Annotated in this window: 389 protein-coding genes, 1 tRNA gene and 1 riboswitch (1 of these 391 running past the window's edge); of the genes, 198 read left to right on the top strand and 192 right to left on the bottom strand. The window is 64.4% G+C overall.

What is annotated here, in order from left to right; all coding sequences use genetic code 11:
- Positions 1–177 precede the first annotated feature (177 nt).
- From XM53_RS05920 to XM53_RS05890, 7 genes are all read left to right on the top strand, one after another.
- Positions 178–1,344 carry a succinate--CoA ligase subunit beta gene (locus XM53_RS05920; RefSeq protein ID WP_057791222.1) on the top strand — a complete coding sequence of 389 codons (1,167 nt, stop codon included), beginning with the start codon at positions 178–180 and terminating at the stop codon, positions 1,342–1,344.
- Positions 1,344–2,216 (top strand): succinate--CoA ligase subunit alpha, encoded by an 873-nt coding sequence (gene sucD, locus XM53_RS05915; protein ID WP_057791220.1) that lies wholly within the window; start codon positions 1,344–1,346, stop codon positions 2,214–2,216. The genes XM53_RS05920 and sucD overlap by 1 nt, the downstream gene beginning before the upstream one ends.
- A 357-nt stretch (positions 2,217–2,573) precedes the next feature.
- Positions 2,574–3,842 (top strand): flavin-containing monooxygenase, encoded by a 1,269-nt coding sequence (locus XM53_RS05910; protein ID WP_057791218.1) that lies wholly within the window; start codon positions 2,574–2,576, stop codon positions 3,840–3,842.
- A 13-nt stretch (positions 3,843–3,855) separates the two neighbouring features.
- Positions 3,856–5,010 (top strand): aromatic ring-hydroxylating oxygenase subunit alpha, encoded by a 1,155-nt coding sequence (locus tag XM53_RS05905; RefSeq protein ID WP_057791216.1) that lies wholly within the window; start codon positions 3,856–3,858, stop codon positions 5,008–5,010.
- 79 nt (positions 5,011–5,089) lie between these two features.
- On the top strand, positions 5,090–5,509 hold the full coding sequence (locus tag XM53_RS05900; RefSeq protein ID WP_057791214.1) for a RidA family protein: 420 nt from the start codon (positions 5,090–5,092) through the stop codon (positions 5,507–5,509).
- Positions 5,506–6,180, top strand: coding sequence for a DUF1028 domain-containing protein (locus tag XM53_RS05895; RefSeq protein ID WP_057791212.1), 675 nt, complete (start codon positions 5,506–5,508; stop codon positions 6,178–6,180). Before XM53_RS05900 ends, XM53_RS05895 begins: the two co-directional genes overlap by 4 nt.
- Before the next feature lie 59 nt (positions 6,181–6,239).
- On the top strand, positions 6,240–7,154 hold the full coding sequence (locus XM53_RS05890; protein ID WP_057791211.1) for a LysR substrate-binding domain-containing protein: 915 nt from the start codon (positions 6,240–6,242) through the stop codon (positions 7,152–7,154).
- Positions 7,155–7,291: 137 nt separating this feature from the next.
- Here XM53_RS05890 and ureG read toward each other — a convergent pair whose 3' ends face one another.
- From ureG to XM53_RS22965, 10 genes are all read right to left on the bottom strand, one after another.
- Positions 7,292–7,903: an urease accessory protein UreG gene (gene ureG / locus XM53_RS05885; protein ID WP_057791209.1), complete on the bottom strand. Its 612-nt coding sequence runs from the start codon at positions 7,901–7,903 to the stop codon at positions 7,292–7,294.
- Positions 7,900–8,538 (bottom strand): urease accessory protein UreF, encoded by a 639-nt coding sequence (locus XM53_RS05880; protein ID WP_057791207.1) that lies wholly within the window; start codon positions 8,536–8,538, stop codon positions 7,900–7,902. The genes ureG and XM53_RS05880 overlap by 4 nt, the downstream gene beginning before the upstream one ends.
- Positions 8,528–9,004, bottom strand: a complete 477-nt coding sequence (locus XM53_RS05875; RefSeq protein WP_082630766.1) for an urease accessory protein UreE — start codon at positions 9,002–9,004, stop codon at positions 8,528–8,530. Before XM53_RS05875 ends, XM53_RS05880 begins: the two co-directional genes overlap by 11 nt.
- Before the next feature lie 5 nt (positions 9,005–9,009).
- Positions 9,010–10,770, bottom strand: coding sequence for an urease subunit alpha (gene ureC / locus XM53_RS05870; RefSeq protein ID WP_057791205.1), 1,761 nt, complete (start codon positions 10,768–10,770; stop codon positions 9,010–9,012).
- Positions 10,771–10,774: 4 nt separating this feature from the next.
- On the bottom strand, positions 10,775–11,089 hold the full coding sequence (locus XM53_RS05865; RefSeq protein WP_057791203.1) for a hypothetical protein: 315 nt from the start codon (positions 11,087–11,089) through the stop codon (positions 10,775–10,777).
- Positions 11,089–11,394: an urease subunit beta gene (locus tag XM53_RS05860; protein WP_057791200.1), complete on the bottom strand. Its 306-nt coding sequence runs from the start codon at positions 11,392–11,394 to the stop codon at positions 11,089–11,091. Before XM53_RS05860 ends, XM53_RS05865 begins: the two co-directional genes overlap by 1 nt.
- A 4-nt stretch (positions 11,395–11,398) precedes the next feature.
- Entirely contained in the window at positions 11,399–11,974 is a 576-nt protein-coding gene (locus XM53_RS05855; RefSeq protein ID WP_057791198.1) for a HupE/UreJ family protein, read from the bottom strand.
- A 20-nt stretch (positions 11,975–11,994) separates the two neighbouring features.
- Positions 11,995–12,297 (bottom strand): urease subunit gamma, encoded by a 303-nt coding sequence (locus XM53_RS05850; RefSeq protein WP_057791196.1) that lies wholly within the window; start codon positions 12,295–12,297, stop codon positions 11,995–11,997.
- 6 nt (positions 12,298–12,303) lie between these two features.
- Positions 12,304–13,137, bottom strand: coding sequence for an urease accessory protein UreD (locus XM53_RS05845; RefSeq protein ID WP_057791194.1), 834 nt, complete (start codon positions 13,135–13,137; stop codon positions 12,304–12,306).
- 122 nt (positions 13,138–13,259) lie between these two features.
- Positions 13,260–13,952 carry a hypothetical protein gene (locus XM53_RS22965; RefSeq protein WP_236544427.1) on the bottom strand — a complete coding sequence of 231 codons (693 nt, stop codon included), beginning with the start codon at positions 13,950–13,952 and terminating at the stop codon, positions 13,260–13,262.
- A gap of 90 nt (positions 13,953–14,042) precedes the next feature.
- Between XM53_RS22965 and urtA the strand changes: the two genes are divergently transcribed.
- The 17 genes from urtA (at position 14,043) to XM53_RS05755 (ending at position 35,387) form a co-directional block, all read left to right on the top strand.
- Positions 14,043–15,317 carry an urea ABC transporter substrate-binding protein gene (gene urtA, locus XM53_RS05835; RefSeq protein WP_057791190.1) on the top strand — a complete coding sequence of 425 codons (1,275 nt, stop codon included), beginning with the start codon at positions 14,043–14,045 and terminating at the stop codon, positions 15,315–15,317.
- Between the two features lie 71 nt (positions 15,318–15,388).
- A complete protein-coding gene (urtB, locus tag XM53_RS05830; protein WP_057791188.1) occupies positions 15,389–17,344 on the top strand; it encodes an urea ABC transporter permease subunit UrtB in 1,956 nt (651 codons plus the stop codon).
- 1 nt (position 17,345) lies between these two features.
- Entirely contained in the window at positions 17,346–18,608 is a 1,263-nt protein-coding gene (gene urtC / locus XM53_RS05825) for an urea ABC transporter permease subunit UrtC (protein ID WP_057791187.1), read from the top strand.
- A complete protein-coding gene (urtD, locus tag XM53_RS05820; protein ID WP_057791185.1) occupies positions 18,605–19,345 on the top strand; it encodes an urea ABC transporter ATP-binding protein UrtD in 741 nt (246 codons plus the stop codon). The genes urtC and urtD overlap by 4 nt, the downstream gene beginning before the upstream one ends.
- Before the next feature lies 1 nt (position 19,346).
- A complete protein-coding gene (urtE, locus tag XM53_RS05815) occupies positions 19,347–20,042 on the top strand; it encodes an urea ABC transporter ATP-binding subunit UrtE (RefSeq protein ID WP_144435473.1) in 696 nt (231 codons plus the stop codon).
- Positions 20,043–20,082: 40 nt separating this feature from the next.
- On the top strand, positions 20,083–20,766 hold the full coding sequence (locus XM53_RS05810) for a DUF1989 domain-containing protein (RefSeq protein WP_057791180.1): 684 nt from the start codon (positions 20,083–20,085) through the stop codon (positions 20,764–20,766).
- 185 nt (positions 20,767–20,951) lie between these two features.
- Positions 20,952–22,085 carry a polyamine ABC transporter substrate-binding protein gene (locus XM53_RS05805; protein WP_057791178.1) on the top strand — a complete coding sequence of 378 codons (1,134 nt, stop codon included), beginning with the start codon at positions 20,952–20,954 and terminating at the stop codon, positions 22,083–22,085.
- 109 nt (positions 22,086–22,194) lie between these two features.
- Complete coding sequence (locus tag XM53_RS05800) at positions 22,195–23,046, top strand: ABC transporter permease (RefSeq protein ID WP_057791176.1); 852 nt, start codon at positions 22,195–22,197, stop codon at positions 23,044–23,046.
- A complete protein-coding gene (locus XM53_RS05795; protein ID WP_057791174.1) occupies positions 23,043–23,840 on the top strand; it encodes an ABC transporter permease in 798 nt (265 codons plus the stop codon). Before XM53_RS05800 ends, XM53_RS05795 begins: the two co-directional genes overlap by 4 nt.
- 1 nt (position 23,841) lies before the next feature.
- The gene (locus tag XM53_RS05790) at positions 23,842–24,927 is read left to right on the top strand and encodes an ABC transporter ATP-binding protein (protein WP_057791172.1); all 1,086 of its coding nucleotides are present in this window, start codon (positions 23,842–23,844) and stop codon (positions 24,925–24,927) included.
- Positions 24,928–24,930: 3 nt separating this feature from the next.
- Positions 24,931–25,821: a polysaccharide deacetylase family protein gene (locus tag XM53_RS05785; RefSeq protein ID WP_057791170.1), complete on the top strand. Its 891-nt coding sequence runs from the start codon at positions 24,931–24,933 to the stop codon at positions 25,819–25,821.
- 10 nt (positions 25,822–25,831) lie between these two features.
- The gene (locus XM53_RS05780; protein WP_082630764.1) at positions 25,832–26,278 is read left to right on the top strand and encodes a nucleoside deaminase; all 447 of its coding nucleotides are present in this window, start codon (positions 25,832–25,834) and stop codon (positions 26,276–26,278) included.
- A 358-nt stretch (positions 26,279–26,636) separates the two neighbouring features.
- A complete protein-coding gene (locus XM53_RS05775; protein ID WP_057791168.1) occupies positions 26,637–28,886 on the top strand; it encodes an acyl-CoA dehydrogenase in 2,250 nt (749 codons plus the stop codon).
- Positions 28,883–30,181, top strand: coding sequence for an acetyl-CoA C-acetyltransferase (locus XM53_RS05770; protein ID WP_057791166.1), 1,299 nt, complete (start codon positions 28,883–28,885; stop codon positions 30,179–30,181). The genes XM53_RS05775 and XM53_RS05770 overlap by 4 nt, the downstream gene beginning before the upstream one ends.
- Positions 30,178–32,253 (top strand): 3-hydroxyacyl-CoA dehydrogenase NAD-binding domain-containing protein, encoded by a 2,076-nt coding sequence (locus XM53_RS05765; protein ID WP_057791164.1) that lies wholly within the window; start codon positions 30,178–30,180, stop codon positions 32,251–32,253. The genes XM53_RS05770 and XM53_RS05765 overlap by 4 nt, the downstream gene beginning before the upstream one ends.
- A complete protein-coding gene (locus XM53_RS05760) occupies positions 32,207–34,078 on the top strand; it encodes an acetyl-CoA hydrolase/transferase C-terminal domain-containing protein (protein WP_144435461.1) in 1,872 nt (623 codons plus the stop codon). Before XM53_RS05765 ends, XM53_RS05760 begins: the two co-directional genes overlap by 47 nt.
- A gap of 70 nt (positions 34,079–34,148) precedes the next feature.
- Entirely contained in the window at positions 34,149–35,387 is a 1,239-nt protein-coding gene (locus XM53_RS05755) for an FAD-binding domain-containing protein (protein ID WP_082630762.1), read from the top strand.
- A gap of 4 nt (positions 35,388–35,391) precedes the next feature.
- On the opposite strand, the gene XM53_RS05750 is transcribed toward XM53_RS05755, so the two are convergent.
- The 5 genes from XM53_RS05750 to dctP all read right to left on the bottom strand — a co-directional run bounded on the left by XM53_RS05750 (position 35,392) and on the right by dctP (position 41,102).
- On the bottom strand, positions 35,392–36,909 hold the full coding sequence (locus XM53_RS05750) for a malonate--CoA ligase (protein WP_057791162.1): 1,518 nt from the start codon (positions 36,907–36,909) through the stop codon (positions 35,392–35,394).
- A complete protein-coding gene (locus tag XM53_RS05745) occupies positions 36,906–38,168 on the bottom strand; it encodes a malonyl-CoA decarboxylase (RefSeq protein ID WP_057791159.1) in 1,263 nt (420 codons plus the stop codon). The genes XM53_RS05750 and XM53_RS05745 overlap by 4 nt, the downstream gene beginning before the upstream one ends.
- Complete coding sequence (locus XM53_RS05740) at positions 38,165–39,481, bottom strand: TRAP transporter large permease (RefSeq protein WP_057791157.1); 1,317 nt, start codon at positions 39,479–39,481, stop codon at positions 38,165–38,167. Before XM53_RS05740 ends, XM53_RS05745 begins: the two co-directional genes overlap by 4 nt.
- Positions 39,481–40,032, bottom strand: coding sequence for a TRAP transporter small permease subunit (locus tag XM53_RS05735; RefSeq protein ID WP_057791155.1), 552 nt, complete (start codon positions 40,030–40,032; stop codon positions 39,481–39,483). Before XM53_RS05735 ends, XM53_RS05740 begins: the two co-directional genes overlap by 1 nt.
- An 83-nt stretch (positions 40,033–40,115) precedes the next feature.
- Entirely contained in the window at positions 40,116–41,102 is a 987-nt protein-coding gene (gene dctP / locus XM53_RS05730; protein WP_057791153.1) for a TRAP transporter substrate-binding protein DctP, read from the bottom strand.
- A gap of 133 nt (positions 41,103–41,235) precedes the next feature.
- On the opposite strand from dctP, the gene XM53_RS05725 reads away from it, so the two are divergent.
- From XM53_RS05725 to XM53_RS05710, 4 genes are all read left to right on the top strand, one after another.
- A complete protein-coding gene (locus XM53_RS05725) occupies positions 41,236–41,892 on the top strand; it encodes a GntR family transcriptional regulator (protein ID WP_057791151.1) in 657 nt (218 codons plus the stop codon).
- Between the two features lie 278 nt (positions 41,893–42,170).
- Entirely contained in the window at positions 42,171–43,130 is a 960-nt protein-coding gene (locus XM53_RS05720; protein ID WP_057791149.1) for a TAXI family TRAP transporter solute-binding subunit, read from the top strand.
- A gap of 73 nt (positions 43,131–43,203) precedes the next feature.
- Entirely contained in the window at positions 43,204–45,840 is a 2,637-nt protein-coding gene (locus XM53_RS05715; RefSeq protein WP_057791147.1) for a TRAP transporter permease, read from the top strand.
- Between the two features lie 11 nt (positions 45,841–45,851).
- Positions 45,852–46,271 (top strand): universal stress protein, encoded by a 420-nt coding sequence (locus tag XM53_RS05710; RefSeq protein ID WP_057791145.1) that lies wholly within the window; start codon positions 45,852–45,854, stop codon positions 46,269–46,271.
- Here XM53_RS05710 and rnc read toward each other — a convergent pair.
- From rnc to folK, 11 genes are all read right to left on the bottom strand, one after another.
- Complete coding sequence (gene rnc, locus XM53_RS05705; RefSeq protein ID WP_057791143.1) at positions 46,268–46,957, bottom strand: ribonuclease III; 690 nt, start codon at positions 46,955–46,957, stop codon at positions 46,268–46,270. The genes XM53_RS05710 and rnc overlap by 4 nt on opposite strands.
- Before the next feature lie 7 nt (positions 46,958–46,964).
- Positions 46,965–47,804, bottom strand: coding sequence for a signal peptidase I (gene lepB, locus XM53_RS05700; protein ID WP_057791141.1), 840 nt, complete (start codon positions 47,802–47,804; stop codon positions 46,965–46,967).
- 116 nt (positions 47,805–47,920) lie between these two features.
- Positions 47,921–48,322 carry a holo-ACP synthase gene (acpS, locus tag XM53_RS05695; RefSeq protein ID WP_057791139.1) on the bottom strand — a complete coding sequence of 134 codons (402 nt, stop codon included), beginning with the start codon at positions 48,320–48,322 and terminating at the stop codon, positions 47,921–47,923.
- 11 nt (positions 48,323–48,333) lie between these two features.
- Complete coding sequence (locus tag XM53_RS05690) at positions 48,334–49,761, bottom strand: alpha/beta fold hydrolase (protein ID WP_057791137.1); 1,428 nt, start codon at positions 49,759–49,761, stop codon at positions 48,334–48,336.
- Positions 49,758–50,204: a hypothetical protein gene (locus tag XM53_RS05685; RefSeq protein WP_057791135.1), complete on the bottom strand. Its 447-nt coding sequence runs from the start codon at positions 50,202–50,204 to the stop codon at positions 49,758–49,760. The genes XM53_RS05690 and XM53_RS05685 overlap by 4 nt, the downstream gene beginning before the upstream one ends.
- Before the next feature lie 70 nt (positions 50,205–50,274).
- Positions 50,275–50,718, bottom strand: a complete 444-nt coding sequence (locus XM53_RS05680) for an ABZJ_00895 family protein (RefSeq protein WP_057791133.1) — start codon at positions 50,716–50,718, stop codon at positions 50,275–50,277.
- Complete coding sequence (locus XM53_RS05675; protein WP_057791131.1) at positions 50,715–51,485, bottom strand: pyridoxine 5'-phosphate synthase; 771 nt, start codon at positions 51,483–51,485, stop codon at positions 50,715–50,717. The genes XM53_RS05680 and XM53_RS05675 overlap by 4 nt, the downstream gene beginning before the upstream one ends.
- Before the next feature lie 38 nt (positions 51,486–51,523).
- A complete protein-coding gene (locus XM53_RS05670) occupies positions 51,524–52,237 on the bottom strand; it encodes a DUF2062 domain-containing protein (protein WP_057791130.1) in 714 nt (237 codons plus the stop codon).
- A 19-nt stretch (positions 52,238–52,256) separates the two neighbouring features.
- The gene (locus XM53_RS05665; RefSeq protein WP_057791128.1) at positions 52,257–54,401 is read right to left on the bottom strand and encodes a RelA/SpoT family protein; all 2,145 of its coding nucleotides are present in this window, start codon (positions 54,399–54,401) and stop codon (positions 52,257–52,259) included.
- Positions 54,402–54,439: 38 nt separating this feature from the next.
- Complete coding sequence (rpoZ, locus tag XM53_RS05660) at positions 54,440–54,793, bottom strand: DNA-directed RNA polymerase subunit omega (protein WP_057791126.1); 354 nt, start codon at positions 54,791–54,793, stop codon at positions 54,440–54,442.
- 75 nt (positions 54,794–54,868) lie between these two features.
- Complete coding sequence (gene folK / locus XM53_RS05655; protein ID WP_057791124.1) at positions 54,869–55,435, bottom strand: 2-amino-4-hydroxy-6-hydroxymethyldihydropteridine diphosphokinase; 567 nt, start codon at positions 55,433–55,435, stop codon at positions 54,869–54,871.
- A 159-nt stretch (positions 55,436–55,594) separates the two neighbouring features.
- Between folK and XM53_RS05650 the strand changes: the two genes are divergently transcribed.
- From XM53_RS05650 to XM53_RS05605, 10 genes are all read left to right on the top strand, one after another.
- Positions 55,595–56,158, top strand: a complete 564-nt coding sequence (locus XM53_RS05650) for a LabA-like NYN domain-containing protein (protein ID WP_057791122.1) — start codon at positions 55,595–55,597, stop codon at positions 56,156–56,158.
- A 139-nt stretch (positions 56,159–56,297) separates the two neighbouring features.
- Complete coding sequence (gene ispH, locus XM53_RS05645) at positions 56,298–57,248, top strand: 4-hydroxy-3-methylbut-2-enyl diphosphate reductase (RefSeq protein ID WP_057791120.1); 951 nt, start codon at positions 56,298–56,300, stop codon at positions 57,246–57,248.
- A 206-nt stretch (positions 57,249–57,454) separates the two neighbouring features.
- Positions 57,455–58,114 (top strand): lysophospholipid acyltransferase family protein, encoded by a 660-nt coding sequence (locus XM53_RS05640; protein ID WP_057791119.1) that lies wholly within the window; start codon positions 57,455–57,457, stop codon positions 58,112–58,114.
- Positions 58,111–59,061 (top strand): phosphatidate cytidylyltransferase, encoded by a 951-nt coding sequence (locus tag XM53_RS05635; RefSeq protein ID WP_057791116.1) that lies wholly within the window; start codon positions 58,111–58,113, stop codon positions 59,059–59,061. The genes XM53_RS05640 and XM53_RS05635 overlap by 4 nt, the downstream gene beginning before the upstream one ends.
- Positions 59,058–59,426, top strand: a complete 369-nt coding sequence (locus XM53_RS05630) for a hypothetical protein (protein ID WP_201455390.1) — start codon at positions 59,058–59,060, stop codon at positions 59,424–59,426. Before XM53_RS05635 ends, XM53_RS05630 begins: the two co-directional genes overlap by 4 nt.
- Positions 59,423–60,079: a CDP-alcohol phosphatidyltransferase family protein gene (locus XM53_RS05625; protein WP_057791115.1), complete on the top strand. Its 657-nt coding sequence runs from the start codon at positions 59,423–59,425 to the stop codon at positions 60,077–60,079. Before XM53_RS05630 ends, XM53_RS05625 begins: the two co-directional genes overlap by 4 nt.
- 61 nt (positions 60,080–60,140) lie before the next feature.
- Complete coding sequence (locus XM53_RS05620) at positions 60,141–60,593, top strand: DUF3429 domain-containing protein (protein ID WP_057791113.1); 453 nt, start codon at positions 60,141–60,143, stop codon at positions 60,591–60,593.
- Entirely contained in the window at positions 60,590–61,195 is a 606-nt protein-coding gene (locus tag XM53_RS05615; protein WP_057791111.1) for a class I SAM-dependent DNA methyltransferase, read from the top strand. Before XM53_RS05620 ends, XM53_RS05615 begins: the two co-directional genes overlap by 4 nt.
- Positions 61,188–61,655 carry a ribonuclease HI gene (rnhA, locus tag XM53_RS05610; protein ID WP_057791109.1) on the top strand — a complete coding sequence of 156 codons (468 nt, stop codon included), beginning with the start codon at positions 61,188–61,190 and terminating at the stop codon, positions 61,653–61,655. Before XM53_RS05615 ends, rnhA begins: the two co-directional genes overlap by 8 nt.
- Positions 61,652–62,275, top strand: a complete 624-nt coding sequence (locus XM53_RS05605; RefSeq protein WP_057791107.1) for a trimeric intracellular cation channel family protein — start codon at positions 61,652–61,654, stop codon at positions 62,273–62,275. Before rnhA ends, XM53_RS05605 begins: the two co-directional genes overlap by 4 nt.
- A 1-nt stretch (position 62,276) precedes the next feature.
- Here the strand turns inward: XM53_RS05605 and XM53_RS05600 are convergent, their stop codons facing one another.
- The 5 genes from XM53_RS05600 to def (XM53_RS05580) all read right to left on the bottom strand — a co-directional run bounded on the left by XM53_RS05600 (position 62,277) and on the right by def (XM53_RS05580) (position 64,993).
- On the bottom strand, positions 62,277–62,516 hold the full coding sequence (locus tag XM53_RS05600) for a GlsB/YeaQ/YmgE family stress response membrane protein (RefSeq protein ID WP_057791105.1): 240 nt from the start codon (positions 62,514–62,516) through the stop codon (positions 62,277–62,279).
- Positions 62,517–62,528: 12 nt separating this feature from the next.
- On the bottom strand, positions 62,529–62,771 hold the full coding sequence (locus tag XM53_RS05595; RefSeq protein ID WP_057791103.1) for a hypothetical protein: 243 nt from the start codon (positions 62,769–62,771) through the stop codon (positions 62,529–62,531).
- A 272-nt stretch (positions 62,772–63,043) separates the two neighbouring features.
- Positions 63,044–63,949, bottom strand: a complete 906-nt coding sequence (gene fmt / locus XM53_RS05590; RefSeq protein WP_057791101.1) for a methionyl-tRNA formyltransferase — start codon at positions 63,947–63,949, stop codon at positions 63,044–63,046.
- A 20-nt stretch (positions 63,950–63,969) separates the two neighbouring features.
- Positions 63,970–64,464, bottom strand: a complete 495-nt coding sequence (def, locus tag XM53_RS05585; protein ID WP_057791099.1) for a peptide deformylase — start codon at positions 64,462–64,464, stop codon at positions 63,970–63,972.
- A 4-nt stretch (positions 64,465–64,468) separates the two neighbouring features.
- Positions 64,469–64,993: a peptide deformylase gene (gene def, locus XM53_RS05580; RefSeq protein ID WP_057791097.1), complete on the bottom strand. Its 525-nt coding sequence runs from the start codon at positions 64,991–64,993 to the stop codon at positions 64,469–64,471.
- 138 nt (positions 64,994–65,131) lie between these two features.
- Here def (XM53_RS05580) and XM53_RS05575 point away from each other — a divergent pair, with 138 nt between their 5' ends.
- Complete coding sequence (locus XM53_RS05575; protein ID WP_057791095.1) at positions 65,132–66,301, top strand: MalY/PatB family protein; 1,170 nt, start codon at positions 65,132–65,134, stop codon at positions 66,299–66,301.
- A 52-nt stretch (positions 66,302–66,353) separates the two neighbouring features.
- On the opposite strand, the gene XM53_RS05570 is transcribed toward XM53_RS05575, so the two are convergent.
- Positions 66,354–66,704 carry a hypothetical protein gene (locus tag XM53_RS05570; RefSeq protein WP_057791093.1) on the bottom strand — a complete coding sequence of 117 codons (351 nt, stop codon included), beginning with the start codon at positions 66,702–66,704 and terminating at the stop codon, positions 66,354–66,356.
- Positions 66,705–66,805: 101 nt separating this feature from the next.
- The gene (locus XM53_RS05565; protein WP_057791091.1) at positions 66,806–67,336 is read right to left on the bottom strand and encodes a DUF6882 domain-containing protein; all 531 of its coding nucleotides are present in this window, start codon (positions 67,334–67,336) and stop codon (positions 66,806–66,808) included.
- Between the two features lie 505 nt (positions 67,337–67,841).
- Between XM53_RS05565 and XM53_RS05560 the strand changes: the two genes are divergently transcribed.
- A complete protein-coding gene (locus tag XM53_RS05560) occupies positions 67,842–68,816 on the top strand; it encodes a glutathione S-transferase family protein (protein ID WP_057791088.1) in 975 nt (324 codons plus the stop codon).
- 9 nt (positions 68,817–68,825) lie between these two features.
- Here the strand turns inward: XM53_RS05560 and XM53_RS05555 are convergent, their stop codons facing one another.
- Positions 68,826–70,415 carry a methyl-accepting chemotaxis protein gene (locus XM53_RS05555; protein WP_057791087.1) on the bottom strand — a complete coding sequence of 530 codons (1,590 nt, stop codon included), beginning with the start codon at positions 70,413–70,415 and terminating at the stop codon, positions 68,826–68,828.
- Between the two features lies 1 nt (position 70,416).
- Positions 70,417–70,731, bottom strand: coding sequence for a hypothetical protein (locus XM53_RS05550; RefSeq protein WP_057791085.1), 315 nt, complete (start codon positions 70,729–70,731; stop codon positions 70,417–70,419).
- Between the two features lie 231 nt (positions 70,732–70,962).
- On the opposite strand from XM53_RS05550, the gene rpmB reads away from it, so the two are divergent.
- The 5 genes from rpmB to XM53_RS05525 all read left to right on the top strand — a co-directional run bounded on the left by rpmB (position 70,963) and on the right by XM53_RS05525 (position 73,597).
- The gene (gene rpmB, locus XM53_RS05545; RefSeq protein ID WP_057791083.1) at positions 70,963–71,253 is read left to right on the top strand and encodes a 50S ribosomal protein L28; all 291 of its coding nucleotides are present in this window, start codon (positions 70,963–70,965) and stop codon (positions 71,251–71,253) included.
- A 406-nt stretch (positions 71,254–71,659) separates the two neighbouring features.
- Positions 71,660–71,866, top strand: a complete 207-nt coding sequence (locus tag XM53_RS05540) for a cold-shock protein (protein ID WP_057791081.1) — start codon at positions 71,660–71,662, stop codon at positions 71,864–71,866.
- The gene (locus XM53_RS05535) at positions 71,863–72,099 is read left to right on the top strand and encodes a hypothetical protein (protein WP_057791079.1); all 237 of its coding nucleotides are present in this window, start codon (positions 71,863–71,865) and stop codon (positions 72,097–72,099) included. The genes XM53_RS05540 and XM53_RS05535 overlap by 4 nt, the downstream gene beginning before the upstream one ends.
- Positions 72,100–72,236: 137 nt before the next feature.
- The gene (locus XM53_RS05530) at positions 72,237–72,572 is read left to right on the top strand and encodes a hypothetical protein (RefSeq protein WP_144435460.1); all 336 of its coding nucleotides are present in this window, start codon (positions 72,237–72,239) and stop codon (positions 72,570–72,572) included.
- A 371-nt stretch (positions 72,573–72,943) separates the two neighbouring features.
- Positions 72,944–73,597, top strand: a complete 654-nt coding sequence (locus XM53_RS05525; protein ID WP_057791076.1) for a hypothetical protein — start codon at positions 72,944–72,946, stop codon at positions 73,595–73,597.
- 26 nt (positions 73,598–73,623) lie between these two features.
- Here XM53_RS05525 and rpe read toward each other — a convergent pair whose 3' ends face one another.
- Positions 73,624–74,304: a ribulose-phosphate 3-epimerase gene (gene rpe / locus XM53_RS05520; RefSeq protein WP_057791074.1), complete on the bottom strand. Its 681-nt coding sequence runs from the start codon at positions 74,302–74,304 to the stop codon at positions 73,624–73,626.
- 135 nt (positions 74,305–74,439) lie between these two features.
- Between rpe and XM53_RS05515 the strand changes: the two genes are divergently transcribed.
- The 5 genes from XM53_RS05515 to cueR all read left to right on the top strand — a co-directional run bounded on the left by XM53_RS05515 (position 74,440) and on the right by cueR (position 80,593).
- Positions 74,440–76,077: a long-chain fatty acid--CoA ligase gene (locus XM53_RS05515; RefSeq protein WP_057791072.1), complete on the top strand. Its 1,638-nt coding sequence runs from the start codon at positions 74,440–74,442 to the stop codon at positions 76,075–76,077.
- Positions 76,074–77,093, top strand: coding sequence for a phosphotransferase family protein (locus XM53_RS05510; RefSeq protein ID WP_057791069.1), 1,020 nt, complete (start codon positions 76,074–76,076; stop codon positions 77,091–77,093). Before XM53_RS05515 ends, XM53_RS05510 begins: the two co-directional genes overlap by 4 nt.
- Complete coding sequence (locus XM53_RS05505; RefSeq protein WP_057791067.1) at positions 77,090–77,503, top strand: PaaI family thioesterase; 414 nt, start codon at positions 77,090–77,092, stop codon at positions 77,501–77,503. Before XM53_RS05510 ends, XM53_RS05505 begins: the two co-directional genes overlap by 4 nt.
- A gap of 259 nt (positions 77,504–77,762) precedes the next feature.
- Positions 77,763–80,210, top strand: a complete 2,448-nt coding sequence (locus XM53_RS05500) for a heavy metal translocating P-type ATPase (RefSeq protein WP_057791065.1) — start codon at positions 77,763–77,765, stop codon at positions 80,208–80,210.
- Positions 80,207–80,593: a Cu(I)-responsive transcriptional regulator gene (gene cueR / locus XM53_RS05495; protein WP_057791063.1), complete on the top strand. Its 387-nt coding sequence runs from the start codon at positions 80,207–80,209 to the stop codon at positions 80,591–80,593. The genes XM53_RS05500 and cueR overlap by 4 nt, the downstream gene beginning before the upstream one ends.
- Positions 80,594–80,649: 56 nt before the next feature.
- Here the strand turns inward: cueR and XM53_RS05490 are convergent, their stop codons facing one another.
- The 16 genes from XM53_RS05490 to XM53_RS05415 all read right to left on the bottom strand — a co-directional run bounded on the left by XM53_RS05490 (position 80,650) and on the right by XM53_RS05415 (position 97,031).
- The gene (locus tag XM53_RS05490; protein ID WP_057791061.1) at positions 80,650–81,966 is read right to left on the bottom strand and encodes an NAD(P)/FAD-dependent oxidoreductase; all 1,317 of its coding nucleotides are present in this window, start codon (positions 81,964–81,966) and stop codon (positions 80,650–80,652) included.
- Between the two features lie 11 nt (positions 81,967–81,977).
- Entirely contained in the window at positions 81,978–82,709 is a 732-nt protein-coding gene (locus XM53_RS05485) for an SDR family NAD(P)-dependent oxidoreductase (RefSeq protein ID WP_057791059.1), read from the bottom strand.
- Positions 82,706–83,437, bottom strand: coding sequence for an SDR family NAD(P)-dependent oxidoreductase (locus tag XM53_RS05480; RefSeq protein WP_057791057.1), 732 nt, complete (start codon positions 83,435–83,437; stop codon positions 82,706–82,708). Before XM53_RS05480 ends, XM53_RS05485 begins: the two co-directional genes overlap by 4 nt.
- Positions 83,437–84,621 (bottom strand): cytochrome P450, encoded by a 1,185-nt coding sequence (locus XM53_RS05475; RefSeq protein WP_057791056.1) that lies wholly within the window; start codon positions 84,619–84,621, stop codon positions 83,437–83,439. Before XM53_RS05475 ends, XM53_RS05480 begins: the two co-directional genes overlap by 1 nt.
- A gap of 31 nt (positions 84,622–84,652) precedes the next feature.
- Positions 84,653–86,206: a trimethylamine methyltransferase family protein gene (locus XM53_RS05470; protein ID WP_144435459.1), complete on the bottom strand. Its 1,554-nt coding sequence runs from the start codon at positions 86,204–86,206 to the stop codon at positions 84,653–84,655.
- The gene (locus XM53_RS05465) at positions 86,203–86,967 is read right to left on the bottom strand and encodes an NAD(P)-binding domain-containing protein (protein WP_057791054.1); all 765 of its coding nucleotides are present in this window, start codon (positions 86,965–86,967) and stop codon (positions 86,203–86,205) included. The genes XM53_RS05470 and XM53_RS05465 overlap by 4 nt, the downstream gene beginning before the upstream one ends.
- Positions 86,964–88,457, bottom strand: a complete 1,494-nt coding sequence (locus XM53_RS05460) for an aldehyde dehydrogenase (protein WP_057791052.1) — start codon at positions 88,455–88,457, stop codon at positions 86,964–86,966. The genes XM53_RS05465 and XM53_RS05460 overlap by 4 nt, the downstream gene beginning before the upstream one ends.
- Positions 88,454–89,362: a 4-hydroxy-tetrahydrodipicolinate synthase gene (dapA, locus tag XM53_RS05455; protein ID WP_057791050.1), complete on the bottom strand. Its 909-nt coding sequence runs from the start codon at positions 89,360–89,362 to the stop codon at positions 88,454–88,456. Before dapA ends, XM53_RS05460 begins: the two co-directional genes overlap by 4 nt.
- Complete coding sequence (locus XM53_RS05450) at positions 89,352–90,056, bottom strand: GntR family transcriptional regulator (protein WP_082630760.1); 705 nt, start codon at positions 90,054–90,056, stop codon at positions 89,352–89,354. The genes dapA and XM53_RS05450 overlap by 11 nt, the downstream gene beginning before the upstream one ends.
- Before the next feature lie 242 nt (positions 90,057–90,298).
- Positions 90,299–90,898, bottom strand: coding sequence for a hypothetical protein (locus XM53_RS05445; protein ID WP_057791047.1), 600 nt, complete (start codon positions 90,896–90,898; stop codon positions 90,299–90,301).
- Positions 90,895–91,746, bottom strand: coding sequence for a carbon-nitrogen hydrolase family protein (locus tag XM53_RS05440; RefSeq protein ID WP_057791045.1), 852 nt, complete (start codon positions 91,744–91,746; stop codon positions 90,895–90,897). Before XM53_RS05440 ends, XM53_RS05445 begins: the two co-directional genes overlap by 4 nt.
- Positions 91,747–91,768: 22 nt before the next feature.
- Complete coding sequence (locus XM53_RS05435; protein ID WP_057791043.1) at positions 91,769–92,182, bottom strand: hypothetical protein; 414 nt, start codon at positions 92,180–92,182, stop codon at positions 91,769–91,771.
- Positions 92,183–92,255: 73 nt separating this feature from the next.
- Positions 92,256–93,620, bottom strand: a complete 1,365-nt coding sequence (locus tag XM53_RS05430; protein WP_057791041.1) for an FMN-binding glutamate synthase family protein — start codon at positions 93,618–93,620, stop codon at positions 92,256–92,258.
- Positions 93,621–93,688: 68 nt separating this feature from the next.
- Positions 93,689–94,558, bottom strand: a complete 870-nt coding sequence (locus tag XM53_RS05425; RefSeq protein WP_057791039.1) for a GltB/FmdC/FwdC-like GXGXG domain-containing protein — start codon at positions 94,556–94,558, stop codon at positions 93,689–93,691.
- Positions 94,546–95,481: a class II glutamine amidotransferase domain-containing protein gene (locus tag XM53_RS05420; RefSeq protein ID WP_057791037.1), complete on the bottom strand. Its 936-nt coding sequence runs from the start codon at positions 95,479–95,481 to the stop codon at positions 94,546–94,548. Before XM53_RS05420 ends, XM53_RS05425 begins: the two co-directional genes overlap by 13 nt.
- An 80-nt stretch (positions 95,482–95,561) precedes the next feature.
- On the bottom strand, positions 95,562–97,031 hold the full coding sequence (locus XM53_RS05415; RefSeq protein ID WP_057791035.1) for a glutamine synthetase family protein: 1,470 nt from the start codon (positions 97,029–97,031) through the stop codon (positions 95,562–95,564).
- 226 nt (positions 97,032–97,257) lie between these two features.
- On the opposite strand from XM53_RS05415, the gene XM53_RS05410 reads away from it, so the two are divergent.
- A complete protein-coding gene (locus tag XM53_RS05410; RefSeq protein ID WP_236544425.1) occupies positions 97,258–97,941 on the top strand; it encodes a FadR/GntR family transcriptional regulator in 684 nt (227 codons plus the stop codon).
- Between the two features lie 115 nt (positions 97,942–98,056).
- Here XM53_RS05410 and XM53_RS05405 read toward each other — a convergent pair whose 3' ends face one another.
- Both XM53_RS05405 and hemC read right to left on the bottom strand, forming a co-directional pair.
- Positions 98,057–98,608: a hypothetical protein gene (locus tag XM53_RS05405; RefSeq protein ID WP_057791031.1), complete on the bottom strand. Its 552-nt coding sequence runs from the start codon at positions 98,606–98,608 to the stop codon at positions 98,057–98,059.
- Between the two features lie 184 nt (positions 98,609–98,792).
- Complete coding sequence (gene hemC, locus XM53_RS05400; protein ID WP_057791029.1) at positions 98,793–99,740, bottom strand: hydroxymethylbilane synthase; 948 nt, start codon at positions 99,738–99,740, stop codon at positions 98,793–98,795.
- A 93-nt stretch (positions 99,741–99,833) separates the two neighbouring features.
- On the opposite strand from hemC, the gene hemE reads away from it, so the two are divergent.
- Positions 99,834–100,868: a uroporphyrinogen decarboxylase gene (gene hemE, locus XM53_RS05395; RefSeq protein ID WP_057791027.1), complete on the top strand. Its 1,035-nt coding sequence runs from the start codon at positions 99,834–99,836 to the stop codon at positions 100,866–100,868.
- A 75-nt stretch (positions 100,869–100,943) separates the two neighbouring features.
- Here the strand turns inward: hemE and XM53_RS05390 are convergent, their stop codons facing one another.
- Positions 100,944–102,158 carry a glycerophosphodiester phosphodiesterase family protein gene (locus XM53_RS05390; protein ID WP_057791025.1) on the bottom strand — a complete coding sequence of 405 codons (1,215 nt, stop codon included), beginning with the start codon at positions 102,156–102,158 and terminating at the stop codon, positions 100,944–100,946.
- A 185-nt stretch (positions 102,159–102,343) separates the two neighbouring features.
- Here XM53_RS05390 and dddP point away from each other — a divergent pair, with 185 nt between their 5' ends.
- Entirely contained in the window at positions 102,344–103,687 is a 1,344-nt protein-coding gene (gene dddP, locus XM53_RS05385) for a dimethylsulfonioproprionate lyase DddP (RefSeq protein WP_057791023.1), read from the top strand.
- Positions 103,688–103,693: 6 nt separating this feature from the next.
- Here the strand turns inward: dddP and XM53_RS05380 are convergent, their stop codons facing one another.
- Together XM53_RS05380 and XM53_RS05375 are read right to left on the bottom strand one after the other, a co-directional pair.
- Complete coding sequence (locus XM53_RS05380) at positions 103,694–104,770, bottom strand: FlgO family outer membrane protein (RefSeq protein ID WP_057791021.1); 1,077 nt, start codon at positions 104,768–104,770, stop codon at positions 103,694–103,696.
- 2 nt (positions 104,771–104,772) lie between these two features.
- Positions 104,773–105,336: a hypothetical protein gene (locus XM53_RS05375; protein WP_057791019.1), complete on the bottom strand. Its 564-nt coding sequence runs from the start codon at positions 105,334–105,336 to the stop codon at positions 104,773–104,775.
- Between the two features lie 195 nt (positions 105,337–105,531).
- Here XM53_RS05375 and XM53_RS05370 point away from each other — a divergent pair, with 195 nt between their 5' ends.
- Positions 105,532–106,776, top strand: a complete 1,245-nt coding sequence (locus XM53_RS05370) for a bifunctional alpha/beta hydrolase/OsmC family protein (RefSeq protein ID WP_057791017.1) — start codon at positions 105,532–105,534, stop codon at positions 106,774–106,776.
- On the opposite strand, the gene XM53_RS05365 is transcribed toward XM53_RS05370, so the two are convergent.
- Positions 106,758–107,135 carry a response regulator gene (locus tag XM53_RS05365; RefSeq protein WP_236544424.1) on the bottom strand — a complete coding sequence of 126 codons (378 nt, stop codon included), beginning with the start codon at positions 107,133–107,135 and terminating at the stop codon, positions 106,758–106,760. The two genes, XM53_RS05370 and XM53_RS05365, sit on opposite strands and share 19 nt — an antisense overlap.
- Positions 107,136–107,411: 276 nt before the next feature.
- On the opposite strand from XM53_RS05365, the gene XM53_RS05360 reads away from it, so the two are divergent.
- The gene (locus XM53_RS05360) at positions 107,412–108,578 is read left to right on the top strand and encodes a lytic murein transglycosylase (protein WP_408006050.1); all 1,167 of its coding nucleotides are present in this window, start codon (positions 107,412–107,414) and stop codon (positions 108,576–108,578) included.
- Complete coding sequence (locus tag XM53_RS05355) at positions 108,575–109,690, top strand: THUMP domain-containing class I SAM-dependent RNA methyltransferase (RefSeq protein ID WP_057791013.1); 1,116 nt, start codon at positions 108,575–108,577, stop codon at positions 109,688–109,690. The genes XM53_RS05360 and XM53_RS05355 overlap by 4 nt, the downstream gene beginning before the upstream one ends.
- Positions 109,691–110,010: 320 nt before the next feature.
- Here XM53_RS05355 and smc read toward each other — a convergent pair whose 3' ends face one another.
- Entirely contained in the window at positions 110,011–113,466 is a 3,456-nt protein-coding gene (smc, locus tag XM53_RS05350; RefSeq protein ID WP_057791012.1) for a chromosome segregation protein SMC, read from the bottom strand.
- A 273-nt stretch (positions 113,467–113,739) separates the two neighbouring features.
- On the opposite strand from smc, the gene XM53_RS05345 reads away from it, so the two are divergent.
- The gene (locus XM53_RS05345) at positions 113,740–114,243 is read left to right on the top strand and encodes a hypothetical protein (protein WP_057791010.1); all 504 of its coding nucleotides are present in this window, start codon (positions 113,740–113,742) and stop codon (positions 114,241–114,243) included.
- Between the two features lie 9 nt (positions 114,244–114,252).
- Complete coding sequence (locus XM53_RS05340) at positions 114,253–114,726, top strand: GNAT family N-acetyltransferase (RefSeq protein WP_057791008.1); 474 nt, start codon at positions 114,253–114,255, stop codon at positions 114,724–114,726.
- Here XM53_RS05340 and XM53_RS05335 read toward each other — a convergent pair.
- Positions 114,714–115,094 (bottom strand): hypothetical protein, encoded by a 381-nt coding sequence (locus XM53_RS05335; RefSeq protein WP_057791006.1) that lies wholly within the window; start codon positions 115,092–115,094, stop codon positions 114,714–114,716. The two genes, XM53_RS05340 and XM53_RS05335, sit on opposite strands and share 13 nt — an antisense overlap.
- 185 nt (positions 115,095–115,279) lie before the next feature.
- On the opposite strand from XM53_RS05335, the gene XM53_RS05330 reads away from it, so the two are divergent.
- The 8 genes from XM53_RS05330 (at position 115,280) to preA (ending at position 122,778) form a co-directional block, all read left to right on the top strand.
- Positions 115,280–115,918 (top strand): PRC-barrel domain-containing protein, encoded by a 639-nt coding sequence (locus tag XM53_RS05330; protein ID WP_236544423.1) that lies wholly within the window; start codon positions 115,280–115,282, stop codon positions 115,916–115,918.
- Positions 115,919–116,202: 284 nt separating this feature from the next.
- On the top strand, positions 116,203–117,603 hold the full coding sequence (locus tag XM53_RS05325) for a selenium-binding protein SBP56-related protein (RefSeq protein ID WP_057791004.1): 1,401 nt from the start codon (positions 116,203–116,205) through the stop codon (positions 117,601–117,603).
- 59 nt (positions 117,604–117,662) lie between these two features.
- The gene (locus XM53_RS05320; RefSeq protein ID WP_057791002.1) at positions 117,663–118,319 is read left to right on the top strand and encodes a hypothetical protein; all 657 of its coding nucleotides are present in this window, start codon (positions 117,663–117,665) and stop codon (positions 118,317–118,319) included.
- A 63-nt stretch (positions 118,320–118,382) separates the two neighbouring features.
- On the top strand, positions 118,383–118,733 hold the full coding sequence (locus XM53_RS05315) for a Lin0512 family protein (RefSeq protein ID WP_057791000.1): 351 nt from the start codon (positions 118,383–118,385) through the stop codon (positions 118,731–118,733).
- A complete protein-coding gene (locus XM53_RS05310; RefSeq protein WP_057790998.1) occupies positions 118,730–119,092 on the top strand; it encodes a Lin0512 family protein in 363 nt (120 codons plus the stop codon). Before XM53_RS05315 ends, XM53_RS05310 begins: the two co-directional genes overlap by 4 nt.
- Before the next feature lie 74 nt (positions 119,093–119,166).
- Positions 119,167–119,934 carry an FCD domain-containing protein gene (locus XM53_RS05305; RefSeq protein WP_057790997.1) on the top strand — a complete coding sequence of 256 codons (768 nt, stop codon included), beginning with the start codon at positions 119,167–119,169 and terminating at the stop codon, positions 119,932–119,934.
- 205 nt (positions 119,935–120,139) lie between these two features.
- Positions 120,140–121,462, top strand: a complete 1,323-nt coding sequence (locus XM53_RS05300; protein WP_057790995.1) for an NAD(P)-dependent oxidoreductase — start codon at positions 120,140–120,142, stop codon at positions 121,460–121,462.
- Positions 121,463–121,473: 11 nt separating this feature from the next.
- A complete protein-coding gene (gene preA / locus XM53_RS05295) occupies positions 121,474–122,778 on the top strand; it encodes an NAD-dependent dihydropyrimidine dehydrogenase subunit PreA (RefSeq protein WP_057790993.1) in 1,305 nt (434 codons plus the stop codon).
- A 75-nt stretch (positions 122,779–122,853) separates the two neighbouring features.
- Here the strand turns inward: preA and XM53_RS05290 are convergent, their stop codons facing one another.
- From XM53_RS05290 to XM53_RS05280, 3 genes are all read right to left on the bottom strand, one after another.
- Positions 122,854–123,084 carry a hypothetical protein gene (locus XM53_RS05290; RefSeq protein ID WP_057790991.1) on the bottom strand — a complete coding sequence of 77 codons (231 nt, stop codon included), beginning with the start codon at positions 123,082–123,084 and terminating at the stop codon, positions 122,854–122,856.
- A 97-nt stretch (positions 123,085–123,181) separates the two neighbouring features.
- Positions 123,182–123,649, bottom strand: a complete 468-nt coding sequence (locus tag XM53_RS05285) for a hypothetical protein (RefSeq protein WP_144435458.1) — start codon at positions 123,647–123,649, stop codon at positions 123,182–123,184.
- Positions 123,650–123,779: 130 nt separating this feature from the next.
- Positions 123,780–124,406, bottom strand: coding sequence for a TetR family transcriptional regulator C-terminal domain-containing protein (locus XM53_RS05280; protein ID WP_236544422.1), 627 nt, complete (start codon positions 124,404–124,406; stop codon positions 123,780–123,782).
- Positions 124,407–124,598: 192 nt separating this feature from the next.
- On the opposite strand from XM53_RS05280, the gene XM53_RS05275 reads away from it, so the two are divergent.
- From XM53_RS05275 to XM53_RS05240, 8 genes are all read left to right on the top strand, one after another.
- Positions 124,599–125,849: a Zn-dependent hydrolase gene (locus XM53_RS05275; RefSeq protein ID WP_057790987.1), complete on the top strand. Its 1,251-nt coding sequence runs from the start codon at positions 124,599–124,601 to the stop codon at positions 125,847–125,849.
- Between the two features lie 144 nt (positions 125,850–125,993).
- The gene (locus XM53_RS05270) at positions 125,994–126,305 is read left to right on the top strand and encodes a GIY-YIG nuclease family protein (protein WP_236544421.1); all 312 of its coding nucleotides are present in this window, start codon (positions 125,994–125,996) and stop codon (positions 126,303–126,305) included.
- 46 nt (positions 126,306–126,351) lie between these two features.
- Entirely contained in the window at positions 126,352–127,815 is a 1,464-nt protein-coding gene (hydA, locus tag XM53_RS05265) for a dihydropyrimidinase (RefSeq protein ID WP_057790984.1), read from the top strand.
- Between the two features lie 526 nt (positions 127,816–128,341).
- Positions 128,342–128,668: a hypothetical protein gene (locus XM53_RS05260; protein ID WP_057790982.1), complete on the top strand. Its 327-nt coding sequence runs from the start codon at positions 128,342–128,344 to the stop codon at positions 128,666–128,668.
- A gap of 142 nt (positions 128,669–128,810) precedes the next feature.
- Entirely contained in the window at positions 128,811–129,617 is an 807-nt protein-coding gene (locus XM53_RS05255; protein WP_057790980.1) for an ABC transporter ATP-binding protein, read from the top strand.
- A gap of 357 nt (positions 129,618–129,974) precedes the next feature.
- Positions 129,975–130,850 (top strand): ABC transporter permease, encoded by an 876-nt coding sequence (locus XM53_RS05250; protein WP_201455389.1) that lies wholly within the window; start codon positions 129,975–129,977, stop codon positions 130,848–130,850.
- Entirely contained in the window at positions 130,847–131,692 is an 846-nt protein-coding gene (locus XM53_RS05245) for an ABC transporter permease (protein WP_057790976.1), read from the top strand. Before XM53_RS05250 ends, XM53_RS05245 begins: the two co-directional genes overlap by 4 nt.
- Positions 131,693–131,722: 30 nt before the next feature.
- Entirely contained in the window at positions 131,723–132,715 is a 993-nt protein-coding gene (locus XM53_RS05240) for an ABC transporter substrate-binding protein (protein WP_057790974.1), read from the top strand.
- 155 nt (positions 132,716–132,870) lie between these two features.
- Here XM53_RS05240 and XM53_RS05235 read toward each other — a convergent pair whose 3' ends face one another.
- On the bottom strand, positions 132,871–134,217 hold the full coding sequence (locus XM53_RS05235) for a TrkH family potassium uptake protein (RefSeq protein ID WP_236544420.1): 1,347 nt from the start codon (positions 134,215–134,217) through the stop codon (positions 132,871–132,873).
- Between the two features lies 1 nt (position 134,218).
- The gene (locus XM53_RS05230) at positions 134,219–134,875 is read right to left on the bottom strand and encodes a potassium channel family protein (RefSeq protein WP_057790972.1); all 657 of its coding nucleotides are present in this window, start codon (positions 134,873–134,875) and stop codon (positions 134,219–134,221) included.
- A 268-nt stretch (positions 134,876–135,143) separates the two neighbouring features.
- Here XM53_RS05230 and XM53_RS05225 point away from each other — a divergent pair, with 268 nt between their 5' ends.
- Positions 135,144–136,634, top strand: coding sequence for a D-alanyl-D-alanine carboxypeptidase family protein (locus XM53_RS05225; protein ID WP_057790970.1), 1,491 nt, complete (start codon positions 135,144–135,146; stop codon positions 136,632–136,634).
- 140 nt (positions 136,635–136,774) lie between these two features.
- On the opposite strand, the gene ccoS is transcribed toward XM53_RS05225, so the two are convergent.
- The 5 genes from ccoS to XM53_RS05200 form a co-directional block, all read right to left on the bottom strand.
- Positions 136,775–136,933 (bottom strand): cbb3-type cytochrome oxidase assembly protein CcoS, encoded by a 159-nt coding sequence (ccoS, locus tag XM53_RS05220; protein ID WP_057790968.1) that lies wholly within the window; start codon positions 136,931–136,933, stop codon positions 136,775–136,777.
- Positions 136,930–139,125, bottom strand: a complete 2,196-nt coding sequence (locus tag XM53_RS05215; protein WP_057790966.1) for a heavy metal translocating P-type ATPase — start codon at positions 139,123–139,125, stop codon at positions 136,930–136,932. The genes ccoS and XM53_RS05215 overlap by 4 nt, the downstream gene beginning before the upstream one ends.
- Complete coding sequence (locus XM53_RS05210) at positions 139,122–139,589, bottom strand: FixH family protein (RefSeq protein ID WP_057790964.1); 468 nt, start codon at positions 139,587–139,589, stop codon at positions 139,122–139,124. The genes XM53_RS05215 and XM53_RS05210 overlap by 4 nt, the downstream gene beginning before the upstream one ends.
- Positions 139,586–141,154, bottom strand: coding sequence for an RdxA/RdxB/FixG family protein (locus XM53_RS05205; protein ID WP_057790963.1), 1,569 nt, complete (start codon positions 141,152–141,154; stop codon positions 139,586–139,588). Before XM53_RS05205 ends, XM53_RS05210 begins: the two co-directional genes overlap by 4 nt.
- Positions 141,155–141,232: 78 nt before the next feature.
- Positions 141,233–142,126, bottom strand: coding sequence for a LysR family transcriptional regulator (locus XM53_RS05200; protein WP_057790961.1), 894 nt, complete (start codon positions 142,124–142,126; stop codon positions 141,233–141,235).
- A gap of 97 nt (positions 142,127–142,223) precedes the next feature.
- Between XM53_RS05200 and XM53_RS23395 the strand changes: the two genes are divergently transcribed.
- Together XM53_RS23395 and XM53_RS05195 are read left to right on the top strand one after the other, a co-directional pair.
- Complete coding sequence (locus XM53_RS23395) at positions 142,224–142,379, top strand: hypothetical protein (protein WP_160321365.1); 156 nt, start codon at positions 142,224–142,226, stop codon at positions 142,377–142,379.
- A 215-nt stretch (positions 142,380–142,594) separates the two neighbouring features.
- The gene (locus tag XM53_RS05195; RefSeq protein WP_057790959.1) at positions 142,595–143,413 is read left to right on the top strand and encodes an alpha/beta fold hydrolase; all 819 of its coding nucleotides are present in this window, start codon (positions 142,595–142,597) and stop codon (positions 143,411–143,413) included.
- A 117-nt stretch (positions 143,414–143,530) separates the two neighbouring features.
- Here the strand turns inward: XM53_RS05195 and ccoP are convergent, their stop codons facing one another.
- From ccoP to ccoN, 4 genes are read right to left on the bottom strand one after another with little or no spacing between them, the layout of a single operon-like run.
- The gene (gene ccoP / locus XM53_RS05190; RefSeq protein WP_057790957.1) at positions 143,531–144,397 is read right to left on the bottom strand and encodes a cytochrome-c oxidase, cbb3-type subunit III; all 867 of its coding nucleotides are present in this window, start codon (positions 144,395–144,397) and stop codon (positions 143,531–143,533) included.
- Positions 144,390–144,596, bottom strand: a complete 207-nt coding sequence (locus XM53_RS05185) for a CcoQ/FixQ family Cbb3-type cytochrome c oxidase assembly chaperone (protein ID WP_057790955.1) — start codon at positions 144,594–144,596, stop codon at positions 144,390–144,392. The genes ccoP and XM53_RS05185 overlap by 8 nt, the downstream gene beginning before the upstream one ends.
- Positions 144,597–144,608: 12 nt before the next feature.
- Positions 144,609–145,379, bottom strand: a complete 771-nt coding sequence (ccoO, locus tag XM53_RS05180) for a cytochrome-c oxidase, cbb3-type subunit II (RefSeq protein WP_057791284.1) — start codon at positions 145,377–145,379, stop codon at positions 144,609–144,611.
- A gap of 44 nt (positions 145,380–145,423) precedes the next feature.
- Positions 145,424–147,028: a cytochrome-c oxidase, cbb3-type subunit I gene (gene ccoN, locus XM53_RS05175; RefSeq protein ID WP_057790953.1), complete on the bottom strand. Its 1,605-nt coding sequence runs from the start codon at positions 147,026–147,028 to the stop codon at positions 145,424–145,426.
- Positions 147,029–147,231: 203 nt separating this feature from the next.
- On the opposite strand from ccoN, the gene XM53_RS05170 reads away from it, so the two are divergent.
- Entirely contained in the window at positions 147,232–148,074 is an 843-nt protein-coding gene (locus XM53_RS05170; protein ID WP_057790950.1) for a universal stress protein, read from the top strand.
- A gap of 52 nt (positions 148,075–148,126) precedes the next feature.
- Here XM53_RS05170 and XM53_RS05165 read toward each other — a convergent pair whose 3' ends face one another.
- Positions 148,127–148,708, bottom strand: coding sequence for a hemerythrin domain-containing protein (locus XM53_RS05165; RefSeq protein WP_057790948.1), 582 nt, complete (start codon positions 148,706–148,708; stop codon positions 148,127–148,129).
- Between the two features lie 229 nt (positions 148,709–148,937).
- The gene (fnrL, locus tag XM53_RS05160; RefSeq protein WP_057790946.1) at positions 148,938–149,684 is read right to left on the bottom strand and encodes a transcriptional regulator FnrL; all 747 of its coding nucleotides are present in this window, start codon (positions 149,682–149,684) and stop codon (positions 148,938–148,940) included.
- A 67-nt stretch (positions 149,685–149,751) separates the two neighbouring features.
- Here fnrL and hemN point away from each other — a divergent pair, with 67 nt between their 5' ends.
- A complete protein-coding gene (gene hemN, locus XM53_RS05155) occupies positions 149,752–151,107 on the top strand; it encodes an oxygen-independent coproporphyrinogen III oxidase (protein WP_057790944.1) in 1,356 nt (451 codons plus the stop codon).
- A 6-nt stretch (positions 151,108–151,113) separates the two neighbouring features.
- Here the strand turns inward: hemN and XM53_RS05150 are convergent, their stop codons facing one another.
- From XM53_RS05150 to greA, 6 genes are all read right to left on the bottom strand, one after another.
- Positions 151,114–151,530 (bottom strand): GNAT family N-acetyltransferase, encoded by a 417-nt coding sequence (locus tag XM53_RS05150; RefSeq protein ID WP_057790942.1) that lies wholly within the window; start codon positions 151,528–151,530, stop codon positions 151,114–151,116.
- Entirely contained in the window at positions 151,520–152,182 is a 663-nt protein-coding gene (tsaB, locus tag XM53_RS05145; RefSeq protein WP_082630753.1) for a tRNA (adenosine(37)-N6)-threonylcarbamoyltransferase complex dimerization subunit type 1 TsaB, read from the bottom strand. Before tsaB ends, XM53_RS05150 begins: the two co-directional genes overlap by 11 nt.
- Before the next feature lie 7 nt (positions 152,183–152,189).
- Positions 152,190–152,750, bottom strand: coding sequence for a NifU family protein (locus tag XM53_RS05140; protein ID WP_057790939.1), 561 nt, complete (start codon positions 152,748–152,750; stop codon positions 152,190–152,192).
- 94 nt (positions 152,751–152,844) lie between these two features.
- Positions 152,845–153,300: a universal stress protein gene (locus XM53_RS05135; RefSeq protein WP_057790937.1), complete on the bottom strand. Its 456-nt coding sequence runs from the start codon at positions 153,298–153,300 to the stop codon at positions 152,845–152,847.
- Positions 153,301–153,374: 74 nt separating this feature from the next.
- A complete protein-coding gene (locus XM53_RS05130) occupies positions 153,375–154,391 on the bottom strand; it encodes a hypothetical protein (RefSeq protein ID WP_057790935.1) in 1,017 nt (338 codons plus the stop codon).
- A 38-nt stretch (positions 154,392–154,429) separates the two neighbouring features.
- Complete coding sequence (gene greA, locus XM53_RS05125) at positions 154,430–154,900, bottom strand: transcription elongation factor GreA (RefSeq protein WP_057790933.1); 471 nt, start codon at positions 154,898–154,900, stop codon at positions 154,430–154,432.
- A gap of 283 nt (positions 154,901–155,183) precedes the next feature.
- Between greA and XM53_RS05120 the strand changes: the two genes are divergently transcribed.
- The 3 genes from XM53_RS05120 to XM53_RS05110 all read left to right on the top strand — a co-directional run bounded on the left by XM53_RS05120 (position 155,184) and on the right by XM53_RS05110 (position 159,486).
- A complete protein-coding gene (locus XM53_RS05120) occupies positions 155,184–156,830 on the top strand; it encodes an electron transfer flavoprotein-ubiquinone oxidoreductase (RefSeq protein ID WP_057790931.1) in 1,647 nt (548 codons plus the stop codon).
- A 120-nt stretch (positions 156,831–156,950) separates the two neighbouring features.
- Complete coding sequence (locus tag XM53_RS05115) at positions 156,951–158,663, top strand: tetratricopeptide repeat protein (RefSeq protein WP_328586659.1); 1,713 nt, start codon at positions 156,951–156,953, stop codon at positions 158,661–158,663.
- Positions 158,650–159,486: a 4-(cytidine 5'-diphospho)-2-C-methyl-D-erythritol kinase gene (locus tag XM53_RS05110; protein WP_057790929.1), complete on the top strand. Its 837-nt coding sequence runs from the start codon at positions 158,650–158,652 to the stop codon at positions 159,484–159,486. Before XM53_RS05115 ends, XM53_RS05110 begins: the two co-directional genes overlap by 14 nt.
- Positions 159,487–159,493: 7 nt before the next feature.
- Here XM53_RS05110 and XM53_RS05105 read toward each other — a convergent pair whose 3' ends face one another.
- The gene (locus XM53_RS05105) at positions 159,494–160,495 is read right to left on the bottom strand and encodes a polyprenyl synthetase family protein (RefSeq protein WP_057790927.1); all 1,002 of its coding nucleotides are present in this window, start codon (positions 160,493–160,495) and stop codon (positions 159,494–159,496) included.
- 57 nt (positions 160,496–160,552) lie between these two features.
- Here XM53_RS05105 and XM53_RS05100 point away from each other — a divergent pair, with 57 nt between their 5' ends.
- From XM53_RS05100 to XM53_RS22390, 3 genes are all read left to right on the top strand, one after another.
- On the top strand, positions 160,553–160,774 hold the full coding sequence (locus XM53_RS05100; RefSeq protein ID WP_057790925.1) for a putative signal transducing protein: 222 nt from the start codon (positions 160,553–160,555) through the stop codon (positions 160,772–160,774).
- On the top strand, positions 160,771–161,526 hold the full coding sequence (locus tag XM53_RS05095) for a tRNA1(Val) (adenine(37)-N6)-methyltransferase (RefSeq protein ID WP_057790923.1): 756 nt from the start codon (positions 160,771–160,773) through the stop codon (positions 161,524–161,526). Before XM53_RS05100 ends, XM53_RS05095 begins: the two co-directional genes overlap by 4 nt.
- Positions 161,527–161,637: 111 nt before the next feature.
- Positions 161,638–161,802: a YdcH family protein gene (locus tag XM53_RS22390; RefSeq protein WP_082630751.1), complete on the top strand. Its 165-nt coding sequence runs from the start codon at positions 161,638–161,640 to the stop codon at positions 161,800–161,802.
- A gap of 50 nt (positions 161,803–161,852) precedes the next feature.
- On the opposite strand, the gene XM53_RS05090 is transcribed toward XM53_RS22390, so the two are convergent.
- The 5 genes from XM53_RS05090 to XM53_RS05070 all read right to left on the bottom strand — a co-directional run bounded on the left by XM53_RS05090 (position 161,853) and on the right by XM53_RS05070 (position 166,966).
- Positions 161,853–162,791 carry a transcriptional regulator GcvA gene (locus XM53_RS05090; protein WP_057790921.1) on the bottom strand — a complete coding sequence of 313 codons (939 nt, stop codon included), beginning with the start codon at positions 162,789–162,791 and terminating at the stop codon, positions 161,853–161,855.
- A 299-nt stretch (positions 162,792–163,090) separates the two neighbouring features.
- Complete coding sequence (gene phbB, locus XM53_RS05085) at positions 163,091–163,813, bottom strand: acetoacetyl-CoA reductase (protein WP_057790920.1); 723 nt, start codon at positions 163,811–163,813, stop codon at positions 163,091–163,093.
- Between the two features lie 108 nt (positions 163,814–163,921).
- The gene (locus XM53_RS05080) at positions 163,922–164,749 is read right to left on the bottom strand and encodes a patatin-like phospholipase family protein (protein WP_057790918.1); all 828 of its coding nucleotides are present in this window, start codon (positions 164,747–164,749) and stop codon (positions 163,922–163,924) included.
- Positions 164,750–164,820: 71 nt separating this feature from the next.
- Complete coding sequence (locus XM53_RS05075) at positions 164,821–165,996, bottom strand: acetyl-CoA C-acetyltransferase (protein WP_057791280.1); 1,176 nt, start codon at positions 165,994–165,996, stop codon at positions 164,821–164,823.
- 130 nt (positions 165,997–166,126) lie between these two features.
- The gene (locus tag XM53_RS05070) at positions 166,127–166,966 is read right to left on the bottom strand and encodes an EAL domain-containing protein (protein ID WP_057790916.1); all 840 of its coding nucleotides are present in this window, start codon (positions 166,964–166,966) and stop codon (positions 166,127–166,129) included.
- Between the two features lie 113 nt (positions 166,967–167,079).
- On the opposite strand from XM53_RS05070, the gene XM53_RS05065 reads away from it, so the two are divergent.
- From XM53_RS05065 to XM53_RS05045, 5 genes are all read left to right on the top strand, one after another.
- Positions 167,080–167,658, top strand: a complete 579-nt coding sequence (locus XM53_RS05065; RefSeq protein WP_057790914.1) for a DNA-3-methyladenine glycosylase I — start codon at positions 167,080–167,082, stop codon at positions 167,656–167,658.
- A gap of 76 nt (positions 167,659–167,734) precedes the next feature.
- The gene (ilvD, locus tag XM53_RS05060; protein WP_057790913.1) at positions 167,735–169,492 is read left to right on the top strand and encodes a dihydroxy-acid dehydratase; all 1,758 of its coding nucleotides are present in this window, start codon (positions 167,735–167,737) and stop codon (positions 169,490–169,492) included.
- 8 nt (positions 169,493–169,500) lie between these two features.
- A complete protein-coding gene (locus XM53_RS05055) occupies positions 169,501–170,073 on the top strand; it encodes a hypothetical protein (RefSeq protein ID WP_082630749.1) in 573 nt (190 codons plus the stop codon).
- A 99-nt stretch (positions 170,074–170,172) separates the two neighbouring features.
- Positions 170,173–170,943: a DUF6478 family protein gene (locus XM53_RS05050; protein WP_057790910.1), complete on the top strand. Its 771-nt coding sequence runs from the start codon at positions 170,173–170,175 to the stop codon at positions 170,941–170,943.
- A gap of 11 nt (positions 170,944–170,954) precedes the next feature.
- Positions 170,955–171,326, top strand: coding sequence for a hypothetical protein (locus XM53_RS05045; RefSeq protein ID WP_057790909.1), 372 nt, complete (start codon positions 170,955–170,957; stop codon positions 171,324–171,326).
- Between the two features lie 417 nt (positions 171,327–171,743).
- Here the strand turns inward: XM53_RS05045 and XM53_RS05040 are convergent, their stop codons facing one another.
- From XM53_RS05040 to mutL, 3 genes are all read right to left on the bottom strand, one after another.
- Complete coding sequence (locus tag XM53_RS05040; RefSeq protein ID WP_057790907.1) at positions 171,744–172,595, bottom strand: hypothetical protein; 852 nt, start codon at positions 172,593–172,595, stop codon at positions 171,744–171,746.
- A gap of 442 nt (positions 172,596–173,037) precedes the next feature.
- Positions 173,038–174,273, bottom strand: coding sequence for a DNA recombination protein RmuC (locus tag XM53_RS05035; RefSeq protein ID WP_057790904.1), 1,236 nt, complete (start codon positions 174,271–174,273; stop codon positions 173,038–173,040).
- Entirely contained in the window at positions 174,270–176,132 is a 1,863-nt protein-coding gene (mutL, locus tag XM53_RS05030; protein WP_057790903.1) for a DNA mismatch repair endonuclease MutL, read from the bottom strand. The genes XM53_RS05035 and mutL overlap by 4 nt, the downstream gene beginning before the upstream one ends.
- Positions 176,133–176,316: 184 nt before the next feature.
- On the opposite strand from mutL, the gene XM53_RS05025 reads away from it, so the two are divergent.
- Positions 176,317–176,694 carry a rhodanese-like domain-containing protein gene (locus XM53_RS05025; RefSeq protein ID WP_057790901.1) on the top strand — a complete coding sequence of 126 codons (378 nt, stop codon included), beginning with the start codon at positions 176,317–176,319 and terminating at the stop codon, positions 176,692–176,694.
- A 99-nt stretch (positions 176,695–176,793) separates the two neighbouring features.
- Positions 176,794–177,474 carry a hypothetical protein gene (locus XM53_RS05020; protein ID WP_057790899.1) on the top strand — a complete coding sequence of 227 codons (681 nt, stop codon included), beginning with the start codon at positions 176,794–176,796 and terminating at the stop codon, positions 177,472–177,474.
- A gap of 10 nt (positions 177,475–177,484) precedes the next feature.
- Here XM53_RS05020 and XM53_RS05015 read toward each other — a convergent pair whose 3' ends face one another.
- On the bottom strand, positions 177,485–178,519 hold the full coding sequence (locus tag XM53_RS05015) for a succinylglutamate desuccinylase/aspartoacylase family protein (protein WP_057790897.1): 1,035 nt from the start codon (positions 178,517–178,519) through the stop codon (positions 177,485–177,487).
- Positions 178,520–178,658: 139 nt separating this feature from the next.
- Between XM53_RS05015 and XM53_RS05010 the strand changes: the two genes are divergently transcribed.
- A complete protein-coding gene (locus XM53_RS05010) occupies positions 178,659–179,465 on the top strand; it encodes a GNAT family N-acetyltransferase (RefSeq protein WP_057790895.1) in 807 nt (268 codons plus the stop codon).
- Between the two features lie 150 nt (positions 179,466–179,615).
- Here the strand turns inward: XM53_RS05010 and XM53_RS05005 are convergent, their stop codons facing one another.
- Entirely contained in the window at positions 179,616–180,269 is a 654-nt protein-coding gene (locus XM53_RS05005; RefSeq protein ID WP_057790893.1) for a peroxiredoxin, read from the bottom strand.
- A 151-nt stretch (positions 180,270–180,420) separates the two neighbouring features.
- Here XM53_RS05005 and XM53_RS05000 point away from each other — a divergent pair, with 151 nt between their 5' ends.
- From XM53_RS05000 to XM53_RS04985, 4 genes are read left to right on the top strand one after another with little or no spacing between them, the layout of a single operon-like run.
- Entirely contained in the window at positions 180,421–181,863 is a 1,443-nt protein-coding gene (locus XM53_RS05000; protein WP_057790891.1) for an aldehyde dehydrogenase family protein, read from the top strand.
- Positions 181,864–181,868: 5 nt separating this feature from the next.
- Positions 181,869–182,648, top strand: coding sequence for a glycosyltransferase family 25 protein (locus tag XM53_RS04995; protein WP_057790889.1), 780 nt, complete (start codon positions 181,869–181,871; stop codon positions 182,646–182,648).
- Positions 182,648–183,508: an alpha-1,2-fucosyltransferase gene (locus XM53_RS04990; protein ID WP_057790887.1), complete on the top strand. Its 861-nt coding sequence runs from the start codon at positions 182,648–182,650 to the stop codon at positions 183,506–183,508. The genes XM53_RS04995 and XM53_RS04990 overlap by 1 nt, the downstream gene beginning before the upstream one ends.
- Before the next feature lie 54 nt (positions 183,509–183,562).
- Positions 183,563–184,609: a phosphotransferase gene (locus XM53_RS04985; RefSeq protein ID WP_057790885.1), complete on the top strand. Its 1,047-nt coding sequence runs from the start codon at positions 183,563–183,565 to the stop codon at positions 184,607–184,609.
- A 58-nt stretch (positions 184,610–184,667) separates the two neighbouring features.
- Here XM53_RS04985 and XM53_RS04980 read toward each other — a convergent pair whose 3' ends face one another.
- The 14 genes from XM53_RS04980 to XM53_RS04915 all read right to left on the bottom strand — a co-directional run bounded on the left by XM53_RS04980 (position 184,668) and on the right by XM53_RS04915 (position 197,944).
- Positions 184,668–185,312, bottom strand: coding sequence for a pseudouridine synthase (locus XM53_RS04980; protein ID WP_057791276.1), 645 nt, complete (start codon positions 185,310–185,312; stop codon positions 184,668–184,670).
- Positions 185,313–185,371: 59 nt separating this feature from the next.
- The gene (locus tag XM53_RS04975) at positions 185,372–187,822 is read right to left on the bottom strand and encodes a GcvT family protein (protein WP_057790883.1); all 2,451 of its coding nucleotides are present in this window, start codon (positions 187,820–187,822) and stop codon (positions 185,372–185,374) included.
- Positions 187,815–188,489 carry a hypothetical protein gene (locus tag XM53_RS04970; protein WP_057790880.1) on the bottom strand — a complete coding sequence of 225 codons (675 nt, stop codon included), beginning with the start codon at positions 188,487–188,489 and terminating at the stop codon, positions 187,815–187,817. Before XM53_RS04970 ends, XM53_RS04975 begins: the two co-directional genes overlap by 8 nt.
- Positions 188,486–189,385 (bottom strand): homocysteine S-methyltransferase family protein, encoded by a 900-nt coding sequence (locus XM53_RS04965; RefSeq protein ID WP_057790878.1) that lies wholly within the window; start codon positions 189,383–189,385, stop codon positions 188,486–188,488. Before XM53_RS04965 ends, XM53_RS04970 begins: the two co-directional genes overlap by 4 nt.
- Positions 189,386–189,407: 22 nt before the next feature.
- Positions 189,408–190,478: an alcohol dehydrogenase family protein gene (locus tag XM53_RS04960; RefSeq protein ID WP_082630747.1), complete on the bottom strand. Its 1,071-nt coding sequence runs from the start codon at positions 190,476–190,478 to the stop codon at positions 189,408–189,410.
- Positions 190,475–191,101 (bottom strand): LysE family translocator, encoded by a 627-nt coding sequence (locus XM53_RS04955; protein ID WP_057790876.1) that lies wholly within the window; start codon positions 191,099–191,101, stop codon positions 190,475–190,477. The genes XM53_RS04960 and XM53_RS04955 overlap by 4 nt, the downstream gene beginning before the upstream one ends.
- Positions 191,098–191,655: a hypothetical protein gene (locus tag XM53_RS04950; RefSeq protein WP_057790875.1), complete on the bottom strand. Its 558-nt coding sequence runs from the start codon at positions 191,653–191,655 to the stop codon at positions 191,098–191,100. The genes XM53_RS04955 and XM53_RS04950 overlap by 4 nt, the downstream gene beginning before the upstream one ends.
- Positions 191,656–191,659: 4 nt before the next feature.
- Positions 191,660–194,104, bottom strand: coding sequence for a GcvT family protein (locus tag XM53_RS04945; RefSeq protein ID WP_057791272.1), 2,445 nt, complete (start codon positions 194,102–194,104; stop codon positions 191,660–191,662).
- 39 nt (positions 194,105–194,143) lie between these two features.
- Positions 194,144–194,512, bottom strand: coding sequence for a GFA family protein (locus tag XM53_RS04940; RefSeq protein ID WP_057790873.1), 369 nt, complete (start codon positions 194,510–194,512; stop codon positions 194,144–194,146).
- Complete coding sequence (locus tag XM53_RS04935) at positions 194,505–194,906, bottom strand: GFA family protein (protein ID WP_057790871.1); 402 nt, start codon at positions 194,904–194,906, stop codon at positions 194,505–194,507. Before XM53_RS04935 ends, XM53_RS04940 begins: the two co-directional genes overlap by 8 nt.
- A gap of 1 nt (position 194,907) precedes the next feature.
- Complete coding sequence (locus XM53_RS04930) at positions 194,908–195,528, bottom strand: LysE family translocator (protein ID WP_057790869.1); 621 nt, start codon at positions 195,526–195,528, stop codon at positions 194,908–194,910.
- A gap of 10 nt (positions 195,529–195,538) precedes the next feature.
- Positions 195,539–196,087, bottom strand: a complete 549-nt coding sequence (locus tag XM53_RS04925) for a helix-turn-helix domain-containing protein (RefSeq protein WP_057791270.1) — start codon at positions 196,085–196,087, stop codon at positions 195,539–195,541.
- Positions 196,088–196,247: 160 nt separating this feature from the next.
- The gene (locus XM53_RS04920; RefSeq protein ID WP_057790868.1) at positions 196,248–196,703 is read right to left on the bottom strand and encodes a GAF domain-containing protein; all 456 of its coding nucleotides are present in this window, start codon (positions 196,701–196,703) and stop codon (positions 196,248–196,250) included.
- Positions 196,704–196,771: 68 nt separating this feature from the next.
- A complete protein-coding gene (locus XM53_RS04915) occupies positions 196,772–197,944 on the bottom strand; it encodes an acetyl-CoA C-acyltransferase (protein ID WP_057790865.1) in 1,173 nt (390 codons plus the stop codon).
- 119 nt (positions 197,945–198,063) lie between these two features.
- On the opposite strand from XM53_RS04915, the gene XM53_RS04910 reads away from it, so the two are divergent.
- The 3 genes from XM53_RS04910 to XM53_RS04900 all read left to right on the top strand — a co-directional run bounded on the left by XM53_RS04910 (position 198,064) and on the right by XM53_RS04900 (position 200,660).
- A complete protein-coding gene (locus XM53_RS04910; RefSeq protein ID WP_057790864.1) occupies positions 198,064–198,402 on the top strand; it encodes an STAS domain-containing protein in 339 nt (112 codons plus the stop codon).
- A gap of 9 nt (positions 198,403–198,411) precedes the next feature.
- Entirely contained in the window at positions 198,412–198,879 is a 468-nt protein-coding gene (locus XM53_RS04905; RefSeq protein ID WP_144435456.1) for an ATP-binding protein, read from the top strand.
- 203 nt (positions 198,880–199,082) lie between these two features.
- The gene (locus XM53_RS04900; RefSeq protein WP_057790860.1) at positions 199,083–200,660 is read left to right on the top strand and encodes a gamma-glutamyltransferase family protein; all 1,578 of its coding nucleotides are present in this window, start codon (positions 199,083–199,085) and stop codon (positions 200,658–200,660) included.
- Positions 200,661–200,699: 39 nt separating this feature from the next.
- On the opposite strand, the gene hspQ is transcribed toward XM53_RS04900, so the two are convergent.
- Positions 200,700–201,026: a heat shock protein HspQ gene (hspQ, locus tag XM53_RS04895; RefSeq protein ID WP_057790858.1), complete on the bottom strand. Its 327-nt coding sequence runs from the start codon at positions 201,024–201,026 to the stop codon at positions 200,700–200,702.
- 201 nt (positions 201,027–201,227) lie between these two features.
- Here hspQ and XM53_RS04890 point away from each other — a divergent pair, with 201 nt between their 5' ends.
- Positions 201,228–201,821, top strand: coding sequence for a transglycosylase SLT domain-containing protein (locus XM53_RS04890; RefSeq protein ID WP_057790856.1), 594 nt, complete (start codon positions 201,228–201,230; stop codon positions 201,819–201,821).
- 18 nt (positions 201,822–201,839) lie between these two features.
- On the opposite strand, the gene XM53_RS04885 is transcribed toward XM53_RS04890, so the two are convergent.
- From XM53_RS04885 to XM53_RS04865, 5 genes are all read right to left on the bottom strand, one after another.
- Complete coding sequence (locus XM53_RS04885) at positions 201,840–202,436, bottom strand: LolA family protein (protein WP_057790854.1); 597 nt, start codon at positions 202,434–202,436, stop codon at positions 201,840–201,842.
- 114 nt (positions 202,437–202,550) lie between these two features.
- Positions 202,551–203,129: an exopolysaccharide biosynthesis protein gene (locus tag XM53_RS04880; protein ID WP_057790852.1), complete on the bottom strand. Its 579-nt coding sequence runs from the start codon at positions 203,127–203,129 to the stop codon at positions 202,551–202,553.
- Between the two features lie 82 nt (positions 203,130–203,211).
- Positions 203,212–206,187 (bottom strand): DNA translocase FtsK, encoded by a 2,976-nt coding sequence (locus XM53_RS04875; protein WP_057790850.1) that lies wholly within the window; start codon positions 206,185–206,187, stop codon positions 203,212–203,214.
- A gap of 15 nt (positions 206,188–206,202) precedes the next feature.
- Positions 206,203–207,381, bottom strand: coding sequence for an aminotransferase class I/II-fold pyridoxal phosphate-dependent enzyme (locus XM53_RS04870; RefSeq protein WP_057790848.1), 1,179 nt, complete (start codon positions 207,379–207,381; stop codon positions 206,203–206,205).
- A gap of 211 nt (positions 207,382–207,592) precedes the next feature.
- A complete protein-coding gene (locus XM53_RS04865; RefSeq protein WP_057790846.1) occupies positions 207,593–208,921 on the bottom strand; it encodes an amidase in 1,329 nt (442 codons plus the stop codon).
- A gap of 87 nt (positions 208,922–209,008) precedes the next feature.
- On the opposite strand from XM53_RS04865, the gene XM53_RS04860 reads away from it, so the two are divergent.
- On the top strand, positions 209,009–210,259 hold the full coding sequence (locus tag XM53_RS04860) for an FAD-dependent monooxygenase (protein ID WP_201455392.1): 1,251 nt from the start codon (positions 209,009–209,011) through the stop codon (positions 210,257–210,259).
- Positions 210,260–210,936: 677 nt separating this feature from the next.
- On the opposite strand, the gene rsmD is transcribed toward XM53_RS04860, so the two are convergent.
- On the bottom strand, positions 210,937–211,491 hold the full coding sequence (gene rsmD, locus XM53_RS04850; protein ID WP_057790842.1) for a 16S rRNA (guanine(966)-N(2))-methyltransferase RsmD: 555 nt from the start codon (positions 211,489–211,491) through the stop codon (positions 210,937–210,939).
- On the bottom strand, positions 211,488–212,693 hold the full coding sequence (locus tag XM53_RS04845) for an NAD(P)/FAD-dependent oxidoreductase (RefSeq protein ID WP_057790840.1): 1,206 nt from the start codon (positions 212,691–212,693) through the stop codon (positions 211,488–211,490). Before XM53_RS04845 ends, rsmD begins: the two co-directional genes overlap by 4 nt.
- 90 nt (positions 212,694–212,783) lie before the next feature.
- Here XM53_RS04845 and XM53_RS04840 point away from each other — a divergent pair, with 90 nt between their 5' ends.
- Together XM53_RS04840 and XM53_RS04835 are read left to right on the top strand one after the other, a co-directional pair.
- Positions 212,784–213,272, top strand: coding sequence for a peroxiredoxin (locus XM53_RS04840; protein ID WP_057790838.1), 489 nt, complete (start codon positions 212,784–212,786; stop codon positions 213,270–213,272).
- Between the two features lie 650 nt (positions 213,273–213,922).
- The gene (locus tag XM53_RS04835; RefSeq protein WP_057790836.1) at positions 213,923–214,918 is read left to right on the top strand and encodes a class I SAM-dependent methyltransferase; all 996 of its coding nucleotides are present in this window, start codon (positions 213,923–213,925) and stop codon (positions 214,916–214,918) included.
- Between the two features lie 409 nt (positions 214,919–215,327).
- Here XM53_RS04835 and XM53_RS04830 read toward each other — a convergent pair whose 3' ends face one another.
- From XM53_RS04830 to XM53_RS04805, 6 genes are all read right to left on the bottom strand, one after another.
- A complete protein-coding gene (locus XM53_RS04830; protein WP_057790834.1) occupies positions 215,328–215,627 on the bottom strand; it encodes a 4a-hydroxytetrahydrobiopterin dehydratase in 300 nt (99 codons plus the stop codon).
- Positions 215,624–216,811 carry a GNAT family N-acetyltransferase gene (locus tag XM53_RS04825; protein WP_057790832.1) on the bottom strand — a complete coding sequence of 396 codons (1,188 nt, stop codon included), beginning with the start codon at positions 216,809–216,811 and terminating at the stop codon, positions 215,624–215,626. Before XM53_RS04825 ends, XM53_RS04830 begins: the two co-directional genes overlap by 4 nt.
- A 60-nt stretch (positions 216,812–216,871) precedes the next feature.
- Complete coding sequence (locus tag XM53_RS04820; protein ID WP_057790831.1) at positions 216,872–217,639, bottom strand: glycerophosphodiester phosphodiesterase family protein; 768 nt, start codon at positions 217,637–217,639, stop codon at positions 216,872–216,874.
- The gene (locus XM53_RS04815; RefSeq protein ID WP_057791267.1) at positions 217,636–218,097 is read right to left on the bottom strand and encodes a RidA family protein; all 462 of its coding nucleotides are present in this window, start codon (positions 218,095–218,097) and stop codon (positions 217,636–217,638) included. Before XM53_RS04815 ends, XM53_RS04820 begins: the two co-directional genes overlap by 4 nt.
- A gap of 216 nt (positions 218,098–218,313) precedes the next feature.
- Positions 218,314–219,621: an HlyD family type I secretion periplasmic adaptor subunit gene (locus tag XM53_RS04810; RefSeq protein WP_057790829.1), complete on the bottom strand. Its 1,308-nt coding sequence runs from the start codon at positions 219,619–219,621 to the stop codon at positions 218,314–218,316.
- Entirely contained in the window at positions 219,618–221,357 is a 1,740-nt protein-coding gene (locus XM53_RS04805) for a type I secretion system permease/ATPase (RefSeq protein WP_057790827.1), read from the bottom strand. The genes XM53_RS04810 and XM53_RS04805 overlap by 4 nt, the downstream gene beginning before the upstream one ends.
- A gap of 167 nt (positions 221,358–221,524) precedes the next feature.
- Here XM53_RS04805 and XM53_RS04800 point away from each other — a divergent pair, with 167 nt between their 5' ends.
- Genes XM53_RS04800 through XM53_RS04790 form a run of 3 tightly spaced genes read left to right on the top strand, consistent with a single transcriptional unit; the run spans position 221,525 to position 223,613 of the window.
- The gene (locus XM53_RS04800) at positions 221,525–222,322 is read left to right on the top strand and encodes an MlaA family lipoprotein (RefSeq protein ID WP_201455387.1); all 798 of its coding nucleotides are present in this window, start codon (positions 221,525–221,527) and stop codon (positions 222,320–222,322) included.
- Positions 222,315–222,911 (top strand): MlaC/ttg2D family ABC transporter substrate-binding protein, encoded by a 597-nt coding sequence (locus tag XM53_RS04795; RefSeq protein WP_057790825.1) that lies wholly within the window; start codon positions 222,315–222,317, stop codon positions 222,909–222,911. The genes XM53_RS04800 and XM53_RS04795 overlap by 8 nt, the downstream gene beginning before the upstream one ends.
- 48 nt (positions 222,912–222,959) lie before the next feature.
- The gene (locus XM53_RS04790; protein ID WP_057790823.1) at positions 222,960–223,613 is read left to right on the top strand and encodes an isochorismatase family protein; all 654 of its coding nucleotides are present in this window, start codon (positions 222,960–222,962) and stop codon (positions 223,611–223,613) included.
- Between the two features lie 8 nt (positions 223,614–223,621).
- Here the strand turns inward: XM53_RS04790 and XM53_RS04785 are convergent, their stop codons facing one another.
- Entirely contained in the window at positions 223,622–225,817 is a 2,196-nt protein-coding gene (locus XM53_RS04785; RefSeq protein WP_057790821.1) for a transglycosylase domain-containing protein, read from the bottom strand.
- A 334-nt stretch (positions 225,818–226,151) separates the two neighbouring features.
- On the opposite strand from XM53_RS04785, the gene XM53_RS04780 reads away from it, so the two are divergent.
- From XM53_RS04780 to XM53_RS04760, 5 genes are all read left to right on the top strand, one after another.
- Positions 226,152–226,490, top strand: coding sequence for a P-II family nitrogen regulator (locus XM53_RS04780; protein ID WP_057790819.1), 339 nt, complete (start codon positions 226,152–226,154; stop codon positions 226,488–226,490).
- A gap of 29 nt (positions 226,491–226,519) precedes the next feature.
- Entirely contained in the window at positions 226,520–227,863 is a 1,344-nt protein-coding gene (locus XM53_RS04775; RefSeq protein ID WP_057790817.1) for an ammonium transporter, read from the top strand.
- A gap of 127 nt (positions 227,864–227,990) precedes the next feature.
- Positions 227,991–228,887 carry a CPBP family intramembrane glutamic endopeptidase gene (locus XM53_RS04770; RefSeq protein WP_057790815.1) on the top strand — a complete coding sequence of 299 codons (897 nt, stop codon included), beginning with the start codon at positions 227,991–227,993 and terminating at the stop codon, positions 228,885–228,887.
- Positions 228,888–228,948: 61 nt separating this feature from the next.
- Entirely contained in the window at positions 228,949–229,911 is a 963-nt protein-coding gene (gene accD, locus XM53_RS04765; protein ID WP_057790813.1) for an acetyl-CoA carboxylase, carboxyltransferase subunit beta, read from the top strand.
- A complete protein-coding gene (locus tag XM53_RS04760; protein ID WP_057790811.1) occupies positions 229,908–231,182 on the top strand; it encodes a bifunctional folylpolyglutamate synthase/dihydrofolate synthase in 1,275 nt (424 codons plus the stop codon). Before accD ends, XM53_RS04760 begins: the two co-directional genes overlap by 4 nt.
- Positions 231,183–231,252: 70 nt before the next feature.
- Here the strand turns inward: XM53_RS04760 and XM53_RS04755 are convergent, their stop codons facing one another.
- Both XM53_RS04755 and XM53_RS04750 read right to left on the bottom strand, forming a co-directional pair.
- Positions 231,253–232,119: an SDR family oxidoreductase gene (locus tag XM53_RS04755; RefSeq protein ID WP_057790809.1), complete on the bottom strand. Its 867-nt coding sequence runs from the start codon at positions 232,117–232,119 to the stop codon at positions 231,253–231,255.
- A gap of 17 nt (positions 232,120–232,136) precedes the next feature.
- A complete protein-coding gene (locus XM53_RS04750; protein ID WP_057790807.1) occupies positions 232,137–232,574 on the bottom strand; it encodes a VOC family protein in 438 nt (145 codons plus the stop codon).
- A gap of 94 nt (positions 232,575–232,668) precedes the next feature.
- On the opposite strand from XM53_RS04750, the gene XM53_RS04745 reads away from it, so the two are divergent.
- The 3 genes from XM53_RS04745 (at position 232,669) to XM53_RS04735 (ending at position 236,377) form a co-directional block, all read left to right on the top strand.
- Positions 232,669–234,153 (top strand): AMP nucleosidase, encoded by a 1,485-nt coding sequence (locus XM53_RS04745; RefSeq protein WP_057790805.1) that lies wholly within the window; start codon positions 232,669–232,671, stop codon positions 234,151–234,153.
- A 203-nt stretch (positions 234,154–234,356) separates the two neighbouring features.
- A complete protein-coding gene (locus XM53_RS04740) occupies positions 234,357–234,791 on the top strand; it encodes a universal stress protein (RefSeq protein WP_057790803.1) in 435 nt (144 codons plus the stop codon).
- A 41-nt stretch (positions 234,792–234,832) separates the two neighbouring features.
- Positions 234,833–236,377: an alanine/glycine:cation symporter family protein gene (locus XM53_RS04735; RefSeq protein ID WP_057790801.1), complete on the top strand. Its 1,545-nt coding sequence runs from the start codon at positions 234,833–234,835 to the stop codon at positions 236,375–236,377.
- Positions 236,378–236,924: 547 nt separating this feature from the next.
- On the opposite strand, the gene XM53_RS04730 is transcribed toward XM53_RS04735, so the two are convergent.
- Both XM53_RS04730 and XM53_RS04725 read right to left on the bottom strand, forming a co-directional pair.
- Positions 236,925–238,004, bottom strand: coding sequence for an ATP-binding protein (locus tag XM53_RS04730; RefSeq protein WP_082630745.1), 1,080 nt, complete (start codon positions 238,002–238,004; stop codon positions 236,925–236,927).
- A gap of 113 nt (positions 238,005–238,117) precedes the next feature.
- Positions 238,118–238,831: a Crp/Fnr family transcriptional regulator gene (locus tag XM53_RS04725; protein WP_057790796.1), complete on the bottom strand. Its 714-nt coding sequence runs from the start codon at positions 238,829–238,831 to the stop codon at positions 238,118–238,120.
- Positions 238,832–238,929: 98 nt separating this feature from the next.
- Between XM53_RS04725 and XM53_RS04720 the strand changes: the two genes are divergently transcribed.
- The 6 genes from XM53_RS04720 to XM53_RS04695 all read left to right on the top strand — a co-directional run bounded on the left by XM53_RS04720 (position 238,930) and on the right by XM53_RS04695 (position 244,457).
- On the top strand, positions 238,930–239,775 hold the full coding sequence (locus tag XM53_RS04720; RefSeq protein WP_057790794.1) for an arsenate reductase/protein-tyrosine-phosphatase family protein: 846 nt from the start codon (positions 238,930–238,932) through the stop codon (positions 239,773–239,775).
- Entirely contained in the window at positions 239,772–240,770 is a 999-nt protein-coding gene (locus XM53_RS04715) for an ArsJ-associated glyceraldehyde-3-phosphate dehydrogenase (RefSeq protein WP_057790792.1), read from the top strand. Before XM53_RS04720 ends, XM53_RS04715 begins: the two co-directional genes overlap by 4 nt.
- Positions 240,767–242,047 (top strand): organoarsenical effux MFS transporter ArsJ, encoded by a 1,281-nt coding sequence (gene arsJ, locus XM53_RS04710; protein WP_057790790.1) that lies wholly within the window; start codon positions 240,767–240,769, stop codon positions 242,045–242,047. The genes XM53_RS04715 and arsJ overlap by 4 nt, the downstream gene beginning before the upstream one ends.
- 342 nt (positions 242,048–242,389) lie before the next feature.
- Positions 242,390–242,677 carry an HU family DNA-binding protein gene (locus tag XM53_RS04705; RefSeq protein ID WP_057790788.1) on the top strand — a complete coding sequence of 96 codons (288 nt, stop codon included), beginning with the start codon at positions 242,390–242,392 and terminating at the stop codon, positions 242,675–242,677.
- A 73-nt stretch (positions 242,678–242,750) separates the two neighbouring features.
- Positions 242,751–243,623, top strand: a complete 873-nt coding sequence (locus XM53_RS04700) for a DMT family transporter (RefSeq protein WP_057790786.1) — start codon at positions 242,751–242,753, stop codon at positions 243,621–243,623.
- Positions 243,624–243,635: 12 nt separating this feature from the next.
- Complete coding sequence (locus XM53_RS04695; RefSeq protein WP_236544419.1) at positions 243,636–244,457, top strand: methyltransferase domain-containing protein; 822 nt, start codon at positions 243,636–243,638, stop codon at positions 244,455–244,457.
- 8 nt (positions 244,458–244,465) lie between these two features.
- Here the strand turns inward: XM53_RS04695 and aroC are convergent, their stop codons facing one another.
- The gene (aroC, locus tag XM53_RS04690; protein ID WP_057790784.1) at positions 244,466–245,569 is read right to left on the bottom strand and encodes a chorismate synthase; all 1,104 of its coding nucleotides are present in this window, start codon (positions 245,567–245,569) and stop codon (positions 244,466–244,468) included.
- Positions 245,570–245,834: 265 nt separating this feature from the next.
- Between aroC and XM53_RS04685 the strand changes: the two genes are divergently transcribed.
- The 4 genes from XM53_RS04685 (at position 245,835) to XM53_RS04670 (ending at position 251,929) form a co-directional block, all read left to right on the top strand.
- Complete coding sequence (locus XM53_RS04685; protein ID WP_057791261.1) at positions 245,835–247,478, top strand: ABC transporter substrate-binding protein; 1,644 nt, start codon at positions 245,835–245,837, stop codon at positions 247,476–247,478.
- 553 nt (positions 247,479–248,031) lie between these two features.
- Positions 248,032–249,381, top strand: a complete 1,350-nt coding sequence (locus XM53_RS04680) for an aminotransferase class III-fold pyridoxal phosphate-dependent enzyme (protein WP_057790783.1) — start codon at positions 248,032–248,034, stop codon at positions 249,379–249,381.
- Positions 249,382–249,537: 156 nt separating this feature from the next.
- Positions 249,538–250,914 (top strand): cytochrome ubiquinol oxidase subunit I, encoded by a 1,377-nt coding sequence (locus XM53_RS04675; protein WP_057790781.1) that lies wholly within the window; start codon positions 249,538–249,540, stop codon positions 250,912–250,914.
- Positions 250,915–250,918: 4 nt separating this feature from the next.
- Positions 250,919–251,929: a cytochrome d ubiquinol oxidase subunit II gene (locus XM53_RS04670; RefSeq protein ID WP_057790779.1), complete on the top strand. Its 1,011-nt coding sequence runs from the start codon at positions 250,919–250,921 to the stop codon at positions 251,927–251,929.
- A gap of 18 nt (positions 251,930–251,947) precedes the next feature.
- Here XM53_RS04670 and XM53_RS04665 read toward each other — a convergent pair whose 3' ends face one another.
- Positions 251,948–252,235, bottom strand: coding sequence for a sll1863 family stress response protein (locus XM53_RS04665; RefSeq protein ID WP_057790777.1), 288 nt, complete (start codon positions 252,233–252,235; stop codon positions 251,948–251,950).
- Between the two features lie 67 nt (positions 252,236–252,302).
- Positions 252,303–255,881, bottom strand: coding sequence for a hydantoinase B/oxoprolinase family protein (locus tag XM53_RS04660; protein ID WP_057790775.1), 3,579 nt, complete (start codon positions 255,879–255,881; stop codon positions 252,303–252,305).
- A 123-nt stretch (positions 255,882–256,004) separates the two neighbouring features.
- On the opposite strand from XM53_RS04660, the gene XM53_RS04655 reads away from it, so the two are divergent.
- Complete coding sequence (locus XM53_RS04655; protein WP_057790773.1) at positions 256,005–256,421, top strand: TIGR01244 family sulfur transferase; 417 nt, start codon at positions 256,005–256,007, stop codon at positions 256,419–256,421.
- Positions 256,418–257,140: a 2-dehydro-3-deoxygalactonokinase gene (locus tag XM53_RS04650; protein WP_057790771.1), complete on the top strand. Its 723-nt coding sequence runs from the start codon at positions 256,418–256,420 to the stop codon at positions 257,138–257,140. Before XM53_RS04655 ends, XM53_RS04650 begins: the two co-directional genes overlap by 4 nt.
- Here XM53_RS04650 and XM53_RS04645 read toward each other — a convergent pair.
- The 4 genes from XM53_RS04645 to XM53_RS04630 are packed head-to-tail and all read right to left on the bottom strand — an operon-like array spanning position 257,137 to position 261,037.
- Entirely contained in the window at positions 257,137–258,066 is a 930-nt protein-coding gene (locus tag XM53_RS04645; protein ID WP_408006048.1) for a metal ABC transporter permease, read from the bottom strand. The two genes, XM53_RS04650 and XM53_RS04645, sit on opposite strands and share 4 nt — an antisense overlap.
- A complete protein-coding gene (locus XM53_RS04640; RefSeq protein WP_057790768.1) occupies positions 258,066–259,265 on the bottom strand; it encodes a metal ABC transporter permease in 1,200 nt (399 codons plus the stop codon). Before XM53_RS04640 ends, XM53_RS04645 begins: the two co-directional genes overlap by 1 nt.
- 7 nt (positions 259,266–259,272) lie before the next feature.
- Positions 259,273–260,061, bottom strand: a complete 789-nt coding sequence (locus XM53_RS04635; protein ID WP_144435455.1) for a metal ABC transporter ATP-binding protein — start codon at positions 260,059–260,061, stop codon at positions 259,273–259,275.
- Between the two features lie 10 nt (positions 260,062–260,071).
- The gene (locus XM53_RS04630; RefSeq protein ID WP_057790764.1) at positions 260,072–261,037 is read right to left on the bottom strand and encodes a metal ABC transporter solute-binding protein, Zn/Mn family; all 966 of its coding nucleotides are present in this window, start codon (positions 261,035–261,037) and stop codon (positions 260,072–260,074) included.
- Between the two features lie 248 nt (positions 261,038–261,285).
- On the opposite strand from XM53_RS04630, the gene XM53_RS04625 reads away from it, so the two are divergent.
- The 4 genes from XM53_RS04625 to XM53_RS24040 all read left to right on the top strand — a co-directional run bounded on the left by XM53_RS04625 (position 261,286) and on the right by XM53_RS24040 (position 268,235).
- Entirely contained in the window at positions 261,286–263,664 is a 2,379-nt protein-coding gene (locus tag XM53_RS04625) for a M10 family metallopeptidase C-terminal domain-containing protein (RefSeq protein ID WP_057790762.1), read from the top strand.
- A gap of 137 nt (positions 263,665–263,801) precedes the next feature.
- Positions 263,802–266,498: a calcium-binding protein gene (locus XM53_RS04620; RefSeq protein WP_144435454.1), complete on the top strand. Its 2,697-nt coding sequence runs from the start codon at positions 263,802–263,804 to the stop codon at positions 266,496–266,498.
- 68 nt (positions 266,499–266,566) lie between these two features.
- Positions 266,567–267,433, top strand: a complete 867-nt coding sequence (locus tag XM53_RS04615) for a sulfotransferase (RefSeq protein ID WP_057790758.1) — start codon at positions 266,567–266,569, stop codon at positions 267,431–267,433.
- 211 nt (positions 267,434–267,644) lie between these two features.
- Positions 267,645–268,235 (top strand): sulfotransferase family 2 domain-containing protein, encoded by a 591-nt coding sequence (locus tag XM53_RS24040; RefSeq protein WP_082630743.1) that lies wholly within the window; start codon positions 267,645–267,647, stop codon positions 268,233–268,235.
- A 93-nt stretch (positions 268,236–268,328) separates the two neighbouring features.
- Here XM53_RS24040 and XM53_RS22960 read toward each other — a convergent pair whose 3' ends face one another.
- The 4 genes from XM53_RS22960 to XM53_RS04600 form a co-directional block, all read right to left on the bottom strand.
- Positions 268,329–269,660, bottom strand: coding sequence for a hypothetical protein (locus tag XM53_RS22960; protein ID WP_144435453.1), 1,332 nt, complete (start codon positions 269,658–269,660; stop codon positions 268,329–268,331).
- Entirely contained in the window at positions 269,657–270,400 is a 744-nt protein-coding gene (locus tag XM53_RS04610; RefSeq protein ID WP_057790757.1) for a sulfotransferase family 2 domain-containing protein, read from the bottom strand. Before XM53_RS04610 ends, XM53_RS22960 begins: the two co-directional genes overlap by 4 nt.
- Positions 270,401–270,461: 61 nt before the next feature.
- Complete coding sequence (locus XM53_RS04605; protein WP_057790755.1) at positions 270,462–273,683, bottom strand: glycosyltransferase; 3,222 nt, start codon at positions 273,681–273,683, stop codon at positions 270,462–270,464.
- Positions 273,684–273,764: 81 nt separating this feature from the next.
- Positions 273,765–274,607, bottom strand: coding sequence for an ABC transporter permease (locus XM53_RS04600; protein WP_082630741.1), 843 nt, complete (start codon positions 274,605–274,607; stop codon positions 273,765–273,767).
- A 196-nt stretch (positions 274,608–274,803) separates the two neighbouring features.
- Here XM53_RS04600 and XM53_RS04595 point away from each other — a divergent pair, with 196 nt between their 5' ends.
- The gene (locus XM53_RS04595; protein WP_057790753.1) at positions 274,804–275,919 is read left to right on the top strand and encodes a hypothetical protein; all 1,116 of its coding nucleotides are present in this window, start codon (positions 274,804–274,806) and stop codon (positions 275,917–275,919) included.
- A gap of 11 nt (positions 275,920–275,930) precedes the next feature.
- Positions 275,931–276,599 (top strand): ABC transporter ATP-binding protein, encoded by a 669-nt coding sequence (locus XM53_RS04590; RefSeq protein WP_057790751.1) that lies wholly within the window; start codon positions 275,931–275,933, stop codon positions 276,597–276,599.
- A gap of 32 nt (positions 276,600–276,631) precedes the next feature.
- Here XM53_RS04590 and XM53_RS04585 read toward each other — a convergent pair whose 3' ends face one another.
- Positions 276,632–277,777 carry a glycosyltransferase family 4 protein gene (locus tag XM53_RS04585; protein ID WP_236544418.1) on the bottom strand — a complete coding sequence of 382 codons (1,146 nt, stop codon included), beginning with the start codon at positions 277,775–277,777 and terminating at the stop codon, positions 276,632–276,634.
- The gene (locus XM53_RS04580; protein ID WP_057790748.1) at positions 277,764–278,684 is read right to left on the bottom strand and encodes a glycosyltransferase; all 921 of its coding nucleotides are present in this window, start codon (positions 278,682–278,684) and stop codon (positions 277,764–277,766) included. Before XM53_RS04580 ends, XM53_RS04585 begins: the two co-directional genes overlap by 14 nt.
- Before the next feature lie 92 nt (positions 278,685–278,776).
- On the opposite strand from XM53_RS04580, the gene XM53_RS04575 reads away from it, so the two are divergent.
- From XM53_RS04575 to XM53_RS04555, 5 genes are all read left to right on the top strand, one after another.
- On the top strand, positions 278,777–280,084 hold the full coding sequence (locus XM53_RS04575) for a glycosyltransferase (protein ID WP_057790746.1): 1,308 nt from the start codon (positions 278,777–278,779) through the stop codon (positions 280,082–280,084).
- On the top strand, positions 280,081–281,316 hold the full coding sequence (locus tag XM53_RS04570) for a glycosyltransferase (RefSeq protein ID WP_057790744.1): 1,236 nt from the start codon (positions 280,081–280,083) through the stop codon (positions 281,314–281,316). Before XM53_RS04575 ends, XM53_RS04570 begins: the two co-directional genes overlap by 4 nt.
- 142 nt (positions 281,317–281,458) lie before the next feature.
- Positions 281,459–282,874 (top strand): mannose-1-phosphate guanylyltransferase/mannose-6-phosphate isomerase, encoded by a 1,416-nt coding sequence (locus tag XM53_RS04565; RefSeq protein WP_057791258.1) that lies wholly within the window; start codon positions 281,459–281,461, stop codon positions 282,872–282,874.
- Positions 282,871–284,790 (top strand): glycosyltransferase 61 family protein, encoded by a 1,920-nt coding sequence (locus XM53_RS04560; protein ID WP_082630735.1) that lies wholly within the window; start codon positions 282,871–282,873, stop codon positions 284,788–284,790. Before XM53_RS04565 ends, XM53_RS04560 begins: the two co-directional genes overlap by 4 nt.
- Positions 284,787–285,941: a UDP-galactopyranose mutase gene (locus XM53_RS04555; protein ID WP_201455385.1), complete on the top strand. Its 1,155-nt coding sequence runs from the start codon at positions 284,787–284,789 to the stop codon at positions 285,939–285,941. The genes XM53_RS04560 and XM53_RS04555 overlap by 4 nt, the downstream gene beginning before the upstream one ends.
- A 3-nt stretch (positions 285,942–285,944) precedes the next feature.
- On the opposite strand, the gene XM53_RS04550 is transcribed toward XM53_RS04555, so the two are convergent.
- Positions 285,945–288,596, bottom strand: a complete 2,652-nt coding sequence (locus tag XM53_RS04550) for a calcium-binding protein (RefSeq protein WP_057790741.1) — start codon at positions 288,594–288,596, stop codon at positions 285,945–285,947.
- A 272-nt stretch (positions 288,597–288,868) separates the two neighbouring features.
- On the opposite strand from XM53_RS04550, the gene XM53_RS04545 reads away from it, so the two are divergent.
- The 8 genes from XM53_RS04545 (at position 288,869) to rfbA (ending at position 295,140) form a co-directional block, all read left to right on the top strand.
- Entirely contained in the window at positions 288,869–289,852 is a 984-nt protein-coding gene (locus XM53_RS04545) for a DUF2793 domain-containing protein (protein WP_057790739.1), read from the top strand.
- Between the two features lie 3 nt (positions 289,853–289,855).
- The gene (locus XM53_RS23390) at positions 289,856–290,032 is read left to right on the top strand and encodes a hypothetical protein (RefSeq protein WP_160321360.1); all 177 of its coding nucleotides are present in this window, start codon (positions 289,856–289,858) and stop codon (positions 290,030–290,032) included.
- Between the two features lie 77 nt (positions 290,033–290,109).
- Positions 290,110–290,676 (top strand): dTDP-4-dehydrorhamnose 3,5-epimerase, encoded by a 567-nt coding sequence (gene rfbC, locus XM53_RS04540; RefSeq protein ID WP_057790737.1) that lies wholly within the window; start codon positions 290,110–290,112, stop codon positions 290,674–290,676.
- Positions 290,673–291,716 carry a dTDP-glucose 4,6-dehydratase gene (gene rfbB, locus XM53_RS04535; protein WP_057790735.1) on the top strand — a complete coding sequence of 348 codons (1,044 nt, stop codon included), beginning with the start codon at positions 290,673–290,675 and terminating at the stop codon, positions 291,714–291,716. The genes rfbC and rfbB overlap by 4 nt, the downstream gene beginning before the upstream one ends.
- A gap of 153 nt (positions 291,717–291,869) precedes the next feature.
- Positions 291,870–292,535, top strand: coding sequence for a sulfotransferase family 2 domain-containing protein (locus XM53_RS04530; RefSeq protein ID WP_057790733.1), 666 nt, complete (start codon positions 291,870–291,872; stop codon positions 292,533–292,535).
- Positions 292,532–293,383 carry a dTDP-4-dehydrorhamnose reductase gene (gene rfbD, locus XM53_RS04525; protein WP_057790731.1) on the top strand — a complete coding sequence of 284 codons (852 nt, stop codon included), beginning with the start codon at positions 292,532–292,534 and terminating at the stop codon, positions 293,381–293,383. The genes XM53_RS04530 and rfbD overlap by 4 nt, the downstream gene beginning before the upstream one ends.
- A 1-nt stretch (position 293,384) precedes the next feature.
- Positions 293,385–294,263 (top strand): class I SAM-dependent methyltransferase, encoded by an 879-nt coding sequence (locus XM53_RS04520; RefSeq protein WP_057790729.1) that lies wholly within the window; start codon positions 293,385–293,387, stop codon positions 294,261–294,263.
- 10 nt (positions 294,264–294,273) lie between these two features.
- Positions 294,274–295,140 (top strand): glucose-1-phosphate thymidylyltransferase RfbA, encoded by an 867-nt coding sequence (gene rfbA / locus XM53_RS04515; RefSeq protein ID WP_057790727.1) that lies wholly within the window; start codon positions 294,274–294,276, stop codon positions 295,138–295,140.
- Positions 295,141–295,555: 415 nt separating this feature from the next.
- Here the strand turns inward: rfbA and XM53_RS04510 are convergent, their stop codons facing one another.
- The 3 genes from XM53_RS04510 to XM53_RS04500 all read right to left on the bottom strand — a co-directional run bounded on the left by XM53_RS04510 (position 295,556) and on the right by XM53_RS04500 (position 298,048).
- Positions 295,556–296,668, bottom strand: a complete 1,113-nt coding sequence (locus tag XM53_RS04510; protein ID WP_057790726.1) for a site-specific DNA-methyltransferase — start codon at positions 296,666–296,668, stop codon at positions 295,556–295,558.
- Positions 296,669–296,761: 93 nt separating this feature from the next.
- A complete protein-coding gene (locus XM53_RS04505; RefSeq protein ID WP_057790724.1) occupies positions 296,762–297,406 on the bottom strand; it encodes a ribonuclease HII in 645 nt (214 codons plus the stop codon).
- Positions 297,407–297,514: 108 nt separating this feature from the next.
- On the bottom strand, positions 297,515–298,048 hold the full coding sequence (locus tag XM53_RS04500; protein ID WP_057790722.1) for a hypothetical protein: 534 nt from the start codon (positions 298,046–298,048) through the stop codon (positions 297,515–297,517).
- Positions 298,049–298,260: 212 nt separating this feature from the next.
- Here XM53_RS04500 and XM53_RS04495 point away from each other — a divergent pair, with 212 nt between their 5' ends.
- From XM53_RS04495 to XM53_RS04485, 3 genes are all read left to right on the top strand, one after another.
- On the top strand, positions 298,261–298,503 hold the full coding sequence (locus XM53_RS04495) for a hypothetical protein (protein ID WP_057790719.1): 243 nt from the start codon (positions 298,261–298,263) through the stop codon (positions 298,501–298,503).
- 19 nt (positions 298,504–298,522) lie between these two features.
- Positions 298,523–299,227 carry a winged helix-turn-helix domain-containing protein gene (locus tag XM53_RS04490; protein ID WP_201455384.1) on the top strand — a complete coding sequence of 235 codons (705 nt, stop codon included), beginning with the start codon at positions 298,523–298,525 and terminating at the stop codon, positions 299,225–299,227.
- Between the two features lie 128 nt (positions 299,228–299,355).
- Positions 299,356–300,966, top strand: coding sequence for a BCCT family transporter (locus XM53_RS04485; protein WP_057790716.1), 1,611 nt, complete (start codon positions 299,356–299,358; stop codon positions 300,964–300,966).
- 17 nt (positions 300,967–300,983) lie between these two features.
- Here the strand turns inward: XM53_RS04485 and XM53_RS04480 are convergent.
- Positions 300,984–301,060, bottom strand: a tRNA-Arg gene (locus tag XM53_RS04480).
- Positions 301,061–301,250: 190 nt separating this feature from the next.
- Here XM53_RS04480 and XM53_RS04475 point away from each other — a divergent pair.
- From XM53_RS04475 to rpsO, 7 genes are all read left to right on the top strand, one after another.
- Positions 301,251–302,078, top strand: coding sequence for a hypothetical protein (locus XM53_RS04475; protein ID WP_057790714.1), 828 nt, complete (start codon positions 301,251–301,253; stop codon positions 302,076–302,078).
- 42 nt (positions 302,079–302,120) lie between these two features.
- Positions 302,121–302,984 (top strand): YadA-like family protein, encoded by an 864-nt coding sequence (locus XM53_RS04470; RefSeq protein WP_328586660.1) that lies wholly within the window; start codon positions 302,121–302,123, stop codon positions 302,982–302,984.
- Complete coding sequence (locus tag XM53_RS04465) at positions 302,972–303,514, top strand: hypothetical protein (RefSeq protein ID WP_057790710.1); 543 nt, start codon at positions 302,972–302,974, stop codon at positions 303,512–303,514. Before XM53_RS04470 ends, XM53_RS04465 begins: the two co-directional genes overlap by 13 nt.
- 69 nt (positions 303,515–303,583) lie before the next feature.
- Entirely contained in the window at positions 303,584–304,612 is a 1,029-nt protein-coding gene (locus tag XM53_RS04460) for a LacI family DNA-binding transcriptional regulator (RefSeq protein WP_057790707.1), read from the top strand.
- A 92-nt stretch (positions 304,613–304,704) separates the two neighbouring features.
- Positions 304,705–305,658, top strand: coding sequence for an NAD(P)-dependent oxidoreductase (locus XM53_RS04455; protein WP_057790706.1), 954 nt, complete (start codon positions 304,705–304,707; stop codon positions 305,656–305,658).
- Positions 305,659–305,824: 166 nt separating this feature from the next.
- Entirely contained in the window at positions 305,825–306,823 is a 999-nt protein-coding gene (locus tag XM53_RS04450; RefSeq protein ID WP_057790704.1) for a calcium-binding protein, read from the top strand.
- A 150-nt stretch (positions 306,824–306,973) separates the two neighbouring features.
- Positions 306,974–307,243 carry a 30S ribosomal protein S15 gene (rpsO, locus tag XM53_RS04445; protein ID WP_057790702.1) on the top strand — a complete coding sequence of 90 codons (270 nt, stop codon included), beginning with the start codon at positions 306,974–306,976 and terminating at the stop codon, positions 307,241–307,243.
- A gap of 141 nt (positions 307,244–307,384) precedes the next feature.
- Here rpsO and XM53_RS04440 read toward each other — a convergent pair whose 3' ends face one another.
- From XM53_RS04440 to XM53_RS04410, 7 genes are all read right to left on the bottom strand, one after another.
- On the bottom strand, positions 307,385–307,945 hold the full coding sequence (locus XM53_RS04440) for a F0F1 ATP synthase subunit B (RefSeq protein ID WP_057790700.1): 561 nt from the start codon (positions 307,943–307,945) through the stop codon (positions 307,385–307,387).
- Positions 307,946–307,950: 5 nt separating this feature from the next.
- Entirely contained in the window at positions 307,951–308,502 is a 552-nt protein-coding gene (locus XM53_RS04435) for a F0F1 ATP synthase subunit B' (protein ID WP_057790698.1), read from the bottom strand.
- 208 nt (positions 308,503–308,710) lie between these two features.
- The gene (locus XM53_RS04430) at positions 308,711–308,947 is read right to left on the bottom strand and encodes a F0F1 ATP synthase subunit C (protein ID WP_057790696.1); all 237 of its coding nucleotides are present in this window, start codon (positions 308,945–308,947) and stop codon (positions 308,711–308,713) included.
- 91 nt (positions 308,948–309,038) lie between these two features.
- Positions 309,039–309,818: a F0F1 ATP synthase subunit A gene (locus XM53_RS04425; RefSeq protein ID WP_057790694.1), complete on the bottom strand. Its 780-nt coding sequence runs from the start codon at positions 309,816–309,818 to the stop codon at positions 309,039–309,041.
- A complete protein-coding gene (locus XM53_RS04420; RefSeq protein WP_057790693.1) occupies positions 309,808–310,170 on the bottom strand; it encodes an AtpZ/AtpI family protein in 363 nt (120 codons plus the stop codon). The genes XM53_RS04425 and XM53_RS04420 overlap by 11 nt, the downstream gene beginning before the upstream one ends.
- A 234-nt stretch (positions 310,171–310,404) precedes the next feature.
- Positions 310,405–310,941, bottom strand: a complete 537-nt coding sequence (locus XM53_RS04415; RefSeq protein WP_057790691.1) for a prolyl-tRNA synthetase associated domain-containing protein — start codon at positions 310,939–310,941, stop codon at positions 310,405–310,407.
- Positions 310,942–310,972: 31 nt separating this feature from the next.
- Entirely contained in the window at positions 310,973–312,280 is a 1,308-nt protein-coding gene (locus XM53_RS04410; RefSeq protein ID WP_057790689.1) for an AsmA family protein, read from the bottom strand.
- A 355-nt stretch (positions 312,281–312,635) separates the two neighbouring features.
- On the opposite strand from XM53_RS04410, the gene ffh reads away from it, so the two are divergent.
- From ffh to XM53_RS04350, 13 genes are all read left to right on the top strand, one after another.
- Positions 312,636–314,138 carry a signal recognition particle protein gene (gene ffh / locus XM53_RS04405; protein WP_057790687.1) on the top strand — a complete coding sequence of 501 codons (1,503 nt, stop codon included), beginning with the start codon at positions 312,636–312,638 and terminating at the stop codon, positions 314,136–314,138.
- Positions 314,139–314,237: 99 nt separating this feature from the next.
- A complete protein-coding gene (locus XM53_RS04400; protein WP_057790685.1) occupies positions 314,238–314,807 on the top strand; it encodes a GNAT family N-acetyltransferase in 570 nt (189 codons plus the stop codon).
- Positions 314,804–315,346, top strand: a complete 543-nt coding sequence (locus XM53_RS04395; RefSeq protein ID WP_057790683.1) for a GNAT family N-acetyltransferase — start codon at positions 314,804–314,806, stop codon at positions 315,344–315,346. Before XM53_RS04400 ends, XM53_RS04395 begins: the two co-directional genes overlap by 4 nt.
- A 1-nt stretch (position 315,347) precedes the next feature.
- Positions 315,348–315,953 carry a GNAT family N-acetyltransferase gene (locus XM53_RS04390; RefSeq protein WP_057790681.1) on the top strand — a complete coding sequence of 202 codons (606 nt, stop codon included), beginning with the start codon at positions 315,348–315,350 and terminating at the stop codon, positions 315,951–315,953.
- Complete coding sequence (locus XM53_RS04385; protein ID WP_057790679.1) at positions 315,946–316,245, top strand: chorismate mutase; 300 nt, start codon at positions 315,946–315,948, stop codon at positions 316,243–316,245. The genes XM53_RS04390 and XM53_RS04385 overlap by 8 nt, the downstream gene beginning before the upstream one ends.
- A 107-nt stretch (positions 316,246–316,352) precedes the next feature.
- On the top strand, positions 316,353–316,769 hold the full coding sequence (gene rpsP / locus XM53_RS04380) for a 30S ribosomal protein S16 (protein ID WP_057790677.1): 417 nt from the start codon (positions 316,353–316,355) through the stop codon (positions 316,767–316,769).
- A 90-nt stretch (positions 316,770–316,859) separates the two neighbouring features.
- Positions 316,860–317,009 carry a hypothetical protein gene (locus XM53_RS23540; RefSeq protein WP_201455383.1) on the top strand — a complete coding sequence of 50 codons (150 nt, stop codon included), beginning with the start codon at positions 316,860–316,862 and terminating at the stop codon, positions 317,007–317,009.
- The gene (rimM, locus tag XM53_RS04375) at positions 317,006–317,512 is read left to right on the top strand and encodes a ribosome maturation factor RimM (protein ID WP_057790675.1); all 507 of its coding nucleotides are present in this window, start codon (positions 317,006–317,008) and stop codon (positions 317,510–317,512) included. Before XM53_RS23540 ends, rimM begins: the two co-directional genes overlap by 4 nt.
- A 2-nt stretch (positions 317,513–317,514) precedes the next feature.
- Complete coding sequence (locus tag XM53_RS04370) at positions 317,515–318,330, top strand: hypothetical protein (RefSeq protein WP_057790673.1); 816 nt, start codon at positions 317,515–317,517, stop codon at positions 318,328–318,330.
- Positions 318,331–318,361: 31 nt separating this feature from the next.
- Positions 318,362–319,159: a tRNA (guanosine(37)-N1)-methyltransferase TrmD gene (trmD, locus tag XM53_RS04365; protein WP_057790671.1), complete on the top strand. Its 798-nt coding sequence runs from the start codon at positions 318,362–318,364 to the stop codon at positions 319,157–319,159.
- 354 nt (positions 319,160–319,513) lie between these two features.
- Positions 319,514–319,897 carry a 50S ribosomal protein L19 gene (rplS, locus tag XM53_RS04360; protein WP_057790669.1) on the top strand — a complete coding sequence of 128 codons (384 nt, stop codon included), beginning with the start codon at positions 319,514–319,516 and terminating at the stop codon, positions 319,895–319,897.
- Between the two features lie 12 nt (positions 319,898–319,909).
- The gene (rpmE, locus tag XM53_RS04355; protein ID WP_057790667.1) at positions 319,910–320,131 is read left to right on the top strand and encodes a 50S ribosomal protein L31; all 222 of its coding nucleotides are present in this window, start codon (positions 319,910–319,912) and stop codon (positions 320,129–320,131) included.
- Positions 320,132–320,330: 199 nt separating this feature from the next.
- On the top strand, positions 320,331–321,140 hold the full coding sequence (locus XM53_RS04350; RefSeq protein WP_057790665.1) for a division plane positioning ATPase MipZ: 810 nt from the start codon (positions 320,331–320,333) through the stop codon (positions 321,138–321,140).
- A gap of 6 nt (positions 321,141–321,146) precedes the next feature.
- Here XM53_RS04350 and XM53_RS04345 read toward each other — a convergent pair whose 3' ends face one another.
- The 3 genes from XM53_RS04345 to XM53_RS04335 all read right to left on the bottom strand — a co-directional run bounded on the left by XM53_RS04345 (position 321,147) and on the right by XM53_RS04335 (position 325,145).
- Positions 321,147–321,809 (bottom strand): 5-formyltetrahydrofolate cyclo-ligase, encoded by a 663-nt coding sequence (locus tag XM53_RS04345; RefSeq protein ID WP_057790662.1) that lies wholly within the window; start codon positions 321,807–321,809, stop codon positions 321,147–321,149.
- The gene (locus XM53_RS23680) at positions 321,806–322,663 is read right to left on the bottom strand and encodes a DMT family transporter (RefSeq protein WP_057790660.1); all 858 of its coding nucleotides are present in this window, start codon (positions 322,661–322,663) and stop codon (positions 321,806–321,808) included. The genes XM53_RS04345 and XM53_RS23680 overlap by 4 nt, the downstream gene beginning before the upstream one ends.
- A gap of 301 nt (positions 322,664–322,964) precedes the next feature.
- A complete protein-coding gene (locus tag XM53_RS04335; RefSeq protein WP_057790658.1) occupies positions 322,965–325,145 on the bottom strand; it encodes a response regulator in 2,181 nt (726 codons plus the stop codon).
- A 156-nt stretch (positions 325,146–325,301) separates the two neighbouring features.
- On the opposite strand from XM53_RS04335, the gene XM53_RS04330 reads away from it, so the two are divergent.
- From XM53_RS04330 to pbpC, 3 genes are read left to right on the top strand one after another with little or no spacing between them, the layout of a single operon-like run.
- Entirely contained in the window at positions 325,302–330,743 is a 5,442-nt protein-coding gene (locus tag XM53_RS04330; protein WP_082630731.1) for an alpha-2-macroglobulin family protein, read from the top strand.
- Entirely contained in the window at positions 330,740–331,318 is a 579-nt protein-coding gene (locus XM53_RS04325) for a putative glycolipid-binding domain-containing protein (RefSeq protein ID WP_057790656.1), read from the top strand. Before XM53_RS04330 ends, XM53_RS04325 begins: the two co-directional genes overlap by 4 nt.
- Positions 331,305–333,353, top strand: a complete 2,049-nt coding sequence (gene pbpC, locus XM53_RS04320; RefSeq protein WP_057790654.1) for a penicillin-binding protein 1C — start codon at positions 331,305–331,307, stop codon at positions 333,351–333,353. The genes XM53_RS04325 and pbpC overlap by 14 nt, the downstream gene beginning before the upstream one ends.
- A 125-nt stretch (positions 333,354–333,478) precedes the next feature.
- Here pbpC and XM53_RS04315 read toward each other — a convergent pair whose 3' ends face one another.
- The 6 genes from XM53_RS04315 to XM53_RS04290 form a co-directional block, all read right to left on the bottom strand.
- Positions 333,479–334,654 carry an acetyl-CoA C-acyltransferase family protein gene (locus XM53_RS04315; RefSeq protein WP_057790652.1) on the bottom strand — a complete coding sequence of 392 codons (1,176 nt, stop codon included), beginning with the start codon at positions 334,652–334,654 and terminating at the stop codon, positions 333,479–333,481.
- 69 nt (positions 334,655–334,723) lie between these two features.
- Entirely contained in the window at positions 334,724–335,422 is a 699-nt protein-coding gene (locus XM53_RS04310) for a metallophosphoesterase family protein (RefSeq protein ID WP_057790650.1), read from the bottom strand.
- Positions 335,423–335,463: 41 nt separating this feature from the next.
- The gene (locus XM53_RS04305) at positions 335,464–336,075 is read right to left on the bottom strand and encodes a dimethylsulfonioproprionate lyase family protein (protein WP_057790648.1); all 612 of its coding nucleotides are present in this window, start codon (positions 336,073–336,075) and stop codon (positions 335,464–335,466) included.
- A gap of 285 nt (positions 336,076–336,360) precedes the next feature.
- Positions 336,361–337,953 carry a phosphoglycerate dehydrogenase gene (serA, locus tag XM53_RS04300; protein ID WP_057790647.1) on the bottom strand — a complete coding sequence of 531 codons (1,593 nt, stop codon included), beginning with the start codon at positions 337,951–337,953 and terminating at the stop codon, positions 336,361–336,363.
- A 98-nt stretch (positions 337,954–338,051) separates the two neighbouring features.
- Positions 338,052–338,534, bottom strand: a complete 483-nt coding sequence (locus XM53_RS04295; protein WP_057790645.1) for a hypothetical protein — start codon at positions 338,532–338,534, stop codon at positions 338,052–338,054.
- Positions 338,534–339,712 carry a phosphoserine transaminase gene (locus XM53_RS04290; protein WP_057790643.1) on the bottom strand — a complete coding sequence of 393 codons (1,179 nt, stop codon included), beginning with the start codon at positions 339,710–339,712 and terminating at the stop codon, positions 338,534–338,536. The genes XM53_RS04295 and XM53_RS04290 overlap by 1 nt, the downstream gene beginning before the upstream one ends.
- 527 nt (positions 339,713–340,239) lie before the next feature.
- On the opposite strand from XM53_RS04290, the gene serB reads away from it, so the two are divergent.
- From serB to XM53_RS04255, 7 genes are all read left to right on the top strand, one after another.
- Entirely contained in the window at positions 340,240–341,112 is an 873-nt protein-coding gene (gene serB, locus XM53_RS04285) for a phosphoserine phosphatase SerB (protein ID WP_057790641.1), read from the top strand.
- A 72-nt stretch (positions 341,113–341,184) separates the two neighbouring features.
- Positions 341,185–341,508: an ArsR/SmtB family transcription factor gene (locus XM53_RS04280; RefSeq protein ID WP_057790640.1), complete on the top strand. Its 324-nt coding sequence runs from the start codon at positions 341,185–341,187 to the stop codon at positions 341,506–341,508.
- Positions 341,509–341,511: 3 nt separating this feature from the next.
- Complete coding sequence (locus XM53_RS04275) at positions 341,512–341,955, top strand: SRPBCC family protein (RefSeq protein ID WP_057790638.1); 444 nt, start codon at positions 341,512–341,514, stop codon at positions 341,953–341,955.
- A gap of 21 nt (positions 341,956–341,976) precedes the next feature.
- Positions 341,977–342,291: a YciI family protein gene (locus tag XM53_RS04270; protein ID WP_057790636.1), complete on the top strand. Its 315-nt coding sequence runs from the start codon at positions 341,977–341,979 to the stop codon at positions 342,289–342,291.
- A 234-nt stretch (positions 342,292–342,525) separates the two neighbouring features.
- Positions 342,526–342,637, top strand: a riboswitch (TPP riboswitch).
- Between the two features lie 32 nt (positions 342,638–342,669).
- Positions 342,670–343,662: a thiamine ABC transporter substrate binding subunit gene (gene thiB / locus XM53_RS04265; RefSeq protein ID WP_057790633.1), complete on the top strand. Its 993-nt coding sequence runs from the start codon at positions 342,670–342,672 to the stop codon at positions 343,660–343,662.
- On the top strand, positions 343,638–345,194 hold the full coding sequence (locus XM53_RS04260; RefSeq protein WP_057790632.1) for a thiamine/thiamine pyrophosphate ABC transporter permease ThiP: 1,557 nt from the start codon (positions 343,638–343,640) through the stop codon (positions 345,192–345,194). Before thiB ends, XM53_RS04260 begins: the two co-directional genes overlap by 25 nt.
- A complete protein-coding gene (locus tag XM53_RS04255; RefSeq protein WP_057790629.1) occupies positions 345,181–345,876 on the top strand; it encodes a thiamine ABC transporter ATP-binding protein in 696 nt (231 codons plus the stop codon). Before XM53_RS04260 ends, XM53_RS04255 begins: the two co-directional genes overlap by 14 nt.
- A 206-nt stretch (positions 345,877–346,082) precedes the next feature.
- Here the strand turns inward: XM53_RS04255 and XM53_RS04250 are convergent, their stop codons facing one another.
- Both XM53_RS04250 and XM53_RS04245 read right to left on the bottom strand, forming a co-directional pair.
- Entirely contained in the window at positions 346,083–346,316 is a 234-nt protein-coding gene (locus XM53_RS04250; protein ID WP_057790626.1) for an EF-hand domain-containing protein, read from the bottom strand.
- 272 nt (positions 346,317–346,588) lie between these two features.
- Entirely contained in the window at positions 346,589–347,587 is a 999-nt protein-coding gene (locus tag XM53_RS04245; protein ID WP_201455382.1) for an asparaginase, read from the bottom strand.
- Between the two features lie 204 nt (positions 347,588–347,791).
- Between XM53_RS04245 and XM53_RS04240 the strand changes: the two genes are divergently transcribed.
- Complete coding sequence (locus tag XM53_RS04240; protein ID WP_408006047.1) at positions 347,792–348,319, top strand: invasion associated locus B family protein; 528 nt, start codon at positions 347,792–347,794, stop codon at positions 348,317–348,319.
- A gap of 13 nt (positions 348,320–348,332) precedes the next feature.
- Here XM53_RS04240 and XM53_RS04235 read toward each other — a convergent pair whose 3' ends face one another.
- The gene (locus XM53_RS04235) at positions 348,333–349,289 is read right to left on the bottom strand and encodes an L-threonylcarbamoyladenylate synthase (protein ID WP_057790624.1); all 957 of its coding nucleotides are present in this window, start codon (positions 349,287–349,289) and stop codon (positions 348,333–348,335) included.
- 133 nt (positions 349,290–349,422) lie between these two features.
- Here XM53_RS04235 and XM53_RS04230 point away from each other — a divergent pair, with 133 nt between their 5' ends.
- The 4 genes from XM53_RS04230 (at position 349,423) to XM53_RS04215 (ending at position 352,863) form a co-directional block, all read left to right on the top strand.
- Positions 349,423–351,138 carry an acyl-CoA dehydrogenase gene (locus tag XM53_RS04230; protein WP_057790622.1) on the top strand — a complete coding sequence of 572 codons (1,716 nt, stop codon included), beginning with the start codon at positions 349,423–349,425 and terminating at the stop codon, positions 351,136–351,138.
- A complete protein-coding gene (locus tag XM53_RS04225) occupies positions 351,138–352,178 on the top strand; it encodes an MBL fold metallo-hydrolase (RefSeq protein ID WP_057790620.1) in 1,041 nt (346 codons plus the stop codon). The genes XM53_RS04230 and XM53_RS04225 overlap by 1 nt, the downstream gene beginning before the upstream one ends.
- Before the next feature lie 7 nt (positions 352,179–352,185).
- Entirely contained in the window at positions 352,186–352,641 is a 456-nt protein-coding gene (locus XM53_RS04220) for a hypothetical protein (RefSeq protein ID WP_057790618.1), read from the top strand.
- An 84-nt stretch (positions 352,642–352,725) separates the two neighbouring features.
- Positions 352,726–352,863, top strand: coding sequence for an aa3-type cytochrome c oxidase subunit IV (locus XM53_RS04215; RefSeq protein WP_057790616.1), 138 nt, complete (start codon positions 352,726–352,728; stop codon positions 352,861–352,863).
- A gap of 98 nt (positions 352,864–352,961) precedes the next feature.
- Here the strand turns inward: XM53_RS04215 and XM53_RS04210 are convergent, their stop codons facing one another.
- Positions 352,962–353,285 (bottom strand): AzlD domain-containing protein, encoded by a 324-nt coding sequence (locus tag XM53_RS04210; protein ID WP_201455381.1) that lies wholly within the window; start codon positions 353,283–353,285, stop codon positions 352,962–352,964.
- Positions 353,285–353,998, bottom strand: a complete 714-nt coding sequence (locus XM53_RS04205) for an AzlC family ABC transporter permease (RefSeq protein ID WP_057790612.1) — start codon at positions 353,996–353,998, stop codon at positions 353,285–353,287. The genes XM53_RS04210 and XM53_RS04205 overlap by 1 nt, the downstream gene beginning before the upstream one ends.
- 31 nt (positions 353,999–354,029) lie before the next feature.
- Here XM53_RS04205 and XM53_RS04200 point away from each other — a divergent pair, with 31 nt between their 5' ends.
- Genes XM53_RS04200 through XM53_RS04180 form a run of 5 tightly spaced genes read left to right on the top strand, consistent with a single transcriptional unit; the run spans position 354,030 to position 358,720 of the window.
- Positions 354,030–354,944 carry a formate dehydrogenase accessory sulfurtransferase FdhD gene (locus XM53_RS04200; RefSeq protein ID WP_057790610.1) on the top strand — a complete coding sequence of 305 codons (915 nt, stop codon included), beginning with the start codon at positions 354,030–354,032 and terminating at the stop codon, positions 354,942–354,944.
- Positions 354,941–355,486, top strand: coding sequence for a hypothetical protein (locus XM53_RS04195; protein WP_057790608.1), 546 nt, complete (start codon positions 354,941–354,943; stop codon positions 355,484–355,486). The genes XM53_RS04200 and XM53_RS04195 overlap by 4 nt, the downstream gene beginning before the upstream one ends.
- A complete protein-coding gene (gene mobA / locus XM53_RS04190) occupies positions 355,483–356,127 on the top strand; it encodes a molybdenum cofactor guanylyltransferase MobA (RefSeq protein ID WP_057790606.1) in 645 nt (214 codons plus the stop codon). Before XM53_RS04195 ends, mobA begins: the two co-directional genes overlap by 4 nt.
- Complete coding sequence (gene mobB, locus XM53_RS04185) at positions 356,124–356,615, top strand: molybdopterin-guanine dinucleotide biosynthesis protein B (RefSeq protein ID WP_057790604.1); 492 nt, start codon at positions 356,124–356,126, stop codon at positions 356,613–356,615. Before mobA ends, mobB begins: the two co-directional genes overlap by 4 nt.
- Positions 356,612–358,720, top strand: coding sequence for a molybdenum cofactor synthesis domain-containing protein (locus XM53_RS04180; RefSeq protein ID WP_057790602.1), 2,109 nt, complete (start codon positions 356,612–356,614; stop codon positions 358,718–358,720). The genes mobB and XM53_RS04180 overlap by 4 nt, the downstream gene beginning before the upstream one ends.
- Positions 358,721–358,871: 151 nt before the next feature.
- On the opposite strand, the gene XM53_RS04175 is transcribed toward XM53_RS04180, so the two are convergent.
- From XM53_RS04175 to XM53_RS04080, 19 genes are all read right to left on the bottom strand, one after another.
- Entirely contained in the window at positions 358,872–360,656 is a 1,785-nt protein-coding gene (locus tag XM53_RS04175) for an ABC transporter ATP-binding protein (RefSeq protein ID WP_057790600.1), read from the bottom strand.
- A 562-nt stretch (positions 360,657–361,218) separates the two neighbouring features.
- Positions 361,219–361,800, bottom strand: coding sequence for an amino acid synthesis family protein (locus XM53_RS04165; protein ID WP_057790596.1), 582 nt, complete (start codon positions 361,798–361,800; stop codon positions 361,219–361,221).
- A complete protein-coding gene (locus XM53_RS04160; protein ID WP_057790594.1) occupies positions 361,793–362,635 on the bottom strand; it encodes a UPF0280 family protein in 843 nt (280 codons plus the stop codon). Before XM53_RS04160 ends, XM53_RS04165 begins: the two co-directional genes overlap by 8 nt.
- Positions 362,635–364,074 carry a hypothetical protein gene (locus XM53_RS04155; RefSeq protein ID WP_057790592.1) on the bottom strand — a complete coding sequence of 480 codons (1,440 nt, stop codon included), beginning with the start codon at positions 364,072–364,074 and terminating at the stop codon, positions 362,635–362,637. The genes XM53_RS04160 and XM53_RS04155 overlap by 1 nt, the downstream gene beginning before the upstream one ends.
- On the bottom strand, positions 364,067–366,757 hold the full coding sequence (locus tag XM53_RS04150) for a molybdopterin-dependent oxidoreductase (RefSeq protein ID WP_201455380.1): 2,691 nt from the start codon (positions 366,755–366,757) through the stop codon (positions 364,067–364,069). The genes XM53_RS04155 and XM53_RS04150 overlap by 8 nt, the downstream gene beginning before the upstream one ends.
- Positions 366,754–367,605 carry an FAD binding domain-containing protein gene (locus XM53_RS04145; RefSeq protein WP_057790589.1) on the bottom strand — a complete coding sequence of 284 codons (852 nt, stop codon included), beginning with the start codon at positions 367,603–367,605 and terminating at the stop codon, positions 366,754–366,756. The genes XM53_RS04150 and XM53_RS04145 overlap by 4 nt, the downstream gene beginning before the upstream one ends.
- A gap of 57 nt (positions 367,606–367,662) precedes the next feature.
- Positions 367,663–368,358, bottom strand: coding sequence for an ABC transporter ATP-binding protein (locus XM53_RS04140; RefSeq protein ID WP_057790587.1), 696 nt, complete (start codon positions 368,356–368,358; stop codon positions 367,663–367,665).
- Entirely contained in the window at positions 368,358–369,065 is a 708-nt protein-coding gene (locus XM53_RS04135; protein ID WP_201455379.1) for an ABC transporter ATP-binding protein, read from the bottom strand. Before XM53_RS04135 ends, XM53_RS04140 begins: the two co-directional genes overlap by 1 nt.
- Positions 369,062–370,006 (bottom strand): branched-chain amino acid ABC transporter permease, encoded by a 945-nt coding sequence (locus tag XM53_RS04130; RefSeq protein WP_057790582.1) that lies wholly within the window; start codon positions 370,004–370,006, stop codon positions 369,062–369,064. Before XM53_RS04130 ends, XM53_RS04135 begins: the two co-directional genes overlap by 4 nt.
- Positions 370,003–370,929, bottom strand: coding sequence for a branched-chain amino acid ABC transporter permease (locus XM53_RS04125; protein WP_057790580.1), 927 nt, complete (start codon positions 370,927–370,929; stop codon positions 370,003–370,005). Before XM53_RS04125 ends, XM53_RS04130 begins: the two co-directional genes overlap by 4 nt.
- Before the next feature lie 35 nt (positions 370,930–370,964).
- Complete coding sequence (locus XM53_RS04120) at positions 370,965–372,251, bottom strand: ABC transporter substrate-binding protein (RefSeq protein WP_057790578.1); 1,287 nt, start codon at positions 372,249–372,251, stop codon at positions 370,965–370,967.
- Between the two features lie 87 nt (positions 372,252–372,338).
- On the bottom strand, positions 372,339–373,715 hold the full coding sequence (locus tag XM53_RS04115; RefSeq protein ID WP_057790576.1) for a hypothetical protein: 1,377 nt from the start codon (positions 373,713–373,715) through the stop codon (positions 372,339–372,341).
- Positions 373,716–373,830: 115 nt separating this feature from the next.
- Positions 373,831–374,763 carry a dimethylarginine dimethylaminohydrolase family protein gene (locus XM53_RS04110; protein WP_057790574.1) on the bottom strand — a complete coding sequence of 311 codons (933 nt, stop codon included), beginning with the start codon at positions 374,761–374,763 and terminating at the stop codon, positions 373,831–373,833.
- A gap of 120 nt (positions 374,764–374,883) precedes the next feature.
- Positions 374,884–375,162, bottom strand: coding sequence for a YrhK family protein (locus XM53_RS04105; protein ID WP_057790572.1), 279 nt, complete (start codon positions 375,160–375,162; stop codon positions 374,884–374,886).
- 73 nt (positions 375,163–375,235) lie between these two features.
- Positions 375,236–375,652, bottom strand: a complete 417-nt coding sequence (locus XM53_RS04100) for a BLUF domain-containing protein (RefSeq protein ID WP_057790569.1) — start codon at positions 375,650–375,652, stop codon at positions 375,236–375,238.
- A gap of 55 nt (positions 375,653–375,707) precedes the next feature.
- A complete protein-coding gene (locus XM53_RS04095) occupies positions 375,708–376,220 on the bottom strand; it encodes a hypothetical protein (protein ID WP_236544416.1) in 513 nt (170 codons plus the stop codon).
- Positions 376,154–377,224, bottom strand: a complete 1,071-nt coding sequence (gene pheS, locus XM53_RS04090; protein WP_057790564.1) for a phenylalanine--tRNA ligase subunit alpha — start codon at positions 377,222–377,224, stop codon at positions 376,154–376,156. The genes XM53_RS04095 and pheS overlap by 67 nt, the downstream gene beginning before the upstream one ends.
- A gap of 82 nt (positions 377,225–377,306) precedes the next feature.
- On the bottom strand, positions 377,307–378,257 hold the full coding sequence (locus tag XM53_RS04085) for a hypothetical protein (RefSeq protein WP_057790562.1): 951 nt from the start codon (positions 378,255–378,257) through the stop codon (positions 377,307–377,309).
- Positions 378,251–379,150 carry a fatty acid desaturase family protein gene (locus XM53_RS04080; RefSeq protein ID WP_057790560.1) on the bottom strand — a complete coding sequence of 300 codons (900 nt, stop codon included), beginning with the start codon at positions 379,148–379,150 and terminating at the stop codon, positions 378,251–378,253. The genes XM53_RS04085 and XM53_RS04080 overlap by 7 nt, the downstream gene beginning before the upstream one ends.
- Before the next feature lie 136 nt (positions 379,151–379,286).
- On the opposite strand from XM53_RS04080, the gene XM53_RS04075 reads away from it, so the two are divergent.
- Positions 379,287–379,967 (top strand): hypothetical protein, encoded by a 681-nt coding sequence (locus XM53_RS04075; RefSeq protein ID WP_057790558.1) that lies wholly within the window; start codon positions 379,287–379,289, stop codon positions 379,965–379,967.
- A 331-nt stretch (positions 379,968–380,298) separates the two neighbouring features.
- Here the strand turns inward: XM53_RS04075 and rplT are convergent, their stop codons facing one another.
- The gene (rplT, locus tag XM53_RS04070) at positions 380,299–380,664 is read right to left on the bottom strand and encodes a 50S ribosomal protein L20 (RefSeq protein WP_057790556.1); all 366 of its coding nucleotides are present in this window, start codon (positions 380,662–380,664) and stop codon (positions 380,299–380,301) included.
- A gap of 13 nt (positions 380,665–380,677) precedes the next feature.
- On the bottom strand, positions 380,678–380,878 hold the full coding sequence (gene rpmI / locus XM53_RS04065) for a 50S ribosomal protein L35 (protein WP_057790554.1): 201 nt from the start codon (positions 380,876–380,878) through the stop codon (positions 380,678–380,680).
- A 213-nt stretch (positions 380,879–381,091) separates the two neighbouring features.
- Here rpmI and XM53_RS04060 point away from each other — a divergent pair, with 213 nt between their 5' ends.
- The 4 genes from XM53_RS04060 (at position 381,092) to XM53_RS04040 (ending at position 386,858) form a co-directional block, all read left to right on the top strand.
- Positions 381,092–381,982: a cation diffusion facilitator family transporter gene (locus tag XM53_RS04060; protein ID WP_057790552.1), complete on the top strand. Its 891-nt coding sequence runs from the start codon at positions 381,092–381,094 to the stop codon at positions 381,980–381,982.
- Between the two features lie 45 nt (positions 381,983–382,027).
- Positions 382,028–383,020, top strand: a complete 993-nt coding sequence (locus XM53_RS04055; protein WP_236544415.1) for a helix-turn-helix domain-containing protein — start codon at positions 382,028–382,030, stop codon at positions 383,018–383,020.
- A gap of 133 nt (positions 383,021–383,153) precedes the next feature.
- Positions 383,154–384,674, top strand: coding sequence for an aldehyde dehydrogenase (adh, locus tag XM53_RS04050; RefSeq protein ID WP_057790550.1), 1,521 nt, complete (start codon positions 383,154–383,156; stop codon positions 384,672–384,674).
- A gap of 186 nt (positions 384,675–384,860) precedes the next feature.
- Positions 384,861–386,858, top strand: coding sequence for a M23 family metallopeptidase (locus XM53_RS04040; protein ID WP_144435449.1), 1,998 nt, complete (start codon positions 384,861–384,863; stop codon positions 386,856–386,858).
- A gap of 44 nt (positions 386,859–386,902) precedes the next feature.
- Here the strand turns inward: XM53_RS04040 and XM53_RS04035 are convergent, their stop codons facing one another.
- Complete coding sequence (locus XM53_RS04035; RefSeq protein WP_057790544.1) at positions 386,903–387,127, bottom strand: hypothetical protein; 225 nt, start codon at positions 387,125–387,127, stop codon at positions 386,903–386,905.
- Between the two features lie 46 nt (positions 387,128–387,173).
- Complete coding sequence (gene pyk, locus XM53_RS04030; RefSeq protein ID WP_057790542.1) at positions 387,174–388,619, bottom strand: pyruvate kinase; 1,446 nt, start codon at positions 388,617–388,619, stop codon at positions 387,174–387,176.
- A 116-nt stretch (positions 388,620–388,735) separates the two neighbouring features.
- Between pyk and XM53_RS04025 the strand changes: the two genes are divergently transcribed.
- The 4 genes from XM53_RS04025 to XM53_RS04010 are packed head-to-tail and all read left to right on the top strand — an operon-like array spanning position 388,736 to position 391,406.
- Positions 388,736–389,506, top strand: a complete 771-nt coding sequence (locus tag XM53_RS04025) for an N-formylglutamate amidohydrolase (RefSeq protein WP_057790540.1) — start codon at positions 388,736–388,738, stop codon at positions 389,504–389,506.
- 45 nt (positions 389,507–389,551) lie between these two features.
- Positions 389,552–389,893, top strand: coding sequence for a 5-carboxymethyl-2-hydroxymuconate Delta-isomerase (locus XM53_RS04020; RefSeq protein ID WP_057790538.1), 342 nt, complete (start codon positions 389,552–389,554; stop codon positions 389,891–389,893).
- 21 nt (positions 389,894–389,914) lie between these two features.
- The gene (locus XM53_RS04015) at positions 389,915–390,229 is read left to right on the top strand and encodes a DUF1244 domain-containing protein (RefSeq protein WP_057790537.1); all 315 of its coding nucleotides are present in this window, start codon (positions 389,915–389,917) and stop codon (positions 390,227–390,229) included.
- A 4-nt stretch (positions 390,230–390,233) separates the two neighbouring features.
- A complete protein-coding gene (locus XM53_RS04010; RefSeq protein WP_057790535.1) occupies positions 390,234–391,406 on the top strand; it encodes an aminotransferase class V-fold PLP-dependent enzyme in 1,173 nt (390 codons plus the stop codon).
- 116 nt (positions 391,407–391,522) lie between these two features.
- On the opposite strand, the gene XM53_RS04005 is transcribed toward XM53_RS04010, so the two are convergent.
- From XM53_RS04005 to XM53_RS03990, 4 genes are all read right to left on the bottom strand, one after another.
- Entirely contained in the window at positions 391,523–392,386 is an 864-nt protein-coding gene (locus XM53_RS04005) for a D-amino-acid transaminase (protein WP_057790533.1), read from the bottom strand.
- On the bottom strand, positions 392,383–393,348 hold the full coding sequence (gene dgcA, locus XM53_RS04000; protein WP_057790531.1) for an N-acetyl-D-Glu racemase DgcA: 966 nt from the start codon (positions 393,346–393,348) through the stop codon (positions 392,383–392,385). The genes XM53_RS04005 and dgcA overlap by 4 nt, the downstream gene beginning before the upstream one ends.
- A gap of 81 nt (positions 393,349–393,429) precedes the next feature.
- Positions 393,430–394,431 carry an N-acetyltransferase DgcN gene (gene dgcN, locus XM53_RS03995; RefSeq protein ID WP_057790529.1) on the bottom strand — a complete coding sequence of 334 codons (1,002 nt, stop codon included), beginning with the start codon at positions 394,429–394,431 and terminating at the stop codon, positions 393,430–393,432.
- A gap of 104 nt (positions 394,432–394,535) precedes the next feature.
- Positions 394,536–395,574 carry the 3' portion of an MFS transporter gene (locus tag XM53_RS03990; protein WP_057790527.1) on the bottom strand. 248 nt of this gene lie beyond the right edge of the window, so the window shows 1,039 of its 1,287 coding nt (coding positions 249–1,287); its start codon lies beyond the right edge, outside the window; the stop codon is at positions 394,536–394,538.

Raw genomic sequence — 395,574 nt, 5'->3', positions numbered from 1 at the left:
CGCCCTACGGTCAACCCCAACGAGGGAGCCTCGCCACGCGGATCGGGATTGATACATTTGTATCTCCCCAAGGGGGCTGGCGCCATGCGCAAACACCTCGCATAATCGTCTCATTGACATGGCTTCTGTTCTTGGTATACCAAACACCAAGAAGCCATCGCAGAGGGGAGGCCGCGCATGTTGCTTGCAGAATACCAATCCAAGGAATTGCTGGCCCAGTACGGCGTCTCGGTGCCGCCCGGCAAGATGGCCCGGACTGCGGACGAGGCCGAGGCCGCCTGCGCCAATATCCCGGCGCGCAAGTTCGTCGTGAAGGCGCAGATCACGTCCGGTGCCCGCGGTCTGGCGGGCGGCATCAAGTTCGCTGCCACCGCCTCTGCCGTCAAGGACGAGGCGGCAAAGCTGCTGGGCAAGCAACTGGTCACCAACCAGACCGGAGCCATCGGCGAAACGGTCCACGCCGTCTATGTCGAGGCCGATGTCAAGCATGACGCCCAGTATTACGTTGCCTTCGCGCTGGATCCCGACACCGGCGCGCCGCTTCTGGTGGCGTCCCCGGATGGCGGCGTAGAGTTCGAACAGAAGGCGCAGATGAATGCCAGCGAAGTCGCCAAACACAGCCTGACCGGCAGCATTGATGCGGATCGCGCCGGTCTGACCGAGTTCCTCTCCGGCATCGGAATGGAGGACGAAAAGGCGGTCGAACAACTGCTATCGGCCAGCGAAGCGTTCATCGAGAACGACATGGCCCTGTTGGAGATCAACCCCTTCGTGCGCACGCCCGACGGCACATGGATGGCCATAGACGCCAAGGTCGCGCTGGATGCCAGCGCCGCCTTCCGGCATCCGGAATGGGACTCAATGGTCTCTGGCGAGGGCCTGCCCGCGGTGGAGACCACCGCCCAGAAGAGCAACATCAATTTCGTCAAGCTGACCGGCAACCTCGGGGTGGTGGTCAATGGCGCGGGGCTGGGGCTGGCCACCAACGACATGATCATGGACGCGGGCGGCAAGCCTGCCAACTTCATGGACATCCGCACGACAGCCACCAGTATGGACATCGCCCGCGGCGTCGAACTTTTGCTTCAGGAACCCTCGGTCACGGCCATCCTGCTGAACGTGCATGGGGGCGGCATGACCGTCTGCGACACCGTCGCAGAAGGCGTCAACTTCGCCTATTCGCGCAACAAGGGCAGCAAGCCCGTGATCGCACGGCTGGCGGGACAGAACGCGGAATGGGGCCAGCGCATACTGGTCGACCGCAAGGTCCCGGTCGAGATTTGCAGCACCATGTCCGAAGCCGTGAACCGCGCGGTCGAAATCGCATCCATGGGGGCACGCTGATGGCCATTCTCGTCGACGAAAACACGCGCCTTCTTGTGCAGGGCATGACGGGCCGCGCCGGGACCTTTTATACCGACCAGGCGATGCGCTATGGCACGAATTGCGTGGCCGGCGTGCGCCCGGGGCGTGGCGGCACGTCTCACCTGGGGTTGCCGGTGTTTCACAACTGCGCCGAGGCCGTGAAAGAGACCAAGGCCAATGCCAGCCTAGTCACCGTGCCCGCGCCCAAGGCCGCCGACGCCATGATCGAAGCGATTGAAGCCGAAATCGAGGTGGTCGTTTGCATCACCGAACGCGTACCGCAGCACGACATGCGCCGCGTGAAGGATGCACTGAAAAGCTCGAACACTGTCCTGATCGGTCCCAACAGCCAAGGCATTCTGACACCGGGCCAGTGCAAGATCGGCGTGATGCCGACCGTCGACGCCAAGCCCGGTCACATCGGTATCGCCTCGCGCTCGGCCTCGCTGACCTCCGAGGTGCTGGCCAGTTGCAGCGCCGCCAACCTGGGTCAGTCGACGACGGTTGGTGTGGGTGGCGACGTGTTGCACGGGATCGGGTTTGTCGGCTGCCTGGAACGGTTTCGGGACGACGACGATACCAAGGCCGTTGTCCTGATCGGTGAAATGGGTGGCCGCGAGGAAGAGCTAGCCGCCGAGTACCTTGCCTCGGTCGACTATGGCAAGCCGGTGGTGGGCCTTGTCGTGGGTCGCCACGCCCCCGTCGGCCGCCGGATGGGCCATGCCGGGACGCTTTCGGTGTTCGGCAACCTGTCGGCGGACGAGAAGACGTCGCTTTTGCGCGACGCGGGCGTCGTCATCGCCAAGGACGCAAGCGACGTGGTGCGCAGTGTAAACTCCTGCCTGTCATAGCCCCTGCGCGTCTCAGCGCAGCATCGAAAGACCGGCGGCACCATGCGAGACATGGTCATGACGGTCGAAGGCTGCGGGCTTTTGAAGCTCGGAAACCCAAACCCGTTGCGACCGATTTCAGCGCCGCGCAAGCCGGTGCTGAGTGCACCGGCTTGCAGCCTTAGGATTTGCCTAAGCAGACCTAAGGGACGTTTTTCTTTTCCCCTGGCGCGTAACGTGGCACTTCAATTCCAAGCCGGGACGCTTTTGGGTCTGGTGCTGAAAGGTCAGCGGGCTCGCGCCGTGGGCCAGACTGCATTCCATGAAGATTCCGATGAACGGCGTTTCGGAAAACGGCATTATGACGGGAGACGAGAGATGACCGAACACACCGACACATTGGTCGTCGGCGCAGGCCAGGCCGGCATCGCCATGAGCGAGCATCTCCGTCGACACGGCATCCCCCATATCGTTTTGGAAAAGAACCGCATCGCTGAGGCGTGGCGCACGCGGCGGTGGGACTCGCTGGTGGCGAACGGCCCGGCCTGGCACGACCGGTTCCCCAACTTGGAATTCACGGCCTCGCACCCCGAAGCCTTTCCGCCCAAGGAAGAGGTGGCCGAGTACATGACCGCCTATGCGCAGATGATCGAAGCGCCGATCCGCACCGGCGTCGCGGTGGAGCGACTGGAGCGCAACGACGGCGGCCCCGGATTCACCGTGACCACCTCGGACGGCGTGATCGAGGCTGGCTCGGTCGTGGCCGCCACCGGCGCGTTTCAGCACCCGGTTATCCCCGAGATCGTCCCGGGCAGCGCGGGCCTGACCCAATTGCATTCGGCCGATTACCGCAACCCCGAGGCCCTGCCCGAGGGAGCGGTGCTTGTGGTGGGCGCGGGCTCTTCCGGGGGGCAGATCGCCGACGAATTGCAACGCGCGGGCCGCAAGGTTTTCCTGTGCGTCGGGCCGCATGACCGTCCGCCGCGCATGTACCGGGGCCGGGACTATTGCTGGTGGCTGGGCGTGCTGGGCCTGTGGGATGTGCCGGCCAAGGCGCCGGGCACCGAGCATGTCACGATTTCGGTCAGCGGCGCCGAAGGCGGCAAAACGGTGGACTTCCGCAAGCTGGCCCGCGAGGGCATGACGCTTCTGGGCCGCGCCAACGACTACAAAGACGGCAAGCTGATCATCGGAGACGACCTGCAGGCCAACATGAAGGCGGGCGACGATTACTACATTGACTTGCTGGATCAGTGCGACGCCTATGCCGCGCGCCACGGCCTCGACCTTCCCGAGGAGCCGCAAGCTCGAGAGTTCCTGCCCGACCCCGACTGCCTGACCAACCCGGTCCGCACGCTGGACCTTGCAGCCGAAGGCATCGGCACGATCATCTGGGCCACCGGCTATCGCCAGGATTTCTCTTGGATGAAGGTCGACACGTTCGACGCCAAGGGCGCGCCAATTCACAATCGCGGCGTGTCGCAAGAGCCGGGCATCTATTTCCTTGGCCTGCCGTGGCAATCGCGGCGCGGCTCGACCTTTATCTGGGGGGTGTGGCACGATGCGGCGCATGTGGCCGACCAGATCGCTATTCAGCGCAATTACCGCGACTATCGCCCGATGCCCAGTGCCGCCGCAGCCGAGTGACCGGAGCCACAGCATGACCCTCGCCAAGCCCATCGCCAACCCGATCGACGCCCTGCGCGCCAATGTCTCGGCGCCGTTCGAACAGGCCCGCGCCATGCCGCCCGAGGTCTACAAGACCGATGCGTTCCTGCAGGCCGAGATCGAGCATATCTTCCGCAAGGAATGGTTCTGCGTCGGGCGGGCCGACGCCCTGACCAAGCCGGGCGACTACGTCACCTGCGAGCTGGCCGAGCAGCCAGTCATCGTCCTGCGCGACCGCGAGGGCGACCTGAAGGCCTTTTCGAATGTCTGCCGCCACCGCATGTCGACGCTCCTGCATGGCCGCGGGCACACCAAATCCATCGTCTGCCCCTACCACGCCTGGACCTACAATCTCGACGGCTCGCTGCGCGGCGCGCCCGCCATGTCCGGCAATTCCGGCTTCTGCAAATCCGATTACGCCCTGCCCGAAATCCGCTGCGAGGAATGGCTGGGCTGGGTCTTCATCACCCTGAACCCGGAGGCCGAACCCGTCGCATCGCGCCTGTCGGAACTGGAACGCATGATCGCCGGCTACGACATGACCAACTACACCGAGACCTTTTTCGAGGAACACGTCTGGGACACGAACTGGAAGGTGCTGGCCGAGAACTTCATGGAAAGCTATCACCTGCCGGTCTGCCACGCGGGCACCATCGGGGGCCTGTCGAAGCTGGAAGAGATGGTCTGCCCTCCGGGTCACGACGCCTTCAACTATCACACGATCCTCAAGGACGACTCCCTGCGCATCGCCATGGCGCACCCGAGCAACACGCGCCTGGCGAGCGAGGAGCGCCGCATGACCTATCTGATCGCGGTCTATCCCAGCCTGATGATCACCCTGACCCCGGGTTATTTCTGGTATCTCAGCCTGCATCCCCAAGGCCCGTCGCAGGTGCGCATCCGCTTTGGGGGCGGCATGTCGAACGATTACGCCGGCGACGCCGAGGCGGAACAGAACCTGGCCGATCTCAAGGCCCTGCTGGACGACGTCAATATCGAGGATCGCGGCTGTACCGAGAAGGTCTATCGCGGGCTTTGCGCCGACGGGGCCGAGCCGGGGCACCTGTCGCATCTCGAACGACCCAATTTCGATTTTGCGCAATACCTTATGAGCCGGATCGACCCAAGCTTCGAGCCGAAACTCTAGCGCCTCAGCCAGGCAAGCGCCTGACAACCCCGCGCGTTTCGGCTAAGGCCGATCTATCATTCGTAACGGAGCAGCCCGCATGGCCCACACCCGCATCCGCCCCTTCAACACGTCCGATACCTATCCCGAACAGAACCTCGACAACGACCTATGCCAGGCCGTGGTGACCGAGGGCTCGGGCAAGATCGTCTGGCTGCGCGGCCAATGCCCGCAGAACCTGGATGATGCCAAGAATATCGACAGCCACGACCCCGTGGAACAGACCCACAAGGTGATGCAGAACATCCGCCAGCTGATCGAGGAGGCGGGAGGCGACATGAGCCATCTGGTTAAAGTCGTCGTCTACATCACCGATGTCCGCCACCGCGAGGCGGTCTACCGGACGATGGGCGAATACATCAAGGGCGTGCACCCGGTGTCGACCGGCTTGGTGGTGCAGGCGCTGGCGCGGCCCGAATGGCTGGTCGAGATCGACGGCACGGCGGTCATCCCGGCATGACATTTTCCCTCGTTGCCCGCTGCGCCGACACCGGCATGTTCGGTATCGCCATCTCGTCCTCGTCGCCCGCCGTCGCGGCGCGCTGCTCCTATGCGCGCGCCGGTGTCGGCGCCGTCGCGTCGCAAAACGTGACCGACCCGACGCTTGGACCCCTGACGCTCGACCTGATGGGAAGCGGGTTGTCCGCGCCCGACGCCATCGCAGAGGTGCAAAAGCGCGGCGCCTTCATCGAGTACCGGCAGGTCCTGGCCGTCGATGCCGAGGGCCGCACCGCGATCCATTCCGGCCCCAACTCTCTGGGCATCTGGACCCAGGCCGAAGGGCCCGACGTGGCCTCGGGCGGCAATCTTCTGGCCAACGAAGGCGTCCCCGCGGCAATCGTGGCGGGTTTTACAGAGGCCGAAGGCCATATCGGCGACCGCCTGCTGGCGGCCATGCGAGCGGGTCTTGCGGCAGGGGGCGAGGCCGGACCGGTGCACTCGGCAGGCTTGAAAATCGTCGACCGCGTCGCGTGGCCCGTGGCCGATCTGCGCTGCGACTGGACAGAGGACTGCCCCATCGAGACCGTCGCCGACGCGTGGAAGGTCTACAAGCCGCAGATCGACGCCTACGTGCAACGCGCCGTCGATCCGCGCGAGGCGCCGTCCTACGGCGTGCCCGGCGACGACTGAGGCACTGGACGACGACCCGCGAAAACGCCACCATGGCCGGACCCAGCAAGAGCCCGCCCATGCCCCTCAGGTTCACCCTGCGCCAGTTGGAATATTTCATTGCCGCCGGCGAAAGCGGCAGCATCGCCGCGGCCAGTCAAAAGCTCAATGTCTCGTCGCCTTCGATCTCGGCCGCGATCTCGCAGCTGGAGGCGGAACTCGGCGTCGCGCTGTTCGTCCGGCAACACGCGCACGGGCTGCGCCTGACCGAAGCAGGCCGGGCACTTTCTTTGCAGGCGCAATCGGTCTTGAGCGAGGCGACGGAACTGGTCCGCCTCGCCGGTGCGGTCTCGGGCACCGTTCAGGGGCCGCTGCGTGTCGGTTGCCTCGTGACCTTCGCCCAGATCGTCCTGCCCAGTCTGCGCCGCAGTTTTGAGGCGCGTTTTCCCGAGGTACGGATGAGCCAAGTCGAACTTACACAAAGCGACATTTTCGCGGGCTTGCGCCGGGGCGAGATCGACCTTGCGCTGAGCTATGACATGACCCTGCCCGCCGACATGGAATTCCATCCCATACGTGAACTCGCGCCCTTCGTGCTTCTGTCCCCCGACCATCCGCTCGCCGGGCGCGACAGCCTGACCGTGCGGGACCTCGCGCCGCACCCGATGGTCCTGCTGGACCTGCCGATGAGCGCGGATTACTTTCTGTCCTTCTTCACGCGCGCGGACCTGCGCCCGACGATCAGCGAACGCACCCGCGACATGGCGGTGATGCGCAGCCTCGTGGCCAACGGCTTTGGCTATTCCATCGCCAATTTCCGCCCGCGCAGCACCAGCGCGCCCGATGGCAAACCGCTCAGCTTCGTGCCACTTGCGGGTGATGTCGCTCCGATGGCGATGGGTATGCTGAGCCTGCCCGGCGCTTTGAACAGCCGGACCAACTCTGCATTCTTGGAACATGCGCGCCACGAGTTGCATGACGAGGCGTTGAGATGACCGATAAGTCGCCGCGGTTCCGCCGCCTGATCGGATCCGAGATCGTCAGCCATCCGGGCAATCTCGCGCCGAGGGACGTCATGTTTGATCACTGGCGCGTCTTCGTAAATTCAAGTGCGTCGCCCGTGGGGCCGCTGTCACAGCCCCGCCAAGCTCTTGATCTCGGCCACCACCTCGTCGACCCCGTCGCCTTTCCTGAGTGACGTGAAAAGAAAAGGTCGCTCCTGCCGCACCCGCGTGGCGTCGTCACGCATCACGTCAAGCGACGCACCGACATGCGGCGCGAGGTCCGTCTTGTTGATCACAAGGATATCCGACCGGGTGATCGCCGGCCCGCCTTTGCGCGGGATTTCCTCGCCCGCGGCGGTGTCGATCACATAGATCGTCAGGTCGGCCAGTTCGGGGCTGAACGTGGCAGACAGATTGTCGCCACCGGATTCGATCAGCACCAGTTCCACATCCGGGTGCCGCTCTCGCATCTCGGCCACGGCGGCCAGGTTGATGGACGCATCCTCGCGGATCGCGGTGTGCGGGCAGCCGCCCGTCTCGACCCCGATGATCCGGTCCGAAGGCAGGATCTGCATCCGCATCAGCGCCTCGGCATCCTCCTGCGTGTAGATGTCGTTGGTGATCACCCCGATAGAATACTCGTCTTTCAGGCGCTCCGACAGGCGGGCGGTCAGGGTCGTTTTTCCTGCGCCGACCGGGCCGCCGATACCGATGCGCAAGGGGCCGTTCATCCGTGTCATGACTGAAAAAGCCTTGGTTCGAGGGTTTCGTGCCGCATCGACGCGATGTCGGACAGAAACGCGTTGCTGAAAATGTCGTCACGGGTCGCGCCACGCGTCTCGGCCTCGAGGCTCATGATATCGTCCTGAAGGGCCGCCAAAACCTGCTGCCCTTCGGTTTGTCCCAATGGCATCAGGCGCAGCGCGGCGGAGACGAGGTTCGACGCGAACGCCTGCACGTAAAGCAGCACAGCCGCGTCAGGTTCCAGCGCCCTGATCCGCACCGCCCGCCCCACCGCCACGGGCAGCACCAGCTTGGGCAGATCCAGCTCCCAGACGGCGTTTGTCGTTCGCACAAACGCCGCGCCCTGCCGCACCGTCTCTGCCAGCCGCTCTGACGATGGCGCAAAGGCGCGAGCCTCTGCATCGAGATCATGTACGTCACCCGCCCCCGCCGCCAGTCTCAACCAGATCGCATCGGACCGGCCTGAGCCTTCGCGCAGACAGGTGCGAAGCCAGGCTTCCAGCCCCGCCGCGTCGGCAATCCGCCCCTCCGCAATCGCCTGCTCCACACCGTGCGACCATGCGAAGGCGCCGATGGGATAAGAAGGCGACAGCCACTGCGTCAGGGTCAGCAACCGTGCGTCAGTGGGCATGATGCGCCGAGGCCCCGTGTTCGTGACTGTGCGTACGACCGTGCCCATATGCGCCACCTTCTGGCCGGAACGCCTCGGTCACCTTGATCGTGGTCGCCCCCAGATGCGCCAGCATATGCGCGATCACCGGATCGTCCCGGATCAGCAGGCGCTCCGCCTCGATCTGGCAGGGCGTGTGCCGGTTGCCAATATGCCAGGCCAGTCGGGCGAGATCAGGACCGGTCACCGCCAACAGCGCCTCGGGCGCCGCAACAATACGAACCAGCAGCCCCTCCATCGTTTCCAGCGCGTCGCCGTCGTTCAACGATACCGTCTGCTCGAAATCCGCAATGATCGACCAGCCCTCCTCGACGGTCAGCTTGCGGCGGCGAAAAAAGCGGTCTTCGTAGGTCAGCGGGCAGCGTGCGGCCACGCCGCGCCACGTTCCGGCAGGTTTGATTTTCTGGGCTACGGGAAGTTTTGTCATGGCTCTCAATACAGAAAATAGCGCTGCGCCATTGGCAGTTCGCTGGCCGGCTCACAGGTCAGCAGCTCGCCATTGGCACGCACTTCATAGGTTTCGGGGTTCACGTCGATCTCGGGGCAGGCATCGTTCAGCTTGAGGTCCGCCTTGCCGATGCCACGGGTGTTCTGCACCGGCAGGGTCTGCTTGGCGATCCCGAGCGTGTCGCCGATGCCGTCGTCATGCGCCGCCGCCGACACGAAGGTGACCGAAGACGCCTCGACGGCACGGCCATAAGCGCCGAACATGGGTCGCGAGTAAACCGGCTGCGGCGTCGGGATCGAGGCATTGGGGTCGCCCATCTGCGCACAGGCGATCGACCCGCCGATCAGCACCATCTCGGGCTTCACTCCGAAAAAAGCCGGTTTCCAAAGCACGAGATCGGCGCGCTTGCCTTCCTCGATGGACCCGATGTGATCGGAAATGCCATGCGCGATGGCCGGGTTGATCGTGTACTTGGCGACATAGCGGCGGGCCCGAAGGTTGTCGTTGTCGCCGGTCTCGTCTTCCAGCCTTCCACGCTGTTTCTTCATCTTGTCGGCGGTCTGCCACGTGCGGATGATCACCTCTCCCACCCGGCCCATCGCCTGGCTATCCGAGGCGATGATGCTGAACGCCCCCATGTCGTGCAGGATGTCCTCGGCGGCGATGGTTTCGCGGCGGATCCGGCTTTCGGCAAAGGCGATGTCCTCGGGGATCGATTTGTCGAGGTGATGGCACACCATCAGCATGTCCAGGTGTTCTTCCAGCGTGTTGACCGTGAACGGCCGCGTCGGGTTGGTCGAAGACGGCAGCACGTTGGACTGCCCGCAGATCTTGATGATATCCGGCGCATGACCCCCTCCCGCACCCTCGGTATGGAAGGCATGGATCGTTCGGCCCTTCATCGCCGCGACCGTGTTCTCGACGAACCCGCTTTCATTCAGTGTGTCGGTGTGGATCATCACCTGCACGTCCATCGCATCGGCTACCGACAGGCAACAGTCGATGGCCGCCGGGGTCGTGCCCCAGTCCTCGTGCAGCTTCAGCGCGCAGGCCCCGGCCATGACCTGTTCCTCCAGCGCGGCGGGCAGCGAGGCGTTGCCCTTGCCGGCAAAGGCAAGGTTCATCGGGAACGCATCGGCGGACTGCAACATCCGCCCTAGGTGCCAGGGTCCCGGCGTGCAGGTGGTGGCCAGCGTGCCGTGCGCGGGCCCGGTCCCGCCGCCCAGCATCGTCGTCAGGCCCGAATGCAGCGCGTCTTCGATCTGTTGCGGACAGATGAAATGGATGTGGCTGTCAAAGCCGCCGGCGGTCAGGATGCGCCCCTCGCCCGCGATGATCTCGGTTCCCGGGCCGATCACGATATCCACGCCGGGCTGGGTGTCGGGGTTGCCCGCCTTGCCGATCTTGTGGATCGCACCGTCCTTGAGGCCCACATCCGCCTTGTAGATGCCGGTATAATCCAGGATCAGCGCGTTGGTGATGACCGTATCCACCGCCCCCTCGGCCCGCGTCACCTGGCTTTGTCCCATCCCGTCGCGGATCACCTTGCCGCCGCCGAATTTGACCTCTTCACCGTAAAGCGCCGCGTTCCCGCCGGTCCCGCCCGTCGCGGCGGCCCCGGCGTTCAGTGCGGTCAGGTCGCGCTCCACCTCAATGATCAGTTCGGTATCGGCCAGGCGAACCTTATCACCCGTTGTGGGGCCGAACATGGCGGCGTATTCGGAACGAGAAATCGTGGCGGGCATCGGCTTACCTCTTCTTGTATCCACGCTGGGCCAGGCGGCGGGCGTTGGCGCGGGTCTTTTGCCGGACCGGTTTCATGGCCGCGGCGACGACCTGATCCGCCCGGCGGCCACGCATCGTGGCAGCCCCTGCGTTGGTCGCGGCCCGCGTCAGGGCAAAGACCTTTTCGCTGACCATGCGGCTGTTTTCGGACGGGGTGACCGACCAGACACCGGCGAGGCCCCACACGCGCATGGCGATGACCGCCTGCGCCTCGGCCACTATCATCGCGGCCTGAAACGCATTCGACCACAGGTCAATCGGGGTGAATGTACGCGCCATCACAACTCGCCCATGATCTGCTGGTTGAAACCAAAGACGCGCCGGCCCCCGCCGATCGGGACCAGTTGGACCTCGCGGCGCTGACCGGGCTCGAACCGCACGGCTGTGCCGGCGGCGATGTCCAGCCGATGACCGCGTGCGGCGTCGCGGTCAAAGTTCAGCGCGGGGTTCGTCTCGGCGAAGTGATAATGGCTGCCCACCTGAATGGGTCGATCGCCGGTGTTTGCGACCTCCAGCGTGATCGCCTGGCGGTCGGAATTGAGTTCCAGCGTGCCCTCGGCGGGAAAGATTTCTCCGGGGATCATGGTCTTATCCCGCCATGACCAGCGCAGAGCCGCCGATCGCGACAGCGGCTCCGGCTCCGCGCGCCACCAGCGCGCCGCCGAACCGGCCCAGCGCCCAGCCCGCGGCGGCCCCCAGCGCATGAAGCGCCGCCGTTGCGGTGACAAATCCGGCAAGATAGCTGAGCGCCGCCGCACCGCCTATTTCGGCCCCGTGAGCATGGCCGTGGAATAGTCCCATCGCAGCCGTGATCGCAACTGCTGCGGACAGCGGCAACCGAACCGCCGTGGCGACCAGCACACCCAACACAAGGACAGAAACCAGAATCATCGGCTCGACCATCGGCAGCGGCAGACCGCCCAGCGATACCACAAACCCCAGCGCCATCGCGCCCACAAAGCCCAATGGCAAGGCCACGAACGCCCGCCCGCCAAGACTTGCGGCCCACAGGCCCACCGCCACCATTGCCAGGATATGGTCCGCCCCGAAGACCGGATGCGACAACCCCGCGGCAAAGGAGCCGTGCGCGCCCGGATCAAGATGGGCAAAGGCAGGCCCGGCGGCCACCAATGCGGGAAAGAGTGTCAAAACAAGGCGTCGCATGGGTCAGGTCTCCTGTCGGGTCAGCGAATGGGGTTGTGTACGGTGACAAGCTTGGTGCCGTCGGGAAAGGTGGCCTCGACCTGCACTTCGTGGATCATTTCGGGGACACCCTCCATGCAGTCGCCCCGGGTGATGACCCCGGCTCCGGCCTCCATCATGTCGGCGACCGAGCGTCCGTCGCGGGCGCCCTCGACCACGGCGTCGGTGATCAGCGCGATTGCCTCGGGGTAGTTCAGCTTGACCCCCCGGGCCAGCCGCTTGCGGGCGACCTCGGCGGCCATGGCCACCATCAGCTTGTCTTTCTCTCTGGGCGTCAGTTGCATCTTGGGTCAAAGCCTCCAGGATCTTGGCAGGGCCGCATTCGACAGGGTTTCAAGCACCGGACACAGCGTTCGGCGCAGCTCGAAGCCGTCGCGCGCCAGCACCCGCATCACCAGTACATCCGGCCACATGAGGCTTGCGCCCCCGGTCGCCGGCAGCAGCGCCCGCACCTTGGGCAAAAGGCTTTTCGCCCGGCGTCCCACATAGAGCGCGCTTGCCATCGCGGTCATCCCCGCCGCCACGGCCACCTGTGCCAGCCGCACGGGAATGTCGCCAGTCAGCGCCACCCGATCCGCGTAAATTGGACGATTGCCACGGCGCACGATGACCCGGTCAAAGAAATCGGCGTGCGCGACCGTCTCGCCCATGGCAAGGCGACCAAACACGACCGGCTCGGCCATGATGAACTCTGCCGTATCGTGAATCTCGACCTCCAGCCGCCTGTCCAGCGCGGCGCCGTCGAACACCAATAGCTCCTGCGGCAGCCAGCACAGCGTCGCCCCCGCCCCGACATGCAGCCGCGACCGCACCCTCGCCGCGCCCGAATTGCTGCGATATGCCCGCTCGGCCGCCTGAGTCGTGACGACAAGACGGCTGTCTTTCCCCGCCGTCGCCTCTATGTCGAACCGATCGCCCCCGGTCAGACCGCCCGAGGTGTTCACCACGACCGCCTCGACCGCATTGGTCCGGCGCGTGAACAGCGCCCGGGCGCAGCCCGCACTGTGCAGCCCCTCCAGAACACTTTGCCCGTCGCGCAGCTTGGACGAAACGCGCAAATGCCCCGTAGCCCTTGGCAGGGCCGTGGCGTCGGAATGAGCCGTGATGTCCGGGGCAAGAAGCATGGCAGCCTTCTTTGGTCGCAACGTGCAAAGCCAGCATCAAGCGGTGCACCTATTCCACCTTCCGCAGCGACGGCACACGGCGCCCCAGCCGCGACGATTAACAAAGTTGCAGGCCTTGGAGGTTATGCCTGGTTTTTGGGCGCAACCGGTACAACCGGAACACAGCCGGCCAAAAAGGGAGCATCCGGTCGATTACAGGAGTTGTTCGCCCGAATTTTCGGCGCGATGATCAAGACATGTGCGGTTTTAGAACTTTTTTCGTACTTTGCTGCCTCTGGATCGGCACCGCGCCGTCCGCCTTGCCCTTGTCCGAAGTTTTTGCCGCCTGCACAGGCCGTTTTTCCGCAGAACTGGAACATGCCTGGCTGGTCCAAGATCCCAAGGCTGACCTTCTGGAAACCAGTCGGGCACGCTTCGAGCAGATGCTCGCGGCCGTAGCCTCGGCCAATCAGCGCAGCCAATTGTTGGCGCATCGCATCAGCGCCAAGCGCGTCCACGCGCAAATTCTCAGCGCCGCCCACTTCTCCCGCGATCCGGACCAGGCACGCTGGGCACGGCGACGAGCCGATGCGGAAATCGGCTTCTGCCGGAGTTTTCTTCTGGAAAGCTGATGGCAACTCAACACCGCGCCGTCGAAAAAACAGGCGGTCGCACCAAAAACCGCTGAATAAATAGACCGCTGCGGCAGTAAAGGCGTCCCTGACCGCCGGAATCGTCGCCGCAGCGCAGAATCTTGTGGAACCAATATGTCCGACGGGCGGCTTCCGCCCGCTCGAACGTGCGATGGTGCCTGTCTTGCAATCCAGAAGCACCACCGCACTCCGCAATCGATTTGCGTGGGGGACATATGGGACATCCGATTTCGGCTCACAAGAACCCTGCGCGTTACGCAAAGGGAATTTGACATGATCAAGAAACTTCTGAGCACAGCAGCGGTCCTGACGGCCCTGTCGGCTCCGGCCTTCGCACAGGACTGCCCGATCAAGGTGGGCGTGCTGCACTCGCTGTCGGGCACGATGGCGATCTCGGAGACGACTCTAAAGGACACGATGGAAATGCTGATCGAACAGCAGAACGAGAAAGGCGGCGTTCTGGGCTGCGAGCTGGAAGCCGTGGTCGTCGACCCGGCCTCCGACTGGCCGCTTTTCGCCGAGAAGGCGCGCGAGTTGCTGACCGTGCACGAAGTCGACGTGATCTTCGGCAACTGGACATCGGTCAGCCGCAAATCCGTGCTGCCGGTGATCGAGGAACTGAACGGCCTTCTGTTCTATCCGGTTCAATACGAGGGCGAGGAAAGCTCCAAGAACGTGTTCTACACCGGCGCGGCGCCGAACCAGCAGGCGATCCCGGCCACGGATTACTTCCTTGAGGAACTCGGCGTCGAAAGCTTCGCGCTCTTGGGCACCGACTATGTCTATCCCCGCACCACGAACAACATCCTTGAGTCCTACCTGAAATCCAAGGGCATCGCCGACGAGGACATCTTCGTCAACTACACGCCCTTCGGCCATTCCGACTGGTCCAAGATCGTGTCGGACGTGGTGGCGCTGGGTGCCGGCGGCAAACAGGTCGGCGTGATCTCCACGATCAACGGCGACGCCAACGTGGGCTTTTACAAGGAGCTCGCCGCACAGGGCGTCTCGGCCGATGACATCCCAGTTGTCGCCTTCTCGGTGGGCGAGGAAGAGCTGTCGGGCCTCGACACCTCGAACCTTGTCGGTCACCTGGCCGCGTGGAACTACTTCCAGTCGGCCGACACCGACGCCAATGCCGAGTGGATCGAGGCATGGAAGGCCCGAATGGGTGACGACCGCGTGACCAACGACCCGATGGAGGCGCATTATATCGGCTTCAACATGTGGGTGAACGCCGTTGAAGAAGCCGGCACAACCGAGGTCGACGCCGTGCGCGAGGCGATGTACGGGCAGGAATTTCCGAACCTGACCGGCGGCACCGCCGTCATGCTGCCCAACCACCACCTGGCCAAGCCGGTCCTCATTGGCGAGATCCAGGCCGACGGACAGTTCGACATCATCAGCCAGACCGAGGAAGTCCCGGGCGACGCCTGGACAGACTACCTGCCGGAATCGGCCGTGCTGAAGTCCGATTGGCAGGAGCTTCAGTGCGGTATGTACAACACCGAGACCGAGACCTGCGTGCAGATCAAGTCGAACTACTGATCTCCTGAGACCCGAAGGGCGGCCCCGCGCTGCCCTTCACCCCCTTCTGTTTCCCCTACGGAGGCCCGTGCATGGCACGCCTGTTGCTGATCCTCACGCTCCTGATTGCATCCCTGCCCGCCGCGGCACAGCAGGCCGATGCGCCGATCCAGCAGCTTTTGCAGGAGCACGCCGGGCAGTTGGCAAAGCCATCGCGCACCAAGGTCGCCCCCACCATCGACGCCATCGCCGGAAGCGGTCTGCCCGAGGCGCAAACCGTCCTGCGCAAATGGCAGGACAAGGAGCTGTGGCAAAACACCGAGACCGGCCTGTTCATCTGGGCCGAAGAGATCGACCGCGACACGATCCGCGGCTTCGATTTTGCCGGAGACACGGCGCTCGGCGAATTGCCCGACGACGCCTTTGAGCAGTCAAAGCCCAATTCCGGGGTGCGCAAAATGATCGGTGCTGCGCTGGTGAAATTCCAGCTGACCGCCGAAGACGTCGCCACCCGCCGCACTGCCATCGACAATATCGAGCGTGACGCCGAAGCCTCGCACCTCGCCCCCCTGCGCGAGGCGATCGAGACTGAGACAAGCCCGACACTGAAAGCCCGCGCCGAACGTCTCGAGCGTTTGCTGACCATCCGGTTCGGTGAAACCGAGGAAGAACGCATCGCCGCCATCGAGGGCTTTCAGGGCGATCTTGGCGTCGACCTGCGTGGCGCGCTGAACCCGCTGGTCACCACCCGTCTGGAAGCCGCGGAAGTCACCCCCGACGGCCCCGAAGTCGCTCGTGTCCTGAAGCCGGGGTCAGAAGCTCTGCCGCGCGAAGATGCCTATGACCTTCTGGTCTCGGAAGGCATCGCAAAGCCCCGCATCAGCCGCGCCGACAAGGCCGCGGCACTCGTGGCCAATATCGACGGAGAGGCCGTGGCGGGCATCCAGGTTGCCACGCTCGACACCGAAGACGCCCGCGACATGGCCTATGCCAAGCTTGCCGAGCAGGGGACTGTGGACCCTGTCGCCACCGAGCCCGAGATCGACGAGACGCTTGGCGAATACGCGTTCTACGAGGTCTTCACCGGCGCGCCGCCCGCTGTCGCGCTGGCCGCGATGGATGCACTCAACGGCATCGAGACCCGTGTCGCAGTCAACCAGGCCGCCGATCTTGCGCTCGACGCCATCTCGCTCGGGTCAATCTATTTCCTCGCCGCCATCGGCCTTGCCATCACCTTCGGCGTGATGGGCGTTATCAACATGGCCCATGGCGAGTTCATCATGATGGGCGCCTATACAGGCTTTGTCGTGCAGCAGATAATCCCCGACCAGACGCTGTCGGTGATCCTCGCCATCCCGCTGGCCTTTGCCGTGACTTTCGCGGCGGGCGTGGCGATGGAACGGCTGGTGATCCGCTGGCTTTATCACCGCCCGCTGGAAACCCTGCTGGCCACCTTCGGCATCTCGATCGCGCTGCAACAGATCGCCAAGAACATCTTCGGCACGCAGGCCCGTCCGCTGACCGCGCCCGGCTGGCTCGACGGGTCGCTGGTGTTCAACGACATCGTCTCGATCAGCTATATTCGCATCGCGATCTTCGTGCTGGCGCTCCTGTTCCTCGCCCTGTTCCTGTTGGTGATGAACCGCACACGGCTGGGGTTGGAGGTTCGGGCGGTCACGCAAAACCCGCGCATGGCGGCCTCGATGGGGATCAACCCCGACCGGATCAACATGCTGACCTTCGGCTTCGGCTCGGGCATCGCGGGCATCGCGGGCGTGGCCATCGGCCTTTACGCCAAGGTCACGTCCGAGATGGGTGCCGACTACATCGTGCAAAGCTTCATGACCGTGGTGGTGGGCGGCGTCGGCAACATCTGGGGCACGCTTCTAGGCGCCACGCTCGTCGGCTCGCTGCAGAAAGGCATCGAATGGCTGAACCCGTCGAACACGCTGGCGGCGCAGACCTACATGATCCTGTTCATCATCCTCTTCATCCAGTTCCGGCCGCGCGGCATCATCGCGCTCAAGGGCCGGGCGGCGGAGGCGTGATATGACCGACAGCACCCTCTCCGGCGCCAGCCCGCGCCAGCCTTTGGTCCTGCGCTTTCCGGCGATCCTGATCTTCATGGCCTGCCTTGCGCTCTTCACGGTCGGCGTCACCATCCTGTCCGAAGGCTTCGGCATCGGCTTGATTTCCACCAGCTTCGTCAAGACGCTGGGCAAGACACTTTGCCTCTGCCTCGTGGCGCTGGCGATGGACCTTGTCTGGGGCTATTGCGGAATCCTGTCGCTGGGGCATATGGCGTTTTTCGGGCTGGGTGGCTACGCCATCGGCATGTGGCTGATGTACGAGCGCACCCGCCTGATCGTGGTCGAAAGCATGTCCGCGCAAGCACTGCCGCCCACGCCCGAACAGATCTCGGACGGTATCGCCAGCCAGATTTTCGGTGTCGTCGGCGCGTCCGAGTTTCCGCCGATTTGGGCGGTCGCCCATTCGCTGCCCCTGCAACTGGCCGCCGTGGTACTGGTGCCTGGCCTCTTGGCGCTGGTCTTCGGTTGGTTCGCCTTCCGCAGCCGGGTGACGGGCGTGTACCTGTCGATCCTGACGCAGGCGATGACCCTCGCGCTTGCCCTCTACCTGTTTCAGAACGACAGCGGGTTACGCGGCAACAACGGCCTCTCGGGCCTGCAAAACCTTCCGGGCCTTGGCAATGTCCCGCAATCCGTCGTCTCGGTCTGGTTCCTCTGGGCCTCGGCGCTCGCGCTCGCCTTGGGGTTCTGGCTGGCCACCTGGGTCGTCTCGGGCAAGTTCGGCTCGGTCCTGCGCGGCATAAGGGATGACGAGGCGCGTGTGCGGTTCCTCGGCTACCCGGTCGAGTCCTATAAGCTCTTTGTCTTCACGCTATCGGCAGTGATCGCGGGCATCGCCGGCGCGCTCTATTACCCGCAGGCCGGCATCATCAACCCCGCCGAACTGGCGCCCATCGCCTCGATCTACCTCGCCGTCTGGGTCGCCATCGGCGGGCGCGGGCGGCTTTACGGGGCGGTCATCGGGGCTGCCTTCGTGTCGCTTCTGTCGACATGGTTCACCGGCGGACAGGCCCCCGACATCGTGCTGGGCAACTGGCGCATCCAGTGGGTTGACTGGTGGACGGTTCTGCTGGGCGTGTCCTTCGTTGCGGTCACGCTCTTTGCGCCCAAGGGCATCGGCGGACTGTTCGATCTGCTGGCGGATCGCCTGACGCCCAACCGCCACGGCGCGGACCTGGGTCCTGACCAGGGCGCGCTACGCGAGAAGGAGGCCAGCGAATGAGCCAGCTTCTGGAGGTATCCGGCGTCTCGGTCAGCTTCGACGGCTTCAAGGCATTGAACAACCTGTCCTTCTCGATCCGCAACAGGGAGTTGCGCGCCGTCATCGGCCCAAACGGCGCCGGCAAGACCACCTTCATGGACGTGGTGACCGGCAAGACCAAGCCCGACGAGGGCCGCGTGCTCTGGGGCGAACCGCCCATCTCCCTGCTGGGCAAATCCGAAAGCACCATCGCCATGGCGGGTGTCGGCCGCAAGTTTCAGCGGCCCACCGTATTCGAGGATCAGACGGTCGAGGCCAACCTGATGATGGCCCTGCGCAAACCCCGCTCGCCTTTCGCCGTGCTGTTCTTCAAGCCCAGCGCCGAAGACCGCGACCGCGTGGCCGAAATGGCCGAGACCATCGGTTTGGCGCAGGCGCTGACGCGCAAATCGGGCGAGCTGTCGCACGGGCAGAAACAATGGCTGGAAATCGGGATGTTGCTGGCGCAGGATCCACAGCTTTTGCTGGTGGACGAACCGGCGGCGGGCATGACCACAGCCGAGCGGGAAAAGACGACCGACCTTCTGCGCGAGGCCGCAAAAACGCGCGCCGTGGTAGTTGTCGAGCATGACATGGAATTCGTCCGCCGCCTCGGCTGCAAGGTCACTGTCCTGCACGAAGGCTCGGTGCTGGCCGAAGGCTCGATCGACCATGTCACCAAGAATGAAAACGTGATCGAGGTGTATCTTGGCCGATGACATCCTGAACGTCGAGGGCCTGACCCTGCATTACGGCGGCAGCCAGATCCTGAACGGCATCGACATGGGGGCGCGCCTGGGCGAGGTCACCTGCATCATGGGCACCAACGGCGTCGGCAAGACCTCCTTGCTGAAGGCCCTGTCCGGCACGCATCCCCGCTCCGGCGGCACGTACATGCTGGCGGGGGAAACCATCGGCAAGCTGGGCGCCTATGACATGGCACGGCGCGGCGTCGGATACGTGCCCCAAGGGCGCGACATCTTTCCGTTCCTGACGGTCGAGGAAAACTTGGAAACCGGTTTCGCCTGCCTGCCGCGCAGTGAACGCCACCTGCCCGACGACATTTTCGACCTTTTTCCCATCCTCAAGGAATTCATGCCACGGCGCGGCGGCGACCTGTCGGGCGGTCAGCAACAACAGCTTGCCATCGCCCGCGCGCTGATCACCAAACCCAAGGTCCTGCTGCTGGACGAGCCGACAGAGGGCATCCAGCCCAACGTGATCCAGCAGATCGGCGAAGCGATCCGCCTGCTGCGCTCCAAGGGCGATATCGCGATCATCCTGGTCGAGCAGTATTTCAGCTTTGCCTTCGACCTGGGCGATCGTTTCTATGTGATCGAACGCGGCGCGGTGAAACTGAACGGCGACAAGGACAGCCTGACCAGCGACCAACTGGCCGAAAGCACCGCGATTTGACCCGCTTGGCGGATGCGCGCCATTGGGCCTAGAATACGCCATGCAACACTATGATCCCGGCCAGCCCGACGGCACGAATGCCAGCCTGACCCTCGCCATTTCCCCCGATGGCACGCCAGAGCCGGGCCGCACCTACCCGGTCGAGGCCCGCTGCGGCATAGCGGTCCGCGTGGCGAAGGGCCAGACCCTCACCGTCATCAATCCCAGCGGCCATCAGGTTTGCGACTTCTGGGCCTTCGCGACTGAAAACATGCATGAGCATTTGTCCATGGCACACCTGCACACGACGCTCGGTACGATCTTTCCAAAGGTCGGCGACCCGCTGGTCAGCACCCTGCGCCGCACGCTTCTGACGATCACCGAAGACACCTCGCCCGGCGTGCACGACACGGTCATCGCCTCTTGCGATCACGCCCGCTATCGCCAACTTGGCTGCACCGCCTACCACGACAACTGTGCCGACAATCTGCGCATGGCGCTGATCGCCATTGGCCTTCGTGCGCCGATGATCCCCGCACCTTTCAATCTGTGGATGAACGTGCCCGTGGCCCCGGACGGCGTAACCCGCTTCGCCCCGCCCGTCGCCGCCCCCGGCGATCGCATGTCGTTCCGCGCCAACGTCGACGTCATCGTCGTCATGTCCGCCTGCCCGCAGGATCTGACCCCTGTCAATGGCGAGGGCGTCGCGCCCGGCCCGCTCGCGTTCGCGATTACCGCAGGTTGATCCTCTGAGGCGCGGATGGCACGAAAAGAAGCAGGTTTCAGGTCTGCGCGACCTGCCGACCGGACTGTGTAAAATTTCCGTTCATCATCGAAACTGGGTAACCTTTTTCGGTAACGGCACGCGTGCGATTCCTGCGTGTGGTTCCCATAAAAATACAGCTTGAAACCAGCGGGGAGACAACCGAGATGAGTTGCGATAAAAACAAGAAAAAACAATTCCTTAGACGTGATGTTCTGCGGCTTGGCGGGGGTGTCGCCCTCAGCGCGCCTTTCGTCAGCCGGGCCTGGGCGCAGACCACCGAAATCAACATGTTGGCTTGGTATGGACACGGCGAACCCGACATCGTCGGCGCCTTTGAAGAGGCCAACAACGTCAAGTTCGTGCCCAAATACTATGCAGGCGGTGACAATATGTTAGCACTCATCGCGCAATCGCCTCCGGGCACTTACGACCTTATCCTGTCGGACGCCGAGTTCGTGCAGCAGCTCAACGCGCTGGGATACATCGAAGAGTTGAATGCCGCCGACTATCCGTTCGACGACATGCTGCACCCGGACTTCGAGAAGTTCCCCGGCCACTGGGCCGACGACAAGCTTTTCTCGATGATGGTCCGCGGCGGGCACCTCGGCGTCAGCTACAACACCAATTCGGTCAGCGCCGAGGAGGCCGCCAGCTATGACGCCTTCTGGAAGCCCGAACTGGAAGGCAAGGTCGGCCATTTCGACTGGCACCTGCCCAGCCTTGGCATGATGAGTCTCAAGAACGGCAATGGCGCCGGCCTGTGGGATCTCGACGAGGACCAGTGGCAGGCAGTGCAGGAAACGACCATGTCGCTGCGCCAGCAGGTCGGCGGCTTTTTCGACTATGGCGGCACCTTCAACGGCCTGAAGAACGGCGAAATGCAGGCGATGGTCGGGATCGGCGACTGGATCACCGGCGTTCTGGAACGCGATGGCGCGCCCGTGGCGTCGGTCATCCCGAACGAGGGCGGGATCCAGTGGACCGAAAGCTATTCCATCGGCATCGGCAGCGAAAAGGCCGATATCTGCAAGCAATTCATCCAGTACATGCTGTCGCCGGAGGGCCAGGTGAAATCGGCGCAGATGGCCGCCTATCCCGGCTTCTGCATCACCAAGGCGGGCCGCGCGATGCTGCAAGAGGTCGATCCCAAGGAAGCCAAGCGCAGCCACCAGATGGAGGGTATGCCCAACGACCCGATCGCGCTGATCAACGAGGGGCGCATCCATTACCGCGACATTCCCCAGCAGCAATCGCTGGAGGACTGGAACGACTTCTGGTCGGAGTACAAGAACGCCTGAGCATCCTCCCGCGCCCCGGGCCTGACCCGGGGCATCGGACCCTTTGCGCATGAGGCCCCGGGTCAGGCCCGGGGCGGGGTGCGCTTCACTTGATCCGGTACCGCCAACGATGACTAAACGCCTCGATCTCTACGCCCTCACGTGGCGTCTGCCCATCATCCTGTGGCAGCTCGTCTTCTTTGTCGGGCCGGTCCTGTTCATGGTCGCGATCTCGTTCTTCGTTGTCCGCAACTACCGGATGCAACCGGCCTTCGACTTCGTGAACTGGGAAAAGATGCTGGGCCGCGGTTATGTCTGGGACAGCTACTGGTACACGCTTTTCATCGCGTCCCTCAGCGCCGCCATCGCCATGCTCATCGCCTTTCCCGCAGCCTATGCGTTGGCCTTTCGCGCCAGTGAAAACCTCCGCCGCTGGGCGATCTTTCTGCTGATCATTCCGTTTTTTACCTCTTACCTCGTGCGCACCTTTTCCTGGTACGTGATCCTGGCAGAGACGGGGGTTCTGAACGCGCTCCTGGGCTATGTCGGCCTTGGCCCTTACACCATGCTCAATACACATTTCGGCACGGTCGTGGGGTACCTTACCCTGACCCTGCCGTTGGCGGTGATCCTGCAAACCGTGACCATGGCCAATATCGACCGCACGCTGATCGAGGCCGCGCGCAACCTCGGGTGCAAGCCGCTAGCCACCATCTGGCGCGTGGTCATCCCGCTGTCGAAAACCGGGCTGATCATCGCAGCACTTTTCTGCTTTATCCTGTCGTTCGGGGATTTCATCGCGCCGTTCTACCTCGGCGGCAGCCAGGAACCGACCCTGCCGATCCTGATCCTCGACACCACCAAGTCGGGCCAACAATGGCCGCGCGCCGCCGTGGTGGCGATCATGATGATGCTCACGCTTTTCGCAATTGCCTTCACCGCCATCGCGCTGGCCTATCGCAAGCCGAAGGGGGCAAGATGACCGGAAATCGCGCCCTCAACATCGTCCTCGGGCTCTACGTCCTGCTGATCTTCATCTTCGTCTTCGCACCCATCGTGTTCAGCCTCGTCTTCTCGCTCAACTCCCAGCGGTTCCCGACGATCCCGCTGGGCGAGTTCTCGACCGAATGGTATGAAAAGATCCTCGCCGACCCGGATATCTGGCGCGCCGCGCTCAACTCCCTGATCGTCTCTGGATGCAGCGCGGTGCTGGGCACGATCCTGGGCTTCGCCACCGCCTATTCGGACTTCCGCTACAGCTTTCGCTTCAAGGGGCCGTATCTGGCGCTGATCCTGCTCCCGCCCACGATCCCGTTGATCATCATGGCGCTGGCCATGCTGGCGTGGCTGTCCCGGCTGGGCCTTTCGGGACAACTCTGGTCGATCATCATCGCCCATTCGGTGCTGACCGCCCCTTTCGCCATGGCCATCATCCGCCTTCGCCTGCAACAGATGGACCCGGATCTGGAGGCCGCGGCCTGGAACCTCGGCGGTAGCGAATGGCAGGCGATGCGCCACGTCATCCTGCCCTTCTGCGCGCCCGCCATCGTTTCGGCGCTCTGCCTCACCGCGGCCGTCTCCTTCGATGAATTCGCCGTGGCGTGGTTCGTCTCGGGCCTCAACAAGACGGTGCCGGTCGCCATCCTGGAAATCGTGCAGGGCAATATCGACCCCCAGGTCAACGCCATCGGCACGTTCGTCTTCCTTACCTCCATGACGCTGGTGATCCTCGCGCAGGTCTTCTTCATCAGCCGCCAGATAAGAAAAACATCCTGAAATGTCCGATCCACTCGTCACCTTCCGCAATGTCCAGAAACGCTTTGGCGATTTCGTGGCGGTGCGCGACATGACCCTCGATATCCAGCCCGGCGAGTTCCTCGCCATCATGGGCTCCTCGGGCTGCGGCAAGACGACGACCCTGCGCATGTTGGCGGGACTGGAACAGCCCACGAGGGGTGAGATCCGCATCGCCGGTCGCCTGATGAACGACGTCAAACCCCATGACCGCGACACGCCGCTGGTCTGGCAGTCGCTGGCGCTCTTCCCGTTCCTGACCGCGCGCGAAAACGTCGAATTCGGGCTGAAGATGCGCGGCGTCGACAAGGCAGAGCGCAAGCGCCGCGCGCTCGAATGGCTGGACCGGATGCATATCGGGGAATTCGCCGACCGCAGCGTCGACACTCTGTCTGGCGGTCAGAAACAGCGCGTCGCGCTGGCCCGCAGCCTGGTGATGGAGCCGCAGATGCTGCTGTTGGACGAGCCGCTGTCGGCGCTCGACGCCAACCTGGTGATCCGGATGCAGGGCGTTCTGACGCAGTTACAAAAGGAACTGGGCATCACCTTCGTCTACGTCACCCACTCTCAATCCGAGGCCTTCGCAATGGCCGACCGCGTGGTGATCATGAGCCAGGGCGACATCGCCCAGATAGGCACGCCCAAGGATATCTACCGCGCCCCCGCCAACCGTTTCGTGGCCGAGTTCGTGGGGCGCAACAACATCCTGACCGGCACGGTGAAGGAAGCCAGTTCCGAGACCACCCGCCTTGCCACGCCGGCGGGCACCTTCATGGTCGAGACGCCCGAAACCGAACCGCAGACAGGAACGAAACGCAGCTTCGTCGTCTCCGCCGACCTCGTGTCGCTATCGCTCGAAGAGCCCACCGCGGCCAACAGGGTGCACGCGAAAGTCATCTCGGAAGAGTTCATCGGCTCGGTCGTAACGCTTTTCCTCGAAAGTGGCGACGGGCAGGAATTCAAGGTACAGATGCAGGAACGCCAGTTGATGAATTACGATCTGCATGCCGGATCGCAGGTCTGGCTCAGCTGGGAGACGGAAAATGCCCACATGCTCGACGGTGACTGAACTATGATCCGCAATCCGATTCCCTGGCCCAACAAGGCGCGCTGCGCGGTGGCCATCACCTTCGACATGGACGCCGACAGCCTTATTCACATCGCGCGGCCCGAAGACAGCCATCGCCGGCTTTATCCGACCAGCATGGGCCGCTACGGCCCCAACGTCGCCGTGCCGCGCATTCTTGAAACCTATCGCCGATTCGGGCTGAAACAGTCCTTTTTCATCCCCGGATGGTGTATCGAGACCTACCCCGACACCGTCGAAGCTATCCTCAAGGACGGGCACGAGATTGGCCACCACGGCTGGATCCACGAAGACCCCATCGCCACCTACGGCAACCAGCGCGAACCGTTCGAACGGGCGCTGGATGCGCATCGCCGCATCTGCGGGAAGGTTCCGCGCGGCTATCGCGCCCCGGTCTACAACATCACCGACGAGGTCGTCGACCTGATGCTGGAACACGGGATGACCTATGACAGCTCGCTCATGGGCGACGACATCCCTCATTCTTTGCAAGCCCCCAAAGGCCGGCTTTACGAAATGCCCGTGCACTGGGGCACGGATGATTGGCCCCCCTTCGCGCATTACGACGAAATCGGATACCTCATGCCGGTCAAGTCTCCGTCCGAAGGGCTGGCCGCGTTCTGGGAAGAGTTCGAGTCGCAATACGAGGCCGGCGGCTTTTTCATGCTGATCCTGCACCCTTTCCTGACCGGGCGGCTGGCCCGCTGGCGGCAGGTCGAAAAATGGATCGAAGGCGTGCTCAAGACCCGCAAGGTCTGGTTCACCACACTAGGCGGCATCGCCGATCACATGACAGCCCTGGAAAACGCCGGCACATGGTCGCCATCCGTCGAACCTCTACCCTATTTCACCACGCCCCCCGCGCAACAAGGATAAGAGACAGGCCATGATGACCGACGACGACACGCGCCTGCTGCGCATCGCCTATGACGAGGCCAAGGCCGGGTTCGACGAGGGCGGGTGCCCCATCGGTTCGGTCCTCGCCCGCGGCGGCGCAGTCGTGGCCCAAGGCCGCAACCAGCGCGTCCAGCAAGGCGACCCCATCGCCCACGGCGAAATGGACGCTTTGCGCAAGGCGGGCCGCCAGTCCACCTATCGCGACACGGTGCTTTATACCTCGCTCAGCCCCTGCATGATGTGCTCTGGCACCATCGTTCAGTTCGGCATTCCGCGCGTCGTCATCGGCGACACGCAGAATTTCGGCGGGAACGAGGAGTTCCTGCGCAGACGCGGCGTCGAGGTGGTGATCGTCGACGACCCTGACTGCATCGCGCTGATGCAGCGCTTCATCGCCGAGCGCCCCGAACTGTGGGCAGAGGATATCGCGGAATAAACGCGCGCCGCGAGAAACCTTTCCGAGACCATAGAATTAACACCGGGCCAACGCCGCTGCCTGATCTGTGTGCGCAACCGCCGACGCGCCCCAAGCCACAGGGCAGTCGTCGTGGCACCCTCGTTGACCGACGACCGCGCAAGGGCATGGGACGCATCGCCCGAAGAAAGCGTTTCGCCTTTAACCTGAGCCAGCAGCTAAAGGCGAAAGGAGCGCGTTCCGAAACCCGCTCTTTCGTGATTACTCCCCAAATAATCCGATAGATGATACTTTGATACGACGCTGCCGCTCTTGCTGACAGATCAAGAACGGAACTTTTGCGCAAACCCACACGTTTTGTGGCGAAAGGAGTCCCCGCATGTCCAGCTTCCGCGCACGCGCGATCACCAAGCCCATATTCAAATGGGCAAAGGGTGTCCTTCCCGGCTTGTCCAAAACAGAAAGCGAAGCCTTGAACGCCGGCGAGGTCTGGTGGGAGGCCGAGCTATTCTCGGGCAACCCCGACTGGTCCAAGCTGCGTGCGGTCAAGACGCCGAGATTGTCGGACGAGGAACAGGCCTTCTTCGACGGTCCGGTTCAAGAGCTGTGCGAGATGATCGACGATTGGAAGATCAACCATGAGACAGGTGATCTTGCCCCCGAGGTCTGGCAGTTCCTGCGCGACAACAAGTTCTTCGGGATGATCATCCCCAAGGCGCATGGCGGACTTGAATTTTCGGCCTTCGCCCATTCCGAAATTGTCCGCTACATCTCGACCCGCTCTGTCGCCGCCGCCGTGACCGTGATGGTGCCCAACTCACTTGGTCCCGGCGAATTGCTGCATCAATTCGGCACCGACGAACAAAAAGACTACTGGCTGCCACGCCTCGCCGACGGGCGCGAGCTTCCTGCCTTCGGCCTGACCAGTGCCGAGGCCGGATCCGACGCCGGCGCGATGGTGGATGACGGTGTCGTCTGCAAGGGCCAATGGAAAGGCGAGGAAGTGCTGGGCATCAGGCTCAACTGGGCAAAGCGCTACATTACGCTGTCGCCGGTCTGCACCGTGCTGGGCTTGGCCTTCAAGCTGCGCGACCCCGATGGTCTCCTGGGCGACACCCCCGATATCGGGATCACCTGCGCACTGGTGCCGTCCGACCTTGAAGGGGTTGAAACCGGTCGCCGCCACATCCCGTCCTCCACGATGTTCATGAACGGCCCGACCACGGGCAAGGATGTGTTCATCCCGCTCGAAAACATCATCGGCGGGCAGGAGTATGCCGGTGAAGGCTGGATGATGCTGATGAGCGCGCTTGCCGCCGGGCGTGGCATCTCGCTGCCGTCCATGGGCTGCGCAGCCATCGCCCTGTCGGCCCATACGACTGGCGCCTACGCCCGCATCCGCGAACAGTTCAACCTGCCCATCGGCAAGTTCGGCGGCGTGCAGGCGCGACTTGGACGCCTTGCCGCCGACGCCTATTCGATGGACGCGGCCCGCCACCTGACCTGCGCCGGGCTGGACGAGGGGCGCGCGCTGTCGGTGATCTCGGCGATCATGAAGGCCCACGCGACCTTTCGAATGCGCGAGGCGCTGAATGATGCCATGGACGTGCATTCCGGCAAGGCGGTCATCGATGGGCCGTCGAATTACCTGCTGCCGTTATACCGCGCCGTGCCCATCGGCATCACGGTCGAGGGGGCCAACATCGTCACCCGCAGCCTCATCATCTTCGGACAGGGCTCGATCCGCGCGCATCCGCATATGCTCGACAACATGCTGGCGCTGGAAGAGGACGACCCCGACAAGGCGCTTGAGATGTTCGACAAGTCCCTTTGGGCCCATGTCGGCCACAGCACACGCACTCTGTTCCGCAGTTGGGGCCGGGCCCTGACTGGCGGCCGGTTCGCGCCGGCCCCGGCGGCGGGCGACGCCACGGATATCTACAAGCAACTTTCGCGCTGGTCCGCAGCCTATGCGCTGACCGCCGACATGCTCTTCCTGTCGCTGGGTGGCGAACTCAAGCGCAAGGAAATGATCTCGGGCCGCATGGGCGACATCCTGTCCGAGATGTACATTCTCTCCGCCGCCCTCAAGCGGTGGGAGGACGAAGGCCGCCAAAAGACCGACCTGCCGGTTCTGCGCTATGTCGCCGCCGACGCGTTCCACAACATCCAGACCGCCCTGGACGAGGTAATCGCCAACCTGCCGGCCCGCTGGGCGGCATGGCTGCTGCGCGTCTTCACTCTGCCGGGCATGGCCCAGCGCAAGCCCGGCGACAAGCTGACCGCACAATGCAGCGACCTTCTGTATGACCCGTCCGAAGCCCGTGACCGCATCGTCGGCCGCATCGCCGGCGGGTGCAATCGTGACGGTGTGCAGGTGCTGAACGAATGCTACGCCAAGGTCACCCAGATGGCGCCGGTCATGAAGCGGCTGCGCGACGCGAAAAAGACCCCACAGGAAGCGCTGGAGGCTGGTATTCTGAGCGATGCCGAGATTGCCGACATCGAGGAAATGTCGCGCCTGGTCGACGAGGTCGTCGCCGTGGAAGACTACGCGCCCGAGGATTTCGCCGCGCTCTTCCCCGCACCGCAGCAACAAGAGCGCACCCGGCAAGAGGCCGCGGAATGACAACAGCGAACAACAATCGCGTTTTTCTCGTGGATGGCGCACGCACACCTTTCCTGAAGGCACAGGCCGGCCCCGGCCCCTTCACGCCCGTGGATCTTGCGGTGCAATGCGGCAGGCCTCTGTTGGCACGCCAGCCGTTCGATCGCGCCGCGCTCGACCTTGTGATCCTTGGCTGCGTCAACGTTATCGCCGACGAGATGAACCCGGCGCGCGTCGCCGGGCTGCGTCTTGGCCTGCCCGAGGCGACCGTGGCCTTTACGGTTCAGATCAACTGCGGCTCGGGGATGCAAAGCATCGACACCGCCTATCGCTATATCCGCGACGGCAGCCACCAGATGATCCTTGCCGGCGGGGCCGAGGCCCTCAGCCACGCGCCCCTGACCCTGCGCCAGTCCGCCGTCGAATGGTTCGGTCGTATGAGCACCGCCAAGGGACCGCTGGAGCAGGCAAAGAACATGGCCGGTCTCAAGCCCGAGTTCTTCAAGCCGGTCATCGGCCTGGAACGCGGCCTGACCGACCCCATCACCACGCTCAGCATGGGCCAGACCGCCGAGGTGCTGGCGCATCATTTCGGCATCGACCGCGAAACCGCCGATGCCTATGCCATGCAAAGTCACCATCGCCTTGCCGCCGCCCACAAAGAAGGCCGGCTGGACGGCGAACTGATGCCAGCTTTCGCCAAGAACGGAACGGTCTACGACCATGACAACGGTGTCCGCCCCGATAGCGACATGGAAGGCCTGGCAAAACCAAAGCCGGTGTTCGAGCCACCCTACGGCAAGGTCACGGCGGGCAATTCCAGCCAGATCACCGACGGTGCCAGCTGGTGTATCCTCGCCTCTGAAAAGGCCGTCGACGCGCACGGCCTCGAACCGCTTGCCGAGATCACCGACAGCGAATGGGCTGGTCTGGACCCGTCGATCATGGGCCTCGGTCCGGTCATGTCTTCCACCCCTATCGTGAAACGCCACGGTTTCGGGGTCGAGGACATCGACCTGTGGGAATTGAACGAGGCGTTTGCCGCACAGGTCCTGTCCTGCCTCGCCGCCTGGAACGACGAGGAATTCTGCCGCGAGGTCCTCGGGCTGGACGGCGCCTTTGGCCGGATCGACCGCGATCAGTTGAATGTCGACGGCGGCGCCATATCGCTGGGCCACCCTGTCGGCACCAGCGGCAACCGCATCGTGCTGCACCTTGCCAACGCCATGAAGACGCGCGGTGCGAAACGCGGCATCGCAACCGAATGCATCGGCGGCGGCCTTGGCGGCGCCATGCTGCTGGAGGCCGTGCAATGACCGGACACGTTCTGAAATTTCTCGGCGAGACCAAGCTGGAACTGGGCCCGACCGGACAGGCTGAAGGAAACTGGCGCACGGCGCGGGATGACAACAACGTGCTCTGGCTCGTGCTCGACAAGACCGACAGCAGCGTCAACACGATCTCCGAAGAGGTGATCCGCGAACTGGACAATCACATCGCCGCCGCCGAGGCCGACAAACCCGCAGCGCTCGTGATCCGATCCGCCAAGACGGCCGGTTTCGCAGCTGGCGCCGATATCTCGGGCTTCGAGACGATGACAGACAAAGGCGCCGCTGACCTGCTGAAACAGGCGCATGGCGTGCTCGATCGGATCGAGGCGCTGCCCTGCCCCACAATCTGCGTCGTCCACGGCGCGGCCCTGGGAGCGGGTTTCGAACTTGCGCTCGCCTGCGACTACCGCATTGCCACACCCGGCGCATCCTTCGGCTTTCCCGAAGTTCAGCTTGGCCTGCATCCCGGCCTTGGCGGCACGTTCCGCCTGCCCGCCCTGATCGACCCGACCGACGCGATGACCATGATGCTGACCGGAAAGACCGCGCATACCAAGCGCGCCAAGTCGCAAGGTATTGCCGACGCCGTTGTCGAGGAACGCCATGTGGCCGCCGCCGTGACCGCCGCGCGGACTGGCAAGATCGAGCGGCAATCGCAGGGCCTAAAATTCCGCGCCTTTTCTTTCGACCAGGCCCGCAGCCTCGCCGCCCGCCAGATGCGCAGCAAGACGGAAGAAAAGGCCCCCAAAGAGCACTACCCGGCGCCCTACGCCCTGATCGACCTCTGGGAAAAGCACGGCGACGACCGCGAAGCGATGCAGCAGGCCGAAATCGACAGTTTCGCCCAGCTTCTGGAAACCAAAACCTCGAAGAACCTGCGCCGCGTCTTTTTCCTGCAGCAATCGCTGAAGGAGGCCGGTCGCGGCGAAGACGGCATCGCGCATGTCCACGTCATTGGCGCCGGCGCCATGGGGGCCGAGATCGCCGCCATCGCCGCCATCAAGGGCAAGACCGTGACTTTGGGCGACATTCAGACCGACCCGCTGGGCCAGGCCGTAAAGACAGCCGCAAAGATCTGCGAAGACAAGCACCTCAGTGGCATCGAGACCCGCGACGCCTTGGACCGCCTCATGCCAGACCCGCACGGCTATGGGCTTGCCCACGCCGATCTGGTGATCGAGGCGGCCAGCGAAGAACAGGAGATCAAGGAAAAGATATTCAAGGGGCTGAAAGGCGCTTTGAAAAAGGACGCGATCCTCGCCACCAACACGTCCAGCCTTTCGGTCGATGAACTCGCCGCCGCCGTGCCTGCCAAATCTCGCTTCGCCGGGCTTCATTACTTCAACCCGGTCTCGAAAATCGACCTCGTCGAGGTCGTCAAGGGAACCGCGACGAACGACAAGACCGCCAGCCGCCTTGCCGCGTTCTGCGGTGCGACCGGCAAGCTGCCCGCGTTGGTGACCGACTATCCCGGCTTTGTCGTGAACCGTGCGCTCGTGCCTTACATGCTAGAGGCGATGGTCCTGATGGACGAGGGCGTTTCCAAGGAGGTCATCGACACCGCCGCCATCCGGTTCGGCATGCCGATGGGGCCGGTCACGCTGGCCGACCAGGTGGGGCTGGATATCGGTCTGCACGTGGCCGAAAGCCTGGCCGACAGCCTCGACACCGCCATGCCGCCGATCAGCGACGACCTGCGCCAACGCGTCGACAAGGGCGAGTTGGGCAAGAAGACCGGCAAGGGCTTTTACGACTGGTCCGACGGCACGCCGCACCCGGATGCCGACATGGATAACGCAACGGACGACCTGACCGACAGGCTGATCCTGCCGATGCTGAACGCCTGCGTCGAGGTGCTGCGCAAAGGCGTGGCGAAAGATGCCGACCAACTGGACGCCGCGATGATCTTCGCGACCGGCTGGGCCCCGTTCCGGGGCGGTCCGATGCACTACGCCAAGGCCCGAGGCACCGCCGAGATAAAAAAACGACTGACGGACCTCGAGTCCGCCCATGGCCCGCGCTTCGCCCCTGATCCCGGCTGGTCCGACCTTGGCTGAAAGGCCTCAGGTCCATACCGACGCCGACGCGATGGCGCGGGCCACCTTCGACGCCACTGGAGGCGAGATACGCCTTGCCCTTCCGCTTGGTCTCGGCAAGCCGATCACATTCGTGAATGCCCTTGTGCGTGCCGCCGTAGATGACCCGTCCCTCAGCCTGAAAATCTTCACCGCGCTCAGCCTGCAGCGCCCCGAACCGTCCTCCGATATCGAGGCGCGCTTTCTAAACCCCGCGATGGACCGCTTTTTCGGAAGTGCGCCTTCGCTTGCTTACGTCGATCTCATCAAGGACAAGGGCCTGCCCGACAACATCGAGGTGTCCGAGTTCTTCTTTCAGGCGGGGTCATGGCTCGGCAACGAGTATGCCCAGCGCCAGTATATTTCGGCCAATTACACCCATGCCCGCGACGTGCTGATCGACCAGAACCCCAATGTCCTGGCCCAACTCATGCCGCGACAGGGCGACCGGCTCAGCATGTCCTGCAACACGGACATTTCCGCCGACCTCTTCGCCCGTCGCGCCGCAGGCGAGATGGATTTCGTCGCGGTGGCCGAGATCAACGACGCCCTGCCGTTCATGGACGGCCCCGCCGCGCTCGATGCCGGCAACTGCGCCATGGTGCTGGACCCGCCAGAGCAGGTCGATCTTTTCTCGGCCCTGCGCCGCCCGGTGTCTGACGCCCAACATGCCATCGCGCTGCACGTGTCGCGCCTCGTGCCAGACGGCGGCACCCTGCAGATCGGGATCGGTGCGATCGGCGACGCGGTCGCAAATGCGCTTATCGCCCGCGACCGCGCATCGCTGCACGCGCTTTGGCGCGACGCCCCGCTGCCGCTGCAAGGGCCGGAGGAAGGCCCGTTCCGCACGGGCCTTTACGCTGTGACGGAAATGCTGGTCGGCGGGCTGGTTGCCCTGTTCGAGGCCGATATCCTGCGGCGCGAGGTCGACGGCGCTGTCATCCACGCGGGCTTCTTCGTCGATGCCCGCGACATGTACGAACGCCTGCGCGCCCTGCCGCCGGAGCGCCGCGCCAAGATTCGGATGATGCCTGTCAGCTTCACCAACGCGCTTTACGGCGATGAAGAGGCCAAACGCGCCGCCCGGCATGGCGCCCGTTTCGTGAACGGCGCCATGCAGGTCAGCCTCTTGGGCGACGCCATGTCCGACGCGGCCAAACCCGGCCAGGTGGTCAGCGGCGTGGGCGGCCAGTTCAATTTCTTCGAGCAGGCCTTCGCACTTGACGGCGCCCATGCCGTGCTCACCCTGCCCGCCACGCGGCAAAGCGGTGGTGAGCTGACTTCGAACATCGTCTGGCAACTGCCGGTCACGACTGTCCCGCGCCACATGCGCGACATCGTCGTCACCGAATATGGCGCCGCATTCCTGCGCGGGTTGCCCGACGAAGAGGTGATCAAGCGCCTGATCTCGATCGCCGACAGCCGGTTTCAACCCCGCCTTCTGCAACAGGCGCAAAACGCCGGCAAGATCGACCCCGCCTGGACCGTCCCCAAGGCACATGCGCACAACACGCCCGAAACCATCGCACGCTGGCTTTCCCCTTACCGTGACGAGTTGCTGCCGGATTATCCGCTCGGCACCGATTTCACCGAAACCGAGAAACTGCTGGTCAAGGCGCTCTCGCACCTGCGCGACGCCGCCCACAGCAAGCCCGCTCTGTTGTCGCTGGTCTGGTCCGGCCTCACGGCCAGCCCGCATCCGCAGGAGGACCAGGCGATGGAGCGCATGGGGTATACCGCAACGCCGCGCTTTGCCGAACCGCTTCAGGCGCGCGCCCTGCGCGGGGCTCTGCGCCAGCTTGGCTAAGCCCAGAGTGCCTGTCGACATCCCGTCCAACCGGCTTACGTCTCTGCACGACCCGCAGCAGAGGCACAAGATGACCGACCCGATCCCGACGCCGGACTGGCCAACACCCACCCGGGACGCCGCAGAGGCGCATTTTGCCGAAGTTCTGCCGCGCCTTGGAACCGGCTATGCCCACGGGCGCAATTTCGATCTCGGGCCGGGTCGGCACGAACACGTCTCCCGGCTGTCGCCATATCTGCGCCGCCGTCTGTTGCTGGAAACCGACGTGATCGCAGAAGTCCTTCGCGAGCATGGCATGGAAACCGCGGAGCGGTTCATGCAGGAAATTCTCTGGCGCGTCTACTTCAAGGGGTGGCTGGAACGCCGCCCCTCGATCTGGGACGCCTACCGCGATGGCCTGCGCGCCGATCTTGAACGACTGGACGCCGACGACGACCTTCGTCACGCCGTCCATCGCGCCGAGACCGGCGAAACCGACCTCGACTGCATGAATGCGTGGGCGCGCGAGTTGACCGACACCGGCTATCTGCACAACCACGCGCGCATGTGGTTCGCCTCGATCTGGATCTTCACCCTGCGCCTGCCCTGGCGCCTGGGCGCCGATTTCTTCTATCGGCACCTGCTGGACGGCGACCCCGCCTCGAACACGCTCAGCTGGCGGTGGGTCGCGGGGCTGCACACGCGTGGCAAGTTCTACGCGGCCGAGGCCTGGAACATCGCAAAGTTCACGAACAACCGTTTTGCGCCCCACACCTCGGACCTCGCGGACGTCACCGAGGGTTTGGAAGCTGAAGAACCCAAGGGCCTGCCGGACGTGCAGCCGTTACGCCCCCCGTCTGCCCCCGATCCAGACGCGCCCGCCGTCCTGTTGATCACCGAAGAGGATTGCCGCCCCGAAGATTTCGCGCTGGAGAATTTCGACATCCGCGCCACAGCCACCCTTGCGGCCAGCGCCCTGCGCTCGCCGCGTCCCGTATCCGGCAAGGTCACGGAATTCGAAGCGGCCGCGCTGGCCGACACCGCCCATCGGATCACCGAAAGAGCGGACAATCTTCAGGCCGACGATCCCGCGCAACTGGCCCTCTGGGCCACCGGTCGCGGCGCCACACAGATCGTAACACCCTACGTGCCCCAAGGCCCCCTGCGCGAATGGTTGATCCGGGCCGCGCCGGAGCTGGACAACGCGGGGGTGACCCTTCGCGAATGGCGCCGCGACTGGGACACGCTTGTCTGGCCCCATGCCACCGCTGGCTATTTCAAGGTGAAGAAGAAGCTGCCCGACATCCTGCACGATGCCGGGCTGACCTGACCCTTCAAGCTGTGACGAACAAATCCTTGAACTCGTCCCGTAGCAGGTTCTTTTGAACCTTGCCCATCGAGTTGCGCGGCAACTCTTCCCTGACGATCAGCTTTCGGGGATGTTTGAACCGCGCCAGTGCCTTCGACGTCGCTTCGCCAATCGCATCCAGGTCCGGCTCGGCCCCTGCCTCGGGCACGATCACGCCCACCACCGTCTCACCGAAATCCGCATGGGGCACACCGATCACCGCGCTTTCCAGCACGCCGGGCTGTTCGTCCAGCACCAGCTCGATCTCCTTGGGATAGATATTGTACCCGCCCGAGATGATCAGGTCCTTGTTGCGCCCCACGATCTGGACATATCCGCGATCGTCGATGACACCCAGATCACCGGTGATGAAAAAGCCGTTCTCGCGCAACTCCGCCGCCGTCTTATCGGGCATCTGCCAATATCCCTGGAACACATTCGGGCCGCGCACCTCGATCTGGCCGACCTCGCCCTGCGCCACCTCTTCGCCCGTCTCCGGATCGGTGATCTTCAACTCCACCCCCGGCAGCGGGAACCCCACCGTGCCGGCGCGCCGGTCGCCGTCATAGGGGTTCGACGTGTTCATGTTCGTCTCTGTCATGCCATAGCGTTCAAGGATGCGATGCCCCGTGCGTTTCTCGAAGGTCGTGTGCGTTTCGGCCAGAAGCGGTGCACTGCCCGAAACGAACAACCGCATATGCGACACCAGATCCTTGTCGAAGCGCGGGTCGTCCAGAAGACGCGTGTAGAAGGTCGGCACACCCATCATGGCCGTCGCCTCGGGCAAGCGCTTGATCACCGTATCAAGGTCGAATTTCGGCAGAAAGATCATCGCCCCACCGGCAACCAGCGTGATGTTGGTGGCCACGAACAGACCGTGCGTGTGAAAGATCGGCAGCGCGTGCAGCAGAACATCGTCACTGCTGAACCGCCAGTGCTCCGCCAATGTCACGGCGTTGGACAGCAGGTTTCCCTGACTCAGCATCGCGCCTTTCGACCGCCCCGTCGTCCCCGACGTATAGAGCAGCGCAGCCAGATCATCTTCCGTGCGGTCCACGGTCTCGAACGTCTCGGACGCCTCCGCCGCCTTCTCTGACAGACTACCGGAGCCATCTTCTTCGAGCGTCTCCAGCATCGCCCCATGTTCGGACGCAATAGGATTCAGCGCCTCGCGCCTGTCGCTCTTGCAGATCACCATGGACGCGCCACTGTCTTCGATGAAATAGCTCAGTTCCTCCACCGTGTAGCCGGTGTTAAGTGGCAAGAACACCAGCCCTGCCTGCACGCAAGCGGCATAAACGGCCAGAGCATGATGCGACTTCTCGACCTGAGCAGCCACCCGTGCACCGGGTTCCAGTCCTGCCGCCGTGAACGCGTTGGCATATTGCGCCGCGAGCCGCAGAAACCGATCATGGGTCAGCGTCTCACCATTCGGCAGGTAAAGAAACGGCGTGTCCTTGCCCACGTGATCTCCGAACAGGGAATCGAAAAGGGGGTTGGTCATGCGTGTCCCTCCTCCGGCAGTGTCTTCGCGGCGCTGGCAGCCTGTGACTTTATTTCGCTCGACGTCGCGACCCTCTGCTCGGCCGCAAAGCGTTCGTGGTTCTGCGACACCTTGATCAGGTCGTAGAGGTAATTCACCATCACCCCTGCGGATTGCTTCAGCCCGTTGGTCGATACATCTGCGTCGGCGTGGACCTTGTGAACCTGCGCTCCGTTCCCAAGATGGAATCGCGCCACGGGATCCAGCGGCAAGCCGTCGCTCCGCTTGGCCTGGGTCAGGTAATAGGCCGCATATTCGCACAGCGCATCGGGCTGCTGCGCCTCGGGGTTGATATCGACGCTTTCCATCCAGCGGGTCAGGCCCGGAATCGGCGACAGGGTGACGAAATTCTTCAGCACGGGGTTTTCCAGGGCAAGATCTGCCGCCACCTGCTTGATCAGCGAATTGCCGAACGAGATCTGCGCCAACCCCGACTGGCAGTTCGAAATCGAATAGAACACAGCCGTATTGGCCCGTTCAACGTCAACCTGATCGCGCTCTTCGGCCAAGACCTCCTGGATCGATCCCGGAATGCCGTCGGTCAGCGCCACCTCGACGAAAATCAGCGGCTCGTCCGGCATGGCGGGATGGAAAAACGCGAAACAGCGCCGGTCGGCAGGCTCCAGCCGCCGGCGTAGGTCGTTCCAGCTGTCGATCGCGTGGACGGCCTCGTAGGCAATGATCTTTTCCAGGATATGCGCCGGACTTTCCCAGCTGATCGGGCGCAGCACCAGGAACCCGCGATTGAACCAGCTTGCGAACAGGTGGCGAAAATCCAGGTCCAGCGCCTGTAGCTCATCGTCGTCCCGGCCCAGTCGCAGCAGGTCCGTGCGCATCCCCACCAGCCGCTTGGTGGCACCCGGCACCTGGTTCATCCGCCGGATCAACTCTTGGCGCGGCGACTCGGACGCGTTCAGGAAGGCGCGGTAAGTGGCCTTTGACTGGCCACGCTCATACGCGTCCAGCGCGTCGCGTACTCGCTCGGGATTGATCACCATATCCCTCGCAAGGTGCCGAAAAAACTCCAGTTTCGCGGCATCATCCCAGCCTTCGTACCGCGTCAGGATCTGCCGTGCCACGGCCTGGCCCGAGACCTCGCCCGTGGCCCCGATCAGGTCGGCGGTCAGGTCCTCGATGGGCCTGTCGTCCCGCGGCAGGCCCCGCGCCGCGCCGTAGCGACGCTCGAACACCGTCGACAGAAGATCGGCAAGCAAGGTCATAGCTCGGCTCCCATCACCATATCGGGCAGCCAGGTGGCGATACCCGGAAACAGGCACAGCAAGACGATCGCGATCACCATGCAGGCCACGAAGGGCAGCGACCCCATAAGGATCGTCTTCAGCGAAATGTCCGGCGCGATGCCGTTGATCACGTAAAGGTTCAGGCCCACCGGCGGCGAGATCAGCCCGATTTCCATGTTGATCGTCAGCACCACGGCGAACCAGATCGGGTCGAAGCCCGCGGTCGTGATCATCGGCAACAGGATCGGTGCGGCCATCAGGATCACCGCGACCGGCGGCAGGAAGAAACCAGCGATCAGCAGGAAGACGTTGATCGCCCCCATCAGCACCCAGCGGTTCACGTCAAGCGTGCCGATCCACTCGGCAATCGACTGGGTGATGAACAGCGACGACAGCATGTAGGAGAACACGCCCGCGGCCGCGATGATGAACAGGATCATAACGCTTTCGCGGGTGCTGTCACGCAGCACGGTCCAGATCTGGCGCGGATCCCAAAGCCGGTAAATGATCATCGCGATCAACATGCACATCAGCGCGCCAACAGCGGCCGTTTCCGACGGCGTGGCGATGCCGCCATACATCGCATAGAGCACACCGAGGATGATCAGCAGGAAGGGCACGACCCTGGGCAGGATCTCCACCCGCTGCCGCCAAGTATAGCTGCCCGCCGACAGGACCTGCGCGTTTCCGGACTTCCACGTGGAATAAAGCGACCACGCCATGAACAGCCCCACCAGCAGCAGGCCCGGGAACACGCCTGCCAGGAACAGGCGGCCAATCGAGGTCTCGGTCGCGATACCGTAGACGATCATCGTGACCGACGGCGGAATGAGGATCCCCAGCGTCCCGCCCGCCGCGATGGACCCGGCGGCGACGCCATCGGGATAACCCCGCTTGCGCATCTCGGGGATGCCCATCTTGCCGATGGCCGCACAGGTGGCCGGACTGGACCCCGACATCGCGGCGAACAGCGCGCAGGCGCCCAGGTTCGACACGACGAGCCCCCCCGGCACGCGGGTCAGCCAGCGTTCCAGCGCCTCGTAAAGGTCGGCACCCGCGCGGGTCGAGGCGATGGACGCCCCCATGATGATGAACATCGGGATCGACAGCAGCGCGAAATTGTCCAGTTTGCCGAAAAAGATCTCCGGCATCAGCGACAACGAACTCATCCCGTCGAAGATGATCAGGAACCCGGCCGAGACGACCAGCAGGCCCGCCGCCACGGATATTCCCGAAAACAGGACAACAATTGTGATGATGGCGACCAGGCCACCCAGTGCAAGCGGATCCATCAGACGTCCTCCAGCCCGAAGGGCTTGTCGATGCCCGTCGACATCGCGAACAGGTCAGCCGCCAGTTGCAGCGCATAGAGGCCAAAGCCCAGCGGCAGCGCCAGATACGGCACCCACAGCTTGGGGTTCCAGGGCGTGTTCGACGTCTCACCCCAGTCCCACGCTTCGTGCCAGAAATGATACCCGTGCCACAGCATCGCGCCGACCACGGCCAGGGTCAGCGCCATGACGATCCCCGCTAGCACACGCCGCGCCTTGTTGGGCAACATTATGGGCAGCAGATCCACGTTCACGTGGCCGCGCACGAATTGCACGTAAGGCAAGCCAATCATGGTCGCACCGATCATCAGATACGTCACACCCTCCGTGTGCCAGATCGTCGACTGGTTCAGCACGAACCGGATAAAGATCATCTGACAGACGATCAGGACCGACGCGACGATCATCAGCGCGGCAACGATGCCGCAAATCTGGCTGATCCAGCCGATGATCCGCAGAACGGGATTACCACCGTGGCGGGCAGCCGCTGTGGCGTGGGCGGAACCGGACATCGCTCGGCCTCCGTTGAAAAAGTGGAATTGGTACGCGGCGTCGGGCCCGGCGGCGTGCCGGACCCGACGGTTGGTTCAGCGGATCACTCGACGGCCAGCGCCTTGTCCAGCAGGGCCTGCCCTTCGGGCGAGCCTTCGAGGAACGCCTTGTAGGCCGTCTCCTGCGCGATCTGGCGCCACGAGTCGAACTCTTCCTGGGTCATCTCGGCAATCTCGACGCCGTTCTCGGCAAAGACGTCGCGCGCATTGCCGTCTTGGCTCTTCGCCTCTTCCAGATAGAACGCTTCTGCCTTCTCGGCGGCCTCCATCAGCGCGGTCTGCTGCTCCTCGCTCAGGCTTTCGAACTTGGATTTGTTCATCAAAAGCGGCTGATACATGAACCACAGCGCATAGTCGCCCGCCGGGGTAAAGCACGCCACCTGCTCGTAAATGCGGTAGCTGACAAAGGACGAGGACGAGGTGTTCGCCGCGTCCAGAACGCCCGTCTGCATCGCGTTATAGATCTCGGCCGAGCTCATCGACGCGATCGAGGCACCGGCACCCGCCAGCATCTGCTCGAACGCCTTGCCCGCCGCACGGGTCTGCAGGCCTTCCACGTCCTCCGGCGCGGTGATGCACTTCTCTTTGCCCGCAAAGCCACCGGCCAGGTAGCCGTGGACCAGCACCATGATGTCGTCCTCGGCCATGATGGCCTCGATATCGCCCATGAAGTCGGACTCGTTCAGACGTGCGGCGTGGTCGTGGTTTTTCACCAGCCCCGGCATCAGGGTCAGGTTGTAGGCGTTGCGCAGGCCACCCGCATAGGACAGCGGAAAGACAATCATGTCGACCTGCCCACGGGCCAGCGGCTTGTATTGCTCGCGCGCCTTGAACAGCGATTGCGACGGGAAAATCTGGATATCCAGATCGACATCCGCCGCCGCGACCTCGTCTGCGACCATCTGGGCCACCTTGTGGCGCACGTCGCTCGTGGACCACTGGTGCGACAAGCGCAACTCTTCGGCACTCGCCGTCAGGCTGCCCGCGAAAAGCGCTGCTGCCGCGACTGCGGCTGTGAAATTCAGTTTCATATGTTCCTCCCAAAACGTCCTGATTCGTATACGGACTGCCCTGCAACCTAACGAGATTGTGTAAGCAGTCAAATTTTTTGTATACAAGAATGGATTTCTTGCGCTCTAGACGGCGGTGTGCTAGCGGATTGAAATGGAACGCAAGCGCGCAGATCTCATCGCGGACGCCATCGAAGAGTTGATTTTCGATGGCACGTTCGAGGATGGCGACCGCCTGGACGAGGTTCAGCTGGCCGAACGCTTTAGCGTGTCCAGAACCCCGATAAGAGAGGCACTTCAACGGCTTATCCTTTCCGGACTGGTCGAGCAGATACCCCGCCGCGGGGTCTTTGTGCGTCAGCCCGGCCCCGTCGAACTGATCGAGATGTTCGAGGTCATGGCGGAGCTCGAGGCGATCTGCGGGCGTCTTGCGGCGTCGCGCATTTCCGACAAGGCTCTGGCGGATCTACGCGCCATCAATGACCGCTGCCGCACGGCGACCGAAGCGCAGGATGCCGACGGCAACTACCACCAGAACGATATCTTTCACGCCACACTCTATGCCCAGACGGGCAACGCGTTTCTGGAACAGGAGTGTTTGCGCCTGCAACGCCGCCTGCGTCCCTTCCGCCGCCTGCAACTGCGCTGGCGGGGGCGAATGGCACAATCGGTGGCAGAACACGACGCAATACTGGCCGCGATCGAGAGCGGCGACGGCGCTCAGGCCGGCAACCTGCTGCGCCAGCACGTCACCGTGCAGGGAGAGAAGTTCCACCGCCTGATGTCCAGCCTCAAGCCCGCCGCTGAATAGCCGCGGGTCAGGGCCGGGTGCACCGGTTGGCCCATTGGCGCACCTGACGCTCGGTCCAACCCGGAAAGCATTGTCCAACCGTTTGGGAAAAAACGGTCCGACCTTGCAACGCGGTTGGCAGTTCGGCGCAGCTGTTTCAATAAAGCGCGGAACACATTCAGCTAACACATTGAATACATTAATTTGTCGCCCGACGGCCTTGCAAGCCAGGCCAGTTCTGGCTCTACTGGCCCCATCGACTCATCTCGGGATGATGTTCGCAACTAAGGGAGAACACCATGAAAAACTATCTTCTCGGCGCCTTTACCGCCGCGGGACTCGCCATTTCCGCCCCGGCCTCGGCGCAGGAATTCATTTCCATCGGTACCGGTGGCGTGACTGGCGTCTACTATCCCACCGGCGGCGCGATCTGTCGTCTCGTCAACAAGTCCCGCAAAGATCATGGCATCCGCTGCGCCGTGGAATCCACCGGCGGCTCGGTCTACAACATCAACACGATCAAGGCCGGCGAGCTGGAATTCGGCGTGGCGCAGTCCGATTGGCAGTACCACGCCTATAACGGCACCTCGACCTTCTCGGACAACCCGTTTCCCGAAATCCGCTCGGTCTTCTCGGTTCACCCCGAACCCTTCACGCTGATCGCCCGGTCCGATGCCGGCATCGAAAGCTTCGAGGACCTCAAGGGCAAGCGTTTCAACGTGGGCAACGCCGGCTCGGGCCTGCGCGCCACGACCGAGGTGCTGATGGAAGAATACGGCATGACCATGGACGACTTCGCACTGGCAACCGAGTACAAAGGCTCGGAAATGTCGCAACAACTCTGCGACGGCAACATCGACGCCATGGTCTACGTCGTGGGCCACCCGGCCGCCGCCATTCAGGAAGCGGCGACAACCTGTGACGTCACTCTGGTGAACGTCACCGGCGACGTGATCGATAAGCTGATCGACGAAAACCCGTACTACCGCACCGCCACCGTTCCGGGCGGCATGTATGCCGGCAACGACGAGGACATCACCACCTTCGGCGTGGGCGCGACCCTCGTGACCTCCGCGGATGTGTCGGAAGACACGGTTTACGTGCTGGCCAAGGCGGTGATGGAAAACATCGACGATTTCCGCCAACTGCACCCGGCATTTGCCAACCTCGAGCCTTCCGAGATGGTTCAGGATGCCCTGTCGGCCCCGCTGCACCCCGGTGCGGAAAAGGCCTACAAGGAACTCGATCTGATGGAATAAGCCTCCGAGCTTCGAAGGGCGCCCCGCGCGGGCGCCCTTCACCAGATCAACGACATGACTTGCTTGAGGGGGCATGACAGTGAGCGACCAGACAGAAAACACACGTTCCGCCGACGACATGTTGGCCGAGGCCGATACCGGCGCCCGCAACCCGTCCGCAGCCTGGCAGACAAAGCTGATCATCGGCACCTGTATCGCTTGGTCCCTCTTCCAGCTTTACATCGCCTCTCGCATTCCGGGTATGCTGGCCCAAGCCACGGGCATGTCGATCTTCGCCAATATCGTCGCACAGGCCCGCTTCGTGCACCTGGCCTTTGCCATCATGCTGGCGACGCTCGCCTTTCCACTGTTCAAGTCCTCGCCCCGCGACCGCATTCCGCTTTATGACTGGGCGCTTGTGATCCTGGGCGTATCGGCCTGTCTTTATCTCGTGGTCTTCCGCTTCGAAATCGCCGACCGCCCCGGTCTGTGGAACGCCACCGACGTCACCATGTCCGCCATCGGGATGATCGTGCTTCTGGTGTCGGTTTATCGCTCTCTCGGCCTGCCGCTCGTGATCATCGCGTGCTGTTTCATCCTGTTCGCCTTCTTCGGCGGCTATTCGGAATGGGCCCGCAACATCACCAACTACGGCGGCTCGTCGCTGTCCAAGGCGCTTGGTCACTACTGGATGCAGACCGAAGGGGTGTTCGGCGTGGCCCTCGGCGTCTCGACCACGATGATCTTCCTCTTCGTGCTGTTCGGCGCGCTGCTGGACCGCGCAGGCGGCGGCAACTGGTTCATCAAGGTGGCCATCGCTCTCCTGGGGGCGTTGCGCGGCGGGCCGGCCAAGGCCTCGGTCCTGTCGTCCATGATGACCGGGATGATCTCGGGCTCCTCCATCGCCAACACCGTCACCACCGGCACCTTCACCATCCCGCTGATGAAGCGCATCGGCTTTCCGGCGGAAAAGGCTGGCGCGGTCGAGGTCGCCTCGTCGACCAACGGCCAGCTGACGCCTCCGGTCATGGGGGCCGCGGCCTTCCTGATGGTCGAGTACGTCAACATCCCCTATATCGACGTGGTCAAGCACGCCTTCCTTCCGGCGGTCATCTCCTACATCGCGCTCCTTTACATCGTGCATCTCGAAAGCCTGAAGATGGGGCTTAAAGGCTTGGAAAAACCCGGCCGCCGCATCGGCGTGCTGATGATCCTGATCCTCTTCCTGTCGGGCTTCATCTTCCTGGCCCTCTGCACCTTCCTGATGATCGGCCTGCGCGGCATTCTAGAGCCGATCATGGGCAACTCGGTCTATGCCGCCGTGGCGCTCGTGGCCGTGCTCTATGTCGTGCTCGTGGCCATCGCCGCGCGTTATCCCGACCTCAAGATGGACAAGGACGAAGATGGCCCGCCCGAGGCGCCGCGTCTGACACCGACGCTCATCGGCGGGCTCTATTTCGCCATACCTATCTTCATCCTGGTGTGGAACCTGATGGTGCGCACAGACACGCTCGACCGCCTGTCGCCCGCGCTTTCGGCCTTCTGGGCCACGATCTTCATGATCATCATCGCGCTGACGCACCGCCCGCTCAAGGCGATGTTCCGCGGCGAGGGCTTTGCCGGCGAAACATGGCACGGCTGGCGCGATTTCATCGACGGCCTGATCCTGGGTGCGCGCAACATGATCGGCATCGGGGTCGCCACCGGCGCCGCCGGCATCATCGTCGGCACGATTTCCCTGACCGGCGCGCACCAGGTCATCGGCCAGGTGATCGAGGTCGTCTCGGGCGGCAACCTGATGATCCTGCTGTTCCTCGTGGCGGTCCTGTCGCTGATCCTTGGCATGGGCCTGCCCACCACCGCCAACTACATCGTGGTCTCTTCGCTGATGGCCCCCGTCATCGTGTCCGTGGGCGCACAGGCGGGCCTGATCGTGCCTCTGATCGCGGTACACATGTTCGTGTTCTACTTCGGCATCCTCGCCGACGACACGCCCCCCGTCGGCCTTGCCGCCTATGCCGCCGCCGCTATCTCCCGCGGCGATCCGATCAAGACGGGTATCCAGGGTTTCGGCTACGACATTCGCACGGCGCTTCTGCCGTTCCTCTTCATCTTCAACACCGATCTGCTCCTGATCGACGTGGGCTTTGGCAAGGCGATCATGGTGTTCTGCATTTCGCTCATAGCCATGCTGCTCTTTGCGGCGGCGACCCAAGGCTATTTCATCGCAAAGTCCCGAAAATGGGAAAGCGCGGCACTCTTGTTCATCGCCTTCATGCTCTTCCGTCCGGGCTTCTTCCTCGACCAGATTTCGGACCCCTACCAGACGGCCACGGGATCCGGGATCTATGCCCTCATGGACAGCGCCGAGACCGGCCAGGACATGCGCCTGACCATCGAAGGCCCGGATTTCGACACCGGCGAGAACAGGCCCACGACCATATCCGTCCCCGGCATCGAAGGCGACGGAACCGCGGCGCTGTCGGAACAGGGCCTCAGCATCCTCGAAGAGGATGATCAGCTGAAGCTCGAAGAACCCTTCCCCGGCACACCGCATTTCGAGGCCATCGGCATCGAGTACGACTTCTACGGCGACACCCCCGTGGTGGTCAGCAAGGTCGAGATCGAGAACGAACGCCTGCCCAAGGAACTGTTCTTCATCCCCGCCCTGATCCTGCTGGCGGGTATCGTGCTGATCCAGCGGCCCCGCGCCACCCAACCGGCCTTCTGAGGAGGAACACCATGTTCAACAAGCTTCTCCTGGCGGTCGACATCAACGCGATGGAAGGCGCCGAAAGATTGGTACAGGCGGCCAAGCTGATCGCATCCGGCGACAATGCCGAGATCCACGTCATCAATGTTGTGCCCGGAAGTGGCATGAACATGGTCGGCGCGGCCTTTGAGGGGGACTACAACCGCTCGGCCAAGGCCGGCGCCGAAAAAGCGCTGAAAGACTGGACGGATGACGCTTTCGACGGCAAGGCCGTCCTGCATGTCACCGAGGGCACGATCTATGACAGCGTCCTGCGCATGGCGGACAAGATCGGCGCAGACGTGATCGTCGTGGGCGCGCACCGTCCCGAGTTGCGGGATTACCTCGTCGGTCCAAACGCCGCGCGGATCACTCGCCACGCCAATCAGTCGGTGGTCGTCATCCGCTAGGGCTTGGCCGACGCCACCCTTGCCAGCAACGCCTTGGCGGCGGTTTGCTCCGCCTGCCGCTTGGCTCCGGCGGTGGCCTCTTCGGCCTCGCCGTTTTCCAGCCGGGCCTCGATGGTGAACTGCGGCGCATGGTCGGGCCCGCTGCGCGCCGTCTCCCGGTAGACCGGCGGAGCCAGGCCCTGCGCTTGCGCCCACTCCTGAAGTGCGGTCTTGGCATCCCGCGCATCGGCCTTGACGGACGTCACCCGGTCGCCCCACAGACGCAGGATCACCTCCTGCGCCGCGTCGAACCCGGCATCGCGGTAGACGGCGGCAATCACCGCCTCCATCGCGTCACCCAACAGCGCCTGCTTGCGCCGCCCGCCCGACATCATCTCGGACCGCCCCAGCTTCAGCACCGCGCCAAGGTCGATCTGCCGCGCCACCTCGGCACAGGTCTCCTTGCGCACCAACGCGTTGTAACGCGGCGCAAGCTGGCCTTCCGCAGCCCCTTTGTCATTTTCCAGCAGCGCCTCGGCAATCACCAGCCCCAGCACGCGATCCCCCAGGAACTCTAGCCGCTGGTTGTCATCCCGGTTGGCCGTGGTCATCGACCCGTGGGTCACGGCCCGTACCAACAGTTCTGGCCGCCCGAATTCATGACCCAGGCGGCTCTCGAACGCTTTGAGATCGCCCGAAAGCTTCATCGCTGGATCAGTCCAGCTTCTCGAAAAAACGGTCGCCGCGCCATGTCCAGAAGAACAGCATGGACCGGCCCGCCGAAGAAAAGATCACCCGGTCCGCCCGGCCGATCAGGTTCTCGAACGGAACATAGCCCACCCCGCCCGGTGCCGTCAGCGGCGCACGGCTGTCGGTGGAATTGTCCCGGTTGTCGCCCATGAAGAAATAATGCCCCTCCGGCACCTCGTAGACGCCGGTGCTGTCATAGCGCTGCGGTCCCACGTTCAGGATGCTGTGCGACACGCCGTTGGGCAGGGTCTCGATCTGGCGTTCCTTTTCGCAAATCCCGCCCACACCCACCGCGCCATTGGCACAGCGCGGCGTCTTGCCCAGCGGGCCCTGCGCTTCCAGCACTTCCTCAAAGTTTCCGGCATCTTCCAGCTCGACCGGCTCGCCGTTGATGTTCAGCACGCCCTCTTTCATCTGGATACGGTCACCCGGCAAACCCACGACCCGCTTGATGTAATCCGTGCCGTTGCTGGGGTGACGGAACACGATGATGTCGCCACGCTCGGGCTCGGATCCAAAGAGACGCGTGTTGTCGCCATCCAGAAACCCGCAGATGTTCTTGGCGTCGATATCCAGGCCGATCCGCTCGATCTTGATGTTCGGGCAGGACGCATAGGAATAGCCATAGGCGAACTTGTTTACGAACAGGAAATCCCCGATCAGCAGCGTGTCTTTCATCGACCCGGACGGGATCCAGAAGGGCTGGAACAGGATCGTGCGGAAAATACCGGCGATCAGCAGCGCCCAGAAGACTGTCTTGACGGTCTCCCATATCGTGCTCGATGTCTTGGATTCTTCGGCCATGCGCGCCTCCGCTTGCTCTTCTGCGCTACATGCGGGGCGGGGGCACGGGTGTCAAGCCACGCTCACGTGCGCAGCCGGCGTCGCACCCAGCCACAGCGTCGCATCGCAGTCGGCTTTCACGTCGCTTCCCGTGCCTCGATCACAACGAAAGCCTGCGCCCAAGGATGATCGTCGGTCAGCGTCACATGAATAATCGCCTCATATCCTTCGGGCGTCATGTCGGCCAGCCGTTCCGCCGCCCAGCCCGTGACCTGCATCACCGGCTGCCCGGTGTTCAGGTTGCTGACGGCCATATCCTTCCACGCGATCCCCATGCGAAGGCCTGTGCCCAGCGCCTTGGAACACGCCTCTTTCGCCGCCCACCGCTTGGCATAAGTGCCCGCCACATCGCGACGGCGTTCGGCCTTGGCCTGTTCCACATCGGTGAATACCCGGTTGCGAAACCGGTCGCCGAATCGCTCCAGCGTACCCGCGATCCGGTCTATGTTGGCCAAGTCCGTGCCGATGCCCAGGATCATGAATGCGCCCCTTATCCTGCGGAAAACAGCGGGAAACTTACACCCAAAGCCCAGGCAAGCGCCAGCCCAAGCCCGACGCCGGGCCCGGCTGCCCCAAACCGCGACGCCGCTATCCGCCCGATCCAGCCGAAGCTTAGGAAGAACAGTACGATCACCGGCGCGATCAGCAGCAGAAAGAACAACCCCTCAAAGTCCAACGCCACCGCAATTCCCAGCGATGCCAGAAACCCCAGCCGCGCAAACACGCGGTGCAGAATCCCCGCGCCCTGCACTGCCCAGGCATCGGCCAGCATGAACGGCACGGCCCCCAGTGCCAGCGCCAGGATGATCCCGTACCGCTCTGGCACCGGCCAGAAATTGGCGCCGTAGCGATCCAGCGCGAACCCGAAGACGCCCACGGTCCAGACCAGCACCAGCACCCCGCCCAAGATGCTGATCGGCCCCGGCCGCGCGCCCGTGGCCCAAAGCGCGCCAAGCTGCACCACGCCGTATATCAGCAGGTGCAGCGCCAGGTAATCCGCCACCAGCACTGGCAAGACCTGCGTGTCCACCGGGGCCGCCAGCATTGGGGCCGCAAGCATCGGCGCACTCACGATTTCAGCGAACCGCCGCCACGACAGCTCATCTGGCAATCCCCCGACCGCCGGGAACAACCGCGCGACCGGCGCAAACAGCATCGTGATCGCCGCCAGCAGGCCGATCAGCGCCCAGCCCGTCTGCGGCACCGGCACTATTGTATCGCGTCCATAATAGTCATTCAGCCAGTCCAGTGCCGCGGCCCGGCCCTCCCGCGAATGCAGGATCGCCACATGCTCCACCGCCGGTGCCACGATCGCCTCGCGGCGGACGCCGTCCGAGGCCGCGGCCACCGCGTCAGCGGCAAAGCCTTGCAAACGCGGCTCCCACGCGCCAGTGATCATCAGCATGTTATCCGGCGCCTGCGCCGTCACCGCGCCCGAAAACGTGGCCAACAGGACCAGCGGCCCGATGCCCTCGGTCTCCAGCGCCGCCCGGACCAGCACATCGGTCGCCATCGAATGCCCGACCAGCGCCACGTCTCCGGCATCGGCCCGCGCCGCCGCGATCACCTCCAGCGTCTGGTTCACCAACAACCGCGTGGTGCCGTCCACGGCCGTGACATCGCCCGACATCGGCGTCGGATGCCGCCCGTGGCCTTCGAAATCATAGGCATAGACTCGGTACCCCGCCTGCGCCAACAGCAGGCCATACCCCTGCATCATCTGCCGCGACCCTGCAAAGCCATGCGCCATGACCACCGCCGGCCCGTCCTCGGACCCGGCCCAGACGGTCACAGGCGTCGGCCCCACACTCATCTTTTCGAACGTGACCCCTGAACGCGCACTTTCCAGCGTCCAAAGCGCCCAACAGCCCAAAAGCAGCGCCGCCACGGCCAGCCACCGATGCCATCGCACCGTCACCGAAGGCTGGCCTCGATCGCACCGCTGGCCTGGTTCAGGGTAAAGCGAAGCGCGCGGCCCTCGGCCTCGACAGGCCCCATAACCCGCACCGCAAGCTCGAAGATCAGCCCGATTGAAGGATCATAGTCCGCCTCCAGCGAACCGAAATCGACGTCCGCGAACCCGCGCGTGCCCTCGACGCTCAGAATCCGGCACTGCCGTGCGCCCAGTTCGTCATAGGGCGGTGACAGGATCAGGATATGCAAAGGCGACGCGCCCGGCTCAATCCGGTCCAAGAGCGCGATCCGCACCTTCCCGTCCGAGAACGTTCGCGTGTAATCCTCCCAGGGTTCGATCAGCCCTTCGGCACCGCTGCGCCAGTCGCAAGGACCGACGTCTTGCGCGTGCCCCTTGCCGCCCAACGCGACAAGGCCAACCGCCAGTGCAGCCAATGTCTTCCTCATGGCTCCGGCCCCGCATACCGCGTAGGGTGGGTGAAAACCCACCGCCGCCCCCGCGCATCACTCGCGCCCATCACTTGCCTCCCCGTTCCTCGCGGGCCTTGTCGCGGCTCAGCGTGTTGCCCGCACCGATCCCGTAGAAGAACCGGTTGGCCAACAGGTAGCCGCCCGCATACATCAGCAGCAGCGTCACGAATTGCTGAGATCCCGGCGCGGCGATGGCCAGCTTGGCAAATTCCGGCGCCACCTGCGGCCCGGCATAGGACAGCGCCACGTTCAACACCGTCGCCACCCCCATCCCGATGAAGCCAAAGCGCCATGCCCGGCTCGACCCGGGCAGGTCGGCGTGACGGCGCACATGTTGCTGCCCTTCGATCAGCGCGGCGATCATCGCCGGCACCATGATCTGCGCCGCCGATCCCAGCATCTCATCCTTGGTGATTCCCAACAGCCGCACAACCTGTGCCACGCCGATTGCCACGGCCAAAAAAACGGCGCTGTAGCGCAGCCAGATCATCCCGCCGAGCGCAGCGTGTCGCCCCGCGCCTCCTCCATAAGCCGCCGCATTTCACCAATCGCCGGCCCGAGCCCGCGAAAGATCGACTCACCGATCAGGAAATGCCCGATGTTCAGTTCCTTGACCTCGGGAAACGCGGCGATGGGCTTGACGGTATCATAGGTCAGCCCGTGACCGGCATGGACTTCCAACCCCAGCGAATGGGCAAAGCCAGACATCTCGCGCAGCGCGGCCAGTTCCCTGTCGCGTTCCTCGAAGTTCCCCTCGGCATGGGCATCGCAATAGGCGCCGGTGTGCAGCTCGATCACCTCGGCGCCGATCCTGTGGGCGGCCTCGATCTGGCGCTTGTCGGCGGCGATGAAAATCGACACCCGGCAGCCCGCCTCGCGCAAGGGCGCTATGAAATGCGCCAACCGGTTTTCCTCGCGCGCCACTTCAAGCCCGCCTTCGGTGGTGCGTTCCTCGCGCTTCTCCGGAACCAGGCAAACCGCGTGCGGCTTGTGGCACAGGGCGATCTTCTGCATCTCTTCGGTCGCGGCCATCTCGAAATTCAGTGGCCCCTTCAACGCCGCCATCAGCCCGTCGATATCCGCGTCCGAGATATGCCGGCGGTCCTCGCGCAGGTGCGCGGTAATCCCGTCCGCCCCCGCCTCCTCAGCCAGTTTCGCGGCACGCACCGGGTCGGGATAGGCACCGCCGCGTGCATTCCGCACGGTCGCCACGTGGTCGATGTTCACGCCAAGGCGCAGTTTTCCGGTGTCGCTCATGACCCCTCCAGCTTTGATTGCACGACTCGTGTCAGACCCTAGTGCTTCTCGACCTCGGCGTCAGCCTTGTCCTTGCCTCCGGCCCGCGCCTCTTTCGCCGCGGCCTTCTCGGCGGCTTTCTCGGCGGCCTTTTCGCGGATCGCCGCCAGCTTGGCCTTGAGCATCCCGCGCCGGCGGTTCTGATAGGCCTGGATCAGCGGCAGGCTGACATAGTAACAGGTCAATCCCGCGATCGTGCCGGGGATCAGCCCCCCGATCATGTAAGGAAAGAAAACCTCGTCATAAAAAACCGTCAGCCGGCTCCAGTCCGCGCTCTGGTCGTTGAAAATCGCCCATAGGTTATCCTTCAGATCCCGCCCCGCATCCACGAACTTGCTGCCAAGCGAGCCGTGTGCCTCCAACTCGGGATTGTTGCGCAGACCCAGCAGGTAATACCCGGTCTGCAAGGACGACGCCCCGATGAAGACGAACGTCAGCGGATTGCCGAAAAACGTCGACAGCAAAGACGCCACGATGTTGCCGCGCAGAATCCACGCCAGGACGGCGGCCAGGATAAAGTGCAACCCGAAGAAAGGCGAAAAGCTGACGAACACCCCGGCGAAGATGCCCCGCGCGATCCGGTGCGGCGGGTCGGGCAGGCGCCTGACGCGATGCTTCACGTAATGAAAGGCCCGCGTCCACCCCGATCTTGGCCAAAGAAACCGTAACGTGGCCTTCCACCAAGGCAGTCTGTCACGGCGTTTGAAAACCACGGGGCGCGGCTCCTCTGGGTCAGCTCTGTTCTGTTCCGCTGCTGACGGCCAATCTGCCGGGGTCGCGGAACCGTTCCACCGTGGCCACGTCGCTTTCCGCATCCAGAACCGAAATGACGCCGTGCAGATGTTCCACGTCGCGCAATTCGATGTCTACCAGCAGCCGAAAGAAATCCGGTTTGCGATCCACGAATGTCAGGTCCGAGATATTGGCCTTCTGCTCTCCGATCAACGTGCAAATACGTCCCAGCACTCCGGCATCGTTGCCAATCGTCACATCCAGCGTCGCCTCGTAGACGGCGGCGTGCGTGCCGCCATGCCATTGCAGGTCCATCCAGCGTTCGGGTTGTTCCTCGTAGCGTTGCAGGTTCTCGCAGTCGATCGTGTGCACCACCACGCCCTTGCCGCGATAGGTGATCCCCACGATCCGCTCCCCCGGCAGCGGCTGGCAGCAGGGGGCACGGTCAAACCGCTGGTCCGGCTCAAGCCCGACAACGGCACGGTCCAGCCCCACCTCGTTGCCGGTGTCCGGCGCAAGGTCCGGGTAGACCGCGTTCAGAACCCGGCTGGTGGTCAGCTCGGCACTGCCCAGCCGCGCCAGCACCTCGTCGCGCCCTTTCAGACGCAAGGTCTTGGCCGCGCGTTCCAGTGCCTTGTCCGTGGGTTTCTTGCCCACATGCTCGAACGCCGCGCGGGCCAGTTCCCGGCCCAGCCGGATATAGCGGTCCCGGTCGACCTCGCGCAGCGCCCGGCGAATCGCCGCCCGCGCCTTGCCCGTGGTGGCGATGTCCAGCCAGGTCGCCTGCGGCGTCTGCCCGTCGGCGGTGATCACCTCGACCGACTGGCCGTTCTTGATCCGCGTCCACAGCGGCACGCGCATCCCGTCCACCTTGGCGCCGACACAGCCATTGCCGATTCGCGTGTGGATGGCATAAGCAAAATCGATCGGCGTCGCCCCGCGCGGCAGCTTCACCACGTCGCCCTTCGGCGTGAAACAGAACACCTGGTCGGCATACATCTCCAGCTTGACGGCCTCGAGGAACTCGTCGTGGTCCTCCTCGCTATCGAACTGCTCGGTCAGGCTGGAAATCCACTTGGCCGGGTCCACGGCAAACGGGTTCTCCGCCGGCACGCCGTCGCGGTACGACCAGTGCGCCGCAACACCTGTTTCGGCCACCTCGTGCATCTGGCGGGTGCGCAACTGCACTTCCACCAGCTTGCCGTCACGCCCCGACACCGTGGTGTGGATCGACCGGTACCCGTTCGACTTGGGCTGGCTGATGTAATCCTTGAACCGCCCCGGCACCGCGCGCCACCGCCGGTGGATCACGCCCAGCGTGCGGTAACAATCATCCTCGGACGCGGTGATGATGCGAAACCCGTAAATGTCACTCAGCCGGGAAAAGCCCATCTCCTTTTCCTGCATTTTGCGCCATATCGAATAGGGCTTCTTGGCCCGCCCCAGGATCTCGGCCTTGATCCCGGCCTCCTGCAACTCGGTGCGCATGTCGCCCGTGATCCGCTCGATCACGTCGCCGGCCTCGCGCTGCAAGGTGATGAACCGCCGCATGATCGACGCCCGCGCCTCGGGGTTGATCACACGAAACGCCAGATCCTCCAGCTCCTCGCGCATCCATTGCATCCCCATTCGGCCTGCCAGCGGCGCGAAGATATCCATCGTCTCGCGCGCTTTCTTCAGCTGCTTTTCGGGCCGCATCGCGCGGATCGTGCGCATGTTGTGCAGCCGGTCGGCCAGCTTGACCAGAATCACGCGCATGTCCTTCGACATCGCCATGAACAGCTTGCGGAAATTCTCGGCCTGCTGCGTCTCGGTGCTCGACAGTTGCAGGTTGGTCAGCTTGGTGACGCCATCCACAAGGTCGGCGACCTCGCCCCCGAACCTCTCTGCCACGGCGTTATAGGACGCCCGCGTATCCTCGATCGTGTCGTGCAACAGCGCGGTGATGATGGTCGCGTCATCCAGCCTTTGCTCGGTCAGGATGGCGGCCACCGCCACCGGATGGCTGAAATAGGGCTCGCCGGAATGCCGCGTCTGGCCCTCGTGCATCTCCTGACCAAAGGCATAGGCCGCCCGGATCAGAGATGCATCACTCTTGGGGTTGTAGGCGCGGACAAGATCGACAAGCGTATCTGCACCAATCATCCGGTCCGCTTTCCGTCATCCGCCGCCGGGGCCTTGGATCACCCTTGGCCCTGCGCCTCCATCAGCGCACGCAACAGCTTTTCTTCGGACATATCGTCGTCGGCCGGCTTCTCGGCTTCCTCGCCCATCAGCAGCGCCATGGAATCGTCTTCCGGCTCGTCGACCTCGATCTGGCTCTGGTTCGATTCGATCAGGCGTTCGCGCAGATCGTCCGCGCCTTGCGTCTCCTCGGCGATCTCGCGCAGCGCCACGACCGGGTTCTTGTCATTGTCGCGGTCCACGGTGATCGGCGAGCCCGAAGAAATTTCGCGCGCACGGTGTGCGGCCAGCATCACCAGGTCGAAGCGGTTCGGAACTTTGTCAACGCAGTCTTCAGTGGTTACGCGCGCCATGGGGCCTCCGGATAGGGCAAATCTCTCAAGAAGCCTTTCATTTAAAGCCTCCGACACGGGTTTACAAGCAGAGAATCAGTCCAGCGGCACCACCTCGGCAACTGCGTCCTTCGGCAGCGCGGACAGCATGGTGGCGACCGATTGCCCTGTCACCGGATGGACCCAGCCTGACGCAACGTCATTCAATGGCACAAGCACGAAGGCGCGCTCGTGCAATCGCGGATGCGGCAGGATCAGCCGATCCGGGGCATCCCGCATTTGTCGCTCCAGCGGCAGACCGTGCCAGGCGGCATATGTCGCCTCATCCGGCAGGATCAGGTCCCCTGCCGCCAGCAGATCAAGATCCAGCGTCCTTTGCCCCCAGCGCTGCACGCGCGTGCGACCAAAGCGGCCCTCAAGCTCGTGTAAAAGTTGCAATAAATCGGCTGGCTTGCCGTCAAAGGATAGCGCTGCCGCCGCATTGACGTAATCCGGACCGGCCCCCGCGGGAAAGCACGGGGTACGATACATCCGGCTGGCCGCGCAAACGCTCGCGCCCATGTCCGGAAACTGCGACAGCGCCGCCCGCAATGTCGCCTCCGGCGCCCCCGCGTCAGACGGCAGATTCCCGCCCAATGCGATCAGGTAGAGTTGCTCAGACATTCCCCGGCTTTATCCTTGTGCATGTGCAACCGTCTTGCGAAGGTCCGACTAAACTTTTAAGTACAGCGCTTAGCTCTGCCGGGTTCCCAATCCACTCACTCCGGTACACCGTCTAGTACATCGTCGCGGCAGGGCAATCACATTCGGAAGGACATTTTGATGTTTTACAAGGACGAACGGCTCGCGCTGTTCATTGATGGCTCGAACCTTTACGCTGCGGCCAAGGCGCTGGGCTTCGATATCGACTACAAGCTGCTAAGGACGGAATTCATGCGTCGCGGCAAGCTTCTTCGCGCGTTCTACTACACGGCACTTTTGGAAAACGATGACTATTCGCCGATCCGCCCGCTGGTCGACTGGCTCAATTACAACGGCTTCACCATGGTGACCAAGCCGGCAAAGGAATATACCGACAGTCAGGGTCGCCGTAAGGTGAAGGGCAATATGGATATCGAACTGACCGTGGACGCGATGGAACTCGCGCCCCGGATCGACCATATCGTCCTGTTTTCCGGCGACGGCGATTTCCGCCCGCTTGTGGAAAGCCTTCAGCGTCAGGGCGTGCGCGTCTCGGTCGTCTCGACCATTCGCAGCCAGCCGCCGATGATCTCGGACGACCTGCGTCGTCAGGCCGATAATTTCATCGAGCTTGAGGATCTCAAGGAAGTCATCGGTCGCCCCCCCCGCGAAGATGCGCAGGAGCGCCAGCAAGCATCGGCCTGACGCTTTGCAAGGCCCACACCGGCCCGGGGCGCGCATCACGCCGACGCCCCGCGCCGTCACGGCGTAGTGACCGATATCCCGCTCCCTCTGGACGCCGCACCTTACAGCCCTTAGGTCTGGGGGGCGAACAGGAGTGTCCATGACCAAGCCGCCCCTCACCCTCTACCTTGCCGCGCCGCGCGGTTTCTGCGCCGGTGTCGACCGCGCCATCAAGATCGTGGAGATGGCGCTCGGCAAATGGGGTGCCCCGGTCTATGTCCGGCACGAGATCGTCCATAACAAATACGTGGTCGACGACCTGCGCGCCAAGGGCGCCGTCTTTGTCGAGGAACTTGACGAATGCCCGGACGACCGCCCGGTCATCTTTTCCGCCCACGGCGTCCCCAAATCGGTCCCGGCCGAGGCCGCGTCGCGCGAGATGCTCTATGTCGACGCCACCTGTCCCCTGGTATCAAAGGTGCATATCGAGGCCGAGCGCCACGCTGCGAACGGCCTTCAGATCATCATGATCGGTCATGCCGGCCACCCCGAAACGGTTGGAACCATGGGCCAGCTTCCCCCGGGCGACGTGCTGCTGGTCGAAACCCCCGAGGATGTGGCAAAGGTTGAGGTCCGCGACCCTTCCCGCCTGGCGTTCGTCACGCAAACCACCCTGTCGGTCGACGACACAGCCGATATCGTCACCGCGCTGCAAACCCGGTTCCCCGACATTACCGGCCCCCACAAGGAAGACATCTGCTACGCCACCACCAACCGGCAGGAGGCCGTCAAGGCCATGGCCGAAAAGGCCGAGGCGATGCTGGTCGTGGGTGCGCCCAACTCCTCCAACTCCAAACGCCTGGTCGAGGTCGGCGCCCGCGCCGGCTGTTCCTATTCACAGCTTGTGCAACGCGCCGCCGACATTGACTGGCGGGCGCTCGACGGTATCACGACGATGGGCATCACCGCCGGCGCCTCGGCGCCCGAGGTGCTGATCAACGAGGTCATCGACGCCTTTCGAGCCCGCTATGACGTCACCGTCGAACAGGTGGAAACCGCGCAGGAAAATGTCGAATTCAAGGTGCCACGGGTCTTGCGCGAACCGGCCTGACGACAGGGCCCACGACGGTCTTTCCCGGCGCAAATACGTTGGCCCTTCGCGTCTCGCCAGCGCCACCTCAATCAAAATGCAGCAACGGCACCTCCCGCGCTGCCCGTCCCGGGCCTGACCCGGGACCACTCGCTTCCAGTCAGGTTTTCCTGCCTTTTAAATTTCCACGGTAACTATAGGCTTTCCCGAAAGACGGGACAGATCATTTGACACGCAGCTTCCTCGCCTGGCTGACGGGCAGCGCCATCACCACCTTCGGGCGCCTCATCACCGCCGTCCGCGCCATCTGGGACGGGGTCGAACCCGTTCCATCCCAGCGCGTCTATTTCGCCAATCACACCTCCAACGGCGATTTCATCCTGATCTGGACGGTCCTGCCCAGCGCCCTGCGCGCCCATACGCGCCCCGTAGCGGGGGCCGATTACTGGCTCAAATCGCCGCTGCGCACCTTCATCGGCCGCGACGTCTTCAATGCCGTGCTGATCAACCGCAACGCCGAGGAGCGCAGCCAGGACCCGATGGAACTCATCCTGCAAGGGCTCGACACCGGCGCCTCGCTCATCATCTTCCCCGAAGGCACGCGCAACACCACGGACAAGCCCCTGCTGCCTTTCAAAAGCGGGCTCTACAACATCTCGCAGGCCCGTCCGGAGGTCGATCTGGTGCCAGTCTGGATCGACAACCTCAACGACGTCATGCCCAAGGGCAAACTGGTGCCGATCCCGCTGCTTTGCACCGTCACTTTCGGTGCGTCGATTCGCGTCGCGCCCGGCGAGGACCGCAAGGATTTCCTCAAGCGCGCCGAAACCGCCCTTCTGGCGCTCGCTCCAGCCGATGAGGCACCGGCAGAGGAGGCCAGGGCATGAACGAAACACACGCCGATTTCCTCACCCTTCTGGCGGGAATCATAGGAATCCTCATCGTCGCCAGCGGCATCGGCTACGCGCTCAAGCAGCGTGTCGCACCGGACGGCACGAACGCTACGATCGAGAACCTCAATGCCCGCATCCTCGCATGGTGGGGTATGACGGCGTTTCTCGCCGTGGCCTTCCTCGCCGGGCGCGGCGGGGTGATCGCGCTGTTCGCCTTCACCTCCTTCGCCGCGCTGCGAGAGTTCGTCACGCTCACCACGCGCCGCGCGTCCGATCACTGGGCCATCGCCTGCGCCTTCTTCGTGATCCTGCCCCTGCAATACTGGCTCATCTGGTACGAATGGTACGGCATGTGGTCGCTCTTGATCCCGGTCTACGCCTTCCTGATCCTGCCGATCATCGCCGTCCTGCAAGGCGACAGCCGCAATTTCCTCGTCCGCATCAGCCAGATGCAATGGGCGCTGATGATCTGCGTCTTCTGCGCCAGCCACGTGCCCGCGCTCCTCTTCCTCGACATCCCCGGCTTCGAGGCGCGCAATGTCCTGCTCATCGCCTTCCTAATCGTCGTGGTCCAACTGTCGGACGTGCTGCAATACACCTGGGGCAAGCTCTTTGGCCGCCATCCGGTCGCCCCCTCGCTCTCGCCCTCCAAGACCTGGGAAGGGCTGATCGGCGGTGTCGCCTCGGCCACGCTCATTGGCACCGCGCTGTTCTGGATCACGCCGTTCACGCCGCTTCAGGCCGCCGGGATGTCATTGGTGATCACGCTCGCGGGGTTCTTCGGCGGGCTGGTCATGTCGGCGATCAAGCGCGACCGCGGCGTCAAGGACTGGGGCCACATGATCGCGGGCCATGGCGGCTTCATCGACCGGCTCGATTCGGTCGTGTTCTCCGCCCCGCTCTTTTTCCACCTGACGCGGTACTATTGGTCTTTGACGTGAGCCTCGAACGCTCGAACCTGACGCACATGGCAGGCGGTTTCGTCCTGATGGGCGGCTGGGCCGTCTGGGCCAACTCCGCCTATCCGATGCCCGCGCCTGTGAAAGCCGGCCTGATCCAGGGGGCGCTGTCCGCCTGCATAACCCTGCTCTTGAAAACCGTAATCGAGCGCCTGCTGCCGCACCTCTCCGGCATACCGGCCCTGATCCTGCCGCCGCTCGCCTGTGCCGTGCTGTCGATCACGCTCCTGTCGCTCGCGCATCTGGCCGCGGGCACACCCAAGGTCATCACGACGCTCGCCCTGCCCGTCACTGTCGCCACCAGTTACGCCGCGCTCTACAATTTCCGCCTGAGGCACGCCCAATGACCGACACCCGCCGCCCCCTGAACAGCCGTGACACCGGCTGGGCTCGCCGCACCGCCCGTTGGCTCAGCCGCACGTCGCTGACCCCCAACCGCATCAGCCAGGGGTCTGTGCTGTTCGCCGCCCTCGCCTGCCTTGCCTTCTGGGCCTCCGCCCATACCGGCACGACCGCAAAGAGCGTGCTCCTACTGCTTGCCGCGCTCTGCTGCCAGTTGCGCCTGCTGTGCAACCTATTCGACGGGATGGTCGCCGTCGAAGGCGGCAAATCCGAACCGGACGGCCCATTCTGGAACGAGGCGCCCGACCGCGCCGCCGACCTTCTGATCCTCACCGGCGCGGGGCTGGCCACCGGGCATCCGGCTCTTGGCCTGCTGGGTGGCGCTTTGGCCATCGCCACCGCCTATGTCCGCGAGCTTGGCCGCGCCGAAGGTCTGGGCTCGGACTTCTCGGGGCCATTCGCCAAGCCTCAGCGCATGGCCGCGCTGACTGGCGGCGCCGTTCTGGCCGCCATCGAAACCGCACTTTGGGGCACCGCCTGGGTGCTCCTCCTGGCGCTGATCGTCACCGTGCTCGGCACGGCCTGGACGGTCGTGTCGCGCTCGGCGCGCCTGATCCGTGCGCTGAATGACCGGCCGCGCGACACCTCCGGCACTTGATCCCGTCCGGGCGGGCTTCTAAACCGAACCGACCGCAACCGACCAAGGACCGCCCCGCGCCGTGACCGAGATCCCCCGCACGCCCCTCCTCCTCGCTCTTGCCGGCCTGCTGCCGTTCCTGTGGAGCGCGGCAACCGTGCTGTCGCCGGGCCTCGCGGATTGGGGACAGGGCATTCTGGGCGCCCGCTTCGTCGGGCCCTACGCGGGACTTTTCTACAGCACGGTCATCCTCAGCTTCATGTCCGGGGTTCTGTGGGGGTTCGCCACCAAGATGACCGGATCCTCGGCCAGCTTGGGCTACGTGTTGTCGGTCCTGCCCGCGCTCTGGGTGTTCTTCACCATGGGCGGCGGAGCCTACAATGCAGGGATCATGCTGCTGATCGGCTTCACCGGCATCCTTGGCCTCGACTGGTATTTCTGGCGCGCGGGTGCGGCACCGGGCTGGTGGATGCGCCTGCGCCTGATGATCACCGCCGTGGTGCTGCTCTGCCTTGTCATCGGCCTCACGCAATGAGCCGCGACGACGAGACCATCCGCGTCTACGGCGCCGAGGCCGCGCGCTACGCGGACGTGACCAAGGATGCCGCAAAGGACCCCGTCCTGCGGCTCTTTCTCAAGCATCTCGCCCCGGCAAGCCATGTGCTTGACCTTGGCTGCGGCCCGGGAATCGCCTCGGCCGCCATCGCAGCCGAAGGCCACACCGTCACGGCCACCGACGCCACGCCGGAAATGGTCGACATGGCCGATGCCAAACCGGGCGTGACCGCCCGGCTCGCCACGTTCGACGACGTGATCGAGGTGGCCGCCTATGACGCGATCTGGGCCAACTTCTCGCTTCTGCACGCCGCCCGCGCCGATCTGCCCCGGTATCTTTCCGCGCTGGCCACAGCATTGCGGCCCGGCGGGCTGTTTCATATCGGCATGAAGACCGGCACAGGCGCTCACCGCGACAAGATCGGCCGCCTCTACACCTATGTCACCGAAGACGAGCTTCGCGGCCTTCTGCGCGACGCGGGCCTGACCCCGATCGAGACCTGCACCGGCGCCGACACCGGCCTCGACGGCACAGTCGCGCCTTGGGTCACGGTCCTGGCAAGGAAACCCGCCGATGGCTGACCTCTTTGCCTATACCGATGGAGCCTGCTCCGGCAATCCCGGCCCCGGTGGCTGGGGCGCGCTGTTGCAGGCCAAGGACGGCGAGACCGTCGTCAAGGAACGCGAACTTTCGGGCGGAGAGGCCGAGACCACCAACAACCGCATGGAGTTGCTCGCCGCCATCACCGCGCTCGAGACGCTGTCCAAACCCACCCGCATCACCATCGTCACCGACAGCGCCTATGTGAAGAACGGCGTCACCGGCTGGATCCACGGGTGGAAGCGCAACGGCTGGAAAACATCGAACAAGAAGCCAGTGAAGAATGTCGATCTCTGGCAGCGCCTCGATGCCGCGGCCCAGCGCCACGATGTGACATGGGAATGGGTCAAAGGCCACGCCGGGCACCCGGAAAACGAACGCGCCGACGAACTGGCCCGCGCGGGCATGGCGCCCTTCAAGCCCGGCAAATCCAAGTCATGACGGCGCTCTTCCTGCTCGATCACGCCTCGGTGCTGATCTTCGCGCTGACCGGCGCACTGGTCGCCTCCCGCGCGCAGCTCGACGTGGTGGGCTTCGCCTTCATCGCCTGCCTGACGGCGGTTGGCGGCGGCACGGTTCGCGACGTGCTTTTGGATCGCAACCCGATATTCTGGATCGCCAACCCCAGCTTCATCGCCACCGCCTGTGCCGCAGCACTTCTGATCTTCTTCACCGCGCATCTCTTTGAGAGCCGGTATCGCCTGCTTCTGTGGCTCGACAGCCTTGCGCTGGCGGTGGCCGTCCCCGCGGGCGTCGGCACCGCGCTGGCGATGGCGCAGCCCTTGCCGATCGTGGTGATCATGGGGATGGTGACCGGCTGCCTTGGGGGTCTGATGCGCGACGTGGTGTGCAACGAGGTGCCGCTGGTGCTGAAACAGGGCGAGCTTTACGTCACCGCCGCCTTTGCCGGGTCGCTGGCCGCAGTGGCGGTATCGCTGATCACGCGGCAGGAACTGTTCATCCTGACCGCCTGCGCCGGAGTCACTTGGGCATTGCGCGCAGGCTCGCTGGCCTTTGGCTGGCGCCTGCCGGTCTACCGATCCCGTCCGCCACGGGCCTAGGCTATTTCCGCGCCTTGTACGCCTGGTAGCCCCAGATCAGCACCAGCGCCCCCAGCACCGCGCCGATGATGCCGCCCAGCAGGCCCAGAAACGCCAGGATGCCTTGCAGGATCAACCCGCCCAGCAGCGCGCCGGCCATGCCGATGCCGACGGTCACCAGCGGGTCGGCGTCGATCCGCATGATCCGCGTCGCCAGATACCCGGCCACGGCCCCGATGATGACAAGATAGATCAGCCCCATGTCGCTCCCCCGTCAGCGGCCCCGGCGCCAATGCGTCGGGATGATGATCAGCGCCCCGATGGACGAGATGATCGCATCCACACCCGGCGCGCCGAACCGGAATCCGAACATGATCCGCACGAAATAGAACAGGAAGGCCCCACCGACGCAGATGATGATGGATTGCAGGATGCCGTTGCGGGTAAAGCCGGATTTCTCGCTGATATAGCCGACGATCCCGGCGATCACGACGGTGCCGAACAGTTGCAGATACATGAGACCTCGTTGCTCTGGTTGGCGCGATGCTGGCCTGTTTCCGGACTGGACGCAAGCGCGGGTGCTGGCATTTCGAATTGCGCACGCGCACTGCGACCGGGGCGAGGGGCCAGCCCCTCGCGCTCCCCGAAGCGTTTTCGAAAGACTGGCGAAGCGACTTTCGGAAAATCGCGGTACGACATTCCGACGTTGTGGGCGTTCCGCCCCAATCCCGGAACACGTGATCGGGGCAGAACGCTTTAGGATATTTCTGGCCAGAGGAAAAAGGCTGGTCAGAGGCGGGTCCCCTTGGGCAGCGCCATGCCACGCAAGAAGTCCTCCGTCCCCTGAGGACCACGCCCGGCCTTTTGCAAACGCAAGACTTTCACCGCGCCGGTGCCGCAGGCAACCGTCAGCGCGCCGTCGAGCACCTCGCCGGGCGCGCCGCTGCCCACGCCGATCCGCGAGGCAAGGAACTTGATCCGCGTGCCCTCGTGGTCGATCCACGCGCCGGGAAAGGGCGACAGCCCGCGAATCTGGCGGTCGACCTCTTCGGCTGGGCGCGTCCAGTCGATCCGTGCCTCCGCCTTGTCGATCTTGTCGGCATAGGTGACGCCGTCCTCCGGCTGCGGTTCGGGCGTCAGCGTATCGAGCTCTGCCAGAGCCTCGGTAATCGCCTCCGCACCCAACCGCGACAGGCGATCATGCAGCGCCCCTGTGGTCTCCTCGGCACCAATCGGCGTCTCGCGGCGCAACAGCACGGCGCCGGTGTCCAGCCCTGCCTCCATCTGCATGATGCAAACGCCGGTTCTTTGATCCCCCGCCATGATAGCCCGGTGGATCGGCGCCGCCCCGCGCCAGCGCGGCAGCAAGCTGGCGTGGATATTCAGGCAGCCTTGTTTCGGCGCGTCCAGTATGGGCTGAGGCAGGATCAGCCCATAGGCGACCACCACTGCCACATCGGCGTTCAGCGCGGCGAAATCCGCCTGCTCATCCGCGCCTTTCAGGCTGACGGGATGGCGCACGGTCAGCCCCAAAGCCTCGGCCCGCGCCTGCACCGGGCTGGGTCGATCCTTCTTGCCGCGCCCTGCCGGGCGGGGCGGCTGGCAATAGACCGCCGCGATCTCGTGCCCGGCATCGACCAGCGCGTCCAGCACCGGCACCGAAAAATCGGGCGTTCCCATGAAGATCAGGCGCATGACACTCTCCTGCCGTTGGTTCAGCGTCGCTTGGCCGCACGGCGCAACAGCATGTCCCGTTTCACCTTGCTCAATCGGTCGAAATACATTCGCCCCCCAAGGTGATCGACCTGGTGCTGCACGCTCGTCGCCCAAAGTCCGACGAAATCACGCTCCTCCATTTCGCCGTCCGCGTTCAGAAACCGAACTGTCACCGCGCGCGGGCGGGTGATTGTCGCATGGACACCGGGCAGGTTTGGACTGGCCTCGTCGTGGTCGCGCATCTCGATGCTGGAATGCAGAATCTCGGGATTCGCCATGCGCACCGCCTGTCCGCGCGCGTCGCTGGCATCCACCACGGCCAGCCGGCGCATCACGCCGATCTGCACCGCCGCCAGTCCGACGCCCGGCATCGCGTCCATCGTCTCGATCATGTCATCCCAGATCGCGTGCTCGACCTCCGTCACCGCTTCGACATCGGCCGCGGGGCTGCGCAACCGCTTGTCCGGCCAGGGCACGAAGGGGCGCACCGCCACTGGGCTACCCCCGCGCCTTTTCACGCTTCAGCTTCTGCATCTTGCGGGTGATCAACTGGCGCTTCATCGGGCCCAGGTAATCGATGAACAGCTTTCCGTTCAGGTGGTCGATCTCATGCTGCACACAAGTGGCCCACAGTCCGTCGAACGTGTCCGACTGTTCGTTCCCGTCGCGGTCGATCCACCGCACATCCACCACCTTGGGCCGCGTCACCTCGGCAAACTGGTCGGGGATCGACAGGCAGCCCTCCTCGTAGACGTTCGTGTCGTCCGACGACGCCACCACCTCGGGGTTGAACATGACCAGCGGGCGCGGCGGCTCGCCCGCCTCGTCGTCCTTGGCGCAATCCAGCACGATCAGACGGTCCATGACCCCGATCTGCGGCGCGGCCAGGCCGATGCCCGGCGCGTCGTACATCGTCTCCAGCATGTCATCGGCCAGCGCGCGCAAATCGTCGCTCAGGTCGGACACCGGGTCACAGACCTTCTTCAGGCGCGGGTCGGGATGGATCAGGATAGGTCGCAGCATCGGATCAATCTATGCGTTCGTGGCATTCATTTGAAGCCGGGCATCCGGCCATCGCGCGAAATGCTTTAGGCGATTGCGCCCGTGCCTGCAACGCCCTAGCTTGCGCCCAGATCCAAGCCAGCAACACCGGAGAGCGCCTTGAATTTCGACGACCCGATCGACCGCCGCGGCAGCAATTGCAGCAAGTGGGACAAGATGGAACAATTCTATGGCGTGCCCGCCGATGACGGGCTGGCCATGTGGGTCGCCGACATGGATTTCCGCCCGCCGCAGGTCGTCTCCGACGCGCTTGCCGGGATGCTCGACCATGGCATCTTCGGCTATTACGGCGACGAGTCCAGCTATCGCAAGGCAATCACGTGGTGGATGAAAACCCGCCACGGCTGGCAGGTTGACCCATCCTGGATCTTCACCACCCACGGGCTGGTCAATGGCACCGGCATGTGCGTCGACGCTTTCACCAAACCGGGCGACGGCGTGGTCCTTTTTACCCCCGTCTACCATGCCTTCGCACGGGTGATCACATCGGCGGGACGGCGGGTGGTCGAATGCCGGCTGACGAACAATGACGGCCGCTACGAGATGGATTTCGCCGCCTATGACGCCCTTCTCGACGGGTCCGAGAAACTGCTGGTTCTGTGCTCCCCGCACAATCCGGGCGGCCGCGTCTGGAGCAGGCAGGAATTGGAAGGCGTGGCGGAGTTCGCCCGGCGGCACGACCTCATCCTCGTCTCCGACGAGATCCACCACGACCTCGTCTACCCCGGTCAAAGCCACACCGTCATGGCCCATATCGAAGGAATCGCCGACCGGCTGGTGATGATGACCGCCACCACCAAGACGTTCAACATCGCGGGCGCCCATGTGGGCAACGTGATCATTCCCGACGAGGGTCTTCGCGCTCGCTTTGCCGCGCGCATGGCAGGGCTGGGCCTGTCGCCCAATGCCTTCGGCCTCGTCATGGCCGAAGCGGCCTATTCCCCCGGCGGGGCGCAATGGGTGGACGCGCTGATGGCCTATCTCGACGAGAATCGCAAAGTCTTCGATGCGGGCATCAATACCATTCCGGGTATGAATTCCATGCCGCTCGAGGCGACGTATCTCTCGTGGGTCGACTTTTCCGGCACGGGCATGAGCGCCGAGGAATTCACCGACCGCGTTGAAAAGACTGCCCTGATCGCGGCCAATCACGGGCCGACCTTCGGCACCGGCGGCGAAAGCTTCCTGCGCTTCAACATCGCGACACCACGAGCCCGCGTGGAAGAGGCGGTTGCGCGCCTGCAAGACGCATTTTCCGACCTGCAATAGATCATTTTGCAAACGCCCCCGGCCGCCATCCAGGCCCGGGGCAAACGCCGCGTCAGCCTTCGGCGATCAGCGCGACGGGCGCATCGACGGGGCGTTCGAAATCCACCGGCTGCTCGCCCGAGGCTTCGTTGACAATCTTCAGCTCAAAACGGATCTCGCGACCATCCTCCTCGGAGGCCACGATAAGACACCGCTTAAGATGCCGCGCCCCGTCGTAAAGGTCCACCAACCCGCGCAGATGCGGCGCCGCCCCGGCAGGCAGGGCAAACCCATCGTTCCAGGCCCTTAGAACGGCGTGCGATTGCGTCCCGGCCTCGACCCTCAGACGGTTGCTCTTTTGCCAGCCGCGTTCCCGTGCCTCTTCGAGGCCCGCAAGGATCTCCGGGGAAAGAAAAGTCGTCATGGCCAGCACCCTTGCAGAGAATCGTCCTGACAAGATGTAAGGCTAAACCATGACAGTCACGTAAAAATTTCGCCGCATTGCCGCAATGCAAGTGCGGCACATCAAGACTCCAAAAGACCATTCAGCTGATCGCCCAGGTAATAGCAGACGGCCACCTGCCCACCGGCGCCATGCGGCCCCATGAAAACACCGTCGGCATCCGAGATGTAGGCGCAGATCGCCTGGAACTCCGCCAGCCGCGCCGCATCTACCGGACCGCCGCGGCTCAGCAAGTCCTCGATCTCCTGTCGTTCCCCGAATTGCTGCACCGCCCAAGCCGCCTGCTGCATCGGCAAGGGCACGTCGGGATGCCCCCAGGCCCACATCCAGCTGCCATCGTCGGAATAGGTGCCGATCACCTGCGCCTGCGCCGCGGTCTCCTGCCTGCCTTCGGACGTAAACACGATCCGGCCTTTCTTCAGGTTCAGGCGAAACGCGGTCGATCCGTCTTGCGGCGGCACAAAGCCTGTCCCGGCCATGCGGGTCCTCAGGAAAAAGCCCGCGTTGACCGCCAGCTGACGATAGGTTTCGGGCAATTGCGTCGCCCCGGCATCGGCCTGGCGTCCGGCAAATTCCAACAGGATCTCGTTCATGTCGTCGTTCCTTTCGGGATGGCGGGTGGGGCGGCGTTGCGCCGCGGCGCAACCAGCGTCCTCCGCCATCCTGTTTAACGCTTCACCATGCTCCAACACACAACGAAGTCCAAGCGCCGCCAGCCTGTCTCATATCCCAACTGCTACCCCGGCCGTCACTCTGACATTGTCCTGGTCATGCGCGCCACGACGATCCGACAGTACGGCGTCGATTTCCGGCGTGTCCGCACCCGTGCCCTCTGACACAGCCGCACTCACGCATGTCCAATCTCCACGACTTGCAATCATGCGCTGTCCATCGCTCATCCCTCCCTGGCGCAAGGGTCTCGCGGTGCGCCGCTTCACCTGTCGCAAAGGCACCTCTCCGGCTGGCGGCGCAATCGGGCACGGCAGAGCGCTCGGGCCCACGCGTTCGTGTGCACCCGCACAGAGCCTGCGCGGCAATCGGTCCTGCCCGAAACCTTCCCTGCCGCTATGTGTTGAGCCAGGAACAAAGGAGGCTCCGATGGGCGAACTGATAGACGGCGTCTGGCACACCGGCTGGTACGACACCAAGAAACACGGCGGCGCATTCAAGCGCGACACGTCGCAATTCCGCAACTGGATCACCGCCGACGGCAGCGCCGGACCCAGCGGCGAGGGCGGCTTCAAGGCCGAGCCGGGGCGCTACCACCTCTACGTCTCGCTTGCCTGTCCCTGGGCGCATCGGACACTGATCTTCCGCCGGTTGAAGGCGCTGACCGACCTGATCGACGTGTCCGTTGTGCACCCGCACATGCTGTCGGACGGCTGGACCTTCGACACGGACTTTCCCGGCGCGACGGGCGACAAGCTCTACGGCCTGCCGTTCGCACGTGACATCTACATCCGCTCCGATCCCAATACGACTGGCCACGTCACCGTGCCGATCCTGTGGGACATGCAGCGCGAGACGATCGTGTCCAATGAAAGCGCCGAGATCATTCGCATGTTCAACACCGCCTTCGACGACATCACCGGCAATACCGAAGACTACTATCCCGAGGATCTGCGCAGCGAAATCGATCCGATCAACGACCGCGTCTACGACACGGTGAACAACGGCGTCTACAAGGCCGGCTTCGCCACGACGCAAAAGGCCTATGACGATGCGGTTGTGCCGCTTTTCGACTCGCTCGACTGGCTGGAAGACATCCTGTCACGGCGGCGCTACCTTGCCGGCGACCGCGTGACCGAAGCCGACTGGCGGCTTTTCACCACGCTCATCCGGTTCGACAAGGTCTATCACGGGCACTTCAAGTGCAACCGCGCCCGGATCGTCGATTATCCCAACATGTGGGGCTACCTGCGGGAACTCTATCAATGGCCCGAAGTGGCGATGACGGTGAATTTCGACCACATCACCCAGCATTACCACTACAGCCATGACATGGTGAACCCGCACCGCATCATTCCCATCGGCCCCGATCTCGATCTCACCGCGCCGCACGGACGCGGTTGACAAAGCCGGTCAGGCGGCCTGCCACCCGGCGGCCTTCGGCGCGGGACCTTCTGATGCGCTCATGGTGGGTTCCGCATCTGCGGTGCCACCGCTCTGAAGACGGAAGCTCTTTACCATCTCGTGCAAGGTCTCCGCTTCCTTCTTGAGCGTGGTGGAGGCCGCCGACGACTCTTCCACCATCGCGGCATTCTGCTGTGTGACCTGGTCAAGCTGCGCGACACTGGTACTCAGTTCCGTGAGGCTCGCCGATTGCTCATGCGCACCGTTGGCGATCTCGCCGATCAGGTCCGCGATATTGCCGACGCGGGTGACGATTTCAGTCAGCGCATCCCCCGCGTTGTTCACCAATGAAACGCCATTTTCCACGTACGCGGTGCCCGCACCGATCAAGCCTTTGATCTCGCGCGCCGAGTCCGCACTGCGCTGCGCCAGCGCCCGCACTTCCGAGGCGACGACGGCGAAACCGCGGCCTGCATCGCCCGCACGCGCCGCCTCGACCCCGGCATTCAATGCCAGAAGATTGGTCTGGAAAGCGATATCGTCGATCACGCCAATGATCTGATTTATCTCGTCCGACGACGTCTTGATTTCGGACATCGCCCCGATGGCATCGCGCACGACGTTTCCGCTGGTCTCGGCCTGGGCGCGGGTCTGTCCGACCACCTCCCTGACGCGCGAGGTGCCCTCGGCTGTCGTTCGCACGCTCGACGTCATTTCTTCAAGCGCCGCGGCCGTCTCCTCCAGTGTGGCGGCCTGGCCTTCTGTACGTCGAGACAAGTCCAGCGACCCGGCACTCAGTTCCTCGGCGCGCAGATGAATCTCGGTCGCATTCGCGGCAACTGCGCCAATCAGTTTCCGCAAACTCCTGACCGTGGTGTTGAAGTCTTGCCGCAGACTTTCATACTCGGGCGGGAACGGATCTTCGATCGTCTCGCTCAGATCGCCAGCGGCAAGCGTGTTGAGCCGATCGCGCAGCACACCGACAAGATCCTGTGCCTCTCGGCCCGCCCGCTGGGCCGCCATTCGCGCGGTGTCCGCCTCTTCGGTCAGCCGTTGCGCCGCGCTGCGCTGTTCCACCATCGTCGCGCGCCGCCGGTTCGCATCCAGCATCGACAGGGACAGGATGCCGCCCTCGATAACGACGATCGTGCCGTGAACCGCGGTACGAATCACATTGCCGACAAGGTCGACAGACGGATAAACCATCGCCGGCAGGGCCAGCGTCAGGCCAAGGTGATGCACCGCCGTCAGGCCGCAGGCCAGGATCAGCACCCGGATGCTGCCCATCGTCGAAACCACCGCCAGCACGGCAAAGAACATCATGTGGCTGTCGATCTGCCACGGGTGTCCCGACAGCGCCGCCGTGAACAGGGCCGATTGTCCTACGAGGCCCGCCGCCAACGCGCCGCGCGCCAGCCGGCTGCGCTCCCGATGCGCCAGCAGGCCCGCTCCCGCGAAACCGAGCGAAAGAAGCAGGAGCGGCAGAACCGCGTTGCCCACCGTCCAAGCCGCCGCCGCCGGCAGCGGGACCATCAGCAGCAGCATGAATGCCGCGAACCTCACGCGATCTTCGCTGTCTTCCGTTCCGGCACCGATCATCTCAGCCCCCCTTGGATCCACAAAGTGACGCCAGCGCGGTGGCATCGAGAACCGCCCAGGCCCCGCCGGCGACCGCCTCCGCCGGTCTCTCCAGTACGGCAAGCCGCGCCATTGGCGCCGCCACCAACCCTATTTCCCTGCCCCCGGCCGCCGCGATGATGCGGCCCGGGTCGTCGGTCCATGGCGGAACCACGACCAGCGCCGGCCGCCCCGCCTGCGCCGGACCGGACATCATCAATGCCACCGGCAGCGTCGCCAGAAAAAGCACCGCAAGAAGCCCCACAAGGTACGAGTCGATGAAAAAAGACCGTCTCATATCGAGGGTTCTAGAGGCATAATCCCTAACAGCCGGTTTAGCGGGCCAAAATAATGGCGTATGCTTTCCCACGGCTTGACGCCCGCCTGTAAAAACCCCGTCCGAATCCCTTGACGCGCTGATCCGATGGCCGTAAAGACGCGCAACGGAATTCAGGGCGCTGCCTATGGCGGTGCCCCTTTGCATTGAGTGGGACCGCCCGTGCGGCCCGACAAAAACGAGGATGACCCCATGTCGCGCCGCTGCGAACTGACCGGAAAAGGCCCGATGGTTGGCAACAACTCCAGCCACGCCAATAACAAGACCAAGCGTCGCTACCTGCCCAATCTGAACGACGTGACCCTGCAATCCGAAACGCTGGGCCGCGGCATCAAGCTGCGCATCACCGCCGCTGCCCTGCGCAGCGTCGATCACCGCGGCGGGCTGGACCGTTTCCTAGCCAAGGCCAAGGATACCGAACTTTCCGACCGCGTGCTGAAGGTCAAGAAAGAGATCGCCAAGGCGCAGGCCGCCAACGCCTGATCGCCGCTCGGCATCGACACGACCAAGGCCCTGCCAAATGGCGGGGCTTTTTTGTTTGTCCTTTGCTTCGCGCCGCCAGTGAAGACCGCCGCCGGTCCCTTCCGGACCGTGGCGCGATCCCTGCACGCCTCAAGCAGAGCGGACATCAGCCTTTCACGCCAAAATGCAGACCAGCCGGGCTCAACATTGCTATCAAGTGTCGGAATACTGGCAGCGGCCCGGAAATAGAACGTCCGACTATGCTGATGCATCTTGTATTATGCCCGCCGAACGCCTACCTGTTACTAGCTTATGTTGTTCTCTCGAACCGCTGCTTCCGTTTACCCGGCTCTCAGTTGATCGATTCAGTCTGACTATGCCGGGCTGCCGCATTCTGTGGGCAGCACCCAAACAGGAGTACACGGATATGGCCAATGGCACCGTGAAATGGTTCAATTCAACCAAAGGTTTCGGATTCATTCAGCCGGAGAGCGGCGGCAAGGATGTGTTCGTTCACATCTCCGAGCTTGAGCGCGCTGGCATCAGCGGTCTGGACGATGGCCAGAAGGTCAAGTTCGAGACCGAGACCGGCCGCGACGGTCGGGAGTCCGCCAACGCGCTGGAACTCGCGTGAGCTTTTCCCTCGACGACGTCTTCAAAGAGGTCCCACCGCAGACCGGCAATGGCGGGCGGCACCTGACGCCCTCCAGCGTCTTCAAGGACGCCCCGGCCGCGCCTGCCACAAAGCTGGACAAGACCACAGCGGCGGCCAGAGAGATCCTGGACGCCGAGGCCAATGAGCGGGTGCAAAAGAGCGCCAAGCTCAAGCTGGCCCGAGAAGCACGCGACGCAGGGCTCTCCCGGTAAAGGATCGCCCGCGGTCGCGCGTCGCCTGATCGTGCCAGCACCGCTTCCGGCAGACGCACGTCATGGCCGGGCGCGGTGAATAAACCGCAGCCGGAGCAAATCTCCGGGTCTGACACGGGCCGGCTGCGGGTTTGGACATGAACGACTCGACCGGGCCGAAAAATGCGGCCCAAGGCACGTGTCGTGCAGGGATCGTTGTCAGGAAATTCGAAAGACCGCGTCGCACGATGCGCCGCGAAGACCAAGTACGGCAGCCCTGGTTCCCACGCGAACCCGGGCCGCTGCAACGCATTCAAATGAAAGTAGAAAAAATGGGCTATTCGACACCGAAGAAACAACTGGACCTCAAGGAATTCCTGAGCGAGCCAGCCAAGAAATTGCCATTCCGCAAGTTCGGCATGCGCAGTGCGCCGACCAAGCCCGCAACTGGGTCCCAAAGCCGCGCGGCGCAGACCGAATCCACCGAAAGCTAAGCCCGGCACGTCTGCCGACATGCAGCTGCGACTGGCGCATTTCCAGGGGCATCAAGGAGTTCTGACAGTGGCGTTTCGCAATCGTGCACCGACCCATGGCGCCCGGCGCGACGGACGTCGTCCGCTGTCGTTTCGCGCCTTGGCGTCAATGCGGGCCGTACCGGCAAACTCATGACGCGGAAAAAAGTCACCGTTGATTTCGAAAGAAAGAAACAAAGACCACTGAACGAACGGTTGGGCAGCAGCCTCAAACTCGGCCGAAACAGGCGCACTGTTTTCAATTTGAAATGGGTTTTGCTTGTCGTTCTGGCGCTGTGGACAACCTGGATACTGGCCCGAGCCGTTTTCGCCTGATGAAACGAACCGCAACCATGGATATCGACATGTCGAAAAGCAAAGCCAAGAAGAAACCCAGCGCCGCTGGCACGCAGATCAAGGCAGCAGACGCCGCGACGATCGTCGAGGACGCGTTCGGCAATTACCTGATCCGTGCAGGCCGGTTGAATGGCGACTTCATAGCGCGTGCCTTCCCCGCCACCGGCTCCAAGAGTCAGGGGCTGATCGCCGAAGCGTCCGGCACGTCCGAGGCCGACGCAATCGAGGCACTGAAAGAAAGCTTGCGGGCCCGCAGCGCCAATCGCACCGAAGCGCGCCGCTGGGACGAACGCTCCGACAGCGCGATCCCCAGCAAGGAAGAATTCATCGAGGCGCTTCGGCAAATGAAACTGACGGATTCGCAACTGGCCATGCTCAAGGCGCTTGCCGTTGCCGGTGACGACGGAATGACCCTGGCCGCATCGACCAGGGCATCCGGATACAAATCACAGGACACTGCCATGAAAGCTCTGAAAAGAGCCGGCTCGCTTGTCGGTGACTTTCTTGGCGTAGAACCCCGCTCCGGCGCGGCAACCGATCCGAAGGATGCGCGCGAGGTTCTGGGCTACCTCATTGAAGGCGAAAGCGAAACCGCGTCGGTCTGGGTCATGCACGACGAGCTACGCCACGCCGTCCGCTCAGTCATCTGAGAGCGCCTTGAAATGGCGGCCTCGCCTCAGCCGACCGCCGCTCGGATCGCCTGCATGTTCTGCCCATAGACCTCGGGCTTGTCCACCGAGCCGCCTTTGAACACCGCCGACCCGGCCACCAGCACATCCGCGCCCGCCTCCACCACCAGCGGTGCCGTCTCGGGCGTCACGCCGCCGTCGATCTGGATATGCACCTCGCGGTCGCCGATCATCTGGCGCAGGCGGCGCGTCTTCTCGACGCCCGACATGATGAACTTCTGCCCGCCAAAGCCGGGGTTCACCGTCATCAGCACCACCATGTCGACCATGTCCAGAACGTACTCGATGGCCTCCAGCGGCGTGCCGGGGTTCACGCAGACCCCTGCCTTGCAGCCCGCCGCGCGAATGGCCTGCAAGGTGCGGTGAATATGTGGGCCAGCCTCCACATGGGCGCTGATCATGTCCGCGCCCGCCTCGGCATAGGCGTCGATATACGCATCAACCGGGGAAATCATCAGGTGCACGTCCATGAAGGTCTTCACATGCGGACGAAACGCCTTCACTGCCGGGGGGCCGAAGGTCAGGTTCGGCACGAAATGCCCGTCCATCACGTCCACATGCACCCAGTCCGCGCCCTGATCCTCGATGGCCCGAATCTCGGCCCCAAAATTGGCGAAATCGGCAGACAGGATGGATGGCGCGATCTTGACGGAACGGTCGAACGTCATGGCAGGCACTCCTTCTGGTGTGCCCCGCTCTTGCGGCGTTTGGCGCGGCTCGTCAAGCCTTGCCCCACACGATTGAACCCCCGGCCCATTCGTGCCACCAATTGATCCCGCCATTCCGTTCAGGGGGACCACACCATGCTCGGCCAGATGCAGCACCGCCCGCTCAGGATCCTCGACATCCTGACCTACGCCGCCGAGGCCTTTCCCGAACAGGGGCTGGTCTCGGTCCGCGACGAGGGCGACATTAACCGCAGCACCTACCCCGAAACCCTGGCCCGTGTCGGCCAGCTGGCCCACGCCCTCGATGCGATGGGGCTGAAACCCGGTGACCGCATCGCCACGCTTGCGTGGAACGGCTACCGCCATTTCGAGCTCTACTACGCCATCGCCGGCATCGGCGGTGTCTGCCACACGATCAATCCTCGCCTGCCGCCTGACCAGATGCAGTACATCCTCGACCATGCGCAGGACAGCGCCATCTGCGTCGATATCAGCCTCGTACCCCTTCTGGAGAAGGTGACATTGCCCAAGGGCTGCCGCGTCATCGTCCTGACCGATGCCGACCATATGCCCGACGCCCCAGACGGTGCCCTCGCCTACGAGGACCTGCTGGCGGACCAGCCCCAGACCTACGACTGGCCCAGCTTCCCCGAGGATACCGCGGCCGGCCTCTGCTACACCTCGGGCACCACCGGCAACCCCAAGGGCGCGCTCTATTCGCACCGCTCCACCGTGCTGCACGCGCTTCTGGTCATCGCCGGGCACCCGCAAAGCCTGCGCCACGGCGCGCGCGTGCTGCCCGTCGTCCCGCTCTTTCACGTCAATGCGTGGGGGATGCCCTATACCGCGCCGCTGGCGGGTATGACCATGGTCATGCCGGGCCGCCACCTCGACGGGGCCAGCCTCTATGATCTGATGGATGCCGAACAAGTCTTCTCCGCCTGGGGCGTGCCCACCGTCTGGGCCGGCCTGCAACAGGAGATCGCAAAGCGCGGCACGCCCCCCGACGGCTTCAAGGACCTCGTCGTCGGGGGCTCCGCCGCCCCCCGCTCGATGATCGCCGCCTTCGAAGAGATGGGCGTCAACGTGAACCAGGCGTGGGGCATGACCGAGATGAGCCCCATCGGCACCCGCGGGATCCTGCCCAGCCGCCTTGCCGACGCGCCCTTCGACGAGCGCGTCGATGCCAAGGTCGGCGCCGGCCGCCGCCTCTTCGGCGTCGAGTTCAAACTCAAGGACGATGACGGCACCCTCGTGCCGCACGATGGCGAAACCCCGGGCGAGCTTTTCGTCCGCGGCAGCACCGTCATCTCCGGCTACTATCAGAACGACGACGCCACCTCTGCGGCCATTGACGAAGACGGCTGGTTCGGCACCGGCGACGTCGCCACCGTCGACGCCAACGGCCGCCTGATCGTGCGCGACCGCGCCAAGGACCTGGTGAAATCGGGCGGCGAATGGATCAGCTCCATCGACCTCGAAAACGCCGCCATCTCGCATCCGATGATCGACACCTGCGCCGTCATCGCCGTACCCCACCCCAAGTGGGACGAACGCCCTGTTCTGGTCGTGGTCCCCGCCGGTGAGGAAAAGCCCACTCTCGCGGACATCCACGCTCACTTGGAGCCGCATTTCGCCAAGTGGCAGATGCCCGACGACATCCTCTTCACCGATGCCCTGCCGCTGACGGCCACCGCCAAGGTCTCCAAGCTGACCCTGCGCGAGCAGCTCTCTGACTACGTTCACCCCGACCTGCGCGAGGACGGCGCGTGAGCCTATCGCTGGACACTGCGGCGCTCGAGGCGTGGGCCAGGACTCACCTGCCCGCGCTCGAAGGCCCGATCACCGCCACCAAGTTCTCCGGCGGGCAATCCAACCCCACCTACCGGCTCGATACTCCCTCGGGCCGCTTCGTCCTGCGCCGCAAACCCCCCGGCGTGCTGCTCAAATCCGCCCATGCCGTCGACCGCGAATACCGCGTGCAAAAGGCACTGGCGGACACCGACGTGCCGGTCCCAAAAATGCTCGCCCTTTGCGAGGACGACAGCGTGATCGGCTCGACCTTCTACGTCATGGACCATGTCGAAGGCCGCAATTTCGACCAGCCGTCCCTGCCCGAAGTTGACCCAGAAAACCGCGCCCCCCTCATCGACGCCATGAACCGAACCCTCGTGGCCATCCATTCCGTCGATCTCGACGCCACCGGCCTTACCGACTACGGCCCCCCCGGCCACTACTGCGAACGCCAGACCGAGCGTTGGACCCAGCAATATCGCGCCACCGCGACCGAGGACATCGCCGAGATGGACGCCCTCATCGACTGGCTCTTCGCCAACATGCCCCCCGATGACGGCCAGCGCACGCTGGTCCATGGCGACTACCGCCTCGACAACCTGCTCTTCGCGCCCGATGCCCCCCGCGTCGCCGCAGTGCTCGATTGGGAGCTGTCGACGACAGGCCACCCCTATGCCGATCTCGCGGCGGTCATCATGCAATGGTCCATGCCCGCCACCACCGAAGGGCGCGGGCTAGAGGGGATCGACCGCGCCGCCCACGGCCTCTGGTCCGACCAGCAGTTCATCGACACGTATTGTGACCGCCGCAGCATTCCGGGTATCGAGAACTTCCACTTCTACCTCGCCTTCACCTATTTCCGCATGGCCGCCATCCTGCAAGGCGTCAAGAAACGCGCTCTCGACGGCAACGCCTCCGACCCCGACCGCGCCCTGAAACTGGGCGCCTACGTTCCCTTCTTCGCCCACTCCGGGCTAAAGGCCGCCACCGAATGACCGACACCTTCGACCCCAACCTGCGCGAGGCGCCCTCACCACTCTCCGAAACTCTCGGCTTCGACATGACCGACTGGTCCGAAGGTTATGCCCGGGTCGAGGCTCCCATTGCGCCCCACCTGATGAACCGCCAGGGCCTGCCCCACGGCGGTGTCTATGCCGCGATCCTCGACACCGCGATGGGCTTCTGCGGCTGCTTCACCGGCGATCCGAAGATCAAGCAGAACGCCCTGACACTCAGCATGACGGTCAACTACCTCGCCCGCGCCACCGGCACCCACCTGGTGGCCGAGGCCCGCGTGACCGGCGGAGGCCGCTCCACCTTCTTTGCCAAAGGCGAGGTCCGCGACGACACCGGCACCCTCATCGCCGAGGCGACAGGCGTCTTCAAACTGCGCTCCCGGAAATAACCGCCAGCCCCGTAGCCTGGGGTTCCACCCCACCGCGCCCCGCGCACAGACGCTTCGCCAACGCGTAGGGTGGAATTCCACCCCACCGCGCCGCTCGCACAGACACTTCACCAACGCGTAGGGTGGGGTTTCACCCCACCGCGCCGCTCGCACACACGCTTCGCCACAGCGTAGGGTGGGTGAAAACCCACGCGGCGCCCGTGCATCCCCCCAAAACCCCCCTTGACCTTCCAGTCACTGGAACCCTTATATCTGCCGCATGACAACGCTGAACCTCGAACTTGACGGCATGTCCTGCGCCGGCTGCGCGGGCCGCGCCGAACGCGCTCTCGCCGCGCTGCCCGGCCTGGGTCGCGCATCTGTGAACTTCGCCACCGGCAGCGCGCGGATCGAGGTGAACGGCACGCCCCTGGACCGGATCACCGACACGCTTACCGCCGCCGGCTACCCCGCCCGCACCGCGCAAACGACCCTCTCGATCGACGGGATGCACTGTGCCTCCTGCACAGGCCGGGTCGAGGACAGCCTGACCGCCGTGCCCGGTATCCTGACCGCCGCCGTCAACCTCGCCACCCAGACGGCACAAGTCACCTACCTGGCGGGCACCACCACGCCCGCCGACCTCGCCCGCGTCGTCACTCAGGCCGGCTATCCAACACGCCCCGCCGAAGAGGATACCCCCGATCCCGCTGCTTCGCGCCGCGCCGCAGAGATTACCCATGCCCGCCAAATGACCCTGCTGGCAGGCGCGCTGACCCTACCCGTCTTCGTGACCGAAATGGGCGGCCACCTGATCCCCGCATTCCACCACTGGCTGCACGACCTGATCGGCCAGACAACGCTCTGGACCCTGCAATTCATCCTCACCACGCTGGTCCTCGCCTTTCCCGGTCGGCAGTTCTTCACCCTAGGGCTGCCCGCGCTCCTGCGCGGCGCGCCCGACATGAACAGCCTCGTCGCCCTCGGCACCCTGGCCGCCTGGGGGTACTCGACGGTGGCCCTCTTCGCTCCCGGCGTCCTGCCCCCCGGCACCGTGGCCGTCTATTTCGAGGCCGCCGCCGTCATCGTCACCCTCATTCTCCTGGGCCGCTGGATGGAGGCCCGCGCCCGCGGCCGGACCGGCGCCGCCATCCGCCGTCTCATCGGCCTGCAACCCGACACCGCCCGCGTGATCCGCAACGGTGCGGCACAGGACATCCCAGTCGCGCAGGTCGGCGTCGGCGACACGCTCCAACTGCGCCCCGGCGAACGCATCCCCGTCGACGGCACCGTCACCGACGGCACGTCCCATGTCGACGAGTCCATGATCTCGGGCGAGCCCCTGCCCGTCTCGAAAACCACGAACGACATCCTCATCGCCGGCACCATCAACGGCGACGGTGCCCTCACCATGACCGCCACCGGCGTCGGCCGCGATACGATGCTGGCCCGCATTGTCGCCATGGTGCAGGAGGCCCAGGGCGCCAAGCTGCCGATCCAGGCCCTGGCCGACAAGGTGGTGCGCGTCTTCGTGCCCGTGGTTATCGCGACCGCGATCCTCACCGTGCTCGCATGGCTCGCGGTCGGCCCCAGCCCCGCCCTCGGCCTCGCCCTCGTGGCGGGTGTCTCGGTGCTGATCATCGCCTGCCCCTGCGCCATGGGGCTGGCCACACCCACCTCGATCATGGTCGGCACAGGCCGCGCCGCCGAGCTTGGCGTGCTCTTCCGCAAGGGCGACGCGCTTCAGACCCTGGCAGAGGCAAAGGTCGTGGCCTTCGACAAGACCGGCACGCTCACCCTGGGCCGCCCCACCCTCACCACGCTGCACCTCGCCCCGGGCTTTGACCGCGCCGAAACCCTCGCAGCCATCGCCGCCGCCGAGGCGCAGTCCGAACACCCCATCGCCCGCAGCATCGAGACCGCGGCGCTTGACGAGGGCCTGACCCTGCCCCCGGTCAAGGCGTTCAAGGCGATCCCCGGTCACGGCCTCTCGGCAAGTGTCGGCGGTCAGGACCTTCTGGTCGGAACCGCTCGCCTGATGCACGACCACGCCATTGACACCGCCCCTTTCGCCGACACGCTGGCAGACCTGACAGCCAAGGGCGAAACTCCGATCTTCGCCGCAATGGACGGTCGGCTTTCCGCCCTCCTCTCGGTCTCCGACCCGATCAAGGACACCGCCCGCGACACCATCCGCGCCCTGCACGAAAGCGGCCTGCAAACCGCGCTCATCACCGGCGACACCGCCGCGACAGCCCAGGCCGTCGCCACCGCCCTCGGCATCGACCATGTCGAGGCCGAGGTCTTGCCGGGCGACAAGCGCGACACCATCGCCCGCCTGCAAGACACCCACGGCGCCACAGCCTTCGTCGGCGACGGGATCAACGACGCGCCCGCGCTGGCACAGGCCGATATCGGAATCGCCATGGGCACCGGCACCGACGTGGCCATTGAAAGCGCCGACGTGGTGCTTGTCTCCGGCAACCCCGCGAACGTGCTGACCGCGCTCCACGTTTCGCGCCGCACCCTGCGCAACATCCGCCAGAACCTGTTCTGGGCGTTTGCCTACAACGCCGCGCTCATTCCCGTCGCCGCCGGTGCGCTCTACCCGGTTACCGGCAAGCTGCTGTCGCCCATGCTCGCCGCCGGCGCCATGGCGCTCAGCTCCGTCTTCGTACTGACCAATGCCCTGCGCCTGCGCAGCCTGACCCCGGAGACCCCACAATGAACATCTCGCAGATCGCCGACAAGACCGGCCTGCCCCCCAAGACCATCCGCTACTACGAGGAGATCGGCCTGATCACCCCCGACCGTGGCGCCAATGGCTACCGCGTCTTCACCGACAGCCACCTGCACAAGCTGGCCTTCCTGGGCCGCGCCCGCACCCTGGGCTTTTCCATCGAGGATTGCCGCACGCTGCTGGCGCTCTACGAGGACGACACCCGCGCCAGCGCCGACGTCAAGGCCATCGCCCGGCAGCACTTGAAACAGATCAAGGAAAAAATCGCCCAACTGCAATCCATGGCCGACACGCTCGGTCACCTCATCAAGTGCTGCGCCGGTGACAATCGCCCCGATTGCCCGATCCTCAACGATCTCGCCCGCCACTGAGCGCCAGAATTTTCGTACGAAAATTCTCCCCCAAGATTATTCGTACGAATAATCTCTCACAGCTCCGCCCCCGCCTTCCATTCCCCCCACTTCATCGTGGCATTCGCGCCGATATAGGTAAACGGCAGCGGCGGCAGGCGCGACGGTGTCCCCTGCGCCATGACATGCGCCAAGATCTCGCTCTCGACGCCCGACGCCAACTCCGCCATCGCCATCCCGTGCAGCGTGCCCCGCGCTGTGCCCAAGCCGTTCTGGCAGCAGGCCGAGAACAGACCCTCCTCCAACTCGCCCAGCGCCGGCGCGCCGTTCCAGCTCAAACAAAGCCGCCCGCCCCAGCGGTACTCCATGTCGATACCCGCAAGCTGCGGAAACCGCGCTGCGAACGCCTTGTCATGCGACCGCCCCATCGCCGCCACGCGGCCTCGGGGAATCTTCAGCGAAGGGTCATAGGTCACTCGGTTGCGCATCACGATCCGCTTGCCCGCCGTCCCGCTGATCCTGCGCACCGTGCTGCCCATCGGGTCGGCGGGTGTCAGCCCCCAACGCTCCGCCCCGCCCAGCCGCGCGGCCTCGTCTTCGGTCAGTGGACGGGTCATCGACGCATACAGAAACAGGTGCAGCAACCGTCCCTTGAACTGCCCGAAACTCTCTGCATGTCCGTTGACGGCCAAAATCACCTTCGGCGCCGTCACCCGGCCCTTCGGAGTCACGGCCACCCAATCGCCCGCGCGCCGCAATTCGGTCACCGGGCTGTCCTCGCAGATCCGCACCCGGTTGCTGGCCAGCCCCTTCGCCACGCCCCGCACGAACAACGCCGGCTGGATCATCGCCGTCCCGGGCGTGTAAAGCCCGCTGCGGTAATAGTCCGATCCGGTCAGCTCCCGCATCGCACCGGCATCCAGCAATTCATGCGCCTCGCCCATCGCCTCCAGGTGCGCGGCATAATCGAGGTTGTGCCGATGCCCTTTCGCACTCGCCGCCGCGTTGGTCTTGCCCGACCGCACGAACGCCTCCCCGCCCAGCCCGAACGCCTCCGCCATCTCTCCGGCAAAGTCTATCGCGGCCCGGTTCATCCGCGTCTGCGCGATATCCTTCTCGAGCGCGCCGCCGTAGTCTTCCGACGACAGGTCATGCGGCAGGTCGATCATGAAGCCCGAGTTGCGCCCCGCCGGGCCCTCGCCGATCCGCCTGGCCTCCAGCAGCACGATCCGCGACTCCGGGTGCAACTGGCTCAGCCGCCGCACCGCCGCCAGACCGGCAAAGCCGCCGCCGATCACCAGCCAGTCCGCCGTCACCGCCTCGTCCAGCGGCTGCGTCGGTTCCGCCTCGGGCAGGATCGCGTTCCACCCGGTCACGCCAGGATCGCAAGGCATCCGGCGCACCTTCACGGCAGGCTCAACTGGGCCATCCGGCCCCCGTCAACGGTCCAGACCTGCCCGGTCACGAACCCCGCCTCCTCGCTCGCCAGCCAGCAGATCAGCCGCGCCACGTCCTCCGGCGTGCCTGTCCGCCGCACCGGGTGGATTCCGGCCAGCCCTGCGCGAAACGCCACCGGGTCCGTCATGCTCTCGATGAACGCTTCGTTCAGCGGCGTGTCGATCCACCCCGGCGCCACCGCGTTGCAGCGCACGCCATCCTTGCCGTGGTCCACCGCCACGGCCCGCGTCAGCCCGTGCAACCCCGCCTTCGACGCCGCATAAGCCGGGTGCCGCGGGTTTGATCCCAACCCCTCGACCGAGCCGAGATTGACGATCGCGCCACCACCCGCGCGCAGCATCCCCATCCCGTGACGGATCAGCAGAAACGGCACTGTCAGATTCATATGCAGCTGGATGTCCCAATCCGCCTTCGACGTTTCCTCGACCGTGCCCTCTCGCATCATCCCGGCATTGTTCACCAGGATATCGAGCGCGCCCGCCTTGTCCGAGACCTCCGCCATCACCCGCTCGGGCACGGACTCGTCGCTGAAATCCGCCGCGATGTCCTCGTGCGCTGACGCACCGCGCTGCGCACAGAAAACCCGCGCACCGCCCTCGGCAAGGACCGCCGCCGTGGCCCCGCCCATGCCGCTCGACCCGCCGGTTACCAGCGCGACCTTGCCTTCGAACCTGCTCATATCACGGCCTTTCCACCATTCACTTCGACCAGCGCCCCGCACATGTACCGCGCCGCGTCCGACGCCAGGAACAGCATCACGTCCACGATCTCTTCCGGGCTTGCGATATGCCCCACAGGCACGCTCGCGTTCAGGTCTTCGATCGCCTGCTCCGGGTCCAGCCCGCGTGCCGCAAAGCCCGTGCGCAGCATCGGTGTGTCCACCTCGTTGGGGCAGACCGCGTTCACCCGGATACCCTGATGCGCATGATCCCGGCCCAGGCATTGCGTCAGGCTGGCAATCGCCGCCTTGCTCGTCACGTAGACCGGATGGTTCGGCCCCGGCCGCAGCCCCCAGCAGGACGAGGTGTTCACGATCGCCCCGCCGCCCCGCGCGGCCAGGATCGGGATCGCCGCCCGACAAATCCGAAACGGCGCCTCCACGTTCACCCCCATGGTCAGGCGCCAGTCGTCATCGCGCGCCGTGGTGATATCGCCCCGCGTGATGACGCCGGCATTGTTGAACACCATGTCCAGGCCGCCCAACTCTGCCTCCGCCCGCCCCGGCAGCGCGTCGCAAAACGCCCCGTCGAGCAGGTCACCGTCCAGATGCGCCTCGGCCTCCACCGCGCCGCTCTGACGGTCGCTCACCGCCACAAGCGCGCCCTCGGCCCGCAGCGCCCGCACCAGCGCGGCGCCGATGCCGCCCGCGCCGCCTGTGACCAGCGCACACTGTCCCTCGAACCGCATCACGCCACCTCGTACTTCACTGGCAGGCTCAACGCCCCGGTATTTCCACTGTCCGGCAACCATTCCGGCGCGCCGTCATACGCCACCGTACGGAACGTCTGCCGCAACGCATCCAGCGCACAACCCGTATCCGTCCGTGCCACGAAATGCCCGATGCAGTGATGCGCCCCGCCGCCGAACCCGAAATGCCGCTTGCGCTTGACCGTGATGTCGAAAGACGGGTCTTCACAAATCTCCGGGTCCCGCGCCGAGGCATGGACCAGCAGGTTCAGCACCGTGCCTTTCGGAATCACCATTCCGTCCATCTCGACATCCTCGACCGCCTCGCGGGTGGACCACGTCGTTGTCGGCCGCGCCCGGATGAACTCTTCCACCGCGTTCGGGATCAGGCTCTCGTCCTTGCGCAGCATCTGCCACTGATCGGGATTCTCGATGAATAGCGAAAGCCCAAGTCCAAGAAGTGCCCGCGTCGTATCCACGCCACCGAAGATCGAAATCACGATGGTGTTCAGCAATTCCTCATGCGTGCAGTCCCCGTTGCGGTCGAACTCCGCCACCATGCGCGCAACGTAACTCTCGCTATCCTCACCGCGCCGCACCTTGACCACCAGTTGATCGGCCAATTGGAACAGAGTCTCGCAGGCCGCGTTGAACCGCTCTTGATACTTCGGCGCCTCGATCCCCATCGCCAGCCCCAGATCGGCGGCGTTATGCGCCACCAGCGGCCACGCCTCGCGCTCCATCCCTAGCAGCGTTGTGATCGCCTGCCCGGCGAAAGGCTCGCAAAATGCCGACTGGAACTCGCAGGCGCTCTTCTCGCGCAGGTCAGCACAAAGGTCCCGCGCAATCTCATCAAAGGTCGGGACCAGCGACAGCACATAGTCCTCGCTCAGCGCCGGCACCGCCAGCGCCCGCAATTTCTGATGCGAGTCGCCTTCGCGCCCGATCACCGAGTCCCGCCAGAAATCCGCGAACCGCCCCTCGATCCCGACCGTCTCGGGCCAGTTGTGGCTGCCCTGCCGAAACCGCCGGTCGCGCAGGATCTTGCCCACCTGCCGATATCGCAGCACCGCCAGGCCAAAGGGCGTCTCGGCGCACCAATGGGCCTCGCGCGCCGCGACAACTTCCGGCCCCCGCGTCGAAAACCCGGGGTCTTTCAGGTCCAGATACGGCAGATTGCCCATTTTCGTCACTCCTCCGCGCCGTCGCGCGTTCTCAATACTCCTGGTTCAACGCATCCGCCGCCGGGATCTCGCTTTCCCGTTTGGCAATATACGCCAGCAGAGCCTCGTTCACAGCTTCGTCCAGCTTCGGCTCTTCATACTCGTTCAGCATCTTGCGCGCATAGGCCTGCGCTCTGGCATTCGCCTCCTCCGCGCCCTCGGCCTGCCACTGCTCGATCGAGTTGTTGTCAAAGAGATCCGGCATGAAAAACGCCCGCTGAAAATTCGCCAGCGTATGGGGATGGCCAAGGTAATGCCCCCCGGGGCCGATATCGCCCACGGCCGCCACCGCCACATCGAAATCGTCCCAGCGGATGCCCTCGGCCATTCGGTAGGCCATCGCGCATTGCTCGGCGTCGATCACGAACTTCGCCATCGAACAATGCATCCCCGCCTCGTTCCAGCCCGCCGCGTGCCACATGTAATTGGTCCCGGCCATCTGTAATGCCATCAGGGTCGTCGCACTCTCGTACCCCGCCTGCGCGTCCAGCGTCTTGGCCCCGCCCAGGCTGGCCGAGGACCGCCACGGCACGCCATAGAACCGGGCCATCTGCCCGATCATCATGTTCATCAGGCTGATCTCGGGTGTTCCCGCCATCGGCGCTCCCGACTTCATGCTGACCGTCGACAGGTAATGCCCGTAAATCGCCGGACACCCCTTGCGCACCACCTGCGTATAGGCCAGCGCACTCAGCGCCTCGGCATTCAGCTGCGCCACCGCCGGCGCAACAGACGCCGGCGTATTGGCCCCGCCCAGAACGAACGGGCTGCACAGTACCGGCTGGTTGCGGCGGCAGAACGCCCGCATCGCCCCCAGCATGGTTTCGTCCCACACAAGCGGGCTGTTGCCGTTGCAGTTGCCCGTCACCACCGGGTGCGTCTCCATGAACTCGTCGCCAAAAAGGATCGCGCACATCTCCATCACATCCTCGGCGTTCTTCGGGCTTGTGGTCATGCCCATGAACGTCTTGTCAGAATGCTTCATCGACGAATAGGTGATCCGCAGATGCCGCTGGCTGATAGGATGGTCATAAGGTTCCACAATATGATGCGCGCTCGAATGCAGCGCCGGCGACATCTGCGCCAGCTTGTGGAAGTTCGCCAGGTCGTCCAGCGTCGGATTGCGCCGCACATCGTCCAGATCCCGCAGGAACGGCGCGCCGGTCATCGGCACGAAAATCGCATGATCCTTGCCGAAGGGCAGGTTATGCGCCGGGTTCCGCGCGTGATAGGTGAACGTCTCGGGGATCGTCTTGATCAGTTCCCGCACCAGCCCGCGATCCAGATGCACCCGGTCGCCGTCGCGCACCTCCGCGCCAACCCGCTTCCAGTCCGCAATCGCGATCTCGTCGCGGAACACCACGCCCACGTTTTCCAGGATATCCATGCTCGCCGCATCGATGCGCTCGACCTCCTCCGCACTCATCGGCTCAGTCAGCGGCAGCCCCCGCTTCAGGCTGGGCAACATCTTCACGTCCCGTACGGCCCGCAAGGCGGTCCGCGTCCCGCGCCCTCGACGCGCGGGTTTTTCTGCAATTGCCGTCACGCGTCGTCCTCCATGCTGTGTGATATTCCGTCCAGTATCGCTGGCAGCCCGTCAAAGGCCCCCTGCGCCGCCAGCCCCTCGACCATCTGCAGGTTCAGGGTGTTCGGCGTGGCCAGCGCCATCTTCTCGTCATGCAACTCGCCCGCGCGGTCTCGGCCGAGGCCGTTCAGCACCCCGGTCACCAGGTTGCTGACATAGATCTCCGCCGCCTCGGGTGACCCGGTCTTGCCCGCCAGCCATCCGGTGCCCTCTTCCAGAAGACCCAGCGCCGCGGCGACCATCGTCGAGGCCGCGAAATGGTGGTTCAGCGCCGTCTCGTCCTCTTGCGGCAGCACCGGGTTCTTTGCCCCGAAGAGCGCCTGCACGACACCCGGATCACCCGCCACCGGCAAGGGGCAGCCACCGTTCTCGATAAACCCATACGGGATCGTCACCGACACATCCCGCACCGGCGCACAGGCCGCCACGATCTCGGCCATCGGCACGCCCGCCATGACCGACACGACCTTCTGATCCGCCCGGAACGGCAGCCCCGCAACGACGTCCTTCCACACCGCCGGACGCAAGCACAGAAGAACGATCTCGCTCCGCTCCACGACCTCCGCATTCTCCGCCACCGCGATACCCAGACCGCTCTCGGCCAGCGCCGCCGACACCGCCTCGCCGCGCCGCGACACCGTCACGTCATGCCCGGCCCGGGCCAGCGCCCGCGCCATCGGTGCCGCGATATGTCCGGCTCCAAGAAACCCAACTCGGCTCATCCCACCAAGTCTCCGTCCTTCGGATCACTCAGATCGACCCAGATCGTCTTCACCTCGGTGAACTGGTCATGCGCGTGCACACCATTGTCACGCCCGCCAAAGCCCGACTGCTTATACCCGCCAAAGGGCGTCGAGATGTCTCCTTCACCATAGCAGTTCACCGTCACGGTCCCCGCCCGGATCTCCCGCGCCGCCCGGATCGCCCGCCGCACGTTCGAGGTAAAGACCGACGCCGCCAGCCCGTAGGCCGTGTCATTGGCCAGCTGGATCGCCTCCGCCTCGCTCGCCACCTCGATCACGCTCAGGATGGGACCGAAAATCTCTTCCTTCGCCCGCTTGTCGTCCTTTTTCACCTCATAGACCGTCGGCGCGATGAAATTCCCTTTGGGCTTGCCGCCCCCGGCCACCGCCTTGCCTTTCAGGTAGCCCGCCACCTTCTTGCAATGCGCGCCGTCCACCAGCGCGCCCAGATGGTTCGCCGGGTCCAGCGGATCGCCGGTCTTCCAGTCCCGCATCCGCGCCACGATCCGCTCCATCAGCGGCGCCTTGACGGCCTTGTGCACGATCACCCGGCTGGCCGCCGAACAGTTTTCGCCCATGTTCCAGAACGCCGCATTTACCAGGTGCTCGGCCACGTGATCCAGGTTCTCGGCATCTTCCAGCACCACCGCGGGGTTCTTGCCCCCGCACTCCAAAGTCACCTTTTTCATGTTGCTGTCCGCCGCATAGCGCAGGAACCGCTTGCCGATCTCGGTCGAACCGGTAAAGCTCACCATGTCCACGCCCAAATGCAGGCCCAAGGGCTCGCCGACAGACGGCCCATCCCCCGGCAATACCTGCAACACGCCGCGCGGCACGCCCGCCATATGCGCCACCTCCGCCAGCCGCAGCGCGGTCAGGCTGGTCTGCTCGGCGGGCTTCACGATCACCGAATTGCCCGCCGCCAGTGCCGGCCCGATCTTCCACGCCATCATCAGCAGCGGAAAGTTCCACGGCAGCACGCAGGCCACCACGCCCAAAGGCTCCCGCACGATCAGGCTCAGCGCATCGTCGCCCGACGGCCCGACCTGGTCATAGATCTTGTCGATCAACTCGGCGTGCCACTTGATCGTGTGAATGACCTCGGGAATATCCACCGTCTCGCAATCGCGGATGGGCTTGCCGCTATCGAGGCTCTCCAACACCGCGAATTCGTGCCGCCGCCGCGTGATCAGTTTGCACAGCCGGATCAACACGTCCTTCCGCGCGCTCGGATGCGCCTTCGCCCACTCCCCGCGCTCAAACGCTTCCCGCGCCTTCTCAACGGCAAAATCCACGTCCTTCGCATTTGCGGTGGATATCTTCGCCAGCACATCCCCCGTCGCCGGGTTCACCGTCTGCATCTCCGGCCCCGATCCCTTGCGGAACTTGCCATCGACGAAAGGCGCGCGCGGCAGGTCCAGCTCGGCGGCAATCGCGCCGTATTCGTCCCGTGTCAGAAGCTCGCTCATTTCTTGCCCCCTTCGATCGCGGCAATCGCGGTATTCATCGTGCGGATCACCTCTTCGAGGCTACGTTTGTCATCCTTGTTCAGCGGCAACAGAGGCTTCCTCGGCGGCCCCGCCGGAATGCCCCGCATCGTCACGCCATGCTTGATGCACTGGATGAACTTGCCGCCCTGCTCCAGCACCCGCATCAGCGGCATCATCGCCGACATGATCGCCCGGCCCTTGGTAAAGTCCCCCTCCACCACGCAGGCCCGGTACAGCGCCACATGCGCCTCGGGCGCAAAGTTCGACCCGGCACAGACCCAGCCCTTCGCGCCCCAGGCGAAGAACTCCAGCGCCTGGTCATCCATCCCGCACAGAAGGCCAAGATGCGGATAGTCCCGCGCGATCAGGTGCAGGCGGTTGATGTCGCCGCTGCTTTCCTTGATGCCGCAGAAATTGGGCGAGCGGCCCAGCCGGTCCAGGGTCTCCTCGTCCATATTCACGCCCATCCGGCCCGGGTAGTTGTACAGCATCACCGGCATATCCACGGCCCGGTCGATCGCCAAAGCGTGCAGCGCGATCTCGCGCCCCGTCGGCACCGAATAGGGCGGCGTCGCGACCAAAATCGCATCGGCGCCCACATCCCTGGCCATCTTCGCAAATTCGATACTGTCCTCGGTGCGCAGCGCGCCCGTGCCCACCACGAGCGGCACGCGCCCCTTGATCAGCTCGTGCGTTTTCCGGGCCAACCATTCGCGCTCCTCGAACGTCTGCGCGTAATACTCACCCGTGGTCCCGGCACTGATGATCCCGGCCACTCCGCCCGCGATCAACTGCTCCACCACGTCGCCCAGCGCGCCCTCGTCTACCGTGAAATCTTCACGATAGGGCGTCACGATGGGCGTCCAGATCCCCTCAAACTGCATCTTCACGGTCCTTCATCGGCAAAACGTCGATCGGCAGCGGATCGGGGCTCACGAACCGCTCCAGCCGATCCCGCGACAGGTTCCAGTGCGCGATGGTCAGGTCGACGATCACCCCCGGCTCCTGCCGCTCGATGGCCTCGATCATCGCGTCATGATGCGCGCAGGCCGTCACCACCCGCGCCGCCTCGTCCTCCGAGGCCGGGCGATAGAATGTCTGGCTCAGCCGCGTATGGTCGATCAGCATCCGCTTGAGGCTGGGCAGCAGGTAAGGGTTGTGCGCCATCTCCCCCATCGCCAGGTGAAACCGGTGGTTCTGCAACGCGGCCTCCGCCGCATCGCCCGCCTGCGTCGCCGCACGAAACCGCTCCTGGATGGCCTTCAAAGGCGCGACCTCGCCCGCCTTGCGGTTCTCGGCGGCCAGCCGCGCGACATTGGCATAGATCATCGGCGCGGTCTGAAAGAACGTCCGCAGCACTGGCAGATCCATCGACGCCACCTTGGCGCCGCGGTTCTGGGTCAGGTCCACATACCCCTCGCCGCCCAGCCGTTGCAGGATCTCCCGCATCGGCGTGCGCGACATGCCGTACCGGTCGCACAGCGTCGCCTCGTCCAGGTCGCTGCCGGGCGCAATCTCCTGCGTCAGGATCCGCATCCGCAGGTCTTCCAGGCACTGGGTTTTCTTGTCGGCGGTCAAAGCGACTCTCCTTGCTGAATACATAATGTATACATTTTGTATTGCCGAGTCGATTCAAATTTCCCGCCCCCGCCGGACCACGCTCAACCCCCGCTTTTTCTTGCCAAAAATACTCGCGCCGCAGGCGCCCGCCCGACGCGCGCACCCGGCCCTGCACAGCGCGTCACGCCGCCCTCACGCCCCGAGGACGCATGTCCGAGACAAACCTGCGCGCGTGAAACGCGCTCAATCTGGTTGAAAGATTACCGCCGTCCGCCCACCGGCGGATCGGCCCGGCTCGCCTCCCAGTCGGGCTCGAACCCCAGAACCTCAGTCGCCGGCGGCAGGGCCGGGTTGAACAACACGTTATGCGCCATCGTGGCCTGGTGCAGCAGGTTGTGCGGCGCCAGCCGCCAGACCTTGCAGTAAAGCTCGAATTCCTGCCCGTAAGCCGCGAAGCGCAGCGTCGCATGGCCCGCGTCGTGCAGCGCCTTGGCCCCCGGACTGCCCGGCGGGAAGGTCGCGGTCAGGATGTCGGAAAACTCCTTGGCCTTCTGGTAGTAGGTCGCCGACAGGAACTGCAGGGCGGTCTGCCGCCGCTGCGCCGGGTCGTTGGTCTTGGCCGCCATATGCTGCAACTCGGGCGTCACCGAATACCCTGGCGCCTTGTTCAAAAGCGTGATCACAACACCCATCGGCTGTTCATGCCCTTCCGGCGTGACCTCCGGCATGATCGCGTCATCCGGCCGCCCGTCATTGTTGCGCATCATCAACTGCCGCACGTGGCACTGCCATTTCAGGAACCCCAGCCGCAGCGGGTTGTCGGAATAGCTCTGGCCCAACTGAGCCGCCAAAGATGTCATGCCACGTTCCTCTCGGGGTCTGGCGTTTCCATGTCAAAATGCCGGTCGCTGGTCAGGCTCGGCACCCGACCGGCGGCCTTGTCCACGTCATCCAGGTCGATCTCCGACTGCATCACGCCGGGCTCCGTGCCGCCCTCGGCAAGCACCTCGCCCCAGGGCCCGACGATCAGCGAATGACCGAAGCATTCGCCCCCGCCCGGCACGGGACCAATCGCACAGGGGCTGACCACGAACCGCGTAGTCTCGATCGCCCGCGCCCGGTTCAGCACGTGCCAATGCGCCTCACCCGTCTTCTTGGTGAACGCCGCAGGGCAAATCAGCATCTCCGCCCCGGCCTGTGCCAGCCCACGCCACAGCATCGGAAACCGCAAGTCATAGCAAATCGTATGCCCTATCCGCCCGAACGGCGTGTCGTGAATGACGGCCCGGCTGCCCGGCGCCACCCGCTCGCTCTCGCGGTACACTTCCGTCTCGCTCAACTGGATGTCGAACATGTGGATCTTGTCATACCGTCCCGTGACCCTGCCTGTATCGTCCAGCATGATCCCACGGTTGATGATCCGCCCGTCCGGACCGTCAACGGCGATGGAGCCGAGATTCATCCACACCCCCGCCTCACGAGCGAACGCCTGCGCCTCGCGCAAAAACGGGTGATCGCCCTCCGGGGCCGAGGGCGCCGCCACGGCAGCACCCTCCGTTTTCAACCCGCCGCAATATTCGGGCAGGAAAAGAACCTGCGCCCCGTCCGCCACCGCTTTTTCGGCCAGGGGCCGCGCCTCTTCCCAGGCCGATGCGAAATCGGGCATGGGCCGTGTCTGCAGGCAGGCGATGTTGATCGGGCGCGTCATGTCTGGTCCTTTCAAAGTCCTCTCAGAACTTCATATAGGCCTTGCGCAGGTTCACCAAAGGGTGCCGGTCCGACATCTGGAACTTGATCAGCAATTCACGCGCGATCATGTCCCGGTCCTGCTGGTTGTCGGGCAGCTCGATCGTGTCAGGCACCCGCACCCACCCGTTGTTGTTGCGGTCGAACACCGCCGGCGCACCTTCCTCGTAACCCATGTGCACGTCTTCCAGCCAGTTAAGGTCGTCCCAGCCCATGGTCTCCATGTACTTTTCCAGGAACGGCGTGATCCGGTCATAGTCGGGCACAAGGTTCACGTCATAGCGATAGCCGATATGCTGCCCGATTTCCTTTTCCCGCTCCGAGCCAAGCCCGTCCTTGTCTTTCAGGAACTGGTCGACATCGGTGATCTCCGATCCGCGATACTGTGATCCAGCCATTGTATTTCCTCCGTTAGGTGGGGTGGAACCCCACCCTACGCATCCGCCGTAGGGTGGGTTTTAAACCCACCGTTCAAAAATGGTGATAATCCTCGACGCCAACCGTATGGCTGGTGCCCGCCAGCGGAACCCCCGCCATGGCAGAGGCCTCCATCGTCAGCGCGGCCAGGTCCTCGGGCTCCAACGAGTGCAGGTAGGTCTTGCCGCACGCCCGTGCGAACAACTGCGCCTCGATGGTCAGCGTGTGAAGGAAGTTGTACACGCGCTCCGCCGCCTCGTCCGGGTCCAGCCGCTCGCGCAGCTTGGGGTCCTGAGTCGCCACGCCCACCGGGCAGCGCCCCGTGTGACAGTGGTAGCAATAGCCCGGCTCGGCCCCGATTTCCTCGGGATAGTTGGCCTCGGGGATATCCTTGTTGCAGTTCAGCGCCATCATGGCCGAGTGGCCGATCGCGATGGCATCTGCACCGAGGGCAATGGCCTTGGCCACATCCGCACCGTTCCGGATCCCGCCCGCATAAACCAGGCTGATCTCGCCGCGCTTGCCCAGGCTGTCGATGGCTTTCCGCGCCTGACGGATCGCCGCCATCCCCGGCACACCGGTATCCTCGGTCGCAAGGTGCGGGCCCGCGCCCGTGCCACCTTCCATCCCGTCGATATAGATGCTGTCCGGATCGCATTTCACAGCCATCCGCACGTCGTCGAACACGCGGCTCGCCCCCAACTTCAGCTGGATCGGGATCTGCCAGTCGGTCGCCTCGCGAATCTCTTGGATCTTCAGCGCCAGGTCGTCCGGTCCCAGCCAGTCGGGGTGCCGCGCCGGCGAGCGCTGGTCGATCCCCGCGGGCAGCGACCGCATCTCGGCCACCTGGTCGGTCACTTTCTGACCCATCAGGTGCCCGCCCAGACCCACCTTGCAGCCCTGCCCGATGAAGAATTCACAGCCATCGGCCAGAACAAGGTGGTTGGGGTTGAAGCCATAGCGCGACTGGATGCACTGATAGAACCACTTGGAGCTATAGCGCCGCTCGTCGGGGATCATGCCCCCCTCGCCCGAGCAGGTGGCCGTGCCCGCCATCGTGGCCCCGCGTGCCAGCGCGGTTTTCGCCTCGTAGGACAGCGCGCCGAACGACATGCCGGTGATATAAACCGGAATGTCCAGTTCCAGCGGCACCTTGGCGCGCGGGCCGATCACGGTCTTGGTCTCGCATTTCTCGCGATAGCCTTCGATCACGAACCGCGTCAGCGTGCCGGGCAGGAAGGTCAGGTCATCCCAGTGCGGGATCTTCTTGAACAGCGAAAACCCCCGCATCCGGTAGCGGCCAAGCTCGGACTTGATGTGGATGTCATCCATCACACGCGGCGGGAAGATGAAGCTGTCACCGATGCGGTTCACATCGCGCGCCAGCTGTTTTTTCTGCGGCAGATCACCATCAGCCATGATTTTGTTCCTTTCGGTTCAACACCGTAGGTCGTGTCCACCCCGTAGGGTGGGTGACAACCCACGCGTTACAGGATGAGCTTCTTCTCGGACGGCTCGAGGTTGTCGTAGTTCCACAGCATCTTGCCGGCGACGACCTTGGTGAAGTGATCCACCCCCTTGTCGGGCATCAGGCCGTATTGCGTCAGCTTCCTTGTCAGCCACTTCTTGTCCAACTCGGTCAGCTCGGCCTCGACAGCATCCACGCCCAGGCTCTTGATTTCGCCGCCCACGTAAATCGTGCCGTCATACATCGAGTCGCCCAGGTTCTTGCCCGCATTGCCGCAGACCACCATCCGCCCCCGCTGCATCATGAACCCCGACAGCGCGCCGGTATCGCCACCCACGATGATCGTGCCGCCCTTCTGGTCGATCCCCGTGCGCGACCCCACCGAGCCGCGGCACACAAGGTCACCGCCCCGGATGGCCGCGCCGAAGGTCGAGCCGGCGTTCTTCTCGATCATGATCGTGCCGGACATCATGTTCTCGCCGCAGGACCAGCCCACGCGCCCGTTGATGCGCACGTTCGGCCCGTCGATCAGCCCGGTGGTGAAATACCCGGTCGAGCCTTCGATGATCAGGTTCAGCTTGCTCAGGATCCCCACGCCCACGCTGTGCATCCCGCGCGGGTTCTGCAGCACGATCGTGCCATAACCCTCGCGCATCAACTCGCGGATGTTCGAGTTCACTTCCGTCACGGTCTTGCCGTCACAGTCGATCTCGGTCCGCTTGTTGAAGTCCACGTCGGGCGCCCACGGATAGGTGAACCGCTCTTCGGCATCCGGGTCGAACTCCACGTAAAGGGACTTGCCCGTCAGCGCCTCGGTGCGCATGCCCAGCGCGGTCACCCGCTCTTCCTGGGTCATCTTCTTCAGGTCTGCGTCGCTCACGCTTGCCATACCCGGACCTCCTCATCGTAGGGATCTGTCGTGTCGATTTCCTGCGGCAGGATCGCGCGGATCGCCACCTCTTCGCTCGCCATCGCGATCAGGTCATCGGATTCGTAAAGAACCAGCGGTTTCGCCGCCATCGTGTCCTTTGCCATGCCCAGCTGGTCCTTGGTGGCCACCAGATAGGTGAACACCCCGTCGATCTCGTCGATCGACTTGCGCAGGCTTTCTTCCAGCGTGATACCATTGGCGAGGTTATGCGCGGTGTAAACCGCCAGCAGTTCGGAGTCGCAGTTCGACATGAACCGGTGGCCCTTGCGCTCCATCTCGCGGCGCATGATCCAGTAGTTCGTGATCTGGCCGTTATGCACCACGCTCACGTCGTTATAGGGAAACGCCCAGTAGGGGTGCGCCGACTTGATGTCGACATCCGATTCCGTGGCCATCCGCGTGTGCCCGATGGCATGCGTGCCCTTGAAATCGTTCAGCCCATAGGCTTTCGACACCACCGACGCATCGCCCAGGTCCTTGATCAGCTCCAGACCGTTGCCCATCGATAGGATCTCGATCCCGTCCTGTTCCTCGATATGCTCCGCCATTTCGCCCAGGTTGTCGGCGCCGCTGAACACATAGCGCAGGGCGTATTCCAGCGGCGCGTCCTTGGACTTGATCTTGGCGCCATGCTCTTCCATCACCTGTTCGACATAGGCGATGCGGTCCTCGATCACCTTGTGAACGCCGCGGCCCTTTTCCATGTCCTCGGCCTCGGCCACCTTCAGGCGCATGATGTAATCGCCCTCGGTCGGTTCACCGTATACCGCGTAGCCGGTGCTGTCCGGCCCCCGGTGCTTGAGCGCCAGCAGCATCGAGGTCATCTCCGACCCCACGTCGCTGCTCTTGCCCTTGTAAATTAGTCCAGCAATTCCACACATCTGGAAACGCCTCCTCTGGGTTGCGAATGTCTTAGAGCGGCGGCGGGCTCCTCAACCCGCCGCCGAACGCATGGGATGCCTCAGGGCAGGCATTCCATGTACGTATCCTTGTCCCAATCCGTCACGGTGGACATGAACCGGGCGTATTCGTCGTGCTTGTACTCGTCGTAAAGCCGGTACATCTCGCCGGGCATCCCGCGCTGCACCACCTCGTCCTTCTTCAGGAAATCCAGCGCCTCGCCCAGGCTCATCGGCAGCTTCTTGACGTCCTTGCCGTCCTTGATCGCCTCGTAGATGTTGCGCTCTTCGGGCTTGCCCGGGTCCAGCTTGTTGTCGATGCCGTCGTCCATCGCCGCCAGCAGGGTCGAGCCCATCAGGTACGGGTTCACCATGCTGTCGACCGAGCGGTACTCGAACCGCCCCGGCGCCGAGACGCGCAGGCCGGTGGTGCGGTTCTGGAAGCCCCAGTCGGCAAAGACCGGCGCCCAGAAGCCCGTGTCCCAAAGACGACGGTACGAGTTCACCGTCGAACAGCCCACAGCCGTCAGCGCCTGCAGGTGATGCACAACGCCGCCGATCGCCTCCAGGCCTTCCTTGCCGGGCATCTGCGGGTCGTCGTCATCGGGCATGAACGTGTTCTCGCCACCCTTGACGTACATGTAGTTGTCTTTCATCCCCGGCAGATCCTTGGGATCGTTGCCGCACTTGACGAACTCATCCTCGCCGCCGCGCCACAGGCTCATGTTGTGGTGACAACCGCTCGCCGACACACCCATGAACGGCTTGGTCATGAAGCAGGCGAAAATCCCGTTCTCGCGCGCGACCTGCGCACAGATCTGGCGATAGGTGGTCAGACGGTCGGCGTTGCGCAGCACGTCGTCGAACATCCAGTTCAGCTCCAGCTGCCCGGGCGCGTCCTCGTGGTCGCCCTGGATCATGTCCAGACCCATCATGCGGGCATACCGGATCACCTGCATCGACACCGGGCGCAGGCTTTCGAACTGGTCAATGTGATAGCAATAGGGCTTGGAATAGCCGTCGCGCGGCTTGCCGTTCTCGTCGAACTTCAGCCACATCATCTCGGGCTCGGTCCCGATCCGCAGGCTCCGGCCATGTTTCTTTTTGAACTCCTCATGCATCCGGCGCAGGTTGCCCCGGCAATCGCTGGTCAGGAACCCGCCCGGGTTTTCCTTTTCCTCGCGGTTGCGGAACAGCGTGCAGTAAAACCGGCCGATCGTGGGCGCCCAGGGCAGCTGCATGAAGGTTTCCGGTTCCGGGATACCCACCAGCTCGGCCGCTTCCGGACCATAGCCCAGGTATTCGCCCGCGCGGTTGGTGAACAGGTTCACCGTGGCGCCATACACCAGCTGAAAGCCCTTTTTCGCGACGGTTTCCCAGTGATCGGCAGGAATGCCCTTGCCCATGATCTTGCCGGTCACCGACACGAATTGCAGGTAAAGGTACTCGATGCCCTTCGCATCGATCATCTTGCGGACTTCTTTGATTTTCTCGTCGCGCCCGGGCGCCTCGACAAATTTCTCAAGATCCATTTCAGCCACGGTTTAGCTCCCTGATGTTGCGCCGCCTTTGTCGGATCGAGGATCGAATGACGGCTGGTATTTTAGGTGGCATGGGCAGGACTCACGCTGCCGCCCAGCCCCTTCACGATTCCGAGGCTCAACCAAAAAGTCAACCGATTTTGATCCAAACATGCGGATTTCGCTGGAATATGCTGCCATATGGTATATAATTGGTCCAAATAGTGGAGGAATCACAGTGGATGACGCACAAAGAATGGGCGCGGCGGACATCGCCGGCCTCATCCGGCGCGAAATATCCAAGGGCACGCTGCAACAGCACGACCGCCTGCCGCCCGAACGGGTGCTGTCCGAGACATACGGCGCCGCCCGCGGCACCGTGCGCAAAGCGCTCATGCAATTGGAATCCGAAGGTTTTGTCGAGATCCGCCCCGGCAGCGGCACCTACGTTCTGCACAAATCCGAAACGGCGGCGGCCAGCGCCATCGACAATTCGACACCTCTCGAACTCATGGATGCCCGATTCGCGCTCGAACCGCACACCTGCCGGCTCTCGGTCCTGCACGGCCGCCACGCCGACTTCGACAGGATGGAAGATCTCTGCCGCCAGATGGAGCATAGCGTCAACGATCCCGCAGCCTTTTCCGAGGCCGACACCGCCTTTCACCGCGCCATCGCCGACAGCACCCGCAACGGTCTTCTGGTCTGGATCCTCACCCAGATCGGCAGCGTCCGCAGCCAGGACGACTGGACCCGTATGCGCCGCCTGACGCTGGATGAGGCGACGATCAACACCTACAACACCCAACACCGGCAAATCCTCGACGCCCTGCGCGCCCGCGAACCCGAACGCGCCGCCAACATCATGAAGGAACATCTGGAAACCGCCCGCCTGTCCCTCACCCGCGCATCCGAGACATAAAGGTCGTCCCGGGCCCGACCCGGGACCTCCCGGCGCGAAAGGATCAATCCCAAGCCCCGTAGGGTGGGTGAAAACCCACCTTTGGTGGGTGAAAACCGACGCGCCGCAACGCCCGCTATTTCTTGTAAAGCCGCGCCATCTCTTCGCCGAAATACCGGTCGAATTCCTCCGGCGGCAACCACCCCACCGGCGCATCCTCCAGCTTTTGCCCCAGGAACAGCTTGACCGCCGCCACCGCGTGCCAACTCTGACTGCCCGCCGCGTGATAGGGCCGCATCGGCACGTAGGTGCCATCCGCCAAAACCAAGCTCGGCCGATCAATCCCGCTGTCCGTACCGTGGGCGCCCACCGTGCCGATCACCGCGGTTTCGACGTCACTCAACCGCCACTCCCATTCCTCGGCGCCCTTGCGGTCCGTCACCGTCAGATGCACCCGGTCCGCCGCCCGGTCGAAGACCAGAACCGACCGCATCTTGCTGCGCTTCCAGTAAACCGCCATTGCCGCGATCAGCAGCACCCCCGGCAGCAGCACCTCGGCAAACCCCTCCCAAGCCATGAACAGGCACGTGCCGGCAACGAACACGCCGGCCAGCGTCAGCCCCAGCTTCTTGTCCTTCTGGTCATCCACCAGGGTCAGGGTGGTGTCGGTCTTGTCCTCGATCCGCATCCATCGACGATGCCCCGCGCCCCGGATTCCGTCAATCCTGCACGTAGGGTGGGTGAAAACCCACGCGCCGCAACGCACGCCGCATTAACGACCGGGTCTGCCGACGCCCCCACCGCCGCGATACCACCAGGATACCGACGCGAAACCGACGTGCGAAATCAGCAAAACAAGGCCGTTAACCTTTTCATTCCCGCCAGTCGAAAAATCCCGGCCCCGCGCGCTCCAGCAATCCGCGCGCCAGCGCGTCACCCAGCTTCGCGCCATCCTCGACCGGCGCCTCGCCTTCGTCGCTGATGCTCTCGCTGCCATCGGGCCGCAGCACTTCGCCGCGCAGCCGGATCGTGTCGCCCTGCAACTCCGCCAGCCCGGCAATCGGCGTCTCGCAGGAGCCATCGAGGGTCGCCAGAAAGCTGCGCTCCGCCGCCAGCCGCTTGCCCGTCTCGACGTCATGGATCGCCGCCAGCATCTCGGCCGCGCGGCTGTCATCCGCCCGCCGCTCGATGCCGATGGCCCCCTGCGCCACGGCGGGCAGCATGTCCTCGGTATCCACCGCACCGACCGCCACCTCGGGCTGCCCAAGACGGTTCAGCCCGGCCATGGCGAGAAACGTGCATTCCGCCACGCCGTCATCGAGTTTCTTCAACCTTGTCTGGACGTTACCGCGAAATTCCACCACCTCCAGATGCGGGAACTTCACCAGAACCTGCGCCTTGCGCCGCAGGCTTGACGTGCCCACTTTTGCGCCCTCGGGCAGCCCGGCCAGCCCCTCGTAGCGGGGCGACACGAACGCATCGCGCACATCCTCGCGCGGCAAATAGGTGTCCAGCATCAGCCCCTCGGGCTGCAACACCGGCATGTCCTTCATCGAGTGCACGGCGATGTCGATCTCGCCCGACAGCATCGCCTCCTCGATCTCGCGGGTGAACAGCCCCTTGCCGCCGATCTCCTTCAGCGGCCGGTCGATGATCCGGTCGCCCGTGGTCTTGATAACGACGATCTGGAACGCCTCGTGCGGCAGGTCAAAGGCATCGGCCAGACGGTCGCGCGTCTCGTTCGCCTGCGCCAGCGCAAGCGGAGAGCCTCGTGTACCGATCTTCAGCGGCGCGGCGGGGGTGGGCATGGTCACTGTCATGCAGACGGTCTAGACGTGTAAATCTGGGCTGACAAGTTTTGGTTGACTTTCCAAGGCTCAAAGAGGACCAAACCACCAAAAGGGAGACCGGACATGGCGTCACAGAAAACCATCCTCAAGGCCCTCGCCGGCGAGACGCAGGCGACACCGCCGATCTGGATGATGCGCCAGGCCGGGCGCTATCTGCCCGAATACCGCGCCACGCGCGAACAGGCCGGGGATTTCCTGTCGCTGTGCTACAACCCCGACCTCGCCACCGAGGTCACGCTGCAACCCATCCGCCGCTACGGCTTTGATGCGGCGATCCTTTTCGCCGATATCCTCTTGGTCCCACAGGCCCTCGGTGCCGATCTGTGGTTCGTCACCGGCGAGGGGCCGCGCCTGTCGACCATCACCGAACAGGCCGATTTCGACAAGCTTGGCCCGGCAGACGAAGTGCACGAGACGCTCAACCCGATCTACCAGACCGTCCGCAACCTCTCCGGCGCCCTGCCCCCCGAGACCACGCTCATCGGCTTCGCCGGCGCCCCCTGGACCGTCGCCACCTACATGATCGCCGGCCGCGGCACGCCCGACCAGGGCCCCGCCCACGCGCTCAAATCCGACAACCGCCCCTTGTTCGAGGCGCTGATGGAGCGCATCACCGAGGCTACGATCCACTACCTGTCGGCCCAGATCGACGCCGGCGCCGAAGTCGTCAAGGTCTTCGACAGTTGGGCCGGCTCCCTCAGGGGCCAGGATTTCGAGGATTTCGCCGTGGCGCCAACCAAGCGCATCATCTCGGCGCTCAAGGAAAAGCACCCCGGCATCCCCGTCATCGCCTTCCCGCGCGAAGGCGGCGACGGCTATATCGGATTTCACGAAAAGACCGGCGCAGATTGTGTCGCCATCGACAATTCCGTCAGCCCCGAATGGGCCGCCGAACATATCCAGAAAGACGGCTGCGTGCAGGGCAACCTCGCCTCGTCCCACATGGTCACCGGCGGCGAAGCCCTGGTGCGCGAAACCAAGGCCGTGGTCGAGGCGTTCCGCGGCGGCCCGCATATCTTCAACCTCGGACATGGCATCACGCCCGACGCTGACCCCGACAACGTGCAACTGATGATCGACACGGTGCGCAGCGCCTGACCGCGCCTTTCATCGTTCCAAAAATACTCAAAATAATTCCGCCCGGCGCAAACGCACCGGGCGGATTTTTCAGGCTCAGTCCAGCCCCATGCAATTCGCGTAATAGGTCACCGTCGCGGGCCAGTCGCTGAACACACCCACCACGCCGACCTTGTCGTGCAGCGCGTGCAGCATGGTGAAATAATCCGCGTCGGTGTCGATCGTGTCCGCCACCGACTGGAAATACCAGCCACCACCGCCGGTCAGCGGGCCAGAGCGTTCCAGCGTCCAGGTGATGATGTTCAGCCCGGCCTCGCTGGCGGCAGTCGCATAGGGCGACGGCACGATCTCGTCACCTTCCAGCGTCACCAGCATCCACATCGGCGGCGCGATATAATTCACACCCTGGTCGGCCAAGTCCTGCATCGACGGCTCGAACGTCGCCGGGTCCATGTAATCGAACCCTTCGACATCGTACCGGTCGTCCAAGTACACCGCCTGCGCACCGAATTCCGGCTCGTTCTCGATCCAGTAGAGCACGTCATCCAGGTTGAAACTCTGCGGCCACACGTCCGAGGCTGGAACCCCCGCCGCCTTGTATTCGTCGATCAGCTTTTGCGCATAATCTTCCTGGCTGAACCCGTCATGCGGCATCTCCACTGCCGGGCTCTTCAGCTCGGGCGTGAACTTGGCACCCAGGTTACGGAAGAGCTCGATCGACTCGGCATGGGTCATCAACGTCCCGCCCTCGACCGCGTATAGGTCCGTGCGCCAATTGGCGGTGCCGTCCATGTACTCCTCGACCGTCGTTGCCGACGTGTTCGCCGCGTCCATCTTGCCGGTCAACGTGCGGAACTCGGCCAGCGTGATTTCCGAGGTCCGGCATTCCGCCGTGGCCTCCGTCTCGCCCTCGGCGGGGCTGAACGGTGTCACGCAGGTCCCGGCCAAGTCCGAGGCCAGGATATCGGTCGTCGTGTGCAAATCGTTCTGCGCGTGACGGCAGACCAGTTCGTGATCCTTGGTGAAGGTCACGTCGCATTCCAGGATGCCCGCGCCCATCCGCGCCGCCGCCTTGTTGGACTCCACCGTATGCTCCGGAAAGAGCAGCGGCGCCCCCCGGTGCCCGATAGAAAAATCCGACCGCGACGGTGTCTGCCCCATGCACCCGGCCAGCTTTTCCTTCAGCGGCCCCTCTTCAATCCGGTCGATCAGGTAGGCCGGGCGAGGCCCGTACCCGACTTCTTCTGCGGCCAGCGGTGCAGCCAGCCCGGCAATGGCAAGCGGCACCGCGACGAATGTGAAACGGATCATTCTCGATCTCCCATGTCGTGTTTTCATCGCCCGGGAATATCGCCGCTTTTCCAAAAGGACCGTGACGTTTTCGCAAAACCTTTGTGACGCGCGACCTCGCAGTTCCGACACTCCCCATGTCGCATTCCGTCGCGCAAGGCGGACTCCGCGCACCCAATCTGGCAAGAAGCCAGGAGCGCCCGACCATGAACACCCATTTCCGCGACACGCGCAAGATCGACCCCACCCGCGGGCCCGTTCTGGGCGACAACACCCCCAACGACGCCGACCGGATCGAGATCGGACCGACCCAGCTTGCCTTCCGCGAATGGGAGGCCGCGGGCCTGCAAATGCCCGACCTGCAAGCCATGCGCCGATATCGCTGGGAACGCCTGACCCGCTTCATCCAGGACCGCGACTATGCCGGGCTGCTGGTCTTCGATCCGCTCAACATCCGTTACGCCACCGATTCAACCAACATGCAGCTCTGGAACACCCACAACCCGTTCCGCGCGCTGCTGGTCTGCGCCGACGGCTACATGGTGATGTGGGATTACAAGAACTCGCCCTTCCTCAGCACCTTCAACCCGCTGGTGCGCGAACAACGCTCCGGCGCGGACCTCTTCTATTTCGACCGGGGCGACAAGGTGGACGTGGCCGCCGACACCTTCTCGAACGAGGTGCGCGTGCTTTTGGCCGAACACGCCCCCGGCAACACGCGCCTCGCGGTGGACAAGATCATGCTCCACGGCCTCCGCGCTTTGGAAGCGCAGGGTTTCGAGATCATGGAAGGCGAGGAACTGACCGAAAAATGCCGCGCCGTCAAAGGCCCCGACGAAATCCTCGCCATGCGCTGCGCCTCCCACGCCTGCGAGACCGCCGTGGCCGAAATGGAGCGGTTCGCCCGGCTGAACGTGCCTCTGGGCCAGACCAGCGAGGATGACATCTGGGCGGTCCTGCACGCCGAAAACATCCGCCGTGGCGGCGAATGGATCGAAACCCGCCTGCTTGCCTCCGGGCCCCGCACAAATCCGTGGTTCCAGGAATGCGGCCCTCGTATCACCCAGATGAACGAGATCATTTCGTTCGACACCGACCTTGTCGGCAGCTACGGCATCTGCGTCGACATCTCGCGCAGCTGGTGGATCGGCGACCGCAAACCGCGCGCCGACATGATCGATGCCATGCAGCACGCGCATGAACACATCATGACCAACATGGAAATGCTGCGCCCCGGTGTCACGATCCCCGAACTCAGCGCCGGCACCCATGTGCTCGACGACCGCTACCAGGCGCAGAAATACGGCTGCCTGATGCACGGCGTCGGCCTTTGCGATGAATGGCCCCTCGTCGCCTACCCCGACCAGGCCGTGCCCGGATCGTTCGATTACGCGCTGGAGCCGGGCATGACCCTCTGCGTCGAGGCGCTGGTGGGCGAGGTCGGCGGCGATTTCTCGATCAAGCTCGAGGACCAGGTGCTGATCACCGACACGGGGTACGAGAACCTCACGAAGTATCCCTTCGACGCCGCCCTGATGGGTCTTGCCTGATCGCGCTCAGCTGTCCGGCGGCATGTCGTAGAACCCGAGCGACTGCACTGTGTAGCTTTCCTTGTCATCGACATCGGGTGTCACCACGAGTTCCAGCGCCAAGGTGAACTTCGGGTCTTCAACATCCTTTTCACCCCGCATCTGAAAGTTGAGCTGCGCCGCCTTCCCGGGGGGCAGAACGGTCGCATATTTCGGATCGCTCGAATTGCAGTATTGCAGGTAACTTTCGCTGTAGCACGTCCTCAGGCCCGACCAATTGCCCGTGTATGTCAAGAATCCGCCACGCCCGTCCGCGACGGATATCGTTTTCGGCATATAGGCAAGCGCGATCGTTTTCTCCGTCGTATTCTTGAACCGCATTGCGAATGTCGTATCGCCCGATGATTTGGAATAGACGAGGGTCGATACCTCGGCGTCATAGACATCCGAGGCGTATCTCCGCGAGGGTTCCACAAGGCTTTGGCCCTGCGTCGCTCCGACCTGTCCGCCAGCCCCCTCAACCACCACAACCTGCGTGGTCGGCGCCGCTTCACCGCCGCCCGCCGCTTCGGAGAAACCGCAGGCCGCGCGGCTGCGCGTCGACATCATCTCCGCCACGCTGCCCACGCTGGGGAATTCCGACCGCGCGGTGGCAAACAGCCGGCCATCCTGCGTGCCGATCATCCGTGCCTGCACCTTCACCTGTTCGCCGAACTGGATCAGCGAACCCGTGACCAGCGCATCGACCCCCTCGATCTCGCCCAGTCGCTTGGCGGCATCCGGCGCGATCGTGCCGTCAAAGACCAGCTCCATCTCGCGGAAAATCGCGCTCAGCTGCGACCGCTCGATGATGTCGATCTTGCCTTCTCCGGCATTGAACAGGCTGTCCACGACGAACTCGCTGATATAATTCGACAGATCCGAACAGGTCCCATCGCTGTGAGTGAAGGTCGAGATCCCGATCGTGGCGGTGCCGTCGCTGCGCGTCCGATCCACGATCTGGCCCGCGATCTCGTCCAGGCTGTCATCCACCGACGAGGCCGCATTCGCGCCCCCGGCCAGCGCCACAAAAACGCAGGCCGCCACAAGATTTGTCCACCGCATCATCAGTCCCTTCTGCAATTCGCTTCGAAAATTTCCGTCACCGTCAAGTGTTCCCCGAACCCGCGCAGCGCCATGTCGACCGCACTCGCCGCGCCGGTCGGCCCCTTGCCAGAGCCTGCCAGTCGAATACGCTCGGGTCCGTTCGTGCCCTGCAGGGTCACAGCCCCGTTCAGCAGATGCCCTTCGAACCCGTGGCTGGTTTCCTCCTCCGGCACTGTCGTCGCTGTCGCGGTCACCCGGGTTACCTCAACCGCGCCGCACTCCAGACGCATCAGCTGCTCCGACACCCTTTGCGCAATCTCACGCTCCAGCGCCGTACCTTGCCCACGATCTGCCGAACTGACACTCTCGGACAATGCGGCGGTCGTCTCGCCCGCAGCGTCCGCCTCGTCGGCCCCGCGCTCGGCCCCATCGGACGATCCGCTTGCCGCCGACTGATTCACAACCACGTCCTCGGACGGCTTCGACGTCATGAACCGATCACCCAGCTCGAACAGCCCGACAACCCCTCCCACAAGGGCGGAGACCAGGATAACCGACTTGGCGATCAGGGAATTGCTGGACATGCCTGCATCTATCACTTTGCAAATATATCGCCACCATGGCACAGCCCGGCGGTGTCGGGCAACAACGCATGGTGGGTGGTCAGACTCAAGACTGCTCTGCGTACCATGCAGCCTCACATTCCCGAGACAAGCCTGAAACACACCTTACGCATCCGCCCGGAACCGCCATCTTGAAGGTAATCGAAAGGATCGCCCATGCCGACGGAACGCTTCACCTTCACGGGCCATGACGGGCATGACCTTGCCGCGCGGCTCGACCTGCCCGAGGGGCCGCATCTGGCCACCGCGCTCTTTGCGCATTGCTTCACCTGCTCCAAGGACATTCCCGCCGCGCGCCGCATCTCCGCCCGGCTGGCAGGCGCGGGCATCGCCGTGCTGCGCTTCGATTTCACCGGGCTGGGCCACTCCGAAGGCGAGTTCGAAAACACCTCCTTCACCTCGAATGTAGAGGATCTCGTGCGCGCCGCCGACGCGCTGGCCGCCCGCGACATGCCCCCCAGCCTGCTGGTCGGCCACTCCCTCGGCGGGGCGGCCGTGCTGGCCGCCGCCTCTCGCATCGACAGCGCCCGCGCCGTCGCCACCATTGCCGCGCCTTTCGATCCGGGCCACGTCACGCACAATTTCGACGGCGCGCTCGACCGGATCGCGACCGATGGCTCGGCCGAGGTCGAACTGGGCGGCCGCCCCATCCGCATCGGCCGGGAATTCGTCGAGGATGTCCGCGCCGAAAACCTCGCCCCGAAGATTTCCGGCCTGAAACGCGCGCTCCTCGTCCTGCACGCCCCGCGCGACGACACCGTCGGCATCGACAACGCCACCCAGATCTTCAAGGCCGCGAAACATCCCAAGAGCTTCGTCACCCTCGACAGCGCCGACCACCTGGTCACCAATCCCGGCGATGCCGAATACGCCGCCGGGGTGATCGCCGCCTGGGCGCAGCGCTATCTCGACCTCAAGCATCCCGCGCCGCCCCCCGGCGCACCCGAAGGTGTCGTGCGGGTCTGCGAAGTCGATCCCGAGGGATTCCTGCAGGATGTGCACGCCGGGCCGCATCACTATGTCCGCGCCGACGAGCCCGAGGCCTATGGCGGCACCGACCGCGGCATGAGCCCCTACGGCTTTCTCGCCTCCGGCCTGGGGGCCTGCACGTCGATGACCATCCGCATGTATGCCCGCCGCAAGGGCTGGCCGCTCGATCACGTCTCGGTCGACGTCACCCACGACAAGGTCCATGCCCAGGATGCCGATGGCAGCAGCCCGGCCAAGATCGACAGTTTCGTCCGCACGATCCGCCTCAGGGGCGATCTCGGCGACGATCAGCGCCAGCGTCTCCTGGAAATTGCCGACAAATGCCCGGTCCACCGGACGCTGGAACAGACCTCCAGGATCGAGACCCGGCTGGCCGCGCCCGACACCACGCCTCAGCCCGAGCGCGCGTAATGCTCCACCATCGCGGTCAAATCGTCGGGCGGCGTATCGGTGCTCACGAAGGCCCGCGCGTTCGCGCATAGCCCGAAAACCGAACCGTCCGAAAAGAAGGAGGTCTTCGACACGAACAGGATCGGCACACCGGGAAACCGCCGCTCCGCCTCATCGGCGATGGCAAAAGCGCTGCTGCGCGTCAATATCAGGTCCAGCACCATCAGGTCACACCGCGTTTCGCCCAGAGCTTCCAGTGCACCCTGCTGGTCGTGCTCCAGCCGCACGAACATGCCATGCCGCTCCAGGTGTCGTTGCCACACCCGGCCCAGTGCCGCATCGCTTTCCACGATCAGCACACGCAGAGGTCGATTCTTCACTCTTTGATCTTCTTCGGTCGTTCTGTTCGCGCTTAGTCTACAGTGATCTCTGCACGCCGAATTGTTAACAAATAGTTAACATGCGATTAACACTCCTGCGCGCCAGGCGTCTGCACGGCCGGCGCTCCGGGCGCCCCCTTCCCCAACGGCAGTTGACGAAACCCGGCGCCTTCCCGTCCGGTGATATTGAATAACGATGCCTCGAACTACAGGTTTTCCAGACTGGCCAAGGCCTGGCCGCTGCTGCACTCTGATACGAAAAAGGAACCTTGAATGATCCGCTGTCTTGCCCTCGCCCTGTCGCTCTGCACCGCCACGACCGCATTCGGTCAAAGCTGCGGCGGATCTTTCTCCGGCTTCGTCGATGCGCTTAAACAAGAGGCGATCGCCCGCGGCCACGCACCGGACCAGGTGAACAGCTTCTTCGCCTCGGTGCGCCAGGATCAAAGCGTGCTTCAGGCCGACCGCCGTCAGGGCGTCTTTCAGAAACCCTTCACCGAGTTCGCCCGCCGCCTGATCAGCTCGGGCCGCCTCAACACCGGCCTTGCCAAGTCACAGCAATACGATGCCGTGTTCGAACGCATCGAGGCCCAATACGGCGTGCCGCGCGGGGTGCTCCTGGCTTTCTGGGCGTTCGAGACCGATTACGGCGGCTTTCAGGGCGATTACAACACGCTCAACGCGCTCGTCACCCTGTCGCATGACTGCCGCCGGCCCGACCTGTTCCGCCCGCAGGTCTTTGCGGCCCTCGACCTCTACCAGATGGGCGATTTCGACCCCATGCGCACCACCGGCGCGTGGGCCGGCGAAATCGGCATGGTCCAGATGCTGCCGCAGGACATCATCGACAACGGCGTCGACGGCGATGGCGACGGCCACGTCGATCTGAAAACCTCCGCGCCCGACGCGCTGATGTCGGGCGGCAAGATGCTGCAACATCTGGGCTGGCGCGCGGACGAGCCCTGGCTGCAGGAGGTCGACGTGCCCGAAACCCTCGACTGGTCCAAAACGGGCCTGCGCACCACACTGCCTGCTTCCGAATGGGTCGCAATGGGCGTCACGCCCCGCCACGGCCAGATCCGGGGCGACCTGCCCGCCAACATCCTTCTGCCCGAAGGGCGCAAAGGCCCGGCCTTCCTCGCCTACCCGAATTTCAACGTCTATTTCGAATGGAACCAAAGCTACACCTACGTGCTGACCGCTGCCTATTTCGCCAACCGCCTTCAGGGCGCACCGGTCTTTGACGCAGGCAACCCCGATCCGGGCCTGTCGGACGCCCAGATGAAGCAGCTTCAAGAGAAACTGGCGGCCCGTGGCTATGACGTGGGCAAGATCGACGGCATCCTCGGCTCCGGCACCCGCGCCGCCGTGCAGGACGTGCAGCAGGAACTTGGGATGCCCGCCGACGCGTGGCCCACGCCCGCGCTTCTGAACGCCCTATGACGCCACGCCGCGCGTTCGAGATCTTTCTCACCGCCCCGCCCGGCCTCGAACTCGCGTTGAAGGACGAGGCGCAGGCGGCGGGGTTCGCCAAGCCCAAGGCAATGCCCGGCGGTGTCCGCTTTCGCGGTCATTGGCCGGACGTCTGGCGCGCCAACCTCGCGCTGCGCGGCGCAGGCCGCGTCCTGGCCCGCGTCGCCCGTTTCCAGGCGATGCATCTCGACCAGCTCGAAGCCCTGACGCGCGAAGTGGATTGGGCGGGCTTCTTGCGCCCCGACGTGCCGACCACGGTCGAGGCCACAACCCGTAAATCCAAAATCTACCACCAACGTGCCGCCGCGGAACGCGTCGCCCACGCCATCCACCACGTCACCGGCGCGCCGTTGGAAGGCGACGATCCCGTCCGCGTCCAGCTCAGGATTGAGGACAACCAATGCCTGCTCAGCCTAGATACCTCGGGCGCGCCGCTCCACCGCCGCGGCCAGAAACCTTTCGTCGGCAAGGCCCCCATGCGTGAAACCCTTGCCGCGCTCTTCCTGCGCCAGTGCGGCTATACCGGCACCGAGCCCGTGCTGGACCCGATGTGCGGCTCCGGCACTTTCCTGCTCGAGGCCGCCGAAATCGCCCTTGACCGTGCCCCGGGCCGCGACAGGCCCTTCGCATTCGAGCGCTTCGCCACTTTCGATGCAGGCGCATGGAAAGATCTGGCGGCGGACCAACCCGACACCAAAACCACCCTTCACTTCCACGGCAGCGATCGGGACGCCGGCGCGGTCACCGGCGCGCGCTCCAACGCCGACATCGCAGGCCTTGGCGACCTCATCACTATCTCGCACCACGCCTTCAGCGATCTGAAACGCCCCGACGGCCCGCCCGGCCTGATCATGGTGAACCCGCCCTACGGCACCCGCATCGGCGAGCGCAAACAGCTCTTCGGTCTCTACGGCGCGCTCGGCAAGACCGTCGCGGAACGCTTTTCCGGCTGGCGCGTCGGCCTGGTGACCACCGAGGCCAGCCTCGCCGCTGCGACCAAGCTGCCCTTTGCCGACCCCGGCCCACCCGTCGCCCATGGCGGCCTACGCATCACCCTCTGGCAGACCGGGCCGCTGCCCTGAGGCGTTAACCAAGATCGCGCGCTCCGCTTTACTTTCTGGTAAGAAAAGCGCATCATATTACACATATCTGAATGTCTTCCAGTCTATCACTGAAGACGTGACCCCGCGAAGCGGCTACTTCGCGGGGTCTTTCTTTGTCAGGACCTCAAAGCCCTATCCAAAGGCGGATGATCGCAACAGTCAGCGTTCCCGCCGCCAAAACGACCATCCATTTTCTGAATGTCTTTTCATCCAGTCTTACCACCTCCTCTCACTGCAAAGGATTGCAGTGAGACCAGAAATATCGGCTCAATGTTCGTAAAATCTTAACGACGGATGGCTCACGCCACCATCTGCTCCGCCTTCTTCAGGTCGACCGACACCAGCTGGCTCACGCCCTGCTCGCCCATCGTCACCCCGAACAGGCGGTCCATCCGGCTCATCGTCACCGCGTGGTGCGTGATGATCAGGAACCGCGTCTCGGTCCGGCGGCACATCTCGTCCAAGAGGTCACAGAATCGGCCCACGTTCGCGTCGTCCAGGGGCGCATCCACCTCGTCCAGCACGCAGATCGGCGCGGGATTGGCCAGGAACACTGCAAAGATCAGCGCCAGCGCGGTCAGCGTCTGTTCGCCCCCCGACAGCAGGCTCAGCGTCGCCAGCTTCTTGCCCGGCGGCTGGCACATGATCTCCAGCCCCGCCTCCAGCGGGTCGTCGCTCTCGACCATCACCAGGTTCGCCTCGCCGCCGCCGAAAAGGTGCTTGAACAGCATAGAGAAGTTCGAGTTCACCTGCTCGAACGCCGTCAGCAGCCGCTCGCGCCCTTCGCGATTGAGCGACGCGATGCCACCCCGCAGCGTGCGGATCGCGTCCTCCAAGTCCTGCTTTTCACCGACCAGCGTGTCGTGCTCTTCCTGCACTTCCCGCGCGTCTTCCTCGGCCCGCAGGTTCACCGCGCCCAGCGCATCGCGCTGGCGTTTCAGGCGGTTCACGTCGGCCTCGATCGCCTCCGACGCGGGCATCGTCTCGGGATCGGCCTGCAACGTCTCCAGCAGGTCCTCGGGCGAGCACTCAAGCTCCTCCTCGATCCGCGCCGCTGCCTGTGCCTGGGTTTCCCGCGCGGCATCCGCCCGCGCCTCGGACCGGGCCCGCGCCTCGCGCGCCTCACCGGCCAGACGCTCGGCGTCCCGCTCGTTCGCCACGGCCTCACGTGCCACCCCCTCGGCATTGGACAGCGTGTCGGCCGCCTCCGCGCGCCGCGCCTCGGCCTTGGTGATGTCCGCGTTCAACGCCTCGCGTTTTGCCGCCAGCTCGCCGGGCTTCGCCCCGGCCTCGGCCAGCTCCGCCTCGCTCGCCTCCTTGCGCTCGGACAGCTCCGCGCTGCGCGTCTTCGCCGTCTCCAGCCGGTGCCGCCAGCCGGACAACTCCTTGGTCACTTCCTGGCTGCGCTTCAGCCGAGCCTCGCCCTCGCGGCGCAACTCGTCATGGGCCGACCGTTTGGCCATCATCGTCATCCGCGCGGCCTCGACCGTCATCTTGACGTCTTCCACCTCGGCCCGCGCGGTTTCCAGATCGGCCAGATCGCCCATCGCCTTTTCCGCCTCGGCCAGCGTCTTGCGCGCGGCCAGCGCCTCTTCCTCGTGGCGTTTCACCGCCAGCCCCAGGCTTTCCAGCTTGGACCCCGCAAGGCTCCGCTCCGCCTCGGCCCGGCTCAGCGCCCGGTTCGCCTCTGCGACCTTGCTGTCCGCCGCCCGCCGCGCCTCGCGCGCCGCCTTGTCCGCCTCGGTCAACTCCACCAACCGCGCCTTCAGCGTCTCGTGCGCCCGCTGCGCGCCCTCGGCCCGCGCCGTGGCGTGCGACAGCTGCTGTTTCAGCTCTTCCAGACGGTTCAACTGTTCCAGCCGCAGCGCGGCGGCCGACGGCGCATCCTCGGCCCAGGCGCGGTACCCGTCCCAGCGCCAAAGGTCGCCCTCGACGCTGACCAGCCGCTGACCGGGCTTCAACAAGGCCTGCAAGCGCGGCCCGTCATCGGCATCCACCAGCCCGATTTGCGCCATACGCCGTGCCAGCACACCCGGCACGTTCACGTGAGATCCCAGCGCCGTCACCCCCTCGGGCAGGGTCTGGGCCTGCGGATAGCCATCCAACGCGACCCATCCCGACGGGCCCTCTGCGTCCACCTCGGGCGCGCGCAGGTCATCGGCCAGCGCCGCACCCAAGGCTTTTTCGTACCCTTTCGCCACCTGCACCGCATCGAGGATCTGCCCGCCCTCCGCCGTGTCGCGCTCCAAAAGCCGCGCCAGCGCCGACACTTCCGCCGACAGCGCACTCACCTCGCCCTCGGCCTCGGACCGTTCGGCCCGCGCATCCGCCTCGCGCCCCTGCGCATCAGCGCGCGCGTCGTCCGCCGCAGTTAATGCGGTTTCCGCCGCCTGCGCCGCCTCTGTCGCCTCCTTCTCGGCTGTCTCGGCGGCCTCGAATTCTTCGCTGGCCCGCGTCACCGTGTATTGCGCCGCCTCGACCGCGTCCTTGGCTCGCGCCGCCTCGGCGTCCGCCCGGTCGCGGGTCTTGCGGCTGTCCTCGACCAGTCGTTGCGCCGACTGGTGCCGGGCCGCCAGCCGTGCGACATCCTCGGTCAGCTCCGACAGTTCGGTTTCCCGCGCCTGCAACACCTGGCTGGCATCCGCCGCCTCGGCGCTCGCCGCCTCCAGCTTGTCGCCATGCCCCTCCGCCGCCTTGGACAGTTCCTGCGCTTCCCATTCCAGCCGTTCGATCGTCTCGCCCGCGTCACGGTTCAGGCTGTCCTCGCGCTCCATGTCCCGGGCCAACTGCTCGATCCGCGATTGCAGCGTCTCGATCCGGTCCTTGGCCGCGGCCTCCTGCTCGGCCAGCGTGTCGCGGCTCACTTGCAAGCGTTGCAGCACCGCCGCGGCAATCGCCTCTTCCTCACGCAGCGGGGGCAGCGCCTCGTCGGCCCTTGCCCGCAGCTTTGCCGCCTCGCGCGCCGCCGCCTCGGCCCGGGCCGCATCGCTCGTCCGCTCGGTCAGCTCCTTCTGCGCGTTGGCCCGCGCCAGATCCGCTTCCTTCCAGCGACGATAGAGCAGCAGCCCTTCGGCCTGCCGCAACTCCTCCCCGATCTGGCGGTAGCGCGCCGCCTGTTTCGCCTGCCGCGCCAGCTGCGCCAGCTGCGAGGCCAACTGCTCGATCACGTCATCGACCCGCGCAAGGTTGCTCTCGGCCCCCTTCAGCTTCAGCTCCGCCTCGTGCCGCCGTTGGTAGAGGCCGGAAATCCCGGCGGCTTCCTCAAGGATCCGCCGCCGCGCCGTGGGCTTGGCGTTGATCAGCTCCGAAATCTGCCCCTGCCGCACCAGCGCCGGCGAATGCGCCCCCGTCGAGGCGTCGGCAAACAGCATCTGCACGTCCCGCGCCCGCACGTCCTTGCCGTTCACCTTGTAGGCGCTGCCCACATCGCGCGTGATCCGCCGGATGATCTCAAGGTGGTCGGCATCGTTGAACCCCGCCGGCGCCAGCCGGTCGGAATTGTCCAGATGGATGCTCACCTCGGCGAAGTTGCGCGCGGGCCGCGTGGCCGCCCCGGCAAAGATCACGTCCTCCATGCCCGAGCCCCGCATCGAGGTCGGGCGGTTCTCTCCCATCACCCAGCGCAACGCCTCCAGCAGGTTCGACTTGCCACAACCATTCGGCCCCACCACCCCGGTCAGACCGTCCTGGATGAACAGGTCGGTGGGGTCGACGAAGCTCTTGAACCCGGTCAATCTCAGCTTGGTGAACTGCACGGCGCGTGTCCCTCTGGTCGGGCCGGTCTGTTTGTTGGATGTGATTCCGGCCTTGGGAAGACATGCAAGCGCACCATCTTGCCCTCTGTCAACGCCAAACCCCTGCATATGGCGTCACACCAGCACTTATCCACAAGATATTGCGGAGCTTGCGCAAGACTGAAACCTTTTCCGTCTGTTTCGCTCCGCCTGTTCTTGCGCGTTATTGCGGCGTTCGCCCCCGGAACATATGCTGCGACACAGTTCAATAGCGACGTTGTGGATAATCACGCCATGGCCAATCCCATTGCCCTTCTTGTTGCCGGTCTCGCCGGCGGAGCCGGCCTGGGCGCGTTGGTCACCGCCACGGTGATCGACCGTCCCGCCATGTCCAAACATGGCATGTCCGAGGGTATGGCGCACGACCATTCCGCCCATGACCACGGTCAGGAGCACGCCATGCATGACCACAAGAAGGTCGAGGCCAGCGACCCGGCTCCGACATTGGCCATAGAGGTTCATCCCGACGGTCCGCAAAGCCGCAACCTGCACATCGTCACCACCAACTTCACCTTCGACCCCGAAGGCGTGAACGGCGACCACCGTCCGGGCCACGGCCACGCCCATGTCTACATCAACGGCGTGAAACAGCCCCGCGCCTACAGCCCATGGGTGCAACTGGACGCCCTGCCAGTAGGCACGCACGAGATCCGCGTCACGCTCAACGCCAACGATCACGGCCACCTTGCCACGGACGGCACGCCGATCGAGGCCGTGACGACCGTGACCGTCGAATAGGTCCCCGCAATGCTCATCATCGAACAGGCCAACCCCAAGGCCCCCGGCCCCCGCGCCCTGCTGGAACAAAGCCACGCCATGATGCGCGCGCTTTTTCCGCCCGAAGACAACTATTTCCTCGACCTCGAGGAGCTGCGCGGGGCCGGCATCTGCTTTCTCGCCGCCCGGGACGGGGCAGAAACGCTGGGCACCGGGGCGCTTGCCTTCAAGCGCGGCTACGCCGAGATCAAGTCGATGTTCACCTCTCCCGCCGCCCGCGGCCGCGGCGTCGGTGCCGCGATCCTGCGCGCGCTCGAGGACGAGGCCCGGGGCGACGACGTGCCCATTCTGCGATTGGAGACCGCCGAGGCGCTCGACGCCGCGATCCGCCTTTATGAACGCCACGGCTTCACCCGGTGCGGCATCTTCGGCGACTACCGCCCGAACACCACCAGCGTCTACATGGAAAAGGTCCTGGTCCCGACCACGGCTCAGAACGGGTAACAGATCAGCTCGCCGCCCTCCGCGTCCAGCTCGAAGGCGTCGCATTCAAGATACGTCTCGGGTCGTCTTGGCGCCGGCGCGCCCGCCCCGCAATCCAGCGTGGCCCGCATCATCGCCTGATCCCCGCTCAGCCGGTCCACCCGGCATCCGCTGACCCGCTCGATGGCCAGAACCGCGGGCACGCCCACGCTCGACAGCCGCATCGCCGGTTGCGGGTTCAGCCGGATCGCTTCGGCCCGCCGCCCCGCCACGCGGATGTCGAAGACCGATGGACCCATCTTGATCCGCACCGGCGAAATCCCGGAAAACTCCGGGCTGGGCGTCCCGCACGCCCCGAGCACCAGCAATGACAAGAGCAGCCTGAACATGGACGCAGTTTGCCGGAAGCAAGGTTAAGAAATCATGAGCGTCAGGGCCTCGGGCGGACGCGCAAACGTATTCCCCCCGCTGAGAGTTTCATCTTCTAAGCTTCAATTTTTCAATACTTTTTCGGAACGACATGCCCCCGTCGCCGCGTTTTCTCTCCAGAACCGAAACGAACAGGAGAAACGCAATGCAACTCTTTGGAACTACGGCAATCGCATTGGCGCTTGCAGCTACCACCGCAGTCGCACAGAGCGACACGAACACCGAGATGGACACCGATACCGAGACCACCCAAGTCGAGTCCAACTCCGAAATGGACACGGCCGAAGACGCGGGCACGCACAGCAGCAGCGACGTTCAGGACGATCAATCGGCCATGACCGAGGACAACTCCGACATGGACACCGACCAATCCGCCATGAACGACAGCGACAGCAGCATGGCGTGGGACAAATCCAGCGCAGAGATGTCCCAGATGCAAGGCGAGCTGATCCGCAGCCGCGATATCACCGGCGGCGCCGTCTATACCACCAACGAAGCCAACGACGAAGGCGAAGCCTGGGAAATGGCTGAATACAGCGAAGTCGGCTCCGACTGGAACCAGATCGGCGAGATCGAAGACCTCGTCATGTCGCAAGACGGCAAGCTGACCGGCATCGTCGTCGAAGTCGGCGGTTTCCTCGACATCGGTGACAAACACGTTCTGCTGTCGGTGAAGGACGCCAAACTCGTCCCCGTCGATGACATGAGCTACACCTTCGTGACCAAGTTCAACGAAGAAGAAATCGAAGCCATGAACGGCGTTGACGAGGCGTTCTGGAACTAAGCGCAGACACGTATCGCTTTTGCCGCCGCCCCTTGTCGGGCGGCGGCTTGCGCTTGCGCATCCGCCCGACCAGAATGCACTTTCAAGCTCCGGCGTGCTGCCAAGCGCGCCGTTTTTCAAACCCGTGAACACGCCGTAGAATGGGATCGCCCGCGCTCCTTGACCGTGTGCCACATCTTCACCTTTGGAAATAAAAATTGGCCGATTGCCGATTCTATGAGACGGTTTTCTCGCAGGCTGCGCGAAAGCGGAACACCGTCCGCATCCAAGGGAGGATTTGCACCATGAACCTGAGACCCGACCCCACGTTCTATCCAACCCCGAAAATGGCGATGGCGGCCCCCGCCGAAAAGCTCGCCTTCACCCTCATGCTCAGTCCCGACGGCAGCCAGCCCGACGGCCTCGCCATCGTTGACGTCGACCCAAGTTCCAAGACCTATTCCCAGATCGTCCATCAGGTCATCATGCCCAACAAGGGCGACGAGTTTCACCATTTTGGCTGGAACGCCTGCTCCTCGTCCCTCTCACCGCTTGCCGGGCACGCGTTCCTCGAACGGCGCTACCTGATCATCCCGGGCATCCGCTCGTCCCGCATCTATGTGATCGACGTCAAGGAACCTCTCAAGGCCAAGATCCACAAGATCATCGAACCCGAAGAAGTGTTCGCCAAGACCGGCTATTCCCGCCCCCACACAATCCATTGCGGCCCCGAAGGCATCTATGTCTCGACCCTTGGCGGCGGCGGCAAGGACGGCACCGACGGCCCTCCGGGCATCTTCATCATGGATTGCGAAACGTTCGAGATCCTCGGCCGCTACGAGATGGACCGCGGTCGCCAGGACAAGCACTACGATTTCTGGTGGAACCTGCCTCGCGACTACATGGTAAGCTCCGAATGGGGCCTGCCCCCGCAATTCGAGAACGGCATCGTGGCCGAGGACCTGCTGTCGAACAAGTACGGTCATTCGATCCATTTCTGGAACCTGCGTCAGCGCAAGAACGTCCAGACCATCGACCTGGGCGAAAACCATCAGATGGCGCTTGAAATCCGCCCCGCGCACGACCCGGCGAAGGATTACGGCTTCTGCGGCGTGGTCGTGGACACCACGAACCTGCAAGGCTCGATCTTTGTCTGGTGGCAAACGGACGACGGCACCTTCGACGCCAAGAAGGTCATCACCATCGACCCGCGCCCGGAAAAGGCCGAGAACCTGCCGCCGCTCCTACAGGGGTTCGAGGCCGTGCCGCCGCTCGTCACGGATATCGACCTCTCGCTCGACGACCGGTTCCTCTACGTCGCCTGCTGGGGCCTGGGCGAGATGCATCAATACGATGTCTCCGACCCCTTCAACCCGACGCTGGCCGGCAAGGTCGAACTGGGCGGCATCGCCCGTGGTGCCAAGCATCCCAACGGCAAGGATTTCGTCTACGGCCCGCAAATGGTGGAAATCAGCCGCGACGGCAAACGTGTCTACTGGACCAACTCGCTCTATTCCACGTGGGACGATCAGTTCTACCCGGATGACGAGGGCGGACAGATGGTCATGGCCAATGTCGGCGAAAATGGCGGGCTGGAACTGGACAAGGATTTCTTCGTCGAATTTCCCGAAGGTTACCGCAGCCACCAGATCCGGCTCGAAGGCGGCGACTGCTCCACCGACAGCTTCTGCTACCCGTCGGTCTGATCCATGCGAAACGGCGTCCCGGGCTTGACCCGGGACCTCCCCGGGGCTGAAGAAACCCCATGACCGCTGACATCTCCACGACAGCGGCCCTGTGGTGGGCCGTCCTCGCATCCGGCCTCTACCACGGCATCAATCCCGGCATGGGCTGGCCCCTCGCCGTGTCCTCGGCCCTGATGGAGCGCCGCCAATCCAGCCTCTTCAAGGCGCTCGCCGCCTTGGCCTTGGGCCACCTTCTAGCGATGGCCGCGATCCTCCTGCCATTCTCCGCGCTCCTGTGGCTCGCCGAGTGGCAGACCGCCCTCCAGACCGGCGCAGCCCTCCTCGTCATAGCCCTGGGCATCTACCTGCTGATCAACCGCCGCCACCCGCGCTTTCTGGCACGCGTGCCGCCCTCGCGCCTCGCCCTCTGGTCCTTCCTCGTGGCCATGGCGCACGGTGCCGGCCTCATGCTGGTCCCGATCTATCTCGGCATCTGCGAAACCGCCGATGCCGGCCACACTGCCGCAGGCAGCCTCATGCGCGGCACGCTCTCCACCGCGCTGCTGGTGGCGCTCGCCCACACCGCCGCCATGATCCTCTCCGGCGGCGCACTCGCGCTTGGCACCTACCACTGGCTCGGCCTCAAATTCCTGCAACGCACGTGGTTCAATCTCGATATCCTCTGGGCGCTCAGCCTCATCTTCGTCGGCCTCCTCGCCCTCCTGCTGACCCACTGACGCCTTGCGTTTTCACTGTTCCGAAAATACTCAAATCCCGACACCAGCCACCGGAGCCCCTACATGCCCAAAACACGCCTTCTCACCGAATTCGGCATCGGCTCGTCCCTGCGCCACCGCGACTATACCGCCGCCGCCCGCCGCGCGCTTCAGGACGCACTCTGGCGCAACTCCATCAACCTTGCAGAGCTTTTCGGCCAACCCAAAGAGGCGATGATCATCGACGTCGAAATCGCCGCCCCCGACCCCGATGCGGTCGATACCACGGCGCTCGCGGATATCTTCCCCTATGGCCAGGTCACCGTCACCGCGCACAAGGGCGGCCTCGACGTGCCCCGTCCCGACGGCGGCACGCCCACGGTCATCGTCAACGCCGCCATCAATGTCAGCCTGAATCTGGAGCCCGCGAAATGACCGATCACCGCTTCATCATCGAAATGGGCATGGGCAACGACCAATACGGCATGGACTATCAAAAGGCCGCCGCCCGCGCGATCGAATCCGCCATCCGGCGCTCGGCCATCCCGATGTATTCGACGACTTCGCTCGACCCGTCGCAGATGCGCGTAGTGGTCACAATCGGCGTGCAGGAACCCGATAAGCTCGACACCGATGCGCTCGCCGCCTGCCTGCCCCGCGGAAACGCCACCGTCACCGCCACGTTCGGCGGGCACAACGTGGTGAACCCCGACACCGGCGACACAATCGTCATAGCCACGGCGGCGGTCGAGGCATTCCTGCCCGACCAATCGGGCAACTACATCTCCGGCTGACCACGAACGGCCCGGCGCTTGCCCAATGTCGCCTCTGGTCATATGATTTGACCAATTCAATCCCGAGGCGCACTATGCCGTTCCAGAAAGTTACCCCGGAAAAGCTCTCGCTCGCGGTCACGCGCCAGATCGAGAAACTGATCCTGCGTGGCATCCTGCGCCCCGGCGAACGCCTGCCATCGGAACGCGACCTTGCCGATCGCTTCGGCGTCTCGCGTCCGTCGCTGCGCGAGGCGGTGTCCGAACTTCAAGACAAAGGCCTGCTGACCACCCGCGCCGGCGCCGGCATCTTCGTGGCCGACGTTCTGGGCAGCGCCTTCTCTCCCGCCCTGATCGAGCTTTTCGCAAGCGATGACGAAGCCGTCTTCGATGTCATCGCCTTCCGCCGTGACATGGAAGGCCTCGCCGCCGAACGCGCTGCACGGCTGGGCTCGGACACCGACCTTCAGGTCATCGCCGCCACCTTCGACCGGATGGAAAGCGCGAAAGGCCGCGCCAACCCCGAACGCGAGGCGCGGCTCGATGCCGAGTTCCACATGGCCATCCTCGAGGCCAGCCATAACGTGGTCATGCTGCACATGATGCGCTCGATGTTCCAGATGATGCAGGAGGGCGTGTTCTACAACCGGCAGGTCATGTTCAAACAGTCCACCACGCGTTCCAGCCTGCTGGACCAGCACCGCGCGATCCGCGACGCCATCCTCGCCCGCGACCCCGCAGCGTCCCGCGCGGCAGTCGAGGCCCATCTTGATTTCGTCGAGCGGGCGCTGGCCGACCAGCGCCGCGCCGAGGCGCATGAACACATTGCCCGCCAGCGCCTCGAACACGAGAACTACCGCTGACTCCTTTCCGGACATCGTAGGGTGGGTGGTTCTGCGCACCGCGCAGGTTCACCCACCGCCACGCCAGCCGCCAAACACATCAGAGCCTGTCGCGTCTGCACGCGCGCCCCTTCCACCTGTTCACAAACTGCCTAAATTTTACCAATTGATAAAATTTTGATCTGTGCAATACTTTCCTCAAAGCGCACAGCCACTGGAGCCTTCCATGAGCCATTCCGCCCTGACCCCCGGCATCACCTCCGGCCGCTTGTCAGACGATGACCTCGCCCGCAATTTTTCCGACCTGCATCCGCCGCTCGACCCGCACGAGGCGCTCGTGGCCGCCGACCGCTGCTATTTCTGCCACGATGCGCCCTGCATCACGGCCTGCCCCACCGATATCGACATCCCGCTCTTCATCCGCCAGATCGGCACCGGCACGCCCGAGGCCGCCGCCAGGACGATCCTGAGCCAAAACATCCTTGGCGGCATGTGCGCGCGCGTCTGCCCGACAGAGACGCTCTGCGAACAGGCCTGCGTGCGCGAAGCCGCCGAAGGCAAGCCCGTCCTCATCGGGCAACTCCAACGCTACGCCACCGACACCCTTCAGGCCGCGGGCACGCATCCCTTCGCCCGCGCGCCGGAAACGGGCAAGTCGGTCGCCGTGGTGGGCGCGGGACCGGCCGGTCTGGCCTGCGCCCATCGTCTGGCGATGCATGGCCATGCCGTCACGCTCTATGACGCGCGGCCCAAGCCCGGCGGTCTCAACGAATACGGCATCGCCGCCTACAAGACGGTCGACGGCTTTGCCGAGCGCGAGGTCGACTGGCTCTTGCAGATCGGCGGCATCACCCTTGAGAACGGCAAGGTCCTTGGCCCGGACCTCAGCCTTGACACCCTGCGTGGCCAGTTCGACGCGGTTTTCCTCGGCATCGGCCTGGGCGGCGTCAACGCGCTGGGCCTCGACGGCGAGGACAAGACCGGCGTGCTCGACGCGGTCGATTTCATTTCCGACCTGCGCCAGGCCAGCGACCTGCGCGCGCTTGAGGTGGGCCGTGACGTGGTCGTGATCGGCGGCGGCATGACCGCCATCGACGCCGCCGTGCAGGCCAAACTGCTGGGCGCGCTCAACGTCACGCTGGTCTATCGCCGTGGCCGCGACCGCATGAACGCCAGCGTCTTCGAGCAGGACCTCGCCGCGTCCAAGGGCGTGCGTATCATCACGAACGCCACGCCCCGCGCCCTCCACGGCAACGGCACGGTCCGCGAGATCGAGTTCGAATACACCGACGACGCCCTCACCCCCACGGGCGAAACCGTCCGCATCCCCGCCGACCAGGTGTTCAAGGCCATCGGCCAGGCGCTTGCCGGCGATGCCCTGCCCGATCTGGACGGCCGCAAGATCGCCGTCACCGGCGCGGGCCGCACCACTGTTGCCGGCGTCTGGGCGGGGGGCGACTGCGCCGCGGGCGGCGACGACCTGACCGTCACGGCGGTGGCCGAGGGCCGCGACGCCGCCGAAGACATCCACGCGACCCTGAGCGCCTGAAGGAGCGAGTCATGGCAGACCTGACCACCAATTTCATCGGCATCACCTCGCCCAACCCGTTCTGGCTGGCCTCCGCCCCGCCCACGGACAAGGAGTATAACGTTCGCCGCGCGTTCGAGGCCGGCTGGGGCGGCGTGGTGTGGAAGACCCTGGGCGAGGAAGGCCCGCCCGTCGTCAACGTCAATGGCCCCCGCTACGGCGCCATCTGGGGCGCCGACCGCCGCCTGCTGGGCTTGAACAATATCGAGCTGATCACCGACCGGCCTTTGCAAACCAACCTCGACGAGATGACGCGAGTCAAGAAAGACTACCCCGACCGCGCCCTCATCGCGTCCCTGATGGTGCCCGTGAACGAGGACAGCTGGAAGTCCATCCTCGACCGCGTGCTGGAAACCGGATGCGACGGGGTGGAGCTCAATTTCGGCTGTCCTCACGGCATGTCCGAACGCGGCATGGGGTCCGCCGTGGGCCAGGTGCCGGAATACGTGGGCCAGGTCACGGAATGGTGCAAGAAACACTCAGACCTGCCCGTCATCGTGAAACTCACGCCCAACATCACCGACGTGCGCAAACCGGCGCAGGCAGCCAAGGATGGCGGCGCCGACGCGGTCTCGCTGATCAACACGATCAACTCTATCACCTCCGTCAACCTCGACAGCTTCGCGCCTGAGCCCACCATCGACGGCAAGGGCGCCCATGGCGGTTATTGCGGCCCGGCGGTGAAACCCATCGCTCTCAACATGGTGGCCGAAATCGCCCGCACACCGTCGCTCGCCGGTCTGCCAATCTCGGGTATCGGCGGCATCACCACCTGGCGCGACGCGGCGGAATTCATGTCGCTGGGGGCAGGCAATGTGCAGGTCTGCACGGCGGCCATGACCTACGGCTTCAAGATCGTGCAGGAAATGATCTCGGGCCTGTCGCAGTTCATGGACGAGAAGGGCTTCACCTCGACGGACGAACTTGTCGGCCGCGCCGTCCCGAACCTTTCGGACTGGCAGCACCTCAACCTCAACTACGTCACCAAGGCCCGGATCGACCAGGATCTCTGCATCAAGTGCGGCCGCTGCTATGCTGCCTGCGAGGACACGTCGCACCAGGCCATCTCGATGTCCCTGGACCGCACGTTCGAGGTGATTGACGCCGAATGCGTCGCCTGCAACCTTTGCGTCAATGTCTGCCCGGTCGAGAACTGCATCACGATGGAGGAACTGGCCGCCGGCACGACCGACCCGCGCACGGGAAAGACGGTGCAGGACGACTACGCCAACTGGACCACCCACCCCAACAACCCCGGCACCTGCGCCGCGGAATAACCCCCAGATTCTTCGTACGAAGAATCTTACCCCAAGAAAATTCGTACGAATTTTCTTGGCGTGCGCCACTGTGGATCAAAACACGATCCGAATGGGCCCCGCATGGCAGACAACGATCATCTGGTCCCCGGTTTCGATCAGGTGATACCCTCGCCTGCGCACTTCGCGCTCGAACGCGTCGCGGCCGACCTCGCGTTCCACCCAACGACGCGACCGGCGCACCACAGCGCCCTTTTGGGCCGACTGGCTCGAGAAGAGTTGCGCCACCCAGGGCGCGGCAGGGACGGGATGGATGATTTGCGTCATCCCTCGACACTGCCGCCACCGTGGTAAAAATCAGGTTAAGGAGCCAAAGACCGTCCGCTACGCCGCGCATCGTCAGCCAAGGTTTCCCGCGCGGTCCTCAAGATCCGTCTTCGACGGCGGGAATGTCTGACGGACCTGGCGCCTGGTCGCCGCTGACCTCGATCTTCAGAACCGCGATCATCTCGCGCAGGTCGGTGATGTCGCGCACCGCCCGCGACTGCTCCAGCCGTGTACTGGCCCGCAGCAGGTCCTGCTGCCGTCCGACCAGTTCGTACTGTGCCGCAACCAGTTGATCGCGCGGGGTTTCCTGGCTCTTGATCCGCGCGTCGAGCACGCTTTCGCCCGACGCCTTGGCCGGCAATCGTGAAACAGCGTCATGACCGATACGCAGCGTTGCATCCGGCCGCGGCTCGTCCCCGCCCGTGGCGTTGTCGGAATTGTTGCCGCTCGCACTGCTTTCCGCGGACCCCGAGGCGCTCTTGACGGCGAGTTTCTGAAGGTTCTGTCCGGCACCGGCCGGCACCGAGGGCAGAAAGGTCACAGGGGCTGGTCCTGTGATGTTCATGTGTCCACTCCAAACACGGGGGATCGCTTGATCCGGCACCCGCACCCAACACACACCATAGCACGGCGCGGGCGCACCCCGCGACCGTAATCTAGACAGCATTTTATATGTATCGTGTCCCTCGCGGGCGTCAGACTGCCAGCGTCCGGCGATAGAGCGCATCCAGAAAAACCGACGCCTCGCCATGCACGTCCCGCCCGTCCATGAGCGCCTGCAGCTGCGCGTCGAAATCCGCGTAATGCTGGGTCGTGGACCAGATCGAAAAGATCAGGTGCCGGCCATCCACGGGCTTCAGCCGCCCGGCCGCCGCCCAGGATTCGATCAGCGCCGCGGTCTCGTCCACCAGCGGCTTGAGGTCCGACACCAGCCCCGCCCCGATCATCGGCGCGCCTTGCAGTATCTCGTTGGCAAACAGCCGGCTTTCCCGCGGAAAGGCCCGGCTCATCTCCAGCTTGCGATGCACATAGCGCAGGATCTCTTCCAGCGGCTCGCCCCCGGGGTCGATTTCGCGCATCGGATCCAGCCACGTGTCCATCAGACCGTTGAGCAGCGTGACATGGATCTCTTCCTTGCCCGCGAAATAATACAGGATGTTCGGCTTCGACAGCCCCGACGCCTCGGCGATCTGGTCCAGCGTCGCGCCCCTGAACCCGTGCATCGAAAACACGTCCAGCGCCGCGTCCAGTATGCGCTTGCGGTTGCGCAGCTGTATCCGGCTCGGCTTGGCCCCGCCCTCGGGCGTCATCCCGTCTTCCATCGCGCCTCTCACATTTCCCTGCCCGAAGATTTAGCACCGCCCGGCCCGAATTGGCCAGCGGCGGGTGCAATGCTTGACATGCCCGCCCCGCTTCGCAATCGTGGTTTTACCATTTGGTAAAAAAGTGGCAACCGGGATGGCAGCCAGTATCGCGTCCACCCGTGCTATGATACGACAGACAGGGGGACAGCGATGACCGCACCGGGCCAAAACCTCAAGATCGACGGCGACAGGCTCTGGGACAGCCTGATGGAAATGGCCAAGATCGGCCCCGGCGTCGCGGGCGGCAACAACCGCCAGACCCTGACCGACGAGGATGCCGAGGGCCGCGCACTCTTTCAGTCGTGGTGCGAGGCGGCAGGGCTTTCCATGGGCCTCGACACGATGGGCAACATGTTCGCCCGGCGCGAGGGCACCGACCCCGACGCGCTCCCCGTTTACGTCGGCTCCCACCTCGACACGCAACCCACCGGGGGCAAGTATGACGGCGTTCTGGGCGTTCTGGGGGGCCTTGAAATCATACGCACCCTCAACGACCTCGGCATCAAGACGAAACACCCCATTGTGGTTACAAACTGGACCAACGAGGAAGGCACGCGCTACGCCCCCGCCATGCTCGCCTCGGGCGTCTTCGCCGGCGTGCACGACCAGCAATGGGCCTACGACCGCGTCGATGCCGACGGCAAGAAATTCGGCGACGAGCTCGACCGCATCGGCTGGAAAGGCGATGAACCCGTTGGTAACCGCAAGATGCACGCGTTCTTCGAGCTGCATATCGAACAGGGCCCGATACTGGAGGCCGAAGGCAAGGATATCGGCGTCGTCACCCACGGGCAGGGCCTGCGCTGGATCGAATGCACCGTGACCGGCAAGGAAAGCCACACCGGCTCCACCCCGATGCACATGCGCAAGAACGCCGGCCGCGGCCTCGCCCGGATCACAGAACTGGTCCACGAGATCGCCATGAAGAACCAGCCCAACGCCGTCGGCGCCATCGGCCAGGCCAACGTCTATCCCAACAGCCGCAACATCATCCCCGGCAAGGCGGTCTTCACCATCGACTTCCGGTCGCCCGATCTGGACAAACTCGAAGGGATGGTCGCCGAGCTTTTGGAAAAGGCCCCCGCCCTCTGCGAGGAGATCGAGGTCGGCTTTGCCTCCGAGATCGTCGGCCAATTCAACCCGCCCGCCTTTGACGAGACCTGCGTCAAGGCCGTCCGCGACGCCGCCGAACGTCTGGGCTATTCCCATATGGACATCGTCTCGGGCGCGGGCCACGACGCCTGCTGGATCAATGACGTCGCACCGACAGCGATGGTCATGTGCCCCTGCGTCGACGGGTTGTCGCACAACGAGGCCGAGGAGATCTCCAAGGACTGGGCCACGGCGGGCGCAGACGTGCTGATGCACGCGGTGGTCGAAACGGCGGAGATTGTGGAGTGACATCGCCCAATGCCCACCCCGTCCCGGGCTTGACCCGGGACCTCCCGGCCACGCCGCGCAACGCAGTCCCGGACTTGATCCGGGACCTCCCGGCCACCCGCGTCCCGCCGCAAACACCAAAGCCGCGTTCACACCAAATTAACCATGTTCCCACACCACCGGACCATGGCGTTCTACACCTACATCATGGCCTGCCGATCAAACACGGCGATCTACGTTGGAACCACAGGCAACCTGCGCGACCGCGCGGCCCAACACCGGCTGGGGGCCGGGTCTATGCAAACGTCGAAATACAACATCGCCAAGCTGGTCTACTTCGAGACCCACGAAACACTGGATGCCGCCATCGCCCGCGAAAGAAAGCTGAAACGCTGGCGGCGCGAGTGGAAAGACAAGCTGATCGAACACGCAAACCCAAGCTGGTCCGACTTGAGCATGGAGGCCTCGTTTCTCTGAGGTCCCGGATCAAGTCCGGGACTGCGTAGCACCAGGGAGACACCCAATGACCACCAAAGTCATCAAGAACGGCACCGTCTGCACCGCAGACCGCACGTGGAAGGCCGATGTCCTGATCGAGGACGAGAAGATCAAGCAGATCGGCGTGGACCTCAAGGGCGACGAGACCATCGACGCGGAAGGCGCCTATGTCATCCCCGGCGGCATCGACCCGCACACCCATCTGGAAATGCCCTTCATGGGCACCACCGCCGCCGAAACCTTCGAGACCGGCACCTGGGCCGCGGCCTGTGGCGGCACGACGATGCTGGTCGATTTCTGCCTGCCGGGTGCGGACGGCTCCATCAAGAACGCCATCGAGGAATGGCACCGCAAATCCGCCCCCCAAATCTGCTCCGATATCGGCTACCACATGGCCGTGACCGGCTGGAACGAGACCATCTTCAATGAGATGAAGGACGCCGTCGACATGGGCGTCAACTCCTTCAAGCATTTCATGGCCTACAAGGGCGCCTTGATGATCGAGGATGACGAGATGTTCGCCTCGTTCAAGCGCTGCCGCGAGCTGGGCGCGCTGCCCATGGTCCATGCCGAGAACGGCGATCTGGTGGCCGACATGCAGCAGGAAATGCTGTCAAAGGGCATCACCGGCCCCGAGGGCCACGCCTATTCCCGCCCGCCCGAGTTCGAGGGCGAAGCCGCCAACCGCGCCATCACCATCGCCGATGCCGCCGGCGTGCCGCTCTATATCGTGCACGTCTCCTGCGAGCAGGCGCACGAGGCCATCCGCCGCGCCCGCCAGAAGGGGATGCGCGTCTACGGCGAACCTCTGGCGCAGTTCCTCACGCTCGACGAAGGCGAGTATTTCAACACCGACTGGGACCACGCCGCCCGCCGCGTCATGTCGCCCCCCTTCCGCAACAAGGAACACCAGGACAGCCTCTGGGCGGGCCTTCAGGCGGGTTCCCTCCAGGTCGTCGCCACCGACCACGCCGCCTTCTCGACCGAGCAAAAGCGAATGGGCGTGGACGACTTCACCAAGATCCCCAACGGCTCCAACGGGCTGGAGGAACGGATGCCCGTGCTCTGGACGCGCGGCGTCGAGACGGGGCGCCTCACGCCCAACGAGTTCGTCGCCGTCACCTCCACCAACGTCGCCAAGATCCTCAACATCTACCCCAAGAAGGGTGCCATCGTCGAAGGGGCCGACGCCGATATCGTGGTCTGGGACCCCAAGATCACCAAGACGATCTCGGCCTCCAACCACCACTCGATCCTCGACTACAACGTGTTCGAGGGCTTCGAGGTCACGGCCAATTCCCGCTACACCATCTCGCGCGGCGAGGTCATCTGGGCCTGGGGCCAGAACTCCCAGCCGCAACCGGGCCGGGGCCGCTTCGTCCCTCGCCCCGCCTTCCCCTCGGCGCATGAGGCGCTGTCGAAATGGAAGGCCCTGACCGCGCCCAAGATGATCGAACGCGATCCGCTGAATATTCCGGCGGGGATTTGAGTGCTCAGCGGAACAACAGTATCGGCGCATGTCTCAGCGGTACTGCTGGGGTCGTGTTTGATTGTCACCGGCACTCAAGCGATCATTTCAGGACCTATTGGAATCATAGAAGGCTCTGCCAAATGGTTGGGAGGTATCCTAATCTTTGGCTTTGTCGCGTGTGCAAGCTTGCCTGCCGGATTGGCTCTGCGCTTCCTCATCGGCACGCTTCCTATGACCCCGCTCCATGGCGCGTTTCTAGGTGGCACATTGGCCAGCCTGGCTATCGCGTTTGTCCTGCATCCGGCGATGTACCCATCGGTGTCAATGTCCTCACACCCCTTGCACCTATCGGCTCTGCACCTTTTTGCGGGACTTTCTGCCGGATTGCTTTGGCACTTTATCGAGTTCCACTCCAAGGAGCGCAGAAGTGTCTGATTATGCTACCTTTGCCAAAATTCTTCCGCTCACGTTCCGGACCGATGCCGGTATAATGACAGAACTCACGCAAGTCATCCGTTCATCGTCTTTTCAAACACCCACCCCCATGCGCCTCACCCTCGCCCTTCTCCTGCTGGCCAGCCCCGCCACGGCCCAGCTGGCAGCACCGCTCGGCAACCCCGACGGCTGCGCCCGGATCCAGGGCGAGGATGCCACCCAAGAAAGCGAGGTCGCCATCGTCGCGGGCCACCTCAACCTGCACGGCGCGATCTGCCAGATCACCGCCGTGCAGACCGGCACGCTCATGGCCACCTGCCCCGGCGATGCCGACAGCCGCAAAAAGGTCCTCGGCATCGCCCGCAGCGCCGATGGCACCGGCGTCACCCTGACCCTGCCCGACGGCTCGGTCGAAGACCTGTCGCCCTGCGAATGAGTCACACCCACATGCGCCCGCGCCACTGCCCGCAATTTCATCATGTGCCTGCATCACAGGCAGATGACGCCGGGACCCGCCTTGACACCGCCTTGCGGCGTGGGATTGTTCCCTTCACCCGGCCCGGAGACACGACCCCCTGATGCAAGACGCCCAAGCCACATCGACACCCAGCCCCGTGATCGCCGCCCGCGACCTGTCCCTGACCTTCCAGACCAATGACGGGCCCGTGCATGCGCTCAAGGACGTGACGCTGGACGTCGAAAAGGGCGATTTCGTCTCTTTCATCGGCCCCTCGGGCTGTGGCAAGACGACCTTCCTGCGCTGCATGGCCGACCTGGAACACCCCACCGGCGGCAACATCTCGGTCAACGGCATGACCCCCGCCGAGGCCCGCCAACGCCGCGCCTATGGCTATGTCTTCCAGGCCGCGGGCCTCTACCCGTGGCGCACCATCGCCGGCAACATCCGCCTGCCGCTCGAAATCATGGGTTACTCCAAGTCCAATCAAAACGCCCGCATCGCCCGCGTGCTGGAGCTCGTGGACCTCGGCGGTTTCGAAAAGAAATTCCCTTGGCAGCTGTCCGGCGGGATGCAGCAACGCGCCTCCATCGCCCGGGCGCTGGCCTTCGATGCCGATATCCTGCTGATGGACGAACCCTTCGGCGCGCTCGACGAGATCGTCCGCGACCACCTCAACGAACAACTGCTGCAGCTCTGGGACCGCACGAACAAGACCATCTGCTTCGTCACCCACTCGATCCCCGAGGCGGTGTACCTCTCGACGAAAATCGTCGTCATGTCCCCCCGCCCGGGCCGCATCGCCGACGTGATCGAAAGCACCCTGCCGCGCGAGCGCCCCCTCGACATCCGCGACACGCCGGAATTCCTCGACATCGCCCACCGCGTCCGCGACGGGCTTCGCGCGGGGCACAGCTATGAGGACTGAGACCTCACTCCCTACCCCGGTCTTGATCCGGGAGCCTGCCCCGGACTTGATCCGGGGCCTCCTCCCCTTCGGAGGCCCAGAGGCCCCGCCTCGGAGGCCGGGGCGGGACAGTGCGCGGCCTGCCTGTCCCATACGGTCAACAGGTCTCGTCTCCGGGCCGCGACGTCAACCAGTCGCCCCCGCCCGCCGAAGCAGGCGAGGGACTTTCACCGTTCACGGCCATCGGCTCTCCAGCCTGTGCCGTGGGGCCAATTTCGCACTCAAACCTTTCATTGTTCTTAAAATACTCAAAAAACTCGGCTCAATTACGCGGTCGGTATTGAGTATTTTTGGAACAGTGAAAGCAGGGGGTGTGTAGTGCGCAACATCGTCCCCGTCCTCACCGTCGTCGCGACCCTCATCGCGCTCTGGTACGCCGGCGCGGTCGCGCTCAACGCCCCCTGGGCCTATGACAAGGCCGCGCGGGCCGAGGTCACGCTAAGCTTCCCCGACCTCGTCGCCGACACGTGGAGCCAGGAAAAGCCCAAACTGCCCGCCCCGCACCAGGTAGCGACCGAGATGTGGAACACCACCGGCGCGATGATCGCCAGCGGGCGGGCTTTCTCCAAGCGTTCGCTCATTTACCACAGCTGGATCACCTTCAGCTCCACCGCGCTCGGGTTCCTCCTCGGCACCGCCCTCGGCACGCTTCTGGCCATCGGCATCGTCTACAACCGCACCATGGACATGAGCGTCATGCCCTGGGTCATCGCGTCCCAGACCATCCCGATCCTCGCCATCGCGCCGATGATCATCGTGGTACTGAACGCAGTCGGCATCTCGGGGCTTCTCCCGAAAGCCATGATCTCAATGTATCTCAGCTTCTTCCCGGTCGTCGTCGGCATGGTGAAGGGGCTGCGCAGCCCCAGCGCCATGCAACTCGACCAGATGCGCACCTGGCACGCCAGCCGCTCGCAAACCTTCTGGAAGCTGCGTCTGCCATCGTCCATGCCCTACTTCTTCACCTCGCTGAAGATCGCCATGGCCGCCAGCCTTGTCGGCGCCATCGTCGGCGAGCTGCCCACCGGCGCCGTCGCAGGCCTTGGCGCGCGGCTTCTCGCCGGCAGCTATTACGGCCAGACCATCCAGATCTGGAGCGCGCTGATCATGGCCGCAACGCTGGCCGCCATACTCGTTGGCCTCATCGGCCTTATCCAACGCATCACGCTCAGGCGCATGGGGATGGCAAAATGAGCTGGCTGATCGCAGGGGCGCTCATCTGGGCCGCAGGCTGGTGGATCAACACGCGGCTGGCGCGCCACCCGCAGAACACCGCAGCACAGCTGGCCGCGCCCATCGTCTTCGGGGCCACGCTCATCGCCGTGTGGGAATGCCTCGTCTGGGGGCTGGAGATCAAGCTCGCCCTTCTGCCCGCCCCCAGCGTGATCGCCGCCACATTCGCGAACTCCCTCGGCATCCTCTGGGGCGACTTCCTCCAGACCGCCATCAAGGGCGCGCTCACCGGCTATATCCTCGGCTGTGGTGCCGCGTTCCTGACGGCCATCGCCGTCGACCGCTCCGATTTCCTGAAACGCGGCCTGCTTCCGGTGGGCAACTTCGCCGCCGCGCTTCCCATCATCGGCCTCGCCCCCATCCTCGTGATGTGGTTCGGCTTCGACTGGCAGTCCAAGGCCGCCGTGGTCGTCGTCATGGTCTTCTTCCCCATGCTGGTGAACACCGTGCAGGGCCTCTCCGAGGCCGATGCCATGCAGCGCGACCTGATGCGCACCTACGCCGCCGGCTACTGGACCACGCTTCTGAAACTCCGCCTGCCCGCCGCCATGCCCTTTATCTTCAACGGGCTCAAGATCGGCACCACGCTCGCGCTCATCGGCGCCATCGTGGCCGAATTCTTCGGCTCGCCGATCCAGGGCATGGGCTTTCGCATATCCACCTCCGTGGGCCGCCTCGCGATGGATCTGGTCTGGGCCGAGATCGTCGTCGCCGCCCTCGCCGGCTCGGGATTTTACGGCGCGGTCGCCCTCATCGAGCGCGCCGTCACCTTCTGGCACCCGTCCCAACGGGGCCGGACATAAACCAAAGCAAACCAGAACAGGGAGAAGACAATGAAACACCTCACCACAACACTCGGCCTCGCCGCCGCCACCCTCTGGGGGGGCGCGGGCTTGGCCGCCGACGACGTCACGCTGCAACTTAAATGGGTGACGCAGTCGCAATTCGCCGGCTACTACGTGGCACAAGACCAGGGCTTCTACGAAGAGGAAGACCTGAATGTCACAATCAAGCCCGGCGGGCCCGACATCGCCCCGGCACAGGTCATCGCCGGCGGCGGCGCGGACGTGATCATCGACTGGATGCCCTCGGCGCTCGCCAGCCGTGAAAAGGGCCTGCCCCTCGTCAACATCGCCCAGCCCTTCAAAAGCTCCGGCATGATGCTGACCTGCCGCAAGGACACCGGCATCGAAGGCCCCGAGGATTTCCGCGGCAAGACGCTGGGCGTCTGGTTCTTCGGAAACGAATACCCGTTCCTGTCGTGGATGAGCCAGCTTGGCATCCCGACCGAGGGCGGCGAGGACGGCGTGACCGTGCTGAAACAGGGCTTCAACGTCGATCCCCTGCTGCAAAACCAGGCCGCCTGCGTCTCGACCATGACCTATAACGAATACTGGCAGGTCATCGACGCGGGCCTCACCCCGGACGACCTCGTCGTGTTCAAATACGAGGACCAGGGCGTGGCGACGCTCGAAGACGGCATGTACGTGCTCGAAGAAAACCTCGAAGACCCCGCCTTCGTCGACAAGATGACCCGCTTCGTGCGCGCCTCGATGAAAGGCTGGAAATGGGCCGAGGAAAACCCCGACGAGGCCGCGATGATCGTGCTCGACAACGACGCCACCGGCGCCCAGACCGAAAAGCACCAGAAGCGGATGATGGGCGAAGTGGCCAAGCTGACCGCCGGCTCCAACGGCGCGCTCGACCCGGAAGATTTCCAGCGCACGGTCGACTCGCTTCTGTCGGGCGGCTCCGACCCGGTGATCACCGAAGACCCGGGCGACGCCGCCTGGACGCATCAGATCACCGACGAAGCCCTGAACTGAACTCTTTGATGGCCTGACATCGGAACGCCCTCGCAGAAACCTGCGGGGGCGTTTCTTGTTGCAAAACGCGCCGTCCCGGACCTAATCCGGGACCTCCTGCCCCAAGTCGCGCGTGGCACTGCGGCCTCGTAGGGTGGGTGAAAACCCACCACGCACTACCCCAGGAACACCTTGTCGCTCGGATACCGCACCCGTGGCCGGCTCTTCGCCGCCAGGAAGAACCCCAGTGTCAGCGGCCCCACCCGCCCCAGGAACATCACCGCGATGATCACCGCGCGCCCGGCCCAGTTCAGCTCCGCCGTCGCCCCGTGCGTTAGACCCACAGTGCCGAAGGCCGACGCCACCTCGAACGCAAGGTCCCGAAACGCGATGTCCTGCGTCGCCGTCAACGCGAACAGGCTCGCGAACATCAGCAAACCGCTGATCGTCGCCAGCGCCATTACCTTCAGCACCTGGTCCAGCGGCAGGCTCCGCCCGAACACATGCAACGCCGGCCGCCTTTTGAAAAACGCCACCGTCGCCAGCAGCATCACGATCAGCGATGTCACCTTGATCCCCCCGGCGGTCGAGGTCGACCCGCCCCCCACGATCATCAGCATGATCGTCAGCAGGGTCGTGGAATCCTCCATCGCCGCCGTATCGATCGTGTTGAACCCCGCCGTGCGCGGTGTGACGCCCTGGAACCAGCTGGCCCACAGCTTGTCGCCGGTGGTCTCCAACCCGGCCAGCGTGCCCGGATTGCGCCATTCCAGCACCGCGAACCCAACCACCCCGATGACGATCAGCCACAGCGTGCCGGCGATCATCAGCTTGGAATGCAGCGACAGCTTGCGCCACTTGCGATGCTGATAGATGTCCCCCACCACGATAAAGCCCAGCCCCCCAAGGATGAACATCGTGGTCACGGTGATATTCATCAAAGGGTTCCCGACCCACCCCGACAGGCTGTCGGGATAAAGCGCGAAACCCGCGTTGTTGAAGGCGGAAATGCTGTGGAATATCGCGTGCCACAACCCCATGCCCCAGCCCAGCTCGGGCACGAAGACAAAGGCCAGCAGCACCGCCCCCACCGCCTCGCAGCCCAGCGAGACGGTCACGATGATCCGTACCAGCCGGCCCAGGTTGCTGATCGTCGCCTGGTTCAGATCCTCGCGCAGCATCACCTTGTGCGGCATTCCGATGGGAATGCCGAAGGCCGACAGGATCACCACCGCAAACACCATCAGCCCCAGCCCGCCGAACTGCATCAGGCAGGCAATCACGATCTGCCCGAACAGGCTGAACTCCGCCCCGGTGTCGACCACCACCAGCCCTGTAACGGTCACGGCGGAGGTCGCGGTGAAAATCGCCTCGCCCACGCCCACCGCGTCGTAATGCGAAATCGGCAGCCACAACAGGAACGCACCGAACGCTACGGTCAGGAAATACAGCACCGCCAATACCGCCGGCGGCGACAGGCTCAGCCGGGTCGAGCCCAGCTTGATCGACGATCTGCGCGCCACGTCACAGGCTCGCCGAGAAGTCGCGCAAGTCGTTTCGCTGGCCCAGCATCAACAGCAGGTCGTCGGCCTTCAACGTGCATTCGTCGCCGTCCCGCCCGATAAACTTTGTTCCGCGCATCACACCCACGCAGCGCAGGTCGAAGTTTTCGCCATGGCCGATATCGGACAGTTTCGTGTCCTCCAGCTTTTCCGGGACCTTCAGGTTCACCACGAAAAACCCGTTGCCCAAGCCCACATAGTCGCGCACCAGCGGGTTGTGCATCACCTGTGCGATGCGCTGCCCGATCTCGACTTCGGGGTGAATCACCCGGTCCACGCCGATCCGCGACAGGACCCGGTGGTGCGTCCGGCTGGTCGCCTTGGCCCAGACCGCGCCCGCGCCCACCTGGCGCAAATTCACCGCCGCCAGGATGCTCGACTCCAGGTTGTCGCCCACGGCCACCAGCGCCATGTCGACCTCGCCCACCCCGGCCTCTTTCAGCGCCTCGTCGTCGCGCGCGTCCAGGATGATCGCCTCGCCCAGCTTGTCGGCATGGCGGCTGACCCGGGTCTCGTCGATATCCACCCCGATCACGTGGTTGCCGAACCGCTCCAGTTCGGTCGCCACGGTGCTGCCGAAATTGCCCAGGCCGATCACGGCGAAACTACGATATGACATGAGGTCCCCTTCCTCTTCGCACGCAAACGCGCAGGTCGGCACGGCGGTTCCGCGCGCAGGTTTCGGCGCGCCACAATCCCGCCACAATTGCCGGTTTAGCGGTTCGGGCGCACCTAACCACAACATGTGCCCAAATCTCTTGCAGAATGACGTCAAAATCTTTGAAAATAAACACTTTATTCAAATGACCCCCTGTGCTACCTTTTCCCCAATAATGAAAAGCCAGCCGAAAAATCGGCGGTGAACGAGGCAGAGAAAGAGCAGTTCCATGAGAACGCGAAGCAGGCAGCCCATCCGCTGGGGTCTGGTGGCGTTGGCCACTATCTGGATGATGGTTATCGTACCGCTCAGCGCGGTCGCGGCCCCCTACGCAGCTTTGGTGATGGACGCACGATCCGGCGAGGTGCTTCACGCGGACAACGCCGACACCCGTCTTCACCCGGCATCCCTGACCAAGATGATGACCCTCTACGTGGTCTTCGAGGCGGTCGAGAACGGCGAGATCACCCTCGACACGCCCGTGCGCATCTCCAAGCACGCGGCCTCCGAGCCGCCCTCCAAGCTCGGTCTGAGGTCGGGCTCGACGATCAAGCTGCGCTACCTCATCCGGGCCGCGGCGGTGAAATCGGCCAACGACGCCGCCACCGCCCTCGGCGAGGCGATCGAAGGCTCCGAGGCCGCCTTTGCCCGGCGCATGAACCGCACCGCCAAGGCGCTGGGCATGACCCGCACCACCTTCAAGAACGCCCACGGTCTGACCGAAGAGGGCCATCTTTCGACCGCCCGCGACATGACCCTGCTGGGACGGCACCTCTTTTACGACTACCCGGAATACTACAACCTCTTCTCCCGCGTGACCGCCGATGCGGGCATCAAGAAGGTCTATCACACCAACCGCCGCCTGCTGGCCGACTACCGCGGCGCCGACGGTATCAAGACCGGCTACACCCGTGCCGCCGGCTTCAACCTCACCGCCAGCGCCGAGCGGGGCGGCGAGCGCATCATCGCCACCGTCTTCGGCGGCCGCTCGACCGCGACACGTAACGCCAAGGTGGCCGAACTGCTGGACCTCGGCTTTCGCAGCGCCCCCAGCCGTGTCGCCGTGAACCGCCCCTCCAAGCCTGTCTACATGGGCAAGGTCGGCCCCGGCCCGGCCGATGACGGGCATTCCGTGCCCGGCGGGGTGGGCAAGACCGTGCGCCTGGCCTCGGCTGCCGCGGTCAAGAAATCTCTCCGTCCACAGCTCCGCCCCGGCGAGGCGATCGTGGCCCAGGCCGCGCCCACCGTCGGCAAGAAGGATATCGAAAAGGCGCTTCTGGCCGCCGCCGAAACCATCACCGAGGACGCCAGCCCGCCCGCACAAGGCAGCGCGACCGTCACGCCCTCGGCCAACCCTAAAGCACGACCCGAGGACCTCGTACTGGCCAGCGTCGATGCCGCCGCTGCGACCAATCCCAAGGCGCGCGAACCCGCCGCCGACCCGGTGCAAAAGGTCGTCACCCGCATCTCCACCTCCGGCGGCCGGCACTGGGGCATCAACGTGGGCCGCTATCCCAGCCAGTACAAGGCGCAGAAGGTCCTGCTGAAAACCGCCCTGAACGAAATGGAGACCCTCGACGGCTCCCTGCGCAAGGTGGTCAAACGCTCCACCGGGTTCGATGCCAATTTCATGGGGCTGACCCGCGAAACCGCCGACCTCGCCTGCCGCCGCCTTCAGGCCAAGCAGATCACCTGCTTCATGATCGACCCCGGCGCGTAACACCGCGCCCGGTCCCGGCAACGCCTGCGCCTCCTTCCGCGCAGGCGTTTGCCGTTCCGAGCCCTGCCCCCGGCTTTCACTGTTCTAAAAATACTCAAGATACCACGGACGCCACCGGCACGTCGTTCTACGGCGGTGCACTACCGCTTCGGCTTGTCGTCGTAGGTATCGCGCAAGATGCGCTGCGCGTTGCCCTCGGGGTCGTCATACTGGTTGCTGCGCACCGTCCAGACGAAAAACGCCAGCCCCAGCCCGCCCAGGATCAGCGAGATCGGGATAAGATAAGCCAGAATGGTCATGCCCGCCTCCCCGACAGCCTTAGCGCGTTCAGCGACACGGTAATCGAACTCGCCGACATCGCCAAGGCCGCGATCAGCGGCGTGGCCAGCCCGGCCACGGCCAGCGGCACGGCAATGATGTTGTAAAGCGTCGCCAACCGGAAATTCTCGGTGATCCGCCGCCGCGCCTTGCGCGCCACCACCAGCGCCTCGGCCAGTGGGCTCAGGTCCGTGCCCAAGAGCACCACGTCGCTCGCCACCCGCGCCGCATCCAGCGCCGAGGCGGGCGAGATCGACACATGCGCCGCCGCCAGCGCCGCCGTGTCGTTCAGCCCGTCGCCGACCATCAAGACATGCGCGCCCTGATCGGACAGCTCCGCCACGATCCGCGCCTTGTCCTCGGGCAGAACGCCCGCGTGCCACGCCGCGATCCCCAACCGCTCCGCCAGCGCCTTCACCGCCGGTTCGGTATCCCCCGACACCAGCCACACCGCCTTGTCCGCGCGCAACAGCGCCGTCACGGCCTCTTCCGCGCCGGGGCGCAACGCATCCTCGAAGGTCAGCGCCACAGGCGCCGCCTTCCCGATCTTCAGATAGGTTGCCGTCTCAGAACACGGCTCCGCCCCGACCCACGCCGCCCGGCCCAGACGCACCTCCAGGTCGCCCACGCGCCCCGACACGCCATAGCCCGGCACCTCGGCAATCCCTGTCACCTCCGCGGGCTTCGCCTCCGCCTCGCCCAGCGCGTTGGCAATCGCCCGCGCCAGCGGATGCGCCGAGCCCTGTGCCAGCGCCAGCGCCACGCCCCGCGCGGCATCGTCCAGCACATCCGCATTTGTCAGCACCGGCACCCCCGCCGTCAATGTCCCGGTCTTGTCGAACACCACCGTGTCGACCTCCGACAACCGCTCCAGCGCGGTCTCGTGCTTGATCAGCATCCCCTTGCGAAAGAGCCGCCCCGACGCCGCCGTGGTCACCGCCGGCACCGCCAACCCCAGCGCACAGGGACAGGTGATGATCAGCACCGCCGCCGCGATATTCAGCGCCGTGCGCATGTCGAAGGTGTAAAGAAACCAGCCCACGAAGGCCAAAGCCGACAGGATATGCACCCCCGGCGCATAAAGCTTCGCCGCCCGGTCCGCCAGCGATGTATACAGCGACCGCCCCGACTCCGCGATGGCCACCAGATCCGCCATCCGGTGCAGCGACGTCTCCGCCCCCACGGCGCTCGCGCGGATGCGCAGCGGCCCGGTCAGGTTCACCTCCCCCGCCGACACCGCCTGCCCCGGCCCGGCAAAAACCGGCACCGTCTCGCCCGTCAAAAGCGACCGATCCAATTCCGAAGTCCCGTCAATAATCTCGCCATCCACCGGCACGCGCGCCCCGGCCCGCACCAGCACCACGTCGCCCACCGCAAGTTCCGCGATGGGGCGTTCGACCTCGGTACCGTCCTCGATGCGCCAAGCGCGCGGCACTTCCAGCGCCGTCAACTCCTCGGCCGCCGACCGCGCCACCTCCCGTGTCCGGTGATCCAGGTAACGCCCAGCCAACAGGAAAAAGACCAGCGCAATCGCCGCGTCGAAATACGCATGATGGCCCGACAGGGCCGTCTCCCAAAGAGACGTCACCACCGCCAGCGCCACGGCCAGCGTGATCGGCACATCCATGTTCAGCCGCCCCTGCCGCAGCGCACTCCACGCGTTGCGATAGAACGGCACGCCGCAGAACGCGACAGCGGGCAGCGCGATGGCCGCCGAAATCCAGTGGAACATGTCCCGCGTCGCATCATCCGCGCCGGACCAGACCGACACCGACAGCAGCATCACGTTCATCATCGCGAACCCGGCCACCGCCAGCCGCATAAGCAAATCGCGTCCCGCCTTGTCCGTCGCCGTGGCATTGAGCGTGCCGGGATCCAGCTCATGCGCCTCGTATCCCAGCCCCTCGACCACACCGACCATCTCGGCGGGCGTCACGTCTGCGTCGGCATCGATACTTGCCCGCTTCAACGTCAGGTTCACCCGCGCCGACCGCACACCGGGATGCGCGGTCAGCCCGTCCTCGATCCTGGAAATACACGCGGCGCAATGGATCGTCGGCAGCGACAGCGCGATCTGCCCCGCCTCCGGCGCGACCTCCACGTCGTCCACACCGGGGGCCGCCGCACAGGCCGGGCAACCCATCGCCGCCTGATGCCGTATCGCCACGGTCACGCGCCGCCCTCCTTGATCAGAACCACACGCTGCTGAAACACCGTGCCGTCCTCGGCCCGCGCCTCCATCCGGATGTTCCAGTTGCCCGCGCCCAGCGGTACCGTGGCGAAATACGCCTCGCCGTCGAACCGGAACGCGGGGCTAACGTCATCCTGCACATGAGTCGCCCGCCCCACCGTCGCGTCCAGCGCCGCCACTTCCACCGGCTGGCCCTCTGCATCGGTGATCTTCAGCTCCAGCAGCCCCGCCTTGTGCGTCGCAGCCACCGTCCAGCCCAGCGCCTCCTGCGCGTCGCGCCGGTCATCGAAGCTCTGGCTGGCAACGTAAGAGTTCTTCGTCTCCAGCCCTGGAAAGGTCTTCACCGCCGAGAACGCCAGCACCAGGTTCACCGCGATGATGATCGAAAACGCCCCGGCAAAGCCTGCAAAGACATGCCATCCCTTGATCGTGAAATCAGACTTCATTCGCCCCTCCCGTTGAACACCGTGTCCTTGTGGGCCCGGTCCCCGTTCGAGATGTCCTCGACCCACAGACGTACATCCGTGGCGTCACTCCGTGCGGCCTCCGACCCCTGCGGCGCGATCAGGTAGACGCGCTGCAGATAGGTCTCGTTCGCCGGCACCTCTACCGTTTCATAGGGGGTACCTTCAAGCTGCACGCGGATCGACGGGTCCCCCTTGACCGAAATCCGCATCGGCCGCGCCTCGCCATGCTTGTTGCGCAGGCGCACCTCGTAGGTGTTGCGGATCGACCCATCCGACAGCGTGACGAATGTGGGGTTGCGCACCGGTGCCACCGTCAGGTCGATATCCGCCCGGATGAACAGCGCAAACAACAGCCCCGCCCCCACCAGCGACCACAACGAGGTATACATGATCGTTCTGGGTCGCAGGATATGCTTCATCACCGGCTTCGGTGGCTTGCCCTCGCGCTCGCGTTCCTCGTCGGTCAGCGCCATATAGTCGATCAGGCCGCGCGGCTTGCCGATCTTGGCCATGATGTCGTCGCAGGCGTCGATGCACAGGCCACAGGTGATGCATTCCATCTGCTGCCCGTCGCGGATGTCGATCCCCATCGGGCAGACATTCACGCAGGCCATGCAGTCGATGCAGTCCCCCGGCCCCTTCGCCGCCGCCGCGGCATCCGGCACCATGTCGCTCTCGTTGTTGGGCACCGGCGTCCGGGCATAGCTGGCGCCCGCGGTTTCCCCCGCCGCGTGCGACGCCGCCTCGGCCTTGACCGCATCCTCGGTCTGCCGCCGCCGCACGTTGCCCTTGCCGCGCGGCTCCCCCCGCCAATAGCGATAGCCGATGGTCAGCGTATCCTCGTCCATCATCGCGGCCTGGATGCGCGGCCACGGGCAGGCATAGATGCAGATCTGCTCGCGCGCGAACCCGCCGAAAAAGAACGTCGTGCCGGTCAGGATCGCAATGGTCGTATACGCAATCGGATGCGCGTTCAGCGTGAAGAGATCCACCAGAAGCGTCGGCGCATCGGTAAAATAGAATACCCACGCGCCCCCCGTGGCCACCGCGATCAACAGCCACAGCGCCCACTTTGTCAGCCGCAGGCGCAGCTTGCGCGCATCCAGCTTCTTCTGCCGGTGCAGCCGCAGCCTCGCATTGCGGTCCCCCTCGACCCAGCGTTCCACCAGGATGAACAGGTCCGTCCACACCGTCTGCGGGCAGGCATAGCCGCACCACACCCGGCCCAGCGCCGAGGTAAACAGGAACAGGCCCAGCCCCGCCATTACCAGCAATCCGGCCACGAAATAGAATTCATGCGGCCAGATCTCGATCCAGAAGAAAAAGAACCGCCGGTTCGCCATGTCCACCAGCACCGCCTGATCGGGCAGCGACGGCCCCCGGTCCCAGCGGATCCACGGCGTGACGTAATAGATCCCCAGCGTCACGATCATGATGATCCACTTGAACCGGCGGAACCAGCCGCTCACGCGTTTGGGAAAGACAGGCTCCCGCGCGGCATAAAGGCTCGGCGGGGTTTCGGGGGACTCAGATGTAGAGGACACGGATAGCTCTCGCTCCGGTAAAGGTCTGTTGCGCCAGCCCGTTCTGACACGGCTGGTTTTCCAAAACCTTGACTCAGATCAACCCTGTTCGTCGCGGGGCCCTTCCTTCTGCCGCCGCAGCCACGCCACGAAGGCGCGCGCCTTGGGCCGCAGCACACCAGGCCGCGTGACAATGTGATACCCCGTCTCGCCCGCGTCGCGAAACAGCAGCTTCAGCCGCCCCGCCTCCAGTTCCGCCGCGACCGAGGACATGGCCGTGCTCATGATCCCCTGCCCGGCCCGCGCGCCGTCCAGCATCAGGTTGCCGGGCACCTGCGTCACGCTCTTGGCGCGCCCTTCCGTCACACCGTGCTTGCGCAGCCAGTCGGTGGATTCCGACGTGCCCAGCTCCTCCAGCCACGGGTACTCCAACAGGTGTTCGGGCCGGGTGATCTCGCAGTCGCCCACCAGCGACGGCGCGGCGGTGATCACGATGTCAGAGGGCACCAGCATCTCCACCTCCAGCCCCGGCCAGTTGCCGTCGCCGAACCGGATCGCAAGGTCATAGCCCCCCGGCGTCAGCTCGTGCAGCTCCGCCGACGGGTTGATCATCAGGTCCACGCCCGGGTGCCGCGTCTGAAAATCCATCAGTCGCGGCATCAGCCACGTCGTCGCGAACAGCTGCGTCGTCGACACCTGCACCGCCCGGTCCGCATCGGCCCCGGTCAGCGCGTCAATACTGCGCGCGATCGTGTCGAACCCGGTCTTCAGCGCATCGGCCAGCTCGCGCCCCTCAGTGGTCAACTGCAAGCGCCGTCCGCTGCGATCCACCAACGGCACGCCCATCCGCGTCTCCAGAGCCTTGACCTGCTGGCTGATGGCAGCGTGGCTGACGTTCAGCGCCGCCCCCGCCGCCTGCGCCGAGCCGGTCTCGGACAGGGCCGCGAAGGCACGCAAGGCCGTCAGGGGCGGGAGGGTCAGCCAATCCGTCATGTAATCTGAACTTACATATCGGAATTTTTCCTGAGTCGCAATAACGCGCTATAGATGCCAGATTGAGGCTATCACATCAGCCCAAGAGGAACACGACATGCTTGGAATTCTTTCAGATAGCTTCCGCACCGCCACCCGCCTCAACGAAACCGATGCGCGCTCTGGCCGCGGCCACTGGGCGCCCAACACGCGCTTCGACAACCGCCGCGACGCCGAGCTCGAGGCGCACCGCATCGGCCGCCTGCCGCGCTAGGCGACGTAATGTTCGAGGCCCGCATCTTTCACCCCAGACCGGCCTCGCGCCCCCGGCCCTGTCCGTGGCCTTGGCGCACACGCCGCTGGCCCTTCCAAACTCCTGATGTCGGCCCGCGCACACGTTAGGTGCGCGGGGCGTCTCCCCCGACTGGCCCGTGGCCCCAGTCTCATGGCCGCGCCACGGGTCTTTTTTCTACCAACAGGATCCCCCTTATGACCTGGAACCTGGCTCACACCGCAGACACGCCCGCCGGCCCCGTCGCCTGGGGCAGCGCCGGGTCGGGTCCGCCGCTCGTGCTTGCCCATGGCTGGCCGTGGTCGTCGGTGTCGTGGCACCGGATCATCCCCACCCTGGCCGAAACCCATAGCGTCCACTGGTACGACATGCCCGGATATGGCCGCTCCGGGAAACGCGCCGATCAGCCCACCGGCCTCGACGTGCAGGGACAGGTCTTTGCCCACATGCTGACCCACTGGGGCCTCGACCGCCCCCGCGTCGTAGCGCATGATTTCGGCGGGGCGACCACACTGCGCGCGCACCTGCTGCACGGTGCCGAATTCGACCGGCTTGTGCTGATGAACGTGGTGGCGATGCGGCCCTGGGGGTCGGCGTTCTTCGACCACGTCGGCCGCCATATCGACGCTTTCACCGGCCTGCCCCCGCATATCCACGCAGCCATCGTGCGGGCCTATATCGACGGCGCGCTGGTTAATGACCTTGCCCCCGACGACACCGAGGCGCTCGTAGCCCCTTGGCTGGACGATGCGGGCCGCGCCAGTTTCTACCGTCAGTTCGCCCAGGCCGACGAACGCTTCACCGCCGAGATCGAGCCGAATTACGGCGAAGTCCGCTGCCCGGTCAAAATCATCTGGGGAGAGGTCGATCCATGGATTCCGCTCGACCGGGGCCGCGCCCTGCACGCGCTGATGCCTGGGGCGGTCTTTGAAACATTGCCCGGCGTGGGCCATCTGCCCCAGCTCGAAGCACCCAAGGCCGTGCTACTCGCGCTGGCGGACGCGCTCGACGTCTGACCATCTCAAATAAAAAACACCGGCCCTTCCGAGAATGCGCGAACAGAAGGAAGGGCCGGTGCCGTCCCGGGGGCATTGCAATAGTGCCTCCGGGAATCTCGATGTCGGGACGTCAGCTCATTCGCCGCCGCCCAGCTGGTGGACGTAAGCAGATACGGCGCGGATCTCCGCTTCGGTCAGGCGCTCTTGCCAGGGCGGCATTACGCCAAAGCGCGAATTCCACACCGTCTCGTAAAGCGCGTCGTAATCCCCGCCATAAAGCCAGATCGCGTCGGTCAGGTTCGGCGCACCCTGCTCCTCCATCCCCATGGCGTTCTCTCCGTGGCAGGCAGCGCAATTATAAGTGAACACTTCCTCGCCTGCCGCGGCGGCCTGCGCGTCCTGCGGTTCGCCCGACAGGGACATGACGTAGTTCACCACCTGCACCACCTCTTCCTCGGTCAGCAGTTCGTCGCGGCCAAAGGCCGGCATCTGCGAATAGCGCGCGTCGGGGTCCTCGTCGTTGCGGATCCCGTGGGTGACGGTGGTGTGGATCGCCTCCATCGTGCCGCCCCACAGCCAGGCGTCATCCGACAGCGTCGGATAGCCGGTGGCACCGCCGCCCTCGCGGCCGTGACACTGCACGCACCAGGTGTTGAACACCGCCTCGCCCGCCGACCGGGCATAGCCCGCCAGTTCGTCGTCGCCGGGAATAGACGCCAGTTCGACACCAGCCAGCCGCTCGTTGATCCCGGCATTGGCCGCCTCTGCCGCCTCAAGCTCGACTTGCACGTTGGCGCGGGTCGAAAACCCCAGGTAGCCTTGCGTCGCGCCCGAGATCATCGGCCAGGCCGGATAGGCGATCGTGTACCAGATGCCCCAGACGATCGTGGCGTAGAACACCCACAGCCACCAGCGCGGCAACGGATTGTTGTATTCCTCGATCCCGTCCCATTTGTGGCCGGTCGTCTCGACCTCGTGATTGTCTTGCGGTTTCTTAGCCATTGGTCTGGTCCTCCTCGGAGGCGCGGCGCGCGGATCTGGCCGGCGCGTCTTCGTTGCGGAAGGGAATGTCGGCGACATCCTGGTAGGCGCCTCGCGATCCGGGCCGCATGACCCAGATCACGACGCCGATGAAGAAGGCGAAGAGCGCCAGCAGCATCCAGCTGTCTGCGAACTCCCGCAGCAGGGAATAGGTGTCCATCGTCGTCCCTCCTTACCGGCTGGCCACGGGCGTGAAGGTCGAGAAATCGACCAGCGTGCCCAGCATCTGCAGATAGGCGATCAGGGCGTCGGCTTCGCTGATGCCCGGACGGCCGTCGAAATTTGCCACCTGCGCGCTTTCGCCGTACCGCTCGATCAACCCGTCATAGTCGCTGTCGGGATCGGCCTGCGCCTTGAAATCCGCGCGTGCGTTCTCGATATGCGCGTCCTCGTAGGGCACCCCGACCAGCTTGTGCGTCGCCAGAAGCTCATCCACGTACCGCCCGTCGATCAGCCGCTCTTCCAGATAGCCATACTTGGGCATCACCGATTCCGGCACCACCGATTGCGGGTCGCGCAGGTGGTCCACATGCCAGGCGTTCGAATACCGCCCACCGACGCGCGCCAGGTCCGGCCCGGTCCGCTTGGACCCCCACTGAAACGGGTGGTCGTACTGGCTCTCGGCCGCAAGGCTGTAATGCCCGTACCGCTCCACCTCGTCGCGCATCGGCCGGATCATCTGGCTGTGGCAGACATAGCATCCCTCGCGGATGTAGATGTCACGCCCGGTCAGCTCCAGCGGGGTGTAGGGGCGCATCCCCTCCACCTCTTCGATGGTGTTCTCCAGCCAGAACAGCGGTGCGATCTGCACGATGCCGCCGATGGTCACCACCAGGAAGGCAAAGATTGCCAGCAGGGTCACGTTGCGTTCCAGGATCTGGTGCCGGTCCAGGAAGGTCTTCTTCTTGGGCCGGTCCCCCACGCCCGAGGCCGAAGCCGGCATCGGGGGTTTCTGCATTTTATCGTCAGCCATTTTTCCGGCCCTCCTTATTCAGCGGGGACAGCGGAGTTGTCGGTCTGCACCGCCGGGCTCCGTCTGACTGTCATGTAAAGGTTGAAGCACATGATCAGGGCACCCGCGAGGAACATGACCCCACCCAGACCGCGCACCACGTACATCGGCAGCTTCGCACTCACCGTGTCGGCGAAAGAGTTCACCAGAAACCCGTTGGCATCCACTTCGCGCCACATCAGGCCTTCCATGATACCCGTCACCCACATCGACGCCGCGTAAAGAATGATCCCGATCGTCGCCAGCCAGAAATGCCAGCTCACCAGGCTCAGGCTGTACAGCCGCTCGCGGTTCCACAGCTTGGGCACCAGGAAGTAGAGGCACCCGAACGTGATCATCCCGTTCCAGCCCAGTGCGCCGGAATGCACGTGCCCGATGGTCCAGTCGGTGTAATGCGACAGGCTGTTCACCGCGCGGATCGACATCATCGGCCCTTCAAAGGTGGACATCCCGTAAAAGCCCAGGCTGATCACCATCATCCGGATCACCGGATCGGTCCGCAGCTTGTCCCACGCGCCCGACAGCGTCATCAGGCCGTTGATCATCCCGCCCCACGACGGCATCCAGAGGATGATCGAGAACACCATGCCCAGCGTCGAGGCCCAGTCGGGCAGCGCGGTGTAATGCAAATGGTGCGGCCCCGCCCAAATATAAAGAAAGATCAGCGCCCAGAAGTGGATGATCGACAGCTTGTAGCTGAACACCGGACGCCCGGCCTGTTTCGGCACGAAGTAGTACATCATCGCCAGAAAGCCTGCGGTCAGGAAGAACCCCACGGCGTTGTGCCCGTACCACCACTGCGTCATCGCATCCTGCACGCCCGAAAAGACCTGCACGGATTTCGACCCGAAGATGCTCACCGGAATGCTCAGGTTGTTCACCACGTGCAGCATCGCGACCGTGATGATGAACGACAGGTAGAACCAGTTCGCCACGTAGATATGCGGCTCCTTGCGCTTCACCAGCGTGCCGACGAAGACGGCCAGGTAGGACACCCAGACGATGGTCAGCCACCAGTCCACGTACCATTCCGGCTCCGCGTATTCCTTGGATTGCGTCGCGCCCAGCAGGTAGCCGGTGGCGGCCAGCACGATCACCAGTTGGAACCCCCAGAACACGAACCACGCCAGGTTCCCGCCCCACAGCCGCGCCGCGCAGGTGCGCTGCACCACGTAAAACGATGTCGCGATCAGCGCGTTACCGCCAAAGGCGAAGATCACCGCGCTGGTGTGCAGGGGCCGCAGCCGGCCAAAGTTCATGTAGCCTTGCGCCCATTCGAAGTTGAGGCTCGGAAAGGCCAGCTGGAACGCGATGAACGTACCCACCAGAAAGCCCACGACACCCCAAAGCGCCGTGGCGATGACCCCCGCGCGCACGACCCCGTCCATGTATTCCCCGGACAGATCGACCACGGGGCGGTCCTCGTCCGTGTTGCGCAGCACCCAGATGAACATGCCCGCCGCCACAAGGGCGATGGTCAGCGCATTCACAAGGTACGCGATATCCCGTGCCTGGTTGGCGGCGTAAAGCGCGAAGAACGCGATCAGCCCCAGCAGGATCAGTTTTACGTAGTTACCCATTTTGCGTCCCTTTGCCGTATCTCCGCGCAGGCCCTGCCAAGGCGCACGAAGTCATTTGACTGGGGCCGCTTATTTCCGATGCCGCCCGCCCCCGCTTTGATCTGCATCAAAGGATTGGCGGGAATGGGTTGACCGGCATCAAGGCAGCGTCTCGCCCCGGGTGCCAGACTGGGTCCAAAGTGGTTAACGAAATGCGAATCGACATGTCCTGGAAAACGATCTTCTGTGCCCTCTCAGACCTCTCCCGCGTTGAACCCACGCTGACCCATGCCGCCGGCCTCGCCCGGCTGCACGGCGCGCATCTCGACGTGCTCAGCCTCGGTGTCGCCCGCGATCCGGCAACGCATTACTTCTCCGGCGCAGGTGCGGTGATGCTGCAAAACACCTTCCAGTATTGTCACGAGGAAGCCGCCGAGATCGACACCGCCGTGCGGGCGTTTCTGGAAAAGCAGGACGGTTTCTTCTGGTCCTGCGACCAAGGGGTCGCGCAGATCGCCGATCTGGGGCACCACGTCGCCGACCGGGCCCGCTTTGCCGATCTGGCGGTGCTGCCCATGCCCTATGGCGAGGGCCTGGGACCCGAACTGGCCCCGTTGACCGAGGCGATTCTGTTCGACGGGCGCATCCCCGCGATGGTCCTGCCCGACGCGCCGGACATCACCCTCGACCCCAAGCGGGTCGTGGTCGCCTGGAACGACGGGCGCGAGGCGCTGCGCGCCGCCCGTGACGCCCTGCCGATGCTGCAACGGGCCGACCGCGTGCATGTGGTGGTGGTCGATCCGCCGGTGCACGGCCCGAACCGCTCCGACCCCGGCGGGCTGATCTCGCAATTCCTGGTGCGCCATGGCTGCACGGTCGAGGTAGACGTGCTCTCGAAAACCCTGCCTCGCGTGGCCGACGTCCTGTTGCGCCGCGCACAGGATGTCGACGCCGACGCGCTGGTCATGGGTGCCTACGGCCATTCCCGCGTGCGCGAAGCGGTCTTCGGCGGCGCCTCCCGCTACATGCTGGAACACGCGCCACTGCCTCTGTTCATGGCGCATTAAGAACGGCTGGGGGCGCGCACCGGACCAGGCACATGGGTTCGTGCGCGCGGCCTCAGATCGTCCCGAGGTAATACCCGATGGCCTCTTCCAGCTCGGTTTCCTCGTACCCGAAATGCGAGCGCACGACCTCTTCCAGCTTCCGGTAGGTGGCGGCGGCCTGGGCAAAGTTTTCCTCGCTGGGGTCTTCCGCCAACCTGTCTGCCGCGCGCCCAAGACGAACGATCAACTCGTGGACCACCTCGTGCTCTGACATCAGCTTCGCCACGACCTCCCGGAACATTCCCCCGCCCGCGGCCTCGATTCGCGGGAACATATCGGCGCTTTCGATGTCGTGATGGAACTTCAACACCTGGCACTCGCGCCCACACAGCGTTCCGAACACGCGGAAATTCTCGGCCATGTCCAGCGACAGCACGATCTGCCTCAGGTCGTCGGGCGGGCTGTCCCGCGCCTCGATCCGCGCCAGCACCGCGCCGATCTGCGCCATCTCCATCAGGTAGTGCCGGTGGATCGCCGCCAGCTGCCGGCCCTGCCGCCGGTGCCTGTCCGTGGCCTCCGGCACGCTCGGCGACCGTGGCCGCGAGGCTTCGTCAACGGTGAGGTCATCCAGCGAATAAGTCGAGAGGTCAGCCATGCCGCGTAACAAAGCCCCTCCCTGCCCGAAGTCAAGACCGTCGGGCGCATCGTAGCATCGTAGGGTGGGTGAAAACCCACGCGCCGCGCCTTAACGATACATTATCCCCGAACGCCCCGTTAAACCCGCCAATTCGGGAAAATCGCACCGTCGCGATACCACTTGAATACCGACGCAATACCGACGTCGAATTTCTCTTGAATTCAAAGGATTGACCCGATTCTCGGGCTCAGGCCAGCATCCCGCCGTCGCTGTCGTCCCCCGCCTCTTCCAGCAAGCGGTCGAAGTCCGGCACCGTCACGTGCCGCTTGCCTTCCAGGTGGATCACCTGGTCGCGCTTCAGCGCGCTGATCTGGCGGCTCACCGTCTCCAGGGTCAGGCCCAGGTAATCGGCCATCGCCTCGCGCGTCAGAGGCAGGTCGAACACCACCTGACCCGCCGCTTTCGACATGTTCAGCACCGCGTTGCGCCGCCCCAGGATGGCCAGGAAGGACGCGATCTTCTCCCGCGCCGTCTTGCGCCCCAAAAGCAGCATCCACTCCCGCGCCGCATCCAGCTCGTCCAGCGTCATCTCCAGCAGGCGCTGACCGATATGCGGCGTCTTTTCCATCATGTTTTCAAAAGGATGCTTACGGAAACAGCACATCACCACGTCGCTCACCGCGACCACGTTATAGGCCGCCTTCTCGCGCCCCGGACGGCCCACGAAATCGCTCGGCAACAACAGGCCCACCATCTGCGTGCGCCCGTCCTCCAGCGTCTGCGTCAGCATCGCGATCCCCGAGACGACCGAGCCCACGAAATCCATCCGGTCGCCTGCCCAGATCAGTGTCCGTCCCGCCTCGAAGCTGCGGTAATACTTGATCTGGTCCAGCTGCTCCAGCTCCTGCGCGTCACATCGCGCGCACACGGCCCGGTGTCGAATCGGACATTCCCCGCACTCACGAGGGGTCGGATCATGTGCGTCTTTGAGCATCGAGAATACTTTCGGTCGAGTTGATCTGCATCAAGGCTTCGCTCTTCCTTGTGACTATTCTAACGGCATGATTGACCGAGAACAACTCCGCAGACTGGGCCTGTTCGACGCGAATGTACCGCGTTACACAAGCTATCCCACGGCCCCGCATTTTTCCGAATCCGTCGGGCCGTCGACCATGCGGAACTGGATCTCCAATATCGCACCGGGCAGTGCAATCTCGCTTTACCTGCATGTGCCTTTCTGCCGCAGGTTGTGCTGGTTCTGCGCCTGCCGGACACAAGGCACCAAGTCGCTCTCGCCCGTCGCCGCCTATGTCGAGATGCTCAAGGCCGAACTGGCACTTCTCAAAAGCACGCTGCCCGACGGCGTCACCCTGTCGCGCCTGCACTGGGGCGGCGGCACGCCGACGCTGCTGTCGGCCGACCTGATCACCGACCTCGCCAACGCCGTGCGCGACGCCGTGCCGTTCGGCGACGACACCGAATTCTCGGTCGAGATCGACCCGAACGAGATCGACGCCCCCCGGATCGAGGCGCTCGCCGCCGCGGGCATGAACCGCGCCTCCGTGGGCGTGCAGGATTTCGACGACGTGATCCAGCAGGCCATCGGCCGTATCCAGACCTTCGACATCACCCGCGACACGATCGACGCTCTGCGCGCCGCCGGCGTGCGCAGCCTCAACGCCGACATCCTCTATGGCCTGCCGCACCAGACCAAGGCGCGCATGGTTGAAAGCGTGCAAAAGCTCCTGTCGCTCACCCCCGACCGCGTGGCGCTTTACGGCTATGCCCACGTGCCCTGGATGGCCAAGCGGCAGCAGCTTATCCCGTCCGACGCGCTGCCCACGCCCGAGGAACGGCTGGAGCTCTTCGAATCCGCCCGCCGCCTCTTCGTCTGGGACGGCTACAAAGAAATCGGCATAGACCATTTCGCCACGCCCGAGGACGGGCTCAGCATCGCGAAAAGACTGGGCCGCCTGCGCCGCAACTTTCAGGGCTATACCGACGATACGTCAGAGGTGCTCGTGGGTCTGGGGGCCTCGTCGATCTCGCGCTTCCCGCAAGGCTATGCCCAGAATGCCCCCGCCACCGGCGCCCATACCGGCGCCATCCGCGAGGGCCGCTTCTCGACCAGCCGGGGACATGTCTTCAAAGGGCAGGATCTTCTGCGCTCCCGTCTGATCGAGGCCGTCATGTGCGATTTTCGCATCGACGCGGGCGAGATCTGCGAAACCTTCAGCATGTCGCGCCTAGCCGTGCGCCAGATGCTGGAGCCGACGGCGCGCGCCTTCGAAGGACTGCTCGATCTCAGCAACGAAGGTCTGTTCATTCCTCCCGCGGCGCGCCCCCTAACCCGCATGATCGCCCGCAGTCTCGACACCTACGACCTCAGCCGCGCCGGCCACAGCCCTGCGATCTGAAACGCCTCAGGACAAGAGTTTTTCCAGCACCAGCGCATCGACCGGGCCACCCTCGGGCCGGGCGTAGTACCGCTTGCGCCGCGCCAACTCGGCGAAGCCTTCCGAAAGGTACAGCGCCAGCGCCGCCGCGTTATCCGCCGCGACCTCAAGGAACAACCGTTCAGCGCCGCGCGCCCGCGCCTCGGCCTCGAAAGCTCGCAGGCAGGCGCGACCGCGCCCTTCGCGGCGTACGTGCGGATCGGTCGCAAGGGTCAGAAGTTCGGCTTCGCCCGCCACCGCCTGGCCCATGGCAAAACCCTTGTCGTCACCGGTGACAAAGATATGCGGGCGCTCCAGAAGGTCGCGAAACTCTGCCGCGCTCCATCCACGACCCTGTCCCGCAAAGGCGCGGCCGTGCAGCGCGGCCAGCGTCTCAGGCGTCATCAAGGATGACCGGGGGCGCCTCGCGCGACGGCGCGGCATCCGCCGGTTTCAGATAGAGCGGCGCAGGCGCGGCGATCTCGCCGCTCATCCGCTTCGCGGCGATTCGGGCGATGGCGGATGCGGTGGCATGTTTCGGCGCGACCGCAGTGGCGCCGATCCGTTCGGCCACCGCCTCTGCCGCCGGGCCGACACAGACCAGCCCTGGCTCACCAAGCGCCGGGTCGATTGCATCCATCGTCAGAAGGGCCGGCGCGACAGGCCGCCTGGTTCCGAACCCCTGCACATATAACTGCCCCAGCGGCGCATCCCGCGTGGCCAGCACCGGACCGTCCTGCCCGAAGGCCACCGCCTCCAGGATGCTCACGCCCACCGCCGGGATATCAAGCGCCAGCGCAAGACCCCGCGCCGCCGAAACCGATATGCGAATGCCCGTGAAATTGCCCGGCCCCGTGCCCACGCCGATCGCGTCGAGGTTCGCCCATTCCGCACCGGCTGACGAAAGCACGTCTTCCAGCGCCGGGAAAAGCGCCTCCGCCTGTCCCTTGGCCATATCGGACGAATGTTGCGACAGAACCTCCTGCCGTGAAAGCAGCAGCACCTCCAGCCATGGGCCGGAGGTGTCAAAGGACAGGATCAGCGATGCGTCTGTCACGAGCGTCTCAGACGCCGACAGGGCGCACCTCGGTCACTTCAGGGATGTAGTGGCGCAGCAGGTTCTCGATGCCCATCTTCAGCGTGATGGTCGAAGACGGACAGCCCGCGCAGGCCCCTTGCATGTGCAGATACACGACGCCACGCTCGAAGCCGTGAAACGTGATGTCGCCGCCATCCTGCGCCACCGCCGGTCGCACCCGCGTATCCAGGAGCTGCTTGATCTGGTCGATCACTTCCGAGTTCTCACCTTCGCTGGCGGCGTGGCCCGATTCGGCGGCCTCGCCCGTCATCACCGGCTGACCCGACTGGAAATGCTCCATGATCGCGCCCAGGATCGCGGGCTTCACATGGTCCCATTCCACTGCGTCCTGTTTGGTGACGGTGACGAAATCGTTGCCCAGAAACACGCCTGTCACGCCGTCCACACCGAACACGCGCGCGGCAAGGGGCGACTTGTCAGCACCCTCCGCCGATGGAAAATCCGCCGTTCCCGTTTCCAGCACGGTCTGGCCCGGCAGGAACTTCAGCGTGGCTGGATTTGGGGTCGATTCTGTCTGGATGAACATTGCGCGCCCTTTCGAAACTGTTGGTCAAGATATGCGCAGGGGCGCTCGCCCTGTCAAGGTTTGGAACGATTCTAAATTCTGCTGCGGCGGCGGCTCAGGTTATCGCCTCCAGCCTTTCCTTGCTCAGATCGCCCGGCACGATGGTGATCGGGATGGGCAACCCGCCCGAGTTCTTGGACAATTGCGACACCAGCGGCCCCGGCCCCTTCTTGTCGGCGCTGGCGCCCAGCACCAGCACGCCGATCTCGGTGTCCTCATTGACCTGCGCCATGATCTCGGACACCGGCTCGCCTTCGCGGATCACCAGTTCCGGGTCGATGCCCTGCTTGTCGCGCATCCACTTGGCGAAGACCTCGAAATGCGCGTGGATCCGCTCGCGGGCCTCCTCGCGCATGATGTCGCCCACGCCGATCCAATGGTTGAACTCCTCGGGCGGAATCACCGCCAGGATCTCGACCCCGGCCTGCGTGTTCTTGGCGCGCATGGCGGCGAACCGCATGGCGTTCAGGCATTCGCGGCTGTCATCCAGCACCACCAGAAACTTGCGCATGGTTTTCCCTTCATCTTGCGGCACTCATATTGACGGGTTCCGGGGTGTCGGGCAACAGCCGAGTTCCGGCAATCTCAGTCGAACGTGCCCGCCACGCGCCCCACCAGCATGAAGGCCCGCGCCGTGCGCGTGTCCGACATCTCGGACATTTCGGCATCCGTTGCGGTTTCCGCGAACTGGCTTATGGTGCGGTCGAAAATCCGCAGGAAATGATGTGCCGCATCGCGAAAGATCGTGTCCTGCTTCATCCGCGCCGCCGTCAGCGCCAGCGACGACCGGTCCCGCACGCCGCCCAGCGCCGCCACGGCCCGGCCCCGTTCTCCGGCGGCAAAGCGGCGCCACACCTCGGGGCGGGCCATGTCGGGGCGCAGATCGTCCATGTATATGCCGTCCTGCGACAACAGTGTCAGCACGTCCTGGCTGGCCTGGATCAGCTGCGCGCTCTGCCGGACCTTCAGCGCCCGGCGCAGCGCGGCAAACCCTTCCTTGTCCTCGGCGGTTTCCGGGAAATTCAGCGCCCTGATGAAGTCCGCCGTGGCCAGCGGCGGGGCCATGTCCTCGGGCGGGGTGCCAAGGGGCAGCGCCACCTGGTCGGTCCCGGCCTCCGCCGGGGCCGCCACCGGCGCGGGACGCGGGGCAGTGGCCTGCCGCACGGTCGAAAAAGTCGCCAGTGCCGTCTCGGTCTTGCGCTGCGCCGCCGCGATCTCTTCCAGCTTTTTGGCAACCGACGGCTGCGCCACCTCGTGCGCGGCCTGGCTTTGCGCCACATAGGCCTGGCGGATCGCGTCGATGGCGGTTTGCAGACGCCGGCTTTCCTCGCGCATCACCTTGCTCGATCGTGCCGCCGTCGCCGCCACCCAGATCATCGCCACCGGCATGAAGATCGCCAGCAGGATCACCACGAACTGCAGCGCCCCGCCGGAGTTGGAGAACATGCCCATCGGCTCCAGCACCAGAAAGAACACAGCCGTCCCGCCAAGCCACAGGATCGTCAGAACCAATGCTACCACCTCGACGCCCGTGACCCTGTCCTTGCGGGGCCGGTCATAGACGCCCAGCGGGGTCTGTGGGGCTTGCGGTCGGTCGGTCATCGGTGAACCTGATTAGCGGTGAACCTGGCAAGGCCGGGTCAGATATATTCGACCTTCAGAACTTCGTAGGACTTGTCGCCACCGGGCGTGCGCACTTCTACGCTATCGCCCTCCTCCTTGCCAATCAACGCCCGCGCAATCGGCGATTTTACGTTCAACAGGCCCTTCTCGATATTGGCCTCGTATTCACCCACGATCTGGTACGACTTTTCGTCGTCCGTATCCTCGTCCACCAGCGTCACCGTCGCGCCGAACTTGATCGGACCCGAGAGTTTCTTGGGGTCGATCACCTCCGCCAGGCTGATCGCACCTTCCAGCTCCTTGATGCGGCCCTCGATGAAGGACTGCTTTTCCTTGGCCGAATGATACTCGGCATTCTCCGACAGGTCGCCATGCTCGCGCGCCTCCGAGATGGCCCGGATGATGGCGGGGCGCTCGACGGATTTCAGCTGTTTCAATTCCGCGTTCAACGCGTCGAAACCGTCCTGCGTCATCGGGATCTTTTCCATGACCTGTCCTTCTTTGCTGTCCCTAGTATCACCAAGGGGCCGCCCTTGCGCGACCCCGTTCCCTTCTCAACACGTGCGCGACAGATTGACCCGACCTTCCCCGCCAATGCAAGTGGGTCCTGACCGCCGCCCGCGCAATCGCGCCGAAACTTGCGCCTTTTTGACGCTTTTGACCGTCTGTTACGTCGTGTTCGAATTGACCTTGCGCAACCCCGCGCGATAACCAGTTGCGAAGTTTCTTACGCGGGCCGGCCACGCGCCGGACGACCAGGAGAGGACCAAGATGACCCAAGTCGAACGCGAAGCCATGGAATACGACGTCGTGATCGTCGGTGCGGGGCCCGCGGGCCTCAGCGCCGCGATCCGCCTGAAACAGCTCGACCCCGAGCGCGAGGTCGTCGTGCTGGAAAAAGGCTCCGAGGTGGGCGCGCACATCCTGTCGGGCGCGGTGCTCGATCCCTGCGGCCTCGATGCGCTGATCCCCGACTGGAAGGAAAAGGGCGCGCCGCTGAACGTGCCGGTGAAAGAAGACAACTTTTACATGCTTGGTGAGGCGGGCAAGGTCCGCATCCCCAACTTCCCCATGCCGCCGCTGATGAACAACCACGGCAACTATATCGTCAGCATGGGCAATGTCTGTCGCTGGATGGCCGAACAGGCCGAGGCGCTGGGCGTCGAGATCTTCCCGGGCATGGCCTGCTCGGAGATCGTCTATGGCGAAAACGGCGAGGTCAAAGGCGTCGTCGCGGGCGAATTCGGCAAGAATCCAGACGGCACCCCCGGCCCCGGCTACGAGCCCGGCATGGAACTGCACGGCAAATACGTGTTCCTGTCAGAGGGCGTGCGCGGCTCGCTCTCCAAGGAGGTCATCGCGAAATATGACCTCTCAAAAGGCAAGGAGCCGCAGAAATACGGCCTCGGGATGAAGGAAATCTGGGAAATCGACCCGGAAAAGCACCGCGAGGGCACCGTGACCCACACGATGGGCTGGCCCCTGGGCAAGAACGCGGGCGGCGGGTCGTTCATCTATCACCTCGACAACAATCAGGTCTATGTGGGCTTCGTGGTGCACCTGAACTACCGCAACCCGCACCTTTACCCCTACATGGAATTCCAGCGGTTCAAGCATCACCCGGTGGTGGCCGACCTGCTGAAAGGCGGCAAGCGCGTGGCCTATGGCGCCCGCGCCATTTCCGAGGGCGGGTACCAGTCCATGCCCAAGATGGTCGCCCCCGGCGTCGCCCTGCTGGGCTGCTCGGTCGGCATGGTCAACGTGCCGCGCATCAAGGGCAACCACAACGCCATGCTGTCGGGCAAGGCCGCGGCCGAGGCCGCGCACGAAGCCATCGAGGCCGGCCGCGCCAGCGACGAGCTGTCGAACTACGAGAGCGAAGTCCGCAATGGCGCCATCGGCGCCGACCTGAAAAAGGTCCGCAACGTCAAACCTTTGTGGTCCAAGTACGGTCTCACCGCGTCGCTCACGCTCGGCGGCCTCGACATGTGGACCAACACGCTGGGCTTTTCCTTTTTCGGCACGCTGGGCCACGGCAAGAACGACGCCGAGGCGACCGAACCGGCCAGCAAGCACGCCGAAATCGACTACCCGAAACCCGACGGCAAGCTCAGTTTCGACCGGCTGACCAATGTCAGCTTTTCGATGACCAACCACGAGGAAAGCCAGCCTGCCCACCTCAAGCTGAAGGACCCCAAGATCCCGGTCGAGGTGAACCTGCCCAAATACGCCGGCCCCTCCGCCCGCTACTGCCCGGCAGGGGTGTACGAGTTCGTGGAAAAGGACGGCGAGCAGCAGTTCGTCATCAACTTCCAGAACTGCGTCCACTGCAAGACCTGCGACATCAAGGACCCGGCCCAGAACATCAACTGGACCACGCCGCAGGGCGGCGACGGGCCGAACTATCCCAATATGTAAGCGGCAGGCGAAATCACGCGGATACCGAGGGCGGCAAATTGGCCGCCCTCATTGCGTTGGACCGCCGCTCATACTACCTTTGCGCAAATCATCGACCGCACAGGCAGGGAGCCCATACCCGTGAAAATCCTGACCGCAGGCGCCATCGCCGCGCTCTTGCAGGGCATTGCGTTGCCCGCACTGGCCGATATCAACGTCGGGGCCTATCTCGCGGCCCGTCAGGCCCGCTATCAGAACGACTTTGACGCGGCGGCCCAGTATTACAGCCAGGCGCTGATCCGCGACGCGGCGAACCCCGTGATCCTCGAAAGCACCGCGATCGCCTTCATGGCGCTGGGCGACATCGACCGCGCCGTTCCCGTGGCCCGCCAAATCGAGGAACAGGACCTGCAAAGCCAGGTCGCCTTCATGGCCCTCATCGCCGAGGACGTGGCCGCCGGCAACCACGACGCCGTGATCGAGCGGATCGAGGGCGGCCAGGGCGTGGGCCAACTGGCCGACGGGCTGATCATGGCCTGGACCGAACTGGCCCGCGGAGATGTCGACGCGGCCCTCGCGCTTTTCGACGAGGTCTCCGAGGAGCGCGGCCTGAAGAACTTCGCGCTCTATCACAAGGCGCTGGCCCTGGCCTCTGTCGGTGATTTCGAGGCGGCAGAGGCGATCTTCTCGGGCGGCGAAGACGACGCGCCGCTGCAACGCACCCGCCGCGGCACCCGCGCCTGGGCCGTGACGCTCAGCCAGCTGGAGCGGAACGACGAGGCCATCGCCCTGCTGGACGACGCCTTTGGCCCCAATGCCGACCCAGAGATCCTTGCCCTGCGCGCGGAACTGGAAAGCGGCCTGCCCGTGGCCTTTGACATGATCTCCGGCCCCAAGGACGGCGTGGCCGAGGTGTTCTTTTCCATCGGCCAGGCCCTCTTGGGCGACATGGGCGACGACTATACCCTGCTTTACGCCCGCGTGGCGCAATACCTGAACCCCGATCATGTTGATGCGATCCTGATGTCGGCGGAACTGCTGGAGTCGCTGGAACGCTACGAACTGGCCACGCAGACCTACAAGAGCGTCCCGCGCGATCACCCGTCGTTCACCGCCGCCGAGATGGGCCGCGCCGAGGCGCTGCGCCGGGCCGACAAGATGGACGCCGCCATCGAGGTGCTGGAACAGCTGCGCGATTCACACCCAGAGCTGCCGATGGTCCACGTTGCTGCCGCTGACCTCTATCGTCAGAGCGAGCAATACGACAAGGCGGTCACCGCCTATGACAATGCCATCGACCTTCTGGGCGAGGCGCAGCCTGGCCACTGGTTCGTCTACTATGCCCGCGCCATCAGCCATGAACGGCAAGATGAGTGGCCCGAGGCCGAGGCCGATTTCCGCAAGGCGCTGGAACTGAATCCCGAGCATCCGCAGGTGCTGAACTATCTCGGCTACTCGCTGGTCGAGAAACAACAGAAGCTGGACGAGGCGCTCGACATGATCGAACGCGCCGTCGAAGCCCAGCCGGATTCAGGCTATATCGTCGACAGCCTCGGCTGGGTGCTCTATCGGCTTGGCCGCTACGACGAATCCATCGGCCACATGGAACGCGCCGCCGAACTGATGCCGGTCGACCCGGTCGTGAACGATCACCTGGGCGATGTCTTGTGGGCCGTGGGCCGCGAGATCGAGGCGCAGTTCCAGTGGCGGCGCGCCCTGTCCTTCGTGGACAAGGAAAACCCTTCACCCGATGTCGATCCAGACCGCATACGCCGCAAGCTCGAGGTCGGCCTCGACGTGGTCTTGCAGGAAGAAGGCTCACCCCCGCTGGAGGTCGCGGATGACGGCGGCTGAGGGCTTCGCCCCGGCCAAGATCAACCTCACGCTGCACATCACGGGCCAGCGCGACGATGGTATGCACCTGCTCGATTCGCTGGTGATGTTCGCCGATGTGGGCGATCACCTGACCGTTGCGCTGTCAGACACGCCGCGCCTGTCCGTCACCGGCCCCATGGCCCGCGGCGTCCCCGAGGATGAAAGCAACCTCGTGCTGCGGGCCGCGCAGCTGATGGGCGTCAGCGCCGACATCACGCTGGACAAACAGCTTCCCCATGCCGCCGGAGTAGGCGGCGGTTCGTCAGACGCGGCCGCGACCCTGCGCGTGCTCTCTCGCCTGATCGATACGCCCATCCCCGACGATGTCACGCCGCTTGGCGCCGATGTCCCCATTTGCCTTGGGAACGGCGCGGCACGGATGCAGGGGATCGGCGAAAAGATCGTCGCGGCCCATGACCTGCCCTGCCTGCACGCCGTCCTGATCAATCCCGGCGTCCCGATGCGCACGTTCGATGTCTTCGCCGCGCTGGTGCAGAAGAACAACACCCCGATGCCCGGCGAAGTCCCGGCCAATCTCGGCGCAATCGAGTTCATCGACTGGCTGCGCGGGATGCGCAACGACCTTGAATATCCCGCCATCGCCATGGCACCGGCCATCTCGCAAGTGCTGGGCGCGCTCAGCGTCACGGCGGGCTGTCGCCTCGCCCGGATGACCGGCTCGGGCAGCAGTTGTTTCGGGCTCTACACAGGCGAGGAAACGGCCCGCGCCGCCGAAGGGCGCCTGAAAGAAGAGAACCCTGGCTGGTGGATCACCGCCACTCGTCTCAACGCGCATCCCTGACGGAACCCTAGCGGATCCGTGACACCACGTAATCCGACAGCGCCAGCAGCATGTCCCGCACCGGGTGCTCGGGCAATTGCGCCATCGCCGCGTTGGCCTTCGCCGTCCATTGCAGCGCGTCTTCCCGCGTCGCCTCCAGCGTGCCGTGCTTGTTCAGCAGCCGCAGCGCCTCGTCCAGGTCGCCGTCGCGCTGGTCGCCCTTCTCGATGGTCCGCGCCCAGAAGGCGCGCTCGCTCTCGTCGGCCAGCGCCACCGCCTTGATCACCGGCAGGGTCAGCTTGCGCTCGCGGAAATCGTCGCCCACATTCTTGCCGGTGGCCTTGGCGTCGCCCTGGTAATCCAGCAGGTCATCGACGATCTGGAACGCGATGCCCAGCGCATCGCCGTAATCGAAAAGCGCCTGCACTTGATCGTCCGAGACGCCCGCGATCACGCCACCCACCTCGGTCGCCGCCGAAAACAGCGCCGCAGTCTTGCCGCGCACAATCTGAAGATAGACCTCTTCGGTCGTCTTCAGGCTGCGCGAGGCGGTCAGTTGCAGCACCTCGCCCTCGGCAATCGTCGCCGCGGCATTCGACAGGATGTCCAACACCGTCAAGGACCCGGTTTCCACCATCAGCTGGAACGCCCGCGCGAACAGGTAATCCCCGGTCAACACGCTGGACTTGTTGTCGAACAGCAGGTTCGCCGTCGGCCGTCCGCGACGCTGCGCGCTTTCATCCACCACGTCGTCGTGCAACAGCGTCGCGGTATGGATGAACTCCACCGTCGCGGCCAGCTTGACGTCGTCGCGGCCAGCGTAGCCGCACAGGTCCGCCGCCGCCAACGTCAGCATGGGCCGCAAGCGCTTGCCGCCCGCCTCGACAAGATGCGCTGTGACTTCCGGGATGCGCGGCGCGTGGCGCGACGCCATCCGCTCGCGGATCAGGACATTCACCTCGTCCAGCTTGCCCTGCAAGTGCGAGGCCAGCGCTTCATGCGGTTTTGTTGCGGCGTGGTCCAGTCCCATCAAACTTCCCGTCACTCAGGCTCGACAATGCGCGTCCGGTGTCCTTAAGTCGTCCCCATGAAGCATCTTCTCAGCACCACCGACCCGACCGTGATGGCATTCGCCAAGGCTCTGCTTCAGGGCGAGGATATAGACTGCTTTGAATTGGACGTAAACATGAGCATCCTCGAAGGCGGCATCGGGATCTTCCCGCGCCGGCTGATGGTCAGCGAGGAAGATTACTTTCCCGCCCGCCAGACCCTTATGGACAACGGGATCGAGGTCGAGGCGATCTCGTGACGCCTGCGACCACCTGCGACGATTTTCTCGGCGGACGGCTCAAGATCCTGCAACCCCGGGACGGTTATCGCGCCGGCATCGACCCGGTGCTGCTGGCCGCCAGCATCCCCGCGAAACCGGGCGACACCGTGCTCGATCTCGGCTGTGGCGTCGGTGTCGCGGGGCTGTGCCTGGCCCGGCGCGTGCCCGGCGTCGAACTGGCCGGCCTTGAACGCCAGCCGGTCTATGCCGAGCTCGCCCGTCGGAACGGTGTCGCGAACGACCTGCCTTTCGAGGTGATCGAGGGCGATCTTGCCGACATGCCCGGCACCCTCAAAGAGCGCCAGTTCCACCACGTCCTCGCCAATCCGCCCTATTTCGACCGCGCCGCCAGCACCGCCGCCACCGATCCGGGCCGCGAAGGCGCCATGGGCGAGGACACACCTCTTGCAGACTGGGTCGCCGCCGCCGCCAAGCGCACCCGGCCCAAGGGCACCACCACCTTCATCCAGCGCGCCGAGCGCCTGCCAGAGCTTCTGTCCCACGCGGCGCGCCACCTCGGCAGCCTTCAGCTCATGCCGCTGATTCCCCGCCCCGGCAGGGCCGCGCGGCTGGTCCTGCTGCGCGGACGGCGGGGCGGACGGGCCGCTTTCCGGCTGCATGACGGCTGGTGCCTGCATTATGGGCAAACGCACGTTAACGATTCCGAAAACTACACTCCGGCAACGGCTTGCATCCTGCGCGACGGCGGGGAACTGCCTTTCCCGGACTGATTTAGGCAAGTTGTAGCTAAATCCCGCCGCCCGATTTTGCGCACGCAGCGTGACAGATTACATGATTTGTGCTGCACTATCCCGTGCACATCAGAAAGAGGAGACGCATTCATGGCTTTGAGTTCACACGTCGAGGAACTGAAGAAGAAACACCAAGCTCTCTCGGATCAGGTCGAAGCGGCACAGCGTGCCCCGGGCACACCCGACCTCGAAATCTCAAGCATGAAAAAGCAGAAACTCCGACTGAAGGAAGAAATCGAACGACTTTCCCATTAGCATGTCACGCAAAGACTGATCGGGATGCGCCATCGCGGCGCATCTCGTGATCACGCGGGCACCAGCGGCACCATCTGCATTTTCGCCGTCGTTTCGAACCCCTTGGCAGTTTCGGCCAGCATCCATTCTCGGAAAACCTTGATCTGGGGTTTGTCCTCGGCGCCCTTGCGACAGACAAAGCGAAACTGCGCCCCGGCGCTCACCGCCTTGCCATAGGGCGCGACCAGCCGGCCTTCCATCAGGTCCTTGATCACAAGGGCCCGACGCCCCAGCACGACGCCAACCCCCGCCAGCGCCGCGTCCACCGCGTGGTCGCCCTGCGAAAACCGCGGGCCGTGCGGCTCGACCGGGTCAACGCCCATCGCCCGGAACCAGGCCGCCCAGTCGGTCGCCGGATCCAGGAAATCGATCGATTGATCGACGATCAGCACCGCCTCGCGCAGGCTTTCTATCGTCGGATACCGTTCGGCCAGCGTGGGCGTCATCATCGGCGTCACCCATTCCTCGGCCAGCGGCAGCGAATACAGGCCTTCGTCCGCTCCATGGCCGAACCGGATCGCGACGTCGACCTCATCGCGGTCGAAATCCATCAGCCGCAAAGACGCGGTGAACCGCAGCTCGATCTCGGGATGCGCCTGCGCGAACTCGTAAAGGCGCGGCGCCAGCCACTTCGCGGTAAAGGCCGGCCCCGCCGTCACCGTCAGTGTGCTACTGTCCAGCGCCCGCCGTGTCGCCGTCCAAGCCGCCGACAGGGCCGAGAACCCGTCGCGGCACCCGGGCGCCAGCGTGGCCCCCGCCTCGGTCAGTTCCACCGCCCGGTTCAATCGCCGGAACAGCGCCGCGCCCAGATGCTCCTCCAGCGACTTGATCTGGAATGACAATGCGGCGGGCGTCACGTTCAGTTCCGCCGCGGCCTTCTGAAACGACATGTGCCGCGCCGCGGCCTCGAAGGCGCGCAAGGCCGTCAAAGGGGGAAGGCGATCACTCATCTCACTAAAGTATAACTTAACTGACACCCTGAAAAGTCTCGTTTGCGGTCACCTACACAAAGCCTCATATTCAAATCAATCAAGTTTCCCTGAAAGGATCGGCCATGATCGAGACCTCTTTCGACGCCCGCACCCGCGACGCCTATCGCGCCGCCCATTACGAACGAAGCCGCGCTTTCGGCGAACTTCTCGGCTGGCTGGGGCGCAAGTCACCTTCCAGATGATCGTTGCAGGTCTCTGGAAACAGAAAGGGCCGGTTCCCCTGACCGGCCCTTTCGCTTTTCGTGGGTTCGGCCTCCTCAGACGAAGAACTGCGCCCCGTTGGCCGAGATGGTCGAACCGTTGATGAACCCGGCATCGTCCGACGCCAGGAACGCCACGCAGCGGGCGATCTCCTCGGGCTCACCCAGCCGGCCCGCCGGGATCTGACCGATGATCGATTCGCGCACCTTCTCGGGCACCGCCATCACCATTTCCGTGGCGATATAGCCGGGGCAGACCGCGTTTGCGGTGATTCCGGCGCGTGCGCCTTCCTGCGCCAGCGACTTCACGATGCCAAGATCACCCGCCTTGGTCGCGGCATAGTTCACCTGCGCGAACTGCCCCTTCTGGCCGTTGATCGAGCTGATGACGATGATGCGCCCGAACTTGCGTTCGCGCATTCCCGGCCAGACCGGGTGAACTGTGTTGAACACGCCCGTCAGGTTGGTGTCGATCACGTCCTTCCACTGGTCCGGCGTCATCTTGTGGAACGGCGCGTCACGGGTGATGCCGGCATTGGCCACGACGACGTCGATCGGCCCCAATTCGGCCTCGACGGTCTCGATCCCAGCCTTCGAGGCGTCGTAATCGGCCACGTTCCATTTATAGGTCTTGATGCCGGTCTCGTCGGTGAATTTCGCCGCGGCTTCGTCGTTGCCCGCATAGGTGGCGGCCACTTCATAGCCCTCCTCCTTCAGTTTCTTCGAAATGGCCTCGCCAATACCGCGGCTACCGCCGGTCACAAGGGCAACTCTCGCCATGGGAACTCCTCCAGTCTTTGTGTTAGTGTTGGTTTGTTTGGTAACTTTGCTACTGATCCCGCGAGCAAAGCGCAACAATGTTACGCGATTCTTTTTGCCGCGCGGCGCTCATCTGCCATTCAGATAGGCCTCTGCATCGCGCTCGCCCAGCGCCCACGTCTCGCGCAGCTTTTGCGGGTCGGTAAAGTCTATCTTGTCGGCCGGCGTCTCGTCGGACGGCCAGACATATATCCTACCCGGCACATTCGGCAGGTTCTTGTATTGCCGCGTCAGCAGCACCAGCGTCTCGCCTTTGTCCGGGTCGGGCAGCGGCGCCTGGTCAGCCATGCCGCCATCGACCACGCGCCGGTCGCCCCAAAGCGGCGGTTCGAACACCGGCGGAATCACCGCCGCCGCATTCACCAGTTCCACCAGCCGCCCGTCCCGCGCCGCCTGGTTGGCATCGACCAGTTGCGAGGTCAGGCCCATCTTCTCGGCCCAGTCGAAATGCGGGCTGCCCACGACATGCAGTTCCGCCTCATAGGCCGCGGCCAGCGCCGTGCCAGTCATGGTCGGATTTCCGTTCGACGGCGGATGCGCGATCTGGATCTGAAAGGCCGGGCCGTTCGCGACGGCCTCGCAAGCCGCCTTGTCCAGCACCGTTTCCACAACGTCGCAATAGATCCGTTGATGCGGAGTGATCCCGTCCTCGTCGGCGGCGAACAGATCAAGGTTGTGGTCGCGCGTCTCGAACGCATCGCACATCACGTCCAGCAGCCGATGTTCCTGCCCCGCGATCCAGGCCGCCCCGGCCAAAGCGCCGCCACTCACCCCGGTCACCCGCTCGGGCGTGAACTTGCGCTCGGCCTCCAGCCGCGTCAGGAAACCGCCCTGCCAGAAACACCGCAACCCGCCGCCGGAAAACACGATCTGCGGAGGGTTGTCGGGCAACGTCATCTGGGCTGTCCTCGGGTTCGGATGGAAAAACAGGCCCCGCAGGGCCTGTCATGTCGTCTCGAATCAGCCGCTTACGGGCGTTCAATGCACATCGCCACACCCATGCCGCCACCGATGCACAGCGTGGCGAGGCCCTTTTTGGCATCGCGGCGCTTCATCTCGAACAGCAGAGTGTTCAGAACGCGGCAGCCCGACGCGCCGATCGGGTGGCCGATGGCAATTGCGCCGCCGTTCACGTTCACGATCGACGGGTCCCAGCCCATGTCCTTGTTCACGGCACAGGCCTGCGCTGCGAAAGCTTCGTTGGCTTCCACCAGGTCCAGGTCATCGACGCTCCAGCCCGCCTTTTCCAGCGCCTTACGGCTGGCATGGATCGGGCCCACGCCCATGATCGACGGGTCCAGCCCGGCTGTCGCGTAGGAGGCAATCCGCGCCAGCGGCTCGATCCCGCGCTTCTCGGCATTCTCGGCGCTCATCAGCAGCACGGCGGCCGCACCGTCGTTCAGACCCGAGGCGTTGGCCGCGGTGACCGAGCCGTCCTGCGTGAAGGCCGGGCGCAGCTTCTGCATCGCGTCCATCGTGGCGCCGTGGCGGATGTATTCGTCCTTGTCGACGACCGTCTCGCCCTTGCGGGTCTTGACGGTGAACGGGATCACCTCGTCGTCGAACTTGCCCGCCTTCTGCGCCGCCTCGGCCTTGTTCTGGCTGGCGACGGCGAACTCGTCCTGCTGCTCGCGGCTGATCTGCCACTTCTCGGCGACATTCTCGGCGGTCTGACCCATGTGATAGCCGTTGAAGGCGTCCCAAAGGCCGTCGCGGATCATCGTGTCGATGTATTTCATGTCGCCCATCTTGTGCCCTGCGCGCAGATGCGCGGCGTGGGGGCTCAGGGTCATGTTCTCCTGCCCGCCGGCGGCAACCACATCGGCATCGCCCAGCTGGATGTGCTGCGCGCCCAGCGCCACGGCCCGCAGGCCCGACCCGCACACCTGGTTGATGCCCCAGGCGGCGCTTTCGATCGGCAGGCCCGCGTTCACATGCGCCTGGCGGGCGGGGTTCTGGCCCTGCGCCGCGGTCAGCACCTGGCCAAGGATGGTTTCGGAAACTTCGGACTTGTCGATCCCCGCGCGCTCGACAATGGCTTCCAGGACGGCCGCGCCCAGGTCATGCGCCGGGGTGTTGGCAAACGCGCCGGAAAAAGAGCCGACAGCGGTCCGCGCTGCCGAGGCGATAACAACATTGGTCATAGTGTCCTCCACCAATTCTTGCTGGCCGAGGACCGAAGGGCGGCGCGTCATGCGCGGCCCCCGGATTCCCCGCATCATGCAGGGTGTACCTCAGACGCCGCAACGCGGCAACAGGTGCCGTTGTCACATCTCAGGCCATAGCCGCCACCCGGGCCGCTTCCAGCCAGGGCGGCTGAACGGTGGGCGCGCCAAAGTAGTAGCCCTGAAGGCAATGCACCCCAATATTCTGAAGGAACAGCGCATCATTGGGCCGCTCCACGCTTTCGGCCACCGTAACCATGTCGAACTGCTCGGCAATCGAGATCAGCGCCCGCGTCAGTACCTGGTTATCGGGGTTGTCCGCGATGCCCCGAATGAACTGCCCATCGATCTTGAGGATGTCGAAGTAGAAATCCCGCAGGTAGCGGAACGAAGTATACCCGGCCCCGAAATCATCCAGCGCGAAACTGATACCTTTCTTTTGCAGGTCCGCCATGAAATTGACCACCAATTCCGGCACCAGCATGGCCGAGCTTTCCGTGATCTCCAGGATCAGGCGCTCGCCCACCGTCGGGTCCTGCCCCAGCCCGCGTTTCAGCGTCCGCATCCAGCGCGGATAGCCGATGGACCGTGCCGACATGTTGATCGACAAGCGGATATCGGGATGCTCGCGCAAGGTGCGGATCCCCTTTTCCAGGGACAGGCAATCAATGATGCGTCCCGTCTCCATCGTCTCGATCACGTCGATGAACTCCCGCGCGGGAATGATCCGGCCCGTTTCATCCAGAACCCGCACCAGACCCTCGTAGAAGGCCGGGCGGTCCTGTCGCCCGGATGGCACAACAGCCTGATAGGCCAGCATCACGTGGCCGTGCCGCACCGCCTCCTCGACCATCTGGATCACCGACTGGTCCCGCGCCGACACCGCATAGGCCAGGGGGTTGTGATGCCCCACCGGTACGTTCGCCCACTTCAATCTCTTTTCACCCATGAATCTCTCCGTACTCCACCGCTGCCCAATAAGCGCCACGCAGTCTAAGGAATTGTTAAAAGGGGCATTTGAGTCATACTGTCCGCAACAGGCGAAACCGGGGGTCTTGCACCATGGAAAGATGCGGCTGGGTCGGCTCCGATCCGATCTACGAGGCCTATCACGACACCGAATGGGGCGTGCCCGAATGGGACAGCCGCGCGCTGTGGGAAAAGCTTATCCTCGACGGGTTCCAGGCCGGTCTCAGCTGGATCACCATCCTGAAGAAGCGCGACAGCTTTCGCGCGGCATTCCAAGGCTTTGACCCGTATATCATCGCCACCTGGGGCGAGGATGACGTGCAGCGCCTGCTGGGCGACCCCGGCATCATCCGCCACCGCGGCAAGATCGAGGCCACCATCGGCAATGCGCGCGCCTGGCAGGTGATCGAGGCCGAGCAGGGGTTTGACACCTACCTGTGGTCCTACATGGGGGACGCCCCCTTGCAGAACCACTGGACCAGCCTGGCCGAGGTGCCAACCGAAACCGAAATATCCCGCGCAATTTCGAAAGATTTGAAGAAACGCGGCTTCAAGTTCTGCGGCCCCACCATCGTTTACGCCTTCATGCAGGCCGTCGGCATGGTCAACGACCACGTCGTCACCTGCCACCGCCACGCGCCCGTCGCGAAGATGGCCACGCCACCGCGCTGAACTTTGCCAGTGCGAAAGCTTGCCCCCGTCGCGGCTCTGGCCTAGACCGGATCCGAAGATTTCAGGGGAGGCCCAGATGACCAAGTTCGACAAAAGCAAACTGCCCAGCCGCCACGTGACCGAAGGGCCCGCGCGCGCGCCGCACCGCTCGTACTATTACGCGATGGGCATGACCGAGGAAGAGATCCACCAACCTCTCGTCGGCGTCGCCACCTGCTGGAACGAGGCCGCGCCCTGCAACATCTCGCTCAACCGTCAGGCCCAGGCCGTCAAGGGTGGCGTGAAAGAGGCCAAGGGCTCCCCCCGCGAATTCACCACCATCACCGTCACCGACGGCATCGCCATGGGCCACGAGGGGATGCGCTCGTCGCTCGCCAGCCGCGAGGCCATCGCCGACACGGTCGAGCTGACCATGCGCGGCCATTGCTATGACGCCATCGTGGGCCTTGCGGGCTGTGACAAGTCGCTGCCCGGCATGATGATGGCCATGGTGCGACTTAATGTGCCGTCGGTCTTTATTTACGGCGGCTCGATCCTGCCGGGCAAAGCCCCCCAGATAGACGAGATCCCCGAGGAATTCCGCACGCGCGACCTGACCGTGCAGGACATGTTCGAGGCCGTTGGATGGAACCAGAACGGCACCATGTCCGACAAGGCGCTCGACGCGCTCGAACGCGTCGCCTGCCCCTCGGCGGGTGCCTGCGGCGGCCAGTTCACCGCCAATACCATGGCCTGCGTGTCCGAGGCGATTGGCCTTGCCCTGATGAACTCGTCGGGCATGCCCGCACCGTACGAATCGCGCGACCAGTATGCCGAGGCGTCGGGCCGCGCGGTTATGGACCTGCTGGAAAAGAACATCCGCGCCCGCGATGTCGTCACCCGCAAGTCGATGGAAAACGCCGCGCGCGTCGTCGCCTGCACCGGCGGCTCTACCAACGCAGGCCTGCACTTGCCCGCCATCGCCCACGAGGCCGGGATCGAATTCTACCTCGACGATGTCTGCGAAATCTTCCGCGATACCCCCTATTTCGTCGACCTGAAACCAGGCGGTCAGTACGTCGCCAAGGACCTTTACGACGCCGGCGGCATCCCCGTGGTGATGAAGGAACTGCGCAAGGCGGGCCTGATCCACGAGGACTGCATGACCGCCACGGGCCGCGCCATCGGCGAAGAACTCGACCGGATCGAACGCGAGGCCGACGGCAAGGTGATCTATTCCATCGACGCGCCCCTTACCAAGACCGGCGGCGTTGTCGGTCTCAAGGGCAACATCGCACCGCAGGGCGCCATCGTAAAGGTCGCGGGCATCGCGCCCGAGCACCAGGTCTTCACCGGCCCCGCCCGCGTGTTCGAATGCGAGGAAGACGCCTTCGCCGCCGTCCAGAACCGCGAATACGAAGAAGGCGAAGTCATCGTCATCCGCAACGAAGGCCCCGCCGGCGGCCCCGGCATGCGCGAGATGCTGGCCACCACCGCCGCGCTTTCGGGCCAGGGCATGGGCAAGAAGGTCGCGCTCATCACCGATGGCCGCTTCTCGGGGGCCACACGCGGCTTCTGCGTGGGTCACGTGGGCCCCGAAGCGGCCCATGGCGGCCCCATCGCCATGCTCAAGACAGGTGACATGATCACCATCAATGCCATCGAGGGCGAGCTGTCTGTGGACCTGAGCGACGAGGAACTGGATGCACGCAAGAAAGATTGGCCCGGCCCGCGTGAGACGATCTACGCCTCCGGGGCGCTTTGGAAATACGCCCAGCTTGTAGGCGAAACCTACAAAGGCGCCGTCACACATCCCGGCGCCGAAGCCGAGCGTCACGTCTACGCAGACCTCTGACTCGACTCGTGCGATATCTGCACCTGATCTGGCTGGCGGCCCTCGGGCCGCTGGCGGGCTGCGACGGGACCACGCTTGGAACGTCTGGCAAACCAAACGTCGTGCAGGCTCTTTCGCTCTACGATGGCTCGGTCGTGGTGCGCGGCCCCCGTGGCTATTGCATCGACGCGGACAACATCCGCCGTCAACCGTCCAATCGCCTCGTCTTTCTCGGCAGCTGTGAATCGCTCAGCGGCGAACCGGGCGTTACCGTACCGCTTGCCTTCATCGTGGTGAACGTGGCCATCCGCGAGCCGGGCCGCACCCCGCCCTCTGCCGCCACGATCGCCGCCAGCGCCGCCCCGAAAAAGCCGCTGGCCATAGTCGACGGCGACGGACTCGCGCTGGTGCATCTTGATGCCGGTGGCGAACTGGCTCTGCCCGGAGGCGACCCGCGCTACTGGCGCGGTGGCATGGTCATCAACGACCACCTCGTCAGTCTCGCGGTCTATGCGCCCGCCGGCAGCAGCCTGGCCGGCGCATCAGGCCGACGCTTCATCACTGACCTCGCCCGCAGCCTGCGGAGGGCCAGTGCGAAGTAACCCAAGACAATCAATGGATTGTTTCCAAAGTCGGGTTAATGCTATGAAAAGGTCTCAGTGGCAGGCTGTGGCAGGACCAACCGGAAACGATCCACGCATATGGGGCTGAAACGTTCAGGACTGGATTGGCTCGCCCATCGGCGCGACTTGCGGCGGTGGCGGCAAACCGTGCGCGCCGCCACGTCGATGACGCTGGAACAGCTCCGCGCCGAACGCTCCGAAGCGCGGAAATTGCGTTATCATCTCAACGAATTGATAAGTCACGCGGACAACCGCCTCGCATTGCCCATCATCGGCTCCCACGCCTTTCCCAAGCCGCATGGCACCGACTGGTCTTGGCGTCCCGCGATCTGGCGCGAACCTTTGGCAGTGCCGGGCCGATCTTCGGTCCTCAGCAAGACGCAACTGGGGCATGAGCTGACACTGTTTCATGACTGTCAACATTCCGAGCTCACCCTGCGCCAGCTGCGCAACACGCGCGAAGCCGACCTTGCGCCCTTTGGTTTGCGCATGGATGTGTTCAGCTTCGACGGCTCTTTTCTGTCGCTGGTCTTGGACCTGCCCGAGGCCGCCGTACAGGGCCTGAAGCAGCGTCACCTCATTCGCATGGACACCATTGTAGAGATGGAGAAACCGCTGGAAATCTTCGCCCGCCTGAACATCAAGCACGGGCCCAACACCGAACAGATCGTGCGCGAACTGCCGCTGCACGAAGAAGAGATCATGGTCGAATTCGATCTGGCCTACTCGAAACTAAACGAAAAGCGTATCGAACGAGCCTGGATCGACCTTATTTTCGAGAACCCGCAGATGAGCCAGGTCATCCTGCGCGACCTGACCTTCAGCCGCCGGCCACGCGCGGAGTTCTAGGAGGACACCGGATGCAAGAACTGACATTGACCAAGACGCGCCTCTTCGAAGGCGTCTGGGAAGGGGTCATCACCGGCGCCGGCGACCGCCGCCCGGACGTGTCGGTCACGCATTTGCAAGAGACCATTGCCGGGGTCGAAGTGGTCGAGAAACCCGAAGAGCAGGCCTGGGTCCTGCGGGTGCCCATCCCGGCCGACCGCATCGCCGACGGGGTCCAGACCTTCCTGATTTCCGACACCGAAACCGGCGCGGCGCTCGGCAGCTTCTCCATCGTCTCGGGCGATGCGCTGGCCTACGATATCCGGGCCGAGGTCACGCTGCTGCGCGAAGAACTCGACATGCTCAAACGCGCCTTCCGCCGGCATTGCCTGGAAACGATGTAGGGGCGCTTCGCGGGATATTGCTGTCATCAGGGTTACAAGCCCCGCGGCGGCCTGCGGCGTTATTTCCGTGCGGCAAAAGATCAGCGATATCGCAAAGGGCTCACACTTGATGTTCGCAGGGATACCCACCGATCGCCGCTGACGGCACTGGGCTGTCGCTCACCCCAAGATGCATGAAGGCCTTCTTTGCGAGCGGAGCGGACCGTGGGGCGTCTCAGCCAAGCTTCTGCTCGTGGTCCAGACCAGCATATTTGTCTCGATGCATCGAAACGAACACGACGACCGACGTCACCACAGCCAGTTGCAAAGGACGCGTCTCTGCGACCGCTGCACGCTTGCGCCCGCAGAAGGCGTAGCTTTCGGTAGGGCTCTTTCGGAATAGGCAGGTTCAGTGGTGTCCTATCCTCGCCAGCGAGGCTAGCTGGTGGGCTCAAGCGCAAGATCCATGTCTACCTTGGTATCGATGTATACCCCATAAAGAGGGTGCTCGAATGCATGCATGATGAACATGCTGTCATTCCATGGCGCCGGGATGTAGCGCTTCCATGACAGGCCGTTGATCTGGGCGATCTTCTTGGTCGACTTCGACTTGTTGAAGTCTTTTATTGCCAGCAACTCTCCGACGTACTCGCAATGCAGTTCGTTATCTGGGCCAATGATATCGTCGAAATAGCAGTAGACGCGCGGTAGCATCTTCGTGCTTTCGGCATCAAAGATTTTGAACGCCGCCATGGTCGATGAATAAAAATCCAAGTCAAACGATATGAACCCAACAGGCGCCAGATCCTCCCGCTGACCGAACGGCTCGACCGTGTCAGCAACGTCCCCTATCACCAATTGGGCGGTTGTCAGTCTCGCCTCCAGCTTCGGGACGTCCATCTTGAATTGTTCCATCTTCCACGCATAGGGCAGATCGCGGTAGTCAAGCGGCTTGGGCAACCCTTCCCCGATATCAAACCCATAAACGTCTACGCGCACACCGACATCTTTTCCTATTTCAAGCGCCATCGCTTCAAGTGCCAAAAGCCCATTGCCGCCCGCACAGCCAAACTCGATCACGCTGATCGCATCGATATCAAGCGCCTTGGCCTGCATGGCCGCGCGGTGCACGCCATAGGCGAAGTGGGGCCGAGGGTAGGCATCGAAGTTTATTTTTTCTTCGACTGGCGCATTGCCATCGCGTATCAGCCGACGCTGCTTGAACCGCGGCGGGTCAAGCGCAAGCGCGAGGTTTGCGCGCATAGATCTAAGGGAATTTTTGAAAATCATCGTCTAAAGATTCCTTGAAACACTTGATTGGCGACGGAATTGTCGTCTCACCATCGATGTTGGTCAAACGAAGATAGTAAATGTCTAACTTGGTAAGTACATGATCTTGGTCTTGCAAGATTTTTTGCGGCAATCTGGTCTGGGACGCGCACGGTCGCAAGCTCTGTGCGTGCACGGAGTTTTTTTGTTTGAACATTCTACCCGGTATTTTCCCCGGGTCCTGTATGTAAAGACCAAAAGTCATGAAGCCGTCATTAGTTTCATCCGCCCGCGATGCATACGTTACATAGGATTTGTGTCGGCAGTCCGGTTCCGAGGTAACGACGTATCTTCACTCAAATCATCGCAAATTATGGCCTATCGCTCACAGCTGCCGAATGTGCAGGGTGCGGCATCCAGTCAATTGAACGCATAAGCCGACCTTCGCTACTGCGCAGCCAGTTCACCCATCCTTGCCCAACTTCACCACATTCACCGGATCCTCCGGCGCCAGTTCCTCGAAATCGAAATTGTCCAGCTTCGCCGCGCGCTTGCCCGCACGCTCGGCCGCCGTGGAAATCCCTTCCACATCCCGCCGCGCCTGGTCGAAATGCGTCTCCAGCTTGCCCGCGCGTTCCAGCACCAGTTCCACGTCGCGGTGCAACTGCCCCAGCATTTTTCGAATGGCCCCCGCCTGTTCGCGCATCCGCGCGTCCTTCAGGATTGCGCGCATCGTGTTCAGCGTCGCCATGCAGGTGGTGGGCGACACGATCCAGACCTTCTGGGCGAACCCCTCGCGCACCAGTTCCGGGAAATTGGCGTGCAACTCGGCATAGACCGCCTCGGACGGCAGGAACATCAGCGCGCCATCCGCGGTCTCGCCATCCAGAATGTACTTTTCGGAAATATCCCGGATGTGCTTCTTTACCGAGGTCCGCAGGAACTTCGCCGCCTCGTTCACCTCGTGATCGCTCTTGGCGTTGCGCAGCGCCTCGTAGGCTTCCAGCGGGAACTTGCTGTCTATCGCAATCGGCCCCGGCGGGTTCGGCAGATGGATCAGGCAATCCGCCCGCCGCCCGTTCGACAGCGTCGCCTGCAGAGAATAGCTGTCCGACGGCATCGCCTTGGTGACGATATCGGTCAACTGGATCTCGCCGAACGCCCCGCGCGTCTGCTTGTTCGACAGGATATCCTGCAGCGACAGCACGTCGCCCGACAGCTTCGTGATATTGTCCTGCGCCTTGTCGATGGCCGACAGGCGCTCCTGCAAGGCGGTCAGGCTGGTCGCGGTCTGCTTGGACGAGCCGTGCAGCGTCTCGCGCATCCGCTCCTGCATCTCGGTCAGCGCCCTCTGGCTGCGCATCGCGTTGTCCGCCAGCCGGTCCTGCATCTGCTGCTGCACCCCCGCCAGCCGCTGTTCCACCATCTGCGCCAGCTGAGTCTGCCCGCTGGTGGCCGTATCACTGACCATCTGGATCGAACTGCGCAGGCCCTCCTGCCCGTTGGCCAGGCTCTGCACGTTTTGCCCCAGATGCCCCAATTGCTGTGCCAGCGGCTCCGTCGCCCGCGCCGTCCGCGCCGCCGCTCGCAGCGCGAGGATGACCAGCAGCAGGATCAACAGCACCACGGCCCCCGCCGCCAGTGCCGCCATCACCAGAGGATCGTCCAACTGATAGACTGTCTCGCCAATCGTAATCATGTTCGCCCGAACAGCCGCTCGATATCGCTCAGTTTCAGCTCCACGTAAGTGGGCCGTCCGTGGTTGCACTGCCCCGAATGCGGCGTCGCCTCCATCTCGCGCAACAGCGCGTTCATCTCTTCCCCGCTCATCCGTCGCCCCGACCGGATCGAGCTATGACACGCGACGCGGCTCAGGATCGCCTCGATCTTCGCCTGAACGTTCAGGCTCTCACCCATATCGGCCAACTCGTCCAGCACGTCGCGCAGCATCTTGCCCGCGTCGCACGGCCCCAGGATCGCCGGCGTCTCGCGCACCGCGATGCTGCCCGGCCCGAACGCCTCGATCACCAGCCCCAACCGCGCCAGCTCCTCGGCCATGTCCAGCAGAATACCCGCCTCGCCACTGCTCAATTCCACGATCTCGGGGATCAACAGCGCCTGGCTGGCAACACCAGTCTCGGCCATCTGCCGCTTCAGTTTCTCATAGACCAGCCGCTCATGCGCTGCGTGCTGATCGACGATCACCATGCCGGTCTCGGTCTGCGCCACGATGTAATTCTCGTGCACCTGCGCCCGCGCCGCCCCCAGCGGCAGCGATTGCGGCGTGACCGCCTCGTCGGACCTCTCCTCAACCTCCGGCTCAACCCGGCCGGAATATGCGCTCTGCATCTCGGCAAAGCCCGCCTCCGGCGCCTGCATCTGGTAACTCGTCGCCCGCGCCGCCGCCCCGGGCCGGTCCATCTGGTACACCCGTGCGCCGCCCGCCTGCGGCACCGGCTCGGGCCGCATCGCGCCCAGCGTCGCGCCCGCCACGGTGGTCGACGCTCGGTGCCCTGCCTCCGCCAGCGCATGGCGCAGCCCCGACACCAGCAGCCCCCGCGCCACGCCCGGATCGCGGAACCGCACCTCGGATTTCGCCGGATGCACGTTCACATCCACCAGTTTCGGGTCGCATTCCAGGAACAGCGCCGCCGCCGGATGCCGGTCCCGACTGAGGAAGTCATGATACGCCGCCCGCAGCGCGCCATAGAGCATCTTGTCCCGCACCGGCCGCCCGTTGACGAACAGGTACTGCGCCACGCTCGACCCCCGCGAATAGGTCGGCAGCGCAGCATAGCCCGTCATCGCGATCCCCTCGCGCTCGGCCTCGATCCGCAGCGCGTTCTCGGCGAACTCCCGTCCCAGCACCTGGCTCAATCGCCCATGCAGCGCATCGAACAGGTCGCCCGTCTCGGCATCGGCGCGAAAGACAGTGCGCGGCTCGCGCCCCTCGCTAACGTCGCGCAGGGTAAAGCTGACAAACGGCTCGGCCATCGCCAGCCGCTTGATCACATCGCACACTGCCTGCGCCTCGGCCCGGTCGGTGCGCATGAATTTTAACCGCGCGGGCGTGGCATAGAAAAGATCCCGCAGCTCCACCACCGTGCCCCGGTTCAGCGCAGCGGGCTTCACCGCACCGATCCTGCCCCCCGCCACCGTGATCTCGACGCCATCAAAACCCTGCGCCCGACTGGTGATCGTCAGCCGCCCCACCGACCCCAGGCTGGGCAGCGCCTCGCCCCGAAACCCGAAAGAATGGATGTTCAAAAGGTCCGACCCATCAATCTTCGACGTCGCGTGCCGGCTCAGCGCCAGCGGCAGCTCGTCCCCGGTCATCCCGCAGCCATCGTCGCGCACCCGGATCAGCGTCTTGCCGCCATCGGCGATATCCACCTCGATCCGCCCCGCACCGGCATCCAGCGCATTCTCCACCAGCTCCTTCACCGCAGAGGCCGGACGCTCAACCACTTCTCCGGCGGCGATCCGGTTGATGGCCGTCTCGTCCAACTGCCGAATGACAGGCCGATCCTGGCTTATATTGGGGCTGATTTCGTTCATACCGCAATACCTAGCATGACCACGTCCGATTCTGCTAGGCGTGTCTGCCACGATAGGTGCCGCCGACCGTGCTTTTCTCACGATCCGGCGTGTCCCGCCGCGCACGATATCGGACCGCTCTGGAAACCCATGTCGCAACGCCATAGTTTCTCCCCCGAATGCCAAGCGCAGGAAAGGCCATCCCATGAAAACCGAAACCATCGGCACTGCCAACTTCGAGACCTGGACCACCGAAGAAGTGGCCGACGCTTTCGCCGCGAACAAGATCGTCCTGATCGACGTCCGCACCATCCCCGAATACGCCTTCCAGCATATCGAGGGCGCGCTGCTCTTGCCCATGCCGTTCTTCGACGCGCATAAACTGCCCGGCCAGTCCGACAAGCGCATCGTTTTACATTGCGGCTCCGGCGTCCGGTCCGAAAAGATGGCCCGTGCCTGCATCGAGGCCGGCATTGACCGCATCGCCCATATGGAGGGCGGCTTCGGTGCCTGGAAAGAGGCCGGCAAACCCTATATCGGCACCTCCATGAGCACAGGCGGGCCTGAGCGCGTCAACGCCTGATCCGCGCGGGTCTCCGCCACGCGAAAAGGCTTTGCGCTTGATGCGCCTCCGCGCCTCGCATATCTCCGCGCCAAATCTTTCGCGAGAGGCACGCGCCCCATGACCCTTTCCACGATCCGGACAATCGACAAAATTCTGCTCGGCGTCATCGTCGCCGTGCTGGTCCTCACGGTTGGCATCTATTTCTACAGCACCGACTTCTTCTCGCTGACCTATGCGCGCGAAGACGGCTATGTCGAGTACGGCACCGCGATCTTCCTCTTCGTGGCCAGCCTCGTCCTCATGATGAACGCACGGTCGCTAAAGGCACGCGGCGCCAGTCTCGCCCTCGCCTGCACCCTCTTCTACGCCCTCCTGTTCTTCTTCGCCGCGGGCGAGGAAATTTCCTGGGGCCAGCGCATCTTCGGGTGGGAAACCGGCGAGACGTTCCAGGAGATCAACAAGCAGCAGGAAACCAACCTGCACAACCTGATCGTGCCCACGCCCTGGGGCGATTTCCACCTGGCCAAGACGCTCTTCGGCCCGATCCTGACGCTGATCCTGCTGATCTACCTCGCCGTCCTGCCCCTGCTCTACCCGCGCGTCGGCTGGATCAAACGCACGCTCGACCGCATCGCGGCCCCGGTCCCCGGCACCCGTCACGCGGTCCTGGCCGTCGCCGCCAGCCTCGTGATCGCCGCCATCGACGTCTCGCGCAAATGGGAGGTCTACGAGCTGGTGTTCAGCCTGCTGGCCACCTCGATCTTCCTGCTGCCGCAGAACCGCGAGCACACGACCTGAGTCCACCAACTCAGATGATCTCGTCCTCGTCGTAAAGCGGGGCGGCGTCCATGTACGCCGCCGCGCCCTCCGCGGCATGTTCCGCCCTTGGCGTCGCGGCAATGTGAAACAGCGCCTCGCCCTCGTATACGGCAGGCATGTTTGACCGCCCGATCACGATGCCCATCTCCTCGCAGATCACCTCCCGGTCGGTCTGGCCCATGGGGTCGCTGACAGCACCCAGCACCGTGCCCGGCTCCACCGCGTCGCCGATTGCCTTGTACCCGCGAAAGACCCCGCCCACCGGCGCCCGGTACCAGTGCGACGTGTTCGCCACCACCGGCACGCTGCGCCGCTTCGGCACACCCTTGGCCCCGATCATGCCCAACCGCCGCATCACCCGCAGACAGCCGCTCACCCCGGCCCGCACCGCCAACTCGTCGAACCGCAGTGCCTCGCCGCCTTCGTACAGCAGGACATCCACGCCCTCATCCTCGGCGGCCAGCCGCAGGCTGCCTTCGCGCAGCTTCGAGGTCATCATCACCGGCGCGCCGAACGCCTCGCCCAGCGATTTCAGCCGCTCGTTGCCCGGCGTCAGCCGAATCTGCGGCAGGTTCGTGCGGTGAATCGCCGCCGAATGCAGGTCGATCCCCACATCCGCGCGCCGCACCACCTCCTCCATGAAGATATGCGCCAGCCGCGAGGCCATGCTGCCTTCCGCGCCGCCCGGGAAACACCGGTTCAGGTCGCGCCGATCGGGCAGATACCGCGAATGGTTGTGAAACCCGAAGCCGTTGACGATCGGCACCGCCAGCAGCGTGCCCGCCATTCCCTTCAGGGGCGCGGCCCGCAACAGCCGTCGCACGATCTCGACCCCGATCACCTCGTCGCCATGGATCGCCGCAGACACGAACAACACCGGCCCGGGCCGCCGCCCGTGAATGACATGCACGGCCAGGCTCACCGGCGTATGGTCCGACAATGTGCTCACTGGCACGTCCACCGTCTCACGCGCGCCGGCCTTCACCACCTGACCGCCGATTTCGAAAGGGTCTCGTTTCGTCATGACGGGTTATGTCGCGCAAAAACAGCGCCCTGTCCATAACCGACAGGCCAGGCATCCGCCGCCGCGCCAAGCGCGCGGGCGATACCGATCTGCCACTTTTGTGCTAAAGTGATCACGGGCGAGTTACGAAGGGGACCACATGACCGGCACCATGAATGGCCTTTACGGCAGCGCCGCCCAACAAAAGCTGCAGGCGGCGACACTGGCGGCAGCGGACACGCTGCGCGACACACCCGGCGCGGTTTTTGCCGCCCGCATGGCCGGCACGGACGACCCCGACCGGTTCGGCTGGGACAGGATCGAGCAAATCCTGCACGACCAGGGTGCGATCACCTTTCGCATGACCCCGACGGAAGACTGCCCTGAAATCGAGCGCCGCCTGGCCGAGATCGGCTGCACCATAAGCTGGTGGGACGTGTTCGACGGCCCGCGCGACGGTATCCGGGCCGCCTGCGACGACGCGCTCGGTCAGGCGCGCGACGATCTGGTGCCGGCCGCGCCATCCGGTCCCGACGATCTTGCGTTCTTCGAAAAGGTGCAGGATTTCATCGCCCGCTGCGGCATCGCGCCCTACCCGGCGCAGGTGCTCTCGGGTCAGACGGGACCTGCCGCGCTCGCCGTGCTCACCGACCCGGCAGACGGCGCCATCGCTGCCACCGCCTTTGCCTACTTTCCCTACAACGCCCATGGCCCGCATCACGCCACCGCCTGGACCGGGCTCGTGGCGGTGCACGAGGATCAGCGCAAACGCGGCATCGGCGTCCGGGTCAATGCCCTTGCCCTGCGCGCGGCGGTGGACGATCTCGGCGCCGAGCGGGTGCAGCAATTCGCGCGCACCACCAACCTTGCCTCCTGCCGGATGATCGAACGCTGCGGCCTGCGCCTGCGCCGCGACGTGCGCTCGGGCATCGCCCAGCCCGACGGGGCGCAAAGCTTTACGCGCTGACCGGAATGACCGCCCGACAGGCCCCTCTTCCTCTGGCCGTAAATATCCCGGGGAGGAGGTCGAAACCCCGGTTTCGACCGGAGGGGCAGCGCCCCTCCGACCCAATATCCTGCGCGGCGCAACCGCACATTTTAATAGCGCCCGACCGGATCAGCCCGGCAGTTTCGCCATCCGCAGGTAGGGCAGCACGGTGTTGAACTCACCGAACTTGGCCTTCGCGTCCTCGTCGCTGACCGAGGTGGGGATCACCACGTCCTGCCCCACGGTCCAGTCGGCGGGCGTCGCCACACCCTGCCCGGCGCTGGTCTGCAACGCGTCGAGCGCGCGCAGCACCTCGCCAAAGTTGCGCCCCACGGTCATCGGGTAGGTCATGGTCAGCTTCAGCTGCTTGTCCGGCCCGATGATGAAGACCGAACGCACCGTGGCGCTGTCGGCGGGTGTGCGGCCGTCAGGCAGATAGGCCTCGGCAGGCAGCATGTCGAAGGCCTTGGACACTTCCAGGCCATCATCGGCGATGATCGGAAAGCCCGGCTTGGCGCCACCGGCGGTCTCGATGTCGCCCTTCCATTTCTTGTGGTCCTCCACGCCGTCAACGCTGACGCCGATCACCTTGGTGCCGCGTTTTTCCCACTCGTCGGCCAGCCGCGCGACGGCGCCGAACTCGGTGGTGCACACCGGCGTGAAATCCTTGGGATGCGAGAACAGGATCGCCCAGCTGTCGCCGATCCAGTCATGCAGGCTGAATTCGCCCTGGTCAGTGTTTACTTTCAGGTCGGGAATGGTGTCGTTGATCCGCAGTGCCATCAGGCATCTCCTTCGTGTTGAAAATCTAACCTCTGGCCTCAACATAAGAAGGCGACGGTGAAAACAACACCCACCTCTTGCGGCGTCCCGCCCCCTATGGTCATCTGCGCGGCAAATGCCAGGCGGACGGCCCGGTACGAAAGGAAAAGCAATGATCGAGAAGAAACAGTTCTACATCGACGGGGCCTGGGTCGACCCGATTGCGGGCACCGACCACCAGGTCATCGACCCCTCGACCGAAGACCCCTGCGCGGTGATCTCGCTGGCCGGTGAGGCCGATTGCGACGCCGCCGTCGCCGCCGCCAAAGCCGCCTTTCCCGGCTGGATGGCAACCCCCGTGGCCGAGCGCATGGCCCTGGTCGAGAAACTGCGCGAGATCTACAAATCCCGCGCCGAGGACATGGCCAAGGCCATCAGCATGGAAATGGGCGCCCCCATCGACCTTGCCCGCGCCCAACAGGTCGGCGCCGGCTCGTCCCACATGGACGCCATCCTCAAGGCCGCGTCGGAATTCGACTGGATCGAACCTCTGGGCGACCACGCCCCCAATGACCGTATCATTCACGAGGCGGTGGGCGTGGTCACCATGATCACGCCCTGGAACTGGCCGATGAACCAGATCTCGCTCAAGGTCATCGCGGGTCTTCTGGCTGGCTGCACAATGATCCTCAAACCGTCCGAGGAATCGCCCCTCTCGGCCCTGCTCTTCGCCGAGATGATCGACGAGGCAGGCTTTCCGAAGGGCGTCTTCAACCTCGTCAACGGCGACGGCGCGGGCGCGGGCACGGCGCTCACCGGCCACCCGGACGTCGACATGGTGTCCTTCACCGGCTCCTCGCGCGCCGGCAAACTCATCTCCAAGAACGCCGCCGACACGCTCAAGCGCGTTTCGCTGGAGCTTGGCGGCAAGGGCGCCAACCTCATCTTTGCCGATGCCGATGAAAAGGCCGTCAAGCGCGGCGTCCTGCACTGCATGAACAACACCGGCCAGTCCTGTAACGCGCCGACCCGGATGCTGGTGCAGCGCGACATCTACGACCAAGCGGTCGAGACCGCCGCCGAGACGGCGGGCAAGGTCACCGTCGGCCCCGCGTCTGACGAAGGCCGCCACATGGGCCCCGTGGTGAACGAGACCCAGTTCAACAAGATCCAGGACCTGATCCAGAAAGGCATCGACGAAGGCGCGCGCCTTGTCACCGGAGGCACCGGCCGCCCCGACGGTCTCAATCGCGGCTTTTTCGTCAAGCCGACGATCTTCGCTGATGTGAACAACGACATGACCATCGCGCGCGAGGAAATCTTCGGCCCGGTCCTGTCCATCATCCCCTTTGAAACCGAAGAGGACGGCATCCGGATCGCAAATGACACGCCCTACGGCCTGACGAACTACGTCCAGACGCAAGATCCGGCCCGCGCCAATCGCTGCGCCCGCGCCCTGCGCTCGGGCATGGTGGAAATGAACGGCCAAAGCCGGGGCCTCGGCTCGCCCTTCGGCGGCATGAAACAGTCCGGCAACGGGCGCGAAGGCGGCAGATGGGGGCTCGAGGACTTCCTCGAGGTCAAGGCCGTCTCCGGCTGGACCGAAGGCGCCTGACGACGATGGAGGTCCACGTCTTCGTGTTGCATCTCGTCCGGGCCTCGGCCCGGCGAGACAACGCGCAGGCGCTTTTGGCCGACGCCCGCGAAATCGGCGGCACGAAAGGCGAAATCTGGCCTGCCGTCGATGGCTCCGCCATGTCCTCCACCGATTTGTCCGCCAGCGTCGGGGCCGCATTGTTCGACCCCGCCTATCCCTTCCCCCTCAAGGCGGGCGAGATCGGCTGCACACTGTCGCACCGCCAGATCTGGGCCGAGCTTCAGATGCGCGACGCGGACGCCGCCCTGATCCTCGAAGACGACGCCGAGATCGACCCCGACACATTTCATGCCGCTTTCAACCTCGCCCGTACCCATATCGGCAAGCTGGGCTATATCCAGTTCCAGACCCGCGCGCCCAAGGGTCCGTCGCACCTCGTCGACACCTCCGGCGATTGCCGCCTGGTGGTCCCGCAACAGGCCGGTCTGCGCACCACCGGCCAGATGGTCAGCCGCACCGCCGCCGCCCACCTTCTGGCGCTGTCCGACCCGTTCGACCGCCCCGTCGACACGCTCATCCAATCGCACTGGCACACCGGCCTACGCCCGGCCGTAATCTACCCTTCGGGCCTCGCCGATATCGGCGAGGACCTGGACGGCTCCACCATCCAGTCCGGTGACAAGCCCTGGACGGAAAAGCTCATGCGCGAGTTTCACCGCACCCGCTATCGCGCCGGTGTCGCGCGCCTGTCGCGCCACAGCACCGCCCCCACCGGGGGCGGCTTCGCGCAGGACAAGGGGTAATGACGACTGACCGCATCATCACCCGCCTCTTCGGCGGCGCCGGCAACCAGATGTTCCAGTATGCCGCCGCCCGGGCGCTGGCGGACAAGCTTTGCTGCGAGCTTCAGGTCGACAACCGCTACGTGGCGGGCTCCGCCGACCGCGGTGACTGCTTCGCGCATTACGCCAATGCCCGCTTCACCCGGCAAGGTCCCCTGCCGCCGGCCAAATCCGACGGCTGGCTGCGCTACGGCCTGTGGCGCGCCTTCGGCACGTCGCCCAGGATCTACCGGGAAAAGACTCTCGGCTTCGACCCCGCGTTTCTGGACCTGCCGCCCGATACCTACCTGCACGGCTACTGGCAATCCGAACGCTATTTCGCCGACATCGCCGACCGGATCCGCAACGACCTTACCTTCACCACCCCGCTCGACACTCCCAACGCCGACATGGCCGCCCGCATCATTGGGGCCGCCAATCCCGTCGCGCTTCACGTCCGGCGCGGCGACTACATCGCCACCGGCGCCTATGCCGCCATGACGCCCGACTATTATCGCAGCGCCGCCCGACACATCGCCGACACGACAGGCACCGCGCCCACCTGCTTCGTCTTCTCCAACGATCCTGCCTGGGCCCGCGACAACCTCGCGCTCGGTTTTGACACCGTGGTGGTCGACCTCAATGACGAGACCACCGGCCATTTCGACCTGCACCTGCAAACCCTCTGCGCCCATAACGTCATCGCCAATTCCACCTTCTCGTGGTGGGCCGCCTGGCTGAATCCCAATCCTGACAAGATCGTGGTGGCGCCCGAAACGTGGTTCACCGACCCCAAACTCTCCAACCCCGATCTCATCCCCGACCATTGGACACGCCTGTAGGGTGGGGTTCCACCCCACCTTCCCCCACACGGCGAAACCCACTACACACCCCACATGGAAATCACCCCCGATATCGCGCAAGCCGCCTTCGTGCCCGAGACCGTGCACAAGCGCGATATCTTCTCGGAAACCATTTCCGGCCATCTCAAAGGCCACCCCGACATCGCCGTCGTCCTGCGCAAGCTCGACACCGTCCCGCTCTACGCCCGCCCGCTCTCGCGCTGGCTCGCCGCCCGCGAAACCCGAGGCTTGCGCGCCGTGCAGGGGATCGAGGGCTGCCCAACGCTGCTCCGCGCCGACCATGTGGGCCTCCTGCGCAGCTGGACCCAAGGCACGCCGCTCCAACTGGCCAAGCCGTCCGACCCGGACTGGTACCGCGACGCCAAGCGCCTCCTGCGCGAAATGCGCCGCGCCGGCGTCACCCACAACGACATCGCCAAGCCCCAGAACTGGCTGATGACGCCCGAGGGCCGCGCCGCCGTCATCGACTTTCAGCTCGCCTCGGTCCACCCCCGGCGCGGCAAGCTCTTCCGCCTCAAGGCCCGCGAGGACCTGCGCCACCTGCTGAAACAGAAACGCGCCTATGCACCCGGCCTGCTCACGCCCTCCGAACATAAAATGCTGGCACAGAAATCCCTGCCCTCGCGCCTCTGGATGGCCACCGGCAAGCGGCTCTACAATTTCATCACGCGCCGCCTGATGAACTGGTCCGACGGCGAAGGCACCGAGGACCGGCTGGAACGTGACGGCCCCGCCCTGCGCAAGGCCCTGCTCGATCACCCGCAGATCACCGACATCGCCCTTTGCACCTTCGCCCTGCCCGCCAAGGGAGTCGGCCTCTACGCCTTTGTCGAAACCTCACTTAGCAACGCGGAAGTGACCAAACTGGCCCCCACGCCCAAACCCGAACACATCCAGACCGTTGCCGCGCTCCCCCGCCACCCCGACGGCACGCCCCGCCTCGATGCGCTCACCCTCATCGCCACCAATCGCCTCGACGAACTGGAGCAGCTAAAGGCCGACGATTCAGATCTCGCCGCCACGCTGAAACCCATCATCACGCAGCGCCTCAACCTCACCGACCGCGTGCTGCGCGCATAACGTTCACTGTTCTAAAAATACTCAAGACCAATGGCCCGATCCAAGCGCACCGCCCGCTTCAGAACGGCGCCTTCTGGCGAAACACCATCCCAGCCCCGCCATCCGGGTGCCGCAGCCGCAACTCCTCGGAATGCAGCATCAGGCGCTCATGTTCCAGCGCCGCGCCCTCGGCATAGAACGGATCGCCCAAAATCGGATGGCCCAAGGCCTGCATATGCACCCGCAGCTGGTGGCTGCGCCCAGTCTTCGGCATCAGCCGCATCCGGGTCTCGCCCTCGCCGTACCGCTGCACGCGCCAGTCCGTCACCGCCGCCTTGCCGGTCTCAAAGCACACCTTCTGCCGGGGCCGGTTCGGCCAGTCCACGATAAGCGGCAGATCCACCGTCCCCGTCCGCTCCCCGACCCGGCCCCAGACCCGCGCGGTGTAGATCTTCTTCACCTGCCGCTTTTCGAATTGCAGGCCCAGGTGCCGCTGCGCGTGGGGCGAGAGCGCAAACACCATCACGCCCGACGTGTCCCGATCCAGCCGATGCACCAGCAGCGCCATGGGAAACGCCTCCTGCACACGCGCCAGCAGGCAATCGGCCAGGTGTTCGACCTTGCCCGGCACGCTCAGCAGGCCGGATGGCTTGGCCACCACAAGGATCTCGTGATCCTCGTGCAGCACCTCAAGCGGGGTCATCGGCGGGTCGTACTCTGACATGGCCCGCCGCATACACCAGCCCCGCCCGCCACGCCAGCCTCCGGCCCCGCTTTGCCGGGTTAAACCTTCACGCGCTCCGATTTCGGGTCGTACATCGGCTTCAGCGACGCCTCGGCTTTCACCCGCGTCCCCGCCACGTCGATCTCGTAACTCGATGCCAGAACCTGCTCCGCACTCTCCCCTTCGCACGGCACATAGCCCATCCCGATCGCGCCGCCCAAATGATGACCATACGCCCCCGAACTGAGATAGCCCACGATCTCGCCATCGCGCAGCACCGGCTCGTTGTGATAGACCAACGGCTCGGGATCGGTCAGCCGGAATTGCACCAGCCGTTTCGCCAACCCCGCCTGCTTCTTGCGCAGAACCGCGTCGCGTCCTATGAAATCCAGCTTGCCCGTCTTCACGGCAAAGCCAAGCCCCGCCTCCAGCACATGATCCTCGCAGGTGATGTCATGCCCGAAATGCCGGAACCCTTTCTCGATCCGGCAGCTGTCCATCATGTGCATTCCGCAAAGCTTCAGCCCGTGATCCTGCCCCGCCTCGTACAGGGTCTCGAACGCGTGTCCTGCCATATCCGCGCTGACATAAATCTCCCAACCCAGCTCACCCACGTAGCTGACCCGATGAACACGGGCGAGGCCCATACCCAGCTCGATCTCCTGCGCCGTCCCGAACGGATTCCTCTCGTTGGAAAAGTCGTTCGGACTGACAGACTGCAAAACATCCCGCGCATCGGGCCCCATGACCGCCAGCACGCCTTCGCCTGCTGTGACATCGGTGATCACGACGTTGAACGCGCCCTTGTGCCGTTCCATCCACGTCTGGTCCGCCAGCCGCGTTGCGGCGGGCGTCACCACCAGGTACGCCGTCTCGCTCAGCCGCGTCACCGTCACGTCCGCCTCGATCCCGCCCTGGTCATTCAGGAACTGGGTATAGACGATCTTGCCATTCGGCACCGAATAGTCTCCGCCCCCGACATGGTTCAGAAACGCTTCCGCATCCGGCCCCTCGACCCGGATCTTGCCGAAACTCGACATGTCGTACATGCCCACCCCGGTGCGGATTGCGCGATGCTCGGCGGCCGCATTCTCGAACCAGTTCTGGCGCCCCCAGCCATAGCGATACTCCCGCTCCTGGCCGTCCGTCGCAAACCAGTTCGCCCGCTCCCAGCCGGCGATCTCTCCCATCACCGCACCCCGCTCCAGCAGGTGGTGATGGAAGGGCGAGCGTCGCACCCCCCGCGCCGTGCGCTTTTGCAGGTACGGAAAGTGATCGGCGTAAAGCAGCCCCAGCGTCTCCTTCGAGCGCTCGAACAGGTAATGCCTGTTCCCCTGAAACGGCTGCATCCGGGCGATATCTACGTCGCCCAGATCGAACGGCTTCCTGCCGCTGTCCATCCACTGGCTCAATGCGTGCCCCGCGCCCCCGGCGCTCTGAATCCCGATCGAGTTGAACCCGGCGGCCACCCACACATTGTCCATCTCCGGCGCCAGCCCCAGATGATACGCGTCATCCGGCGTGAAACTCTCCGGCCCGTTGAAAAACGTATGTATCCCCGCCTCCGCCAGCATCGGCATCCGGTTGACCGCCGCCTCAAGAATCGGCTCGAAATGGTCGAAATCCTCGGGCAGCTGATCGAACTCGAAACTGTCGGGAATGCCGTTCATCCCCCAAGGCTTGGCTTTCGGCTCGAACGCGCCCAGCAGGATTTTGCCCGCGTCTTCCTTGTAATAGGCGCATTCGTCCGGCACCCGCAGCACCGGCAATTGTCCCAGCCCGTCGATGCCCTCGGTCACGATATAGAAATGCTCGCACGCATGAAGCGGCACGTTCACGCCCGCCATGCGCCCCACCTCGTGGCCCCACATGCCCGCGCAGTTCACGATCATGTCGCAGGCGATATGCCCGGTCTCGCCGCCATTGTCAGTGGCCCAATCCACGCCCGTCACTCGGCGGCCATCCCGCGCAATCCCGGTGACCTTCACCCGCTCCTTCACCAGCGCTCCGTTCTGGCGCGCGCCCTTGGCCAGCGCCAGCGCGATATTGGCCGGATCCGCCTGCCCGTCCGTCGGTAGCCAGACACCCCCGGTCACGCCATCTAGGTTGATATGCTCGTATCTCTGCTTGATCTCCTCCGGCGACAATTCCTCGACCGGCACGCCAAAGGCCCGAGCCATGGCCGCCTGCCGGTTCAGTTCCTCGCGCCGCTCGGGCGTCAGCGCGACCGAGATCGACCCGCCCTGCCGCAGGCCCGTGGCAACGCCCGTCTCTTCCTCCAACCCGCGATAGAGCTCTGCCGAGTACCGCGCCAGCTTGGTCATGTTGGCACTGGCCCGCAACTGCCCGATCAGCCCCGCCGCGTGCCACGTCGTCCCGCTGGTCAGCTGCTTGCGCTCCAGCAGCACCACATCCTGCCAGCCCAGCTTGGCCAGGTGATACGCGACCGAACAGCCCACCACACCGCCGCCGACAATCACCACGCGGGCGCGTTTCGGAAGATCACTCATCCCCTGTCTCCTTGAACGAGGCGTAAAGATTTTGCCACTGGTTGGTCATCGGCCCCACCGTGCGCCACTCGACGTGCAAGCCATCGCGCTCGAAATGCCGGTCAAGCCAGTCCTCGACCGCCGCTGGCCACGACATCGAAAAGTTGCTTGCCCCGATCTCGAACAGCGGCAGATCGGCGTCGATCTCGCAGGCGCGTCCGAACTCGTCCTTCGCCTGCACCTGCACGCGGTATCGATCCGGCGGCACATGGCTCAGCGACAGCCTCAGCACTTCGGTCGACCCGTAAGACCCTTCCTGGATCGCCGCCGGCGCCTCCGGCACATCGGGGGTCCTGTCCCAATCGAAATCGACCGTCACACCGTCCAGCGCGCCCCGGTCACGGCTGGCCAGATCGGCCTCGCGGATCGTCAGCCATTCCGTCGTCAGCGCGGGCGCCAGCAGATAGACCATGTCCGCGTCGCCGCTCTCGTCCGGGATCTCCTGCGCGCGCGCCGCGATCATGATGTTCAGCTGGACGCCCTCGGCCTCCTGTTCGTTTTCGAACGTCTTCCACAGGACGAACTTCGCATGGCTCACCTCGAAATCCAGCCGCCCGAACTCTTTGGCCTCATAGCGGAAGCGCCCGCTTGCCGGGACCATGCCGGGGGCAAGCGTGGCGTCGGTCATACGATCTCGTGTCCCGCCGCCTGCAAGCATCGCGCGATCTCGGCAATATGCGCCGGCCCGATCTCGCAGCAGCCGCCGACGATCGTGGCCCCCTGCCCGACCCAGCCCATGACGTATTCGGCATAATCCAGCGGCCCCATGTCCTTGCGCTGCTCCAGCGCGTCGACCGTGGGCGCATCGCCCAGAAACCCTTCGCTGATCTCCGCGAACCCGTTGCCGTAGGCGCCGAACGGCACACCGAACCCCTTGATGACCTCCAATGCCGCCCCAATCGCCTCGGGGCGCGAACAGTTCACCAGCACCGCGTCCGGCAAATGCTTGGCCACGGTCTGCGCCAAGTCCGCCACCGGCTCGCCCGAGCGCAAGCGCGTGCCATCGTGATCGTCCACGCTCACCGCCAGCCACACCGGCAGGCCCTGCCCCGCGACAGCCCTCAGCGCCCCCTCGGCCTGGTCCACCGACGACATCGTCTCCAGCAGAAACAGGTCCACGTGGTCCTTCATCAAACCGACCGGCTCGGCATACATCTTCGCCGCTTCGGCGGCGGGCGGGCAGGTTTCGGGCTTGTAGGACTGCACCAGCGGGCCGATGGCCCCCGCCACCCGGCCCTTGCCGCCGCTCGCCGCCCGTGCCCGGCGCGCCGCCCTTACCGCCGTGTCGGTCAGTTGCCCGACCTTGTCCTCCAGCCCGATCCGCACCAGCCGGTCGCGCAGCACGGCGTAGGTGTTCGTGGTGGCCACCGTCGCGCCGACGTTGAAGTAGTCCAGGTGCACCTCGCCCACCAGCTTGGGATGGTCGATCATCACTTGCGTCGACCATAGCGGCGTCGCCCGGTCACCGGACCGTTTCACCAGCTCCTGCCCGATCGAGCCGTCCAACAGCGTAACCTGTGCCAAGTCTTTCCTCCCGCGCCCTTGTTCAGATGTCGATGCCGTCCGGGATCAGCACCAGCTTTCCGGCATGCCGCTTCGACATGAACTCTTCCTGCGCCCTGTCAATCTCCCGCATGGGAAAAGTTTTCGAGATCAGCGGTTTCACCGCCCCTTCCCGCACCATCTCGACCAGCCGGGCGAAGACCGCGCGCGGCTGAAACGTGCAGCCGTGGATCGTGATGTCCCGCAGGTAGATGCGCCGCAGATCCGCCTCCACCACCGGCCCGGCTATGGCCCCCGCCACCGCGTAATGCCCGCCCGGCCGCAGCGCGTCGATCAACGCGCCCCAGCCCGGCCCGGCCACCAGGTCGATCACCGCGTGGAAGGTATCGGCGGCCGGTACATCGTCCCGCCCGATCACCGCCACTGCGCCTGCATCGCGCACGCAATCGGCCTTGGGTGCCGACGAGACGCCGGTCACTTTCGCCCCAAGCGCCGTGGCCAGTTGTACCGCCGCCAACCCTACGCCACCGGATGCTCCGGTGATCAGCACGCTCTGTCCTTCCTGCACACCGGCCCGGTCCAGCAGCCCCGCCGCCGTGCCAAAGGCGCAGGGGATCGCCGCCAACTCCACGTCGCTCAAGGGCGCGTCGCTCACGTCGAACAGATCTCCCTCCGGCACCACGCAGTACTGCGCGAACGCGCCGTCATATTCCGAGCCCAGCGCCTCGAACCCCACCGGGTTGTCATCGGTCGGGCGCGGCTGATTGATCGGGCAGATCACCCGCATCCCCATCGTCACCGCGCTCACGCCGTCACCCAGCGCCACGACCTCACCGCACAGGTCCCCGCCCTGGATCAGCGGAAAGTCCAGCGCCCCGGACCAGCCGCCCGCTTCGACGTTGTCCTGCAAGTCGCCCGTCGCGCCTTTCACGTCGGACGAATACCAGCCTTCGCGCGTATTGATGTCGGTGTTGTTCACTCCCGCCGCCAGCACCCGCACCAGCGCCTCTCCCGGCCCGGGCCGGGGCACGGGAATATCCTCGCGCCATTCCAGCTTGTCCGGCCCGCCATGGCCGGTCAGGTAGACGCCCGACATGGTCTCGGGCAGGCTCATCGCGCCGCCCCCTTGTCCAGGTCCTTCAGCCCCAAGAGCACCGCCGCGCCCACCATCAGCGCGCCCGAGACACGGTTGATCCAAACCCCCGTCAGCGATTTCACACGCCCCAGGGTCCGCGTCGCGGCCCAGCCCCACAACAGCAGCACCAGACCGTCCACCACCAGGTAGGTCACGCCCAGCACCAAAAGTTGCGGCAGGATCGGCGCGCCCGCGTCGATGAATTGCGGAAAGAGCGCCCCGAAGAACACCACCGCATAGGGATTGGCCGACGAGGTCACGAACCCCTGCCGGAACAGCCGCCCCTTCGCCGCAGCCCCCGGTTTCTCGGCCCCGCCGCGCGACAGCATCAGCCGCAATCCGATCCAGAACAGATATGCCACGCCCGCCCATTTCACGACCCACAGCGCATCGGCATTCGCCGCGATCACCGCCGTCAGGCCAAAGGCCGCCAGCGTCATCTGCACCGCGTTGGCGCTCAGGTCGCCCGCAACCGTCGCCAGCGACCGGCGCAGCCCGTGCCGCAGGCTGTTGGAAATGATCAGCAACTGGCTCGTATCCGGCGGTGTCAGGAAAAACGCCGCCAACACGCCAAGATAGATCAGGTAGGTCTCGATACTCATGGATCTGTCCCTTCCGGTTGCGCGATCACGCCACCCGCCCGCATCTCTGCCACGCTCACGTCAATGCCATTGGGAAACAACGCGCGTGCCAGATCCGCGCCCGGCTCCATCCCGGCTTCCACCGTAACCGACAGCAGGCGCAGCGCTAGGTCCACGCGAAACACGTGCCCGCTCTCACTCTGCCCTTCGGCTTCCACCGCAAAATCTCCCGTCGCATCACATCGCAGAGCGAGACCAAGACGAGCAAGGCTTTCGTGATCCCAGTAATAGAAGAACCCCTGGTCAAACTCAGGCACGCCGTCATAGACAACGGTGCGTCCACGCAACCCCGTGCGGTCGTCCGGCACGACGTGATCGCTCACCACCAGGCTCAGCCCCACCGGCGCGTCCCATCCGGGCGCGCCCCGGTCATCGGTCGTCAGGCCCGGCCGCGTGCTAAGCAGGTTCACATCCAGCAAAAGGCCTTTCTGCCGCCGCAGGGCAAGCCGCAATTCCGCGTTGTGCACTTCCATCGCGACGGGCGGCTTGTCGTTGAATGTAACCTGAAAGGTCATCGGCTCAGGCCCGCAGCCGCGCGTTCTCGGGGTCCCAAAGCGGCTGATCCGGCTGCACCACGGCGCGTCGCCGCTCGCCATAGATCTCCACCTCCAGCTCCGTGCCCGCATCAGCCATATCGCTCCGCAGCATCGCCAGCGCCACGCTGGCGTTCACGCGATATCCCCACGCACCGCTCGTCGTCTCACCCACGATCTCGTCCCCGTTCCAGATCGTCGACATATAGGGCGCATCCGCCTCCCCCGCGTCGATGATCAGCGGCGCAAAGGCTTTCTTGCGACCCTGCTGTTTCTCCGCCATCAATGCCGCCTTCCCGTTGAAATCCTGATCCTTGTCGAACTTCACGAACCGCTCAAGCCCGGCCTCCAGCATCGAGTAATCTGTGCTCAGGTCACCCTTCCACGCCCGATACCCTTTCTCGATCCGCAAGCTGTTCAGTGCATACATCCCGAAGGGCTTCGCCCCTGCCTCCAGAATGGCCTCGTAAATCGCCGGCATCTCCGCGTTCTCGGCATGAACTTCCCAGCCCAGCTCGCCGGTGAAACTCACCCGTATCAGGAACGCGGGCCGCCCTGCCACCGTGCAGTGCTGATGGCTCAGCCACCCGGCCTCCAGATCCGCATCACTGATCCCGGCCAGCACTTCACGGCTCTTCGGCCCCGCCACCAGCAGTGCCGATCGCTCGGTCGTCGTCTCCGTCACCGTCACACCGTCCGGCACGCTGTTCCGAATGAGATCGCCGTCATGCCACTGCGCCGTGGCCGCGGTGATCAGAACAAAGTCGTTCTCCGCCAGACGGATACAGGAAAACTCCGTCACGATCCGGCCTTTCGCGTTAGCGACATAAACCAGGTTCATCCGACCCACCTTGGGCAGCCCCCCGGACACGAAGCCGCGCAGCCAGTCGTCGGCCCCAGCGCCCTGCACCCGGAACCGCGAAAAGCCCGGCAGGTCCAACACGCCACAGGCATCGCGCACCGCCTCGCATTCTTCCTTGATGCGCTGCTCCCACGGTCCCTTGCGGTTCCACGTATGGGTGCTTTCCTCCGACGTGTCGTCATCCGGCTGCGCGAACCAGTTGGCCCGCTCCCAGCCATTATAGGCCCCCATCACGCCGCCCAGTTCCAGAACCTTCCCATGATTGGGCGACAGCTTCTTGTCGCGCCCCGCGGGCCATTCGTGCCACGGGAAATGCATGGCGTATTCGTTGCCGTAGACCTCCATGCCCTTGGCCACGCAGTAATCTTGATCGGTGTAATCGGTGTACCGCCTCGGATCGACGGCCCACATATCCCACTCGGGCGCACCGTCCACGATCCACTCGGCCAGCACCTTGCCCGCGCCGCCCCCCTGCGCGATCCCGAAGGTAAAGACACACGCCTCGAAGGCATTCTTCACCCCCGGCATCGGCCCCAGCAGGGGCAGCCCGTCCGGCGCATAGGGAATGGGCCCGTTGATGATCCGGCTGATCCCCGCCGTGGCCGCCACCGGCACACGCTCCATGGAATCCGCCACGATATCCTCGATCCGCTCCAGGTCATCCGACCACAGCTGGAAACTGAAATCCTCGGGCATCGGATCCGATGGCTCGACCCAATGCGCCCGGCAATTCGGTTCGTAAGGGCCGATGTTGAACCCATGCTTTTCCTGCCGGAAGTAATAGGACACATCGACGTCGCGCAAGAGCGGCAGCTTACGGCCCGTCTTCTTTGAATGCGCCTCGATCTCCGGGATCTCGTCGGTCAGAACGTATTGATGGCTCATCACCATCATCGGCACCGTGCGCCCGCCGCAAGGCTTGAACCACTCGCCGACCGTCTGGGCATAGTAGCCGGCGGCGTTCACCACGTAGTCGCAGGCGATATCGCCCTTGTCGGTGTGCACGATCCAGCCGTCGCCATCCTGCGTCACGCCCGTCGCCGGACAGAACCGCACGATCGTCGCCCCCATGTCCCGCGCTCCCTTGGCCAACGCCTGCGTCACCTGCGCGGGGTCGATATCGCCGTCGTTCGGGTCATAGAGCGCGCCCACGATGTCATGCGTCTCGATGAACGGATACCGCGCCTTGATCTCGTCAGGGGTCAGGATCTCAAGGTCCATCCCCTGGTGCTTGCCCATGCCCTTGGCCCGCTCGAACTCCTGCATCCGCTCCTTGGAATGCGCCAGCCGGATCGACCCGGTCTGGTGATAGTTCATCGGATAGTCGACCTCATCCCCCAGCCGGGCATAAAGCTCGGTCGAATACCGCTGCATGTTCATGATGCCCCAGCTGGTCGAGAAGGTCGGCACGTTTCCCGCCGCGTGCCAGGTGCTCCCGGCGGTCAGCTCGTTCTTTTCCAGCAGAGCGCAATCGCTCCAGCCTTTTTTCGCCAGGTGATACAGCACCGAGCACCCCACAACGCCCCCGCCGATGATGACCACTTTCGCCTTTGTCGGCAGATCAGCCATTTCCATCTCTCCCCGGTCGAAGGCCATCAAGCGGCCCGATCATTTCTGCGGAACTCCGTCCGCGATTTCGTAGTAATCCCCCTTGTCGGCGGTAAAGATATGCTTCTCCAGCCGCAGCCCCGTGGGTCCGTCCAGCGCCCCCAGGGCAAAGCTCATCGTGTCCTCGTCATGTGCTTTCCAGAACAGGAACGCCCCGCAGGTCGCGCAGAACCCGCGTTTGGCCTGCGGCGTCGCCTCGTACCACGTCACCGCGCCGGTGATCTCCAGGTCCGTCTCCGGCACGAAGGCCGACGACCACACATGCCCCGATTGCTTGCGGCACTGCCCGCAATGGCAGGCCGACACACCCTCCGGCGCGCCCGTCACGCTGAAGCAGATATTCCCGCACAAACAACTTCCCTCAAGCATTCTCACCTCCACTGAACCGCGCGAATTGCGGCAGCCCGTCGCCGATTTCGTAATAATCGCCCTTGTCCTCCAGAAAGACATGCGCCGTCATCTTCAGCCCATGCTCCGGCTCCAGCGATGCGGCGGCAACCACCGTGCGCGGCGCATCTTCCGGCTTCCAGAACAGGCCGGACCCGCAAATCCTGCAGAATCCTCGCCGCGCCGTGTCGCTGGACTGGAACCACGCCAGCCCCTTGTCGCGCTCCATCACCAGGCCGTCGTCCGCCACCGAGGTCGCCGCCCAGTAAAACCCCGACTGCTTGCGGCACTGCCCGCAATGGCACCCCAGGATGTCCCGCACCTTGCCCTCCAACCGGAACGCCACCGCCCCGCACAAACAGGCCCCCCGGATCATCTCATGCCCTCCCCGGGGTCGAGGCCGCGCCCAGCAGCACGCCGTAGATCACGAAACACGCCGCCAGCCCCCGGCGCAGCCACACGTTGAACACCGCCCCCAGCGCCGCCCGGCCCAGCCCCGCGCCCAGCGCCGTATATCCGATGTAGCTCAGCGCGGTCAGGCTCAGGGCCGTGGGAAAGATCACCCACATCTGGCTCCAGATCGGTACGTCCGGCTGCACGAACTGGCTGAACGCCGCCAGGTATCCCGCCACGCTCTTGGGGTTGATCGTGGCGATGGCAAAGGCCCGCCAGTAGATGCTGCGCCCGTCCGGCGCGGCCACGACAACGCGACCCCGCGCCATGATCCAGCCCCGTATCCCGAGATAGATCAGAAACCCGGCCCCGATGAATTTCGCCACCTGGAACGCTTGCGGCGAGGCGGCGATCAGCGCCGTCACCCCCGCCGCCGACAAGGTCAGGAACAGCGCCGCCTGCGTCAGGATCGCCGCCACCCCCCACAGGCTGCGACGGAACCCGATCGTCATCCCGTTGGTGATGCAGTTGACCGCGTTCGGCCCCGGCGTGGTCACGAACACCACCCAGAAGAGCGCGAAAACGGTCCAACCCTCCAGGCTCATGCCACCCACCTCAATACACCGGCGGCGCGATCACCCAGATCGCAACGCAGGGCGCGTCATAAGGGTTGGCCCAGGCATAGGTCTCATGCCGGATGCGAAAACTGTCCCCCCGCCCCACGGTAAAATCGCGCCCGCCGATGCTCAGGTCCAGCCGGCCGGACACCACGTAGCCCACCTCCTGCGTCGGTCGCGTGGCAGGGCGCTGCATCTTCGATCCGGGCCGGAACGTCGAGTGGATCACCTCGAAATCGTCGCTCAGGTCAGGCGACAACAGTTCCTCGATCAGCCCTTCCTCGCTCGACCCCATCCGCCGCCGCGACCCCTCGCGCACGATTATGCCCTGCTCTTCCGCAGGGGCGCTGGCATGGGCGAACAGGAACGACATCGGCACGTCGAACGCGCCCGCAATCGCCCGCAGGTCGGAAATCGACGGTTCGGACAGGTCCCGCTCCACCTGGCTCAGCCAGCCCACCGACCGGCCCAACGCCTGCGCCATATCGCTCAAAGTCAACCCCCGCGCCTTGCGCAAGGCCCGCAGATCGGCCCCGAGGCTGCGCATGGCAGAGATCTGGCTCTGTTCCAAAGGGCACTCTTCCCGTGAAATTCTTCGATCAATTTTCACGCTGCGCGAGTCGCGTGAAAAAATCAATCAAAATTTCACTGTTCCGGAAATACTCCCGCCGGAGGCCTCAACACCCGCACCGCGCGTCGGTAAATCTCTACAACCGCCCGAACACCATCTTCAGAATCGCGCCCAACCCGTCGGCATCCGCCGCGTCGAACGCGGCCGGCCGGTCGCTGTCGATATCCAGCACACCCAGCAAACGATCTTGCCCGTCCCATACCGGCAGCACAATCTCCGACCGGGTGGAACTGGCACAGGCGATATGCCCGTCGAAACTGTCCACATCGTCCACCAGCTGCACCGCGCCCGTGCGCGCCGCCGCCCCGCAGACCCCACGTGAAAACGGGATCTGCAAACAGCCGTGCCCGCCCTGGTACGGCCCGATCTTCAACAGCTCCGGCGCCGTCACCCGGTAGAAACCGGTCCAGTCGAAACGATCATCCGCATGATGCAACTCGCACACCACCGTCGCCATCAGGGCGACCTCATCGGTCTCGCCCTCGGTCAGCGCCCCGATGGTCTTGGACAGGTCATTATAATCCGCACGCATCACGCACCTCCCACGCCAAGAGTTTTCATGAAAACTCTTGGCAAATCTTTTCCCAAAAGATTTGCGCCTCAGACCCGCTCGATCGCTATGGCCGTACCTTCGCCCCCGCCGATGCAGATCGCCGCGACACCGCGCTTGAGGTCGCGTTTCTCCAACGCGTTCAGCAACGTCACCATGATCCGCGCGCCACTGGCCCCGATAGGATGGCCCAGCGCACAGGCCCCGCCATGTACGTTCACCTTCTCGCGCGGCAGGCCCATCTCGTGCATGAACGCCATGGGCACCACGGCAAAGGCCTCGTTCACCTCCCACAGGTCCACATCATCCTTGTCCCAGCCGATCCGCTCCAGCAGCTTCTGCGCCGCGGGCACCGGCGCCGTGGTGAACCATCCCGGCGCCTGCGCGTGGCTGGCATGGCCCAGAATCCGCGCCCGCACCTTCAGACCCTGCGCCTCGGCCGCCTCGTGCGAGGCCAGCACCAGGGCCGCCGCCCCGTCGCTGATCGAGCTTGAATTGGCCGCCGTCACCGTCCCGCCCTCGCGGAAGGCGGGCTTCAGCTGCGGGATCTTCTCGGGCCGCGCCTTGCCAGGCTGCTCGTCCGTCTCGACCACCACCGTGCCCTTGCGCGTCTCCAGCGTCACCGGCGCGATCTCGCCCGCGAACGCACCCGATTTCTGCGCCTCCAGCGCCCCTTCCAGCGAGCCTATGGCATAGGCATCCTGCGCCTCGCGGGTGAACTGGTATTTCTCGGCGCAATCCTCGGCGAAGGTGCCCATCAGACGGCCTTTGTCATAGGCGTCCTCCAGCCCGTCCAGGAACATGTGGTCGATCACCTGCCCATGCCCGATCCGCGCCCCGCCGCGCATCTTCGGCAACAGGTACGGCGCGTTCGACATGCTCTCCATGCCGCCCGTCACCATCGTGTCGGTATGGCCCAGCGCGATCTGGTCGAACCCGATCATCGCCGCCTTCATGCCCGAGCCGCACATCTTGTTCAGCGTCGTCGCCGGCACGTCTTCGCCCAGCCCCGCCTTGAACCCCGCCTGCCGCGCCGGGGCCTGGCCCTGGCCCGCCGGCAGCACGCAGCCCATCAACAGCTCGCCCACGGTGGTTGCGCCCGCATCCTTCAGCGCCGCGGCAATCGCCGCGCCGCCCAGTATGCTGGCCTCGACCCCGTCGAAATCCCCCTGGAAGCCGCCCATCGGGGTGCGTGCCGCGCCTGCGATCACAACGTCTTTCATGGCCTTCATCCTTTCATGTCTGCCTGCGCTACACCGGCCCGTTCCTCCGATCGGGAAAAACGGTTTGGTAAGGAATAGCGCCTAGGATGCACGCAACTTCCCCCCTGTCCGGAGGCATCATGCAACTCACCTGCGCCACTCACAACAACATCAACGTTATCACCGTCGAAGACAACCGCATCGACGCCGCGTCGGCCATCCGGTTCAAGGATGAAATGCGCGCCCTCACCGAAGACGGCCCTGCGCATGTGCTGCTCGACCTCTCCGGCGTGGCTTTCGTCGATTCCAGCGGCCTTGGCGCCATCGTCGCCTCGATGAAACAGCTGGGCGACGGGCGGCGGCTGGACCTGGCCGGGCTGACCCCGGACGTGGCCAAGGTTTTCCGGCTGACGCGCATGGATTCGATCTTCGTCATCCATTCCGACATGGCCACGGCGCTGCAACGCGCGGCGGGCTGATCCGGGCCCGTGGCCGCCACCGCCCCCTCTGCGCCCGACCCGCTGCTCGCGCTCTCTGCCCCCGCGACAGAGCTTGAGGTGCGTGCCATGGTCGAGGCGCTCGGCACGGCGCTCGACCACGCCGGGATCTGCCGCGACCAGCGCGGGTCGATAACGCTCGCCGTCAGTGAGGCGCTCAACAACATCACCGAACACGCTTATGCCGGACTCAGCCGCGGTCAGGTGCACATGGTGACCGACCTGCTGACCGACGGCGTTCTGGTCACCCTGTGTGATTCGGGCCGCCCCATGCCCGGCAACACCCTGCCTGCGGGTCATCTGCCGGACAGTTCCGGCGCCCGCGCCGAGCTGCCCGAAGGCGGGTTCGGATGGCACCTCATCCGAAAGCTGTGCGCCGACCTGAGCTATACCCGTCACGCAGGAAAAAACACATTGTGCATGACCTTTCCGCGCAAACCCCTCCGGGAAAATCGCTGACGTCACCGAATTGCCCTATTCCCATCCCAACGCCGCCCCAATGGGTGGGGATAAACGATCCTGTAGCTGCATATGGCTTCCCTCGGCGCCGCGTTTAACAGCCCCCACCCAGTGCGCGGCGTCGAGGTACTTCTTTCCCCCGATTGGCATTTCCCTGCGCACTCCTTAAAGTGGCCGAAAAACCACCAATCACCGGAGCTTTCATGCGCGATTTCCAACGCCCCGGCCGCTCGGCCGTCCTGGCCAGCAACGGCATGTGCGCAACCTCGCACCCTCTGGCCGCGCAAGCCGCCATCGACATCCTGAAACGCGGCGGCAACGCCATGGACGCAGCCATCGCCGGCGCGGTGCTTCTGGGTATCTGCGAACCGCAGATGACCGGGATCGGCGGCGACTGCTTCGTTCTGTTTACCCAGCCCGGCAGCGATGACATCCACGCGCTCAACGGTTCGGGGCGCGCCCCCGCCGCCGCCAGCGCCGCCGACCTGCGTGCCCGCGGCCTCGACACCGTGCCCCTGCACGGCCCCGAGGCGGTCACCATTCCCGGTGCCATCGACGCCTTCTGCCACTTGTCGGACACCCACGGCAAGCTGGGGCTCGATGCGCTGCTCGCCCCGGCCATCCACTATGCCGACGAAGGCGTGCCGGTCGCGCCGCGCGTCGCCAATGACTGGCCCAGTGCCGCCGAATGCCTGCAAGGGCACGGCCTCACCCACTATTCGAATGGCGGCCAGCCTCTGCAACAAGGCGCACTCTTCCGCAGCCCCGGCCAGGCCGAGGTGCTGCGCCGCATCGCCCGCGACGGGCGCGACGCGTTCTACAAAGGCGAAGTGGCCGACGACATGCTCGCCGCGCTGACCGAGTTGGGCGGTGTCCACACGGCCGACGATTTCGCCGCCACCGCCTGCAACGCCACCGACCCCATCAGCGGCAGCTATGCCGGCATCGACCTGGTCGAGCATCCGCCCAACGGCCAGGGCGCCACGGCGATCCTGCTGCTCAACATCCTGGCCCAGTTCGACATCGCGGCGATGGACCCATTCGGCGCCCAGCGCGCCCATATCGAGGCCGAGGCGACCAAGCTGGCCTACGACGCCCGCAACCGCTTTCTCGCCGATCCCGACCACACGGCGCGGCTGGATCACATGCTGTCGATGGACACCGCCCGCGCGCTCGCCGCGCTGATCGACCCGAAAAAGGCCATGCCGTCGGCCACCACGCTCAGCGAGGCCGTGCACCGCGACACGATCTATATCACCGTGGTCGACCGCGACCGCATGGCGGTGTCGCTGATCTATTCCATCTTCCACGGCTTCGGTTCGGGCATCGCGTCGGAAAAATTCGGCATCCTGCTGCAAAACCGCGGCGCCGGCTTCACGCTCGAAGACGGCCACCCCAATGAACTGGCCGGCGGCAAGCGCCCGATGCACACGATCATCCCCGGCATGTTGCGCGAGCAGGGCCGCGTCACCATGCCCTTTGGCGTCATGGGCGGCGCGTACCAGTCCAACGGCCACGCCCGGTTCGTTTCGAACCTGCGCGACTTCGGCCTTTCCCCGCAAGAGGCGATCGACGCGCCGCGGTGTTTCCCCGACGCGGGCGAGTTGAAGGTCGAGACCGGCTATGCGCCGGGCGTGCACCAGCAGTTGGCGGAGATGGGCCACAACGTGGTCGAACCCGACGAGGCGATCGGCGGCGCTCAGGCCATCGAGATCAAGGAAAGCGGTGTGCTCGAAGGTGGCTCGGACCCGCGCAAGGACGGTTGCGCGCTGGGGTACTGAAACCGCCAAAGGTCGCGGGCGCTCCAAGGCGCCCCGATCTCAATTCAGTTGGAAATGAAGCGGGTACTGCCCGTCCTCGAACGGGCCAAAGAGGTCGGGGATATCCGGATGTCCCACCGGTTCGCCCGAATAATCGGCGATCAGGTTCTGTTCGCTCACATAGGCCACGTAATAGGTCTGCTCATTCTCGGCCAAAAGGTGATAGAACGGCTGATCCTTCACCGGGCGGCTTTCCTCGGGAATCGAGTCGTACCACTCCTCGGTGTTGGCGAATTCAGGGTCCACATCGAAAATCACACCGCGAAACGGATGTTTGCGGTGTTTCACGATCTGACCCAAGTGATATTTTGCGCGCGTCTTCAACATTCATCTAGCCCCTAACGCCACACTCTACTGCGTTCAACCGAGTTTTGTCCAATCTGGACGCGCATTTTCTTGGGAAACAGTGTGTGAACCCGGCTCTGACAGTCCCGGTCGCGCCGCGCAGGCACGGCGATGAAATCCGCCATTCCCAAGCCCCGATTCTTCCGTTAAACTTAAAAGAAAAACAAACATAGCGAGAGGCAGATGAGCAGACGTCTTCGCACGATTCTATCCATAATGGCCCTGGCCACTCTGAACGCCTGTGGTGGCGGCCCCAGCGGCCCGCCGCCCGACAATCTGGACAATGCCTGCGCCATCGTCGCGCAGAAACCGCATTACCTGCGGGCCTTCAAGGCGACCGAGCGTCGTTGGGGCGTGCCGGTGCCGGTGCAGATGGCCACGATCTATCAGGAAAGCAAGTTCGACGGCGAGGCGCGCACGCCCTTCCGCTGGACGCTCGGCATCATTCCCATGGGCCGCCAAAGCTCCGCCTACGGCTACAGCCAGGCACTCGATGGCACGTGGGAAGAGTATCTGCAGGACGGCAACCGCGCCGCGCGGCGCAACGACATCCGCGACGCGACCGACTTCATGGGCTGGTACATGGCGCAGTCGAACCAGCGCCTGGGCATTCCCATGCACGACGCGCGCAACCACTACCTTGCCTATCACGAGGGGCGCACGGGCTTCAGCCGGGGCAGCTACAACGCAAAGCCTTGGCTGTTGCGCGTCTCGGGCGAGGTCGGCCAACGCGCCGTCGTCTACGATCAGCAGTTGCGGGCCTGTGGGCGGCGCTAAGCCGCCCACGCCTTCGCGTCAGCGGTCGATCCGCTTGAACTTGTCCTTGCCCGGAATGACGAACCTGTCATTGCCCAGCTGCGTGCCCGTGGTCAGATCGCCCAGCACAACAGTGGTCTTGCTGCCGCCGCTGTCGTTGATCACCCACTGACGCAGCTCGACCGGGCTGCCGGTGAACACCAGCTCGATATTGCCGTACTCGGGATGCGCCGGGTCCTGCGCGCGCACGGTGGTGGTCTTGCCGTCGCTCGTGTGGCCGGTCACCATCCGCGCGCGGCCGAAATCCACATTGCGTTGCAGGATGATCTTCAGCGGTGTGCGATCCAGCGGATAGGCCTCACCCCCGGTATTGGACTTGGGGTCGATGATGCCCACCGTGTCGCCATCGGCCACCACCAGCGTCTGTTCGGGCGGATTGTACTCGAACCGCACCCGTCCGGGCCGCTTGATATAGATCTGCCCGGTGCTGATCGTGCCATCGTCGTTGATCTGGGTGAACTCGCCCGTCGCCGAACTGAAACTGTTCAGGTATTGCGAAATCTCGTTCAGCGACAGCTTTTCGGCCATCGCGGGCGTGGCCAGCAGAAAGCTCAGGGCCAGGGCAACCATACGCATGAGGGGAAACCTCTCCTTTATTCGTCGTCTTCGAAAGATAGGCGCACCAGCGCTGTTATGCGATAGCAATCGGCGCAATTGCGCGTGAGCGCCCTTTCGTCGGGTCCCAACGCGTCAGGACGGGAAAAGGTTTACCGCCGCGAACAGCGCCCCGGCGCTCGCCGCGAAGGCCACCACCATAAGCATCCCGTCCCGCACCGTGATCGCCAGCCCAAGAAGGGCGATGGCCGCGAAGGGTATCAGCGCCGCAAAGGGCACCACCTCAAGCGGCGGAATCATCAGGCACAGGCCCACCACCACGCAGGCGGCGGCGATCTGCGCCGGCTGCCCGGTCAGCGCCTCCAGCCGGTGCCCGAAATGGCGATCCATCCACTGCGCCACGGAGCGCGCCTTGCGAACCGAACGGGTGACTTTCGCCTGCTCCACCGCCCGGTCGCCGATCCTGTCGGGAATCCAGAAACTCTGCCATCCCAGCAAAATCTGCACGGCAATCAGGATCACCAGAACGGCAAACAGCGTCGGCACACCCGGGATCCCGCCCAATGGCGACGCCCCCAACAGCGCGATGACGAAAATGATCGGACCGAACCCGCGCCCGCCAATGGCATCGACCACATCCCTGACCGAGACGCGATCTTCGCCCTCGGCCAATTGGCCGACCTCGTCCAACAATGTCTCGGCGTCGCCGGCCATTCACCCGCCCCCTTCGCGTTGTCGTTCAGTACCACGCCAACGCGACAGACCGGTAAACGTTTCCCCGGCATCAGCCGAAGCTTTACTGCTCCGGCACCAGGATCTCGCGCTTGCCCACGTGGTTCGCGGCACTCACCACGCCCTCTTCCTCCATCTGCTCGACCAGCCGCGCAGCCTTGTTATAGCCGATGGCCAGCTTGCGCTGGATGTACGAGGTGCTGCATTTCCGGTCGGTGATCGCGATCTGCACGGCCTGATCGTACAGCGCATCCTCGCCATCGGTGTTGCCGCCCGTCGACAGGCCCAGAACCGCGTCGATCTTGTCGGCCTTGTCGTCCTCGGGGCCTTCCTGAACACCGCCCACATAAACCGGCGGGCCAAAGGCCTTGAGGTGGTTCACCACTTCCTCGACTTCCTCGTCGCTGACGAAAGGCCCGTGACAGCGAGTGATCTTGCCGCCGCCGGCCATATACAGCATGTCGCCCATACCCAACAGTTGCTCGGCCCCCATTTCGCCCAGGATGGTGCGGCTGTCGATCTTCGAAGTGACTTGGAAAGAGATCCGCGTGGGGAAGTTCGCCTTGATCGTGCCGGTGATCACGTCCACCGACGGCCGTTGCGTCGCCATGATCAGGTGAATGCCCGACGCCCGCGCCATCTGCGCCAAGCGCTGGATGCAGGCCTCGATCTCTTTCCCGGCGACCATCATCAGGTCAGCCATCTCGTCCACGATGACCACGATGAACGGCATCTTCTCGGGCGCGAACTCTTCCGTCTCGAACACCGGTTCCCCGGTCTCGTCGTCGAACCCGGTCTGCACCGTCCGGCTGAACATCTCGCCCTTGGCCAGCGCATCGGCCACGCGGCTGTTGTAACCGTCGATGTTGCGCACGCCCATCTTCGACATCTTGCGATAGCGGTCTTCCATTTCCGCCACGACCCATTTCAGCGCCACCACGGCCTTTTTCGGGTCGGTCACCACCGGGCTCAGCAGGTGCGGAATGCCGTCATAGACGCTCAATTCCAGCATCTTGGGATCGATCATCACCATCCGCAGATCCTCGGGCGTCAGCTTGTACAGCAGGCTCAGGATCATCGTGTTGATCGCCACCGATTTCCCCGATCCCGTCGTCCCCGCGATCAGCAAATGCGGCATCTTGGCCAGGTTCGCCACCATCGGGTCGCCGCCGATATCCTTGCCCAGCGCCAGCGGCAGTTTCTGGTTGCCGTCGCCATAGTCGCGGCTCGACAGGATCTCGCGGAAGCTCACCATCTCGCGGTTGTCGTTGGGCAGCTCGATCCCGATCACCGACCGTCCCGGCACGGTGCTGACCCGCGCCGACAGCGCCGACATCGACCGCGCAATATCGTCGGCAAGGCCGATCACACGGCTGGCCTTCAGGCCCGGCGCCGGTTCCAGCTCGTACATCGTCACCACGGGGCCCGGGCGCACGCTGACGATCTCGCCCTTCACGCCGTAATCGTCCAGCACCGTCTCCAGCATCCGGGCGTTTTCCTCCAGCGCCTCGTCGCTCAGATGATGGCGCTGGATATTGACCGGATTGGTCAGCAGGTTCAGCGGCGGCAGCTCGTACTCGATCTGCGGCTTGTCCTCGAATTGCAGCTTGGGCTGCGCCTCGGCCTGCGCCCGTGCGGAGGGCTGCGGCGCACGGCGCGGCGGGTGCTGCACGACCTTCTTCGGCTCGGCCGCAGGCATTTCCGCGGGCGTCGCGGCGCGGGTATAGACCGGTACCTCCGGCTCGGCCTCGAAGGCGTCGTAGGCGCCATAGCCGTCCTCGATCACCGCATCCTCGGGCGCGGCCTCGACCATCTCCTGCATCGGCGCATGAACCGATGCCTGGGCCGGCTCCGGCACGGCATGACCGGCGGTCAGCGGCGGCTCGGCCCGCACCGCACTGCGCGGCGCGGTGTTCAGGATCAGCGGGTCCGGCCCCCGGCCACGGCCACGGGTCAGCGGCGCGACCGCCTCGACCTGAACGGCCGGGTTCTGGCGCACGCGGCTCTTGATCACGTCGGCGATCTTGGCGCTCACCCGGTCGCCACTGGGCGCGGGCATGTCGGGCATTTCCGACGCCTCGATCAACTCCGGCTCCGGCTCACGCTCGGGCCGGCGCATCAGCGACGGCATCCGCGACAACAGCCCGCCGGATTTTTCCGGCGCGACGCTCATTTCATACTCGGGCACATGGGGCGCGACCGGCGCGGCCTGGGCCTGTCGCGGCGCCGCAGCGGCCAACGCAGGCTCCGCCCGGCGCACGCGCGGCTCGGGCACGGCGGCTTCGGCGCGCGCCATCTCGTAGGCCTCGGCGCGCTCCTGCATCCGGCGGTCCCGGCGCTCTGCAGCCTTCACCTGCGCACTCTTCGCGGCCCCCGCCGCCATGCCGCCACCACGGGCCAGCACCGCGCGCACCGTGGCATAGGTCATGATCGTACCCACAACCAGGAAGCGCGCGATCTGCGACAATTCCAACCGGCTGAATCCCAGGACGAACGCGCCCAGCGTCACCATCCCGGCCGCCAGCAGCAACGACAACAACTTCAGCCCGAGGGTCGCGCTGATCGGCAGGAAACCCAGCACCGTGCCCAGCGCCATTTCCCCGAACAGCCCGCCATAATCGAAACTGTGCGACGACGACCACTCCGCGCTCGGCTCCAGCGACGAAGCATACATTGCCAGAAGCGCGATCCAGATCGGCGCATAGATCAGCCGCCCCACGGCCCGGTCCTGTCCCCGGTGCAGGGCGAAACGCACACCCCACGCCCCAAGGACAATGGCCAGGCCCCATGCGCCCCAGCCCACGATCATGAACAGGGGCGCGGCAATCGACGCCCCCATCCGGCCCAGCAGGTTCTGCACCGGCGCGTCGGTCGCAGCCATCCAGCTTGGGTCGTCGGGGTGGTAGGAGGCAATCATCATCGCGGCGGCGAACCCCAGCGCCAGCAGGGCCAGTCCCAGAAGTTCCTTGCCTCGCTTCTCGATTGCCTCTGCCATCGAGCTGTCCAACAGCGGGTCACGTCCGCGCGTCTGATATGCCATGTCGCCTCTTCCTCGTTAATTATAAAGGCAGTCACGCAGCTGCGTCAGGCCGCGTGCCACCTCCTTCTTTGGGGCCACCATCGCGACCCTTATGTATTCCTTGCCGGGGTTCATCCCGCCGGCCTCCTGCGCCAGGTACGCGCCGGGCAGCACCCGCACGCCTGTCTCTTTCCACAGCTTCAGCGCCGCTGCCTCGCCATCCTCGACCGGCAGCCACAGGAAAAATCCAGCCTCGGGCGCCTGGTATCCGGGCACGCCGGCCAGGATCTCGTCGGCCAGCCTGTATTTCTCCTGATAGAGCTTGCGGTTCACATCCACATGCTTCTCGTCGGCCCAGACCTTGGCCGCCGCGTGCTGCAACGGCATCGGCAGCGGCGTGCCCGCGTAGGACCTCAACTGCCGGATCCGCTTCATGCTCTGCGGTCCCGCCGCCACGAAGCCCGAGCGCAAACCGGCCAGGTTCGACCGTTTCGACAGGCTGTGAAACGCGACCACCCGCTCTGGGTCCGCGCCCATGTCTCGCGCTACTTCCAGCGCGCCCACGGGCGGCGTCTCGCGGTAGATCTCGGAATAGCATTCGTCGGCGAATACCTTGAAATCGTGCTTTTCCGCCAGCCCGATCAGCGTTTTCCAGTAACCCGCATCCGCCACCGCGCCCTGCGGGTTCGACGGCGAACACAGGTACGCCACCGTCACCCGGTCCAGCACATCGGCGTCCTGACTGGCGAAATCGGGCAGGAACCCCGTCTCGCGCGTCGCAGGCAGGAACATCGGCTGGGCGCCCACGCTCAGGGCGCCCACCATGTAGACTTGATAGAACGGGTTCGGCAGCAAAACGATCGGCTGCTTGCCGTTCTTCGTCTCGGGGCACAGCGTCATCATCGCGTTGTACAGCCCCTCGCGCGTACCGTTCAGGGCCATCACGTGCCGGTCGGGGTTCAACTCCACGCCATAGCGCCGCGAAACCCAGTCGCAGAACGCCGTGTTCAGCGCCGGAATCCCCTCGTTCACCGGGTATTTGCGAAACTCTTCGGCATGCTTCTCGATCACGTCCAGAATCCAACCCGGAAAGTCGTGCTGCGGCTCGCCGATGGTCATGTGGATCACATCACCGCCGGGATCGTGCACGTCCAACAGGCTCCGCAAACGCGGAAACGCATATTCCGGAAGGTTCGAAAACCGCTCGGGAAACATCAACACTGCCTCTAGGTTACGGGATCGTTTTCGCCCCGTTTGAACCAAATCTACAAAAGCACCTGCGTTGCGTCCAGCAAAACCAACCGGGGTCGCGGGGATTGTGGCATTTTTGGCAAGAGGTTAGCGGATACCTCTAAAGTAGGCCAAGTGTTGTGGCCGGCCTGCATCACCCAGACAAGATTTTGCGTCCAGCAATGATTTCGCGCGATCAGCCCAACGCCGCCTCTACAGCCTTGGCGACCCGCAGAATCCGCTCTTCGCCAAACGCTTCGCCGCACAATAACAGCCCGCAACCGGGCGTCCCGGTGGGCAGGGTGACGGCCGCCAGCCCCATCAGGTTGCCCACCCGCGTGTTGCGCAGCGCCAGCAGATTTTCGGTCACGTAATAGTCGTCATCGGTCATCAGCCGGTCCACCTCGGGCGGCAGGTTCGGCGCCGTCGGCATCAGCACCGCGTCATAGGGTTTCATCCGTTCGGCCCACTGGATGCGCAGCGCCGCCAGCAGGTTCCAGCCCGCGACGTAGTCACAGGCCCGGAATTCCTTTCCGGATTCGAACCGTTCCCGGATCGGCTTGAACATCTTGTCCGGGTCGGCCGAAATCACGTCGCCCCAGATGCCATAGGCCTCGGACGTGAACAGGATCGCCGACAGCGGCATCGCCTGCTCTGCCTCGGGCGACTCGACCTCCTCGATCCTCGCGCCCGCCGCCTTTAACCGCTCCAGCGCGCTGAAATAGGCATCGCGCGGTGCGTCCCGGATGTCCTCGAACACCACCGACTGCAACGCCGCGAACCGCATCCCCTCCAGCGAAACGCCCTCCAGGTCCGCCGCCCGCCCGCCTTCCAGCGCGGCCAGCATCAGCGCGCAATCCTCGACGCTGCGCCCCAACGGCCCCACCGTGTCGAACTTCGCACAAAGCGGCACGACACCGTCCAGCGACACGCGCCCCGACGTCGTCTTCAACCCCACAAGGTCGTTCCACGCCGACGGAATACGCACCGACCCGCCCGTGTCCGACCCGATGCCGCAGGCCGCCAGCCCATGCGCCACGCTTGCAGCGGCACCCGAGGACGATCCCCCCGGCACCAGCTTGGGATCGTGCACATTGGGCGGCGTCGCCGTCATCGGATTCAGCCCCAGCCCGGAAAACGCCAGCTCGCTCATATGCGTCTTGCCCAGGCACACCAGCCCCGCCGACGTGGCGTTGCGCAGCACGTCCGCATCCCGCTCCGGCACCCGACCCTTCAACAGGCGCGTGCCGGCCTCCGTCGCCGTCCCCGCACTGTCAAAGAGATCCTTCCAGCTGATCGGCACGCCATCCAGGGGCCCCAGCCGCCGCCCGGCCTTGGCCCGCGCCTCTGCCGCCTGCGCCTCGGCCCGCGCGCGCTCGTGGGTGACAACCGAATAAATCTCGTCCCGCGCCGGATGCGCGTCGATGGCCTCCAGGTACGCCTCAGCCAGCGCCACCGGCCCGATTTCGCCCGCTTCGATCCTGCGCCCCAGTTCTGCCGCGCTCATCGTCAGCCACTCGTTCATCCCGGATCCTCCGCGCCTTTGCCAAATCGCTTGCATGAATGCAGATGCCCCGGCGCAAGGCAAGCCCACCCAATGACAATCCGGCGCATGGACAATCCGGCCCGCGCCGACATATTGATCCGCATGGACCATGACAGCGATATCCTGATCGTCGGCGGCGGCCTCACCGGCCCCGCGCTTGCCCTCGCCGCGGCGCAGGCAGGCCTGACCGTCACCGTGATCGACAGCCTGCCCCAGACCGTGCGAAAGGATGCCGCCTTCGATGGCCGTGCCTATGCGCTGGCGCTGGCCTCGGTGCGGTTGCTCGACAATATCGGCATATGGGAGCGCGTGGCGGACAACGCCCAGCCCATGCTGGAAATCAAGGTCTCCGACGGGCGCGCGGGCGAAGGCGCGGCGCCGTTCTTCCTGCATTTCGACCATGCCGAGATCGAGGAAGGCCCGATGGGCCACATGCTCGAAGACCGCTACCTGCGCCGCGCCTTCCTGGAGGCGATGCAGGACGAGGGCCGGATCGCCCAAGTCACCGACACCGTCACCACGCAAGAGGTCACGCCGACCGGCGTCACCCTCACGCTCGCCTCGGGCAAGACGCTCTCGGGCCGCATCGTGGTGGGCTCCGACGGGCGTGCCTCGGGCACCGCGCAGCGCGCCGGCATCGCCCGCACCGGCTGGGATTATGGCCAGACCGCGCTGGTGGCCGCCATCGAACACGCGCTGCCCCACAACGGCATCGCGCACCAGTTCTTCATGCCGCCCGGCCCGCTGGCGATCCTGCCCCTGCCAGGCAATGTCAGCTCCATCGTGTGGTCCGAGACCGAGGCGACCGCCGCCCGCTTCGCCGCGCTGGATGATGCCGAGTTCATGGAAGTCCTCCGCCCCCGTTTCGGCGATTTCCTGGGCGACATCTCGCTGCGCGGCAAGCGCTTCACCTATCCGCTGAACCTCACGCTCGCCAACGCCTTCGTGGCCGAGCGGCTGGCGCTCATCGGCGACGCGGCGCATGGGGTGCACCCCATCGCGGGCCAGGGCCTGAACGCCGGGCTGCGCGACGTGGGGGCGCTGGCGCAGGTCCTGACCGACGCCACCCGCCGAGGCGAGGATTTCGCCGCTGCGGACGTTCTGGCCCGTTATCAGCAATGGCGCCGGTTCGACACCGCGACGCTGGCGGTGACGACGGACCTGACCAATCGGCTCTTTTCCAACGACAACCCCCTGCTGCGCGCGGCCCGGGACCTTGGCATGGGCGCGATGTCGGCCATGCCCGCCCTGCGGCGGAAATTCATCCGCGAGGCGGCGGGCCTGACCGGCGACCTGCCGGAGCTGATGAAAGGGTAAAAGCCGTGCGATCGCCGGACCGCGGGATGGCGACCTTGCGGATGGTAGGACTCATCACCTGAAAGGTTGCTTCCATGGCATCTGGTTCAATCAAAGATTTTCTGCCGGGAGAGTTCATTTTCTCGCTTGGCGAGTACATGCAGACGTGCGCGCACATCGAACTATGGTCGGCCGCGCTTATCACTTGCCTGCGCGCGCCCCAGCCGAACAGTAAGGAATGGTTTGAGGACTACTGCGCCGCGCGAAAACTAGCGACCAGTGACCTCTTAAGAAGATTAAGGGGATCTAACGAATACGCTGAAGCATACGGATTTTCCAGCGACCTTCTTGCTCTGTGCGATTGGTTGGACCAGTTCAAAGGCAATCGTCACATCGCTGCGCACGGGGCGTTCTTTGGCTCGCCGAATGGCTTTTTGAGAGTCGAATACGTACAAAATTTAGGAACACGAAAGGCCCCTTCATACCAACCGACACGGACAGCGATAACAAAGGAATTGGTAGACGAAGCAGTCCAAGATGCGAGACGCATCCACCTGATAGTCCTTGACATGATAGAAAAGATAGAAAAGGGCTTAACGACCAAGATAGTTCGAACAATAATTCCGATTGTCGAACATCCTCCTACGACTCAACTCCCGTAGGGTGGGTGAAAACCCACGCGGGCTTCCGAAACGCCCCTACCCCGCCTCCAACACCCGGATCACCGTATCCCCGTATCCCCGCTCATCAAACAGGCTCCACCCCTCCGGCACCTCGACGCCGCCGCCTTCCTCCCAGACCACCAACGCCCCCGGCGCAATCCATCCCCCGGCCATTGCCGCGCCCAAAGCCGCCTCGCCCAGCCCCTTCCCGTAAGGCGGATCGAGAAACACCAGCCCGCAGGCCTCCGTCGCCGCCCTCAGCTTGCGCGCATCCCGGCCTATGACCTGCACGCGGTCCCCGACCCCGCAGATCCCGATATTCTCCCGGATCAGCCTTTGCCCCACGCGCCCGTTCTCAACGAACACCGCCCGTGCCGCCCCGCGCGACAACGCCTCCAGCCCCAGCGCGCCCGTACCGGCGAAAAGGTCCAGCACCACGGCCCCCTCCACCCGGTCCCCGAACCGCGCCATCAACACGTTGAACAGGCTCTCGCGCACCCGGTCCGAGGTGGGCCGCAGCCGCGCCCCCTCGTCGCCCTTGCCGACCGAGGCCAGCCGCCGCCCGCGAAACTCGCCGCCGATGATCCTCACGCCTTCAACAGCGCCTTAAGGTCCGCGCCGGGGTCCGCCACCACAGCCGGATCGGCGGTTTTGCCGCTGTCGATCAACCGCTTGCCCACCATGTAGGCGCGCGCGTCATTGGCCGCATCCACCGCCAGCAGGGTGTCGCCCTGGTAGTACCAGAAGGAGATGCCGCCCTCGCCATCGCGCGTCACCACGCGGTCATATCCCACGTTCAGTCCGGCAATCTGCAACTTGACGTCATATTGATCCGACCAGAACCACGGTTGCGGCACATAGGTCTTGTCCGCCCCCGTGATATTCTCGGCCACGCATTCCGCCATGTCGATGGCATTGGGCACGCTCTCCAGCCGCAGACGCTCACCCCGATAGGGAAAGCTCGCGCAATCCCCCGCCGCCCAGATCGACGGATCACTGGTACGGCCCTGCGCGTCCACCTTGATCCCGTTCTCCACCTCGACACCAGCGGCCTCGGCCAGCGTCGTTGCCGGCGTGATCCCGACGCCCACGATCACGAAATCCGCTTCCAACTCGCTGCCGTCGCTCAAGAGCGCGCCATTGACCCGCCCCTCGCCGGTCAGCCGCTCCAGCCCGACCCCCTCGCGAATATCCACCCCCTTCGAGCGGTGCAATTCGCGGAAATAATCCGACGTCTCCTTTGCCGCCACGCGCTGCAGGATCCGGTCCGCCATTTCGACCAGTGTCACCTTCAGGCCTTTGGATGCGGCCACCGCGGCGGCTTCCAGCCCGATATACCCGCCGCCCACGATCAGCACCTTCGCAGCCTCGCGAAACTCCGGCGCCATCCTGTCCACGTCGCGCAGGTCGCGCACCACATAGACCCCGTCCAGCGCGCCGCCGATCGCCGGCGGCAACCGCCGCGGCACCGACCCGGTGGTCAGCACAAGATGCTCGTAAGGCACCGCGTGCCCGCCCGCGACGACCACCTTGTTGGCCCGGTCGATGGCCGTAACCGCCGCGTCCAGCCGCAGCTCGATCAGGTTCTCGGAATAGAAACTCTCGGGCCGCAAATACAGCCGCTCCAAGTCCATCTCGCCCAGCAGGTATTTCTTCGACAAGGGCGGCCGTTGGTAAGGCGGCGCGTGCTCTTCCCCGATCAGCGTCACCTTGCCGTCATAGCCAAGCGCCCGCAGCTTCGCCACCAGCGAACTGCCCGCTTGGCCCGCGCCCACGACAACAACTCCCGCCATGTCCCCTCCTGCAATTTCCACATGGCCCTCGGGCCGTCAGGGCCTATACTTACAGGCATTCCAAACGCAAACGAAAGACAGGATGCGACAATGACGATCACCACCGGCGACAAACTCCCCGATGCCACGCTGCTCAAGATGGGCGCCGACGGCCCCGAAGAGGTCGCGCTGTCCGACAAGACCAAAGGCCGCAAGGTGGCGATCTTCGCCGTCCCCGGCGCCTTCACCCCCACCTGCCACTCGGCCCACGTGCCCAGCTTCATCCGCACCAAGGCCGATTTCGACGCCAAAGGCGTGGACGAGATCATCTGCGTCTCGGTCAACGATCCCTTCGTGATGAACGCCTGGGGCAAGGACACCGGCGCCAGCGATGCTGGCATCACCATGCTGGGCGATCCGCAATCGGAATTCACCAAGGCCATCGGCATGGATTTCACCGCACCGCCCGCGGGCCTGATCACCCGCTCCAAGCGCTACGCCATGCTGGTCGAGGACGGCACGGTGAAGGTCCTGCATGTCGAGGACAACCCCGGCGTCTGCGAAACCTCCGCTGGCGAATCGCTGCTCGACGCGATCTGATTGATGTGAAACGTCGCGAATCTTTGACGCATTGGGGATGGTTTTCTGAACCTTGCTAAGGCGCAGCGTCACGCAATATTGGCCCCCTCCTCAAGCACTTCTGACCCAAACCGGACCTTGAGCGCGGTATGGGTCAAGGGCCGGTAGGCGGACGGAGCTGCCTTTCCCTTAAGGGCCGCCAATGGCAGCAGCCAGCCCCGAAGCGGCCCCACAGACCTTGGCGCGAAACCGCGATAGCAGACCTACGCTGCGCCGCGGTTGAACTGGTAAGATGCGAACGAAACTGCGGTTCGCTACATCCTGACTAACTGGCAAAAAAGGTCCGCTTCGGACATTTGCTGCGAAGTGAGTGAAGTTCCTCGCGGTGGGCCGAAAAGAGCTTGATCCGAGATGCATAATGACGGCCTGACAGATGATCTCGCAGCTGTCCGACAGCAGCTACGCGTGTTGGGCTTGATAAAGCAGAAATAGACATGAGACAGCCACAACGGTCGTAAGCACCTCGCTCTGACACGTTCCATCATCTTGCGTGTCATGAAACTGAGCATTCAATTGCTATCTTGTCTTGCTTTTCACGGCTCGACATGAGCTTGCTTGAAGCGCAGCCTATTTCTTTCTAGGCTCCAAAAGCGGTTGAAGGATGTAAGCTTTTGAAAAAATTCACATCTGAGCTCGAAACGATTGAGGAATTAGTCAAAGCCTACGGGCCTTGGTCGGCTATGTCGATCAAGCTCGACGATGATACTTACACCAAGACGGATCACGTGGATCATCGTCTCAGAAGGATTGTGCAAGCTGCATCGGACGCAGTTGGAAAACCGCTCGAAGACTGCCGTGTGTTGGATCTCGCCTGTCTGGAAGGACAATACGCGATTGAATTCGCACTCAACGGATCGGAAGTTGTCGGCGTGGACCTAAGGGAGGCAAACCTCGCCAAGGCATCTTTCGCCGCTACAAAGCTCGGCTTGGACAACGCAGAGTTCTACGTCGATGATGTGAACAACTTGAGCCTCGACAAATATGGTTCATTCGACATCGTCATCTGCTCTGGTATTCTTTATCATCTTACCGGAGCAGACGCGTGCGCGCTGATCGCGAAAATGCATGCTTGTTGTCGCGGCATAGTTCTCATTGACACCTTCATTTCGATCAATGGCCGCGAGACCATAGAATTCGAAGGCCGGTCCGTCGAAGGTTCGAGATACCATGAGCATACTTCGAATAGTTCGGACGAAGAAAAGCTTGCAGACCTTTGGGCATCTGTGGAAAACACCGCAAGTTTTTGGTTAAGCGAGGCGGCTCTTGCAAATATCGTACAGGACGCCGGCTTTTCCAGTTTTTTGGAATTGCTGATGCCAGAACATCCCGGACATACAATTGATCGTCGAACATATCTGTTGTTCACAGGTAAGCGGGTAAAGCTATTTTCGTCCGAGCAAACGGATGCCGCCAGGTTGCCCAATTTCGTGAAACGGGATCTGAAAGGACTTCATCCAAGCCAGTTAGAACACTCCCTTCTTTTCAGGATCGGAAAAACTTTACTTCCTCAAAGTGTAAAGGATGCGATCAAGCCGTCTCTGCGGCGAACCGGATGGTTAAAGACCGACGAAGTTCCCCACTATCTGAATGAGCAGGGAAAAGACTGATGTGAAGATCTAAAGTATACCTCGCTGAGGTGCGGATATGACTTTCTATTTTTCAGACCCGCCCATCGCCGCGCCCATCTCGAGAGGCTGCTTGGCACTCTGAGTCCGAATTCGCTGCACTCAACTTGAAGGTCCGCTGTCGGGAAATTGCCCAAACTTTGCAAACTCAGCTTCCTGCGCATAGCTGCCGCCCGCGCCAAACGCAGCATCCGTGATTTTGGGCTCAAAACCAACCTTCGCCGCACCCGGTTCGAATGACGGCTCTCGCTAACGTAGGACTTCAGACTCTTCCGGTTCGTAGTGCTTGGGTCAGTTTATGACGCAAAGGTCAATTTCGTCCGACGTCCAACAATTGACAAACGCTAGGGGGCCGGGGCGCAGGTACGTCCCGACCGCACGGCCAAAGCCCTCAGCCGTCGGCCAGCTTGTCCATCTTCCGCGCCAGCTTGGTATCGCGAGAGCTCAGGCCGTCCACATCGTGGCTGGTAAGCGTCACCTCGACCGTCTTGTAGACATTCGACCATTCCGGGTGGTGGTCCCACTTCTCCGCCCAGATCGCGCAGCGGGTCATGAAACCGAAGGCTTCCACGAAGTTCTCGAACTCATAGGTCTTGTGGATCGCATCGCGCCCCTCGACCATCGCCCAGCCGTTTTCCAACAACGGCTCCAGTGTGGTCTTCCGCGCGGTGTCACTCAATTTCTCACTCATTCCTGCTCCTCCACATTTGCTTTCCTGAACGGTCCGAAACTCGTCAGGATCTCGATATCCTCGGCCACGGCCTCTCGTTCCGCCTCAAGGTAATGCGCCACTGCGTCCGAAAAAGGCGGCTCGCGAAACCAGTGCAGCGAATGGGTCTCGACCGGCAGATATCCGCGGGCCAGCTTGTGCTCGCCCTGTGCCCCGGCCTCGACGCGTCCCAGACCCTGCGCGATGGCGTAATCGATGGCCTGATAGTAACACAACTCGAAATGCATCGCAGGATGATGCGCCGAACAGCCCCAATAGCGTCCATAAAGCGCGTCGCGCCCGATCATGTTCAGCGCGCCCGCCACCGGCACGCCATCCTCCAGGGCCAACACCAAAAGGATATCGTCGCGCAACCGCTCCTGCGCGATGTCGAAAAACCGGCGCGTCAGGTACGGCATCCCCCATTTGCGCGCCCCGGTGTCCTGGTAGAACTCCCAGAACGCTTCCCAGTGCTCGGGACGGATCGCCTCGCCGGTCAGTTGCACGATCTCACCGCCAAAGCCCTGCGCCTGCGCCCGCTCCTTGCGGATGTTCTTGCGCTTGCGCGAGCTCAGGTTTCCGAGGAAATCGTCGAAACTGTCATAGCCCCGGTTCAGCCAGTGATACTGCTGGGTGATCCGCGGCAACAGGCCCATTTCGGTGCCCACCTCCCGCTCGAACTTGGTGCAGAAGGTGACATGCAGCGACGACAGATTGTTGCGGTCGCCGATGCTGACTGCGGCCTGCATCAGCGCATCGCGCCCCGGCTGGTCGTATCCCGGCCGGGTCAGCATCCGCCGCCCCGTCACCGGCGTGAACGGCACCGCCATTTGCAGCTTGGGGTAATACCGCCCGCCCGCGCGTTCATAGGCGTGGCCCCAATTGTGGTCGAAGATATATTCGCCCTGGCTGTGGGATTTCACGTAAAGCGGCGCGCAGGCGATCACCTGGTCGTCCATCTCGGCCACCAGGTAATGCGGCTGCCAGCCCGTCCCGGCCCCGACCGACCCGCTGTCTTCCAGCGCCTTCAGGAACCGATAAGTGGTGAACGGGTCCTCCGCCCGGCCGCCCTCGGCGGTCTCGGGACAGGCACAGGCGTCCCAGTCGGCCTGCGCCACGTCGCCCAGGCTTTCATAGACGCTCACAAGGACAGATCCGCCATCCATCAGGGCCGCTCGTCGCTTCGGGAAATCATACAGAGCAATCTGTGGCCTGCCCGCCCCGGTTCAAGCGGGAATTGCCGGCAGGTACCCCTCGAAGGTGATGTTCTGCGCCACGCGTCGCGCCTCTGCCTCTTCTTCCGGCGACCGGATCGTCCAGCACAGCACGTCCGCACCCGCACCCTGCAACTCGGCAACCCGCGCCCGGCCCAGGTCCTGCGCCTGGTGGCTGAGAAACGACGCGCCAGCCCGATCGTAATCCGGAATGTCCCGCAAGCGCTCGCGCACCTCGGCGCGCAGCAGCGTCCAATCGCCGGCGTCATAATCGCAACTCACGATGCCCCGCACCACCGCCGGCGCAAGGTCGCGCATCGCCACCATCATTTCGGGGTTGAACGACATCACCGCCACCGGCCCGCCATAACCTTGCAGCGCAACCGCCGTCGCCGCCTCCAGCCGCCCGTCGGTCTGCCCCATCTGCCCGTGCTGGTCCTTCAGCTCGATCAACAGCGGCACGCGTCCCCCAACCAGGTCCAGCACCTCTGGCAGCGTCGGAATCCCCTCGTCGCCGCCCAACAGCGCAACGCGGCCCAGCTCCGCCGCCTCGCGCTGCTGCACCGGCCCGGCCTGCCCCGTCAGACGCCTCAGGTCATAGTCGTGGAACACCATCGCCGCGCCGTCCCGGCTCAGTTGCAGGTCGATCTCGATGCCATAGCCATGGCGTATCGCCGCCGAAATCGCCGCGCGCGAGTTTTCCGGTCGGCCATCGCCCACGTCATGCAACGCCCGGTGCGCCAGCGGCGCCCGCAGAAAGGACGGGTCGAGCCGCGTCATCCGATCTGGAACACGCCTTCGATCTCCACCGCCACGCCGAAGGGCAGCGCCGGCGACGACACCGCGGCGCGCGCGTGCTTACCCGCCTCGCCCAGCGCCTCGCCGATGAAATCCGACGCGCCGTTGATCACCTGCGGCTGCTGGGTGAAATCGGGGGTCGAGTTCACGAACCCGCCCAGCTTCACCACCCGCTTCAGCCGGTCCAGGTCACCGCCGCACGCCGCCTTGACCTGCGCCAGCAGGTTGATCGCGCAGGCCTTCGCCGCCTCGGCGCCCGCCGCCACGTCCATGTCGTCGCCCAGCTTGCCGATCATCATCTCGTCGCCCAGCTTGGGCAACTGGCCCGACACGTACAGCATGTCACCCACCTGCACATACGGCACATAGTTCGCCGCGGGTGCGGCCGCCTCGGGCAGGGTCACGCCCATCGCCGCCAGCTTGTCCTCGAATTTTCCCATGGTCCCGACCTCCTCGGTTGCGTTGCCGCGAACGCTAGCCGCTCGGCGCACCGATGCAACCGCAAAAACCAGCGCGGGCTTTTTCTTGCAAGGAATACTCACGATCCCGTCGCCGGCCACGTGGCCCGCCCCCCGCACGCGCGCGTCACGCCCGCCAAACGCCCCGAGGTGCCCCAAAGGGGCGCCGAGACATCCTGCGCGCCGCAGGCGCTCCGCCTATTCGCGAAACGCCTTGGCGAAGTAATCCGTCAGCGGTTTCGTCAGATAGGCCAGCGGCGTGCGGTCCGCGGTGCGGATGAATGTCTCCACCGGCATCCCCGGGATCAGCGTCACGTCCTCCGGCAGACGCTCCCGCTGGCCTTCGCTCAACGCGACCTCGGCCCGGTAATAGCTTTGCTGCGTCGCCTCGTCCTGAAACGAATCGGCCGAGATCTGCACCACCTGCCCGATCAGTTCCGGCGTCGTCCGCTGGTCCAGCGCCGAAAAGCGCAGCGTCACCTCCTGCCCCACGAAGAGCTTGTCGATATCCGTGGGGTTCACCTGCGCGTTGATGATCAGCGGGCGGTCTTGCGGCACCACGTAAAGGATCGGATCGGCCGGCCGGATGACCGACCGCAGCGCAAAGACCTGAAGTCCGTAGACCACCCCGCCCACCGGGGCGGTGATGTCCAGTCGGCTCATCTGCTCGATCAGCGCACGCCGCTCTTCCAGCAGTTCCAGCTCGCGGAACTGCAAGTCGCGCAACGCCGTGATCGCTTCCTCCCTGCGCTGCGTGCCCAGCTTCAGAACCTCGATGTCGATCTCGGTGATCCGGCCTTCGGATTGTGCCACTTGCGCGGCCAGCTCGCCCAACTGGCCCAGCATCCGCGATTTTTCCCGCTGCAGCGCCAGCACACGCGAGGCCTGCGCCAGCCCCCGGTCCAGCAGCGATTGCTGGTCGGTCAATTCCTTTTCGATCAGCGCCAGCTGTTCGTCCATCGCCGCTTGCTGCGCCTCGATCCCCTCGATCTGGTTGCCGATCTGCCCGCGCCGCTTTTCAAGCTGGGAAATCTCGCTGGCCACGGTCTCGTTGCGCGCCGTCAAAAGCCGCCGCTGCCCGCTCAGAAGTTCGGCCACCTCCGTGTTGCGCGCCGCCACCTCGCTCACCAGGTCGGGGAACGTGATCTCGTCCCGCTCGTCGCGCTCGGCCTCCAGACGTCCGCGCCGCGCCTGCAACTCGAACAGCTGGTTCTCGGTAATCGCCAGCTGAGATCGCACTGCGGTGGCATCCAGCCGCAACAGCACCTGCCCGGCCTCCACCGTGTCGCCCTCGTCGACCTCGATCGCCGCCACCACGCCGCCATCGGGGTGCTGGACCACCTGCCGGTTCTGGTCGACCTCGATCTGCCCGCTGGCGATCACCGCGCCCGATATCTCGGTCACGGCGGCCCAGGTCCCGAAGCCGCCCACCAGGATCAAAAGCCCGGTCACGCCCACGATCATCGGGGTTCGTACCGACCATGCGCTGCGCGTGTCGTCGCTCATCGCACACCTCCCGGCAACGCGCTCGCGGTAATCTCTCCGGCGTTCTTGACCACGTCCTTCAGCACCTCGTCCTTGGGCCCGAAGGCGCGCACGATGCCGCCCTCAAGCATCAGCAACTGGTCGCATTCCCGGATCGCCGCGGGCCGGTGCGCCATGATCAGCACCGACTTGCCCTCGGCCTTGAAGCCGCGGATGGCGTGGTTCACCGCCTCGCTGCCCTCGTTGTCGAGGTTCGAGTTGGGCTCGTCCAGCACCACCAATACCGGGTCGCCATACATCGCCCGCGCCAGCCCGATCCGCTGCATCTGCCCGCCCGACAGCCGCCCGCCCCCGGCGGTGACCCGCGTGTCATAGCCGTCGGGCAGCTTCAGAATCATGTCGTGCGCATCGGCCTTCTTCGCCGCCTCAACAATCTTGGCCGGGTCCGGCTCTTCGGCCAGGCGAGAGATGTTCTCGGCGATGGTCCCCTCGAACAGCTGCACGCGCTGCGGCAAGTACCCGATATGCTCGCCCAGCACGCGCGGGTCGAACTGATCGAGCGACGCGCCATCCAGCCTAATGCGCCCGCCCGCGGGCCGCCACAGCCCGGTCAGCGCCCGCGCCAGCGTCGACTTGCCGGCACCCGACGGGCCGATCACGCCCACCGCCTGGCCCGGCTGGACAGTGAAACTGATGGTCTTCAGCGCTGCCTGCTGGTCGCCCGGCGGCACCACGGTTACCTGTTGCACCTGCAACAGCGCCTTGGGCTTGGGCAGCGGCGTGCGCGACTGCTCGGGCGGCACCAGCGCCAGCAGCTCGGTCAGCGAGTGCCAGCCTCGCACCGCCCGCTGCACCAGCGCCCATTGCCCGACGGCCAGCTCGATCGGCGCCAGCGCCCGGCCCATCAGGATCGAGCCCGCGATCATCGCGCCCGGCGTCAACTCGTTCTGCAACACCAGATAGGCGCCCAGCCCCAGCATCGCCGACTGCAGGAACAGCCGAAAGGTCTTGGTCGTGGTGGTGAACGTGCCAACCAGGTCCGACGAATTGATCTGCGCGCGCAACGATTCGCCCCGTGCCTTCTGCCAGCGCGAAAACGCCTGGTCGCGCATTCCCATGGCCTGCACCATCTCCGATTCGTTGCGGATCTGATTGGCCAGGTTCTCGGCGGCGGCCGTGCTCAGGGCCGACTTGGCCGCCGGCTGCTTGGTGACCGTCTGGTTGATCACGGTCACCAGGATGATGATCCCGCCGCCCACCAGCGCCAGCGCGCCCAGCCACGGATGGAACAGCCAGATCCCGGCCAGGAAAACCGGCGTCCACGGAATGTCGAAGAATGCCATCAGCACCGGCGAGGCCAGCAACCGCTGCACCGCCTCCAGGTCGCGCATCCCGGTCTCGGACTGGTCGCCGGGGGCCAGAGCCGACTTGCGGATCACCGCGTCGAACACCCGCCGGTCCAGCCGCGCCTGGAACCGCGCCGCGACCCGGCCCATTACCCGCCCGCGCGCGTAATCCAGCAGGCCCATCATCCCGTACAGGAACACAACCAGCACGCTCAGCGCGATCAGCGTCTCGACCGACCGGCTGCCCAGCACCCGGTCATAGACCTGCAACATGTAGATCGGCCCGGTCAGCATCAGCATGTTGACGAAAAAGCTGAAGATGCCCACGAACCAGTAAAGCCCCCGGCTCTCGCGGCGGGCAGCACGCAGTTCCTCGCGGCCCGCATCCAGTCTTGCCTTGCTAAGTTGCATCCCGCCTCTTCCGCGTCGCGCTACATCGTTGCTTGAACGATACCCCGTTCCGGCTTACTACCATTGGCACTGTTCTGCCACAGGACATCGCCGACACCACGCCGTATCCGGGTAAAATCAGCCGTTTGATTATGTATAACCGCAATAGTTTAACCAAAGTCTGACCGTTGCCACATTTCTCGTTCATCCGTCAACCAAAGCTGCGCGCGGCCGGCCTTGCGCTTGTCGTGGCCCTGGTCTCGGCGGGCTGCACCCCGACGCCGGCAGGCCACCCGCCGGGTCAGGCCTTCGATCCCTACGAAGAGGAAAACCGCCGCACCCACGCCTTCAACCGGGCGCTCGACAGAAATCTGGTGGGGCCGGCGGGCAAGGGCTATTCCGGCTTCATTCCCGACGATGTCGAGAACATGATCGGCCGCTTCGCCTTCAACCTCTCGATTCCCGGCGCGGTGGTGAACAACATCCTGCAAGGCAACATGAAAGGCGCGACCGAAGACACCTACCGCTTCGTCGTGAACACCACCATCGGGCTGGGCGGCCTTTTCGATACCGCGTCCGAACTCAACATGCCCCAGGCCACCGACGCCGATTTCGGCCAGACCCTCTATGTCTGGGGCGTGCGCGAGGGCGCCTATATCGAACTGCCCCTGCTTGGCCCCTCGACCGAGCGCGCGGCGGCGGGCAAGCTTGTCGATCTCTTCACCAACCCGCTCACCTACGTGCTCGACGAGCCGCAGAATTATTACCCCACCGTCGCCTCGGGGGCCACGGGCCTGTCGGACCGCGGGCGCTTTGCCGACACCATAGACTCCGTGCTTTACGACAGCGCCGACAGTTACGCCCAGGCGCGGTCGCTCTATATTCAGAACAGGCGCTTCAAGCTCGGCGGTGGCTCGGGCGGGGCGCTCGATGACCCTTATGATGCCGAACTCGGCACGCCGCTGGAGGACCCCTACGATGAATGACATGTCCAGACGTTTCCTGATCGGCGCCGGTGCGGCCGCCACGCTGCTGCCTGCCCTGCCCGCCTTCGCCCTGACCGAGGCCCGCGCTCGCGCGCTGATCGACCAGGCCGTGGCCGAAATCAACCGCGTGATCGCCTCGGGAAAATCCACGGGCGCGATGATCGCGGATTTCGAACGCATCTTCGCCCGCTACGCCGATGTGAACATCATCGCGCGCTCCACTCTGGGCAACGACTCGCGCCGCGCGACCGCGGCCCAGATGCGGGCCTTCACCGCCGCCTTCCAGGGCTATATCGCCCGCAAGTACGGTAAACGCTTCCGCGAGTTCATCGGCGGCCAGATCCAGGTGACCGGCGTGCGCCAGGTCAAGTCCTGGCACGAGGTCCGCTCGACGGTGAAACTGCGCGGCAAGTCGCCCTTCACCGTTCTGTTCCTGGTTTCCGACCGCTCGGGCCGCGACCTGTTCTTCGACATGGTGATCGAAGGCGTCAGCCTGCGGCTCAGCGAACGCACCGAGATCGGCGCGATGCTCGACCGCAACGGCGGCAACATCGACGCCCTTATCGCCGACGTTAAACGCTCGGGCTGAGTCCGGCACTATTGGCATTCCACAGGCCCTCAGACTGGACGTGCACCCATGATCGCCCAATTCGGCACTGAAACAGCCCTCTTGCTGATCGACGTTCAGAAGGGCGTACATGATTTCGGACACTGGGGCGGCAAGACCGGACGCATGAACAATCCCGACTGTCACGCGCGCCTTGTCGATCTTCTGACCGCATTTCGCCAGGCGGGCCGCCCGGTGGCCTTCACCCAGCACGACAGTATCGAACCCGACAGCCCCTTGAAGCTGTCGCTGCCCACCGGCGCCCAGTTGGACGGGCTGGAAATCGGCCCCGGCGACATCGCGATCCGCAAAAGCGTCAACTCGGCCTTCATCGGAACGCCGATGGAACTCGAGCTCAGGCGTGCGGGCATCACCCGGCTGGTCATTGCGGGGTATTTCACCAATTTCTGCGTGGAAACCTCCGTGCGCATGGCCGGGAACATGGGGTTCGACGTGTACCTCGCCCACGATGCCTGTGCGACCTGCAACCGGATCGATCTGAACGGTGTCGATCACGATCCGCAGCTCGTGCACGACCTGTCGGTCGCCGCGATGCACGGGGAATTCTGCACCGCGCTGACCTCCGCGCAGATCATCCGGCTGCTGGCCTCCGACGCGCCGGACCTGACCCGCGCACAGGGCAACGAATCGCAAAGCCGGCGCCCCGAGATGCGCTCGGCATAGAACCCGCCCTACTGCCCCCCGGTCGCCGGGCCCAGCAACTCGTTCAGCATCCGGTTGATCGTGGCATCGCGGTCCCGGTCCTGGTTCTGCCGAGGCTGCGAGCGCGGTAGCTGTTGAACCTGCGGCTGCGGCTCGACCCGGATCATCGGCAGATCCTTCACCGGCACACCCTCGTTCACCCGCACCATCGTCTCGCGCCAGATATCCGCGGGCAGGCCGCCGCCGGTCACACCCTTCAGCGGCGTGTTGTCGTCATATCCCATCCAGACGCCCGTCACGTAATCCGCGGTGAAGCCCAGAAACCACGCATCACGCGCCGCCTGTGTCGTGCCCGTCTTGCCCGCGGCCTGCCGGTCGGGCAGCTTGGCGCGCGCGCCGGTGCCCGACTGCACAACCTCGTACATCATGCCCATCAGCTTCTGCGCCGCTTCCTGCTGGATCACCCGCTCGCCGATGCCGCCGCTCTTGCGCATCAGCGGGTCGTCTTCGCCCAAAAGCTTCAGTTCGACCAGACCGTAAGGCGTCACCGACGAGCCGCCGTTCAGGATGCCGGCATAGGCCCCGGTCATCTCCAACAGCGTGCTTTCCGACGCGCCCAGCGCCAGCGCCGGCCCCTCGGCCAACTCGTTGTCGATGCCGAAATCGCTCGCGACCCGGCGCACCAGGTCCAGCCCCACGCTCTCGGCCACCTTCACCGCCGGGATGTTGTAGGACTGCGCCAGCGCCCGGATCAGCGGCACCCGGCCATGGAATTTCTTGTCATAGTTCTCGGGGCACCATTGCCCCGACCCCGGAATGTTGCGGCAATAGGGCTCGTCCACCACGATCGACGTGGGCTCGTAACCCAGTTCCAGCGCCGTGGCGTAAACAAACGGTTTGAAGGCCGATCCGGTCTGCCGCTTGGCCATCGTGGCGCGGTTGAACGCGCCCGTGACGCGCGACTTGCGCCCGCCCACCATGGCCCGCACCGCGCCGTCGGCACTCATCACCACGATCGCCGCCTGCGCCTCGGACCCGTCGCTGACCTTGTTCTCGAATACCCAGTCCAGCGCCTCCTCGGCGGCGCGCTGCATCCGCTGGTCCAGCGTGGTCTGGATGATCACGTCCTCGGTCGTGTCGCGGGTGAACAGTTCCGGCCCGCTGTCCATCACCCAATCCGCGAAATAGCCCCCCGCCTGCGCCTCGGCGGCCTCCGACAGGGTGGCGGGGTCGTTCTGTGCCGCCTGCGCCTCGGCGTCGGTCAGATAGCCCTGTTCGTTCATCAGCCGCAGCACCGTCGCCGCGCGTGCCTGCGACCGCTCCAGGTTGGTTGTCGGCGCCAGCCGCGTCGGCGCGGTCAGCAATCCCGCCAGCATCGCCGCCTGCGACGCGTTCACCTCGCGCGCGCTCACGCCGAAATACCGCTGCGCCGCGGCCTCCACGCCAAAGGCGCCGCCGCCGAAATAGGCCCGGTTCAGATAGATCGACAGGATCTCGTTCTTGGAATATTTCGCTTCCATCGCCATGGCATAGATCGCTTCCTTGGCCTTCCGGCTCAGCGACCCGCGGCGGCAATCCTGAACATAGTCCGCCTCGCTCTCCCATTCGCTCTCGTCGTACTCCACGCCCAGGCACAACAGCTTCGCGGTCTGCTGGGTGATGGTCGACCCGCCATGGCCCGACAGCGGCCCGCGCCCCTCGCTCAGGTTGATGCGGATGGCGCTGGCGATGCCGCGCGGGCTCAGGCCGAAATGCCGGTAGAACCGCTTGTCCTCGGTGGCCAGCACTGCGTTGCGCAAGTCAGGACTGACCGTGTCGGCCGTGACCACGCCGCCAAACTGGTCGCCGCGCCAGGCAAAGACGTCGCCCTCTCGGTCCAGCATCGTCACCGACCCGCGCGCCCGCCCATCCAGCAGCGCGCGCACGTCCGGCAGCCCGGCATAGACATAGGCCACCGCCAGCGCCGTCACCAGCAGCACCACTGCGGTCACGCGCCATGTCACCACCCAGAACAGCCGCAGGACCCAGCGAAACAGCCGCCTGATCCAGGCCACAGGCCCGCGCCCGCCGCCGGAACCGCCGCCACCGCCCTTGCGGCGCGTGCGAGTCGGCGTCGCAGGCTTGCGCGCAGCGGTCTTGGCGCGGCTCTTGGCCGGCGCCTTCGCGGTTTTGCCGTATCGCCTGTCTGCAACAAGTCGCGGCGTTTTTCGCCCCTGGTTCCCCATGCCCTTACCTGCTCGGACCTCTGGTTTCTGCGCAGTCTACAGGTCCTCATTCGGAAAGTAGACCCCCAAATGCGACTTCCTTCACCCCTGTGCGGTGCCGACCCCGGCTCACGCCGACGCCGGACCGCACCCGCCCCACCAAGCGAGGTTTCGCCCATCAATGCGATTCTTATCTGCCCATTTATTAGTCATTAAATGATAAATGCGCATAATTTGTGCATTTAGTTACGATTTCCGCCCGTTTCCCCGGCGCTCACCCTTCCAGCCCGGCGCATCTCCGTCACTTTCTGCATCAGCGAAATCAATCTCGCCCAAGCAACCGAAAGGGACATCTGTGAAACTCATCATTGCAACCATCAAGCCGTTCAAGCTTGAAGATGTGCGCGAAGCGCTGACAGGGATCGGCGTGCGCGGCATGATGGTGACCGAGATCAAGGGCTTCGGCTCTCAGTCGGGTCACACCGAGATCTACCGCGGCGCGGAATACGCCGTGAATTTCGTACCCAAGATCAAGCTCGAGATCGCCGTCGCCGCCGGCATGGTCGACCAGGTGGTCGAGACCATCGCGACGACCGCGCGAACCGGCAAGATCGGCGACGGCAAGATCTTCGTGCTCGATATCGGGCAGGCCATGCGCGTGCGCACCGGCGAAACCAACGATGACGCGCTTTGAAGACGCGCGAAAGAAGGGATAACATCACTATGAAACGCTTTATTCATCTGGGGCTCGCCGCAACCGCAATCGCGGTCCTGCCCCAACTTGGCTTTGCTCAGGAAGCGGCAGAAGCCGCCGAAGCCGAAGCCGCCGCACCCGGTTTTGACGAGATCGGCCCCTACATCATGACGACCCTGCTGTTCTGCATGGCAGGCTTCCTGGTGTTCTTCATGGCCGCGGGCTTTGCCATGCTCGAAGGCGGGCTGGTGCGGTCCAAGAACGTCACCATGCAGATGACCAAGAACATCGCGCTCTTCTCGATTGCCGCGATCATGTACTGGCTCGTCGGCTTCAACACGATGTACCCGGGCGACTTCAACGGCTACTTCGCCATCGGCGGGCAGACCGTGCTCGATCCGGTGGGCGTGGCCGCGGCAGATGCAGCACTCGATTACGCGTCGATCGGCTCGGACTTCTTCTTCCAGCTGGTGTTCGTCGCCGCCACCGCCTCGATCGTGTCGGGCGCGCTGGCCGAGCGCATCAAGCTGTGGCCGTTCCTGATCTTCGTGATCATCCTGACCGGTTTCATGTACCCGATCTCGGGCTCGTGGAAATGGGGCGCAGGCTGGCTCGACGCCATGGGCTTCCAGGACTTCGCCGGCTCCACCGTCGTGCACTCCGTGGGTGGCTGGGCCGCTCTCGCCGGTGCCATCGTGCTGGGCCCGCGCCTGGGCAAGTACGGCAAGGACGGCAAGGTGCACCCGATGCCCGGCTCCAACCTGGCGCTCGCCACCCTGGGTACATTCATCCTGTGGCTCGGCTGGTTCGGCTTCAACGGCGGCTCGCAGCTTGCCATGGGCACCGTGGGTGACGTCTCGGACGTAAGCCGCATCTTCGCCAACACCAACATGGCCGCCGCGGCCGGTGCGGTGACCGCGCTGATCCTCAGCCAGGTGATGTACAAGAAGCCCGACCTCACCATGGTGCTCAACGGTGCTCTTGCGGGTCTCGTTTCGATCACCGCCGAACCTCTGGCGCCCACGCTCTTCGGCGCGCTCTGGATCGGTGCCGTGGGTGGCGTGATCGTGGTCCTGACGATCCCGATGCTCGACAAGCTGAAAATCGACGATGTGGTCGGCGCCGTTCCGGTGCACCTCTTCGCCGGGATCTGGGGCACCATCGCCGTGATCTTCTACAACGGCGACGCCAACCTGATGACGCAGCTGACCGGCATCGTGGCCTACGGTGTGTTCACCTTCGTGGCGAGCCTGATCATCTGGTTCATCCTCAAGGCCGTCATCGGCATCCGGGTCGGCGAAGAGGAAGAGATCGCAGGCCTCGACATGTCGGAACTGGGGATGGAAGCCTACCCCGAGTTCTCGAAAGGCTGAGACGAAATCAGAATGGGTCCTCCCGACCCTTGACCCTGACCCGGGCGTTCGCGCCCGGGTTTTTTAATTGGCCGCCCCTGCGCAAACGCCATTGCGGTCCACGCCCCCGCGCCCTAGCTCTGGTCCCATGTCCGACGCCTACCGCCCACACGAAGCCCTGGTCGCCCCGGCCCGCCGCACCGCGTCGCTCGTGCGTCTGGTACTGGGCGGCGTCATGCTGTCGGTCCTGTTCCTGTCCACGATCTTCGCCGCCTCGGCGCTGCTCAACCTGGTCCTGCCCGGCGCACCGCTCGATGACACCGCCGCCGCGCTGGCAAACGGCGGCACCCCTTACGGCGTCCTGGCCAACCTTTATATCTTCGGCTTCATCATCCTCGCGCTGGCCATCACCGGGCGCGCCGTGCACGACCGCCCCCTGCCCAGCTTCGTGGGCGACTGGCCTCGCGCGCGCCAGCATTTCGGCCGCGTCTGCCTCTACATGGTGGGCCTGCACCTCGCGCTTTCCATCCTGCTGCCCGCCACGCCCGACCTGACGCCCGAGGCCAACCTCGCCCCGTCCAGCTGGCTTGCCTTCCTGCCCCTCGCCCTGCCAGCCATCCTGGTTCAGACCGGGGCCGAGGAACTGGTGTTCCGCGGCTACCTGCAAAGCCAGCTCGCCGCCCGCTTCGCCAATCCCCGCATCTGGATCATCGTCCCCGCGATCCTCTTCGGCCTGCTGCATTACGACCCCGTCATCAACGGCGACGCCACCTGGCTGATCGTCGGCTGGGCCACGCTCTTCGGCATCGCCGCGGCCGACCTCACGGCCCGCACCGGCACCATCGGCGCCGCCCTCGGCCTGCACTTCGTCAACAATTTCTTCGCCATCCTCGTCGCCGCGCCCGCGGGCAATTTCGACGGCCTGGCGCTTTACACCTACCCGTTCGCCCTGGGCGACACCGATGCGCTCTGGGTCTGGGCCCCGCTCGACCTGATGCTGCTCCTGGTCAGCTGGCTCACCGCCCGCCTCGCCCTGCGCGTCTGATTGCATTTCCCCCGCGCACGGCTTATTTCAGGGGCGATTTGCAACGGGAACTGGGCCACCGATGAACTGGATCACCAATTACGTGCGTCCGCGCATCAACTCGATCTTCTCGCGCCGCGAGATCCCCGAGAACCTGTGGACCAAGTGCGACGAGTGCGGAACCATGCTGTTCCACCGCGAACTGCGCGAGAACCTCAACGTTTGCACCTCCTGCGGCCACCACATGGCGATCACACCGCGCGACCGCTTCACCGCCCTGTTCGACGGCGGCACTTTCACCCCCGTCGCCGTGCCCCAGCCCACCGCCGACCCGCTGCACTTTCGCGACCAGAAGAAATATCCCGACCGCCTGCGTGCCGCCCAAAAGGCGACCGGCGAGACCGAGGCGATGCTGGTGGCCTCGGGCGAGATCGGCCGCACCCCCATCGTCGCGGCGGCGCAGGATTTCTCGTTCATGGCAGGCTCCATGGGCATGTATGTCGGCAACGCCATCATCGCCGCCGCCGAAGAGGCGGTGAAACTCAACCGCCCCCTCGTGCTCTTTTCCGCCGCCGGCGGCGCCCGGATGCAGGAAGGCATCCTGTCGCTCATGCAGATGCCCCGCACCACCGTCGCCGTGCAGATGCTGAAAGAGGCCGGCCTGCCCTATATCGTCGTGCTGACCCACCCCACCACGGGCGGCGTCACGGCCTCCTACGCCATGCTGGGCGACGTCCATATCGCCGAGCCGGGCGCGCTCATCTGCTTCGCCGGCCCGCGCGTCATCGAACAGACCATCCGCGAGAAACTGCCCGAGGGCTTCCAGCGCGCCGAGTACCTGCTCGACCACGGTATGCTCGACCGTGTCACCCCGCGCGGCCAGATGCGCACCGAACTCATAACCATCCTGCGCATGTTGCTGAACCTGCCGCCCGCCGTCACCGCCGACCTCCCCGCGCCCGAACTGCCGATCGAGGAAGAGCTTCAGGACGCGGCACAGTCCGACGCGGCCGCTGACCAGACCGCGGACGACTCGGAGAAATGACCGCCCCCACATCGGACGTCATCCTCGACCGGATGATGGCCCTGCACCCCAAGATCATCGACCTCACGCTCGACCGCGTCTGGCGCCTGCTTCAGGCTCTGGGCAACCCGCAGGACGCGCTGCCCCCGATGATCCACATCGCCGGCACCAACGGCAAGGGCTCGACGCTGGCGATGATCCGCGCCGGCATCGAAGGCGCGGGCAAGACGGCCCACGCCTACACCTCGCCGCACCTCGCGCGCTTCCACGAACGCATCCGCCTGGCGGGCGAGCTGATCACCGAACCGCACCTGACCGAGGTGCTCGACGAATGCTACGCCGCCAATGGTGGCGAGCCGATCACCTATTTCGAGATCACCACCTGCGCCGCCCTCCTCGCCATGTCCCGCACCCCCGCCGACTACACCCTGCTCGAGGTCGGCCTCGGCGGCCGCCTCGACGCCACCAACGTCGTCGCCAACCCCGCGCTCACCATCATCACGCCGGTCTCGATGGACCACGAACAATACCTCGGCGACACGCTTGCCAAGATCGCGATTGAAAAGGCCGGCATCCTGAAACGCGGCGTCACGTGCATCGTCGGCCCGCAGGACGAGGAAGGCATGGACGCCATCGAGGCTGCCGCCCAGCGCACACGCAGCCCCCTTCTGGCCCACGGTCAGCACTGGCATGTCACCACCGAACGCGGGCGGCTGATCTACCAGGACGAAACCGGCCTCCGCGACCTACCCCTCCCCAACCTGCCCGGCGCACATCAGTACGAGAACGCCGGCGCCGCCCTCGCCGCCCTGCGTCACCTCGACCTCGGCGATGCCGCGCTCGAGGCGGCGGTCACGCAAGCCCATTGGCCCGCCCGTATGCAGCGCCTCTCCACCGGCCCGCTGGCCGAGGCCGCACCACAGGCCGAACTCTGGCTCGACGGCGGCCACAACCCCGCCGCGGGCCGCGCCCTGGCCGCGCACCTCGCCTCCCTGCCACCGCGCCCCACGCATCTTGTCTGCGGCATGCTCAACACCAAGGACATCGCCGGTTACCTCTCGCCGCTCGCCGGCGTCGCCCAAAGCCTCACCGCCATTTCCATCCCGGGCGAGGCCAACACCCTGCCCGCCGACGCCACCGCCACCGCCGCCGCCAACGCGGGCCTGCCGTCAGGCACCGCGCCCAGCGCCCGCGCCGCGATCGAGAACATCGCCGCCAAGGATCCAACCGCCCGCATCCTCATTTGCGGCTCACTCTACCTCGCCGGTGCGATCCTGCGCGAAAACGGCTGATTTTCGGCCCCGTCCCGGGCTTGCCCCGGGGCCTCGTAGGGTGGGTGAAAACCCACGCACCGCGCCAACGTCACCCCGCACGCGCCTCCTCTTCCGCCAACAACGCCTCCAATCCCGCCTTGTAATCGGGATACTTCAACACCACGCCCAATTCGTCCTTGATCCGGCGGTTCTCCACCCGTTTCGATTCCGCATAGAACGACCGCGCCATCGGGCTCATCTCCGCCTCCTCGAAATCCACCGACGGCGGCAACGGCAGGCCCAAGAGTTCCGCCGCATAACCGATCACGTCCTGCGGCGGCGCCGGATCGTCGTCGCAGACGTTGTAGGCCGCACCCGGATTGGGCCGGTTGATCGACGCCTCCAGCACCTGCGCGATATCCTCCACATGGGTCCGGCTGAACACCTGCCCCTTCTTGATGATCCGCCGCGCCGTGCCACGGCGCACCTTCTCAAACGGCCCGCGCCCGGGGCCGTAAATCCCCGCCAGCCGGAAGATATGCAGCGGCAGGCCCGGTATCGCCGCCCACGCGGCCTCCGCCACCACCCGCTTCTGCCCCCGTTCGGTCGACGGCTCCAGCGGGCTGTCCTCGTCCACCCAGTCGCCCTCGTGGTCGCCGTAGACCCCCGTGGTCGACAGGTACCCGGCCCAGTCCAGCCGGCCCGCAATGGCGGCGATATCGTCGCCCAGCGCGTTCAGCACCGGGTCGCCCTCCTCGCCCGGGCTGACGGATGTCAGCAGATGCGTCGCCGCCCCCAGCGCCTCCGACAGGTCGCTTCCGGGCCAGACCACGCCCTCCACGCCCTCGTCCCGCAGCGCCTCGGCCTTCTCCGCGCTTCGGGTCGTCCCGATCACGCGCCAGCCCTGCGGCACCAGCCGCCGCGCCAGCGCCCGCGCCGAAAAGCCGTGGCCGAATGACAGCAATACCTTGCCCATGCCGCTCTCCTCTTGCCTCACCCGCCAGATATATCCTCCAGCGGCCGTGACGCCACCCAGGCATAGCCGTTCTCGCACAGAATGGTGGTCTCGCGCAGGCCGTGCGGCTTGTCCGTCGGCGGCTGTAACACGTGCCCGCCCGCCGCCTCGGCCTTGTCCGCCGCCTCGTCCGGGTCACTGTCGAACAGGTGGATCTGCGCCCCCGCCCCGCGCGGGCCGCTTTCGGGCAACAGCCCCAGCGCGGGGTGGCTGCCATAGGTGGCATCGACATGCAGCTGCATCAGCTGATCGCCATAGGCCATGATCGCGAAATCCCCGCTCACCCGGTGGCCCGTCATCCCGAACACCGTCTCCAGGAACGCCACCTCGCGCGCCACGTCCCGCACCAGCAGGTTCAGCCCCATCCCCCGCAGCGACGCGCCGAACACCTCCGGCCTCACCGTCTCGAAATCCATCGTGCCCTCCCTCACACCCAAATCCGCGCCAGCTTGCGAACCGCCCCCCGCTCTGTCAACGTGCGCCACAAAAGTTGAATGTACCGGGTACAGTATGGCTCATAACGCCAATGATGGCCGCTTTCACAGCCCCAAGGCCCCCGCGCCACGCAGTTTCACCGACGCGGCCCAGGCGGTCGACCACCTGATCGCGCTCTATGACGAGGCCGTGCGGTTTCTCTGCGACTCGTTCCTGGCTGCCATGCGCGACGGGCAGCCCTCGCGCCCCGTGCGCGCCTTCTACCCCGAGATCCGCATCAGCACCTCCAGCTATGCCAAGATCGACAGCCGCCTCAGCTTCGGCCACTTGGCCCAGCCGGGCACCTATGCCACCACGGTCACCCGGCCACGCATGTTCCGCAACTACCTGACCCAGCAGATCGGCCTTTTGCTGGACAACCACGAGGTGCCGGTCACCATCGGCGTGTCGGACACCCCCATGCCGGTGCATTTCGCCGTTGCCAACGATCCTTCGATCACCGTCCCGCAACAGGGCGCGTCGGATTTCACCCTGCGCGACTATTTCGACGTGCCGGACCTGTCGAACACCAATGACGACATCGTCAACGGCACCTACACCGTGATGCAAGAGAACCCGGCGCCGCTTGCCCCCTTCACGGCCCAGCGCGTGGACTATTCTCTCGCGCGGCTGGCGCATTACACCGCCACCGCGCCCGAGCATTTCCAGAACCACGTCCTGTTCACCAACTACCAGTTCTACGTGGCCGAGTTCGAGGCCTATGCCCGCAAGGTCCTCGCCAATCCCGACAGCGGCTACGACAGCTTTGTCGGTCCAGGCGACGCGGCCATCACCGGCCCCGACGAGGTGCTGCGCCCCACCTCCAAGCTGCCGCAGATGCCCACCTACCACCTCAAGCGCAAGGATGGCGCGGGCATCACGCTGGTCAATATCGGCGTCGGCCCCTCGAACGCCAAGACCGCGACCGACCACATCGCCGTCCTGCGTCCCCATGCCTGGATCATGGTCGGGCACTGCGCGGGCTTGCGCAACTCGCAGTCGCTGGGCGATTTCGTCCTGGCCCACGCGTATCTGCGCGAAGACGCGGTGCTCGATGCCGACCTGCCCGCCTGGGTGCCCATCCCGGCGCTGGCCGAGGTGCAGATCGCGCTGGAAAAGGCGGTTGCCGCCGAGACCGAACTGGAAGGCTACGAGCTGAAAAGCGTCATGCGCACCGGCACCGTGGCCAGCTTCGACAACCGCAACTGGGAGCTGCGCGACCAGTCCGGCCCGGTCCAGCGCCTCAGCCAGTCGCGCGCCATCGCGCTCGACATGGAAAGCGCCACCATCGCCGCAAACGGCTTTCGCTTTCGCGTCCCCTACGGCACGCTTCTGTGCGTGTCCGACAAACCGCTGCACGGCGAGCTGAAACTGCCCGGCATGGCCAGCGATTTCTACAAGACCCAAGTGGCGCGCCACCTGATGATCGGCATCCGCGCGATGGAGCACATCCGCGACATGCCCCTCGAACGCATCCACAGCCGAAAGCTGCGCAGCTTTGACGAGACCGCGTTTCTCTAGGACCCTACAAGCGCCAAAGAACACCCGTCCCGGACCTGATCCGGGACCTCCCTGCCGTTTGCGAACCGGGTGCACCCGGGAAGGACCGGAAAGTCCCCTACGGCACCGCCCTGCCTACATAAATTGAAAATCCTCGCGCCGACTCGCCTTTTGCGTCTACGCTTCCGGAATTCCGATCCGGAATAAAAAGACAGGAGAGAACAATGTCAAAAAAACTGGTCCTGGGATTTGACGACAGTGAAAGCGCCAAGGCGGCTCTGGACTTCGCAACCACCCTGGCAAAGGCACAAGGCGCGGAGCTTATCGTCGCCCATGTGCTGGAATGGTCCCCCTATTCCTTTCTCACCAAGGAAGAGCTCGAAGAACGGCACATGCGCCGCAAGGAGGAACTGGCCCGCGCCGAGGACGCGCTGCTCAAGCCTGTCCTGAAACAACTGTCCGATGCCGGCATCACCGCCACGACGGTTCTGCGCTATGGCCATATCGCCGACACGCTGATCGAGATCATCAAGGAAAACAACGCCGAGATGATCGTGATCGGCCGCACCGGCCACTCGGCGCTCTCGTCGCGCCTCTTCGGCTCGGTCGCGGGCAGCCTGGCACAGGCGGCCCCCGTGCCGGTCACCATCGTACCGTGATCATGCGCCACGCATTCAACGACAATAATCGAGGGACACACATGAAACATGCAGTCAAGACGCCCCTGGCGGCGCTCTTCGCCCTGCCGGCGCTCAGCGCCCCGGCCCTGGCGCAATCCATCGACGAAACCGTCAACGAGGTCTTCGCCAATTCCACCGGCTGGTTTGTCAGCCTGATCTTCTCCAACTTTCCCGGCACCAGTTTCCCGTGGATCGTGGGCTGGCTGGTCATCGCCGCCACCGTCTTCACCATCTATTTCGGTCTGGTGCAGCTGCGCTGGGTCGGCCATTCCATCTCGCTGGTCAAGGGCGACTATTCCGATCCCAACGACGCGGGCGAGGTCAGCCACTTCCAGGCGCTGGCCACGGCCCTTTCAGGCACCGTGGGCCTTGGCAACATCGCGGGCGTCGCGGTGGCCATCGGCATCGGCGGTCCGGGGGCCACGTTCTGGATGATCCTCGCCGGCCTTCTGGGCATGGCGTCCAAGTTCACCGAATGCACGCTCGGCGTGAAATACCGCAACGAATATCCCGACGGAAAGGTCTCGGGCGGCCCGATGTACTATCTGTCCAAGGGCTTCAAGGAACGCGGCATCTTCGGCGGCGGCATCCTGGCCGTGCTCTTCTCGATCTTCTGCATCCTCGGCGCGCTTGGCGGCGGCAACATGTTCCAGGCCAACCAGGCCCACGCCCAGCTGACCAACGTCTTCGGCGAATACCCCGGTTACATCACCGGCCTCATCATGGCGGCGGTCGTCTTCGCCGTGATCGTCGGCGGTCTGAAATCCATCGCCCGCGTCACCGAAAAGGTCGTGCCCTTCATGGGTATCCTCTACGTGGGCACCGCGCTCATCATCATCCTGATGAACTTCGACCAGATCGGCACCGCCTTCGGGCGCATCTTCGAGGGCGCCTTTACCGGCCTCGGCGTCGCCGGCGGCATGGTCGGCGCGCTGATCCAGGGCTTCCGCCGCGCCGCCTTCTCGAACGAGGCGGGCGTGGGCTCGGCGGCCATCGCCCACTCGGCGGTGCGCACCAAGGAACCGATCACCGAAGGCTTCGTCTCGCTCTTGGAGCCCTTCATCGACACGGTCGTGGTCTGCACCATGACGGCCTTGGTCATCATCATCACCGATCAGCTGATCACCGACCCCGAAACCGGCCTCTTCGTGCTGAACGAGGCAGGCACCGCGATCCAGACCGTGGGCGACAACACCGGCGTCGCACTGACATCGGCGGCGTTCCAGTCCTCGATCGACGGGTTCAAGTATATCCTGGCGGTGGCGGTGATCCTCTTCGCCTTCTCCACGATGCTCAGCTGGTCCTATTACGGGCTGAAGGCGTGGACCTACCTCTTCGGCGAAGGCCAGACCAAGGAGCTGATCTTCAAGCTGATCTTCTGCGTCTTCGTGGTGATCGGCGCGGCGGCCAGCCTCGGCCCGGTGATCGACTTCTCCGATGCCGCGATCTTTGCCATGGCCGTGGTCAACATCCTCGGCCTCTACTTCCTGATGCCCATCGTGAAACGCGAGTTGCAAAGCTACGCCTCGCGCCTGCGCTCGGGCGAGATCAAGAAGTACAAGTAACGCCCTGCGGCCCCCGACCGGGGGCCACCACGCCAACGACACCGCCCTCGCAGGTTCTGCGGGGGCGGTTTGCGTTGGTGCTGACCCTGCAAATGACGGCTTTAAGAACTTTTGAGCGGCTTGGATGCCTTTCACAACGGAGGCCATCGTCAGCCCCTGGGGTGGCGATCCGACGGCAATTCTGAAGCACTTTATGCCGGCCAGAGACATCCTCAGAATGATCGTTGCGCCCGGCTTCGCCAAATCGCCAGCCCAAGGGAGGGGCTGACGATGGCCGGGCCGCTTCGCGGCTGTTAACCGGCTGGGGCTTCGGCAAAGCAGACCTCCAAGCGAGTAGCGGCAAGGGTCCGGTTTAAGCCCATTGCGGACAAGCGTGATCCAAAGTCTCGAGCGCGATTGACGGGCCGCGGCAAAAACGAACCACCATCAACTTCGTCCGCACAGCAGACACCATCGCGCAACAAAATCCATCCACTAATTTCAACGTAAACGCTCTCACACCAAGCACCGCGTCAAGCTTCGCAGCCGGCCCGAAACCCCGCCCGCGTTACAGCGCCACCGTCACCCGCGTGCCCGGCTCCAGCCGTTCGACCGTCAGGTCCGCATCCAGCGATTGTGTCAGGGCCCGCACGATACTGCCGCCGACGCCGGGTTTTCCGTCTTCGCCGGTCGTGTCCAGCGCGCCGTCGTGATGTTCCGCCCGGTCCTTCTGGGCGGCGATGCTGGCCGCCGAGTCGGGCCAGTTGCTGCCCTCGGGCAACCCGTTGCCGTCATCCTCGACCGTCAGCCGCACGCCCCCGTCCTCGTGCCGCGTGAACCGCACCTCCAGCCTGCCCTCGGGCCGGCCTTCGAAGGCATGTTCGAACGCATTGGTCATGAGCTCCGACAACAACAGTCCCAGCCGCGCCGCCTGGTCCACCGGCAAACCGATCTCGTCGCATTCCACGTTCACCCGGATCGCCCCGCGCGGCTCCAGGCTCGACACGACCGATGCGATCCGGCTCAGATAGGCGCCGGTTGCCACCTTTTCGCTGTCTCCCGCGCCGCCACCCAAAAGCTCGTCATATAGCACCGAAAGCGCCTCGATCCGCCGCCCGATCGCCTTCAGCGAATCCTCGGTGACCGTCTGCCGGGCTTGCAGACGGATCATGCTGACGATCATCGACAGGTGGTTCTTGACCCGGTGCTGCAACTCCCGCAGCAGGCCAACAGACTCGTCTTCGCCGCCTCCGGCACCGGCGTCTTCGCCGACCTCCCGCTGCAGGCCGAAAAACGCGGTCACCTCGCCGTCCTCGCCGTGGATCGGCGCGATCAGCAACTGGTTGCGAAACGCCGAGCCATCGGCCCTGTGATTGGTCAGCGTGACCTCGAATTCCCGCTCCGACTTGATCCCGTCGCGGATACGGGCCACATGCGCCTCATCCGTCTGCGGCCCCTGAAGAAAGCGACAGTTCCGCCCCACCGCAAAGCGACGGCTGTACAGCGTCAGCGCCTCGAAGGCGGAATTGACATAGGTGATCGGATTGTCCTCGATCCTCGGATCCGTCAGCACGATCGACAGTGGCGAATGCCGGATCGCATTCTTCATGACGTCGTCGCCATCGGTGCTGGCGTCCATCGGTTTCATGCGCGATTCCCTATTAAAACAATCGTGCGATCTGCAAATTTTCACACAATTAGACCGACCTTAAAACAGGTCCACCCCGATATCTGTACGGTATCGTACCTAACTATGGGGTTTCAAGCATCCGCGCCAGTCTCGGGCAACAGATCCCGATTGGCGCTGCGCACAAGGTCATAACATTCGCAGCTTGCCTTTCTCAGCCCGGCGCGGTCGGTGATCGCAACCCGCCCCCGCCTGTAAGAGATCAGACCGTGTTCCTGAAGACCCTGCGCCGCCTGCGTGACCGTGGCCCGCCGGACCCCCAGCATCTGGGCCAGAAAGTCGTGGGTCAGCCGCATTTCGCTGCCATCCGTCCGGTCCGCCATCGTCAGCAGCCATCGCGCCAGCCGTTGCCGCGCGCTATGCGCGCCATTGCAAGCGCCCGAGATCATCACCTGGTAGAACACCGATTGCGCGCTCGCCAGCAGCCTTTGCGCAAAGGTCTCGTGCTTCGTCTTAAGCGTCAGGAATTGCTCCGCCGGCAGCCGCAGCGCGCCGCCCGCGATTTGAACCTCGTCGGTATGCAACTGCTGCGGATGGCCCAGCATCAGGTTCACCGCAGTGCACGCCTCGCGCCCGATATTGGCCATCTCGATCCCCGACCCGTCGCTGTAGGTGGCAATCGCCGAGATCACGGCGGTTTCGGGAAAGTAAACCGCATGTGTCGCCTCTCCTGCACGCTGCAACACCGCCTCGGCCTCCAGCGTGACAGGCTCGCACCGCCGGATCACCGCGTTGCGCGTCTCGGAATCCAGCGCGCGAAGTACTCGGTTGTTCGTCTCATGCGTCATACCCCGACAACGCGTCGCCACCTTCGATTGTTCACGCCGTCAAAGCCTCGACCAGAAAACGGTTGCGCCCGGCAAATTAATTCAATATTTCATGAATTATGGAAACACTGATTCCCCACCGGCTCGCCACCCTCGGCCATCCCCAGCGCATGGCGGTCTTCCGCCTTCTGATGCGGCGATACCCCGATGCCGTCCCGGCGACCGAACTGGCCCATGCGCTCGACCTCAAACCCAACACGCTCTCGACCTACGTGAACGCGCTGGTGCAGGCCGGGCTGATCACGCGCACGCGCACCGGAACATCGCTTCGCTACAGCGTCGACATGACAGCGATGCGACAAACCCTCGATTATCTCATCGGCGATTGCTGCCGCGGCCGCCCCGATGCCTGTTCCCTCACCTCCCTCCATACCCTTCTCGGAGTCCGCCAAATGACCGACCGCAAGTACAACGTGCTCTTCATCTGCACCGGCAATTCCGCCCGCTCGATCTTTGCCGAAAGCCTCCTGCGTTCTGAGAGCGGCGACCGCTTCAACGCCTATTCGGCAGGCACCAAACCCCGGTCCGAACTGAACCCCTTCGCCCTCGACGTGCTGCAACAGAAAGGTCACGACACCTCGGTGCTCGAGGCCAAGAACGTGTCCGTCTTCCAAGGCCCCGACGCGCCGCAATTCGACTTCGTCTTCACCGTTTGCAACCAGGCCGCGAACGAGGAGTGCCCGGCCTGGACCGGCCAGCCCGTCAGCGCCCACTGGGGGATGCCGGACCCCGTGAAAGCCGAAGGTACCGACGCGCAAAAGGCGCTCGCCTTCCAACAGGCCTATGGCGCGCTGCAGAACCGCATCAAGGCGTTTACAAGCTTGTCACTCGACAGTCTCGACCGGATCTCCCTACAAAAAGCCGTGGACGACATCGCCAACATCGACACCGGAGCCTCCGCATGACCACATATGCCGTCAACGGGCTGGGCCGCATCGGCAAGCTGATCCTGAAACCGCTGCTGGAGCGCGGCGCGGACATTGCCTGGATCAACGACGCCGTGGGCGATCCAGAGATGCACGCGCATCTTCTGGAATTCGACACCGTGCATGGCCGCTGGGACGCCGAGTTTGCCCATGATTCCGACAGCGTCACCATCGACGACACCCGCATCCCCTTCATCGGCGCGCGCGACCTGTCGGCGCTGCCGCTGGATGGCGTCGACGTGGTCATCGACTGCACCGGCGTCTTCAAGTCCGAGGCCAAGCTGGCCCCCTATTTCGACGCAGGCGTGAAAAAGGTCGTCGTCTCCGCCCCGGTCAAGGACGGCGACGCGGCCAACATCGTCATGGGCGTCAACGACGAAATCTACGACCCCGAGCGCCACCGCATCGTCACCGCCGCCAGCTGCACCACCAACTGCCTCGCCCCCGTGGTCAAGGTCATCCACGAGAACCTGCGGATCAAGCACGGCTCGATGACCACGATCCACGACGTCACCAACACGCAAACCATCGTGGACCGCCCCGCCAAGGACCTGCGCCGCGCCCGCTCGGCGCTCAACTCCCTGATCCCGACGACAACCGGCAGCGCCACCGCCATCACGCTCATCTACCCCGAACTCAAGGGCCGTCTGAACGGCCACGCCGTCCGCGTGCCGCTCCTCAACGCCTCGATCACCGACTGCGTGTTCGAGGTCGAACGCGAAACCACCGCCGAAGAGGTCAACGGCTTCTTCAAGGCCGCCGCCGAAGGCTCGCTGAAAAATATCCTCGGCTACGAGGAACGCCCCCTCGTCTCCGCCGACTACACCAACGACACCCGCTCCGGCATCGTCGACGCACCCTCGACCATGGTCGTCAACGGCACTCATGTGAAGATCTACGCCTGGTACGACAACGAGATGGGCTATGCCCACCGCCTCGTCGACGTGGCCCTTATGGTCGGCGCCTCGCTGTGAGCGAAACCTCCGCCCGCCCCGAGGGTCTCTCTGCCTATATTGCCGTCACCGCGGCCTATTGGGCGTTCATGCTCACCGACGGCGCATTGCGGATGCTGGTGCTTCTGCACTTCCACACGCTCGGCTTTTCGCCTGTCCAACTGGCCTATCTCTTCGTCCTCTATGAGATCGCCGGCATGGTCACCAACCTCGCCGCCGGCTGGATCGCCGCCCGCTTCGGGCTGACCTCCACGCTCTACGCGGGCCTTGGCATACAGGTGCTGGCCCTCCTGGCCCTGACCCAGCTTGACCCCGACTGGGCCATCGGACTCTCGGTCGCCTTCGTCATGGTCGTCCAGGGCGCCAGCGGCGTCGCCAAGGACCTCGCCAAGATGTCCTCGAAATCCGCCGTCAAGCTGCTCGCCCCCACGACAGGCGGCGGTCTCTTTCGCTGGGTCGCCGTGCTGACCGGATCCAAGAACGCGGTCAAAGGCCTGGGCTTCCTCCTTGGCGCGGCCCTCCTGGCGCTCATCGGCTTCACCGGCGCCGTACTCGGCATGGCCGCCATCCTCGCCCTCATTCTCGTGGCCGTCCTCATCGCGATGCCTCCGGGCCTGCCCAAGGGTCGCAAGGGCGCCAAGTTCTCCGAGGTTTTTTCCAAGTCCCCCAACGTCAATTGGCTGTCGGCGGCCCGCGTCTTTCTATTCGGCGCGCGCGACGTCTGGTTCGTGGTCGGCATCCCGATCTACTTCTACGCCGTCCTCTCCGACGGCACCGAAGACGGCAACCGCGCCGCCTTCTTCCTCATCGGCACGTTCATGGCCGTCTGGGTCATCCTCTACGGCGCGGTGCAGGCCGCCGCCCCCCGCCTCCTGCGCGCCGCGTCCCGCCCCGAGGGCGACCTCGTCTCCGCCGCCCGCCTCTGGGCCTGGGGCCTCGCGGCCATTCCCGCCGCCCTGACCGCCGCCGCGCTCATGGCCTCCGGCCCGCAGCCCTGGCTGACCGCCACGCTGGTGGCCGGGCTTCTGGTCTTCGGCGGCGTCTTCGCCGTGAACTCCTCGCTGCACTCCTACCTGATCCTCGCCTTCACCCGGGCCGAGCGGGTGACGATGGACGTGGGCTTCTACTACATGGCCAACGCCGGCGGTCGGCTGGCCGGCACGGTGCTTTCGGGCCTCACCTATCAGCTGGGCGGCCTGCCCCTGATGCTGGGCACCGCCACGCTGATGGTGGCCTGCGCCGCCCTGGCCTCCGCCCGGCTCGACCCAACTCTGGGGAACGAGCGCGCGGCACCCTGACCTTTCCATCCGGTTAACGCCGCACGCCCTCTTCATTCAGGCCTTCGGACAACGGCACCGACGCGATACAGACGGAAATACCGACGTAAAACCGACGCGGTTTTGGCGCCTCAGCCGCTGTTAACCACATTTAGTGCAGCATCCCGCCGAGCGATTCACAGCACCGGATTTGACCGTTGAAGCCCCCGAAATCCTGTGGCACACGAGAAAAACCCCACAAAACAGGCCAAAAACACCGAAATCGGCCTTGTTTTGCGACACTATTTGTTGTGTTTGCCTACAAGATACAGTTAAATCCCGCGCAGGAGGCCCAAGAAACGGGCAGTTGAAGGAGACCAGAAAATGGCAAAACCGATGACCAAAACCCAGCTCGTTGCGGCCCTCGCCGAAGAAATGGGCAGCGACAAGAAAACCGCGACCAGCGCCCTCGACTCCATGATCGAGATCATCACCAAGGAAGTGTCCAACGGCGGCGCCGTCACCCTTCCCGGCGTCGGCAAGATCTACTGCCGCGAGCGTCCGGCCCGCATGGTGCGCAACCCCGCCACCGGCGAACAGATCCACAAGGATGCCGACAAGGTCGTCAAGATGACGATCGCCAAGGCCCTCAAGGACAGCGTCAACGGCTGACCTTGTAATCCTTTCAGGTTTCGGAAAGGGTCGCCCAACCGGCGGCCCTTTTCATTTCGAGGACGAGTAGAAGATGGATTTTCGCGCGCTTTTCATGGGGCTGGCCTTTGCCGTCATGTGGTCGAGCGCCTTCACCTCCGCGCGCATCATCGTCGCCGCCGCACCGCCCGTCAGCGCGCTTGCCCTGCGCTTCCTGATCTCCGGCATCCTGGGCGTGCTGATCGCCCGCGCCCTGGGGCAATCATGGCGCCTGACACCCGCGCAATGGCGCGCCACGATCATCTTCGGCCTGTGCCAGAACGCGCTCTATCTCGGCCTCAACTTTGTTGCCATGCAAACGGTCGAGGCCTCGCTCGCCGCCATCATCGCCTCCTCCATGCCACTGCTCGTCGGTCTTGCAAGCTGGCTGATCCTCGGCCAGCGCGTCAGCGCTCTGGGCTTTGCCGGTCTCGCCGCGGGCATGGCCGGCGTCGCGCTGATCATGGGCACGCGTATCCAGGGCGGCGCCGATCTTTACGGCGTCATGCTCTGCATCGGCGGCGTCGTCGCGCTGACCTTCGCCACCCTGATGGTGCGTGGCGCCACCTCGGGCGGCAACTTCCTGATGATCGTCGGCCTGCAAATGCTGGTCGGCAGCGTTGCACTCGGCATTGTCGGGCTGTCCACGGAAACCCTTGAAATCGCCTGGTCCTGGCCCTTCATCGCCGCCTTTGTCTACACGACGCTGATCCCCGGCCTGGCCGCCACGCTGGTGTGGTTCGCCCTGGTCAACCGCATCGGCGCGGTCAAAGCCGCCACCTTCCACTTCCTCACCCCGTTCTTCGGCGTCACCATCGCCGCCCTCGTTCTTAACGAAGCATTAGGGTTCTGGGATATAATCGGCGTGCTGGTGGTTACGGGCGGCATCCTGGCCGTGCAGCTTTCGCGCCAAACGGCCCCGCGCTGAGGCGTCGATTTCGTGATTCTGCCGTTTTCGGGTATTCTGAAAGCGGGGGATACGATGATGCTGGAATTCAACGCCGAGACGACGCGCCTGCTGGACCTCGTCTATCAGGGGTCCGACATCATCCAGCGGCGGCGTCTGTCGTTCGACGCCGTGCTGCCCAAACCGGCCGAGACGATCCTCGACATCGGCAGCGGCAACGGTCTTCTGTCCGCCGAACTGGCCCGCGCCGTCGGGCCAGGCGGGTGCATCATCGGGGTCGACCCGAGCCAAGACATGCGAAAGGCCGCCATCGCCCGCTGCGCGGAGTTCGACTGGGTCGAGTTCCGCGATGGCTCGGCTTATGACCTGCCGGTCGAGACGGGATCGGTCGACAAGGCCGTCTCGGTGCAGGTGTTCGAATATCTCGACGACCTGCCACGCGCCTGCCAAGAGGTCGTCCGCGTGTTGCGTCCTGGCGGTCGGCTGGTGGTCAGCGACATCCATTTCGACAGCTGGGTCTGGCACACCGAGGATCAGCCGCGCATGGACCGCATGATCGCCTCGTGGGACGACCATTTCGTCGAACGGCGCGTGCCCGCAATCCTGCCGCCAATCCTGCGCGAGGCTGGCGTCGAGGTGGAAGACATCCGTCCCGTGACGCTCAACGATCACGAACTCAGACCGGACGGTCTCGCCCGCATGATGCTGACGCTGATGGACAGCTACGCCAGACAGAACAACCTCGTCTCCGAAGCCGACTGCACCGCCTGGCGCGAAGAGCAGGAAGCACTCGCGGCAGAGGGCCGTTTCTTCTTTTCATTGACGCAATTCGCGGTCATCGCCCGCAAATCATAGGCTCTGGGTCAGCCGATCACGCCGCGCGGCCCCTCGCCTACCTGCCCGCGATGCAACAGCAGGTGATCGAGGATCACGCAGGCCATCATCGCCTCGGCCACCGGCACCGCGCGGATGCCCACGCAGGGGTCGTGTCGCCCCTTGGTGACCACCTCGGTCGGGCTGCCATCCATCCGGATCGACCGGCGCGGTGTCAGGATCGAGCTGGTGGGCTTCACGGCAAAGCGCACCACGATGTCCTGCCCGGTGGAGATGCCACCAAGGATACCGCCTGCATGATTGCTGCTGTATTCCGGGCCATTCTCGCCCATGAAAATCTCGTCGGCATTGTCGATGCCGGTCAAACGCGCCGCCGCCATACCCTCGCCGATCTCGACGCCCTTCACGGCATTGATGCTCATCATCGCAGCGGCCAGATCGGTATCCAGCTTGCCGTAGACAGGCGCGCCCAGCCCCGGGGGTGCCCCGCGACAGACCACCTCGATCTCGGCCCCGACCGAGTTCTGCGCTTTCCGGATGCCTTGCAGATAGTCCTCCCAGACCGGCACCGCGCCGGCATCGGGCAGGAAGAAGTCATTGCCGTCGATCTCGTCCCAGTCGATCTGGTCGCGGTCGATCGTCACCTCGCCCATCCGCGTCATGTAGCCCTTGACCTGTAGCCCCGGCGCAAGGCTTGCCAACGCGGCCCGCGCCAGCCCGCCCGCGGCCACCCGCGCCGCCGTCTCGCGGGCCGAACTGCGCCCGCCGCCGCGATAGTCACGGATGCCGTATTTCTGGTGATAGGTGATATCGGCATGACCGGGCCGGAAGGTCTGCGCGATCTCGCCGTAATCCTTCGACCGCTGGTCGGTATTCTCGATCATCAACTGCACCGGCGTGCCGGTGGTCTGCCCCTCGAACACGCCCGACAGGATCTTCACCGCGTCGGGTTCCTTGCGCTGCGTGGTGTGCTTGCTCTGTCCAGGGCGGCGCTTGTCCAGGAACTGCTGCAAGTACGCCTCGTCCACCGGAACCCCAGGCGGGCAACCGTCCACCGTCGCGCCCAGGGCGGGCCCGTGACTTTCGCCCCAGGTGGTGACGCGGTAGAGATGTCCGAACGTATTGAGGCTCATGCCCTTTCTCCTTTGAAGCCTGATCTACCCGTGCGTCCCATGCGTCTCAAGCAAATTCGCCGGGGCCAAAGCGCGCGCACCGAACAGGTCGCAAATTTACAATTTGATGTCGTAAATATTACAGGTTGCGCGTATCCTTCCGCCCATTCTCATTCGGCGACATGCCCGGTCGAATGCTGGCGGATTTTCGAAAAGACCCCGGAATTGCCTGCCTGAGAGCCGGAAAAACAGGATGGAACACCATCCGATCAACAGGGAGACTTCGATGACACACGAAACCGAATCCGCGCAGATACGCCCCGTGGTGCGAAAGCTGGCCGAGGACACCCGCGCCGGCAAGATGGACCGCCGCGAATTCATGGCGCTCGCCTCGACCTTCGGCGCCAGCGCCGCCACCGCCTATGGCCTTCTGGGCATGGCCCAGCCGGTCATGGCCCAGGATGGCGAAGGCAAGAAAGGCGGCGTTCTGCGCGTCGCCATGCGGGTCCTGGAAATCACCGATCCGCGCAAATACGACTGGACCGAAAAGGGCAATCTGGGCCGCCAGTTCTGCGAGCCTTTGGTGCGCTGGAACTCCGACTACAGCTTTACCGGCCTTCTGCTGGACAGCTGGGAAGTCTCGGACGACGCGCAGACCTACACGCTGAACCTGCGCCAGGGCGTGACCTGGAACAACGGCGACGACTTCACCGCCGAGGACGTGATCCACAACATCACCCGCTGGTGCGATAAATCGATCGAGGGCAACTCGATGGCTGCGCGCATGGCGTCGCTGATCGACACGGAGTCCGGCAAGCTGGCCGATGGCGTGGTCGAGCAGGTCGACGATTACACCATCAAGCTGAACCTGCCGCGCCCTGACATCTCTCTCATTGCCGGCATGGCCGACTATCCCGCCCTGATCGTGCACCGCAGCCACGGCGACGACACCGATCTGGCCCAAAACCCGATCGGCACCGGCCCGTTCGAGCTTGTCTCGATGGATATCGGCACCGGCGCCGAGGTGAAGCGCCGCGAAAACGGTGAATGGTGGGGCGGCGAGGTTTATCTCGACGGCATCAAGTTCATCGACTTCGGCACCGACGGCGCGGCCATCGTGGCCGCCTTCGACGGCGACGAGATCGACGTGAACGATGAAACCACGTCCGATTTCATCGACACGCTGGACGGCCTTGGCCTTGTCAAAAGTACGATGCCCACCGCCAACACCATCTGTGCCCGAATGCGCATGGATACCGAGCCCTACACGTCGAAAGAACTGCGCAACGCGGTCCAGATGGCGGTCGACAACAACATCGCACTGCAACTGGGCATCAACGGCGACGGCATCACCGCCGAAAACCATCACGTCGCCCCGTTCCATCCCGAATATGCCGAGATCCCCAAGAAAGAGGCCGATCCAGCCGCCGCCATCGAAATGGCCAAGGCCGCAGGCCACGGCGAGACCGAGCTGGAGCTGATCTCGATCGACGGCGACTGGCGCACGGTGACCACCGACGCCATCGGCGCGATGCTGCGCGAAGCGGGCTTCAACCTCAAGCGCACGGTCATTCCCGGCTCGTCGTTCTGGAACGACTGGACGAAGTACCCCTTCTCGACCACCAACTGGGGTCCGCGTCCGCTGGGTGTGCAGGTGCTCGTGCTGGCGTATAAGTCCGGCGAGGCATGGAACGAATCCGGCCACTCGGACCCCGAGTTCGACGCGATCCTCGAAGAAGCCGTCGGCGTGTTCGACGCGGACGAGCGGCGCGAATACTCCGCCAAGCTGCAAGCCCGCCTTCAGGACAACGGCGTGATCATTCAGCCCTTCTGGCGCAACCAGACCAAGCACTTTGCCGAGCATGTGAAGAACGACCAGGTGCACCAGTTCCGGTACATGCATTTTGAGAATGTCTGGCTCGACACCTGAGCCTGCGCGAGATTATCACCGAACCAATGGCGGCGCCCCATGCGCCGCCATTTTTTTTCGAGTCGATGTCATGGGTTAGCGTCCGTCGCGCTCAAAACGAATCACGCGATATTGACCGGTGCGAATCACTTCGCCTATACCTTGTAAATCAGCATGAAACGCACGGGGACAGGGGACCGAAACCGTGCTTCCATCGGGGGACGCCGTGTTGCGAACGGCACTGGGGCACAACTTTCTTTCGGCACCGCGCAGCCACGCGGAGACTGCCGCATGACCCGGGCGAGGGTCATAGCGGGCCAGCGGGCCCCGGCGATCCGTCCAAGCTTTCCCGATATCCTTCAGACACACCCCGCGATCCACGTATCGCGGCGCACCCTGACCGGGCACGACCAACGAGACCCGGCACGGTAACCCGACAACGCGGCAGGAGGGAATGAGGGGCCGAACCAACGGCCCCCTTTCTTTTGCGCGCCCCTGATCGGCGTCACTGGACAGAATCCCGGCGCGGTGCCACGTTTGATCAAATCCGCGACTCAGATACGGGGGGCTTTCCATGAAAGACGACAATTTCCTGCGCGAGATGAACGCGCGCCACCTGTGGCACCCGATGGGCCACCCGGGCGAGCAACAGGAACACGCCCCCACCATCATCAAAAGCGCCGATGGCGTCGAGATTACCGATATCGACGGGCACCGAGTGGTGGATGCCGTGGGCGGCCTGTGGTGCACGAACCTGGGCTATTCCAACGACGCCATCAAACAGGCGATCAGCGATCAGCTTTGGCAGCTACCCTACTACTCGGCCTTCGCAGGCACCACCAATCCCCCGGCGATCGAGGCGTCCTACGCAGTACAGGAATTCTTTGCCGAAGACGGCATGGCCCGCGTCTTTTTCACCTCGGGCGGGTCTGACGCGGTCGACACCGCGCTGCGCATGGCGCGGCAATATCACCGACTGCGGGGCGAGCCCACGCGCACCAAGTTCCTGTCGCTTAAAAAGGGGTATCACGGCACCCATTGGGGCGGCGCCTCGGTCAACGGCAACAACCGCTTTCGAATCACTTACGAGCCGCTGCTGCCCGGCTGTTTCCACCTGCCCAGCCCCTATACCTATCGTAACCCGTTCCACGAGACCGACCCCGCCAGGCTGGCCGAAAAAATCGCCGCCGCCATGGTGGACGAGATCGAATTCCAGGACCCAAGCACCATCGCCGCCTTCATCATGGAGCCGATCCAGGGCGCGGGCGGTGTCATCGTCCCCGATGCCAGTTTCATGAAGCACATGCGCGAAATCTGCGACCGTTACGGCATCCTGCTGATCTCGGACGAGGTGATCTGCGGCTTCGGGCGCACTGGCGACTGGTCCGGCGCGCGGCATTGGGGCGTCCAGCCGGACATGATGACCGTCGCCAAGGGCATCACCAGCGCCTATTTCCCGGTGGGTGGTGTCCTGCTCAGCGAGATGGTCGCGGAGGTGTTCGAGAACGCCGATGCAGGCGGCGCGATCTGGACGGGTTATACCTATTCGGCCCATCCGGTCGGCGCTGCCGCGGTGGTGGCCTGCCTGTCCGAAACCCTGCGGCTGGATACGAAAACCAATGCCGCGGCCCGCGGCACGCAGCTTTATGATGGCGTGCGGCAACTGATGGAAAAATACGACATCATCGGCGATGTGCGGGGCGGGCATGGCCTGATGACAGGCATCGAATTGGTCAGCGACCGCGCGGCCAAGACCGCGATGGATGCAACCACGGTCAAGAGGGTGCACAAGGCCACATACGAGGCCGGCGCGATGGTGCGGATCGGAGGCAACAACCTGCTGATGTCGCCGCCGCTGATCATCACCGAGGCAGAAATCGACCGCGTTCTTTCGGCTCTGGATGCCGGGTTTGCCGCCGCCTGACGGCCTCATTGGCAAAACCGCCGCTGCACCGTGTGAGCCAAGAGTTCCCGCTATTACTGCGCTTTCTGGTCGCATTGGGCGGATAATCGCGTGCCGAACCCTAAATTGACACCTGTCGGATCAAGACATCCGTCGCAACATGTCAGCTTTAGGGTCATGGACACACTTCTGCTTTCACGCATCCAGTTCGGTGCAAACATCTCGTTCCACATCCTGTTTCCCACGATCACGATCGCCTTGGGATGGGTGCTTTTCTACTTCAAGCTGCGCTTCAATCGCAGCGGCGAGGAACGCTGGATGGATGCCTACCGGTTCTGGGTGAAGGTGTTCGCGCTCAGCTTCGGCCTTGGCGTCGTCTCGGGCATCACCATGTCCTTTCAGTTCGGCACCAACTGGCCCGGCTTCATGGAGACGGTCGGCAACATCGCCGGACCGCTTTTGGCCTACGAGGTCATGACCGCCTTCTTTCTCGAAGCCGTGTTCCTTGGCATCATGCTTTTCGGCATGAGCCGCGTTCCGGGCTGGCTGCACACGCTGGCCACGTTCCTGGTTGCGTTCGGCACGACCATGTCGGCCTTCTGGATCCTGGTTCTGTCCAGCTGGATGCATACGCCAGCCGGGTTCGAGATGCGCGACGGCGTGGCGCACGCGACGGATTGGCTTGCGATCATCTTCAACCCGTCCATGCCCTACCGGGTGGTGCACATGCTGCTGGCCTCGGGCCTGACGGTTGCGTTCCTTCTGGCCGGTCTGTCCGCCTTGCGCTGGCTGCGCGGGGACAAGGGCGGCGACGTGCGGGTGTCACTGGTCACCGGTCTGGGCCTTGGCGCATTGCTTATCCCGTTGCAGATCCTCGCGGGCGACGTGCACGGGCTCAACACGCTGGAACACCAGCCCGCCAAGGTGGCCGCGATGGAAGGCAACTGGAACACCGACACCAATGTGCCACTACTGCTGTTCGCGATCCCCGATGAAACCGCACGCGAGAACCGTGCCGAAATCGGCATCCCGAACCTTGCGTCGATCATCCTCACGCACCACGCCGATGGCGAGGTCCCCGGCCTGAATGACTTTGTCGCCGAGGATGGAACCAAGATGCATCCTCCGGTCGCGCCCGTCTTCTATGGCTTCCGCATCATGGTCGGCACCGGCATGGCGATGCTGCTGCTCAGCTGGGCCGCCGTGGGCTTCATGGCCTTCCGGCGTCGCGGCCCCGAGGGCCTGCCAAAGCCGCTTCTGCTGGCGCTGGTTCCCATGGCCTTTTCCGGCTGGGTCGCCACGCTCGCGGGCTGGTACACGACCGAGATCGGGCGGCAGCCGTGGCTGGTCAGCGGCGTGATGACCACCGAACAGGCCGTGGCCGAAGTGCCCGGGCCGATGGTGGCGACGACGCTGATCATCTACCTTTCGGTCTATGTCGCCCTGCTTTTGGCCTATATCGGCGTGCTCTACTATCTCGCCTGCGCCGGGCAAGATGCGAAAAAACGTGGCCGTCCCGACATGCCGGGGCTGAACCCGACCCCGGCGGAGTAGACACATGAACACGTTCGGCGATCCCGCAATCTGGTTGCCCCTGGCCTTTGCCGGTCTCATGGGCCTGTCGATCCTGATCTATGTCTGCCTCGACGGGTTCGATCTTGGGATCGGGGTGCTGTTTCCCTTCGCTACCGACGCCGAAAAGGATCGAATGGTCGCCTCGATCGGTCCGTTCTGGGACGCCAACGAGACCTGGCTGGTTCTGGCCATCGGCATCCTGCTTGTGGCCTTTCCGACCGCGCATGGCGTAATCCTGACAACCCTCTACTTGCCGGTCGCCCTCATGCTGGTGGGGCTGATCCTGCGGGGCGTCGCGTTCGAATTCCGCGCCAAGGCTCCGGCACGGCGCAAGCGGCTTTGGGACTTTTCCTTCTGGATAGGAAGCCTGATGGCGTCGCTGGCCCAGGGGTTCATGCTGGGGCTCTATGTCATGGGGCTTGCGTTGACGCCGTTTACCCTTGTTTTCGCAACGATCACGGCTGTCTTCCTGACGGTGGCCTATTCGTTCATCGGCGCGACCTGGATGATCCTGAAGGCCGAGGGCGATTTGCAGGTCAAGGCGATCAAATGGGCGCAGGGCGGGATCTGGGGCGTGGTTCTGGGGCTCGGGGCCGTATCGCTGGCCTCGCCCTTTGTCAGCACCCGGATCTTCGACAAATGGTTCACGTTGCCAGAGCTTTATTTCCTCGTGCCGCTGCCTCTGGTGTCAGCGGGCCTGATCTTTCTGCTTTGGAGGCTCCTGCGCACCCTTCCGCGCGAAAGCGACGCGCTCTGCGCCGCGCCCTTTGCCGTGACCATCGCCCTTTTCACGCTTGGCTTCATCGGCATGGCGTATTCGTTCTATCCCTACGTGGTGCCCGAGCGCCTGACGATATACGAATCCGCAAGCGCGCCGGAAAGCCTGATGATCATCCTCGTCGGCACGCTTGTGGTCCTGCCGATGATCATCGGCTACACGGTTCTGTCCTACGTGATCTTTCGCGGCAAGGCGACCGAGTTGCGGTATTACTGATGCAGGGGCGTCCGCACCTCAGCTGAACCGCTTCCACGCGTCCTGCATCGCCTTTGACATGTCGTCCCACGCCTTGTCGGCACCGGCCTTCACGTCGTTCCAGGCCGCCGACTGGTTGCGCTGCAACTCGTCCAGCTTGGCCTGCATCTCGTCACGCTTCGCACGAAGATCTTTCAATTGCTCTTCGTACTGAACCTGCGCATCCGCCTGGGCCTTTTCGGCCTGCGCGCGCATCTTGTCGATATTGGCCTGCCACTCCTTCATCTGTGCCTCGAGCTTCTTGGTGTAGGCGTCCTTGTCGGTCATGGGCTTCGCTCCTCCCTTTTTGATGGTCTGAGAACTTGAGGCTTCAACTGTAACACGCCTTGCCCTTTTATGCAGAGGGTTCTCCCCAACCTCCACCACCGGGCGTCTCCATCCCGAAAATCGCGCCTTCCGGCAGGTCGATCTCGTCATTCCCGGCCATTTCGCGCACCGCGCCGTCCGGCATCTCGACCCAGTTGCGCCCGACCTTTCCGGGCGCGCCCCCGTCGCCGCCAAAGGGCGGAATGATCCGGTGGTTGCTCAGGGTGGTCACAGTCACGGGCTCCAGAAACCGCATGGTGCGATAAACGCCATGCCCGCCGCGCCACTGGCCCGCACCGCCCGAGCCGGGACGGATCGTGAACGACTCCAGCCGCACCGGAAAGCGTTTTTCCAGCACTTCGGGATCCGTCATGCGCGTGTTGGTCATGTGGCTTTGCACCGCATCGCATCCGTCGAAGCCGGGGCCGGCGCCAGTGCCGCCCGCAATGGTCTCGTAATTCTGGAAATCGTCATTGCCCCAAACGAAATTGTTCATCGTCGCCTGAGACCCCGCGATCACCCCCAGCGCGCCATAAAGAGCGTTGCAGGTCGCCTGGCTGACCTCGGTGTTGCCCGAGATCACCGCCGCCGGATAGACTGGGTTCAGCATCGAGCCATCCGGGATGATGATGTTCAGCGGTTTCAGGCACCCCTCGTTCAGCGGGATGTCCGCGCCCACCATCGTGCGGAACACGTACAAGACCACGGCGCGGCAGATCGACTTCGGCGCGTTGTAGTTGCCCTCGTGCTGCGCCGAGGTGCCGGTGAAATCAATGGTCGCCTCGCGTGCGTCCCGGTCCACGCTGACGCGCACCTCGATCGTCGCGCCGTGGTCCATCGGATAGGTGAACTGGCCGTCGGTCAGCTTGTCAATCACCCGCCGCACGCTTTCCTCGGCATTGTCCTGCACGTGGCGCATATAGGCCTGCACAACGTCGAGGCCGAACTGGTCGACGACCTTCAAAAGCTCCTGCCGGCCGGTTTCGTTCGCCGCCACCTGCGCCTGCAAGTCGGCCAGGTTCTGCGGGATGTTGCGGCACGGGTACTTGCCCGATGACAGGACAGCCTCTGCCTCCGCCAACTGAAACTCCCCCTCGGCCAAGAGCTTGACGTTGTCGATCAGCACGCCCTCTTCGTCGATGTGGCGGCTGTCGGGCGGCGCGCTGCCGGGCGTGCGCCCGCCGATATCGGCGTGGTGCCCTCGGCTGCCCAGCCAGAAGACCGGCCTGCCTTCGATAAAGACCGGCGTCACCACCGTCACGTCCGGCAAATGCGTGCCGCCCTTGAAGGGCGAATTCAGCATATAGGCATCGCCCGGCTTCACATCCGGGTTCAGACGCATCACCGTCTTGATGCTGTCCGACATCGAACCCAGATGCACCGGCACGTGCGGCGCATTGGCCACCAGCTCTCCCTCGGCGTCGAAGATCGCGCAGGAGAAATCCAACCGTTCCTTGATGTTGACCGACCACGACGTGTTGGCCAGAGTCGCGCCCATCTGGTCGGCAACCGACATGAACAGGTTGTTGAACACTTCCAGCAGCACCGGATCGACCTGCGTGCCCGCCGCGTGGTCCCGCGCCTTGGCCTCGACCCGGTCGAGGATCAGGTTTCCCAGCGGGTCCACCCGCGCGGCCCATCCGGGTTCGACGATATTGGTGCCTGTGGGCTCGGCGACGATGGCCGGCCCCTTGACGCGTGCGTCCGGGCCCAGCGTCCCGCGATCGTGGATCGGCACGTCCTGCCAATCACCGTCGGTGTAGACCGGCACCTGCGCGATGGCCTGCCCGTCGCCCTGCGGCACCGGCGGCGCGGGGGTGATTCCGCTCTTGCCGGTGGCCTCGACGCTGATCATCTCGATCACCACGGCCCGGTCGGGCGAGGCAAAACCGAACCGCGCCTTGTGCGCCGTCTCAAAGGCGGCTCGCGCGTCGTCTTCGGCCTCTGCCTCGACCGGCAGTGCCTGGTGCGAGCCATCGTAGCGCAGATGCAGCCGCGTTGTTGTCGCGACGTCCGTGCCGCCTTGTGTCTCCACCTCAGCGGAGGCATCCGCGGCCATGTCCCGCGCCCGTGCCAGCGCCGTCTCGATCTGTTTCAAAGGCACATCCATCTGTGCCTCTTTCATCGACTTGATCTCGGCCAGGCCCATGCCGAAGGCCGACAGCACACCGGCATAGGGATGAATCATCACCCGCGTCATGCCCAGCGCATCAGCCACCAGGCAGGCGTGCTGCCCGCCCGCACCGCCGAAGCATTGCAGGGTATAGCCCGTCACGTCGTGGCCGCGCTGCACGCTGATCTTCTTGATCGCGTTGGCCATGTTGTCGACGGCGATGCGCAGGAAGCCCTCGGCCATATCCTCGGGGCTGCGCGGTGCCTCTCCCGTCTCTTGCGCGACGGTTTCGGACAGGGCGGCGAACTTTTCGCGCACAACGTCCGCATCCAGCGGCGCATCGCCATTGGGGCCAAAGACGGCCGGAAAATGATCGGGGTTCAGCTTGCCCAGCATCACGTTGCAATCGGTCACCGCCAGCGGGCCACCCCGGCGATAACACGCCGGGCCGGGGTCGGCGCCCGCGCTTTCGGGGCCGACCTGGAACCGGCCATCCTCGAACTTGCAGATGCTGCCACCGCCCGCCGCGACGGTGTGGATGTCCATCATCGGCGCGCGCATCCTGACGCCGGCCACTTCCGTCTCGAACGACCGCTCGTAGCTGCCGGCATAGTGGCTGACATCCGTCGACGTGCCGCCCATGTCGAACCCGATCAGCTTGTCGAACCCGGCAGCTTCGCCCGTGGCCGCCATGCCGACAATGCCGCCCGCCGGCCCCGACAGGATCGCGTCGCGCCCCTGGAACCGCCGCGCCTCGGTCAGCCCGCCGTTCGACTGCATGAACAGCAGGCGCTGGCACGCGCGGCCCAGGTCCAGCGCATCGGCCACCTGGTCGACATAGCGCCGCAGGATCGGCGACAGATAGGCGTCCACCACCGTGGTATCGCCCCGTCCCACCAGCTTGGCCAGGCGCGAGACATCCGCGCTGGTCGAAATCTGGGTGAAACCGATTTCGCGCGCCATTTCGGCCACGCGATCCTCGTGATCGGGATTGAGGTAGGCGTGCAGCCCAGCGATGGCCACGGCCCGGATGCCCGCATCGTGGGCCTCTTGCAGCGCCTCGCGCACCGGCGCCTCGTCAAGGTCGCGCACGACCGCGCCCTCGGCATCCAGCCGCTCGTCCATCTCGACGACGTTTTCGTAAAGCAGGTCCGGCCGCCTGATGGCCAGATCAAACAGGCGCGGCCGCGCCTGGTAGCCGATCTTCAGCAGATCACGAAACCCCTTGGTAATTACCAGCAGTACCCGCTCGCCATTGCGCTCGAGCAGTGCATTGGTGGCCACCGTCGTGCCCATCTTCACCGCGGCGATGGACCCGTCGGCAAACTCCCCCTCGACGCCCATCACCTCGCGGATGCCCTGCACGGCGGCATCGCGATACCGTTCGGTATTCTCGGACAACAGCTTGTGGGTATGCACCGCGCCGTCCGGGTCCAGTGCCACCACGTCGGTAAACGTCCCGCCCCGGTCGATCCAGAATTCCCATTGGCTCATCGTCACGCTCTCCCGAATTCGCTTTGCAGCCTTGGGGCCTGCTGCGCGAATGTCAACGAAGCCGCCATTGAATTCCCGCCCGGTTTTTGCCCATATGGGCACGACCCGAACAGGAGCCAGACCATGGACATTCGCCCCCTGACCAAGGAATTCGCCGTCTCGCCACAGATCGACGCCGCCCATATCAGGGAAATCGCCGGCGCGGGGTTTCACTCGATCCTCTGCAACCGCCCGGATGGCGAAGAGCTTGGCCAGCCCGAGTTCGAGGCAATCGAAGCTGCCGCGCGGGCCGAGGGGCTCGAAGTGCGCTGCGTGCCAATCACCTCGGGCATGATCACGCCCGAGGCCCTCGCCGCGTTCGATCAGGCGCTGACGGAACTGCCGAAGCCGATTCTGGCCTATTGCCGCAGCGGCACGCGATGCACCATGCTCTGGGCAGCGGTCGAACATGGCCGGCGCGAGGATGACGAGATCATCGCCCGTGCAGGCAAGGCGGGCTACGACGTCGCCCCTCTGGTGCGCCAGATGCAGGCACGATGACCCGCTGGATCGCGCTGATCCCGGAAAGTTCAGGCACGGCTGGATATCTGCTCGACGGGGCACGCCTTGAACGGCGGGTCAGTGCCCAAACCGAAGAGGCGGTTCGCGCCGATCTCGGTGATGCACCGCGCGTGGTGCGGCTGGGCGACGGTCCGCCCGATCGCCTGCCCGCCGCCGTCTTGCCACAAGGTACAAGTGGCCTGCCAGCGTTGGAACAGACCTCGCCACCCGATATCATCGCCGCATCGGTACGCCTCTGGATCGCCGGTGCACTTGCCTCCCGGCCACACTGGGACGGCGTGATCTGCGCCACCCAAGGCGACGTGACCCACTGGATTCACATCAGCGCGGACGAGGCGGTTAGCGCCCAGACTGTTCTGACGCCCCGCCTGATCAACGCGCTTGGCGGCGCCGCTTCGGCAGATACGGACGCCCTGGCCGACACGCTCAGCCGCCCCGAACGTCTGGCGGCGCATCTTCGGCAAGCAGAAATCAAGGGCGACCGCGCCGCGCTCACGGGGCACCTTCTGGGTGCGGAACTGGCGGCGACCCGGCCCTACTGGCTGGGGCAGGAAGTGCTGGTTATCAGCGCCACACCGGCGCCGCACATGGCTGCGCTCGCGGCTCAGGGCGCGCCTGCGACCGCGCTCGCCCCGGACGACCTTGTCGGACCCGGACTTGCCGCGCTTGGCGGGGCACTGGGCCTTGCCGAAAGCTAGGACGGCTCCGCCCTTGCGCCGCTGCGATGTCGGCAAGGTCCGAACATGGCGGCCAATGCAAGGATCACACCGGACACCGTGGCAATCATGCCCGCGGCACTGACCGCATCGTCGAAGCCCAGCCACAAAGGTCCATACCCCGCCAGCACGTACCCCAAAACCGCCGAAATCACTGCGAAGAGGACCGACCATGCCACCTGCGCCTCCAGCCCGTTGGTCATCATCCGGGCCGCGGCGGGCGGGCAGATGAACATCGCGATCACGATGATCGAGCCGACCGCGTCGAACGCCGCCACCGCCGCGATGGCCGCCACGACCACCAGCGCCAACCCGATTGCACCGACCGGCAAGCCCATGGTGCGGGCAAACCCCTCGTCGAAGGTCGACAGCTTCAAAGGCCGCCAGCACACCCATGTCAACACGGAGACGAATGCCAGGGTCAGTGCCATGCGCGGCAGTTCCGGCGGCAGGCCGCGCAGGGCCTCGATGTCCCACAGGGACGACCAGCCCACCGCATCCAGCCAGATCAGGCTCTCAAGGTTGCCGTAAAGCGCATGTTCGACGTCCAGATGTACCGAGGACGTGTCGGACTGCTCCAGCAGCAGAACACCGCCCGCGAACATCGCCGTGAACACCACCCCCATGGCCGCGCCCGGTTCGATCTTGCCCAGGCGACGGATAGCTTCGATCAAGCCGACAGCGACAAGCGCCGCGGCCCCCGCGCCCAGCATCATCGGCCATGCCGAAACTACGCCGGTCAGCAGGAAGGCCACCACGATCCCGGGCAGGACGACGTGGCTGATCGCGTCCCCGATCAGGGCCTGCCGCCGCAGCAACAAAAAGTTTCCGGGGATCGCACAGGCCACGGCGGCGCAGATCCCGATGACAATCGGCGCCAGGGACAGAACGACGAACTCTTCGCCCATCACGGCACCTCCTTCGGGCGCAACCCCTCGTCAAGCGCCGTCAGCTGGTCGGGCGTCAGAATGTCATCCAGCGGCGTCAGACCGTCATAGCTTGCCGCGGCCTCTTCGTGCGCCGGGTCCGAGCGCAAAGCCTGCCAGCGCCGCTCGTCACGCAGCGCCGCCGCCGCTTGCGCTTGGCCCTGGTCGGTCGCCACACCATCCGGCCGGATCAGGCCCCTGCGACGCATAAGCCGCAATGTCAGCCCTTCGTAGATCGGTTGGCCCTGCGCCAGTGCCAGCAATCCCTGCCGCACGTGAACCCTTGCCTGAAACCTACGGTGGCGCAGCACGGCCGCCAGAACGCCGCGGTTCGGCGCCGCGACAAGCGACAGCGCGAACAGGGCGAACGACACCAGAACGATGATCGGCCCCGTCGGCAGCGCCGGCGCCGTAGCCGACAGGGCCGTCCCGCAATATCCCGCCACGCCGCCGACCAGCCCGGCCAGGATCACCACGTGACCCACCCGGTCGGTCCAGAACCGCGCCGCCACCGCCGGTATGATCAGCAACGCCACGATCAGGATCAAACCCACGATCTTCAGACCGACCACGGTGATCGCCAGCGCCAGGCCCATCATCGCCAGTTCTATGCGGGGCACGTTCATCCCCGCGCCGGCGGCGAACTCCCGATCGAAGGCGACCATCGTCATCGGCCGCCGCAGCAGCGCAACCAACGCCAGAACGACCGCGCCGCCTATGGCGATCACCATGGCATCCTGCCACAACATTCCCGCGGTCGAGCCCAACAGGAAACTCTCCAATCCGGCCTGCCGCCCGGAACTCATCGACTGGATCACCGTCAGCAGGACGATCCCGAAACCGAAAAACACCGACAGCACTGCACCGATGGCCGCATCCTCGGACAAGCGTGTGCGGTTGGTCAGGGCGCTGACACATAAAAGGCCCGCAGCCGCCGACAGGGCCGAGCCCGCAAGCAACCCGGGCAAGGCCCGCCCGTCACCGCCAAGCGCGACCATGGCGACAAAGGCCAGGGCGACCCCCGGCAACGTGGCGTGGCTGATCGCGTCGCTGACCAGCGCCCGCTTGCCCAGGAACAGAAAACTTCCCGTGGCGCCGGCCGCCATGCCCAAAAGGGCCGCCCCGACCGTGACCAGCGTGGCGTTGTAGCCCAGTTGCAAAGTCAGCGCGTCCCAAATCATGGCGTCTTTACCCCGTGACCCCGATCTGCGCCGTGGCCAGCCGCCCGCCATAGGCCTCTTGCAGGTTGGCCTGGGTGAACGCCTCTGCCACCGGGCCTTCCGCCACTTTGCTGGTGTTGATGACAAAGACCCAATCAAAGTAATCGGCAACGGTCGACAAATCATGATGCACCGCCACGACAGTCCTGCCTTGCTCGCGCAGGGATTTGAGGACCGAGATAATCGCCGTTTCCGTTGCTGCGTCGACACCGGCGAAGGGTTCGTCCAGCAGATACAGGTCGGCATCTTGCGCCAACGCCCTCGCAAGAAACACGCGCTGCTGCTGACCGCCCGAAAGCTGGCCGATCTGCCGATCGGCAAATCCGTCCATACCTACGCGCTCCAGGCAATTTATGGCGGTCTGTATATGCCTTGTCTTGACGCGCCCCAGAAGGCCAAGCTGCCGGTATTGACCCATAAGCACCACATCGAGAACACGCGTCGGGAAATCCCAATCTACGCTGGCCCGCTGTGGCACATAGGCGATACGGGCACGCATGGTGTCCAGGGGATTGCCCCAGGCCGTGACCCGGCCGGACAAGGGTGTCACGATACCAAGCGCCGCTTTCAGCATCGTCGATTTGCCGGCACCGTTGGGGCCGACGATGGCCGTCATCTTTCCGGGCTGAAAGGTCGCGTCTACGGAAAAGACAGCGGGCTTCTCTGCATAGGACACGGTCAGCCCACGAATGGCGAGCGGGCTTGCCGCCAGCGCCTCACGGTCGGTCTGAGGCGTTTCCGGTGTGACCAATTTCATGCTCATTCTCTCAGCTTGCCGCCGCCAGACGACCCTGCATTCCACGCTCCGGAGCGCGCCCGCCCAAGGCGTCCGCGATGGTCGTGACATTATGGTCGATCATCCCGATATACGTCCCTTCGTAGCTGCCCGGTTCGCCCATCGCGTCCGAGAAAAGTTCGCCGCCAATCCGCACCGCGTGCCCCCGTGCCGCCGCGCCCTCGACAAGAGCCCGCACGTTGCGATCACTGACCGAGGTTTCGACAAAGACGGCCTGAACGTCACGTTCCACCAGCATGTCCACAAGGGTGCGTATGCGGCTCAGGCCCGCCTCGGATTCGGTCGATATGCCTTGGATACCTATCACGTCGAAGTCAAAAGCCGCTCCGAAATAACCGAACGCGTCATGAGCACTCAGCAAAACGCGGGCAGATGGCGGTACGGTGGCCAAAGTGGTCTTGGCGTATTCTCCAAGCCTGGTCAGCTCCGCCTGATACGCGGCAGCATTGGCTGCGAAATCCTGCGCGCGTTCCGGGGCGGCCGCGCTCAGCGCGTCTCGCACGCCGTTCACGACATACGCCCACAGCTGTGGCACCATCCAGACATGCGGATCGAACTTGTCCACGTAATCCTCATGGGCGATGCGCTCTTGTCGTGGGACGTTTTCGCCCACCGGCACGGCCGTTCCGCGCTGTCCCAGCTTAAGCAGGAATTCCTCCATTTGCGCCTCGAGGTACAGACCATGCCAAAGCACGATATCGGCGCGCAGCGCCGCCTGAATGTCGGTGCGGGTCTGGCGATAGGAATGAGGGTCCACCCCGGCCCCCATCAGCGACCTGACCTCGACATGGTCGCCGCCGACGCGCAGCGCCGCATCGCCGATCATGCCGGTTGTGGCGACCACTGACAGACGCCCCGATTGCGCGCGCAACGGTGTGCCCGCGAACGTGCCCGCCACCAATGCGCCTAAAACGATCTGACGTCGTGAGAGATGCATTTCGGATAACCTTTCCTGCCGCGCGTAAGATTGAATATGCAAGTCATTCTCAATAAGTCAAGACCACCGCATCTTTGCCCTAAAAACGCCCAACTGGATCGTCAAATTCCCCGCGACGCCAGACCGACAGCGGCGAAACCTTGCAACACTGCAGAGCCGCAAAGGTTCGAGCTTCCAAACCTTCGCGGAAGGTTGCAAAAGCCGGAAAAGCCGCGTCGAGGACTTAAAGAGTAACGAGCAAAGACCACATGTGTACAATCTGCAGGCTGACCCAGACATTTGATCCGATGCGCCACGACCCGGGCGTGCAGCCCGCGGAGGGACCCCTCGCCGCGTTGATCTCGGAAAGCTTCGATGCCGCGGAAGGCACATTTACGAGCTACACCATGTCGATCGGCGACACGTTCAACGGCTCAATCGCCTCGGGTACGGATCAGGACTGGATCGCGATCGACCTGACACAGGGCGATGCCTATCAGATCTCGCTTACCGGCATCACTCTCAGCGATCCGTTTCTTGCCATTTACGACAACGCGGGGAACCCTGTCACGTTCAATGACGATATCAGCTTCCCAAGCAATCTAAACTCGGAACTGGTGTTCACAGCAGGCTATACCGGGACCTACTATATCGAGGCTGACGCCTATAGCACCGAGACCGGCAGCTATCGGGTCAGCGTCCAGGAAACAACACCGCCACCGCCGCCGTCAGTTGCAACATACGACCAGCTCGCCGATTACCTGATCGTCGGCGAGGGCCTCTATCCCATCACGTTCTCGGCTGCGCAGGCCGCCGCGATCACCGTCGACATCTCTGGCCTGACGGTGGTGGGTCAGCAGATGGCGCGATGGGCGATGGACGCCTGGGAAATGGTGGCTGACGTCAATTTCGTGATCCAGAGCGATGGCACGCAAGGCAACGAGATGATCACCGTCGATGACGAGGATCCTGGCGCGTTCGCGTTCTTCCCGAACTCGGGGTCGACAAGCACCAACATGGGCGACAACACCGATGGCGTGGAACTGAACGTCAACAGCAGCTGGTTCAACAGTCAGGGCACGACGCTCGACAGCTATTCATTTCAGACCTTCGTGCATGAATTCGGCCACGCGCTTGGCCTGAACCACCAGGGCGACTACAATTTCAACGGTCAGGCCGTCACCTATTCCAACAACGCCACCTTCTCGAATGACAGCTGGCACTTGTCGGTGATGTCGTATTTCAGCCAGACCGACAATCCGACTCAACCGGCCAGCTTTGCCTACGCGGCGGGTCCCATGATGATCGACATTCTGGCGATCCAGCAAATGTACGGCGCCCCGGGCGCAAACGGGGTGACCGCGGGCGACACCACCTTCGGGCTGAACTCGAATGTCGGCAACTACCTGGACGATCTGTTCAACGTGCTCGCCACCGGCAGGGCAGGTCCGAACACCGACGGCACACCCATGGCCTTTACCTTGTATGATCAGGGCGGCACCGACACGCTGGACCTCAGCTTTCTGGGCAACGGAAGGGCGGCCAACTTCAACCTGCAGGGCGGAGAGTTCTCGGATATCGGCAACCGGATCGGTCAGATCGGTATCGCGGTCGGAACGGTCATCGAGAACCTCATGACAGGTGCCGGCAACGACACGATCACCGGCAACGCAGCGGCCAATTCCATCATTGCCAACGCAGGGCAGGACAGCGTGAATGGCGGGGAAGGAAACGACACGATCCATGGCGGCACCGGGTTCGACACGATCGAAGGCGGCGATGGCGACGACGAACTGGACGGCGGCGACCTCGCCGACTTCCTGAGCGGCGGTAACGATCAGGACCACCTCGATGGCGGCGACGGCGCCGACCAGATTTATGGCGACGCGGGCAACGACACGCTGCTTGGCGGATCGGGCGCGGACCGTCTCTATGGCGGCGACGGCGACGACTGGATTGATGCAGGCTTCAACTTCGGAACGTCTGTTGACGGGGTCGAGGGCGGCGCGGGCAACGACACGATCTTCGGCGGCGTCGGCTTTGACCTGCTGCAGGGCGGCACCGGCGATGACGAACTCCATGGCGGTGCGCAGGCCGACAACCTCTACGGCGAAGACGGCAACGACACGTTGAACGGCGAAGCCGGCTTTGACCGGCTGTTCGGCGGCGCCGGGGACGACCTGCTGGAAGACTACGAAGGCTTCGGAGGTCAGTTCGGCGGCTCGGGCAACGATACGATGCGCGGCGGCGATGACGGCACCACCTTCTACGGCCAGATCGGCAATGACCTGATCGAGGCGGGCGGCGGCGACGATCGCATCGGCGCGAATGCAGGTTTCGACACGATCGACGGCGGTGCGGGCAACGACCTGATGTTCGGGGATTTCAACGCTGACACCTTTGTCTTCCAGGACGGCCACGGGGTGGATACGATCGGCGATTTCGACGCACTCAACGCTCTGGAAAAGATTGACCTTCAGGCCGTCACCTCGATCACGTCGCTGGCAGATCTGAACCTCGGTTCGACCACAAGCGGCGCGGCCACGCAAGCGGGTGCCAATGTCGAGATCGACACCGGAGGCGGCAATCTCATCATCCTCGAAAACGTGTCGCTCAGCGACCTGGACGCCAGCGACTTCATCCTCTGACTGCGCGAACAGCCCATACCACAACGTATGGATGAAAGTACCCTACAGGTGGATTTTCTCCTCCTAAAAACTTGTGCCGAACACAATCTATTGTGTAGATGTCTTGATAGTTCTAGCAAATTTGACGGAGTGATCGCGTGACACAAATCGACTTTCTTGGTACAAACAGCAGCTTTCTCGGGGACGCTTTCTTTGACAGTAACGACAGTCTCGACAGTGTCGAGGTAATCAGTCCCCGAAATCAGGTCACCACGACAGTCGTACTCGAAAACTCCGATACCGGAATGTTCACGACGATCACCGGTACTAACCTGCTCGTGAATTCTGGTGGCGACCCCGTTCAAGGCACGATCACGGGCTTCAGCTTCTCGCAGAACAATGTGGTACAGGCGACAGTCTCGGGCATCTCCTGGCCAATCACCACCCTTCTCCAGTCACTGCTCAGTATCGAGGCGAACAATGATCTGAGCGGCTTGGCCGCGCTGTTCAACGGTGATGGTCCGATCACTTTCGATGCCAGCGGAGCGTCCGGCTTCGGGTACGACATGTCAGAAATCCAGGATCTGCTGGAATTGATCACGCAGCCGATCACTGCCATCGGTACGTCAGGTGCCGACACCCTGCTCGGCGGCCAGGGAAACGATTCACTTGATGGTGGTCTCGGCACCGACATTCTTTTCGGTTTCGATGGCGATGATACCATCAACCCCGGTGAAAATAACGGTAATGGTGACACGATATTTTCCAGCGCCGGGAATGACACGTTCGATCTGTCGGACATCGTGGACGGCTGGGTGCCGCTTGACTACACATTCTCCACATCGCCGATCACCGCTACAATCAACGGACTCAACAACACCGGGTCCATCAATGCGGGCGCCGGAGGCACCGATACGATCATTGACGTGATCAACCCGCTCGCCTCGGGCTGGACAACCGGAGGCTTGCGCATCAACGGCACCACCGGAGCCGACACGTTCAACGTGACGCTGGGCGACGAGCAATGGATGGATATTGTCGGCGAAGACGGCAATGACACCTTCAACCTGAACTTCACGGGCACGGGTTACGCGCGGCTGTCATATATCTTCAGCAATGGCGCGGTCACGGCGGACCTTACCGCGGGCACGATCACGCAGGACGGCTTTACCGACCAGCTCAACCTGACAAGCACCGGAGACAACGCTTACGACATTGACCTGCGGACAAGTACCGGCAACGACTCAATTCTCGGCAGTGGTTTTGACGAAACGTTCATCGTACAAGGCGGCAACGACACGGTGGACGGTGGGGGCGGTGTTGATCGCATCCGCTATGACCGTAACGGGTATGATGCTGTCAGCGTGAACCTGACGACAGGCACGGCGACAGGCACGTATTTCGGCGGGCTCTTCACGGATACGCTCAGCAATATCGAGGTGGTACGCGGCTCGAGCAACGGCAACGACACACTTCTCGGCAGCGCAGCTGACGAGGGTTTCCATGGCCGCGGCGGCAACGATGGTATCGCCGGTGGCGCAGGCAGCGACGTTCTGCTGGGTGAAGGCGGCAATGACACGTTGGACGGCGGCGCCGGCGACGACGGCATGATCGGCGGCGCGGGCACCGATACCGCGGTGCTCGCCACCTCCCAGTCCAGCGTCGTGATCACCCAGACCAATGCAGGGTTCACGTTCAACGGGTACACCTACGGCAGCAGCGGCCTGGTGATCCGGGGCAGCGACGGCGTCGATTTCATCTCGGACGATGTGGAATTCATCCAGTTCTCCGATGGCACGCTGACCTACGCACAGCTGGAATCGATGGCCGGCATCACCGATTTTGGCACCGCGGGAGCGGACACGCTCAACGGTGGAGCGAACGGCGACTTCCTCGTCGGGTTCGGCGGCAATGATACCCTCAACGGCAACGGCGGCAACGACAGCCTGCTGGGAGGCACCGGGTTCGACTCGATACTCGGCGGCGACGGCAACGATACGCTTCTTGGCGAAGGCCAGGCCGACCTGCTGCGCGGCGGCAACGATCAGGACCATCTTGATGGCGGCGACGGCGCAGACCAGATCTATGGCGACGCGGGCAACGACACGCTGCTTGGCGGATCGGGCGCGGACCGTCTCTTTGGTGGGGACGGCAACGACTGGATCGACGCAGGCTTCAACTTCGGAACATCTGTTGACGGCGTCGAAGGCGGCGCGGGCAACGACACGATCTTCGGCGGCGTCGGCTTTGACCTGCTGCAGGGCGGCACCGGCGATGACGAACTCCATGGCGGTGCGCAGGCCGACAACCTCTACGGCGAAGACGGTAACGACACGCTGAACGGCGAAGGCGGCTTTGACCGGCTCTTCGGCGGCGCTGGAGACGACCTGCTGGAAGACTACGAAGGCTTCGGTGGTCAGTTCGGCGGCTCGGGCAACGATACGATGCGCGGCGGCGATGACGGCACCACCTTCTACGGCCAGATCGGCAATGACCTGATCGAGGCCGGTGGCGGCGACGATCGCATCGGCGCGAATGCCGGCTTTGACACGATCGACGGCGGCGCGGGCAACGACCTGATGTTCGGAGATTTCAACGCCGACACCTTCGTCTTCCAAGACGGCCACGGGGTGGATACGGTCGCCGACTTCGATGCGCTGAACACGTTCGAGAAGATCGACCTTCAGGCGGTCACCTCGATCACGTCGCTGGCCGATCTGAACCTCGGTTCGGCCACAAGCGGCGCGGCCACGCAAGCGGGCGCCAATGTCGAGATCGACACCGGAAACGGCAATCTGATCATCCTCAACGGCGTGTCCCTCAGCGACCTGGATGCCAGCGACTTCATCTTCTGATCGGCCCCTTTACCTCCCGGCGTAGTCGATATACGCCGGGCGGATACTCCTAAGGGACCTTTCGCACGATGAACGAAAAGATCTTCGGCAAGCTCTTCCTGAGCATTGGCGCGATGAAGGCCGGCACCACATGGCTTTTTGCCGTGTTGGAACGCAACCCCGCTCTTCATTTCACGCTCGAGAAGGAAATTCACTACTTTTACCACAAGTACGTGAATGGCCGGCACCTCAGCGAACGGCGCAGGCTTCAGACGGCAAAGGACCGTTACCTGTTCCGCTTCGATCCCGAGCGGGCGAATATCGACCGGATTCGTGGCAACCTGCACTGGGTGGCGAACTACCTTCAACGTCCCGTCGATGATTTCTGGTACCGCAACCTCTTTGATCTGCGCGATACGCAGGAATGGGCCTGCGACTTTTCCAATCTGCACTCTTTCGTCCCGGCCGAGGCATGGCCCCAGATCGCCGACAGCTGCGAACAGTTGCGCGTGCTGTACACTATGCGCCATCCCGTCAAACGGCTCTGGAGCCATACGAAGTTTCACCTGCAGATGACGGGCGGCCTGCACCACCTTGAAGAATGGGGACCAAGAGAGTTCGAAAATTTCGTGCGGACACCGCATATCTGGAACAATGCCGAATACGGCGCGGTGCTGCGCCGAATGCGCGAGGGTCTGAAACCGGATCAGCGCAAGGTCATCTTCTACGAAGACCTGCACGCCGACCAGCGCGGCACGCTGGCGTCAATCGAGGATTTCCTGGGAATCACGCATTTCAACTATCCCCAGCCCTTGCTCGAACGCCGCTTCACCGAAAGCGTCAGCCATCCTATGCCAGATTATTTTCCCAGACTGTTCGCGGATGATATCGATCGGATCAAGCGCGAGATCGAGGCGGAAGGGTTCAAGTTGCCGGCAAAGTGGCAAGAGCCGTAGCTCTAACCTGATGCAGCACCCGCATCGCATGGTACAAAATCCGACATCCCTCAATTGTCGAACGCGCAAAATTGAAGTTATACCTCCAATAACCAGCTTACTGACGATCGGCGCTGGAAATCGTATCACAGGTCGATCTGGCCTTGCGGCACATTAGGCTGGCTTGCTTCAGCGAAGATTAAACATCCAAAACTACAAACAGGTCTAATGAATGCCAGTTTTTTTTAGGGACCAAGCAGCTGTTCTATATGTACACGTCCCCAAGACCGGTGGCTCTTCCATTGAAGCTCGTTTCTTGTCTAGCGGCTACGAACATTACTTCTTGTTTTCCAAGTACTCTGCAATGACGCCGACCATGAAGTGCTCACCACAGCACTACCACGCAGAAATCTTAGAATCATGCTTCAATCTTCGAAAGTTCGAGTTGATATTCATGACCGTGCGTCATCCGCTCGACCGCATACTCAGTGAGTATAAGATGCGTAACTCCGATCCCGGGTCAGCATCTCCGGACATGTGGATCGAAACGACCCTGGAAAAATATCAGGATAATCCCTTCATTTTTGATAACCATATCCGCCCTCAAGTGGAGTTCTATGTTGAGGGAGCGAGAATTTTTCGTCTTGAGGACGGTATAGGCTCCAATTGGGCCTCAGATCTGAACGAGTCACTTTCTAATCCACTGCAAACGCGCTCAGTTCACAAATTGAAATCTACAACACCGACCGTCCCGTGCAGTCCGACTACCGAAAAACTTGTCTTGGAGTTCTACCGTAGGGATATGAATTTTTTTAATTTCTGAACAATCATTAGGTTGGCCACAGACTATCTTGCGTGCACTCAACGCGTCTTCGTTTGCAAAAGTGACCTAGTCGCGATGCAATTTTCCGTGAGTTCAAGAAATTTCTGCCTCAACATTCAAAAACCGCATCAATTGGACCGTAATGTTTTCAGCAGCCGCTTCCAGATCATTGAAACTATAGTCCCGATTTCGAGGGTTGCTCTGTAGAGATCCTGTAAATCCGAGGTCGTCCACAAATCTTGACGCAACGGCTTCCGGAGCTACTGCGCCTTCGACCATTGAAGCCGTCCAGCGTAAGCTGGCAGGACGGATGCTCGCACGATTGCCATGCAGAACGCCGGGAAGCGAATAGAACCATCCAGGCTTGTGTTGCATTGTCCCGGCATGACAGAGATATGTGTGGCACGACGCTATCTCATGTAAAGAGCCAATTAAGGTCATTCCGGTTAAATCTCTCATTTGAGCGCACTGTTTTTTTGGCAACGCTTCAGATATTTGACCGATAAGGCGCTGTGCTCCAGAAATTCGTTCTTCAAAGGACAAGCGAACCGGATCGTAGATTGGTCGCTCGAAATCTTGCGGCAACGAAAAGCCATCTAGCAAGAAAACGGCATTTGGACGGCAATCAAGCACTTTATTGATAATAAGCGCTAGGACTTCTACCTGGTTTTCAAGCGTCCGACCTCTTTCGCGAACGGTCATATAGATTTTTGGTTCTGGCGAAGGTGACCAACTTAACGGCACACCGATAAGCTCCATCAATTCAGTTTTGACATCTCCATCACAGAAAACCGATCCAGGCACCAAAGTTGGACGGCTCTGCCATCCTCGTGCCGCGTTTGTTCGTTCCACCTCGTCAAAGCAGATCTTGTGGGCTTTGCAGAACGCCACGATACTTCCCATTGGATCATGCAATATTCGAACATCAAAGTTCGAAACCGAGTGGGCGAGATGCCAAAGCCCGGGAAATTCGTTCCACAGATGATGTGCAAAGTTCGTGTGACCTGTGAAAACCAACGGGCGAGCAGTCGTATCGACCCTGACATCGGGGCAGACGTTGTTTCCCAAGATCTCCTGGGCCTTCGCAATCAAGGGCGACGCTTCACTGTCGGCTACGGTATAAACACTTTCAAGTGTCACCAATGCCAGAACGGGACACCCCAATCGCACTGACGCTGCAACAACACAGAACGGTTCAGTCGTTCCAGAAAACCAATAAAGACATCCGTTCTGAGGCCAGTAATAATGCGCTTCCGCTTGGCACTCCTCGCCAGTGGTCGGGTCTGGTACCGTGAACCGGCCCGTTTCCGCAATATTCATCTGAAAACGGCGCAGCGCTCTATCGCTTATCCATGCGTTACCTGCGCGCAAAGCTTCAAGGGTCCTTGAAACCTGTTGATCGTTCGTTTCGGACGCAGAGCTCAAGTCTTGGACTCCTGTTTGACGCCAGGAATCTTACGAGCAACTTGGCCGCTAGTCTTTTTTGAGCACATTCCAGCCATTAACATCTGGTCGTCCAGGTTCACCTCTTTCAGAAGCGCAACCAATTCCGGGTCTTCCCCGCCTCTTTGCTCCCCGCCCTTGGACACATTACGTCGTTCCTCGGTCCAATCGAAATCGGGATAGGCGTCTGAAATGGTGTCGGAAAGCCTGCTTAGCATTGCGCCGAAGTCAGAGACCGCCCCCACGACAGTCAAGCGCTCCAGCGCCGATTTGGCACGCTCCAACTCCGGCTCGGGACCGGGCGCGAGGCTCGCAAGCCGGTGGGTCTGAAAATTGCGGCATTGCCGGTCATTGGGCATCGCCAGCCTGACCTTTACATACCCCTCCAGGTCCGTGTGCTTGGCCAGCACGGCCCCAAATGTCTCTGCATCCTGATCCCGCTCGAACCGGTAGGCCGATTTGATCCGCGCAATAGGGTCGCGCAAGAGCATGACCGACACGATCCGCACGCCGTCGACCTGCGGCAACGGTCCCATCATCGTGTGCGACGAGAACGCGACCGCGTCCGGTTCTGATCGAATCCAGTCCTCGACTTGGCCCGTGTTGTTCTGGCCCTGGAATTCCCGCGTGACCCAGCGGTTACCGAAATTCTGCTTGAGCACGGCGTCAAGCGACGTTCCCGCGTTCTTGAAGAGGTGGTAATGCAAGATAATCGTACGCAATCGGTTCAGCCCAATCCCTGACAAAAGATCCGTTCGACCCTAAAGCGGACGTACGCGAGATTCAACGAACCGGTGCGTTCGGCAGGAACAGGTCCGCCGCCTCGAATGCTTCGCGCATAAGCACGCGCCCTTTCCGGAACGAATAGTTTTCGGCCATGTAGGTGCGTGCCGCCTCGGACATCCTGTGCCAAAGCTCGTCGTCGCTATCCAGCTTTCTGATCGCCTCGATCCAGTCTTCATTCGTACGCGCGATAAAGCATTCCTGCCCATCGCGCAGACCGATACCCTCCGCCGCCACCGGGGTGAGAACGCAAGGCGTGCCCCGGGCAAGCGCTTCCAGAACCTTGCCCTTGATACCGGCGCCGGACAAAAGCGGCGCCACGAAGATGCGGTGCGGGTCAAAGGCATCGGCGACGTCGGCGACAAAGCCGACCGGGTCGATCGACGGCCCCTTGAGCGCCATGATCTCGTCAGTCATCCGCGCCCCGTAGATCGACAGCCCCAGGTCCTTTCGCTGCGTGGCCAAAAGCGGCATGATCTCACGCGCGAACCACAACAGACCCTCCTGGTTCGGGTGATGACGGAAACTGCCCAGGAACGAAATACCGGACCTTTCCTCAAGCGGCGTGATCGTCTCCGGTAGGTTCACGACCCATGGCACGTGCATCACTTTTGCCGCGCCTTCGGTGTAGGCTTCGATCACGGCATGTTCCATCTCGTTGTAGCTGAGCACGATATCGACCTGGTTGATGATATCCAGCTCGGCTGTCCTGGTCTGGCGCGCGACTTCCATCCGATCTTCGTCGCCGCTCGACCGGGCAGCGCGAATCTCTCGCAGGAAATGCAGGTCGGCATTGTTGAACAGAACCTTGGCTTGCGGCGCCAGCATACGGATCTGCTGCAACACGTCCTTCGCCACGTAGAACCGCGTGATGTAGAAGGCATCGAAATCCGCCGCGTGGCGTGCGATGTATTCCTGCACGCTCATGTAGAACGGGGCGTAAATCATCTCGACGCCCATTTTCTGCAAGTCCTCGGTATACTTGCCCAAATGCGCGATGTTGGCGGGCAGGAACGTGACCTTGTAGCCCAGCGACTGCACCAGACGAATTTCCTGGAGCGCGGCGTAAGATCCCGCATCCTGATCCGGGCGAGGCGTGGTGTAGTCGATAAACAGCACGCGCCCGACGATGCCGCGGTCTTTTTCCAGGTCCGGGCTCTGCCCTTCGCGGCCAAACCGGGCATAGTCACTCGCCCAGCGCCGCTTGAACTTTGGCCTGTTGACTTCCTGAAAGCGCTTGAAGCCGCTCGACACGTCCGTGCCCGAGGTCATGCCCTCGTAGTGGTAGATCACCGAGGACGGCACGAACCAGGTGGTATACCCCGCTTCGCGCACCTTGAAGGCAAAGTCTGTGTCTTCAAAATACATCGGCTCCAGGTATTGCGACAACCCGCCGACCTCGTCCCAGATCTGCTTGGGCACCATCATGGCCGCGCCGGACAGGTAATCGGCCTGCCGTGCGTAACAGAACCGCGGATCGTTAGGGTTCTGACGGTTGCCATAGTTCCACGGATTGCCCGTGCCCCAGATGATGCCGCCTGCATCCTGAAGCTTGCCATCGGGATACAGTAGTTTGGCCCCCGCCAGGCCGACGTAATCGAACCGCTCGAACGCTCCGAGAAGCTCGTCGATCCAGCCGGTCGTCACCTCGACATCGTTGTTCAGCAGAACGATGTAGTCGCCCTTGGCCACCGACGCGCCCGCATTGCAGGCCCGTATGAAGCGTTGCGGTTCCTCGTTGTGCAAGACCGTGATCCCGGAGACGATATTCTCCAGCTCCGCGGTCTCATCAGTCGAAGCATCATCGACCACGATCACCTCGAAGCTGGCGTCGTTTGGCGCCAGCAACAGGGAGCACAACGCCAGATATGTCACTTCGACCTTGTTGTGTGCCGGGATGACGATGGACACCAGAGGCTTGTCCACCTTCGGAAAGGACAGCGGCTTCAGTTTGACGTTGTCGTAGCCGCCTTCCACGGTCTCCAACGCATGTGCGAGTTGTGCGATGTCCAGGCTGTCTTCCGCTTTTCCGGCGGCGCTCGTGAACAGCGCCTTCAACCCAGCAAAACGCCGCCCTGTTTGCGGAAAGATCGAGTCCGGGAAGGGGGCCGAGCTTTCGCGTTGCAGCACGTCTGCCGGCGTCAGGATCTTCGGCATCAACAGCTGACTTTCCCAATACGCCACGGTTCCCGATGCGTCCCGCAAGCTCAGATGATGGGTATGACCATCCAGGTATCCCTCCGAAATCCGCAGCGGCGTCTGCCCATGCTGCACGCTGACCTGCTGGTCATGGCGTCCGTTCACGAACAATGACAGCGTGGCAGGCGCGGCGCAGGACACCACCAGGGTATGCCCAGAGCTATCATCAACCTTGATTTCTGCCTCGGGGGGCAGAGAAAAATTTTCACCCTTGCCCCCCTGATTAACCGAGAACGTGGTTTCCGGCGCCGGTATCGCCGGCAAGTAAGCCGACAGCCACACACCACCACTGGGTATCTTGTCGCCCACCAGCATCTCGGGATTCAGCCTGCCTCTCGCGCCCCCTCGACGGTTCGGCCCGACATGCACATCCGAAAGGAAGAGAAAAGGTTCGCTTCCGCTTCCGTCATCTACATAATCGGAATAGTTCACCGTCAGACGTATCTCGAAACGGCCGCTGCCGGCTGGCAACGGAATCGAGACGTCCTGATATTCGCTCGCGTTCCGCCCGCCCAGGGCCGCGGGGTCGAAATCGATCCTGCGTTCCGACACCACGCCGGTTTCAACATGCTGAAACGTCACCTTCAGCCGCGCCGTTGCCCGGTGCACGCCCAGAAGCGCATTGAAACATAAGCCCTGCTCTTCCACGTCCACGGTGATCGGCCGATCGATATGGATCTTGCATGGGGACTCGCGGCGCACGACCATGATCTGGATCGTTTGCGTGCCCGGCAGCGCCCAGTCCATCAGGTTGTTCACCCACAGCGCCGCCACTTCGCCGGGCTTTGTCTCGGCCGGTTGGGTCTGCATGGCCTGGTTCAGGGAGTCCGTCGGCAACTCGACACGGCTGACGAACGAATATTCTTCCAGCGCCTGCGCCTCACATGGTGTGAAGGGAACGCGTGCCGACTGCATTGCCAACTCCACCGGCTTGGTCGGAGCCTTCTCGAAATTCACAAAGACATTGCGGTTTACCAGAATGGCCGATCTTATGTCGTGGGCGGATGTTCCAAACTTCATCATATCTCAATCTTCAACATTGCTAGCGAGCGCCAGAGCGCTGTTCCCGCACGGCTACAAGACCGCAGCCAGAGAGTATAGCGCCTATTTGTCAAGGATGTCCCGGTGGTACCGATTCAGCAAAAAAAGGCCCACCAGTAGGCCAATCAGGCCAAGCATAATGGGATAGGTCACAGACACATAGGTCGGGTTGTAATACGGATAAAACGCGTCGCGCATCATCCCGATCGGGTGGACCAGCGGATTGTACCACAACACGCTCCTGTAGGGCTCTGGTACCGTTTCGAACAGAAAGAACATGCACGAAATCAGGAAAATCGGCCGGTTCAGAACCGCCCAGGATGTTTGCCAGACCGGGAAGGATACGAACAAAAAGCTGTTGAGCGTGCCCACGCCAACGGAGAATATGATAAGCATGACATAGGCGGTCGCCACCTTGCCGACATCGATGGACACATCGTCGGAAAAAAAGGTCAGAATCACCGCCATGACCACGATGTGGACCATGAACTGCGTCATCACATTAAGAATGAAGCGCGCGATCAACGCGTCGACGAAGGTCACTCTCGGATATTCCAGCAAGGCGCGCGAAAAGTTCAGGACCTGCGCCAGCTTCATCGCAAGATCGCCGTACATCAGGAATGGCAGCATACCGCACGCATAGAACAGCGGAAAGGACGTGCCCAGCGGAGGGTGTCTAAACCCGGCGGAAAAGATGAACGTCATCAGGCCGATCCCGGCGGCCGGCTCGATCACGGCCCAGATGTAGCCCCCCGGCGACCGGCCGTAAGACGTCGACATTTCCCGTAGCATCAGCGCAAACACCGAACGGAAAGTCGCGAACGGCAGACGCACCTCGCGCAGTTGCGATTCTTCGTCCTCGGTCAGGCGAGGATCGTGCGGCGAAGGCGAATTGACGTCAGTCATGGGAAAGAGGTGGTGGCAGCGCTTTTGCAGTTCGACTATGGTCGGCTCAGTTGTTCAAGATCATCCCTAAAGGCCGGAAAGTCCAGCGTACATGTCAAACCCGCCTTCCGCACCGGCCCTGGTGCCGTCTCAGCCTGTCGGCCAACCCGCACCAGAAGAGGCCCGTAGCGATTCCAAGGTTCCACCGCCCGCGGCCATGGCCAAACCGCGGCGACGCCACTTTGGTCTGGTGCTCAGCTTTTTTCTCTGCTGGCTGGTGCCGGTCATGCTGGTCGCGGGGTATCTGTGGCTGCGCGCGGCGGACCAATATGCCTCTCACCTGGGCTTTTCAGTCCGCACCGAAGAGGCAAGCTCGGCCATCGAACTGCTCGGGGGCATCACCGACCTTTCTTCCGGCAGCTCTTCGGACACCGACATCCTGAACGACTTTCTTACCAGTCAGGAACTGGTCAGGGAAATCGACCAGGCCGTCGATCTTCGCGCGATCTGGTCTCGGGTGCCCACGTCTCGCGATCCGGTCTTCGCGTATGACGCGCCAGGCACCATCGAGGATCTTGTCGACCATTGGGAACGCAAGGTCACGATCATCTATGACAGCGGCGCGGGCCTGATTGATATGCGCGTTCTGGCCTTCGACCCGCAGGATGCGCGGGATATCGCCCAGGCGGTGCTGGACGAGTCGACCAAGATGATCAACCAGCTTTCCGCCATCGCCCGCGAGGACGCGATCGGCTATGCCGAAGCCGAACTCGAGGTCGCGGTGGACCGGCTGAAAACCGCACGCACCGCGCTGACCGAGTTTCGCAACCGCACGCAGATCGTCGACCCGACGATCGACACGCAGAACCAGATGGGTCTGCTGGTGAACCTTCAGCAGCAACTTGCCGAGGCTCTGATCGATCTCGACCTGCTGCAATCCACGACCCAGTCCAACGATCCCAGGATCACCCAGGCCGAACGCCGGGTCGAGGTGATCGAATCGCGCATCGAGGCCGAACGCCGCAAGCTCGGTCTCGGCAGTTCCAGCGAAGGCGGCGAGGTTTTCGCAAATCTCGTTGGCGAATACGAAAGCCTGATCGTGGACCGCGAGTTTGCCGAGGCCGCCTACACCAGTGCTTTGGCAGCCTACGATTCCGCGCGCGCCGAAGCACAACGCCAAAGCCGCTATCTGGCGCCGCACGTCCGCCCGACCCTGGCCGAAAGCGCCCAGTTCCCAGAACGGATGAACATCATGCTGCTGTCGGCCCTGTTTCTTCTGTTCGGATGGGCCATCGGCGTTCTGATCTACTACAGCCTTCGCGATCGGCGCTGAAAGGGCGGACCATGATCAAGCTTGATCGGCTGTCGAAACGCTTTCCCATGCGGCAAGGCTACAAGACCGTGATCGACGATCTGACGGCGGTTTTTCCCTCGGGGAAAAGCGTGGCACTTCTGGGGCGCAACGGCGCCGGCAAGTCGACCTTGCTGCGGATCATCTCCGGGGCCTTGCGCCCAACCTCCGGCCGCGTCCTGTCGACCGGCACGATCTCCTATCCGGTGGGGTTTGCAGGAACATTCCATCCGCAACTGACCGGGGCGCAGAACACAAGGTTCGTGGCCCGCATCTATGGCGTCGACACCGATGAACTGGTGCAGTTTGTCCAGGATTTTGCCGAGCTTGGCCGTCATTTTCACATGCCGTTCAAGACCTACTCTTCAGGGATGCGATCCAAGCTCAGCTTTGGCGTTTCGATGGGCATCCCCTTCGATACCTACCTCGTGGACGAGGTCATGTCCGTCGGCGACGGCTCGTTCCGGGAAAAAAGCACCGAGTTGTTCGCCGAGCGGCGGCGCACCGCAGGCGCGGTCGTCGTGTCCCACTCTCCGCCCATGATCAAGGCGATGTGCGACATGGCGGTGGTTCTGGAAAACGGCCATGTCGAATTTTACGATGATGTCGACGAGGCACTGGAACATCACGAGGCGAACATGAAAAAGCCGCGCCCGACCTGACGGATGCTCGATGCGCTTCACATCTGCGTCGCTCAACGCTCCGCCAGCATCTCCGCCACCAGCGCCTGCGCATCTTCCGCAAATCTCTCCGGCGCATACCGCGCGGACCAGAACGCTCTGATTTCGGTTTGGTATCGTTCCCGATCGGATCGAAATCGGGCTAGACCTGCATCGATCGCCGCGGCCTGCTCGGCCGGGCCGCCCCGCAATCGTATCGTCAGCGGATGATCCTTCGATAGCGCCCGCGCGCCCTCGAACTCCGACAGGATCAGCGGCAAACCATATTCGCTGGCCTCCAGCGCCCCGATCGGCTGCCCCTCGTAGCGCGAGGTCAGCATATACCCGTCCGCAGAGGCCAGCACTGGGCGCACATCCGCGACAGGGCCGAGAAAGCGCACCCTGTCCACCGCCGGCCCCGCCACCCGGCGCGCCAGCGCGGCAAACCGCGGCTCGTCTGTGCCCGCACCGCATAGGCTCAGCGTGATGTCGTCCGGCAGGCGCCGCATCAGGCGCAAGGCGGCGGTCAGGTTCTTCTGATAGCCGACCCGTCCGGTCATGACGATATGGCGCCCCTTGCGCCGCACGCCCTCCTGTGGCTGCCAAGGGCCGAGATGGGATGCATTGCCCAGAACATGGCATCGGTGTCCGATCATCGCGGCGCCCATCGCGGTCTGCATCCGGTCCCTTTGCGACTCGGTCAGAAAAATCAGGTCCAGCGGCTCGCACGCTTTCAGCAGGCCCCTTTCAGTCCGCCGTGCGATCGGGCCGGTGCCAAAGCGGTGGCCCGGCCCGAACGGCAAGCCGTGATAGGTCAGCGCGAGGCGCGACCGGAACGACCTCGGCCATTGACCGGACAGGTGCAGCTGTCGCAGGAACAGAACCGGCAGGCGCGCATGGCCCCAGACAAGATCGGCCGGCAACGCGTTCAGCGCCGCCGCTAGCGCGGCGCGGCCCAGACGCCAGCGTCGCGGGTCAAGGGTGCTGGCAAGTCCCGGCACCGCGACATGCCGTGCGCCCAGCGCCTCGATTTCGTCATATCCGCCGCGGTTCTCTTCACTGATGACAGTGACGGTCGCCTGCCCTTGCAGAACGCGCACAAGATCTGTGATGTGGCGCGGCACGCCGGACGGGCGGCCATCGCCGCCGACAAGCACGATATGCGGCTCAGACAAGCCCAAGCGCCGCCGCTCCAAAAAATCCAGCCGTCCCAAGCGGACTTTGGCGATAAACCCCCAGCCGCCGGAACGCGGCCAGACGCGGCCCCAGGGGCAAACGCCGCGCCGCCTCGAACCCGTCAAACAACTCTGCATTCCTTGCCGTCAGCCGGTCGCGCGAGGCCTCCAGCGCCGCGGCGTTCAGCGTCAGCCGTTCGGCGAAAGCCCGGCGCAGCACGGCACGCTTGCGCCGGATCTGCGCCAGCGGCCCGCGGCCGGCTCCGATCAGGTTGCCGCCATGCTGCCGATAAAGCGCCACCGGCGGCCCATTGTCGTGAACCACGGTGCCGCCGATGCCGCTGACAAGCTGGTACAGCCACCAGTCGTGCGCGAAAATCGCTCCCAGTTTGGGCGCGATCTCTCGGGCCGCCTCTGCGGCCGCGCGGTTCAGCACGATCGTGTTTCCCGCCGCGACGTTCTCTATCAGCGCATTTTCAAGGCCCAGGGGACGCGTCCGCTTCGGCATTGGCCTTTGCCTGTCGCCTTCGGTGCCGTTCCAAGGCTGAAGCCGCGCGCAGTAAAGACCGGGACGGTCGGCGGGCAACTCATCCAGAGCCTCTCGCGCCCGGGCCAGCTTGTCCGGCAGCCAGACGTCGTCCTGATCCGCAAACGCAACCGGCCCAGGCTCGGCGTGCCGGATCAGATGAAGGTAGTTCGCCGCAAAACCCGATTTCGGTCCGCGGATGACCCGCACCTGCTGTGGCACGTCCACGGCAAAACGCTCGATGATATCGCGGCTGTCCGCGCCGCCACTGTCGTCGCTGGCCAAGAGCCGCCACCCCGCCGTGCTTTGCGATGACAGGCTGCGCAATTGATCGGGCAAGTAAGGCGCGCCATCGTAGACCGCCATAAGGATCTGAATGTCGTCCAACCCGATGTTCCGCCTTACGCCGTCCCCTGTGGTGATCGGTGCTGGATTAGTTTATTCGGACCTCAGTTGCAAAGCCTGAAACCGGACCTTTAATGAAGCAATCTCTTTACCTGTCGCTGGCCCGCCGTTTCGTCTCGACCATCAAGCAAGAAGGTTTCCGGCCTGCCCTGCGCAAGGCTCGCCTCTATGCGGCGCGGCGTCTACAGGGGATCGGCGCAAGCCATCTCAATCCCTCGGCGGCGCAGGGCCACAGCCCCGAGGCCTATCTTCAGGGCGTCTGGGCCGACATGGCCCGCGGCGGCGGTTTTCACGTGATTCGTGACCGCACCAGGCCGCCCAGGATCGCACTGATCGGCGATCTGAACCTGCCGCAGTGCCGCAAGTACCGGATCGAGCAACTTGCCGATTTCTGGCGCGCGCAGGGCGTGGAATGCGACTATTCGCACTACGGCGACGTCCCCCGCTCGGCCCAGCTGCTTCAGACCGCCACCCATCTTTGCGAATACCGGCTAGAGGCCATGCCGCTGACCCAGATGTACCGCTACGAGGCGCGGCGACTCGGCCTGCCGGTTCTGTACGATATCGACGATCCGTTGTTCTCGGTCTCGGCCTATGAGACCTACAACAACATGACCGCGCTCGATCCGGGTCTGAAGGCGCATTTCTTGTCGGTCGCACCGCGCTATGCCGAGATGATGAACAGTGCCGACATGGTCACCGTGTCCACCCCCGGCCTTGTCGATCATGCGCGTCTTTTTACCGGCCGCCCCGTTCACATGCGGCGCAACTTCGCCGACGAAAGCACGCTTTCGGATGGCCGCGCCGCGATGGACGCCATCGAAGAAGCGGACGACGACGGTCTATTCCGCCTGGTGTTTGCCAGCGGTTCGCAGGGACACGAGGCCGATTTCGAGATCATCGCCGACGCGGTGGCCGATTTCGTCGCCGCGGCACCCGATCGCCGCCTCCGCATCCTTGGCCATTTTCGCACAGAGCTTTTGCCGCCCGCGATTCAAAGCCGCACCGAGCATTACAAGTTCCTGCCCTACGAGGAATACCTGACCCACCTGGCCGCCGGCGACGTGGCGGTGATGCCGCTTCAGGACGATATCTTCAACCGCTGCAAAAGCGCCGTGCGTGTCATCGACGCGTCATCGGTCGGGCTTACGTCAGTCGTCAGTGATGTCGGCGACTTGAAATGCCTGATCGAAAACGGAGTTACAGGTCATGTGGCCCGGACCCCGGCGGACTGGCGGCAACTGCTGGAAAAACTGTCCAATAATCGGGCAACGACCCACGAAATGGGACGAGCGGCACGCAGAAAACTTGAAACGCGATGGGCGGCCCAACCGGCGCCGCATATCATCGACCAGGCAGTATTGGACTGGATCGAGACATGACCGGCAGACAGCCGCATATCCTGATCGCGAACATCTTTTTCGCGCCGTTTTCCTATGGCGGCGCCACTGTTGTCGCCGAGGAAGTCGCCCGCGCCCTGCATGATGGTGGCCGGGCGCGCATCAGCGCCGTATCTTTGATTTCACGGGCGGAACTGGCGGCCTACTCGGTCATCCGATCCCAGGTGAACGGAATCGACAATTATCTGATCAACATGCCGCCGGGCCGCAGCGTCAGGGAATTCTGGGACAATCCCCGGGTCGAGACCATGCTCGACGACCTGATCGCCGAGCTGTCGCCCGATCTGATGCACGTGCATTGCATTCAGGAAATGGGCGTCGGCGCATTGCGCGCGGCCGATCGTGCCAGCGTTCCGATCATCCTGTCGATCCATGATTTCTGGTGGATCTGCGAACGCCAGTTCATGGTCCGGATGGACAATACATATTGCGGTCAGTTCCCGGTGGATGTGGAGGCGTGCAAAGGATGCGTTAGTGATCACGACGCCACGCGCACCCGCTTTTTCGCCCTGCAAGAGGCCGCCGAACGTGCCCACACCGTCACCTATCCCAGCCGCTTTGCCCTAGAGCTTTGTGAATCGTCCGGTCTTGCCCCCGGTCGGGGAATCGTATGGGAAAACGGCGTGCAACTGCCGGCGCCCGATTTCTATACCCGCCAGGCGGCGCGGCGGGCCCGTGATCCGCGCGTGGTCTTCGGTTTTCTCGGCGGGCCGTCGCAGATCAAGGGGTGGCCCACCATCCGGTCCGCGTTCCAGACACTGAACCGTACCGATTTCCGCGTCGACCTTGTCGACGGCAGCATCGACGGAAGCTGGTGGCGCGGCCACGATTTCTCCGATTTGCCCGGCGAATGGCGGCTCTTGCCGCGTTTCTCGCAGGATGGGATGGACGACTTCTATGCCAATATCGACGTGCTCCTCTTCATGTCGCAATGGAAGGAAACCTTCGGCCTTGCCATCCGCGAGGCGCTGGCCCGCGGCATCGACGTGATCCAGACCGACAGTGGCGGCACCACCGAACACTCTGCCGCCAATCCCGCTGACCTCATACCGATCGGCGCTCCGCCACAGGTCCTGCACTCCAGGCTGGAGCATCGCCTGAACGCCGCGCGCGGGATAGATCCCATCAAGGGCATACGCAGTTTCCAAGATCAGGCAAATACCTTCGAAGATCTGGTATGGAGCCTTCTTGGGCGTGCCGAGGTTGCCGAATGAATCCTTCCGACCGTTTCACACTGCGCACAGGCGAACCGGAAAAAACCTCCTGTAACTGGTGGTTCGGGCAGGATAAGAGCGTGCTGACACGGACGTCGTTTCCGAATGAAAGACTTACATGAGTGACGAAGGGCAAGGCGACATGATCACACCAGTGCTTCTGTGCGGCGGATCCGGGACCCGGCTTTGGCCGCTGAGCCGGAAATCATACCCCAAGCAGTTTGCACCAATCTGGGGCGAGGACACGTTGTTCCAACGGTCGGCGCGGCGCCTGTCGGGACCCGATTTTGCGGCACCGCTGGTGATCACCGCATCCGACTTCCGGTTCATCGTCGCCGAGCAGTTGCAGGAAACCGGCGTCGAACCCGGCACCATCCTGCTGGAACCCGAGGGGCGCAATACCGCGCCGGCGATCCTGGCAGCGGCACTTCTGGTGTCAAAAACCGACCCGGACGGGCTGATGCTGGTGGCGCCCTGCGACCATGCGGTCAGCGATACCGACGCGTTTCGGGATGCCGTGAGGGCCGGCGTACCCGCGGCCCAGGCCGGCCAGCTGGTCACTTTCGGAATCACGCCAGACTATCCCGAGACCGGCTATGGCTACCTCGAACTTGCCGAAGATCCCGATGGTAGCAAGCCCGTCGCCCTGTCCCGATTCATCGAGAAACCTGACGCCACGCGCGCAGCCGAGATGGTCGCCGGCGGGCGCCACCTTTGGAACGGCGGCATCTTCCTCTTCCGGGCCAGCGATATTCTGGCCGCCTATGCCGAGTCTGCGCCACACCTGATGGACCCGGTGCGCGCCGCGGTGGACGATGCAACGCCGGACCTGGGCTTTCTGCGTCTCGCTCCCGAACCCTGGGCAAAGGCCGAGGATATCTCGATCGACTTCGCCGTGATGGAACGCTCAAGCAACCTGTCTGTCGTTCCCCTGACGCATGGCTGGTCGGATCTTGGCGGCTGGGATGCCATCTGGCGAGAAAGCCCGCAGGACGGCGCCGGCGTCGCCACAAGCGGCCCCGCCACGGCGCTTGACTGCGAGAATACCCTGCTGCGATCGGAATCCGATCAACTTGAACTGGTCGGCATCGGACTGAAGGATATCGTGGCGGTCGCCATGCCCGACGCGGTTCTCGTGGCCCACGCCTCCCAGGCCCAAAGCGTGAAGAACGCCGTCGCCGCGCTCAAGAAAAAGTCCGCCGCACAGGCCACCCAGTTCCCCAAGGATCACCGCCCATGGGGCTGGTTCGAATGTCTCGCCCTCGGCGGCCGGTTTCAGGTCAAGCGCATCCACGTCCATCCCGGCGCCGCCCTCAGCCTGCAAAGTCACAATCACCGCTCGGAGCATTGGATCGTGGTCCAGGGCACCGCCAAGGTCACCATCGACGGCAAGGAAGATCTGGTCACCGAAAACCAATCGGTTTACATCCCCCTCGGTGCGGTGCACCGCATGGAAAACCCCGGCAAGGTGCCGATGGTTTTGATCGAGGTGCAGACCGGCAGCTACCTCGGTGAAGATGACATAACCCGTTACGAGGACGTGTACGCGCGCACATGAAAAGACTTCTGAATTCCCTGAGCCGCCGGCTCGCTTCCCCTTCGGCTCCGGCGGCGCCTGCCGCCGCACAGGCTCAGCCCGCCCAGCGCGGACCGCAGCCGCCCGCGCGACTCTTTCCGGGGATCGGCAAGCATCATAACATCATGGATGTCGGCAACTTTCTCGCTGCCCAGACGTCGGCGGCTTTTGCCAGCGCGAATTTCACCCATGCGCGTCCGTTCCCCGAAAAAACCCAGATGTATCCATGGGCCATGGCCCAAGCCAAAGGCGACGGTCTCGTGCTTGAATTCGGCGTTGCCTCGGGCGGGACGGTCAACCAACTGGCCGATCTGCACAAAGGTCCGGTCCACGGCTTCGACGTGTTCACTGGCCTGCCGGAAACTTGGCGCCCCGGCTTTCCCAAGGGGGCCTTCGCGCAGGATGCGCTGCCCAAGGTGCGCAAGAACGTGGACCTGGTCGTTGGCCTCTTCGAGGACACGCTGCCCGGCTTCGTCGCGGCCCACCCAGAGCGCGTGAAACTTCTGCATGTCGATTGCGACATCTATTCCGGCACGGTTACGATTTTCACCGAACTGGAACGCCAGATCGACGACGACACCATCATTGTCTTCGACGAGTACCTGAATTTCCCGGGCTGGGAGCGCGACGAGCATCGCGCCTTCATGGAATTCTGCGCGCGCACCGACCGCGTGCCGGAATTCCTCGCGTTCGTTCCTGCTTCGGAACAGGTCGTCGCCCGCGCTCCGCGCCGCCGCCCGGATCAAAAAGTGCCGCAGATCGTTGCCGAGATTGTGCCCGATGCGCGCCCAGATATCCCTACGGACGGCCTGACCCTGTCCCATGTCCGCCACGTCACCTTCGACCAGATGGAAGAGGCGGGGCACGACATCCGGCGCTTTGACGATGGTGCCGCGCCGCTCGACCTGACAGACGCAAAGGCGTATCCCGGCCTTCCCGAAAACTGGCGCAAACCACAGGACCTGTTGCCCACAAGGGCCGCGGTGATCAAAGCAGCACAGCTTTGCGCGGATGGGTCCGTGCTCATGCCCGGCGGTTCTTACAACTACTACGACGGCGCGTTCCATCTCGAACCCTGGCAGCAGAGGCATGTCCGCACGACCCTGAAATATCTCGACGCGGACACCGGCGAGGCGCTGATAAACGCCCGTGGCCCGCGCGAAGAGATGCCGGGCAAGGCCTTCTCTCTGATCACGAACGCGGCGGCGAATTACGGACACTTCATCCACGACGTTCTGTCGCGCATCCATTACGATGAGGTCGGGGCGATCAACCCTGCCGAACACAAGATACTGGCCCCACGCTGTCGCTTCCCGATGCAGCGCGCCCTTCTGGAAAAGGCGTTTGACGGATACCAGATCGTCGAACTTGCCGCCGGCCGCGTCTACGAGGTTGAAGAGCTTGTATGGCCTGCGAATTTCTGCTCGTCTACGCGGTTCAACCCGGCAGCCATCGCCACTCTGGCCGACCGCCTGCGCACCGCACTCGCACCTTATCGTGACGGCACATCGCGCAAGGTCTGCGTCTCGCGCAGCGACGGCAAAGGCGGTGGCGGGCGCGAGTTCGTCAACATGGACGACTACGAGGCGCTGGCCGAGAAACATGGCTACGAGGTGATCGAAGTATCGAAATTGGCCGTCGAAGACCAATTCGCCCTATGGGCCAACACCACCGACATCCTCGGCGTTCACGGGGCCGGACTGATGAACATGATCATGATGCCCTCGGGCAGCCGTTTCACCGAGATCACCGGCGCCCCGCACGGCCCGGCCTTCATCGCACGCTGCGCGGTGGCCGCCGGACATGACGTAGCCGGGTTCAACGGCCACCAGAATTCCGACAACCAACCCGAAATCGACCTCAAGGCGCTCGACAAGCTCCTGAAGGAACGCAGTTGAACCAATCTCCTCCCATTCACGGGCCCCGCCCTGTCCTGATCGTGGGGGCGGGCTTTGCCGGCGCTGTCTATGGCCGCACCCTTGCCGAAGCCGGCTGGCGGGTCCAGATCATCGACCGGCGCGATCACATCGCGGGTAACGCGCATGATGCGGTCGATGCCAACGGCGTGCGCGTCCACACCTATGGTCCGCACCTGTTTCACACGCAGAACAAGGAGGTTTTCGACTGGATCTCCCGCTTTGGCGCGATGGTGCCCTACCGCCACAGCGTGACGGCCCAGCTGGACGATGGGCGTCTGGTGCCGCTCCCGGTCAACCGCCGCACGCTGGAAATGCTCTACGACGTGCCGCTTCCCGACGCCGACGCGGTGAACGCACTTCTGGAGTCGGTCGCCCAGCCGATCGAGAACCCGGCAAATGCCGCAGAGTATCTTCTCAGCCGCATCGGTCCGACCCTGACTGACCTTTTCTTCCGGCCCTACACCCGCAAGATGTGGGGACTGGAACTGGAAGACATGGACGCCTCGGTGGTCCGCCGTATTCCACTGCGCCACGACTACACCAGTAATTATTTCCCCGACGACACGTATCAGGTACTGCCCCGCGACGGTTATACCGCGCTGTTCCACAGCATCCTCGATCATCCCAACATATCGGTCGCCCTCGACACCCCCTTCGACAAGGCGATGCAAGCCGATGCGCACTGGTGCTTCAATGCCATGGCGATCGACGAATATTTCGATCAGTGCTTCGGCGCACTGCCATATCGCTCGATACGGTTCCACACCCAAAAGCGCCCGCGCGATCAAATCGACGGTACCGCGGTGGTCAACTACACCGATGATGGCCCCATGACGCGCGAAACACGCTGGGCCCTTCTGCCTTGCCACGAGGTCAATCCGGGGCCAGATACGACCGTGACCCTGGAAGAACCGTGCTCTTACGAAGAGAACAATTTCGAGCGGTATTACCCGGTCAAAACCGCCGACGGTCGCTTTCAGGACGTGTACCGCCGCTACGCCGACGAAGCGGCCCGCCATGACAGGCTCAGCTTTATCGGGCGGTGCGGCACGTACCAGTATCTCGACATGCATCAGGTCATCAATCAAAGCCTCGTGCAGTGCCGAAAGTGGATCGACGGCCAGTCCTGACGCCTAGAACAGGAAGTCCGTGCCATCAAGGTCACCATAGCTGACCGCGATCAACGTGATCGAGCTGTCCGCGCCCGTGGCAATGATCACGTTGTTGCCCACCTGTGCCGCTTGCGCCATGACGTCCGACGTCGCAGAGAACATGTTCAGGTCACTGAAATCCAGGACCTCCAGCGCGTTCAAGGCGTCGAAGCCGACAACCGTATCGTGGCCGTGACCCGTCTCGAAAACAAAGCGATCGGCATTGAAATCACCGTAAAGCAGATCGTCGCCCGCGCCACCGATCAGCGTGTCGAACCCCGCGTTTCCGCCTAAGGTGTCGTTGCCCTCTTCGCCGACAATATAGTCGTTGCCGGTGCCGCCAAAAAACCGGTCGTTGCCCGAGCCACCCCACATCCGGTCATTGTCGCCCTGACCGAAATGGGTGTCGGGTCCGGCGCCGCCGTAAAGCTGGTCGTCGCCGGCACCGCCGAACAGCCGATCGAACCCGTCGTTTCCATAGAGCATGTCCGCGCCGTCATCACCGAATATGTTGTCGGCGTGCAGTCCACCGTCTATCGCGTCTGCGCCGGCCCCGCCGATCAACAGGTCGAACCCGACACCTCCAAAGAGCGTATCGTTGCCTGCACCGCCTTCGACCCCGTCGACAGAGGGTCCATAGTTAAAACCGGCATCGATCCAATCATCACCGTCGCCGCCCCAGATCCGGTCGGGTCCGCGCCCACCCCATATGGAATCGTTGCCGACATCCCCGCGCAGATTGTCGTACCCGTCGCCTCCGGTGATGACGTCATCGCCCGCCCGGCCCTCGATCTCGTCGGCATGGTCACCGCCAGAAATCGTGTCGTTGCCGCCATGGCCGATGATCGTGTCGAACCCGGCGCCCCCCGTCAGAATATCGGCGCCGTTGTAGCCGACGATCCGGTCATTGCCGCCGCCGCCGGAAATCTGGCTTGCGGTCTGGGCGCCTTGCAGGATGTCGTTTCCGGTGCCGCCCATCTGAGCGCTGGCCGGGCTGACGGCCACAAACGGCTCAGGCAACTGCGGGAAATCGAACGAGGGCCTTTGATAACGCAAGGTTGGCGCGAGGGCGCTGCCGGTCTCCGGCCCGTAATCCGGGCTGTCATCGGGGTAATCCGACAACCGGGTCGAAATGCTGGCGGTCATGCCGACCGCACCGCCCGCGAAATCGGACAGGGACAAGGATGCACCGCTCGCAGAGTAGACGCGCACCATCTCGTCCCCGATATGCAGTTCGGCACCCCAGCTGCGGCTGACCACGCGGATATCATCGGCACCCAGCCCCGGCTGCGGCCCCTGCAACTCGATCCGATCGGTGCCGGACTGATAGTCGTTGATCCGGTCGATCTGACCGTCTGCGCCAAGCACGAAAATGTCCGCACCGGCGCCTCCGATCAGGATATCGGCTCCGGCCCCGTCCGAGATCACGTCGTCCCCCGCACCGCCGGACAGCGTATCGTCGCCTGCGGCCCCCACGATCATGTCGTCGCCGCCCGTTCCGGTCAGCCGGTCCGCCCCGGCAGTGCCCGCCAGGGTCAGACCTGCGTTCTCCAGCGTGAACTCGAACTCCACCAGATAGGGCGCCCCCTGCGTCGCCACGAAAATGCGAGCCGTATCGCCCACCACGACCGCGTCCAGCGCCGAAATCCCGTTCAGCGGCGTCTCCAGGCTGGCCGGGATCGTCGCCACCTCCAGCAATTGCCCCCCCGGCAGAAGAGACATCACTGTCAGGCCACGGTCACTGCCCGCCGCAACGACAAAAGACTGGCCTGCAATTTCCACGACCGCCAGGTGGTCGGCATCGTCAAACCTGGTGTCCAGGCTGTCGATCGCGTGGTCCACGGGGCGCAGCCTGTTGCCCTCGATCGCCAGCACCGTCAGCGAAGAACTGCCCGAGGCCGCCACGACAGCGTAAGTGACGCCGTCCGCCGCGGTCAGTGTCACCACCGCGCCCGGCCTGTCGATCCAGGCCCCTTCGGCTGGTCCCACGACATCCACCAAGGACAGGCGCCCGTTGCTGCCCGCCCGCAGCAGCGCGACATCATCCGACCCGGCATACGTGACCACGGCATAATCGGTGCCACCAGCCTCGATCCAGGACACCGCGCTGGCTCTGTGACTGCTCAATGCTCCCAGGCCGGCCGGCGCAAGCACAGAAACCTGCCCGTTGCCTGCGAATGACAGCTGCACCAGCCCCCCGCCGCGCAACGCCGCCAAGCCGGACACACCGTCCGGCGCCATCACGATCTCGCTGATGTCACCAAGATCGAAGGCGCCGGCATCGTAGACCATCGACCCGCCAAGACCGTGGCCGGTATCGACCCGCCCGCGCAGATCGTCATCGGCCAGTCCGGCGACCATCACCCCGGTGACGCCACCCGCCCCGTCGACAAGGGCGATATCCGAGCTCTCCAGCTGCAACAGGCCTGTCGGAATGTCCCAGCTGCCCTGCAGGCTGGCCGGACCGTCCCCATTTCCCAAGATGAAACGGCTCAACGCGCCGCCCCCCCGCGCCGCGGCGTAGAGCACCGGGTCGCCGCCTTCCATGCCGATCTCCAGGTCCGTCAAACCTACCAGCAGGTCACTGTCAGCAACCTGGACCGCCCCTTGGCCGTTCAATGTGACGCGCGGCATTCCTCACTCCGTTCCACCATGACGGAAAAGGCGGGGATCGCCCTTTCCTCAAGGAAAGAAACACCACCCCCGCGTGGCCTCATGCAGAGTAAGATTGCGTCTCAATGCGGGCTTTTCAGGCCAATTTTCACTGAATTGAACTGTCCTCGGCCACCTGCCCCGAACATCCGGTGTTGCACGACCACGCTCGGGCAAAGCGCGGTCGCTTTACACTGTGTTAGAGCGCCGGCGTCATTTCTCGTCGCGGCTTTATGCAACAAAGGATCGTTCACGTGTCCGACACTTCTCCCACCCTCGGCCTGCCGCTCATCCAACCGTCTCAGGCGCAGAAACACGTCACTCACAACGAGGCGCTGCGCGTTCTCGACGCGGTCACCCAGCTCAGCGTCGCGAGCGCCGATCTGGCCACGCCGCCCTCGAACCCGGACGACGGCGTGCGCTATATCGTGGCCCCGACCGGCCAGAGCGCGTGGGCCGGGCAGGACAATGCCATCGCACTGTTCACCGACGGCGTTTGGGAATTCTTTGCGCCGCGGACCGGGTGGCGGGCCGACGTGACCTCGACCGGCGCGACCCTGCGATTCGATGGCACCGCGTGGCAGGATATCGCGCTGCCCGAAACCTTGCCGCAGCTCGGTCTCAACGCATCCGCCGACACGACGAACCGCCTGGCCGTCGCCGCCGACGCCACACTGCTGACGCATGACAGCGCCGGCCACCAGCTCAAGATCAACAAGAACAGTGCTTCGGACACCGCAAGCCTGCTGTTTCAAACCGGCTTCTCGGGCCGGACCGAGATGGGCACCACCGGCAGCGACGACTTCGCCGTCAAGGTCTCAAACGACGGCACCACGTTCCGTTCCGCTTTGATTGCCTCGGCCGACAACGGCGCGCTCCAAGTGCCCAGCGGCCAGCTTTTCTTTCGCGACGTCTTCGTCATGGACGATACGACCTACAGTTTCGACATACCGTTCTCCAGCCCGGCGAGGATCCTGATGTGGCTGGGCATGAACCTGCAGGGGTACTATTTCCTGTTCTCGATCACCGGCTCTCTGAACGGCGCAGGGAATTTTGGAGAGATGTTCTCGAATCCGGCCGGCAAAATCACTTTTCATTCGGGTCCGCTGACCGGCACGACAGGTCCCGATGGCAGCATCAACCTGGCCATCGACACGACCGGCGCCACGCCGCGTATGCACCTGGAAAACCGGTTCGGCTCCAACCGGCTTTTCACAATGGCAACACTCGGAAGGTAAACCATGAGCAATCCTGACTATCACCTTGTCGATGTACCGGGCCTTGGCCGCATTCTGGCCCCGGTTAACCTGAGCGCCCAAGATGTTCTTCGCGACCTCGGCAATGAAGAGCCAAACCATCGCACCGCCGATCCATCGTCAGACACCCAACCTGAGACCGGCGGTTTCCCGACAGGCTGACACTACCCGCCGGGCTTCTTGCGTGACAACCGCCCCCTCGATTGCTAAGGGCAGGGCAAAGTCACAAGGAAGCTTCAGTGAAAGTCACCAAGACCGCTCTGCCCGGCGTATTGCTGCTCGAACCGCCTCGCTTCGGCGACACGCGCGGCTTTTTCAGCGAAAGCTGGAACCGCAAGACACTTGCCGCGCACGGGATCGAAATAGACTTCGTTCAGGACAACCATTCGTTGTCCGCACAGACCGACACCGTGCGCGGCTTGCATTTCCAGTCGCCGCCCCATGCCCAGGCCAAGCTGGTGCGCTGTGGTCGCGGACGGCTCTTCGATGTCGCCGTGGACATCCGCAAGGGTAGCCCGACATACGGCCAGTGGGTCGGCTATGAGCTGAGTTTCGAAAACGGCCTGCAACTGCTGGTCCCCGAGGGCTTCCTGCACGGGTTCGCCACCCGCGACCCCGACACCGAGATCGTCTACAAGTGCAGCGATTACTACGCGCCGGACTGCGACGGCGCGGTGCGCTTCGACGATCCCGATATCGGCATCGACTGGAACCTTTCGGGCGACGCCGTGCTGTCCGACAAGGACGCCGCCGCCCCCCTTCTCGCCAATTTCGACAGCCCCTTCACCTGGGAAGGCCCGAAATGAAGCTCTTGGTGACAGGCGGTGCCGGCTTCATCGGCTCGGCGGTCGTGCGCCTCGCGATTACACGAGGTCACGCGGTGGTAAACCTGGACGCACTGACCTATGCGGCCTGCCTCGACAACGTCGCCGACGTGGCCGGCGATCCGGGTTACAGCTTCGTGCAGGCCGATATCCGCGACCGATCCGCGCTCGATGCAACGCTGGCGCGGTACCGGCCCGATGCCATCATGCACCTGGCCGCCGAATCGCATGTCGATCGTTCCATCGACGGCCCCGGCGCCTTTATCGACACCAACGTCATGGGCACCTACACCCTGCTCGAAGCCGCCCGCGACTATTGGGATGCGAACGGTCGGCCCGAAACCTTCCGCTTTCACCACATCTCGACGGACGAGGTGTTCGGCTCGCTGGGGCCCACGGGGATGTTCACCGAAACCACGCCCTATGACCCGCGCTCGCCCTATTCGGCCTCCAAGGCGGCCTCGGACCACCTGGTGCGCGCGTGGCACGAAACCTACGGCCTGCCGGTGGTGCTGACCAATTGTTCGAACAACTACGGCCCCTACCACTTTCCCGAAAAGCTGATCCCGGTCATCATCCTCAACGCGCTGGCCGGAAAGCCCCTGCCGATCTACGGCGACGGCTCCAACGTGCGCGACTGGCTTTATGTCGAGGATCACGCCGACGCCCTGCTGACCGTGCTGCAGAAAGGCGCCGTCGGCGAAAGCTACAACATCGGCGGCGAGAACGAGCGCACGAACCTCGAACTGGTGCAAACCCTCTGCACTATTCTCGACGGCAAGCGCCCCAAGGAAAGCGGCACTTATTCCGATCAGATCACCTTCGTCACCGATCGCCCGGGCCATGACGCCCGCTATGCCATCGACCCAACGCGCATCCGGCAGGAACTAGGCTGGCGCCCGTCTGTCACCGTCGAGGAAGGTCTGGAACGGACCGTGCAGTGGTATCTCGACAACGAGCCTTGGTGGCGGGCATTGCAGGACCGCGACGGTGTGGGCCAAAGGCTCGGGTCCGCAAAATGAGTGCATCACGGAAATTCGCGATCCGCTACAGAAAATCCAACGAACCGTTCTATGCGCTGCCCCCGCGTAAATCTACTCCAGCATGGGCAGGCACGCCCTAACTCCGCCGCTCATCTTTAGGCCTTCAAGCCTCGAAAGCTAGTTTGAAAAGCCATGCCAATAGCCCGCCTGCCCAACGGAAAGTTTCTTTACTTCGCGCATGTGCCCAAATGCGCGGGCACGGCGGTGGAACGCTACATGATCGACCGCTTCGGTGCGCTGGGGATGCATGACGGCACATATGCCGCGCGCAGCGACGGCGACGCATGGTCGCTGTCTCCACCTCAGCACATGCCCGAAACCGTGCGGCGCGACCTTTTGCCCGACACGCTTTTCGACGCCGTTTTCGCCACCGTGCGCCACCCGCTTCTCCGCTTGCGCTCGGCGTTCCTGTTCCAACGCGAGGTCGAAAGGTCTCTGCCCGCGGCGATGCCGTTTCACCGCTGGATCGAAACGCTGCCGCGCAGCCTTGCACTGGCCCCTTACGCCCTGCACCGCCACCTGCGACCCATGGTCGAGACCGTGCCGGCCAACGCCACCGTCTTTCGGATCGAGGACGGGCTCGACGCCGTGGTTGCCTGGTTGGACCGGCAGGCCGGCACCGATGACGGGCCGCGCGAGATCGGCACGGCAAATCGCTTGGCCGACCGGTTGCCCGACGCCCAGCCAGGGGTGCCGCTGTCGCGCAAGGTGATGGCCCGCGTGGCCGAGATCTATGCCGATGACTACGCCCGCTTCGATTACCCTATCGACCCCGACGACACGAAGAAGGACACATGACCACACTCGTATTCGGAACCACAGGCCAGGTTGCAACTGAATTGCGGCTGGCTAGCCCCGACGCCATCTTCCTCGGACGCGATCAGGCCGACCTTGCCGATCCCGAGTCCTGCGCCGCGGCCATCGAGGCGCATCGCCCCGATCTCGTTATCAATGCCGCCGCCTACACCGCCGTGGACCGCGCCGAAGAGGAAGAGACGTTGGCGCACACCATCAACGGTGTCGCGCCCGGCCGCATGGCCGAAGCCGCAGCGCATTTGGGCGCGCCTTTCGTCCACATCTCAACCGACTATGTCTTCGATGGCAGCGGCACCCGCCCGTGGGCTCCGTCCGACGCGGTTCGCCCGCAAAACGCCTATGGTCGCACCAAGCTTGCAGGCGAAGAGGCAGTGCGCGCCGCCGGCGGCGTCCACGCCATCCTGCGCACGTCCTGGGTGGTCTCGGCGCACGGGACGAACTTCATCAAGACGATGCTGCGGCTCGGGGCCGAACGTGACGCGTTGACCATCGTCGCCGACCAGGTCGGCGGGCCGACGCCCGCCCGCGACATCGCCGCCGCGTGCCTGCACATCGGCGACGTGCTCTGCCGCGACCCCGCAGCCTCGGGCACCTATCATTTCTCTGCCACACCCGCCGTCAGCTGGGCCGACTTCGCCCGTGCCATCTTTGACAGGGCCGGGCTCGACTGCACCGTGGCCGACATCCCGACCACCGATTACCCCACGCCTGCGGCACGGCCATTGAATTCCCGGCTCGATTGCCGCAAAACCCTTGAGGTGTTCGGCCTGTCCCAGCCCGATTGGCGCTCGGGGCTCGACGACATTCTGAAAGCCCTGAAGGAGCCTTGATATGCTTGGATTGTTCGGCAAAGGCCGCAAAGGCGCTCCCGACGACACGGCCGCGAACACGCCGGCTGACCCCACAGGTACCGCAGGGTCGGGTCCGGCCGCGCTCGCCGAGATCCAGTCGATCTGCCAGCGGCTCAGCAAGCCGGGCTACGGCACCGTTGCCCCCGACGAGATCGACTTCATCCAATCGCTGATCGCCGAGCACCGTCCCGAAAGCTTTGTCGAGATCGGCATGGCATCGGGCATCTCCACCGGTTTCATCGCGCGGTTCATGGCCGCCCATGGCGGCAAGCGGCTCGTCTCTCTGGATCACGACGACACGTTCTTCGGCGACACGTCCAAACCCAACGGCTTTCTCGTGCCGGAAATCTTCGACGGAAAAGGCCTTGATGTCGAGTTGATCAAGTTCCGAACCGCGCTCGACATTCACGAGGTCGAGGGCAGCTTCGACATGGCGTTCATCGACGCCAATCACCAGCATCCCTGGCCGATGGTCGACATGATGGCGCTCTACCCCCGCATGTCCGGTCCGAAACTGATGGTGCATCACGACCTGCGCTTGTTCCAGTTGCAGGAGGTCATGTTCGGCATCGGCCCCAAATACCTGTTCGACCAGTTCCCCGACGACAAGCGGATCCGCTCCATCGCCAATCACGGCAATATCTTCGCCGTCGATCTGAACATGGACCACGACCGCTTCGAAGCGCTTTGCATGGATCTGGTGAAACTGCCCTGGTCGCTGCGCACGCAGCTTCAGCCCAAGTATATCGAGCAGATCACGGCAATGCTGGAACGCCACTACTCCAAGGCGATGCAGGATCAGTTCCACCGCTGCGTCAAACTCTACAACGTCCAGGACAGGTTCCGCTCCGGACTCTAGAAAGCACCCCATGACACGTAAAGGCATCATCCTCGCCGGCGGCTCCGGCACACGGCTCTACCCGATCACGATGGGCGTGTCGAAACAGCTTCTGCCGGTCTATGACAAACCGATGATCTACTACCCGCTGTCGGTGCTGATGCTCGCAGGTATCCGCGAGATCGCCGTCATCACCACCCCCCAGGATCAGGCTCAGTTCATCCGCACCCTGGGGGACGGCAGCCAGTGGGGTCTCAGCCTGACCTATATCGAGCAACCCTCCCCCGACGGGCTGGCCCAGGCCTATATCCTGTCCGAGGAGTTCCTTGCTGGCGCGCCCTCCGCGATGGTGCTGGGGGACAACATCTTTTTCGGCCACGGCCTGCCTCGGCAACTGGCCGAAGCCAGTGCACAGGAAACCGGCGGCACGGTCTTCGGCTACCGCGTGGCCGACCCCGAACGCTATGGCGTGGTGGACTTCGCCGCCGACGGGACCGTCAAGACGATCATCGAAAAACCGTCCAAACCGCCATCCAACTACGCGGTCACCGGGCTCTATTTCCTTGACGGCACGGCGCCCGAACGCGCGGCCCGGGTCAAGCCCTCCGAACGCGGCGAGCTCGAGATCACGTCGCTTCTGGACATGTATCTTGAAGACGGGCTGCTGAACGTCCAGCAGATGGGCCGCGGCTATGCCTGGCTCGACACCGGAACGCATGGCTCTTTGCTGGATGCGGGCAATTTCGTGCGCACCCTGTCCGAACGCCAGGGCCAGCAGGTCGGCTGCCCCGAGGAGATCGCCTTTGAAAAAGACTGGATCAGCCGCGACCAGCTTGCCGACCGCGCGAAACTGTTCAAAAAGACCAACTATGGAGCGTACCTCAAGGGGCTTCTCTGAGCCTTGATACCGCGCGGGGTGCTTGAAGTTCAAGGTCTGCTATGCGGACGAAGCTGCCATTCACGAAGCAGGCGATCGTCAGCCCCTGGGATGGCGATCCGACGGCAGTTCTGACGCACTTTATGCCTGCCAACTACATCCCCAGAATGATCGTTGCGCCCAGACTTGCCAAATCGCCAGCCCAAGGGAGGGGCTGACGGTGGCCGGGCCACTTCGCGGCTGTTAACCGGCAGGGGCGCGATACCAGCGTTGCATAAGGGCTCAGACCTTACATTCGAGGATAAAGCGCCCGCAGCATCGACCGTCTCAAGAAACTTTTGCGTAAAAAAGCCCCCGCCAACAGGGGCGGGGGCAAGGTGAGTGCCATGTGTCAGGCCACAGGCACCGGCGGTGTTCTTGAATTCTGGGGAAACCTCTAGTTGGCGCGCTCGGCCATCTCGGCCCGGATCTGCTGCCGAAACACGTCGATGGACACGGGTTTGCCATCGCGCTTGATGCACCAGTAGGTCCAGCCATTGCAGCTGGGTGCACCTTCCAGCGCGGCGCCGACCTGGTGGATCGATCCCTTGACGTCGTCGCCCACCAGCGTGCCATCGGCGCGCAGCTTGGCCTTGTGACGTCCGTTCATGCTCAACAGTTCCTCACCCGGGCGCAGCATCCCCCGCTCGATCAGCTGCCCGAACGGCACGCGCGGCTCGGCACGCTTGCTGGTACTGACCTCCAACGCCGCGCGGTCATACTTGCGAACCGATGCCAGCCGTTTCTCAGCCACCTTGCGATAGGCCGCCTCGCGCTCGATCCCGATGAACTCGCGCCCCAACATCCTGGCCACCGCACCCGTTGTGCCGGTGCCAAAGAACGGGTCCAGCACCACGTCGCCGGGGTTGGTCGTGCCCAGCAACACGCGATGCAGCAGGCTCTCAGGCTTCTGCGTCGGATGCGCCTTGTCGCCATGCTCGTCCTTCAGCCGCTCGTGGCCGGTGCAAATCGGCAGCACCCAGTCGCTGCGCATCTGAATGCCCTCGTTCAGCGATTTCAGCGCCTCGTAGTTGAACGTGTATTTCGCCGCCTCGTCGCGGCTGGCCCAGATCAGCGTCTCATGCGCATTGGTCAGTCGCTTGCCCCGGAAATTCGGCATCGGATTCGACTTGCGCCACACCACGTCATTCAAAATCCAGAAGCCCGCGTCCTGCAACGCCGCACCGACGCGAAAGATGTTGTGATAGGACCCGATCACCCAGATCGCGCCATTGGGCTTCAAGAGCCGCCGCGCGGCCTTCAGCCAGTCGCGAGTGAAGCGGTCATAGACCTCGAAACTGGCGAACTGGTCCCACGCGTCATCGACCGCATCCACCTGGCTGTTGTCCGGCCGGTGCAGGTCGCCGCGCAATTGCAGATTGTAAGGAGGGTCGGCGAAAATCAGGTCGACGCTGCCTTCCGGCAGGCCGTTCATGACCTCGATACAATCGCCACCAAGGACAGTATTCAACGGGAGCGTTTCCACGCCCTTCTTGGTCTTTGTCGTCATCTTTTCTGCCTCTGTCCCGGCGCCTTGTTGTGCGCTCTGGTCGTTGAGGCCAAGGATGAGTCAAAGCCGATTCGTGGTCAATTTCTTTTTGAATCAGTCGGTTACGTTTTTTTCTTGATACAAGATATTGTGGACCGGCTTGAACGAACGTCTATGGTGTGGGGTCACACCAAGACTTTGCAAAGCCGCCATGTGGCTTTTGGAGCCATAGCCCGCGTTCGTCTCCCAACCATAGCCGGGATACTGTTGCGCCAAAGCCCACATGATGCGGTCGCGCCTTATTTTGGCCACAATCGAGGCCGCCGAAATCGACAAACACACCGCGTCGCCCTTCACGATCGCGCGCCCTTCGCAGGGCATGTCGCGCGGCAGAAGGTTACCGTCGACCAGCGCCAGACAAGGCGTGCGCGAAAGGCCCTCCAACGCCCGCGTCATCGCCAATTGTGCCGCGCGCAGAATGTTGATCTCGTCGATCTCCGCGACGCTGGCATGGGCCACCGACACCTCGGCCACCTCAAGGATCGCATCGTGCAACACCGCTCGGCGTTTAGCGGTCAGCGCCTTGGAATCGTTCAGGCCTTCGGGAATGCGCTTTGGATCCAAGATCACCGCCGCCGCCGTCACCGGACCGGCCAGCGGGCCACGGCCCACCTCGTCCACCCCGGCCACGCGCAACGCGCCGGTGGCCAGCGCCTCGGTCTCGAACAGAAAATGGGGCCCATGCGCGGTTATGCTCATGGGCCCCTGATAGTCGTGATCGGGTGGAAGGAAAAGAAGGGAGGCGCCCCGCGGGATGCTTTAAACCGGGCGCCTCCCCTCCCTGCTCGACCGGGTAAGTCCGGCCTGTTACTTACGCTTGTTGTGGCTGTTGTAGCCGGCTTGGAACCCGTACCGCTCCAGGCACTGGCTGCCATAGATGACACCACGGCGGCCGTTCCCGCGCGTTTCCACGGCACAGTGATGCGGCAGCGCGTTGAACCGGGGATAGGTGTTCAGCAGGCAGTGCCGACCATATCCGCGCAGCACGCCGCCCCGGACCCGCACGTCGCGGCGGCACTGCTGCGGCAGCGCGAACCGCTCGCCGTGACGCCCGCGATTGCCATAGCCGTCATGCCCGCGCCGATTCCCGCGATTGTCGTACCAGCCATGCCCGCGCCGATGCCCGTCATTGAACCGCGGCCCGTGACCGCCCTGGTGGCGCGTCACCGCGCGGTCGTCGCGGCGCTGGTCGGCGATGGCCGCACCGATCAGCCCCAGGGCGACCGCCCCGGCCACCCATTTGCCGACATCCCTGTCTCCGGCCTGTGCCGGGGCCGCTGTCATCCCCGTCACCGCCAGCGCGGCGGCCAGTATGATCGATATGAAATTCCGATGTGTCATGTCAGATCCTTTCTCTGCATTCAGCTTTGATCGGTCTCCTCTCCCGGTCATGACGTCATCGTGTCGGCCCGGGTCAGGCGATGCACCAAGGATGGGTCCACCCCGCCCGGACAGGCAATATCGCCCGCCTGTTATCCGATAACACGGCGCAAAAGGCCGTTTCCCGCCAACCGGATATTGAATAGCGGCGGGGATACGCGCATCTTGGCGCCATGAAACGCACACTCCTTCCCCTCGTCGTGACGCTCGGCCTTGCCGCGGCCACGACCGGCGCCGCCCAGGCCGCCTGCTATGCCGAATACAAGGCCAAGCGCGACACCCCGTTCGAGCTGATCTACGAAGTCGCGCAGGTCAGCGGCCCCTGCACCGTGGCCAACGCCACCGCCCAGCTTGGCGCCCGCCTCGCCGGACAGGGCCTGACCTTGCTCAAGGTCCTGTCGGTCCGCGAAGGCTAGGTCAGGAGGAAGGCGGCACGTGCAGGATCTCGACACTTCCATCACCGATACCCGCCGCTCCGGCAACCGGATCGTGCTCTTTGGCGTGGCGGCCATCGTCACCATCCTTGTCGGTGCCGCGATCCTTCTGGTACTCACCCTGCCCGACGCCAACGCCTTCAACGACAAGGTGGCAAAGATCTTCGCCGAGAACGACGCGCTCACCTCGGATGCCGAAATCAAGCTCTTGGAAATCCTCGCCCTCTCCGGCACGGCCTTTTCCGAAACCCTGGGCAGCTACCGAATGCTCATCTTGGTGCTGCTGGTCTTCGCCACGGCGCTTCTGGTGGCAGCGCTGGTGTTCCTGGTGATGCTCGTCGGCATGAACCGCCGCCTCGCCCAGATCGAACATTCCGGCATCCAGGTCAGTTCTCTGCTCATCAGCCGCGAGGAAAACGCCGTCTACCTCAACAACATGGGCTTCAAGCTGACCGATGCGGCAATGGAAACACTCGCCGTTCTGGCCGAGGCGCGGATGGACGACGACGTGCTCTCGGGCGCCGAGATCGAGGCGGTGATCTCGGGCCGCTCCGCCGACGACTGCGAGGAAGCCGCCGGAGCCACCCGCATCAAGCGCCTGCGCGACACACTCGGCAACCAGATGGTCTCGGAACTGCTGGTCAAGAACATCGCGCGGCGCGGCTACATGCTGGCGATCGACAAGAAAGTCATCCGCGTGATCTGACGCCGCCCGCGCCCTGGGCCGCGTGTTTCGCTTGCCGCGCTACCAAAAGTTGTGGAACTCACCCCACCCCCTCTGCGTTCGACACCTTAACGTCCAAGAACAAAAAACGTCCAGAGGGGGACAGTCATATGACCACGTGGGTTGAACGGATGGGCCTGAAAACCGATCCGGTGATTTTTTCCGTATCCGCCATCTTCACCCTCGTTTTTGTCCTTGCATTGGTCATCGCGCCCGAGCCCATCGGCGACGCCTTCGCTGCCGGACGCGCCTGGATCGTCTCTCACTTGGGCTGGTTCTTCATTCTCGGCGTGAACCTCTGGCTCGGCTTCCTCATCTGGACCGCCATGAGCCGTCACGGCCACATCCGCCTCGGCCCGCGCGACTCCCGCCCCGACTACACAAACCTGTCGTGGTTCACGATGCTCTTTGCCGGCGGCATCGGCACCGTTCTGATGTTCTGGGGCGTGGCCGAACCCATGAGCCATTTCGCCACCCCGCCATTGCCTGGGGTCGAGCCCTTTTCCCAGGAGGCCGCGCAAGACGCGATCTCCATCGCCACCTACCACCTCGCCCTGCACACCTGGACGATCTTCGCCCTGCCGGGGCTGGCGTTCGCCTATTTCATCAACCGCTACGACCTGCCCGTGCGCGTCAGTTCCGTTTTCTACCCTCTGATCAAGGACCGCATCTACGGTCCATTGGGTAAGGCCATCGACATCGCCGCTGTTCTCGGCACGCTCTTCGGCGTCGCGGTCTCGCTCGGCCTCGGCTCGTCCCAGATCGCCGCCGGGCTTTCCGCACTCTTCGGCTGGGACTCCGGCGTTATGCTCAAGGTCGCGATCCTCGCGGTTCTCACAGCGGTCGCTGTCGTCTCCATCGTCGCCGGCCTCGACAAGGGCGTGAAGCTTCTGTCGAACATCAACATCGGCATGGCCGTGGGCCTGATGATCTTCGTGCTGATCTGCGGCTCCACACTCTTCCTGCTGCGCGGCATGGTCGAAACCGTCGGGCTCTACCTCGGCAACCTGCCGCGCCTCGCGTTCTGGAACGACATGCTGGCCGATATCGGCCCCGATTCTGACGGCTGGGGCTGGCAAGGCGGCTGGACCGTCTTCTACTGGGCCTGGACGGTCACGTGGTCGCCCTTCATCGGCCTTTTCGTGGCCCGCATCTCGCGCGGCCGCACGATCCGCGAGTTCGTCTTCGGCGTGCTTCTGGCACCCTCGCTCTTCACTCTGATCTGGTTCTCGATCTTCGGCTGGCAAGCGATGGAAATCGACGGCATCGGCGCGGCCGCGCGCGATGCCCTGGGGGACCAGGCCGGCGCACTCAGCGATGCGGTGGCCGAATCCGTGCCGCTTGCCATGTTCGCCTTCTTCGAAAACTTCCCCTTCGCCGACCTCGTACAGGGTATCGCCGTGCTCGTGGTCGCGATTTTCTTCGCAACCTCGTCGGACTCCGCCTCGCTGGTGGTCGACATGCTCTGCACCGGCTCTCCAGATCCTGGCCCGACTCGCCAGCGCGTCTTCTGGGGCGTCTCCGAAGGGCTGGTGGCCACGATGCTGATCGTCCTCGCCGGCGACGCCGGCCTCACCGCCCTGCAACAGGTCATCACCGTCGTGGGGCTGCCGATCTTCTGCCTGGTGTTCCTGATGATCCCGGCCCTGATCCTCGGCTTGCGCAACGAGGAGATAGACCACATCACAATCGGCAAGCGCCCCGGCCTGACCAAATTCTGACGTTATACGCGGAAACCTGGCGACCCCGGCAGGATTCGAACCTGCAACCTGCCCCTTAGGAGGGGGCTGCTCTATCCAGTTGAGCCACGGGGCCGCTGTGGCGTTCATAATTCAGTCGCCCGCGCGTGTCACGAAGAGGATGAAACGTCTCTCGGATTGCGCCTGCGCGCGCAGACATCAAGAAAAATGGAAGAATAGTTTTACTCAATGCCTCTTTGGCGCATATCCTAATAGTGCCGAGAGTGTTTCGGTCAAAGTATCAGTTTAACCAAGGTTAGGGTCTCATGTTCTCCATCACACAATCCCCACGCCGTGCGCTGCTGCGCAGCGGCACGGCTATCGTCTTTGTCCTCGCCGGCAGCCACGCGGCGTTGGCAGACACAACCGCACCCTGCAACACCGGCGCTGGCACCAACAGCGTCGAATGCGGCGAAAACAGCACCTCGAACGGTGATTTCTCGGTCGCCATCGGGGATCAGTCGGTGACCGACGCCACGTCGACCGACGGCATCGCCATCGGGTCCGAAGCGGCAGCAACCGGCCCCTCCACCACCGCAGTCGGCGGCGAAACCGTAGCCACCGGCCCCGGCGCCACCGCCATCGGCTGGCAAAGCGAGGCCACGGCGGAACGCGCGCAGGCCTTCGGCCATCTGGCAACCGCGCAGGGCGTCCGCAGCCTCGCGGTTGGTGAAAACGCCGATGCGCAGAGCGACAATGCCACCGCCATCGGCAACGAGGCCATCGCGAACGGCGTCGACTCGATCGCCTTCGGTGACACCTCGCAGGCCACCGGACCCTCGACCACCGCAGTCGGCGGCGAGACCGTCGCGACCGGCCCCGGCACCACCGCCATCGGCTGGCAGAGCCAGGCCACCGCGGAACGCGCGCAGGCCTTCGGCCATCTGGCAACCGCACAGGGTGTCCGCAGCCTCGCGGTTGGTGAAAACGCCGACGCCCAGAGCGACAATGCCACCGCCATCGGCAACGAGGCCATCGCGAACGGCGTCGATTCGATTGCCTTCGGTGACACCTCGCAGGCCACCGGCCCCTCCACCACCGCAGTCGGCGGCGAAACCGTAGCCACCGGCCCCGGCGCCACCGCCATCGGCTGACAGAGCCAGGCCACGGCGGAACGCGCGCAGGCCTTCGGACACCTGGCAACCGCGCAGGGCGTCCGCAGCCTCGCGGTTGGTGAAAACGCCGACGCGCAAAGCGACAACGCCACCGCCATCGGCAACGAGGCCATCGCGAACGGCGTCGATTCGATTGCCTTCGGTGACACCTCGCAGGCCACCGGCCCCTCGACCACCGCGGTCGGCGGAGAAACCGTCGCAACCGGCCCCGGCGCCACGGCGATGGGTTGGCAGGCCATGGCAACGGCAGAGCGGGCACAGGCGTTCGGACACCTTGCCAGTGCGAGCGGCGTGCGGTCCACGGCGGTCGGCGAAGGGGCCGTCGCGTCCGGGGAGCGGTCTTTGTCCTTCGGCAACCTCGCAGCAGCCACGGCCACCAACTCGGTCGCAATCGGTGACGGGGCCCAAGCTACCAACGCCAACCAGTTCGTCCTCGGCAACGCGCAGAACACCTATACCACGCCCGGCATCAACTCCGCAGAAAGCACCGCGGCGCAGGGTGCCGTCGTCGGCTACCTGACGACGGACGCCGCGGGTAACCTGGCCGTCGACAATTCCGCGCTGCCGACGGCGGCGCTGACCAGCGCGGTCCAGGCCAATACAGGATCGATTGCGGCCAACTCCCGTGGGATTGCGTCGAACGCGCGTGGCATCGAGAACAACAAAGAAGGTATCGCGATGGCGATGGCCCTCGATGCGCCCTACGTGCCCAGCGACCGGACCTTCGCATTGTCCACCGGTGTCGGCGCCTTCGAAGGCAAGACCGCCTTCGCGCTCAACATGGGCTTCCGCGCCAGCGATTCCGTGCAGTTCGACGCCGGTCTCGCCCACGGTTTCGACAACAACCAGACCGGTGGACGTGTCGGGGTGACATGGGCCTGGTAACGGCAACACATCTCGCCTTGAAGGGAGCGTCGCAACGGATCGTTGCGGCGCTTTTCGCCGTGGTGCTCATGACCGCAAATGCGGCCGCACAGGAACAGGTCGAGCGCAGCTTTGCCGTCGCGCTGATCCGCGACATCATGACGGCCGTGAATCACGGCAACTGGACGGGCAACTATACCGTTTTGAGGGACTATGCCGCGCCCGAGTTTTCCGCCGCGAACGATCCGACCCGGCTTGCCGGGCTCTTCACGCCGGTGCGTGAGGCCGGTCTCGACATGCTGCCGGTCCTGGTGACCGAGCCCGAGATCCTCCAGGCCCAGATTGCCGCCGGGGGTCAGCAGATGCGGCTCACAGGGTACTTTCCGACCCGGCCACAACATTTCAGCTTTGACATGGTGCTGGTAAACGAAGGCCGGCGGTGGGTTCTGCTGGATATCTCGGTGGGCGCGTTCGATCCCATATCTGCCCCAGCCCCGGATCCCTCCGCAGAGGCGCAGACCGACCCCGACCCGGAAACCGAGGCGGAGTAAGCCCTGCTTGCAGCGGTGACGCCGGTTCGGCTAGAATCGGCGCACCCCCTGACAGGAACGCCCCGCGCCATGACGTCACAGGATAACCGCCCGCTCACGCTTCGCGACGTGTCCGAGGCTTCGGGCGTGTCCGAGATGACCGTCAGCCGCGTCTTGCGCAATCGCGGCGACGTGTCCGACACCACCCGCAGCCGTGTCCTCGCCGCCGCCAAGACACTGGGCTACGTGCCCAACAAGATCGCCGGGGCGCTGGCCAGCCAGCGGGTCAATCTGGTCGCCGTCATCATTCCCTCAATGTCCAACATGGTCTTCCCCGAGGTCATGACCGGCATCTCCGAAGCCCTCGACGAAACCGAGCTGCAACCCGTGGTCGGCGTCACCGGCTACCGCCCCGAGAAAGAGGAAAAGGTCCTCTACGAAATGCTCTCGTGGCGCCCCTCGGGCGTGATCATCGCCGGGATGGAACATTCCGACGCGGCGCGCGCAATGCTCCGCGCCTCCGGCATTCCGGTGGTCGAGATCATGGACACGGACGGCACCGCGATCGACTCGGTCGTCGGCATCTCGCACCGCCGCGCCGGGTCGCAGATGGCCAAGGCGATCATCAAGGCCGGGTATCGCCGCATCGCCTTTCTCGGCACCAAGATGCCGCTCGACCACCGCGCCCGCAAACGGTTCGAAGGCTTCACCGAAACCCTCGCCAAAGCCGGGATCGAGATCGAGGACCGCGAGTTCTATTCCGGCGGCTCGGCTCTCAAGAAGGGGCGCGAGATGACCCGCGACGTGCTGGCCCGCAGCCCCGATCTGGACTTCATCTATTACTCCAACGACCTGATCGGCGCGGGCGGCCTGCTTTATCTGACCGAGCAGGGCATCGACATTCCCGGCCAGGTGGGCCTTGCAGGCTTCAACGGCGTGGACCTGATCAAGGGCCTGCCGCGCGAGCTGGCGACGATGGATTCCTGCCGCCAGGAAATCGGCCGCCGCGCCGCCGAACTTATCGTGGCCCGGGCCGCTGGCACAGACGGCCCGGGCGTGCCGTCGCGAATCGTGCTGGAACCCACGCTCACCTACGGCGACACCCTGCGCCGCCTTTAGGGCGCTCCCCGCCTCTCGCCTGTCGCGGACAGAGCAGACCCCGACGCGTTCGCCCCGCACCATCCGGAAAAACACGGGGGAAGGCATTAACCATGAAAACCGGCTTCATCGGGCTCGGCAATGTCGGCGGCAAGCTTGCGGGCTCGCTCTTGCGCAACGGCATCGACCTCACGGTGCATGACCTCAATCCCGACCTTGTGGCGGGCTTCACCGCGCGCGGCGCGCAGGCCGCCGACAGCCCGGCGCAGATGATGCAGGACTGTGAGGCCGTCATCACCTGCCTGCCCTCGCCCGCCGCCTCGGACGCGGTGCTGCGCCAGATGCTGCCCCATGTCGGCCCCGGCAAGATCTGGGTGGAAATGTCCACCACCGACGAGGCCGAGGTCAAACGCCTGGGCGCGCAGGTTATCGCCGCCGGCGGCGCGGCCGTCGACTGTCCCGTCTCCGGCGGCTGCCACCGCGCCGACACCGGCAATATCTCGATCTTCGCCGGCTGCGACCGCGCCACGTTCGAGCGTATCCTGCCGCTTCTGAAAACCATGGGCCGCCGCATCCTGCACACCGGCGATCTGGGCAGTGCCTCGGTGCTCAAGGTCATGACGAACTACCTGGCCACCGCAAACCTGCTCACCCTGTGCGAGGCGCTGGTGACCATGAAAGCCGCCGGCATGGACCTTGCCACCACCTATCAGGCCATCGCGATCAGTTCCGGCACCTCCTTCGTGCACGAAACCGAAAGCCAAGTCATTCTGAATGGCTCGCGCGACATCAACTTCACCATGGACCTGGTGAAAAAGGATATCGGTCTGTTCCAGGCCATCGCCGACCGCGCCGGCGTGCCGCTGGAAATCTCGCCCCTGATGATCTCGATCTTCGAGGACGGCATCCGCCGCTACGGAATGCGGGCGCAATCAGACGACATCATCCGCCGGCTGGAAGAGGCCACGGGCCTCGACATCACAGCGCCGGGCTTCCCCGCCCAAATGGTCGATGACGAACCCGAAGAACCGGGGTACGAAGTGCACGCGCCCGGGCGCACGACCTGAGAAACTCCATCTCCGGCAACCGAAAATTAACCCTGCCTTAACCTTCGTTTAACGTCGTCGTGCCAATGGATGAGCCGGTGGACCGTTAACCATGGCACGCGGTTTGAATTGAAAAATTGCCGTGATTGTGGCTTTGTCAGCCGGGGGTTTTCGTGGGTCTTTTGCAATGCTTTTCCTTGCAGGTCTGATCGGTATGGTGGCCGTTAGCACCGCGGCAATGTGGGGGTTCGAAGAGCTTTCCACGGAAAATGCGCGCGACGACGTCACCACACCCGGCGACAGCGACCAGCCCGATATGACGAACAACAGCAGTTCCATTCTCGACATCGCCACCGCGCCCGACGATGCCGCCGACGACCCCGAGGGGGACGACTACGGCGTCTCGCGCGGCACCACCGTGGCAGACACGCTGTCCGGCACGGCCATAAACGAATTTCTCGACGGGCTGGACGGCAACGACACTATTCTGGCCGGCGATGGCGACGATGTCGCACGCGGCAGTGACGGGAATGACAGCGTCTCCGGCGAGAACGGCAACGACACCCTGCAGGGCGAGGCCGGCGACGACACCGTCTCCGGCGGCGGCGGCAACGACAGCGTCCTGGGCCACAATGGAATCGACGTGCTCGACGGCGGCGACGGCAACGACACCCTCGTGGGGGGCGAAGGCAACGACACCCTGTCCGGCGGCGACGGCGACGATGCGCTGCACGGCTATCTCGACGACGACACGCTCGATGGCGGCGCCGGGGCCGATACGCTCTTTGGCGGCGATGGAAACGATCACCTCAGCGGCATCGCCGCCGAAGGCACCGCGCCCGAAGATGACCAGGATTACCTGAACGGCGGCGCCGGCGACGACCAGATCGCGCTGGGCGCGGGCGACATCGCCACCGGCGGCAATGGCGCCGACAGCTTCATCCTGCGCGACTGGCTCGATGCCGAACATCAGGGCCGGATCGTCGATTTCAACACTGCCGAGGACAATCTCGTGCTGCTCTACGACGATACAGACAACACCACCCCGGATGTCACAATCGATCAGGACCCCGATGTGACCGGCCTGCACCGCGTCCTTCTCGACGGCGATGTCGTGGCCGAGGTGACCAGCGACGCCGCCCTGACGCTGGCGCACATCACCCTGATCCCCCAGACCGCCGGCTGATCCGCCCAGCCACGGCAAAACCCTCTTCCCATCCGCGCCAGAATCTCCTATACGCCCGCATCTGCCGCTGAAACGGCAGGTATCTCCACAGGACCTTGCTGGACGACATCCCGGCTCGTGCCCTTCACCCTTCAACCAAAGGAGACCCCGATGTCGATCACTGTCGAAGAAAAAGCCAAGGTGCTGAAAGATTTCGCGACCAAGGAAGGCGACACCGGCTCGCCCGAAGTTCAGGTTGCGATCCTCACCTCGCGCATTTCCACCCTGACCGAGCACTTCAAGACCCACAAGAAGGACAACCACGGCCGCCGTGGCCTTCTGAAAATGGTCGCCCAGCGCCGCAAGCTGCTGGACTACCTCAAGGGCAAGGACGAAGCGCGCTACCAGGACCTGATCAAGCGTCTCGGCATCCGCCGCTAAACGCTCCGATCAACAGAATTTGACAAGAATGCCCGCGCCACCGCGCGGGCATTTTCTTTTGCACCCATCGCCGGGCACCAAACAAAAAGGCCCAGGTCGTTTCCGATCCCGGGCCTTTCGCGTACTGGTCTGGTCGCGCGGTCAGTGCAGCTTGGCGTCGACCTGCGCAATCGAGTCATCGATCAGCTTGCTGTTGTCCTCTTCGGTCATGGTCTTGGCGACCACTTCCTTGGCGGCCGCCACGGCCACGGCAATCGCCTGGTCGCGTACGTCCTTCACGGCGCTGGCCTCGGCCGAGGCGATCTGCTCCTCGGCGGCCTTGATCCGGCGCTTGATGGATTGCTCAAGGTCCTTCTTGGCCTGCTCGGCGGCCTCGGCCGCTTCGGTCTTGGCATGGGCCACGATCCGGTCGGCCTGGTCCTGCACTTCTTTCTGCTTGCGCTCATAGCTGGCCAGCAGGGTCTGTGCCTCCTCGCGCAGGGCGCGCGCCTCGTCCAGTTCCGACTTTATGCCGTTGGCCCGCTTGTCCAGCATCTCGCCGATCTTGCCGGGCACCTTCAGGTAGACCAGCAGCGCGATGAACAGGATGAAGGCCAGCATCACCACGAAATCGGTGTTGCCCAGCGAAAAGAACGGCCCGGTCGCGGCCAGCGCGGGGCTGGCAGCGACCATTGCGGTCAGGGTTGCGATCAACTGTTTCATGGCGCTTACCCTTTCAGCCGGGAATTGACGGCGGATGTGACGGTCCGCGCATCGGCCTTGACGCCCATCGCGGCGACAAGCTCCTTGGCGGTGTCCTTGGCCACTTCCTTGACGCTTTCCATGGCGTTCGCCCGGATATCCGCGATGGCCTTCTCGCCTTCGGCGGCCTTGGCCGCGATCTCGGCATCGGCCTTCTGGGTGGCCTCTTCCAGCTCCGCGTTGATCTCCGCCTTGGCCTCGGCGATGATCTCCTGCGCTTGCGCACGGGCATCTGCCAGCGCCTTGTTATAGGCGTCCTCGGCGTCCGAGGCTTTCTCTTTCAAATCTTCCGCCGCGGCTAGGTCGTTGGTGATCGTCCCCTGCCGCTCGGCCAGCACCGCGGCGATCCGCGGCAGCGCGATGCGCGACAGGATGAAGAAGATCACGATCAGCGCAATGACCAGCCAGACGATCTGGTTGCCCATCCAGTCCGGGCAAAGCTGCGGAAGGCCAATCGCCCCACCGCCTGCGTCCACGCAAGCGCTGGCTGCACCTTCTCCTAGGGTATCGGTCGCCATCTGCGTTCTCCTTGTTGCGCCACTCCCCTTCTAACAGGTTTTCCGGACGATGTCCGGCACCGGGGCCGCGCAAGGCTCAATGTTCGTGTCGTATCGCCAGGCCCGCACGCCGGACGTGGCAAAGGGCCGGTCGGGTGCCCCTCACGGACGCCGGGAGACGGGCGTCTTGCTCCGCCGCCCCGGCCCGTAAGGATCATACCCGTCTGGCTTAGACGGCGAACATCAGCAGAAGCGCGACGAGGAACGAGAAGATCCCCAGTGCTTCCGCGAACGCGATACCGATGAACATGGTCGCGGTCTGGCCACCGGCGGCCGAGGGGTTGCGCAGGGCACCGGCCAGGTAGTTGCCGACCACGTTGCCCACACCGACGGCCGCGCCGCCCATGCCGACAGACGCAAGGCCCGCGCCGATGAATTGACCCATTTGTGCGATATCGCCTTCCATGTCTTTTCTCCTTACGATGGAATTCAGTGATCTGTTGTTCGAGTGATGCGGCGCACGCGCCGCGTAGGGTGGGCGAAAGCCCACGCGTCTCCTAGTGATGCGGGTGCAGCGCGTCCTTGAGGTACACGCAGGTCAGGATTGTGAACACGTAGGCCTGGATGAATGACACCAGCACCTCCAGCCCGTAGACCGCCGTGATTGCCAGGATCGACAGCGGCGTCACCACAAGGCCCACCCCGGTCGAGATCAGCACCAGCGGCGCGAAGGCGGCAAACACTTTCATCACGGCGTGGCCCGCCATCATGTTGCCGGCAAGACGGATCGAGTGGCTGACCGGACGCACGAAGTAGGAAATCACCTCGATCAGCGCCAGGATCGGCCGCAGCACCAGCGGCGCCGAGCTGATCCAGAAAAGGCTCAGGAAACCCGCGCCGTTCTTGACGAAGCCCAGCACGGTGACGCCGATGAACACCATCATCGCCATAACGGCGGTCACGCCGATGTGGCTGGTCGAGGTGAATGACCCGGGGATAAGCCCAAGGAAGTTGGCGAACACGATGAACATGAACAGCGTCATGATATAGGGGAAGTACGGCAGCGCGTCCTTGCCAGCCACGTCCTCGACCATCTTGCGGATGAACCCATAGGCGAGTTCCGCGACCGACTGGATGCGCCCCGGAATGACCGACCGTGCGGACGTGCCCAGCACCATCAGCGCGAACACCGCCAGACAGGTCAGCGCCATCCACAGCGTCGCGTTGGTGATCGTGAACAGGCCCACCGGGCCGTCCCCGGTCAGCGGCTTGATGATGAACTGATCCATCGGGTGGAAAACCAGCCCTTCGCTTTCGCCATGCGCTTCAGTGGCCATCTGTCATCCTCTTGTCGTCACCCTCGCGGGCTCGCTCATCTTCCAGCGTTTCCGCCGCGTTCTTCAGCTGGATCTCGTTGGCGCTGCGCATCATCGTCTTGATGCCCGCCGCCAGGCCCAGCAATGTAAAAAGCACAAGGAAGATCGGGATCGTCCCGAACAGGTAATCCAACCCGTACCCCATGCCGAAACCGATCCCCAGACCGGCCACAAGCTCGATCACCATCCGCCAGGCCAGCTGCGCCTGGGAATAGTGGTTCTCCATGTGGGGCTTCGGCGCGTCCACGCCCTTCAGCGCGTTGATCCTGTCTTCAAGCCGCTTCAGCCGCTCGCGTCGGTCAGGATCGTCCACGTTTGCCCCTCCGGAACCGTTGCGCCGTTGCTAAGCCGCGCCCGCGCCCGAGTCAAGCGCGGGGCGGACCACCTCAAGCCATTGATAAATCAGAGATTTACCAATCTGCGCCGCTCCGCCGCAGCCCTTCCAAGGGCTCAAAAACCGGATTCCGCATATTCAACCAAGCGGTTGAGATTGCGCGCACCGCCCCGGTTTCACTGTTCCCAAAAAACTCAAATCCCGCCGCCGGCCCTAAAGCTCCAGCCAGGAAACATCCGCGCCCCACCCGTCCAACAGCGCAACCAGGTCCCCGGGCCGCATCGCCACCGTCCGGTCATTGACCAGCGGATGCGCATGGACGAATTCCGCGTCCCTCACCAAAGCGTCCATCCACAGCTGCACGCCGGCCTGCGCGCCATTGACCATCGCCAGCGGGCTCACCGCCCCGGGCCGCACGCCAAGAAACTCCATCAATCGCTCGGCCGAGCCGAAGGACAGCCCCGCAACCCCCATCTGCGCGCCCAGCGCCTTCAGATCCACCTCCCGGTCCTGCTCCAGCACCACGAGGTGGTTCCGCTTCTTGCGGTCCCGCAGGTAGAAATTCTTCATGTTCACCCGTCCCGGCCCATCAGGCACTATCGCGCCCTGCACCGTCTTTGCGTCTTCGACCGTGCGCAGCGGGATATGCTCGTATAGCTCGAACTCGACACCCGCCTCGCGCATCTGCGCCAGCAGATCATCGGAACTCACCGGCAAACTGTCCTGAAAGGTGGACGAGGCATCGACCATATTCAAAGGCTCCTTGAACAGACACGGACGGCTAGTCCGCCGGGTCGTCCTTCTCGAAGAACGACTTCAGCCTGTCAATAGCCCCCGGCTTGTCCTCCGTGTGCTCTTCAGGCTCTTGGGGCGCTTCGGACTCTTGGTCCTCGCGCACGATTCCGCCTTTCATCACCCCTGCCAGCACCGTGTCCCAAAAGAGGTCGATATCCCCCTCGCGCAGCCGCGCCATTTCCTCGGCATCCAGCTGCAACTGATAGCGAAACTCCGCGTTGCCACCCTGCGCCGCCACCAGCTTGCCCAGGCCCCCGGCCAGCATCCGCTCGGTCCGCGCCGCGCCCTCGGGCACACTCACCGCCATGTCCCGCGCCGCCAGGCGCCAGTTCATGTCGACGAAATCCTCCGACAGGCTCCAGCGGTCCTCGACCATCACCGTCGCGCGGCCCGTCTCGATCCATGTCAGCGGCGCGCGCGGCACCAGCCGCTTCAGCTGTGCCGCGTCCACGTCTTCGAAGGCCCAGCGCGTCTCGCGCCCCTGCTCGGTGATCTCGCGCGTTTCCACCACCAGCGGCTGCCCCGCCACCTCGGCGGTCAGGTTCGACCGAAACAACAGATCGAACAACGCCAGCCCGCTGCGAAACGGCGCCACCTCCCCGGTCTCGATCGCCAGCGTGTAGGGCTCGGTCCCGCGCGGCCGGATCTCCACGTCGACACCCTCGACCGCCAGCCTGTCGGCCTTGAACGCCCGGCGCGGCTTGGGCAGACCGCGCTCCTCGCCCGCCGCCTCCTCCCTGGGAAGCGGCGGAATCACATACCCTTCCACCCCCTCCACCTGCCCCAGCTCCAGCCGCGGCGTGTCGCTCAGCAGGCTCCACAGGTCCACATCCGCCTCCGCCCGCGCCACCGCCAAGTCAAAGGCCAGCCCGGTCTCGTGCGCCCGCGCCATTTCCAGCCCGTTCAGCACCACATGCCCCCCCAGAAGCGATCCGCTGGCTTCGGCATACTCCACGCTCATCCCCGCCTTCTCGCTGGCGGTCTCGATCACCAATCGCAGGATCGGCTGGAAGAAAACGTAGGTCGCCACAACACCCAGCACGCCCAGCACCGCGCTGCCACCGGCCACCCAGTGCACCACCTTGCGCGGGATCAGCGGCTTGCGCGGCGGCGACGACTTGCCCTTGGCCGAGGCGCGCCGCGCCCGCCGGGCCTGAACCCATTCCGCGAACACCCCACCGAACAGCAGCAATATCCCCTCGATCACCGCCCCCACGATGGCGCCCAGAATGGCGATCACCGGCGCCATGCACGCCAGGATGATCTCCGCAAAGATAAGAACCAGCGCTTCCATCGCAAAATCCCCTTAAGCAATGCGCGCAGTCTAGCCTCGCGCGCCTCACCCTGCCAACGCCTTACACGTCCATGACGTCACCCGGCCTCGAGCGGTGGCGGTCCTGCATCAGCGCCGGCATCGCCACGACACCGCACCACCTTATTGACTCGGCCCCCGCAAAGGCCTATCAGCCGCCCAACATCACGGAAGACAGCGCTCTTCCGGTCCCTTGGGCGCAGCCCGGGATCGCCCCCCACCAGCGAGTGTCGCCCGTGGGGGCGCTTCTCGTTTGAATGCGGGGGGGCGTTTATCGTTTGAACCGTCATCCCTATGTTGGGACGGCATGACAGAAACCGGCGAAGGAGGCCGAGGCATGTTTGAAAATCTTTCCGAACGTCTCTCCGGCGTCTTCGACCGGCTGACCAAACAGGGCGCCCTATCCGAAGAGGACGTCAAGACCGCCCTGCGCGAGGTCCGCGTCGCCCTCTTGGAAGCAGACGTGTCCCTGCCCGTCGCCCGCGACTTCGTCAAACGCGTGCAGGACCAGGCCACCGGACAGGCCGTCACCCGCTCGGTCACCCCGGGCCAGCAGGTCGTCAAGATCGTCCACGACGCGCTCGTCGACACGCTCACCGGCTCCGAGGACCCCGGCGCGCTGAAAATCGACAACCCGCCTGCGCCGATCCTGATGGTCGGCCTGCAAGGGTCCGGTAAAACCACCACCACCGCCAAGCTCGCCAAGCGCCTCAAGGACCGCGAGGGCAAGCGCGTGCTGATGGCCTCGCTCGACGTCAACCGCCCCGCGGCCATGGAACAGCTCGAAATCCTCGGCCGCCAGATCGGCGTCGACACGCTCCCCATCGTCAAGGGCGAGGATCCGGTCACCATCGCCAAGCGCGCCAAGACGCAAGCCGGCCTGGGCGGCTACGACGTCTACATGCTCGACACCGCCGGGCGCCTGCATATCGACCAGGAACTGATCGCTCAGGCGGCGGCGGTGCGCGACGTCGCCAACCCGCGCGAGACGCTTCTGGTGGTCGACGGCCTGACCGGGCAAGACGCCGTCAACGTCGCGACCGAATTCGACGACAAGATCGGCGTGTCCGGCGTGGTCCTCACCCGGATGGACGGCGACGGTCGCGGCGGTGCCGCCTTGTCGATGCGCGCCGTAACCGGCAAGCCGATCCGCTTCGTCGGCCTCGGCGAAAAGATGGACGCCATCGAAACCTTCGAGCCCGAGCGCATCGCAGGCCGCATCTTGGGCATGGGCGACATCGTCTCCCTCGTCGAGAAAGCGCAGCAAACCATCGAGGCCGAACAAGCCGAAAAGATGATGCGCCGCTTCCAGAAAGGTCAGTTCAACATGAACGACCTCAAGATGCAGCTCGAACAGATGCAGAAGATGGGCGGCATGGAAGGCGTGATGGGCATGATGCCCGGCATGGGCAAGATGGCCAAGCAGATGGAAGGCGCGGGCATCGACGACAAGGTCATCGCCCACCAGATCGCGCTGGTCAATTCCATGACCAAAAAGGAACGCGCCAACCCCAAGCTCCTCCAGGCCAGCCGCAAGAAACGCATCGCGCAAGGCGCGGGGCTGGAAGTCTCCGAGCTCAACAAGCTTCTGAAAATGCAGCGCCAGATGGGCGACATGATGAAGAAGATGGGCAAGGGCGGGATGCTGAAACAGGCCATGAAAGGCATGTTCGGCAAAGGCAGCCCCTCGCCCGAGGACATGGCCCAGGGCATGGACCCCAAAGCGCTCGAAAAAGCCGCCAAGCAGATGGGCAAGGGGATGCCCGGCGGCGGCTTTCCCGGCATGGGCGGCGGCGGCGGTCTGCCCCCCGGTCTCTCCGGCTTTGGGAAAAAGAAATAACGCCATGTCTTTCGCTCGGCTCACATACGCGGTCCATTCTCTGCCCGCCTCGGCGCGCGGCAGCGCCGCCCGGCTGTGCGATTTGTCGGAAGGTGCCGCATGACCCTGCGCCTCGACATCCCCCGGATCGAGACCGACCGCCTCGTCCTCCGCGGGCCGGAGGCGAGCGATTTCGAACCGCTGGCCGGGTTCCTGCTGGACCGGGACCGCTCCTGGGGGTTCGGCACGGAAAAGAACATGTCCCGCGCCTGGCGCTGGTTCGCCATGTCCATCGGCCACTGGGCGCTGCACGGTTTCGGCTATTTCACCATGGAGTGGAAGGCCACCGGCCAGCCCTGCGGCATCACCGGCATCTGGGCGCCCGAAGGCTGGCCCGAGCCGGAACTCGGCTGGGTCGTCTATGACGGGTTCGAGGGCCGCGGCATCGCCTATGAGGGCGCCGAACGCGCCCGCCGCTGGGCGTATCAGGACCTGGGCTTGACCACGCTCACCTCCAACATTGTGCCCGGCAACACGCGTTCCATCGCGCTGGCCGAACGCCTCGGCGCGCGGTACGAAAAGACCTACAACAACGTCGAGATGGGCGAGGATTACCTCTATCGCCACCCCGGCCCGTCCGAACTGGGTCTCGACTGCGACGCCGACGGCTCCCCCGAGGCCTACGCATGAAGATCACCGTCGACATTCCCGTCATCGAGACCGAGGATCTGATCCTGCGCGGCTATGACGAGGCCGATTTCGAGGCCTTCGCCGCCTTCGGCACGTCCGACCGCGCGGCCTATGTCGGCGGCCCGCACACCCGCTGGGACAGCTGGCGCGCTTTCATGGCCGGTATCGGCCACTGGGCCCTGCGCGGCTACGGCATGTGGATGATCGAACATCGCGCCACGGGCAGTGTCGCAGGCCGCGTCGGCATGATCCTGAACGATGGCTGGGACGAACCCGAACTGGGCTGGCACATCTACGACGGGTTCGAAGGCAAGGGATACGCCTACCAGGCCGCCCTCGCCGCCCGCGACCACGCCGCACGCCACTTCGGCCTCGACGGCGTCATCTCCTATATCGACGCCACGAACACCCGCTCGCTTCGTCTCGCAGACCGCCTCGGCGCCAAGCACGAGCGCGACGGCACCGTGGTCGGCACCCCCTGCCAGGTCTGGCGCCACCCCCGCGTGGCCCGGTCCGCATCCCAGCCGGCGGAGGCCTGAGATGGGACACCGCGACATCCCTGTGCTGGAAACCGGGCGCCTCGTCCTGCGCGGCCCCGAGGCGGCGGATTATCCGGACTTCAAGGCGACCTTCGCCTCCTACCGCTCACGCTTCATGGGCGGCCCGCTCAACCCCTACGAGGCGTGGATGCTCTACGCCGCCGAGATCGGCCATTGGGAAATCCGCGGCTACGGCATGTGGATGATCCACCTGCGCGACACCGGCGAGACCGTGGGCATGGCCGGCGGCTGGTTCCCCGCCAAGTGGCCGGAACGCGAAATCGCCTGGATCATCTGGCCCGACAAGGCCGGCAAGGGGTACGCGCTCGAAGCCACGCACAAGGTCAGGGATTACCTCTTCATCACCGCCGGCTGGGATGGCGCGGTCAGCTATATCGACCCCAAGAATCTCGACTCGATCCGTCTGGCCGAACGGCTGGGCTGCACCAAGGACCACGATGCCCCCAGCATCGACGGCTCCGATGCGGTCTACCGCCACCCGTCGCCCGCCACCCTGAAATCCGGCCAGATCCGCGACGGGATCGAGCTGGAAATCGGCCACTACCGCGACCCGCTCTTCAAACCGAAGGGGATGCCCATTGACTGACGCCGACACCTCCCGCGCCGCGGCCCTGCTGAAAGGGCACCGCGAAAGCATCGACCGTCTCGATGCCATCCTCGTCTACACCCTGGGCGAGCGGTTCAAACACACCCAGGCCGTGGGTGCGCTCAAGGCCGAACACGACCTTCCCCCGTCCGATCCCGCCCGCGAGGCGCAACAGATCGCACGGCTCGAAGACCTGGCGCACCGCGCCGACCTCGACCCGGAATTCGCCAAGAAATTCCTCAATTTCATCATCGCTGAAGTCATTCAGCACCACAAGCAACACCAGACCTGACGCGGGATCCTCCCGCCAGACCAACCCCGGCGGGGACCCCCGCCACACCAACCGTAAGGTGGGGTTTCACCCCACCGACCAAACGCCATTCAAAAGGAGAAACACCAATGGCCATGAAAATCCGCCTTGCCCGTGGTGGCAGCAAGAAACGCCCCCACTACTCGATCGTCGCCGCCGACAGCCGTATGCCGCGCGACGGCCGCTTCATCGAGAAGCTGGGCACCTACAACCCGCTTCTGCCCAAGGACAGCGAAGACCGCGTCAAGATGAACATGGAGCGCGTGCAGCACTGGCTGGACCAGGGCGCCCAACCCTCTGATCGCATCTCGCGCTTTCTCGAGGCCGCCGGCGTGCTGGAGAAGAAAGAGCGCGCCAACATGAAGAAGGCCGAGCCGGGCCAGAAAGCCAAGGACCGCGCCGAGGAAAAAGCCGCCAAGGCCGCCGAAGCAGCCGAAGCCGCCAATGCCCCCGCCGAGGAAGCGCCCGCTGAAGAGACCGCCGCGGAAGAAACCAGCGAAAGCTGATCCGCACCTGCCGCTTTCATGATCTCCGTGCCGCCCCCGCGCCCGTCGCTTGGGGCGGCACGCACCGCTTTCGCTTTCGGGACAGTCCCAATGTTCGGCCTCATACGCCTTGTCGTTCTCAGTTCCATGACCTTCGTCGCGGGCGTCTTTTTTGAACGCCACAACGTGTCCGAGGCCTGCACGGCACGGGGCGGCCTCTCGGCCGACGGGCTCTGCGTGGTGACGGAGGGCCTGCAATGACCGACCGTATCTGCATAGGCGCCGTCGCCGGCGCATTCGGGGTCCGGGGCGAGTTGCGGCTGAAATCCTTTACGGCCACGCCCGAGGATATCGCCACCTATGGCCCCGTCACCTCCGAGGATGGCGCGCACAGCTACACGATCACCCTCACCGGCCAGGCCACCAAAGGCGCGCTGATCGCTCGGCTTTCCGGTATCGCCACCAAGGAACAGGCCGACGCACTGCGCGGCCTGCGTCTGTTCGTGGACCGCGATCGCCTGCCAACCCTGCCGGATGATGAATACTACCACGCCGATCTCATCGGGCTTGAGGTCTTCGACACCGGCGGCACCTCGCTGGGCCGGGTCAAGTCGGTCCTCAACCACGGCGCGTCCGACATCCTCGAAATCCATGGGCCGGGGCTCAAATCCACCGTCCTTCTGCCCTTCACGCTCGAGGCCGTGCCCACCGTCGATCTCGCCTCGGGCCGCATCATCGCCGACCCGCCCGAAGGCCTCTTCTGACTATGCCGCGCATCCTGCTGCATCCCGGCTTTCACAAGACCGGTACGTCCTCGCTCCAGCGTGGCGCGGCGGAACTGCAGCGCGCCCTGCGCCCCCACCTGCGGCTAATGTTCACCCATGACCTCATCGAAGCCACCCGCATGGCCAAACGGTTTTCCGCCTATGGCGACCAGTCCGACCTGCGCCGTTTCGCCGAAAGCTTCACCGCCGCCATCCGCCAGTCGGACCCGACCGATCCCCGCGCCCTGATGATCACGTCCGAAGATCTCTGCGGCTACATCCCCGGCAATCACGGCGTCACCACCTACGCCGCCGCCGCACCACTGATGAATGTCGCCACCGCCGTGCTCGCCGCTCATTTCGGCCCCGCAGCCCCCATCGGCGTGCTCTTCACCACCCGGGCCCCGCGCGACTGGCAGCGCAGCGTCTGGTGGCAGAACCTCCGCGCCCTGCGCCTGACCGAGGATTTCGAGACCTACCGCACGCACCTCTCCGGCGCCGCCGACCTCGACAGCATCGTCGACGACGTCGACGCACGCATCCGCCATCGCGCCACGGTGCTCGACGCGCCCATCGAAGAGACTGGCACGGACCCGCTCGGCCCCCTCGGCATCGCGCTCGACCACCTTGAGGTGCCCCGCGACGGCCTGGCCCCCCTGCCCGCCCACAATGTCCAGCCCGACGGCGCCGCCGAGGAACTGCTGGCGCTCAATCGTTCCGCCCTGTCCGACGCCGAGCTGGCCGAGGCCAAGCGCACCGTGCTCAAACGCTACCGTGCCGCCGGCGCCACGCGCCAGCCCCGCGCCACGCCCGCTTGACGCGGCCCGCCTTTGCACCGCACATAGCCTCATGTCCGACCCCGCCTCCAAATCCCACGGCCGCAAGTCGATCACCGCGTCGCTGAAACCGCGCAGCCTGATGGACGGCCCCGAACGCCTGGCCCGCGCGTGGTCGGCGCAGGTCATCACCCTGCTGCCCGACGCGTTTCCCGGCATCTTGGGCCACAGTCTCACCGGCAAGGCGCTGAAGGACGGCCTGTGGCAACTCGACACGATCGACCTGCGCCACTTCGGCGAGGGCAAGCACCGCAATGTCGACGACACGCCCGCCGGCGGCGGCGCCGGCATGGTGCTGCGGGCCGACGTGATGGGCCGCGCCCTCGACCACGCCCTGCCGCGTGCGCCCGAAGGCGCGCCGCTGGTCTATCTCAGCCCGCGCGGCACGCCCTTTACCCAGGCCATGGCGCGCGACTGGGCCACCCGCCCCGGCGTGACGATGATCTGCGGCCGGTTCGAGGGGCTCGACCAGCGCGTCATCGACCACTACGACATTCAGGAGGTCTCGCTCGGCGATTTCGTCCTCACCGGCGGCGACCTCGCCGCGCAGGCCATGATCGACGCCTCGGTCCGCTTGCTCCCCGGCGTGCTGGGCAACGAAAGCTCGACCGAGGAAGAAAGCTTTTCCGACGGCCTGCTGGAACATCCCCAATACACCCGCCCCGCCGAATGGCAGGGGCGCAAGATCCCCGACGTGCTGATGTCCGGCCACCACGGCGAAATCGCCAAGTGGCGGCGCGCCATGTCCGAAGACCTGACAAAGGCGCGCCGGCCTGATCTTTGGAACGCGCATTCAAAACGCAACGACTGACCTTCGCGCCAGCGGAATTTGCGCAAATTCCGCGATAGAAAATACGCATTTTCTATCCCGTTTTCTGCGCAGAAAACGGTCCGTCCCACGCTCAACACTCCTCTTGATCGACAGTCCGTTTCCCCCTATACACCGCCCGTCCGGGGCTCGACCGAGTCGTCCGGACCTGTTTGTTTGGCACAAGGGCCTGCTTTCTTCGGCACCCACCCGCCCGGCACGCAGCGCAGAGACAAAAGACATGACGACCTGACCTCCGGCGGGCACGTTCACGTGGACCCGATAGAAGACCAGGAGCTCTCAAGGCCGCGCATCACCTTTGCGGGACAACCGCAAGCAATTTAAGGAGTGGATCAGATGGACCTGATCGCTGAAATCGAGGCGGAACAAATCGCCGAACTGGGGAAAACCATCCCCGACTTCAAAGCCGGCGACACCGTGCGCGTCGGCTTCAAGGTGACCGAGGGCACCCGCAGCCGTGTGCAGATGTTCGAAGGCGTCTGCATCAGCCGCAAGAACGGCGAAGGCATCGCCGGCTCGTTCACCGTACGCAAGATTTCCTTCGGGGAAGGCGTGGAACGGGTGTTCCCGCTCTACTCGACCAACATCGACAGCATCGAGGTGGTGCGCCGTGGCCGCGTCCGCCGCGCCAAGCTGTATTACCTGCGCCAGCGCCGCGGCAAGTCGGCCCGGATCGCAGAGGTTTCCAATTACAAGCCCAAGTCGGGCGCAAACGCGTAAGGAGCGGATAGCATGAAAAAAGATCTGCACCCCGATTATCACTTCATCGACGTGAAGATGACCGACGGCACCGTCGTTCAGATGCGCTCGACCTGGGGCAAGGAAGGCGACACACTGTCGCTCGACGTCGACCCCTCCGTGCACCCGGCCTGGACCGGCGGCGGCACCCGCCTGATGGATTCGGGCGGCCGCGTGTCGAAGTTCAAGAACAAGTACGCCGGCCTCGGCTTCTAAGCCAAGCCGCCTGTGCATTTCGGAAACGCCGCTCCACCCGGGGCGGCGTTTTTCGTTTCCCGGGCAGGCATGGCGCAAATGCAATATTTCCGCGCGATCGTCTCAAACCGGCTTCAACCGGACCGTCATACACCATAAAGTGGCGCCCAAACCTGCAAGGCAGTTCGCCGGATCACAAGCGGGACACAAGGGCACGGGCATGGCACATATCATCGTCGTCGGAAACGAAAAGGGCGGGGCGGGCAAATCCACCGTCTCGATGCACGTGGCCACGGCACTCGCTCGCATGGGCTACAACGTCAGCGCGCTCGATCTCGACCTGCGGCAAAAGACCTTCGGCCGCTATGCCCACAACCGCACGGCCTATCTGGCCAAGGAAGGGCTCGACCTGCCCGGCCCGCATTACCACGACCTGCCCGAGGTTGACGCCGACAAGCTCAAGCCGGGTGAAAACCTCTATGACCGCCGGCTCTCGGCGGCGGTGGCCCAACTGGAACCCGACAGCGATTTCATCATCATCGACTGCCCCGGCTCCCACACCCGGCTCAGCCAGGTGGCGCATTCGCTGGCCGACACGCTGGTCACGCCCCTGAACGACAGCTTCGTCGATTTCGACCTGCTCGCTCACGTGGATACCGACGGGCTAAAAATCCTCGGCCCCTCGGTCTATTCCGAAATGGTCTGGAACGCGCGGCAGCTGCGCGCGCAGGCAGGGCTGAAGCCCATCGACTGGGTCGTCGTGCGCAACCGGCTTGGCGCGCAGCAGATGGTGAACAAGGAAAAGATGGGCGCGGCGCTGGAAAACCTCGCCAAGCGCATCGGCTTTCGCACCGCGCCGGGCTTCAACGAACGCGTCATCTTCCGCGAGCTTTTCCCCCGCGGCCTGACCCTGCTGGACCTCAAGGATATCGGCGTGAAGGGCCTCAACATCTCGAACGTCGCCGCCCGGCAGGAATTGCGCGATCTGGTCAAGGCTCTGAACCTGCCCGGCGTGACGGTCGATTTCTGACAGCGCTCAGCCGTCCCGACGCACATGCGACCCGTCGCCCAGGATGACGTCATCCATCGGCACGTCCCAGGGCTGGGGAAAGATCGTCTGCACGGGGCAGAAATCATGCCCCACCCCGATTATGCGCGGCCGCGGCACCAGCCCGGCCAGCGTCATGTCGTAATAGCCGCCCCCATTGCCCAGCCTGTAACAGCCGTCATCGACCCCCAGCAGCGGCACGATCACGATATCGGGCGTGACCGCGCGCGCCTCGGACGGGACCGGAATGTTCCAGATGCCGCGCGTCATTTTCGCGCCGGGGTGCCAAAGGTGAAACGCCACCGCGCGGCCCTTTTCCACCACCACCGGCAACGCCACCTGCGCCCCCGCCGCAACCGCCTGGCGCAGCCAGGGCCGCAGGTCCAACTCACCCCGGATCGGCCAGTACCCGGCCACGGTCTTGCCCGCGACATCCTCGACAACACGGGTCAACGTGGCCATCGCCGCCGCCGCCTGCCGGGCCAGCTCATCCTGTGACAGTTCCTTGCGCAGGGCATAAAGCCTTGCGCGGTCACTCTTGCGAAACTGCGCCACGTCGGCCCAAGTCTGCGCATCCACAAGGTGGCCACCCACCAGGTTCTGCGCGAAACACGGCGGCTCACCGCCCGTATCATCCTCCGCGCCGGTCACCGCCGCCGCCTGAGCGCCACCACGTTCGACACCAGCAGCGCCCCGATCACCACGGCACCGCCCACGATGGCCCAGCGCCCCGGATCCTCGCCCACCACGGCCCAGACCAGCAGCGGCGCCAGCACCGATTCCAGCAGGATCAGCAAAGACACCTCCGCCGAGCTGATATAGCGCGGCCCCAACGTCAGAAAGCACGTGGCGACCGCGATGAACGCCCCGTGCAACGCGAAAAGATGCCACTGTGCCGCCACCGGCACCCATGGCGACACGAAGGGCAGCACCACCAGCCCCGCGCCGATATAGGCCACCGGGATGGCCGGGATCATCGACACGTCCTTCAACTGCCGCACCGCCGTCAGCGCCCCGGCGTAAGAGGCGCAGACGATCACCGCCCAGACATCGCCCTTCCAGCTGGCGATCTCGTTCTCGCCCGAGCCATAGGCGATGATCGCCAGCCCCGCAAAGACGCCCAGCATTGTCAGCACCATGCGCCGGCTGATCCCCTCGCCCAGGAACACCTTGCCGAAAATGGCGGCAAAGACCGGCATCGAGGCAAAGATGAACACCACGTTCGCCACGCTGGTCTGCGTCACCGCCAGCACGAAGCCAGGCGCGGTCGAGCCCATCAGCACGATATAGATCACCCCGGGCCAGCCGGTGCTGAGCGCCGCGCGGGTCGAGCCGCGCGGCATGAAGGTCAGCACGCCCACCAGGATGAACACCCCGGCGGTGATCCCGCGCCAGAAGGCCACGACCAGCGGCTCTGCATCGATCAGCCGCACGAACAGGGAATCGGGCACAACGAACAACACGCCCAGCGTGGTCAGCAACAGCCCTTTGAGATGCGCATTCATGCCAGGAAACTGCCCGAAATTTGATCAGAAAGTAAAGCCCGGCGCCGCCGATTTCATCACGCCCGGGCGAAAGCTCGTCAGGGGGATCGAACGCACCACGCTCCGGGCCACGACAATGCCATGGGAAATCCATGGCGCAAATGCAAAGCAACGGGCGGGCCACCCGACATGCCTGATCCGGTTCAGCCCCGCCACCGCCACCAATTCCGTGCCCGACACACCCGCCCCGGCCCTTCGCGAAACCGCACGCACCCGCTCCGGCCACCGTTTGACACGCACGCGTCCATGGATTGCCCGTGAACTAGGCCGCGCTCTGCCCTTCCCGCGGCGGGCGCGCGCCCTCGGGGCAGGCGGCGCTCACATGGTCGATCAACGCCTGTTTCGACAAAGGCTTCGACAGGTAGTGGTCGATCCCGGACGACAGGATCTCGTCTTCGTCGCCGTCCATCGCATGGGCCGTCATCGCCACGATAGGCACATGCGCGCCGGTGTCCGCCTCGACCTGGCGGATCGCGCGGGCCGCCTCCTTGCCGTCCATCTCGGGCATCGAGATATCCATGAACACCACGTCGGGTTGGAACCCACGGTAGAACTCCACCGCCTCGGCGCCGTTCATTGCGAACTTCAGGTCGATATCCAGCCCCTTGACCATCTTGGAAAACACCAGCCGGTTGGTCTTGTTGTCCTCCGCCGCCAGCACCCGCATCACCCGGCTCGGCTCCTTGGGGCGCAGCGGCGGCACCTCACCACCCGGCAACACGTCCGCGACCTGCGCCAGCGCCGCGAAAAGCTCGTTGCGCGGAAACGGCTTCTGCAACACCGCGTCCACAAAGATCCGCCCCGGATCCTGATCGACGCTACCGGTATTGCCACTCAGCAGCAGCACCGGCGCCGCGTGTCCCGCCTCTTTCAGCGCCTCGGCCAGTTCGATCCCGTCCATGTCCGGCATCACGTGGTCGGTGATCACCAGGCTGACATCGTCCCCCATCACCTCCAACGCCCGCGCCCCGCTCTCACAGCAGACCACCTCGACTTCCAGCGCCGTGAACAGCCGCTCCAGGATCGACCGGTTCAGCGCGTTCGTCTCGACGATCAGCACCTTGCGCAACCCGTCGGGCACACTGAAATCTTGCTCCCCTCCCGGCTCGGCCAACGGCAATTCCACGGCAAAGCCAAAGGTCGAGCCTTGCCCCTCGGCCGAATCCACCCAGATGTCGCCGCCCATCAGCTTCACCAGCTTTTCCGAGATCGCAAGGCCAAGCCCCGTGCCCTCGAACTTGCGGTTGCTCTCGCCCTCCACCTGGTTGAACTCGCCGAAGATGTGCCCGATCTTGTCGTCGGGAATGCCGATGCCGCTGTCCTCGATCGTCACGTGCAGGCGCGCTGCACCCTCGGCCGCGCCCTCCGTGCCGACCACGCGCACCATCACGTGGCCGTCCTCGGTGAACTTCACCGCGTTGCCCAGAAGGTTCGTCATGATCTGCCTCAGCCGCCCCGGATCGCCCACGAACCGCGTCGGCAGGAACAGGTCGTAATCCACCAACAGGTCGATCCCCTTGTCCCGCGCGTTCACCTGCATCAGCATGATCAGCTCGTGAATGCAGCGTTCCAGGTCGAACGGCTCTTCGTGCAGCACCAGCTTTTCCGCCTCGATCTTGGAGTAATCCAACACATCGTTGATGATCACCAACAACGCCTCGCCCGAATTCTTGATCGTGTTGGCGTAAAGCAGTTGTTCCTCGTCCAACTCGGTGTCCTTCAGCAGCTCGGCCATCCCCACCACACCGTTCATCGGCGTGCGGATCTCGTGGCTCATGTTGGCCAGGAAGGACGACTTCGCCCGGCTCGCCATCTCGGCCTTGCGCCGCGCCTCCTTCAGCCGTTCCTCGTACCGGATCGTGTCGGTGATGTTCAGCGCCAGGCTCACCACGTCGCCGGTCTGGCCGCGCTGGTCGATCAGCTTGATGTAGGCCCCGTTCCACAGCCGGATGATCTCGGGCTCGGGCGCGACGGTCTGCCAGCGGTCCAGCATCTTTTCGCGCCACGCGGCGGGGTCGGCGTCCCCGATATCCACGACGCCCTCCTCGGTGACGCATTGCAGGATCTCGACATAGCTGATCCCCGGCTTGACGTCCTCCAGCCCCTCGAACACACCCAGCCAGGCGTGGTTGGCGGCGATCATCCGGCTGTCGGCATCGAAAAAGGCGAACCCGTCCTGGATCGTCTGGATCGAATGCCACAGCCGCCGCTCGGCAATCGCCACCTTTTCGTTGGCCACGTTCAGGTCGGATTTCACCCGCGCGTTCTCGTCGCGCACGGTCTGCACCTCGGCGCGGGTCTCGACGATCTCCTCGCTCAGCGCGCGGGCATGGCGGCCCAGCTTGCGATTCGCGGCCTGCAACTCGGCCTGTTTCTGTTCCAGCAGACGTTCGGCGGCCAACCGGGCGCGCCGTTCCTCCGCCAGTTTGTTGGCAAGGCTCATGCCCCAACCTCCGCCCGTGCCGGTGTCTCTTATACCCCCCAACTTCCCCGATTATGGTGAACAAGTGCTTAAACCCTGACCTGCCCCGCCAGCCAGAATCGTTGTCTTGGCGCAGGGGGCGTGGCACGATGCCGCCATACATTTAGGGAGGGCATCATGCTCCATCGCTTTCTCACCGCCATTTTCATCACCCTTTCCGCCAGCCTTGCCGCAGGGCACGCCACCGCCCAGGATGCCGTCCCCGACCGGCGCGAGGTCGTCACCAAGGATGTCGATTTCTACGGCGCCGATCTCGACCCGCTCTTCGACACCACGCTCGAGGCCTGCCGCAACCTCTGCTTTTCCAACAACGCCTGCCGCGCCTACACGTTCAACACCCGCTCCAATTCCTGTTTCCCCAAAAGCGCCCTGACCGAAACCAAGCCCTACGAGGGCGCGGTGTCCGCCGAGGTCTTCAACACCGACACGCGCGTTCTCAACGATGCGCCCGCCCGCACCGCCGATCTGGATTTCCTCAACCCCGGCGACCTGAACCAGGCCCGCGACCAGGCCACCGGCATCGGCGCGCGCCACCCCGGCGGGCAATGGGACGTGCCCGCCATGGTCAACGCCGCGCAGGACCGCATCGCGCAGCAGGATTACCTCAACGCGATGCGCTGGATGGGGGCCGCCGTGGCCCGCTCGGACGCCGCCGACCAATGGGCGGAATATGCCCGCCTGTCGCTCCTCATCCCCACGCAGAATGACTCCGAAAAACGCAACTATGCGGAACGCGCCTTCCAGGCCGCGATCAACGCCTACCTGCGCGCGCCCGGCGATCCCGCGCGCATCAACGCCCTTCTGCTTATGTCCCAGTCCCTGGAGACGATGGGCCGGGGCCAGGCCACCGTGCCCACCCTGCGCCTCGCCGAATCGATCCAGCCGCGCGACGACGTGATGACCGCGCTCGACGCCGCCATCGCCAAGTACGGTTTCCGCATAACCGATCACCGCGCCGACAGCGACAGCGCCCAGCCCCGCCTCTGCGCCGAATTCTCCGAACCGCTGGTCGAGGCCGGCACCGATTACACGCCCTTCGTGCGCCTGCCCGATCCCGGCCTGGTGGTCCAGCCCTCGGGCAACCAGATCTGCATTTCCGGCGTTCAACATGGCGAGCGCTATCGCGTCACCTTCCGCGAGGGGCTGCCCGCCGCCAGCGGCGAAACCCTCCAGCGCGACACCGAAATCACGCTCTACGTCCGCGACCGCTCTCCGCGCGTCGCTTTCCCGGGCAGGTCCTATGTCCTGCCCAAGGCCGCCGACACCGCCCTGCCGATCGAGACCGTGAACCTTACCGAGGTCGAGCTGCTGCTGCGCCGCGTCTCCGACCGCAACCTTCTGCGCACCATGCAGGAGGACTATTTCGGCCGCCCCCTCAGCCAGTACCAGGAACGCGAGTTCGGCAATGATATCGCCGAGGAGGTCTGGAAAGGCACCGGCGAGGTGCAGAACACCCTCAACCAGACCATGACCACCCGCCTGCCGCTGGGCGAGGTTCTGGCGGATGAGGCCCCCGGCATCTACGCCCTGACCGCCACCATCCCCGGCGCCGATCCTTTCGACAATCCCGGCGCCACGCAATGGTTCGTGCTGACCGACCTGGGCCTGACCACCTTCAAGGGCACCGACGGCCTGCATGTCTTCGTGCGCGGTCTGGCCGATGCCCAGGCGGAGTCCGGCGTCGAGCTGTCCTTGCTCTCGCGCTCCAACCGCGTGCTTGGCACCGCCACGACCAACGATCAGGGCCACGCCCTCTTTGCCCCCGGACTGACCCGTGGCACGTCCGGCTCCGCCCCGGCGATGATCCTCGCCAAGGCGGGCCCCGACGACATGGCCTTCCTGTCGCTCACCGACCCCGCCTTCGACCTCTCGGACCGCGGCGTCGAGGGCCGCCCTCCCGCGCCGCCCATCGACGTCTTCCTCGCCACCGACCGCGGCGCCTACCGCCCGGGCGAGGTGATCCACGCCACCGCCCTTGCGCGGGACGAACTGGCCGAGGCGATCCCCGGCCTGCCCCTCACGGCCATCCTGCGCCGCCCCGACGGCGTGGAATATTCCCGCCAGTTGTCCGGCGACGACGACGCGGGCGGCCATGTCTTCACCCTGCCCGTCGGCGCAAGTGTCCCCACCGGCAGCTGGACGCTCGACATCCTGTCGGACCCCGAGGCCGACCCGCTGGTCAGCCGTACACTGCTGGTCGAAGATTTCCTGCCCGAGCGCATCGACTTCGACCTGTCGCTGCCCGACGGCCCCATCCGCCCCGGCGACACGCCCCCGCTCACCATCGACGCGCGCTATCTCTTCGGCGCGCCGGGTGCCGGGCTGATCGCGGACGGCAACGTGCGCCTCATGGCGCGCACCACGCTCGACGATTTCCCCGGCTACCGCTTCGGTCGTCACGATGAACTGGTCGGCGGGCGCATCACCTACCTGCCCGGCGGCAAGACCGGCCCCGACGGCCAGCTTCAGATGGCCGCCGAAATGCCCGAATTCGACGTCACCGACCGCCCGTTCGAGGCCGAAATAACCGTCACCCTGCAAGAAGGCTCCGGCCGCCCGGTCGAACGCACGCTTTCCCGCATGCTCGCCCCCGCCGGCCCCATGATCGGCATCAAGCCCATGGCCGATGGCGTCGTCCCCGAAAACTCCGAAGCCCGCTTCCAGGTCATCGGCATTTCCCCCGATCTCACGCCCGTCCCGATGGACGTGAAATGGACGGTCAACCGCGTCACCACGCGCTACCAATGGTACCAGGATTACGGCTCGTGGAACTGGGAGCCGATCACGACGCGCGAACAGGTCGCCACCGGCGACGCCACGCTGGGGTCCAATCCGCTCACCGTCACCGCGCCCGTCGAATGGGGTCACTACGAGTTGGTCGTCGAACGCACCGGCGGCGACTACGTCTCATCCTCCACCGATTTCTACGCCGGCTGGTACGCTCCCGCCGACGCCAGCGACACGCCCGACACGCTGGAGCTGTCGCTGGACCAACCCGAATACACCCCCGGCGACACCGCCCAACTGCGCGTCGTGCCGCGCTATGCCGGCACCGCGCTGATCACCGTGATGTCAAACCACGTCATCGAACGCCAGGCCGTCGAGGTCACCGAGGGCGAGAACACCATCCCCCTTTCGGTCACCGAAGACTGGGGCGCAGGCGCTTACGTCACCGCGCAAGTGATCCGCCCGATGAACGTCAGCGCGGGCCAGAACCCGGCCCGCTCGCTCGGCCTCAGCTACGCCAAGATCGCCCCGGGCGACAAACAGCTCTCCGTCTCCATCGACGCCCCCGAAACCGCCGCCCCGCGCGGGCCGCTGGACGTCACCGTGAACGTGGACGGGCTGGCGGATGGCCAGACCGGCTATGTCACCCTCGCCGCCGTGGATGTAGGCGTGCTCAACATCACCGGCTTCCAGTCGCCCGATCCCTCCGGTCACTATTTCGGCCAGCGCCGCCTTGGCGTGGAAATCCGCGACCTCTATGGCCGCCTTATCGACGGCATGAACGGCGCCGAAGGCCAGGTCCGCTCCGGCGGTGATGCGGGCAACCCCCTCTCCGGCACCCAGCCGCCGCCCACCGAGGACCTCGTCGCCTATTTCACCGGCCCGCTGGAAATCGGCCCCGATGGCACGGCGCAGGCCAGCTTCGACATGCCCGATTTCAACGGCACCGTCCGCTTCATGGCCGTCGCATGGTCCCCCACCGCCGTGGGCCAGGCCGAGGACGAAACCATCGTTCGCGACCCCGTCGTCGTCACCGCCTCCCTGCCGCGCTTCCTCGCCCCCGGCGACGACAGCCGCCTGCTGCTGGAAATCCAGCACACCGAAGGACCGACCGGCCGCATGGGCCTCGACGTCTCCGGCACCGGCCTTACTTTGGGCGGCACCATCCCCTCCGGCCTCGAACTGGGCGACCAGGAAAAAACCACGCTCAGCCTGCCCATCACCGCGGGAGACGTGGGCGACGCTACCGTGCGCATCGCGCTCACCACGCCCGATGGCAAGCAACTGACCAAGGAGATGCCGCTTGGCATCCGCTCCAACGATCCGGTCATCGCCACCACCCGCCGCTTCTCTCTCGGCGCAGGCGACAGCTTCACGCTGGGCGACGACGTCTTCGCCGATCTGCGCCCCGACACGGCCAGCGCCATCCTCGCCGCCGGGCCCTTGGCGAAACTCGACGCGCCCCGCCTTCTGGCCGCGCTCGACCGCTACCCGTATGGCTGCACCGAACAGGTGGTCAGCCGCGCCATGCCGCTCCTTTACTTCAACCAGGTCGCCGCCGCGATGGGCCTCGCCTCCGAAGCGCAGGCACAGGAACGCATCGACCAGTCCATCGCCCGCATCCTGACCCGCCAATCCTCCGGCGGCAGCTTCGGCCTCTGGCGGGCAAGTTCCGGCGATTTCTGGCTCGACGCCTATGTCGCCGACTTCCTGTCGCGCGCCAGATCCGAAGGCTTCGACGTGCCAGACACCGCCTACACCATGGCGATGGACAACCTGCGCAACCGCATCAACTACGCGCCCGACTTCGACTCCGGTGGCGAAGACATCGCCTATGCCCTCATGGTCCTCGCCCGCGAGGGCGCGGCCCGCATGGGCGACCTGCGGTATTACGCGGACGTCAAGGCCCAGGCCTTCGCCACACCCCTGGCCCAGGCTCAGCTTGGCGCGGCGCTTGCCTTCTACGGCGACCAGACCCGCGCCGACCGCATGTTCGCCGCAGCCCAACAGACCATCAACCAGACCTCCGGCGACGAAGGCCAGGTCTGGCGGGCTGACTATGGCACCCGCCTGCGCGACCGCGCCGGCGTGCTGACGCTGGCGACCGAGGCGGGCAGCACCGCCGTCAACGCCGACGCCCTGGCCAGCGCCATCACCGCCGAAGGCCCGCACATGTCCACCCAGGAACAGGCGTGGTCCCTTCTGGCCGCCCGCGCGCTTCTCAGCGATCCGTCCGTCTCGGGCCTCTCGCTCGACGGCGAACCTGTCTCGGGCCCCTTCGTGCGCAACATCTCCGCCACGTCGCTCACGCCGCAGACCCTCACCAACACCGGCGCGAACGCCACAGACATCACGCTCACCACCCTCGGCGTGCCACTGACCCCGCCCGAGGCCGGCGGCTACGGCTACGCCATCGAGCGCAGCTATTTCGACATGGACGGCACCCCGATGGACCTGTCCTCGGTCCCCACCGGCACCCGCCTTGTCACCGTGCTGACAGTCCGCCCGTTCGAGAAAGGCGAGGCCCGGCTCATCATCGACGACCCGCTACCCGCCGGTCTGGAAATCGATAACCCGAACCTCCTGCGCTCGGGCGACGTGAGCGCGCTCGACTGGCTCGACCCCGCCACGACCGAGCATTCCGAGTTCCGCGCCGACCGCTTCATCGCCGCCGTCGACTGGCGCTCGGACGATGCGTTCCGCCTCGCCTACATCGTCCGCGCGATCAGCCCCGGCAGCTACCACCACCCGGCAGCCTCGGTCGAGGACATGTACCGTCCGCAATACCGCGCGCGTTCGGCGACCGGGCGCATGACTGTCACCGCGGAATGACGGGCAAGACCGTCGCCACGATCACTTGGCGCGCGCTCTATTGCGAGGGGCAGGACACCTGCCGCCTCGCCCGCGCCGATCACGGCTGGCTGCTGGTCGGCCACGCCCGCTTTCACGACGATGACGGCTTCGCCGCGCTGGATTACGTCGTGCGCTGCGCCGAGGACTGGCAGACCCTCGACGCCGACATCGCCGGCACCCATGGCGAGATGGACGTGCGCCTGCATATCGACCACCGCAATGGCGAATGGCTGCTGAACGAGACACCTCAACCCGGGCTAAAGGACGCCACCGACATCGACCTCAGCTTCACCCCCGCCACCAACCTCATGCCCCTGCGCCGCCTTGCGAAACAGCAGGACGACACCCTGACCACCCGCGCCGCGTGGCTGCACTACCCCGCCGCCACCCTCGCGCCGCTGGATCAGACCTATCAACGTACGCATACGTATGGCGCGATCGACTACCGCGCCGAACAGACCGACTACACCACCACGCTCGAAGTCAACGACGCGGGCTTCGTCACCGATTATCCCGGCCTCTGGCACGCGGAAGACCAGCATGTTCCGCTTTGACCGTCTCCTGCTGCTGCTGGCGCTCGCGCTCTTCGCCGCGGGCCTCGGCCGCGACAAGCTCGACCACTGGATCACGGCCACCGATCTTCCACCCCTCCTGACGCCGCTTTCCACAGAAGTCCGAGACCGCAACGGCACGCTTTTGCGAGTGTACACGGTCGAGAATGGTCGCTGGCGGCTCGGCGCCACGCCCGACGCGGTGGACCAAGGCTATATCGACCTCCTCATCGCCTACGAAGACAAGCGGTTCTACACCCATTCCGGCGTCGACCCCCGCGCCATTCTTCGCGCGACCGCGCAGGCGCTCTGGAACGGCGAGATCGTCTCGGGCGCCTCCACCCTCACCATGCAGGTCGCCCGCCTGCTCGAGGACAGCGGTACCGGGCAGCTTTCCGGCAAACTCCGCCAGGCCCGCGTCGCGCTGGCGCTGGAACGCCGCCTGACCAAGGCGCAGATCCTGCAACTCTACCTCGAACGCGCGCCCTTCGGTGGCAATATCGAAGGCGTCCGCGCCGCCAGTTACGCGTGGTTCGGCAAGGACCCCCGCCGCCTGACCCCCGCCGAAGCCGCGCTGCTCGTCGCTCTGCCACAATCCCCCGAATCCCGCCGCCCCGACCGGCACCATTTCCAGGCAGCCGAGGCCCGCGCCCGCGTCCTCGCCCGCGCAGAACGCGACGGCCTGCTGACGCCCAGCGCCGTGCAGGCGGCCCTGACCGAACCCGTCCCCCATGCCCGCCGCGCCTTCCCCTCCCTCGCGCCGCACATGGCCGACCGCGCGATATCCGACGATCCCGCGCGCCTGCGCCACGACCTCACGCTCGACGCACCCCTGCAAGCCGCGCTGGAACGCCTCGCCACGCACAGCCTGCGCGACCTGCCCGCGGACGTCTCCATCGCGATGATGATCGCCGACCACCACACCGGCGACATCCTCGCCTCGGTCGGCTCCGCCACCTACGGCATCGGCGACGCGCGCTCCGGCTTCGTCGACATGACACAGGCGATGCGCTCCCCCGGCTCGACGCTGAAGCCCTTCATCTACGCCATGGGTTTCGACCGCGGCCTCGCTCATCCGCAGACGCTGATCCACGACCGCCCCGTCGCCTTCGGCACCTACGCGCCGCAGAATTTCGACGGCGCCTTCCGGGGCGAGCTGACTGTCGCCGACGCCCTGCGCCAGTCGCTCAACATCCCCGTCGTCCTGCTGCTGGACGAGATCGGCCCCGCCCACCTGCTCGACACCCTGCGCCGCGCCGGCGTGCCGACCGAGCTGCCCGGCGACCAGCCCGGCCTCGCCGTGGGACTCGGCGGCCTCGGCGTGACGCTCGAAGGCCTGACCATCGCCTACGCCATGCTGGCAAATGGCGGCCAGACCCGCCCGCTCAACTGGCGTCAGGACGCCTCAAACCATACGCAAGCGAATGTACTGAACCGCGCCGCCGCCTGGCACGTCGCCGATATCCTCGCGGGCCTCGCGCCGCCCCCCGGCGCGCCCAAGCGCCGCCTCGCCTACAAGACCGGAACCTCTTACGGCCACCGAGACGCCTGGGCCGTGGGCTTCGACGGCCGCCACGTCGCCGCCGTCTGGATCGGCCGCCCCGACGGCACGCCCGTCCCTGGCGCCTTCGGCGGGGACCTCGCCGCGCCCGTGCTGTTCGAGGCATTCCAGCGCCTGAAACCCAAAGCCGACGCCCTGCCGCCGCCCCCGCCCGAGGCGCTGCTCTTGCCCACCGCCCGCCTGCCACAACCGCTGCGCCGCTTCGCCGGGCGCGATGCGGTGTTCCAACCGTCCGAGGATGCGCCAAAGCTGATCTTCCCTCCCGCCGGCGCCCGCCTGCCCATCCAGGACGGCCGCCTGACGGTCAAGCTGCGCGACGGCAAACCGCCTTTCACCTGGCTCGCCAACGGCACGCCGCAGAAAACCGGGACCCGCCGGCGCGAGGCCGAACTGACCGGCCTCGCCCGTGGCTACTCCAAGCTCTCGGTGATCGACGCCATGGGCCGGTCCAGCAGCGTCACCGTCTGGATCGACTGACCCCATTTTCTACGCAGAAAATGGCCCGCGAAACTGCGCAGTTTCGCAGCAAGAATTTTCGAAAATTCTTGCCCGATTTCTTGCAAGAAATCGTCCCGAAAAATTGCAATTTTTCGCCGCCGATATCACATCCGCTCGATGGCCAAGGCAATCCCCTGCCCGCCGCCGATGCACATGGTGATCAGCGCTTTTGCCCCTCGGGTCCGCTCCAGTTCGTACAGCGCCTTCACCACCAGGATCGCTCCCGTCGCGCCCACCGGATGCCCCAGCGCGATCGCACCGCCATTCGGGTTTACCTTGTCGGGATCAAACCCCAACCCACGGTTCACCGCAATCGCCTGTGCCGCGAAGGCCTCGTTCGATTCCACAACGTCGAAATCGCCCGCGCTCAGCCCGGTCTTCTCCAGCAGGCTCTCCACCGCCGGCACCGGCCCGATCCCCATCACCTCGGGGCGCACGCCGGCATGGGCATACCCAAGCACACGCGCCTTGGGTTTCAGCCCCGCCTTCTCGGCCGCCTCCGCGCGCGCAAAGACCAGCGCCGCGGCACCGTCATTGATGCCGCTCGCGTTGCCAGCCGTTACCGTCCCGTCTTTCTGGAATGCCGCGCGCAGCCCGGCCAGCCCTTCGGCGGTCGTCGGCTTGGGATGCTCGTCGGTGTCAAACGCCACCGTGTCACGCTTCACCCGCACCTCCACCGGCACGATCTGACTGGCAAAGCGGCCGTCCTCGATGGCCTTCGCCGCCCGCGCCTGGCTCTCCAGCGCAAAAGCATCCTGATCCTTCCGGCTGACGTCATGCTCGGCGGCGACGTTCTCGGCCGTCACCCCCATATGCCCCGTGCCGAACGGACAGTTCAGCGCCCCCAGCATCATGTCCAGCGTGCGCACATCGCCCATCTTGGCGCCCCAGCGCTGCTCCGGCACGATGAAGGGCGAGCGGCTCATGTTCTCGGCCCCGCCCGCCACGCCGAACTCCGCATCGCCCAAGCTCAGCGATTGCACCACCGACACCACCGCCTGCGCCCCCGATCCGCACAGCCGGTTCACGTTCATCGCCGGCGTGGTCTCGGGGATACCGGCCTCCATCGCGGCGACGCGGCTCAGGTACATGTCGCGTGGCTCGGTGTTGATGACATGGCCAAAGACCACATGCCCCACCTGCCCCGGCTCCACGCCCGCCCGCTCCAGCGCCGCCTTGGTCACGGTCGCCCCCAGCTGCCCCGGCGGCGTGCCCGCCAGCGATCCGCCAAACGTGCCGATGGCCGTGCGCGCGCCATCCAGAAGTACGATATCCGTCATGAAAGCCTCCCTGCGTCAGTCCGACCGATCATCGCCTTCCGGCGCTTTTCCCGCAACCCCGACGTGCCGTCACGGCAGCAGCGGCACCGGGCCGTCCTCGGTCAGGGTCCACGCCTCCCGCCCTTCGAACACCGCCAGTTGCAAGGGCCGGCCCCAGCCCGTGCCGCAATCCAGCGCCACGCGGTTGCCGTGGTGCTCGGGCGCATCCACCGGCGTGTGGCCATGCACCACCAGCTTGCCATGGTCGCGGTCGTCATAAAGAAACGGCTCGCGAATCCACATCAGGTCCTCGGGCACCTGACGCTCCAACGGTGTTCCGGGCGAAATTCCGGCGTGGCACAGAAACAGGTCATCCGTCTCGAACGTGTAGGGCAGGGTACTCAGGAATTGCCGATGCAGCCCCGGCACTTTCTCGCGCCAGTCGCCTTCATAAGTTGGCTTGTACACGCCGTAAGAGGCCAGCGTCTCCCGCCCACCCAGGTTGCCCTGCATCCACCACTGGAATCGCTCGGGCTCCATCCGGCCTTCCAGCGCATCCAGAAACATCTGGTCATGATTGCCGCGCAGAGCGGTCCAGTTGCGTCCCGCCGCGATCCCGTCGATCAGCGTTTGCAACACGCCCCGGCTGTCCGGCCCCCTGTCCGAATAATCGCCCAGGAACACGATCCGCGCGTCCGCGCCCCCGTTCTGCGCCACACGGGCCAACACGCGGTCAAGCTCGGTTCGGTAACCATGGATATCGGGAATCACGTATAGCGCTTCGGTCATACCCCTGACCTAATGCGCCACGACCCAACTGCAAACCCGTCTCAGGCGGCGAAGGCCCCGAACGCCTCGGCCCCGTGATGCAAGCGGTAGCTCTCGATGCCGATATCCCCCGACCAGCGCCACAGGGCCACCACGCCCTCATCGCCGGTCTGGCAGGCATGGGGCAAGTAGGTCGAATGATGCACCGAATGCCCCGCAACCATCTCGCGCTGCGCGTCGCCCGCAGTCCACAGCGCCCGGCCCGCGATGATCACGTAGGTCTCGGCCGCGGCATGGGAATGCAGCCCATAGCGCGTGTTCGGCCGCTGGTAATACAGCCCCGCCCGCAGGGTCGGGCAATACAGCGGCGCCTCCGGCCCCATCAGGTCCACGACCGAAAACAGCGCCTCGTCCTCGGGCTTCATCTGGCTCGACACCGGGTTGTGGCCCCAGGGCAGCATGTCATGCGCCGCCAAGGCCGCCCGGGCCACCGCCAGGGTCGATCCCGCCAGCAGGCCGCAAATCGCATCCGTATCGCCAGGCGAGTCGTTCGTCAGCGGCGCAACCTCGGTCGCCGACAGCAGCGCCTCGGCGGTCTCGGTGGCGCAGGCCCGGCCCTCGGCGCGGAATACGGCGGCCATCTCGGACAGGAAAAGCTGGAACGGATCGTGCATCGAAACCTCCTCGGTCGAATGCACCTCGCCTAACGCAAACGGGCCGCCACGGCTTTCGCCACAGCGACCCGGAAATGGTCGTTTTTTGCAGGAGGACCCTCAAGGCGTGCAGAACCGCGCGGAATCAAGGCCGCAGGCCGCCGCGCGATCGCCAGACCGTGGGCTGGCGATTGGCAAAAGTAAGCGCCTCTGTCGAAAGCTTCGCGGAAACGGCAACCATAAAGTGCCCTGAACAACCGTCAGGTCGCCACCCCACGGTCTGGCAATCACGCGGCGGCCTCGCACTCACCCCACATCGAACTCCAACGCCCGGATCTGCTGAAACAGCCCCGTCTGATGCAGCTTGGCGATCACGTCCTCCGGCACCGGCGCGTCGACGTACAAGAGCGCAATCGCCTCCGCCCCCGCCTTCGACCGGCCAAGGGTAAAGTTCGCGATGTTCACGCCATTGCCGCCCATGGTCTGGCCCAGCGCGCCGATGATCCCCGGCTCGTCGCGGTTCGTGGTATACAGCATGTGCTGCCCGATCTCGGCGTCGATATTGATCCCCTTGATCTGGATGAAGCGCGGCTTGCCGTCGCTGAACACCGTGCCACCGATGGACCGCTCACGCTCCGCCGTCACCACGGTCAGCTTGATATACCCCTCGAACGCGCCCGACTTGTCCTGCTTGGTGGTCGAGATCTTGATCCCCCGTTCCTTGGCAATCAGCGGCGCGGACACCATGTTCACTTCCGGGTTCACCGCCTTCATGATCCCCGCCACGGACGCGCTGGTCAGCGCCTCCAGGTTCATCTGGCTGACGACACCGTCATACAGCAGGTTGATCGCCTTGATCGGCTCGTCCGTCATCTGGCCGATGAAATTGCCCAGGTGATCGGCCAGCTTGATCCACGGCCCCATCACCTTGGCCTCTTCCGCCGTCACCGACGGCATGTTCAGCGCGTTGGTCACAGCCCCGGTCAGCAGATAATCCGACATCTGCTCGGCCACCTGCAACGCCACGTTCTCCTGCGCCTCGCTGGTCGCCGCCCCCAGATGCGGCGTGCAGACCACGTTGGGCAGACCGAAAAGCGGGTTCTCCGTCGCCGGTTCCTCGGCGAACACGTCCAGCGCCGCCCCGGCCACATGCCCCGATTGCAGCAGTTCCGCCAGCGCCGCCTCGTCCACCAGCCCGCCGCGGGCACAGTTGACGATCCGCACGCCCTTCTTGGTCTTGCCAAGGTTCTCCCTGCTCAGGATGTTGCGGGTGGCATCGATCAGCGGCGTGTGCAGCGTGATGAAATCCGACCGCGCCAGCAGCGTATCCAGATCCACCTTCTCGGCCCCCTTCTGCGCGATCTTCTCTTCGCTCAGCGTGGGGTCATAGGCGATCACCTTCATCTTCAGCCCCCGCGCCCGGTCGGCCACGACGCCGCCGATATTGCCGATGCCGATGATCCCAAGCGTCTTGTTGGTCAACTCGACGCCCATGAATTTCGATTTTTCCCACTTGCCGGCATGGGTGCTGGCGCTCGCCTCGGGGATCTGGCGTGCCACGGCGAACATCATCGCGATGGCATGTTCGGCGGTCGTCACCATGTTGCCGAAGGGCGTGTTCATCACGATCACGCCTTTCTTGGATGCCGCCGCCTTGTCCACGTTGTCGGTGCCGATCCCGGCGCGCCCGATCACCTTGAGGTTCTTCGCCGCCTCCAAAATGGTCGGCGTCACCTTGGTGGCCGAGCGGATCGCCAGCCCGTCATACTCGCCGATCACCTCGGCCAGCTTGTCCTTGTCCTTGCCCAGTTCGGGCCTGAAATCCACCTCGATCCCCCGGTCGCGGAAGATCTGCACGGCGGTTTCGGAAAGTTTGTCGGATACGAGTACCTTGGGCATGAGAAGCTCCGTGTCTTGCGGTGGCCCTGCCACCGCGTCGTTTGAAATGTCAAAAGCGCGGGCCCCTCAGCGGGCCGGCGCGAAATCAGGGTCGCCCGCTACCGGACCCAGCGGTCCATATGCGGGAAACAGCGTTTACCCTCCGCGTGCGGCGCATGGGGGTCGGTGGTCAGCTCCAGCCACCCCAAGACCGGCACACCGGGCCCGCCACCGTCGCGAAACGCGTCCAACAGGTTGCCCGCCCCGCCTTGGTAGCCGTCACCGTGAAACACGGTTTCCTCCGGCAGTTCCAGGTGCCGCACGGCGGCATAGGACCATGCCATCGCGGCCATTTCCTCTGCCTGCGTCGGCTTCAGCGAGGGCTGGCGCCGCCGTTCGGCATCGGCCACGGCGATATGGCCCGCCTCGTGCAGGATATCGCCCGGATAGGCCAGCCGCGCCGCGTCGATGCACAGCGCGCCATCGCGGATGTCCAGCCCGGGAAGGAATGTCGGCTCGGGCAGGTCCACCGCCCGCACCTCGATACCGATGCTTTCCACGAAATCGACCATCCGGCGCACCAGCGGATCGGCAAAGCTCATCAGACCGCTTCCGTCAGCGCCGCGATCTCGGCGTTGAACGCCCATTCGATCCACGGCATCAACGCGGTCACATCGGCGGTCTCCACCGTGCCGCCGCACCAGATCCGCAGGCCCGGCGGCGCGTCGCGATAGGCGCCCACGTCATAGGCCACGCCCTCGGCCTCCAGCCGCTTGGCCACGGCCTTGGCAAACGCCGCCCCGTCGCTGATCCGGTCGTCGGAGAACTTCAGGCAGACGCTCGTGTTCGACGCCGTCGCCGGGTCCTGCGCCAGGAATTCGACCCACTCATGCGTGCCGACGAAATCCGCCACCGCCTTGGTGTTGGCATCGGCCCGGGCCATCAGGCCCTGCAGGCCGCCCACCGAGCGCGCCCAGTCCAGCGCCAGCAGGTAATCCTCGACCGCCAGCATCGACGGCGTGTTGATCGTCGCCCCCTCGAAAATCCCGTCGATCAGCTTGCCGCCTTTCGTCAGGCGGAAAATCTTCGGCATGGGCCAGGGCGGCGTATAGCTTTCCAGCCGTTCCACCGCGCGGGGGCTCAGCACCAGCATCCCGTGCGCCGCCTCGCCGCCCAGCACCTTCTGCCAGCTGAACGTCACCACATCCAGCTTGTCCCACGGCAGGTCCTGCGCGAACGCGGCCGAGGTCGCGTCGCAGATCGTCAGGCCCTGACGGTCCGCCTTGATCCAGTCGCCGTCCGGCACCCGCACGCCGCTGGTCGTGCCGTTCCAGGTGAACACCACATCATTGTCCGTATCCACGGCACTCAGATCGACAATCTCGCCATACTCGGCGGTCTTGACCTCGGCGTCGAGCTTCAGCTGTTTCACCGCATCCGTGACCCAGCCCGCGCCAAAGCTTTCCCAGGCCAGCATCTCGACCTTGCGTTCGCCCAGAAGGCTCCACATCGCCATCTCGACCGCGCCGGTATCGGACGCGGGCACGATGCCCACCTTGTAATCGTCGGGAATGTCCAGGATCTCGCGCGTGCCGTCAATCGCGGCCTTCAGCTTGGCCTTGCCCACGGCGGCGCGATGCGACCGGCCCAGGGGCGCGTCGGCAAGTTTGCTCAGGTCGAAAACGGGGGGTTTGGCACAGGGGCCGGAGGAAAAACGCGGGTTCGCCGGAACGGCGACAGGTTTAGTGTCCGGCCGCGTGCCGGGTGTCTCAATAGCCATTGCTGCTATCCTTCCAGATAAGCGCCCCTCGTTGGGGAGGGGTGTCCCACCTACGGGATTACGCCCGCCGACCGAGTCCCGCAAGAGGGAAAACAGCCCAGGCGCGGCGGTTTGCGCGCTGAAAGCGACCCCGACGGCTATCATCGGAAACTTCGTTTCGGCAAGCGTAGGGTGGGTGATAACCCACGTGATCCATCCCAAGCCGCGCGATTGCCAGACTGCGGGAAGTCGAACCGACATCGGTTCGACACAGTTTATTTCGGCCACTTCCGCAGAACTTTCGAACGACGCGCCGACGTCACCCAATCGCCAGCCCGTCGCACCAAAGGTGCGCCGTCTATGGTCGGCACGCCTCCGGCGTGACGGGCGGTCCCCCTTTCAGCGATTGCGAGCAATCGCCTTTCGGTCAGCGGGCGATCGCGCGGCGGCCTGCGGCCTTGATTCCGCGCGGCCAATCTCACCCCTCACCTAGAACCCCATCCCAACCTGCGCTATGCCGCATCCCAAGCCCACAGCGGAGACGGCCCATGTTCACCACCACCCTCATCGCGCCCCCGGGCCAACTCGACCCCGCCCTGGTCGAGAACCTGCGAAACGCGTGGGGCGGGTTCGACGCCCGCTGGCTTTCGCCCGACGAGGCGGCGGAGTTCGACATGGCCGCGCTCCCCGACAACCAGTGGGAGGTGTGGGAGAACCTGCAAACCCTGCGCACCGACCTTGTCGTCCAGCCGTCCGAGAACCGCCGCAAACGGATGCTTCTCGCGGACATGGACAGCACCATGATCCGCCAAGAGTGCATAGACGAGCTGGCCGAAGAGGCCGGCGTCGGTGCCCATGTGAAAGACATCACCGCCCGCGCCATGAACGGCGAGCTCGACTTCGAAGGCGCGCTCCTGGAACGCGTCGCGCTGCTCAAGGGCCTTCCCGAAGACGTCATCGCCAAGGTGCTCGACACCCGCATCACCCTCATGCCCGGCGGCGCCACGCTTCTGGCCACGATGAAGGCCCACGACGCCTACACCGCCCTCGTCTCGGGCGGCTTCACCGCCTTCACCTCGCATATCGCCACCCTGCTCGGCTTCGACGAAAACCGCGCCAACACGCTGCTTGCCGAAGATGGCAAGCTCACCGGCGACGTCACCCGCCCCATCCTCGGGCGCGAGGCAAAGGTACAGGCGCTCGCCGACATCACCACCCGGCTCAACATCTCGGAGATTGACGTGATTGCCGTGGGCGACGGGGCCAACGACCTGGGGATGCTCGCCCGCGCCGGCAGCGGCGTCGCGCTTCACGCCAAGCCCTCGGTCGCCGCCCAATGCGACCTCCGCATCAACCACGGCGACCTCACCGCGCTGCTTTACCTGCAAGGCTACGACCGCACCGATTTCCAGATCCTGTAGGGTGGGCGAAAGCCCACGCGCCCCCTTCAATTTAATCTTTACGTTAATTAACGAATCCGTTAATTAAACGTCATGACCAACCTGACCGACACCTTCGCCGCCCTCTCCGACCCGACCCGCCTTGCCGTGGTCGAGCGCCTGATGGCCGAGGGCGAACTGCCCGCGGGCCGCCTCGTCAAACAGTCCGATATCAGCGCCCCGGCCATGTCCCGCCACCTCAAGGTGCTGCGCCAGGCGGGCCTCGTCGAACAGCGCACCCAGGGCACCAGCCGCCTCTATTCCGTCCGCCCCGAGGCGCTGAAATCCATCTCCGACTGGACACTCGATCACCGCGCCTTCTGGCAGGCGTCGATGGATCGCCTCGCCACCCACCTCGCCCTTCAGGACGAGGACTGACCTATGGGCGAGGTCCGCATCACCCGCGACTTTCCCGTGACACCCGAGCGCCTCTTCAGCGCCATCACGCAGCGCGCCGAGGTGCTGGAATGGTGGGGCCATGACGGCATGACCCTGCCCGACACCGCCCTCGATTTCACCCGCGAAGGCCCATGGCATTCCGAAATGCGGGATGCCGACGGCAACCGCTACCGCATGTCGGGTCGCGTCACCCATGTCGACCCGCCGCACAGTGTCGGCTTCACCTGGACGTGGCACCTGCCCGAGGGGATGCGCGCCCCCGAAAGCCATGTCACCTTCACCGTCACACCCGCCGCGGGCGGCGCAAGGCTGACCATCGACCACCGCGCCCTGCCCGACGACGACCGCGCCGCGCGGCACGAAACCGGCTGGACCAGCGGCCCTATGGTCCGCCTCGCCCGCCACCTGCAAACCCATCCCAACTGACCCCTGAAAGGAGACCGACACATGCCCAAGTACATCCTCGCCTATCACGGCGGCGGCAAACCCGAGACCGAGGCCGAAGGCCGCAAGGTCATGCAGCAGTGGCAGGACTGGCTGGCCGACCTCGGACCGAAATGCCTGGACGAGGGCAACCCCGTCGGTTTGTCGAAAACAGTCAGCGCAGAAGGCATCGCTGACAATGGCGGGGCCAACCCGCTCTCGGGTTACAGCATCGTCGAAGCCGCGGATGTCGCTGAGGCGTGCGAGATGGCGAAAGCCTGCCCGATCCTCGACGGCGGCAAAGGCAGCGTCGAGGTTGCCCCCATCATCGAAATGTAAGCCACGCGTCCCGGGCCCGACCCGGGACCTCTTGCCCTTTCGCCAGCCGCCGATCTCCTCTTGACCAACCGCACCACCGCACGACGCGTTAACCAGGCACCCGCGCCAACCGCACCGACGCCCTGCCACCCGAATACCGACGCGATACCGACGTCGTCTCGGGCCTTCCGGCCACATTAACCCTCCGATTCGCCAATTCGCCTTGTCCCGCCCCCGGCTTGCCCCTACGTTCTGTCTGAAACCTCGGGGTGTCGTCCGGGCCCGGCCCGGCGACTGAGATGCACGTCGCAAACCCGTTGAACCTGAACCGGCTGACACCGGCGGAGGGAAGGTCATGCACCCGCATCGCGCCGCTCCCCCGCCGAAAGGGAGGATGCCATGAAACACCTTGTTTTCACTGCGGGATGTCTGACCGCCGCCACATCTGCGATGGCCCAGGACTCAGACCAGACGCCCGAACTGACCGTCTACACCTATGACAGCTTCGTCGCCGAATGGGGCCCCGGGCCGCAGATCGAACAGGCGTTCGAGGCCACCTGCACCTGCGACCTCAATCTCGTCGGCGTCGAGGACGGCGCGGCCCTCCTCGCCCGCGTTCGTCTCGAAGGCGAAAACACCGACGCCGACATCGTCCTCGGCCTCGACACCAACCTCGTTGCGGCGGCCAAGGAGACCGGCCTCTTCGCCCAGCATGGCATGACCCCCGACCTCGACCTGCCCATCACCTGGGACGACCCTGTCTTCCTGCCCTACGACTGGGGCTATTTCGCATTCGTGCACGACAAGGACATGGACGCGCCCAGCAATTTCAAGGCCCTGGCCGACAGCGACACCTCCATCGTTATCCAGGACCCCCGTTCCTCGACCCCCGGCCTCGGCCTGCTGATGTGGGTCAAGACCGCCTATGGCGACGACGCCCCGGCGATCTGGGAAGGGCTGTCGGACAACATCGTCACCGTCACCAAGGGCTGGACCGAAGCCTACGGTCTCTTCCTCGAAGGCGAGGCCGACATGGTGCTCTCCTACACCACATCGCCCGCCTACCACCTGATCGCCGAAGAGGACGCCACCAAGACCGCCGCCGCGTTCGACGAAGGCCATTACATGCAGGTCGAAGTGGCCGGCAAACTGGCCTCGACCGACCAGCCCGAGCTGGCCGACCAGTTCCTCGCGTTCATGCTGACCCAAGATTTCCAGTCGGTTATCCCAACCACCAACTGGATGTATCCCGCCGTAGAACTCGATGACGGCCTGCCAGACGGTTTCGAGACACTCGTGCAACCGGAAAAATCCCTGCTGCTCAGCGCCGAAGAGGCCGCCGCCAAACGCGATGCCGCGCTCGATGAATGGCTGAACGCGCTCAGCCGCTAAGCGCCAGACCGGGATGGAGCGCCGCCGCGCTCGTGGCGGCGCTCATCTTCGGGGCGCTTCTGGCTGTCGCTCTGCGCGCCGAAACCGGGCGCGGCTTCAACGCCGCCGACTGGGCCGCCCTGCGCTTCACGCTGGTACAGGCCACCCTCTCGGCCCTGTTTTCCGTGCTTTTGGCCATCCCCGTCGCCCGCGCCCTGGCGCGCCGCCGGTTCCGGGGCCGCAGCCTGCTGATCGCCCTTCTGGGCGCGCCGTTCATCCTGCCGGTGATCGTCGCCGTGCTGGGCCTGATCGAGGTCTTTGGCCGTGGCGGCTGGGTCAGCGCGGCCCTGGGCACGCTCGGCCTGCCGCCGGTGCAAATCTACGGTCTGCACGGCGTGGTCCTTGCGCATGTGTTCTTCAACCTGCCGCTGGCCACCCGCCTTGTCCTGCAAGGCTGGCAGGAAATTCCCGCCGAACGTTTCCGCCTTGCCACGCTTCTTGGCATCGACGGCTGGTCGATGTTCCGGGTGATCGAACTGCCCATGCTTTTGCGCCTGATCCCCGGCGCTTTCACCGTTATTTTCGCCATCTGCCTCACCAGCTTTGCCGTCGCGCTCACCCTCGGCGGCGGGCCGCGTGCGACCACGATAGAACTCGCCATTTACCAGGCGTTCAGGTTTGACTTCGATCTTGGACGGGCCGCGCTTCTCTCCGCCGTGCAGCTAGGCCTGACGGTATTCGCCGGTGGCATCGCCCTCTGGCTGGCGCGCGGCGAAGGCTTCGGCTCGGGCCTCGACCGCGGATTGCGACGGTTCGACGGAAAAACGACCACCGCACGGTGCATTGACGCGCTGTTCATAGGTGTCGCGGCAGTCTTCCTGCTGGTGCCGCTCATGGCCATCGCGCTGTCCGGCCTGCCCGGCTTCGCCGACATGCCGGGGCAGGTCTGGACTGCAGCAGTAACCTCGCTCGGCGTCGCGGCGCTCAGCACGGTCCTGCTCCTGTGCATGGCCCTGCCCATGGCCGCCGCCATCGCAACCGAACGGGGCCGTATGGTGGAAATCGCGGGCCTTCTGGGCCTCGCCGCGTCGCCGCTGGTGATCGGCACCGGGCTTTTCATCGCGATCCGGCCCTACGCCAATCCTCAGGCCTTCGCCCTGCCCGTCACGGCGCTAGTCAACGCCATCACCGTACTGCCCTTCGCCCTGCGCATCCTGGTCCCCCGGGCCCGCGATATCGTGGCGCGCCAAGGCCGCCTCGGCCTGTCGCTGGGCATGGCCGGGCTGCCCTTCCTGCGCCATGTCCTCTTGCCGCGCCTGCGCCCGCAGATCGGGTTCGCCGCCGGCCTCGCCGCCGCGCTTTCGATGGGCGATCTGGGCGTCATCACGCTCTTTGCCGACCCCAACGTGGCCACCCTGCCGCTTCAGGTCTACCGCCTGATGGGCTCATACCAGATGGAGGCCGCGGCGGCCGCGTCCTTCCTGCTTCTGATCCTGTCCTTCGGGGTCTTCTGGCTGCTCGATCGTGGGGGGCACCGCCATGCTGAAACTTGAGGCTGCGACCATCCGCAACGGCACCTTCACCCTTTCTGCCGACCTGATCGTACCCACAGGCGCGACCGTCGCGGTGATCGGCCCTTCCGGCGCGGGCAAGTCCACGCTGATCGAGGGCATTGCCGGCTTCCTGCCAACCGCGCAAGGCCGCATCGCGTGGCAGGATACCGACATCACCGACCAGCCCCCGGGCGCCCGCCCCGTCGCCATGCTGTTCCAAGAAGACAACCTCTTTCCCCACCTGACGCTGGCTCAGAATGTCGGGCTCGGCCTGTCGCCCAACCTGCGCCTGTCTCCCGACGACAAGGCCCGCGTCAGGGCCGCGCTGAACCGCGTGGGGCTCACCGGCATGGACACCCGCAAACCCGGCGAACTCTCCGGCGGTCAGCGCAGCCGCGCCGCGCTGGCGCGCGTCATGCTGCAAGACAAGCCCCTGTTATTGCTTGACGAACCCTTCGCCGCGCTCGGGCCTGCCCTGCGGATGGAAATGCTCGACCTCGTGGCGCAGATCGCGTCCGAGACCGGCGCGACCCTCTTGATGATCTCGCACGCGCCAGAGGACGCCCGCCGCATCACGAAACAGGCGATCCTCGTCGCCGACGGCACCGCCCACGCACCACGCCCGACCGGCGAGCTGCTGGACAACCCGCCGCCCGTCCTGCGCGATTATCTCGGGTCGTAGCTGTTCACATCATGGAAAAAAGCGGCACGGGCAAGCCGTTTTCGGTCTCGAAGCAAAGGAGGGGCACCGATGAAATCATCTGGGGAATGGTGCCCGTCTACGGCACGTGCCGCGCCCGAAGCATCTGTGGAAAACGCTCCGGTATCAGGCGGGGGCGCGCGGAAAGGATGGGGAAAACCGCACGCCCCCATGGACCGCAGGGCGGCTTACGCGGGCAGGATGCCGGCCTCCTGCCCTGCGGTGATCTCCTCGGCGCTCAACAGCCCGTCGGTATCCGAATCCAGTTGCTCGAATGTGCCGGCAGGCGCGTCGGGCATCGCGGCCTGGAATTCTTCCATCGTGACCATGCCGTCGCCATCGGTATCGGCATCCAGTGCCAGCGCCATGGCCGGAACGGTCAGGGCAAGCGCGAAGGTTGCTGCGGAAAGTGTCTTGGTCATCTTGGTGTTCCCTTTTCTGGGTTCAGGTTGTCCGGGGCGTTGCTGCCCGCGGACCCTCAACATGACCATGTCCCAAGCGGCCCGGAAGAGGGGCCGCAGAGAGACGGGGACTTCCCGCGGAAAGAGGCCCAAACGGCGTGGTCGACTCAGCGCCGTCCTGCCGCCAATGAGCAGGCCATCGCCGCGGCGCGGAAAGCAGCGCATCACGCACCGGGCTTTCGGCAAAAACCCGTCAGCCCGGGCCCGACCGCATCACCGGGATCTTGAACGACTCAGGGCAGCAACCCATCGACCGGCTTGACGATGCCGGTCCGCACCTTGCGCCGGTTCAGGATCGGCGCGTTCATGAACTTCAGCGTCGCCGGATGTTGCGGGTCCAACACGCCAATACGCACCAGCAGGGCGGCTATGGTGCAATTCGCGGCCCGCGTGCTGCCATCGGCGGCCTTCAACGCGATCCCCAGCTTCTTCGTCGGCGCAATCGCCACGAAAAAGCCCTCGGCCCCGGTCTTCAGCGCCACAGGCTCGTGACAGGCCTTCATCAGTTCGGTACAGGCGCGTTTCTCGCCCGCGACCAGCAGCGGATTGGCGATCATCGCCTCGCGCAGCCGCACCGCCGCATCCTGCCGCACGCCGCCGCCCGTCGTGGCATTGGCGAACCAGCCCATCGCCCGGCCGATGCCCCGCATCGTGGTGATCGAGTTCGGCGCGTTGCAGCCATCGGGGGCAAAGCCGGGGCTTCGCTCTCCGGTCAATTCCTCGAACGCCTCGAAACAGGCGCGCTGCACCGGGTGATCCGGGTCCACATACTCCGGCCCGCCATTCAGATGCTTCGACAGGGTCATGAACCCGGCGTGCTTGCCGGAACAATTGTTGTGCACCTGGCAGGGCGATCCATCGGTCTTGATCAGGTGGTTGAACGCCGCCCGGTCCTGCGGCATCTGCGGCCCACAGCGAAAATCGTCATCGCTCAGCCCCAGCCCGTGAATCCAGTCGTTCACCGCCTCCGTATGCACCGCCGCCCCCTGGTGCGACGCACAGGCCAATGCCAGCTGCCGCGGGCCCAGCCCGAACGCGTCGGCCGCACCACTGTCCACCAGCGGCATCGCCTGGATCATCTTGGCCGAACTGCGCGGATAAGTCACCGCATCCGCATCGCCCCAGCCCTCGATCACCTCGCCCTGACCGTTGCAGATCACGGCATGGCCCAGATGCAGGCTTTCCACGATGTCGCCACGCCAGATTTCGGTTAGGGGAACGGCATTTGTCACTTGGGGCCTCCGGTCGTCAGGCAGGTCGTCTCGGCGCATCATTCCTGCGGCAAAAATTCGCCAATTGCACCTTTCATGTCTCGCGTGTTTCAGGCTAATATTGCAATGTCGAGAATGAAATGGCTGCACGTGCAGAAAATTCCGCTAGGGAATGGGTGCCGCCAGGGACAATTGAGGCAAACGGACAGCTTGGAGGCTGGACAAATGGGATCAATCAAAGCATTCGGCATCGCCGGGGCCCTTCTGGCCATGGTCGCGTCGGGCGCAACCGCACAGGAAGAAAGCACCAACCAGGTCGCCGCGAAAACCGCGTGGAGCGTGTTTGAAGACGCCGACCCGAAAGAGTGCTGGGCCGTCAGCTCGCCCACCGAAACAGTGAACACCAAGGATGGGCGCGTTGTCGCCGTCCGCCGTGGCGACATCCTGCTGATGACGTTCTTCCGCCCCGGCGCGGGCGTGCAGGGCCAGATCACCTTTACCGGCGGCTACCCGTTCGCGGGCGGCTCGACCGTGAATATCAATATCGGCGGGTCCGAGTTCGAGATGTTCACCGAGGGCGAATGGGCCTGGCCGGCCAGCGCGGCCGACGACGCCAAGATCATCGCGGCGATGAAGCGCGGCGCGGATGCCGTTCTGACGGCACGGTCCTCGCGCGGGACGATCACCAAGGACACGTTCTCTCTTTTGGGCTACACCGCCGCCCTGGAAGAAGCCGAGAACCGCTGCAAGTAAGCCTGCCTGTAAGCTAGACGATGACGTCACGCGGGGCTGCCGCGCGGCGCAAGCGGTCGTTTATCGCCCGGCCCAGTCCGCTGTCCGGGATCGGTGCCACGGCGATTCCGCCCACATTCGCGGCGTCCAGCCGATGCAGATACCCGAAAAGATTTGCAGCCGCTTCCACCAGGTCGCCGCTGGGCGACAGGTTCAGATCGCTTTCCATCGGCCCGAATCCCAGCAACACCTCGTCCGCGCCCACCTCCGTCGCGTTCAGGCGCACCGCCGCCCCGGGCGCGTAATGCGACGTCATCTGCCCCGGCGCGGTCAGCGTGCCGCCCTCGACGTGCCGCGCCAGCGATGTGCCCAGCGCGGCCTCGATCGCCTCCGCCGGAATGCCCCCGGGCCGCAGCAGCACCGGCGCGCCGTCCAGGCCAAGGATCGTCGATTCCAGCCCCACGTCACAGGCCCCGCCATCCACAATGGCCTCGATCCGGCCCGAAAGGCCCGCCGCCACATGCGCGGCCTCCGTCGGGCTGATCCGGCCCGACGGGTTGGCCGAGGGCGCCGCCACCGGCCCGCCGAATACCCGCACCAGGCTCTGCGCCACCGGATGCGCCGGCACCCGCACCGCCAGCGTGGGCAACTCCGCCGTCACCAACGGGGACAGGCCCGCGTCATCCTTGATCGGCAAGACCAGCGTCAGCGCCCCAGGCCAGAAGGCCGAGGCCAGGATCTCTGCCGCGTCCGACCACTCCACCAACGCCTTGGCGGCCTCTGTATCCGGCACATGCACGATCAGCGGGTTGAACCGGGGCCGTCCCTTGGCCTCGAAGATCCGTGCGACGGCCATATCGTTCCGCGCATCCGCGCCCAGCCCGTAAACCGTCTCGGTCGGAAAGGCGACAAGCCCGCCCGCGCGCCAGACCCTTGAGGCCTGCGCGTATCCTTCCGCATCGGCGGTCAGGTGTCGTGTGTCGAGTGTCATGGCCGGTCTGACGCCGCGTTTCTGTTGCCGTGTCGGGCGGGTGCAATAGTGTTGATGCCAAGCCCAAGTCACAGTTACAGATGCGCGTGCCGGATTCCAAGCCGCGCCGCCCATCGCCATTCGGGAGAAACCGATGCCCTACCGCGCCCCTGTCGAGGATTTCCAGTTCCTGTTCGATCACGTGGTCGGCCTTGATCGTGTTACCGCCACCGACCGCTTCGCCGAGGCGACACCCGATGTCACCTCCGCCATCCTGACCGAGGCCGGCAAACTGTGCGAAGAGGTGCTCGCCCCACTGCAACGCCCCGGCGACCTGCATCCCGCGAAACTTGAAAACGGCGTCGTCCGCACCAGCCCCGGCTTTGCCGAGGGGTACAAGGCCATTGCCGAGGGCGGCTGGGTCGCCATCGCAGCAGATCCCGAACATGGCGGCATGGGCCTGCCCATGACCGTGACCACCGCCGTGAACGACATGATGTCCGCCGCCTGCCTATCGCTCCAACTCAGCCCCCTGATGACGCAAGGCCAGATCGAGGCGCTGGAGCACCACGCCAGCGACGACCTCAAGGCGATCTACCTGCCCAAGCTGGTCAGCGGCGAGTGGACCGGCACCATGAACCTGACCGAAGCGCAGGCGGGCAGCGACGTCGGCGCGCTTTCCACCAAGGCCGTGTCCAACGACGATGGCACCTACGCCATCACCGGCCAGAAGATCTATATCAGCTGGGGCGACAACGACTTCACCCCCAATGTCTGCCACCTTGTCCTCGCGCGCCTGCCCGACGCCAAACCCGGCACCAAGGGGATCAGCCTGTTCCTCGTCCCCAAGTTCATCCCGGACGAGACCGGCGAGCCGGGCCGCGCCAACGATCTCAAGGTCGTCAGCCTCGAACACAAAATGGGTCTGCATGGCAGCCCTACGGCGGTGATGCAATATGACGGCGCCACCGGCTGGCTGGTGGGCGAGGAACATGACGGGATGCGCGCCATGTTCACCATGATGAACAACGCCCGGCTGGGTGTGGGCACCCAAGGGGTGGGCGTGGCCGACGGCGCCTACCAGCACGCGCTGGCCTATGCGAAGGACCGCAAGCAGGGCCGCAGCACGATCCAGAACGGCACCGGCACCATCATCGACCACGCCAACGTGCGCCGGATGCTGGCCACCATGAAGGCCGAGACCTTCGCCGCCCGCGCCATCGCGCTGACCTGTGCCGCCGCCATCGACATGGAAACCGCCACCGCCGCGCCCGACTGGGCCGCGCGCGCCGCGTTCCTGACGCCCATCGCCAAGGCCTTCGGCACATATACCGGCATTTCCGTCGCCAACATGGGCATCCAACTGCACGGCGGCATGGGCTTCATCGAGGAAACCGGCGCCGCGCAATATCTGCGCGATGTGCGTGTCACGGCGATCTACGAAGGCACCAACGGCATCCAGGCGATGGATCTCGTGGGCCGCAAGCTGATGGACGGGGGCGAGGCCGCCTATGCCCTCCTAGACGAGATCGAAAGCACCGCCGAAGCCGCCCGCGCCGAGCACCCCGAACTGGCCGAACCGGTCTGGCAAGCCACCGAGTCCTTGCGCGAGGCGACAGAGTGGATGGTCGCCCAGAACGACATGAACAATCGCTTTGCCGGGGCCGTCCCGTTCCTGCGGGCCTTCGCGCGCGTCCTCGGGGGCCACGCGCACCTTCTGGCCGCGATGCACGACACCGATGGCTCGCGCGCGCGCCTTGCGCGGTTCTACATCACCCGCATCCTGCCCGAGGCGCAGGCGCATATCGCCCACGCCACCGCCGGGGCCGACGACCTTTACGCCTTGGCCCCCGAAGACTTCGCGGCCTGATGGCGGACGGAAGCAAGATCACCACCCCTTGGGACACCGCACCAGATCACGGCGCGGCGGTCGAGGTCGCGCCCGGTATACTGTGGATCCGCCTGCCCCTGCCCATGGCGCTGGATCACGTCAACATCTACGCGCTGGACGAGGGCGACAGCTGGACCATCGTGGATACCGGTGTGCGGATCAAGCGTTCCATCGTGCTGTGGGAGGAAATTTTGGCTGGCCCTTTGCAAGGCAAGCCCGTCTCCCGCGTCATCCTCACCCACCACCACCCCGACCATATCGGCATGGCCGGCTGGCTGATGGACCGCTTCGGCGCGGACCTCCTGATGACCCGCACCGCCTACCTGATGGCCCGGATGCTGATCCTCGACATCGAGGACCGCCCTACCCCGCAGGCGCTCGAATTCTGGCGCCGCGCCGGCATGGACCCCGAAATCTACGAGGCCCGCAAGAACGACCGCCCCTTCAATTTCGCCGACAGCTGCGCGCCCATACCGGTGGGTTATACCCGCCTGCAACAGGGCGGCACGCTCACCGCCGGGCAGCGCACCTGGGACATCCACGTCGGCCACGGCCACGCGCCCGAACACCTGACGCTCTGGTCCCGCGACGACGCGCTGGTCATTGCAGGCGACCAGATCATCTCGTCCATCAGTCCCAACATCGGCGTCTACCCGACCGAGCCCGACGCCGACCCCATCGGCGAATGGCTGGAAAGCTGCGCGCGGCTCTCGGCTCTCGCCCGTCCCGATCAACTGGTCCTCTCGGGTCACAAGCTGCCCTTCACCGGCCTGCCCACCCGGATGCGCCAGCTGGCCGACAATCACCACGGCGCTCTGAACAGGCTGGAAAAACACCTTGCCGTGCCGCGCACCGCCGGAGGCTGCTTCCCCCCGCTCTTCAAGCGCAGGATCGACGGCGGCACTTACGGCCTCGCCCTGGTCGAGGCGGTTGCACATCTCAACCACCTGCATCAGGCTGGCCGCATCACGCGCACCCTGAACGAAGATGGTGCCTGGCTCTGGCAGGCAAAGGACTAGACCCGCAATGGACGACAAGATCGAGACCACCGCCGAACATGTCGAACAGGCGGTCTTCGCCCGCTGCCACGAAGTGCACGCCGATCCCGACACGCGCTGCACCGAGGTGCCCGAGAAACTGGCAACCAAACAGGCCGTGGCGAAAAAGAGTGCCGCGCAGTGGGCCTACGAACGACTGATTCTCTACATCCAGAACTTCGAGAAGACATTGGACAACGAGCACGAGGTCGCCATGGGCTTCGCCGGCGGTGGCCCCGGCACCCTGCGCATCGAGGGCATGGGCTATTTCGATCCCGACATCGTCACCTTCTACGGCTCCGATCCGTCGGGCGCCAAGACCCAGCTGATCCAGCATGTCAGCCAGCTTGGCGTGATGCTCCGCGCTCTGCCCAAACCGCCCGAGACATCCGAGCCGGTGCGCATCGGCTTCCGCCTGGCGCAGGACCTCGAAACGTCTGCCTGACTGCGACGTTCCGGGCCGTGACAGCCGCTTTGAAATCCGTTATCCAGTCGCGAACAGTGACAACCGCACACGAGGATCGGGATCATGGCCAACGAACACAAGCACGGCGAAATGGACATCAAGGTTCAGGAGAAAACCTTCGAGGGCTTCATCAAGGTGTCGACCTATGTCGCGGCCGGCTCCATCATCTTTCTTATTCTGCTGGCGATGATCAACATCTAGGCCGCGCGTTTAAGAAATCGGAAGACATAGACACCCCGCCAGCGGTCTGACGGGGTGTTTTCTTGGCCAAGTCCATCATTCGATGCGCGCGAGCCGCCTTATCCAACCAGGTACAACATCAGGTAAAGCGCGGCACCGCCCGACAGGATGGCCGCGATGATGTTGCGGGTCCATCCCCCCACGACGACCGTGACCGCCGCCGCTGTCAGGCGCGCAGGATCCATCTCTCCCTCCGTGGCCGCAGGCCACAACACCAGCGGCGCCACCAGCCCGGGCAGGATCGCGACAGCCGTGTAGCGCAGGTGCCGCAGCAGCCACGGCGGCAGCGGCCTGTCTCCGACGATCCCGATAAAGAAAAACCGCAGAGCATAACTGCCCAATCCCAGCAGAATGATCACGGTCCAGACGGTTGCGCTGTCCATCACACGCCCCCCTCGGGCTGCGTCCGCCGCTCGACCTCGGCGCCCGTCATCATCGCGGCAATCCCCGCCACGAACAGGCCCAGGTTATAGGGCAGAAAGGCGAATACCAGCGCCCCCACCACCGAGACCACCGCCGCCGCCAGATGTGCCCGCGTGCGCAACATCGGCATGATCAGCGCGATGAACGTGATCGGCACCGCGAAATCCAATGCCATCCACTCGGGGATCGACGTGCCCAGAACGGCACCAACGACCGTGAACAGGTACCAGAACGGGCAGACCGGCACGACCGTCCCCCAGAAATAGACCAGCTTCTGACGCAACGCCCAGTCCCGGTTCTGCTCGAACCGAATGTGCGACAACGCATAGCTTTGATCGACGATGAAATACGCCGCCAGCGCCCGGTGCCACAGCGGCGCACCCCCCAGATAGGGCGTCAACGCGGCGGAATACATCGCCATCCGCAGGTTCACCGCCAGCGCCGAGGCCAGCACCAGGATCACCGGCGCATTGTCCACCATCAGCGCCAGCGCCGTGAACTGCGCCGCCCCCGCGATGACCGCAAAGGAAAAAGTCAGCGCCTCCAGCACGTTCAGTCCGGCCTCGGTCGCCACCACGCCAAAGAGCGTGGCAAAGGGCGACACCACCAAAATAAAGGGGGCCGCATCGCGTACCCCTTTGAAGAAAATCGACTTGTCGGTTTCCGTTGTCATCCGAACATCTTACGTTACCACTTACCGAAGGATGCCTATCCTGCAATTAGAGGGATCGCAATTGGCGAAGACCGACAATCTGAACGCGTACATCATCGCCCCTGACCCCAAGGCGCCGCGCCTGACGCGGGCCGTGGACGGCGTGGACCATGACGGCAATCCAGCAAATATCTCCGTGGTCGAAGAGCGCCCCCTGACGATCTTTCTCAACGGGCAGGAAATCGTCACCGCCATGACCATCGGCGATTATCCCGACTACCTCGCCCTCGGTTTCCTGAGAAACCAGGGGATGCTCAAGGACGGTGAGACCGTGAAGGGCGTCGATTACGACGAGGATCTCGAAACCGTCGTGGTCCGCACCGATGGCGAGACGACCTACGAGGAAAAGCTGAAGAAAAAGACCCGCACTTCGGGCTGTGCCGTCGGCACCGTCTTCGGCGACATGATGGAGGGGCTCGAGGACACGACCCTGCCAGACCTGCGGGTCAAAACCTCGGATCTCTACGCTCTGTCGGCCACGATCAACCGCACGCCGTCCCTCTATCTCGAGGCCGGCGCGATCCACGGCACCGTCCTCTGCCAGGGCGACCGCCCGCTGGTCTACATGGAGGATGTCGGCCGCCACAACGCCGTCGACAAGATCGCCGGCTGGATGCTCTCCGAAGGCATCTCGCCCGACGACAAGCTGCTCTACACCACCGGGCGGCTGACCTCGGAAATGGTCATCAAGACCGCCCTCATGGGCATTCCCGCCCTCGCCTCCCGTTCAGGCTTCACCGCCTGGGGGGTCGAGATCGCCCGCGAGGTCGGCCTTACCCTCATCGGCCGTATGCGCGGCCGCCGCTTTGTCTGTCTTGCGGGCGAGGAACGCCTGGTGCGCGACGCCGACCCGTCCTCGATCCCCGAAGAGGACAAGAAACACCGCCGCAAAAGCGCCGACGCATGAGCTACCGGTTTCAAAGCGACGCGCCCCTCAGCGTCGACCTCTTCATCACGGCCTCCCACCGGCAACCCATGATGAACGCGCTGCACCGCGCCTACCTGCCGATGCAGGCCTTCATCGCCGGTCTCATGGTATTCGTCATCGCCGGCTGCGTCGCCATCGGTTTCCTGCTGATCGCATGGCTGGATGTCCAGGGCACGATCGGAACCACGCTTTTGACGTTACTGCCCTTCGCCCTGGCCACGCTCATCTGGTTCGGCTTCATGCGCAGCATCGCGTGCGGCATCTATCGACGGATGCTCGACTCACCGCTCTACAACGGTCCGGTGCGTTACGACGTCTCGGACAAGGGATTCGCGATGTCGTCGGACACCGCGCACTGGTCCGTGGACTGGCCCGCGATGGACAAGGTCACGCGCCGCCCCCAGGGCATCTTCATGTACGCCGGCGGCTTCATCTACGTCATCCCGCAAGAGGCTGCGCCCAACGATCAGGTCGACGCCATTTGGGCCGACATCAAACGCTGGTTCGAGGCCTCGCAATGACCAGGCCTCTCGGCGTGATCCTCGCGGGCGGCCTCGCCACGCGCATGGGCGGCGGCGACAAGGGGCTGTTGCCCTTGGGCGAGGGCACGATCCTCGATCAGGTCATCGCCCGCCTTGGCCCGCAGGTCTCGGGGCTGGCCCTCAACGCCAATGGCCATCCCGCCCGCTTCGCGCATCTCGGCCTGCCCGTCCTGCCCGACCCCATGCCCGATTTCCCCGGGCCTCTCGTCGGCGTTCTGGCCGGGCTCGACTGGGCTGCGACCGAAGGTGCCGACACCATCGTGACAGTCGCCGCCGACACGCCCTTCTTTCCCGAAACCCTTGTCGCCCACCTGACAGACACGGCACAGGACATGCCCCACCCTCTCGTTCTTGCCGCCACCCCGCGTGGCGACGACGAGAAAACAAAGTCCATGTCCCGCTCCGGTCTCATCCGTCATCCTACTTTCGGCCTCTGGCCCGTGGCCCTGCGCGACGACCTGCGCGCGGCCTTGCAGGACGGGCTGCGCAAGGTGGTGATCTGGACCGAAAAGCACGGCGGCCGCGAGGCGCTGTTTGACATCCCCGGCGATCCGTTCTTCAACGTGAACACGCCCGACGATCTGGCGCAGGCGCAGGAACTGATGAAAGACCGCAAATGAAACTATACGGCGTCGTAGGGTGGAAAAACGCAGGCAAGACCGGCCTCATGGAACGCCTGGTGACCGAGATCACCGGGCGCGGCGTCACCGTCTCCACCGTCAAGCACGCGCACCACTCCTTCGACGTCGATCATCCGGGCAAGGACAGCCATCGCCACCGCGTCGCCGGCGCGACCGAGGTGCTGCTGGCCTCCCGCAACCGCTTTGCCCTGATGCACGAGCTCCGCGACGAGGATGAGCCCACACTCGACACCCTCCTGTCCAAGCTCGCGCCCGTCGACCTCGTCTTGATCGAAGGTTACAAGCGTGACGCCCATCCCAAGGTCGAGGCGCATCGCTCGGTCACCGGTAACCCGCTGATTGCGCCCAATGACCCCACGGTCCGCGCGGTGGCCAGCGACACGCACCTTGACCTCGACCGCCCGGTCTTCGACCTTGACGACACCAAGGCCATCGCCGATTTCATCCTCTCCGAGACGGACCTGTGAAGCCTTTCGACACGGTCGCCATTGTCGACTGGTCCGGCGGCAACGACACCGGCGCGCGCCCCCGCAAAGACGCGATCTGGCTTGGCCTCACCCGCGACGGGACGGATACCGAGCCGCGCTACATACGTAACCGTATCGAAGCCGAAGCCATCCTTGCCGATCTCATCGAGTCTGAGACCGCCGGCAACCGTCGCCTTTTCATCGGCCTCGACTTCCCCTTCGCCTACCCGTCAGGCTTTGCGCGCGCCCTCACCGGCACCGACGATCCGTTCGCGGTCTGGAATTGGCTGTCCGACCACGTCGCCGACACCCCCAAGGCCAACAACCGCTTCGACATCGCAGGCCAGATCAACCGCATCCTCGGCAATGGCACCGGCCCCTTCTGGGGCAATGGCCGCCCCAATCACGACGTCCCCGGCCTGCCGCGCACCAAGCAGGGTTATCAAAACCCCTTCCCCGACCGCCGTACCGTCGAACAGCAGGCCAAGGGCAGCTTCACCTGCTGGCAGCTCTCGGGTGCCGGCGCGGTCGGCAGCCAGGTCCTCACCGGCCTGCCCGTCCTGCACCGCCTGCGCCAGCGGTTCCCAGGCCTGATCGCCACATGGCCGTTCGAGCCGCTCGACAAACCCGTCGCCCTCGTCGAGATCTGGCCGGGCCTCATCAACCCCATCGTCAAGCAGGCCGAGACGCGGGGCGGCATCCGCGACGCCCACCAGGTCCGCCTGCTGGCCCGCGCCGTCGCCCGCTTGCACCCGGGCGATCTGGCCGCCATGCTGGACGTCACCGCCCCGGTCGAAGGTTGGATCATGGGGCTGGGACACGAGGACACACTGATGGCCGCCGCCGACGACACCCTGCGCCCCCCGCCCCTGCGCGACGATTGCTTCGCGCTGCCTGCCGGCGTGGACTGGACGCCGGTGGATGACGCGCTCGCCATGTTGCAGGACCGTTTGCACCCGGTCGTGGGCACCGAGACCCTGCCTTTCACAAAGGCGCTGAACCGCGTGCTTGCCGCCGATGTCACCGCCAGGCGCGCCAACCCGCCCCATGCCAACACCGCCGTCGACGGCTATGGCTTCGCCCATGCCAGTCTGACGGGCGGCGGCCAGACCCTGCCGCTCACACCCGGGCGCGCCGCCGCCGGCAAACCCTTCGAGGGCACGGTGCCCCCGGGCCACGCCCTCCGCATCCTCACCGGCGCCGACCTGCCGCAAGGCGTCGACACCGTGATCCTGCAAGAGGACGTCACTGCCGGCGACAGCGCCATCGCCTTTCGCCCCGGCATCAAACCCGGCGCCAACACCCGCAAGGCCGGCGAAGACGTCCAGGCAGGCGACACCATCCTACACAAGAGCCGCAAGCTGACCCCCGCCGACCTCGCGCTCCTGTCCGCCACGGGCAACACCGACATACCGGTCCATGCCCCGCTGCGCGTTGCGGTCCTCTCCACCGGCGACGAACTGGTCGAACCGGGCGCCACCGCCGCCCCGGGCCAGATCTTTGACGCCAACCGCCCCATGCTGCTCGGCCTGATCGACCGTTTCGGCTTCACCCCCGTCGACCTGGGCCGCGTCCCCGACGACCGTGACACCCTTCGCACCACGCTCGACACGGGCGCGCAAAAGGCCGACGTCATCCTGACCTCCGGCGGCGCCTCGGCAGGCGACGAAGACCACGTCTCGGCGCTTCTGAACGAGGCCGGCGCCATGTCCCAATGGCGCATCGCCGTCAAACCGGGCCGGCCCCTCGCACTCGGGCTTTGGGACGGCACCCCGGTCTTTGGCCTGCCCGGCAACCCGGTCGCCGCACTTGTCTGCACGCTTGTCTTCGCCCGTCCGGCCATGGGTCTCCTGTCCGGCCAGGGCTGGCACCGCCCGCAAGCGTTCACCTTGCCCGCCGCCTTCTCGAAATCCAAAAAACCCGGCCGCCGCGAATACCTGCGCGCCCGCGTCACCGACGGACAAGCCGAGGCGTTCAAGTCCGAAGGCTCGGGCCGCATTAGTGGACTCAGCTGGGCCGACGGGCTGGTCGAACTTCCCGACCACGCCGTCACGATCAGCCCCGGCGACCCGGTCACATATATCCCGTTCGCCAGCTTTCTCTGAACACGCGCTTTCACTGTTCCCCAAATACTCCCGCCGGAGGCGCCTGCCCCCGCACCCCACGACCGGAACCGTGGCGTCACGACAGCCACCGCTTCGAGGCGGCGGCCAAAGGCCGACGCCGAGACGAACCTGCGCGGCGTAGCCGCACCGCCTACCTGCCGTCGTAGCCTTTTTTCTGCGCCTGGTAGAGCCGCGCATATAGCCCGTTCTCGGCCAGCAGTTCCGCGTGCTGGCCCTGCTCCACCAGTTGCCCCGATTCCAGCACGAAAATCCGGTCCGCATCCGCGATCGAACTCAGCCGGTGCGCCACGACGATCGTCGTCTTGCCCTTGGTCAGTCGCGCCAGCGCCGACTTGATTCGCTCTTCCGTCGCCTGGTCCAGAGCCGAGGTCGCCTCGTCCAGCAGCAATATCGGCGCATCCCGCAGGAAGGCCCGCGCAATGGCGATCCGCTGCTTCTGCCCGCCGGACAACTGCGCGCCTTTGGGGCCCACCGGCGTCTCGCCCCGCGCCCGGATCAGGTCGGCGATCTCCGCATCTTCGGCCGCCTGCCAGACCTGCGCGTCGCTCGCCTCGGGGTTCACATACCGGATATTGTCCCAGATCGACGCGTTGAAGATCACGATATCCTGCGCCACCACCGAAAACGCCCCCCGCAAGGCCGCCACCTGCAAGTCCCGGATCGGCGTACCGCCAAAGGTGATATCCCCGCCCTTCACATCGTAGAGCCGTGACAACAGCGACAGGATCGTCGTCTTGCCCGACCCGGTGGAGCCGACGATGGCCGACACCTTGCCGCCTTCGAACGCCATGTTCAGCCCCTCGAAAAGCGGATGATCAGGGGAGTAGGAAAAACTCACATTTTTCAGAACGATATCGCCCCCGGTGTCGAACGCGGTCTTCGCGCCCTCGGCGTCCCGGATGCTCGACTCCTGATCGTAAAGGTTCCGCACCCGGTCCAGCAGCACCAGGTTCGATTGCAACCCGCCAAAGAACTGCGCCAGCAGGCGCGCCGGGTCGAACACCATCACCATCCCCAAAAGGAAGGTGATAATACCGGCACCGTCAACGTCATAGTCCGGCGACAGCACCATGTAGCCGCCACCCCCGATCACCAGCACATAGACAAAGGCCGAGCTGAGGTCGATCGACGGCAATATCAGCGCCTGCGTCACCTGCACCCGGTTCATCAGCCGCCGGATCGCATCGGTGCCTCGCATCAGCCGGTCCTTCTCGACCTCTTCCTGCCGGGCGATCTTGACGGTGCGCATCCCGTTCACCGTCTCCTCGATCCCGTTCATGTAGCCGCCCAGCGCCTCTTCGGCCTCGCCCTGGGCCTGTTTCACCCGGTCCGAGACGAAATTCATCACCATGATGATGAACGGCAGCACCACGATGGCCGACACGAACAGGATCGGGTTCTTCCAGATCAGGTAGCCCGACACCACAACCACCGTCACGGCGTCGCGCAGGGCCCCGGCCACGCCCAGGCCCACGAAAACCCCGATCTGCTGCGTCTGCGTCACCAGTTTCTGCAGGATCTCGCCCGACTTGGTGCGTTCGAAATAGGCAAGGTCCAGCGACATCAGGTGGCCGATCAGGTCCCGCCGCATCTCATAGATCGCCTGGTTCGAGATCTTCACCGTAATCATCGGCGCCAGGAAAGACACGACGCCGCGCACCGCGAACAGCAGGAACACGACGACACAGACCTCGATCAGGTCCCGCATCGCGCCAGACTCGAAGATCACCCGCAAGCCATCCTCGGTCATCGCCAGGAACTGCTGATAGACCAGCCCCTGCACCAGGATCAGAACCAGCACCAGCACCAGCTTGCCGGAATGCTTCCGCAGGTACCCCTGCCAGAACCACCGCATGTTCCGCTTGTCCGCCTCGCTGTATAGCGGCTGACGTTTCTTCGATGGGGTATCGCTCATGTCAGGTGCAATCCGATCACTTCTCACCCGACGCCTATAGAGGCTTCGTCACCAAAGGTCAGCCCCCCGCGCAAGCCCCATACCGGACGCATCGATGATCGCGACCATCAAAATGGCGAAGGTCTGCTTCAAGTCCTTGCAAGAGACTGATGTCGCGCCCCCAGCCGGTTAACAGCCGCGAAGCGGCCCGGCGATCGTCAGCCCCTCCCTTGGGCTGGCGATATGGCGGGGGCTAGGCGCACCGATCATTCTGGGGATGTTTCCGGCAGGCATAAAGTGCTTCAGAATTGCCGTCGGGTCGCCACCCCAGGGGCTGACGATCGCCTCCGTCGTGAACGCCAAATTCGTCCGCATAGCCGACGTCCGGGATGATGAAACCGCCCCGCATATTTCCGCGAGACCACTGGCCTGTTTGGAACTTTATTGCGTTGAGATTCGTACATGGTCCTCCAACATATCTTGTACGGAGCTTGCCCGCGCAGACGCCCCCCTTTTCCTCTGGCCAGAAATATCCTGGGGGAGGCCCGGGCCTGCCCGGGACGGGGGCAAGCCCCCAATACGTTCAACGCAGCCCGTCCTCGCCCTTCACCTCGTCCACCGTCAACCCGCCCATCCGGTCGTGGATGCGCCCGCCCCGGCTCATCGCCAGCACAAAGAGCAGCTCATCCGCCCGCGGCCCATCTGGCAGGCCCACTTCCATCCCGTCAAAATGGCTGCGCACATAGGCGGCGTTGATATGGCCCAGCGGTACATCGATCCGGGTGCCCGGCCCGCCCTGCTTCATCGAGGACGGCACGATGGCCTTGGCTTCGCCCAGCCGCGCGCGCATCGCATAGCCGCCCGGCACATGCCAGAGCGCGGTATGCTCCAGCTCGCCGGCCTCGCCCGCCATGGCGGCCTTGCCATAGCCGTCGATCCCGTCCAGACCGCCCATCGCCTCGATCAGCCGGTCGGTCATCATCAGCCCCAGCGGCTTCAGGTCGTCCATCGCCGATTGCAAATCCTCGGCATAGGTCCCCGCGAAGGGGTTCTTCACCAACGCCGCCATCGCGGCCCGGCGACGGGGCTTCTCTACCGCAGGCCCGCCATCATGGTGGATCTCCTCGACAAAAAGTGCGGTCTTGCGCAGCGTGAAATCAGGCATGTTCAGGGTCTCTTTCTTCGATCATGAAACTCTCGCCGACGCTCACGCACTGACCCCGCAGGCTCAGGCAGGCGGCATGGACCATACCCCGCGCCACCAACCTGTCCGCATAGACGCGCCCGGCGTCCAGCGCTTCGGCCACTTCGCCGGCGGTCAGCGCACCGACCGTCCGCGTCACCGCGCGCGGCCCAAGGTCGCTGTCCGGCGACAGCTCACAGGCCGGAACGCGGTCAATCGCCGGATGCCCCGGCAGGTCCACGGCGTTGGCAATCATCGTCGCGGCGGCATCTGACATCGCCGCGCCGCTCGCCAGTACTGTCACCGCGTCGGCAATCCCCAGCGAGTGACTCCGCCCGCCCGCGCCCGAGGTCGCCACGCCGCGCACCGGATCGCCATGCTGCAACGTCACATGCCCCGGCACCGGGCTGGCAAGCGCCGCCCGCATGACCTCGCCCGCCCCGATGTGAAAGGCCACATCCCCGCCGTTGTTCACATACGCCTTGCGTATGCCCGGCCCGTCCAGCACCGCGCGCAATATCGTCTCCGCCCCAGCCCCCGCCACGGCAGCCATCGGCGTGATGAACTCCGGCGTAAAGGGCCGCACCGCCTCGACCATGCGCCGCGCCGTCTCTCCTTCGACGGCCCCGGCATAGTGGCTGCGCAGGCGCGGCAACTCCGCCACCAACTCCTCCAGTAGCGTCCCGAACCGCGCCGCCGCTCTCTGAAACGCCGCATCCTGCCCCGCGCCTTCGATGCCCACGATCATGTCGATCGGACCGTGGTGCAGGTGCAGCCGCCGCCCATCCGACAACCAGTTCGCCTGCGCCCCTCGCATCACTCGCCCTCCAGCACGCGGACAGCGCTGCCGTACTCGCCACCATGTTCCAAGATATCCCGCACCGTCCGCACCGCCGCGTCATGCCCACCCAGCGCCCGGTAATCCTCGCGGCTCAGGGTGAACTCCAGCGGCGCCACAAGCGCGGGCGTCGGCACGTGCCCGAACGATCCTTCGGGCATCTTCAGCACGTCCACCATCAACGTGATCCCGCCTCCGGGCCACACGAAGGCCGGCGCCCCGCCACAGGTCACCCGCGTCTTCAACGCCTGCACAGACCGGGTCAGCTTTACCGGGTTCTGCGTCACACCCGACCGCAGCGACCCGCCCGCGCCCGCCTGGAACATCACCGTGCAAAGCGCCGGCTCGCAATTCTCGGCAATCAGGTCCACCGAAGGCCTCAACGCCTCCGGCAACTCCGCCTCACACGGCTGCAAGTCGTCATCCAGCACGTAATACCCGTGATGCTCTCCCGTCGTGCTGACCATCAACAGGGTCAGCCCCGGCCGCGCGCCCTTCTTTTCCAGCCACGGGTTCAATATCGCCAGCGGATCGTCCAGATCGGTGCCGCCCCAGCCCTGTCCCGGCTCGGCCACCTTGAAATATCGCCCCGGAGTCGACCGACGCCCCTTGATCCGGATGCCGGTATCGGGCCAGCCCAGCACCTTTCCCGCCTGGTGTTCGCTGACCACGCCGGTGATGTGGTCGTCCACCACGACCACCTCGTCCACCAGCCCGTGCCACTGGCTGGCAAACATCCCGATAGTGGCCGACCCACAGCCGACGCGCATCCGCTCCTCGCGCTGACCGTTGACAACGGGGGCCTTCCCCGCCTGCACCACCACCGTCGCGCCATCGTCTATCTCCAGCTCTACAGCCTCACGGTTGCACAGCCGCAGCAGCGCATCGCAGGTCGCGCGCCCCTCGGCCTTGTCGCCGCCGGTCAGGTGATCCACCCCGCCCAAGGACAGCATTTGCGAGCCATATTCGGACGTGGTCACATGCCCTACCGCCTCGCCTTGGCTGCGTACGGTGGCGGTCTCGTGGCCAAGATGCCGGTCGGTGTCGATCTTCACCTTCACGCCGCAATAGGAATAGATCGCCTCGGTCACCACGGTGACGAAATCCGCGCCCTCGACCTCGCGGCTGACGATGAACGGCGCAGGCTTGTAATCGGGATAGGTCGTGCCTGCCCCAACGCCGCTGACGAACACCTCCTCGCCGCCCAGAACCTCACCGTCCCATTCAGGCCCAAGGAACGGCTTCACCGCATCGCCCTTGGCAACCCTACGGTCAAGTATGGTCAGCGGATCACAGCGCACGATCCGGCCATCCTCGTTGGCATAGCGATCGCACGCCCCGATCTTGCCCGGCGCGATATAGCACATCACCGGGCAGGCATCGCAGCGGATCTTCTCCTCGCGCTCGCGCTCAGCCATGCCCGGCCTCCCGGATCGCCGCCAGTACGCGATGCGGCAACGCGGGCAGGCGTGTGACCAGCGCCCCGGTCGCATCCCGGATCGCGTTCAATATCGCGGGCGCGGTCGGGATCAACACATGCTCCCCAAGCCCCTTAGCCCCCATCGGACCCTCCGGGTCCGGCACCTCCAGAAAAATCGTCTCGATCTCGGGCATGTCGCCTGTTGTCGGGATCAGGTAATCGTGCAGGTTTTCCGTCCGCCCCGGAATGAATTCCTCCATCAGCGCCAATCCCAGGCCCTGCGCGATCCCGCCCTCGACCTGCCCTTCGGCCAGCTGCGGGTTGATCACCCGGCCCAGATCATGCGCCGCGGTAATCTTGTTCACCTTCACCGTGCCAAGGCCCATATCCACCGACAATTCAACCAACTGTACGCCATAGCCATAGACGGCATAGGGAACACCCTGCCCGTCCTCGTCCAGGGGCTGCGTGGGCGGATCATAGCTTTCCTCGGCGCACAGCACATAGCCATGCGCCTGCTCGGAAAGCACCGCCAGATCAATCACTTGCTCCCGAGCGCCGTCGCTCACACGCAGCACCGCGCCCTCAAGGGTCAGAACCGCCTCCGGCCCCATATTCGTCTGCTTCAGGATCAGCGCCCGCAGCGCCTGAGCGGCCCGCAACGCCGCGCTGCCTGTGACATACGTCTGCCTCGACCCGGACGTTTTCCCGCAATCCGGCGTCAGCGCAGTATCCGCCCCGATGATCTCGAACTGCGCCAGTGGCAGGCCCAGCGCATCTGCCGCGATCTGCGGGATCACCGTGTTCGACCCCTGCCCGATATCCACCGCGCCCTGGTGCAGGCACAACCGTCCGTCGCGCGTCAATCCGATCCGAATGGTCGACGGGTTCGCAATGGCCGTATTCCCGCAGCCATACCAACAGGACGCGATGCCAACCCCATGGCGGACGGTCCCACCGGTGGCATTGGCCGCCTCGGCCCGCTTGAGCGCGTCAGCCCAAGGCCCCTCCAGCGCCTCCACACACGCCTTGATCCCCACGCCATAAAGCGTCTGGCCACAGACCGTCGCCTGCCCGTCGCGCAAGGCGTTCAGCTTGCGAAATTGCAGCCGGTCCATGCCCAGCTTGCCCGCCAGATCGTCGAACAGCGTCTCCTGCATGATCGCCGCCTGCGGCACGCCGAACCCCCGGAACGCGCCCGAGATCGGCTGATAGCTGTAATTCGCCCGCGCCTCGGCGTGATAATTCGGGATAAAGTAGGGCCCTGAGGCGTGGACCGGCACGCGCCCCGCCACGGTCGGCCCCCAGCTTGCATACGCCCCCGTATTGAAATCCCCGTCAAACTCCATCGCGACGATCCGCCCATCGGCATCGGCCCCAAGGGTGCAGCGCATGTCCGACGGATGCCGCTTGGTGGTCGAGGCCATGCTCTCGGCCCGGCTGTAAACCATCCGCGCCGGCTGCCCGGTCTTCAGCGCCACCAGACCGACCAGCGGCTGCAAAGACACGTCCAGCTTCGATCCAAAACCGCCACCCGTCGCCGCCGGAATGATCCGCACGGCCTCTGGCGGCAAGCCCAGAACGGCGGCGGTGTCGTCGCGGTCCATGATCGGCGCCTGCGTGCAGGCCCGGATCACCAGTGTCTTGCCGTCCATCCAGGCGACACCCGCCTCGGGCTCGATATAGGCGTGCTCGACATAGCCTGTCTGCATCGCGCCGCTGACAGTGACGGCGGCACCTTGCATCGCCTGCCGCGCCGCGCCCCGCCGAACCTTGCCGGCGATCAACAGGTTGTCGGGCTTCGCGTCATGCACGGGCCGGTCCGCCGGGTCCTCGCGCCACGTGATCGGAAAGTTCGACAAGTCCAACGCCTCGACCACCGAAGGCTCACCCGCGACCAGCGCCACCGCCTCCCCTGCCAGCCGCGCCCGGTCCTCCGCCAGCGCAGGCTGATCCCGGAATGCCGGGATCACGCCAAAGCGGTTGGTGCCGCCGATATCCAGAGCCGTGAAGACCCACACGCCCCGCGCGGCGGCCCAGTCTTGCAGGTCACCGAAAGCAAAGGATACGGGAGCGTATGTCGCGCGCACCGCCCGCACCAGCAAAGCACCGTCCGGCACGTGGTCCGCGCCATAGGCCTCGGTCCCGTCCACCTTCGCGGCACCATCCAGCCGCGCCACGGCCGCGCCCACGGCCTGCCCGACTTCGGGCATCTCTGCCACGCCGCCGGGGGCCGCATCCAGAACGGCGTCGATGATCTTGGTGTACCCCGTGCACCGGCACAGCACGCCGCCCAACGCCTCCTCGGCCTCCGCCCGGGTTGGCTCGGGCGTCCGGCGCAGGAACGCTTCCGCCGTCATCACCATGCCGGGCGTGCAGATTCCGCATTGCGCCGCCCCGTGCCGCAGAAAGGCCTGTTGCAACGGCGTATGCGCCTGCCCCTCGATGGTCTCGATCCGGCGTCCCTCGGCCTGCCCCAGCGGCGTCAGGCAGGCACAGGCCGGGGCCCCGTCCAGCAGCACGGTGCACGCCCCGCAATCGCCTGCGTCACAGCCCACCTTGGTCCCGCGCAGCCCCAAACCGTCGCGTAGAACTTCCGACACCCGCCGCGCCGGATCGGCGGGCAGCACGTGGCGCTGCCCGTTCACCGTCAGCGTGCAGGTGTCCATCAGTCGGTTCATGGCGACGCCTCTGCACCCACCACATCTGCCACCGCCCTGCGCAACAGTTCCGTCGCCGCGTGGCCGCGATAGTCAGCCGTCGCCCTGATATCGTCCAGTGGCGACAGGGCCGCGCAGACCGCATTGCCGGAAATGGCATCCGCCAGCGTATGGTCTGCCACACAGCCGATCATCGCGGCCTCCACCTCGGCCAGCCGCGTGGCCACCGCGCTACAGGCCCCCACGGCCAGCGCCGCATCGCTGACGCGCCCCTTGTCCACCACCAGCCGCACCGCCACCATGGCGATGGAAATCACCAGGTACCGCCTTGCGCCCAGCTTGAGGAAACGCGACCATCCCTCCAGCGCCGATTGCGGCACGTGAACACCCGTCACCATCTCGCCGGGTGCCAGCGCCGTGCGCCGCGGTCCGATGATGAAGTCCTGCAACGCCAATCGCCGCGCACCCTGCGCCGAGGCCAGCTCCACCTCTGCATCTAGCGCCAGCAGGCACGGCACCCCGTCCGCCGCGGGCGACGCGTTGCAAAGGTTGCCCGAAATCGTTCCCGCGTTCTGGATCTGGCTCGACCCCACCTCCCGCGCCGCTTGTTTCAGCATGTCACAGGCCGGCGGCAGATCCGCTCTCAGGATATCCGTCCATGTCGTCGCCGCCCCGATCCGCAGCCCGTCATCGGTCACTGAGACCCCGCGCAAACCGGCCAGCCCTGTGATATCCACCACCGGCCCCTGCAAGGCCCGCGCACCAGTGGCCGGAAAAAGGTCGGTACACCCCGCCGCCACGCGTCCGCCTGTCTGCGCCAGCAGCGCCAGCGCATCGTCCAGGGTTTCGGGCCGTGTGTATCCGGTCACGCCGCTCTCCGTGTCGGGCTGCGAATATCGTGCGACGCGTCCTTTCGTCCTGTCAACTCACACGCCCACATAGCGATCCACGATTGAATGATCCTGCCGCAGCGCCTCCGCGCTAAGGACTTCGCCGTTGCGCCCGTTCTCGATAAACGCCACCCGGTCCGCGACTGACAGAACCGCGTCCACCCGCTGTTCCACCAACAGGATCGCCACGCCCTGTTTGCGCATCTTCACGATGACCCGCCGGATCGCCTCGATCATCGAGGGTTGCAGCCCCTCGGTCGGCTCGTCGAGCAGTAGCGCCTTGGGCTGAATGCACAACGCCCGCGCCGTGGCCAGCATCTGCTGCTCCCCGCCAGACAGGGTTTGCGCGGGCTGATCCATCCGCTCCCGCAACCGGGGAAAGAGGTCCAGCACCTCCTCCAGCACATCCTTGCCCGCGCCGCGCACCTGCAAGCCGATCTCCAGGTTCTGCGCCACGCTGAGGCCCGCGAACAGCCGCCGCCCCTGCGGGATGTACCCGATCCCGGCGCGCGGCACCTCGTGCGGGGGCAGGCTGCCGATATCCTGCCCGTCCAGCGTGATCCGCCCCGACATCAGCGGCAACAGGCCCATGATCGTCTGCATCGTGGTCGTCTTGCCCGCGCCATTGCGGCCCAGCAGGCACAGGATCTCGCCCGCCTCGACCCGCAGCGACAGGTCGCGCAGCACCTGCGCCGCGCCATACCCCGAATTGACCCCGTGCAGTTCCAGCATCAACCCGTCCCCAGATAGGCCGCCTGCACATCGGCATTCTCGTGGATCTGCTGCGGCGTGCCCTCGGCCAGCATCTCGCCGAAATTCAGCACGCTCACCGTGTCGGCGGTCTCCATCACCACTTTCATGTTGTGTTCGATCAGCAGGATCGTCGTTTCTCCTGCCAACGCGCGGATCAACGCCTTGAACGCCTCGATCTCGCCCTCCGACAGGCCCTGCGTCGGCTCGTCGAGGATCAGCAGGCGCGGCGCCTGCACCAGACCCATCGCGATCTCCAACAGGCGCTGATGCCCATAACTCAGGTTCCCGGCGTCCTCGTCCGCCTGCGCTTTCAGCCCGACACGTCCCAACGCCTCCGCCGCGGCGGCCTCCACCGCGCGGCCCTGCAACCGCCGCCGCGCGGCCAGCGCCACGTTCTCCTGCACCGGCAGACGCGGAAAGATCGAGGTGATCTGGAACGTATAGGCCATACCCTTCAGGATGCGCTTGTGCGCGGGCAACCGCGTGATGTCCTCGCCGTCGAACGTCACCGTCCCGGATGTCGGCGCGATCCGCCCGCAGATCATCCCCACCAAAGTCGTTTTGCCTGCCCCGTTGGGCCCAATCAGCGCCCGCACCTCGCCTTGCGGCAGGTCGAAATCCACGCCGCTCACCGCCTGCAGCCCATCAAAGGATTTCGAAAGCCCCCGCACCTTCAGCAGCATCACGGCAACCCTTTCCACAGCCGCCGCCGCACTTCCCCGGTCAGGCCCTGTGGCGCGAAGAGCGTCAGCAGCACCAGCGCCACGCCCGCGATCAGCATATAGGCCGAGGTGACGCCGGAACTGAGGTCAATCAGGTAGAACATGAAGAGCGTGCCCACGAACGGCCCCAGCACCGTGCCAGCCCCGCCCAACAGAACCCACAAAAGCGGAAAGATCGAATACTGAACCGACCCGAACGTCGCCCCGGCATAGCCGAAAAGCAGTCCATAAAAGGCCCCCGCCGCCGCCGAGATCGTCCCCGACACCACCATCGCCCCCAGCTTGTGCGCATAGGTGTCGTAGCCCAGCATCCGCACTCGTTCCTCATTCTCGCGAATGGCGATCAGCGTCCGCCCGAACCGGCTCTGCACCAACCACAACGACAGCAGAAAGCAGACCGAGAACAGCCCCCACGCCGCGAAATACCGCGCCGTCGGATCACTCAGGTCGATCCCCCACAGCACCCTTTGCGCCTGCTGGATCACGAACCCCTCATCGCCGCGCGTGTATTCCCCGAAATAGAGGATCGTCAGGTAGCCCGCCTGCGCGAACATCAGCGTCACGATCATGAACGCCACGCCGGAGGTCCTGAGCGCCAACAGCGCCAGCCCCCCGGCCACCAGCGCCCCCGCCAAGATCCCCGCGATCAACGCAGGCGCAGGCGTGAACCCCGCGTGCTGGATCGTCAGCCCCATGCCGTACATACCGGCAGCAAAGAACAGGGCGTGCCCCAGACTCAAAAGCCCCGTGTAGCCAAACAGAATGTTGTACCCCACCGCATAAGAGGCCAGCACCATGATCCGCGCAATATTCCCGTGGTGATACGCCGGCAGCACGAACTGCAACGCAAACAACACCACCAGCAGACCCAAGTGCAGCCCCAAAACGCGCCCGCCCATGCTCATGCCGTCCGCGTCCCGAACAGCCCCTGCGGCCGGAACACCAGGACCAGCCCTACCAGCAGCGTCGCCAGGATCTTGGCCAACGTCGGCGAGAAGAAGACCGAGATAATCCCGTCGCTCAACCCGATGAACAGCGCCGCCAGAACCGTGCCCGGCAAGCTCCCTAGCCCGCCGATGATCACCACGATGAAGGCCAGCAACAATGGCTCCACCCCCATCAGGTAATGCGCCTGCTGAATGGGCACGATCAGAACCGCCCCCAGCGCCGCCAGCCCCGCACCGATCCCGAAGACCAGCGCATAGACCCGCTCGACCGGGATGCCGAAGGCCAGCGCCATGTCCCGATCCGCCTGCGTCGCCCGCATCAACAACCCGATCCGCGTCCGCGCCATCATCGCCCAGACGCCGCACAGCACCGCGCCCGCGGCAAAGATCACGAACAGCTTGTAGGACGTGATGCTCCACCCCCAGGGCTGCGCCATGCCGAACAGTGTCTCGAACCAGTCGAACCAAGGCAACTCGATCCGCCCACTGAAAGGTGCCTCCACGGGCCGCGCCTCGGGGCCATAGGTCATCAACGTCAACTGCTGGATAATGTACAAAAGGCCAATCGTCGCCACGATCGTCCGCTCGGGATCATACTCAATACGCTTTAGTATGGTCACATCCGCCGCGGCCGCGAGCGCCCCCACGACCAGCGGCGCGATCACCAGTGCTGCGACAAACCCCAGCGCCGGATGCCCGCCCAACATCTGCGCCACGTACCAGGCAATCACCGCGCCCAGCATGTAGAACTCGCCATGCGCGATGTTCACAACCCGCATCACGCCAAAAACAAGGCTCAGGCCAACGGCAGTCAACGCCAGCACCGCCGCCGTCACCGCGCCTTCCAGCGTGGCGAGGATCAGATGAGGTCCGAACTCCATCAGGTCAGGTCACACGCCCCCGCCCGCCGCAATCGTCACAGCGGCTGCGTGGTGTAATCCACCTCGTCGGGATACATCGTGTCCTCGATCGACGTCGTATGCACCCGCACCAGCCGCCCATTCTCGACCCGGCTGATATGCTGATGCCCGAACACCTGGTGCGTCTTGCCGTTGAACCGCTTGGCCCCCTGCGGATGCGCCTGGCTTTCGGGCATGTCGCCCATCGCCTCGACCGCCTCGATCAGCTTGGCGCGGTCCAGCGGCCCGGCATAGCCCGACGCCTCCATACCGGCCTTGATGACATGCAGCGTCTCCCAGCAGCCGAACATATGCGCATAGGTCGACACGTCGCTCGGGTCGCTGACCGACGCGCCGGTCTCGTCCACGCCCACCGCCTCGCGATAGAACTTTTCGTGCTCGCTCTGGTCGTCCTGTGCGTAACGCGGCATCCCTTCCCAGAAATACGTGCCTTCCAGGAATTCCAAGCCCGGGCTGGAAATATCCACCGCCTCCAGGCTGTCGATAAAACCAAAGATCTCCGGCCCCTGATCGCCAAAGAACTCGCCCAGCTCCTTCACGAAGGTCAGAACCGCAGGCCCCACCATCACGTGATACAACACCTCGGTATCGCGCGGGATCTGCGGGAAATACTTGGTAAAGCTCGTCTCGCTCGGCGGGATCGCGATCTGCGCCAGCACCTCGCCGCCCTGTTCGGCAATCGCGGCGCTAAAGAAATCCCGGTGATCGTGACCGAATGCAAAATCGGGAAAGATCATCGTGACCTTTTTCCCGAGGTTCTCCGACACGTAAGGCGCCATCGCCTGCACCTGGCTTTTCACGTCGGTGATGCCCGGTTGCAGGGTATAGCGGTTCAGCATCCCGCTCGCCACGTGATGCCCTTCCGAGACCACGAAATAGGGCAGCTTCAACTCCCCGGCGCGCGGCGCGGACCCGATAACCACATGCGAAAACAGCGTGCCGAACCCCACGTCACAGCCATGCTGGTTGGCGAATTTCTCCACCACCTCGGCGCCGCGCTTGGGGTCGGTGCCGTCATCCTCGGCGATGATCTCGACCATCCGGCCATTGATGCCGCCGCCCTCGTTGATCAGCTTCACCGCCGCCTCGGTGGTGCGCCCGTACCAGCGGCCATAGGCGGCCCCGATACCGGTGCTGTGCTGCTGAAACCCGATCTTGATCGGCTCTGAACTCTGCGCCTGCGCATACCGCGCCCAAAGCGGCAGGCTCGCCGCCCCCGCTGCGGCCCCGGCCAGTGTCTTAAGCGCGCCCCGGCGCGACGTGCCCTTGATCAGCTTGGTCATCGCGAACTCTCCCCGTCCTTTGAAATGACTTTGGCACGATCCTGCGAAGCGCGCCCCGGTTTGTCCAGTGTTTTGACCGGACTGGCCTCAACCGCGCGGCGAGGCCAGCAGCCACAGCCCGAAAAACGTGTAGCACACCATGAACACCGCCAGCGGCGCCTGCCCCAGCACGGCGCGCCGCCGGTCGGCCCCGTCCCGCATGGCCAGCGCGTGCGCCATCAATATCGCCACCACATGCCCCACCACCACCGCGCCGGCCTGGCTCAGCCAGATCCGCCGCACCGTGTCCTGCGTGTTGAAGAACCCCGTGGTCACATAAAACCCGTCGAGGCCCAGCAAGTGGGCCCCGCTCGACAACGGATCATCCAGCATCAGCACCACGTATTGCCCTTCGACCAGAAACGCCGACAGGTAATGCGCCACGTGGTAGCCCAGCGCGATCGGCAGAATCGACGGCGCAAACAGGCACACCGACGCCCGCAGGCTCCGCCCCGTCCCGGCAATCCGCTCGCCCAGCCATAGGCAGGCCGCAAACACCGCCAGCAGCCCAAGGTTGGCCACCACCAATCCAATAAGGTTCGGCATAACAACCGCCGACCGGCCCGGAAACTCCAGCGGATTGACCCCGATCACCCCCAGCCACCAGAAGGTCTCGTGCAGCCCGTCGAAACTGCCCGTCCCCAGCAGGAACACCATCAGCACCGCCAGCGCCAGCGGCGGCGCCCGCCGCACAACGCCCTGCCACCCCCATAGGCCAACCGCCAGCCGCCCGCGCGCCCGGGCAAACAGCCCCATGCGCCCATAGGCTCGCATCACCACCGTCACCATCTCGCCCCGCAACAGGAACGCAGGTCCAAAGAGCAGCACACCGAACAGCACCGCGTACCAGTAAATCCCCACAACGCTCGCCAGCCGCGCCGGATCGGCCGGCGCCGGGTCGCACAAAAGGAACGCCGCAAAGGCCACGAACAAAGCCACAGCCGGCCAGTACCCCCACCCGCGCGGATAGCGCATCAATCGCCGCATCCCCGTCCACCGCGCCAACACCGCAACCACCCCCGTCCACGGATTCGTCCACCGCCAGTGATTGCCGAACAGCCCCTGCAGGCTCACCAGGGCAACCCACCACACCGTCCAGACCAGCAGCGGCATCGGGTTCTCCATCGGCGTGCGCGGCCCGGCGAACCCCTGCCACACCGCAAAGGCCAGCACCCCCGTCGCCAACAGGCTGGTCCCATGCCGCACAGCCCAGCGCGGCCGCCGCAGCAGCGGCGTCGGCGAAAACACCGCCTCCCCCGCACGCGCCGGCAACACCGCCAGCAACAGCACCGTCAGAACGACACTCGCCACCCCCGCCGCGATATAGACATCCGTCGGCAAAAGCAGCACGAAACTCTGTTCCGACGCATGCGCCCACGCCATCCCGCCCCAGAACAGAGCAAGGCAGACCGGCAGAGCCCGCATCACGATCTCTTCTTCTGGCCGAAAATATCCCGGGGAGAGCGTTGAAACGCAGTTTCAACGTGAGGGGCTGGCCCCTCTTCCCAATAAACCTGCGTGGCGCAGCCACTCATTCGGGTCACCCCGGGTCGCGGATCAGGCTCTGACACATGCAATGCACGCCGCCACCCCCTTGGGTGATCATACTCAGGTCCGGGTCATAGATGGTGAACCCCAACGCCTTCAGCTTCTCTTTCAGCGTCTTCGAGCCTTCCGGCAGCAGCACCCGGTCCTGCCCCAGCGCCACCACGTTACAGCCCAGCGCGATGGTCTCCTGGAACGGCACCTCGACGATCTCGATCTTCTTCGAGCGCAGCCAGTCGACGATCTCGGGATCGGTGCAATCGGTGCAGACCGCAGCCAGCTTCGGCGCCAGCATCACCACCATCAGGTCGATATGCACGTAGAACGGGTCGATATCCGCGAGCTTCACTTCCCAGCCCTCGGCCTCCATCCACGACGCCACCTGGCGGGCGCCCTGCTCCATGGTCCGGCCTTCCTCGCCTTCCCAGCCGATCAAAACGCAGCCCGGCTCGATCACGTTGAAATCGCCGCCCTCGAAGGTGCCCGCAGTGACGAAATCGTAAATCGGAATGCCCAAGGACTGATACGTCTCGATCGCCCGGAAATTCTCGCCCCGGCGCCAGTATTGCGACATATGCGTGATGATCGCGCCATAGGGCGTCATCACCGAACTGTCCCGCGCATAGACTTGGTAGGGCAGCTCGGGGTCCGGCACATGCGTATGCACCTCGACACCCGCGCTTTCATAGGCGCTGACCATCTCGGCATGCTGCTTTTTGGCTATATCAGGGTCGAATTCCACGCCCCGCCGCAGCGTCTTCTTGCTCACCGAGGATGTTTTCAGCCACCGGTAATTCTCGACCGGCCCCAACAGGACCGACCGCAACGTGCCGTAATCGCTATCCGCCCCCCAGTCGTTCAGCCTGGGCGTGCCGCCGCCCTCGCGCCGCGCGCGCAGGGTAAAATTGTCAGCCGGTTGATCTTTCATGTCCGCTCTCCTTTGCGCGAAAGGCTGAGCCGATGCCGCGCCCAAGTCAAGCGCGACCGCACCGGCACCGCCGTCGCGCACGGTCATTGCGCAAAACAGAGCCGTCGCGAGCACGAAACCTCAAGGCCTGTACCGCTCCGCCAGGTCCTCCGTATCCCCGATCGAGGCCAGCTTGACCTCGCGGATCAGCTTCAGCGTTGGCTTCAGGCAAAAGAACACCGACCCCACGATGAACAGCCAGACCGCCACGGTTTCCGTCGCTTTCCACAGAAACAGGATCGACCCGATCAGGAACGAGAACGCCGCGACGAAATCCGCCAGCGTGTGCAACAGCTCGAATATCGCGTATAGCCGCCGCGTCTCGGCACTGACATGGCGCTTGTCCTTGAACATCTGCATGGCATTCTCCCGAGGTCTGTCGAAAGTCGCACCCTAGAAAGCCCACGTCGCCCCAATTGGCAAGCAATTGACCCTAATCCTGCGGAAACGGCACCACGCCATCGGCCGCCAGCCGATTGAAAAAGCCCAGAACCTCGTCCTCGGTCGCCTGCTCCACCGCCCCCGCGCGCACTGCCTCGCGGCTCCAGATCCAGGATTGCGCCGGGTCGTCCCGCATCGCCCAGGCCGGAAATAATCGTGTCTTGATGCTGCGCGTCAAAAGATTGCGCGGCTCGATATGCCGGTCGTCACGCTTGATCCGCGCATAGCACGCCTCGACCGCGTCCTTCGGCCCTTCCAGCAATTGCAGGTACAGATCCGCCCGACAGATCAGCGCCCCGGTGATGTCATCGCGTTTATTGCACCGCCGCGCATCCAGCAGGATACCGGCCAGCATCGCGTCGTCATATCCGAAAGGGCGAGAGGCATAGATCAACTGCGTGAGCGCCATGGCAGGGCTCCTTTCGCGCTCAGCCTAAGCCACGAACGCTGCGCTGTCTACGCGATCACGATCCGCGCTGGGCGCGAAACAGCTCTGCATTCGGAATCTGGCCCGCGCCACGGTTCAGCTTCAAATCGTCGCGCATCCTCGCGTTCAGTTCGACCAGCTTTGCCTCCAGCGCCTGCTTCGCCGCCTCGATCCGCGCCGCGCCCTGCCCCTCGCTCCTGGCATGGTGATAGGCCAGCACCGCCTCATAGGCCTCGGTGCTGGCCCGCATCACCGCGACCGACGCGATCACGTCGATCGCCCGGTCCTCCCCCGGCGCACGCTCGGGCAGATCCTGCCCGTGATTCAGGGCGTGCGCCATCGCGTGCAGATGGGTCAAATGCTCGGTATAGAGCCTGATCCGGGCCTCGGTCAGCCGCCGAAACGCCCGCGTCACGGTGACCGCGATGTAGGTCAACAGCACGGCAATGACGCACAAAAGCGCCAGAATGCCTTGCCCGACGCTCAGCGGCTCAGGCCCCCATGCAGCGTCGGCACGTCCAGCGCCGCGAAGCCGTAGTGCCGCAGCCACCGCAGATCACTGTCGAAGAATGCCCGCAGGTCCGGGATGCCGTATTTTAGCATCGCGATCCGGTCGATCCCCATGCCGAATGCAAAGCCCTGCCATTCCTCCGGGTCGATCCCGCCCGAGCGCAGCACATGGGGATGCACCATGCCCGACCCCAGCACTTCCAGCCAGTCGTCGCCCTCGCCCACCTTGACCGTGCCGCCCTCAAAGGCGCACTGGATGTCCACCTCCGCCGACGGTTCGGTGAAGGGAAAGTGCGAGGCGCGGAAGCGGGTCTTCACCGAGGTGCCGAAATAGGCGGTAAAGAACTCTTCCAGCACCCATTTCAGGTTCGCCATCGAGATATCCTTGTCGATGGCCAGCCCCTCGACCTGGTGGAACATCGGCGTGTGGGTCTGGTCGTAATCCGCACGATAAACCCGGCCCGGCGCGATGATCCGGCAGGGCGCGCCATGCTTTTCCAGGTGCCGGATCTGCACCGGCGAGGTGTGCGTGCGCAGCACGTCTGGCGCGCGGTCGTCCCCCTCGGTCCGGTGCATATAGAACGTGTCCATCTCCGCCCGCGCGGGGTGGTGGCTGGGGATGTTCAACGCATCGAAATTATACCAGTCGGTATCGATCTGCGGCCCCTCGGCCACGGCAAAGCCCATGTCGGCGAAGATCGCCGTGACTTCCTCGGTCACCTGGCTGATCGGGTGGATCGTGCCCTGGCGGCGCGGCCGCCCCGGCAGGGTCACGTCCAGCCATTCCTCGCGCAGCCGTTCGTCCAGCGCGGCATCGGCCAGCGCAACCTTCTTGGCCGCCAGCGCAGAGTTGATTTCGTCCTTCAGCGCGTTCAGCTTCGGCCCCATCTCCTGCCGCTCTTCGGGCGTCATCTTGCCCAGCTCGCGCATCTTCAGCGCGACCTCGCCCTTCTTGCCCACGGCCTGCACGCGCAGATCCTCCAGCGCGGCCTCGTCACCGGCCTCGGCAATGGCTTTCAGGTACTTGTCTCTCAGGTCATCCATGTCGTCTGTCCGGCCAAATCCATCGCGCCGGGGTTACCCCGCCTGACGCGTTTGCGCAAGCCACGCCGGCCCGGCCCGCGGCTCAGGGCTTGGAGAGCGCCTCCATGCGTCGCAAAAGCTCCGGGTCCGGCTCTTTCCCTGCGTCGATCTGGCGGATCATCTCCTCGGCCAGTTCGTCCAGTTCCTTCAGACGTCCCTGCGCCTCGTCCGAGGGCTCCGGCTGATGCGCTGTCAGCCAGCGATAAAACGGATCATCCCCCGGATCGGCCCCGTCCGAAGCCGGAAAGGGCAGGAAATCCGACGCCCGCCGTGGCGTGGCGATCCCGTGGACCTCTCGCAGACAAGTCTGGAACGCGACCGGCGGGATAGGCAGGCCCCAGCCGTCGGCCACTCGCTCCCCCGCTTCCATCTGATCCGCCAGATCCTCGGCCAGGTCGTCGCGCCGGTCTTCGAAATCCGCGATACCCTCTGCCCCGTCCAGCCGATCCGCCGCGATCATCTGCGCCAGATGGAACACGCTTTCCAGCCCGTTGCCCTGCACCATCGCCTCCAGCGGCGTCAAGGGATGCACTTCTGCAAACGCAGGCTCTTCGTACCCCACCGCCAGCAGCCGCAGCAGGTCTTTCGGGTCGTCCGAAATCACCCCGAACCAGGCCGAGCCGGACCCCGACCCATGATGCACGATCCACTGCTTGCCCCGGTCGTCCAGCCAGAACCCGGCATACGATCCGTCCCCGCCGGTCTGCACGAAAAGGAACACGCGCTCGTCCTCGTCCACCACCGGCGCCGGCGGACCGTTGAGCGAAAATGTCCCGTAATAACTGAACGCGGCGTGGCTCGCGCCCGGTTGCTGCCACTCCGCCACCGGATAAAGCGCCAGCGATTGCCGCTCGAACTCCAGCGCCTCGCCCTGCCATGTGGTCTGGCGCGCGCCCTGCGCCTCCAGCCAATCCATGACCTCGACAAGGATCAGGGGCATCTGCATGCCCTCAGGCATCCGTTCCATCAGCTCTTCCGAAAACCGTTTCACCATCGCCTAGACCCGAAATCCCTTGTGTAGTCTCTGTTGAAGGCAAGGTAGCCCTCTGACGTGACACCGTGATGCCCCCGCATCATCCGGTGCAGTTCCGGCAGGCGATGATATGGCACCTGCGGAAGGGCGTGATGCTCTGTGTGATAGGGCATGTTCCACGCCAGAAACCGCACGATCCGGTTGGTATAGGTCGTGCGCGTGTTCTGAAACATGTCCGCGACGAAGGCACAGCGCCCGTGCTCGGCCAGCAGGTACAGACGCAGAAACGGCTGGCCCAACAGCGCCGGCAGAATCCACACCCAGAACAGCACCGCGCTCACCGCAGGGCTGGCCAGCGCCACCGCATAGAAGGCCAGCATCACCCGCGCCTCCTTTCTCACGCGCGACCGCGCGCGCTCGGGCACGTAGTCGCCCGGATCGGCCCCCGCCGCATTGCGCAACGTCTGCCCAATCATGGCCCGCCAGAAAGGCAGGCCGCTGACGTGCCACAGGTACGCGCGCCAGCCGTCGGGTTTTGCGCCGGCCAACAGCTCTGGGTCCTTGCCGGGAATGTTGGTGTGCCGGTGGTGCGCCAGGTGGAAATACCTGAACCACTCGAACGGCTGCACGATCAGCAGGCCGCAGATCCGGCCCACCCATTCATTCAGCCACGCAGACCGAAACGGCGTCTTGTGAGTCGCCTCGTGTTCCAGCGTGAAGAGAAAACAAATCGCGATCCCTTGCGGGACCAGAAACGCCCACCACAGCGGCCCGCCCAGCGCGATCCAGGCGCCCAGCCCGCCGATCAGCCCGAAATGCACCGCAAGATGCCAAATCCCGGCGGCATCCTCTGTCCGGTTCAACCGCGCCAGCGCATCGGGCGACAAACTCGCGATGAAAGCCTTGTGGTCCATGGTAAGGGCTACGCTACGGCAACGCCCCGCACCGGACCAGTGGAAATCAGTCGCTCACGCATGGGTGACTTGACGTCCCCAACGACGGACCATAGCGCAGCTGGACGAGCGTTTTATTCAACAAAAGCAGGCCCCAATGCGCAACCTTTCCCCCATCGACCAGTTCCTTTTCGGACTCATGAACGCCAGTCTTCTCTTCACGTTGGCCTATTGGGCCCTCGGCTTCGACGTTCAGTTTTCAAGCGGGTTCGCCATCGAGGACGGCCCCGTCGAATATGGAACCGCCGTCATGCTGTTCGTATCCGCACTAGTGCTGGCCTGGCAATCTTCACGGCAGTTCCGAAAAGGCCAAGCGCTGGCCGGGGTTTGCCTGTCGATCTACGCGCTGATCTTCGTCTTCGGTACGGGCGAAGAGATTTCCTGGGGTCAACGCATCCTGGGGCTGGAGACGCCCGAGGCGCTCCGGGAGATCAACTTTCAGGAGGAAATCACGCTGCACAACATCGTGGTGGGCGGCAAGCAGCTGACCAAGACGGTGTTCGGCAGCGGGCTGACTGTCGCGATCCTGCTCTATCTGCTGGCGTTGCCCGCGCTTTACGGCAAATCCCGACTTGTCACGCGCATTGCCGACCGCTTGGCATGGCCGGTGCCGTCATGGCGTCACGGGATCATGGGCGTTATCGCCAGCGTGGTAATGCTGGTGGTCGACATCCCCCGCCAATGGGAGGTTTACGAATTCGTCTTCAGCCTGCTGACCACGTCGATCTTTCTTGCGCCGGCCAATACCGCCACGTTCGAACGGTCAGCCGCCACCTGAGCCGCATCCATGCGCCCGACCCGGACCGGGTCATTGAAAATCAGGTCGCTGACGGGCTGCGCAATGCGCGCACTTCGCGGTCATGCGCCGCCAGCAGCCGCTTGGCCTTTTCGCTCAATTCGGACTGCCCGTCGCGGGTCTGTACAATGGTGCGTACCATGTCTCTGCCTCCTGGTTTGCCGTCCTTTTCGGACCGTTGTGTCAAAAGGCATCGCACAACTTTGCGGGGAGAGTGTGGCGGATTTTAGGAAATTGTTAACGAATGCGGCACAAAAAAACGCCGCCGAGGCGTACCCGGCGGCGTTCTATGCGTGTCCCTCGAACGGCAGGCTTACGCGGTCAGCGCGCCTTTTGCCTGTTCCACGATGGCGCCGAATGCGGCGGGTTCGTGCACGGCCAGATCGGCCAGAACCTTGCGGTCCACCTCGACACCGGCCAGCGACAGACCGTTGATAAACCGCGAATAGGTCAGCGATTCGTCATGCGCGCGCACGGCGGCGTTGATCCGCTGGATCCACAGCGCGCGGAAGTTGCGCTTGCGGTTCTTGCGGTCGCGCGTGGCGTACTGGTTGGCCTTGTCCACGGCCTGTGCCGCCACCTTGAAGGTGTTCTTGCGACGACCGTAATAGCCTTTGGCTGCGGTGGTGATTTTCTTGTGACGGGCGTGGGTAACGGTCCCACCTTTGACTCTCGACATGTCTCGAACCTCCTCAGCGTGCGTAGGGCATCATCGGCTTGATGATACCTTCATCAGCCTTGCAAAGCGTCGTGGTGCCACGCGCGTTGCGGACGAATTTGTTGGTCCGTTTGATCATGCCGTGGCGCTTGCCGGCCTGGCCAGCCACCACGCGGCCCTTGGCCGTCACCTTGAACCGCTTTTTGCAGCTCGATTTCGTCTTCATCTTGGGCATTTCCGGCTCCTCTTGATGGTCGGTCTTATGCGCGACTCGGCATGCCACTTCGGCCGGCCGCGCGAATGAAAGCGCCGTATAGGACGGGTGCGGGCGTAAAGCAAGGGGGTTTGCCACCAGATCGGGGCACGGGCGCCATCCGTGACGCCCACATGCTTGCCAACCGTCCCCGGCAGGGCTAGACGGGATTTTCCCAATCAACCGAGGCGCCCCGTGTCCAGCACCCTCCGGCTCGCCATCGCAAGCATTTTCGTCGGCACGCTCGTCCTCGCGATCAAGACCCTCGCCTGGTGGCTGACCGGTTCTGTGGCGCTTTTGTCCGACGCCCTGGAAAGCACCGTCAACGTCGCCACGGCCATCGCCGCGCTCATCGCCATCCGCATCGCCGCCCGGCCCGCCGATTCCTCGCACCCCTACGGCCACCACAAGGCCGAGTTCTTCAGCGCCGTGCTCGAAGGCGTCATGATCATCATCGCCGCGCTGCTGATCCTGCGCGAGGCCTATCATGGCTTTCTCGACCCCGTCGCGCTCGACATGCCGGTCGAGGGCCTGCTTATCAACGGCGCCGCCACGGCCATCAACGCGCTTTGGGCCTGGGTCCTCGTCACCCGGGGCCGCGCGAACTCATCTCCCGCGCTTGTCGCGGACGGCCGTCACCTGTGGACCGATGTCGTCACCTCGGCGGGTGTCGCGCTTGGCGTCCTGCTGGCGATGATCACCGGCTGGTGGGTGCTCGACCCGATCATGGCGGCCGTCGTCGCGGTCAACATCCTGTGGTCCGGCTCGAAGGTGGTGCGCGAATCGCTCAGCGGCCTGATGGACGAGGCCGTCTCTGACGAAACCCTCAACACCGTGCGCGAAATCATCGCGACAGAGGCCGGCGGCGCGGTCGAGGCGCATGACCTGCGCACCCGCCATGCCGGACAGGCCACCTTCATCGACTTCCACCTTGTCGTGCCTGGCGACACCACGGTCTTTGACGCGCACGAGATCTGCGACCGGGTCGAGGCCGCCCTGAAAAAGGCGGTCGAGGGCGCGCGCATCACCATCCATGTCGAACCCGAGCACAAGCAAAAGCATTCCGGCATCGTTGTCCTGGACTAAGCCGCGCCAATACCGCGTCAACGCGCCATTTGCGCAAATGGCCGATTGACCGTAGAATCCCTGACAGGGAGGACGGCCAAGCTGGACAGGAAACGCCACATCGACAAGGTCGTGAGCGCGGTCAATTCGCCCAGCGCCGCCGCGCGCTCGGCGCTTGCCGCATCCTGGCACCGTTCGATGGAACGCCACGGCCTCGATCCCGCCGCGCCCGCACAGGGCCAGCGCGTCGATCACAGCGTCGTCGATGAAAGCCGCGCGCGCCTCGACCGTTTCATGACCATCGCCGCCCCCAAGCTCGACCAGCTTTTCGGCCTCGTCGGGCTATCGGGCTGCGGCGTGCTGCTGACCGACGAAAGCGGCATCATCCTCGACCAGCGCTGTTCCGACGGGGACCGCACCACGTTCGAGGACTGGGGCCTCGCCGTCGGCGCCGACTGGTCCGAGGCCGCCGAGGGTACCAACGGCATCGGCACCTGCCTGACCGAAAAGCGCCGCATCACCATTCATCGCGACGATCACTTCCTCGCCCGCAACATCGGCATGAGCTGCATGGACGCGCCGATTTTCGGCCCCGATGGCGGGCTTCTGGCCGCGCTTGACGTGTCCTCGGCCCGTGTGGACCAGACAGAGGCCTACAATCGCCTGATCGCCGCGATGGTCGACCAGACCGCCCACGCGATCGAGGCCGATTTCTTTCGTGCCTCCTATCCCAAAGCCCGCATCGTGGTGGCCGATTCCGCCGAAGGCGGCGCGGCGACGCTATTGGCCGTCGATGGCGACGACATCGTCATCGGCGCCACCCGCGAGGCGCGCAAGGCGCTGGGCCTGTCGCCCAGCGGCACCTTCACCCCCCGCCCCGCGTCGGATATCTTCGGGCGAGAGGACGGCCCCCGCGGCTTCGAGAAGGCCGAGCGCGCCGCCGTTGTCCGAGCCCTCACCCGCGCGAACGGCAACGTGTCCGAGGCCGCCCGCGCTCTGGGAATAGGCCGCGCCACCCTCTATCGGCGCATGAAACGGCTGGGTCTGGACGACACCTGATCCGACCTGTCTCAGTTCTGAGACACCCCCGCGTCCCCACCGCTTGCCCCCCTCCTGACGAATCGCTCTTCGCACGTCACCCCTCTTCTCACGACTTCGGGCGGAGGACCCGAGGCGACCAGGAGGAACCAACATGAACGAACTCACGCAACTCTCGGCGGAATTCCAATCGCCGTTCAAATCGCGCTACGACAACTTCATCGGCGGCAGATTCACCCCGCCCGTTAACGGCAAGTATTTCGACAACGTGACCCCGATCACCGGACAGGCGGTCTGCGAAATCGCCCGCTCGGATGCCGCAGACGTGGAGCTGGCACTCAACGCCGCCCACACCGCCAAGGATGCCTGGGGCCGCACCTCGGTCACCGAACGCGCCAACATCCTGCTCAAGGTCGCCGACAGGATCGAGGAAAACCTCGACCTGATCGCCGTGGCCGAGACATGGGACAACGGCAAACCGATCCGCGAGACCGTCAATGCCGACATCCCGCTCGCCGTCGACCATTTCCGCTACTTCGCCAGCGTCCTGCGCGGCCAGGAAGGCGCGATGTCCGAAATCGACGCCGACACCGTCGCCTATCACTATCACGAACCGCTTGGCGTCGTGGGCCAGATCATCCCGTGGAACTTCTCGGTGCTGATGGCCGCGTGGAAACTCGCCCCGGCGCTCGCCGCCGGCAACTGCATCGTCCTGAAACCGGCGGAACAAACCCCCGCCGCGATCATGGTGCTGATGGAGGTCATCGCCGATCTTCTGCCCGACGGCGTTCTGAACATCGTCAACGGCTACGGCGCCGAGGTCGGCGCGGCGCTGGCCAAATCCAACCGCATCGCCAAGATCGCCTTCACCGGCTCCACCCAGACCGGCCGCACGATCATGCAATACGCGACCGAGAACCTCATCCCGGTCACGCTTGAGCTGGGCGGCAAATCCCCCAACATCTTCTTCTCCGACGTGATGGCCAAGGACGACGCCTTTCTCGACAAGGCGATCGAGGGCTTCGTGCTCTTCGCCTTCAACCAGGGCGAGGTCTGCACCTGCCCCAGCCGCGCGCTGATCCAGGAAGACATCTATGAAGAGTTCATCGCCCGCGCCATCGAACGCGTGAAGGCCATCAAGCAGGGCGACCCCCGCCTGATGGACACGATGGTGGGCGCTCAGGCCAGCCGCGCACAGCAGGACAAGATCCTCAGCTATCTGCAGATCGGGGTCGAGGAAGGCGCCGAGGTGCTGGCCGGCGGTGCGGCAGCGCAGATGGAGGGCGAGCTGTCCGAGGGCTACTATATCCAGCCCACCATCCTGAAGGGCCACAACAAGATGCGCGTCTTCCAGGAAGAGATCTTCGGCCCCGTGGTCTCGGTCACCACGTTCAAGGACGAGGCCGAGGCGCTGGAACTGGCCAACGACACCATCTACGGCCTCGGCGCCGGGGTCTGGTCGCGTGACGCCAACACCTGCTACCGCTTCGGGCGCGGCATCCAGGCCGGGCGCGTCTGGGTCAACAACTACCACGCCTACCCGGCCCACGCGGCCTTTGGCGGGTACAAGCAGTCCGGCATCGGGCGCGAGAACCACAAGATGATGCTGGACCACTACCAGCAGACCAAGAACATGCTGGTCAGCTACAACCCCAACAAGCTGGGTTTCTTCTAGGATCGACCGAACCGTAACCGGTGATCGGGGCGGCAGGAATTGCCGCCCTTTTTTCGTGGATCGGGCCCGGTACCTTCCGACCGGCGTCCATTTGTGCACGATCCCAGCGGCTTTTCTTTGAGTTGAGGCGTATTTTTTGGTACAATCTAAGGATTAGCTAAAACATAAATTTATAGGAATTTTGCAATGCGCTTTTTAAAACAGCGACTTTCGTCGTGTTTTCTTTTCTTCGCTCCAGTTTTTCTTCTAGCGGGTCTTTGCGCCTTCGGGCTTGCCGCCGCGCCCGTGCTTGCACAGTCCGAGATGAAATTTCCGGCACGCGCCTCTGATCTGTCAGAGGGCGAATACTGGAACATGACCGGCGATCACGACGGCAGCCATTCCAGGGATCTGAACGTCGTTCGCCAAAGCGGGTCCGGCTGGACAGATCTCGATACTGACGGCGGAACGCGCAACGAAGACACGCTTATCTTCGGCGTCCCGCTCTACGCGCCGGTGGATGGCGAGGTCGTCAGCTGTTGGGGCGGCCACCCGGACAACCCTCGCCCCGGAACACCGCATGTCGCCAGATGCTGCGGTGGCGATTGTTCGATCTCCTGCGACGCAGAGCCAGAGTGCCCTTCTTCAGAAGTGTGTCGAATCGCTCGGTCGGGGAACCACGTATCGATTAGGCGTAACAATGGTGACGTTGTTCTCATCGCTCATATCAAGCAGGGAACGGTGCCCGCCAACATCTGCCCCAACGCCGCCGAGTTCATGACTGACGCCCGGGTCCGCAGCGGTATATTTCCGACCGAATCCTACCTTCGGCTGTGTCGCGGCGGCGAGACGCCGCAGGCGGATGATTGCGTGCGCCAGCGTCCGCGCGTCAAACAGGGTGACTTCATCGGCAGGGCGGGCAACAGCGGCGCGTCCTCGGGGCCGCATCTGCACATCCACACGCAAAAGGTGCGCGAGCAGGGTGGCCTGCTGCGGAAGTCGGGAAGTAACATCCCGACTGACCTCAATTTCGGCTGGCTAAAGCACCGGACGGACAGCTCGGTCTGGAAGCCGTTTCGCAATGATGCGATCCGCAACAACCCGGTTCTTGTGCACGCCTCCCCCTTTCTGCCCCGTATGGAAGCCGATGCTGGCGGTGTAACGCGGACAGCGACCCACTTCATCCGCTCCAACCGGCTGGTGACAGCAACCATTGCGGCCTCGAACGACCGGCTGAAGTTGATCAGCTGGGATCTTGTCGGCCTGTCGAGTTTCAACCGCCGCAGCGATATCGAGGCCGGGCCGGCCAAGGAAGTCTATCTGAGCGAGCCTGCACCGAATTACATTCTGGCCGCTGTCCGGCAGGAAGATGACAAGCTGAAAATGATCGCCTACCGCGTGGGCGTGGCCGGTAACTTCACGCGCATGGACAGTGTCGAGGCCGGGCGCATCAGTGCGCTCGACATGACGACCATCAGCGGGCTGAACCCACGGGCGGTCACGGCGCTTCGTGACGGCAGCGGAAACCTCAAACTGATCGCGTGGGATATCCTGACGGGCAGTGACGGACAGGTCTCGATCGTCCGGCTTTCAGAGGCCAGCGATGGCGCGGTGTCCGCCGTTTCCGTCTCGCGCGCCAAGCATTTCAACGGGGTCTATACCGGGGTCCGTGACGAAACCGGCGAGCTTCGCGTGACCCCTTGGACGCTGTCTTCCAACGGACAAAACTTCACCCGCAGAGCCGCCGGTACGGCCGGAGAGATTGGCCCCGTGCTCGACGTCGCGCCGCTTGGCAGTGGCGTCGCTGCGGCAGTGGCGGATTCTGATGGCAACCTGCGCCTGATCACCTGGTCGGTGTCCGGGGCAGGCGATATTACCGCACGGCGGGCTGAAAGCGTCGCCGGACAGGTGTCGGAGATCACGCTTTTGCCTACGTCACATGGCAAATCCAACCTCGCCTCGGTGGTCAGGGGCGGCGACGGGCGACTCTATGTTATCGGGTGGAGAACCAACGACAACGGCCAACGGCTACGCCGGCTAGGGTCGAGCAGGGCCGGGGCAGGTATGTTTATATCCGCGGACTCGGCTTCGCACTTGAACAATCACGATGGCGGCGGAAACCGAGACTGGATCGCGACCGCGATGCGCGATGACGCCGGTGATTTCCAGTTGATCGCGTGGGACACCAACCTGATATCTCCGTAGCCGAGAAAGTCTCTTTTGTGCGTCCTGGCCTGTCTGCAGAAAGATCAGGTCAGGTAACGCGCCACGACCTGGACAAAAACGTTCGGGATCTCGTTGATCTCGTATCCGCCCGGCTTGTTCTGCACCGCCCAGAAAATCATCACGCCCGAGGCGATAACGGTAAACGACGCCACCCGCGGCGCGTGCCCGTCCGAGATCGCCGACAAGATCGACGGGATGGAAAACACCCCCAGGACCAGGCCGATAATGAAAATAAGATCGGGATCCATGTCAAAGACCCTCCATGAACTGCTCTGCCGGACAGTATAACGCAGTTCAATCCTGCTCGGTCGAAGAAAGTTCCTTTTGGTTACAAGGCGCTACTCGCAGGATGTTGGTCGTGCCCGGCACGTTGAACGGCACGCCGGCGGTCACGATCACAAGGTCTTCCTCGGTCGCATAGCCCTGTTTCAGCGCCGCGCGCGTGGCGTTCTGCACCGCCATCTTGAACCGCGTCAACTCGGGCGTCATCACGCAATCCGTGCCCCAGTTCAGCGTCAGCCGCCGCGCGGTTTCGCGGACGTTGGTCATCGCGATGATCGGCACGCGCGGCCGCTCCCGCGCCGTCAGCAACGCGGTCGTCCCGCTTTGCGTGTAGCAACAGATCGCCGCCACTTCGGTCGTTTCCGCGATTTCCCGCGCGGCGGCGACGATCCCGTCGGCCACCGTGGTCCGGTCGGCTTTGCGCGAGGCTTCGATGATCTCGGTATAGGTCGGATCGTCCTCCACCTCTTTCGCCACGTTGTCCATGGTCTGCACCGCCTCGATCGGGTACTCGCCCGCAGCCGACTCCGCCGAAAGCATGATCGCATCCGCGCCCTCGTAAATGGCCGTGGCCACGTCGCTCACCTCGGCACGTGTGGGCATCGGGCTGGTGATCATCGACTCCAGCATTTGCGTGGCGATGATCACCGGCTTGGCCGCCGCCCGGCACTTGCGCACCATGCGTTTCTGCAACGGCGGCACGTTCTGCACCGGCAGCTCCACGCCCAGGTCGCCGCGCGCCACCATGATCCCGTCCACCTCATTCAGGATCGCGTCGAAATCCGTCACCGCCGAAGGTTTTTCCACCTTCACCATGATCGCCGCCCGCCCGCGCACCAGCGCGCTGGCCTCGATCACGTCCCGCGCCCGCTGCACGAAACTCAGCGCCAGCCAGTCGACGCCCAGCTCGCAGGCGAACTCCAGGTCGGCGCGGTCCTTCTCGGTCAGCGCCGCCAAGGGCAGGACCACGTCCGGCACGTTCACGCCCTTGCGGTCGGAAATCGTGCCGCCGGTGATCACTTCGGTTTCGGCGAAATCAGTGCCGCATTTCGTCACCTTCAGGCGGATCTTGCCGTCATTGACCAACAGCCGCGCACCGGGTTTCAGCGCCTGGAAGATCTCGGGATGCGGCAGGTTCACTCGGTCGATCGTCCCCTTCGCCTCGTCCAGGTCCAGCCGGAACGACGCCCCTTCCTCAAGCTCTTCTGACCCGTTCTCGAAGGGCCCCACGCGCAGCTTCGGCCCCTGAAGATCGGCCAAAATGGCGATCGGGCTGTCCATCTCCTCTTCGACGCGGCGGATGATCTCGTGCTTGGCGCGGATATCCTCCTGCGTGCCATGGCTCATGTTCAGCCGGAACACGTCCGCCCCGGCCTCGTGCAGCGCCCGGATAGTCTCGTAGGTTTCCGATGCCGGGCCCAGCGTGGCCACGATCTTGACATTGCGATAGCGTCTCATGTCTGTCCTTACCTTATTGTCCAGCCGGCGTTAGCGCTAAACTCACGCAGGGTTATTACTTAATTCCCATTCCCTGACAACTGACATAAAAGTGGCGGGCAAGAGATGACATCACCATGACATATCAACCGTTTTTCACCGAAGGGGCAGATCGCCCCACCCGATGGCTCGTCACCTGCGACCATGCCGCCAACACCGTTCCGCCCTTCGTGAACGGCGGCTCTCTGGGGCTCGATCCGGCGGATATGGCCCGCCACATCGCCTATGATCCCGGCGCCGCCGGGGTCGCGCGGGCGCTGGCCCGTGCGCTCGACGCCCCCTGCATCCTGTCCAACTTCTCGCGCCTCGTGATCGACCCTAACCGGGGCGAGGATGACCCGACGCTCGTGATGAAACTCTACGACGGCACGATCATTCCCGCCAACCGCCATGTCGGCCCTGCCGATATCGAACAGCGTCTGAACGCCTTATACAGACCCTATCACAGCGCATTGGCCCAATTGGCCGCGCGGCAGGACGATACTATAATTGTCTCGATCCACTCCTTCACCCGCCAGCTTCAGGGCCGCCCACCCCGGCCCTGGCATATCGGCGTGCTTTATGCCACGGACGAACGCCTGACCCGCCCGCTGATCAACCGCATGGCGCAGGAACCCGACATCTGCGTCGGCGAGAACGAACCCTATGGCGGGCATCTGCCCGGCGACGCCATCGCCCGGCACGGCATCGCCTATCAGCGGCTCAATGCCCTGATCGAACTGCGCAACGACCTGATCGTCACCGAGGATCAGCAAACCGCCTGGGCCCGGCGTCTGGCGCCGATGCTGGTCGAGGCGGCAGGCCATGCCGGCGTCGGATCAGAGACTGTTTCACCGCAATCGGGCTGATTTATCGCCACCACCTCACACACCCCACATTTCAGGAGACGCCCCATGCCGCACATCATCATCGAACATTCCGGCGGTCTCGAGGACAGCCATGACCTTCAGGCGCTCTGCGACGACCTGTGGCAGAAATTCGCGGATCACCACAGCGTCACCGCGCCCGACACGGTGCGCACCCGCACCATCGCCGCCACCGCCTCGCGCATCGGGGTAGAGCCGCAAAGCTTCGCCCACGCCACGCTGCTGCTCCTGCCCGGCCGCAGTGACGAGGTCCGCACGGAACTCGCCCAACTGACGCTCGACACGCTTCAGGCGCACCTGCCGGACGTCGGCAGCCTGACCGTCCGTTTGGATGATATCCAACAGCCCTATATGAAGCGTATGCTCTGACTCAAAAAGGAGACGCAAGAAATGGACGATCAAACCCGCATCGAACTCGAGGCCGCCGCGTTCCGCACCCTGCGCGAGCACCTGATGGAAAAGCGCACCGACGTTCAGAACATCGACATGATGAATCTCGCCGGCTTCTGCCGCAACTGCCTCAGCCGCTGGTATCAGGAGGCCGCCAACGAGCGAGGCATCGACATGACCAAGGACGAGGCGCGCGAGATCTTCTACGGCATGACGATGGACGAGTGGAAGGCCAACTACCAGACCGACGCGTCGGACGACAAAAAAGCGGCCTTCGACAAGTCCTTCGCCGAAAACGTGGGGCCCAAGACCTGAGCCCATGACGCTCGACATCGCCCGTCTGCGCGCCGACACTCCCGCCTGCGAGACCCTGCTGCACTTCAACAACGCCGGCGCGGGGCTGATGCCGGTGCCGGTGCAACAGGCTCTGTCGGAACACCTCGCGCTCGAGGCTCGCATCGGCGGGTACGAGGCCCATGCCGAGGCGAAACCAAAGGCTGACGCATTCTACACAGAGATGGCGGCCCTGCTGAACGCGCAGCCGTCCGAGATCGCCTATATCGAGAACGCCACTCGTGCTTGGGACATGGCCTTCTTCAGCCTGCCCCTGCAACCCGGCGACCGCATCCTGACCCACGCCTCGGAATACGTGTCGAATTATCTCGGCCTGCTGCTTCAGGCGCAGCGGCGCGGGCTGGAGATCGACCTCATCCCGTCCGACGCCTCCGGCCAGGTCGATACCGACGCGATCCAGTCTCTGATCCAGCCCAAAACGCGCCTGATCGCCCTCACCCACGTGCCCACCCAGGGCGGTCTCGTGAACCCGGCAGAAGAGGTCGGGCGCATCGCCCGCGCGCATGGTCTCACCTACCTGCTGGATGCTTGCCAATCCGCCGGCCAGATCGACCTGGACGTCGAACGCCTCGGCTGCGACATGCTTTCGGGCACCGGCCGCAAGTACCTGCGCGGTCCGCGCGGCACCGGGTTTCTCTATGTGCGCGAGGGTCTGATCAAGGAGCTCGATCCGCCTTTCATCGACCTCTTCTCGGCCAAGTGGACCGGGTCCGACACCTACGAACTCGCACCCGACGCCAAACGGTTCGAGAACTGGGAACGCTTCGTCGCTGGGCAGATCGCCCTCGGCACCGCCGTACGCTACGCCCGCGAGACCGGCCTGCCCACGATCGAGACCCGCGTGGCCGACCTTGGCGCAACCCTGCGCGACGCGCTGCGCGACATTCCCGGCGTGACGGTCCACGATCTGGGCCAGCGCAAATGCGGCATCGTCACCTTCACCCATGACGCCCACACGCCCCAAGACATGACCAGCGCGTTGCGGGCACGAAATATCAACATTTCCGTTTCCAACCGCACCAGCGCCCAGCTCGATCTCGGCGCCCGCGGCCTCGACCATCTCACCCGCGCTTCGGTTCACGCCTACAATACCGAGGACGAAATCACGCGCTTCGCAGCCGCCGTCGCCGCGCTCTGACCCCGACCCACCGGACGGTCGGTCAACGAATGCGATTTGCGGATACTACCGACGCGATACCACCCGAATACCGACGCAATACCGACGTGGGAGTCCAGCGTTAACCTTCGATTCGCTCAGACAGCGACTTTCCGGCTTTCCTCGATGTAGATTTCCCGCAACCGCGTCGCCACCGCACCGGGCGTCCCGTCACCCAGGGCCACACCGTCGATCTCCACCACCGGCATCACGAAAGCACTGGCCGAGGTCACGAACGCCTCGTCCGCGTCCTTGGCTTCCTCGACGCTGAAATTCCGTTCCTCCACCTGCATTTGCGCCTCTTCGGCAAAGCGCAGCACGGCGGCGCGGGTGATCCCGTGCAGGATATCGTTCGACAGCGCCCGGGTGATGATCTTGCCGTCCTTGACGATATAGGCGTTGTTCGACGTGCCTTCGGTCACGAACCCGTCCTGCACCATCCAGGCATCGTCGCAACCGGCCTTCTTGGCCATCATCTTGCCCATCGACGGATACAGAAGCTGCGTCGTCTTGATGTCCCGACGGCCCCAGCGCAGGTCCTCTACAGTGATGATCTTGATACCTTTTTTCGCCACCGGATTGTCCGCCAGCCCGGGCTTCGACTGGGTGAACAGAACCACCGTCGGCGGCGTGTCGGGGTCGGGATAGGCGAAATCCCTGTCGCCCGGGGCCCCCCGCGTGATCTGAAGGTAAACCAGCCCGTCTTCGATCTCGTTCACCCGCACCAGCTCGCGGTGGATGTCCAGCAAATCGTCCAGCACCGCCGGGTGCGGCATGTCCAGCTCGTCCAGCGACCGTTTCAGGCGGCGATTGTGCCCTTCGAAATCAATCAGCTTGCCGCCCAGCACGCTGGTCACCTCGTACACCCCGTCCCCCATCAGGAACGCCCGGTCGAAGATCGAGATTTTTGCTTCGTTCTCAGGCAGGTAATCGCCATTCACATACACGGTCCGCATCGTCATCCCCATAGCTTGGCCACCGGCGGATGCACCCCGGCCGCGTCGAAAATCAAAGGTTCATCCCGGTCTTCGGCCAACAGAAGCGGGCCGTCAAGGTCGGTCACCGACGCCCCCTGCGCCACCAACACCGCGGGCGCCATCGCCAAGCTCGATCCGATCATGCAACCCACCATCACGTCATAGCCTTCGGCCAGCGCCGCCTCGCGCAGCGCCAGCGCCTCGGTCAGGCCGCCGGTCTTGTCCAGCTTGATGTTCACCATGTCGTATTTGCCCTTCAGCTTGGGCAGGCTCTCGCGATCATGGCAACTCTCGTCGGCGCACACCGGAACCGGCCGCTCCACGCCCAGCAGCGCATCGTCCTCCGCCGCCGGCAAGGGCTGTTCCACGAGCGCCACGCCCAACCGTAGAAGGTGCGGCGCAAGGTCGGCATAGACCTCGGCATTCCAGCCCTCGTTGGCATCGACGATGATCTTGGCATCCGGCGCGCCGGCGCGCACCGCCTCCAGCCGCGGCATGTCATCGGGCGTGCCCAGCTTGATCTTCAGCAAGGGCCGATGCGCGTTCTTCGCGGCCTGCTCCTGCATCTTGTCGGGCTCGTCCAGCGACAGCGTATAGGCCGTGATCTCGGGCCCCGGCGCGGGCAATCCGGCCAGATCCCAAACCCGCTTCCCGGCCTGTTTCGCCTGCAGATCCCACAGTGCGCAATCCACCGCGTTCCGCGCCGCGCCCGCCGGTAACAGTTCGTAAAGCTTTTCGCGGGACACTTCCTCGGGCAGGCTCTCGATCTGCGCCGTCACGCTGTCCAGCGTCTCGTCATACCGCGCATAGGGCACGCATTCGCCCCACCCGGTGACCTCGTCTTGGGTCACGCGCACGGTCAGCACCTTCGCCTCGGTGCGCGAGCCGCGACTGATGGTGAACACCTGCGCCAGCTTGAACACGTCGCGCGTCACGGAAATCTGCATGAAGGATCGCCCTCTCTTCTTCTGGCCATAAATATCCCCGCCGGAGGCATTCGTCACTCGCCACCGGCCCTCGCAGTTGGATCAGAGCGCTTCCAGCGCGTCCACCAGCTTGGCCGAGCCAAAGCGATACGGGTCCGTCGCGGGCAGCCCCATCTCTTCCTCGACCTTGGCGAGATACGCCTTGGCGTCGTCCTCGCTCATGTGCTGGGTGTTGACCGAAACGCCGACGACGCGGCACGCCGGGTTCGCGATCTGCGCCAGCGGCAGCGCGGTGTCCCGCAGGGTCTGAAGGCTGGGCAGGCTGTAATCCGGCAGACCGCGCATATGGGTCCGCGTCGGCTCGTGGCACAGGATCAGCGCATCTGGCTGGCCCCCATGGATCAGCGCCAGCGTCACCCCGGAGTAGGACACGTGAAAGAGGCTCCCCTGCCCCTCGATCAGGTCCCAGTGATCGTCGTCATTGTCGGGCGTCAGGTACTCGATCGACCCGGCCATGAAATCGGCAATCACCGCATCCAGCGGCACGCCGTCGCCTGTGATCAGGATGCCGGTCTGCCCCGTGGCGCGGAACGTGGCCTTCATGCCGCGCTCCTGCATGTCCCGCTCCATCGCCATGGCGGTGTACATCTTGCCGACCGAGCAATCGGTGCCGACGGCAAGACAGCGCTTGCCACTGCGTTTCTTACCATCCGCGATCGGATAGCGCACCGATGGCACCCGCACATCATGCAGCGTGCGGCCATGCTCGTTGGCCTTTGCCACAAGGTCTTCCTCGTGTTTCAGAAGATTGTGCAGACCCGACGCGATGTCATAGCCCATCGCCAGCGCTTCCAGCAGCACTTCCTTCCACTTGTCGGAAATCACGCCGCCCCGGTTGGCCACACCGATCACCAGGGTCTTGGCTCCGGCCTCGCGCGCCTCGGCCAGCGTCATGTCCGTCAGACCAAGGTCGGCGCCGCAGCCCGGCAGCCGGATCTGCCCCAACGCGTATTCCGGTCGCCAGTCCCGAATGCCGATGGCCACCTTGGCCGCCAGCATGTCAGGCGCATCGCCGAGAAAAAGCAGGTACGGGGTCTCGATCATCTCGCAATCCTTTCCGGAATCAGGTTTGCGCCATGGTGCGCTGACTGGCGGTGCATGTCATACCAAATTGATCGCGGATACCAACGGTGCGGCAAGATTTCCCGTCATCCTGCGAATTTTTCAGCAGATTCTTGCGTTATCTCGCCGGTCTCGACCGCACGCTCTTCCATCTCATCCGACAACGCCTCGGCCTGCAACAGCCCCGGTTGCGGCACGCCCAGAACACCCATGGCCTGCACCGTTCCGGTTTCGTCAGGCGCCTCCGAGGTGACGCGCCGCGCGACAGCGATGCCGGCGACCACCAGGCTCGTCGCGCAGATGAACGCCTGCAAACCCCGCCCGTCCAGCATCGAGACAAGGTTGGGCCCCAGCAACATGCCGCCGAACTGCCCCAGTTGCAGCAGAAAGGCCATAGTGCCACTGGCCGCCACGATCTGGCCGGGGCTGAGGTGGTCATTGGCATGCGCCGCCAGCACCGAATAGACCGGCAACGACACCGCCGCGATGACCGAAAAGCCCAGAACGATCCGCGACGGTGCGGTGTCCAGCGCCATCCACAGCGACGCAGCGGCCGTGATCAGCGCCAGCCCCATGACCACGAAGCGCCTGTCCACATGATCGGCGACCCAGCCCACCGGATATTGCACCACCGCGGCCACGATCATCGCCACCACCAGCGCACCCGAGGCCTGCGCCTCGGAAAAGCCGCTGCGCAAGGCGTAAAGCGGCAGCGCGATGAACCACGACACCACCCCGGCCCCCATGATGACGATCCCAAGCACGGCCATGGGTGACACGCGATAAAGACGCGCCACAGGCATCCGTTCCGGCGCCGAGTAATCGGGCGCCCGGTTGTTCGACAACAGCAGCGGCACGATCCCCACCGACAGCAGGATCGAGGCCAGTCCAAAAAGGACGTTGCCGGACGGGTCCGGCAGGCCCACCATCGCGGTGCCAAGCGCCGGTCCCGCAGTCTGGATGATGAAATAGACCGACAGGATCTGCGCCCGCAGCCGGTTCTCGGCCTTGGCGTTCAGCCAGCTTTCGGTGATCACGTAAAGCCCCGGAAAACAGAAGCCCGCCAGCAGGCGCATCATGCTCCAACTCACCGGGTCGCTGGTCAGCAGATGCGCAATCGCGGCC

The sequence above is a fragment of the Roseovarius atlanticus genome (assembly GCF_001441615.1).
Classification (GTDB): domain Bacteria; phylum Pseudomonadota; class Alphaproteobacteria; order Rhodobacterales; family Rhodobacteraceae; genus Roseovarius; species Roseovarius atlanticus.
Note: the sequence above shows the minus strand (reverse complement) of the source record. Positions and strands in the feature narration are given on the sequence as shown.

Coding starts and splice junctions, on each gene's coding strand:
- XM53_RS05480 (WP_057791057.1), bottom strand. CDS start 83,437: ATGCGGTTCGAGGGACAGTGTGCGCTGGTCACAGGCGGCGCGGGCGGC.
- XM53_RS05370 (WP_057791017.1), top strand. CDS start 105,532: ATGCCGACGGAACGCTTCACCTTCACGGGCCATGACGGGCATGACCTT.
- XM53_RS05260 (WP_057790982.1), top strand. CDS start 128,342: ATGCGCCTCACCCTCGCCCTTCTCCTGCTGGCCAGCCCCGCCACGGCC.
- XM53_RS05570 (WP_057791093.1), bottom strand. CDS start 66,704: ATGACGACTTTTCTTTCCCCGGAGATCCTTGCGGGCCTCGAAGAGGCA.
- aroC (WP_057790784.1), bottom strand. CDS start 245,569: ATGAGCCTCAATACGTTCGGACATCTCTACCGCGTCACCACCTGGGGC.
- XM53_RS04570 (WP_057790744.1), top strand. CDS start 280,081: ATGACCGGCAGACAGCCGCATATCCTGATCGCGAACATCTTTTTCGCG.
- XM53_RS05320 (WP_057791002.1), top strand. CDS start 117,663: ATGACCGCTGACATCTCCACGACAGCGGCCCTGTGGTGGGCCGTCCTC.
- sucD (WP_057791220.1), top strand. CDS start 1,344: ATGGCCATTCTCGTCGACGAAAACACGCGCCTTCTTGTGCAGGGCATG.
- XM53_RS04230 (WP_057790622.1), top strand. CDS start 349,423: ATGCCCTACCGCGCCCCTGTCGAGGATTTCCAGTTCCTGTTCGATCAC.
- XM53_RS05255 (WP_057790980.1), top strand. CDS start 128,811: ATGCAAGACGCCCAAGCCACATCGACACCCAGCCCCGTGATCGCCGCC.
- XM53_RS04140 (WP_057790587.1), bottom strand. CDS start 368,358: ATGCTGGAACTGCACGGGGTCAATTCGGGGTATGGCGCGGCGCAGGTG.
- XM53_RS04220 (WP_057790618.1), top strand. CDS start 352,186: ATGGACGACAAGATCGAGACCACCGCCGAACATGTCGAACAGGCGGTC.
- XM53_RS23395 (WP_160321365.1), top strand. CDS start 142,224: ATGCTTGGAATTCTTTCAGATAGCTTCCGCACCGCCACCCGCCTCAAC.
- XM53_RS04225 (WP_057790620.1), top strand. CDS start 351,138: ATGGCGGACGGAAGCAAGATCACCACCCCTTGGGACACCGCACCAGAT.
- XM53_RS04460 (WP_057790707.1), top strand. CDS start 303,584: ATGACGTCACAGGATAACCGCCCGCTCACGCTTCGCGACGTGTCCGAG.
- pheS (WP_057790564.1), bottom strand. CDS start 377,224: ATGGATGACCTGAGAGACAAGTACCTGAAAGCCATTGCCGAGGCCGGT.
- XM53_RS04390 (WP_057790681.1), top strand. CDS start 315,348: ATGGGACACCGCGACATCCCTGTGCTGGAAACCGGGCGCCTCGTCCTG.
- XM53_RS05185 (WP_057790955.1), bottom strand. CDS start 144,596: ATGGACACCTATTCCCTGCTGCGGGAGTTCGCAGACAGCTGGATGCTG.
- XM53_RS05845 (WP_057791194.1), bottom strand. CDS start 13,137: ATGCTTCTTGCCCCGGACATCACGGCTCATTCCGACGCCACGGCCCTG.
- XM53_RS04435 (WP_057790698.1), bottom strand. CDS start 308,502: ATGGCGACCGATACCCTAGGAGAAGGTGCAGCCAGCGCTTGCGTGGAC.
- preA (WP_057790993.1), top strand. CDS start 121,474: ATGGCAGACCTGACCACCAATTTCATCGGCATCACCTCGCCCAACCCG.
- XM53_RS05100 (WP_057790925.1), top strand. CDS start 160,553: ATGAAGCATCTTCTCAGCACCACCGACCCGACCGTGATGGCATTCGCC.
- cueR (WP_057791063.1), top strand. CDS start 80,207: ATGAACATCTCGCAGATCGCCGACAAGACCGGCCTGCCCCCCAAGACC.
- phbB (WP_057790920.1), bottom strand. CDS start 163,813: ATGGCGAGAGTTGCCCTTGTGACCGGCGGTAGCCGCGGTATTGGCGAG.
- XM53_RS05090 (WP_057790921.1), bottom strand. CDS start 162,791: ATGAGTGATCGCCTTCCCCCTTTGACGGCCTTGCGCGCCTTCGAGGCC.
- XM53_RS05280 (WP_236544422.1), bottom strand. CDS start 124,406: ATGGAAGACGGGATGACGCCCGAGGGCGGGGCCAAGCCGAGCCGGATA.
- XM53_RS05355 (WP_057791013.1), top strand. CDS start 108,575: ATGACGCCACGCCGCGCGTTCGAGATCTTTCTCACCGCCCCGCCCGGC.
- XM53_RS05315 (WP_057791000.1), top strand. CDS start 118,383: ATGCCCAAAACACGCCTTCTCACCGAATTCGGCATCGGCTCGTCCCTG.
- XM53_RS05240 (WP_057790974.1), top strand. CDS start 131,723: ATGAAACACCTCACCACAACACTCGGCCTCGCCGCCGCCACCCTCTGG.
- XM53_RS05275 (WP_057790987.1), top strand. CDS start 124,599: ATGACCGCACCGGGCCAAAACCTCAAGATCGACGGCGACAGGCTCTGG.
- XM53_RS04660 (WP_057790775.1), bottom strand. CDS start 255,881: ATGAGCCAATGGGAATTCTGGATCGACCGGGGCGGGACGTTTACCGAC.
- XM53_RS04075 (WP_057790558.1), top strand. CDS start 379,287: ATGCGCAACCTTTCCCCCATCGACCAGTTCCTTTTCGGACTCATGAAC.
- XM53_RS04920 (WP_057790868.1), bottom strand. CDS start 196,703: ATGCGTGCGGATTATAATGACCTGTCCAAGACCATCGGGGCGCTGACC.
- XM53_RS04970 (WP_057790880.1), bottom strand. CDS start 188,489: ATGACCGACGCCACGCTTGCCCCCGGCATGGTCCCGGCAAGCGGGCGC.
- XM53_RS05875 (WP_082630766.1), bottom strand. CDS start 9,004: ATGACAAAACTTCCCGTAGCCCAGAAAATCAAACCTGCCGGAACGTGG.
- ffh (WP_057790687.1), top strand. CDS start 312,636: ATGTTTGAAAATCTTTCCGAACGTCTCTCCGGCGTCTTCGACCGGCTG.
- XM53_RS04845 (WP_057790840.1), bottom strand. CDS start 212,693: ATGGCGGGAGTTGTTGTCGTGGGCGCGGGCCAAGCGGGCAGTTCGCTG.
- XM53_RS04150 (WP_201455380.1), bottom strand. CDS start 366,757: ATGAACCGACTGATGGACACCTGCACGCTGACGGTGAACGGGCAGCGC.
- XM53_RS04215 (WP_057790616.1), top strand. CDS start 352,726: ATGGCCAACGAACACAAGCACGGCGAAATGGACATCAAGGTTCAGGAG.
- XM53_RS04980 (WP_057791276.1), bottom strand. CDS start 185,312: ATGTCAGAGTACGACCCGCCGATGACCCCGCTTGAGGTGCTGCACGAG.
- XM53_RS05070 (WP_057790916.1), bottom strand. CDS start 166,966: ATGGGTGAAAAGAGATTGAAGTGGGCGAACGTACCGGTGGGGCATCAC.
- XM53_RS04900 (WP_057790860.1), top strand. CDS start 199,083: ATGCGCGATTTCCAACGCCCCGGCCGCTCGGCCGTCCTGGCCAGCAAC.
- XM53_RS05530 (WP_144435460.1), top strand. CDS start 72,237: ATGAACGACTCGACCGGGCCGAAAAATGCGGCCCAAGGCACGTGTCGT.
- XM53_RS05285 (WP_144435458.1), bottom strand. CDS start 123,649: ATGAACATCACAGGACCAGCCCCTGTGACCTTTCTGCCCTCGGTGCCG.
- XM53_RS05165 (WP_057790948.1), bottom strand. CDS start 148,708: ATGGCTGACCTCTCGACTTATTCGCTGGATGACCTCACCGTTGACGAA.
- XM53_RS04310 (WP_057790650.1), bottom strand. CDS start 335,422: ATGACCGAAGCGCTATACGTGATTCCCGATATCCATGGTTACCGAACC.
- XM53_RS04240 (WP_408006047.1), top strand. CDS start 347,792: ATGGGATCAATCAAAGCATTCGGCATCGCCGGGGCCCTTCTGGCCATG.
- XM53_RS05045 (WP_057790909.1), top strand. CDS start 170,955: ATGCAAGAACTGACATTGACCAAGACGCGCCTCTTCGAAGGCGTCTGG.
- rpmB (WP_057791083.1), top strand. CDS start 70,963: ATGTCGCGCCGCTGCGAACTGACCGGAAAAGGCCCGATGGTTGGCAAC.
- XM53_RS05105 (WP_057790927.1), bottom strand. CDS start 160,495: ATGGGACTGGACCACGCCGCAACAAAACCGCATGAAGCGCTGGCCTCG.
- XM53_RS04750 (WP_057790807.1), bottom strand. CDS start 232,574: ATGGATTTCGAGACGGTGAGGCCGGAGGTGTTCGGCGCGTCGCTGCGG.
- XM53_RS05420 (WP_057791037.1), bottom strand. CDS start 95,481: ATGTGTGGAATTGCTGGACTAATTTACAAGGGCAAGAGCAGCGACGTG.
- XM53_RS05555 (WP_057791087.1), bottom strand. CDS start 70,415: ATGATCGGTGCCGGAACGGAAGACAGCGAAGATCGCGTGAGGTTCGCG.
- XM53_RS05800 (WP_057791176.1), top strand. CDS start 22,195: ATGACTAAACGCCTCGATCTCTACGCCCTCACGTGGCGTCTGCCCATC.
- XM53_RS05760 (WP_144435461.1), top strand. CDS start 32,207: ATGGCCCGCGCTTCGCCCCTGATCCCGGCTGGTCCGACCTTGGCTGAA.
- XM53_RS04125 (WP_057790580.1), bottom strand. CDS start 370,929: ATGGAGTTCGGACCTCATCTGATCCTCGCCACGCTGGAAGGCGCGGTG.
- mobB (WP_057790604.1), top strand. CDS start 356,124: ATGAAACTATACGGCGTCGTAGGGTGGAAAAACGCAGGCAAGACCGGC.
- hemN (WP_057790944.1), top strand. CDS start 149,752: ATGATTGACCGAGAACAACTCCGCAGACTGGGCCTGTTCGACGCGAAT.
- XM53_RS04650 (WP_057790771.1), top strand. CDS start 256,418: ATGACCCGCTGGATCGCGCTGATCCCGGAAAGTTCAGGCACGGCTGGA.
- XM53_RS04705 (WP_057790788.1), top strand. CDS start 242,390: ATGGCAAAACCGATGACCAAAACCCAGCTCGTTGCGGCCCTCGCCGAA.
- XM53_RS05805 (WP_057791178.1), top strand. CDS start 20,952: ATGAGTTGCGATAAAAACAAGAAAAAACAATTCCTTAGACGTGATGTT.
- XM53_RS05710 (WP_057791145.1), top strand. CDS start 45,852: ATGTTCAACAAGCTTCTCCTGGCGGTCGACATCAACGCGATGGAAGGC.
- XM53_RS04940 (WP_057790873.1), bottom strand. CDS start 194,512: ATGCTTGAGGGAAGTTGTTTGTGCGGGAATATCTGCTTCAGCGTGACG.
- XM53_RS05245 (WP_057790976.1), top strand. CDS start 130,847: ATGAGCTGGCTGATCGCAGGGGCGCTCATCTGGGCCGCAGGCTGGTGG.
- XM53_RS04870 (WP_057790848.1), bottom strand. CDS start 207,381: ATGTTTCCCGAGCGGTTTTCGAACCTTCCGGAATATGCGTTTCCGCGT.
- XM53_RS04975 (WP_057790883.1), bottom strand. CDS start 187,822: ATGAGTGATCTTCCGAAACGCGCCCGCGTGGTGATTGTCGGCGGCGGT.
- XM53_RS05750 (WP_057791162.1), bottom strand. CDS start 36,909: ATGACCAACCCCCTTTTCGATTCCCTGTTCGGAGATCACGTGGGCAAG.
- fmt (WP_057791101.1), bottom strand. CDS start 63,949: ATGCGCCTGATCTTCATGGGAACGCCCGATTTTTCGGTGCCGGTGCTG.
- XM53_RS05550 (WP_057791085.1), bottom strand. CDS start 70,731: ATGAGACGGTCTTTTTTCATCGACTCGTACCTTGTGGGGCTTCTTGCG.
- ccoP (WP_057790957.1), bottom strand. CDS start 144,397: ATGGCTAAGAAACCGCAAGACAATCACGAGGTCGAGACGACCGGCCAC.
- ureC (WP_057791205.1), bottom strand. CDS start 10,770: ATGCCCGCCACGATTTCTCGTTCCGAATACGCCGCCATGTTCGGCCCC.
- XM53_RS05525 (WP_057791076.1), top strand. CDS start 72,944: ATGGATATCGACATGTCGAAAAGCAAAGCCAAGAAGAAACCCAGCGCC.
- XM53_RS04655 (WP_057790773.1), top strand. CDS start 256,005: ATGGACATTCGCCCCCTGACCAAGGAATTCGCCGTCTCGCCACAGATC.
- pyk (WP_057790542.1), bottom strand. CDS start 388,619: ATGAGACGCTATCGCAATGTCAAGATCGTGGCCACGCTGGGCCCGGCA.
- XM53_RS05390 (WP_057791025.1), bottom strand. CDS start 102,158: ATGATCCGTTTCACATTCGTCGCGGTGCCGCTTGCCATTGCCGGGCTG.
- XM53_RS04010 (WP_057790535.1), top strand. CDS start 390,234: ATGACGCTCGACATCGCCCGTCTGCGCGCCGACACTCCCGCCTGCGAG.
- XM53_RS04670 (WP_057790779.1), top strand. CDS start 250,919: ATGAACACGTTCGGCGATCCCGCAATCTGGTTGCCCCTGGCCTTTGCC.
- XM53_RS05615 (WP_057791111.1), top strand. CDS start 60,590: ATGAGCCGCGACGACGAGACCATCCGCGTCTACGGCGCCGAGGCCGCG.
- XM53_RS24040 (WP_082630743.1), top strand. CDS start 267,645: ATGCCAGTTTTTTTTAGGGACCAAGCAGCTGTTCTATATGTACACGTC.
- XM53_RS05140 (WP_057790939.1), bottom strand. CDS start 152,750: ATGTTCATCCAGACAGAATCGACCCCAAATCCAGCCACGCTGAAGTTC.
- greA (WP_057790933.1), bottom strand. CDS start 154,900: ATGGAAAAGATCCCGATGACGCAGGACGGTTTCGACGCGTTGAACGCG.
- acpS (WP_057791139.1), bottom strand. CDS start 48,322: ATGATCCTGGGCATCGGCACGGACTTGGCCAACATAGACCGGATCGCG.
- XM53_RS04575 (WP_057790746.1), top strand. CDS start 278,777: ATGAAGCAATCTCTTTACCTGTCGCTGGCCCGCCGTTTCGTCTCGACC.
- XM53_RS05445 (WP_057791047.1), bottom strand. CDS start 90,898: ATGACATCTTTGGCGGCTCAGTTGGGCCAGAGCTATTCCGACAACCCG.
- XM53_RS05460 (WP_057791052.1), bottom strand. CDS start 88,457: ATGAGCGAGCTTCTGACACGGGACGAATACGGCGCGATTGCCGCCGAG.
- XM53_RS05335 (WP_057791006.1), bottom strand. CDS start 115,094: ATGTTCAGGCTGCTCTTGTCATTGCTGGTGCTCGGGGCGTGCGGGACG.
- XM53_RS04840 (WP_057790838.1), top strand. CDS start 212,784: ATGACGATCACCACCGGCGACAAACTCCCCGATGCCACGCTGCTCAAG.
- XM53_RS05080 (WP_057790918.1), bottom strand. CDS start 164,749: ATGACGTTGCCCGACAACCCTCCGCAGATCGTGTTTTCCGGCGGCGGG.
- XM53_RS04615 (WP_057790758.1), top strand. CDS start 266,567: ATGAACGAAAAGATCTTCGGCAAGCTCTTCCTGAGCATTGGCGCGATG.
- XM53_RS04935 (WP_057790871.1), bottom strand. CDS start 194,906: ATGATCCGGGGGGCCTGTTTGTGCGGGGCGGTGGCGTTCCGGTTGGAG.
- dapA (WP_057791050.1), bottom strand. CDS start 89,362: ATGCAGTTTGAGGGGATCTGGACGCCCATCGTGACGCCCTATCGTGAA.
- XM53_RS04395 (WP_057790683.1), top strand. CDS start 314,804: ATGAAGATCACCGTCGACATTCCCGTCATCGAGACCGAGGATCTGATC.
- XM53_RS05025 (WP_057790901.1), top strand. CDS start 176,317: ATGAAAACCGAAACCATCGGCACTGCCAACTTCGAGACCTGGACCACC.
- XM53_RS04645 (WP_408006048.1), bottom strand. CDS start 258,066: ATGGGCGAAGAGTTCGTCGTTCTGTCCCTGGCGCCGATTGTCATCGGG.
- XM53_RS04915 (WP_057790865.1), bottom strand. CDS start 197,944: ATGAAAGACGTTGTGATCGCAGGCGCGGCACGCACCCCGATGGGCGGC.
- adh (WP_057790550.1), top strand. CDS start 383,154: ATGAACGAACTCACGCAACTCTCGGCGGAATTCCAATCGCCGTTCAAA.
- XM53_RS04425 (WP_057790694.1), bottom strand. CDS start 309,818: ATGGCCACTGAAGCGCATGGCGAAAGCGAAGGGCTGGTTTTCCACCCG.
- XM53_RS05375 (WP_057791019.1), bottom strand. CDS start 105,336: ATGTCCAGCAATTCCCTGATCGCCAAGTCGGTTATCCTGGTCTCCGCC.
- XM53_RS23540 (WP_201455383.1), top strand. CDS start 316,860: ATGTTCGGCCTCATACGCCTTGTCGTTCTCAGTTCCATGACCTTCGTC.
- XM53_RS04520 (WP_057790729.1), top strand. CDS start 293,385: ATGCTTGGATTGTTCGGCAAAGGCCGCAAAGGCGCTCCCGACGACACG.
- XM53_RS04295 (WP_057790645.1), bottom strand. CDS start 338,534: ATGAGCTTTGCCGATCCGCTGGTGCGCCGGATGGTCGATTTCGTGGAA.
- XM53_RS04465 (WP_057790710.1), top strand. CDS start 302,972: ATGGGCCTGGTAACGGCAACACATCTCGCCTTGAAGGGAGCGTCGCAA.
- lepB (WP_057791141.1), bottom strand. CDS start 47,804: ATGGCCGAAGAATCCAAGACATCGAGCACGATATGGGAGACCGTCAAG.
- XM53_RS05170 (WP_057790950.1), top strand. CDS start 147,232: ATGTCCTGGAAAACGATCTTCTGTGCCCTCTCAGACCTCTCCCGCGTT.
- XM53_RS04325 (WP_057790656.1), top strand. CDS start 330,740: ATGACGGGCAAGACCGTCGCCACGATCACTTGGCGCGCGCTCTATTGC.
- XM53_RS04020 (WP_057790538.1), top strand. CDS start 389,552: ATGCCGCACATCATCATCGAACATTCCGGCGGTCTCGAGGACAGCCAT.
- XM53_RS05910 (WP_057791218.1), top strand. CDS start 2,574: ATGACCGAACACACCGACACATTGGTCGTCGGCGCAGGCCAGGCCGGC.
- XM53_RS05065 (WP_057790914.1), top strand. CDS start 167,080: ATGGAAAGATGCGGCTGGGTCGGCTCCGATCCGATCTACGAGGCCTAT.
- trmD (WP_057790671.1), top strand. CDS start 318,362: ATGTCCGACCCCGCCTCCAAATCCCACGGCCGCAAGTCGATCACCGCG.
- serA (WP_057790647.1), bottom strand. CDS start 337,953: ATGCCCAAGGTACTCGTATCCGACAAACTTTCCGAAACCGCCGTGCAG.
- XM53_RS04590 (WP_057790751.1), top strand. CDS start 275,931: ATGATCAAGCTTGATCGGCTGTCGAAACGCTTTCCCATGCGGCAAGGC.
- serB (WP_057790641.1), top strand. CDS start 340,240: ATGTTCACCACCACCCTCATCGCGCCCCCGGGCCAACTCGACCCCGCC.
- XM53_RS05010 (WP_057790895.1), top strand. CDS start 178,659: ATGACCGGCACCATGAATGGCCTTTACGGCAGCGCCGCCCAACAAAAG.
- hspQ (WP_057790858.1), bottom strand. CDS start 201,026: ATGTTGAAGACGCGCGCAAAATATCACTTGGGTCAGATCGTGAAACAC.
- XM53_RS04485 (WP_057790716.1), top strand. CDS start 299,356: ATGACCACGTGGGTTGAACGGATGGGCCTGAAAACCGATCCGGTGATT.
- XM53_RS05035 (WP_057790904.1), bottom strand. CDS start 174,273: ATGATTACGATTGGCGAGACAGTCTATCAGTTGGACGATCCTCTGGTG.
- rnc (WP_057791143.1), bottom strand. CDS start 46,957: ATGAAGCTTTCGGGCGATCTCAAAGCGTTCGAGAGCCGCCTGGGTCAT.
- XM53_RS04205 (WP_057790612.1), bottom strand. CDS start 353,998: ATGACAACGGAAACCGACAAGTCGATTTTCTTCAAAGGGGTACGCGAT.
- dddP (WP_057791023.1), top strand. CDS start 102,344: ATGAACACCCATTTCCGCGACACGCGCAAGATCGACCCCACCCGCGGG.
- XM53_RS04770 (WP_057790815.1), top strand. CDS start 227,991: ATGTCCGACGCCTACCGCCCACACGAAGCCCTGGTCGCCCCGGCCCGC.
- XM53_RS05210 (WP_057790964.1), bottom strand. CDS start 139,589: ATGAAGTCTGATTTCACGATCAAGGGATGGCATGTCTTTGCAGGCTTT.
- XM53_RS04130 (WP_057790582.1), bottom strand. CDS start 370,006: ATGAGCATGGGCGGGCGCGTTTTGGGGCTGCACTTGGGTCTGCTGGTG.
- XM53_RS04115 (WP_057790576.1), bottom strand. CDS start 373,715: ATGCGGGCTCTGCCGGTCTGCCTTGCTCTGTTCTGGGGCGGGATGGCG.
- XM53_RS05855 (WP_057791198.1), bottom strand. CDS start 11,974: ATGCGACGCCTTGTTTTGACACTCTTTCCCGCATTGGTGGCCGCCGGG.
- XM53_RS04080 (WP_057790560.1), bottom strand. CDS start 379,150: ATGGACCACAAGGCTTTCATCGCGAGTTTGTCGCCCGATGCGCTGGCG.
- XM53_RS05740 (WP_057791157.1), bottom strand. CDS start 39,481: ATGGATCCGCTTGCACTGGGTGGCCTGGTCGCCATCATCACAATTGTT.
- urtD (WP_057791185.1), top strand. CDS start 18,605: ATGAGCCAGCTTCTGGAGGTATCCGGCGTCTCGGTCAGCTTCGACGGC.
- hemC (WP_057791029.1), bottom strand. CDS start 99,740: ATGACAGTGACCATGCCCACCCCCGCCGCGCCGCTGAAGATCGGTACA.
- XM53_RS05795 (WP_057791174.1), top strand. CDS start 23,043: ATGACCGGAAATCGCGCCCTCAACATCGTCCTCGGGCTCTACGTCCTG.
- XM53_RS05515 (WP_057791072.1), top strand. CDS start 74,440: ATGCTCGGCCAGATGCAGCACCGCCCGCTCAGGATCCTCGACATCCTG.
- XM53_RS04700 (WP_057790786.1), top strand. CDS start 242,751: ATGGATTTTCGCGCGCTTTTCATGGGGCTGGCCTTTGCCGTCATGTGG.
- XM53_RS04945 (WP_057791272.1), bottom strand. CDS start 194,104: ATGGCTGATCTGCCGACAAAGGCGAAAGTGGTCATCATCGGCGGGGGC.
- XM53_RS04255 (WP_057790629.1), top strand. CDS start 345,181: ATGCTGAAACTTGAGGCTGCGACCATCCGCAACGGCACCTTCACCCTT.
- XM53_RS05000 (WP_057790891.1), top strand. CDS start 180,421: ATGATCGAGAAGAAACAGTTCTACATCGACGGGGCCTGGGTCGACCCG.
- urtC (WP_057791187.1), top strand. CDS start 17,346: ATGACCGACAGCACCCTCTCCGGCGCCAGCCCGCGCCAGCCTTTGGTC.
- XM53_RS05785 (WP_057791170.1), top strand. CDS start 24,931: ATGATCCGCAATCCGATTCCCTGGCCCAACAAGGCGCGCTGCGCGGTG.
- XM53_RS04755 (WP_057790809.1), bottom strand. CDS start 232,119: ATGGGCAAGGTATTGCTGTCATTCGGCCACGGCTTTTCGGCGCGGGCG.
- XM53_RS04565 (WP_057791258.1), top strand. CDS start 281,459: ATGATCACACCAGTGCTTCTGTGCGGCGGATCCGGGACCCGGCTTTGG.
- XM53_RS05290 (WP_057790991.1), bottom strand. CDS start 123,084: ATGACGCAAATCATCCATCCCGTCCCTGCCGCGCCCTGGGTGGCGCAA.
- rplS (WP_057790669.1), top strand. CDS start 319,514: ATGGACCTGATCGCTGAAATCGAGGCGGAACAAATCGCCGAACTGGGG.
- XM53_RS04175 (WP_057790600.1), bottom strand. CDS start 360,656: ATGAGCGATACCCCATCGAAGAAACGTCAGCCGCTATACAGCGAGGCG.
- XM53_RS04910 (WP_057790864.1), top strand. CDS start 198,064: ATGCAACTCACCTGCGCCACTCACAACAACATCAACGTTATCACCGTC.
- XM53_RS04495 (WP_057790719.1), top strand. CDS start 298,261: ATGAAACGCACACTCCTTCCCCTCGTCGTGACGCTCGGCCTTGCCGCG.
- XM53_RS05475 (WP_057791056.1), bottom strand. CDS start 84,621: ATGGGCAATCTGCCGTATCTGGACCTGAAAGACCCCGGGTTTTCGACG.
- XM53_RS04775 (WP_057790817.1), top strand. CDS start 226,520: ATGAAACGCTTTATTCATCTGGGGCTCGCCGCAACCGCAATCGCGGTC.
- mobA (WP_057790606.1), top strand. CDS start 355,483: ATGACCAGGCCTCTCGGCGTGATCCTCGCGGGCGGCCTCGCCACGCGC.
- def (WP_057791097.1), bottom strand. CDS start 64,993: ATGCTGCGACCTATCCTGATCCATCCCGACCCGCGCCTGAAGAAGGTC.
- XM53_RS04350 (WP_057790665.1), top strand. CDS start 320,331: ATGGCACATATCATCGTCGTCGGAAACGAAAAGGGCGGGGCGGGCAAA.
- XM53_RS04955 (WP_057790876.1), bottom strand. CDS start 191,101: ATGAGTATCGAGACCTACCTGATCTATCTTGGCGTGTTGGCGGCGTTT.
- XM53_RS04865 (WP_057790846.1), bottom strand. CDS start 208,921: ATGAACGAGTGGCTGACGATGAGCGCGGCAGAACTGGGGCGCAGGATC.
- XM53_RS05300 (WP_057790995.1), top strand. CDS start 120,140: ATGAGCCATTCCGCCCTGACCCCCGGCATCACCTCCGGCCGCTTGTCA.
- dgcN (WP_057790529.1), bottom strand. CDS start 394,431: ATGATCGAGACCCCGTACCTGCTTTTTCTCGGCGATGCGCCTGACATG.
- XM53_RS05625 (WP_057791115.1), top strand. CDS start 59,423: ATGACCGACACCCGCCGCCCCCTGAACAGCCGTGACACCGGCTGGGCT.
- rpmI (WP_057790554.1), bottom strand. CDS start 380,878: ATGCCCAAGATGAAGACGAAATCGAGCTGCAAAAAGCGGTTCAAGGTG.
- rfbA (WP_057790727.1), top strand. CDS start 294,274: ATGACACGTAAAGGCATCATCCTCGCCGGCGGCTCCGGCACACGGCTC.
- XM53_RS05415 (WP_057791035.1), bottom strand. CDS start 97,031: ATGGATCTTGAGAAATTTGTCGAGGCGCCCGGGCGCGACGAGAAAATC.
- dgcA (WP_057790531.1), bottom strand. CDS start 393,348: ATGCAGATTTCCGTGACGCGCGACGTGTTCAAGCTGGCGCAGGTGTTC.
- XM53_RS04815 (WP_057791267.1), bottom strand. CDS start 218,097: ATGGGAAAATTCGAGGACAAGCTGGCGGCGATGGGCGTGACCCTGCCC.
- XM53_RS05560 (WP_057791088.1), top strand. CDS start 67,842: ATGGGCGAACTGATAGACGGCGTCTGGCACACCGGCTGGTACGACACC.
- XM53_RS04995 (WP_057790889.1), top strand. CDS start 181,869: ATGGAGGTCCACGTCTTCGTGTTGCATCTCGTCCGGGCCTCGGCCCGG.
- XM53_RS04635 (WP_144435455.1), bottom strand. CDS start 260,061: ATGAAATTGGTCACACCGGAAACGCCTCAGACCGACCGTGAGGCGCTG.
- XM53_RS05685 (WP_057791135.1), bottom strand. CDS start 50,204: ATGAGGAAGACATTGGCTGCACTGGCGGTTGGCCTTGTCGCGTTGGGC.
- XM53_RS04085 (WP_057790562.1), bottom strand. CDS start 378,257: ATGGTGAAACGGTTTTCGGAAGAGCTGATGGAACGGATGCCTGAGGGC.
- XM53_RS04505 (WP_057790724.1), bottom strand. CDS start 297,406: ATGAGCATAACCGCGCATGGGCCCCATTTTCTGTTCGAGACCGAGGCG.
- XM53_RS05605 (WP_057791107.1), top strand. CDS start 61,652: ATGACGGCGCTCTTCCTGCTCGATCACGCCTCGGTGCTGATCTTCGCG.
- XM53_RS05325 (WP_057791004.1), top strand. CDS start 116,203: ATGAACCTGAGACCCGACCCCACGTTCTATCCAACCCCGAAAATGGCG.
- XM53_RS05490 (WP_057791061.1), bottom strand. CDS start 81,966: ATGCCTTGCGATCCTGGCGTGACCGGGTGGAACGCGATCCTGCCCGAG.
- XM53_RS05780 (WP_082630764.1), top strand. CDS start 25,832: ATGATGACCGACGACGACACGCGCCTGCTGCGCATCGCCTATGACGAG.
- XM53_RS05435 (WP_057791043.1), bottom strand. CDS start 92,182: ATGGCTGGATCACAGTATCGCGGATCGGAGATCACCGATGTCGACCAG.
- rpsO (WP_057790702.1), top strand. CDS start 306,974: ATGTCGATCACTGTCGAAGAAAAAGCCAAGGTGCTGAAAGATTTCGCG.
- hemE (WP_057791027.1), top strand. CDS start 99,834: ATGGCGTCACAGAAAACCATCCTCAAGGCCCTCGCCGGCGAGACGCAG.
- XM53_RS05110 (WP_057790929.1), top strand. CDS start 158,650: ATGACGGCGGCTGAGGGCTTCGCCCCGGCCAAGATCAACCTCACGCTG.
- XM53_RS05345 (WP_057791010.1), top strand. CDS start 113,740: ATGGCCAATCCCATTGCCCTTCTTGTTGCCGGTCTCGCCGGCGGAGCC.
- hydA (WP_057790984.1), top strand. CDS start 126,352: ATGACCACCAAAGTCATCAAGAACGGCACCGTCTGCACCGCAGACCGC.
- XM53_RS05485 (WP_057791059.1), bottom strand. CDS start 82,709: ATGAGCAGGTTCGAAGGCAAGGTCGCGCTGGTAACCGGCGGGTCGAGC.
- ilvD (WP_057790913.1), top strand. CDS start 167,735: ATGACCAAGTTCGACAAAAGCAAACTGCCCAGCCGCCACGTGACCGAA.
- XM53_RS04370 (WP_057790673.1), top strand. CDS start 317,515: ATGCCGCGCATCCTGCTGCATCCCGGCTTTCACAAGACCGGTACGTCC.
- XM53_RS05120 (WP_057790931.1), top strand. CDS start 155,184: ATGACCCAAGTCGAACGCGAAGCCATGGAATACGACGTCGTGATCGTC.
- XM53_RS04830 (WP_057790834.1), bottom strand. CDS start 215,627: ATGAGTGAGAAATTGAGTGACACCGCGCGGAAGACCACACTGGAGCCG.
- XM53_RS05500 (WP_057791065.1), top strand. CDS start 77,763: ATGACAACGCTGAACCTCGAACTTGACGGCATGTCCTGCGCCGGCTGC.
- XM53_RS04600 (WP_082630741.1), bottom strand. CDS start 274,607: ATGACTGACGTCAATTCGCCTTCGCCGCACGATCCTCGCCTGACCGAG.
- XM53_RS04335 (WP_057790658.1), bottom strand. CDS start 325,145: ATGAGCCTTGCCAACAAACTGGCGGAGGAACGGCGCGCCCGGTTGGCC.
- XM53_RS05770 (WP_057791166.1), top strand. CDS start 28,883: ATGACAACAGCGAACAACAATCGCGTTTTTCTCGTGGATGGCGCACGC.
- XM53_RS04195 (WP_057790608.1), top strand. CDS start 354,941: ATGAGCTACCGGTTTCAAAGCGACGCGCCCCTCAGCGTCGACCTCTTC.
- XM53_RS04860 (WP_201455392.1), top strand. CDS start 209,009: ATGGACAATCCGGCCCGCGCCGACATATTGATCCGCATGGACCATGAC.
- ccoN (WP_057790953.1), bottom strand. CDS start 147,028: ATGGGTAACTACGTAAAACTGATCCTGCTGGGGCTGATCGCGTTCTTC.
- XM53_RS04990 (WP_057790887.1), top strand. CDS start 182,648: ATGACGACTGACCGCATCATCACCCGCCTCTTCGGCGGCGCCGGCAAC.
- ccoO (WP_057791284.1), bottom strand. CDS start 145,379: ATGCCGGCTTCGGCCTCGGGCGTGGGGGACCGGCCCAAGAAGAAGACC.
- XM53_RS04165 (WP_057790596.1), bottom strand. CDS start 361,800: ATGCCTGATTTCACGCTGCGCAAGACCGCACTTTTTGTCGAGGAGATC.
- XM53_RS04810 (WP_057790829.1), bottom strand. CDS start 219,621: ATGAGCGACGACACGCGCAGCGCATGGTCGGTACGAACCCCGATGATC.
- XM53_RS05075 (WP_057791280.1), bottom strand. CDS start 165,996: ATGACCAATGTTGTTATCGCCTCGGCAGCGCGGACCGCTGTCGGCTCT.
- XM53_RS04560 (WP_082630735.1), top strand. CDS start 282,871: ATGAAAAGACTTCTGAATTCCCTGAGCCGCCGGCTCGCTTCCCCTTCG.
- XM53_RS05565 (WP_057791091.1), bottom strand. CDS start 67,336: ATGAACGAGATCCTGTTGGAATTTGCCGGACGCCAGGCCGATGCCGGG.
- XM53_RS04885 (WP_057790854.1), bottom strand. CDS start 202,436: ATGCGTATGGTTGCCCTGGCCCTGAGCTTTCTGCTGGCCACGCCCGCG.
- XM53_RS04120 (WP_057790578.1), bottom strand. CDS start 372,251: ATGACCAAGCTGATCAAGGGCACGTCGCGCCGGGGCGCGCTTAAGACA.
- XM53_RS04890 (WP_057790856.1), top strand. CDS start 201,228: ATGAGCAGACGTCTTCGCACGATTCTATCCATAATGGCCCTGGCCACT.
- XM53_RS04795 (WP_057790825.1), top strand. CDS start 222,315: ATGAATGACATGTCCAGACGTTTCCTGATCGGCGCCGGTGCGGCCGCC.
- XM53_RS05715 (WP_057791147.1), top strand. CDS start 43,204: ATGACAGTGAGCGACCAGACAGAAAACACACGTTCCGCCGACGACATG.
- XM53_RS04160 (WP_057790594.1), bottom strand. CDS start 362,635: ATGCGAGGGGCGCAGGCGAACTGGTTGTCGGATGGGCGGCGGCTGCAC.
- XM53_RS04605 (WP_057790755.1), bottom strand. CDS start 273,683: ATGATGAAGTTTGGAACATCCGCCCACGACATAAGATCGGCCATTCTG.
- rpmE (WP_057790667.1), top strand. CDS start 319,910: ATGAAAAAAGATCTGCACCCCGATTATCACTTCATCGACGTGAAGATG.
- XM53_RS04305 (WP_057790648.1), bottom strand. CDS start 336,075: ATGCACGATCCGTTCCAGCTTTTCCTGTCCGAGATGGCCGCCGTATTC.
- XM53_RS05900 (WP_057791214.1), top strand. CDS start 5,090: ATGGCCCACACCCGCATCCGCCCCTTCAACACGTCCGATACCTATCCC.
- XM53_RS05020 (WP_057790899.1), top strand. CDS start 176,794: ATGACCCTTTCCACGATCCGGACAATCGACAAAATTCTGCTCGGCGTC.
- rpsP (WP_057790677.1), top strand. CDS start 316,353: ATGGCCATGAAAATCCGCCTTGCCCGTGGTGGCAGCAAGAAACGCCCC.
- XM53_RS05230 (WP_057790972.1), bottom strand. CDS start 134,875: ATGTCATATCGTAGTTTCGCCGTGATCGGCCTGGGCAATTTCGGCAGC.
- XM53_RS05635 (WP_057791116.1), top strand. CDS start 58,111: ATGAACGAAACACACGCCGATTTCCTCACCCTTCTGGCGGGAATCATA.
- XM53_RS04880 (WP_057790852.1), bottom strand. CDS start 203,129: ATGGCCGGCGACGCCGAGACATTGTTGGACGAGGTCGGCCAATTGGCC.
- accD (WP_057790813.1), top strand. CDS start 228,949: ATGAACTGGATCACCAATTACGTGCGTCCGCGCATCAACTCGATCTTC.
- XM53_RS04450 (WP_057790704.1), top strand. CDS start 305,825: ATGCTTTTCCTTGCAGGTCTGATCGGTATGGTGGCCGTTAGCACCGCG.
- rpoZ (WP_057791126.1), bottom strand. CDS start 54,793: ATGGCGCGCGTAACCACTGAAGACTGCGTTGACAAAGTTCCGAACCGC.
- XM53_RS05425 (WP_057791039.1), bottom strand. CDS start 94,558: ATGGCAAGCGTGAGCGACGCAGACCTGAAGAAGATGACCCAGGAAGAG.
- XM53_RS04290 (WP_057790643.1), bottom strand. CDS start 339,712: ATGGCTATTGAGACACCCGGCACGCGGCCGGACACTAAACCTGTCGCC.
- XM53_RS04640 (WP_057790768.1), bottom strand. CDS start 259,265: ATGATTTGGGACGCGCTGACTTTGCAACTGGGCTACAACGCCACGCTG.
- XM53_RS05270 (WP_236544421.1), top strand. CDS start 125,994: ATGTTCCCACACCACCGGACCATGGCGTTCTACACCTACATCATGGCC.
- XM53_RS04785 (WP_057790821.1), bottom strand. CDS start 225,817: ATGGGGAACCAGGGGCGAAAAACGCCGCGACTTGTTGCAGACAGGCGA.
- XM53_RS04735 (WP_057790801.1), top strand. CDS start 234,833: ATGAAACATGCAGTCAAGACGCCCCTGGCGGCGCTCTTCGCCCTGCCG.
- XM53_RS05880 (WP_057791207.1), bottom strand. CDS start 8,538: ATGCCCACTGACGCACGGTTGCTGACCCTGACGCAGTGGCTGTCGCCT.
- XM53_RS05665 (WP_057791128.1), bottom strand. CDS start 54,401: ATGATTGGTGCAGATACGCTTGTCGATCTTGTCCGCGCCTACAACCCC.
- XM53_RS04805 (WP_057790827.1), bottom strand. CDS start 221,357: ATGCAACTTAGCAAGGCAAGACTGGATGCGGGCCGCGAGGAACTGCGT.
- XM53_RS05405 (WP_057791031.1), bottom strand. CDS start 98,608: ATGCGGATCGAGGACAAGACCGACACCACCCTGACCCTGGTGGATGAC.
- XM53_RS04270 (WP_057790636.1), top strand. CDS start 341,977: ATGCCCAAGTACATCCTCGCCTATCACGGCGGCGGCAAACCCGAGACC.
- XM53_RS04455 (WP_057790706.1), top strand. CDS start 304,705: ATGAAAACCGGCTTCATCGGGCTCGGCAATGTCGGCGGCAAGCTTGCG.
- XM53_RS23680 (WP_057790660.1), bottom strand. CDS start 322,663: ATGAATGCGCATCTCAAAGGGCTGTTGCTGACCACGCTGGGCGTGTTG.
- XM53_RS05040 (WP_057790907.1), bottom strand. CDS start 172,595: ATGATTTTCAAAAATTCCCTTAGATCTATGCGCGCAAACCTCGCGCTT.
- ispH (WP_057791120.1), top strand. CDS start 56,298: ATGACCAAGCCGCCCCTCACCCTCTACCTTGCCGCGCCGCGCGGTTTC.
- XM53_RS04005 (WP_057790533.1), bottom strand. CDS start 392,386: ATGACGATGCGGACCGTGTATGTGAATGGCGATTACCTGCCTGAGAAC.
- XM53_RS04400 (WP_057790685.1), top strand. CDS start 314,238: ATGACCCTGCGCCTCGACATCCCCCGGATCGAGACCGACCGCCTCGTC.
- XM53_RS04110 (WP_057790574.1), bottom strand. CDS start 374,763: ATGAAAGATCAACCGGCTGACAATTTTACCCTGCGCGCGCGGCGCGAG.
- XM53_RS04275 (WP_057790638.1), top strand. CDS start 341,512: ATGGGCGAGGTCCGCATCACCCGCGACTTTCCCGTGACACCCGAGCGC.
- XM53_RS05305 (WP_057790997.1), top strand. CDS start 119,167: ATGCCGTTCCAGAAAGTTACCCCGGAAAAGCTCTCGCTCGCGGTCACG.
- XM53_RS05755 (WP_082630762.1), top strand. CDS start 34,149: ATGACCGACCCGATCCCGACGCCGGACTGGCCAACACCCACCCGGGAC.
- XM53_RS05330 (WP_236544423.1), top strand. CDS start 115,280: ATGCAACTCTTTGGAACTACGGCAATCGCATTGGCGCTTGCAGCTACC.
- XM53_RS04330 (WP_082630731.1), top strand. CDS start 325,302: ATGCTCCATCGCTTTCTCACCGCCATTTTCATCACCCTTTCCGCCAGC.
- XM53_RS04015 (WP_057790537.1), top strand. CDS start 389,915: ATGGACGATCAAACCCGCATCGAACTCGAGGCCGCCGCGTTCCGCACC.
- XM53_RS04280 (WP_057790640.1), top strand. CDS start 341,185: ATGACCAACCTGACCGACACCTTCGCCGCCCTCTCCGACCCGACCCGC.
- XM53_RS04410 (WP_057790689.1), bottom strand. CDS start 312,280: ATGGAAGCGCTGGTTCTTATCTTTGCGGAGATCATCCTGGCGTGCATG.
- XM53_RS04985 (WP_057790885.1), top strand. CDS start 183,563: ATGGAAATCACCCCCGATATCGCGCAAGCCGCCTTCGTGCCCGAGACC.
- XM53_RS04630 (WP_057790764.1), bottom strand. CDS start 261,037: ATGCATCTCTCACGACGTCAGATCGTTTTAGGCGCATTGGTGGCGGGC.
- XM53_RS04950 (WP_057790875.1), bottom strand. CDS start 191,655: ATGACCTTTCAGGTTACATTCAACGACAAGCCGCCCGTCGCGATGGAA.
- XM53_RS05380 (WP_057791021.1), bottom strand. CDS start 104,770: ATGCGGTGGACAAATCTTGTGGCGGCCTGCGTTTTTGTGGCGCTGGCC.
- XM53_RS04510 (WP_057790726.1), bottom strand. CDS start 296,668: ATGACGACAAAGACCAAGAAGGGCGTGGAAACGCTCCCGTTGAATACT.
- XM53_RS05430 (WP_057791041.1), bottom strand. CDS start 93,620: ATGGCTGATGGTGATCTGCCGCAGAAAAAACAGCTGGCGCGCGATGTG.
- XM53_RS05050 (WP_057790910.1), top strand. CDS start 170,173: ATGGGGCTGAAACGTTCAGGACTGGATTGGCTCGCCCATCGGCGCGAC.
- XM53_RS04250 (WP_057790626.1), bottom strand. CDS start 346,316: ATGACCAAGACACTTTCCGCAGCAACCTTCGCGCTTGCCCTGACCGTT.
- XM53_RS04820 (WP_057790831.1), bottom strand. CDS start 217,639: ATGACGCGGCTCGACCCGTCCTTTCTGCGGGCGCCGCTGGCGCACCGG.
- XM53_RS05135 (WP_057790937.1), bottom strand. CDS start 153,300: ATGCGCAAGTTTCTGGTGGTGCTGGATGACAGCCGCGAATGCCTGAAC.
- XM53_RS05890 (WP_057791211.1), top strand. CDS start 6,240: ATGCCCCTCAGGTTCACCCTGCGCCAGTTGGAATATTTCATTGCCGCC.
- XM53_RS05850 (WP_057791196.1), bottom strand. CDS start 12,297: ATGCAACTGACGCCCAGAGAGAAAGACAAGCTGATGGTGGCCATGGCC.
- XM53_RS05650 (WP_057791122.1), top strand. CDS start 55,595: ATGTTTTACAAGGACGAACGGCTCGCGCTGTTCATTGATGGCTCGAAC.
- XM53_RS05340 (WP_057791008.1), top strand. CDS start 114,253: ATGCTCATCATCGAACAGGCCAACCCCAAGGCCCCCGGCCCCCGCGCC.
- mutL (WP_057790903.1), bottom strand. CDS start 176,132: ATGAACGAAATCAGCCCCAATATAAGCCAGGATCGGCCTGTCATTCGG.
- XM53_RS04155 (WP_057790592.1), bottom strand. CDS start 364,074: ATGGCTGAGCGCGAGCGCGAGGAGAAGATCCGCTGCGATGCCTGCCCG.
- XM53_RS05225 (WP_057790970.1), top strand. CDS start 135,144: ATGAGAACGCGAAGCAGGCAGCCCATCCGCTGGGGTCTGGTGGCGTTG.
- XM53_RS05775 (WP_057791168.1), top strand. CDS start 26,637: ATGTCCAGCTTCCGCGCACGCGCGATCACCAAGCCCATATTCAAATGG.
- XM53_RS05860 (WP_057791200.1), bottom strand. CDS start 11,394: ATGATCCCCGGAGAAATCTTTCCCGCCGAGGGCACGCTGGAACTCAAT.
- XM53_RS04725 (WP_057790796.1), bottom strand. CDS start 238,831: ATGACGCATGAGACGAACAACCGAGTACTTCGCGCGCTGGATTCCGAG.
- rimM (WP_057790675.1), top strand. CDS start 317,006: ATGACCGACCGTATCTGCATAGGCGCCGTCGCCGGCGCATTCGGGGTC.
- XM53_RS05745 (WP_057791159.1), bottom strand. CDS start 38,168: ATGACCTTGCTTGCCGATCTTCTGTCGACGGTGTTCGAGCGTCGCTAC.
- XM53_RS04675 (WP_057790781.1), top strand. CDS start 249,538: ATGGACACACTTCTGCTTTCACGCATCCAGTTCGGTGCAAACATCTCG.
- ureG (WP_057791209.1), bottom strand. CDS start 7,903: ATGACACGGATGAACGGCCCCTTGCGCATCGGTATCGGCGGCCCGGTC.
- XM53_RS04790 (WP_057790823.1), top strand. CDS start 222,960: ATGATCGCCCAATTCGGCACTGAAACAGCCCTCTTGCTGATCGACGTT.
- XM53_RS04720 (WP_057790794.1), top strand. CDS start 238,930: ATGGAAACACTGATTCCCCACCGGCTCGCCACCCTCGGCCATCCCCAG.
- rpe (WP_057791074.1), bottom strand. CDS start 74,304: ATGACGTTCGACCGTTCCGTCAAGATCGCGCCATCCATCCTGTCTGCC.
- XM53_RS04825 (WP_057790832.1), bottom strand. CDS start 216,811: ATGGATGGCGGATCTGTCCTTGTGAGCGTCTATGAAAGCCTGGGCGAC.
- XM53_RS04440 (WP_057790700.1), bottom strand. CDS start 307,945: ATGAAACAGTTGATCGCAACCCTGACCGCAATGGTCGCTGCCAGCCCC.
- XM53_RS04040 (WP_144435449.1), top strand. CDS start 384,861: ATGCGCTTTTTAAAACAGCGACTTTCGTCGTGTTTTCTTTTCTTCGCT.
- XM53_RS04875 (WP_057790850.1), bottom strand. CDS start 206,187: ATGGCATATCAGACGCGCGGACGTGACCCGCTGTTGGACAGCTCGATG.
- urtB (WP_057791188.1), top strand. CDS start 15,389: ATGGCACGCCTGTTGCTGATCCTCACGCTCCTGATTGCATCCCTGCCC.
- XM53_RS05680 (WP_057791133.1), bottom strand. CDS start 50,718: ATGATCTGGCTGCGCTACAGCGCCGTTTTTTTGGCCGTGGCAATCGGC.
- fnrL (WP_057790946.1), bottom strand. CDS start 149,684: ATGCTCAAAGACGCACATGATCCGACCCCTCGTGAGTGCGGGGAATGT.
- XM53_RS04475 (WP_057790714.1), top strand. CDS start 301,251: ATGTTCTCCATCACACAATCCCCACGCCGTGCGCTGCTGCGCAGCGGC.
- XM53_RS05675 (WP_057791131.1), bottom strand. CDS start 51,485: ATGAGCGACACCGGAAAACTGCGCCTTGGCGTGAACATCGACCACGTG.
- pbpC (WP_057790654.1), top strand. CDS start 331,305: ATGTTCCGCTTTGACCGTCTCCTGCTGCTGCTGGCGCTCGCGCTCTTC.
- XM53_RS05440 (WP_057791045.1), bottom strand. CDS start 91,746: ATGACGCGCCCGATCAACATCGCCTGCCTGCAGACACGGCCCATGCCC.
- XM53_RS05015 (WP_057790897.1), bottom strand. CDS start 178,519: ATGACGAAACGAGACCCTTTCGAAATCGGCGGTCAGGTGGTGAAGGCC.
- XM53_RS04430 (WP_057790696.1), bottom strand. CDS start 308,947: ATGGAAGGCGATATCGCACAAATGGGTCAATTCATCGGCGCGGGCCTT.
- XM53_RS04715 (WP_057790792.1), top strand. CDS start 239,772: ATGACCACATATGCCGTCAACGGGCTGGGCCGCATCGGCAAGCTGATC.
- XM53_RS05465 (WP_057791054.1), bottom strand. CDS start 86,967: ATGAGCCGAGTTGGGTTTCTTGGAGCCGGACATATCGCGGCACCGATG.
- XM53_RS05595 (WP_057791103.1), bottom strand. CDS start 62,771: ATGTATCTGCAACTGTTCGGCACCGTCGTGATCGCCGGGATCGTCGGC.
- XM53_RS04930 (WP_057790869.1), bottom strand. CDS start 195,528: ATGAGCCTGGAGGGTTGGACCGTTTTCGCGCTCTTCTGGGTGGTGTTC.
- XM53_RS05895 (WP_057791212.1), top strand. CDS start 5,506: ATGACATTTTCCCTCGTTGCCCGCTGCGCCGACACCGGCATGTTCGGT.
- XM53_RS05905 (WP_057791216.1), top strand. CDS start 3,856: ATGACCCTCGCCAAGCCCATCGCCAACCCGATCGACGCCCTGCGCGCC.
- XM53_RS04500 (WP_057790722.1), bottom strand. CDS start 298,048: ATGACACATCGGAATTTCATATCGATCATACTGGCCGCCGCGCTGGCG.
- XM53_RS04200 (WP_057790610.1), top strand. CDS start 354,030: ATGCCTATCCTGCAATTAGAGGGATCGCAATTGGCGAAGACCGACAAT.
- XM53_RS04745 (WP_057790805.1), top strand. CDS start 232,669: ATGGCTCATAACGCCAATGATGGCCGCTTTCACAGCCCCAAGGCCCCC.
- XM53_RS04740 (WP_057790803.1), top strand. CDS start 234,357: ATGTCAAAAAAACTGGTCCTGGGATTTGACGACAGTGAAAGCGCCAAG.
- XM53_RS05765 (WP_057791164.1), top strand. CDS start 30,178: ATGACCGGACACGTTCTGAAATTTCTCGGCGAGACCAAGCTGGAACTG.
- rfbB (WP_057790735.1), top strand. CDS start 290,673: ATGAAGCTCTTGGTGACAGGCGGTGCCGGCTTCATCGGCTCGGCGGTC.
- XM53_RS23390 (WP_160321360.1), top strand. CDS start 289,856: ATGAGCAATCCTGACTATCACCTTGTCGATGTACCGGGCCTTGGCCGC.
- XM53_RS04210 (WP_201455381.1), bottom strand. CDS start 353,285: ATGGACAGCGCAACCGTCTGGACCGTGATCATTCTGCTGGGATTGGGC.
- XM53_RS04680 (WP_057790783.1), top strand. CDS start 248,032: ATGAAAGACGACAATTTCCTGCGCGAGATGAACGCGCGCCACCTGTGG.
- XM53_RS04665 (WP_057790777.1), bottom strand. CDS start 252,235: ATGACCGACAAGGACGCCTACACCAAGAAGCTCGAGGCACAGATGAAG.
- XM53_RS05725 (WP_057791151.1), top strand. CDS start 41,236: ATGGAACGCAAGCGCGCAGATCTCATCGCGGACGCCATCGAAGAGTTG.
- XM53_RS04100 (WP_057790569.1), bottom strand. CDS start 375,652: ATGGCGCTCACGCAGTTGATCTATGCCTCTCGCCCTTTCGGATATGAC.
- XM53_RS04595 (WP_057790753.1), top strand. CDS start 274,804: ATGGCCAAACCGCGGCGACGCCACTTTGGTCTGGTGCTCAGCTTTTTT.
- XM53_RS05720 (WP_057791149.1), top strand. CDS start 42,171: ATGAAAAACTATCTTCTCGGCGCCTTTACCGCCGCGGGACTCGCCATT.
- XM53_RS05790 (WP_057791172.1), top strand. CDS start 23,842: ATGTCCGATCCACTCGTCACCTTCCGCAATGTCCAGAAACGCTTTGGC.
- XM53_RS04550 (WP_057790741.1), bottom strand. CDS start 288,596: ATGCCGCGCGTCACATTGAACGGCCAAGGGGCGGTCCAGGTTGCTGAC.
- XM53_RS05310 (WP_057790998.1), top strand. CDS start 118,730: ATGACCGATCACCGCTTCATCATCGAAATGGGCATGGGCAACGACCAA.
- urtA (WP_057791190.1), top strand. CDS start 14,043: ATGATCAAGAAACTTCTGAGCACAGCAGCGGTCCTGACGGCCCTGTCG.
- XM53_RS05920 (WP_057791222.1), top strand. CDS start 178: ATGTTGCTTGCAGAATACCAATCCAAGGAATTGCTGGCCCAGTACGGC.
- XM53_RS04685 (WP_057791261.1), top strand. CDS start 245,835: ATGACACACGAAACCGAATCCGCGCAGATACGCCCCGTGGTGCGAAAG.
- XM53_RS22390 (WP_082630751.1), top strand. CDS start 161,638: ATGGCTTTGAGTTCACACGTCGAGGAACTGAAGAAGAAACACCAAGCT.
- XM53_RS04960 (WP_082630747.1), bottom strand. CDS start 190,478: ATGAGCCTGCCCGAGACCATGTCGGGCGTCTACCTGACCGGCCATGGC.
- XM53_RS05195 (WP_057790959.1), top strand. CDS start 142,595: ATGACCTGGAACCTGGCTCACACCGCAGACACGCCCGCCGGCCCCGTC.
- XM53_RS04235 (WP_057790624.1), bottom strand. CDS start 349,289: ATGACACTCGACACACGACACCTGACCGCCGATGCGGAAGGATACGCG.
- rfbD (WP_057790731.1), top strand. CDS start 292,532: ATGACCACACTCGTATTCGGAACCACAGGCCAGGTTGCAACTGAATTG.
- XM53_RS04315 (WP_057790652.1), bottom strand. CDS start 334,654: ATGACGGATATCGTACTTCTGGATGGCGCGCGCACGGCCATCGGCACG.
- XM53_RS05130 (WP_057790935.1), bottom strand. CDS start 154,391: ATGACCGACCGACCGCAAGCCCCACAGACCCCGCTGGGCGTCTATGAC.
- XM53_RS05865 (WP_057791203.1), bottom strand. CDS start 11,089: ATGGCGCGTACATTCACCCCGATTGACCTGTGGTCGAATGCGTTTCAG.
- XM53_RS04415 (WP_057790691.1), bottom strand. CDS start 310,941: ATGGTCGATGCCTCGTCCACCTTTCAGGACAGTTTGCCGGTGAGTTCC.
- dctP (WP_057791153.1), bottom strand. CDS start 41,102: ATGAAACTGAATTTCACAGCCGCAGTCGCGGCAGCAGCGCTTTTCGCG.
- XM53_RS05735 (WP_057791155.1), bottom strand. CDS start 40,032: ATGTCCGGTTCCGCCCACGCCACAGCGGCTGCCCGCCACGGTGGTAAT.
- XM53_RS05150 (WP_057790942.1), bottom strand. CDS start 151,530: ATGACGCCTGAGACGCTGGCCGCGCTGCACGGCCGCGCCTTTGCGGGA.
- folK (WP_057791124.1), bottom strand. CDS start 55,435: ATGTCTGAGCAACTCTACCTGATCGCATTGGGCGGGAATCTGCCGTCT.
- XM53_RS05540 (WP_057791081.1), top strand. CDS start 71,660: ATGGCCAATGGCACCGTGAAATGGTTCAATTCAACCAAAGGTTTCGGA.
- rnhA (WP_057791109.1), top strand. CDS start 61,188: ATGGCTGACCTCTTTGCCTATACCGATGGAGCCTGCTCCGGCAATCCC.
- XM53_RS05505 (WP_057791067.1), top strand. CDS start 77,090: ATGACCGACACCTTCGACCCCAACCTGCGCGAGGCGCCCTCACCACTC.
- XM53_RS04260 (WP_057790632.1), top strand. CDS start 343,638: ATGGCTGAACGCGCTCAGCCGCTAAGCGCCAGACCGGGATGGAGCGCC.
- XM53_RS05810 (WP_057791180.1), top strand. CDS start 20,083: ATGCAACACTATGATCCCGGCCAGCCCGACGGCACGAATGCCAGCCTG.
- XM53_RS04025 (WP_057790540.1), top strand. CDS start 388,736: ATGACATATCAACCGTTTTTCACCGAAGGGGCAGATCGCCCCACCCGA.
- XM53_RS04530 (WP_057790733.1), top strand. CDS start 291,870: ATGCCAATAGCCCGCCTGCCCAACGGAAAGTTTCTTTACTTCGCGCAT.
- XM53_RS05005 (WP_057790893.1), bottom strand. CDS start 180,269: ATGGCACTGCGGATCAACGACACCATTCCCGACCTGAAAGTAAACACT.
- XM53_RS04105 (WP_057790572.1), bottom strand. CDS start 375,162: ATGCAGATGTTCAAGGACAAGCGCCATGTCAGTGCCGAGACGCGGCGG.
- thiB (WP_057790633.1), top strand. CDS start 342,670: ATGAAACACCTTGTTTTCACTGCGGGATGTCTGACCGCCGCCACATCT.
- XM53_RS04625 (WP_057790762.1), top strand. CDS start 261,286: ATGTGTACAATCTGCAGGCTGACCCAGACATTTGATCCGATGCGCCAC.
- XM53_RS04730 (WP_082630745.1), bottom strand. CDS start 238,004: ATGAAACCGATGGACGCCAGCACCGATGGCGACGACGTCATGAAGAAT.
- ccoS (WP_057790968.1), bottom strand. CDS start 136,933: ATGACCATTCTGGCTTATCTTATCCCGATCTCGCTGATCCTGGGCGGG.
- XM53_RS04035 (WP_057790544.1), bottom strand. CDS start 387,127: ATGGATCCCGATCTTATTTTCATTATCGGCCTGGTCCTGGGGGTGTTT.
- XM53_RS04760 (WP_057790811.1), top strand. CDS start 229,908: ATGACCGCCCCCACATCGGACGTCATCCTCGACCGGATGATGGCCCTG.
- rplT (WP_057790556.1), bottom strand. CDS start 380,664: ATGTCGAGAGTCAAAGGTGGGACCGTTACCCACGCCCGTCACAAGAAA.
- XM53_RS05600 (WP_057791105.1), bottom strand. CDS start 62,516: ATGGGGCTGATCTATCTTGTCATCATCGGGGCCGTGGCCGGGTATCTG.
- XM53_RS04925 (WP_057791270.1), bottom strand. CDS start 196,087: ATGCGCAGCCTCGGGGCCGATCTGCGGGCCTTGCGCAAGGCGCGGGGG.
- XM53_RS05200 (WP_057790961.1), bottom strand. CDS start 142,126: ATGACGGATTGGCTGACCCTCCCGCCCCTGACGGCCTTGCGTGCCTTC.